The organism is Eggerthella lenta DSM 2243, from assembly GCF_000024265.1.
Lineage (GTDB): Bacteria > Actinomycetota > Coriobacteriia > Coriobacteriales > Eggerthellaceae > Eggerthella > Eggerthella lenta.
Map to the genome: position 1 here is coordinate 1,666,951 of NC_013204.1, position 459,205 is coordinate 2,126,155.

At 65.5% G+C, this 459,205-nt stretch carries 412 protein-coding genes, 7 tRNA genes, 3 pseudogenes and 1 riboswitch (2 of these 423 running past the window's edge); of the genes and pseudogenes, 185 read left to right on the top strand and 237 right to left on the bottom strand.

Annotation, left to right across the window (positions count from 1 at the left end):
- Together ELEN_RS06975 and ELEN_RS06980 are read left to right on the top strand one after the other, a co-directional pair.
- On the top strand, positions 1-639 hold the final stretch of the coding sequence (locus ELEN_RS06975; RefSeq protein ID WP_009609150.1) for an FAD-binding protein. 1,221 nt of this gene lie to the left of the window's left edge; 639 of the gene's 1,860 nt are visible here — the last part of the coding sequence; its start codon lies off the left edge, out of view; it ends in the stop codon at positions 637-639.
- A gap of 1 nt (position 640) precedes the next feature.
- Positions 641-1,366 (top strand): hypothetical protein, encoded by a 726-nt coding sequence (locus ELEN_RS06980; protein WP_009609127.1) that lies wholly within the window; start codon positions 641-643, stop codon positions 1,364-1,366.
- A gap of 54 nt (positions 1,367-1,420) precedes the next feature.
- Here the strand turns inward: ELEN_RS06980 and ELEN_RS06985 are convergent, their stop codons facing one another.
- The 3 genes from ELEN_RS06985 to ELEN_RS06995 form a co-directional block, all read right to left on the bottom strand.
- Positions 1,421-2,371, bottom strand: a complete 951-nt coding sequence (locus ELEN_RS06985) for a Fic family protein (protein ID WP_015760544.1) — start codon at positions 2,369-2,371, stop codon at positions 1,421-1,423.
- A gap of 157 nt (positions 2,372-2,528) precedes the next feature.
- Positions 2,529-3,467, bottom strand: coding sequence for a MarR family transcriptional regulator (locus ELEN_RS06990; RefSeq protein WP_009609138.1), 939 nt, complete (start codon positions 3,465-3,467; stop codon positions 2,529-2,531).
- A 312-nt stretch (positions 3,468-3,779) separates the two neighbouring features.
- Positions 3,780-6,470 (bottom strand): cation-translocating P-type ATPase, encoded by a 2,691-nt coding sequence (locus tag ELEN_RS06995; protein ID WP_009609148.1) that lies wholly within the window; start codon positions 6,468-6,470, stop codon positions 3,780-3,782.
- Positions 6,471-6,684: 214 nt separating this feature from the next.
- Between ELEN_RS06995 and mtnA the strand changes: the two genes are divergently transcribed.
- The 19 genes from mtnA to ELEN_RS07090 all read left to right on the top strand — a co-directional run bounded on the left by mtnA (position 6,685) and on the right by ELEN_RS07090 (position 24,086).
- The gene (gene mtnA, locus ELEN_RS07000; protein WP_009609115.1) at positions 6,685-7,749 is read left to right on the top strand and encodes an S-methyl-5-thioribose-1-phosphate isomerase; all 1,065 of its coding nucleotides are present in this window, start codon (positions 6,685-6,687) and stop codon (positions 7,747-7,749) included.
- A gap of 44 nt (positions 7,750-7,793) precedes the next feature.
- Positions 7,794-8,837: a deoxyguanosinetriphosphate triphosphohydrolase gene (locus ELEN_RS07005; RefSeq protein ID WP_009609140.1), complete on the top strand. Its 1,044-nt coding sequence runs from the start codon at positions 7,794-7,796 to the stop codon at positions 8,835-8,837.
- 65 nt (positions 8,838-8,902) lie between these two features.
- Complete coding sequence (locus ELEN_RS07010; protein WP_009304466.1) at positions 8,903-9,589, top strand: AzlC family ABC transporter permease; 687 nt, start codon at positions 8,903-8,905, stop codon at positions 9,587-9,589.
- A complete protein-coding gene (locus tag ELEN_RS07015; RefSeq protein ID WP_009304465.1) occupies positions 9,589-9,921 on the top strand; it encodes an AzlD domain-containing protein in 333 nt (110 codons plus the stop codon). Before ELEN_RS07010 ends, ELEN_RS07015 begins: the two co-directional genes overlap by 1 nt.
- 192 nt (positions 9,922-10,113) lie before the next feature.
- Positions 10,114-10,461 (top strand): 50S ribosomal protein L19, encoded by a 348-nt coding sequence (gene rplS / locus ELEN_RS07020; protein WP_009304464.1) that lies wholly within the window; start codon positions 10,114-10,116, stop codon positions 10,459-10,461.
- A 141-nt stretch (positions 10,462-10,602) separates the two neighbouring features.
- Positions 10,603-11,391, top strand: a complete 789-nt coding sequence (locus tag ELEN_RS07025; RefSeq protein WP_015760545.1) for a ribonuclease HII — start codon at positions 10,603-10,605, stop codon at positions 11,389-11,391.
- 307 nt (positions 11,392-11,698) lie between these two features.
- On the top strand, positions 11,699-12,220 hold the full coding sequence (locus ELEN_RS07030) for a YraN family protein (protein WP_015760546.1): 522 nt from the start codon (positions 11,699-11,701) through the stop codon (positions 12,218-12,220).
- Positions 12,217-13,716, top strand: coding sequence for a YifB family Mg chelatase-like AAA ATPase (locus tag ELEN_RS07035; RefSeq protein ID WP_015760547.1), 1,500 nt, complete (start codon positions 12,217-12,219; stop codon positions 13,714-13,716). Before ELEN_RS07030 ends, ELEN_RS07035 begins: the two co-directional genes overlap by 4 nt.
- On the top strand, positions 13,713-14,630 hold the full coding sequence (gene dprA / locus ELEN_RS07040) for a DNA-processing protein DprA (protein WP_009609121.1): 918 nt from the start codon (positions 13,713-13,715) through the stop codon (positions 14,628-14,630). Before ELEN_RS07035 ends, dprA begins: the two co-directional genes overlap by 4 nt.
- A 15-nt stretch (positions 14,631-14,645) precedes the next feature.
- Positions 14,646-14,912, top strand: coding sequence for a DUF4160 domain-containing protein (locus ELEN_RS07045; RefSeq protein WP_009609117.1), 267 nt, complete (start codon positions 14,646-14,648; stop codon positions 14,910-14,912).
- Positions 14,913-14,923: 11 nt separating this feature from the next.
- Positions 14,924-15,220: a DUF2442 domain-containing protein gene (locus tag ELEN_RS07050; protein ID WP_009609143.1), complete on the top strand. Its 297-nt coding sequence runs from the start codon at positions 14,924-14,926 to the stop codon at positions 15,218-15,220.
- A 29-nt stretch (positions 15,221-15,249) separates the two neighbouring features.
- The gene (trmFO, locus tag ELEN_RS07055; protein WP_015760548.1) at positions 15,250-16,683 is read left to right on the top strand and encodes a methylenetetrahydrofolate--tRNA-(uracil(54)-C(5))-methyltransferase (FADH(2)-oxidizing) TrmFO; all 1,434 of its coding nucleotides are present in this window, start codon (positions 15,250-15,252) and stop codon (positions 16,681-16,683) included.
- Positions 16,680-17,651, top strand: coding sequence for a tyrosine recombinase XerC (locus ELEN_RS07060; RefSeq protein WP_009304452.1), 972 nt, complete (start codon positions 16,680-16,682; stop codon positions 17,649-17,651). The genes trmFO and ELEN_RS07060 overlap by 4 nt, the downstream gene beginning before the upstream one ends.
- Before the next feature lie 208 nt (positions 17,652-17,859).
- Complete coding sequence (locus tag ELEN_RS07065) at positions 17,860-18,354, top strand: hypothetical protein (protein WP_009609141.1); 495 nt, start codon at positions 17,860-17,862, stop codon at positions 18,352-18,354.
- Positions 18,355-18,507: 153 nt separating this feature from the next.
- Positions 18,508-18,984, top strand: a complete 477-nt coding sequence (locus tag ELEN_RS07070) for a hypothetical protein (protein WP_009304447.1) — start codon at positions 18,508-18,510, stop codon at positions 18,982-18,984.
- A gap of 115 nt (positions 18,985-19,099) precedes the next feature.
- A complete protein-coding gene (locus tag ELEN_RS07075; RefSeq protein ID WP_009304445.1) occupies positions 19,100-19,768 on the top strand; it encodes a response regulator transcription factor in 669 nt (222 codons plus the stop codon).
- A gap of 37 nt (positions 19,769-19,805) precedes the next feature.
- Positions 19,806-20,834 (top strand): sensor histidine kinase, encoded by a 1,029-nt coding sequence (locus tag ELEN_RS07080; protein WP_015760549.1) that lies wholly within the window; start codon positions 19,806-19,808, stop codon positions 20,832-20,834.
- 230 nt (positions 20,835-21,064) lie between these two features.
- Positions 21,065-21,904 carry an ABC transporter ATP-binding protein gene (locus tag ELEN_RS07085; RefSeq protein WP_009609147.1) on the top strand — a complete coding sequence of 280 codons (840 nt, stop codon included), beginning with the start codon at positions 21,065-21,067 and terminating at the stop codon, positions 21,902-21,904.
- A complete protein-coding gene (locus ELEN_RS07090; protein ID WP_009304439.1) occupies positions 21,894-24,086 on the top strand; it encodes an FtsX-like permease family protein in 2,193 nt (730 codons plus the stop codon). The genes ELEN_RS07085 and ELEN_RS07090 overlap by 11 nt, the downstream gene beginning before the upstream one ends.
- 153 nt (positions 24,087-24,239) lie before the next feature.
- Here the strand turns inward: ELEN_RS07090 and ELEN_RS07095 are convergent, their stop codons facing one another.
- Positions 24,240-24,434 carry a helix-turn-helix domain-containing protein gene (locus ELEN_RS07095; protein WP_009609120.1) on the bottom strand — a complete coding sequence of 65 codons (195 nt, stop codon included), beginning with the start codon at positions 24,432-24,434 and terminating at the stop codon, positions 24,240-24,242.
- A 159-nt stretch (positions 24,435-24,593) separates the two neighbouring features.
- Here ELEN_RS07095 and ELEN_RS07100 point away from each other — a divergent pair, with 159 nt between their 5' ends.
- The gene (locus tag ELEN_RS07100) at positions 24,594-25,283 is read left to right on the top strand and encodes a CpsD/CapB family tyrosine-protein kinase (RefSeq protein ID WP_009304435.1); all 690 of its coding nucleotides are present in this window, start codon (positions 24,594-24,596) and stop codon (positions 25,281-25,283) included.
- A gap of 28 nt (positions 25,284-25,311) precedes the next feature.
- On the opposite strand, the gene ELEN_RS07105 is transcribed toward ELEN_RS07100, so the two are convergent.
- Positions 25,312-25,662 carry a nitrous oxide-stimulated promoter family protein gene (locus ELEN_RS07105; protein WP_009304434.1) on the bottom strand — a complete coding sequence of 117 codons (351 nt, stop codon included), beginning with the start codon at positions 25,660-25,662 and terminating at the stop codon, positions 25,312-25,314.
- Between the two features lie 280 nt (positions 25,663-25,942).
- On the opposite strand from ELEN_RS07105, the gene uvrA reads away from it, so the two are divergent.
- The 6 genes from uvrA (at position 25,943) to ELEN_RS07135 (ending at position 34,886) form a co-directional block, all read left to right on the top strand.
- The gene (gene uvrA / locus ELEN_RS07110; RefSeq protein WP_015760550.1) at positions 25,943-28,834 is read left to right on the top strand and encodes an excinuclease ABC subunit UvrA; all 2,892 of its coding nucleotides are present in this window, start codon (positions 25,943-25,945) and stop codon (positions 28,832-28,834) included.
- A 122-nt stretch (positions 28,835-28,956) separates the two neighbouring features.
- Complete coding sequence (locus ELEN_RS07115; RefSeq protein WP_009609136.1) at positions 28,957-30,519, top strand: GNAT family N-acetyltransferase; 1,563 nt, start codon at positions 28,957-28,959, stop codon at positions 30,517-30,519.
- Positions 30,520-30,697: 178 nt separating this feature from the next.
- Positions 30,698-32,290, top strand: coding sequence for a GNAT family N-acetyltransferase (locus ELEN_RS07120; protein ID WP_015760551.1), 1,593 nt, complete (start codon positions 30,698-30,700; stop codon positions 32,288-32,290).
- A gap of 70 nt (positions 32,291-32,360) precedes the next feature.
- A complete protein-coding gene (locus tag ELEN_RS07125) occupies positions 32,361-32,891 on the top strand; it encodes a GNAT family N-acetyltransferase (RefSeq protein ID WP_009609126.1) in 531 nt (176 codons plus the stop codon).
- Between the two features lie 157 nt (positions 32,892-33,048).
- Positions 33,049-33,933 (top strand): alcohol dehydrogenase, encoded by an 885-nt coding sequence (locus ELEN_RS07130; RefSeq protein ID WP_015760552.1) that lies wholly within the window; start codon positions 33,049-33,051, stop codon positions 33,931-33,933.
- Positions 33,930-34,886: a DUF1848 domain-containing protein gene (locus ELEN_RS07135; protein ID WP_009609145.1), complete on the top strand. Its 957-nt coding sequence runs from the start codon at positions 33,930-33,932 to the stop codon at positions 34,884-34,886. The genes ELEN_RS07130 and ELEN_RS07135 overlap by 4 nt, the downstream gene beginning before the upstream one ends.
- A gap of 14 nt (positions 34,887-34,900) precedes the next feature.
- Here ELEN_RS07135 and ELEN_RS07140 read toward each other — a convergent pair whose 3' ends face one another.
- Complete coding sequence (locus tag ELEN_RS07140; RefSeq protein WP_009609131.1) at positions 34,901-35,605, bottom strand: cysteine peptidase family C39 domain-containing protein; 705 nt, start codon at positions 35,603-35,605, stop codon at positions 34,901-34,903.
- Positions 35,606-35,926: 321 nt separating this feature from the next.
- Here ELEN_RS07140 and ELEN_RS07145 point away from each other — a divergent pair, with 321 nt between their 5' ends.
- From ELEN_RS07145 to ELEN_RS07155, 3 genes are all read left to right on the top strand, one after another.
- Positions 35,927-37,330 (top strand): NAD(P)/FAD-dependent oxidoreductase, encoded by a 1,404-nt coding sequence (locus ELEN_RS07145; protein ID WP_009304426.1) that lies wholly within the window; start codon positions 35,927-35,929, stop codon positions 37,328-37,330.
- A gap of 178 nt (positions 37,331-37,508) precedes the next feature.
- Positions 37,509-37,775 (top strand): twin-arginine translocase TatA/TatE family subunit, encoded by a 267-nt coding sequence (locus ELEN_RS07150; protein ID WP_009609125.1) that lies wholly within the window; start codon positions 37,509-37,511, stop codon positions 37,773-37,775.
- A gap of 178 nt (positions 37,776-37,953) precedes the next feature.
- Complete coding sequence (locus ELEN_RS07155) at positions 37,954-39,450, top strand: helix-turn-helix transcriptional regulator (RefSeq protein WP_009304424.1); 1,497 nt, start codon at positions 37,954-37,956, stop codon at positions 39,448-39,450.
- 105 nt (positions 39,451-39,555) lie between these two features.
- Here ELEN_RS07155 and ELEN_RS07160 read toward each other — a convergent pair whose 3' ends face one another.
- Complete coding sequence (locus ELEN_RS07160; protein ID WP_009304423.1) at positions 39,556-40,719, bottom strand: helix-turn-helix domain-containing protein; 1,164 nt, start codon at positions 40,717-40,719, stop codon at positions 39,556-39,558.
- 41 nt (positions 40,720-40,760) lie between these two features.
- On the opposite strand from ELEN_RS07160, the gene ELEN_RS07165 reads away from it, so the two are divergent.
- The 8 genes from ELEN_RS07165 (at position 40,761) to cydC (ELEN_RS07200) (ending at position 52,393) form a co-directional block, all read left to right on the top strand.
- The gene (locus tag ELEN_RS07165; RefSeq protein ID WP_015760553.1) at positions 40,761-41,594 is read left to right on the top strand and encodes an energy-coupling factor transporter transmembrane component T family protein; all 834 of its coding nucleotides are present in this window, start codon (positions 40,761-40,763) and stop codon (positions 41,592-41,594) included.
- A complete protein-coding gene (locus ELEN_RS07170; RefSeq protein ID WP_015760554.1) occupies positions 41,591-43,141 on the top strand; it encodes an ABC transporter ATP-binding protein in 1,551 nt (516 codons plus the stop codon). The genes ELEN_RS07165 and ELEN_RS07170 overlap by 4 nt, the downstream gene beginning before the upstream one ends.
- A 49-nt stretch (positions 43,142-43,190) precedes the next feature.
- Positions 43,191-43,820 carry an MptD family putative ECF transporter S component gene (locus tag ELEN_RS07175; protein ID WP_009304421.1) on the top strand — a complete coding sequence of 210 codons (630 nt, stop codon included), beginning with the start codon at positions 43,191-43,193 and terminating at the stop codon, positions 43,818-43,820.
- Between the two features lie 176 nt (positions 43,821-43,996).
- Complete coding sequence (locus tag ELEN_RS07180; RefSeq protein ID WP_009608548.1) at positions 43,997-45,826, top strand: ABC transporter ATP-binding protein; 1,830 nt, start codon at positions 43,997-43,999, stop codon at positions 45,824-45,826.
- Positions 45,816-47,555 (top strand): ABC transporter ATP-binding protein, encoded by a 1,740-nt coding sequence (locus tag ELEN_RS07185; protein WP_015760555.1) that lies wholly within the window; start codon positions 45,816-45,818, stop codon positions 47,553-47,555. The genes ELEN_RS07180 and ELEN_RS07185 overlap by 11 nt, the downstream gene beginning before the upstream one ends.
- A gap of 161 nt (positions 47,556-47,716) precedes the next feature.
- Entirely contained in the window at positions 47,717-48,634 is a 918-nt protein-coding gene (murB, locus tag ELEN_RS07190; protein WP_009304418.1) for a UDP-N-acetylmuramate dehydrogenase, read from the top strand.
- 226 nt (positions 48,635-48,860) lie between these two features.
- Entirely contained in the window at positions 48,861-50,606 is a 1,746-nt protein-coding gene (gene cydD / locus ELEN_RS07195) for a thiol reductant ABC exporter subunit CydD (protein ID WP_015760556.1), read from the top strand.
- Positions 50,603-52,393: a thiol reductant ABC exporter subunit CydC gene (gene cydC, locus ELEN_RS07200; protein ID WP_009304416.1), complete on the top strand. Its 1,791-nt coding sequence runs from the start codon at positions 50,603-50,605 to the stop codon at positions 52,391-52,393. Before cydD ends, cydC (ELEN_RS07200) begins: the two co-directional genes overlap by 4 nt.
- Here the strand turns inward: cydC (ELEN_RS07200) and ELEN_RS16160 are convergent.
- Positions 52,390-52,542, bottom strand: a complete 153-nt coding sequence (locus ELEN_RS16160; protein WP_226843984.1) for a hypothetical protein — start codon at positions 52,540-52,542, stop codon at positions 52,390-52,392. The genes cydC (ELEN_RS07200) and ELEN_RS16160 overlap by 4 nt on opposite strands.
- 373 nt (positions 52,543-52,915) lie before the next feature.
- Here ELEN_RS16160 and ELEN_RS07205 point away from each other — a divergent pair, with 373 nt between their 5' ends.
- Positions 52,916-53,974, top strand: coding sequence for a nucleoid-associated protein (locus ELEN_RS07205; protein ID WP_009304413.1), 1,059 nt, complete (start codon positions 52,916-52,918; stop codon positions 53,972-53,974).
- Positions 53,975-54,078: 104 nt separating this feature from the next.
- Positions 54,079-55,758 carry an energy-dependent translational throttle protein EttA gene (gene ettA, locus ELEN_RS07210; RefSeq protein ID WP_009304412.1) on the top strand — a complete coding sequence of 560 codons (1,680 nt, stop codon included), beginning with the start codon at positions 54,079-54,081 and terminating at the stop codon, positions 55,756-55,758.
- A 59-nt stretch (positions 55,759-55,817) separates the two neighbouring features.
- On the opposite strand, the gene ELEN_RS07215 is transcribed toward ettA, so the two are convergent.
- From ELEN_RS07215 to ELEN_RS07225, 3 genes are all read right to left on the bottom strand, one after another.
- Complete coding sequence (locus tag ELEN_RS07215) at positions 55,818-56,420, bottom strand: putative ABC transporter permease (protein WP_009304411.1); 603 nt, start codon at positions 56,418-56,420, stop codon at positions 55,818-55,820.
- 15 nt (positions 56,421-56,435) lie between these two features.
- Positions 56,436-57,539, bottom strand: coding sequence for a putative ABC transporter permease (locus tag ELEN_RS07220; protein ID WP_015760557.1), 1,104 nt, complete (start codon positions 57,537-57,539; stop codon positions 56,436-56,438).
- Positions 57,540-57,700: 161 nt separating this feature from the next.
- A complete protein-coding gene (locus tag ELEN_RS07225) occupies positions 57,701-58,144 on the bottom strand; it encodes a zinc ribbon domain-containing protein (RefSeq protein WP_009304409.1) in 444 nt (147 codons plus the stop codon).
- A gap of 171 nt (positions 58,145-58,315) precedes the next feature.
- Here ELEN_RS07225 and thrH point away from each other — a divergent pair, with 171 nt between their 5' ends.
- Positions 58,316-58,918, top strand: coding sequence for a bifunctional phosphoserine phosphatase/homoserine phosphotransferase ThrH (thrH, locus tag ELEN_RS07230; RefSeq protein WP_015760558.1), 603 nt, complete (start codon positions 58,316-58,318; stop codon positions 58,916-58,918).
- Here the strand turns inward: thrH and ELEN_RS07235 are convergent.
- Positions 58,915-59,562, bottom strand: coding sequence for a TetR/AcrR family transcriptional regulator (locus tag ELEN_RS07235; RefSeq protein ID WP_015760559.1), 648 nt, complete (start codon positions 59,560-59,562; stop codon positions 58,915-58,917). The genes thrH and ELEN_RS07235 overlap by 4 nt on opposite strands.
- Before the next feature lie 140 nt (positions 59,563-59,702).
- Here ELEN_RS07235 and ELEN_RS07240 point away from each other — a divergent pair, with 140 nt between their 5' ends.
- The 3 genes from ELEN_RS07240 to brnQ all read left to right on the top strand — a co-directional run bounded on the left by ELEN_RS07240 (position 59,703) and on the right by brnQ (position 63,841).
- Positions 59,703-61,127, top strand: coding sequence for a YhgE/Pip domain-containing protein (locus ELEN_RS07240; RefSeq protein ID WP_015760560.1), 1,425 nt, complete (start codon positions 59,703-59,705; stop codon positions 61,125-61,127).
- A gap of 589 nt (positions 61,128-61,716) precedes the next feature.
- Positions 61,717-62,508, top strand: a complete 792-nt coding sequence (locus tag ELEN_RS07245) for a rhomboid family intramembrane serine protease (protein WP_015760561.1) — start codon at positions 61,717-61,719, stop codon at positions 62,506-62,508.
- A complete protein-coding gene (gene brnQ, locus ELEN_RS07250; RefSeq protein WP_015760562.1) occupies positions 62,501-63,841 on the top strand; it encodes a branched-chain amino acid transport system II carrier protein in 1,341 nt (446 codons plus the stop codon). Before ELEN_RS07245 ends, brnQ begins: the two co-directional genes overlap by 8 nt.
- Positions 63,842-63,872: 31 nt before the next feature.
- Here brnQ and ELEN_RS07255 read toward each other — a convergent pair whose 3' ends face one another.
- Both ELEN_RS07255 and ELEN_RS07260 read right to left on the bottom strand, forming a co-directional pair.
- Entirely contained in the window at positions 63,873-64,991 is a 1,119-nt protein-coding gene (locus ELEN_RS07255; RefSeq protein ID WP_009304402.1) for a putative NPN-dependent ornithine cyclodeaminase, read from the bottom strand.
- Positions 64,992-65,118: 127 nt separating this feature from the next.
- Positions 65,119-65,589, bottom strand: coding sequence for a hypothetical protein (locus ELEN_RS07260; protein WP_015760563.1), 471 nt, complete (start codon positions 65,587-65,589; stop codon positions 65,119-65,121).
- Between the two features lie 216 nt (positions 65,590-65,805).
- Here ELEN_RS07260 and ELEN_RS07265 point away from each other — a divergent pair, with 216 nt between their 5' ends.
- The 7 genes from ELEN_RS07265 to ELEN_RS07295 all read left to right on the top strand — a co-directional run bounded on the left by ELEN_RS07265 (position 65,806) and on the right by ELEN_RS07295 (position 73,741).
- Entirely contained in the window at positions 65,806-68,415 is a 2,610-nt protein-coding gene (locus tag ELEN_RS07265) for a DEAD/DEAH box helicase (RefSeq protein WP_015760564.1), read from the top strand.
- Between the two features lie 221 nt (positions 68,416-68,636).
- Complete coding sequence (locus ELEN_RS07270) at positions 68,637-69,197, top strand: RNA polymerase sigma factor (RefSeq protein ID WP_015760565.1); 561 nt, start codon at positions 68,637-68,639, stop codon at positions 69,195-69,197.
- On the top strand, positions 69,194-70,006 hold the full coding sequence (locus ELEN_RS07275; protein ID WP_015760566.1) for a hypothetical protein: 813 nt from the start codon (positions 69,194-69,196) through the stop codon (positions 70,004-70,006). Before ELEN_RS07270 ends, ELEN_RS07275 begins: the two co-directional genes overlap by 4 nt.
- A 38-nt stretch (positions 70,007-70,044) precedes the next feature.
- Positions 70,045-70,719 carry a hypothetical protein gene (locus ELEN_RS07280; protein ID WP_015760567.1) on the top strand — a complete coding sequence of 225 codons (675 nt, stop codon included), beginning with the start codon at positions 70,045-70,047 and terminating at the stop codon, positions 70,717-70,719.
- Positions 70,716-71,414, top strand: a complete 699-nt coding sequence (locus ELEN_RS07285) for a hypothetical protein (RefSeq protein ID WP_015760568.1) — start codon at positions 70,716-70,718, stop codon at positions 71,412-71,414. The genes ELEN_RS07280 and ELEN_RS07285 overlap by 4 nt, the downstream gene beginning before the upstream one ends.
- A 103-nt stretch (positions 71,415-71,517) precedes the next feature.
- Positions 71,518-72,390, top strand: coding sequence for an ABC transporter ATP-binding protein (locus tag ELEN_RS07290; protein WP_015760569.1), 873 nt, complete (start codon positions 71,518-71,520; stop codon positions 72,388-72,390).
- Between the two features lie 148 nt (positions 72,391-72,538).
- On the top strand, positions 72,539-73,741 hold the full coding sequence (locus ELEN_RS07295; RefSeq protein ID WP_015760570.1) for an NADP-dependent isocitrate dehydrogenase: 1,203 nt from the start codon (positions 72,539-72,541) through the stop codon (positions 73,739-73,741).
- 379 nt (positions 73,742-74,120) lie between these two features.
- On the opposite strand, the gene ELEN_RS07300 is transcribed toward ELEN_RS07295, so the two are convergent.
- Positions 74,121-75,080 carry a hypothetical protein gene (locus tag ELEN_RS07300; protein ID WP_009304394.1) on the bottom strand — a complete coding sequence of 320 codons (960 nt, stop codon included), beginning with the start codon at positions 75,078-75,080 and terminating at the stop codon, positions 74,121-74,123.
- An 805-nt stretch (positions 75,081-75,885) separates the two neighbouring features.
- Between ELEN_RS07300 and ELEN_RS07305 the strand changes: the two genes are divergently transcribed.
- From ELEN_RS07305 to ELEN_RS07330, 6 genes are all read left to right on the top strand, one after another.
- Positions 75,886-78,531, top strand: a complete 2,646-nt coding sequence (locus ELEN_RS07305) for a YhgE/Pip domain-containing protein (RefSeq protein ID WP_015760571.1) — start codon at positions 75,886-75,888, stop codon at positions 78,529-78,531.
- Positions 78,524-80,710, top strand: coding sequence for a YhgE/Pip domain-containing protein (locus ELEN_RS07310; protein WP_009304392.1), 2,187 nt, complete (start codon positions 78,524-78,526; stop codon positions 80,708-80,710). The genes ELEN_RS07305 and ELEN_RS07310 overlap by 8 nt, the downstream gene beginning before the upstream one ends.
- A 93-nt stretch (positions 80,711-80,803) precedes the next feature.
- Positions 80,804-82,597 (top strand): ABC transporter ATP-binding protein, encoded by a 1,794-nt coding sequence (locus tag ELEN_RS07315; protein WP_009304391.1) that lies wholly within the window; start codon positions 80,804-80,806, stop codon positions 82,595-82,597.
- A gap of 162 nt (positions 82,598-82,759) precedes the next feature.
- The gene (locus tag ELEN_RS07320; protein WP_009608576.1) at positions 82,760-84,067 is read left to right on the top strand and encodes an FAD-dependent oxidoreductase; all 1,308 of its coding nucleotides are present in this window, start codon (positions 82,760-82,762) and stop codon (positions 84,065-84,067) included.
- An 87-nt stretch (positions 84,068-84,154) separates the two neighbouring features.
- Complete coding sequence (locus ELEN_RS07325; protein ID WP_009608574.1) at positions 84,155-85,486, top strand: Y-family DNA polymerase; 1,332 nt, start codon at positions 84,155-84,157, stop codon at positions 85,484-85,486.
- A complete protein-coding gene (locus ELEN_RS07330; protein ID WP_009304388.1) occupies positions 85,479-85,802 on the top strand; it encodes a YolD-like family protein in 324 nt (107 codons plus the stop codon). The genes ELEN_RS07325 and ELEN_RS07330 overlap by 8 nt, the downstream gene beginning before the upstream one ends.
- Positions 85,803-85,878: 76 nt before the next feature.
- Here the strand turns inward: ELEN_RS07330 and ELEN_RS07335 are convergent, their stop codons facing one another.
- Complete coding sequence (locus ELEN_RS07335; RefSeq protein ID WP_015760572.1) at positions 85,879-88,410, bottom strand: excinuclease ABC subunit UvrA; 2,532 nt, start codon at positions 88,408-88,410, stop codon at positions 85,879-85,881.
- Positions 88,411-88,687: 277 nt separating this feature from the next.
- On the opposite strand from ELEN_RS07335, the gene ELEN_RS07340 reads away from it, so the two are divergent.
- On the top strand, positions 88,688-90,295 hold the full coding sequence (locus ELEN_RS07340) for an aminotransferase class I/II-fold pyridoxal phosphate-dependent enzyme (RefSeq protein WP_009304386.1): 1,608 nt from the start codon (positions 88,688-88,690) through the stop codon (positions 90,293-90,295).
- Positions 90,296-90,305: 10 nt separating this feature from the next.
- On the opposite strand, the gene ELEN_RS07345 is transcribed toward ELEN_RS07340, so the two are convergent.
- Positions 90,306-92,459, bottom strand: coding sequence for a Tex family protein (locus tag ELEN_RS07345; protein ID WP_015760573.1), 2,154 nt, complete (start codon positions 92,457-92,459; stop codon positions 90,306-90,308).
- Between the two features lie 81 nt (positions 92,460-92,540).
- Between ELEN_RS07345 and ELEN_RS07350 the strand changes: the two genes are divergently transcribed.
- The 4 genes from ELEN_RS07350 (at position 92,541) to ELEN_RS07365 (ending at position 96,539) form a co-directional block, all read left to right on the top strand.
- Positions 92,541-92,882, top strand: coding sequence for an arsenate reductase family protein (locus ELEN_RS07350; protein WP_009608529.1), 342 nt, complete (start codon positions 92,541-92,543; stop codon positions 92,880-92,882).
- A 152-nt stretch (positions 92,883-93,034) separates the two neighbouring features.
- Entirely contained in the window at positions 93,035-94,987 is a 1,953-nt protein-coding gene (locus ELEN_RS07355; RefSeq protein WP_015760574.1) for a fructose-bisphosphatase class III, read from the top strand.
- 83 nt (positions 94,988-95,070) lie between these two features.
- Positions 95,071-95,958 (top strand): aldose 1-epimerase family protein, encoded by an 888-nt coding sequence (locus tag ELEN_RS07360; RefSeq protein WP_015760575.1) that lies wholly within the window; start codon positions 95,071-95,073, stop codon positions 95,956-95,958.
- A gap of 8 nt (positions 95,959-95,966) precedes the next feature.
- Positions 95,967-96,539 (top strand): DNA-3-methyladenine glycosylase I, encoded by a 573-nt coding sequence (locus ELEN_RS07365; RefSeq protein WP_015760576.1) that lies wholly within the window; start codon positions 95,967-95,969, stop codon positions 96,537-96,539.
- Positions 96,540-96,579: 40 nt separating this feature from the next.
- Here ELEN_RS07365 and ELEN_RS07370 read toward each other — a convergent pair whose 3' ends face one another.
- A complete protein-coding gene (locus ELEN_RS07370) occupies positions 96,580-98,262 on the bottom strand; it encodes a SulP family inorganic anion transporter (RefSeq protein ID WP_009304379.1) in 1,683 nt (560 codons plus the stop codon).
- A 411-nt stretch (positions 98,263-98,673) separates the two neighbouring features.
- On the opposite strand from ELEN_RS07370, the gene ELEN_RS07375 reads away from it, so the two are divergent.
- The 4 genes from ELEN_RS07375 (at position 98,674) to ELEN_RS07390 (ending at position 100,659) form a co-directional block, all read left to right on the top strand.
- Positions 98,674-99,201, top strand: a complete 528-nt coding sequence (locus tag ELEN_RS07375; RefSeq protein ID WP_015760577.1) for a nitroreductase family protein — start codon at positions 98,674-98,676, stop codon at positions 99,199-99,201.
- Between the two features lie 120 nt (positions 99,202-99,321).
- Entirely contained in the window at positions 99,322-99,927 is a 606-nt protein-coding gene (locus ELEN_RS07380; protein WP_227110101.1) for an HXXEE domain-containing protein, read from the top strand.
- A 204-nt stretch (positions 99,928-100,131) separates the two neighbouring features.
- Positions 100,132-100,428, top strand: coding sequence for a type II toxin-antitoxin system RelB/DinJ family antitoxin (locus ELEN_RS07385; RefSeq protein WP_015760579.1), 297 nt, complete (start codon positions 100,132-100,134; stop codon positions 100,426-100,428).
- Positions 100,429-100,431: 3 nt separating this feature from the next.
- On the top strand, positions 100,432-100,659 hold the full coding sequence (locus tag ELEN_RS07390; RefSeq protein WP_197054154.1) for a type II toxin-antitoxin system YafQ family toxin: 228 nt from the start codon (positions 100,432-100,434) through the stop codon (positions 100,657-100,659).
- Positions 100,660-100,964: 305 nt separating this feature from the next.
- Here ELEN_RS07390 and ELEN_RS07395 read toward each other — a convergent pair whose 3' ends face one another.
- From ELEN_RS07395 to ELEN_RS07410, 4 genes are all read right to left on the bottom strand, one after another.
- Positions 100,965-102,197, bottom strand: coding sequence for a hypothetical protein (locus tag ELEN_RS07395; RefSeq protein WP_015760580.1), 1,233 nt, complete (start codon positions 102,195-102,197; stop codon positions 100,965-100,967).
- A 222-nt stretch (positions 102,198-102,419) separates the two neighbouring features.
- Positions 102,420-103,172: an SHOCT domain-containing protein gene (locus tag ELEN_RS16425; protein ID WP_227110100.1), complete on the bottom strand. Its 753-nt coding sequence runs from the start codon at positions 103,170-103,172 to the stop codon at positions 102,420-102,422.
- A 146-nt stretch (positions 103,173-103,318) separates the two neighbouring features.
- On the bottom strand, positions 103,319-103,711 hold the full coding sequence (locus ELEN_RS07405; RefSeq protein ID WP_015760582.1) for a hypothetical protein: 393 nt from the start codon (positions 103,709-103,711) through the stop codon (positions 103,319-103,321).
- A gap of 601 nt (positions 103,712-104,312) precedes the next feature.
- On the bottom strand, positions 104,313-105,350 hold the full coding sequence (locus ELEN_RS07410; protein WP_015760583.1) for a helix-turn-helix domain-containing protein: 1,038 nt from the start codon (positions 105,348-105,350) through the stop codon (positions 104,313-104,315).
- A gap of 196 nt (positions 105,351-105,546) precedes the next feature.
- On the opposite strand from ELEN_RS07410, the gene ELEN_RS07415 reads away from it, so the two are divergent.
- The 30 genes from ELEN_RS07415 to ELEN_RS07560 all read left to right on the top strand — a co-directional run bounded on the left by ELEN_RS07415 (position 105,547) and on the right by ELEN_RS07560 (position 137,297).
- Entirely contained in the window at positions 105,547-106,224 is a 678-nt protein-coding gene (locus ELEN_RS07415; protein ID WP_015760584.1) for an energy-coupling factor transporter transmembrane component T, read from the top strand.
- Positions 106,221-107,636 (top strand): ABC transporter ATP-binding protein, encoded by a 1,416-nt coding sequence (locus ELEN_RS07420; RefSeq protein WP_015760585.1) that lies wholly within the window; start codon positions 106,221-106,223, stop codon positions 107,634-107,636. The genes ELEN_RS07415 and ELEN_RS07420 overlap by 4 nt, the downstream gene beginning before the upstream one ends.
- 50 nt (positions 107,637-107,686) lie before the next feature.
- Positions 107,687-108,301: an MptD family putative ECF transporter S component gene (locus ELEN_RS07425; RefSeq protein WP_015760586.1), complete on the top strand. Its 615-nt coding sequence runs from the start codon at positions 107,687-107,689 to the stop codon at positions 108,299-108,301.
- Between the two features lie 38 nt (positions 108,302-108,339).
- Complete coding sequence (locus ELEN_RS07430) at positions 108,340-112,026, top strand: ABC transporter ATP-binding protein (RefSeq protein WP_015760587.1); 3,687 nt, start codon at positions 108,340-108,342, stop codon at positions 112,024-112,026.
- 4 nt (positions 112,027-112,030) lie between these two features.
- The gene (locus tag ELEN_RS07435; RefSeq protein ID WP_013978982.1) at positions 112,031-112,414 is read left to right on the top strand and encodes a metal-dependent transcriptional regulator; all 384 of its coding nucleotides are present in this window, start codon (positions 112,031-112,033) and stop codon (positions 112,412-112,414) included.
- Between the two features lie 184 nt (positions 112,415-112,598).
- The gene (locus ELEN_RS07440; protein WP_013978981.1) at positions 112,599-112,829 is read left to right on the top strand and encodes a hypothetical protein; all 231 of its coding nucleotides are present in this window, start codon (positions 112,599-112,601) and stop codon (positions 112,827-112,829) included.
- A 211-nt stretch (positions 112,830-113,040) separates the two neighbouring features.
- A complete protein-coding gene (locus tag ELEN_RS07445; protein ID WP_174262969.1) occupies positions 113,041-113,688 on the top strand; it encodes a TetR/AcrR family transcriptional regulator in 648 nt (215 codons plus the stop codon).
- 161 nt (positions 113,689-113,849) lie between these two features.
- Positions 113,850-115,553 (top strand): ABC transporter ATP-binding protein, encoded by a 1,704-nt coding sequence (locus ELEN_RS07450; protein WP_211307112.1) that lies wholly within the window; start codon positions 113,850-113,852, stop codon positions 115,551-115,553.
- On the top strand, positions 115,525-117,300 hold the full coding sequence (locus ELEN_RS07455; RefSeq protein ID WP_233861616.1) for an ABC transporter ATP-binding protein: 1,776 nt from the start codon (positions 115,525-115,527) through the stop codon (positions 117,298-117,300). Before ELEN_RS07450 ends, ELEN_RS07455 begins: the two co-directional genes overlap by 29 nt.
- A gap of 24 nt (positions 117,301-117,324) precedes the next feature.
- Positions 117,325-117,906 (top strand): MptD family putative ECF transporter S component, encoded by a 582-nt coding sequence (locus tag ELEN_RS07460; protein WP_013978977.1) that lies wholly within the window; start codon positions 117,325-117,327, stop codon positions 117,904-117,906.
- Positions 117,906-118,601 carry an energy-coupling factor transporter transmembrane component T family protein gene (locus ELEN_RS07465; protein WP_015760591.1) on the top strand — a complete coding sequence of 232 codons (696 nt, stop codon included), beginning with the start codon at positions 117,906-117,908 and terminating at the stop codon, positions 118,599-118,601. Before ELEN_RS07460 ends, ELEN_RS07465 begins: the two co-directional genes overlap by 1 nt.
- Positions 118,592-120,040, top strand: coding sequence for an ABC transporter ATP-binding protein (locus tag ELEN_RS07470; RefSeq protein WP_015760592.1), 1,449 nt, complete (start codon positions 118,592-118,594; stop codon positions 120,038-120,040). Before ELEN_RS07465 ends, ELEN_RS07470 begins: the two co-directional genes overlap by 10 nt.
- Positions 120,041-120,306: 266 nt before the next feature.
- Positions 120,307-120,723: a metal-dependent transcriptional regulator gene (locus tag ELEN_RS07475; RefSeq protein ID WP_015760593.1), complete on the top strand. Its 417-nt coding sequence runs from the start codon at positions 120,307-120,309 to the stop codon at positions 120,721-120,723.
- Between the two features lie 446 nt (positions 120,724-121,169).
- The gene (locus ELEN_RS07480) at positions 121,170-121,394 is read left to right on the top strand and encodes a helix-turn-helix domain-containing protein (protein WP_015760594.1); all 225 of its coding nucleotides are present in this window, start codon (positions 121,170-121,172) and stop codon (positions 121,392-121,394) included.
- A 63-nt stretch (positions 121,395-121,457) separates the two neighbouring features.
- Complete coding sequence (locus tag ELEN_RS07485) at positions 121,458-121,691, top strand: helix-turn-helix domain-containing protein (RefSeq protein WP_015760595.1); 234 nt, start codon at positions 121,458-121,460, stop codon at positions 121,689-121,691.
- Positions 121,692-121,711: 20 nt separating this feature from the next.
- Complete coding sequence (locus ELEN_RS07490) at positions 121,712-122,173, top strand: transcriptional regulator (RefSeq protein ID WP_015760596.1); 462 nt, start codon at positions 121,712-121,714, stop codon at positions 122,171-122,173.
- A gap of 8 nt (positions 122,174-122,181) precedes the next feature.
- Complete coding sequence (locus ELEN_RS07495) at positions 122,182-122,925, top strand: ATP-binding protein (RefSeq protein ID WP_013978970.1); 744 nt, start codon at positions 122,182-122,184, stop codon at positions 122,923-122,925.
- Positions 122,926-123,058: 133 nt separating this feature from the next.
- Positions 123,059-123,577, top strand: coding sequence for a hypothetical protein (locus ELEN_RS07500; protein WP_015760597.1), 519 nt, complete (start codon positions 123,059-123,061; stop codon positions 123,575-123,577).
- 91 nt (positions 123,578-123,668) lie between these two features.
- The gene (locus tag ELEN_RS07505) at positions 123,669-124,217 is read left to right on the top strand and encodes a hypothetical protein (RefSeq protein WP_015760598.1); all 549 of its coding nucleotides are present in this window, start codon (positions 123,669-123,671) and stop codon (positions 124,215-124,217) included.
- Positions 124,214-126,046 carry a VirD4-like conjugal transfer protein, CD1115 family gene (locus tag ELEN_RS07510; protein ID WP_015760599.1) on the top strand — a complete coding sequence of 611 codons (1,833 nt, stop codon included), beginning with the start codon at positions 124,214-124,216 and terminating at the stop codon, positions 126,044-126,046. The genes ELEN_RS07505 and ELEN_RS07510 overlap by 4 nt, the downstream gene beginning before the upstream one ends.
- Positions 126,047-126,238: 192 nt before the next feature.
- Complete coding sequence (locus ELEN_RS07515) at positions 126,239-126,454, top strand: hypothetical protein (protein ID WP_015760600.1); 216 nt, start codon at positions 126,239-126,241, stop codon at positions 126,452-126,454.
- A gap of 18 nt (positions 126,455-126,472) precedes the next feature.
- Entirely contained in the window at positions 126,473-126,880 is a 408-nt protein-coding gene (locus tag ELEN_RS07520; RefSeq protein WP_015760601.1) for a PrgI family protein, read from the top strand.
- On the top strand, positions 126,864-129,374 hold the full coding sequence (locus tag ELEN_RS07525) for a VirB4-like conjugal transfer ATPase, CD1110 family (protein WP_015760602.1): 2,511 nt from the start codon (positions 126,864-126,866) through the stop codon (positions 129,372-129,374). Before ELEN_RS07520 ends, ELEN_RS07525 begins: the two co-directional genes overlap by 17 nt.
- Positions 129,367-130,941 (top strand): C40 family peptidase, encoded by a 1,575-nt coding sequence (locus ELEN_RS07530; protein ID WP_015760603.1) that lies wholly within the window; start codon positions 129,367-129,369, stop codon positions 130,939-130,941. The genes ELEN_RS07525 and ELEN_RS07530 overlap by 8 nt, the downstream gene beginning before the upstream one ends.
- Before the next feature lie 15 nt (positions 130,942-130,956).
- Entirely contained in the window at positions 130,957-131,664 is a 708-nt protein-coding gene (locus tag ELEN_RS07535) for a hypothetical protein (RefSeq protein ID WP_015760604.1), read from the top strand.
- A gap of 14 nt (positions 131,665-131,678) precedes the next feature.
- Positions 131,679-132,665 (top strand): VirB6/TrbL-like conjugal transfer protein, CD1112 family, encoded by a 987-nt coding sequence (locus ELEN_RS07540; protein ID WP_015760605.1) that lies wholly within the window; start codon positions 131,679-131,681, stop codon positions 132,663-132,665.
- Positions 132,666-132,793: 128 nt separating this feature from the next.
- Positions 132,794-133,270 (top strand): hypothetical protein, encoded by a 477-nt coding sequence (locus tag ELEN_RS07545; RefSeq protein WP_015760606.1) that lies wholly within the window; start codon positions 132,794-132,796, stop codon positions 133,268-133,270.
- A 17-nt stretch (positions 133,271-133,287) separates the two neighbouring features.
- A complete protein-coding gene (locus ELEN_RS07550) occupies positions 133,288-136,356 on the top strand; it encodes a VaFE repeat-containing surface-anchored protein (RefSeq protein ID WP_015760607.1) in 3,069 nt (1,022 codons plus the stop codon).
- A 102-nt stretch (positions 136,357-136,458) separates the two neighbouring features.
- Positions 136,459-137,166: a class B sortase gene (locus ELEN_RS07555; RefSeq protein WP_229026827.1), complete on the top strand. Its 708-nt coding sequence runs from the start codon at positions 136,459-136,461 to the stop codon at positions 137,164-137,166.
- Entirely contained in the window at positions 137,166-137,297 is a 132-nt protein-coding gene (locus ELEN_RS07560; protein ID WP_013978957.1) for a hypothetical protein, read from the top strand. Before ELEN_RS07555 ends, ELEN_RS07560 begins: the two co-directional genes overlap by 1 nt.
- Positions 137,298-137,430: 133 nt before the next feature.
- On the opposite strand, the gene ELEN_RS07565 is transcribed toward ELEN_RS07560, so the two are convergent.
- From ELEN_RS07565 to ELEN_RS07585, 5 genes are read right to left on the bottom strand one after another with little or no spacing between them, the layout of a single operon-like run.
- A complete protein-coding gene (locus tag ELEN_RS07565; protein ID WP_015760609.1) occupies positions 137,431-138,066 on the bottom strand; it encodes a HEPN domain-containing protein in 636 nt (211 codons plus the stop codon).
- Positions 138,066-139,445: an ISL3 family transposase gene (locus ELEN_RS07570; RefSeq protein ID WP_015760610.1), complete on the bottom strand. Its 1,380-nt coding sequence runs from the start codon at positions 139,443-139,445 to the stop codon at positions 138,066-138,068. The genes ELEN_RS07565 and ELEN_RS07570 overlap by 1 nt, the downstream gene beginning before the upstream one ends.
- Positions 139,446-142,874 carry a type I restriction endonuclease gene (locus ELEN_RS07575; RefSeq protein ID WP_015760611.1) on the bottom strand — a complete coding sequence of 1,143 codons (3,429 nt, stop codon included), beginning with the start codon at positions 142,872-142,874 and terminating at the stop codon, positions 139,446-139,448.
- 2 nt (positions 142,875-142,876) lie between these two features.
- Positions 142,877-144,064, bottom strand: a complete 1,188-nt coding sequence (locus tag ELEN_RS15735; protein ID WP_015760612.1) for a restriction endonuclease subunit S domain-containing protein — start codon at positions 144,062-144,064, stop codon at positions 142,877-142,879.
- Complete coding sequence (locus ELEN_RS07585) at positions 144,061-146,136, bottom strand: class I SAM-dependent DNA methyltransferase (protein WP_015760613.1); 2,076 nt, start codon at positions 146,134-146,136, stop codon at positions 144,061-144,063. Before ELEN_RS07585 ends, ELEN_RS15735 begins: the two co-directional genes overlap by 4 nt.
- 225 nt (positions 146,137-146,361) lie before the next feature.
- Here ELEN_RS07585 and ELEN_RS07590 point away from each other — a divergent pair, with 225 nt between their 5' ends.
- Positions 146,362-147,480 carry an IS256-like element ISEle1 family transposase gene (locus ELEN_RS07590; RefSeq protein WP_009307321.1) on the top strand — a complete coding sequence of 373 codons (1,119 nt, stop codon included), beginning with the start codon at positions 146,362-146,364 and terminating at the stop codon, positions 147,478-147,480.
- Positions 147,481-147,754: 274 nt separating this feature from the next.
- On the opposite strand, the gene ELEN_RS07595 is transcribed toward ELEN_RS07590, so the two are convergent.
- The 10 genes from ELEN_RS07595 to ELEN_RS07640 form a co-directional block, all read right to left on the bottom strand.
- On the bottom strand, positions 147,755-148,720 hold the full coding sequence (locus ELEN_RS07595; protein WP_015760614.1) for an Abi family protein: 966 nt from the start codon (positions 148,718-148,720) through the stop codon (positions 147,755-147,757).
- Between the two features lie 190 nt (positions 148,721-148,910).
- Complete coding sequence (locus ELEN_RS07600; protein WP_013978955.1) at positions 148,911-149,483, bottom strand: hypothetical protein; 573 nt, start codon at positions 149,481-149,483, stop codon at positions 148,911-148,913.
- Positions 149,480-150,730 (bottom strand): relaxase/mobilization nuclease domain-containing protein, encoded by a 1,251-nt coding sequence (locus ELEN_RS07605; protein ID WP_013978954.1) that lies wholly within the window; start codon positions 150,728-150,730, stop codon positions 149,480-149,482. The genes ELEN_RS07600 and ELEN_RS07605 overlap by 4 nt, the downstream gene beginning before the upstream one ends.
- 1 nt (position 150,731) lies before the next feature.
- Entirely contained in the window at positions 150,732-151,151 is a 420-nt protein-coding gene (locus tag ELEN_RS07610) for a DNA-binding protein (protein WP_229026828.1), read from the bottom strand.
- 263 nt (positions 151,152-151,414) lie between these two features.
- Positions 151,415-152,344 carry a ParB/RepB/Spo0J family partition protein gene (locus ELEN_RS15740; protein ID WP_015760615.1) on the bottom strand — a complete coding sequence of 310 codons (930 nt, stop codon included), beginning with the start codon at positions 152,342-152,344 and terminating at the stop codon, positions 151,415-151,417.
- On the bottom strand, positions 152,337-153,098 hold the full coding sequence (locus tag ELEN_RS07620; protein WP_015760616.1) for a ParA family protein: 762 nt from the start codon (positions 153,096-153,098) through the stop codon (positions 152,337-152,339). Before ELEN_RS07620 ends, ELEN_RS15740 begins: the two co-directional genes overlap by 8 nt.
- Positions 153,099-153,269: 171 nt before the next feature.
- Positions 153,270-153,641 carry a YraN family protein gene (locus tag ELEN_RS07625; protein WP_015760617.1) on the bottom strand — a complete coding sequence of 124 codons (372 nt, stop codon included), beginning with the start codon at positions 153,639-153,641 and terminating at the stop codon, positions 153,270-153,272.
- A gap of 365 nt (positions 153,642-154,006) precedes the next feature.
- A complete protein-coding gene (locus ELEN_RS07630; RefSeq protein WP_015760618.1) occupies positions 154,007-154,393 on the bottom strand; it encodes a plasmid mobilization protein in 387 nt (128 codons plus the stop codon).
- Positions 154,393-155,466 (bottom strand): site-specific integrase, encoded by a 1,074-nt coding sequence (locus ELEN_RS07635; RefSeq protein ID WP_015760619.1) that lies wholly within the window; start codon positions 155,464-155,466, stop codon positions 154,393-154,395. The genes ELEN_RS07630 and ELEN_RS07635 overlap by 1 nt, the downstream gene beginning before the upstream one ends.
- Positions 155,466-155,678, bottom strand: a complete 213-nt coding sequence (locus ELEN_RS07640; RefSeq protein WP_015760620.1) for a hypothetical protein — start codon at positions 155,676-155,678, stop codon at positions 155,466-155,468. Before ELEN_RS07640 ends, ELEN_RS07635 begins: the two co-directional genes overlap by 1 nt.
- Before the next feature lie 139 nt (positions 155,679-155,817).
- Here ELEN_RS07640 and ELEN_RS07645 point away from each other — a divergent pair, with 139 nt between their 5' ends.
- Positions 155,818-156,237, top strand: coding sequence for a helix-turn-helix domain-containing protein (locus ELEN_RS07645; RefSeq protein ID WP_015760621.1), 420 nt, complete (start codon positions 155,818-155,820; stop codon positions 156,235-156,237).
- Positions 156,231-157,481, top strand: coding sequence for an RNA-binding domain-containing protein (locus ELEN_RS07650; RefSeq protein WP_015760622.1), 1,251 nt, complete (start codon positions 156,231-156,233; stop codon positions 157,479-157,481). Before ELEN_RS07645 ends, ELEN_RS07650 begins: the two co-directional genes overlap by 7 nt.
- A gap of 480 nt (positions 157,482-157,961) precedes the next feature.
- Here the strand turns inward: ELEN_RS07650 and guaA are convergent, their stop codons facing one another.
- Together guaA and ELEN_RS07660 are read right to left on the bottom strand one after the other, a co-directional pair.
- Positions 157,962-158,945 carry a glutamine-hydrolyzing GMP synthase gene (guaA, locus tag ELEN_RS07655; RefSeq protein ID WP_015760623.1) on the bottom strand — a complete coding sequence of 328 codons (984 nt, stop codon included), beginning with the start codon at positions 158,943-158,945 and terminating at the stop codon, positions 157,962-157,964.
- A 96-nt stretch (positions 158,946-159,041) separates the two neighbouring features.
- The gene (locus tag ELEN_RS07660; protein ID WP_009306933.1) at positions 159,042-159,437 is read right to left on the bottom strand and encodes a metallopeptidase family protein; all 396 of its coding nucleotides are present in this window, start codon (positions 159,435-159,437) and stop codon (positions 159,042-159,044) included.
- 198 nt (positions 159,438-159,635) lie between these two features.
- Here ELEN_RS07660 and ELEN_RS07665 point away from each other — a divergent pair, with 198 nt between their 5' ends.
- Positions 159,636-159,998 carry a PadR family transcriptional regulator gene (locus tag ELEN_RS07665; protein ID WP_009306934.1) on the top strand — a complete coding sequence of 121 codons (363 nt, stop codon included), beginning with the start codon at positions 159,636-159,638 and terminating at the stop codon, positions 159,996-159,998.
- Positions 159,985-160,974 (top strand): hypothetical protein, encoded by a 990-nt coding sequence (locus tag ELEN_RS07670; RefSeq protein ID WP_009608552.1) that lies wholly within the window; start codon positions 159,985-159,987, stop codon positions 160,972-160,974. Before ELEN_RS07665 ends, ELEN_RS07670 begins: the two co-directional genes overlap by 14 nt.
- 53 nt (positions 160,975-161,027) lie before the next feature.
- Here ELEN_RS07670 and ELEN_RS07675 read toward each other — a convergent pair whose 3' ends face one another.
- From ELEN_RS07675 to ELEN_RS07730, 12 genes are all read right to left on the bottom strand, one after another.
- Complete coding sequence (locus ELEN_RS07675; RefSeq protein WP_009306939.1) at positions 161,028-163,931, bottom strand: ABC transporter permease; 2,904 nt, start codon at positions 163,929-163,931, stop codon at positions 161,028-161,030.
- Complete coding sequence (locus ELEN_RS07680) at positions 163,931-164,611, bottom strand: ABC transporter ATP-binding protein (RefSeq protein WP_009306942.1); 681 nt, start codon at positions 164,609-164,611, stop codon at positions 163,931-163,933. The genes ELEN_RS07675 and ELEN_RS07680 overlap by 1 nt, the downstream gene beginning before the upstream one ends.
- 121 nt (positions 164,612-164,732) lie before the next feature.
- On the bottom strand, positions 164,733-165,737 hold the full coding sequence (locus tag ELEN_RS07685; RefSeq protein WP_009608579.1) for a sensor histidine kinase: 1,005 nt from the start codon (positions 165,735-165,737) through the stop codon (positions 164,733-164,735).
- 1 nt (position 165,738) lies between these two features.
- The gene (locus ELEN_RS07690) at positions 165,739-166,410 is read right to left on the bottom strand and encodes a response regulator transcription factor (RefSeq protein WP_009306946.1); all 672 of its coding nucleotides are present in this window, start codon (positions 166,408-166,410) and stop codon (positions 165,739-165,741) included.
- Between the two features lie 68 nt (positions 166,411-166,478).
- Complete coding sequence (locus ELEN_RS07695; protein WP_009306947.1) at positions 166,479-166,694, bottom strand: helix-turn-helix domain-containing protein; 216 nt, start codon at positions 166,692-166,694, stop codon at positions 166,479-166,481.
- Positions 166,695-166,703: 9 nt separating this feature from the next.
- The gene (locus ELEN_RS07700) at positions 166,704-167,186 is read right to left on the bottom strand and encodes a hypothetical protein (protein WP_015760624.1); all 483 of its coding nucleotides are present in this window, start codon (positions 167,184-167,186) and stop codon (positions 166,704-166,706) included.
- A 100-nt stretch (positions 167,187-167,286) separates the two neighbouring features.
- The gene (locus ELEN_RS07705) at positions 167,287-167,532 is read right to left on the bottom strand and encodes a VF530 family protein (protein ID WP_009306949.1); all 246 of its coding nucleotides are present in this window, start codon (positions 167,530-167,532) and stop codon (positions 167,287-167,289) included.
- A 183-nt stretch (positions 167,533-167,715) separates the two neighbouring features.
- Positions 167,716-168,015 carry a hypothetical protein gene (locus tag ELEN_RS07710; RefSeq protein ID WP_009306950.1) on the bottom strand — a complete coding sequence of 100 codons (300 nt, stop codon included), beginning with the start codon at positions 168,013-168,015 and terminating at the stop codon, positions 167,716-167,718.
- 147 nt (positions 168,016-168,162) lie between these two features.
- On the bottom strand, positions 168,163-168,573 hold the full coding sequence (locus ELEN_RS07715) for a hypothetical protein (protein ID WP_009306951.1): 411 nt from the start codon (positions 168,571-168,573) through the stop codon (positions 168,163-168,165).
- A gap of 269 nt (positions 168,574-168,842) precedes the next feature.
- Positions 168,843-170,765, bottom strand: coding sequence for a heavy metal translocating P-type ATPase (locus ELEN_RS07720; RefSeq protein WP_009306952.1), 1,923 nt, complete (start codon positions 170,763-170,765; stop codon positions 168,843-168,845).
- A 196-nt stretch (positions 170,766-170,961) separates the two neighbouring features.
- Positions 170,962-171,180 carry a cation transporter gene (locus ELEN_RS07725; RefSeq protein WP_009306953.1) on the bottom strand — a complete coding sequence of 73 codons (219 nt, stop codon included), beginning with the start codon at positions 171,178-171,180 and terminating at the stop codon, positions 170,962-170,964.
- Positions 171,181-171,266: 86 nt separating this feature from the next.
- The gene (locus tag ELEN_RS07730) at positions 171,267-171,668 is read right to left on the bottom strand and encodes an ArsR/SmtB family transcription factor (RefSeq protein WP_015760626.1); all 402 of its coding nucleotides are present in this window, start codon (positions 171,666-171,668) and stop codon (positions 171,267-171,269) included.
- 174 nt (positions 171,669-171,842) lie between these two features.
- On the opposite strand from ELEN_RS07730, the gene ELEN_RS07735 reads away from it, so the two are divergent.
- The 4 genes from ELEN_RS07735 to ELEN_RS07750 all read left to right on the top strand — a co-directional run bounded on the left by ELEN_RS07735 (position 171,843) and on the right by ELEN_RS07750 (position 175,184).
- Entirely contained in the window at positions 171,843-172,586 is a 744-nt protein-coding gene (locus ELEN_RS07735) for a 4Fe-4S dicluster domain-containing protein (RefSeq protein WP_009306955.1), read from the top strand.
- Positions 172,587-172,855: 269 nt separating this feature from the next.
- Positions 172,856-173,149, top strand: a complete 294-nt coding sequence (locus tag ELEN_RS07740) for a hypothetical protein (protein WP_009306956.1) — start codon at positions 172,856-172,858, stop codon at positions 173,147-173,149.
- Between the two features lie 147 nt (positions 173,150-173,296).
- Entirely contained in the window at positions 173,297-174,232 is a 936-nt protein-coding gene (locus tag ELEN_RS07745; RefSeq protein WP_009608570.1) for an AraC family transcriptional regulator, read from the top strand.
- 4 nt (positions 174,233-174,236) lie between these two features.
- Positions 174,237-175,184, top strand: coding sequence for a DMT family transporter (locus ELEN_RS07750; RefSeq protein ID WP_009306958.1), 948 nt, complete (start codon positions 174,237-174,239; stop codon positions 175,182-175,184).
- A 400-nt stretch (positions 175,185-175,584) separates the two neighbouring features.
- On the opposite strand, the gene ELEN_RS07755 is transcribed toward ELEN_RS07750, so the two are convergent.
- Positions 175,585-176,361 carry an SOS response-associated peptidase gene (locus ELEN_RS07755; RefSeq protein WP_009306959.1) on the bottom strand — a complete coding sequence of 259 codons (777 nt, stop codon included), beginning with the start codon at positions 176,359-176,361 and terminating at the stop codon, positions 175,585-175,587.
- Between the two features lie 299 nt (positions 176,362-176,660).
- Here ELEN_RS07755 and ELEN_RS07760 point away from each other — a divergent pair, with 299 nt between their 5' ends.
- Both ELEN_RS07760 and ELEN_RS07765 read left to right on the top strand, forming a co-directional pair.
- Positions 176,661-177,011: a metal-sensing transcriptional repressor gene (locus ELEN_RS07760; RefSeq protein ID WP_009306960.1), complete on the top strand. Its 351-nt coding sequence runs from the start codon at positions 176,661-176,663 to the stop codon at positions 177,009-177,011.
- Positions 177,012-177,110: 99 nt separating this feature from the next.
- Positions 177,111-179,690 carry a heavy metal translocating P-type ATPase gene (locus tag ELEN_RS07765; protein ID WP_015760628.1) on the top strand — a complete coding sequence of 860 codons (2,580 nt, stop codon included), beginning with the start codon at positions 177,111-177,113 and terminating at the stop codon, positions 179,688-179,690.
- A 41-nt stretch (positions 179,691-179,731) separates the two neighbouring features.
- Here the strand turns inward: ELEN_RS07765 and ELEN_RS07770 are convergent, their stop codons facing one another.
- Positions 179,732-180,868 (bottom strand): pyridoxal phosphate-dependent aminotransferase, encoded by a 1,137-nt coding sequence (locus tag ELEN_RS07770; RefSeq protein WP_015760629.1) that lies wholly within the window; start codon positions 180,866-180,868, stop codon positions 179,732-179,734.
- A gap of 103 nt (positions 180,869-180,971) precedes the next feature.
- Here ELEN_RS07770 and dinB point away from each other — a divergent pair, with 103 nt between their 5' ends.
- A complete protein-coding gene (gene dinB, locus ELEN_RS07775; RefSeq protein WP_174262970.1) occupies positions 180,972-182,300 on the top strand; it encodes a DNA polymerase IV in 1,329 nt (442 codons plus the stop codon).
- 211 nt (positions 182,301-182,511) lie between these two features.
- On the opposite strand, the gene ELEN_RS07780 is transcribed toward dinB, so the two are convergent.
- Entirely contained in the window at positions 182,512-183,390 is an 879-nt protein-coding gene (locus tag ELEN_RS07780) for a DegV family protein (protein WP_009306964.1), read from the bottom strand.
- Positions 183,391-183,605: 215 nt separating this feature from the next.
- Between ELEN_RS07780 and ileS the strand changes: the two genes are divergently transcribed.
- The 3 genes from ileS to ELEN_RS07795 are packed head-to-tail and all read left to right on the top strand — an operon-like array spanning position 183,606 to position 188,189.
- Positions 183,606-186,452: an isoleucine--tRNA ligase gene (gene ileS / locus ELEN_RS07785; protein ID WP_015760631.1), complete on the top strand. Its 2,847-nt coding sequence runs from the start codon at positions 183,606-183,608 to the stop codon at positions 186,450-186,452.
- Between the two features lie 4 nt (positions 186,453-186,456).
- Positions 186,457-187,158: a signal peptidase II gene (gene lspA / locus ELEN_RS07790; RefSeq protein WP_009306966.1), complete on the top strand. Its 702-nt coding sequence runs from the start codon at positions 186,457-186,459 to the stop codon at positions 187,156-187,158.
- Entirely contained in the window at positions 187,155-188,189 is a 1,035-nt protein-coding gene (locus tag ELEN_RS07795; protein WP_015760633.1) for an RluA family pseudouridine synthase, read from the top strand. The genes lspA and ELEN_RS07795 overlap by 4 nt, the downstream gene beginning before the upstream one ends.
- 1 nt (position 188,190) lies before the next feature.
- Here ELEN_RS07795 and ELEN_RS07800 read toward each other — a convergent pair whose 3' ends face one another.
- Positions 188,191-189,006, bottom strand: coding sequence for a putative ABC transporter permease (locus tag ELEN_RS07800; RefSeq protein ID WP_009306968.1), 816 nt, complete (start codon positions 189,004-189,006; stop codon positions 188,191-188,193).
- A 94-nt stretch (positions 189,007-189,100) separates the two neighbouring features.
- Between ELEN_RS07800 and hemH the strand changes: the two genes are divergently transcribed.
- From hemH to ELEN_RS07825, 5 genes are all read left to right on the top strand, one after another.
- On the top strand, positions 189,101-190,132 hold the full coding sequence (gene hemH, locus ELEN_RS07805) for a ferrochelatase (protein ID WP_015760634.1): 1,032 nt from the start codon (positions 189,101-189,103) through the stop codon (positions 190,130-190,132).
- Positions 190,125-191,345, top strand: a complete 1,221-nt coding sequence (coaBC, locus tag ELEN_RS07810; RefSeq protein ID WP_015760635.1) for a bifunctional phosphopantothenoylcysteine decarboxylase/phosphopantothenate--cysteine ligase CoaBC — start codon at positions 190,125-190,127, stop codon at positions 191,343-191,345. The genes hemH and coaBC overlap by 8 nt, the downstream gene beginning before the upstream one ends.
- Positions 191,346-191,489: 144 nt before the next feature.
- A tRNA-Pro gene (locus tag ELEN_RS07815) sits at positions 191,490-191,566 on the top strand.
- A gap of 393 nt (positions 191,567-191,959) precedes the next feature.
- Complete coding sequence (locus tag ELEN_RS07820; RefSeq protein WP_009608606.1) at positions 191,960-193,222, top strand: RidA family protein; 1,263 nt, start codon at positions 191,960-191,962, stop codon at positions 193,220-193,222.
- A 321-nt stretch (positions 193,223-193,543) separates the two neighbouring features.
- Positions 193,544-193,795: a GlsB/YeaQ/YmgE family stress response membrane protein gene (locus ELEN_RS07825; protein WP_009306972.1), complete on the top strand. Its 252-nt coding sequence runs from the start codon at positions 193,544-193,546 to the stop codon at positions 193,793-193,795.
- A gap of 91 nt (positions 193,796-193,886) precedes the next feature.
- On the opposite strand, the gene ELEN_RS07830 is transcribed toward ELEN_RS07825, so the two are convergent.
- The 3 genes from ELEN_RS07830 to ELEN_RS07840 all read right to left on the bottom strand — a co-directional run bounded on the left by ELEN_RS07830 (position 193,887) and on the right by ELEN_RS07840 (position 196,486).
- A complete protein-coding gene (locus ELEN_RS07830; protein WP_015760636.1) occupies positions 193,887-194,945 on the bottom strand; it encodes a DUF4179 domain-containing protein in 1,059 nt (352 codons plus the stop codon).
- Positions 194,935-195,426, bottom strand: a complete 492-nt coding sequence (locus ELEN_RS07835) for an RNA polymerase sigma factor (RefSeq protein WP_009306974.1) — start codon at positions 195,424-195,426, stop codon at positions 194,935-194,937. Before ELEN_RS07835 ends, ELEN_RS07830 begins: the two co-directional genes overlap by 11 nt.
- Positions 195,427-195,514: 88 nt before the next feature.
- Positions 195,515-196,486 carry a helix-turn-helix transcriptional regulator gene (locus tag ELEN_RS07840; protein WP_015760637.1) on the bottom strand — a complete coding sequence of 324 codons (972 nt, stop codon included), beginning with the start codon at positions 196,484-196,486 and terminating at the stop codon, positions 195,515-195,517.
- A gap of 227 nt (positions 196,487-196,713) precedes the next feature.
- Between ELEN_RS07840 and ELEN_RS07845 the strand changes: the two genes are divergently transcribed.
- From ELEN_RS07845 to ELEN_RS07965, 25 genes are all read left to right on the top strand, one after another.
- Positions 196,714-198,300 (top strand): YfcC family protein, encoded by a 1,587-nt coding sequence (locus tag ELEN_RS07845; RefSeq protein ID WP_015760638.1) that lies wholly within the window; start codon positions 196,714-196,716, stop codon positions 198,298-198,300.
- Between the two features lie 217 nt (positions 198,301-198,517).
- Positions 198,518-199,999 carry an MATE family efflux transporter gene (locus ELEN_RS07850; RefSeq protein ID WP_015760639.1) on the top strand — a complete coding sequence of 494 codons (1,482 nt, stop codon included), beginning with the start codon at positions 198,518-198,520 and terminating at the stop codon, positions 199,997-199,999.
- Between the two features lie 283 nt (positions 200,000-200,282).
- Positions 200,283-202,196: an NADH-quinone oxidoreductase subunit 5 family protein gene (locus tag ELEN_RS07855; RefSeq protein WP_009306978.1), complete on the top strand. Its 1,914-nt coding sequence runs from the start codon at positions 200,283-200,285 to the stop codon at positions 202,194-202,196.
- 18 nt (positions 202,197-202,214) lie between these two features.
- A complete protein-coding gene (locus tag ELEN_RS07860) occupies positions 202,215-203,084 on the top strand; it encodes a complex I subunit 1 family protein (RefSeq protein WP_009306979.1) in 870 nt (289 codons plus the stop codon).
- A gap of 13 nt (positions 203,085-203,097) precedes the next feature.
- Positions 203,098-203,541 (top strand): NADH-quinone oxidoreductase subunit B family protein, encoded by a 444-nt coding sequence (locus tag ELEN_RS07865; protein ID WP_009306980.1) that lies wholly within the window; start codon positions 203,098-203,100, stop codon positions 203,539-203,541.
- Positions 203,538-204,275 carry an NADH-quinone oxidoreductase subunit C gene (locus ELEN_RS07870; protein ID WP_015760640.1) on the top strand — a complete coding sequence of 246 codons (738 nt, stop codon included), beginning with the start codon at positions 203,538-203,540 and terminating at the stop codon, positions 204,273-204,275. Before ELEN_RS07865 ends, ELEN_RS07870 begins: the two co-directional genes overlap by 4 nt.
- Before the next feature lies 1 nt (position 204,276).
- Entirely contained in the window at positions 204,277-205,365 is a 1,089-nt protein-coding gene (locus tag ELEN_RS07875; protein ID WP_015760641.1) for a hydrogenase large subunit, read from the top strand.
- Between the two features lie 7 nt (positions 205,366-205,372).
- The gene (locus ELEN_RS07880) at positions 205,373-205,729 is read left to right on the top strand and encodes a 4Fe-4S binding protein (protein ID WP_009306983.1); all 357 of its coding nucleotides are present in this window, start codon (positions 205,373-205,375) and stop codon (positions 205,727-205,729) included.
- A 358-nt stretch (positions 205,730-206,087) separates the two neighbouring features.
- Positions 206,088-206,741: a CDP-alcohol phosphatidyltransferase family protein gene (locus tag ELEN_RS07885; RefSeq protein WP_009306984.1), complete on the top strand. Its 654-nt coding sequence runs from the start codon at positions 206,088-206,090 to the stop codon at positions 206,739-206,741.
- Positions 206,742-207,062: 321 nt separating this feature from the next.
- The gene (locus tag ELEN_RS07890) at positions 207,063-209,045 is read left to right on the top strand and encodes a VanW family protein (protein ID WP_232453130.1); all 1,983 of its coding nucleotides are present in this window, start codon (positions 207,063-207,065) and stop codon (positions 209,043-209,045) included.
- Between the two features lie 16 nt (positions 209,046-209,061).
- Positions 209,062-210,372, top strand: a complete 1,311-nt coding sequence (locus ELEN_RS07895; RefSeq protein ID WP_009306986.1) for a phenylacetate--CoA ligase family protein — start codon at positions 209,062-209,064, stop codon at positions 210,370-210,372.
- Positions 210,369-210,797: an amino acid-binding protein gene (locus ELEN_RS07900; protein ID WP_009306987.1), complete on the top strand. Its 429-nt coding sequence runs from the start codon at positions 210,369-210,371 to the stop codon at positions 210,795-210,797. The genes ELEN_RS07895 and ELEN_RS07900 overlap by 4 nt, the downstream gene beginning before the upstream one ends.
- The gene (locus ELEN_RS07905) at positions 210,790-212,193 is read left to right on the top strand and encodes a D-alanyl-D-alanine carboxypeptidase family protein (protein WP_015760643.1); all 1,404 of its coding nucleotides are present in this window, start codon (positions 210,790-210,792) and stop codon (positions 212,191-212,193) included. Before ELEN_RS07900 ends, ELEN_RS07905 begins: the two co-directional genes overlap by 8 nt.
- 25 nt (positions 212,194-212,218) lie before the next feature.
- The gene (locus tag ELEN_RS07910) at positions 212,219-212,656 is read left to right on the top strand and encodes an FHA domain-containing protein (protein ID WP_009306989.1); all 438 of its coding nucleotides are present in this window, start codon (positions 212,219-212,221) and stop codon (positions 212,654-212,656) included.
- Between the two features lie 162 nt (positions 212,657-212,818).
- Entirely contained in the window at positions 212,819-214,570 is a 1,752-nt protein-coding gene (locus ELEN_RS07915; RefSeq protein WP_015760644.1) for a thiamine pyrophosphate-dependent enzyme, read from the top strand.
- Positions 214,567-215,178, top strand: coding sequence for an indolepyruvate oxidoreductase subunit beta (locus tag ELEN_RS07920; RefSeq protein WP_015760645.1), 612 nt, complete (start codon positions 214,567-214,569; stop codon positions 215,176-215,178). The genes ELEN_RS07915 and ELEN_RS07920 overlap by 4 nt, the downstream gene beginning before the upstream one ends.
- Positions 215,179-215,181: 3 nt before the next feature.
- Positions 215,182-215,616, top strand: a complete 435-nt coding sequence (locus tag ELEN_RS07925) for an amino acid-binding protein (protein WP_009306992.1) — start codon at positions 215,182-215,184, stop codon at positions 215,614-215,616.
- A gap of 5 nt (positions 215,617-215,621) precedes the next feature.
- Complete coding sequence (locus tag ELEN_RS07930) at positions 215,622-216,986, top strand: phenylacetate--CoA ligase family protein (RefSeq protein WP_231566093.1); 1,365 nt, start codon at positions 215,622-215,624, stop codon at positions 216,984-216,986.
- Between the two features lie 10 nt (positions 216,987-216,996).
- Positions 216,997-217,938, top strand: a complete 942-nt coding sequence (gene gluQRS, locus ELEN_RS07935; RefSeq protein ID WP_015760647.1) for a tRNA glutamyl-Q(34) synthetase GluQRS — start codon at positions 216,997-216,999, stop codon at positions 217,936-217,938.
- 358 nt (positions 217,939-218,296) lie between these two features.
- Entirely contained in the window at positions 218,297-218,974 is a 678-nt protein-coding gene (locus tag ELEN_RS07940; RefSeq protein WP_015760648.1) for a hypothetical protein, read from the top strand.
- A gap of 29 nt (positions 218,975-219,003) precedes the next feature.
- Complete coding sequence (locus tag ELEN_RS07945) at positions 219,004-221,832, top strand: molybdopterin-containing oxidoreductase family protein (RefSeq protein ID WP_041691728.1); 2,829 nt, start codon at positions 219,004-219,006, stop codon at positions 221,830-221,832.
- Entirely contained in the window at positions 221,832-222,446 is a 615-nt protein-coding gene (locus ELEN_RS07950; protein WP_015760650.1) for a 4Fe-4S dicluster domain-containing protein, read from the top strand. Before ELEN_RS07945 ends, ELEN_RS07950 begins: the two co-directional genes overlap by 1 nt.
- Positions 222,447-222,556: 110 nt before the next feature.
- A complete protein-coding gene (locus tag ELEN_RS07955) occupies positions 222,557-223,246 on the top strand; it encodes a TorD/DmsD family molecular chaperone (protein ID WP_015760651.1) in 690 nt (229 codons plus the stop codon).
- Complete coding sequence (locus ELEN_RS07960; RefSeq protein ID WP_015760652.1) at positions 223,243-223,926, top strand: ferric reductase-like transmembrane domain-containing protein; 684 nt, start codon at positions 223,243-223,245, stop codon at positions 223,924-223,926. Before ELEN_RS07955 ends, ELEN_RS07960 begins: the two co-directional genes overlap by 4 nt.
- Positions 223,927-223,989: 63 nt before the next feature.
- Positions 223,990-225,546, top strand: coding sequence for a helix-turn-helix transcriptional regulator (locus ELEN_RS07965; RefSeq protein ID WP_015760653.1), 1,557 nt, complete (start codon positions 223,990-223,992; stop codon positions 225,544-225,546).
- Here ELEN_RS07965 and ELEN_RS16515 read toward each other — a convergent pair whose 3' ends face one another.
- From ELEN_RS16515 to ELEN_RS07980, 3 genes are all read right to left on the bottom strand, one after another.
- Complete coding sequence (locus tag ELEN_RS16515) at positions 225,547-225,984, bottom strand: hypothetical protein (protein WP_015760654.1); 438 nt, start codon at positions 225,982-225,984, stop codon at positions 225,547-225,549.
- A gap of 625 nt (positions 225,985-226,609) precedes the next feature.
- On the bottom strand, positions 226,610-227,539 hold the full coding sequence (locus tag ELEN_RS07975; RefSeq protein WP_015760655.1) for a prenyltransferase: 930 nt from the start codon (positions 227,537-227,539) through the stop codon (positions 226,610-226,612).
- Positions 227,536-228,708, bottom strand: coding sequence for an Mbeg1-like protein (locus ELEN_RS07980; protein ID WP_009608584.1), 1,173 nt, complete (start codon positions 228,706-228,708; stop codon positions 227,536-227,538). The genes ELEN_RS07975 and ELEN_RS07980 overlap by 4 nt, the downstream gene beginning before the upstream one ends.
- 41 nt (positions 228,709-228,749) lie before the next feature.
- Between ELEN_RS07980 and ELEN_RS07985 the strand changes: the two genes are divergently transcribed.
- Genes ELEN_RS07985 through ELEN_RS07995 form a run of 3 tightly spaced genes read left to right on the top strand, consistent with a single transcriptional unit; the run spans position 228,750 to position 230,224 of the window.
- The gene (locus tag ELEN_RS07985; protein ID WP_015760657.1) at positions 228,750-229,199 is read left to right on the top strand and encodes an acyl-CoA thioesterase; all 450 of its coding nucleotides are present in this window, start codon (positions 228,750-228,752) and stop codon (positions 229,197-229,199) included.
- On the top strand, positions 229,196-229,672 hold the full coding sequence (locus ELEN_RS07990) for a low molecular weight protein-tyrosine-phosphatase (protein WP_015760658.1): 477 nt from the start codon (positions 229,196-229,198) through the stop codon (positions 229,670-229,672). Before ELEN_RS07985 ends, ELEN_RS07990 begins: the two co-directional genes overlap by 4 nt.
- A 9-nt stretch (positions 229,673-229,681) precedes the next feature.
- Positions 229,682-230,224, top strand: a complete 543-nt coding sequence (locus ELEN_RS07995; protein ID WP_009307006.1) for a phosphatase PAP2 family protein — start codon at positions 229,682-229,684, stop codon at positions 230,222-230,224.
- A gap of 36 nt (positions 230,225-230,260) precedes the next feature.
- Here the strand turns inward: ELEN_RS07995 and ku are convergent, their stop codons facing one another.
- On the bottom strand, positions 230,261-231,085 hold the full coding sequence (gene ku / locus ELEN_RS08000) for a non-homologous end joining protein Ku (RefSeq protein WP_015760659.1): 825 nt from the start codon (positions 231,083-231,085) through the stop codon (positions 230,261-230,263).
- 157 nt (positions 231,086-231,242) lie between these two features.
- On the opposite strand from ku, the gene ELEN_RS08005 reads away from it, so the two are divergent.
- Complete coding sequence (locus tag ELEN_RS08005; protein ID WP_015760660.1) at positions 231,243-233,378, top strand: phage adsorption protein NrfB; 2,136 nt, start codon at positions 231,243-231,245, stop codon at positions 233,376-233,378.
- Here the strand turns inward: ELEN_RS08005 and wecB are convergent.
- The 3 genes from wecB to ELEN_RS08020 all read right to left on the bottom strand — a co-directional run bounded on the left by wecB (position 233,375) and on the right by ELEN_RS08020 (position 236,402).
- Positions 233,375-234,496 (bottom strand): non-hydrolyzing UDP-N-acetylglucosamine 2-epimerase, encoded by a 1,122-nt coding sequence (gene wecB / locus ELEN_RS08010; protein ID WP_015760661.1) that lies wholly within the window; start codon positions 234,494-234,496, stop codon positions 233,375-233,377. The two genes, ELEN_RS08005 and wecB, sit on opposite strands and share 4 nt — an antisense overlap.
- 281 nt (positions 234,497-234,777) lie before the next feature.
- Complete coding sequence (locus ELEN_RS08015) at positions 234,778-235,344, bottom strand: hypothetical protein (protein WP_015760662.1); 567 nt, start codon at positions 235,342-235,344, stop codon at positions 234,778-234,780.
- Between the two features lie 161 nt (positions 235,345-235,505).
- Positions 235,506-236,402 carry a DUF5996 family protein gene (locus ELEN_RS08020; RefSeq protein WP_015760663.1) on the bottom strand — a complete coding sequence of 299 codons (897 nt, stop codon included), beginning with the start codon at positions 236,400-236,402 and terminating at the stop codon, positions 235,506-235,508.
- A 282-nt stretch (positions 236,403-236,684) separates the two neighbouring features.
- Between ELEN_RS08020 and ELEN_RS08025 the strand changes: the two genes are divergently transcribed.
- Positions 236,685-237,299, top strand: a complete 615-nt coding sequence (locus ELEN_RS08025) for an acetate uptake transporter (RefSeq protein WP_015760664.1) — start codon at positions 236,685-236,687, stop codon at positions 237,297-237,299.
- 161 nt (positions 237,300-237,460) lie between these two features.
- Here ELEN_RS08025 and ELEN_RS08030 read toward each other — a convergent pair whose 3' ends face one another.
- The 6 genes from ELEN_RS08030 to ELEN_RS08055 form a co-directional block, all read right to left on the bottom strand.
- A complete protein-coding gene (locus ELEN_RS08030; RefSeq protein ID WP_015760665.1) occupies positions 237,461-237,943 on the bottom strand; it encodes a hypothetical protein in 483 nt (160 codons plus the stop codon).
- Between the two features lie 163 nt (positions 237,944-238,106).
- Complete coding sequence (locus tag ELEN_RS08035; RefSeq protein WP_015760666.1) at positions 238,107-238,514, bottom strand: MerR family transcriptional regulator; 408 nt, start codon at positions 238,512-238,514, stop codon at positions 238,107-238,109.
- A gap of 55 nt (positions 238,515-238,569) precedes the next feature.
- Entirely contained in the window at positions 238,570-239,019 is a 450-nt protein-coding gene (dut, locus tag ELEN_RS08040) for a dUTP diphosphatase (protein WP_009307017.1), read from the bottom strand.
- Positions 239,016-239,462: a transcriptional regulator NrdR gene (nrdR, locus tag ELEN_RS08045; RefSeq protein WP_009307018.1), complete on the bottom strand. Its 447-nt coding sequence runs from the start codon at positions 239,460-239,462 to the stop codon at positions 239,016-239,018. Before nrdR ends, dut begins: the two co-directional genes overlap by 4 nt.
- Positions 239,463-239,566: 104 nt before the next feature.
- Complete coding sequence (locus tag ELEN_RS08050) at positions 239,567-241,081, bottom strand: ATP-binding cassette domain-containing protein (RefSeq protein WP_015760667.1); 1,515 nt, start codon at positions 241,079-241,081, stop codon at positions 239,567-239,569.
- A gap of 393 nt (positions 241,082-241,474) precedes the next feature.
- Positions 241,475-241,741: a hypothetical protein gene (locus ELEN_RS08055; RefSeq protein WP_015760668.1), complete on the bottom strand. Its 267-nt coding sequence runs from the start codon at positions 241,739-241,741 to the stop codon at positions 241,475-241,477.
- A 124-nt stretch (positions 241,742-241,865) separates the two neighbouring features.
- Between ELEN_RS08055 and lexA the strand changes: the two genes are divergently transcribed.
- Positions 241,866-242,504, top strand: a complete 639-nt coding sequence (gene lexA / locus ELEN_RS08060; RefSeq protein WP_009307021.1) for a transcriptional repressor LexA — start codon at positions 241,866-241,868, stop codon at positions 242,502-242,504.
- A gap of 233 nt (positions 242,505-242,737) precedes the next feature.
- On the opposite strand, the gene hflX is transcribed toward lexA, so the two are convergent.
- The 20 genes from hflX to ELEN_RS08160 all read right to left on the bottom strand — a co-directional run bounded on the left by hflX (position 242,738) and on the right by ELEN_RS08160 (position 267,950).
- A complete protein-coding gene (gene hflX / locus ELEN_RS08065; RefSeq protein WP_015760669.1) occupies positions 242,738-244,048 on the bottom strand; it encodes a GTPase HflX in 1,311 nt (436 codons plus the stop codon).
- Positions 244,049-244,241: 193 nt separating this feature from the next.
- On the bottom strand, positions 244,242-245,222 hold the full coding sequence (miaA, locus tag ELEN_RS08070; protein WP_015760670.1) for a tRNA (adenosine(37)-N6)-dimethylallyltransferase MiaA: 981 nt from the start codon (positions 245,220-245,222) through the stop codon (positions 244,242-244,244).
- On the bottom strand, positions 245,203-246,582 hold the full coding sequence (gene miaB, locus ELEN_RS08075) for a tRNA (N6-isopentenyl adenosine(37)-C2)-methylthiotransferase MiaB (RefSeq protein ID WP_015760671.1): 1,380 nt from the start codon (positions 246,580-246,582) through the stop codon (positions 245,203-245,205). The genes miaA and miaB overlap by 20 nt, the downstream gene beginning before the upstream one ends.
- 10 nt (positions 246,583-246,592) lie before the next feature.
- The gene (locus ELEN_RS08080; protein ID WP_009608622.1) at positions 246,593-246,943 is read right to left on the bottom strand and encodes a stage V sporulation protein S; all 351 of its coding nucleotides are present in this window, start codon (positions 246,941-246,943) and stop codon (positions 246,593-246,595) included.
- Positions 246,944-247,098: 155 nt separating this feature from the next.
- On the bottom strand, positions 247,099-248,184 hold the full coding sequence (locus ELEN_RS08085) for an ATP-binding protein (RefSeq protein ID WP_015760672.1): 1,086 nt from the start codon (positions 248,182-248,184) through the stop codon (positions 247,099-247,101).
- A 12-nt stretch (positions 248,185-248,196) separates the two neighbouring features.
- On the bottom strand, positions 248,197-249,729 hold the full coding sequence (gene rny, locus ELEN_RS08090) for a ribonuclease Y (RefSeq protein ID WP_015760673.1): 1,533 nt from the start codon (positions 249,727-249,729) through the stop codon (positions 248,197-248,199).
- Between the two features lie 272 nt (positions 249,730-250,001).
- The gene (locus ELEN_RS08095; protein ID WP_015760674.1) at positions 250,002-250,679 is read right to left on the bottom strand and encodes a regulatory protein RecX; all 678 of its coding nucleotides are present in this window, start codon (positions 250,677-250,679) and stop codon (positions 250,002-250,004) included.
- Between the two features lies 1 nt (position 250,680).
- The gene (recA, locus tag ELEN_RS08100; protein WP_009307028.1) at positions 250,681-251,739 is read right to left on the bottom strand and encodes a recombinase RecA; all 1,059 of its coding nucleotides are present in this window, start codon (positions 251,737-251,739) and stop codon (positions 250,681-250,683) included.
- 229 nt (positions 251,740-251,968) lie between these two features.
- The gene (gene pgsA / locus ELEN_RS08105) at positions 251,969-253,195 is read right to left on the bottom strand and encodes a CDP-diacylglycerol--glycerol-3-phosphate 3-phosphatidyltransferase (protein WP_015760675.1); all 1,227 of its coding nucleotides are present in this window, start codon (positions 253,193-253,195) and stop codon (positions 251,969-251,971) included.
- A gap of 5 nt (positions 253,196-253,200) precedes the next feature.
- On the bottom strand, positions 253,201-254,568 hold the full coding sequence (rimO, locus tag ELEN_RS08110) for a 30S ribosomal protein S12 methylthiotransferase RimO (RefSeq protein WP_015760676.1): 1,368 nt from the start codon (positions 254,566-254,568) through the stop codon (positions 253,201-253,203).
- Between the two features lie 14 nt (positions 254,569-254,582).
- On the bottom strand, positions 254,583-255,080 hold the full coding sequence (locus ELEN_RS08115) for a YajQ family cyclic di-GMP-binding protein (RefSeq protein WP_009307031.1): 498 nt from the start codon (positions 255,078-255,080) through the stop codon (positions 254,583-254,585).
- Positions 255,081-255,224: 144 nt separating this feature from the next.
- Positions 255,225-256,361 (bottom strand): helix-turn-helix domain-containing protein, encoded by a 1,137-nt coding sequence (locus ELEN_RS08120; RefSeq protein ID WP_015760677.1) that lies wholly within the window; start codon positions 256,359-256,361, stop codon positions 255,225-255,227.
- Between the two features lie 12 nt (positions 256,362-256,373).
- On the bottom strand, positions 256,374-258,902 hold the full coding sequence (locus tag ELEN_RS08125) for an FtsK/SpoIIIE family DNA translocase (protein WP_009307033.1): 2,529 nt from the start codon (positions 258,900-258,902) through the stop codon (positions 256,374-256,376).
- A 103-nt stretch (positions 258,903-259,005) separates the two neighbouring features.
- Positions 259,006-260,931: a ribonuclease J gene (locus ELEN_RS08130; protein ID WP_009608620.1), complete on the bottom strand. Its 1,926-nt coding sequence runs from the start codon at positions 260,929-260,931 to the stop codon at positions 259,006-259,008.
- A 289-nt stretch (positions 260,932-261,220) separates the two neighbouring features.
- Entirely contained in the window at positions 261,221-262,111 is an 891-nt protein-coding gene (gene dapA / locus ELEN_RS08135; RefSeq protein WP_009307035.1) for a 4-hydroxy-tetrahydrodipicolinate synthase, read from the bottom strand.
- A gap of 100 nt (positions 262,112-262,211) precedes the next feature.
- Positions 262,212-262,979, bottom strand: coding sequence for a 4-hydroxy-tetrahydrodipicolinate reductase (dapB, locus tag ELEN_RS08140; protein ID WP_009307036.1), 768 nt, complete (start codon positions 262,977-262,979; stop codon positions 262,212-262,214).
- 156 nt (positions 262,980-263,135) lie between these two features.
- A complete protein-coding gene (locus ELEN_RS08145) occupies positions 263,136-265,361 on the bottom strand; it encodes a polyribonucleotide nucleotidyltransferase (RefSeq protein ID WP_015760679.1) in 2,226 nt (741 codons plus the stop codon).
- A gap of 153 nt (positions 265,362-265,514) precedes the next feature.
- Positions 265,515-265,802 carry a 30S ribosomal protein S15 gene (rpsO, locus tag ELEN_RS08150; protein ID WP_009307039.1) on the bottom strand — a complete coding sequence of 96 codons (288 nt, stop codon included), beginning with the start codon at positions 265,800-265,802 and terminating at the stop codon, positions 265,515-265,517.
- Positions 265,803-266,084: 282 nt separating this feature from the next.
- Complete coding sequence (locus ELEN_RS08155; RefSeq protein WP_015760680.1) at positions 266,085-267,239, bottom strand: sensor histidine kinase; 1,155 nt, start codon at positions 267,237-267,239, stop codon at positions 266,085-266,087.
- Positions 267,240-267,251: 12 nt separating this feature from the next.
- Positions 267,252-267,950 carry a response regulator transcription factor gene (locus ELEN_RS08160; RefSeq protein WP_015760681.1) on the bottom strand — a complete coding sequence of 233 codons (699 nt, stop codon included), beginning with the start codon at positions 267,948-267,950 and terminating at the stop codon, positions 267,252-267,254.
- A gap of 264 nt (positions 267,951-268,214) precedes the next feature.
- Between ELEN_RS08160 and ELEN_RS08165 the strand changes: the two genes are divergently transcribed.
- From ELEN_RS08165 to ELEN_RS08185, 5 genes are all read left to right on the top strand, one after another.
- Positions 268,215-268,892 carry a leucine-rich repeat domain-containing protein gene (locus ELEN_RS08165; protein ID WP_015760682.1) on the top strand — a complete coding sequence of 226 codons (678 nt, stop codon included), beginning with the start codon at positions 268,215-268,217 and terminating at the stop codon, positions 268,890-268,892.
- Positions 268,893-268,917: 25 nt separating this feature from the next.
- A complete protein-coding gene (locus ELEN_RS15745) occupies positions 268,918-270,021 on the top strand; it encodes a 3'-5' exonuclease (RefSeq protein WP_015760683.1) in 1,104 nt (367 codons plus the stop codon).
- A gap of 134 nt (positions 270,022-270,155) precedes the next feature.
- A complete protein-coding gene (gene relB, locus ELEN_RS08175; protein WP_015760684.1) occupies positions 270,156-270,383 on the top strand; it encodes a type II toxin-antitoxin system RelB family antitoxin in 228 nt (75 codons plus the stop codon).
- A gap of 18 nt (positions 270,384-270,401) precedes the next feature.
- Entirely contained in the window at positions 270,402-270,656 is a 255-nt protein-coding gene (locus ELEN_RS16690; RefSeq protein ID WP_015760685.1) for a type II toxin-antitoxin system RelE family toxin, read from the top strand.
- Positions 270,657-270,925: 269 nt separating this feature from the next.
- Entirely contained in the window at positions 270,926-271,708 is a 783-nt protein-coding gene (locus tag ELEN_RS08185; protein ID WP_015760686.1) for a C39 family peptidase, read from the top strand.
- Here the strand turns inward: ELEN_RS08185 and ELEN_RS08190 are convergent.
- From ELEN_RS08190 to ELEN_RS08270, 17 genes are all read right to left on the bottom strand, one after another.
- A complete protein-coding gene (locus tag ELEN_RS08190) occupies positions 271,693-272,052 on the bottom strand; it encodes a TIGR03905 family TSCPD domain-containing protein (RefSeq protein ID WP_465038239.1) in 360 nt (119 codons plus the stop codon). The genes ELEN_RS08185 and ELEN_RS08190 overlap by 16 nt on opposite strands.
- Positions 271,983-272,795, bottom strand: a complete 813-nt coding sequence (recO, locus tag ELEN_RS08195; protein WP_156996276.1) for a DNA repair protein RecO — start codon at positions 272,793-272,795, stop codon at positions 271,983-271,985. The genes ELEN_RS08190 and recO overlap by 70 nt, the downstream gene beginning before the upstream one ends.
- The gene (locus ELEN_RS08200) at positions 272,759-274,264 is read right to left on the bottom strand and encodes a PASTA domain-containing protein (protein WP_015760688.1); all 1,506 of its coding nucleotides are present in this window, start codon (positions 274,262-274,264) and stop codon (positions 272,759-272,761) included. The genes recO and ELEN_RS08200 overlap by 37 nt, the downstream gene beginning before the upstream one ends.
- Before the next feature lie 195 nt (positions 274,265-274,459).
- Positions 274,460-275,383, bottom strand: a complete 924-nt coding sequence (era, locus tag ELEN_RS08205) for a GTPase Era (RefSeq protein ID WP_009608610.1) — start codon at positions 275,381-275,383, stop codon at positions 274,460-274,462.
- Between the two features lie 27 nt (positions 275,384-275,410).
- Positions 275,411-275,890 (bottom strand): diacylglycerol kinase family protein, encoded by a 480-nt coding sequence (locus ELEN_RS08210; protein WP_015760689.1) that lies wholly within the window; start codon positions 275,888-275,890, stop codon positions 275,411-275,413.
- Positions 275,891-275,913: 23 nt separating this feature from the next.
- Positions 275,914-276,375, bottom strand: a complete 462-nt coding sequence (gene ybeY / locus ELEN_RS08215) for an rRNA maturation RNase YbeY (RefSeq protein ID WP_009307055.1) — start codon at positions 276,373-276,375, stop codon at positions 275,914-275,916.
- Between the two features lie 6 nt (positions 276,376-276,381).
- On the bottom strand, positions 276,382-277,338 hold the full coding sequence (locus ELEN_RS08220) for a PhoH family protein (RefSeq protein ID WP_015760690.1): 957 nt from the start codon (positions 277,336-277,338) through the stop codon (positions 276,382-276,384).
- A gap of 212 nt (positions 277,339-277,550) precedes the next feature.
- Complete coding sequence (locus ELEN_RS08225; protein ID WP_015760691.1) at positions 277,551-278,687, bottom strand: C39 family peptidase; 1,137 nt, start codon at positions 278,685-278,687, stop codon at positions 277,551-277,553.
- 380 nt (positions 278,688-279,067) lie between these two features.
- On the bottom strand, positions 279,068-280,300 hold the full coding sequence (locus ELEN_RS08230; RefSeq protein WP_015760692.1) for a MiaB/RimO family radical SAM methylthiotransferase: 1,233 nt from the start codon (positions 280,298-280,300) through the stop codon (positions 279,068-279,070).
- Complete coding sequence (locus ELEN_RS08235; RefSeq protein WP_015760693.1) at positions 280,297-281,172, bottom strand: RsmE family RNA methyltransferase; 876 nt, start codon at positions 281,170-281,172, stop codon at positions 280,297-280,299. Before ELEN_RS08235 ends, ELEN_RS08230 begins: the two co-directional genes overlap by 4 nt.
- Before the next feature lie 9 nt (positions 281,173-281,181).
- Positions 281,182-282,321 (bottom strand): molecular chaperone DnaJ, encoded by a 1,140-nt coding sequence (gene dnaJ, locus ELEN_RS08240; protein WP_009608625.1) that lies wholly within the window; start codon positions 282,319-282,321, stop codon positions 281,182-281,184.
- Between the two features lie 57 nt (positions 282,322-282,378).
- Positions 282,379-283,449, bottom strand: a complete 1,071-nt coding sequence (gene hrcA / locus ELEN_RS08245; protein ID WP_009608692.1) for a heat-inducible transcriptional repressor HrcA — start codon at positions 283,447-283,449, stop codon at positions 282,379-282,381.
- Between the two features lie 85 nt (positions 283,450-283,534).
- Positions 283,535-284,647 carry a radical SAM family heme chaperone HemW gene (gene hemW, locus ELEN_RS08250; RefSeq protein WP_015760695.1) on the bottom strand — a complete coding sequence of 371 codons (1,113 nt, stop codon included), beginning with the start codon at positions 284,645-284,647 and terminating at the stop codon, positions 283,535-283,537.
- A gap of 14 nt (positions 284,648-284,661) precedes the next feature.
- Positions 284,662-285,654: a tRNA dihydrouridine synthase DusB gene (dusB, locus tag ELEN_RS08255; RefSeq protein WP_015760696.1), complete on the bottom strand. Its 993-nt coding sequence runs from the start codon at positions 285,652-285,654 to the stop codon at positions 284,662-284,664.
- Positions 285,655-285,658: 4 nt separating this feature from the next.
- Positions 285,659-285,853 carry a hypothetical protein gene (locus tag ELEN_RS08260; protein ID WP_009307065.1) on the bottom strand — a complete coding sequence of 65 codons (195 nt, stop codon included), beginning with the start codon at positions 285,851-285,853 and terminating at the stop codon, positions 285,659-285,661.
- An 18-nt stretch (positions 285,854-285,871) separates the two neighbouring features.
- A complete protein-coding gene (gene lepA, locus ELEN_RS08265) occupies positions 285,872-287,677 on the bottom strand; it encodes a translation elongation factor 4 (RefSeq protein ID WP_015760697.1) in 1,806 nt (601 codons plus the stop codon).
- 100 nt (positions 287,678-287,777) lie between these two features.
- Positions 287,778-288,227: a hypothetical protein gene (locus ELEN_RS08270; protein ID WP_009608653.1), complete on the bottom strand. Its 450-nt coding sequence runs from the start codon at positions 288,225-288,227 to the stop codon at positions 287,778-287,780.
- Positions 288,228-288,613: 386 nt separating this feature from the next.
- Here ELEN_RS08270 and rpsT point away from each other — a divergent pair, with 386 nt between their 5' ends.
- Entirely contained in the window at positions 288,614-289,117 is a 504-nt protein-coding gene (rpsT, locus tag ELEN_RS08275) for a 30S ribosomal protein S20 (RefSeq protein ID WP_009608657.1), read from the top strand.
- Between the two features lie 180 nt (positions 289,118-289,297).
- Here the strand turns inward: rpsT and holA are convergent, their stop codons facing one another.
- From holA to ELEN_RS08340, 12 genes and pseudogenes are all read right to left on the bottom strand, one after another.
- Positions 289,298-290,275 (bottom strand): DNA polymerase III subunit delta, encoded by a 978-nt coding sequence (holA, locus tag ELEN_RS08280; protein ID WP_009307069.1) that lies wholly within the window; start codon positions 290,273-290,275, stop codon positions 289,298-289,300.
- 10 nt (positions 290,276-290,285) lie between these two features.
- Positions 290,286-292,640, bottom strand: a complete 2,355-nt coding sequence (locus tag ELEN_RS08285) for a DNA internalization-related competence protein ComEC/Rec2 (RefSeq protein WP_226843993.1) — start codon at positions 292,638-292,640, stop codon at positions 290,286-290,288.
- Positions 292,628-293,308 (bottom strand): ComEA family DNA-binding protein, encoded by a 681-nt coding sequence (locus ELEN_RS08290; RefSeq protein WP_009608698.1) that lies wholly within the window; start codon positions 293,306-293,308, stop codon positions 292,628-292,630. Before ELEN_RS08290 ends, ELEN_RS08285 begins: the two co-directional genes overlap by 13 nt.
- 579 nt (positions 293,309-293,887) lie before the next feature.
- On the bottom strand, positions 293,888-295,105 hold the full coding sequence (gene thiI / locus ELEN_RS08300) for a tRNA uracil 4-sulfurtransferase ThiI (RefSeq protein WP_015760700.1): 1,218 nt from the start codon (positions 295,103-295,105) through the stop codon (positions 293,888-293,890).
- A gap of 215 nt (positions 295,106-295,320) precedes the next feature.
- A complete protein-coding gene (locus tag ELEN_RS08305; protein WP_009307074.1) occupies positions 295,321-295,581 on the bottom strand; it encodes a DNA-directed RNA polymerase subunit omega in 261 nt (86 codons plus the stop codon).
- 7 nt (positions 295,582-295,588) lie between these two features.
- On the bottom strand, positions 295,589-296,161 hold the full coding sequence (gmk, locus tag ELEN_RS08310; RefSeq protein ID WP_009608702.1) for a guanylate kinase: 573 nt from the start codon (positions 296,159-296,161) through the stop codon (positions 295,589-295,591).
- 8 nt (positions 296,162-296,169) lie between these two features.
- Positions 296,170-296,478 carry an integration host factor, actinobacterial type gene (mihF, locus tag ELEN_RS08315; protein ID WP_009307076.1) on the bottom strand — a complete coding sequence of 103 codons (309 nt, stop codon included), beginning with the start codon at positions 296,476-296,478 and terminating at the stop codon, positions 296,170-296,172.
- A 192-nt stretch (positions 296,479-296,670) separates the two neighbouring features.
- Positions 296,671-297,396: an orotidine-5'-phosphate decarboxylase gene (gene pyrF, locus ELEN_RS08320; RefSeq protein WP_009307077.1), complete on the bottom strand. Its 726-nt coding sequence runs from the start codon at positions 297,394-297,396 to the stop codon at positions 296,671-296,673.
- Positions 297,390-298,289, bottom strand: coding sequence for a dihydroorotate dehydrogenase (locus ELEN_RS08325; protein ID WP_041691630.1), 900 nt, complete (start codon positions 298,287-298,289; stop codon positions 297,390-297,392). Before ELEN_RS08325 ends, pyrF begins: the two co-directional genes overlap by 7 nt.
- 171 nt (positions 298,290-298,460) lie before the next feature.
- A complete protein-coding gene (locus ELEN_RS08330) occupies positions 298,461-299,270 on the bottom strand; it encodes a dihydroorotate dehydrogenase electron transfer subunit (RefSeq protein WP_009608655.1) in 810 nt (269 codons plus the stop codon).
- 158 nt (positions 299,271-299,428) lie between these two features.
- Positions 299,429-299,716, bottom strand: a pseudogene (locus ELEN_RS15915) (phosphatase PAP2 family protein); the annotation flags it as partial.
- Positions 299,717-299,965: 249 nt separating this feature from the next.
- Complete coding sequence (locus ELEN_RS08340; RefSeq protein WP_015760702.1) at positions 299,966-300,583, bottom strand: helix-turn-helix domain-containing protein; 618 nt, start codon at positions 300,581-300,583, stop codon at positions 299,966-299,968.
- A 311-nt stretch (positions 300,584-300,894) separates the two neighbouring features.
- On the opposite strand from ELEN_RS08340, the gene ELEN_RS08345 reads away from it, so the two are divergent.
- The gene (locus ELEN_RS08345; RefSeq protein WP_015760703.1) at positions 300,895-301,098 is read left to right on the top strand and encodes a hypothetical protein; all 204 of its coding nucleotides are present in this window, start codon (positions 300,895-300,897) and stop codon (positions 301,096-301,098) included.
- Between the two features lie 81 nt (positions 301,099-301,179).
- Here the strand turns inward: ELEN_RS08345 and ELEN_RS08350 are convergent, their stop codons facing one another.
- From ELEN_RS08350 to ELEN_RS08415, 14 genes are all read right to left on the bottom strand, one after another.
- Positions 301,180-301,503 (bottom strand): DMT family transporter, encoded by a 324-nt coding sequence (locus ELEN_RS08350; RefSeq protein ID WP_009307083.1) that lies wholly within the window; start codon positions 301,501-301,503, stop codon positions 301,180-301,182.
- A 21-nt stretch (positions 301,504-301,524) separates the two neighbouring features.
- A riboswitch (guanidine-III (ykkC-III) riboswitch) is annotated at positions 301,525-301,589 on the bottom strand.
- 124 nt (positions 301,590-301,713) lie between these two features.
- Positions 301,714-304,950, bottom strand: a complete 3,237-nt coding sequence (carB, locus tag ELEN_RS08355) for a carbamoyl-phosphate synthase large subunit (RefSeq protein ID WP_015760704.1) — start codon at positions 304,948-304,950, stop codon at positions 301,714-301,716.
- Positions 304,943-306,457 (bottom strand): glutamine-hydrolyzing carbamoyl-phosphate synthase small subunit, encoded by a 1,515-nt coding sequence (gene carA / locus ELEN_RS08360; protein WP_015760705.1) that lies wholly within the window; start codon positions 306,455-306,457, stop codon positions 304,943-304,945. Before carA ends, carB begins: the two co-directional genes overlap by 8 nt.
- Positions 306,458-306,934: 477 nt before the next feature.
- Entirely contained in the window at positions 306,935-307,471 is a 537-nt protein-coding gene (locus ELEN_RS16520; protein ID WP_227791226.1) for a DUF559 domain-containing protein, read from the bottom strand.
- Between the two features lie 916 nt (positions 307,472-308,387).
- A complete protein-coding gene (locus ELEN_RS08370) occupies positions 308,388-309,680 on the bottom strand; it encodes a dihydroorotase (protein WP_015760707.1) in 1,293 nt (430 codons plus the stop codon).
- Positions 309,664-310,608, bottom strand: coding sequence for an aspartate carbamoyltransferase catalytic subunit (locus tag ELEN_RS08375; RefSeq protein ID WP_009307088.1), 945 nt, complete (start codon positions 310,606-310,608; stop codon positions 309,664-309,666). Before ELEN_RS08375 ends, ELEN_RS08370 begins: the two co-directional genes overlap by 17 nt.
- Before the next feature lie 3 nt (positions 310,609-310,611).
- Positions 310,612-311,199 carry a bifunctional pyr operon transcriptional regulator/uracil phosphoribosyltransferase PyrR gene (gene pyrR, locus ELEN_RS08380; RefSeq protein WP_009307089.1) on the bottom strand — a complete coding sequence of 196 codons (588 nt, stop codon included), beginning with the start codon at positions 311,197-311,199 and terminating at the stop codon, positions 310,612-310,614.
- A 390-nt stretch (positions 311,200-311,589) separates the two neighbouring features.
- Positions 311,590-312,312, bottom strand: a complete 723-nt coding sequence (locus ELEN_RS08385; protein ID WP_229062510.1) for an LPXTG cell wall anchor domain-containing protein — start codon at positions 312,310-312,312, stop codon at positions 311,590-311,592.
- 136 nt (positions 312,313-312,448) lie between these two features.
- The gene (locus ELEN_RS08390; RefSeq protein ID WP_229062512.1) at positions 312,449-313,246 is read right to left on the bottom strand and encodes a class B sortase; all 798 of its coding nucleotides are present in this window, start codon (positions 313,244-313,246) and stop codon (positions 312,449-312,451) included.
- Between the two features lie 147 nt (positions 313,247-313,393).
- The gene (fdhD, locus tag ELEN_RS08395; RefSeq protein ID WP_015760710.1) at positions 313,394-314,146 is read right to left on the bottom strand and encodes a formate dehydrogenase accessory sulfurtransferase FdhD; all 753 of its coding nucleotides are present in this window, start codon (positions 314,144-314,146) and stop codon (positions 313,394-313,396) included.
- 4 nt (positions 314,147-314,150) lie between these two features.
- Complete coding sequence (locus ELEN_RS08400; protein WP_015760711.1) at positions 314,151-315,053, bottom strand: formate dehydrogenase accessory protein FdhE; 903 nt, start codon at positions 315,051-315,053, stop codon at positions 314,151-314,153.
- A gap of 237 nt (positions 315,054-315,290) precedes the next feature.
- Positions 315,291-316,058: a cytochrome b/b6 domain-containing protein gene (locus ELEN_RS08405; RefSeq protein WP_009608591.1), complete on the bottom strand. Its 768-nt coding sequence runs from the start codon at positions 316,056-316,058 to the stop codon at positions 315,291-315,293.
- Positions 316,055-316,978, bottom strand: coding sequence for a 4Fe-4S dicluster domain-containing protein (locus tag ELEN_RS08410; protein ID WP_009307093.1), 924 nt, complete (start codon positions 316,976-316,978; stop codon positions 316,055-316,057). Before ELEN_RS08410 ends, ELEN_RS08405 begins: the two co-directional genes overlap by 4 nt.
- A gap of 12 nt (positions 316,979-316,990) precedes the next feature.
- Positions 316,991-320,128, bottom strand: coding sequence for a molybdopterin-dependent oxidoreductase (locus ELEN_RS08415; RefSeq protein ID WP_143924739.1), 3,138 nt, complete (start codon positions 320,126-320,128; stop codon positions 316,991-316,993).
- Positions 320,129-320,597: 469 nt separating this feature from the next.
- On the opposite strand from ELEN_RS08415, the gene selD reads away from it, so the two are divergent.
- Positions 320,598-321,653 carry a selenide, water dikinase SelD gene (gene selD, locus ELEN_RS08425; protein WP_015760713.1) on the top strand — a complete coding sequence of 352 codons (1,056 nt, stop codon included), beginning with the start codon at positions 320,598-320,600 and terminating at the stop codon, positions 321,651-321,653.
- A gap of 300 nt (positions 321,654-321,953) precedes the next feature.
- Here selD and ELEN_RS08430 read toward each other — a convergent pair whose 3' ends face one another.
- The 7 genes from ELEN_RS08430 to ELEN_RS08460 all read right to left on the bottom strand — a co-directional run bounded on the left by ELEN_RS08430 (position 321,954) and on the right by ELEN_RS08460 (position 327,631).
- A complete protein-coding gene (locus ELEN_RS08430) occupies positions 321,954-322,721 on the bottom strand; it encodes an acyl-CoA dehydratase activase (RefSeq protein ID WP_015760714.1) in 768 nt (255 codons plus the stop codon).
- 40 nt (positions 322,722-322,761) lie between these two features.
- Positions 322,762-323,001 carry a putative Se/S carrier protein gene (locus ELEN_RS08435; RefSeq protein WP_015760715.1) on the bottom strand — a complete coding sequence of 80 codons (240 nt, stop codon included), beginning with the start codon at positions 322,999-323,001 and terminating at the stop codon, positions 322,762-322,764.
- Between the two features lie 3 nt (positions 323,002-323,004).
- Positions 323,005-324,144: an aminotransferase class V-fold PLP-dependent enzyme gene (locus tag ELEN_RS08440; protein ID WP_015760716.1), complete on the bottom strand. Its 1,140-nt coding sequence runs from the start codon at positions 324,142-324,144 to the stop codon at positions 323,005-323,007.
- A 31-nt stretch (positions 324,145-324,175) separates the two neighbouring features.
- Positions 324,176-324,790, bottom strand: a complete 615-nt coding sequence (gene yedF, locus ELEN_RS08445) for a sulfurtransferase-like selenium metabolism protein YedF (RefSeq protein WP_015760717.1) — start codon at positions 324,788-324,790, stop codon at positions 324,176-324,178.
- A gap of 173 nt (positions 324,791-324,963) precedes the next feature.
- A complete protein-coding gene (locus ELEN_RS08450; RefSeq protein WP_015760718.1) occupies positions 324,964-325,260 on the bottom strand; it encodes a putative Se/S carrier protein in 297 nt (98 codons plus the stop codon).
- A gap of 4 nt (positions 325,261-325,264) precedes the next feature.
- Positions 325,265-326,539, bottom strand: coding sequence for a double-cubane-cluster-containing anaerobic reductase (locus ELEN_RS08455; RefSeq protein WP_009307103.1), 1,275 nt, complete (start codon positions 326,537-326,539; stop codon positions 325,265-325,267).
- A gap of 264 nt (positions 326,540-326,803) precedes the next feature.
- Positions 326,804-327,631, bottom strand: a complete 828-nt coding sequence (locus ELEN_RS08460) for a formate/nitrite transporter family protein (protein ID WP_009307104.1) — start codon at positions 327,629-327,631, stop codon at positions 326,804-326,806.
- Between the two features lie 264 nt (positions 327,632-327,895).
- Here ELEN_RS08460 and selA point away from each other — a divergent pair, with 264 nt between their 5' ends.
- Positions 327,896-329,374 (top strand): L-seryl-tRNA(Sec) selenium transferase, encoded by a 1,479-nt coding sequence (gene selA, locus ELEN_RS08465; protein ID WP_009307105.1) that lies wholly within the window; start codon positions 327,896-327,898, stop codon positions 329,372-329,374.
- On the top strand, positions 329,371-331,302 hold the full coding sequence (gene selB, locus ELEN_RS08470; protein ID WP_015760720.1) for a selenocysteine-specific translation elongation factor: 1,932 nt from the start codon (positions 329,371-329,373) through the stop codon (positions 331,300-331,302). The genes selA and selB overlap by 4 nt, the downstream gene beginning before the upstream one ends.
- Before the next feature lie 62 nt (positions 331,303-331,364).
- Here selB and ELEN_RS16255 read toward each other — a convergent pair.
- The 25 genes and pseudogenes from ELEN_RS16255 to ELEN_RS08590 all read right to left on the bottom strand — a co-directional run bounded on the left by ELEN_RS16255 (position 331,365) and on the right by ELEN_RS08590 (position 356,136).
- Positions 331,365-331,461: transfer RNA gene (locus ELEN_RS16255), tRNA-Sec, on the bottom strand.
- Between the two features lie 86 nt (positions 331,462-331,547).
- A complete protein-coding gene (amrS, locus tag ELEN_RS08475; protein ID WP_009307108.1) occupies positions 331,548-332,390 on the bottom strand; it encodes an AmmeMemoRadiSam system radical SAM enzyme in 843 nt (280 codons plus the stop codon).
- On the bottom strand, positions 332,383-333,807 hold the full coding sequence (gene amrA / locus ELEN_RS08480) for an AmmeMemoRadiSam system protein A (protein ID WP_015760721.1): 1,425 nt from the start codon (positions 333,805-333,807) through the stop codon (positions 332,383-332,385). The genes amrS and amrA overlap by 8 nt, the downstream gene beginning before the upstream one ends.
- Before the next feature lie 161 nt (positions 333,808-333,968).
- A complete protein-coding gene (locus ELEN_RS08485; RefSeq protein WP_015760722.1) occupies positions 333,969-335,129 on the bottom strand; it encodes a putative ABC transporter permease in 1,161 nt (386 codons plus the stop codon).
- 170 nt (positions 335,130-335,299) lie between these two features.
- Positions 335,300-336,022 (bottom strand): LytR/AlgR family response regulator transcription factor, encoded by a 723-nt coding sequence (locus tag ELEN_RS08490; protein ID WP_015760723.1) that lies wholly within the window; start codon positions 336,020-336,022, stop codon positions 335,300-335,302.
- A 123-nt stretch (positions 336,023-336,145) separates the two neighbouring features.
- A complete protein-coding gene (locus tag ELEN_RS08495; protein ID WP_015760724.1) occupies positions 336,146-337,537 on the bottom strand; it encodes an APC family permease in 1,392 nt (463 codons plus the stop codon).
- Positions 337,538-337,747: 210 nt separating this feature from the next.
- A complete protein-coding gene (locus ELEN_RS08500; protein WP_015760725.1) occupies positions 337,748-338,608 on the bottom strand; it encodes an aldo/keto reductase in 861 nt (286 codons plus the stop codon).
- A 289-nt stretch (positions 338,609-338,897) separates the two neighbouring features.
- Positions 338,898-339,182 (bottom strand): annotated as a pseudogene (locus tag ELEN_RS08505) (peptide chain release factor-like protein); the annotation flags it as partial.
- A gap of 225 nt (positions 339,183-339,407) precedes the next feature.
- Positions 339,408-341,081 (bottom strand): AMP-binding protein, encoded by a 1,674-nt coding sequence (locus tag ELEN_RS08510; RefSeq protein WP_015760726.1) that lies wholly within the window; start codon positions 341,079-341,081, stop codon positions 339,408-339,410.
- Between the two features lie 12 nt (positions 341,082-341,093).
- On the bottom strand, positions 341,094-341,645 hold the full coding sequence (locus ELEN_RS08515; protein ID WP_015760727.1) for a helix-turn-helix domain-containing protein: 552 nt from the start codon (positions 341,643-341,645) through the stop codon (positions 341,094-341,096).
- Between the two features lie 218 nt (positions 341,646-341,863).
- A complete protein-coding gene (locus tag ELEN_RS08520; protein ID WP_015760728.1) occupies positions 341,864-342,400 on the bottom strand; it encodes a 2-oxoacid:acceptor oxidoreductase family protein in 537 nt (178 codons plus the stop codon).
- Positions 342,397-343,245 (bottom strand): thiamine pyrophosphate-dependent enzyme, encoded by an 849-nt coding sequence (locus ELEN_RS08525; protein WP_015760729.1) that lies wholly within the window; start codon positions 343,243-343,245, stop codon positions 342,397-342,399. The genes ELEN_RS08520 and ELEN_RS08525 overlap by 4 nt, the downstream gene beginning before the upstream one ends.
- A 3-nt stretch (positions 343,246-343,248) precedes the next feature.
- Entirely contained in the window at positions 343,249-344,331 is a 1,083-nt protein-coding gene (locus ELEN_RS08530; RefSeq protein ID WP_015760730.1) for a 3-methyl-2-oxobutanoate dehydrogenase subunit VorB, read from the bottom strand.
- A gap of 3 nt (positions 344,332-344,334) precedes the next feature.
- The gene (locus ELEN_RS08535) at positions 344,335-344,541 is read right to left on the bottom strand and encodes a 4Fe-4S binding protein (protein ID WP_015760731.1); all 207 of its coding nucleotides are present in this window, start codon (positions 344,539-344,541) and stop codon (positions 344,335-344,337) included.
- A gap of 71 nt (positions 344,542-344,612) precedes the next feature.
- The gene (locus ELEN_RS08540) at positions 344,613-345,338 is read right to left on the bottom strand and encodes a hypothetical protein (protein ID WP_015760732.1); all 726 of its coding nucleotides are present in this window, start codon (positions 345,336-345,338) and stop codon (positions 344,613-344,615) included.
- Positions 345,335-347,116: an AMP-binding protein gene (locus ELEN_RS08545; protein WP_015760733.1), complete on the bottom strand. Its 1,782-nt coding sequence runs from the start codon at positions 347,114-347,116 to the stop codon at positions 345,335-345,337. The genes ELEN_RS08540 and ELEN_RS08545 overlap by 4 nt, the downstream gene beginning before the upstream one ends.
- A gap of 127 nt (positions 347,117-347,243) precedes the next feature.
- Positions 347,244-347,825 carry a helix-turn-helix domain-containing protein gene (locus ELEN_RS08550; protein ID WP_015760734.1) on the bottom strand — a complete coding sequence of 194 codons (582 nt, stop codon included), beginning with the start codon at positions 347,823-347,825 and terminating at the stop codon, positions 347,244-347,246.
- 257 nt (positions 347,826-348,082) lie between these two features.
- A complete protein-coding gene (locus ELEN_RS08555; protein ID WP_015760735.1) occupies positions 348,083-349,408 on the bottom strand; it encodes a coproporphyrinogen III oxidase family protein in 1,326 nt (441 codons plus the stop codon).
- A 144-nt stretch (positions 349,409-349,552) separates the two neighbouring features.
- Complete coding sequence (locus tag ELEN_RS08560; protein ID WP_015760736.1) at positions 349,553-350,974, bottom strand: transcription antitermination factor NusB; 1,422 nt, start codon at positions 350,972-350,974, stop codon at positions 349,553-349,555.
- The gene (gene fmt / locus ELEN_RS08565; RefSeq protein WP_015760737.1) at positions 350,967-351,923 is read right to left on the bottom strand and encodes a methionyl-tRNA formyltransferase; all 957 of its coding nucleotides are present in this window, start codon (positions 351,921-351,923) and stop codon (positions 350,967-350,969) included. Before fmt ends, ELEN_RS08560 begins: the two co-directional genes overlap by 8 nt.
- A gap of 2 nt (positions 351,924-351,925) precedes the next feature.
- Complete coding sequence (gene def, locus ELEN_RS08570) at positions 351,926-352,477, bottom strand: peptide deformylase (RefSeq protein WP_015760738.1); 552 nt, start codon at positions 352,475-352,477, stop codon at positions 351,926-351,928.
- A 133-nt stretch (positions 352,478-352,610) separates the two neighbouring features.
- Entirely contained in the window at positions 352,611-353,555 is a 945-nt protein-coding gene (locus ELEN_RS08575; protein WP_015760739.1) for an SPFH domain-containing protein, read from the bottom strand.
- A 1-nt stretch (position 353,556) separates the two neighbouring features.
- A complete protein-coding gene (locus ELEN_RS08580; RefSeq protein WP_015760740.1) occupies positions 353,557-353,985 on the bottom strand; it encodes an NfeD family protein in 429 nt (142 codons plus the stop codon).
- Between the two features lie 70 nt (positions 353,986-354,055).
- On the bottom strand, positions 354,056-355,936 hold the full coding sequence (gene dnaG, locus ELEN_RS08585; RefSeq protein ID WP_015760741.1) for a DNA primase: 1,881 nt from the start codon (positions 355,934-355,936) through the stop codon (positions 354,056-354,058).
- A gap of 8 nt (positions 355,937-355,944) precedes the next feature.
- Positions 355,945-356,136 (bottom strand): hypothetical protein, encoded by a 192-nt coding sequence (locus tag ELEN_RS08590; RefSeq protein ID WP_009608583.1) that lies wholly within the window; start codon positions 356,134-356,136, stop codon positions 355,945-355,947.
- A gap of 212 nt (positions 356,137-356,348) precedes the next feature.
- On the opposite strand from ELEN_RS08590, the gene ELEN_RS08595 reads away from it, so the two are divergent.
- The 3 genes from ELEN_RS08595 to yfcE all read left to right on the top strand — a co-directional run bounded on the left by ELEN_RS08595 (position 356,349) and on the right by yfcE (position 359,559).
- The gene (locus ELEN_RS08595; protein WP_009307136.1) at positions 356,349-357,518 is read left to right on the top strand and encodes a baeRF8 domain-containing protein; all 1,170 of its coding nucleotides are present in this window, start codon (positions 356,349-356,351) and stop codon (positions 357,516-357,518) included.
- A 239-nt stretch (positions 357,519-357,757) separates the two neighbouring features.
- Complete coding sequence (locus ELEN_RS08600) at positions 357,758-358,984, top strand: deoxyguanosinetriphosphate triphosphohydrolase family protein (RefSeq protein WP_009307137.1); 1,227 nt, start codon at positions 357,758-357,760, stop codon at positions 358,982-358,984.
- A gap of 26 nt (positions 358,985-359,010) precedes the next feature.
- The gene (gene yfcE, locus ELEN_RS08605; protein ID WP_009307138.1) at positions 359,011-359,559 is read left to right on the top strand and encodes a phosphodiesterase; all 549 of its coding nucleotides are present in this window, start codon (positions 359,011-359,013) and stop codon (positions 359,557-359,559) included.
- A 19-nt stretch (positions 359,560-359,578) separates the two neighbouring features.
- Here the strand turns inward: yfcE and cydC (ELEN_RS08610) are convergent, their stop codons facing one another.
- From cydC (ELEN_RS08610) to ELEN_RS08620, 4 genes are all read right to left on the bottom strand, one after another.
- Positions 359,579-362,560, bottom strand: a complete 2,982-nt coding sequence (cydC, locus tag ELEN_RS08610; RefSeq protein ID WP_015760742.1) for a thiol reductant ABC exporter subunit CydC — start codon at positions 362,558-362,560, stop codon at positions 359,579-359,581.
- A gap of 18 nt (positions 362,561-362,578) precedes the next feature.
- Positions 362,579-363,109 (bottom strand): ABC transporter transmembrane domain-containing protein, encoded by a 531-nt coding sequence (locus tag ELEN_RS16525; RefSeq protein ID WP_015760743.1) that lies wholly within the window; start codon positions 363,107-363,109, stop codon positions 362,579-362,581.
- A 2-nt stretch (positions 363,110-363,111) separates the two neighbouring features.
- A complete protein-coding gene (locus ELEN_RS08615) occupies positions 363,112-363,561 on the bottom strand; it encodes a YbaN family protein (RefSeq protein ID WP_015760744.1) in 450 nt (149 codons plus the stop codon).
- 107 nt (positions 363,562-363,668) lie between these two features.
- Positions 363,669-364,469 carry a type III pantothenate kinase gene (locus tag ELEN_RS08620; RefSeq protein ID WP_015760745.1) on the bottom strand — a complete coding sequence of 267 codons (801 nt, stop codon included), beginning with the start codon at positions 364,467-364,469 and terminating at the stop codon, positions 363,669-363,671.
- Positions 364,470-364,614: 145 nt separating this feature from the next.
- Between ELEN_RS08620 and ELEN_RS08625 the strand changes: the two genes are divergently transcribed.
- Entirely contained in the window at positions 364,615-366,342 is a 1,728-nt protein-coding gene (locus ELEN_RS08625; RefSeq protein ID WP_009307142.1) for an OPT/YSL family transporter, read from the top strand.
- Between the two features lie 128 nt (positions 366,343-366,470).
- On the opposite strand, the gene ELEN_RS08630 is transcribed toward ELEN_RS08625, so the two are convergent.
- Positions 366,471-367,493 (bottom strand): glycosyltransferase family 2 protein, encoded by a 1,023-nt coding sequence (locus ELEN_RS08630; protein ID WP_009307144.1) that lies wholly within the window; start codon positions 367,491-367,493, stop codon positions 366,471-366,473.
- Between the two features lie 4 nt (positions 367,494-367,497).
- Positions 367,498-368,712, bottom strand: coding sequence for a UDP-galactopyranose mutase (glf, locus tag ELEN_RS08635; RefSeq protein ID WP_015760746.1), 1,215 nt, complete (start codon positions 368,710-368,712; stop codon positions 367,498-367,500).
- 219 nt (positions 368,713-368,931) lie between these two features.
- On the opposite strand from glf, the gene pta reads away from it, so the two are divergent.
- Positions 368,932-369,930 (top strand): phosphate acetyltransferase, encoded by a 999-nt coding sequence (gene pta, locus ELEN_RS08640; protein WP_009307146.1) that lies wholly within the window; start codon positions 368,932-368,934, stop codon positions 369,928-369,930.
- A 79-nt stretch (positions 369,931-370,009) separates the two neighbouring features.
- Here pta and ELEN_RS08645 read toward each other — a convergent pair whose 3' ends face one another.
- The 6 genes from ELEN_RS08645 to rnd all read right to left on the bottom strand — a co-directional run bounded on the left by ELEN_RS08645 (position 370,010) and on the right by rnd (position 375,472).
- Positions 370,010-371,224 carry an acetate/propionate family kinase gene (locus tag ELEN_RS08645; protein WP_009307147.1) on the bottom strand — a complete coding sequence of 405 codons (1,215 nt, stop codon included), beginning with the start codon at positions 371,222-371,224 and terminating at the stop codon, positions 370,010-370,012.
- Positions 371,225-371,403: 179 nt separating this feature from the next.
- On the bottom strand, positions 371,404-371,757 hold the full coding sequence (locus ELEN_RS08650) for a histidine triad nucleotide-binding protein (RefSeq protein WP_009307148.1): 354 nt from the start codon (positions 371,755-371,757) through the stop codon (positions 371,404-371,406).
- Positions 371,758-371,790: 33 nt separating this feature from the next.
- Positions 371,791-372,048: an exodeoxyribonuclease VII small subunit gene (xseB, locus tag ELEN_RS08655; RefSeq protein WP_009307149.1), complete on the bottom strand. Its 258-nt coding sequence runs from the start codon at positions 372,046-372,048 to the stop codon at positions 371,791-371,793.
- On the bottom strand, positions 372,045-373,487 hold the full coding sequence (xseA, locus tag ELEN_RS08660) for an exodeoxyribonuclease VII large subunit (RefSeq protein WP_015760747.1): 1,443 nt from the start codon (positions 373,485-373,487) through the stop codon (positions 372,045-372,047). Before xseA ends, xseB begins: the two co-directional genes overlap by 4 nt.
- A gap of 9 nt (positions 373,488-373,496) precedes the next feature.
- The gene (locus tag ELEN_RS08665; RefSeq protein WP_009307151.1) at positions 373,497-374,168 is read right to left on the bottom strand and encodes a zinc metallopeptidase; all 672 of its coding nucleotides are present in this window, start codon (positions 374,166-374,168) and stop codon (positions 373,497-373,499) included.
- A gap of 158 nt (positions 374,169-374,326) precedes the next feature.
- A complete protein-coding gene (gene rnd, locus ELEN_RS08670; RefSeq protein ID WP_009307152.1) occupies positions 374,327-375,472 on the bottom strand; it encodes a ribonuclease D in 1,146 nt (381 codons plus the stop codon).
- 75 nt (positions 375,473-375,547) lie between these two features.
- Here rnd and ELEN_RS08675 point away from each other — a divergent pair, with 75 nt between their 5' ends.
- Positions 375,548-376,459 carry a diacylglycerol/lipid kinase family protein gene (locus ELEN_RS08675; RefSeq protein ID WP_015760748.1) on the top strand — a complete coding sequence of 304 codons (912 nt, stop codon included), beginning with the start codon at positions 375,548-375,550 and terminating at the stop codon, positions 376,457-376,459.
- A 93-nt stretch (positions 376,460-376,552) separates the two neighbouring features.
- Here ELEN_RS08675 and ELEN_RS08680 read toward each other — a convergent pair whose 3' ends face one another.
- A complete protein-coding gene (locus tag ELEN_RS08680; RefSeq protein WP_015760749.1) occupies positions 376,553-377,662 on the bottom strand; it encodes a TerC family protein in 1,110 nt (369 codons plus the stop codon).
- Between the two features lie 374 nt (positions 377,663-378,036).
- Between ELEN_RS08680 and ELEN_RS08685 the strand changes: the two genes are divergently transcribed.
- The 6 genes from ELEN_RS08685 to ELEN_RS08710 all read left to right on the top strand — a co-directional run bounded on the left by ELEN_RS08685 (position 378,037) and on the right by ELEN_RS08710 (position 383,929).
- Positions 378,037-378,819, top strand: coding sequence for a hypothetical protein (locus ELEN_RS08685; protein WP_015760750.1), 783 nt, complete (start codon positions 378,037-378,039; stop codon positions 378,817-378,819).
- 215 nt (positions 378,820-379,034) lie between these two features.
- Positions 379,035-379,649, top strand: a complete 615-nt coding sequence (locus ELEN_RS08690; protein ID WP_015760751.1) for a 4Fe-4S dicluster domain-containing protein — start codon at positions 379,035-379,037, stop codon at positions 379,647-379,649.
- Positions 379,650-379,749: 100 nt separating this feature from the next.
- A complete protein-coding gene (locus ELEN_RS08695; RefSeq protein WP_015760752.1) occupies positions 379,750-382,314 on the top strand; it encodes a molybdopterin-dependent oxidoreductase in 2,565 nt (854 codons plus the stop codon).
- 10 nt (positions 382,315-382,324) lie between these two features.
- The gene (locus ELEN_RS08700; RefSeq protein WP_009307158.1) at positions 382,325-382,657 is read left to right on the top strand and encodes a hypothetical protein; all 333 of its coding nucleotides are present in this window, start codon (positions 382,325-382,327) and stop codon (positions 382,655-382,657) included.
- A gap of 121 nt (positions 382,658-382,778) precedes the next feature.
- The gene (locus ELEN_RS08705) at positions 382,779-383,036 is read left to right on the top strand and encodes a chaperone NapD (RefSeq protein ID WP_015760753.1); all 258 of its coding nucleotides are present in this window, start codon (positions 382,779-382,781) and stop codon (positions 383,034-383,036) included.
- The gene (locus ELEN_RS08710; RefSeq protein ID WP_015760754.1) at positions 383,033-383,929 is read left to right on the top strand and encodes a 4Fe-4S binding protein; all 897 of its coding nucleotides are present in this window, start codon (positions 383,033-383,035) and stop codon (positions 383,927-383,929) included. Before ELEN_RS08705 ends, ELEN_RS08710 begins: the two co-directional genes overlap by 4 nt.
- Positions 383,930-384,007: 78 nt before the next feature.
- Here ELEN_RS08710 and ELEN_RS08715 read toward each other — a convergent pair whose 3' ends face one another.
- The 7 genes from ELEN_RS08715 to thiS are packed head-to-tail and all read right to left on the bottom strand — an operon-like array spanning position 384,008 to position 389,395.
- Positions 384,008-384,652, bottom strand: a complete 645-nt coding sequence (locus ELEN_RS08715) for a response regulator (protein ID WP_015760755.1) — start codon at positions 384,650-384,652, stop codon at positions 384,008-384,010.
- Entirely contained in the window at positions 384,649-385,848 is a 1,200-nt protein-coding gene (locus ELEN_RS08720) for a GAF domain-containing sensor histidine kinase (RefSeq protein ID WP_015760756.1), read from the bottom strand. Before ELEN_RS08720 ends, ELEN_RS08715 begins: the two co-directional genes overlap by 4 nt.
- A 53-nt stretch (positions 385,849-385,901) precedes the next feature.
- On the bottom strand, positions 385,902-386,537 hold the full coding sequence (locus ELEN_RS08725; protein ID WP_015760757.1) for a thiamine phosphate synthase: 636 nt from the start codon (positions 386,535-386,537) through the stop codon (positions 385,902-385,904).
- Positions 386,524-387,765 carry a 2-iminoacetate synthase ThiH gene (gene thiH / locus ELEN_RS08730; RefSeq protein ID WP_015760758.1) on the bottom strand — a complete coding sequence of 414 codons (1,242 nt, stop codon included), beginning with the start codon at positions 387,763-387,765 and terminating at the stop codon, positions 386,524-386,526. The genes ELEN_RS08725 and thiH overlap by 14 nt, the downstream gene beginning before the upstream one ends.
- A gap of 8 nt (positions 387,766-387,773) precedes the next feature.
- Positions 387,774-388,547: a thiazole synthase gene (locus tag ELEN_RS08735; protein WP_009307165.1), complete on the bottom strand. Its 774-nt coding sequence runs from the start codon at positions 388,545-388,547 to the stop codon at positions 387,774-387,776.
- 42 nt (positions 388,548-388,589) lie between these two features.
- Positions 388,590-389,198 carry a sulfur carrier protein ThiS adenylyltransferase ThiF gene (thiF, locus tag ELEN_RS08740; protein WP_015760759.1) on the bottom strand — a complete coding sequence of 203 codons (609 nt, stop codon included), beginning with the start codon at positions 389,196-389,198 and terminating at the stop codon, positions 388,590-388,592.
- A complete protein-coding gene (gene thiS / locus ELEN_RS08745; protein WP_009307167.1) occupies positions 389,198-389,395 on the bottom strand; it encodes a sulfur carrier protein ThiS in 198 nt (65 codons plus the stop codon). Before thiS ends, thiF begins: the two co-directional genes overlap by 1 nt.
- A gap of 423 nt (positions 389,396-389,818) precedes the next feature.
- Between thiS and ELEN_RS08750 the strand changes: the two are divergent.
- Positions 389,819-389,968: pseudogene (locus ELEN_RS08750) on the top strand (zinc ribbon-containing protein); the annotation flags it as partial.
- Between the two features lie 364 nt (positions 389,969-390,332).
- On the opposite strand, the gene ELEN_RS08755 reads toward ELEN_RS08750, so the two are convergent.
- Positions 390,333-390,407, bottom strand: a tRNA-Val gene (locus ELEN_RS08755).
- Positions 390,408-390,569: 162 nt separating this feature from the next.
- On the opposite strand from ELEN_RS08755, the gene ELEN_RS08760 reads away from it, so the two are divergent.
- The 3 genes from ELEN_RS08760 (at position 390,570) to ELEN_RS08770 (ending at position 390,913) form a co-directional block, all read left to right on the top strand.
- A tRNA-Gly gene (locus tag ELEN_RS08760) sits at positions 390,570-390,645 on the top strand.
- Between the two features lie 67 nt (positions 390,646-390,712).
- A tRNA-Cys gene (locus ELEN_RS08765) sits at positions 390,713-390,786 on the top strand.
- Positions 390,787-390,837: 51 nt separating this feature from the next.
- A tRNA-Gly gene (locus ELEN_RS08770) sits at positions 390,838-390,913 on the top strand.
- Between the two features lie 64 nt (positions 390,914-390,977).
- Here ELEN_RS08770 and ELEN_RS08775 read toward each other — a convergent pair.
- From ELEN_RS08775 to ELEN_RS08870, 20 genes are all read right to left on the bottom strand, one after another.
- Positions 390,978-391,670, bottom strand: coding sequence for an HAD family hydrolase (locus tag ELEN_RS08775; RefSeq protein WP_015760760.1), 693 nt, complete (start codon positions 391,668-391,670; stop codon positions 390,978-390,980).
- Positions 391,671-391,676: 6 nt separating this feature from the next.
- Positions 391,677-392,582 (bottom strand): cation diffusion facilitator family transporter, encoded by a 906-nt coding sequence (locus ELEN_RS08780; RefSeq protein WP_015760761.1) that lies wholly within the window; start codon positions 392,580-392,582, stop codon positions 391,677-391,679.
- Between the two features lie 89 nt (positions 392,583-392,671).
- Positions 392,672-392,759: transfer RNA gene (locus tag ELEN_RS08785), tRNA-Leu, on the bottom strand.
- Positions 392,760-392,827: 68 nt separating this feature from the next.
- Positions 392,828-393,082: a preprotein translocase subunit SecG gene (secG, locus tag ELEN_RS08790; RefSeq protein ID WP_009307174.1), complete on the bottom strand. Its 255-nt coding sequence runs from the start codon at positions 393,080-393,082 to the stop codon at positions 392,828-392,830.
- Between the two features lie 103 nt (positions 393,083-393,185).
- Complete coding sequence (locus tag ELEN_RS08795; RefSeq protein ID WP_158539331.1) at positions 393,186-393,932, bottom strand: type II secretion system F family protein; 747 nt, start codon at positions 393,930-393,932, stop codon at positions 393,186-393,188.
- 152 nt (positions 393,933-394,084) lie between these two features.
- Complete coding sequence (locus ELEN_RS08800) at positions 394,085-395,005, bottom strand: type II secretion system F family protein (protein ID WP_015760763.1); 921 nt, start codon at positions 395,003-395,005, stop codon at positions 394,085-394,087.
- Between the two features lie 15 nt (positions 395,006-395,020).
- The gene (locus tag ELEN_RS08805; RefSeq protein ID WP_015760764.1) at positions 395,021-396,313 is read right to left on the bottom strand and encodes a TadA family conjugal transfer-associated ATPase; all 1,293 of its coding nucleotides are present in this window, start codon (positions 396,311-396,313) and stop codon (positions 395,021-395,023) included.
- A gap of 3 nt (positions 396,314-396,316) precedes the next feature.
- Entirely contained in the window at positions 396,317-397,111 is a 795-nt protein-coding gene (gene cpaB / locus ELEN_RS08810; RefSeq protein ID WP_158539332.1) for a Flp pilus assembly protein CpaB, read from the bottom strand.
- Positions 397,108-397,749, bottom strand: coding sequence for a Tad domain-containing protein (locus ELEN_RS16310; RefSeq protein WP_015760766.1), 642 nt, complete (start codon positions 397,747-397,749; stop codon positions 397,108-397,110). Before ELEN_RS16310 ends, cpaB begins: the two co-directional genes overlap by 4 nt.
- Position 397,750: 1 nt before the next feature.
- On the bottom strand, positions 397,751-398,263 hold the full coding sequence (locus ELEN_RS08820) for a TadE/TadG family type IV pilus assembly protein (RefSeq protein ID WP_015760767.1): 513 nt from the start codon (positions 398,261-398,263) through the stop codon (positions 397,751-397,753).
- A gap of 2 nt (positions 398,264-398,265) precedes the next feature.
- Positions 398,266-398,811, bottom strand: a complete 546-nt coding sequence (locus tag ELEN_RS08825) for a hypothetical protein (RefSeq protein WP_015760768.1) — start codon at positions 398,809-398,811, stop codon at positions 398,266-398,268.
- Between the two features lie 71 nt (positions 398,812-398,882).
- Positions 398,883-399,113, bottom strand: a complete 231-nt coding sequence (locus tag ELEN_RS08830; RefSeq protein ID WP_015760769.1) for a hypothetical protein — start codon at positions 399,111-399,113, stop codon at positions 398,883-398,885.
- 52 nt (positions 399,114-399,165) lie between these two features.
- Positions 399,166-400,086, bottom strand: coding sequence for a prepilin peptidase (locus ELEN_RS08835; protein ID WP_015760770.1), 921 nt, complete (start codon positions 400,084-400,086; stop codon positions 399,166-399,168).
- The gene (locus ELEN_RS08840; protein WP_015760771.1) at positions 400,071-401,462 is read right to left on the bottom strand and encodes a hypothetical protein; all 1,392 of its coding nucleotides are present in this window, start codon (positions 401,460-401,462) and stop codon (positions 400,071-400,073) included. The genes ELEN_RS08835 and ELEN_RS08840 overlap by 16 nt, the downstream gene beginning before the upstream one ends.
- A 303-nt stretch (positions 401,463-401,765) precedes the next feature.
- The gene (locus ELEN_RS08845) at positions 401,766-405,836 is read right to left on the bottom strand and encodes a S8 family serine peptidase (RefSeq protein ID WP_015760772.1); all 4,071 of its coding nucleotides are present in this window, start codon (positions 405,834-405,836) and stop codon (positions 401,766-401,768) included.
- Positions 405,837-405,845: 9 nt separating this feature from the next.
- Positions 405,846-406,403 carry a hypothetical protein gene (locus ELEN_RS08850; protein ID WP_041691636.1) on the bottom strand — a complete coding sequence of 186 codons (558 nt, stop codon included), beginning with the start codon at positions 406,401-406,403 and terminating at the stop codon, positions 405,846-405,848.
- Positions 406,404-406,502: 99 nt separating this feature from the next.
- A complete protein-coding gene (locus ELEN_RS08855; protein WP_015760774.1) occupies positions 406,503-407,036 on the bottom strand; it encodes a hypothetical protein in 534 nt (177 codons plus the stop codon).
- Positions 407,037-407,161: 125 nt separating this feature from the next.
- A complete protein-coding gene (locus ELEN_RS08860; RefSeq protein WP_015760775.1) occupies positions 407,162-407,359 on the bottom strand; it encodes a hypothetical protein in 198 nt (65 codons plus the stop codon).
- Between the two features lie 241 nt (positions 407,360-407,600).
- Positions 407,601-408,245, bottom strand: coding sequence for a hypothetical protein (locus tag ELEN_RS08865; protein WP_015760776.1), 645 nt, complete (start codon positions 408,243-408,245; stop codon positions 407,601-407,603).
- Between the two features lie 6 nt (positions 408,246-408,251).
- Positions 408,252-408,440: a hypothetical protein gene (locus tag ELEN_RS08870; protein ID WP_015760777.1), complete on the bottom strand. Its 189-nt coding sequence runs from the start codon at positions 408,438-408,440 to the stop codon at positions 408,252-408,254.
- Between the two features lie 573 nt (positions 408,441-409,013).
- Between ELEN_RS08870 and ELEN_RS08875 the strand changes: the two genes are divergently transcribed.
- The 6 genes from ELEN_RS08875 (at position 409,014) to ELEN_RS15920 (ending at position 414,593) form a co-directional block, all read left to right on the top strand.
- Positions 409,014-410,579: a hypothetical protein gene (locus ELEN_RS08875; protein ID WP_015760778.1), complete on the top strand. Its 1,566-nt coding sequence runs from the start codon at positions 409,014-409,016 to the stop codon at positions 410,577-410,579.
- Complete coding sequence (locus tag ELEN_RS08880; protein WP_015760779.1) at positions 410,576-411,148, top strand: hypothetical protein; 573 nt, start codon at positions 410,576-410,578, stop codon at positions 411,146-411,148. The genes ELEN_RS08875 and ELEN_RS08880 overlap by 4 nt, the downstream gene beginning before the upstream one ends.
- Positions 411,149-411,274: 126 nt before the next feature.
- Positions 411,275-412,219, top strand: a complete 945-nt coding sequence (locus tag ELEN_RS08885; protein ID WP_143924740.1) for a hypothetical protein — start codon at positions 411,275-411,277, stop codon at positions 412,217-412,219.
- A 354-nt stretch (positions 412,220-412,573) separates the two neighbouring features.
- Positions 412,574-413,131 (top strand): hypothetical protein, encoded by a 558-nt coding sequence (locus ELEN_RS08890; protein ID WP_143924741.1) that lies wholly within the window; start codon positions 412,574-412,576, stop codon positions 413,129-413,131.
- Positions 413,132-413,600: 469 nt separating this feature from the next.
- Complete coding sequence (locus ELEN_RS16170) at positions 413,601-414,182, top strand: hypothetical protein (RefSeq protein WP_143924742.1); 582 nt, start codon at positions 413,601-413,603, stop codon at positions 414,180-414,182.
- A 3-nt stretch (positions 414,183-414,185) separates the two neighbouring features.
- Positions 414,186-414,593: a DUF192 domain-containing protein gene (locus ELEN_RS15920; protein WP_015760783.1), complete on the top strand. Its 408-nt coding sequence runs from the start codon at positions 414,186-414,188 to the stop codon at positions 414,591-414,593.
- Positions 414,594-414,614: 21 nt separating this feature from the next.
- Here the strand turns inward: ELEN_RS15920 and gpmI are convergent, their stop codons facing one another.
- The 4 genes from gpmI to gap all read right to left on the bottom strand — a co-directional run bounded on the left by gpmI (position 414,615) and on the right by gap (position 419,435).
- Positions 414,615-416,186 carry a 2,3-bisphosphoglycerate-independent phosphoglycerate mutase gene (gene gpmI / locus ELEN_RS08905; RefSeq protein WP_015760784.1) on the bottom strand — a complete coding sequence of 524 codons (1,572 nt, stop codon included), beginning with the start codon at positions 416,184-416,186 and terminating at the stop codon, positions 414,615-414,617.
- Between the two features lie 159 nt (positions 416,187-416,345).
- A complete protein-coding gene (gene tpiA, locus ELEN_RS08910; protein ID WP_009307176.1) occupies positions 416,346-417,119 on the bottom strand; it encodes a triose-phosphate isomerase in 774 nt (257 codons plus the stop codon).
- A gap of 67 nt (positions 417,120-417,186) precedes the next feature.
- Positions 417,187-418,371, bottom strand: coding sequence for a phosphoglycerate kinase (locus tag ELEN_RS08915; protein ID WP_015760785.1), 1,185 nt, complete (start codon positions 418,369-418,371; stop codon positions 417,187-417,189).
- Between the two features lie 62 nt (positions 418,372-418,433).
- Complete coding sequence (gene gap, locus ELEN_RS08920; RefSeq protein WP_009307178.1) at positions 418,434-419,435, bottom strand: type I glyceraldehyde-3-phosphate dehydrogenase; 1,002 nt, start codon at positions 419,433-419,435, stop codon at positions 418,434-418,436.
- Positions 419,436-419,720: 285 nt separating this feature from the next.
- Between gap and ELEN_RS08925 the strand changes: the two genes are divergently transcribed.
- The gene (locus tag ELEN_RS08925; protein WP_009307179.1) at positions 419,721-420,134 is read left to right on the top strand and encodes a PaaI family thioesterase; all 414 of its coding nucleotides are present in this window, start codon (positions 419,721-419,723) and stop codon (positions 420,132-420,134) included.
- Positions 420,135-420,176: 42 nt separating this feature from the next.
- On the opposite strand, the gene whiA is transcribed toward ELEN_RS08925, so the two are convergent.
- The 13 genes from whiA to dltA form a co-directional block, all read right to left on the bottom strand.
- Positions 420,177-421,109: a DNA-binding protein WhiA gene (gene whiA, locus ELEN_RS08930; RefSeq protein ID WP_009307180.1), complete on the bottom strand. Its 933-nt coding sequence runs from the start codon at positions 421,107-421,109 to the stop codon at positions 420,177-420,179.
- Complete coding sequence (locus ELEN_RS08935; protein WP_015760786.1) at positions 421,088-422,212, bottom strand: gluconeogenesis factor YvcK family protein; 1,125 nt, start codon at positions 422,210-422,212, stop codon at positions 421,088-421,090. The genes whiA and ELEN_RS08935 overlap by 22 nt, the downstream gene beginning before the upstream one ends.
- Before the next feature lie 10 nt (positions 422,213-422,222).
- Positions 422,223-423,191 (bottom strand): RNase adapter RapZ, encoded by a 969-nt coding sequence (rapZ, locus tag ELEN_RS08940; protein ID WP_009307182.1) that lies wholly within the window; start codon positions 423,189-423,191, stop codon positions 422,223-422,225.
- A 4-nt stretch (positions 423,192-423,195) separates the two neighbouring features.
- Entirely contained in the window at positions 423,196-425,562 is a 2,367-nt protein-coding gene (gene uvrC / locus ELEN_RS08945; protein WP_021410735.1) for an excinuclease ABC subunit UvrC, read from the bottom strand.
- 216 nt (positions 425,563-425,778) lie between these two features.
- Complete coding sequence (locus ELEN_RS08950; RefSeq protein ID WP_015760788.1) at positions 425,779-426,207, bottom strand: hypothetical protein; 429 nt, start codon at positions 426,205-426,207, stop codon at positions 425,779-425,781.
- A gap of 683 nt (positions 426,208-426,890) precedes the next feature.
- The gene (locus ELEN_RS08955) at positions 426,891-429,092 is read right to left on the bottom strand and encodes an ATP-dependent helicase (protein ID WP_009307185.1); all 2,202 of its coding nucleotides are present in this window, start codon (positions 429,090-429,092) and stop codon (positions 426,891-426,893) included.
- An 86-nt stretch (positions 429,093-429,178) separates the two neighbouring features.
- Entirely contained in the window at positions 429,179-430,123 is a 945-nt protein-coding gene (locus tag ELEN_RS15925) for a LysO family transporter (protein WP_015760790.1), read from the bottom strand.
- Between the two features lie 65 nt (positions 430,124-430,188).
- Positions 430,189-431,871, bottom strand: a complete 1,683-nt coding sequence (locus tag ELEN_RS08965) for a serine hydrolase domain-containing protein (protein WP_015760791.1) — start codon at positions 431,869-431,871, stop codon at positions 430,189-430,191.
- Between the two features lies 1 nt (position 431,872).
- Complete coding sequence (locus ELEN_RS16315; RefSeq protein ID WP_156732906.1) at positions 431,873-432,049, bottom strand: hypothetical protein; 177 nt, start codon at positions 432,047-432,049, stop codon at positions 431,873-431,875.
- Positions 432,046-433,311 carry a D-alanyl-lipoteichoic acid biosynthesis protein DltD gene (gene dltD / locus ELEN_RS08970; protein WP_231566088.1) on the bottom strand — a complete coding sequence of 422 codons (1,266 nt, stop codon included), beginning with the start codon at positions 433,309-433,311 and terminating at the stop codon, positions 432,046-432,048. The genes ELEN_RS16315 and dltD overlap by 4 nt, the downstream gene beginning before the upstream one ends.
- 64 nt (positions 433,312-433,375) lie before the next feature.
- Positions 433,376-433,630, bottom strand: coding sequence for a D-alanine--poly(phosphoribitol) ligase subunit DltC (gene dltC, locus ELEN_RS08975; RefSeq protein ID WP_009307189.1), 255 nt, complete (start codon positions 433,628-433,630; stop codon positions 433,376-433,378).
- Positions 433,623-434,795, bottom strand: coding sequence for a D-alanyl-lipoteichoic acid biosynthesis protein DltB (gene dltB, locus ELEN_RS08980; protein ID WP_009307190.1), 1,173 nt, complete (start codon positions 434,793-434,795; stop codon positions 433,623-433,625). Before dltB ends, dltC begins: the two co-directional genes overlap by 8 nt.
- 16 nt (positions 434,796-434,811) lie before the next feature.
- Positions 434,812-436,362, bottom strand: a complete 1,551-nt coding sequence (gene dltA / locus ELEN_RS08985) for a D-alanine--poly(phosphoribitol) ligase subunit DltA (protein WP_009307191.1) — start codon at positions 436,360-436,362, stop codon at positions 434,812-434,814.
- A 192-nt stretch (positions 436,363-436,554) separates the two neighbouring features.
- Between dltA and ELEN_RS08990 the strand changes: the two genes are divergently transcribed.
- Complete coding sequence (locus ELEN_RS08990; protein WP_009609235.1) at positions 436,555-437,070, top strand: YaiI/YqxD family protein; 516 nt, start codon at positions 436,555-436,557, stop codon at positions 437,068-437,070.
- Here the strand turns inward: ELEN_RS08990 and ELEN_RS08995 are convergent.
- The 5 genes from ELEN_RS08995 to ELEN_RS09015 are packed head-to-tail and all read right to left on the bottom strand — an operon-like array spanning position 437,060 to position 441,870.
- Positions 437,060-437,956 (bottom strand): Fic/DOC family protein, encoded by an 897-nt coding sequence (locus ELEN_RS08995; protein ID WP_015760794.1) that lies wholly within the window; start codon positions 437,954-437,956, stop codon positions 437,060-437,062. The genes ELEN_RS08990 and ELEN_RS08995 overlap by 11 nt on opposite strands.
- A gap of 54 nt (positions 437,957-438,010) precedes the next feature.
- Positions 438,011-439,795 carry a hypothetical protein gene (locus ELEN_RS09000; RefSeq protein WP_015760795.1) on the bottom strand — a complete coding sequence of 595 codons (1,785 nt, stop codon included), beginning with the start codon at positions 439,793-439,795 and terminating at the stop codon, positions 438,011-438,013.
- A gap of 14 nt (positions 439,796-439,809) precedes the next feature.
- Positions 439,810-440,136, bottom strand: coding sequence for a type II toxin-antitoxin system RelE family toxin (locus ELEN_RS09005; protein WP_009609259.1), 327 nt, complete (start codon positions 440,134-440,136; stop codon positions 439,810-439,812).
- Positions 440,136-440,459, bottom strand: coding sequence for a hypothetical protein (locus ELEN_RS09010; RefSeq protein ID WP_009307196.1), 324 nt, complete (start codon positions 440,457-440,459; stop codon positions 440,136-440,138). Before ELEN_RS09010 ends, ELEN_RS09005 begins: the two co-directional genes overlap by 1 nt.
- 55 nt (positions 440,460-440,514) lie before the next feature.
- Positions 440,515-441,870, bottom strand: a complete 1,356-nt coding sequence (locus ELEN_RS09015; protein WP_015760796.1) for a DUF2130 domain-containing protein — start codon at positions 441,868-441,870, stop codon at positions 440,515-440,517.
- Positions 441,871-442,358: 488 nt separating this feature from the next.
- Between ELEN_RS09015 and ELEN_RS09020 the strand changes: the two genes are divergently transcribed.
- Positions 442,359-443,657, top strand: coding sequence for an IS256 family transposase (locus ELEN_RS09020; RefSeq protein WP_227101377.1), 1,299 nt, complete (start codon positions 442,359-442,361; stop codon positions 443,655-443,657).
- 404 nt (positions 443,658-444,061) lie between these two features.
- Positions 444,062-445,393, top strand: a complete 1,332-nt coding sequence (gdhA, locus tag ELEN_RS09025; protein ID WP_009307198.1) for an NADP-specific glutamate dehydrogenase — start codon at positions 444,062-444,064, stop codon at positions 445,391-445,393.
- Positions 445,394-445,499: 106 nt separating this feature from the next.
- On the opposite strand, the gene ELEN_RS09030 is transcribed toward gdhA, so the two are convergent.
- The 3 genes from ELEN_RS09030 to ELEN_RS09040 all read right to left on the bottom strand — a co-directional run bounded on the left by ELEN_RS09030 (position 445,500) and on the right by ELEN_RS09040 (position 450,724).
- Positions 445,500-446,807, bottom strand: a complete 1,308-nt coding sequence (locus ELEN_RS09030; RefSeq protein WP_009307199.1) for a GGDEF domain-containing protein — start codon at positions 446,805-446,807, stop codon at positions 445,500-445,502.
- Positions 446,804-448,363, bottom strand: a complete 1,560-nt coding sequence (locus tag ELEN_RS09035; protein ID WP_009307200.1) for a GGDEF domain-containing protein — start codon at positions 448,361-448,363, stop codon at positions 446,804-446,806. Before ELEN_RS09035 ends, ELEN_RS09030 begins: the two co-directional genes overlap by 4 nt.
- Before the next feature lie 261 nt (positions 448,364-448,624).
- Entirely contained in the window at positions 448,625-450,724 is a 2,100-nt protein-coding gene (locus tag ELEN_RS09040) for a sodium-translocating pyrophosphatase (protein ID WP_156996366.1), read from the bottom strand.
- A 297-nt stretch (positions 450,725-451,021) separates the two neighbouring features.
- On the opposite strand from ELEN_RS09040, the gene ELEN_RS09045 reads away from it, so the two are divergent.
- Positions 451,022-453,085: an LTA synthase family protein gene (locus ELEN_RS09045; protein WP_015760797.1), complete on the top strand. Its 2,064-nt coding sequence runs from the start codon at positions 451,022-451,024 to the stop codon at positions 453,083-453,085.
- A gap of 4 nt (positions 453,086-453,089) precedes the next feature.
- Here ELEN_RS09045 and ribF read toward each other — a convergent pair whose 3' ends face one another.
- From ribF to infB, 5 genes are all read right to left on the bottom strand, one after another.
- A complete protein-coding gene (ribF, locus tag ELEN_RS09050) occupies positions 453,090-454,013 on the bottom strand; it encodes a riboflavin biosynthesis protein RibF (RefSeq protein ID WP_009609234.1) in 924 nt (307 codons plus the stop codon).
- Positions 453,997-455,019 carry a tRNA pseudouridine(55) synthase TruB gene (truB, locus tag ELEN_RS09055; protein WP_009609231.1) on the bottom strand — a complete coding sequence of 341 codons (1,023 nt, stop codon included), beginning with the start codon at positions 455,017-455,019 and terminating at the stop codon, positions 453,997-453,999. The genes ribF and truB overlap by 17 nt, the downstream gene beginning before the upstream one ends.
- Complete coding sequence (locus ELEN_RS09060) at positions 455,007-456,023, bottom strand: DHH family phosphoesterase (RefSeq protein ID WP_009307205.1); 1,017 nt, start codon at positions 456,021-456,023, stop codon at positions 455,007-455,009. Before ELEN_RS09060 ends, truB begins: the two co-directional genes overlap by 13 nt.
- Before the next feature lie 9 nt (positions 456,024-456,032).
- The gene (rbfA, locus tag ELEN_RS09065; protein WP_009307206.1) at positions 456,033-456,470 is read right to left on the bottom strand and encodes a 30S ribosome-binding factor RbfA; all 438 of its coding nucleotides are present in this window, start codon (positions 456,468-456,470) and stop codon (positions 456,033-456,035) included.
- Positions 456,471-456,765: 295 nt separating this feature from the next.
- Positions 456,766-459,205 carry the 3' portion of a translation initiation factor IF-2 gene (gene infB / locus ELEN_RS09070; protein WP_009609275.1) on the bottom strand. It continues 323 nt past the right edge of the window, so the window shows 2,440 of its 2,763 coding nt (coding positions 324-2,763); its start codon lies off the right edge, out of view — the gene reads right to left on this strand; its stop codon occupies positions 456,766-456,768.

Consider the following 459,205-nt stretch of genomic DNA (forward strand, 5'->3'; position numbering starts at 1 on the left):
CTGGGCGATCTGGCCACCATCCAGATGACGCCGCCGGGGCACCGCTCCTACATCGTCTTCGACGCGCACTACGAGGATCATCTGGCCGGCTTCGCGCAGGAGCATTGCCGCAAGCTGATCACGCCCGACCTCGAGCAGATCGACAAGGTGCCCGAGCATTATCGCGACTGGCACCACGGCGTGCAGGACGCCATCGACGCCGACGTGCTGAAGAAGCGCGACTCGCTGGAGGAGCTGGAGCGCGACCTGGGGTTCGCCCCCGGCGTGCTGGTAGAGGCCGTGGAGAAGTGGAACGCGTGCTGCGAGCGCGGCGAGGACGACTTCATGTATCCCATGCCTCCCGAGTGGCTGCACGCCATCAAGGACCCGCCGTTCTACGGCTGCCGCATCGGCGGAAACCTGTACGGCACGAAGGCAGGCCTCATGATCAACGACGAGATGCAGGTGATCTCGACCAAGGGCACCGTGATCCCCGGCCTGTACGCGGGCTGGCACACGGCCGGCGGCGCGTGCGGCGAGAACAGCTACATCGGCGACCCTATCCTGGGTTCGCTGTTGGGCGACGTGAGCCTGGCGTTCTGCGGCGGGTACTTGTGCGGCACGTACGCCGTCGCCAACGAGATGAAGGGAGGGGAGTAGCATGAAAGAGCAGTTGAAGGACATGGCGCGGCCGTATGCGATGCTGTTCCTGATCGCGCTCGCGGTGGCGATCGTGGGGCGCATCGGGCTGGCCGTGATGGACTTGACCGGAACGCTTTCCTACGACTACATCTCGGCGGCCGACGTGCCCATCCTCGACGTCGTGTGCTCCATCCTGACCGGGTCGGCGCTCGTGGCGTTCATGTACGCAGCATCGCTGGCGATGGTCGTGTCCACGGCGGGCGTCGCGCTGCACGGTCTGCTGTTCGCGCGCCGCAGCGAGGGCGCGGGCAGGCCGGCGACTGCGTTTCTGTGGGGCTGGGCGACGGCGCTTGCGGCCATCGTGTGCCTGCTGATCACGGCGAGCGGGATACTCTCGGCCGTGCAGGTGGCGTCCATGAGCTCGAAGCTGCCCTCCCTGCCGATGCTCGTGCTGGCGCTCGTGGGGTTCGCGGCGTTTCTCGGCACGCTTCTGGGCGCAGCGTCCATGACGGTGTGCGCTTGCCTCGCGCGGGCGCGCGACGAGAAGCGCGCAGGCTGGAACCTGGTGCTCGCGGCTTTCGTCTGCGGTCTCGTGGTCATGGTTCTCACCGTGGGCACGTTCTCGGCCGTCAATGCAGCGTCGATCAACCTGGCGGCCGTGGGCGCGTGGTTCGCCGCCGACGTGGTCGTGAACCTGGCCATCATGTTCGGGATGGGCGCGCTGGTGAAGAAGGGTCGCGCGTAGCATGGAATCCCGGTCGCGCTTCTCCTTTCGGACAGGGGGAAGCGCGGCCTTCTTTTAGGGAATATCCCAGTGTCCGGCGCGTGGGCTTCCGACGCGCCGGACGCGCCCGCTTTCCTTGAGCGAAGCTATGGCGCGCTCCGTCGTGCGTCTTGCCAGGCCGACGGCTTCCGCGATCTCGGAGACCGTGATCGAAGGGTTCTCGGCCATGAGGCTCAGGATGCTATTCCTCAGCCCGTCCTCTCGACGCTCTTCCGTGCAGAAAGGCTCCATCGCATCGCGGATGGCCGAGAGCATGAAGGCTACGAAGGCGGTCGAGGATCCGGTCGCGTTCGATTCGTTCAATGCGGCGTAGTACGCGTCTTGGCGCTCCCGGATCATGCTTTCGATCGGCAGCCAGGTGAGCACGGAGCGCCATCGAGCCAGCAGCAGCGTGTGCCAGAGCCTTCCGATGCGGCCGTTTCCGTCGGAGAACGGGTGGATGAATTCGAACTCGTAATGGAATACGCACGAAGCGAGAAGCGGGTGGAGCTTCGTCGAACCCAGCCATTCGAACAGGTCGGCCATAACTTCGGGAACGTAGGATGCGGGGGTTCCGGCATGGATCAATCGATCCCCGTCGTATACTCCTGCGTTTTTCGTCCGGAAGGTTCCCGCGTCCTTGCGCAGGCCTTCCATCATGACGCCGTGGGCCTCGAGGAGGTCGTCCATGTTGCGCGGATCCCAGTTGCCGAGCAAGTCGTATGCTCGTTTGGCATTCCGGACCTCCCGGATATCGTCGGGCGGACCGAAGACGCGCCGGCCGTCGATGATATCGGTCACCTGCTCCATTGTGAGCGTGTTCTGCTCGATAGCCAGAGAAGAGTGTATGGTTTTGATACGCAGCTCGCGATGGAGGACGGGCGAGGAGGACAGCGCGGAGTCGGGTGCGAGCCGTCCCACCATCTCGGCGATATCCAAGGCGGTTGCAGTAATCTTGTCGGTGGGGTCGAAGGGCGGTTCGTACACCAGAGGCCTCCTCTCGAATATTTTTACCGCCAGTATTTTACCGCCAATGGCGGTAAAAAGAAAGTGCGAGCGTCTTGCTCGTCTTTTTTCCGGTGCGGAGAAGGTTTTTGCATGCGGAAGTCTGGCATCGGCGATCCATGCGCAGACGGCGTGCGCGTCAGTCGATGGGCTGGAGGAGGCCGAGGGCGGCTTTGCGCTCGGCCTCCTCGCGCGCTTGGACGTCGGCGATGACGATGCGCCAGGTGCGGGCGAGCGCGCGGCGCTGCCGGTCGTCGAGCCTGCTCCACAGGTGCTTGCGCGCGAGCAGGTCGATGGTGCGCGCGATGACCCTCCGCTGCCGCTCGCCCTGGGGCGTGGCGGCGGCGAACACGGCCTTTCGGTCGCGGGGGCTGGCCAGGCGCTCCACCCATCCTCTCTCGGCCAGGCCGTCCACCGCCCGTGCGACGCCGACGGCCGTCATCTGCAGCTGCGACGCCAGGTCGCCGATGCGCAGCGGCTCGCCCACCTCGCCGAGGCGCTGCAGCACGCGGCATTCGCTGAGAGACGCGCCGCACGAGGCCTTGAGGGCGCTTTCCATCGCGCGCTTCACCAGTTCCAGCGACACGAGCGCCCGCGAAGCGGCGTAGCGGCCGGCCGTCTCGCCGGGCGGCGGCGCCTCGATGCTCGCGCCGGCTGCGATGGAGGCTTCGAGGATGGTGCGGTGGGCAGCGTCTTCGGTGGGGAACAGGGCGTAGAGGCGCTCGACGAGCGCGTCGTTGGCCTGCGCCACATGGCTTGCTCCGGCGTCGGTGATGCCCACGGTGCGCACGCGCCTATCGCCGTCGCCGGCGCGTCGGCGCGTCGCGTACCCGGCGGCTGCGAGCGCGTTCACGGCCTGCGTCACCACGTTCGGTTTGAGGTCGAGCATCTTTCCGAGGCTGGACTGGTCGATGCCGTCCGGGCCTGCGGACAGCAGCTTCACCAGCACGCGGTACTGCGTCACGCTGAGGCTGCTGGCCTGCGCCAGCCCGCTTTTGAGCGCGCGATGGGTGAGGTCGAACGCGACGAAGAACGTCGAGTCGAGAGAAAGGTCGCGCTCGGTTTCGATCCCGCCCATGCTCAACCCCCTCCTTTTTTCGCGCGCTCTGCAGTTCGTTCATCGGTGAAACGATATTGTAGCGCGAGCATGAGCGGTTCGGGGAAAACCCATCAGAGCGCCACTTCGCCGTCGCCGAAGGCAAAGCAGCGACGAGGGACGAACGCGCATGCGTCCGAGCAGCAAGCCTTTCCTTCGCATGCACGTTTTTGTCAAGCATGTACGGGCATTCCGACCCGTTTTCCTTGTCAAAAGCGTGCATGTAGGCAATACGCCGTTCGTGCACGGCGGCGCTCTCGCGCGCGAGGATGCCCTTTTCCGGCGACTGCGCGCTTAGCGGCGCGCGCGCCAGCGTCCGATGGCCTTCGCGATTTCGGTCTGCACGACGGACAGCAGGGCGAAGCCCACCACGAGCGCCCACTGACCGAGGTCCATCGTCGTGCCGCCGAACGCGTCGATGAAGGGCGGCACCAGCAGCACGACCAGCATGAGCGCGATGCTGGCCGCCGCGGCGAGCCCCAGCTGGCGGTTGCGGGCGCCCTCGCGGTCCCAGACGGGGTCGGTGGCGGAGCGCTGGTTCAGGGAGCGCAGCACCTGGGAGAATCCCAGCACGCCGAACGCCATCGTGCAGCCCAGCTCGTAGCTGCCCGCGTTCTGGCCGATCACGAAGGCGACCAGCGCGAGCGCCGCGATGAACACGCCCTGAAAGATAACGCGGCGCGCTAGCGGGCCGTCCAGCAGGTTGTTCACGCGCATGGGCGGATGCTCCATGATGTGGCGGCTGGCGGGCTCCACGCCCAGCGCGAGCGCGGGCAGCGAGGCGGTTGCCAGGTTCACCCACAGGATCATGACGGCGGTGAGCGGCGCGTTCCAGTTCAAGGCCACGGCGGTGAGCAGTACCACGATCTGAGCCACGTTGTCGGCCACGAGGAAGGAGACCACCTTCTGGATGTTGCGGAACACCCGGCGGCCCTCGCGCACGGCGTAGACGATGGTGGTGAAGCGGTCGTCCATGAGGATCATGTCGGAGGCGTCCTTCGCCACGTCGGTGCCCGTGATGCCCATGGCCACGCCGATGTCGGCGGCTTTGAGCGCGGGCGCGTCGTTCACGCCGTCGCCCGTCATGGCGCACACCTCGCCGGCATGCTGCAGCGCGCGCACGATGCGCAGCTTGTGCAGGGGCGACACGCGGGCGAACACCGAGGTGTTGCGGGCCGCCTCGTCGAGCGCCGCGTCGTCCATCTCGTCGAGCTCGGCGCCTGTGACCACGAGGTCGCCGGGGCGGAAGATGTCCAGCTCGCGGCCGATGGCGCGCGCGGTGGAGGCGTGGTCGCCCGTGATCATGACGGTGCGCACGCCGGCGGTGCGGCAGGTTTCCACGGCCTGGCGCACGTCGGGCCGCGGCGGGTCCATCATGCCGACGAGGCCGATGAGCACGAGATCGCGTTCGATGTCCTCGACGTCGCCGGGCACGCCGGGCAGGGCGCGGGTGGCGAATGCCAGCACGCGCAGCGCCTCGTCCGAGAGCCGTTGCGCCACGGCCAGCGCGCGGGCGCGATCCTCGTCGGTCATCGGCCGCGGGCCGTTCTCGTCCATGATGAAGGCGCAGCGGGGCAGCAGCGAATCGATCGCGCCCTTCACGGCGGCCACGATCTCGCCGTCGCGCTCGTGCACGGTGGACATGCGCTTGCGGTCGGAGTCGAAGGGGCGCTCGGCCAGGCGCGGGTAGGTCGAGCGCAGCGCGGTCGGGTCGATGCCGTTGTCGCGCGCCAGCACCAGCAGCGCGCCCTCGGTGGGGTCGCCGATGAACGCCTGCGCCCCCGACGCGCCCTCCTCGGCGGGCGCGAACGCGGCGTCGTTGCACAGCACGGCGGCGAATGCGAGGTAGCCGAACAGGTCGGGGTGCTCCTCGAGCGCTTCGGCGGGCTCGAGCGCCTCGTCGCGGTCGAGGTCGGGGCCCAGCGACACGCGCACGACGCTCATGCGGTTCTCGGTGAGGGTGCCCGTCTTGTCCGTGCAGATGACGGTGGCGCCGCCCAGCGTCTCGACGGCCGGCAGGCGGCGCACGAGCGCCTCGTGGCGGGCCATGCGCTGCACGCCCAGCGCCATGGTGATGGTGGCGGTGGCGGGCAGGCTCTCGGGGATCACCGAGATGGCCAGCGACACGGCCAGCAGCAGCAAGGGAGCGAACGGGCGGCCGTAGGCCAGGCCGACGGCAAGCACGGCCAGCGCCGCCGCTACGCCCACGATGGTGAGGATCTTGCCGAACGAGGCCAGCTTGCGCTTGATGGGCGTGTCCAGCTCCTCGTCGCCTTCCAGCATGCCGGCGATGTGCCCGACCTCGGTTCCCATGCCCGTGGCCACCACGATGCCCGCCCCGCGTCCCGCGGTGACGATGGCGGTGGCGAACGCCATGTTCGACCGGTCTCCCAGCGGCGCGCCGGGCAGAACCACGGCGGAGGCGTCCTTCTCGACGGGCACCGACTCGCCCGTGAGCGCGGCTTCCTGCATGCGCAGCCCGGCCGCCTCGACGAGTCGCAGGTCGGCGGGCGCCATGCTGCCGTCGCCCAGCTGCACGAGGTCGCCCGGCACGAGGTCGCGCGCGGGCACCACCATCTCCATGCCGTCGCGGACGACGCGCGCCTCGGGCGCGCTCATCGATCTTAGCGCTTCGAGCGAGGACTGCGCCTTGCGCTCCTGCACGATGCCGATGACCGCGTTCACCACCACGATGGCGAAGATGATGCCGGCTTCGGCCCATTCCTGCAGAAGCGCCGACAGCACGGCCGCCACGAGGAGGATGAGGATCATGGGGTCGGTCAGCTGCTCGCGCGCCATCTGCGCCAGCGTGCGCGGCGGCTTCGCGTTCAGCTCGTTGGGGCCCGTCTCGGCGAGGCGGCGCGCGGCCTCGAGCTCGCTCAGCCCTTCGAGCGAGGAGTCGAGCTCGAGGAGGACGTCGGAAAGGGGCTCCGCCTGCCAGGGTCGGGATGCGGGCGGTTTGACGGGTGCTTGAGTGTTCGGCATGGAGCTTCCTTTGCGCGGTCGTTGCGACGGTGTTCGCTTCCACGATACCCGTCCGCGGCTCGCGTCGATCGAACCGTCACGAGCCGGTTGCCGATCGGACGGTCGATCGTTCGGAGGGCATTCCCCGTCCCGTCGGTCGGCGCGGCGCGACGTCCTCTCGCCGCGCTCGGGCGCTTTCCGTTAGAATGGTGGTCTCCGAAGGAAAGGAAGCCCCGTGACCGCGAACCTCCGACTCGACCGTCTCCCGCGCACCGTGGAGCTGGCGCGCGCCGCCGACGGCGCCGCGACGCTCGCCTACGTCGACCAGCGCCTGTTGCCCGGCAAGCTCGCGATCGAGCGAACCGCGGATTGGGGGGCGGTGGTGGACGCGATCAAGACGCTCGCGGTGCGCGGCGCGCCCGCCATCGGCGTGGCGGGCGCCGCTGCCGTGGCGCTTTGGGCTCGGGAGGCCGCCGGCGGCGACACGGGCGCGGGCGAGGTTTCCGCATACCGCGCCGCGCTCGAGCGGACGGCCGAGGAGATCGCCTGCGCGCGCCCGACCGCGGTGAACCTGCGCTGGGCGGTCGAGCGCGTGCTGGGCCGCGCGCGTGTTGCGCTCGACGGGGGCGCGGCTCCTGCGGCCGTGGCCGACGCCCTGTTCGCGGAGGCGAAGCGCATGGAGGCCGAGGACGAAGCCGCGAACCGCGCCATCGGCGCGCACGGAGCCGCGCTGCTGCGGCAGGGCAGCCGCGTGCTCACGCACTGCAACGCCGGAAGCCTGGCGACGGCGTTCTACGGCACGGCGCTCGGCGTGGTATACGCCGCGGCCGAGCAGGGCAAGATCGAGCGCGTGTACGCCGACGAGACGCGCCCGGTGGGGCAGGGCGCGCGCCTCACGTCGTGGGAGCTGGCGCGCGCGGGCGTTCCCTGCACGCTCGTCTGCGACAACATGGCCGCAAGCCTCATGGCTAAAGGAGAGGTGGACGCCGTGATCGTGGGAGCCGACCGCATCGCCGCCAACGGAGACGCGGCGAACAAGATCGGCACGTACGGCGTGGCCGTGCTCGCCCGCCATCACGGCATCCCGTTCTACGTGGCCGCGCCCATCTCCACCATCGACCCTGCGATCGCGGACGGCTCGGGCATCCCCATCGAAGAGCGCGATGCCTCCGAGGTCCTGCCCGTCGCGATCGAGGGCGTCGACGTGTGGAACCCGGCCTTCGACGTGACGCCGGCCGGCCTCATCACGCGCATCGTCACGGAGCGCGGCGCGTTCGAGCCGGATAAGTTGGTATACTGATCCTGCAGGTCGCCGACGGACGGGCGACGGAAAAGGAGGGCCTTATGCGCATCATCCATCGCGAGGACCAAGAGCAGCGCGAGCACGTGGAGCTTTCCTGCGACGCGGCGTTCGCCGACGAGAGCGACGGCCGCGACCGATCCGCCGAGCCCGACATCCTGCGCACCGACTACCAGCGCGACCGCGATAAGATCCTCCACACGAAGTCCTTCCGCCGCCTGTCGCACAAGACACAGGTGTTCCTGGCCGCCGAGGGCGACCACTTCCGCACCCGTCTCACGCACACGCTGGAGGTGGCGCAGATCGCCCGCACCATCGCCCGCGCGCTGGGGCTGAACGAGGATCTCGCCGAGGCCATCTCGCTCGGCCACGACCTGGGGCACACGCCCTTCGGGCATACGGGGGAGGAGGCGCTCGCGCGCTGCCTGGCGCGCCACAAGGGGATCGACCCGGCATCGCCCGAGGCGGAGGCGCTCTACCGCCACAACGAGCAGAGCCTGCGCGTGGTCGAGCGCATCGAGAACGGCGGCAAGGGACTGAATCTCACGTCCGAGGTGCGCGACGGCATCCTCAACCACACCGGCGACCTGCGCGCCGAGACGCTGGAGGGGCGCATCGTGGGCACGGCCGACCGCATCGCGTACGTCAACCACGACATCGACGACGCCATCCGCGCGGGCATCCTGCGCGAGGTCGACCTGCCGGCGTCGACGCACGCCATGCTGGGCCCCGACCATTCGTCGCGCATCGAGACGCTCGTGCTCGACATGGTGGAGACGTCGGCCGCCGTCGACGACATCCGCATGAGCGACGCGGTGTGGAACGCCATGATGGAGCTGCGGTCGTTCCTGTTCGAGCGCGTGTACAGCGCCCCTGCCGTCACCGACGAGGTGGCGAAGGCGACGCACCTCGTGGACGACCTGTTCGACTACTACGTGGCGCACACGGGCGAAGTTCCGCAGGAGTACCGCGCCATCTCCGAGGGCGACGACCTGCGCGCCGTCACCGACTTCATCGCCGGCATGACCGACCGCTACGCCAAGAACCTCTACCAAAGGCTGTTCATCCCCAACGCGCTGCATTACTAGGTTCCCTCGGCCTAAGGACATTTCTTCGTTGCGCGGGTGCACAAGAATTGTATAATCGTCTAACTATGCTTTCCGGGGATCACATCAGGCAATCGTTTTCGGCGGCGCTGCCCATCATGCTGGGCTACGTCGCCATCGGCATACCCTGCGGCATCCTGAGCGCTTCCATCGGCATGAACGAGCTGCAGGTGTTCCTGCTGTCGGCCGTGTTCTACTCGGGCGCGGGCCAGTTCATGATCCCGAACATGTGGCTGGCCGGCTCGCCGCTCGCGTCCATCATCGCCAGCGTGTCGCTGGTGAACACACGCCAGATGCTGTACTCGGCCTCGTTCGCGCCGCGCTGCGAGCGTGTGAAGAAACGCCTCGCGTTTCTGTTCGCGGCTACGGTGACCGACGAAAGCTACGGTGTGAACACGGCGAAGTTCGAGGAGGGCGGCTGGTCGGTTGGCCGCGCCACGCTCGTGAACCTTTTCTCGCAAAGCTCGTGGGCGCTGTCGAACGTGGCCGGCGTGCTCGTGGGCAACGCCGTGGGCATCCCGCTGGCCATAGCCTCCTTCGCCATGACGTCCATCTTCATCTGCCTGCTCGTCACGCAGAAGGTGACGCCGGCCAACGTGGTGGCTGCGGCGTTCGCCATCCTGGGCGTGTACACATGCAAGACCATCGGGCTTTCGGGCCCCGCCATACTCGTGGGCGCGCTCGTGGGCGTGATGGCGGCGCTGCTGTTCACGTGGGCGAAGGAGCGCGGCTGATGGAACCGATGGGCTGGGGCGATTACTTCATCGTGCTGGGGTGCTGCGCAATCACCATGCTGGTCTGCCGCGTGGTGCCGCTGTTCGTTCTCAAGGGCAAGGAACTGCCGGAAGGGGTCGGGCAGGCGCTCGGCTTCATTCCGCCGGCCGCGTTCGCCGCGCTCGTCGCGAACGACCTTTTGACGCCCGGCATGTTCGACGCAGGCCTGTGGCCGGCAGCCGCGCCCCTGGTCGCCGCGCTTGCGGTGGCGCTCGTCGCCTGGAAGACGAAATCGCTTCTGTGGTGCGCCGTCTCGGGTGTGGCCGCGTACGCGCTGCTCATGCTCCTGTAGAGGCCGTGCGCATCGGAAGACCGGGCCGGAAGCGCGGCGGAATTCGGCATTATGCGTGGAGAGCCCAAGTTTTTGCGCATGTGCCCAGGTTTTTCCTTGCAGTACCGTTCCGTTGACGGTATACTATCCAATCGTGTCTTTACTAGACGACATGCAATTAGGTTTCATTGAATATATAAGAAGGAACGGGTCATGGATATCATTCGCGCCATCGAACAGCAGCAGATCAAGCAGGACGTCCCCGAGTTCAACGTCGGCGACAACGTGAAGGTTCACTACCGCATCACCGAGGGCAACCGCGAGCGTATCCAGGTGTTCCAGGGCGATGTCATCCGTCGCCAGGGCGCTTCGAATCGCGAGACGTTCACCGTTCGCAAGATCAGCTTCTCCATCGGCGTGGAGCGCACCTTCCCCGTGCACTCCCCGAAGATCGAGCGCATCGAGGTCGTGCGTCAGGGCGATGTGCGCCGCGCCAAGCTGTACTACCTGCGCAAGAAGGTGGGCAAGGCCGCGAAGATCAAGGAGAAGGCGTACCGCTAGGCCTTCTATACGCTTCAGATTTGCAGGAACCCCCGCCGTCCTTCCGGACGGCGGGGGTTCTTTTTTGCAGGGACGGGCGAGGCCGCGCAGCGCCTTTCTGGTATCATGGTCGGTCGAAGAAGAGCATGTCGAGGGGGATTCATGGGACCGACCGTCGCCGATATCAAGCAACGCCTGCACGAAGCCGACGAGCGCGAGTTCGCGGTGCTCGAGCGCTCGCTCGTGGCCGACGCGCGCAAGGGCGTGCGCGACGCCGTGGAGCGGGCTCGGGCGCGTCTGGCGGCCGAGGCGGCGGAACGGCAGCGTCTGGCGTCGCTGTACGCGTTCGAGCGCGCGCTGGCCGCAGAGCGCGGCGACGGCGTGATCGTAGGGCTCGACGAGGTGGGGCGCGGGCCGCTCGCCGGGCCTTTGGCCGTGGGCGCGGTGGTGCTGCCCTCCGAGCCGTTCATTGAGGGCCTCAACGACTCCAAGCAGGTGAAGCCCGAGGCGCGCGAGCGCATCGCCGTGCAGGTGAAGGCCGTGGCCGTGGCTTGGACGGTCGAGTACGTGGAGGCGTCCGACATCGACGCTTGCGGTATGACGGCCTCGCTCGCGCTGGCGTTCCGACGCGCGATCAGACGCATCGAGGAAGCGGGCGTGCGCCCCGACGTGGTGTTGCTCGACGGCAACCCGATGCGCCTCGACGAGCGCGAGGTGAACGTGGTGAAGGGCGACGGGAAGTGCGCCTCGATCGCCGCCGCCTCCATCGTGGCGAAGGTAGAGCGCGATGCGCTCATGTGCCGCTACGCCGAGGAGTACCCCGAATACGGCTTCGACGCCTGCAAGGGCTACGCGAGCGCGGCCCATATCGAGGCCATCAAGCGCTACGGTCTCACGCCCATCCATCGCGCGACGTTCTGCACGGCCTTCACGCAACCTGCCCTGTTCTAGCGCCTCCGCGTCCTTCCACACGTTTCCACCGCTGCGTTTTCCACGCTTGCGAGCCGTTCGGCGCGCCTTCGGGTGCAAGCTGGACGGCTTTTCCATCTGCGGCTTCTATTCGGTGCGGAATCTGCGTCGAAAGCGCATGGACGATACGTTCGATCCGCGTTGGAAACGGAGGCAAGGCGCGTGTCATCCGCATGGAAACGGCGTGTCTTTCCGGGAAGGTTTCGCGGTGCGTTTCGCTGGATACGTGCCATCGCCGCGTAAGACGGCATCCTTATCATGGAACCACAGACGAAAGGGGCGTGGTGTCATGTATCAGGATACGGCGGCAACGATCGAATGGCAGGACGGCGAGCAGGCGACGTGCGGAAAGAAGGCCGGCGCGGGCGAGCGGCGAGGAGTAGGCTCGGGGGCCAAGCGGCGTGCGAAACGGGGCGAACGGGCGCAGGATCGCGAGAAGACGGCGGGGGAGCGCAACGCGGAGCTGGGGCGTAGAGGCGAGGACGCCGCCGCTCGCTTTCTCGACCGGCGCGGCTACGAGATCGTCGAGCGCAACTGGACGTGCGCGGCGGGTGAGGCCGACATCATCGCGCGCGACGGCGACAGCGTCGTGTTCGTGGAGGTGAAGACCAGGTCGAGCTGCGACTGCGGCATGCCGGCGGAAGCGGTGGACGAGGCCAAGCGCGACCGCTACGAGCGCATCGCGGCGCTGTTCCTGCAAGGCTTCGACGTGGTGGACGTGCCGGTGCGCTTCGACATCGTGTCCATCGTGGCGATCTCGCCCGACCGCGCGATGATCCGCCACCACATCAACGCGTTCTCGGGCCGATGAGCGTGCGGGGGCAGTGCGTCGTGCGGTCCGCGACGCTGCGCGGCGTGGAAGCCGTTCCGGTCGACGTCGAGGTGGTCATGGCGAACGGGATTCCCGGCTTCTCCATCGTCGGCTTGGCCGACGCCTCCGTGCAGGAATCGCGCGAGCGGGTGAAGGCGGCGCTGCGCTCGTGCGGCTTCTCGCTGCCGGCCAGCAAGGTGGTGGTGAACCTGGCACCGGGCGTCTTGCGCAAGACGGGGTCGGGGTTCGACCTGCCCATCGCGGCGGGCATCCTGTGCGCTTCGGGGCAGTTAGACCCGCGTGCGGTGCGCGGCCAGCTGTTCGTGGGCGAGCTGTCGCTCGAGGGGGCGGTGCGCCCGGTGGCCGGGCTGCTGGCTTACGCGCTGTGCGCGCAACGGTTGGGCGTCGACCTCGTATGCGCGCCGGTCGACCAGGGTTTCGTCGCGCTCGACGGGTTGGTGCGCCGTGCGGCGAAGTCGCTGGCGGGGTTCAGGACGGGCCCGTTCCCGGCCGTGGCCGACGCGGCGAAGCCGAGCAGTGCGCCCGCGCTTGACTTCCGGGACATCGCCGGCCACGACATGGCGAAGCGCGCCTTGCAGATCGCGGCGGCGGGCGGCCACGGCGTGCTGATGACGGGACCGCCCGGTTCGGGCAAGACCATGCTCGCGTCGAGGCTGCCGTCCATCCTGCCGCCGCTGTCGGAGGCCGAGGCCATCGAGACGGCGGTGGTGCACTCGGTCGCCGGCGAGGAGGTGGAACCGATCCTGGGCGGGGTGCGGCCGTTTCGCAGCCCGCACCACTCGGCCACGTTGGCGGGGCTGGTCGGCGGCGGCTCACCCTTGCGTCCCGGCGAGATATCGCTCGCGAACAACGGCGTGCTGTTCCTCGACGAGCTCGCCGAGTTCAGCCCGTCTGTTCTTCAGGGCATCCGCCAGCCGCTGGAGTCGGGGCGGGTCACCCTCACGCGCGCCGACGGCAACGTCGACTTCCCGGCGCGGTTCATGCTGGTGGCGGCCACCAACCCGTGCCCCTGTGGCTACTACGGCGACGAGGAGGAGCCGTGCACGTGCACGCACCGGCAGATGCAGCTCTACCGCAACCGCATCGGCGGACCCATCATGGACCGCATCGACGTGCATATCGCGGTGCGCAGGATCCCGCCCGGCGAGGTGCTGGCCACCGGGCACGGCACGAGCTCCGAGGAGCTGCGCCGCGATGTGCTGCGCGCGCGGGAGTTCGCGTCGTGGCGGCGCGCGCGAAACGGGGAGGACGACAAGGCGCTCACGTCGGAGGCGCTTGTTCGGGCCTGCGCGCTGACGACGCAGGACGAGGGCTTCCTCGAGGGCGCGGCGAAGGCGGGGCGCCTGAGCGGCCGCGCCATCATGCGCACGCTCGCGCTCGCGCGCACGATAGCCGACATGGAGGAGAGCGCCCGCGTGGAGCGCAGCCATCTGTGCGAGGCCATCGGCTTCCGCCTGCGCGAGGGGGAATCGTGAGCGCGCTCGCTGGCGAGCGCACGGTGCTCGCGCGCGGCGGAGAAGGCTTCCCTTCTGCGCTGGAAAGCGTGGCGCAGCCGCCGGATCGGCTGTACGTGGTAGGCGATCCTTTCGCGCTCCAGGAGGGCATCGCCATCGTGGGCGCGCGCAGGGCCACGCCGTACGGGCGCGGGTGCGCCAAGCGCTTCGCGGCCTTGGCCGCCCGGCGCGGCATCGTAGTGGTGTCGGGCGGGGCGCGCGGCTGCGACGCGGCGGCGCATGCGGCCGCGCTGGAGGAGGGCGGGCGCACGGTGGCGTTTCTGGGCGGCGGGTGCGACCGGCTGTACCCCGCCGAGCACGAGGGGCTGTTCCAGCGCATCGTCGACGAGGGCGGAGCGGTGGTCTCCGAGCACGCGTGGGACGAGGACCCCAAGCCGTACCGTTTCCGCCTGCGCAACCGCCTCATCGCCGGGCTCGCCCGCGCCACGCTCATCGTGGAGGCGGGACTGCCGTCGGGAACCTTCTCCACGGCCGACGAGGCGCTGGCGGCGAACCGCGACGTGCTTGTGGTGCCCGGCGCCATAACGGCCGTGTCCTCGCGCGGCGCGAACCGCCTCATCTACCAGGGCGCGACGCCCGTCATCGATGACGAGACGTTCGAGGATGCGCTGTTCTCGCTGTTCGGATGCCTGAAGCAGGAGACCGTCCCTTCCGTCGAGCGCACCGGTGCGCCGCGTGCGGACGAGCCGTCGAACCCGGTGGCGGACGCGCTGCGCGCCGAGCCGCTGAGCATGGAGCAGCTCTACGCGATCGCCGCCTCATCGTGCGGCGGGGAGGATGCGCGATCCTGGCTCATGGAGCGCCTCGTCGAAGCCGAGCTCGCCGGCACCGTCGCCCGCCACCCCGACGGCCGCTGGGGTCCGGCGGTGAGATGAGAGAGGAGGAGCGCGATGACGACGTTATCCATGTTCTACGGCATCGTGATCATTATGTATAATGAGGCGGACGGCAGGCACCATACGCCTCATATCCATGCTTGGTTCGCGGAATTCGAATGCTCTATCGATTTCGAAGGCAGGGTTTTCGACGGCCGTTTCCCTCCTCGAAAGCTCGCGTTGCTCCGAGCATGGATCGTGCTTCATCAAGAGGAGCTGGAGGCCGATTGGAAGCTCATGAGCGAGGGGCTTGCCGCATTTCGGATCGATCCTTTGCGATAGGCGGTGGTAGCATGTGGTATCCGGTGCTCGATGAAGAGCGCGGGATGGTGATGAACAAAAGCCAACCCGATCTGGTTGAGGTCGTTGCCGAAGGAGGCTGCCTTCTGCTGCTGGAGTTTGAAACGGGCGAGCTTCGCCGGCTCGACGTCTCGTCGTTCCTCAAACGCGGAGGCGCGTATGAACGGCTGCGGGACGACGAGTATTTGAAGCTCGTTCGGATCATCGACGGCGGGATGGCGCTTGGATGGCCGGACGGCCAGGAAGTGTATCCGGAGGCCCTGTTCGCGATGAGCGAGCGCGTTCGGTAAGAAACGCGCGTAGTTTCGAGGGTTTCCGGATGCGCTGGAGCCTGTGTTTTGCTATCCTAGTCGGCATGTCTCAATCAGTAACCATAGTAGGGGCCGGGCTCGCTGGGAGCGAGGCGGCCTTGCAGCTCGCCGATCGTGGCGTGCGGGTCCGTTTGGTCGAAATGCGCCCGAAGACGCCCACGCTCGTTCATGTCACGGGATGCTGCGCCGAACTCGTGTGCTCGAACTCCCTGAAAAGCGAGAAGCCCGACAGCGCGGCCGGCATGCTGAAGCGCGAGTTGGCCGAGCTGGGATCGCAGCTGTACGCCCAGGCCAAGCTGCATGCCGTGCCCGCAGGCGGTGCGCTGGCCGTCGACCGGACGGCGTTCGCCGAGGCGGTGACCGCGCTCGTGGAGGCGCATCCGCTCATCGATCTCGTGCACGAGGAGGTCGTCGACCTCGTTCAAGCCGCCGAGGGCGCCGATGCGCTCGTGGTGGCCGCAGGGCCGCTCGCGTCCGACGCGCTGGCCGCGTCGCTTTCCCGGCTCGCCGGCGAAGAGCACCTGGCCTTCTACGACGCCGCCGCCCCTATCGTCATGGCCGATTCGCTCGACTACGCGAAGCTGTTCCGCCAGAGCCGCTACGAGGACGCCGCCGCCGATGCGGGCGACTACCTGAACGCGCCGTTCTCGCGCGAGGAGTACGACGCCTTTGTCGACGAGCTCGTGGGCGCCGAGCGCGTGATCCGCCGCGACTTCGAGACGCGCGACTTGTTCCAGGCGTGCCAGCCGATCGAGGAGATCGCCCGCAAGGGACACGACGCGCCTCGCTTCGGCACGCTCAAGCCGGTGGGGCTCACCGACCCGCGCACGGGGCATCGCCCATGGGCCGCGCTGCAGCTGCGTGCCGAGGACGCGCACGGTTCCAGCTACAACCTCGTGGGGTTCCAGACGAACCTCACCTTCCCTGAGCAGCGCCGCGTGTTCCGCCTCATCCCCGGGCTCGAGAACGCCGAGTTCGCGCGCTACGGCGTGATGCACCGCAACACGTTCGTGGACGCGCCGCGCCTGCTGGACGAAAGCCTGCGCTTGCGCTCGCCTGAGGCGGAGCGCCTCGGGGTTCCGGTGCACCTTGCCGGTCAGATCGCGGGCACCGAAGGGTACTGCGAGGCTATCCGCTCGGGGCTCCACGTCGCCTTCGCCGTGGCCGCTGAGCTTCGCGGCGCGCAGGCGCCCGCGCTCCCGCGCGAGACGGCGTTCGGCGCGCTTCTGGCTTACGCCACCGATCCCGCCGTCAAGGACTACCAACCCATGCACGTGAACTTCGGCATCCTGCCCCCGTTCGAGCAGCGCATCCGCAACAAGCGCGACCGCTACGCCGCCTACGCCGAGCGCGGCGCCGAGGCGCTCGCGGCATACAAGGCCGAGCTGGCCGCGCGCGGCCTCGCGCCCGACGCGGGCGGCTGGCCGGAGGCATCCTCATGACTGCAGACGGTGCCTCGTCGTCCCTGCGCGTCGACCCTCTCGACTGCGATCCGCGCATCGTCGAGCTGATCGACGCGTTTTGCCACGCCATGCGCGTGGAGCGCAACGCCTCGGTGCACACGTTGCGCGCCTACCGCATCGATCTTATGGACTTCGCGCGTTGGGCGTGCCGCGAGCGCATCGACATCCTCGCTGCCACGCATCGCCAGTTGCGCCGTTACCTGGGCGAGCTCGACCGCGCACAGTACTCGCGCACCACGGTGAACCGCCGCCTGTCGGCGCTGCGCAGCTTCTTCCGCTGGCTCAACGTCACCGGCATCGCCGACGAGGACCCCGCGAGCATTCTGCAGGGGCCCAAACAGCCGAAGAGCCTGCCGCACGTCATCCGGGCGTCGGACATGGTGAAGCTGCTGACGGTGTACGGCAAGCGCGACGCGGCCGGGCGCGAGCGCGAGCAGTCGTCCGTGGATGCGCGGAACCTCGCTCTGCTGGAATTCCTGTACGCATGCGGCGCCCGCGTGTCCGAGGCGTCCGGTCTGCTTGCGGCCAACGTGGATTTCGGAAGCGGGCAGGTGAAGGTGTTCGGCAAGGGGTCGAAGGAGCGCATCGTGCCGTTGCACGACATGGCCGTGTCGTCCATGCGCGCCTATGCCACGTGGGCCCGCCCGCTGATCCTGCGCGACCGCACCTGCGACTACTTCTTCGTGTCCACGCGCGGCAACCGCATGGGCACCGACGCCATCCGCAAGATGTTCAAGGACGCGCTGCGCCAGGCAGGTCTGGACGAGTCGCTCTCGCCGCACGATATGCGCCATACCTTCGCCACCGATCTGCTGGACGGGGGCGCCGACCTGCGCAGCGTCCAGGAGATGCTGGGACATGCCAGCCTGTCCACCACGCAGATCTACACCCATCTTTCCCCCGGCCGCCTCAAGCAGGTGCACGCCCGCACCCACCCCCGAGGATAGAGCACCGTGTCGAACCACCCGTCCCTTTGACACGCTTTCCGTCCCCTGGTGCGCGCTTTTCCGGTTCCCGGCCGGTTGCGGAGCTGTGACCGCTTCCTGACGGTCGCCGCGCGCCGCGCAGCCTTCCCGCCTGTTCCTCCACAATCGGGTGCATTCGTCGTGCATGTTCGCGATGTGCGCGTTGCGCACCGACCATAAGGAGGTTTCCATGAGCAAGAAGAAGATGCGGGCGTTCGCCGGCGCGATGGCCGTCGTGCTCGCTTTCGTACCGTTTTTGAGCGGCTGCGCGGCCAACGACGCCGAGGACAACCCGCAGGCCCAGCAAGAGCTGAACGCCGACGAGCAATCGCGCAACGAGGCCGAGGGCTCCATCGGCGAGACCGTGCAATACGGTCAGGTCATGGCTATGAACGGTTCTACGGCCACGGTTGTGGTAGGCACCCTCGCCAATGCGAACGACGGCAGCGGCTCGCAGGCTTTCAACGCGGGTCAGGACGAGATAACCTTCGACGAGGGAGACGTTTCCATCGTCGATGAATCGGGCGCCGAACTCGAGGGCCGCACCCTTTCCGCCGACGACGTCATCGTCATGCGCGGCACGGGATCGGGCACCGACTTCAAGCCCACGACCATCGAGATCCTCGACGTTGCAGGCGCGGGAACGAATGCCGACGATGCTCGCGTTCCCCAGGGCGTCAAGTAGCGCGTCGACGCCGCGCCGCAGGCCGATATCGCGCTATGGAGAACGTCGGCGCGCCCTTGCCCCCGTCGAGTTCGAGCCTATAATGTTCAGATGCCCGCGCGCGGCCTCCGCGTCGCGGGCGTTCGGATACAAGGCGCATCGAAGGAGCATGGCATGCAGCTGCTGAAGGTTTCGACCGACAAACTTCTGCTCGTCGCCGGCATCGTGTGGCTCATTGCCGGCGCGAACATCGTGAACATCGGTCTTTCGGCTTTCCTGGACGAGACCGGGTGGCTGTTCTGGGTCTTGATAGGGGGGACCCTCCTCATATTCGTGCTGTTCCATATCTTCGTGTTCACCAAGATGGTTGGCAAGCATGCGAGCAGGATCAGGGGCTACGAGGAAGACAAAACCCACCTGTTCAAGTTCTTCGATAAAAAGGGCTACATCATGATGGCCATCATGATGGGCGGCGGTATCGCCTTGCGCGCATCGGGCGTCGTGCCCGAGTGGTTCATCGCGTTCTTCTATACGGGGTTGGGCGCTGCGTTGGCGGTTGCGGGCGTCAGCTTCATACTGCGTTACTTCAAAAGCTCGAAGCCTGCGTGTCCGGCGATGCCCGGCACGTACACCAAACATCATAAGGAATAGCTTCGGGGCGGCAACGAAACGGTTACGCCTCGCCGACGGAAGCGCTTCGCTGCGTACCATGGGGAGGTATCGAAGTCGAGGGAGCCGTCTTATGCGGACGGTGTGAGGAGGGCGAATGGCACGGATATTCGTCGTGGAAGACGACGCGTCGTTGCGCGAGGAGCTTATGCGCCTGCTCGAACTGCAGGGTCATACCGCGCTGACCGGCACCGCCTTCGACCGCATCGTGGACGATGTTTTGGCGGCTGCGCCCGACTGCGTGATCCTCGACCTCAAGCTTCCCGGCACGGGCGGCCATACGGTCTGCCGCGATCTCAGGCGCTCGAGTCAAGTGCCCGTCATCATGCTCACGTCGTCCGACAGCGAGTTCGACGAGGTTCTGAGCATGAACCTCGGCGCCGATGACTACGTCACGAAGCCTTACAACCCAGCCGTGCTTCTTGCGCGCATCCAATCGGTTCTGCGCCGTACGCAGCGTACCGAGCCGCCGACGCGTATCGAGCATCGAGGCGTGGTGCTGGACGTGGCGCGCGGGCGGGTGGAGCACGGCGGACGTTCCGTCGACCTGACGCGCAACGAGCTGAAGATCCTCCACATGCTCATGGCGAATCACGACACCATCATCTCGCGCCAGGAGCTGATGGTGGAGCTGTGGCAGTCCGATGCGTTCATCGACGACAATACGCTGACCGTCAACATCAACCGTTTGCGCAAGAGCCTGGCGAGTATCGGCGTGCCCGACGACTTCCTCGTCACGCGCCGCGGGCAGGGATACGTGGTGTGATGCGCGCGCCCCGACGACTCCGGGGGTGCCGTGCGCGATGAGCCCAGCAGCCTTTCTCAGGGATCGTGCCCTTTCCGTCGCCGTCGCCATCGTGTGCGCGATCGCGATCGGCTCCGTGGTCGCCGTGCTCGGTGCCGGTCCGGACGCCTCGGTGCTGGCGGCATGCATCGTGCTGGCATGCGCGGCCTTCGCCCTGACGGTGGACTACGCGCGTCGTCGCGCGTTTTACCGCGATCTCGAACAGGTGGTGGGAGACCTCGACCGCACCTATTACGCAACGGCGCTCATAGAACCTCCCGACTTCCTGGAAGGACGCCTGGCTTACGAGGCCCTGCAGGCGACGGGGAAGGCCGCCGCCGACGACGTGGCCGCGCACAAGCAGCAAGCCGAAGCCTACCGCGATTACATAGAGCTGTGGATCCACGAGATCAAGACGCCTATCGCCGCGGCGGCGCTCATGGCCTCAGGCTTGCACGGTCCCCAGGCCGCACGGATCAAGGGCGAGCTCGACCGTATCGAGGGCTACGTGGAGCAGGCGTTGTACTATGCGCGCTCCACCTCGCTCGTCCAGGACTATGCCATCCGCGAGACGAGCCTCGCCGAGGCCGTGCGGGAGGCGCTGCGGAAGCATGCGCGCTTCCTCATCGAGCGCGGCGTGGCGCCGACGGTGGACGTGGACGAAGACGTTCGCGTGTTCGCCGACGTGAAGTGGCTCGCTTTCGTCATCGGCCAGCTCGTGGCGAATGCGGGGAAATACGGCGCGAGCACGCTGCGCTTCTCGGTGCGGGAGGAGGGAGCAGGGACCAGCGACGCGCGCACGGTGCTCGAGGTGGCCGACGACGGCTGGGGCGTGCCGGCCGGCGACGTGCCTCGCGTGTTCGAGCGCGCCTTCACCGGCGAGAACGGCAGGCGTGCGGGCTCGTCCACGGGCATGGGGCTGTACCTCGTGGCCGAGCTGTGCGCGAAGATGGGTCTCGCCGTGGCGCTGGCCTCGGAAGAGGGGGAGGGCACGCGCGTGCTGCTGGCGTTCCCGCACGATCGCCGCAAGCTCGACCTGCTGTCGTGAACGGCATGCGCTTCCTCTGCCTTTCGTGCAGCGATAGCGGGAACCGCCGCAGCTGGCACCGCGCGGGATCCTTCGACTCCGGCCTGCGGCCTCCGATCAGGATGACGGCCTGCGGGTTCAGGCCGCGCTGCCTTGCATTTTCGTAAGGTACGCGTCACCCGATTCGATGGCGCCCGGGCGCGCCGCGCCGTAGCATGGTCGAAGACCTGCAAGCGAGGAAGGATACGATCATGACCGAAGTCTACGCGACTCCGCAAACCCAGACGGCGGCGCGCCCCGGAGGCTCGGCTCCGTCTCTCGGCGCCCGTCCCATCCTGTCGGTGCGCCAGATCGAGAAGGTGTACGGCAACCGCGATTCCGTCACCCGGGCCATCAACGACATCAGCTTCGACGTGGCCCCCGGCGAGTTCGTGGGCATCATGGGGCCGTCGGGCTCCGGCAAGACGACGCTGCTGAACTGCGTCGCCACCATCGACACCGTGACGAGCGGGCACATCCTCGTCGACGGGCGCGACATCACGGGCCTGCGCTCCCGCGCGTTGGCGAAGTTCCGTCGCGACGACCTGGGCTTCATCTTCCAGGATTCCAACCTGCTGGACACGCTCACCGGCTTCGAGAACATCGCGCTGGCGCTGACGGTGAAGGGCGAGTCCACCGCCTCCATCAAGCCTCGCGTGCAGGCTATCGCCCGCACGTTGGGCGTGGACGAGGTGCTTGGCAAGTACCCCTACCAGATGTCCGGAGGCCAGAAGCAGCGCATCGCCGCGGCGCGGGCCATGGTCGCCGATCCGAAGCTCGTGCTGGCCGACGAGCCCACGGGCGCGCTCGATTCGCGCAGCGCCACGGTGATGCTGGAGACCCTGTCCATGATGAACGCCGATCTGCATGCCACCATCATGATGGTCACGCACGACTCGTTCGCGGCCTCGTTCGCCAGCCGTATCCTGTTCATCAAGGACGGCGCGGTGTTCAACGAGATCCGCCGCGGCGCCACGAGCCGCGGCGACTTCTTCAACCGCATCATGGAAGTGGTGACGTTCCTGGGCGGTGACGTGCGCGATGCTGGCTAAACTCGCTTTCCGCAACGTTCGGCGCTCGGTACGCGACTACGCTATCTACTTCGTCACGCTCGTGTTCGGCGTGGCGGTGTTCTACGCGTTCAACTCGGTGACCGGCCAGTCCATCCTGTTCGACCTCGAGGATACCGCCACGGCCAGCGTGTTCGAGATGACCGGTCAGATGTTGGGGATGTTCAGCGTGGTCATCGCCTGCGTGCTGGGCTTTCTCGTGCTGTACGCGAACGGGTTCCTCATCCGCCGACGCAAGCAGGAGTTCGGCACCTACCTCATGCTGGGCATGAACCCGTCCAGCGTGTCGGTCATCGTGCTTCTGGAGACGGTGGCGGTGGGCCTCGTTTCGCTGGGCGTGGGCCTGGCCTTGGGCTTCGCGTTGTCGCAAGGGCTGTCGTTCGTCACGGCGGGGCTGTTCAACATCCAGATGGAACAGTACCGATTCGTGTTCTCGACCAACGCCTTCCTGCTGACGCTGGGGTGCTTCGTGCTCATCTTCGCCGTGACGGGGCTGTTCAACACGCTGTCCATCCGGCGCTACAAGCTCATCGACCTCTTGTCGGCCCGCTCGAAGAACGCGCGCTTCCGCGTGCGCAACCCCTGGATCAGCCTCGTCGGCTTCCTCGCGGCCGTCGCCGTGATCGCGTGGTCGTACGTTACGCTCGTCGACAACGGCCTCATGCAGTTCGACGAAGGGTTCTGGCGGGCCACGGCGCTCATGGTGGCGGGCACGTTTTTGTTCTTCTGGTCGCTCGCGGGCTTCGCGCTTGCGGCGATCGAGCGCACGCGCGGCATCTACTTCAAGGGCCTTGCCATGTTCACGACGCGCCAGATCGCCAGCAAGGTGAACACGGCGTTCGTGTCGCTGTCGGTGGTATGCATCATGCTGTTCTTTTCGCTCACGGTGTTCTCCACGGGCATGGGCCTGGCGCGCGCGTTCAGCGGCAACGTCGAGGAGGGCACGCTGTACGACGCCACGCTCACGGCGAACGTGTACCTCAACGCGGGCGGCATCCACGACGAAGAGGCGCTCGCGAGCATGAGCGAGGAGGATCGGGAGTATCAGCGAGTCGCCGACGAGAAGGCCGCCGCCATCGCTGCGGACGCCGAGGCGTACGATTGGGATATCGCCGCGAAGCTGGCGGACGCTTCGCCGACGTGGGACGCGCTGGTGGATCGCTCGGTGCAGGTCGACGTGTACGTGGACGCCGATGAGAGCTATGGCGCGATCATGGATCGCTACGGCAAGGACACGGGCAACGATAAGCAGAACGAGGCGATGCACAGGCAGGGCATCTCGCTGGTCGGGGTCTCGCAGTTCAATGCGCTTGCCGAGCTGACGGGTCGGCCCACGGTGGACGTGGGCGAGGACGGCTACGCCGTGAACAACACGCTCGACGGCATGCAGGGCCTTGCCGAGGCGCTCGCAGGCAAAGGCGAGACCATCCAAGCGGCCGGTCGCACGCTGACGTCGACGGGCGAGCTGCGGCGCCAGCCGTTGGAGGACGCCGCGTTCGCTTCGAGCGGCGCCGAGGCGATCGTCCCCGACTCGGTGATCGCCGACCTGCGCGCCCAGGGCGTTGTGCCCGAGCAGTCCGTGCTCAACCTCATGTACAAGACGAGCCGAACCGAAGGCGACAAGCTGCTCGCGCAGATGCTGGGCGAGGCTTCTCCTCCCAGCGCCGAGGTGGCGGCTTCGGGGTGGAAGTTCGGCCCGAAGCCCTGGCCGGTGACGCTCTCGTTCACAGCCGAGGAGGTGGTCGTCCAGTCGAGCGGCATGAACATGATGATCTCGTACCTGGCACTGTACATCGGCTTCGTGTTCCTTATCGCCACGGCTGCCATTCTGGCCATCCAGCAGCTGTCCGAGACCAGCGACTCGTTGGCGCGCTACCGGGTGCTCGCCGAGATCGGCTGCGACCGCCGTATGATCTTCCGGTCGCTGCGCGCGCAGGTGCTCGTGTACTTCCTCGTTCCTCTCGCTTTGGCCGTGTGCCATACCGTATGCGCCGTCGGCGTCATCAGCGATGCGGTGCTCGCGCAGCTGGGCGTTTCGGTACTCGAGCCCGCGCTGATGACCGGCGTGCTGACAGGCATCGTGTACGGGGCGTATCTCCTGGTCACGCACTTCGCCAGCCGCAGCATCATCCGCGCTTCGCTTGGCAAGAAGCTGTTGGGCTAGGAAGAGGAGCCGGTTGGCGGCCCCGTCGGCTTGCGTCGGGGCCGCCTCCGCATGCTCGTTGTCGCCCGAAAGCCGCGTTTTCAGCGTGAAAACAGCGGCTTTCGGGCGACAACGTGTTTCGGGGGGGGGTGCCGCGCCTCGAACGATGCGCGGTTAGAACGAGAAGAGGTCGCGGACCTGCACGTCGAGGGCGTCGGCGATACGGCCGAGGTCGTCGAGACCCACGCTCACGCGTCCCGACTCGATGCGCCAGATGTGCGATTTGCTGCTGCCGATCATGAGGGCGAGCTTCTGCTGAGACAGGCTCTGCGCCTCCCTTCGCTCGCGAATCGCGCTCCCTAAAAGCACTCTTTTCCTATCAGCATCCATTCGTTCAGATTATTCGGTATAATCCTCAACACGGCTTCATATATGAAGCCGTGTTGAGGATGTGGGAGGAAGTTTGACGGTGCGTAAGCGACCCTGGGCGGTCGAGCCGGGCTTCCTCCTGCGCGAACCGGAGAATCGATGATGAAGATGTTCAAGAAGAAGACGAGGGTTCTGAACGCCGAGCTTCCGCGCCCGCTGCAGCGCAACGCGATGAGCACGCTGTACGCGAACTTGGGGTTCATGAGCTTCGACAAGCCGATGCGCACGATCGTGGTGACGAGCTCGGTGCCGAACGAGGGCAAAACGACGGTGGCCGTTGAGCTGGCTCGCGTGATGGCCGTGGCGGGGAAGCGCACGCTGCTCGTGGAATGCGACCTGCGGCGGCGCTCGCTGGCGGACAGGTTGGGGGTGCGCGCTCCCGTCGGGCTCTGCGCCGTCGTGATGGGGGATGAGGAACCGGGGCGGGCTATCGTGGCCACTCGTCAGCCGCGCATGCATTTCCTCGATGCCGAAGCAGGCGTGACCAGCCCCGTCGACATTCTCGATTCCCAACGATTCAGGCGCTTGCTCGGATGCCTGGCCGCTCGTTACGACCACGTGGTCATCGACACTCCGCCGGTGGGCGCGTTCGTGGACGCCGCCGTCGTCGCCCAGGTATCCGATGCGACGCTGCTTGTGGTGCGCGAAGGCTTCGTCGAGCGCGCAAGCGTCCAGAAGGCAGCCGAACAGTTGCGCGCGGCGGGCGCTAATCTCGTGGGGACGGTAATGAACTGCTGCGATACCGCAACGTCGGCCTACTATGCCGCCTACGGGGACAAAGCGGAGTAGGGTCTCGGCATGCGGGTCGAAGGCGCCTCTACTTTCCCAGCAGATGGCGGATGGCGGCCAAAGGATGCTTTTTCAGCATGCGCGGGCCGGCGTAGCGCATGACGGCGCGGATGCGTTCGCGTTCCTCGGGCTTGTAACAGTGGTGCTCGCATTCGTCGCACGAGGTCTTCACGTCCATCTTGCGGCAGCGCTCGGTGCGCAGCACGGCATAGGCGTCGATGCTCGCGCAGCCGGGGCACACGGCCTCGCCGCAGTGGGCGGTTTCCGTTCGCGCGGCCGCGTCGTGATTGTCGGCGCAGTACAACGCCACCATTTGGGATATGGTGCGCTTTTCGCGGTCGCGGCGCCGAGCGATCTTGGGGCTGTCCTGTTGGGTCATGTGACTCCTCCTGGTCTCGATCGCGAGGATACCAGAATCCAACCGAACGCGCACGCGCGTTTTTCCCTTGAGTCGGGGAATGCGGATCGACCTCGAACCATGCCGAATCGAACAGTTTGTGCTCAGAATTTGAACGAATCAGACGAACGGATGTTTTTGCCTATTCCGCGGTCGGACTGCGCTAAAATGAGCGATTGCACGGAAATGATAGTTCTCCGGTAGCCATATTCGACTCCGGCGCCGCGCCGGGCTGCGAACGATAGAAAGAGCGATAAGCCACATGGGACAGAACGCCATCGTCATCAAGGGTGCCCGCGAGCACAACCTCAAGGACATCGACCTCTCCATCCCGCGCGACGAGCTGGTGGTCATCACGGGCCTGTCGGGCAGCGGCAAGTCGTCGCTGGCGTTCGACACGATGTACGCCGAGGGCCAGCGCCGCTACGTGGAGAGCCTGTCCAGCTACGCGCGCATGTTCCTGGGCCAGATGTCGAAGCCCGACCTCGACAGCATCGACGGCCTGTCGCCGGCGGTGTCCATCGACCAGAAGACCACGTCGAAGAACCCGCGCTCGACGGTGGGCACCACCACCGAGATCTACGACTACCTGCGCCTCCTGTTCGCGCGCGTGGGCGTGCCGCACTGCCCCGAGTGCGGCCGCGTCATCAAGAAGCAGACCACCGACCAGGTGACCGACGAGATCCTCGCCCTCGCGCCCGATGCGAAGGCCATCATCATGGCTCCCGTGGTGGCGGGCCGCAAGGGCGAGTTCACGAAGCTGTTCGCCGACCTGCAGAAGGAGGGCTTCAGCCGCGTGCGCATCGATGGCGAGATCGTGAAGCTGGACGGCGAGCCGCGCACGCTCAACAAGAAGATCAAGCACTTCATCGACGTGGTGGTGGACCGCGTGCAGCTTAAAGCGAGCGCGACGAGCCGCATCGCCGAGGCGGTGGAGCTGGCCACGAAGTTGGCCGACGGGCGCGTGCTCGTGCAGGTGCTGGGCGACGACGGCAAGCCGCTCGGCGAGGGCGGCGGGCGCTCGTCCGGCGCGACGGGCGGCCTGGGCGCGGGGGAGCACATCTTCTCGCTCGCGCTGGCATGCCCCGAGCACGGACACTCCATGGACGAGCTGCAGCCGCGCGACTTCTCGTTCAACGCACCCTATGGCGCCTGCCCCGACTGCCTCGGCATCGGCAGCCGCGAGGAGGTGGACGCGTCGCTGGTGGCGCCCGACCCGTCGCTGTCGCTGAACGAGGGCGCCATCGCGCCGTTCAAGACCGGCAACTACTACCCGCAGGTGCTGCGCGCCGTGGCCGCGCACCTCGGCACCGACGCCGACACCCCGTGGGAGGATATGCCTAAGAAGGCGCAGGACGGGCTTCTGCACGGCCTGGGCAAGGACAAGGTGCGCGTCGACTACGTCACGGTGGACGGTCGCGAGACGTACTGGTACATCGAGTGGGAGGGAGCGCTGGCCGCAGTGCAGCGCCGCTACCAGGAGGCTCAGTCCGACGCTCAGCGCGAGAAGCTGGCCAGCTACTTCGCCATCGTTCCGTGCCCGACCTGCGGCGGCAAGCGCCTGAAGCCCGAGATCCTCGCCGTCACGGTGAACGAACGCTCCATCCACGACATCACCGAGATGAGCGCGGCGGACTCGCTCGAATTCTTCGACGGCCTCGCGTTCCACGGGTCGGAGGAGCATATCGCCGGGCCCATCGTGAAGGAGATCAAGGCGCGCCTCAAGTTCCTCGTGGACGTGGGTCTGGACTACCTCACGCTGGAGCGCGCCACGGCGACGCTCTCCGGCGGCGAGGCGCAGCGCATCCGCCTGGCCACGCAGATCGGCGCGGGCCTCATGGGCGTGCTCTACATCCTGGACGAGCCTTCCATCGGCCTGCACCAGCGCGACAACGAGCGGCTCATCGCCACGCTCGAGCGCCTGCGCGACTTAGGGAACACCGTCATCGTGGTGGAGCACGACGAGGACACCATCCGCAGCGCCGACTTCGTGGTGGACATGGGCCCGGGCGCGGGCGAGCACGGCGGCGAGATCGTGGCCATCGGCACGCCGGACGAGATCATGAAGGCCGAAGGCTCGCTCACGGCCGACTACCTGTCGGGCCGGCGCCGCATCGAGGTGCCCGAGAAGCGCCGCAAGCCGCGCCGCGGGTCGCTCAAGCTGACGGGCGCCACCGAGAACAACCTGCACAACGTCACGCTCGAGGTTCCCTTCGGCACGCTCACCGTGGTCACGGGCGTGTCCGGCTCGGGCAAGAGCTCGCTGGTCACCGACACGCTGGCGCCGGCGCTCGCGAACCGCGTGAACCATGCGCACCGCCGCACGGGCGCCTACAAGAAGATCACCGGGCTGGACAAGATCGACAAGGTCATCAACATCGACCAGAGCCCCATCGGGCGCACGCCGCGTTCCAACCCGGCCACCTACATAGGCCTTTGGGACGACATCCGCGCGCTGTTCGCCTCCACGCAGGAGTCGAAGGCCCGCGGCTACTCGCCGGGCCGCTTCTCGTTCAACGTGAACGGCGGACGCTGCGAGGCGTGCAAGGGCGACGGCCAGATCAAGATCGAGATGCACTTCCTGCCCGACATCTACGTGCCGTGCGAGGTGTGCGGCGGCGACCGCTACAACCGCGAGACGCTGCAGGTGACTTACCGCGGCAAGAACATCGCCGAGGTGCTGGACATGACCGTGGAGGACGCGCTGGCGTTCTTCGAGAACATACCCGGCATCAAGCGCAAGCTGCAGACGCTGTTCGACGTGGGCCTGGGCTACATCCGCCTGGGGCAGCCGGCCACCACGCTGTCCGGCGGCGAGGCGCAGCGCGTGAAGCTTGCCAGCGAGCTGCAGCGCCGCCAGACCGGCAAGACGTTCTACATCCTGGACGAGCCCACCACCGGCCTGCACTTCGAGGACGTGCGCCAGCTGCTCATCGTGTTGCAGCGCCTGGTGGACGCGGGCAACACCGTGCTGGTCATCGAGCACAACCTCGACGTCATCAAGTGCGCCGACCGCATCGTCGACCTCGGCCCCGAGGGCGGCGAGCGCGGCGGCACCGTGGTGGCCCAGGGCACGCCCGAGGAGGTCGCCCAGGTGGAGGGCAGCTACACCGGCGCCTTCGTGAAGAAGATGCTGGAGGACGGCCGGCTGTAGGGAACGCAGGCCGAGGGATCTTTTCGACCGCTTGCTGGTGTTTTGCGGCGATCTCTCGAAACCCCCTTTACCGCGTCGGCGGGACGTGCGACAATGCCCGCTTTGCAGACGGCGGAGAGAGCATGCGGGAAGAGGGTTCGATTCAAGTGGCGGAAACGGTGGCGGGGAACCGTCATGTTGTGCGCGGCATCGTATGCGCGCTTGCGGGCGGCATCTGCTGGGGCTTCTCGGGCACGTGCGCCCAGCTGCTCATGAACGACTACGGCGCTCCCGCCACGTGGATCACCTGCGTGCGCATGGTCATCGCCGCCGTGTTCTTCCTGTTCCTTACCGCGGTGCGCAACTGGCGCGATCTCGTAGCGGTGTTCCGAGACTGGCGCTCGCTCGCGCAGATCGCGGCGTTCGCCATATTCGGCGTGCTGTTGACCCAGCTCAGCTACTTGAACGCCATCTCGTACACGAGTGCCGGCGTGGGCACTACCATCGAGCAGGTGGGGCTCGTGCTCATCATGCTGTACGTGTGCGTTCGCGCCAAGCGCCTGCCGCGTGCTCGCGAGGCGGCAGGCCTCGTGTTCGCGCTGGGCGGCATGCTGATCATCGCCACGCAAGGCGAGATCGACCAGCTGGCCATCCCCGCCGAGGGATTGGCCTGGGGCCTCGTGTCGGCCGTGGCTTTGACGTTCTACACCCTCATGCCCGTGCGCGTGCTGAAGAAGTGGGGCTCCATGCTGGTGACGGGCCTTGCCATGCTGTTCGGCGGATCGGCCGCCTCGGTGGTGGTGCAGCCGTGGACCATGCCTGTGAACCTGCCGCTCGGCGGCATCGCGGCGCTGGTTGCCATCGTGATCGTGGGCACCTTGGGAGCCTACATGCTGTATCTGCAGGGCGTGAACGACGCAGGCCCCGTCAAGGCGAGCCTTCTGTGCTGCGTCGAGCCCGTTTCGGCCATGATCCTCGCGCTCGCGTGGCTCCATACGCCGGTGAGCGGCTGGGACCTCGCAGGATGCGCGCTCATCGTGATCATGATCTTCCTCGTCACCGAGCGAGAGCCGAAAACGGAGCAGGCCGCCGAGGGCGAGGGCGCGCTCGCCGACGCCTACGACGACCCGCCGCTGTTCGCAGGCCGCGCTTCGGTGCTGGGCTACTACACCAGCCGTCCGGCCACGCGCGATGATTTCGAGCGTGCCACGGCGCTGCTCGACGTCGGGCATCAGACGTTCGCGGAGCTCGGCATAGACGAGGGTCGGAGCAAGAAGTACCCATCGGCGCGTCGTCTCATGCACAGCATCAAGAACGGCACGACGCACGTCATCGAGGATGCCCACGGCCGCATGATCGCGATGTTCGCCGTGTCCTTCTCGCCTGACAAGAACTACGAGCGCCCCATCGACGGCGCTTGGCTCACCGACACGTCGGCCGAACCGCAGCCCTATGCGGAGCTGCATTGGGTGGCCGTCGACTATCCGGCTCGCCGCCGCGGCGTCGGCATGTTCATCCTCGACAAGGCCGACCAGATCGCCCGTGCGGGCGGCCGGTCCAGCATTCGCGCCGACGTCTACGAGCTGAACGGGCCCATGCAGAACCTGCTTGAGAAGCACGGATACGAACGCTGCGGAACCATCACGATCAAAGACGTGTTCGGGCGTGTGAAACATCGCGTGGGCTACGAGAGAATGTTGCGTTGACGGAGGGGGTATTCACCCCTTGACATGGTGTTTTGCTCGCCTGTCCAAAACTGGGGCAAAACTCTTGCAAAACATCTTTACCGCGCTGCCCATACATGCGACAATGCGCTGATGCAACGTGGCGCCGGCCGAGAGGCTTGCTGCCGCGCGAGGCGCAGGATCGATGAGAGGAGGAAACGTGGGTCAGACGGTCGCATCGGGCTCCGGGCAGGGCGGCGGTACCGCCGCATCGGGCAACCACGTGGTCCGCGGCATCGTCTTCGCGGCTCTCGGCGGCATCTGCTGGGGCTTCTCGGGCACGTGCGCCCAGCTCATGACCAGCGGTTTCGGCGTTCCCGTTTCCTGGATCACCTGCGTGCGCCTGCTGCTGGCCGCGGTCATCTTCCTCGTGGTGTGCGGCGTGCGGGAGCCGCGCAACCTGCTGGCCGCTCTGCGCGACGTGCGCTCGCTCGGGCGCATCGCGGCGTTCGCCTTGCTGGGCGTGCTTCTGACCCAGGTGAGCTACCTGTCGGCTATCTCCTACACGAACGCGGGCACCGGCACCGTGCTGGAGCGCCTCGGCCTCATCGTCATCATGGTGTACGTGTGCCTGCGCATGCGGCGCCTGCCGCGCATCCGCGAGGCCGCCGGCCTCGTGCTCGCCATCGGCGGCACCGTCCTCATCGCCACGAAGGGCAACCTCGGTTCGTTGGCCATTCCTGCGGAAGGCCTGTTCTGGGGCATCATCTCGGCGTTCGCGTTGGCGTTCTACACGCTGCTTCCCGGCAAGGTGCTGGAGAAGTGGGGCAGCTTCATCGTGACGGGCCTCGCCATGCTCATCGGCGGCGCGGTGGCCACCGTCGTCGTGCAGCCCTGGACCATCCCCGTCGAGGTTTCGCCCGAGCTTGCCGGGGTCATGTTCGCCATGATCATCGTGGGCACGTTCGCCGCCTACCTGTTCTACCTCCAGGGCATCACCGACGCCGGCCCTGTGCGCGCGGGTCTCGTCGGCTGCGTCGAGCCGGTGTCGGCCACGGTCATCTCGGCGGTGTGGCTGGGCACGCCGGTGGGCGTCGTCGACGTCGTCGGTTGCGCCATGATCATCGGCATGGTGTTCCTCGTCACCGAGCGCGAAGAGGGCTCCGGCGGCGCGGCCTCGTACGACGGGGCGGCATACGACCTTCCGCCGTTCCAAGGGCGCGCCACCGAGCTGGGCTACTACAAGGCGCGCCGTGCCACGCGCGACGACTTCGAACGCGCGAAGGCGTTGCTGGAGGACGGTCATCGCGCCATGGCCTCGCTCGGCATAAGGGAGGGTCTCAAGAAGTACCCGTCCGCGCGCCGTCTCATGCGTTCTATCGACGCGGGGAAGACCTATGTCGTGGTTGCGTCCTCGAGCGGTTCGAGGACGGATGGCTCCTCGGCCGACGAAGGCCGCATCATCGGCATGTTCGCGCTCAATCCTCAAGGCGATCCCGCCTATGCGCACATGACGGGTGCGAAGTGGGCCACGGAGCCCTCCTCGCCCGACAACCCCGCCTACTCGGCGCTGCATTGGGTGACCGTGGCGTCCGATGCGCGAAGACGCGGCGTGGGCGGTTACATCCTGGGAACCGCCGAGCGCATCGCCAAGGGCGACGGGAAGGTCAGCATCTGCTGCGACATCTACGAGGACAACGTCCCCATGCGCGAGCTGCTGCTGTCGTACGGCTATCAGTTCTGCGGCAACGTGGAGATCCGCTCCCGCTTCGGCCGCGTCAAACACCGAGCCGTGTTCGAACGCGTCTTGTAGCCTTTCGGCTTCGCCGCTCCAACCCAACCTCTGTTAAGCGAACGTATCCAAAGAAGAAAGAGAACCTCCTGTGCAATTTCGCAGAACCTGCGCATGCGACATCGATCGCATCATGAGCATCCTCGCCGACGGCCGCGCCTCGCTCGCAGCGCTCGGCATCGACCAATGGCAGGGCGGCTACCCGCATCGCGCCGTCATCGAGGACGATACAGCTCGCGGCGACTCCTACGTGGTGGAGGCCGACGACCGCATCGTTGCCACCGCTATGATCGGCTTCTCGGGCGAGCGCGACTACGATCGCATCGAAGAGGGCTCGTGGCTCACTTCCTGCACGTCCGAGCGTCCGTGCTACGGCGTGGTGCACCGAGTGGCCGTGGCTTCCGACGGGAAGAATCGCGGCGCCGCGACGTTTCTGCTGGCTCGCGCCGAAGAGCTGGCGCGCGCGAACGGAAGCGCCAGCGTCCGCATCGACACGCACCCCGGAAACGCGCCTATGAGGAAGCTGCTGGCGAAAGCCGGCTATGAGCAGTGCGGCATCATCTACATCGCCCATGCCGAAGGGGGGACGCCCGAGCGCATCGCTTACGAGCGGCTCGTGTAGCCAGGCGAGCTTCTTCCGAGATTCTGGCGACCGGAAAGGGGCGTCGTTGTCGGGAACGCGCCGTTCGGGCGCGGTGCCGTTCAGCTTCCTGTCGAAATTCTGTCGCTCGCGCGCTTTGGCGGACGCCCGCTCGCCACAGGGTATAATACGGAGCACTATGTCGGTCAAATCGCGCGAGAAAATAGCATTGGCGGTGTTCGCCGCCCTCATCGTGCTGAGCCTTCTGGGCTTAGGATGGTACCTGGTCGCCGGGCATTCCTGGAATGTTGCCGCGTCGAACATCGACGACACGTTCGGCAGTATGGACGGCTATACCGCCATCGTGTACGAGGGTACCGCCGTGCCGCAGACGGCAGCCGAGAAGGCGGCGGAAGCGGCGAAGGAGGAAAAGGCCGCGAAGGGGGCTGCTGGTTCGGCTTCTTCGGACGAGAAGAGGTCGCACGAGCTCGATCCTGCCGCCGATGACGACGAAGGGAAGCCATCCGAGCGCGAGGAATCCGGACGGGAAGCGGACGAGCGGGAGCTTCCCGAAAAGGATGCTGCTTCGTCGGCGGTCGAAACGGAACCGGATGCGAGCGCGGCGGCGGGAGCGCGCTCGAACGGGACGAGCGCGAAGTCCAAGCCGACCGTGACGGTGGCGGAGGCTCAGAAAAGCTACGAGGACAAGAAGGCCACCGTGTTCTCCTTGGACACGACCGATCTCGGGCAGTACGGCGAAGGCATCATCCTCAAGAAGGGCGGTCATCGCTTCGGCGTGTTCAGCGTGACCGCCCCCACCACGGTGCGCGCCATCGATAAGCAGGTTGCGTACTTCGTCAAGTACAAGGTGGACTTCATCGTGGCCATAACGCCCGACAAAGCCTACGTCGACGACGCCTCCGGCATCGACATCGTGATCTCGACTCAAGACGAGGACCTGTTCGTGATGGGCGAAACCATCGACGGCACCTTCTACGTGGACGCTCCCGAGGCGGGCAAGGTCGGCACCATCCTCATATCCCCCAGCAACGTTGTGTCGGCGAAGGTCATCGAAGAGCTGTGATCGTCAGCGCATCGAGACGAACCGACATCCCGCGGTTTCATTTCGACTGGCTGCTCGGACGGTTCGAAGAGGGCTTCGCGCTCGTGCGCAACCCGGCGGTGCGCACTCGGGTGAGCCGTGTGATCCTGTCTCCGGACACGGTGGATTGCGTCGCGTTCTGGACGAAGGATCCTTCCGTGCTGCTCGCGCGCAAAACCGAGCTGGATCGCGTCTGCCCATCGCCCTATTTCGTGCAGTTCACGCTCAACGCCTACGGTGCCGACGTGGAGGCGGGCCTGCCCCGCAAGGCGCGGCTGCTGGAAACGTTCCGCTCGCTTGCGGACGCTCTGGGGCCCGATCGCGTGGTGTGGCGCTACAGCCCTATCCTGTTGGGAGGCGCCTACGACATCGCGCACCATATGCAGTGGTTCGAGGCGTTCGCGGCGCGGTTGGAAGGCAGCACGCGCACCTGCCGCATCAGCTTCCTCGACATGTATCCGAAGATTGCCGGTCGCATGGCGGCGCTCGGGTTCGTCGGAGTGCCGGAAGAGGCGAAGGCCGCGCTTGCGCTGCGGCTGGCCGAACTGGGCGCCGCGCACGGCATCGAGGTGGGCGGTTGCGGTGACGGGGCGCTCGACGATGCGGGGCTGGCTCGAGCAGGGTGCATCGATGCCGCTGTCGTGGAGCGCGTTGCAGGCGTACGGGCAAAACGCGCTCCGGGCGGCGCTCGGAGGGGAGCCTGCCGTTGCTCGCCGAGCGTGGACATCGGCACGTACGACACGTGCGCGAACGGCTGCGTGTACTGCTACGCCAATCCGGGGACGTCGGCCGCGCCGTGCGGGGCGGCCGATCCCTGGCGCTTGCGGCGCTACGATCCGGCTTCGCCGATGCTCTGCGACGAGCTGACTCCCGACGATACAGTGGAGGAATGCGCCTCGGCCAAGCTGCCCGAAGCGCCGCCTCGCCTGTTCTGAGGATGGGTGCGGCGTTAGCGGAGGTCGCTCACGTGCTCGCAGGCGTCGCCGTAGGGCGCGTACCGATAGGATGCCGTGACCTCCAGGCCGTTCGCCGGATCGAGCGCGATGAAGTTGTCGAGCGAGAGCGCGTCGGGATCCTCCACGCCCTGGTAGCCCATGAGGCAGATCCAGTGCTCGCCGTAAGGGCCTGCCACGTGGACGACCGTGGGCCGTCCGGCCGCGATCTCGTCGTAGGCCTCGCGCAGCAAAGCCTCGTCGGAGCCGAGCGAGCGGAACGACGAATTGCCGCCGCCCCAGCCGGGCCACGTGCAGCAGCCGCAGCCGTACGCGCCGTGGTCGTTGGCCTGGCCGGTGAGGATCGCGTCGCCGTAGGCGCACGCATAGGCGGGGCAGCAGATGGTGTGGCCGCCCGTCGACTGGTTGCCGATGGCGGCGATGAGGGCGGGGTCGTAGTCGAGGCGCTTGTCGCGCTGTTCGGCGGCCTGCTCGGCTGCTCGCTGCGCCGCGAGAGCGCGCACCTGCTCGAGGTCGGCGACGGCTTCTTCGGCGGCAGCGCCCGGCAGCGTTACGGCTGCGGAGAGGACGGCGGGCCGGACGAGGGGGATCGCGGGAGCTTTTTCGACGGCGAACGCAGCTTGCGAGGGTGCGATGCACGCGATGCCGAGGGAGACCGCCGCGCCGAACGCAAGCGCGCGACGGGAGGGGTGCGATACCATTGAGGCATCCTTCCTGCGTCCGCGTCGGGTTCGTTGGCGTGGTATGGTTGCGGGCGCGAAGAGGAATGGTAACAAAACGGCAACGTCGCAGTTCGCGACCGTATGAATGTCCGGCGAACCGTCACACGAGGTTCAAGAATCCTTCACAGGAACTTGGCGGGCAGACCGCGTTCCGCGTCGGAGCTCCTCATGCGAAGCATCCGCTCCGATCGGCTGTTCCTCTCCCGTCGCCGGATCCCGGACGAGCCTACGGCAGGAGGGGTACAATGATGCAGAACACGAATCGCGCCGTCGGAACGGCGCGGGAACAGGAGCGTGCTTATGCGAACCATCGACACCGACGTGGTCATCGTGGGGGCGGGCCCCGCCGGTATTTTCTGCGCGCTCTCCCTTTTGGAGCGGGGCTTCACGGGGCGCATCGTCATGGTGGACAAAGGCTTGGCGGTGGAGGATCGCGTATGCCCGAAGCAGGCGGGCGCGCCATGCGCGAACTGCGAACCCTGCCGTATCACGACGGGGTTCTCGGGCGCGGGAGCGTTCTCGGACGGAAAGCTGTCGCTGTCGGCCGACGTAGGCGGCGACCTGCCCGACCTCATCGGGCGTGATGAGGCGCAGGACGCCATCGGGGAAGTGGACGGCGTGTACCTGGGCTTCGGCGCCGACGTGCGCGTGGAGGGCGCAGAACGCAAACCGGAGGTGGACGAGATCCGCCGCCGCGCTATCAAAGCGGGTCTCAAGTTGGTAGATTGCCCGCTGCGCCATCTCGGCACCGAGCGCGCCCGCGATCTGTACGCGCGTATCGAGCGCCACCTGCGCGAGGCGGGCGTAGACCTGCTCTTCCGCACGGAATGCACCCAGGTGCTCATCGAGGGAGAGCGGTGCCGAGGCGTGGCCGTCGCCGGCCCGGACGGCGCGTGCGAGATCCGCGCTCGGCGTACCGTGGTGGCCACGGGCCGGCGCGGCGCCGACTGGCTCGAGCGCATGTGCCGCGAGCATGCGATAGCGCACGCACCCGGTCCTGTGGACATCGGCGTGCGCGTGGAAGTGCGAAACGAGGTTATGGAGACGGTGAACGACGTGCTGTACGAGAGCAAGCTCATCGGTTATCCGCGCCCGTTCAAGAACAAGGTGCGGACGTTCTGCCAGAACCCCGGCGGCTTCGTCAGCCAGGAGAACTATGACGGCGGTCTCGCCGTGGTGAACGGCCATTCCTACAAGGAGCGCAAGTCGCCGAACACGAACCTCGCCATCCTGTGCTCGCAGAATTTCTCGCACCCCTTCGACCAGCCCATCGCCTATGCCCAGAAGGTGGGCGAGCTCACGAACATGTTGGGCGACGGACGCATCCTCGTGCAGCGCTTGGGTGATATCTTCGACGGCAAGCGCACGTGGGAGAAGGAGCTCGTGCGCTCGAACGTGGCACCCACGCTGGACGATGCGGTGGCGGGCGACATCACGGCGGCCATGCCGTACCGCGCCATGACCAACATCCTCAATTTCATGCTGGCCGTCGACGAGGTGGTGCCGGGGTTCGCAGCGCAGGAGACGCTTCTGTACTCTCCCGAGCTCAAGTTCTACAGCAACCGCGTCAAGATGGACGAACGCTTCCTGACGAGCGTATGCGACCTTATGTGCCTCGGCGATTCCAGCGGATGGACGCGCGGGCTCATGATGGCCAGCGTCATGGGCTGGCTAGCAGGGCGTGTCGTGGCAGAGGAGCTGTGAACAGGCAGGACGCATCCCGTACGCCGTTTGCATGACATGGATTCGCGCTTCTATGCGCATAAAATCATGCGTCTGCACGATAGGCGCGCCGCCCGTTCTGGGGCATGATGTGCCTCGTTGAAACCGGCGGCGGCTCACAGGCGAGACGCGCGCCACCGATACGCTATAGGAGGCGCACATGAAAATCTTAGGCATGGGGGTACCCGAGCTCCTTATCATCCTCGCCGTCATACTGCTCATCTTCGGCCCCAAGAACCTCCCGAAGCTCGGCGCGTCGGTGGGCAAGACCGTGAAGAGCCTGCGCGAAGGCCTCGGCGGCGGTGAGAAGCTGGTGGAAGCCGACGACGAGGAAGAGGCGGTTGAGGAAATCGTGGAGGAAGCTGCTCCCGCTGCCGCCCCCAAGAAGACCGTCAAGGTGGCCAAGAAGGCCGACAAGGTCGCATAAACCAACCTATCCTTCCCTTACCGAGGCGCGAACCCTCCCTCCCTCGCGCCCAGCAACCGCCCGCGGCATCCGTGCCGTGGGCGGTTGCGCATTTTGAGGAGGGCGGGCGGCAGGCGCGAAGCGACACGGCATCTCCGTTATGATGGAGCTGTAAGGCCTGACGGAGAAAGGGGAGCACGTGCATCTCGGCTTGCGCGCCGATAAGGAAGGCAGAACGGCGGCCTTGCGGGTGATCGGCGGTTTCGCCTGCAACGAGGGGTTCGTGTTCTCGTTGTTCTACCTTGGAGAGAACCGCGCGTTCGGGGACGGCCCGTTCGCCTTCGAGCGCGCCGACCTATGGGGCACGCTCGCGTGCATGCTGATCGCGTTCGCGCTGCTGCGGATGGCTTCGCCGCGTGCGCGCGATGCGCTGCTGTCTCGGCCGCTCGTGTGGTGCTACGCCGGGCTGCTGGTGCTGGGCTCGCTCATGCCCGCCATCGCCGGAGGGGGCGACCACGGCATCGTGCTGGAGAGCTTGCTCGTCGGCCTGCCGGCGGGTTTCATGTTGGCCGCATGGGGCCGGGCGCTCGGGCGCCGGCCGGTGGGCGATTCGGTGCCGCAGGTGTTCTTGTCCGCGGCCGTCGCGGCAGGCGTCTGCCTGCTCGCGGTCGCGATCGCCGCGCCCCAGGCGGCGTTCGCCCTCAAGCTGCTTCCGCTGGGAAGCGCTTTCGCGCTGCGCGGGCTGCTGCCGACGCGCGCCGCCGCAAGCGAGGGGACGTCCCAGGGAGGCTCCTTGTCCTTCGGCGACCTCTTGGCGACGAAGGAGCAGCGTGACGAGACGGCGCGGCTTTCGAAGAAGATCATCGCCGGTACCGTGTTGTTCGGCCTGGCCGCAGGCTTCATGGAGACGTTCGGCTCCGATCCCGGCATGGCTTCCACGCCCACGGTGCTGGCCAGCTTGCTGCTGCTCGTGCTGTTCTGCATCGCATCGCTGCAGCTTCTGGGCGTGAGCCTCGGCAAGGCAGGGGATCCGGCGGGCAAGACGGGCGGCGCCGTGGACGGGCCGCTCGACGGGGTGTACCGGTTGGCCGTTCTGGTGATGATGGCGGGTTTTCTGTTCGTGCCCGTGTTGGGCTCGTTCGGCGTTCCGGGCGAGGCCATCGTGCTGGCGGGCTATCTGGGGCTCACCTTCGTGCTGGTGTCGCTGTTCCTCGTCATGGCGAAGATCACGGGGCAGGATGCCGCCGTTTCGTTCGCGCGCGGGTTCGCCGCGCTGTACGCGGGCGAGCTGGCGGGCATCGCCTGCGGCAACGGCATCGAGCTTTTGGAGCCGGCCGGGCAGGTGCCCTACGCCGTCGCCGCGTTCGCGGGCCTGGCCGCGTTGTACGCGTACCTCTTCCTGTTCACCGAGCGGGATTTCCGCGCCCTGTCGGTCATCGTGCGCGATGCCGACCGCTTCGACGACGCATGCCGTCTCATCGCCTCGGAGCACGGGTTGTCGAAGCGCGAAGCCGAGATCCTTCCGTTGGCGCTCAAGGGGCGCACGGGGGAGCGCATCGCCGCGGAGTTCTTCATCTCGAAGAGCACGGTGGACACGCACCTGCGGCGCATCTACGTCAAGACGGGAACGCACGGCCGCCAGGAGCTCATCGATTTGGGCGAGCGGACGTCGCAGGATCTGGCACGACGCGGCTGAGGAGGGCGCCGGCGTGATGGGAAAGCGCGTGAAACGTGCAGGGTACCCGATGCCGCGCGCTGATCGGCACATGTGCGAAGAGAGACAGCGTGCGAGGGCCGGGCGCTAGCGGGCGCTCCTGCGGGCGGCCCGCAGCGCGCGGAACTCCTGCGGGGTGGCGCCGAAGCGCTCCTTGAAGGCCTCCGAGAAGCTGCCCTGGCGCGCGAAGCCCAGCCGGGCGGCGATCTCGGCCATGCTGAGGTCGGTGTCGCCCAGGAGCTCGCAGGCGCGCTCCATGCGCAGGGTGCGCGCGTACTCCTGCGGCGTCATGCCCTCGGCCTGCTTGAACAGCCTCGTCAGCTTGCTCGCGCTCATGCAGGCGATGCGGCACAGCTCGCTTGAGGGCACGGCGCGGTCCAGGTGCTCGCGGATGTGGGCCCGCGTCAGGTTGAGCGCGCTGCGGTCGGCCGCGCGGATGGCGCTCGCCGCCCCGCGCGCGTTGGCCAGCGACCAGTCCAGCAGCATCGCCGCGGCCTCGGTGACCTTCGCCTCGTAGTAGGCCGGCGCGGTGATGGACGAGGGCCGCGCCCGCTTCATCTCGTCGAACACCATGTTGAGGCCGGGCACATCCTGCATGCCGTCGAGCGAGGCGATGGCGCGGGAGAGCACGAGCGGGTCGCAGTGGCACGCCAGGCTCAGGCGCTGCAGGCCCTTCGGCAGCATGCAGATGCTCGTCACGTCGAGGCGCTCGTCGGCCTTCGTCACCTGCCCGTAGGGCTGCGACTTCCACGCGTAGCCCAGCAGCGTCCGGTCGGCGGGGTCGTCGGTGATGCCGAAGTAGGGCACCATGTTGCGGCCGTACGACCCGAAGCAGAACAGGTCGGGCGTCTGGCAGGTGAAGCCTACCTCCCGGTTGAACTGCAGGTCGAAGATCGCCACGGACAGGTCGTCGCCCAGCGGGTAGTACCAGTAGGTTCCCTGGCCGTAGCGCTCGTCGATCTCCCAGAGCATGCCCACGCGCCCGCGCTCGGCGGCCTCCACGCGCACGCCGTGCATGGAGGCGATCTGCGTCTCGTAGATGTCGTGGACGGTGAACGGGCCGTTCGACCCCAAGCCGTCCGCCAGCGAGGTGCGTTGCGCCAGGTAGGCCGCCCGCGAGCGCGCCGCGGGGTCGCCCCCGACGCCGATCAGGTTCGACTCGACGAGGGCGCGCGAGCCCGATCCCGCCGCCGCGCACCTCATTTCGGCGTCATCGTCTAGAATTTCGGCTGAATCATCGCGATCGCTCATTGCACGCCGCTCCTTTTCGTTGCATCGCTAGATTATTAGTCATGGCTAACTTCAAGGATATACCAGACTTCGCGCCCTCCGCAACCCTTTGGTCCGCCGAGGGCGCCGCTGCGGGCGCCCCGGCAGCCTCGGCAGCCCCGGCCTGCGCGGCGGCGAGCGCGCGGCGGGCGGGCGCGCGCCGCCGGCTCGACCCGCGCACGTCGCTCGCCGTCCTGCTCATGCTGAACCTCATCGCGTTCGCGCCGACGAAGCCGTGGACCGAGGTGGCGGCCGTGGCGCTGTGCGCCGCGACGATGATCTGGTGCGGCCGCGCGTCGGCGGCGCTGCGCTGGCTGGCGGCCTACGCGGCCGTCTTCGGGGCCAGCATGGCCGTCGCCGCCTTTCCGAACGAGGTGACCGCGTCGTTCGCCGCGATGATCGTCGTGTTCCGCCGCGTGTTCTGCGTGGGGATGTTCGCGTCGAACATGATCGCCACCACGCGCGTGGGCGAGATGGCCTCGGCGCTGCAGCGCGCGCACGTGCCGCGCGGCGGCGTGGTGGCGCTGTGCGTGGCGCTCAGGTTCTTCCCCACGATGGGCAAGGAGTTCTCGTCGGTGGCCGAGGCCATGAAGGTGCGCGGCATGGCGCTGTCGCCCGCGACGGTGCTGCGGCATCCGGCGCTGACGGCGGAGAACCTCATGGTGCCCGTGATGAGCCGGCTGGCCATCGTGGCCGACGAGCTGTCGAACGCGGCCATCGTGCGCGGCATCGACTCCGCGGCGGCGCGCACGTCCTACTACGAGCTGCGCTTCGGGCCGGCGGACGCCCTGTTCGCCGCCCTGTTCGGCGCCGTGGTCGCGTGCGTGGCGCTCATCAAGCTGGGGGTGATCGCGTGAGCGCGCAGGCCGACGCGGCGCTTTCGTTCGACCGGGCGGGCTTCACCTACGCCGGCGCCCGCGAGCCCGCCCTCGCCGACGTGTCCCTGAGCGTGCCCGCAGGGCAGTGCGTGGTGCTCACCGGCGGCTCCGGCTGCGGCAAGACCACGCTCACGCGCCTGGCGAACGGGCTGATCCCCGTCTCCTACGACGGGGAGCTCGCGGGGTCGGTGCGCATCGCCGGCAAGGACGCGGGGTCGTGGGAGATGGACGCGCTGTGCCGGCGCGTGGGCTCGGTGTTCCAGAACCCCCGCAGCCAGTTCTTCAACCTGGACACCACCTCGGAGGTGGCGTTCGGCTGCGAGAACCTCGGGCTCTCGCGCGCCGAGATGCACCGGCGCGTGGACGGCGCCTTCGCCCTGCTGGGCATCGAGCACCTGCGCGACCGCGACATCCGCGCGCTCTCGGGCGGCCAGCGCCAGATGGTGGCCATCGCCTCGGTGTGCGCGATGGGCCCCGACGTCTTCGTGCTGGACGAGCCCACGGCGTCGCTCGACGTGGGCGCCATGCTCCAGCTGGCCGAGGCGGTCGCGCGGCTCAAGGCCGCGGGCAAGACCGTGCTCGTGGCCGAGCACCGGCTGTGGTGGCTCGCGGGCATCGCCGACCGGGTGGTGGTGATGCGGGGCGGGCGCGTCGTGCGCGACGCGGACGCCGCCGCCTTCGCGCGGATCGGCGAGGACGAGCGCGCGCGGCTGGGCCTGCGCGCCTGGGACCTGGCGCGCGTGTCGCCGGCGCGCCGCGGCGACGGCTCCGCCGCGTCGGGCGCGCGCGCCGCCGACGAGGCCCCCGCGCTCGACGCGGCCGGCCTCGAGGCGGGCTACGGCCGCGACGCGCCCGTGCTGCGCGGGGCGGGCCTGCGGCTGGACGCCGGGACGGTGACGGCGCTCGTGGGCAGGAACGGCGCGGGCAAGACCACGCTGTCGCGCTGCCTGGTGGGGCTGCACCGGGAGCGCGCGGGCAGCGTCCGCTTCCGCGGCGAGGAGCCGCGCCGCCGCGACCGGCCCGAGCACGCCTACCTCGTGATGCAGGAGACCGGCTACCAGCTGTTCAGCGACACCGTGCGCGGCGAGCTGCTGGGCGCGCTCACGCACGGCGGGCTGCGGCCCGCGCCCGACGGGGCGGACGGGCAGGCGGACCGCGCGCTCGCGCGCTTCGGCCTCGAGGACATCGCCGAGCGCCACCCGCTCTCGCTCTCGGGAGGGCAGCGCCAGCGGCTGGCCATCGCCGTCGGCATCCTGCAGGGCGCCCGCGTGCTCGTGCTCGACGAGCCCACGAGCGGGCTCGACTTCGGCACCATGGGGCGCGTGGCCGACGAGGTGCGCCGGGCGCGCGACGCGGGAGCGTGCATCGTCGTGGTCACCCACGACTACGAGTTCGTCTGCGCCGCCTGCGACCAGGTGGCCGTGCTCGAGGACGGCGTCGTGTCCGACGTGCTGCCCGTGCGCGGCGAGGCCCTCGGGCGCATCCGGCGCGCGATCGGCATCGACGGGCGGGCGCGCCCGCTCTGACCGAATCTGACCGAAGGCATCGACCATTTCAAGAGAAGGAGATACGCTTATGGCAACGACGACGGTTGCCGCCTCTTCGGGCGGCGCGAACGCGAAGGGCAAGCTGGTGGGGAAGGACTACATCACGCTGGCCATCTTCGGGGTGCTCCTGTTCCTCGTGTTCATGGTGTTCGCGATGGTGCTGGGCATGAACGCGAACCTGTTCTGGTTCACGCACGCGTGCGGCTCGCTCATCGGCGGCATCGTGTGGATGTACGTGGCCGCGAAGGTGCCCAAGCGCGGCGCGTTCGCCATCATGTCCGCGATCGTCGCGGTGGTGGCGCTGCTGCTGGGCATGCTGTGGACCGGCCCGGTGGGCATCGTGGCGGGCGGCCTGCTGGCCGAGCTCGTGGCGGGGGCCGGCAGCAAGCGCACCACGCTGCGCTGCCTGGCGGCGTTCGCGGTGTGGACGCTGTGCTTCTGGGTGGGCCAGGAGTCGATGATCTTCCTAGCGGGCGACGCCTACGTGCAGATCGTGGTCGATTCCGGCATGAGCGCCGAGTACGGCCAGGGGCTCGTCGACTTCATCCACGGCCCGCTCGCGCTGGTGGCGCTGGCCGCGACCGCGGTGTGCCCCTTCGTGGGCGGCTGGATCGGCTCGAAGCTGTTCAAGAAGCACTTCGCCAAGATCTCGGCCTGAGCGCCGCGCCCTTCGGCCGACGAGGCGCCGAACGAACGGCTCCCTTTCGGGGGAGCCGTTCTCTTTTTCGGCGGCATCGTCCAATCGGCATCGACGTGCAGCGGATTTCGGCGGGATCGCTATTATGTTCTCTTAGGCTAACAATAAGCACGTTACGGCAAGGAAAGGAACGAATCGTGTCAAGACCGCAGAATCCCATCGTGCGGCTGCTGGAGTTCGCCGGGCCCCACAAGCGCTTGACCATCGCGGGCTGCGCGCTCTCGGCGCTCAACGCCGTGCTGGCCATCGCGATGCTCGTGTGCGTGTGGTTCGTCGTGCGCGACCTCGTGGCCGTCGCCCCGGCGTGGGGCGAGGCGCGGCAGGCCCCGGTGTACGGCGCCTGGGCGCTGGCCTTCGCGCTCGCGGGCCTCGTCGTGTACTTCGCCGCGCTCATGTGCACGCACCTCGCCGCGTTCCGCACGGCGACGAACATGCGCAAGGCGGCGCTCGAGCACCTCGCGAAGGTGCCGCTCGGCTACTTCTCCGTCCGCTCCACCGGCGAGCTGCGCCGCGTCATCGAAGGGTCCACGGGGCTCACCGAGGGCGTGCTGGCGCACCGCATCCCCGATTTCGTGGGCGCGCTGGTCACGCCTGTGGCCTACCTCGTCGTCATGTTCGTGTTCGACTGGGTCATGGGCCTCGTGTGCCTCATCCCCGTGCTCGCCTCCGCCTTCTGCATGTTCCTCATGATGGGCGGCGGCCTGGGCGGCAAGGACGGCGAGGGCAACTCCAACGCCATGCAGTTCATGGTGAACTACCAGAACGCGCTCGACAAGATGAACAAGGCCGCCGTGGAGTACGTGCGCGGCATCCCCGTGGTGAAGGTGTTCCAGCAGACCGTCCACTCGTTCAGGGCGTTCCGGGAGTCCATCGTGGCCTACTGCGACTTCGCCACCGCCTACGTGAAGCTGTGCGAGGGCCCGCAGGTGGCGCAGCTCGTGGCCATCAACGCGACGTTCTTCGTGCTCGTGCCGGCGGGCATCCTGCTGGCGGGCGCGGCGGGCGACTTCGGCGCGTTCCTCACGAACTTCCTGTTCTACGTCATCTTCTCGGCGCTCACCACCATGATGATGAGCAAGATCATGTACTCGTCGCAGGCGGTGACCGAGGCGCAGGACGCGGTGAGCCGCATCGACGGCATCCTGTCGGCGCCGCTCATGGCCGAGGTGGACCCGGCCCGGGCCGAGGCGCCCGCCGACGACGCCATCGACTTCGACCACGTCACGTTCTCCTATCCGGGCGCCGACGCGCCCGCGCTCGAGGACGTCGTGCTGCACGTGCCCTCGGGCGCCACGGTGGCGCTCGTGGGGCCCTCGGGCGGCGGCAAGACCACCGCGGCCTCGCTCGTGCCGCGCTTCTGGGACGCGAGCGCGGGGCGGGTGCTCGTGGGCGGCGTCGACGTGCGGTCCATCCCGCAGGCCGAGCTCATGGAGCGCGTGGCCTTCGTGTTCCAGAACGACAAGCTGTTCAAGCAGAGCCTGCTGGACAACATCCGCGCCGCGCGGCCGGAGGCGACGCGCGAGGAGGTGGAGGCGGCCGCGCACGCGGCGCAGTGCGACGACATCGTGGCGAAGCTGCCGCAGGGGCTCGACACCGTGGTGGGCGCCCGCGGCGTGTACCTCTCGGGCGGCGAGTGCCAGCGCATCGCGCTCGCGCGCGCCATCCTGAAGGACGCGCCCATCGTGGTGCTCGACGAGGCCACGGCCTTCGCCGACCCCGAGAACGAGGCGCTCATCCAGCGCGCGCTGGGGGTGCTGTGCGCGGGCAAGACCGTGCTCATGATCGCGCACCGGCTGTCCACCGTGGCCGGCGCCGACGCCATCTACGTGCTGGACGGCGGCCGCCTCGCGGAGCAGGGGACCCACGCCGAGCTGGTGGAGGCGGGCGGCTTGTACGCGCGCATGTGGGCTGACTATCGAACCTCGGCGCAATGGCGCATCGGAAAGGAGGGCGGCTATGCTGCGTGATTCCCTGGGCCTCACCGACGTGGGCGCGAAGAACTTCAGGCGCGGCGTGTTCTTCTGCACGCTGGCGAACCTCGTGCTCATGGCCCCGATCGGCATCCTGTTCCTGCTGGTGAGCGACTTCATGGACCACCTCGTGGCGGGGGCCCCGCTGCCCGCGCTGGCGCCGTACCTCGCGGGGTGCGTCGGCATCCTCGCGCTCATGGTCCTCACCCAGTGGGCCGAGTACGCGAACACGTACCACAAGGTGTACGAGGAGAGCGCCCGCAAGCGCACCGACCTGGCCGAGCACCTGCGCCGGCTGCCGCTGTCGTTCTTCGGGCGGCGCGACCTGTCCGACCTCACGAACGCCATCATGAAGGACTGCTCCGACCAGGAGCGCATGTTCATGCACGTCATGCCGCAGCTGTTCGGCACGGGCCTGTCCACGGCCATCGTCATCGTCGGCATCTTCTTCTACGACTGGCGTCTGGCGCTCGCGGCGTTCTGGGTGGTGCCCGCGGCGCTGCTCGTGATGGCGCTCACCGGGAAGCACCAGCAGCGCAAGGCGCAGGCGATGGAGGACGCGCGCCTCGAGGTGGCCGACGGCGTGCAGGAGTTCCTGGAGTGCGCGCAGGAGATCCGCGCCACGAACCGCTCGGCGGCGCATCTGGACGCGCTCGCGGCCAAGCTCGACGCGTTCGAGCGCAGGCAGGTGGCGTCCGAGCTGACCACCGGCGTGTTCGTCACCTCGGCGCAGGCGTTCCTCAAGCTGGGCATCGGCACCACCGTCTTCGTGGGCGCGACGCTGCTCGTGTCCGGGCAGACGGACTTCATGACCTACTTCGCCTTCCTGCTCGTGGTCACGCGCGTGTACGATCCGGTGAACCTCATCCTGCAGTCCATCGGCGAGCTGCTGAGCATGCGGCTGTCCATCAGGCGCACGCAGGAGCTGGCCGCCGAGAAGCCCATGGAGGGCTCCACCGACTTCGCGCCGCGAGGCCACGACGTGGTGTTCGAGGACGTGTCGTTCTCGTACGGCGACGGCGAGCAGGTGCTGAGGGACGTGTCGTTCACCGCCCGCGAGGGCGAGGTGACGGCGCTCGTGGGCCCGTCCGGGTCGGGCAAGTCCACGGTGGCGAAGCTGGCGGCGCGCTTCTGGGACGCCGACGCGGGGTCGGTGCGCGTGGGCGGCGTGAACGTGGCCGACGTGGACCCCGAGACGCTGCTGGCCGACTACGCCGAGGTGTTCCAGGACGTGGTGCTGTTCGACGACACGGTGATGGGCAACATCCGCCTGGGGCGGGTCGGCGCAACCGACGAGGAGGTGCTGGCGGCGGCGCGGGCGGCGATGTGCGACGAGTTCGTGAGCCGCATGCCGCAGGGCTACGACACGATGATCGGCGAGAACGGCGGGCGGCTGTCGGGAGGGGAGCGGCAGCGCATCTCCATCGCGCGCGCCATCCTGAAGGACGCGCCGGTGGTGCTGCTCGACGAGGCCACGGCCTCGCTCGACGTGGAGAACGAGACGCAGGTGCAGCAGGCGCTGTCCAGGCTGCTGGCCGGCAAGACCGTGCTGGTCATCGCGCACCGCATGCGTACCGTGGCCAACGCCGACAAGATCGTGGTACTCAAAGAGGGCCGCGTCGCCGAGCAGGGCGCGCCCGCCGAGCTCATGGCGCGCGAGGGAGGGCTGTACCGGCGCATGGTGGAGCTGCAGACCGAAGCTTCGGGGTGGTCGCTGGCTTCCTGACGCCTCGCTTCTTTCCTTCGGCGATGGCGCTCGGCATGCCGTCGCGCCGGGAAACCGTCGGGATGAGGCGCGCGCGACAGGGCTGCATGCGCCGTTATGCGTTACCATGGTGCGAGGCGCATAGCGCGGCTTGGAGCCGCGCCGAGGAAAGGATGTAGACAGTGGATCGCGTGTTGCTGAAAGGCGCGCTGGCCGAGCTGTTCGACGAAGGGGCGGCTCGCTTCGACGCTTCGATGGCGGAGCTCACGACGTTTCGTATCGGAGGTCCGGCCGACGTTCTCGTGGAGCCTCGCACGGCGGGCGAGGCGCGTGTCGTATTGGAGGCATGTCGCCGCCTGGGCGTTGCGGTGCGTGTGATGGGGCTTGGCAGCGACGTGCTGGTGGCGGACGAAGGGCTTCGTTGCGTCGTCGTGCGCATCGCCGAGAGCTTGTCGCAGGTGGAGGTTGACGGCGAGCGGATGCATGTGGAGGCGGGCGCGTCGAACGCCGACGTGGCGCGGCGCGCATGCGAGGAGGGGCTTGCGGGATACGAGTTCGCCTGCGGCATCCCGGGCACCGTGGGCGGCGCGGCCATCATGAACGCGGGCGCCTACGGAGGCGAGTTCAAGGACGTGGCCGAATCGGTGCGCTGCCTCACGCCGGAGGGCGAGCTGGTGGACGTGGACGCCGAGCGGGCGCAGTGGTCGTATCGGCATTCGATGATGGGCGAGGCCGGTTTCGTGGTGCTGGGAGCGACGCTGCGCCTGGCTCCCGACGACCCGCGCGCCATCCGGGAGCGCATGGACGACCTCGCGCGCCGGCGCGCCGAGAAGCAACCGCTCGAGCTGCCCAGCGCCGGAAGCACCTTCAAGCGCCCTGCCGGGTTCTTCGTCGGGCAGCTGGTGCAGGAGGCGGGGTTGCGAGGGTACCGCGTGGGCGGTGCCCAAGTGTCCGAGAAGCACACCGGTTTCGTGGTGAACGCGGGCGACGCCACGGCGGCCGACGTGCGCCGCCTCATCGCCGATGTGCAGGAGCGCGTGCGGGCGAGCGCCGGCGTGGATCTCGAGCCCGAGGTGCGCATGTGGGGCTTCGAGGAATAAGCTCGTCCCCAATATCTTGCGACAAAGGAACAAATGTTTCACGTGAAACATTTGTTCGCGCACGAAGATGACGGGAGGCGGCAACCGCTCGCTTAGGTAACGGGCGGGCGTGCGCTTGCTTGGTCGATATAGAGGGCGAGCGCTCCTTTAGGTGAACTGCCCTTTCCTATGAATCACGGAAATGTTACTATTGCTATAGCATAAGTGGACGCAAGGGGGCGTGCGTATGATCGATCGGGCTTTGTTCGCGCTGGAGGGCATCCGCGGCGCGCTGGCGGCGCTGGTGGCCCTTGCCGTGGCCCGGGCGCTGCTCGTGGTGGGGCAGGCATGGTCGTTGGCAAGCGCCATCGTGCATCTATGGGAAGGCGCGCCGCTGCCCGACCAGGCTCCGCTCATCGTCCTGTTCTTCCTCTGCTTCGTAGGCGGCCAGCTGGTGCGCTACGCGCAGGACTCCTATCTCGACCGCTACGCCTACGCACGCATCGACGCACTGCGCCGCGAGCTTCTGCAGGCGGTGTTCGGCCAGGGTGCGCGCATCGTGCAAGCTCAGGGCACCGGCAGCGTCACTGCGATGGTGTTGGAGGGCATCGACCAGGTGGAGACGTACCTGCGCCTCATCCTGCCGAAGATCGTGTGCGTGGTCGTGGTGCCGCTCATCGTGCTTTTGTGCGTGTTCCCGGTGGATTGGGTGTCGGGTTCCATCATGCTGGTCATGTACCCGGTCATCGTGTTCTACATGGGGCTGATCGGCGCGACAGCGAAGGCGGCCGCGTCGCTGCAGCACGAGGAGTACCAGCGGCTGTCGAATCACTTCATCGACTCGATGCGCGGCATCGATACGCTCAAGCTGTTCGGCCGCGGCAAGCGCCACGGCGAGCGCATCTTCGAGGTGAGCGAGCGCTTCCGCGAGGCAACGGTTAAGACGCTGCGCATCGCCACGTTGTCGGGCTCCGTGCTCGACCTCATCTCCACGCTGTCGCTGGCGGCCGTGGCCATCATGTTGGGATTCCGCCTCGTGGACGGTTCGATCGCCTTCTTCCCTGCGCTGTTCGTGCTGGTGCTGGTGCCGGAGTACTTCAAGCCCATCCGCGAGTTCGCCAGCGACTACCACGCCTCGCTCGACGGCAAGAACGCGCTGGCCTCCATTCAGGGCATCATCGCGTCGGCGGAGGAGGGCGCGTCGGACGTTGCAGGCGACGAGGCCGCCGCGCTGCACGACGTTCCCGTCTGGAGCGAAGATTCGACGCTCGAGCTGGACGGCGTGCGCTTCTCGTATCCCGAGCACGAGGCGCTTTCGGACGTGTCCTTCGCCGTGCGCGGTTTCGCGCGCGTCGGCGTCATCGGGGCCAGCGGCTCGGGCAAGAGCACGCTCGTGAACCTGTTGGGCGGCTTCGCGGCTCCCAGCGCGGGCACGGTGCGCGCCGCAGGGCGGCAGCTGGCAGACCTGCGCGAGCCTTCGTGGCAGCGCCAGGTGCTCTACATCCCGCAGGACCCGTACCTGTTCCACGCCACGCTGCGCGACAACATCGTGTTCTACCGCCCCGATGCCGACGACGATGAGGTTGCGCGCGCGGTGGAGGTCGTGGGGCTGGGCGATCTCGTGGCCGAGCTGCCGGACGGGCTGGACACGCTGGTGGGCGAGGGCGCCCGCGCGCTGTCGGGCGGCCAGGCGCAGCGCATCGCGCTGGCCCGCGCGCTTCTGGACGACTCGCGGCGCATCCTGCTGTTCGACGAACCCACGGCGCACCTCGACATCGAGACCGAGTTGGAGCTGAAGGAGCGCATGCTGCCGCTCATGGAAGGCCGTCTCGTGGTGTTCGCCACGCACCGGCTGCATTGGGTGCACGACATGGACGCCGTGCTGGTGATGGAGGACGGGCGCGTGGCCGAGTTCGGCGCGCCGAAGGAGCTTGCCGCGCGCGACGGCGCGTACGCGCGCTTGGCGTCGCGGTTGGAAGGAGGCGCGCTATGAGCAGGGAAGGCGAAGCCGTGCAGGGCGCCGTGCCGCGCGAGGAGGGGTTCGCGAGCGTGCTGCGCCGCGACGCCTGGGTGAAGCCGTTCTTCTTCCGTTACCGCAAGGCGTTGGCGTTGGCGCTTTTCCTGGGGCTGCTGACGTTCGGGTTCGCCTCGGCGCTGATGTTTACCTCAGGCTACCTGGTCAGCGCTTCGGCGGTGGTTGAGACCATCCTCTTTCTGCACCTGCCGCTCATCTTCGTGCGCATCTTCGGCGTGGGCAAGCCCATCCTGCAGTACCTCGAGCGCTTGACCAGCCACGACTGGGTGCTGCGCATGACCAGCGGATTGCGGTTGAAGCTGTACCGCGCGCTGGAGCGCGACGCCGTGTTCTTCCGCGCCACGCACCGCACGGGCGACGTGCTGGGCCTTCTGGCCGAGGATATCGGGCACATTCAGAACCTGTACCTGCGCACCGTGTTCCCCACGGTGACGGCATGGCTGCTGTTCGTCGTGCTGGTGGCATGCCTGGGCTGGTTCTCGCTCTGGCTCGCGCTGGCGATGCTGCTGGTGCTGGGCACGGCGGTGTTCCTCGTGCCGCTGGTGTCGGTGCTGGCGAACGCCGCGCGCCAGGCGCGCCACAAGCAGATGAAGAACGAGCTGTACGCCGAGCTGGCCGACAACGTGCTGGGTGTGTCCGACTGGGTGTTCGCCGGGCGCGGCGAGGAGTACCTCACGCGCCATAAGGAGCGCGAGCTGCGGATGCGCGACGTGCAGGAGCGCATGGAGCGCTTCGGTCGGCGCCGCGACGTGGTGCTGCAGGCGCTGTTCGGCATCTGCGCCGTGCTGCTGCTGGTGTGGGCGGGCGGGCGCTTCGGCGGGGAAGGGGGCGACGCGGCCAACTGGATCGCCGCGTTCGTGCTGGGCTTCTTCCCGCTCATCGACGCGTTCGCGCCCTTGTCGTCGGCGGCGGTGGAGGCCGGCGCCTACCGCGATTCCATCGCGCGTTTGAACGACCTGCCGACCCCCGGCGAGGAGAAGCCGTCCGCGCGCGTGCCCGAGGCGCCGTTCGACGTGCGGGTTGACCGGGCGGAGTACCGCTATCCCGGCACGTCGCGTGACGTGCTGCGCGGCCTGAGCCTGACGGTGCCGCAGGGCCAGCGCGTGGCCGTGCTGGGCCGCAGCGGCGCGGGCAAGAGCACGCTGGCGTCCCTCGTGCGCGGCGACATACGACCCGATGCGGGCGGCGTGACGCTGGGCGGCTCGCCCACGGCCGACCTCGGCGACGAGGCGGCGAAGTGGATCGGGGTCATCCAGCAGCGCACCTACCTGTTCAACATGACGCTGCGCGACAACCTGCGCATCGGGCGCGAGGACGCGACCGACGACGAGGTATGGGACGCGCTGGGCAGGGTGGGGCTGCGGTCGATGGCCGAGCGGCTGCCGAACGGCCTGGACACGCTGGTGGACGAGGCCGGCCTGCGCTTCTCGGGCGGCGAGCGCCACCGCGTCGCGCTCGCGCGCGTGCTGCTGCAGGACGTGCCCGTGGTCATCCTGGACGAGCCCACGGTAGGCCTCGATCCTATCACCGAGCGCGCGCTGCTGGACGACCTGTTCGAGGCGCTGGCGGGCAAGACGGTGATCATGATCACCCACCATCTGGCCGGCGTGGACGCCATGGACCGCGTCGTGTTCGTGGAGGACGGCCGCATCGCGCTCGACGGCGCGCCGGACGAGCTCGCGCGCACGAGCGAGCGCTACCGACGTCTGCTGGCCTTCGACCGCGGGCAGGCGGCGGGCCGCTAGCCGCGGGCGCGCAGAAGGGCGGTTGCGTCCTCGGGCGCGAGCGCGCACACGGTGGATCTCCTGAGCAGGCCTTTGTCGCGCGTTACGATGTAGTCGGCCTTCGCGCGTTCGGCGCTTGGCAGGGCGCTCGCATTCTCGGGCTCTTGCATTGAAAACGGGGTTTTTCTCCCATGTCCTCGACTTGTGCGCACCTTCGTCACGTCGGATTGCCCGTTTGGGACGTGTTCGGCCCGTTTCTCTTCTCGAAACCGCAGGTCAGTAGTTAGACATGGGAAATTTATACGTGCGAGTCGGCTGGAAGCGTGCGCATAAGTCGGGGACATGGTGATTTTCGAGCATATTCGATGCTGAAAGGGCGCATAAGTTGGGAACTTGGAAGCCTCTGTTCGATCGAGCGCCCGTTTGCGGGGCGGGAAGGGATGGCGTCTGGGGATTCTCCGTTCTTCGCGCCGCCGGGCTCCGGCTTCCGGTATCCTGAACGTTCGCGACAATTCCGGATTACGAGAGCAGCGGAGAGGCTTCATGAAGATCAACCACGCGATCCTGCACGTTTTCGACTTCGTCTCGTGCGTCAACGTGTACGCCCAGGAGGAGCTCGATCTTTCGAGCAAGAACGCCAAGCGCTACGTGACGAGCCACGCGAAGAAGGCGCTCGGCAACATCGACAGCAAGCGCGGCGAGTTCGCCGAGAACAGCATGTTCGCCGAGGAGCTGCGCTGCTACTTCCGCGGTCAGCGCGAGTTCGTCGACCTGTCCGTCCAGGTGGCCGAGTTCATCGCCGGCGAGCTGGGGCGCATGGAGAAGACCGAGTCGGCCGACCTTCTGGTGATGGACTTCGAGGACGATCCCGACAACACGGTGCGGGAGATGACCGACGACGAGGCCGAGGCGGCGTATCGCGGCGAGGGCAAGCGCTACTTCGCGTTCATGCTGCTGGAGGCCAAGCAGGCCTACATGCACGAGGTGGGCTACGGCGAGAGCGGCGCGCAGCGCGTGGACATCGCGCGCCATCACGCCATCCTGCCGAACCCGTCGCAGAAGGTGGCGTCGTTCGCGGTGATCGAGTCGAAGACGCTGTCGGTGTCGTTTTGCGACAAGGAGCGCGCCATCGCGGGCGAGAACCGCTGGCTCATCCCCGACGGCCTGCTGCAATGCTCGATGGAGGCGTCCAGCAAAGAGGTGTTCGACGCCGTGACGCGCATCGTCGAGGAGGTTGCCGAGGAGTACGGCGCCAACGCGGCTGTGGCGGTGTCGAAGGCGAAGGCCTACGTGGCCGAGAACGCCGACGAGTCCGACGAGCTTGCCCCGTGGGACCTGGGCGAGGAGGTGTTCGAGGACGAGCCGCTGCAGAAGCGCTTCGAGCAGGCGCTTGCCGACGAGGCGCTGCCCGAGCGCGTGGTCGTGGAGAAGAACGTGGCCAAGCGCGTGGCGAAGAGCCACAAGATCCGCACCGACACGGGCATCGACATCACGTTCCCGGCCGAGTACGGCGAGAACCCCGACTTCATCGAGTTCGTCAGCGGCCCGAACGGCCTCATCAACATCGAGCTCAAGAACATCGGCCACATCGAGAACCGCTAGAGGTCCCGCGGTCCCATCCTGCAACCTGCCGCCGCGCCCGCTTCCCCGCGGACGCGGTGTATGAGACAATAGAGCGAACTTCCCGGAAAACAGAGGAGCATCACGTGGCGGAATTCATCTACCAAATGTATCAGGCGCGCAAGGCGCACGGCGAGAAGGTCATTCTCGACGACGTGACCCTGTCGTTCTACCCCGGCGCGAAGATCGGCGTCGTGGGACCCAACGGCATGGGCAAGTCGACGCTGCTCAAGATCATGGCGGGCCTCGAAGAGGTGTCGAACGGCGACGCGCGCCTCACGCCCGGCTACACGGTGGGCATCCTGCAGCAGGAGCCGCCTCTGGACGACGACAAGACCGTCATCGAGAACATCGAGATGGCGTTCGGCGAGGTGAAGGCCAAGATCGACCGCTTCAACAAGATCGGCGAGGAGATGGCCGAGCCCGACGCCGACTTCGACGCGCTCATGGCCGAGATGGGCGAGCTGCAAGACGCCATCGACGCGGCGAACGGGTGGGATCTCGACAGCCAGCTGTCGCAGGCCATGGACGCGCTGCAGTGCCCCGACCCCGACATGCCGGTGAACGTGCTATCCGGCGGCGAGCGCCGTCGCGTGGCGCTGTGCAAGCTGCTGCTGGAGGCGCCCGACCTGCTGCTGCTCGACGAGCCCACCAACCACCTGGACGCCGAGTCGGTGCTGTGGCTGGAGCAGTTCCTGCGCACCTACCCCGGCGCGGTGCTGGCCGTCACGCACGACCGCTACTTCCTGGACAACGTGGCCGAGTGGATCTGCGAGGTGGACCGCGGCAGCCTCTTCCCGTACAAGGGCAACTACTCCACCTACCTCGAGACGAAGGCCGCGCGCCTGGAGGGCCAGGGCCAGCGCGAGGAGAAGCTGGCGAAGCGCCTGCGCTCGGAACTGGAGTGGGTGCGATCCAGCCCCAAGGCGCGCCAGGCCAAGAGCAAGGCCCGCATCGAGCGCTACGAGCAGATGGCGGCCGAGGCACGCTCGTTCGAGAAGGCCAGCGTGTCGGACATCACCATCCCCGTGCCGCCGCGCCTGGGCGCGAAGGTCATCGAGGCCAAGCACATCAGGAAGGCGTTCGGCGACCGCGTGCTCATCGACGACTTGTCGTTCACGCTGCCCCAGGGCGGCATCGTGGGCGTGATCGGCCCGAACGGCGTGGGCAAGTCCACGCTGTTCAAAGCCATCGTGGGCTTGGAGCCCCTGTCGGGCGGCGAGCTTGAGATCGGCGAGTCGGTGAGCATCTCCTACGTCGACCAGAACCGCGAGGGCATCGACCCGAACAAGAAGCTGTGGGAGGTCGTCTCCGACGGCCTGGACTACATGAAGGTGGGCGACACCGAGATTCCCAGTCGCGCCTACGTGGCCAGCTTCGGCTTCAAGGGGCCCGACCAGCAGAAGCCGGCCGGCGTGCTGTCGGGCGGCGAGCGCAACCGCCTGAACCTGGCGCTGACGCTCAAGCAGGGCGGCAACCTCCTGCTGCTCGACGAGCCTACGAACGACCTCGACGTCGAGACGCTGGAAAGCCTGGAGGAGGCGCTGCTGGCATTTCCCGGCTGCGTCGTGGTGACCAGCCATGACCGCTGGTTCCTCGACCGCATCGCCACGCACATCCTGGCGTGGGAGGGCACCGACGAGAACCCGGGCAACTGGCACTGGTTCGAGGGCAACTTCGACGACTACCAGAAGAACCGCGTCGAGCGCCTGGGCGAGGAGGCCGCGCGTCCGCACCGCATCCACCGCAAGCTCACCCGCGACTAGCAGATACGCGACATGCATTCGAGGCCCCGGAGCTGAACGGCATCGGGGCCTCGCCGCGTTCAGGCGAACTTGACGGCGCAAAGGACGACGAACCCGATGACGACGACAGCTGCCAAAAGGTTCATCACGCGCAGCGGGAGCTTCCCGAGGGCTTTCTGGCACAGCGGGTAGACGATCCATGTGTACAGCATGGCCACGGCCGCCAGCGCGAGGTCGTTTACGAGCCATGCCTGGCCGAGGATGTTGAACGGCAGCTGCGAGTTGTCCCACAACGGGTATTCGCCGGCGGCGTTCGGCTGGTTCAGCATGAACCCCATGGCCAGTTCCATGAGCATGCACACGACCACGGTGACGGCGAAGAACTGGATCCCGGCGCTGACGAGGGTGGCGCGCCGGGCGACCAGCGCCGTCTTGAGCGGCATCAGCACGAGCGCGCAGACGACGACGCCCACGCCGTACACGAGAAACGGGTACATCGGGTCGTCCCACACAAGCGAATCGGCATCGACGATGCCGAATACGTTCATGAACGAGCAGTAGACGATCTCCATCCAATGTCCCAGCACGCTGAACACGCAGAAGTACACGGCCAGGTTCCGCCAGAACGCGAAGGAGCCGGGCTCGTAGCCGTACCGCTCGTCTTCTTTGGAGAGAATGGGCATGGACGCTGGGTCGTCCTAGCCGGCCGCTTCAGAATCGTAGCTGGACGAGAGCTCGATCGAGGTTGCGTCCGAGGAGCCGGCATCGTCGGCGTCGTCGAGGTCGGGAAGCGCCACGTTCACGTAGTACAGGAAGATCAGGATGCAGAAGCCGACGGTCACGGCTATGAAGGCGATGTTCATGCCGTCCCGGGGGACCTTGCTCAGCAGCTGCTCGAGCGCCGGGTAGATCACCCAGGTCATGAGCGTGGCCACCACGCCGAAGGCGATGGCGTTCTGCAGACACACCTGGCCCATGAAGTTGCAGAACATATCGGAGTAGTCCCATAAGGGCAGCTTGCCGTCAGGGCCGGGCTGGTTGACCATGAGGCCCATGACCAGTTCGATGGTCGTGCAGACGAGCGCGTTAACGACGAAGCTGATGAGCAAGGGCACCACGCGGCTGCGGATGCGCTTTTCAAGGAAGTTCTTGACGGGGTACAGCAGAAGCACGCACGCCACGGCTCCGAATCCGTACACGATGAAGGGGTAGAGCCAATCCGACCAGATCTGGGAGTTCGGGTCGTAGGTGCCGGGTATCATTCCGAAGCGGATGAGCGTGCAATAGGCCGCCTCCATCCAGTGTCCCACCACGCTGAACACGCAGAAGTAAATGATGATGTTGCGCCAGAACGCCCAGGTCCGAGGCTGGTAGCAGTCCAGGTCCTTCGCGAGCTCGCGTTGTTTGACCTCTGCGTCGAAGGGCTGCGTCAGCACGGCTTTCGCGCGTCTCGACGTGAGGAAGTACGCGAGCAGTATAAGGTCGGGCGTGCACGAGAACAGCTGGCCGACAAGGCTGAAGTGACCGGTCGCGATGTTGAAGGCGGTTCCGATGAAGATGTTGAACAAGCTGAACCCGATGATGAAATGGCGCGCCAGGCGTTTGCGCTGCCAGATGAGCCAGAAGCTGATGCTGTCGAATATCAGGTTGACGAAATCGAGGATGTTCGAGAATTCCAGCTCGTAGCTGCCTTTGATCAGGAACGCCAACAGCGAGATGGTGACGATGACGTTGAATGCAAAGAAGAACTGGAGGACCCGCATGAAGCCGAGCTTCTTCGGGTTGCTGAAGTCTTTCGCCATGGGCTGCGGCTCCAATCACGCTCGACGGATCTATGCTTGCGGCGCGCGTCCCCGATGGCGTTGCGCGCACAGTTCGTCCAGTATATCTCGGCAGACCGGCGGAAGGCGCGTTCGGAAAGGCAGATGCCGCGTTCGCTTCGCAGAACGCAGCGTTCGTGCCGCTACCAGCGTTTGAGCGTGGGGAGCAGGGCGCCCATGAACGAAACGGCTTCGTCGCGCGTGATGTGGCACGACTCGGCCATGAATGGGGCGCAGCGCTCGATCAGCTCCTCGAGCGTCTCGTCTTCCAGAAACGCGCCGTTCGCATAGCACCACGAGCAGTAGTCGGCCGACAGAGAGCCGTCCGCCTCGGTGCCATGATCCTTCTCCTGGTAGAACGGCATGCCGCAGCTTTGGCAGTAGGCGCCGTCGGGCATCTCCAAAAGCAGGGCGACGGGCACATCGCAGGTGGCGGCGATGAGCTTGCACATGTCGATGCCAGGCGTGGTCTCCCCGTTCTCCCAGCGCGATACGGCCTGGCGGGTGACGTAAAGCTTGCGCGCTAGGTCTTCCTGAGTGAGGTTGCGCTCCTTGCGGATGCGGACGAGCACGTCTCCGATGGCCATGGGGGTCCTTTCGTCGTTGGCTTGCGCAACCATTGAACCACGGCGTCGGCCCCGCCGTAAAGAAACAAAGCGTTGCGGGATGCGCTGCGCGGCGGTTGCGGGTATGATGGCATGGCGTTGCTGCAAGCCTGTTGCGAGATGCCGCGTGCGCGGCCGAAGGGAGACGACACGATGTACATCACCTGCCTGGACCTGGAAGGCGTGCTGGTGCCCGAGATCTGGATCGCGTTCGCCGAGGAGAGCGGCATTCCGGAGCTGACGCGCACGACTCGTGACGAGCCCGACTACGGCAAGCTCATGGACTTCCGTCTGGACATCCTGCGCCAGCATGGCCTGGGCCTCAAGGAGATCCAGGAGACCATCGCGCGCATCGACCCCTTGCCGGGGGCGAAGGACTTCCTCGACGAGCTGCGCGCCACGACCCAGGCCGTCATCATCAGCGACACGTTCACCCAGTTCGCCCAGCCCCTCATGGCGAAGCTGGGCTGGCCGGCGCTGTTCTGCAACGAGCTGGAGGTGGCTGACGACGGCACCATCGCGGGCTTTCGCATGCGCTGCCCCGAATCGAAGCTGACCACCGTGCGCGCGCTGCAGTCCTGCGGCTTCGACACCATCGCGGCGGGCGACAGCCACAACGACCTGGGGATGATCAGAGCCAGCAAGGCGGGCTTCCTGTTCCGCAGCCCCGATTCCATCAAGGCCGAGAACACCGATCTGCCCGCGTTCGAGGAATACGACGACCTGCTCGCCGCCGTCAAGCAGGCTATGGCTTAACTGCGTTCGCCGTCGCCTGCGGCATCGGCGTTTTCGCGCAGGTGCTCGTCGGCGGCGGCGCGCAGCGTCGCCACGACGTTCGACGAAGCGCTCGTGGCGACGCCCGAGCTCAGTATGGCCTGGAGCGGGTTCGCGTGGTCGCCGCGGCAGGCTTCGTCGCTCATGATCTCGACGAGGCCGCCCAAGGTGAACCTCACTACCACCATGGCTTCGCTGCTCAAACGCGTTTCATCGACATGGAACAGGTCGAACCAGGTATGCATGACCAGGTTCTTCAGCGTGGCCACAAGCTCGCTCGATCCGTTCTTGCCGACGACCAGAAGGGCACGGTCGATCCGCTTTTTCAGGTCGGGGTTGCGCAGCAAGGCGTTCGCCTCGATCTCGTCGATGCCTTTCGAAGGCCCTCCGTTCATCAGCAACATGCGCGCCATCTCGCGCGGGAGCATGCTGTCCAGCGCCTGCGCGGCAAGCGCGCCCAAGCCGTCGAAATGGTAGTAGAACGCGTTCTTGTTGACCTGCGCCCGCTTGGCGATCTCGCCGACGGTGATCTGGGCGTACGGTTTCTCGGCGAGGATCTCCCAGAACGCCTCCTCCATGCGCTCGACGGCGGTGGGGCCTTCCTGGTCTTTACGCGGGCGCGCCATGTCTTCTCCTCGAAACTAGTCAACAGGAACAATATTCACCATTTTTATTAGACGTTGCGACCAATAAAATTGCCTCTTGAGAATAAATCAAGCTGCGGGCGCGGTCAAGCGCCGGCGACGCATTCGGAAGGAGGCTCCCGGTGTTCGAGAAACTCGGGAAAGCGAAGTACGTAGTGCCGCTGCTCATCGGCATCGTGGCGGCATGCGTCATGTCCGTCATGTTCTACCCGATGGCGAATATGGAGATGAAGGGGCTGCCGTTCGCGGTTCTGTCGCTCGACGAGGGCGTGGAGACGCCGCAGGGCGATATGAACGTGGGCGATACCCTGGTCGAGAACATCACGTCCGCGACGGCTGCGGAGGACGGCGAGGAATCACCCATCGCCTGGACGAAGGTGGGCAGCCAGAAAGAGCTGGACGAAGCTCTCGAGAACGGCGAATACTACGGCGCGATCATCGTTCCCGCTGATTTCAGCGCCCAGCAGATGGCGGTCAAGCAGGCTGAGACGAAGGCCTCGCTCGCGCAAGCCCAGGCTTTGATGGCCGCGCAGGCGCAGGCCCAGGCCGCTGCGGCGGCCCAAGCAGCCGCAGCCGGCGGCGAAGCTGCCGCAGGTGGCGACCAGGCTGCGGCCATGGCTGCTGCCGCCGCAGGCGGGGAGGCTGCGGGTGGCGACCAGGCTGCAGCGATGGCTGCCGCCGCTGCGGCGCAGGGAGGGGATGCGGCGGCGGCCGCGCAAGGCGATGCGGCTCAGGCCGCTGCTTTGGCCGCCGCCGCGCAAGACGACGGGGCTTCCGAGGCTGAGGAAGTGGAGGCTCCGGCTCTCAAGGTGCTCATCGACAAGGCGAAGAGCCCGCTCGTGGCCAGCCAGATGGGCGCGAGCATCCCCTCGATGTTCCAGCAGATGGGCGTCGACGTGGACGTGGAGACCATTCACGAAGGGTCGGCTTCCGATGGCGATGGAGCGGCGGCCAATCCCATGTCCGGCATGGTGTCGCTGCAGCTTGCCATCATGCCGCTGTTCATGGTGTCGATAATGACGGGTCTGTTCCTCAGCCGCATCTTCGGAAAGAAGACGGATGCGACGAGCGCGGAGCGCTGGAAGTCCATCGGGATCCAGGCGGCTTACGCGGTCGTGGCCTCGCTGATCGTCAGCCTGTGCGCGTTCTGCATGCTGCTGTGGATCGCCGGTATCGAGGCTCCCATGGACGCCATCGTACCGTTCATGTGGCTTGCCAGCTTCTGCGTGATGCTCGTGTTCATCGGCGCGTTCAACATCTCCACGGCGCTTGGCGGCCTGCTTGCGCTCGTCGGGTTCGCGTTGGGCATGATGACGGGCACGTTCCCCTTCGAGGCTCTGCCGGCGTTCTGGCAGGATTGGGTGTACCCGTGGGCCCCGCAGCGCTTCATGAGCGAGGGCATCCGCGCCATCCTGTATCTGGACGCGGGCGCCTGGAACGCAGGGAGCCTGCCGCTCCTGATCGTGGGCGCGGTCGGCGCGATGCTGACCTGCATCGCCGCTCTCGTGCCGGGCAAGAAGGACAAGAGCGAGACGGTCGCCGCCTAGGCGGAGAAACCGCTTGGCGTTGCACGTGGGGGGGCGGGCTTCGGCTCGCCCCCTTTCCTTTTGTCGCGCGGTTCGCGCCCAACCTCGCTCTTTCGGCTGTCTCGGCGACGCCTCGCTGCAGGGGTTCGCAAGACGATGTGCAGCGAAATCGCCGGTTTGGCAGTCCTCGGCGGCCTTCGACCGCGCTCGACGCTCCTTCCCGAGCATTGGCGAGGCGTAATCCCAGGTGGCGTTCCGTCGCCACCCCGGGATGCGCCGTCCGATCGAGCCGGGACTGCCAAACCGGCGCTTTCGCTGCACGCAAGGCGTCGAAACCGTGCGTTCGCGGCGAAGAAGGCGGCTGGGCGACGGCTTCAGGTGACGGTTCTGGCGCGTTGGGAACCAGAAGGCGGCGCACGTCGGTGCGTGTCATCCCTCCTTTGCCCGCGCCTCCGCCATGTCGAAGCGATCCTTTCAGGCGCATCCTCGGCCCGCAGCGCAGCCTTTCCGCTTTCGGGAGGAATGGACGTGAAGTGCAGAATCATCGACCGGCTCTATCCTCGTGGTAGTATGTTCCGACTTTCGATATACGACGTTCGAGGAGAAAGACGTGCCATACAAGGTGAACGAGCCGGTGGAACCGCAACAAAGGGCGGTCATCGATGACGACCAGCTGAAACGGATGATGGCGGACAGCCAGCCGAGCTTCTTCGAGCGCAACCGTTATCGGCTGGTCACGCTCGCGCTCATCGCGATCAACGTCGCCGTGTTCGCGCTCGAGGCGGTGCTGTCCGGCATGCGCATCGACATTTCCACGCGCACCCTCGTGGACATGGGCGCGATGTACGCGCCGCTTGTCCAGTCGCCGGCCGACCTGTACCGCTTCGTCACGCCGATGTTCCTTCATATGGACCTCATGCACCTCGGTTTCAACATGGTGGCGCTGTACAGCGTGGGCGAGGTGTTGGAGCGCACCCTGGGCAAGGGAAGCTATCTTGCGCTGTACTTCATCGCGGGAATAACGGGCAATGCGGTGTCCTATGCGGCCGATGTGCTGCTCGGCGGCGGCTCCGCGGTGAGCGCCGGAGCTTCGACCAGCGTGTTCGGCCTGTTCGTGGCCGTGGCGCTGTTAGCCGTGCTGCATAAGGGGAACCGTTCGCTCTTCACGCAGTACAGCAAGGGCATGTTGGGGGTCATCGCCGTGAACGTGGCGTACACGCTGCTCGTGCCGAATATCTCCGTGAGCGGGCATCTGGGAGGGGCGCTTGGCGGGCTCGTCGCCATGTTCATGATCCCGGCAGCCAGCCTGCGCGTGCCGAATCCCGTGCGCGTCGTCGTGGCCGTGCTGTGGGTGGCGGCGCTCGTGTGGCTGCTCGTTTCGCAAGGGGTGCTCGGTGTCTAGCGGGCGGCGCGCAGTCGCGCTGCGGCCGGGTCAGCTGCTGGCCGTGGGCGGCATGCTGTTCTCGATGTTCTTCGGTGCGGGCAACCTCATCCTGCCCCCGCTTCTGGGATTGCAGGCGGGTGATCAGGCGATCCCCGCCATGACGGGTTTCTTGATCGCGGGTATCGGCTTGCCGGTGCTCGGCATCGTGGCGGTGGCCGTGTGCGGCGGCGTGCGCGAGCTGGCCGGGCGCGTGAGCCCGCTGTTCGCCTCGGTGTTCATCGCGCTCATGTACCTGACCATCGGGCCGTTTCTCGCCATTCCGCGCACGTCTTCGACCGCCTTCGAGATGCTGAGGCCCCTGCTGCCCGTAACCGATGCGGCTGGCCTGGGCGTCGCAACGGCGGCGTTCTCCGTCGCGTTCTTCGGCGTGGCGTTCGCGCTGGCGCTGCGACCCGGGCTGTTGTCGCGCGTGCTGGGGCGTTTCTCTGCGCCCGCCCTCATCCTGCTCATCGTGTTGGTGGTCGGCGCCTCCGTGCTGGGCGGCGCGCCCGCGCCGACGGCTCCGCAGCCGCCCTATGACGCGAGCCCGCTGTCGAACGGTTTTCTCACGGGGTACCAGACCATGGACTTGCTGGCGGCGCTGTGCTTCGGCATCGTGGTGGCTGCGAACGTTCGCGAGCTGGGCGTGAGCGACCCGAAGCGCGTGGCGGGCTCCATTTCGGGCGCGGGCCTCATCGCCGGAGCGCTCATGATGGCCATCTACTGCGGGCTGGCGTTCGTGGGCTCGGCGATGGGCTCGACGATGCCCGACGCGGCCAACGGCGCTTCCATCCTCGCGGCGTCGGCCAGCGCGCATTTCGGCCCGGCGGGTACGGTCATCGTGGCGGCCATCTTCCTGCTGGCTTGCCTCAACGTATGCACGGGGCTCATCTCGTGCTGCTCGGAGTACTTCTCCGAGGCTTTTCCGCGTATCCCGCTTCCGGCGTGGGCGGCGGCGTTCGCCGCGTTCAGCTGCGCGGTGTCGCTGGTGGGGCTCGATGCCATCCTCGCATTTTCCGCACCGCTTCTGGGCGCGCTCTATCCGCCGGCCATCGTGCTGGTGGTCATGGGCCTCGCGCACGGGCGCTGCGACCGGCTGCCGCGCATGTGGCCCTGCGCCGTGCTGGCGACGGCGGCGTTCAGCGTGGCCGTGGGCCTGCGCGACGCGTTCGCGCCGGGCGCGTGGCTGCCCCTCGATGCGCTTCCGCTTGCCGACGCGGGCCTCGGATGGCTTGTGGTCGCCATCGCGGGCGCGGCGGCGGGCGCGATATGGTCGCTCGCTGAGCGCAGGCGGCGCGCGCGACGGGCGTGAGCGCCCGACTCCGGATTCGTGGCGGTTTTTCCTACAACCCCAGGCCCTTCGCCACGTTGGCGATGAAGTCCTGGACGTTCGTCACGATGCCGCGCGAGGCCAGAGAGCCGCGGTCGATGAGCTTGTTCACCGCGAACTCGGCGATGTCCACGCAGTAGAAGTACACCTGGCGCACGGTGCCGTCCGCGAGCACGCGGTACGATGGCGTCATGTTGCCCGTGGCGATGGTGTGCAGCATGGTGGCCATGCACACGACCGTGGTGGCTTTGCGCAGGTGGGAGCGCATGGCGTCCTGCGCATCGTAGGCGTTGCCCAGCACGCACGGAAGCGGGCCGTCGTCGCGGATGGAGCCGGCCAGCACGTAGGGCACGCCCTTCTTCTCCAACGCGTGCATGATGCCGCCCGACACCTGCTCCTCCTCGATGAACCGGCCGATGGAGCCGTACAGCCGCACGCGGTTGATGGTGTCCAGGTGGTTGTAGTGGCCGAGCGGGCGGTTCTCCTGCGTCTCGATGTCCTGGCCGAGCGCCGTGTGGAAGTAAGAGCCCTCCAGATCGTGCGTGGCCAGCGCGTTTCCGGCGAACACCGCGTCGACGTAGCCCGCCTCGATGATCTTGGAGAACGCCGTGCGCGAGAAGCCGTTGAACGAGAACGCCGGCCCCATCACCCACACGACGTAGCCGTGTTCGCGCTCGTGCTTCAGCAGCTCGTAGAGCTCGTCGTACTCGCGGGAGAACGCCGTCTCGCGCGAGCGCCCCAAGCGGAAGGCGAAGTTGTCGGCGTGGCGCCCTGCGTCGGCCAGCTCGCCTTCGCCGTCCGGCGCGGGGTCGAACCCGGTCGTGTGGACGTAGATGCCCTGCTCTCCCGACTCGGTGCGCCCGCACACGATGGCATCTCCCGCGCGGATGTGGCGGAACTCGCGCACGAAGATGCGTCCGTCCTCGCAGACGGGAACGCAGTCCATGCGGCTGTCTTCCGCGAGCAGCCATGCGCCGTCGATCTTGAAGTACTCGGGGTAGATGCTCATCGCGTGGTAGCCTTCTGGCGCCACGCCGTCTTTCGGCGCCGGCAGCAGCACGGCGTCGGGCGCGCCGGCCAGCGGCTCGCGGTGGAAGTCGGGAGCGGTGTAGGGGTTCAATGCGAAGCTCATGGGCTGCCTTCTCTCCAAGGCCGGCTGAGGACGTCCGGCTACTTTCGTTCGCATGCGATTATACACGGCGACGAGGCGAAGGCTTCGGAGGACTCGCCCGCATCGCGGGCTTCGCGCGCCGGCGAGTCTACAGCAGCTTGGCCAGCTTGTCGATGGCCGCGTTGCACGAGTGCCCCTGCACCAAGCCGACCTTCGCGGTGAAGGCTGTGAGCTCGATGCGCGCGCCGCCGCCCGTGGACACGAGTTCGGCGACGACGACGGCGGGGTTCGCGACGATGCCCTTGTTGAAGTAGGCGACGTAGGGGTTGCCCGTCGGAGCCTCGTGCAGCGTGATCAGGCTTTTGCGGATCTGCGCCGCCGCGCTGCGCAGCCTGTCGTAGGCTTCGTTGCCGGAGCGGCCCAGCTCCACGACGCGCGTCTCGGTGCGCAGCTTGGCCATCTTGGCATACGCTGCCGAGGAGTCGCCCATGCCGATGCCGCCCGCGACGGCTTCCAGCGGGTCGCCGCTCATGATGCCGTCGAGCACGGCCAACGGGTTCGCTCCGGCTTTCGCCTGGCCTTTCGCCAGGATGTTCCTGATCTCGTTCGTCGCTTGCATGGGCGGCTCCTCTCCTCGCGTTCCGAATGCGCCCATCATAGCTGGAGGATCCACACCGAAAGGACACCAAAGACGCAGCCGCGATCTGCCATCCCGAGCGAGCGAAGCGTCCTGCAGCGCGGCGTGTTCTTTTCCCGTTCGCGGCCGTCCGAAGGCGGCGGTTGCGGGTAGAATGGAACCTTATCGTCATCCCTGATTTCTGGAGGTCGTTCCCGCATGGTCGAGCGCGCAGCAGAAGAAACGTCGGAACCCGAGGACGCGGCTTTCGCGCACGGGTCGCTGGGGCGGCTCGCGCCCGCGTGGTGGGAGCCTGCCGAGGGTGAGCCGGAGCCCGAGCCGTGGCTTTCGCCCGACGCGGCGCTCGACCGCTTCCTCGACTGGACGACCGCGCGCGGCATCGAGCTGTGGTCCCACCAGGAGGAGGCGCTCATGGACCTCATGGTGGGCGACCACGTGATCCTCGGCACGCCCACGGGCTCGGGCAAGTCGCTCGTGGCGCTGGGGATGCAGTTCATGGCGCTGGCCACGGGGAAGCGCTCGTACTACACGGCGCCCATCAAGGCGCTGGTCAGTGAGAAGTTCTTCAACCTCGTGGAGGTGCTCGGCCGCGAGAACGTGGGCATGATCACGGGCGACGCGCACATCAACGCCGAGGCGCCCGTCATCTGCTGCACGGCCGAGATCCTGGCCAACCAGGCGCTGCGCGAGGGCGAGGCCGCCGACGTGGGCTGCGTGGCCATGGACGAATTCCACTTCTACGGCGACGCCGATCGCGGCTGGGCGTGGCAGGTGCCGCTGCTCACGCTGCCGAAGACGCAGTTCCTCCTCATGAGCGCCACGCTGGGCGACGTCAGCGCCATCGCGGCGTCGCTCAAGGAGCGCACGGGCACGGACGTGGACGTCGTCGCCGACGCGCCGCGCCCGGTGCCGCTGTCGTACGAGTACGTGGAGATGCCGCTCGAGGGCACGGTGGAGCTGGCCCTGCGCAAGGGCGAGGCGCCGCTGTACCTCGTGCACTTCTCGCAGGACGCGGCGCTGGCTACCGCGCAGGCACTGTCGAGCTACGGCGTGGCCTCCAAGGAGCAGCGCGAGCTCGTCAAGGACGCCGTGAAGGGTACGCGCTTCACCACGGCGTTCGGCAAGACGCTCAAGCGCCTGCTGGCGAGCGGCGTGGGCGTGCACCACGCGGGCATGCTGCCGCGCTACCGACTGCTCGTGGAGAAGCTGGCCCAGCAGGGCCTCCTGCCCGTCATCTGCGGCACCGACACGCTGGGCGTGGGCATCAACGTGCCCATCCACACCGTGGTGCTCACGCAGCTCACGAAGTTCGACGGCTACAAGATGCGCCGCCTGCGCGCTCGCGAGTTCCATCAGATCGTGGGCCGCGCGGGGCGCTCGGGCTTCGACACCGAGGGCATGGTGATCGCCGAGGCACCCGAGCACGACATCGAGAACGCGAAGCTCATGGCGAAGGCGGGCGACGACCCGAAGAAGATCCGCAAGGTCAAGAAGAAGCAGCCGCCCGAGGGCTTCGTCACCTGGAACAAGCAGACCTTCGAGCGCCTCATCGCGGCGGTGCCCGAGACGTTGAAGCCGCGCATGAAGATCACCCATTCCATGGTGCTGTCCGAGGTCGTGCAGGGTGGCGACGCGTACGGCCGCGTGCGCAAGCTCATCGACGACTCGGCTCAGACCGACGAGGAGAAGCGGGCGCTCGTCGTGCGCACGGACGAGATATTCGACACGCTGACCAGCGCCGACGTCATCGAGCAGGTGGAGGGCGAAGGGGGCGTCGTCGAGTACGCATGCACGGTGGACCTGCCGGAGGACTTCGCGCTCGACCAGCCGCTGTCGCCGTTTCTGCTGGCGGCGCTGGAGCTTTTGGACCCGGAGAGCGACTCGTTCGCCCTCGACGTCATCTCCATGGCCGAGGCAACGCTGGAGAACCCGCGGCAGGTGCTGCGCGCGCAGGAGCGCGCCGCGCGCGACAAGGCCATGCAGGATATGAAGGCCGACGGCGTCGAGTACGAGGAGCGCCTGGAGCGTCTCGCCGAGATCACGTACCCGCGCCCGTTGGAGGAGCTGCTGGACGCGGCGTTCGAGCGCTACTGCCAGGAGGTGCCGTGGGCGCGCGACTTCCAGCTGGAGCCGAAGTCGGTGCTGCGCGACATGCTGGAGAGTGCGTCGGACTTCAAGGGCTACGTGCAGCGCTACGGCATCGCGCGCTCGGAGGGGACGCTTCTGCGCTACTTGTCCGACGCCTACCGCGTGCTCGATCGCACGGTGCCGGCGGACAAGCGCGACGAGCGGTTGGCGGACGTCATCGCGTGGCTCGGCTTCGTGGTGCGCTCGGTGGACTCGAGCCTCGTGGACGAGTGGGAGAGCGCGGGCGCGGCCGTGGACGTCGCGCCGCCGACGGCGGGCGACGTCGTGGTGCACGACCGTCGCGGCCTGACCGTGCTCGTGCGCAACGCGCTGTTCCAGCGCGTGCGGCTGGCCTCGCAGGGACGTGCGGCCGAGCTGGGCAGGCTCGATGCGGAATGGGGCTGCGGCGAGCCGCGCTGGCAGCGTGCCCTCGACGCGTACTTCGAGGCGCACGGGCAGATCGCCATCGACGCCGACGCGCGCTCCGCAGCCTTCCTTTCCATCGACGAAGCTGACGAGCAGGCCGAGCACGTGTGGCATGTGCGCCAGATATTCAGCGATCCCGAGGGCGACCACGATTTCGCCATCCAGGCCGACGTCGACCTCGACGCTACCCAGGAAGAGGGCGAGGCCGTGTTCAAAAACTTCCGCGTGGGTTTCTTCGAGGAGCTGGGCGAATGAAGGCGCGTCGATAGATGCCTCTGGATGAGCGCGATTTCCCTGCAGGGCTCCGGAACGGGCCCGGAACGGTTGTTCCGGGCCCGTTCCGCGTCTTGGAGCGGTCGGTTTCCGCAGGACGGGTCCTTTTTTCGAAAAACATCCCATACTGGTGAACCTCGAGGCTTCTCGGCGCTACTAAGGGGTTGAAGGCGATCGGCAGCGACAAGACGAAAGGCGGTGGCATGGGCGAGCAGGATGCGGACGATGCGCTGGCGCGCTCGGCGCTCGCGCGCATCGCGCGCGGGGACGAAGGCGCGTTGGAGGAATTGCATAGCCTGTACGCGCCCGCCGTGTTCGCATTCGTCTCGGCGCGCCTGGGCGACCGCGGGGCGGCCGAAGAGGCGGCGGTGGACGTATGGCTGGGATGCTGGCGCTCGGCCGCGGCGTTCCGGGGTGACAGCCGGGTGCTCACGTGGCTGCTGGGCATCGCAAAGCGTCAGGCGTGCATGCGCATGCGGCGGATCCGGCCGGAGGAGCTTCCGCTCGACGAGGACTTGACGCAGCTGGCCGACGAAGCTGGCGACCCGTCGGACGCGCTCATAGCGCAGGCGGGAATCGGCGAGATCATGGCCGCCTTGGACGCGCTTCCGGCCGCGTTGGCCGAGACGGTGCGGCTTGCCTGGCTGCACGAGCTTCCGTATGCGGAGATCGCGCAGGTGACCGACGTGCCGGTGGGCACGGTGAAGTCGCGCGTGTCCCGTGCGCGTGCGCTGATGCAGGAGACGTTGGGAGGTCGGCTATGAGCTTGAGGGAAGAACGGCCGGACGTGGCGAGCGCCGCTATGAAACAGGCGCTGAGCCGACAGGAGCGGGAATGCGCCGCTGGCGCGCCTTCGTTCGCGCGTATCGCGGCGCGCATCGCGGCTGAGCCGTCGGCTTTCGACGCGCCCGCCTGGTCGGTGCTCAAGAGCGCGCGACTTGCGGCGGATCTGGCGAGGGCCCAGGTGCGCGTGGTGCCGCGCGCGGTGTTGCCGGCGGCGCTGATCATAGCTGCGGCGGCTGCGGGCGCGGCGTGCTTCGCGGTGTCCGCCGGCGCGACAGGCGCGGCTCCCTGGTGGTTCTCGACGCTTCTGCTGCTGGGCGTGGCGATCACCGTGACGGCGGCGCTCTCGACCGACGCGGCCGACGCGTTGGCGCTGGCCATGCCCCTGGGGCCGCAGACGGTGCTGCTCGCTCGCTTGACGACGGTGCTGGGCGTCGATGCGCTCGCGGGTCTTGCGGCTTCGGCGGCGTTCGCCTGGTGGGGCGCGCCGCTTGGCTTCGGCGCCGTGGTGCTGTCGTGGCTGGCGCCGCTGGCCGCCGTCGCGGGCGTCTCGGCTTTCGTCTCCGTGTGGACCGGCTCGCCATGGGCGGCGGGCGTCGCGGGCGCTGCGGCAGCGGCCTTGGCGGCGCCGGTCGGGCGCGCTGCGGCCGACGGAGGGATGGCGGCGGCGCTGGCCGGGTTGCAGAGCGCGATCGGGCCCGAGGTCGTGTTGGCCGCGGGCTGCGCCTTGCTGGCGGCGGCGGTTGCCACGGCGCGACGGGCGACGATCGCCCGCTTGGAGTCGGCATGATGCTCGGTGGGCGAGAGACGTATTCTAGGAGGTTTCGCATGGGTGCTTCGGATAGGGCCGCTCGCGGCGGCTCGGCATCGGGCGCATGGTGGGCGCTGTTGGACGCGCAGGCGCGGCGCGTGAGGGTCGTGGGGATCGCGGTGCCGCTCGCGACGGCGGCGCTTGTCGCGATCGCGGGTTCGTGCTGGGCGCTGGCGGCGGGACCGGCGTCGGCCGCGCTCGCCATGCTGGGGATCATGCCGCTCTACGCCGCCGCCGCGGGCATGTGCGCAGCGGCCGTGTTCACGGGCGACGCGCTCGTGGAACTGCATGCGTCCACGCCGACGGAGTTCCGTGCGGTGCAGACCTTGCGCGCGGCCGTGCTGCTGGTCGCGGCCGTTGCCGGCGGCTTCGCGCTGTTCGCGCCGTTGCATCTCGCAGGTGCGATCTACGGCGACGCCGGCTGGGTCGGCGCGCTTTCGCCGGCGGGCGGGGCAGCTCTCATGGTGCTGGTCGCGTATGCGGCGGCGCTTTCCGGGTCGACGCGCGCGACGACGCTCGTCGTGATGCTCGTCTGGCTGTTCTTCGCGTTGATATGGGATCCGAACACGGCGTCGATGCCGGCGCTGCAGCGCGGGTTGCCGTTGCTCGTGCTGCTCGCCGTCGGCGCGTGCGCATGGCGCGCCTTGGGCTCGCCCGAGCGCGTGTGGAGGAAGCTGGGAGGTGCGCGATGAGATTCTTGTCGTTGGCGGTGATCCATGCACGCATGGCTGCCCGGCAGCGCGCGATATGGGTTGCGTCGCTGCTGCTGGCGCTGCTGTCGATGGGAGTGGCGGTGAATACCGGGCTTCCTTTCGAGACGGGAGACGTCGCCGACCTCGTGTTCTTGGCGCAGATGCTGGCCATGCTGCCGCCCGTCGCCTACGCTGCCGCCTTCACCGACCTTGCCGCCGAGCCCGAGCGGCTGGGCATCTCGGAAGTCGAGGCCTCCGCCCCCGTAAGGCCGATGGAGCTGACGGTCGCACGCGTTGCGGGCGCTCTGGCCGTGATGACATCGCCTTCGGCCGCCTTGTTGCTGTTCTGTGCGGCCGGGCAGATGCTGCACGGCAACGTTTGGGCTCCGTTGCAGGCGATAGTCCTGTTCGCCGGGGTGGTGCTTCCCGCTGCCTTTGTTGCTGCGGCGCTGTCGGCGCTGGCGGGCTCGTTACTGCCGAGGATCGTCGCGCGCATCGTCTCCGTCGCCGCATGGCTGGGTACGCTGTTCGCATGTTCGTTCAAGGGCGTTCCGGCTTCCGGCGGCGGCGTGCAGTTCCATATCGCGAGCGACCCGCTCGCGCAGGCGTTCTTCGGATCCCAGCCGCTCCTCGACTATCAGGGGCCGGCTCCCGCCGCTGCGCCTTTCGAAGCGCTGGCCCTGCTCGTGTTCTAGTTCGCCGTTGCGGCGGCGCTTCTGGCCGCGGCCGCGGCCGTCGCCCGCAGGCGCTCGTACCGCCGTCACTGACGAGCCTCCGCTCCGCATAGAAAGGACTCCCATGTTCATCTCCCTCGACCGCCTGGGCAAGGACTTCGACAAGAAGCCCTGCGCCCTCGACGACCTTACGCTCGACCTGCCTTCGGGCATGATCGGGCTCATCGGCCCCAACGGCGCCGGCAAGACCACGCTCATGCGCATCCTGTGCGGCATCGTGAGCCCCACCCGCGGGCACGTGCTGGTTGACGGCCGCGATATCGCCGAGCCGCGCAACCGCCGCGCGCTCAAGAAGACCCTCGGATACCTGCCGCAGGACATCGAGCCCTATCCGAACCTCACGCCGCCGGAGTTCCTCGACTACGTGGGCATCCTCAAGGGTATGGACGACAAGCGCGAGCGCCGCCGCCAGGCCGACGAGCTTATCGAGCGCGTGGGGCTGGCAGATGTTCGCCGCCGGCGCATCGGCGGTTTCTCGGGCGGCATGCGGCGGCGCGTGGGCATCGCGCAGGCGCTCATGGGCGACCCGCGCCTGCTCGTGGTGGACGAGCCCACGGCCGGGCTCGACCCCGAGGAGCGCATGCGATTCCGCACGCTCATCGCCACGCTGGGAGCCGACCGCACGGTGATCCTGTCCACCCATATCCTCGACGACGTGGCGCAGACCTGCCCTTACGTGTGCGTTCTGCGATCGGGCCGACTGTGCTACGACGGCGCAACGGCGGGCCTCATCGACGGCGCGCACGGACGCACGTGGCTCACGCCGCCGCTCATGGCGCCGCCGACGGGCGCGGTCGTGGTGAACGCAGCCACCACGGCTGAGGGCACACGCTACCGCATCGTGAGCGCCGCGCCGCCCGCGGGGTCGCAGCCCGTCGAGCCCACCCTCGAAGACGGCTACATGGCGCTGGCCTCCGACGATCGGGCGAGGGCCTGATGTAGTGCTGCTGCGGCGAAGAGGCTTCCTTTTTGGCGTTGCGCTGGAAATCGCTTTCCCGCGCGTCGTGCGCCCGCTTCGACGAGTATCATGTGCGGGTATGGGAAAACGGGGGAGAGACGGCCCTTTGGACACGGAAAGGTTGACTATGGCGAAAATAGCGATGACCACGCCGCTCGTGGAGATGGACGGCGACGAGATGACGCGCATCATCTGGCAGATGATCAAGGACGAGCTGCTGCTTCCGCATATCGATCTGAAGACCGAGTACTACGACCTGGGCCTGGAGCATCGCAACGCCACCGACGACCAGGTGACCGTCGATTCCGCCGAGGCGACCAAGCGCCTGGGCGTGGCCGTGAAGTGCGCCACCATCACGCCGAACGCCGCGCGCATGGACGAGTACGACCTCAAGAGCATGTGGAAGAGCCCTAACGGCACCATCCGCGCCATGCTGGACGGCACCGTGTTCCGCACGCCCATCACCGTCGCGGGCATCGAGCCGTGCGTGCGCAACTGGGTCAAGCCCATCACCATCGCGCGTCACGCCTACGGCGACGTGTACAAGAACACGGAGTTGCGCGTTCCCGGTCCCGGCACGGTGGAGCTCGTGTACACCGCCGCAGACGGCTCCGAGACGCGCGAGCTGGTGCAGAAGTTCGACGGCCCCGGCATCGCCCAGGGCATGCACAACCTCGACGCGTCCATCGAGAGCTTCGCCCGCAGCTGCTTCGAGTACGCCCTCGACATCAAACAGGACATCTGGTTCGCCACGAAGGACACCATCTCGAAGAAGTACGACCACCGCTTCAAGGACATCTTCCAGGAGATCTACGACGCCGAGTATGCCTCGCGCTTCGAGGAAGCCGGGATCGAGTACTTCTACACGCTTATCGACGACGCCGTGGCGCGCGTGATGAAGGCCGACGGCGGCTTCATCTGGGCCTGCAAGAACTACGACGGCGACGTGATGAGCGACATGGTGTCGAGCGCCTTCGGCTCGCTCGCCATGATGACGTCGGTGCTGGTGAGCCCTCAGGGCTACTACGAGTACGAGGCCGCGCACGGCACCGTGCAGCGCCACTACTACAAGCACCTCAAGGGCGAGGAGACCTCCACGAACTCGGTGGCCACCATCTTCGCGTGGTCGGGTGCGCTGCGCAAGCGCGGCGAGCTGGACGGCCTGGACGACCTCGTGGCGTTCGCCGACAAGCTGGAGCGCGCCACGCTCGACACCATCGAGGCCGGCGAGATGACGGGCGACCTCGCGCTCATCACCACGCTGCCGAACCCGAAGAAGCTGAGCACCCGCGACTTCATTCTGGCCATCGCGAAACGCTTGGAGGCGTAGGGCGGAAAAGGACGCTTGCGTATCGCGCAAGGTCTCTTCCTGCGGCCCCGACGACACGTCGGGGCCGCTTCCGTTTTCGGACGCGGAGCCGGTGCAAGGGGGTTCGCCGTGCACGGCGCAGCCGGCGCGCATGTGGGCAGGGTGCATACCCCCGATGGCTCGACAGCGCAAGCTCGATGCCCGATTTTGACAGGAATCGACGGGATTCCGTCGCGAGGGAGCGCCGGCTGGCTTATCTTGTGCAAGCATGAAAAGGTCGTCCTGGGAAAACGGGAGAGCGCTCCCATCATTGGGTCCCTGTGCCGGGTTAGGCGCTCCTTCAACGACGGAATCCCGTCGATTCCTGCCGAAACGTTGCGATCCTGCCGCTCGCCTCGCTTCAGCGAAGAAGCTCTGAGCGGAGGGCGAGCTGCCTGTTCGGGTAATCGGGGCAGTTCGGGCGTATTCTCGTCCCTAGGTGCTTCGCAAGAATGCGTGCGAATCGATTGTATTCTTTATAGTTCGTCACATGCCGCCAGGTTGCGGTTACCACCGTGAGGCCGAGGGATTCCAGCGCGTTTCTCCGCGAGGCGTCGTTGGCGATGCGTTCGGCGCCGGTGTGGCACAGAGTGCTGTCATATTCGACGGCCACACCCTGATCGCGCCAAAGGAGATCGCATCGGAACGAGGAGCGATCGGTGGCCCAGCGGTTGCTTGAGCTGATAGGGATGACGGCGTTCATCTCGGGGTTTTCGATTCCGCTTCCTCCACGATGGCAGGGGAGCGTGATCAGCTCGGCCAGCGTCGATTCTCGCGGGGAGGCCGACATGCCCAAGATGTAGGGAAGCGCTGATCGCGCCCGTTTCGCGCCTTTCATGCGTTCGGCCTTGTTCAGATACGAGGCCAATTTAGCCGGCGTAGTGAGAGGCTTTCGGTCTCTGACCCCGTACGGCTTGCTTTCGTCCGGGGCGAAGGTTCCGCATAGCTCGTATCCGAGGTGAACCGTGCGGGGAAAGCTCAACAAGGACGCCATATGGACGAAAGTCAGTTCGGGGCTTGTTGTAAGAAGCGGTTCGTCGCTGCCGGGAATCACGATCTGACGCAGCGATCCGTCGGGCAGGTCTTTTGCTTGGTGGACGACGAGAATGTCCGACGCTTTCCTCTGGCTTCCGTGCGCGAGCAGGTGCACGGGGAAAGACGAAGCGCCGCTCTGTGCAAGCGGATGGGATTGTACCGCCAACGCGTGCGGCGCGCGATCGGGAAGGATCCGGGCTCGGCATGCCATACGCGCCGAGCCCTCGTCGCTGAGGGCGGAGCGCCAGAAATCGAGAGCCGATATGTAAGCGAGCACGATGCGCATGGCGCGAGTGTAACACGGAGTTATACCAGATGATACAACTATTTTCGGGCGTGGCAACCGCGTTGGAACGGCACAAGATCCGCATGCGATCCGTGCTGGATCGAGGAGCGACGCGCGTGGAATCGGCATTGGATCGAGAGGTGACGCACGTGGAAACGGCGTTGGATTCGCATGAAAAACTGGTATCGTTTGCGGGTGCCGAGGAGCCGACGGCCAGGCGCGCGATGGATCATGTCGAAATTGGCAGGAATCGACAGGATTCCGTCGCTGGAGAAGCGCCTGTCCCAATGTGGAGATGACGCGATGAGAGCGTGTCGATGTTTTCCCAGGTCAACGGTTTTCAAGCAAACAAGATTAAACGGCCGAGGCCCCACGCGACGGAATCACGTCGATTCCTGCCAGAATCGGACGTCGGGCTTGCGCAGCCAAGTCATCGAAGCGCGCAAGCCTGCGGGCCGTGGGGCGTGATGCCTGTGGCTGCGGGTCATGGAGCCAGGGCCCGCTCGGTCATGGGTCGTTGGTCGTACCGCGCGCTTGCGAGCCCCATGATTCCAGCGTATCGCGGCTCTAGACGCACCTGTGGGGTTGCCATGCCGGTTGCGCCGCAGACGGGAGGCTCGCCGGTCGCCTGCTCGATATCGCACGCCTTGGCGTTCTTTGTCGAACGCGTCCTCGGCCGCACGTGGCGCGGCGTGCGATTGACGGAAGGGGTTGGATCGTCAATCGGGGCTGACGGAGTGTCAACGGAGGAGGTATCATTGTTCGGGTTGTTTTCGAGCGAGCGATGAGAGGGGTCCGACGGGCAATGGGTAACGTACTGCGCGTATTCAAGCGCGATGTGCTGCGCCTGCTTAAGGCGCCCTGCGCGCTGGTGGTGGTGATCGCGCTGCTCGTGCTGCCTTCAGTGTATACCTGGTACAACGTGGTCGGCTTCTGGAACCCCTACGACAACACGGGCAACTTGCGCGTGTGCGTGGTGAACGAGGACGCCGGCGCTTCCAGCGAGCTGACCGGCGAGCTGCACGTGGGCGATATGATCGTGGAGGAGCTGCGCGAAAACGAGCAGCTTGACTGGGCGTTCGTCGATCGCGCCACCGCCATGGACGAGCTCGATGCGGGCGCGAGCTACGCTGCGTTCGTCATACCCGAAGACTTCACCGAGCGGCTGCTGTCGCTGACCACCGGCGACTTCGTGCAGCCCGAGCTGGCCTACTACGTGAACGAGAAGACGGGGCCCGTGGCGCCGAAGATCACCGACACGGGCGCGAGCACCCTTGACGAGACGATCAACTCCACCTTCGTCTCTACGGTGAGCGATGTGGCCGTGGGCGCGGTCGACCGAGCGTTGGCGGAGTCGAACGACGCGCTGGACGCATCGAAGGCGAGGGCGGCGGTCAAAGTGGCGGGCGCGGTGCAGGCGATATCCGAGGCGCGCGCCACGCTTGACGGGATCGTCGCGGCCACCGACGAAGCTCAGGCCAAGGCTGCCGGCTCCAAAGACGCGCTCGGACGGGCGCGCGAGGACATCGCCGCGGCGGGCGACGCCCTCGCGGCCATCGCGAACCTGACCTCCCAGCTGCAGGGCGAGGCCGCGGAGCTTTCCTCGGCGGCGATGCCCGCCGTGAACAAGACGATCCGCACGGTGTCGGAAGCGTCCTCGAAAGCGAACGGCGCCGTCGGCAGCATGACCGCGGCGGCGGGCGAGGCGCAGGCGGGCATCGGCGCGACCATCGCGCAGGGCCGCGCCGCCGCCGAGGAGAGCAAGGCGCTGGCCGCCCAGGTGCGCCAGGCGGCTCAGGCGCTGCCCGAAGGCGATGCGGCCAAAGAGCCGCTCGTCGCGGTCGCCGATGCGCTCGACCAGCGTGCGGCCGACGCGCAGGCGACGCTCGACGCTCTCGACGCGGCGAACAGGCAAGCGGGCGATCTCGCGCGCGCGGTGTCCCAAGCGGGAACGTCCTTCGACGGATCGGTGCAGGGCGCGGCCGATGCAGCGGGGGCGTACGCGGACGGCCTGTTCGGCGATACGGTTCCCACCGTCAACCGAAGCCTCGCGCAGCTGAGCGCTGTTTCGTCTTCGCTCGCGGCCGCCGTGTCGAACCAACGTCTGCTGATCGACCAGACCGAGTTGGCGATCGGCCAGTTGACCTCCACGCTCGTCGCCGCGCGTGAGGCGCTCGGCCAGACCGACGGCATCCTTGCCGATTTGGAGGAAAGCCTGTCCACCGTGCAGACCGACGTGCTGTCGCTCGGCGAATCGGGAGCGCTCGCGAAGGCGTTCGGCGAGGACGGCCTCGACGCGGCCAAAATCGCCGACTTCATGGGCTCGCCCACCGAACTGGTCACCGAGCAGCTGTACGAGCTGAACGCGTACGGTTCGGCCATGGCTCCGCTGTTCATGAACCTCACGTTCTGGATCGGCGCGTTCATGCTGCTGGTCATCATGAAGCAGGAAGTGGACGGTGAAGGCGTGCGCAAGCTCACCGTCACGCAGCGCTACCTGGGGCGCTTCCTGCTGCTGGCCGCGATGGCGGTGCTGCAGGCGGCGATCTGCTGCGCCGGCGTGCTGGCCATCGGGGTGCAGGCGGCGAACGCTCCCGCGCTCTTCTTCGCTGCCATCGTGGCCTCCCTTTCCTATCTCAGCATCATCTACGCGCTGTCGGTTACCCTGCAGCATATCGGCAAGGGTATCTGCATCGTGCTGGTGTTCGCGCAGATCCCCGGCGCGACGGGGCTGTATCCCATCGAGATGACCTCGAGCTTCTTCCAGGCCGTCTACCCGTTCTTCCCCTTCACTTACGGCATCGCCGCCATGCGCGAGGCTATCTTCGGCTTCTACGGATCGCAGTACGTCGACGCCCTGGGGATGCTCGCGCTATTCTTCGCGCTGTTCATGGCGTTCGGCATCCTCGTGCGGCCGCTCATGGCGAACGTCAACCGCATGGTGGCCTGCCAGGTGCGCGAGAGCGGCATCTTCAACGGGGAGGACGTGGAGATCCCCGCGCGCCCCTATCGCGTGTCGCAGCTGTTCAGAGCGTTGTCTGACAAAGAGGAGTATCGTGAGGAGCTGCGGGCGCGCATGGAGCGCTTCGAGCGATGGTACCCGCGTCTCATCCGCGGTGCGCTGGCCTTGGGGCTTTCGGTGCCCGTGGCGCTTGCGGTGGTGTTCTCGCTCACGCCGGCCGAGAAGGTGCAGCTGCTCACGGCGTGGCTGGTTTGGCTCGTCGTGGTGTTCGTGTTCCTCGTGGTGGTGGAGAGCCTGCGCGCGGGGCTCGAACGCCAGATGAGGCTCGAAGGTATGAGCGACGAGGGGCTGTTGGAGCTGGGCGGCGCGCGCGACCGCATGGTGCGCTCGTCCGACGACGAGGCGTCCGGTGATCCGGCGCCCGCCGCGGCCTGCGCCTCCGACGCGCATGAAGCGCAGGATGCGGAAGGGGGCGTCGTCCGTGGGTAACGTGATCCGCATCGTGCGCAGCGACTTCAAGCGGCTGTTCGCGAACGCGATGAGCGTGATCATCGTGATCGGGCTCGTGGTGATGCCGTCGATCTTCGCGTGGTACAACGTCATCGCGTGTTGGAACGTGTTCGACAACACGGGCAACCTGACGGTGGCGGTAGCGAACGTCGACGACGGCTACGAGAGCGATCTCGTGCCTTTGCGCGTGAACATCGGCGAGCGGGTGGTGTCGGCTCTGCGAGCAAATGACCAGATCGACTGGACGTTCACCACCGAGGAGGACGCGGTGGACGGCGCGCGGTCGGGACGCTACTACGCGGCCGTGGTCATCCCCGCGGGGTTCAGCAAGGATATGCTGACGTTCTACTCCGAGGACGTGCAGCACGCCCGTATCGTCTACTACGCCAACGAGAAGAAGAGCGCTATTGCGCCGAAGATCACCGATCAAGGTGCCGATTCGGTATCGTACCAGGTGAACGAGGTGTTCGCCCAGACGTTGTCAGAAGTGGCGCTGGGCATCGCCGAGTCGATGTCCGCCTACGCCGACGAGGCAGACGTGGGCGGGCGCATTGCGGGTGTGTCGGGGAAAGTGCGCGACATGGGAGCGCAAGCCGAACGGATGGCGTCGGTGCTGGAACTGTATTCGTCGCTGGCCGGCGCTGCGCAGACGCTCGCGAGCGACTCGGGCAAGCTGGTAGTCGCAGCGCAAAACGGGGTCGATGGCCTCGACGCCGCATCGTCTCAGGGCTCTACGTCGGCCTCCGACCTGGTGACGGCCGTGAAAGGGTCGGTCGACGACCTTGCGGGCGCACTCGACGGTGCTGCCGCGCGCTTCGACGAGGTGTCTGCCTCCGCAGGGGCGCTGTTCGACGCCGCCTCGACCGGTGCCGCGCAGGGCGCGGCAGGGCTGCGGGGCCAGGCCGAAGCTGTGGACGCGCAGATCGCGCGGTACCGTAGCGCCATAGAGCAGCTCGAGGAGCTGCGAGGCTCGTTGCCTTCCGATGCCCAGCAGGCGCTCGACGCCGTCATCGCGCGCATGAGCGCCGTCGTCTCGCTTATGGAGGGCATGCGCGACAACCTGGGCGCCGCAGCCGAGAGGCTGGAGGCTGGAAACGCCGACGTGGAGGCTCAGCGCGCGGAGGTCGAACGGCTTGCGGCTGAGGCGCGGCAGGCCTCCGACGACCTCGCAGCCTCGTTCGACAGCGGGCTCAAGCCGGGCTTGCAGCAGCTCGCGGACAGCGCGGGCGTGCTTGCGGCTAACATGGGAGACGGCCTGGACGGTCTGCGCTCGTCGGGCGCCGATCTGTCCGCGTCCGCAGGGTCGGCCGCCGACGTGCTGGGCGATGCGCGCGCGAAGGTGGACGAGGCGGCGCAGAAGTTGCGCGAAACGGCGCGCGAGCTGGATACGCTCGCCGACGGCGTGGACGAGGCGCTGGTCGCGGGCGACGCGGACGCGCTGCGCGCGGTGCTGGGCGCCGACGCGCAGCTCTTGTCGAAGGCGCTCGCAGCGCCGGTGGGCATCGAGCGCGAGGCCGTGTTCCCGGCTGAGAACTTCGGTTCGGCCATGGCCCCGCTGTACACGACGCTCGCCCTGTTCATCGGGTCGCTTTTGATCCTCGTGGTGGTGAAGCCGACGGTTTCCGACCGCACCCGCGAGCAGCTGTCCGACCCGCAGCCGCGCCAGCTGTTCATGGGGCGCTTCGGCGTGCTGGCGTTCTTGTCGCTCGCGCAGACCACGGTGATGGGCTTGGGGAACCTGCTGTTCTTGCAGGTGCAGGTTGCCGAGCCCGCGCTGTTCATGCTGTGCTTCTGGATAGCCGGCCTCGTGTTCACGTTCCTGATATACGCGCTGGTGGCGGCGTTCGCGAACCTCGGCAAGGCCGTGGCGGTGCTGCTGTTGATCATCCAGGTGACGGGGTGCGGCGGGTCGTTCCCGCTGCAGCTACTGCCGCCGTTCGTGCAGGCCCTGAGCCCCTGGCTTCCCGCCACGCACGTGGTGAACGCCATGCGGGCGGCCATGTTCGGCACCTACGGCGCCGACTTCTGGACGGAGATCGGGCTGCTCCTGCTGTTCCTGATCCCCGCGGCGCTCATCGGCCTCGTGCTGCGCAAACCCCTCGCCAAGTTCATGACCTGGTACGTCGAGCAGGTAGAGTCGTCCAAGCTCGTAGGGTAGGGCCTGCGGCTTCCTTGTCAAGGCCCGCGGCACGCCCCCCGGCCTTGCCTTCTTGTGGCATAATCGTGCTGAGAAAAGAGAAAGGAATCCCGCATGGCACGAACCGGTGCTCCGTCGACGACGCGTCGCACGCTCTACTACTTCTGGCTGGTCACCCGTAAGCACATCGGGCTGTTCGCCGCGCTCATGACCGCGACGTTTCTGTTCGTGGCGCTGCTTTCGTACGGCAACCCCTACGTCATGAGCCTCGTGGTGGATCGCGTGAGCGCGGGCTCGGTGGCGCCCGACGAGGTGTTCTCGGTGTTCGGCCCCTACATCGCCGCGCTCATCCTCATCAACGTGGCCGGCCAGGCGGCCAGCAAGGTGCAGGACTACACGATGTACCGGCTGGAGATCGCCGCGTCCTACGACTTGGCCACCATGTCGTTCGACGCGCTGTCGAACCAGTCGATGTCGTTCCACTCAAACCGCTTCGGCGGCACGCTGGTCAGCCAGACGACGAAGTTCATGAGCGCCTACCAGCTGCTGCTGGAAACCATCACGTTCCCGTTTCTGCCGGTCATCTGCTCGGTGGTGTTCACCTGTGCCATCCTCGCGCCGCGCGTGCCGGTGTACGTGGCCATCCTCATGGTGCTGCTGGCGGTGTACGCGGGCGTGTCGTACTACATGTACAAGCGCATCCTGCACCTCAACGAGCAGGCGGCCAGCGCGCAGAACCAGCTGTCGGGCGAGCTGTCCGACTCGGTGGCGAACATCCTGGCGGTGAAGACCTACGGGCGCGAGGACTACGAGCGGGGGCTGTTCGACCAGGCGAACCGCGAGGTGGTGGCGCGCGACTCGAAGCGCATGTGGGCGTCGCTGACGCGCGGCATCGTGACGGCGTGCATCACCATCGCCATTATGAGCGTGGTGGCGGTGTTCATCGCGGGCGGCAACGCGTGGTACGGTATCACGCCCGGCACGCTCGTGGTGATGTTCACCTACACCTACACGGTGACGAACCAGTTCAACTTCATCAACAACGGGCTGCAGCGCTTCAACCGCGCGTTCGGCGACGCGAGCGGCATGACCGTCATCCTTGACGAGCCGCGCCTCGTGGACGACAAGCCCGGCGCGCCGGAGCTCGAGGTGCGCGAGGGCGCCATCGACTTCGAGGGCATCGACTTCTGGTACACCGACGGCGACGCGTGCACGCACGTGTTCGACGACTTCGAGCTGCATATCCCCGCAGGCCAGCGCGTGGGCCTCGTGGGCACGAGCGGGGCGGGGAAGACCACGCTCACGAAGCTTTTGCTGCGCTTGTCCGACATCCAGGAGGGGCGCATCCTCATCGACGGCCAGAACATCGCCGAGACGACGCAGCAGTCGCTGCGCCGCCAGATCGCCTACGTGCCGCAGGAGGCGCTGCTGTTCCATCGCACCATCGCCGAGAACATCGCCTACGGGCGGCCCGACGCCACGATGGAGCAGATCCGCGAAGCGGCGCGCCAGGCGAACGCGCTGGAGTTCATCGAGCGGCTGCCGCAGGGCTTCGACACCGTCACGGGCGAGCGCGGCGTGAAGCTGTCGGGCGGCCAGCGTCAGCGCATCGCCATCGCGCGGGCGCTTCTGGCCGACTGCCCGGTGCTCGTGCTGGACGAGGCCACGAGCGCGCTCGACTCCGAAAGCGAGCAGCTGGTGCAAGACGCGCTGGCAACGCTCATGCGCGGGCGCACGTCCATCGTGGTGGCACACCGCCTGTCCACCGTGGCCAGCCTCGACCGCATCGTGGTGCTCGACGGCGGCAAGGTGGCCGAGGACGGCCCGCACGCCCAGCTCATCGAGCAGGGCGGCGAGTACGCGAACCTCTGGAGCCGCCAGACGGGGGCGTATTTGGAAGAGGAGTGACGCTCGGCGAGGGAGGGGAGTCCTTGCGCGGGAGGCTGTGCTTCGCGCGGTCAACCCTTCGTCAATGAGCGCCCTACGCTTCGCGCCCGAACGGCCGATCCGCCGCCGTTGCGGGCTATCGTTTTCGGGCAAATAGACGAAACCGAAGCGAAAGGGTTTACCATGACCTCTCTATGGGCGGAGCGCACCCCGAGGCCCGACGGCATCGCGAAAACGCTCGACGGAGACGTATCCGTCGACGTGCTGGTCATCGGCGGCGGCATGGCGGGCATGCTGTGCGCCTACCTGCTGGGCCGGGCCGGTTGCTCGTGCGCGGTGGTCGAGCAGAGCCTCGTCGGGTCGGGCGTCACGCAGAACACCACGGCGAAGGTGACCGCGCAGCACAACCTCGTGTACGACCGGCTGATCAGGGAGCACGGCGCCGAGAACGCGCGGCTGTACTACGAGGCGAACCAGGCCGCCGTGGCGGGGCTTCGGCAGCTGAGCGACGCCTTCCCCTGCGATTTCGAGGAGAAGACCGCCTACGTGTACGCCGAGGAGTCGACGGAGGGTCTGGAGCGCGAGCTCGCCGCCTACGAGCAGCTGGGCATCCCGCATCATGTCCTGCCGAGCGCGCCGGTGCCGATCGCGAACAAAGGAGCGCTGGGGATGGAGCGCCAGGCGCAGTTCAACCCCCTCAAGCTGCTCTACGGGCTGGCGCCGTCGGTCGACGTGTACGAGAACGCCTTCGTCTCGGAGGTGTCGGGAACCACGGCGCGCACGCAAGAGGGCTCCATCACTGCCGAGCACATCGTGTTCGCGACCCATTACCCCCTGGTCAACATCCCGGGACTCTATTTCATGAAGCTCCACCAGGAGCGTTCCTACGCGCTTGCGCTCAAGGACGCCCCCGCTGTGGACGGCATGTTCATCGGCGAGGGCGGCGGCTTCTCCTTCCGCACCTACGAGGATTTCCTTCTGGTGGGCGGCGGGGGCCATCGCACGGGCAAGGGGCCGGGGTCGGAGGAAGGCTACCGCGCGATCCGCACGTTCGCGGACGCGGCGTACCCGGGTTGCGTCGAGTGCTGCGCGTGGGCGACGCAGGACTGCATGAGCCTGGACGGCATGCCCTACATCGGCGTGCACCGACGTGAGAACCCCCGCTGGTATGTGGCAACCGGGTTCAGCAAGTGGGGGATGACCGGGTCGTACGTGGCGGCGAAGGCCATTGCCGACCTGATCGCGACGGGCGAGAGCCCCGTCGAGGACCTGTTCTTCCCGCAGCGCTCCATGCTGAACGTCGCGCTGTTCTCCAATTTGGGCACCTCGACGGCGAACCTGGTGAAGCCGGGGAAGCGGTGCTCGCATATGGGATGCAGCCTCGAGCGCAACGACGTCGAGGACTCGTGGGACTGTCCTTGCCACGGGTCGCGCTTCGACGCGGACGGCAACGTCCTCGACGGGCCCGCAACGAAGCCGATCTCGGTGTGAAAGCGGTAGCGGCTCCTCCGGCTCCGCGTTGGACGTGCTATACTAAACGAACAAGTGTGCTAGTTGAACGGGGGAGGGGTCGGCGCGATGGAGCGCACGTACGTGTGCATAGATCTGAAGAGCTTCTACGCCAGCGTCGAATGCGTCGACCGCGGGCTGGACCCGCTGACGGCGAACCTCGTCGTGGCCGATCCCGACCGCACGGAGAAGACCATCTGCCTGGCCATCACGCCGTCCATGAAGGCGCTCGGCCTGTCCAGCCGTTGCCGCGTGTTCGAGATCCCCGAGAACGTGGACTACGTCATGGCGAAGCCGCGCATGCAGCGCTACATGGAGGCGTCGGCCGACATTTACTCCATCTACCTGCGCTTCGTGTCGCCCGAGGACGTCCATCCCTATTCCATCGACGAATGCTTCATCGATGCGACGCCGTACCTGTCGCTGTACCGGACGAGCGCCCGGGAGTTCGCCGTCATGCTCATGGAGGCGGTGCTGGCCGAGACGGGCGTGCGCGCCACGGCAGGGGTCGGGCCGAACCTGTTCTTGGCGAAAGTGGCGCTCGACATCACGGCGAAGCACGCCCGGGACTGCATCGGCTTTCTCGACCAGGCCGAGTTCGAGCGCACTATCCAGACCCACCGGCCCATCACCGATATCTGGAACATCGGCCCGGGCATCGCGAGGCGCCTGGCGAAGTACGCGGTGTACGACCTGCGCGGCGTATGCGAGATGAGCGAGGCCACGCTGTACCGCGAGTTCGGCGTGAACGCGGAGTATCTGATCGACCACGCCCACGGCGTCGAGCCGTGCACCATCGCCGACATCCACGCCTACGAGCCGAGCGGGCATTCTCTGGGCAACGGCCAGGTGCTGCCGTGCGACTACTCGTTCGAGGAAGCGCGCGACGTGCTGCGCGAGATGGTGGATCAGCTGGTGCTCGATCTCGTGGAGAAACGTCTGGTCGCCGGATCGATATCGCTGTACGTGGGGTACGCGAAGGGTCCAGGCGAGCGTGCGGGCGAATCGGACGGCGCGTTCTTCGACGGCGGCCACGGCAGGCGCCCCGCAAGCGGCCGCCGCGGTTTCTCTCACACCGGCTCCACGCGCAGGCAGGCGGATCGCACGAACCTCTACTCGAAGCTCATGCCGCGGTTCCTCGACCTGTTCGACGAGACCACGCGCAAAGACGCGCCCATCCGCCGCATCAACGTGGGCGTCGGCGGGGTGCTCCCCGAGGAGTTCGCCACGATGGACCTGTTCTCGGACGTGGAAGCGGAGGCCGAGGAACATCGCCTGCAGCAGGCCGTGCTGGCCGTGAAGGGGCGCTTCGGCAAGAACGCGCTTCTGCGCGGCACCAGCTTGAAAGAGAAGGCCACGGCGCGCGAGCGCAACGAGCAGATCGGAGGGCACCATGCCTGAGCGCCGACCCCGCGCCGACCGCGCGCAGCAGTTCATGCCGTTCGCCGCGCTCAAAGGCTACTACGACCTCATCCGCGAGCGCGAGCGCGTGGCAGAGCCGAAGCGCGAGCTGACCGACGAGCAGGCGCTCGAGCTGTCGCGAAAGCTCTCCCAGCTGAAACGGCGCGAGATGGCGTGCATCGTCCACTACGACGGCGAAGCGTACGTCACCGCGCGCGGCCTGGTCAGCGACATCGACCTCGCGGCCCGCACCGTCACCGTCGTCCGCACCCGCATCCCCCTCGACGACATCGCGGACATCCGGACGGACGCGTGACGCATCATCGCCCGAAAAACACGCTCGAAGGCCGTTTTGCGTGTTTTTCGGGCGATGATGCACGTGCGATGGTGCATCAAAGGTACCTTCCGGTGACGCTCTCGGGGTTGTCGGCCACTTGCTCGGGAGTGCCGACGGCCACGATGCGGCCTCCGGAGGCGCCGCCGCCGGGGCCGAGGTCCACCACGTAGTCGGCGTTGGCGATGACGTCCAGGTCGTGCTCGATCACGACGACCGTCGCTCCCTGCTCCACCAAGCGCTCGAACACGCCCAGGAGGGTGCGCACGTCGAGCGGGTGCAGGCCGATGGTGGGCTCGTCGAACACGAACACGGCATCGTCCTGCGCCCGGCCCATCTCGCTGGCGAGTTTCAGGCGCTGCGCCTCGCCGCCCGACAGCGCCGGCGTGGCCTCGCCCAGCGTGAGGTAGCCCAAGCCCAGCCTGTGCAGCGTGTCCAGGCGGGCGCGCGCCTTCTTCAAGCCGGACGCGGGCGTGCGCGCCTCGTCCACGGTCATGGCCATGAACTGGGGCAGCGTGCAGCCGGGATCCTCGCAGCCCTCAGCGGCGCGGTGGATGCGGGAGGCCTCCGGGGCGTAGCGCGAGCCTCCGCACACGGGGCAGGTGATGTCCACGTCGGGCAGGAACTGCACGTCCAGGCTGATGGAGCCCGTGCCGTCGCATTCGGGGCAGCGCAGCTTCCCCGTGTTGTAGGAGAAGTCGCCCGCTTTCAGCCCGGCCGCCTTGGCTTCGGGCGTGCGCGCGAAGGCGCGGCGCAGCTCGTCGTGCACCCCGGCGTAGGTGGCCACGGTGGAGCGCACGTTCGAGCCGATGGGCGTGGCGTCGATGAGGTTCGCCCGCTCGATGCCCGCGGCTTCGATGCGCTTGACGTGGGCGGGAAGCTTCGCGCCGCTCGCGTTCGCGACGAGCGAGGGGATGAGGCTTTCCAGCACGAGCGTCGTCTTGCCCGAGCCGGACACGCCGGTGACGGCGGTCAAGCGACCGCGCGGGACGGCTACCTCGAGCGGCTTCACGGTGTGCAGTGCCTCGGTGGCCAGCTCGATGCTTCCGTGGGCGAACACGTCGGCGGCGGGAATGCGCTCGCGCACGCGCACGGTTTCCGCGCCGGAGAGAAAACCGCCTATCAACGAGGCGGGGTTCGCCTCCACCTCGGTCAGCGTCCCTTGCGCGACGATCCTTCCGCCGTCCGCGCCCGCGCCCGGCCCCATCTCCACGAGCCAGTCGGCGGCGGCCAGGATGCGCGTGTCGTGGTCCACCATGACCACCGAGTTGCCGTCGGCGAGCAAATCGCGCATCACCTCGACGAGCCCGTCGATGTTGGAGGGGTGCAGGCCGATGGACGGCTCGTCCAGCACGTACAGCACGCCGGTGGTTCGGTTGCGCACGGCGCGGGCCAGCTGCACGCGCTGGCGCTCTCCGGTGGACAGCGTGGAGCCCGCGCGATCGAGCGCGAGATAGCCCAGCCCCAAATCGACGAGGCGGCGCGCCGTGTGCTGGAACGACTCGACGATGTTGTGCGCCATCGGGCGCATCTCGGGCGTGAGGCCTTCGGGCACGGCGTCCGTCCAGGCGACCAGCTCGTCGAGGGTCTTCGCGGACGCCTCGGCCAGGTCGATGCCCGCAACCTGCGGGAGGCGCGCCTCCGGGGAGAGGCGCGTGCCGTCGCACTCGGGGCAGACGCCCTGCTTGAGGAAGCGCGCCGCGCGCCCCAGACCCTTCTCGTCCTTCACCTTCGCCAACGCGTTCTCCACGGTGTAGACGGCGTTGTAGTAGGTGAAGTCCAGCTCGGCGAAGGTGTCGGTCTTCTTCGCCTTGTACAGGATGTGCTTCTTCTCGGCTGGGCCGGAAAACACGATGTCGCGCTCGGCGGGCGTCAGCTGGTTGAAGGGCACGTCGGTGCGCACGCCCATCTCGCGCGCGACCTGCTTCATGAGGTCCCACATGAGCGTGCTCCAGGGCGCGACGGCGCCTTCGTCGATGGCGAGCCCCTCGTCGGGCACCAGCGAGTCCAGGTCCACGGTGCGCACGATGCCCGTGCCGTCGCACTCGGGGCAGGCGCCGCCGCTGTTGAAGGCCAGGTCCTCCGCGCCGGGGCCGAAGAACTCCACGCCGCAGACGGGGCACGTGATGGGGCGCTCGGCGGCGACGTTCAGCGTGGGCGGCACGCGGTGGCCGTTCGGGCACACGTGGCTGCCGGCGCGCGAGAACAGCAGGCGCAGGCTGTTCAGCAGCTCGGTGGACGTGCCGAAGGTGCTGCGCACGCCGGGCACGCTGGGCCGCTGGTGCAGGGCGAGCGCGGCGGGCACGTGCAGCACCTCGTCCACGGAGGCGCGGCCCGCCTGCGTCAGGCGGCGGCGCGTGTAGGTGGAGAGCGCTTCCAGGTAGCGCCGCGACCCCTCGGCGTACAGCACGCCCAGGGCGAGCGACGACTTGCCCGACCCCGACACGCCCGCGATGCCGACGAGCCGGTTCAGCGGGATGCTGGCGTCGATGTTCTTCAGGTTGTGCACGCGCGCTCCGCGCACCTCGATGCGGTCGGGGCCGTGCAGGTCGCGGCCTGCGTCGGCCGCCGTCGCGCTCTGTTGATCCATGGTGCGCCTCTTGGGGTTCGTCGGGTGTCGTCGCCGTTTTCGGCTCTGCGTTTCGTCGAAGCGTATGGTAGCACGAGCGCGGTCGGCTCGCGTGCCGCGGATGCGGAGGAGCGCATCGGTTGGCGACGGTTCGCAGCCGAAACATTTAGCCCCTGTTGACCATCGGCCCTCGGAAACGTGCCGGAAAAATGAACTTTCGGTTCAAGTATGGTAAAGAGTTCAAGAACCTGCTTTAATGAGTTCAATTTATCCGGAGCGAAATTGAACTTACGGAGCGATGATGACCGAGAAGCAGGAAACGTTCGCCGAGCGTCTGGCCCGCGCGATGGCAGCCAAAGGCTACAAGCAGGCCGATCTCATCCGCATCGCGGGAGATCGCGGCATGAAGCTTGGGAAAAGCCAGGTCAGCCAATATGCGAACGGCAAAACGGTGCCCCGCAGGCCCGTGGGGGAGGTGCTGGCCGACGTGCTGGGCGTGCCCGCCGCATGGCTGATGGAGGGCGCGGGGGAAATTGAACCTGAAACCGTGTCCCGCGGCACCGCGGACGGCGTGAGCAGGCCGGCAAGCGCATCGCAGGGCGCAGGGGGAGCGGCCCCCGCAGCCGGGGCGCACGCGGACGCCTCCGCGACGCCGATCATCGACCGTACCGAACCGAGGAGCGATACCATGCGCGAGATCAAGAAGTCGACCAAGCTGGACAACGTACTGTACGACGTGCGCGGGCCGGTGGTGGAGGAAGCCGAGCGCATGGAGGAGGCCGGCGCGCGCATCCTGAAGCTCAACATCGGCAACCCGGCGCCGTTCGACTTCCGCGCGCCTGAGGAGATGGTGTTCGACATGAGCCGCCAGCTGGCCGAATGCGAGGGCTACTCGTCGGCGAAGGGCCTGTTCTCGGCGCGCAAGGCCATCATGCAGTACGCGCAGCTCAAGCACATTCAGGGCGTGGACATCGATGACGTGTACACCGGCAACGGCGTGAGCGAGCTCATCAATCTCAGCATGCTGGCGCTGCTGGACAACGGCGACGAGGTGCTGGTTCCTTCGCCCGACTACCCGCTGTGGACGGCGTGCGTCACGCTTGCCGGCGGCACGCCGCTGCATTACGTGTGCGACGAGCAGGCGGAATGGTATCCCGATATGGACGACATCCGCAAGAAGATCACGAGCCGCACGAAGGCCCTCGTCATCATCAACCCGAACAACCCCACCGGCTCGCTCTACCCGCGCGAGGTGCTGCAGGAGCTCGTCGACATCGCGCGCGAGCACGACCTCATCATCTTCTCGGACGAGATCTACGACCGCATCGTCATGGACGGTTTGGAGCATATCTCCATCGCCTCGATGGCGCCCGACGTGTTCTGCGTCACGTTCAGCGGCCTGTCGAAGTCGCACATGGTGGCGGGGTACCGCATCGGCTGGATGGTGCTTTCGGGAGACAAGGCGCGGGCGCGCGACTACATCCTGGGCGTCAACATGCTGTGCAACATGCGCATGTGCTCGAACGTCCCCGCGCAGTCCATCGTGCAGACGGCTCTCGGCGGACACCAGAGCGTGCAGAGCTACATCGTGCCGGGCGGGCGCGTGTACGAGCAGCGCGAGTACGTGTACAACGCGCTGAACGACATCCCCGGCGTGACCGCGGTGAAGCCCAAGGCGGGCTTTTACATCTTCCCGAAGCTCGACGTGAAGAAGTTCAACATCACGGACGACGAGAAGTTCGCGCTCGACCTGCTGCACGAGAAGCGCCTGCTCGTGGTGCACGGCGGCGGCTTCAACTGGAAGAAGCCCGACCACTTCCGCGTGGTGTACCTGCCGCGCATCGAGGTGCTGGGCGACGCCATGCGCGACCTGGGCGACTTCTTGAGCCGCTACCGGCAAGCGTGAGGGCGCCCGCCTACGCCTTGCCTTTCACCATGGACAGCGAGATCCTGCCGCGATCCTTGTCGATGCCCGTCACCCACACCGTGACCGTGTCGCCCACGGCCACGACTTCGCTCGGATGGCGCACGAAGCGGTCGGCCATCTTGGAGACATGCACGAGGCCGTCCTGCTTCACGCCGACGTCCACGAACGCGCCGAAGTCGACGACGTTGCGCACCGTGCCGGTAAGCTCCATTCCCACGGTCAGGTCGTCGAAGTCGCGCACGCCCTCGCTGAACACGACCTCCGGCGCATCGTCGCGGGGGTCGCGGCCCGGCTTTTCCAGCTCGGAGACGATGTCGCGCAGCGTGGGTGCGCCAACGCCCAGCTCGGCCGCCAGCGCGTCCACGTCGCCGAGGCGGCTCGCGAAGTCGGGGACGCCGCCGTCGGCGAGCGCTTCGGGCTTCACCTTCGCGCGCTTGAGCAGTTCGTTTGCGACGGCGTAGCTTTCGGGGTGCACGCTCGTGGCGTCCAACGGGTTCTTGCCGTCCGAGATGCGCAGAAAGCCCGCGCAGTTCTGGAAGGCCTTCGCGCCCAGCTTCGGCACCTTCTTCAGCTGACCCCGGTCGGTGAACGCGCCGTGTTCCTCGCGGTAGGCGACGATGTTCTTGGCCACTGCGGCGCTGATACCCGACACGTAGCCCAGCAGGCTCGCGCTGGCGGTGTTGAGGTCCACGCCCACGCGGTTCACCACGTTCTCCACCACGCCCGTCAGCGCGCGCTCGAGCGCCGCCTGGTTGAGGTCGTGCTGGTACTGGCCCACGCCGATGGCCTGGGGCGGGATCTTCACGAGCTCGGCCAGCGGATCCTGGAGGCGGCGCCCCAGGCTCATGGCGCCGCGCGTGGTGACGTCGAGGTCGGGATACTCCTCGCTTGCCAGCTTGGAGGCCGAGTACACCGAGGCGCCGGCCTCGTTCACGATGGTGTAGCGCACGGGCGCCTTCGACCGGGCGATGTAGTCGGCCACCACCTCCTCGGTTTCGCGGCTGCCCGTCCCGTTGCCGATGACGATGACGTTGATGCGGTGCTTCTCGACGTAGGCGGCCAGCTGGGCCTGCGTTTCCTTTACCTGGGAGCGCGGCGGGGTGGGGTAGACCGTGGTGTGGTCGAGCAGCTTGCCGTACTCGTCCAGCACGGCCACCTTGCAGCCCGTGCGGTAGCCGGGGTCGAGCGCGATGATGCGCGCCCCACGCACGGGACGCTGCTGCAGGAGGTTCTCGGTGTTCTTGGCGAACACGCGGATGGCATCGGTCTCGGCGCGCTCGGTGAGCTCGGCGCGCAGGTCGCGCTCCACCGACGGCGCGATCAGGCGCTTGTAGCCGTCCGCGATTGCGGCTTTCAAAGGGGCTGCGAAGGGACCGTCGCCGCGCAGGATGCGGCGTTCCAGCTGGCTGATGGCCGCATCGGCGTCGGTGCGCACTTTCACCTTGAGCTTCTTCTCCTTCTCGCCGCGGTTGACGGCGAGGATGCGGTGGTTGGGGATGCGCGACAGGGGTTCGGAGAAGTCGTAGTACGCCTCGTAGACGGTTTTCTCGGACGCGTCGACGGCTTCGACGGAAAGCGCGCCGTTTCGCTTGGTGGCCGCGCGCAGGCAGGCGACGTGCTCGGCGTCGTCGGCGACGACCTCGGCCACGATGTCCTGCGCGCCTTGCAGCGCATCCTCAGGCGTGGGGTATCCCGCCTCCGGGTTCACGAGGCCGGAGGCCACGGCCAGCGGGTCCTTGGCGCTGCGGTCTTGCGCGAGGATGAGCAGCGCGAGCGGCTCGAGCCCGGCGTCGCGCGCCTTCGAGGCGCGGGTGGCGCGCTTCTTCCGATAAGGCTTGTACAGGTCCTCGACGCGCTGCATGACCGTGGCCTCGTCGATCTTCGCGCGCAGGTCGGCCGTGAGCTTGCCCTGCTCCTCGATGGCGCGCAGCACCTCGTCCTTGCGAGCCTCGAGGTTGCGCAGGTAGGTCAGGCGCTCGTCCAGATCGCGCAGCGTCGCATCGTCGATGCCGCCGGTGGCCTCCTTGCGGTAGCGAGCGATGAACGGGATGGTGTTCCCTTGGTCTACGAGGTCGATGACGGCCGCGACCTGCGCGGCGGTCAGGTTCAGCTCCCGGGCGATGGTGGTTTGGATGGATGGCATGGGTGAATATCTCGCTTTTGGCTTCAGGTGGTGATAACGTGTTCAGTCATTATAGACGAGCGGACGGAAAGCAGGAGCGCGATGAATATCCAGGTGTTCGGAACGAAGAAGAGCTTCGACACGAAGAAGGCGCAGCGTTACTTCAAAGAGCGGCGCGTGAAGTTCCAGTTCATCGACCTGAAGGAGAAGGGTATGAGCAAGGGCGAGCTGGAGTCGGTCGCCCGCGCGGTCGGCGGCATCGATGTGCTAGTCGATCCGAAGGCGAAGGATGCCGACACGGTGTCGCTGCTCGCGTACCTGTCGCCCGATCAGAAGTTCGACAAGCTGCTGGAGAACCAGCACGTGCTGGCCGAGCCCGTGGTGCGCAACGGCAAGCAGGCCACGGTCGGCTACGCTCCCGACGTGTGGAAGACGTGGGAGTGATCGGCCATGCGTCTTCGCGCATCCGGATGTCGCCGAGCGAACGCTTTGCTGACGGGGCGCGCCGATCGGTTTCTTCACGGCATTCGAGCCCGCTCGGGCGGGATAGTATAGAATGAGCGCCATGCTGTAGAATTCGACGAGGAGGTTGTATCGTGGACGCGACCGATATGCGGTATCTGGAACTTCTATCCCGGCTGTTTCCCTCTGCGGACAAGGCTTCGGCGGAGATCATCAACCTCAGCGCCATTTTGAATCTGCCGAAAGGGACCGAGTTCTTCGCCTCCGACATCCACGGCGAGTACGAGGCGTTCTCCCACACCCTGAGGAACGGCTCGGGCTCCATCCGGCTCAAGATCGACGACGTGTTCGGCGATTCGCTGAGCGAGAACGAGAAGCGTTCGCTGGCCACGCTCATCTACTATCCGCGCGAGAAGATGGAGCTCGTGCTGTCGCAGGTGGACGATGCCGAAGCGTGGTACGCCGTCACGCTGCAGCGCCTCGTCGCCGTGTGCAAGCGCGCCGCGCAGAAGTACACGCGCTCGCGCGTCCGCAAGGCGCTGCCGAAGGATTTCGCCTACATCATCGAGGAGCTGATGACGGAGAACCGCCACGGCGTTGACAAGCAGGCCTACTACGCCGCCATCGTGGACGCCGTCATCCGAACCGATCGCGGCGGCGCGCTCGTCGAGGCGCTGTGCCTGCTCATCCAGCGCTTGGCTATCGAGCGCCTGCACATCGTCGGCGACATCTACGACCGCGGGCCGTATCCGCACATCATCATGGACGCGCTCATGGAGCACCACTCCCTCGACATCCAGTGGGGCAACCACGACATCGTGTGGATGGGCGCCTCGCTAGGCCAGCGCGGCTGCATCGCGCACGTCGTGCGCAACTGCGCGCGCTACGGCAATCTGTCCATCCTGGAGGACGCCTACGGCATCAACATCCTGCCCTTGGCCTCGTTCGCGCTCGAGGCGTACAAGGACGACCCGTGCGTCGCCTTCGGCCTCAAGGGCAACCCGGACCTCCCGCCGCAGGAGCTGGAGATGAACGTCAAGATCCAGAAGGCCATGGCCATCATCCAGTTCAAGGTGGAGGCGCAGCTCATCGACGAGAACCCCGGCTTCGGCCTGGAGGATCGCAAGCTGCTCGACAAGATCGACTACGAGAACGGCACGGTGATGCTGGACGGCGTCGCCTACGAGCTGACCGACACGGTGTTCCCCACGGTGGATCCGGCCGACCCTTACCGGCTGACGCCCGAGGAGGAAGAGGTCATGCAGCGCCTCGAGCAGGCGTTCACGGGCTGCGAGAAGCTGCAGCGCCACATGCGCTTCTTCCTGGACGCGGGCAGCCTGTACAAGGTTTGCAACGGCAACCTGCTGTTCCACGCATGCGTGCCGCTGAACGCCGACGGCTCCCTCATGGAGACGGAGGTGTTCGGCGAGACGTACAAGGGCCGTGCGCTGTACGACGTCATGGAGCGCTACGTGCGCGCGGCGTTCGACGACGCCGACCCGGAGCTCGCCAAGCGCGGGCGCGACCTTTTGTGGTATATGTGGCTAGGCGAGGGATCGCCCCTGTTCGCCAAGAGCAAGATGGCCACGTTCGAGCTGTACCTGATCGCCGAGAAGGAGGCGCGCAAGGAGGTCAAGAACCCGTTCTACTCCTATCTCGACGACGAGCACGTGATGGGCGGCATCTTCGAGGACTTCGGCATGGATCCCGAGACGTCGCGCATCGTGTGCGGGCACGTGCCGGTGAAGGTGAAGGACGGCGAGGATCCGGTGAAGTGCGGCGGCCGCGTGCTCACCATCGACGGCGGCTTCTCGAAGGCCTACCAGCCCACCACCGGCATCGCCGGCTACACGCTGATCTCGAACTCCTACGGCTTCGTGCTGGCGGCTCACGAGCCGCTCGAGTCGATGCGCGCCGCCGTGGTGAACGAGCTGGACATCCATTCGTCGCGCAAGGTGGTCGAGCTGGTGGACAAGCGCACGCTGGTGGCCGACACCGACAACGGCGCGGTGCTCAAGCAGCAGATAGCGGACTTGGAAGAGCTGCTGGAAGCCTACCGGTGCGGCGCGATTTCCGAGAAGGAATAGGCTGTTTCGTGAAAAGCCTTCTCAAGCGCGATAATGCGTTTCCTGCTTGAGAAGGCTTGCGCTTTCGAAACGAAGGAGTGCCAATGAGGAAGTTGCCGACATGCGTGCTGGAGAACGATGCGCTGTCCGTGCGCGTTTCGCCCGTGGGCGCGGAGCTGCAGAGCGTCGTGTGCGGCGGCGTCGAGCGCATGTGGTCGGGCGACCCTGCGGTGTGGGGTCGTCGGGCTCCGTTGCTGTTCCCGCTGATCGGGCGCTTGCGCGACGGTTGGTACGCGAACGGGGGCCGACGGGTGGATGCGCCGATGCACGGTTTCTGCCGCGACCGCTTGTTTTCCGCCGAGCAGGTTTCGGATGTGCGCGTCCGTTTCGAGACGGCTTCCGACGAGCGGACCCGGGCCGTCTATCCCTTCGATTTCCGATTGACCGTCGACTTCACGCTCGAGGGTTCCTCGATCGTGAAGTCGCACACCGTTGAGAACCAGGGCGACGTCCCCCTGCCGTTCGAGCTGGGAGGCCACGAGGCGTATGCGACGCGCTTGTTGCCGGGGGAGCGCATGTCCGACTATTTCGTGCGCTTCGAAGGCGTCGATGTGCTCGAGATGTTCGGGATGGACGAGGCTGGGATACTGACGCTGCCGAAGGTCGAGGTGCCGCTGGAAGACGGCCGCTTGACCAAGACGCCCGAGCAGCTGGGTATCGACACCGTCGTGCTGGAGAACGTTCCTGGCAGCGTCGCGACGCTGGCTAGTGTCGCGCACGGCTACGAGGTGACGGTGGAGTTTTCCGATTTTCCCTATCTGGGCATTTGGACGAAGGCCGGCCAGGACGATGCCCGATACCTGTGCATAGAGCCCTGGTCCGCGCTGCCCGACGCACGCTTCTCCCCACGTGAGCTGTCCGAGAAGCCCGGCGTGCGCACGCTTGCGCCCGGGGAGCGTGCCGTGCTGGAATACCGGATGACGTTTCGCTAGGAGGCGCCATGGACGAGAAGCGCAGGTGCTCGTGGGCGGGCGACGTACCCGTGTACGTCGACTACCACGATAACGAGTGGGGAAGGCCCACCCATGACGATCGCATGCTGTTCGAGCTGTTGGTTTTGGAGGGCGCGCAGGCGGGCCTCTCGTGGCTGACTATCCTGAAGAAGCGCGAGGCGTACCGCGAAGCGTTCGACGGCTTCGACCCTGCCAAGGTGGCGCTCTACGACGAGGCCAAGGTTGAAGAGCTCATGGCTAACGAGGGGATCGTGCGCAACCGCCTTAAGATCAACGCGGCCGTAACCAACGCGAAGCTGTTTCTGGACGTGGCCCGCGAGTTCGGAAGCTTCAATGCGTTCATCTGGGGCTATGTGGATGGCGAACCCATCGTGAACCGCTGGAAAACCCAGGCCGACGTGCCGGCGACCACGCCGCTTTCCGACCGCATCAGCAAGGATCTCAAGAAGCGCGGCTTCAAGTTCGTCGGCTCCACCATCGTGTATGCCTACCTGCAATCCATCGGCATCGTGAACGACCACGTGGTCGATTGCTATGCGTACCGGGAGCTTACGTCGTAAGGATGGTTCGGCCTCCGTCGTCGTGGCGGGCATTTGAAAGCTAGGCCGATGCCGTTTCCCCCTCTTCGTCCAGCAGCTTGCGCGCGTAAGCGATTGCATCGTCGATATTGCTGCGGAAATGGTCTTCTCCCACCATGTCCACGAAACCAGCGCGGCGCATGGTTTTCATCGGCTGCTCGTTGGCGTGCGAGAAGATGAGGCTGACGCCGTTCTCGCGGCAGTACCCGTAGAGGTTCTCCAGCGCGTTCATGCCCGTCGAATCGAGCGATGGCACGCCTCGCATGCGGATGATCAGGTACTTCGTGAAGGATTTCACCGATATGTCGGATATGCGGTCGGTCATGCCGAAGAACATGGGTCCGTTGATCTCGTACACGCGCACGCTTTCAGGGAGTTCGCGCAGGTGCGTGACCTCGGAATCCTCGTCGCAGTAGTATTTCCAGCCGCGAACCTCGGTCTCCTCGCTCACCATCTTCATGAACAGGACGACCGTGATCAACATGCCCACGGCAATCGCCACCACCAGGTCGAACACGACGGTCAGCGCGAAGGTGAGCAGCAGCGTGGCCACCGCTCCTCGGGAGGCCGTCTTGCACAAGTGTGCGAAATTGCGCCATCCCGACATGTTGTAGGCGACGTGCAGCAAGATGGCCGCGATGGTCGGCATGGGGATGAGAGCCGCGTAGGGCATGAAGAACACGAGGACGATCAGCAGCACGAGCGCATGGGTCATGCCGGCGACGGGCGTTCTGCCTCCGTTCTTCACGTTCGCGGCGGTGCGCGCGATGGCGCCGGTTGCGGGGATTCCGCCGAATAGTACCGAGCCGATGTTGCCCACGCCCTGCGCAACCAGCTCCATGTTGCTGCGGTGGTGCGAGCTGATCATGCTGTCGGCGACGACGCAGGACAGGAGCGATTCGATCGCGGCCAGGATGGCGATGGTGATGCCGTTGGGAAGCTGGTCGGCCAGCAGGTCGACGTTGAGTTGGGGAATGCGGAATTCGGGCAGGTCGCTGCTGATGGCGTACAGGTCACCGATGGTGCTCACCTGCATGCCGAAGCCGCTGACCAGGGCGATTCCCACGATGAGCGCGACAAGGGATCCGGGGATGCGTTCGCTGACCTTAGGCCAGGCGAACAGGATGGCGAGGCAGACCGCTCCCACGACGAACGCTTGCCAGTTGGCCGTTCCGATGCTTTGGGCGACGGCCTGCAGCTTGTCCATAGTCTCGACCGTGGGCGCGCCGGCGGGGAAGGCGAGGCCGAGGAAGTCTTTGACTTGGCCGATGACGAGGGTCACGGCGATGCCTGCCGTAAAGCCCGTGGTGATGGTGTAGGGAACGAACCGGATGAGCGATCCCAGCTTGAAGAAGCCCATCAGCATGAGCAGCACGCCGGCGATGACGGTGGCTGCGACGAGGCCGTCCATGCCGTCGGTTGCCACGATGCCTGCAACGATGGTGGCGAACGCCGCCGTGGGGCCCGAGATTTGCACGCGGCTGCCGCCGAGGAACGCGATGAGGAACCCGGCGACGATGGCCGTGTAAAGGCCTTGCTCAGGGCTCACGCCCGAAGCGATGGCCAGCGCGATGGAAAGAGGCAGCGCCACCACGGCCACCATGACGCCCGAAACAACGTCTTTGGGAAGCTGTCGTTTGAGCTCTTCGCTGTCGGTGTGCTTGATGATGCTGAAAAGTATCGGTTTGATCTTGTCGCGTTGCAATGCTCTGCTCTTCCATGTCGTCGTTTCTGCTCAGTGCGCGCGAAAAAGCGTTCCGCCCGGATCGACCGGGCGGAACGCAAGCGAATACTATGCGGTTGGATTCGATTTTGCGCTTCGTCATTATACTGCAAGATTACAAGAGGGCAACAAATCGGGGAAACCCGGGATCCGTCCAACGCAGTCGCCTAGTCCGTTTCCTCTGTCCCTTTTCGATCGGCATCGTGCTTTTGACCTGAGTCGTTAAACGATCGATCGCTTCTTGCGAGTCCTTAATTGGCCTGATTCTCGCAATTGGCTATTTAATTGACACAGCGGGCTCATTATATTCGAATCGCGAAAACTTGAAAGTTGCACGACGGGATAAGAGCGGGTGGAGCGAGAAGCTCCGCGAAGGATGAACGGAGGCCCCTTATGTCGGGAAACGCGGTCATCGAAAGCCTGGAAACTCGGCGCGCGGTGAGGAGTTATGCAGATAGGCCCGTGGAGCGCGAGAAGCTCGAGGCGATCTTGGAGGCTGCAACCTATGCGCCTACGGGAATGGGGGCTCAGTCGCCTGTGATCGTGCTGGTGGAGAGCAAGGAGACCAGGGACAAGGTAGCCGCCCTCAACGCGGGGGCGATGGGGCGCGACACCGATCCCTTCTACGGGGCTCCTGCGGTCGCGATCGTGTTCGGCCACAAGGACGTTGTGCCTACCTGGTTCGAAGACGCTTGTCTTGTGGCGGGCAACCTTCTGAACGCGGCGCATGCCGTCGGAGTCGATTCGTGCTTCATCTATCGTGCCAAGGAGGTCTTCGAGACCGACGAGGGTCGGGCGCTTTTGAAGGAGTGGGGCCTCGACGGTGATTACGTGGGCGTCGCCAACTGTATTCTGGGCTACGGCGACGGCCCTGCACCCGAGCCGAAACCCCGGAAAGACGGGTACGTGAGAATCGTTTAGGCGGAACGCGTTGGGAGCCGATTCTTTTGGAGTGAGAGGATGAAAATCATGTTCAAAAGCCCCTTCAGTCGCTGGTGCGACCAGATGTGGCTTTACCTCGTTTATCTTCTCGGGGTTGCGATGACCTGTTATCTGCTGTGGAATTGGGCAGCGTTCGATCTTCCGCAGAAACTCGCCTGCATGCTGGCCGTTGCGGTTCCCTTGCATGTCTTCGAGGAGAACACGTTCCCCGGAGGTTTCTTCTACATGAACAACATGGGCTTCGGTTCGAAAGAACCCATGGTCTATCCTCAGAACCGCTGCACCAACATGATCACGAACCTAGGAGCCGAGATCGTCATAATCGCCGTTGCGCTCAACGCTGCGACGATCGAACCGGTTGTCATGAGCCTGGTGGTCTTCTTCGCGCTGGGGGAGACCGTGAATCACACGCGTAGCGGCATCCTCATGTACCGCAAGTTCAAAGACCGGGGAAAGCGAACCGTCTACGGTCCCGGCCTCGTCACGTCTTGGTGCGTGCTCGTCCCGATGGCTGCCGTGGCGCTCAGATGGCTCGTCGACTGCGGGGCGACCGTGTGGGAGGTAGTCGGCGGCATAGGGATATTCCTGGGGATCGCCGTATTCCTCATCCTCGTTCCGTTCGCGTTCTCTATTCGCATCATGAGCAGGGAATACGCCTTCCGCGACAGGGGCTACTTCGAGAAGTACGTTGACGGCTCGCGTTGAGGGCTGGTTGATTTGCATGCTTTGTTTTTCTCTTGGATGGGTTCGCTGGGGCTTGTTCAAGGAGAAGGGCGAGAGAGGATATCTCCAGTTCGGTGATATCTGGAGAAAGAACAATTCATGCAGATTTGTATAGCATATAGATGTCATACGGCATCACTCTAAACTCAGTGGTGCAATCGTTCCAAAAAGGAAGGGAGGCACGGCATGGCCACTGCAGCTAAACCGACAACGATCCGCGTCGATGAGAATCTTAAGGCCCGGGCGAACGAGATCCTCGGATCTGTCGGGTTGAGCTACAACACCTATGTTGTCATGGCGACGCACCAGCTGGTGAACCAGTGCAGGATCCCTTTCGAGATCGTTCCGGCGGGCGGGGTCCCGAACGAGGAGACCCGCCGCGCCCTGGTCGCCGCGGAGGCGAAGGAGCTCGGCCTCATCCCCGACGACGCGCCTGCCTTTGACGATATCGACGGACTCGTGGCGTTCCTCGAGAAGGAGTAGCCCGTGTACGAGATCAAGGTCGAGTCGGCCTTCAAGGCGGACTACGCTCGCGTCATGAAACGGCACCCCCGCTTGAGGGGCGAATTCAAGGAGGCGGTCTCGGAGCTCATGAGGACCGGCGCGGTGCCGGACGAGTACGGCCCGCACGAGCTCAGCAATCCTGGCGAGAACTACAACGGGCACATAGACTTTCACCTCTCGGACGGCGTGGTCGATGTCGTGGTGCTCTAAATGCCCCATAAGTCGAACCCGATCATCAGGCTCGTCCGTATGGGCAGTCACGACGAGCTGTTCCGGGGTCCCCTCATCTAGAGGGCTATCGTCTCGCGTGCGATTTGGTTCGCCATCTTGGTGATGTCGGACGTAGCTCTCTTTCGTGCAGCCATTTTCAGGTCTGCGAAGTTCGGCAAAGAGGCAAAGTACTGACGAGGCTTGTTCGGATAAGCCTTCAGTTTCTTGAAATCCCTAGAATCGAAAAAAACGACAATGGACTTTTTTCCTCTGCGTTTGTCATCTTCAGGTGTTTCATTTTTTGCCTATCTTTCGATTGGCGAATGCAAAGTTGTCGACAAGGCGGGAGCGCAGTAAACGTTCTCGTCATCGAAGTAGAACACCTGAGGCTTGTTGAACAGGGCGTTCGCTTTCGTTATCTCGTGACGGAAGCTGTCGACGCAGCTGTCTCTCCTCGCTAAAATCCGCTCGCTCGCTTTTTTGCGCCTATCGTCATTGGCGTTCCCGATCAGGTTACTGGCGTCTATGAGGGCCTCATCGACCGGACCGTCGCTGATGACGGGAATCTTGGCAATTGCGCCGCCGGCAAGTTTGCCGAAAGCGGAAACTCCGCCGAGGAGTGCGTTCTCGACAGAGCTCGATGCAAGCTCTTCGATCTTGTTGTAAGCGTCGGTGTACAGGGCTCTGTAATCAAGAGAGTACGATTCAAGCTTGTCTTCGATATTCCTGAGGTAGTCTGCTGAGAAGTTCTCGGTAAGCATGACGTCGACGTAGGTGGCGAAGCCCAGCATGTAGAGCGCCGCCTGGTATTGGCCGAGCAACGAGTCGGCCTTGGCGGATACTTTGACGATGTCGCGGTCCCCATGGAAAAACCCTTTGTTTTTGTCGAGCTTCGCTACTTGCGCGCGGTAGTACTCAATATCTTTCTCGGCCTCTCGCTCGATGCTGACTACCTCTTGCTGCCTCGTGGATCGCCATTTCTCGTTATCGACGTTGTACTTGAAGTTACTGAGGGTGTCCGCGAGGAATTTTATGTTACCTTTCAGGGAGGCTTTCTTCTCCTCTTCGAGGATGCCGAGGATCTCCTCCTGCATCTCCTTGATGTTATCGAGCTTCGCCGAGACATCTGCGAGTGCTACGCCGATGGCGAGCATCATCGGATCGACGGCCATTAACGCAGTCGAGGTTGTTGTTGTCGGGTTCGCCGGGACGTAGACGCCGTTGCCGATGATGCCCTTACCGTCTTGGATTATCGCTGTGAGCTGCCCGCTACCGTCCTTCATCTGAGCGACGTGGCCGGCCAAGCCCCTGCTGTCGAAGCGGAAGAGGCCATCGTTCGGGATGCTGATGGTCTGGGTGACCGTCCTGAAGGTTTCGGACATGCTGGCGAGCGCGCCGCCGGCCAAGGCGAGCTCCGCCAGTGGAAGTTTGACCGCCCTCTGCTTGTCCAACTGCTCGACGGGGAAGTACGGTACGACTTCGAGGCTCATCATCGCCTTGACTATCTCTTGACCGGAGTGCGACAACTCATCTTCCATCCTGTTTTCCTTCCCGCGTTTTCGACTTTGTCAAAACCACATCGTCTTCTTGCTGTTGAATTTTACCTAATCTCGAAACGTCAGACACTGTCAGCAGGCCGATGCCAGCGAGGAACCCGAACGGTAGCTCGCCTCTCGCGATTTCGCAAAGGCGTTCGTAAGAGCGCCCCCGTACCTTCTGGTGGATGCGAGGAGCCGAGTTGGCATTACTGATTTGCGCTGTTACATTTCCATGATTTGCCGCTTCTTTTTATCAAATTCCTCTTGGGTAAGTGCGCCCATGTCAAGCAGTTCCTTTAACTTCTTCAGCAACTCCAATTGCTCTTGCATGAACATCGTTCCTTTGGTCATGCTCGATGTAGAGCTATCGGGCTCTTCAGGCTCTCCTTGAATATCATTGAGCACCCTACGTTCCATCTTTGCTTGCTCCATACGCTGTTGGAACCCCATCGAAGCGCGCATATCCGAACCGCTTAGCAAATCGCCTCCACCTACTCCAAGACCCCCAATTATTCCAGTTGCCGCCTTGGAGAATGCTTGCTTTTTCGCGGTTCGCTTTACTCCGCGCATCACCCCGTTCATAGAAAGGTCTCCGGACGATAGCACGCTTTTCGCTACATTGCCAACGAACGATGCGTCCACGCCGTTCTCGTCAACGCGCTCCGTCTGTTCGTTATCCTTTTCCTTTTCCGCCAGATCAGGGAGATCGCTGTAGTAGGCGGAGTCATAGCTGCTACCACTGTCTGACATCTGGTCGTTTATCGCGAGCTCCCAGACCTTCATCACTCGTTTGTTCCCCGACTGGAAAGCGAAGTCGTCTTGGCCGCCAGGGTGATAAACCTCAAGCTGCTTTTCTCCGTTCGAAGCCTCGCCAACCACAATCTGGCTTACCGAGTCGAAGGGGTAGCGCACCGTGTCCTTGTAGTTTCCGAACAGGCCACGACTGATATGCACGAACGCCATGTTCGTGAGCACGAGCTCGTCCGTATATGCGTCCCAAAAGCCATGTCTAACGCAAGAACCCCTTAGGAGGATCTTCTCACCGGGTAGTAGTTGAATTTTAGAAGCAGCCACGCTTTCCCTCCCTTGCAGCATAGCGAACGCAGATATTATATATGGCATTATACGCGTGTTGTGTTCTTGGAAAGCCGCAGTGAAGTACCAGCCTCATCTGTCAGAGCGGTGTCTTCTGTGGAAATTAAGAAAGCTTTGGTTTGCCAAAACGTGGGCATCTCCCGTTGCCGCGGGCCATCCATGAGCATGCGGCGCCACCGGTCCCGGTCGCGGTAGCCTGATGCGCCAAGTCTGCCGAGAAACATCGTCTGGGTTACCTCGTCGAGCCTCGCGAAGTCCTCGCGCATCCCGTTCTCGATCTCGGACGAGACCTCCCGCATGTCTTCGAGGACTCGCATCTTTTCCTCAAGGGGGTAGTTCCCCGGGGAGACCTCCGCGAGCTCCGCCCTAAAGTAGGCGAGGTCCTCCGCGTCCTTTAGAGCTTCCCAATCCTCGGTCATTTGAACCCCTCCCTACGCGTCTGCCTGGATTCTCCTGGTTCTCTCGGGTGTCGCAAAAGGTGCCACGAATATCCTGTTTCAAGTGTCTTGGAGTATGACAAAAGGCTTCGTCCAAATAGGACGAAGCCTTTTGTTGACCTAGGGGTATGTTAGTTCTTGTTACCGAGTGTTCCGAAGCGTCAGACCCCGAAAACTATTCCCACTCGATAAAACAATAGTGTTTCATTTTTACGATTTTGTCCTCGTTTTATCCGTGGTTTTTTCTCGTTGTCAGCTGTATTCGGTTAGCCTCTCTCAGAGAAAACTCATCCCAAACTCAGCTCTTTTCATTTTGCCATTTCGTGAGTTTTACGCCTGAGTTTCGACGAAGGATGGATTTGGTGCGCGGCCTGCGAAAACCCGCTATCCCCGTTCGATTGAATCCTTTTCTTTCGAATGAAACACCCATCGAGAACGCGACTACGATAAGGGTTCTTGATGCCCTTCATTTCGAGTCGGCTTGCCAAGCATCATTCTGATCGAAACTCAAAGGGGGCAAGTTCGCTCTTCAGAAGGATTTCGCTGTCATTTCAGGGCAAACTCACGACGTCTCCGAAGATAGCTAAGAATGAGATTCCGCCTCGCTGACGCAGGAGCGCCCGCTTGCGAGAACACCCAGTAATTTCGATTCCGGGTCGTCATCGAAAGCGACCTTCGCGATCGATCTCCACTTGCGTGGGGGCATGCCGACCGATTTCGCGAAGAGGGCGGAAAAGCTTGTTGCTCGTGCATACCCGCAACGATGCGCTACCTCGTCTATGCTCATATCATGGTCGGTGAGCAGTCTTTTCGCCAGCTCGATTCTTTCCGAGGAGACGAACTCGGTCACTGTCAATCCCGTCACCTGCTTGAATGTCTTCTTGAATTTGGTTGACCCCATGTTCGCGGCCTCGAGCAGATCCTTCTGCCTGATCGCACCGCCTAGGTTGTTCTCGATGTACGATACGGCTCTCGCGATCGAAAGGCGGTCCTGCTCGGCCACTCCCTCGCACAGGCTCTCTCCCATCCTGAGCAGCCTTGCCATCACCAAGTTCGCGATTCCGGAATACAGGAGGCTCGCTTCCGGCCCCGGGATCTCCCTTGGAGTTATCTCGCCGAGCATCTCCGCTATTTCCGGATCCCAGGAAGCCTGGTTCCTAAGACCCTTCAGGCTGGTCGCTAGCGGTTTTAGCGCCTTGTCGATTCTTTCCCCGAAGACGCTTTGACAGTATTCGTCGTAGTACTCGATCTCCGTGTAAGAGAATCTCGCTTCTTTTGGAAGCAGGATCGAGCTTGTCTTGGGCTTTGCTTCCAGAAAGGCGGAAACGCTTGATTGCGGCATGAGGCCATGTCTTTCGCGGCGGACGGCGAAATAACCGCCAGAATCGAAACAGAAGGGCAGGGGTTCTTTCAAAGTGAAATCGCAGCAGACGACGGAGAAGAACCGCCGCGCCTCCCACGCCCAGTACCACCCCTCGCATCGGCATCCGTCGCCTTCGAAGAGGGCTCCCTCGCCGTTCCAACCGTCCGCCAAGACGAGGCCGATTGGCTCAAGCGAGGCCGCAAAGGTCTCCGCCGCGGCTTGGGCGGCGTGGGAGAACATCGTTTCCCTGTCGTACATCTTCCGATCCTTTTATTCGCGTTCGGACGCAATTCTTGCGCGCTCGGACTTTTCCCTCCAGGTGCAACCTGATTCATATTAACCAAGGCTAACATTTCTTTGTCAATTATAGCGATAAAAGAAAGGCTCTCTGGTTTTGCGAAGAAGAACACGGAAAACACTCGCGGAGGACATCGATGTCAGAACGAAGGTGGCCATGCTCGTCGTGCTCATAGCGACCGGGGCTATCGTGAAGGATTACGTTCTGGGCTCGGTCCTCTTTGCCGTCGTCGTCCTCCTCTCCTTCGCAATCGGGCGCGGAAGGATGGCGGCTTCTTTCTCTTTCGCCTATCTCTTTCTCATGGGCATCTTCTGGGTCACGACGATGCTTCCGCCGAACGCCGCCGGAGCCCTCGGCTCGTTCGCCCTGGCCTGCCGCACCTGCATGCCCATCTGCCTGTTCGCGGCGGTCTTCGCGACTACCACCAAGATCGGCGACCTCACGGCCGCCCTCTACGGGATGAGGCTGCCGAAGACGGTTGTCGTTCCGCTGGTGATAGCGGTGCGGTTCTTTCCGACGCTCAAGGAGGAGTCTTCTGCCGTAGCGGACGCGATGAGGGTGAGGGGGCTCGCCCTTTCGCTTAAGAATCTCGTTTCGAAGCCGGCGCTGATGTTCGAATCCGCGGTCGTGCCCGTGATGCTGCGCTGCGCCAAGATCGCAGACGAGCTCGCTGCTGCGGCGGTTGCGCGCGGCATCGACCGGCCCGGGAGGAAGACCTCCTACAACGCGCCCCGGTTCGGACGGGTCGATTTCCTGTCGCTCGCGTTCCTCGTTATCTGCTGCTCGCTTCTCGTAGCCGTGAAGGTCAATCAGGGGATCGGAGGCCTGCTGTGACGAAAAACGCCGTCGAGCTCAGAAGCGTCTCCTTCACCTATGCGGGGTTCGATGCCCCGGCGGTCGACGACGTGAGCCTTGCCGTCGCACCGGGCGAATGCATCGTTCTTTGCGGGGAGTCTGGCTGCGGAAAGACCACCGCGACCCGGATCGTCAACGGGCTGGCGGGAGGGTTCTACGAGGGCAGCCGGACGGGGGAGATCCTTGTAGCAAGCAGGGACATCGACGACCTGGAGGATTGGGAGCTCTCGTCTTTGACGGGCAGCGTTTTCCAGAATCCCCGCACCCAGTTCTTCAACCTCGACACGACCGGCGAGATTGCGTTTGGCATGGAGAACCTCGGCGTTCCCAGGAAGGAGATGCACAGGCGCGTGCGCGACGTCGTGCGCGAGCTCGGCATAGAGTGCCTGATGGGCAGAGGCATCTTCGAGCTCTCCGGGGGCCAGATGCAATCGGTGGCCTTCGCGAGCGCATGGGCCTGCAAGCCGAGCGTCTACGTCCTCGACGAGCCTTCGAGCAATCTGGACCCTCCCTCCATGGAGAAGCTCGCCTCCTTCATCTCGAAAGCCAAGTCGAGCGGGTCTGCCGTGATCATCGCCGAGCACAGGCTCTCCTACCTCGCGAGCGTCGCCGACCGGTACTTGCTCTTCGAAGGCGGTTCCGTCGCCGCCGAATGGGACGCGCAGCGATTCCTGGGGCTGTCCGACGCGGAGCGAGAGTCCTGCGGGCTCAGATCCTCCGAGCCGCCGAAGCTCGCCGACCTGATGCAGCGCCTTTCCCGTCCCGCCTCCGCCTTTCCCGCCGTCGAGGCGAGGGGAATCTATGCGGGGTACGAGAGGGGTGTGCCGGTCCTCGAGGGGATTACCGTCTCGTTCGACCCCGGGAGGGTCGTCGGCGTGGTCGGGCGAAACGGGGCAGGCAAGTCAACCCTGCTCAAGTGCCTGGCGGGGATCAAGAAAGAAGAGCTCGGGCATGTCCGGTTCCAAGGCTCGGTAGTCCCTCCCAAGAGAAGACCCAATCATGCGTTTCTGGTCATGCAAGACCCCGACTACCAGCTCTTTCGCCCGAGCGTGCGCGACGAGTTGGCATCCGCGGCCCCGTCTCCTTCCGACGTCGACGAACTTCGTCTCGAAGCGGTCCTGGAGGAGTTCGGCCTGGGAGATGTCGCCGACCGCCATCCCGCATCGCTCTCGGGAGGGCAGAAGCAGCGGTGCGTCTGCGCCATCGCGTCGGAATCGGGAGCGCAGGCGCTTCTCCTCGACGAGCCCACGAGCGGCCTGGACTTCCGGAACATGGAGCGCCTCGCGCTCATCTTGCGCGAAGAGGCGTCTTGCGGGAAGACGGTGGCGGTCGTCAGCCACGACACGGAGTTCCTGTCTAAGGCCTGCGACCAGATCGTGCTCATCGAGTGAGCCGGCCTGCAAAGACTGAGAAGGATTCCTATGAAAGAAAGGATTTGGAAATGACAGCAAAAGCAAAACAGAAGGAAAGCGGCAGCCTCAGCTCCAGGGACCTCATAGCCCTCGGCGTCTTCTCTCTGCTGTTCATGGTGGTGAGCATGCTCGTCGTGGGAATCACCTCCATGAGCGTCGTGGCGTACTGCGGCTGCTGCGCCATCGCGGCGATACCCGCCGGGATCGTCTGGGTCTACATGCATGCGCGCGTGCCGCGCGCAGGAACCTCGCTGATCATGGCCCTCGTCTTCGCCGTGGTCATCTTCGTCATCGGGTCGGGATGGCCCGTGGCGCTCGGCCTCGCCGTCGGCGGCGCCGTCTCCGAGCTGGCGCGGAAAGCGCTCGGGTACGGGAGGTTCGCAGGCGTCGCCGTGGGGTACGCGCTTTTCGAGACCTGCTGGGCGGCGGGCCTTTTCGTTCCCATGTTCGCCTCCCAGGACTACTACCGCGAGCTGATGGGGTCCAACAGCATCGACCCGGCCTACATGGAAGCCCTTCTGTCCACGGTGACTCCCGAGACGTTCGCGATCATCGCGGTCGTGACCTTCGCGGGCGGCATCATCGGCTCGCTGGTCGGACGGGCGGTGTTCAAGAAGCACCTCGAGCGCGCGGGAATCGCCTAGCGCCCTTTTTCAAAGCAACATGAGAGAAGAGGTATTCAATGAGCAAGGAAAGCAAAGGAAGGAAGCCGGGGGCCCTTTCCCGCTGCCTGCGGTTCGCGGGGAGAAGAAAGCCCCTCGTGTTCGCCTCCATGGCGCTGGCGGTCCTATCCGCGGCGGCGTCCTTCGTCCCATACGTGGCGATCTACTTCATGATTAGGGATGCGGTCGGGGTCTATCCGAACCTGGCCGCCGTCGACGTTTCGGCGATGACGGGCTACGCGGGCTTGGCGGTGGCAGGCATAGTCGTTGACGTGGGGTGCTATCTTGCCGCGCTGCTGTGCTCTCACGCCGCGGCGTTCGACGCGCAGTACCGCACGAAGCTCGATATCGCCGCCCATCTCGGGAGGATCCCTCTTGGGCACATAGCGCGGCTCGGCACGGGTAGGATCTCGAAGGTCATGGACGAGAGCGTCGGCGGGATCGAGCAGTTCATCGGCCATTCCATCCCGGACCTGGCGGCCACCGCCGCCGCGCCCGTCGTTTTGGCGGCGCTGCTTTTCGTCTTCGACTGGCGCTTCGGCGTCGCCACGCTGGCGGCGGTCGCCGTCGCATGCGTCGTGCAGTTCTCCGGCTATGCCGACAAGCGCGTCATGGCGAGCATGGGGCGCTACCAGGAAGTCAAGGAGCAGATGGGCAACGCCTCCGTGGAGTACGTCCGCGGAATGCGCGTCGTGAAGGCTTTCGGCCAGACGGCGCGCTCGTTCAAGCGCCTCTCCGACGCGATAAAGGACTACACCGGCCTCTCCCTCGACGTCACGCTCTTCTTCAGGAACTCCATGCCGGGCTTCACGGCGGTCCTCAACAACGCGTACCTGTTCGTTCTGCCCGTCGGCATACTCCTCGCCCCGGGCGCGCAGGACTGGCCGACGTTCGTGCTCTCGCTCGTCTTCTACCTCCTGTTCGTGCATTCGATATCGAGCGTGTTCACGAAGATCCTCTACGTGAGCGAGGACGGGATGCTCGCCCAGGCAAACATCGACCGCATCGACTCCGTGCTCGGCATCGAAGAGCTCTCTTGTCCCGAGGCGCCGAAAGCCCCGAAGGACGCCTCGGTGTCCCTTCGGGACGTGACTTTCTCCTACGAAGACGACGCGGAGCCGGCGTTGCGCAACGTCTCGCTGGAAATCCCCGCCGGCACGGTGTGCGCGGTCGTCGGGCCGAGCGGCTCGGGCAAATCGACCCTCGCGAACCTCGTCGCCCGCTTCTGGGACGTCGATTCGGGCCAGGTTCTCGTCGGCGGCGTCGACGTCCGCGAGATGGGCCAGGATGAGCTGATGGGCAGCCTCAGCCTGGTGTTCCAGGATTCCCACCTCTTTCGCGAGAGCGTCGCGGAGAACATCAGGCGCGGCAGGCCGGGGGCGACCGACGACGAGGTGGTCGAGGCCGCGAAGGCCGCCCAGGCGGACGCGTTCATAAACGGCCTTCCCCATGGCTACGCCACGGTAATAGGCTCCGAAGGCGTGCACCTGTCCGGCGGCGAACAGCAGCGGATAGCCATCGCGCGCTCGATCATCTCGGACGCGCCCATCGTGGTGCTGGACGAGGCGACCGCGTTCTCCGATCCCGAGAACGAGCATTTGATCCAGAAGGCGTTCGAGAGGCTCATGGCCGGCAAGACCGTGATCATGGTCGCCCACAGGCTCTCCACGGTCGTCGGTGCCGACAAGATAGTCGTGCTCGACGGCGGGCGCAAAGTCGAGGAAGGCACCCATCAAGAGCTCCTCGCCGCATCGGGGACGTACGCGAAGATGTGGAGGCAGTACACGGAAGCGGTCGAATGGGGCATCGAAGCGGCCCCGCGCGACGACACCCGATCCTCCGAAGCGACCGCCCCGCATGCAACGCAGGGCGTCTCCGCCGAGGAGTACGACCCTGCGGAGAAACCCGGCAAGCCGTCGAGCGGCAGGGCGCCTTGGCTTCAGAGGACGTTCAACCTTTCCGACGAGGGCTACGTCGGCCTCAAGCGCTCGGCCATTGCTTGCACCTTGAGCGATCTGGCGCTCATGATCCCCTTCGTCTGCACGGTCGCCGCGTTCGCGGCTCTCGTGGGGACCCTTGCGGGCGAGCCGTTCGACGCCGCCGCGCTCTGGTCGATCTTCGCCGTGGGGCTTGCGGGGATGGTGGTGGTCTTCGTCGCTTCGAGAAACGACTACAAGAAAACCTACGTGGCCGCGTACACCGAGTCCGAAGGCACCCGCCTGCGCCTCGCCGACCACCTGAGGAAGCTGCCCATGAGCTTCTTCAACCGCCGGGACACGACCGACGTGGCCGACCGCATCATGGGGGACGTGACGGCGCAGGAGTCCATGCTCTCGTCGACGCTCCCGCAGCTCATCGCCGGAATCGTGTCGACCGTGGTCATCTGCGCGATGCTGGCATTCTTCGACTGGCGGCTCGCCTGCTGCGTTATGGTCACGCTTCCGCTTTCGGCAGGGGTCATCGCCTTGAGCCGCCGTCATCAGTCGCGCCTTTTCGAAAGGCAGAACCGCGTCCGCCTGGATGCGCTGGCGTGCGTGCAGGACTACCTCGAGGGCATCAAGGACATGAGGGCCTGCAGGGCGGTGGGCAAGGACTCCGCCGCCATGGAGCAGGCGATGCTCGAGCTCAAGAGGGTGACGATGCGGGTCGAGCTCGCCGTCGACGTCTCCGTCTCCCTCGCGAGCGCCATCCTCCGCTCGGGAGTCGGTTTGACCGCCTGCGTCGGGGCGGTGCTTCTCGCCTCCGGCGGCGTGGACTTCATGGTTCTGCTCATGTTCTTGCTCATCGTCTCCCGCGTCTACGGGCCCATCCTCGCCCTCGTCTCGCAGCTGCCCAACCTTCTCAACCTCTCGACGAAGACCGCCCGCATCAAGGCGGTCATGGACGAGCCCGAAGCGAGGGGGTCCGCCTCGGCGGATGTGCCCGGCCACGACCTGTCCTTCCAGGGCGTCCGGTTCGGGTACGGCGACGAAGAGGTGCTCCACGGCGTAAGCTTCGTCGCGCGCGAGGGGGAAGTCACCGCGCTCGTCGGGCCGAGCGGCTCGGGCAAGTCGACCTGCGCCCAGCTGGCGGCCAAATTCTGGGAGCCCGACAGCGGCAGGGTCCTCTGCTCTGGAAAGGACATCGCCGAGTTCTCCGAGGAATCGTGGCTCGCGCACGTCTCCATAGTCTTCCAGGACGTGGTCCTTTTCGACGACACGGTTGCGAACAATATTCGCATCGGCCGCGAAGGCGCCTCCGACGAAGAGGTGGCCGAGGCTGCAAGGGCGGCGCACTGCCTGGAGTTCATCGAGAGGCTTCCCCAGGGGTTCGACACGGTGCTGGGCGAGAACGGCGCCTCCCTCTCGGGCGGGGAGCGCCAACGCCTCTCCATTGCGAGGGCTCTCCTGAAAGACGCGCCCGTGGTGCTCCTCGACGAGGCGACCGCCTCGCTCGACCCCGAGAACGAGACGCTTATCCAGAGAGCGGTCGGAACCCTGTGCGCAGGCAAAACGGTGATCGTCATCGCCCATCGACTGAGGACCGTCGCCAATGCGGACAAGATCGTCGTCCTAGACAGCGGGCGCGTGGCGGAGGAGGGGAACCACAAGACGCTGCTCGCCGAGGACGGGCTGTACGCGAGGCTGTGGAGGCTCCAGCAGGAAAGCTCGTCGTGGACCGTTCCCGCCGACAGGGGCGATGCCGCCGATGTCCCGACGGGCAGATGAGCGGATGGGCGGGCGAGAATCCTCCGAGGACTACCTCGAGGCCATCCTCGTGATCCGCCGCCTGCGCGGGTCGTGCCGCAACGTGGACATCGCCGAGCGCATGGGCGTCGCCAAGCCGAGCGTCACCAAGGCGCTCGGCAACCTGGCGCGCAGGGGCCTCGCCGAGGTGGTCGGCCGCGACGTGCGGCTGACCGAGGAGGGCGGGCGCCTCGCCGAGGCCACCCTCGACAAGCACCGCTTCTTCGAGCGGCTGCTCGTCGAGTCAGGCGTGGACGCCGAGACCGCCTCGGCGGAGGCCTGCCGCATGGAGCACTGCCTGTCAGAGGACTCCTACAGACGTTTCGCGGCCTATCTCGGGAGCCGACGAGACGAGGGCGATGGCGGGTAAACGGAGGGCGGCTTGCAGGCCAGACTGGGCGACTGGCTCAGTTTCGGATACCGCCCACTAGGCAACTCCTCGCTGAGCGAGGGGACGATATCGAGCGGCGGCGATGGCAACGAGCATCGCGCCATCGCCGCCAAGCCCCGCGACGCCGAGGTGCAGCGTCTGCCGCTCCGGAAGGAGCAGACGCATGGCAGTCGAATCAGCAGGATGCCCGTACGTCAAGATCCCCGTGCCGATACAGGACACGTACTCGGTGGCGGAGATAGCGATACTCTTACGTGTGAGCAGGAACGCGGTCTACGAATGGAGCCTCCTCGAGGACGACCCCCTGCCACTGAGGAGGATGATGGGCAGAAAGAGGGGGCGCTTCGCGTTCAGGGACGAGCTCCTCGAGTGGAGCAAACGGCACGCGACGTGATTGTAGTCAGACAGAACCTTTCAGGACGCCCCGCTTCGATTCGAGTAGAGATAGTTCCCGCCCAAATTAACTAGGCGGTTCATCGAGGCTCCTCCGTCTATCAAGCCAAGGCCGCTTCTACTGAGATATCATGAGCATAAGAGTTGACAGTGACTAACTTTGGTGGCAGAATTCCCAACACGAAAGATAGCTAAGTTATTATTGGAGGGAGGTGACTGCAGTGAGCAACGGCAACTACCAGGAGACGCACGAGCGCATCTTGAAGAGCGGCCTTGCGGCGTTTCTGGAAGAGGGGTTCGAGAAGGCGAACCTGCGCAGGATCTGCAAGGCTGCCGGCGTGACCACCGGGGCGTTCTACAAGCATTTCAAAGACAAGGAGGCGCTCTTCTCGGAGCTGGTCGAGCCGCTGGCGAGCATGATTCGCAAAGCTTACGCCCAAGGCGAGAAGCGAGGTTTCGCCGGGTACGACGAAGGGAAGCCCGTGACCCCGGAGCAGGTGCGCGCCGCGCTCGAGGCCAAGGCGGCGGGGACGCTCGCGACCACGGCGATGCTGTACTCCCATCGCGACATCTACGAGCTCCTTGTGTTCCGCTCCTACGGCACCCCCTACGAGCACTTCCTTGACTGGCTCGTCGACGAGGAGGACAGGACCACCCTCCGCGTTCTCGAGCTGATCCACGGCGCAGAGAAGGCTCGAACCGTCATCTCGAAAGAGTCTCTCCACATCGTCAACCACGCGTTCTACAGCGCCCTTTCCGAGAATATCATCCACGCGAAGAGCGTCGAGGAGCTCAACGCGACGACCGAGGTCATTTCAACGTTCTTCAATGCGGGCTGGGAGAAATATCGCACGCTTTGACGGCTCTTTCTTTTTTTGCGTCAAAGATAACTAAGTCATTATTAACCGAAACTATACTTGAGGTGGTGCCCATGGCAGAGACAAGCGAACAAGACCGGCAACGGGATGAAGCGGGGCGGGAGGCTATCAGGCGCCTGTCTTGCCCCGTCAAGGGACGCGTCATGCTGGCGCAGGCGTTCACGGTGCTCTCGGCGCTTTTATCCTTTGCCCCGTATTTGGCTTTGGTATGGCTGGGAGACCTATTTCTGGCGGGGGAAGGCCCGCTCGCGCAGGCCGATGCCTCCAAGGTGCACGAAATTGCCCTCCTCCTCGTCATGGCGTTCCTCTCGCAGCTGTTCTTTCGCGCTCTTGCGCTCATCATCACGCATTTTGCCGATATGAAACTGCGCTACGTCATTCGCAAGGGTATCGTTGAGCGGTTGAGCCGCGCGCCTCTTGCTTGGTTTAGCGCTACGGAATCCGGCAAGGTCAGAAGCGCTGTGCAGGATGACACGAAGACGGTCCACACCGTCATCGCACACGGACCGGTCGACCGTCTTAACGGCGTTTTGCAGCCGATGGTTCTTCTGGCTTTCATGTTCTGGATCAATTGGCGCTTGGCGCTCATCGGCATCGCCACGATCCCCTTCTATTTCCTGCTGCAGGCGCTCTCTATGAAGGATATGGGACCGAAAACCGCCGAGATGAACGGGCACCTTGCACAAGTGTCCTCGACGATGGTCGAGCTCGTGTCCGGCATCAAGGTGGTCAAAGCGTTCGGAAAAACAGGAGAGGCGCATCGTAATTACGCGGACGCCGCATCGGCATTCTCGCAGTCGTACTGGGACTGGTGCGCCCCGCTCATCGGGCTTTGCTCGATTGCCGGCGAGCTCATCTCCTCCCCCTTGCTGCTGCTGATCAACCTCTGCGGCGGCGCGCTTGTCATGGGGGCAGGGTTGGCCAGCCTCCCCCAGGTTCTCGCGTGCGCGCTGATAGCCATCGTGCTTCCGACCGCCATCAGCGCTGTCGCCAACAGCACGTGGTCGTACCAGATGGCCGGCGCTGCCGCAGTCAGGCTGTGCGAGATTCTGGACACGCCGTCGATTCCCGAGCCGAAAACCCCAAAGAAGCCCGACGGGGTCGTCGTTGAGGTGAACGACGTATCGTACTCCTACGGCGATACCCAGGCCTTGCGCGGTGTCAGTCTTGTCCTTAATCCCGGTACCACGACGGCGCTCATCGGCCCGTCAGGCTCGGGTAAATCGACGCTCGCCACACTCATTGCACGCTTCGACGACCCGGAAAGCGGCTCCATCCGTCTCGGCGGCGTCGATCTGAGAGACATCTCCTCCCGTGACCTCTACAACACGGTTTCGTTCGTGCTCCAGGACCCGATGCTGATCAACGCCTCCATCGGAAGAAACATTTCTTTAGCTAAGCCGGAGGCTTCCCTGGAGGAGATTCGGGAGGCTGCCCGTACGGCGCAGATCGACGATTTCATCATGTCGCTGCCCAAGGGATACGACAGCGTTTTGGGAACGGACTGCTCGCTCTCAGGCGGCGAGAGCCAGCGCGTGAGTATAGCGCGTGCCCTTTTAGCCGACACGCCGATCCTCATCATGGATGAGGCCACCGCTTTTGCCGACCCAGATTCGGAGCTCGAGATCCAGAAAGCACTAAGTTCCTTGGTCGAAGGCCGAACGGTTCTGGCCATCGCCCACCGGCTCAACGCAATCCTAGGCGCCGATCAAATTGCCGTGTTGGAAGAAGGTAAGATCGTCGCCCTTGGAACGCATGCGGAGATTCAAGACAACGAGCATTATCAGGCGCTTCTCAAGCAAGGAGGCCTCTGCGGCAGTGAAGAAGAGGGCGATGCAGATGAGTAATTCCAAACGCTTCTTACCGAGACTTCGTCGTTATATGGACGAGGGTGATAGGCGCCAGCACCGTTTGGGAACTTTGCTCTACGCCCTTTCCGGCGTGATGTGCGGCATCGGTCTCGCCATCATGATGCCGGCGACCATGGCTCTCCAGTCCGGCGACCCCCAATGGGGCTTGACGTTTTGGGGCTGGGCAGTCGCGCTTGCGGCGGTGACAGTCGTCGGCTCAACAGCCTCGTTCTTCGGTACCAAGCTCAGCTATGCAGCGGGGTTAGGCTTCATGCGCAATATGCAGGTGGTCATCGGGAACAAGGTGTCGCGTTTGCCACTTGGCTGGTTTAAGGCGGATAGTGCCGGAAGGCTTTCGCGCATGGTTACGCAGGAAATGATCTCGACCGGACAGGCCGCTGCTCTTTATGTTGGCCAGCTTATAAAAAACGCTGCCGCCGCAATCGTGTTCTGTGCTGCCGTGTGGCTTTGGAGCTGGCAAATTGGAATCATGCTGACGCTTTCCATCCCAATCCTTTTCCTTCTTCTGCGCGTTTCACAGGCATGCGTCGGAAAAGGAAACGGGTTAGAGGATTCCGCCGAGCGGGACATCGCCGCGAGGATAGTCGAGTTCGCACGATGCCAGGGAGCCCTGCGCGCCTGCCGTGCGGGTGCCGACTATGCGGAGCTTGAGGATAGTTTCGTAGAAGGCAGAAAGCGGTCGGTCCGCGGCCTGTGGTGGAGCGCCCTCGGCGAAATCCTTTCCGGGGCGAGCGTGCAGATGCTCGTTGTGAGCATGATCATCGCGGTGAGCTACTTGGGTGCAAGCGGAAGCATCGGGGCGCTTGAAACAGTGGTCATGATCGGCGTCGCACTAAGGTTCACCACGCTCCTCAACGAGATCGCCTCAGCCCTATTCGGGATGGAGGACCGTCGGGCAATGCTCGACGGCATGGACGAGGTCGTCGAAGCGGCCGAGCTGCCGGTTGTGGACGCGTCGAAAGCTTGTCCGACCGACGCAAGCGTCCGGATGGGAGAGGTTCGCTTTTCCTACGTGAAGGAGAAGCCAATCCTTCGTGGAGTCGATCTCGACGTTCCGGAAGGCAGCATGGTCGCCATCGTGGGCCCGTCTGGCTGCGGCAAGACGACCATGCTCAAGCTAATCGCGCGTTTTTACGACGTCGACGACGGAGCGGTCAGGATCGGCGGCGTAGACGTCCGCGATATGACGACAGAGGATCTTTTCGCTCGGGTGTCTTTCGTTTTCCAGGACGTCTATCTCTTTAACGACACGCTGCGAAACAACGTCCTTATGGCGAACCCGGATGCTTCGGAGGAGCAGCTTCGCGCGGTCGCTGACCTTGCCGGGGTGACGGAGGTCGTCGAGCGCCTTCCTGAGGGCTGGGAGACGCTGTGCGGCGAAGGGGGTCGCTCGCTTTCCGGCGGCGAGCGGCAGCGCGTTTCCATAGCCCGCGCGCTTCTCAAGCAAGCCCCCATCGTGCTCCTGGACGAGGCGACGTCGGCTCTCGATGCGGAAAACGAGAAGAACGTCGTTCGCTCAATAGAGACGCTCAAACGGCGCTCCACGCTCATCGTGGTCGCGCACAAGCTCGAAACCGTGCGCATGGCGGACAAGATCGTGGTCATGGATAGCTCGGGCAAGGTTGCGGAGACAGGGACGCACAACGAGCTGATCGCCCTCGAAGGAGAATACAAAGACTTCTGGGACAAGCGCAACGCGAGCTCCCAGTGGCAATTGGTCTAGCAAACAGAGCAAAAGGAGGCTCACATGAAACTGAAGGACATCGCGACAATAGCGGTACTGGGAGTGATCGGATTCGCCCTCGGGATGGGCGTCGGCATGATAACAGGCATGTTCGGCGCGCTTTCCATGTACGTCTCGGCGGGATTCGCGGCCTTCTTCGTCGGTCCCGTTTACACCATCATGGCGCGCAAGGTGCAAAAACGGGGGACGGCCTTCTGCTTCTGGTTGATCTACGGCGTGCTCTACGCGATCATGGGCTTCGCCGTCGCGACGCCCCTGTGCCTGATCGCGGGCATCGTCGCAGAGATCATCGCCGGCGACTACGGAAACAAGAAGAGGGTGTGGCTGTCGTTTTCGGCATCGATGTTCATCTACTCGATGCACATGATAGTGTTCGTGCTCGTTCTGGGATCCGATGGGCTGGCGACTTTCGTCGAGAGCATCTCGCTTGAACAGGCGCAGCAGATGGTGGCGATGTACACGGTCGATATGATGGTCATCTGCGTGCTGATCAATATTGTGACCGAGCTTCTGGCCGGGCGTTTCGGAATGTTCATCAACGACAAGTTCTTCGAAAAGGGCGCGAAGGAAAGCAGGCTGGGTTGATGGGGCGAACGGGTCTGCTCGACAGCGGGCGCGAGGGGCATCTGCACCCGCTGACGCTCTTCGCGCTGACGCTTCTGGCGCTCATCCAAGCGTTTCTCGCCAATCAGCTGGTATATGCCCTCGTTCTGGCGCTGTCGTTTCTCGTCCTTTTGGACGTCTCGCCGGCGTCCTTCTTGAGGCAGCTCGCGCTCTTTGCGGTGGCATGCGGGGTCGTGCAGCTGATCCTGCATGTCGACATCGGCTATGTCACGAGCATCTTCCTGGGCGTGGCGGTTTTGGTGGTGAGGGTCTTCCCCGTCGTCAACATCGGTTGCGCCCTCATGATGACGAGCTCCTCGAAGCTTCTGGCGAGCATGCGCAAGCTGCACGTTCCGAACAGAGCCGCAGTCGGCGCAGTCATAGGGTTGCGCTTCCTCGACGAGATGGGCGATCGCGTGAAGGAGATAAAGCGCGGGATGCGGGTTCGCGGGCTGCGCCCGAGCCCGCTTCGTCCCGTGCACGCCTTCGAGCTCTACTTCGTTCCCCTTGTGTACAAGTGCCTGCACGTGAGCGAGACGCTCGTCTCCTCCGTGATTTCGAAAGGAATCGAAGCGAATTGCGAAAAGACGAGCTACCGAAGTCTCTCCTTCGGTCTGCTTGACGGAGCCGCCTTGGGCGTCGGAGTCGTTCTTTTGGGGGTCGCGGTATGGATGTGATTGACGTCGACATTCGGTCTTTCTCATACAAGGGAGAAGATCTCGCGGCATTGAAGAACGTGCGGTTTTCGGTGGAGCGCGGCGAGCTCGTCGTACTCACCGGCAACTCCGGGTGCGGGAAGACCACTCTCCTGCGCGCCATGAACGGTTTGATTCCCGATCAGTACGAAGGCGAGCTCGATGGGAGAATCGAGCTTCTCGGGAAAAGCCTGGGAGAGTTCTCCTCCGGCGAGCTCGCCCGCACGATCGGCAACGTGTTCCAGAATCCGACCGATCAGTTCTTCACCCGCAAGGCGGCCGACGAGGTGGCCCTCGTCGGCGAGAATCTGGGCATGCCTCGCGAGGAGCTGATCGAAAGGGTCGAGTCGGCTTTCGAGAGCATGAAAATCGCGCATCTGGCGGGCAAGGACCTCATAGGCCTCTCGGGAGGAGAGAAGCAGCGCGTCGCCATAGCCTCGACGCTCGTCTACGACACCCAGGTGATTTTCTTCGACGAGCCGTCCGCCAGCCTCGACCACGAAGGGATAGAGGACTTTCGCCGAATCCTCGCCGATTTGAAGGCCCTCGGCAAGACCGTCGTCATCGCCGAGCACAGGCTTTACTTTCTGGCGGATCTCTACGACAGGCTCCACGTCATGGCGGGCGGCCAAATCGTCGATTCGTTCGCAGCGGGTCGGCTTCGCGCGGAGGATTGCGCGCGCTATGGACTTCGCGCGCTCGATCTACACGGCCTGAACCCGGAAAACCACCGTCAGCTCGGGGCGGAGGTCGCTTCAATGAAAGGCGTTTCGGTCTCCGCAGGCGGGCGAGCCCTGATCGGGCCCTTGACGCTCTCTTTGCGAGAGGGCGAGGTTATGGGCGTCCTTGGGGCAAACGGAGTCGGAAAGAGCACGCTCGCCCGGGCGATGTGCGGCCTTGCGGGCGGTCGACAGGCCTTCTCGTGGGGAGTTCGGCCTCGGCAGAGGCTTCGCCGATCGTACTACATGATGCAAGACGTCGATTACCAATTGTTCTTCGACACGGTGGAAAACGAAATCCTGACCGACCAGAAAAGCATCGACGACAACCGTCTCAACGAGGTGGCGCGTATCGTCAAGGCCATCGACCTATGGGACAAGAGGACCGAGCATCCGCAAAACCTATCAGGAGGCCAGAAGCAGCGTTTGGCGCTGGCTTGCGCCTTTCTGAGCAGCAAGGAGATTGTCGTTCTGGATGAGCCGACATCGGGACTCGACTTCATGCACATGGCGAGGATTGCCGGGCTCATCGAGGAGCTTGCCAAAGGCCGTCCCGTGGCCGTCATCACCCATGACCTTGAGTTCCTGTTCAAGGTCTGCACTTCGGCTCTGATGGTGGGGCGAGACGGCTGCGAGAAGGTCGACCTGCGGGCGCCCGGATCCAGCAAAAGCGTCCTTAGGTTCATGGGGTGCGTTCGCTAGTTGTCTTCACTCGACGTAGCGGAAGCCGATTCCACGTCCCTTCCCGGATGGCAGAAGAGGCGTGCCGCATGGAGCAGTGCATCTACGGATTCTTTCGAGAACCCCTCCTCCTGCCTGGAGCGGATCGAGGATTCTCTTCGATGAGGGATCGGCATCGCCAATCGGCCGGCCCCATCGTCTTCGCCGATGCGGGGTCGGCTCGTGCGGCGGACTGTTCGCGAAGCCGTGTCGCCTGCAGGGACTAGGCGAACGAGAGGATGATTTGAATGAGGGATGAAGCCGATGCGAGCCGCGGCTCACGGAGCAGGGCGACAACCAAGTCGTCCGAAGACTACCTCGAGGCCATCCTCGTGATCCGCCGCCTGCGCGGGTCGTGCCGCAACGTGGACATCGCCGAGCGCCTGGGCTTCTCGAAGGCGAGCGTCACCAAGGCGCTCGGCAACCTGGCTCGTAAGGGCCTTGTCGAGGTGGTCGATCACGACGTTCGCTTGACCGCAGCTGGAAAGCACCTTGCCGAGGAGACGCTATCTAAACACCGCTTCTTCGAGCGTCTGCTCGCCAACGCCGGGGTGAATGCGGAAGTTGCCTCCAAAGAGGTATGCCGCATGGAGCACTGCATCTCCACGGATTCTTTCGAGAAGCTCTCCTCCCACCTAGGGCGGATTCAGGATTCCCTTCGATAAGGGATCAGCATCACCAAGCGACCGGCCTCATCGCCTTCGGCAATGCGGAGTCGGCTTATCTTTCATGATAGCCCCGATTCATCTGGTGAGTTCCCCTACCAGCAAAGCGGCCCTCCGAATTGGACGGGGCCGCTTTGCTATGTCGTTCTCTTCTTCCTTGTCAGGTCCCCACCTCATCATCTCGATTATCTGCGGCCAAGGCCTTCAAGTTGCAGGACGCATCCCGAAAATCAAGGCACATAAAGCAAAACTACTACCTGGGTGGCGCTTGCGGCGGATTGCGCAGATTTCGTCAACGAATGACATGCAGGGACTTAGCGGGACAAGCCCGCTTTTCCCGTTTTGACCCCATTCGACTCCGGCTCGAACATGACCGAAAGGACTTTATTGGAGCTATCGGTGCTCGAAACGCTTTAAGAGCGCCTTGTGGAGACGAAAGGAAACCCATGGACGTATCGGAAGACGGCATCAGAGGCCTTCGGCGATTCGGAGGATCGAGCCAATCGCTGTCCGACCTCGTTGATGCGGAGGAAGTGTCCCGGCATCTCGGAATAACGCCCAGAAGGGTGCTGTCGATGGCCCGCAAGGGCTCGATTCCCTGCGTGAGGCTCAGCGCGAAGACCATTCGCTTCGATATCGAAGCTGTCGACCGGGCCCTTGGAAGGCGGTAGGCATGCTGACGGCGCTCTTGCGCGCGCTGCCGCGTTCCGCCGCCTTCGGAAGGAGCACTCGATATGATTTCTGATAGAAAAACATCTGGCGTCTTCGTCAAGACGCCCGTCCTTGTCCAGGACACGTATTCGGTCGAGGAGATTGCAATTCTGTTCCGCGTAAGCCGAAACAGCGTCTACGAGTGGCACAAGCGCGAGGACGACCCCCTGCCTTTGAGGCGCATGAACGGCAAGAAGCGCGGGTTCTTCGCCTATCGCGACGAGCTCCTCGAGTGGAGCAAGCGCAATGCGGTCTAGGGACGCGGGGAACGACCGGCATGGCGGAGCGTAGCGACGAGGCTTTCATCATCGTAAGGGAGTTCATGACGAGGGGGCTCGGCCTCACAGGCCTCCCCCTCCTTGTGTACGCCCGGATCTACGGCTTCTGCGAAAGCGGATCCCCCTACTTCGAGAGCAAGGCGCATCTGGGCAAGATTCTCGGAGTCGACACGCGAAGCGTTGTCCGAGCGGTGAGGAAGCTCGAGGAGGTGGGCCTTGTGTTCGAGGTAGGCCGCCAAGAGCTTTCCAAAGGGAGGGAGACGAAGGTCTACCGCATAGACTTCGAGGCGGCCCGAAGGGCGAAGGGGGCAATCGAGGGGGCCGGCCAGTCGACGCATGGCGAAATGCCATCGGATGACCGCGGGCCGCGCCCGTGCCGCCTTCTGCATGACCAGACGCCATGCCGACCCCTGACGCCTTGCCAGCTAATAACAAAGACGGAAAACAAAGATTACAGATAGGACGTGCCATGGGCGAATCGAAGCCGACGCATTCGGAGGCTTGCTGCGAATACTGCGGGCGCCCCCTCGCTCCATGCGTGGTCGAGTTCGGCGCCAGGCGGATCGTCGCGGGGTTCCGCGAATGCGACTGCGAGGGCGCACGCGGGCAAAGGGCGCGAGCCGAGAGGATGGAAGCCGCGAAGAGGGAAGCGCGCCTGGCCGAGCGCCGCAAGCGCGCGGGGATCCCGAAGCGGTTCCTCGGCGCGACCGTCCAGCACCAGGACCTCATCGACTACCTCGAGTCGTTCGAGGGCAGCGCAGGGCGAGGCCTCTACATATACGGCTCGGTCGGAAGGGGGAAAAGCTATTCAGCCGCAGCCTTGGCGAACGCCTTCGTGGACGCCGGCTACCGCACGGTGTTCACAACGGCATCGGCGATGCTCGAGAGGATCAAGGCGAGCTTCTCGGGGAACGGGGAGACCGATTCGGTCATTTCCAGATACGCTGCATGCGACGTCCTCGTCCTCGACGACCTCGGCAAAGAGGATGCCAAGGAGTGGTCCTCGAACATGATGTTCCTTGTGATAAACGCCCGATACGAAAACATGAGGCCGACCATCTTCACCTCGAACTACTCGCCCCAGGCGCTATCGAAAAGGCTTGGAAGGAAGGGAGAGACGGAGACCGCCGAGGCTATCGCGAGCCGGCTCTCGGAGACCACCATCCCCATCCACCTCACGGGGCCGGATATGAGGATTGCGTCAAGGATGTGACCGACGGGACTTGCCGGGACGACGGCGCCTTCTCCCGCCGACGCCATCGGCGAGTCTGTGAGTAAATCGCGACAAGAATCGAGGGCAGTCGGCGTGCGGATGGCAGCCGACTCCGGAAGGCGATGGAGGAACGATGACGGGCAGGTTGAAGGAAGCCGACGAGAGAACCAAGCGGGAGCTCGCCGACAAATGCCAGGAGAACGGCTGGCTCAGGCGGGGCGGATACCCCTGGCAAGACGACCCCTACCTCGAGGAATACCCCTACGAGTTCGCGAAGGCCGGCAGCGTGGAAGAGCTGCGCGGCTTCTTCGCGCACGGAAACTGGGCGCTGCGCCAGGGGATCGTGTACGAGGATCTCGCCTTCGTGCAGCAGGTCGACGGCGGCGACGAGTGGTGGACGCTGAAGCGCACCGACTCCGGCTGGCTCGCCTTCGAGAGTTGGTCCTTCGGCCGCATCGTGCAGGAGCCCGAGAGGTTCTCACATGCGATAGAGTGCATGCATCGCGCAACTCCAGAGCAGTGCAAGCGCCTCGAGTACATGGAGGCGGTTCCGAGCATCGAGGATGCCGCCAGACGCGCACGCGATTCCATCCAGCAACTGAACAAAACGGCGATGACGCCCACGCGCGGCGCGCGGGCGGAGCTTCGCTGAACACACTTACGAAGGCGGGTTCACCCCGCCTTCTCTGTTTTCGGAAAGCGACTGGGACAGTCTGTCCCACCAAGAGGAAGGGACAAGAAGCATGACAAACGACTTCGGCGACGACTCCGGAGAGAAACTCGTCGACTGGATGATCCGCATAGGTCAGGATGCCGGCGAGGCGGCCATGATGGCCAGCGGCGAGCGGCTCGCATCGGCATTCAGGCGCGCCCGCGGCGAAGACGCAATCGAAGGCGGGGCCGAACCTGGCCGCAGCGTGGCCGAGTGGGCAAAGCTCGACCTGTCCGAATTCACAGCGCTTCCCGAGTACGAGACCATCCGCCAGGCCATCGACGAGAAACTCTCGCGCGAGGGCATCCGACACGAGTTCGCGCCCATGCCGGAGGGCGAGCATCTCGTCTTCATGGTCGAGGATGCGCCCGCAGTGAACGAGGCTTTCAAGGACCTCGAGAAGACCACGCGCGCATCCGCCCAGCGCGCGGGAAAGGAACTCTCGCAGATGCGCGAGCGTATCAAGGGCGAACCCATCGCGGAGAAGGCGGCGCGCGCCAGGGAGGCGTCATCCCGACTGGAGGCCGCCAAGGGAAAGTCGCGCGAGATGTCGCGCGGCGTCGAGACGAGGGCGAAATGAGGCCGCTTGCGCAGGCGCTCGCGGCGGGTGCCGCAAGCGCCGCCTGCTTCTGCGCCGGAGACGCGCTCGCGGCTGCGGCCGCCGCGTCGGGGTTCCCCGCATGCGACGCCCCAGTCCTGCTGTCGGCGATTCCCGAAACGGGGCTCGCGGCGGAGCCCATGGCGCTTGCCGTGGGCCTCATGGCCGCATGCATACCCTGGGCGGTCTGGGCGCGCAGCCTCGTGCGCGCGGGCACGTACCGCCAGGGCGAGGAGCACGGCTCCGCCCGCTGGGGAACCCTCAAGGAGGGACGAGCGTTCATGGACAGGAAAGACAAGGCGAACAACATCCTGCTCTCGAGGGACTTCGCGCTCGCGCTCAAGCCGAAGCGCTTCGACCTCAAGCACGACCGAAACCGCAACGTCTGCGTGCTCGGCGGCCCCGGATCGGGCAAGACGCGCTACTACGTCAAGCCCAACCTCATGCAGGCAAACGCCGACTTCCTCGTCACCGATCCCAAGGGAACCCTCCTCGGCGATGTCGGCTGGATGCTCGAGGACGCCGGATACGACATACGCACCTTCGACACGACCGACTTCTCCCGCTCGATGCACTACAACCCGCTTTCATACGTGAAGGACCAGGCCGACATCCTCGTCTTCGTGGAGTGCCTGATCAAGAACACCACGCCCGACGACCGCAAGGGGTCGGACCCCTTCTGGGAGAACTCCGAGCGCCTGCTCTACACGGCGCTGGTGGCCTACCTCGTCTACCACGCGCGACCCGAGGAGAGGGACCTCAACTCCCTCATGCTGCTACTGAGCCTCGCGGAGGCGCGCGAGGAGGACGAGTCCTACATGAGCCCGCTCGACCTCATATTCGAGGAGCTCGAGACGGGCATGCGCTTCATGGAGCGCGGGCGCGGGCGCGAGGCGCGGGAAGAGCGCCCCTTCGACGACGGGGGCGACTGGGGCTGGGTCCGCATCGCCGAGCCCCGCGACCCGGAGGAGGACTTCGCGCTGTCAAACTACCGCGCCTTCAAGGTGGCGGCCGGGAAGACCCTGAAGTCGATCATCATTAGCTGCAACGTGCGCTTGAAGCCCCTTTCGGTCGATGCGGTCTCCGATCTCGTCGCATACGACGAGATGGCGCTCGACTCTCTCGGCTCGGGAGAGGGCAGCCACGCCATCTTCGCGAGCATGTCGGACTCGGACTCGACTTTCGACTTCCTCTTCGCGCTGCTCATGTGGCAGGCCACGAGCGTGCTCTACAAGACGGCTCTCGCTCGCTTCGGGGGCTCGCTCAAGCGCCCCGTGCACTTCCTGCTCGACGAGTTCGGCAACATCGGCACGGTGCCCGACTTCGAGCGCGTCATCGCCACGGCCCGCTCGCGCAACGTGAGCTTCAGCATCATCCTGCAGTCGGCCAGCCAGCTCGAGCGCGCCTACAAGAAGGAGGGCGCGAAGACCATCCTGGACTGCTGCGACACCGTGGTGTTTCTCGGCGGCAAGTCGACCGAGACCAACGAGATGATCTCCAAGATGGTCGGCAAGCAGACCGTGAAGGTGCTCACGGAAAGCGACTCGAGGGGCGCGAACCGCTCCACCACCCAGAACTACAACGTGATCGAACGCGACCTCATGACGCCCGACGAGGTGGGAAGGCTCCCGCGCGACGAGTCGATCGTGCTCATCAGCGGGACCTACCCCCTGAAGGGCGCGAAGTACCGCATCGAGGAGCATCCCTCCTATCCCGAGGTGGACCCCGGGCATGCGGGCGCGAGGCACGAGGAGCGTTTCGACTTCAAGGAGTACCGGGAAAGGAGAGGCGGTGATGCGCCCATGAGATGAGAGATGGGACGGCGGGAGCCGACACTCCCTTGACAAGCGCGGCGCGGCCAGCTTCCACACAAGCCCGCCGCGCGCCGTCCCGGATGCAAAGGGGCGCGAGATGCGCTCCACGACCAATTGTACCAACCGGGGCGGCCGCCTCAAACCCAACCGTTGCGGCCGCCCACAAGCAAGACATGCAAAGGAGCCAAGATGCTCTCAAACATCATCGGACTCGTCTCCGGCTGCGTCACGTTCCTAGGGGGTTTCTTAATCGTCTGGGGCGCGGTGTCGCTCGGCCTCGCCATCCGAGAGCAGCAGGGAGGCGCTCAGATCGCCAGCGCGATCTCGACCATCGCTGGCGGGGCGATCATAATCGCCGCCGCCATCTACTTCGGCCAGCTCGACACGTCCTGGCTCCCCGCCTAAGGGAAGGAGGATGTGCAAATGCTATCCGTAAGGGTCCAGAAGGACATCGGCGAGTACACCGAGAAGATCGTGGGCAAGCTCTCCGCGCGCACGCTCGCGTGCCTCGCAGGCGGACTCGCCTCCGCCGTCGGAGCCGCGGCGCTCTGCCAGTTCGCCCTCGGCATCGAGGTGCGCGATGCAGCCTTGCCGGTCATGTGCGCATCCATGCCGTTCTGGCTCGCGGGGTTCTGGCGGCCCCATCACATGAAATTCGAGAAGTTCGTCCCGCTCTGGCTCGACTTCAAGCTCGAGGACCAGAGGATCCTCTACCGCTCCACACCCGTGCTCGAGGGTGCGCAGACCTCTCCCGTGCCGGGACGCCCTTCGCGAAAGGCCAAGCGCAAGGCGAAGAGGAAGGGGGCGGAGGCGAATGCTGCTGTTCGATAAGACCAATAAGAAACCCAAGGAAAAGGAGGCGGCGGCACGCAAGGGCAGGCTGCCCGTGCGCGGCGCGCATGCCCGCACGACGAGGCTCGAGGAAGAGGAGAAGAAAGTCGAGCAGGCGGCGCGCCGCAAGAGGCGCGCGCGAGCCGAGGCCAAAGACGTCCTTTCCGCGATCGGCTACGACGCCATGTACGCCGACGGGACCGCGCAGGTCGAGGAGGGCCTCTTCAGCCAGACCATCGAGTTCGGGGACATCAGCTACCAGTCCGCGCGCGAGGAGAACCAGCAGTCGGTGTTCGCGGCGATGAGCGAGCTCTACGACTACTTCGGCTCGGAGACCTCCGTGCAGCTCACCATAACCAACACTCCCATACCCGAGCGCGAGATCGGGCGCAAGCGCTTCTTCGAGAAGAGCGACCCGCGCGTCGACGAGTACGTCGAGGAGTACAACCGCATCCTCAACGACAAGATGCGCGAGGGGGTCTCCAACCTCGTGCGCCACCGCTATCTCACCTTCCTCGTGGGGGCGGACGACCTCGATGCCGCAGCGCCCAGGCTCGCCCGAGCCCGCGGCGACTGCATGCAGACGCTCGCCCGCATCCGCTGCGAGGCGCGCATGCTCGACGGGGCAGAGCGCCTCGAGCTCGTCCAGTCACAGCTGCGGCCGAAAGCGGAGTTCACCTTCTCGTGGGACAAACTGTCCCAGCTAAGCGGGCTTCGCACCAAGGACCTCATTGCGCCCTCGGTGCTCGACTTCAAGCCGGACGGGCGCGCCGACTGCTACCGGGCGGACGGCACCTGGTGCCGCGTGCTGGTCTTCCGCGGATTTGGCAGCGATCTCGAGGACGACTGCATCGCCAACGTCGTAGACCTGCCGATGCCGCTCAACGTCACGCTCCACATCCATCCCATGGGCAAGGCCGCCGCGGTGGCCTACGTGAAGAAGCGCATCGCCTGGATGGACAAGGAGGTCATCGACGAGCAGATGAGCGCGGTCAAGAAGGGCTACGACTTCTCCATCCTGCCTCCCGAGCTCTCGCACTCCAAGGAGGAGGCCGAAGAGCTCCTCGACCAGCTCCAGAACAAGAACCAGCGACTGTTCACCTACACGGGGCTCGTGTTCACCTACGCGGACACGGCAGAGGCCCTCGACCACCAGACCCGCCAGATCATGGCGGCGGCGCGCCAGCGCTCCATCGAGGTGGAGCCGCTTTCGTACCGCCAGCGCCAGGGCATGAACTCGATCCTGCCTTTGGGGCTCAACCACGTGGAGGTTTCGCGCTACATGACGACCGCGCAGATCGTCATACAGATGCCCTTCGCCTCCCAGGAGCTCAACCAGGAAGGCGGCGGCTACTACGGCCAGTCCAAGCAGTCGGGCAACCTCGTCATCTGCAACCGCAAGAAGCTCGCGAGCCCCATGGGGTTCGTCTGCGGCAAGCCGGGCTCGGGCAAGAGCTTCAGCGTCAAGCGCGAGATCATGAACACTATCCTGGCCTATCCCGACGACGAGGTGATCGTCTTCGACCCGGCGGGCGAGTACGCGCCGGTCGTGGAGCCCGCGGGCGGGACCTGCATACGCTTCTCGCCGGACACCGACACGTTCATGAACCCCTTCGACCTCTCCGACGTCGCCGACAAGGCCAACCAGGCGCAGCTCGCCTTCAAGATCGACGCGATACTGGCACTCTCGAGCGCGACCATGGCAGAGGGGCGCGAGGGGCTGCCCGAGGCGGACAAGTCGATCATCAGCCGCTGCGTGGAGCTTGCCTACATGCGCTGTGAGGGCAAGGGGCGCCTGCCCGTCCTCGGCGACTTCTACGAGCTGCTGCTCGAGCAGGAGGAGCCCGAGGCGCGCGACATCGCGCTTCGCTACGAGCGCTACGTGAAGGGGGCGCTTTCGTTCTTCAACCACCAGAGCAACGTGGGTTTCACCAACCGCATCACCAACGTCGACTTCAAGGACCTCTCGCAGAACATGAGGGTCTTCGGCATGCTCACGGCGCTGGAAGCGGTGCGCAACCGCATGTACGCGAACTTCGAGCGCGGCGTGACCACCTGGCTCTACATCGACGAGGTGCAGAGCCTCTTCGGGCACCCGGCGATCATCAGCTACTTCTCCAAGTTCTGGGCGGAGGGCCGCAAGTTCAACCTGATCTGCACGGGCATCACGCAGAACTCGACCTACATGCTCGAGCACGAGGACGCCCGCAACATGGTGCTGAACTCGGATTTCGTGCTCCTGCACAAGCAGAGCCACCTCGACCGCAAGAGCTGGGTCGACCTGCTGGCCCTCTCGGCCCAGGAGGAGGGCTACATCGACGACTCGATCAAGGCCGGCGAGGGCCTCCTGGTGGCGGGAGGCGTGCGCGTGCCGCTCAAGGACGACTTCCCGAAGGGCGCGCTCTACGACCTGTTCAACACCAAGCCCGAGGAGATCGCCCAGATAAAGCGCGCCCAGGCGTTCGCGCGGGCCCGGGAGGGCGGCGATGCCTGAGAGCGCGGCGACATACTCGGACGGATCGGCACGGCTCGAGGCGGCAAGCCGCGAGCAGGCGCGTGCGCTCGGGATGGACGACCGGCCAGACGCCATCTCGGCGGGGATCGTGAAAGGATCGACCGAGCGCGCGGGCGAGGTGCTCTCATCGAAGGGCGAATCTCCGGGGCGGGGCAGGGCGGACTTCGCCGAACCCTCCCCTGTCGGTGCGGGCAGGCCGAAGGTGAAATCCCGCCTCGCCGCCCAGGCCAAGGGGAACCTCAAGCGCGCGATCGCCGATGCCGCCGCGTCCGAGGCGGACGACTCCGAGGAGCTCTCCGGCATCGGACAGGCGAGCAACACCTTCCGCGGCGCACGCTCCGTCATCGCACGGCATTCCGCCTCCAAGAAGGCTACTGCCGCCTCGAAGCCTAAAGGCCCGCTGAAAGGGGCCGCAAAGCATGCCAAGGCGGGGGCCTTCGGTCAAGGCGCTGCCGCGAAGGCCCGGCATGCGGCCGTCAGCCAGGCATCTGCCGGGGCTGCGAAGGCTGCGGCATCCGCCGGCGGCAAGGGCGCGGTCGTGAGCGCGGGCTCGTCGGTTGCTGTCCCCGTGGCGGGCGTGCTCGCGGCGATCATGGCGTTTTTGCTCGCCGTGCTCGCAATCTCCCAGATCGTGAGCGCCCTTTTCGGGTTCTGGGAAAACGAGGCGTCCAAAGCCTCCCTCGAGGGGCTGCCGCCCTACATCACCTACGAGATGGTCGAGGAGGCGCTCGCGTGTCAGGAGGAGTACGGGCACCCCGCAGGATGCACGATCGCGCAGATCATCGTCGAGTCGGGGCAGGGCGACCACCTCTCGGGGCTCGCCACGCAGGACCACAACCTGTTCGGCATGAAGTGGTCGAGCTCGTATGCGCTGTGCGAGGAGGTCGCGGGGAAGAGCTCGTGGAGGACCGGCGAGGAGTACGGCGGCGAGCAGGTCACCATCACGGCGGACTTCATCAGCTTCGTCGGCGACGCGGAGTGCATCCGCTTCCGCAGCCGCGTCTTCCTGCAGGCCGATCGCTACGCGTCAAACGCGCTCATACGCGAGGCGATTGCGAACCACGACTCGGACAAGATGGCCGAGGGGCTCAAGGACGCGGGATGGGCGACGAGCTCGAGCTACGTCGAGAGCCTGAAATCCACCATGGAGACCTACAACCTCTACCGTTTCGACGGCATGAGCCTGGAGGACTTCAGGTCCGGGGCGGTCTTGGCAGATGCGATCGTCTCCGCCGCCTACAGCCAGCTCGGTGTCCCCTACGTGTGGGGCGGGACGACCCCGGGCGTCGGCCTGGACTGTAGCGGGCTCACCCAGTATTGCTACAAGCAGGCCGGCATCTCGATACCGCGCAACACCGAGGCCCAGTACGCGCAGGGAAAGAAGATCGCGCTCTCGGAGGCGCAGCCCGGCGACATCCTCTACCGCATGGGGCATGTCGGCATCTACATAGGGGGCGACCGCTACATCCACGCGCCCCATCGGGGCGAGGTCGTGAAGATCGCAAGCGGGATCTCGAGCTTCACCTGCGCCCTGTCGTATCGATAGACAAGGAGCAAGAAGATGGACAAGAAGACGAAACTGATGGCCATATGCGCCGCGGGCGCCGCAGCGATCCTGATAGGGGCAGGGCTCGCGCGTTGCGCGATAGAGCCGAGCGAACCCGAGGCCGTCGTTCCCGTAGAGGAGCGAAGCCAGAAGATAGAGAAGGCGGACGAGTCGCTCGCGGGCTATGCGGGCACCACCTGGGAAAGCGAGGACGGAGCGTGCACGCTCACGCTTTCCGACTCGACGATCGTCGAGTCTGGAGAGGCCGGGGTGCAGGTGATGTACTACGAGGTGCTCTCAGAGGAGTCCGCCGACGCTGGCGTCTCGGCGCAGATATCCTTCACGCGCTCGGCGGGTGAGGCCGCCTCCCAGACACTGCTCTCCATAAGCGATGCGGGAGGCCGAAAGAGCATCTCCTGCGACGCGTTCTCGCTGTCGAAGAACTACCTCATCGCCGAAGGCTCCGATGCCGGGCTCGAGCTTGCCGCGCACCCCTCTGAGCTAAACGACCTCCTCGATGCCGAGGATCCCGAGATCGCCTCCGCCATCGCGCAGAGGGCGTCGATCGCATCCCCGACGGCGACGCTCGCCACCTGGGACGGCGAGGTCTACATCGACTGCAACGAGGACGTCCTCACAACGTCCTTCCACCTGAACGACGCAGCATCGACGATCGTTCAGCTCTCCCTAGACCGCGCGAGCGGGGAGCTGAGCGCGCTATGAGGCGGGTGGCGACGATGATCTCAGACAGGCGCTTCCGCATCGCGTTCGCCTCCACCTTGCTCTTCGCGACGCTCATGCTCGTCCCGGCGTCTCCCGCCTACGCGAGCATCGCCGACGACGTGAACGCATGGCTCGCCGGGCTTCTGCGGGATGCGTGCAATTGGATGTTCACCAACCAGGTGGCGGTGCTCTCGAGCATCGGCTACGAGGGCATCATCGGCGCGGACTTCTCGCAGATGCTCACGACCGCAGGAGATGTCTCCATGTACGACATCGCGCGAGGGGTCTGGGACGCCGCAGTGCTTCCCATCGGATGCGGGGTGCTCGGGCTGGTGTTCACGGTGAAGCTCATCCAGATAAGCCAGCGCATGGACGGCAACGCCTCCTTCCCCGGCGTGAAGGAGGTCGTCTTCCTGCTGGTCTTCTTCGCGGTGTTCCTGTTCCTCATACAGAACAGCTTCGAGCTCATGGAGGCGATCTACTCGGTGGTGGGGCTCGCCATCGACCGCACGATGGCGCTTTTCGGCGCGGGCGGCGCGATGGACCTCTCTGCCGTGAGCGTGGTGACCGAAGACGACGACGTTCCGGCCCTCATCGCGCTGCTCCTGGTATCCGTCATCAGCTGGGTCGTGGTGCTCGGGGCCTACATCGTGGCGCTCGTCGTGTGCTGGGCGCGCGCCATCCAGCTCTACGTCATGGCGGCGTTCGGCCCGATCCCGCTCTCGCTCATGGCGCTCGACGACACGCGCCAGATAGGCATCGGCTACCTGAAGAACTTCACCGCGGTGTGCCTGGCGGGGCTCATCATCCTGATCCTGCTCGTCGCCTTCCCGCTCATCCTGGGCGGGCTCACCGGGGCGAGCACCTCGACGGGAACCCCCATCGACGGCATCGCGACCGGGCTCACCTACGCGCTCCAGTACCTGGCGATGTGCGTGCTTTTGATCCTGTCGCTCGTCAAGAGCGGCGCTTGGGCGCGCGACATCGTATCCGGGGTTTGATCTTGTCGGAAGGATCTCTGAAAGGGGGTGATCGCCTTGGACGGCTGAGGGGCTTTCGACGGTACGGACAGGCAGGCGGGCTTCCACATCGACAACCGCCTGCGAGGATGCAAAGAAAGGGGCATGGAATGCCTGAGAAGAAGAACACCTACCTCACGCTCCACAAGAACTTCGTGCGGACCGACATCGAGTACACCGACCGGGAGACCGGAGAGGTACGCACCTTCAACTCCGTGACGCTGCCGAAGGGCACGGTGGTCGACGGGGTTGACGTGAGCTACTACCAGTTCAGCCCGATGTTCGTAAACGAATCCCGCTACCGCGGCGAGAACTACCGCGACATCCCGCTTCTGACGGATCGCGAGGTGTGGCTCAAGAAAAGCGTGCTCGACGAGGACGGCCAGCCGGTGCTCGACGAGCGAGGAAAGCCCGCCAAGGACATCGTGCGCGTCATGCCGGCGCAGATCAAGGAGGCGCTCGACCGCAACCGCAGCGAGTACCTGCAGAGCCTCTCCGAGAAGGCGCGCGGCGCGCGCGAGGGCTCGGAGCGCCTGGGAAACGGCGATAGGCGCGCCGCCCAGAGCCGCGAGAGCATCGCGATGTAGGAGGAGGTGCGCGAGAAATGAAAGAGAAGACGATGGAGAGGATAACCTCCTCGAAAATCGTGCGGGTCGCCATGGCGATGGCGCTCGTGCTGTCCGTCGCCATCGTCCCGACCAAGGCATATGCCTCCGGGAACGTGAACGTCTCGATCGGCAAGAGCATCCCCTATGCCGGATACGAGACGACCCAGATGAGCGCCAACGGCAACGACGCCTACTGCATCGAGCCGTCGCGCTCCACGCCCGATGCGGGAACCTATCCGACGAGTGAGGCGGGAGATCTGGCGGCGGCCATGTGGTTCTCCTATGGGGCACCCGGCTTCGACGCGTCCATGTGGCCCAGCTCCTGGTACGACGGAAGCGGCATGGACGAGGACAAGTACCGCGTGGCGAGCCACATCCTGCTCTCGTACGCCAACCTGGGATCTGCCGCCGAGGCGACCTACGGCACGAGCGCCGAGTTCGCCTCCTGGGCGGAGCGCGAGATCGCGGGCGACGTGTGGAGCCAGGTCAACGCACGTGCGAACGAGGTCTCCACGGGATTCTCGGCCATCAGGATCCATGCGGGATCAGACGCCCAGACGCTCGCCAGCTTCACGTGGGAGCGCGGCGGCGTGAAGATCGCCAAGGTCGATGCGCAAGCCGGCGCAGGCGAGCAGGGCGACGCCTCGCTCGAGGGCGCCGAGTTCGCCATCGTCAACGCATCGGGGATGAACTCCTACGTGAACGGCCACAGCTACGCAGACGGCGAGACGGTCATGACCATCTCCACCTCCTGGGACGGCTCGGCCTACACCGCGCAGACCGCGAGCGACGCGCTGCCGTGCGGCACCTACCGCATCGTTGAGGCGAACGCTCCGGAAGGCTACCTTCCCTGGGAAGGCGAGCTCGGGTTCGCCATCGAGGGCGACGGCCAGGTCGTCGACCTTTCCGGCGACCCCGTGCATGACGACGCGATACGCGGCGGCGTGCAGGTGACCAAGGCCGACGCGGAGCTCGGCGAGTCCGAGGCGGTCGGCGGGAACGGGCATGCAGCAGAAGGCGTCGGCACGACGCTCTCCGGCATCGAGTTCGCCATAACGAACGCCTCCGAGAACAAGGTCCTCGTAGGCGATGCCTGGTACGAGCCGGGCGAGGTCGTCGCCGCCATCGAGACCGAGTGGGACGAGGAAATCGGCTCCTACATCGCGAAGACCGCGCCCGACGCGCTGCCCTACGGCACCTACACCATCCAGGAGACCGCGACCAACGACTCCTACCTGCTCACCGACGGCGAGCCGAAGACCTTCGAGATCCGGACCGACGGCCTTGTCGTGACGGCGGACGCGGAAGGCGGCGAGCTCACCTTCTACAACCAGGTCGTCCGCAACGACCTCAAGCTCTCCAAGAAGGCCGAGGACACCAACGCGAGCCTGCAGGTTCCCTTCGCCATCTCCAACGTGGCGACCGGCGAGACGCACGTGCTGGTCACCGACCGCAACGGCCAGGCTTCGACCGAGGCGAGCTGGAACAGGCACACCGCCAACACCAACGGAAACGACGTCCTGCTCGAAGCCGACCGCATCACGGCCGGTATGATGGACCCGTCGGCGGGCATCTGGTTCGGGCTGGGCGAGGACGGCTCGTCGGCTCCCGCCAACGACGCGCTCGGCGCGCTGCCGTACGGCCAGTACACGCTCGAGGAGCTTCCCTGCGAGGCGAACGAGGGCTACGAGCTCGTGACCAAGGCCTTCTGGATCGAGCGCGACTCCGGCGTGGCGGAGGCCGTCTGGATGACGCTCGACGACCAGGAGGGGCCGAGGATCGGAACGCGGGCAACCGAAGTGGCCGACGGTGACCAGATCGCCCAGGCAAACGAGCAGACGACGATTGTGGATACCGTCTACTACGAGAACCTCGAGTTCGGAGGCACGTACACCCTCACGGGCACGCTCATGGTCAAGTCCACCGGCGAGCCGCTGCTCGACGCCGAGGGCAATCCCGTGACCGCCACCAAGGAGTTCACGGCGAACAACACGAACGGGTCGGTGGACATCGAGTTCACCTTCGACGCGAGCCTGCTCGCGGGCGAGGACGTCGTGGCCTTCGAGAGCCTCGTGAAGGATAGCATCGAGGTAGCAGTCCACGCAGATATCGAGGACGAGGGCCAGACGGTCCATTTCGTCGACATCGGCACCACGGCGGCCGACGCCGCCGACGGCGACAAGCTCGTGACGGGCTCCGAGGTCATCATCGCTGACGAGGTGGCCTTCGAGGGTCTGACCCCTGGAGGCTCTTATACGCTCGAGGCGACGCTGATGGATGCCGAGACGGGCGAGCCGCTGAAAAGCGGCGAGGGGCTTCTCGCGACTGACGTGGCCGCGACCGTCGAGTTCACGCCCGAAGCTGCCGAGGGTACCCAGACGGTAGAGCTCTCATTCGATTCCTCCGGCCTCGGCGGTCACCGCCTGGTGGTGTTCGAGAAGCTGCTCGACGCCGAAGGCACCGTCCTCGCGGTGCACGAGGATATCGAGGACGAGGGCCAGTCCGTCACGGTCGTCGAGATCGGCACCACGCTCGTCGACGCCGCCGACGGCGACCACATGGTCGAGAACGGGACGGTCACCGTCGTGGATACCGTCGAGTACAAGGGGCTCGTCGCAGGAGAAACCTATACTGCCCACGGCACCATCATGGACAAGGCGACTGGCATGCCCCTTGAGGACTCGGAAGGCAATCCGGTGACCTCAACCGCGGAGTTCGTGGCGGAAAGTTCTGAGGGAACCGTAGAGATCACCTTCGAGTTCGATGCTTTCCAGCTCGAGGAGGGCGCCTCCCTCGTGGCGTTCGAGGAGGTGCTCGACGTGAACGGGAACGTCATCGCGGTACATCAGGACCTCGAGGACGAGGGGCAGACCGTGGTCGTCGACAACCCCGAGACTCTCGGCACCCCCTACGACAAGACGGGAGGCGACCTGCTTCCCGTATGGGTTCTGATCAGCGCCTTGATCCTCTGCGGCGGCGCTGCGGGCGCATACGCGCTTCGCGGCCGCATCCGTCGAAACGCATCAGTTGGCGAGGGATCCACTGACGAGGGTCCCGAGAAGTAGCCGGGTCCCGGTCGATCGAAGAGGGCGGGGCGGCGATGAGCCTCCCCGCCCGTCTTCCTGGAGGTTCAAGTGAGCACAAATATCAAGCAGCGATTTGCAATCATGGTGGCGGTGACAGCGCTGGTCGGTGCTGCGGCGTTGGGGTTGTGGCTCTTCAGCATCCATGACAGGGCGGCAGATGTAGACCCCTCTCCTATCTTGGCAGATGCTTCGGGAAGCGATGCGGCATCCGATGGCGCCCCGACGGTCGACTGGGAATTCTGGCTGTCGGTGAACCCCGACATCGTGGCGTGGGTGAGCGTCCCGGGGACTGATATTGACTATCCGGTGGTACAGGCGAGCGCCGACGATCCGACCTTCTACCTCGACCACGACGTCTACCGCGGCTGGAACCCCTACGGATGCCCCTACCTCGACGCCGGCTGCGCGGGGCGGGGAATCGACAGCCCGCTCGCTCTCATGTTCGGCCACCACATGAACGACGGCAGCATGTTCTCGGCATTCGCGAACTACTCGGACAGGGGGTTCGCGCAGGAGCATCAGGAGATTCTCCTGCAGACACCCGAGAGGGACATTCGCCTGAATGTCATCGCGGCGGACGTCGTGGATTCGAACGCTGAGCACAAGCGCCTGGAGTTCGCCGACGACGGAGAGCTCGGCTTTTGGCTCGAGAGGCTGCTGGCCGAAGCGGACGTCGTGCTCGACGTCGACGTTGAGGCGGATAGCGTCAAGGCGTTCTGCACCTGCAGCTACGGCAGGTGGAACGGGCACGAGAGGACGATAGTGTATGCGCGGGAGGAGGTGGTGTGATGCAATCGACCATATGCTTCTTCATCGGCATGGCGATGATGGCGTGCGCGATCGTGGGGTACGCCTGCATTCGGGTGGGCGCCATGAGCGAACGTGAGGAAATGCTCGCCGAGGGCAAGCGGGAACCCTAGGCTGCTTTCGGCAAAAAAAGGGTATGTAAAACAAGTGGTTGGAAATTGGTAAATCTCTGGTTGGTTGCTGTTGAGTCTAAATCAACTCATCCAACCATCTTTCTAACAGCTGGAGCTGCAATAATCCAACCACTTATTTAACGTCTCTATGTATCATGTCGAAGTCAATCAGCTCTAGTTGCTCTACGAACTTCTCTAGATATGAGGCGACTTCCTCGTCATTCACGAAGAGCGGCCTATCCTGCGTGAGCCTTCCTGAACTGTCCTGCGGATAGCGAAGACTGATGCCGTTGTCGTCGATGTCGGCTACGGCCTCTACGAATGCGCCCATATTTTTGATGGCCCTGTTGTCCTCACGGCACCTCTGCCCTGGGAACCTCGAGAGCAGTGAGCTCCACAGCTTCGTGAGGCTGTGCTCTCTCTTGGGCTCGACTCCGCACTTCCTAATCACCCTCTTGATAGCTAGTTCCATGCAGTGTCTCGTGAGGAACAGGACCGGGATCGCATAGGAGTGCTTCAGCATCACGTACATCCCAGGTCGGTCGATGGCCCTTCTTCCGGCGGCCGCCAGTTCCTTCGCGGCGTTGAGGAACGAGCGGATGAACTCCTCCTCGAACATCTCGCCCTTGAGTTTTTCCTTCATCAAGACGGATGAGTCGAGCAGGGAGAAATCCCTCAGGGTGGGGTCGTTAAAGCCGTTCATCTGGGGCTTCATCACTTGACGCCCCACGTATCTAGGAAATACATGCTCGGTGAATATGCTCCCCATTAATGGACCTCCCCAGTCGTTGCGTCGACCTTCACTCCCGACCTCGGGTCTATGAACTCGTCCACGGCCTCGTCCTCGCGGTCGGGCTCGGTCACGAAGAGCGGGCCGGGAGCATCGATGCGAGGGCCGATCGTGAGCCCGTTGCTCGCGATGATGCGGTCGAGGTTCTGCCTGCGGTAGAGGGTCCTTGCCCGAAGCGTCTCGAACGAGTATCCGCGCCCTCTCATGTCCGTTTCGTTGATGAGCCGGTTCGCGCACTCGGTGTAGCCGTTCGAGATGCGGCTGGGGCATTCCCAGTAGTTGAAGATGAACTCGCGGTGGTTCTGGACGGTCCGAGCAAGGGCTCTGAACGGATCGAACTCCCTGCCATCGGGAATTTCCCGAATCCAGGCGTCGAACGCCGCCTCAGCCTCCTCGCGTGAGGACGGATGGTCGTCGTAAATGCCGAAGAAGTCCTCCTTGAGGTCGTACGCGGTCATCAGCGTCGAGTAGGAGGGGTCTTCCCGTAGCGCCCTTAGGGCCGACGCCTCGTAGGGGCTGAGGTCGCGTGTCCGCTTCCTGAGGGCGTAGGCGAGGCCCTTCTTTAGCTCAAGGCGGCCCTTCCTGTCGAGGGCTCCCTGGAGGCCCTTGCGGACCGCGTCTAAGGCCTCGTTGGCTCCCCTCACGACATGGAAGTGGTCGATGACCCATGTCGCGTTCGGGGTGTACTTGGCTATGCTCCTCCAGAACGGCCGGTACATGTCGCTCGAGACCCATCGTACGCGCTCGAGGCCCTCCAACGAGGAGAAATAGGCGTCGAGGTCGGACTGCGTCCTGCCGGGCACCATGTCGAAGACCGTCCTGTGCTCGAGGTCGGTGATCACGGTCACCATGCCGACCCTCTTGAGGTTCTTCTCGTCTATGCCCAGGAACGCCGGCACCTTGAAGCGAAGCCTCGAGGCGTTCTCGCGGACGTAGTCCTCGAAGACGTTCTTCACGGTGACGTGCGAGAGCGGGTACTCCTCGGCGACCTCGCGGAAGGTGAGCCTGAGTGAGCGCTGGGCGATGTCGGCGTATGCCGCCTCCGTCATTCGGTGACCCGCGTCGACCCCGCCTATCGCCGGGCGCCACACGTAGCCGCACTCCGGGCATCGCATCCGCGGGAACCCTATCTCGAGCCTCGTCGGGATGCCCAAGTGTGGCGTCGACACAACGCCGACGGTCCTCGCGCCGTGGCTGTGCAGCGTCCCGCCGCACTCGGGGCACGATGCGGGGACGGGCCCGCGGTATCTCAGGTCGAACTGCTGGAGCCTCCTGCCGCAATCGACCTTGGTCGCACTGCCGATGAGCTCGCAGCCCCGGACGCCGAGCAGCTCCTCGACGTAGCCCGCCGCGCCCATCTATTCCCCCTTCGAGAGGTAGGAGGCGAGCTCGGCGATGTCGTAGCGCTTCCCCTGCGAGATGAGGTCGTACACCTGGTCGGCCAGGGGCTCGATCGCCTGCGGGTCGTCGAGCGCCTGCTCGGCGAGGTCTCCCAGCTCGTTGCTCATCATCGACATGAGGGCCCTGATGACGATGTTGCGCAGGCGCCCGTCCGCGAGGACAGCCTCCTTCGTGTTGCTCGTGTTCGTGATCTGCGTGTTGGTCACGGGGTCTGCCGCCACGGCGTCGGAGACCGCATTGACGGCTCGGGCCTTCACGAGGGGGTCGCCCTCGTCGCCCCACGTGCGGTTCAGCCTCTCCACGATCCTCGCCATGGTGTCGCGCTTGGGAGCGGCGCCTGAGCCGCCCGCGCCCATCGGCATGAGCTCGCCGCCCTCGACCCCCTCGGGGACCTTCTGGGCCGATATGCGGAAGTCCCGGAGCACGAGGCCGCGCACGTCGACGTCGTCGAGCGAGGTGCCCGCGATCCTGTGGCCGAGCAGCTTTGCGAAGCTGTAGAACACCTCGAGGTCGGGGTCGCCGAAGTCGAGCGCCTGGGACAGGAACGTGTAGGCGGAGCAGTACTTGGAGAGCTTCTTCCTGAAGGTCATCAGCTCCGCGACGCGTCCCGCCGCCTCGTCCGCGCTCCTCTTGGCCCTCTCCGCCTCCTCGGCCTCGCCGGCCGCCTCCGCCCGGTTGGCGCACTCCAGCCAAGTCTCGTAGGAGTCCCTGGCCGCCGCGAACCTCTCGCGGAAGATCTCGGCGGGCCCGGAGACGGCGGAGTAGAGGGCGGTCCTGTAGGCATCGCTCTCCCCGCCGGCTGCGAGGCCCTTGGACCTGTAGAGCGCCTCCTTGAACCCCTCGACGTCTCGCGTCGCGAACACGTCGGCCGCGTCGAGGGCGTCCTTCAGGTCGTAGACGACGTTCGGGTCCTGGGCCGCGCTCATCGTCGCGCCCTTGTCGTAGGTCTTGAAGGCGGCGAGAACCGTCTCGGGGTCGTTCACGAAGTCGACGACGAAGACCCTGTCCTTGCCGGAGCACGTCCTGTTGACGCGCGAGTAGGTCTGCACGATCTCGATGGCGTTGCCGAGCGGCTTGTCGACGTAGAGGGCGACTAGCTTCTTCTGGTCGAACCCGGTCTGGAACTTGTTGGCCACGATGAGCAGCCTGCTCTCGGGGCGGTCGAACGCCCTCTCGACCGGGCCCTGCCCGGTCGGGTTCATGTTGGCCTCGGTGTACTCGTATCCGCGCTCGATGAGGGCGAACGGGTTGTCCTCGAGGTACTCGTCCTCGGGCAGGACGCACCTGTCGCCCAGGACCTTCTGGGAGAAGGCGACGAGCGGCTCGCCGGGCACCTTGAAGCGCAGCCTCGGCTCGACCTTGGCGGGGTCGAGGTCCGGGCGGGCGCGGAGGTACGCCTCTATCGCGTACTTGTAGCGCACGACCTCGGGACGCCCGGAGGTGACGATCATGGCCTTGGCCTCGCCGTTCAGGAGCGGCGCCACGTTGTCGACGAAGTGGTCGATGATCCACTTGGCCTTCTCCATGACGTTCGTCGGGTGGAGCGAGCGCCACTTGGCGATCTTCCTCCTGGCGCGGCGCTCGTCGACGAGTCTCCCGTCGGCGTCCTCGGACTCGTCCTCGATTCTCGTGAGGGTCTTCAAGGGCACGTATCCCGAGAGCGGGTCGATGATGTAGCCCTCCTCGATCGCCTGCCGCATCGGGTAGAGGTGGAAGCTGCCCATGACCGGGTTGCCGTCCTCGTCCTCCTCGCCCGTCGGCGTGCCGAAGAGGGTCTTGGTCTCGGCCTTGGGGGTCGCGGTGAACGCGAGGAAGGAGACGTTCGGCGGCATGAGGTTGCTCGCCTGCATCTGGGCGAAGTAGGCGTCCATGACCGACCCGTCGTCGCCCGAGTCGTCGTCGAAGTCGAGCATCCTCTCGAACTTCAGCTTGTCCGCCGCCGCGTTGAAGGCGGTCTTGAGGGACGCCGCCGAGCTGCCCTCCTGGGAGCTGTGCGCCTCGTCGACGATCACCGCGAAGCCGGCGCCGTCGAGCTCGGGCAGCACCGCGATGTCCGGCCAGGCGTAGAGGAACGTCTGGATGGTGACCACGACGATCTCCCTCTTCTGGCGCAGGGCCTCGACGAGCTGGGAGCTCTTTGAGCCGTCCGAGACGGCGTTGCCCCTCTCGTCGCGGCCGATCATGACGACCTGTCCCGTCACCTTGGAGAGCTGGGAGATGGTCTTCTTTATGTTCTGGTCGAGCGACAGCCTGTCGGTGACCACCACGACGCTCGAGAACATCTTCTCGCCGTCCGCGCGGCGGAGCCTCGCGAGGTCGTGCGCAGCCCATGAGATGGTCTCGGTCTTGCCGGAGCCGGCCGAGTGCTCGATGAGGTAGCGGCGCCCCGCCCCGTGCTCGCGCGCGTCGGCCAGGACCTTCCTCTCGGCGTCGAACTGGTGGTAGCGGGGGAAGATCTGGGTCGCCTGTCTGCGCCACCGGCCGCTCGCGTCCTGCCTGTCCTCGACCTCCTCGAAGACGAAGCGGTCGAAGATGGACAGCCAGTTGTCGCGCTGGAGGATGGTGTCCCAGAGGTAGTGGGTCCTGTACTCGCCCTCCGGCGCGTCCGGGTTGCCCGCCCCGCCGTCGCGTCCCAGGTTGAACGGGAGGAAGCGGGGCCTCGCCGACTTGCTCGGGAAGGGGCCGAGGTTCGTGCACATCCAGACCTCGTCCTCGGAGACGGCGAAGTGGACCACGGCGCCCCTCTTGTACATGAGCAGCGGGTTCTTCCTGCCGCCGTCGGGCTCCACCGGCTTACGTTCGTCGGCGTACTCGTCGATGGCGTCACGCACGGTCTGGGTGAGCTCGGTCTTGACCTCGCCGGTGGCGACGGGGATGCCGTTGACGAACAGGACGAAGTCGAGAGACTTGCTCCCGGCGGTCTGGTAGTGGACCTGGTGCATGAAGCGCAGGATGTTGGCGTCGTAGCGCTCCCTCGCCCCGGGCACGCGCTCGTCGTCCGGGTAGCCCGCCATGCACTCGATGGTCTGATAGCCCGCCATCTGGAAGCCCTTGCGCAGCGTGAGGACGGTGCCGTTCCTCTCGAGACTCTTCACCAGGGCGCGCTTCAGCTGGTCGGCCCAGCGGGCGCCCTTCTCTCGGCGCATCTTGTCGAGCTTCTCCGGCGCGGTGGCCTCGAGCCAGGCGACGAAGTCGTCGAACACGAGTGCGTCGTTCGGGTCGAACCCCGTATCGTCAGGTGAGAGGGCCCAGCCCGAATGCTCCAGCCCTGCGACCTTGCGAGATATGTAGCGCTCGAACGGCGCCTCCTGATGGATCTTCCGGCTGCCGTCGAAACTGACGTCGAGATCGGATTTGCCTGGGATATGCATATCGACCTTTGTCATGGTTAGGCCTCCATACAGTCGATTTTGCCGGTCACGGCGTGGTGGATGACGGACTTGCGGTACTCGCCGAGCTTCTCGATGAGCTGCTCCTGGCGGGCGATTGCCTCGTCGATGGCCGCGCAGCGCTCGTCGAGGTAGTTCGCGACGGTTATTTGCGTTTCAAATGGGGGTTCAACTATGGTGATGCCCTTCATCTCTGCCCATTTTGTGGTCCAAAGGTCGTCTACTATTCCGTGACCGTTCTTATAAAACTCATCAGCAAATAGGGTCGTGTGAAACAACCAGTCATAGAAGCGTGGCTCCATATGTTCTCGGGGGATAAGTACCGTATTGATAAGGGATACGGAGCCATCTTGTCTTGCTATTCCGCATGATCCACGTCTATCTGACCTGCTGTTGATTACGAAGTCTCCCTCCATAACCAACTTCCTATCGTCATGCGCATCGGTCTTGGCAGCGCTATCAAGTTGAGGAACGATGCCTTGCATGGTTACGGACAATGGCTCGTAATCGCAATCGCTGACTTTCGTGTTGCGCAGGTCATAGACCTGTCCGATTTTCGTTAGACGCCAATTCGCCGGCACCTCGCCGATCCAGTCGACTCCGCTGTCCTTCATCTCTGTGTTCGGGTCGAGGCCCTTCGTCACGGCATGCGCAATGAGTGACTTCTTGTATTCCTTGAGCTTCCCGATGACATCGCGACGCTTCGCGACATCCTCGTCGATGGCCGCGCAGCGCTCATCGAGGTATGAGATGATTCGTCGCTGCTCCGCAAGTGGAGGGCGGGGGATTCTCGAATTGTCCCAGTCAAATTGAGTCATACTCGGCTTAGCCGTGTTGGTCATATATGGCTTAATGTCAACACAGGTTGCAGCATAGTAGAAGAACTTCAGTGAGAGCTTTTTACTTGTGATTTTCGCATCAAAAGCTGTATCGACGTTCCAGTAGAGCCCGGTAACAAGTTGGGGGCAATCTAATGTTCCCTTTCGTCCAAGAAGCACCGCTGGCCCATTCTTATGCTCGCCACAGGTTTTAAAGGGTTCGCCCCCGCTGCCCCAAACCGGAATATCACCAGGCGTTGTGGGGTCGGAGCCATGTCCAATTGAAACATCCGCCTTTATCGGAACGATTTCCCAGTTGACCGGCACCTCGCCGATCCAGTCAACGCCACTGTCCTTCGTCTCCCTCATGCCAGGAACCCCCTCATGAGCTCGCCGAGGCCGTCCTCGAGCTCGAGGATCTCCTTAGCGATGACTTGCGGGTCGCGAGGCTTCTCGTACTTGTAGAAATACCTGTTGAACGAGATGGTCGTTCCGACGACGCCAACCCCGCCGTCGCCGAGCGGGTTGGCCGTGAGCCCGCTCTTGGCGTCGTACTTCGGCTCGTCCTTTACGGACTCGTCCACCACGGCGTCGGGAGCGTAGGGCAGCACCTCGGTCGCCATGTAGTCGTTGATTTCCATGCCGATTGGAACGTTCTCCGTGTCCTTGAGCTCGGGGTCGAACACCGGATTGCCCTTCGCATCGATTGCGGGAGTCGCGGACGGGTCTCGACGTCCGAAGACCTTGACGAGGGCGTCGGCGAGGGCGGCCTTCTGTGGCTTGGGCTTTTCGATCGCTTTGTGAAGCTTCTCGGTCGCAGCCAGGACCTCGCTGTATGTGAGCGAGGCGCCCTCGTTCTTCTCAACCCAGGAGCGAATGGCGGCGCGGCTCGCGTCCGACAGCTTCTCCATGGGCTTGCTGAGGGTAAAGAGGGCATCCAGCCCATCGACCGAGGGCTCAATGACAACGCGCAGCGGGCGCTGCGTGGTCACCTTGCGGTACATGAAGTTCTCGACCGGGACGATGACCGACCTGCCGTGGTCGTGCCCGTCTACGTAGGTGCGCACGATCCACGCGGCCTGGTCCTCGCCGATCTCGTAGCGCTTGTTCCCTTGGCTCTTGCGCAGGGCGGTCTTCTCCTCCGAGGCGTCGATGAGCTGCACGTACCCCTTGCGGTTCTCCGGCTTGTGGTTGTTGAGCACCCAGATGTAGGTTGCGATGCCCGTGCGGTAGAAGATCTCGGTCGGCAGCTTCACGATGCAGTCGACGAGGTCCTCGCTGAACAGCCAGCGGCGGATGCCCGATGGCCCGCTGCCGGCATCCCCGTTGAACAGCGGGGAGCCCGAGAGCACGATGGCGGCCTTCCCGCCGCCCTCCTTGGGAGGGGCCATCTTCGCCGCGACGTTCTGCATGAAGAGCATGCTGCCGTCGTCGATGTCGGGCTTGCCGGCGCCGAACCTGCCATCGAACCCACGGCCCATCTCCTCGAGGACGGCGTCCTTCTCCTTCTTCCACTCCTTGCCGTAGGGCGGGTTCGTGAGCTGGTAGTTGAAGGTGCGTCCCTCGAACCTGTCGTCGTCGAGGGTGTCGCCGAGCATGATGCCGGCCGACAGGTCGGTCATCTGGTCGAGCACGTCTCCCGAGCCCCCGGCGATATTGCGCAGCATGAGCGCGGCCTTGCCCATGGCCCAGGTCGCGTCCTCGAGCTCCTGGCCGTAGGGGACAATCTTGGTTGGGCTCTTGAAGTGCCCCTTGTCGTGCCACTCGTCGAGCTGGTCGAGCGCGTCGCAGATGAAGCCGCAGGTGCCGCAGCTGCCGTCGTAGAGCGTGCGGATGTCGCCGTTGTCGGCGTTGAGGAGCGTGTCCTCGTTCGCGAACAGGAGCGCCGTGGCGAGCCTCGCCACGTCCTTCGGCGTCATGAAGTCCTCGGCGTCCTGCGAGATCTCCTCGCCGTATCGCTGGATGAGGTGCTCGTAGATGTCGGTCATCATGCGGTCGGAGACCGTCTCGGGCCCGAGGTCGAAGCCCGAGAAGCGTGTGCACACCTCGTAGAGCATGCCCTTCTCATCAAGCTTCTCGCAGGTCTGGCGCATCTCGAAGCGCTGCAGGACCTCGCGGGCGTTCACGGAGAAGCCGTTGATGTAGGCCATGAGGGCGTCACAGGTCTTCGTCGCCCCGAGGTTGGAGAGCGTGAAGCTCGTGACGTTGTAGAAGCAGTGGCCGGAGAGGGCGCAGTACTTCGGGTCGTCGTCGTCCCAGACTCCCTTGGCGGCCTGTCTGCTCACGGCCGCCCGCGTAGGCTCGAGGGCGCACTCGAAGCGCCTCAGCACAGCGAAGGGAAGGATGAGCTTGTTGTAGTCGGCGGGGCGGATGACGTCGCGCACGTAGTTCGCGATGCTCCATATCTCATTAACGTAGTCGAACGCGGTCTTATCGGCCATGGTCGGACCTCTCTGCGTAAAATACATTCCCAACCATGTAGGGTTATAGGCAAGAAAGTGTGTCCGTTTTAGGGGTGTAAGGGCAGGTCAAACCCTCGATAAACCATCGTTTAAATTTCGGAGGCAGGTTTAAGTGCCTGGCAAGAATGTGTGTCCGCTTTCGACTTGACACCGCAGGTCAGAGGCCGTAAACCGCCCTCTTAAATTCCGTGGTTCAATCACGGGATGAAGAAGATACTGTGCCCTGCGTGCGGGGGCGACACGAAACGCAACGGGAAGACCTCGTCGGGGGCGACTCGTTGGCGCTGCAAGGCATGCGGCGCATCCACCACGCAACGTTACGACAACGAGCCTAAACTGCTAGAGCTGTTCCTGAGGTGGCTGCTCTCGAAAAAGACCCAAGGCGAGTTCGGCATGCCCGGACGCACCTTCCGGCATCTCACGAATAAGTTCTGGGACCTGTGGCCCGTGGCTCCTGTCTGTGACGAGGTCCACCACGTGGTGGAGGTGGATGGCCTTTGGCTGGGGCGCGACGTCGTGATTATGATCGCCTGCACCGAGAAGCACGTGATCGGCTGGCATCTAGCGAGAAGCGAGAACGCGCAGGCGTGGGCGGCGCTCATGGCGCGCATAGCCCCTCCCGACGTCGTGATTACCGATGGCGGAAAGGGGTTCGAGAAGGCGAGACGCGCCGTGTGGCCGAACACACGCGTGCAGCGCTGCGTCTTCCATGCGTTCTGTCAGGTGAAGCGCCAGACCACGACCAGGCCGCGGCTCCAGGCGGGCGTTGAGCTCTATGGCATCGCCAAGAAGCTCATGCGCATAGGTAGCCTCAACGAAGCTGCGGAGTGGCTTGCGGGCTTCTCTAATTGGTGCACGGCATGGGAAGGATTCCTAAAGGAAAAAGAGGTGGTTGACGGGCGGATCCGCTACAAGCACGAGAGGCTGCGCACTGCGCGCGGCGGGCTTCTGAAGCTTTGTAGGGCCGGTACCCTATTCACCTATCTCGACGAAGGCTTGCTCGAGGGAGGACCTGTTCCGGCGACTACGAACAGGATCGAAGGCGGCGTGAACGCCCAGATCCGCCACATGCTGCGAGAGCATCGGGGATTGAGGCTGACGAGGCGCGTCAAGGCGGCGTTCTGGTGGTGCTATATGGACCTTGAAGCCCGTGCAAGCCCGAAAGAGATCCTGAAGGAAATGCCGACGGACGTCCTGATTGCTGAGTTTTATCGAGCAGCTGCCGAAGCTAGCGAAAAAGATGAAGCGGTGGGGCGCTGGGGCACTGCTGTGCAATGGAATGACCTGCATGCAAGCGGCCCTTATCGCATGGATTACGATTAGGCTCTGGACACACTTTCTTGCCTATAACCCACCATGTATTTTACAACCTAGGTCCCTCATTTGGGTTAATGGCCAACCAATTGTTCAACAAATCTGGTAAGTGGTATCACCAACCACTGATTTAACGAACTCAACCAGTATATTTACATACCCCAAAAAAATAGGGCAGAAACGCTTTCGCGATCCCGCCCCGCAAACCCGAAGGTTTCTGTCTGGCTATAATTATCGTGATTGCGGCCCGTTTGTCAAATCGAGCATATAGGATTTACCAGTATCACCGTTGGCTCAGCCATGCCTGGAAGACCTTTGACAGAAAGTCGTATGCCGAGATGATAGTCGTGTTCCCCCTGTACCAATCCGAGTTCTCCTCTGCACGTTGCCTAAATGCCAGGAATCCGTCGTATGCTCTCGCCTGCCTTTCTCGGGTGACGAAACGGTTGCAGGCATAGGCGAGCACCGTCGTCTGGAGCACTCGCGGATTGCGCATCTTGGATCGTCTCAGGCGCTTCGAGACACCTGCGTCGCCGAGCGCTTTCGCGACCGATGCGGGGTATCTCGTCGACGTGGCCGAGGAGATACCCAAGCCGTTGATGATGGCGCTCGAATGGGCAGCGGCGTTCCTGAGCGAATTCGCTCGCCTGAGAAGGTAATGGTCATCTCTCATTTCCGTATCGCCCCATCGGTTTGCGCAGAAGAGGTAGAAGCTGGCAAACGCGCCGAACGACGACAGCTCCAGGAACACCCATGCCGGCATCTCGTCTAGCGGATAGCGCTCGACGAGCGGTCCGAGGTAGGCGTCGTTCTCCAAGCGCGAGATCTCGCCTTCGCGCCTGTTGCGCTCGGCGTGGTTGAGGTGCGTGAGGTAGTCGGCGAGGACGGAGTAGCCGTCCTCGTTGCGATTGTCGGTTATTTTCTCGACGAGTTTTGTCTTGGCGGCGTTCTCCACGTCGAGTGTGAGCGGCAGCAGGAACCTGCGCAGTTCCTGGTCTATCCCCGCGAGGTCGACCAGTTGCCCGAAGTCGAGCTCGGCATACTCGCCGTCGTGCTTGCCGCCCACCCGTTTGGGAAAGAGCACGCGGTACGCCGCGAGGCGGAAGTAGTGGTCCTGCTCGGAGAGGATGCGAGAGGCCTCTCCCTCGTCGCACAGCTCGAAGGTCACGCCCTTGGACTTCAGGTGCTCTATCTGCTCCTCGACGGTGAGCTTGGGCTTTCTTTTATTATCTTCTGCGATTTCGTTCATAGCTTCGATCTTTCGTGCTTGGATAGGGATCGGTCTCGAGGGACGGAATGCGCGCCGTTTCTCAATTATCCTTCTTTTCGCATGCAATTGCGCGTGAAACGGCGATTGGAAGGTGCGCCTTGCCTACATGAACCGGAACACCGCCTTGAACATCCAGCGGACGAACGCCCCGATTCCCCTGAACACCGCTTTAATCATTTCCGAATCCTTCCATCCAATCGTCTTCCATGTCGTCTGCTGGCACCTCCTGTGCCGCTTCGGCCTCGACCGCCCTTTCGAGTGTAAGCGGAGTGACGCCGACCGCCTCCGCCATGAGCGCCTGGCTTGCCGCCAGCCTCTCGTCGTCGTTCGCCAGGTAGCCGCTCAGCCTCACGATGCGGCTGGCGAGCGACCCTCCGGGCCCGACGAAGAGGGCGCAAGCGCGATCTACCCTGGCGACGTCCACGAGCTCGCCGAAGAGCCTCGCGAGCACCGTCGAGCCGTCCAGGGTGACGCTCTCGATTCCGGCGGCCTCTCTCGGGGTGGCGAGCTGGAACCTCCAGCCCTTCTCGCGCCTCGCCTCGGGGGCCTCTCCGCCGTCTGTCCGGTAGGCCTCGTTCGCGGCGTAGCAGTGCGCCGTGAGCCAGAGGCCCTTCTTCTCGACGTCTGCGTAGTCGAGCGTGAGATCGGCGAGCATGCTCTTGCCCGAGAACGGCTGCGCCTCGGTGAAACGGTCGGTGTCGAACGCCTCGATGCGCCCGCGGTAGGCGACCTCCACCCTCATCGGAGCTCCCTCCTTTCTCGCCGCCGTTCCTGCTGTGCCTGCGTCTCGCGGCTACGCGGTTTCGCGTCGCCGCGCCTGACGGGCGCTTCCTCGCCCTGCGGCTGCCTTTGCCGCCTTGTCTGCGCGGTTTCGGGCAGGAGCCTGTTCGCCGCCGCGTATGCGCGCACCTCGCGCAGCGCTTCCGCCCGTTCGGCGGAATCGCCGTCGGCGCGGCCTTCGAGCCTTTCGATCCTCCTGTCGAGGTCTGCCAGGCTGTGCGCGTTCGCGGACATGAACGCCTCTATCGCGCCGGCGAGACGTTCCAGCTCCGACAGGTCGTTCAGCTCGATGGCGCTTTCGGCTTCGGAGAGTATCCGTCGGGATGCCGCCGGGGCTGGGTGCCAGGCGGCGATCCTGTCGAAGCGCCGCCTGAGCGCCTCCTGGCCGAAGGAGAGCCCCAGCTTCTCGCCTCCGATGCGCCAGGTGGGGTGGTCTGAAAGCGAGTAGATCCAGTCACGTCGCCACGACTTCTCCGAGTTCTGCGAAACATCCACTTCGAGCGCCTCGAGCACGGCCATGAACTCGTCCTCGTTGCGGGCGAGCGCCTTGGCCACCGTGACCCGGTTGCGGATGTCTGCGACCCACGAGTAGCCACCCTCTTTCTGGATCTCCCGCTCGGCGCGCCGCATGTATACGCTCTGCAGCGTCGCGGGCGTCGCCTTGCGCGTCTGCCCCTCGTCCTCCTCCCTCACGGTGTCGTTGCGCATGAAGCGATATCCGCGTTCCTCTGCGAGATCCTGAAGGCTGCGGTTGAGCTCCAGCGGGTCGGGGGTCTGCAGCCTGCGTTCGGTGGCGAGGTTGGTGTTGTTGACGACGATGTGGGCGTGGGGGATCCTGCGCTCGTTGTCGTCGTGCAGGACAATCGCCGCCTCGAAGTCGGCGAAGTGCCTGAGCGCCCAGGCGCTCGCGAGCTCCGCCACCTGGTCTGCGGTCAAGCCGTCTTGAGGATCGGGCGACATGACGAAATGCTTGAAGGTCCTCGCCGGCTTGCCCCGATACGGGGTGTCGTTGCCGCAGGCGCGCCTCGTCGCGTCCATCGAGTCCGCCCAGTCGAACCCGGCCGGGGCGGCCGAGACGTCCTCGAAGGCGCGCTCCTCCTGCCATGCGAAGTTCATGACCATGATCCCGAGGGCGCGCCCTCCCTTCTCGAGGTAGTGCTTTATGCCGGCGCATCCCGTGTGGCCGGCTATGGGCTTCAGCAGCGGCATGCTAGTCTCCGCCCACTATGGCACGGCCTTCGAGCGAGGCAAGCTCGCCCGCCATCTCGCAGCGACCCTCGTCGACCTGCGCGAGCAGAAGCGCGCACTCGTCGAGCTTGCTGGACACCCACTCCAGGTCGCCCCTTCCGTGGTCCAGCGCGAACTTGATGGAGTTGAGGGCGTGCACGCCCTGGTTGTAGTGGTGCCCCCACCTGACGAGCTCGCGGGAGAGCCTGCGCATTGAGAGTCCGTCGAGCAGCACGCCTCCGCGCTTCGCGTTCTCGGCATCGTCCGCGACCATGCGGGCGACGTAGCGCAGGTACTCGGAGCGGGTGAGCCCCTCCTCGTCGGCGCGCTCACAGACCGCGCGGAAGTCCGCGTCGCTCACGCGGGCGGTCAGCACGTTGTCGTATCTCAAGACCTTCGTCATCTTCTCCATCCTTCGCATCCTCCGCCGCCCCGATGCGGTGGAGGCTCGGGCGGCGCTCTTTCCAGGGGCGCGGGGCATCCCCCGCATGGCGCGGGCCGGGGAGCTTGCGGCAGCTTCGCGCGCCCGGCGGCGTCGCCTCCGCTTCGGGCTCTGGGCTCCGGGGCGGGGTGCGCCGTGCGCCCAGGCCGCCATCTATCTCGTGTATACGAGATAGGCTACTTGCTGGAAACGGTGCAGGAGCCCCTTCGGGCGCCTGCATGGGACTAAATGCGTCCAAGGAGCCTGCTGGCCGTTCTCGAGATCTTCTCGAGCACCTGCCTGTCCAGCCCGCTCGGCGGGTTTTCCGCCTTCGACTCGTAGCGCCTGAGCGCGCGAAGGGCGCTTGCGAGCGCCGCCGCGGGCTTGGGCGCGGGGCCCTTCACGTCTTCTTCGGCGGCGGGCTCGGCGGTCGACTTCTTGAGGAACTCGGTCGTCTCCTTCTTGCCCAGGGGCTGCGCCCGCCATGTCGCATGGAGCCGGTCCTGCGCATCGGAATCCAGATCGGCGAGGATCCCCACGGCGTCCGCCGAGAGCGCGTCCGCGAGCGCGGCCTCGCGCCACTGGGGCGTGAGCCTCTCCTCGATCTTGCGCGCGAGCGACTCCTGGCGCTGGATGGTCTTGCCCGATACCTTGCGTCCGGTCTGCTCGGATATGATCGCCGCCTTGATGTCCTCGGTGCGCACGCCGGAAAGCTCGGGGTTCTCGGCGCGCATGCGCTCGACCTCCACGCCGAGCGCACGGCTCGCCGCCGCGCGCTCGGTCACGGTGAGGCTGCGCACGAAGTAGTTGGCGGCGTGCAGCAGCATGACCGACTGCTCGTCGGTGATGCCCCGGATGACGCGGCAGGGGATCTGGGCGTATTTCTCATCTTCTTTCGCGAGGAGTGCGTAGGCCGCCTTTCGGCGGTGCCCGCTCACCATCTGCCAGCCGCCGTCGTCGAGCTTGCGCACGAGCGGCAGGTCGGTGAGCCCCTCCTCCTCGATGCTCTTCGCGAGCTGCGCGATGCCGGCCTCGTCCATCGAGTAGGCGGCGTTGGCGGGGTGATCGGCTATCTCTTCGATGGGGATCCTCTCGACGGGGTAGTCGTTGCGGGTCGATGCGCTCCTGTCGAGCAGCCCGGAGATGGTGAACCCCGATGTCGTGGGTTTAGCCATGGAGCACCTCCTCGGCGAGCGCCTCGTAGTCCTTGGCGGGCCGGCTGTTCGGCTTGAAGGCCGCGACGGGCTGCCACTGCCAGCTTCCCTCGCAGACCTTCGAGCTCGCGTGGATGACGGTGGCGAACTGGTTGTCGGGGAAGTACGCGTCGAGCACGTCGGCCCCGGTGGCCTCCGCGTTGGTCATGAGCCCGGGCACGCACGTGCGCAGGATGCGCCATGCGGGCGTGGGCACGCGCAGCGCGTCGGAGATGGACTCGATGGCGCTGACCGTGAGGGCGGTGCCGCGCATGACGGTGGAGTCGAGCTTCACCGGCACGATCACCATGCCGTCGCCCGCAGCGGCTAGGTAGGCGTTGAAGGCGAGGCGCTTCATCGTGGGGCTGCAGTCCACGATGCAGACGTCGTAGTCGCCCGCGCAGTCGTCGAGCGCGAAGCGAAGGCGCTGCTCGCGCAGGAGCAGCTCGTTCTGGTCGACGAGTTCTATGGTCGAGGGCACGACGGAGAGCCCATCGGCCTCGGTTTCGAAGGCAACGTCGCCGACGGGCGCGTTCCCGTAGAGGAGCTCGACGGCTCCCCGACGCTCGGCCGCGGCGCGGTCGTAGAGCCCGAAGAAGTCCGTGGCCGACGCCTGCGGGTCCAGGTCTATCAGGAGCGTCCTCAGGCCCCGCCTGGCGTAGATGGTGGCGAGGTTGACTGCAGTGGTGGTCTTTCCGACCCCGCCCTTGTAGTTCGATATCGCGAGCGTCCTCATGCTTCCTCCGTCCTCTCTGCGATCGTCGATGGCGTTTACCCCGAGTATACAGAACGGAAACGTTCTGTTAATACTGACCGTTCGCCATGGGGTGGCGGTTCGCCATGGGGCGAGCCGCCTGCAAACGGCCCCCTCCGTCCGGAGGGGGCCTGCCCAGGCGGGCCGGAGGTCCTAGGCCTCGCCGAAGGCGTTGATGTGGTGCCTGAGCAGCGCGCGGTCCTCTCCGACGACAATCATGCTGATCTTGTCGAACCTCACGCCGACCGATTCGGCGAAGTCGTTCTCGACGAGCCAGGAGACCGCGAGCAGCTCCATCGTCTCGCGATCGTTCCTCCCGTCGCCGAAGCCGGCGCCGGAGTTCGGGCGCGCGGAGACGTCGACGAACACGAGGTCGTCGGACTCGGGGTCGCGTGCGACCAGGTCGATGGTTCCTCTCGTCTCGGGCGACTTCCACCCGGTCGCGAGCGTCTCGTAGCCGCGGACCTCGAGGAAGCGGGCCGCCGCCTCGACCGCCCTGTCCTGGAGAGTGGGATTGGTGTTCATGGTGACCTCCGTTCGGTTGGGGCGGAGCCCCTTGCCCCGCCTTGTGGCATCGGGGCCGCACCGCCTGCCGCGCCCCGCAAGGGAGGAAGCGAAGGCGCGTTCCTCGCCCCATCGGGCCGTTGGTTTTCCGAAGCCCGGAGGGCGCTTTGTTTTGCCGCTTTCGCCTTTTCTCTCGGGCGGCAAAAGAAATCGGAAAAGCATCGCGACCCTTGCGGGGCGCATCGGGCGGCTGTGCGAGCCTTTGATGCCCAAGGAGGAGGCAAGGCGATCCGATCGAACGGAGCCCGCCGTGCCGCGAATGCCCCCAGGAGGCTGTCTGAGGGTCGGCTGCTCGGGGGAAGCCCTTGCCGGGCCGCCCGGCGGAGCTAGCCCCTCGCCATCCTGAGAACCGCCGCGTCCTGCTGCGCCACGTCGTCCCCGACCGCCCCGAGCTCGTCGGCGCCGAGGTCGACGAACACGCGCGTCAGCACCTGCATGAGCTCGATGAGGCGCTCGTCGATGCCGTCGGCGCTCCTGAGCCTCCTGAGCTCGACGTAGACGGATTTCATCTGGTCGCGCAGCATCCTATAGACCCTCACGTTCGGGCTGACGTTTATGTCGCGGCACTCGAGCCTGGAGGTTATGTAGTCCTGCTTGGTCATGCCGCTTGCCGCGACGAGGGCGTTTATCACCTCGTCCTCCTCCGGCGAGACCCGGAACGCTATCGTCTTGCTGCGCCGGCGCCCTTTGTAGTCGACGATCGGCCTGGACATCAGGGCCTCCTTCCCTGGTCGAGCGCCGCTGCCATGTCCGACTGCTTGCTGGGGAAGAGGTGGGCGTAGCGAAGCGTCATCTCGTAGGTCTCGTGCCCCAGCCGGTCCGCTATGGCGATCGCGCTGAACCCCATCTCTATGAGGAGCGAGACGTGGCTGTGGCGAAGGTCGTGGATCCGGATGGGCTCGAGCCCGCATGCGGCGCAGCCGCGCTTCATCTCGTGGTGCAGGTAGCTTTTGGTGAAGCAGAAGATGCGGCAGGCGCGCCGCTCCTCAGGGATGGATCCGAGGAAATCGGCGAGCTCGTCCGCGAGGAACTCCGGCATGACCACATCCCTCTTCGATTTGGGCGTCTTGGGGGAGGTGATGACGTCCCTCCTCCGAATCCGCTGGTAGCTCTTGGTGACGTGGATGAGGCACTTTCCAAGGTCGATGTCGTTCGGTTCGAGGGCGAGGAGCTCGCCGACCCTCAAGCCGCACCAGTACAGGATCTCGAACGCGTAGAAGCTGGCTGGCTTGTCCATCACCTCCTCGCTGAACGCGAGGTACTGCTCCTTCGTCCAGAACCTCATCTCTGCGCCTTTCCGCTCGCCGATCTTGATTGTCGGGGTGGCGGGGCTCTTTCCCAGGCCGTAGTACTTGACCGCGTGGTTGAAGATGGCGCTCAGCTGGTTGTTTATGGTTCTCAGGTAGGTGCCGCTGTACGGCTTCCCCTCGTCGTCGTACGAGCCCACCATCCTGTTCTGCCAGTCAACCACGTCTTTGGGGGTGATGTCGCACATCCTCTTCGGCCCGAAGAACGGCACTATCTTCGTGCGGATGATGTGCTCCTTGGTGAGCCAGGTGTTGAGCTTGAGCCTTGGCCTCACGTCTTCGGAGTACCTCTTCACGAACGCCTCGAAGGGCATCGACATGGACCCGTCGGCAGAGGCCAGGAAATCAGCCTCCCACGCCAAGGCATCGCCCTTGGTCGCGAACCCCCGTTTCACCTTGTGCTTGCGGTTGCCGTCGATGTCGCTGTAGTAGCACTGGACGTACCAGGAGCCCGTCTTCCCGTTCATGTAGGCGGGCATCAGCGGGCCTCTTGTCTGGGGGCGGCGTCTCCGCAGTGGAAGCGCTCGTAGAAATACTTTCGGCTCACCTTCCCTTTGATGGTGGTGTAGCCTCTCTGCTCCATCTCGGAGTTCAGCATCCTGATGATGCGGTAGGCGTAGGGCCTGCTGATGCCGAGGGCGTGCATGACCTCCTCGACGCCCATGATCACCGGCTTAGAATTCTGCTCCATATCTTCCTCCTTCGTTCGATGAACAGAACAGAAACGTTCTGTAATTCGTGACACTAACAGAACGAAAATGTTCGGTCAAGACAAATTGAGAACGTTTTTGTTCTCTAGTATCATGGGGAAAACGATCAGAGGAGGAGAGATGACGACGGGAAGCCGCATACGGGCATTGCGCGAGTCGCGGGGGATGACGCAACGGCAGCTCGCTGAGAGGGCCGGCTGCACCGACGCGGCCATCAGAAACTACGAGGCGGGCAGGAGGGCGCTGAAGGGCTCCGCCTTGGATGCGATTGCAGGCGCCCTCGGGGTCGCCCCCGAGGCCCTCATGCCCGTCCAGGCTGAATCCGTCAGGGACGCCCTCGAGCTCCTCTTCAGGATCGAGGAGGAGTTCGGGCTCAGGCCCGTCGGCGGAGGCAGGCTCGCCGTCGCGCCCGGCGCGGAGAAGGCGCCTAAGCTCGCCGCCGCCATCAAGGCCTGGGAATCCCAGGTGGATGCGCTCGACCGCGGAGAGATAACCCCCGAGGAATACGAGTCCTGGAAGATGGGGATTGGCGGATGCTAGGCGATTCGAGGAGGATTTCGAGGGCGCGCCTTATCGGCAGCCTTCTATCAAGAATCCAAGAAGAGGCTCCGAAGCTCATCGCATTGAAGCGCGAAGGCGCCTACTGGGACTTCAAGAAGGAGTGGCACAAAGACAATTCCGAGCTGATCCACGACATACTATGCCTTGCCAACAATCTCGAGAGCGACGTGTCGTACCTCTTCATCGGCATAGACGAGGAAGAGGGCTATTCGGTGTGCGATGTCGAGAACAATGATCATGCCGAACGGAAGGCGAACCAGATGATCGTCGATATGCTCTCGAAGACAAAATGGGACAACGGTCAGCCTCCCTTCGCGGTCGTGGAGCCAATGGAGCTTGACGGGGGAACAATAGACATCCTATGCGTCGTGAGCAGGCGGGAGGATATGCCTTATTCCCTCTCGAAAGGGTCGGGGAAAGTGCGCGCGCATATGGTCCACACGCGACGCGTCGACTCGAACACGCCCATAGACGAAGGAGCGTCGTGGAACGAAGTGGAGGACATCTGGCGCCATCACTTCTCGCTCGACGAATCTCCTCTTGCGAGGGTGAAGGTGATGCTCGAAGACAAGGAGCATTGGAGGTTTCTCTCCGAGGTGGTCGGCACGGAGGACAAGTATTATCTGTACGCTCCGGAGTTTACCGTCTGCCATTATTCGGACGACGAGCGGGACGGCTACGAGTACTACATGCTGAACCAGACAGACCCTAGTCCGAGCTGGTATATGATCGAGATCCGCTATTTCCAGACTCGCATATTCGACACTCTCGGCATCGCCCTCGACGGCGGCAGGTATTTCGCGCCCGCCCCGTCGCGTTCCTTCGTGCGCTGGAATCGGCGCAGCCTGGATTTCAATCTCATGTATTGCTACTACACAAGGGATTCTTTGGATTGGAACCTGAACGAGTTCTTCTTCGACGAGAACTACGGCGATGCCAGGATAGCGCGCAGGCGGTTCCTCGAAACCGTCGTCATCTTCCAAGACGAGGAAGAACGTAAAGGCTTCGAGATCCTTCTTCGCGAACGTCATTCCGAATTCGAGGAGGAGATGTCAGAGGCCCCCGACCCGTACGGCGCAGAGCGACTTCCCGAGGACTATCCCCAGGAGGCGAAGGACCAAGCCACCCGCGAGCTGAAAGCGATTCCCATCCTCAAGCGCATGCTCGAAGAATTCAGGGACGATCTCGAAGGGTTGCGCTTGCCCACTTCCAGGGATTGGTAGTTTGGCCCGCAAGCCCTCTGCTGCTACTCGGGAGGAGTAATAGCGAAATCCGACCGTCTTCGTGAGTTTGCGAGAATGACACTTCCAGGCTCTCCGCCAGGGGCATCCGTCATTCTTGAGTTTCGTTTTTCCGGGTGAGTTTCGTTTGAGTTTCGTCGATTTTCGGCGGCACCTGCAAGCCTCCCGCCATCATTGCCTCTCGTCGGCTTGCAGGTTCTTCGGTTCGCGTCGGTTCCCTTCGGTTCCGTTCGAGTCGTTTCAGGCTCGTTCGACCCATGCCCGTTTGCCATGGGGTGACAACCGACCATGCGTCTACCTGCGGAAACGAAAAGGCTCCTCGATTCTTTCGAGGAGCCTTGTGAGTTTCTATCTGATTTCGGAATCATGCGGTTTGCAGGTGCGGACGTTCTGAAATGTCGTCATCGGTCGCCATTGGAACCGCTAGAAACCGTATGAAAATCACAAACAAATGTTCTATTACTATTCCCACTCGATGGTTCCGATGGGCTTCGGCGTGAGGTCGTAGACCACGCGGCAAATCCCCGGGACTTCGGCCAAAATGCGCTCCGTGATCTTCTTCAGCAGCGCCCAATCCAGTTCCGGCACCTCGGCCGTCATGGCGTCCACCGTGTTCACCGCGCGGATGATGGCGGGCCACTCGAAGGCGCGCACGCCGTCGCGGACGCCGGTGGCGCGGAAGTCGGGGACGCTCACGAAGTACTGCCACACCTTGCCTTCGAGGCCGGCCGCGGCGAACTCGTCGCGCAGGATGGCGTCGGCCTCGCGCAGCGCCTCCAGGCGGTCGCGCGTGATGGCGCCGAGGCAGCGCACGCCCAGGCCCGGGCCGGGGAACGGCTGGCGCTCGACCATGCCCTCGGGAAGGCCCAGCTCACGGCCGATGACGCGCACCTCGTCCTTGTACAGCAGCTTCACGGGCTCGCACAGCTCGAACTGCAGGTCGTCCGGCAGACCGCCCACGTTGTGGTGCGCCTTCACGCCGTCGGATTCCAGGATGTCGGGGTAGATGGTGCCCTGCGCGAGGAAGCTCACCTCGTCGCCCACCTTGCGGGCCTCCTCCTCGAACACGCGGATGAACTCGGCGCCGATGATCTTGCGCTTGGCTTCCGGTTCGGCCACGTCGTCGAGCAGCTCGAGGAAGCGGTCGGTGGCGTCCACGTACACGAGGTTCGCGTCCAGCTGGTTCTGGAACACGTCAACCACCTGCTCGCTCTCGCCCTTGCGCATGAGGCCGTGGTTCACGTGCACGCAGATGAGCTGCTTGCCGATGGCCTTGATCAGCAGCGCCGCCACCACCGACGAGTCCACGCCGCCGGACAGCGCCAGCAGCACCTTCTTGTCGCCGATCTGGGCGCGGATCGCGTCCATTTGCTCGTCGATGAAGGCGTTCGCCAGCTCAGGGGTGGTGATTCGCTCCATGTCTTCGGGGCGCTTGTTGGGGTCCATGCGGGGGTCCTCCTCGTGTTCGGCAATGATCTGAGGAAATTATACGTGAAATGGCGCGGGTGTATAGGCAGGTCGTTCGTTCTTTCGGCGCCCTGCTCAGTATCCCATCTCGTAGAGGCGAGCGTCGTCGATGCCGAAGTAGTGCCCGATCTCGTGCACGACGGTCTTCCCGATCTCCTCGACGATCTCCGCGCGCGAGCCGAAGCAGCGCTCATGGGGACCTTTGAACACGGTGATCACGTCGGGGACGTCGCTGTCGTAGCCGTCGGCGCGATCGGGCAGCGACACGCCGTCGTAGAGCCCCAGCAACTCGTTGTCGCAGACGGAAGCCCCTAGACAGTCGGGTTCCTCGAGGGTTTCCAGATGGTAGTCGTTCGGCTCGTCCTCTACGACGACGGCCACGTTCTCGAGCGCGTCGAGGAACCGCTCGGGAATGCATCCGAGCGCCTCCTCCACGGCTGATTCGAACTCGCTGTCGGTCATGCGGTGCATGGCGGCCTCTTTCGTCGGCGGGCGCGCGGGCCCTCGGCCCACCCGGTTCGCTGAACCGGCAGACACGAGTATACCCCATACGATTTGTACTGTGTGCCGCACATTATCGTGTGAACTATGTTATAGTGTGCGACACACACTATCCGACGCAACCGCAAAACCTGCGGCGCAGGGAAGCGGCACTGGAAGGAGGGGCGCATGGCGTACGACGACATCGTATCGAGCATGGTCTTGGAACTTCGGCGCGGCACGCTGGTCATGCTCGTGCTGAGCCAGCTGCGCGAGCCGGCATACGGCTACGCGCTGGTGAAATCGCTGGCCGACCACGGCATCCCTATCGAGGCGAACACGTTGTACCCGCTGATGCGGCGCCTCGAGTCGCAAGGGCTGCTGGCAAGCGAATGGGACAACGGCGGCTCGAAGCCGCGCAAATACTACCGCACCACCGACGAGGGCCTGCGCGTGCTGCGCGAAGTGGAGGCCCAGTGGCACGTTCTGTGCGACGGGGTGGGCAAGCTGTTGGAGACAAACGGAGAGGATCGGGAACATGCCGAACGATAACGACCTGATCGAGCGTTACCTGTACGCCATCACGCGGCACCTGCCCAGCGCACAGCGCTCCGACGTGGCCGAGGAGCTGCGCACGCTTATCTCGGACATGCTGGACGAGCGCTGCGGCAGCCTGCCGCCCACGGCCAAGGACGTCCGGGTCGTGCTCACCGAGCTGGGAACCCCGGGCGAGATGGTGCGCAAGTACACGAGCGGGGAAGGGGAATGCCTGATCGGACAGCCGTACTACGCACAGTACCTTTACGTTCTGAAGATCGTGCTGGCCTGCGTCGCAGGCGGCATGCTGGTCGCCGGGGCGCTGTCGCTCGCAACGGGCGCGGAAGGGAGCCTCCTCGGAGGCGTGCTGGAGGGCATCGGATCCCTGATAGGGGCGCTTCTCTTCGCGTTCGCGATCGTCACCCTGCTGTTCGCCTTCTTCTCCCGCCGGGGCATCGAGGTCGAGACGATGGGCTCGCTCGACGACCTGCCGCCCGTGCCGCGCGAGACCAGGTCTTCCACGCGCGGCGACGCGGTTGCCGGCATCGTGTTCTCCATCGTGGGCGCCGTTGTGTTCCTGCTGTTCCCCGACGTGCTGAACGCGCTCAGCCATCGCGCAGACGGCGTGCCGTTCGATCCGTTCAACGTCGACGCCTTCCGCGCTTCGGCATGGGTCGTCGTCGTGTGGACGTTCGTGTGCGTCGCCGGCGAGAGCTTCAAGCTGGTGGAAGGCCGCTATACGAAGCGCGTGCTGGCGGTGACGTTCGCATGCGACCTGGTAGCGGGAGCGCTCGTCGTGTTCTGGCTGACGAACTTCCAGCTGGTCGACTCCCATGCCGTCGTCCAGGCGATGCAGTCGTCGGGCAAGGCGCTGGAGGGCCCGGTGCTGTGGGCGGTGTCCAACGCGCAGACGGCGTTCTGCGGTCTCGTAGTGGCGGCGCTCGTCATCGACGCCGTGGACTCCATCGTGAAGACGGTGCGTGCACGGTAAGGCGGCCGTCCTGTCGGCCCGCGCGCCCCTCGCGGAAAGGCGCGCGGGCGTTGCTAGATCGCGTCCGACCTCAGAGCCTCCACGATGTTGGAGGCGTGCGAGCGGCGCAGCGCGTAGGCCACGCTGAGCGCCAGCACGACGGCCACGATGGCCACGGCGAGAGCCACGTAGTCCCACGGCAGCGTGAACTCGAGGCCGGCGAACGCCATGGACGTTGCTGCAAACAGCGCGAATGTAACCGCTACGGCTGCCGCCAGCCCTATCCCCAAACCGCGCAGGGCGTAGCTCGCGCACTCGTAGGCCAGCATTCGGGCGAAGGCGCGGTTGCCCATGCCGATGGAACGCAGCGCGGCGAACTCGCGCGTGCGCAGGATGATCCCGTTCGCCAGCGTGTTGAACACGTTGGCCACGGCGATGAGCGTCGTGATGACGGAGAAGCACAGCACGAACAGCTGGAAGGCCTGCGCGATCAGGCGGTTCTGGCGCGCCGCATTCTCGATGTCGCTGACGTTGACCACGACGTCGCCCAAGTCGCGCGCCAGCGCCTCCAGCTCGTCGGAAGCCTTCGCGTGATCCTCCGCCGTGAACGAGGCTCCGGCGAACGAGTACGTGTACGGGTTCGAGTGGTAGTCGCCCAGCCCTGCGGCTCTCTCCGCAACGCTCTCCGGCAGGATGATCGAGGGGAAGTGGTTGTTGGCCGCGATGGCGTTCAGCACGGCCGGCTCCTCGTCGCAGAGCGCTCCTATCTCGATGCGGAAAGCCGTGGCCGCCTCGTCGATCGGGGCGGTGACGATGTCGGCCGTCCCGCTGACCCCGGCCTCCCGGTCGAGGTACCCCACCAGGGGCCGTCCGTCCGGGCCTTCCTGCAAGCCCATGTTGGAGAATCCTTCGCGCTCCTCGGTGACGTACAGGTCGACGGCGCCGGTGCCCGCGAAGGGCTTCGTGGACACGTACGTGCCGTCGGGCATCCTGTCCTGATAGGTGTTCAGGCCGATGGCGCGCGGGTTCTCCGGGTCGGTGTAGGCGGCTACGTCCAGGTCGAGCTCGTCCAGCAGCGCGCGCCACGAGGCATCGTCGACGAAGAAGGTGTACAGGGCCCCGTAGTAATCGCCGTCCTCGCCGAAGCTGTCGGGCACCCAGTCGGCGCTCGTCTGGGAGTTGTAAGCCTGCCGAGCAGCGCGCGCCTCTTGCGATATCATGCGACCGTCGACGACGCTTTCGGCCTGACCTTGGCGGCACGAGCCTATGAGCTGCAAGCCCTCGATCTCACTCGCCCGCGCCAGGAACTCGTCGTATTCGGCGGCGTAGTCGGACAGGTCGTTCCCTTCGCGCGGGGTGGTGTAGTCGGGATGCGCCGACACCACGATGTCGGCTCCGCTCCCAGCGCCGCGCGAGCTGCTGGCGCGGTCGGACAGCGGCGCGAGGTACAGCGCCGTGCTGCCGGCGACCACCACGAGGGTCACGCTGACCGCGAGCGATGCCACCACGGTGCGCCCGCGCGTCGCCGAGCGCGACAGGTTGCGGTGTGCGACGAACCCGGGGATGCCGAACAGCCTGCCCGCGATGCCCAGCTTCACGCGCCCGACGTCGGGCGCGTGCGATGGTGCCGACCGTTCTGCGCGCTTCGAGAGGCGCACGTCCTGCGTTTGGCGGATGGCGTCGACGGCTGAGACGCGGGCGGCGCGGGCCGACGGCACCCAGGCGCTCACCAGCAAAGTGGCTATCGACAGTGCCGCGGCCGCAGCCAACGCTCCGGCATCCACGTGCACCGCGAGCCCCGCCGATCCCGATCCCAACATCGCAGCGAACGCCTCCTGCGACGACGAGAACGCGCCTGCCGTGCCCGCCACGCCCGCTAAGAGGCCAATCGGCACGCCGACGGCTCCCAGCAGCAGCGCCTCTGCCAGCACGGTGCTGCGCAGTTGCCGCTTCGAAGCGCCGAGAGAGGCCAGCAGTCCGAACTGCCGCGTACGCTCGGCCACCGAGATGGCGAATGCGTTGTAGATCAGCGATGCGGACGCCGCCACGATGACGATGGCCAACACGGCGGCAACCGCCCAGAGGCTTCCCCAGATGGGCCTGCCGTCGGAGATGCCCAAGTACGAGAACAGGCTGGTGTGGTACAGAGTGGCGGCCGTATCGTCCAATCCGGTCGCGTCGGCGAAGAAGGCCTTCATCTCGTCGAGGGTTCCCAGACCTTGCGTGACCAGATACGCGCCCGCAGCCGCTCCTTCCTCAGACGCGTCGGCCACGGTGAGGGCGACGCTGGGCGCGGAAGAGGCCGTGTAGTTGTTGGCGAGGAAAGGCGCTTGTCGCTTGTAGAATCCGGTAACCGTCAGCGTGCGCTCGCGGGCGTTCTCGACGCGCGTCTCGTTTCCGTCGGCGAGGCGCGCGCCGTCTTCGGCGGCTGCGAGGTTTCCAAAACCTCCCGTGAGGGTGGAACCCGTTTCAAGGGGGCCGTTCGAAACAACGCCCTCGGCGCCTCCCGCGCCCAGCTCCTCGCCTTGGAGATAGTCGGGCAGCACGATCTCGTCCGCTGTCTCGGGCCATCGCCCGCTTGCCAGCTCGGGCATCAGGGAGTACGGCGCGCCGCCCGGCTCGTCGACGCCCTTGACGGTGGTCGGCGTCGTCTTCAGCGCGATGAACGCACCCAGACGGTTGGCGTCGTCGGGCGCGAGTGCGGCCGATCCGAGGTCGCGGAAGGTGGCGAGGTCGGTCACGGCGTCGCTTTCCACGAGCGCATCGATGCCCTGAGCGGGCACGTCGGGGGAAAACACGTGCCATGATCCTTCAGTTACCATCGTGCGCTCGAGCAAGCCCTGCTGCACGCTTGCCACGCTGGTCAGCACGGCGGCCAGAAGCGCCGTGGACAGCGCGATGCCGACGACGGTCACGGCCGTGCGCACGCGGTTCTGAGCGAGCGAGCGCAGGGTGAAACGCGTGAATATGCCGGCCATCAGCGCCTCCTTTCGTCGGAGGCGATGCGGCCATCCTCGATGGCGATGACGCGGTCGGCCATGCAGGCGATGTCCTCGTCATGCGTGATCACCACGAGCGTCTGGTCGAAGCGCTTGTTCGACTCGCGCAAAAGCGCCATGATCTCGTGCGAGTTGCGCGAGTCGAGGTTGCCGGTGGGCTCGTCGGCCAGCACCACGGCAGGCGCGTTCATGAGCGCGCGCCCGATGGCCACGCGCTGTTGCTGTCCGCCTGACAGCTGATTGGGCAGGAAGCGCTCATGGCCGCGCAGTCCCAAGCCGTCCAGAAGCATGCCGAGGCGCTCTTCGTTCACGGCGCGTCCGTCCATGAGCACGGGAAGCGTCATGTTCTCCACCACGTTGAGCACGGGGATGAGGTTGTAGAACTGGTAGACCAGCCCCACGTCGCGACGGCGCAGCACGGCCAGCTCCTCGTCGGAGCGCGCGTACACGTCCGCGCCGTTCAGCAGCACCGTGCCGGAGGTGGGGCGGTCGACGCCGCCCATGAGGTGCAGAAGCGTCGACTTGCCGGAGCCCGACGAGCCGACGATGGCCACGAACTCGCCCGCGGCCACGCTGAACGACACGTCGTCGAGCGCCTTGAGCGCCGTGGGGCCGCTTCCGTACACCTTGGTGAGATGGTCGATGGTCAGAATGTCCATGAGGAGCCTTTCTCGCTAACGGTCTACGGAATAGTGTGCCATCCCGCGCTTGCGCGGGCATGAACGCCGCATGACGGAATTGTCATATTCGGCCAGCCCGCCGTTCCGGGCGAAGGGCCTCCTACACGACCACCTTCGGGAACGTCAGGTCGAAGCGAGCGCCGCCCGTTTCGCGGTCGTTGCCCGCGCGCAGCGTGCCTCCCTGGGCGGTCACGAGCGCCTGGGCCAGCGCGAGGCCGATGCCGAACCCCTCCGATCCCGCGCCGCGGTAGAAGCGCTCGAACAGGCGGGGAAGGTCCTCGGCGGCGATGCCCGGGCCCGTGTCGGCGACGGACAGGCGGAAGGCCACGGCGTCCTCGGACGCCTGCACGCGCACGCATCCGCCGGCGGGCGTGTGCTCCATGCAGTTCTTGAGGATGTTGCCCAGCGCCTCGGCCGACCAGGCGGCGTCTCCGTTGAACGACGCTCCCTCGTCGACGTGCGTCTCGCAGGCGACGTCGCGCAGATCGAAGGCGCCGGCCAGCGGGGCCAGCGCGTCGCGCACGAGCCGCGCCGCATCCACGGGGCGAGCCTGCACGCGGATGGCCCCGGCATCGGCCTTCGCCAGCTTCAACAGCGCCGTGACCAGCCATCCCACGCGGCTCACGAGCGTTTCCAGCTCGTGCAGCGCGCGGATGCGCTCGGCCTCGTCGCTCGTGCGCTCGGCGGTGCCGATGAGCAGCCCCATGGCCGTGAGCGGGGTGCGTATCTGGTGCGACACGTCGGCCAGCGCGTCGGCCAGCGCGTTCTTCTCGGCGTCGAGGCGCTCGGTGGCGGTGCGCAGGGCGGCCACCATCTTCGCCAGCTCGTTTCTGAGCACGGCCAGATCTCCCTCGCGGTAGTCCGAGAAGGCGATGCGCCGGCCGCCGTGCAGCACCTCGTCGACCTCGGACGCCAAACGCGCGATCTGCCGGTAACGCCGCAGCGAGAACGTCGCGAACAGCGCGCAGGCCAGCGCTCCGGCGGCCAGCACCCACAGGCCCGCGCGCGGTCCTTCCACCGCGGCGGCCGCTGCGGCGAAGACGGCAAGCGCCCCCGCGAGCAGCGCCAACTGGCAGGCGAAGGCCCGGTTCCTCGTCAGGCCCATGTCACGCCCCCGTCCGGTAGCCCAGCCCGCGCACGGTGAGGATGAGGCGGGGTTCGGCCGGATCGTCCTCCACCTTGTCGCGCAGGCGCTTGACGTAGACGCTCAGCGTGTTGTCGCTGACGTATTCGCCGGCGCTGTCCCAGATGGCGTTGCGCACGTGCTCGCGCGTGACCAGCTTGCCCCGGCTCTGCGCGAACAGCAGGAGCAGCCGGTACTCGAGCGCCGTCAGCGCCAGGTCGCGGCCCGCCTTGCGCACGCACGCGGTGCCGGCGTCGATCTCCACGTCGCCCAAGCGCAAAAGCGACGAGGCGGCGTTCGTGCGGCGCAGCACCGAGCGGATGCGCGAGAGCAGCTCGCGGGCGCGGAAGGGCTTGGCGATGTAGTCGTCGGCGCCCATGTCGAGGCCGGCCACGGTGCTGAACTCGTCGTCGGAGGCCGTGAGGAAGATGACGGCGGGAGCCGGGTCGCACGCCTTGGCCGCCGCGCACACGGCGAACCCGTTGCCCTGGGCGAGCGCCACGTCCACCAGCGCCAGGTCGAAACGTTCGCTGCGCAGCAACTCGACGGCCGCGTCCTGGCCGTCGGCACAGCGCGTCTCGTATCCTTCCGATCGCAGCAGGTCCGTCAAGCTGGCGACGATGGCCGCGTCGTCTTCGACGAGCAACATGCGCATGGGGCGTCCTTCCCTTCGGGTGCATCGTCTCCACGGTAGCAGAAAACGCGGGAAAGGGGAGGGGAGGATCAGCCTTCTTCGTCGTCGACGAACTCCAGGATGTCGCCGGGTTGGCAGTCCAGCTCCTTGCAGATGGCGTTGAGCGTTTTGAAGCGCACCCCGCTGACCTTGCCGTTCTTCAGCTTCGACAGATTGCCGTCGGCTATACCCACCTTCTCGGCCAGCTCTCCCAGGGAAACCTTGCGATCGGCCATCATCCGATCGAGGCGCAGCACGATAGCCATGCTGCCCTCCTAGATGATCTCGAAGTTCTCGTCTTGGACGAGATAGCCGTACTCGATGATCTGCCCGAGGCAGAACACGATGGCGGCCAGCATGAAGGCGAACATGACCGATTCGTCCACGAGAGCGCCGGACAGCGTTCCGGTTTGGATGCTGCCGACTGCCCAGTACAGCCACTTCGGCACCGCGAGCGTCGCGAAAAGGAGCACGGCCACCGCTTTGATCTTGCGCGGCAGGTTTGCGAAGAACGGCGTCTCCTCGCGATTGATGCGCAGAAAGACGAGAGCGACGTACACGGCCAACGCGACGAGAAGCCCGTCCCCGAGCAATCCCATGCCGTGGCGCACGGAGTCGGGGTTCGACAGCGCTTCACCGGTCGTCAGCCAGTCGAAGATATTGATCGACGTCTGAATGCCGAACAGCAGCGCGATGGCGAGGATCGCGACGAATGCGGTCATGCTGGTCGACTTGATCTTGGCGCGCGTCTTGTCCATAGGGGTCTCCTCGCTATCGGATGGCTCCCAGTATACGCCGAAACATGACGCAAAATGATATGAATATGACGTTTTACGTCAAAACATGCAGCCGGTCGATCTACAGATCCACCCAGAACCTCGAGTTCTTGTACAGCTCCTCCACTTTGCTGCGCGCCCACGGGGTCTTGCGCAGGAACGTGAGCGAGCTCTTGAAGTTCGGGTTCTTCTTGAAGCAGTTGATCCTGATGCGCTTGGCCAGGCCGTCCCAGCCGTACTTGTTCACCAGCTGCTTGAGCATCGTCTCCAGCGTGATGCCGTGCAGCGGGTCGTTGGGATGCTGCCGATCTGCGGGGTTGTCGGGCATGGGCTCTCCGTGTTCCTCGAAACGTGTGCGCTCCATGATGACGCATGTGCGCGGCGTTTCCCGCCGGAAACGACCGCAATCAGCGAAACATCGTGCAAAATCAGGCGTATCTTCGCTCCAAAAACACGCCCCAGCGGACGAAGCGTGTTTTTGGAGCGAAGATACGCCTTTCTCTGTTTGCGTTTACCGACGGCGCCCCATCGCCAGCACCGCGCGCACGCCGAGGAGCGTGAACGCCGCCACGGCGACGGCGCCCGCCGCTCCACCGGCTATGAGCCCGCCGACGAGCCCTGCGCTCTTCCCGTGGGCATGCTCGGGGTCTTGGCATCGCCGGGCGTCCGGCGTCGCGGGTCGATGCGGCCCCTCCGGCCCATCCGGCGTTTCCGCCGCTGAGGGCGCGTCGCGCTCCTCCTCGTTTCCCATGAGGGTGTCCAGCCCCCGGCCGAGGGCTGCGGGACGGGCGCTTCCTTCTTTCGCGTTCATGGCTGCCTCCTTCTGCTTGGCTTGTCCTTCCGCTCGGCACCTTACGCTTCGGGCGCGTCGGCGCAGCGGGCGGGCGCGCGGCGTGGGCGAGGCGAGTCGCAGCTGTAACGTTCGGTTGGAAAGCGTTTGCTCGGATCGAGGCCGAAATTAAAGATCGGACGAGACGAAGCTGTCGATGAGGCGCAGGGCGGGATGGGCCACGATGCCGCCCGCCAGCGCGCCTCCCGCGCCCACGAGCCAATCGAAGAAGCTGAAGGGGTGGTCGGGAACCATGAGCGACACCGCTCCGTCGGCGATGCCCAGCATGCACGTGATCAGGACGGCCGCTGCGCAGGCGGTGAGCAGTCCCATATGCTGCCACAGCGCGTTCGCCAGCAGGAAGCCGAGCACCGCGAACTCGACGAAGTACGCCACTGCCGAAGGCGCGCTCACGGCGGGCCCGAAGTACACGACCGCCGCCCATGCCGCGGCCAGCGCCCAGCGCCCGACCACGATGAAGCGCCGCCGCTTCGACATGCGCGGCTTCGCATCTCCGATATCTTGCATCCGATCGTCCATGCCCCCACCATACCACGCCCCCCGATCCGACCCCCGACACGGGCACCGTACCGTTGCCTGCGACGTTTCCCCGGACGTCGCAGGCCTGTCCGAACGGATGTTTCACGTGAAACATCGACATCGAAAGATGCATCATCGCCCGAAAAACACGCAAAACGGCCTTCTAGCGTGTTTTTCGGGCGATGATGCGACGCTGCGACCCTTCTGCAACGTGCCGCGCCGCCTCTCTCGGGGCGGCACGGGCGATTCGCTCGGATGACGCAAGCGGCTTACTTCTTCACGTTCATCGCCCTCATGGCGTTCAGGATGGCGATCACGGCAACGCCTACGTCGGCGAACACGGCCAGCCACATGTTGGCGATGCCCACGGCCGCCAAGACCAGCACGAGGAACTTGATGCCGAGGGCGAACACGATGTTCTGCCACACGATGCCCATGGTCTTGCGGGCGATGCCGATAGCGCGGGCGATGTTGGACGGCTTGTCGTCCATGAGCACCACGTCGGCCGCCTCGATGGCCGCGTCCGAGCCCATCGCGCCCATGGCGATGCCGATGTCGGCGCGCGTCAGCACGGGCGCGTCGTTGATGCCGTCGCCCACGAACGCGAGCTTGCCCTTGCCGGAGCCGTGCGCATGCGTCTCCTCCAGCAGCTTCTCCACTTCGGCGACCTTGTCCTGCGGCAGCAGCTGCGCGCGGAACTCGTCGATGCCCAGCTCCTTCGCCACGGCGGCCGCCACGTCGGCGCGGTCGCCCGTCAGCATGACGGTCTTCTTCACGCCCGCGGCCCGCAGCGCGGCGACGGCCTCGGCTGCGTCGGGCTTGACGACGTCGGCGATGACGATGTGCCCGATGTACTCGCCGTCAAGCGACACGTGCAGGATGGTGCCGGTCAGCTCGCACTCGTGGCAGCCCACGCCGCATTCGCTCATCAGCTTGTCGTTGCCCACCAGCACTACGTGCTCGTCGATCTTCGCGCGCACGCCGTGGCCGCTCTGCTCCTGCACGTCGTCGATGCGCTGCTGGTCGATGGGCCCCGAGTACGCCTGCTTCACCGACAGCGCGATGGGGTGGTTGGAATACGCTTCGGCGTGCGCGGCAATGGACAGCAGGCGGTCGGGGTCGATTCCCGCCTGCGGGTGGATGGCCACCACGTTGAACGAGCCGTCGGTGAGCGTGCCGGTCTTGTCGAACACGACGGTCTCGGTGCCGGCGAGCGTTTCCAGGTAGTTGCTGCCCTTCACGAGGATGCCCAGGCGCGAGGCGCCGCCGATGCCGCCGAAGAACGACAGCGGCACGCTGATGACGAGCGCGCACGGGCACGACACCACGAGGAAGATGAGCCCGCGCTGCACCCAGTCCGACCAGCCGCCGCCCAGCAGCAACGGCGGTACGACGGCCAAGAGCACCGCGATGCCCACCACGGCCGGGGTGTAGTAGCGCGCGAAGCGGGTGATGAAGTTCTCGGTCTTGGCCTTCTTCTCGGCCGCGTTCTCCACGAGCTCGAGGATGCGGCTGACGGTGGACTCGCCGAAGGGCTTGGTCACGCGCACGGTGATGAGGCCGGTCATGTTGACGCAGCCCGAGATGATCTCGTCGCCCTCGCGCACTTCGCGCGGCACCGACTCGCCGGTGAGGGCAGCGGTGTCCAGCTGGGACGTGCCGGACAGCACCACGCCGTCGAGCGGCACGCGTTCGCCGGCTTTCACGACGATCTCGTCGCCCACGGCCACCTCGTAGGGGTCCACCTGCACGAGCTGCCCGTCGCGCTCCACGTTGGCGAAGTCGGGCGCGATGTCCATCATGTCGGCGATGGATTTGCGGCTCTTGCCCACGGCGTAGCTTTGGAACAGCTCGCCTACCTGGTAGAACAGCATGACGGCCGCGCCTTCGGCCATGTGCGGGTCGCTGTCGGGGAACAGCACCAGCGCGAACGCGCCGATGGTGGCCACGCTCATGAGGAAGTTCTCGTCGAACACCTGGCCGTGGCCGATGTTCTTCGCCGCGCGCAGCAGCACGTCGTAGCCGGCGATGAGATAGGGGACGAGGAACAGCGCGAACTCCGCCCATAGCGCCGCCGTCTCGCTGCCGAGCCACGTCGACAGCGGAAGCAGCTCCGCCACGACGTACACGACGACGAACAGCGCGATGGCGAGGAGGATGCGGTTCCTCGTGCGTTTCTGTTTCTTGTTCATGATCTCCAACCTTGCAGTTCGGGGTTCGTCATCCTGAGCGGAGCGCGTCAGCGCGGAGTCGAAGGATCCCGCGCGGCGGTAGCTGGAAGTCTGCCGGCTGACACTGCGCGGGATCCTTCGAACACGTTGCGCTCGCTCAGGATGACATCGGCTTTCGCTCGTTATGGATGAGGGGATAGGATACGCGAAGCCGAAGTTAGCGCAGGATGACGCAGTCCGGTTCGAACTTCTTGCAGGCGTGCTGAGCTTCGTCCAGCACCGCTTCGAAGCGGTCGTCGTCGGCTTCCAACACCAGCTTCTGCGTCATGAAGCTGATAGAGGCGCTTTTCACGCCTTCGATGTTCTTGATGGCGTTCTCCATCTTCGCGGCGCAGTTTGCGCAGTCGAGATCCTGGAGTTTGAATGCCTTTCGCATGGCGGTGTCCTTTCGTTTCGGCGTTGTTGCGAGCGGGGGCGCGCGGTGCGGAGTCGAAGCATCCCGTGCCGCGGTCGATGCGGGGCTTATTCGCAGATATGGGTCATGCCCTGGGCGAGCATCGTGTACACGTGGTCGTCCGACAGCGAGTAGATGACGTTCTTGCCGTCGCGCTGGAACTTCACGAGACGGACCTGCTTGAGCGTGCGCAGCTGGTGCGAGACGGCGCTTTGCGTGGCGCCGATAAGCTCGGCGAGGTCGGCGACGCACAGCTCCTGGCCCATGAGCGCGTACAGCATCTTGATGCGCGTCGTGTCGCCGAACACCTTGAACAGGTCGGCGAGGTCGTACAGCAGCTCCTCGTCGGGCATGCACTCGGGGCTCGGCACGCCCGCATGCTCGGCGCTGCCGCACGAGCAGCCGTTGTCGTGCGCGTTCTGAGCGTCTTCGCTTCCGGGTGCCGCTTCGGTAATCTTGTCTGGCTTCATTCCGTCAACCTCTCAACATATGATCAACTGTTCATAAGTATACGGACAACAAGGTTCGTGTCAAGGGGCCGAAGGGGAAATTCCCGCTTGTTGTATTTCCAACGCAGCGCGCTGTCGAGCCATGCTATGCTCCCGGACGATAGCGAAGAGGACGACTTGTTTCGGGAGGAATCTATGCTGCGGAAGATCATCGAGATCGACGAAACGGCCTGCAACGGCTGCGGCCTGTGCGTCGCGGCGTGCCATGAGGGCGCCATCGGCCTGGTGGAGGGCAAGGCGCGCCTGCTGCGCGACGACTATTGCGACGGGTTGGGCGACTGTCTGCCCGCGTGCCCGACCGGCGCCATCTCGTTCGTGGAGCGCGAGGCGGCAGCCTACGACGAGGCTGCGGTCAAGGCTCGAACGGCGCAGGAGAATTCGGTCGCACGCCTGTCGGGCGGCTGTCCCGGATCGCTCTCGCGCTTCTTCGCGTCCGAAGATCCTGAGGCGAAGCCCGCCCGGCCTTCCGCTTCCGCCCCCGTCGCCGAACCGGTTTGCGAAGAAACGCCCTCCCAGCTTTCGCAGTGGCCGGTGGAGATCAAGCTCGCGCCCGTGCAGGCGCCGTATTTCGCGGGCGCGCACGTGCTGATCGCCGCAGACTGTACGGCGTTCGCCTACGCCGACTTCCATCGCGGCTTCATGCGCGGGCGCATCACTCTTATCGGCTGCCCCAAGCTCGACGGCGTCGACTACAGCCAGAAGCTCGAAGCCCTGTTCGCCTCCAACGACATCGCGTCGGTCACCGTGGCGCGCATGGAGGTGCCGTGCTGCGGCGGCCTGGAACATGCGGCGCGCGCCGCGCTCGAGCGCAGCGGCAAGAACGTGCCGTTCGAGGTGGCGGTGATCTCGACGAAGGGCGCGCTGCTGGAGCGCCGCTAGCGAGCGAAGCCGCGATTCGCCGGGGGACGCGGTCGGCCGAAGATCTTCCGCCGACGCAGCCCTCCGTACAGATGTTTCACGTGAAATATCTGTTCGGACAAGCTCCTTCGCCTTCGGCTGTAATGGTTTGCGGGTTGTCTTTCGTTGCGCGAGAGCGGTCGTTTGTTCGTCGAGGCTTGACCGCTTCGGAAGCGCGCGTTCACACTGGTCGCAAGGCTTTGCGCTTTTGCCGCGGCCGGGACGCATACCCTCGAACCAAAGGATCAAACATGGAGACCATCGAAGAATTGTTCCGGAAGGTGTTGGACGACGAAGACCTGAGGGCTTCGTTCGGGCAGGCGCTGGAGGGCGACCGCTTGGAGGTTTTCCTTCGGGAAAACGGCTGCGAGGCTGCTCCTTCCGAGGTGCGGGAGGCCTTGGAGGGCATGTTCAGGGAAGAGCTGGGCGACGAGCTTCTGGATGAAGTGAACGGCGGAATGGCCAAATATCGTCTGTATCTCCACGAACCCTTTCTTAAAACTACAAGTGCCGCGTCGCAGAAGATCAAGATCATCAAGGGTTAGCGGCTTTTCTTCTGCATCTCGCGGACGAAGTCGGCCGTTCGGCCGACTTCGCGGATCCTTCGCCACCGACGGCTTCCGCCCGCAATTTCGTACAAGCGGCTCGGTGCGGTTCGTGGTATCGTCTCCTGCTTGGACGAAAGGTTTTGGATGGAGACGATCGAATCTTGGAGCGCGCGCCCCGACGTGCGCGGCGCGCGGCTGGCCGACCCCGACATGGGCGCCGAGAACCGGCGCATCGCGCCGTTCGGGCCGTGCCCGGGCGTGGAGTTCGTCACGCTCGAGGGCATCGTGCAGCCGTTCCCGCTCCATTTCCACGATTTCTGGACCATCGGCCAGATGGTGGGAGGGCGGCGGCGCATGACGTGCCGTGGCGAGGTGCACGATCTGGGGCCCGAGGACTTCGTGCTGTTCGGCTCCGGCGAGGTGCACGGCTGCAAGCCTTTGGACGACGCGCCGCTCATGTACCGCAGCGTGGTCGTGCCCGTCGGCCTGTTCGCGCAGGCGTTCGCCGAATCGCACGGTATCGGCGCCGCGTCCCTGCCCGACGGCGGCCCCGCTTGCCGCTTCAAGTCCGTGGTGGTGCGCGACGCGGCCCTTTCGGCGTGCATGGACCGGCTGTACGCGTTCGCCCGGACCGATTCCGCGCATGACCCGCTCGAGGAGGAAGAAGCGCTTTGGGCCCTCCTCGCGCAGACGGCGCGGTATTGCGAGAGCGAGGCGGCCGAGCCCCCGGCGCCCGAGGCCCCCTCCGCGGCGAACGTGGCGCGGGCGCGGGCGTACCTCGAAGAACGGTTCGCCTCGTGCATCACTCTCGACGACCTCGCGTGCTGCGCGGGCGTGTCGCGCTACCACCTCATCCGCGTGTTCTCCGAGGAGACGGGCCTCACGCCGCATCGCTACCTGCAGGCGGTGCGCGCGAACCGTGCTCGCGACCTGCTGGCGGCGGGCGTCGATCCGGCCGAGGTCGCCGCGCGGTCTGGGTTCGCCGATCAGGCGCACATGGGGCGCGTGTACAAATCGTTCTACGGCATCACCCCCGGCAGCTACCGAACGGCGGCGCGCACGCGGGTGCGGGAAGGATAGCGAGATGGCGGTTCAAACAAGCGAGGCCATAGAGGGGGCGCCGGCGGATCAGCGCCGCCCCGCCGTGCGCGGGCATGCGCTGGCGTTGGTCACCGTGGTGGTGTGGGCGGTCACGTTCGTATCCACGAAGGTGCTGCTCGTGCACCTCGCACCCATCGAGATCCTGTTCTTCCGCTTCGTCATCGGGTTCGTCGCGCTCGCGCTCCTGCGCCCGCGCATCCTGCACGTCCGGGGCTTCAAGGAGGAGCGGTGGTTCATGCTGGCGGGCGCTACCGGCGTGACGGTGTACTACCTGCTGGAGAACATCGCGCTCACGTTCACCACGGCCTCCATCGTGGGCGTGGTGGTGGCCGCGGCGCCGCTGTTCACCGGCGTCGCGTCGGCTGTCGTGCTGAAAGAGCGCCTGCGCGCGCCGTTCTTCGTCGGCTTCGCGGTGGCCATGGCGGGCGTGTGCCTGGTCAGCTTCGCGGGCGGCGCGTCGGGCGGCCTTGTCGCAGAAGGCGGGCTGGGGCAGGCGGGGCTCATCGGCGTGGCGCTGGCCTTGGCGGCGGCGGGCACGTGGGCCGTGTACTCCATCGTGACGAAGAAGCTCTCGACGTTCGGCTACGACAGCATCCTCGTCACGCGCCGCACGTTCGCCTGGGGTCTCGCGTTCATGCTTCCCGCGCTGCCGCTTCTGGGCTTTTCGCCCGATTGGGGCTCGCTCGCCGCGCCCGAGATGTGGGGCAACCTCGTGTTCTTGGGGCTGGGCGCGAGCGCGCTGTGCTTCGTGACGTGGAACATGGCGGTGAAGGAGCTGGGGCCGGTGAAGACGAGCCTGTACATCTACCTCGTGCCGGCGCTCACCGTGCTGGCCTCGGCCGCCGTGCTGGGCGACCCGCTCACCCCGCCGGTCGTCGCCGGAGTCCTGCTTACTATAGCAGGGCTGTTCCTTTCCGAGCGCGGGAAGTAGCGCGCTACGAGGCGGCGCACGCGTCCGAAAGCAACGTCGGTGGCGAAAAAGCATCGGATTCGGAAGTTCGCAAGGGGTTCGAAGGCGCAGCGCAAGCTGCCTTTCCGCATAGTGCCCGATCGCAGAAGGGAAGCCGTGGGATTGCGCCCGTTCATCCCCGCGAAGCTCGCGGCTTTCTTCCGAATTCGATATGTTTTCTCCATTACACGTCTAACCGGCTGCACGGAGATGCTCGGGACTGGGCGGCTTCGAGCGAAGGGTTCCACCGAACATCGTTCGTCGAATGGAAAACACGCACGGATGTTTCACGTGAAACATCTACGCGTCGCGATGCCGAGGGATGTCGGCTCCGTCGCCGCTCCGGCGTCGTGGCCCTTGCGGCGTCGAAGCTTTCGCCGGCTCAACGCTCGGGACGCGCGGTCAGCCGCACGGCACCGCGGTCGAGCAGCGGCTCGTAGACGCCGCGCAGCCATAGGGCGGCCTCGCCCGGTTCCAGCGCGAGCGGCATGCGGTTGTGCACGGGAGCCACGGCGGCGTTCGGTTCGGTGGTGACGAGCGAGAATCGTCCGCGATCGTGCACGCCCGCCAGCAAGAGCGGCGCGCCGTCGGGCGCTGCGAAGGCGTACTGGCGCTTCACGGGGCGCCCGGTGCGCTCGCTCGGCACCGTCTCGGTCGCATGCGATTCGTAGAAGCCCCGAGCAGGCACCAGGCAGCGACGACGCGCGAAGGACTCGGCCCACATGCTGCCCTCGCTGCGCAGAGCCGTCTCGATGCGCGTGTTGAACACGGGTCCGTTCTTCCAAGGAACCTCGTATCCCCAGGCCATATGGGCTACCGCGAGGCCGCATCCGTCGCCCGCGGCCACGATGAGCGGCACGACCGACGAGGGAAGCGCCTCGGGGCGGTTCGCGCGGCCGATCGCGCCGGTTCCGCGGGCTTCTGCCGGCTCGTCCGATTCGCCGTCGAACAGCGAGAGCTGCACAGGCGCCTCTTCGCGTTTCGCTCGCTGCTCGGCGCGGTCCGGCTGCGCGGATTCGGGGAAGAAGAGGAAGTCCTCATAGGCCTCGATCGGGTCGAGCGAAGCCAGCTCGTCCGCGTGCGCGGCCAGGTCGCGCTCTATCTCCGCAGCGATGCGGGCGACTTCGTCGCAGTCGATCGGTATGAAACGGCGGCACATCCACGGCTCCTTCCTCGCGTTTCCGCTCGCATCCAGTGTAGCGGTTCGCACGACGATGCGGGGCTACCGTGCGGTGTCCTTCGCGTGACGGCCGCGTTCCGGCTCGGCTGCGCCGCTACCTTTCGCATTGGCTGCAGCGCGGGCGAGCCGCCTCCGCGACGTCGGCGGCGCGGCCCGCCGTAACGCGTGCCGTCGCTCCCGCCGTTCAAGCGCTCGCGGACGAAGGGGTTGACAATACCCTTAAGGGGTATATACTCGCGCTTGGATACCCTCATGGGGTATAGAAGGAAGGAATCATCATGACCGAGAATCACGCGCAAGCTGAAAACGCCGCCATCTCGTCGCGCCCCGCGTCGACGTGCTGCTGCCACCGTAAGGAGACGCCGCGCTCGGAAGAGCTGCAGGCCGACCTTCATCGTCGCTTGAACCGCGTGATCGGGCAGCTGGGCGGCGTGAAGACGATGATCGACGACAACCGCTACTGCGCCGACGTGCTCACGCAGCTGGCGGCCGCGGAAAGCGCGGTTCACAGCATTTCCGCCGTGGTGCTGCGCAACCACCTGGAAACGTGCGTGGTCGAACAGATCGAACGCGGCAACGTGGAGATCATCGACGAGGTCATGAACCTGTTGAAGAAGTTCTCGCGCTAACCCGCGCTGAAAGACAAGGCCGTTCGTCCGTTTGTCGCGGATGTTTCACGTGAAACATCCGTTCGCGCGAAGGGGAGGGCGGCTGCGAAGGAGTAAGAAGTGAAGCAAACGTTCGATGTCACCGGCATGACGTGCGCGGCGTGCTCCGCGCGCGTGGAGAAGGCGACGCGGGCCGTGCCCGGCGTGGCCGACGTTGCCGTGAACCTGCTGAAGAACAGCATGGACGTCGCCTTCGACGACGGCGCGGAACCGTCGGCCGTGACGGTCGCCGTCGAGGCCGCGGTCGACAAGGCGGGCTACGGCGCCGCCGCGCGCGTCCCGGCAGGCGCGAGCGGCGGCCGGCAGGGCGCGGGGAGCCGTGCGGCCCAGGCGCGCCCCGTGGCCGACGCGGCCGCCGAGGCCAAGCATGTTCGCATGCGCCTCATCGTGTCGGCCGTGTTCACGATCCCCTTGTTCTACCTGTCGATGGGACACATGTTCGGCTGGCCGCTGCCCGGGTTCTTCCTGGGGGACGAGAACGTGCTCACGTTCGCGTTCACGCAGTTCCTGCTGTTGCTGCCCGTCGTGTTCGTCAACTTCAAGTTCTTCCGCGTGGGCTTCAAGACGCTGTTCCACGGCGCGCCGAACATGGACTCGCTCATCGCGCTCGGCTCGACGGCGGCCACGGTGTACGGCATCTACGCCATCTACAAGATCGGCATCGCGCTGGGCGCGGGCGACCTGCACGCCGCGCACCTGGCGGCCATGGACCTGTACTTCGAGTCGGCGGCCATGATCCTCACGCTCATCACGCTGGGCAAGTACTTCGAGGCGCGCGCGAAGGGCAAGACCACCGGCGCCATCGCCAAGCTCGTGGACCTCGCGCCGAAGGAGGCCACGCGGCTTGTGGACGGCCGCGAGGAGCGCGTCGCGGTGGAGGCGGTGCGCGCGGGCGACGTGCTGGCGGTGCGCGCGGGCGAGGGCGTCCCCGTGGACGGCACCCTGCTCGAGGGCTCGGGGACGGTGGACGAGTCGGTGATCACGGGCGAGAGCGTGCCCGTGGACAAGCGCCCCGGCGATGCGGTGACCGGCGCCACCGTGAACCGCACCGGATGGTTCACCATGCGCGCCGACCGCGTGGGCGACGACACCACGCTGGCCGGCATCATCCGGCTCGTGGACGAGGCCACATCGACGAAGGCGCCCATCGAGAAGATCGCCGACAAGATATCGGGCGTGTTCGTGCCCGTGGTCATCGTCGTCGCCGTCGTCACGTTCGCCGTGTGGATGCTCGGTGGCTCGACGCTCGAGACGGCCATGTCGCACGCCATCAGCGTGCTCGTCATCTCGTGCCCGTGCGCGCTCGGCCTGGCAACGCCCACGGCCATCATGGTGGGCACCGGGCGTGGGGCGACCAACGGCATCCTCATCAAGTCGGCCGAGGCGCTGGAAACCGCCCACGACGTGAAGACCGTCGTGTTCGACAAGACGGGCACGGTGACCGAGGGCGCGCCGAGCGTCACCGACGTGGTCCCGGCCCCGGGCGTGGGCGAGGAGCGCCTGCTGGAGCTGGCGGTGTCCATCGAAGGCCGCTCCGAGCACCCGCTCGCCCGCGCCGTGTGCGACTACGCGCGCAGCCGTCATGCCTACCCGCTGCTCGTGGAGGACTTCAAGCAGGTGCCCGGCGAAGGGGTGGCGGCGCTCGTCGACGACCGCCCGTCATGCGCCGGCAACCTGCGCATGATGGAGGCCCGCAACGTCGCGGTGGGCGCGTTCGCCGAGGAGGCGCAGCGGCAGGCCGACATGGGCAAGACGCCGCTCTTCTTCGCGCAGGACGGCGAGCTCCTGGGCGTGATCGCCGTGGCCGACACGGTGAAGCCCTCGAGCGCCGCCGCCCTGGCCACGCTTTCGGCCATGGGCATCCGCACGGTGATGCTGACCGGCGACAACGAGCGCACCGCCGCCGCCATCCAACGCGAGGTGGGCGCCGACGAGGTCATCGCCGGCGTGCTGCCTGACGGCAAGGAACGCGAGATCCGCCGCCTGTCCGAGCAGGGCCGCGTGGCCATGGTGGGCGACGGCATCAACGATGCCCCGGCGCTCGCGCGCGCCGACGTCGGCATCGCCATCGGGGCCGGCACCGACGTGGCCATCGAGAGCGCCGACATCGTGCTCATGAAAAGCGACCTGCTCGACGTGCCCGCCTCCATCCAGCTGTCGCGCGCGACGCTGCGCAACATCAAGCAGAACCTGTTCTGGGCGCTCGTCTACAACGCGGTGTGCATCCCCGTGGCCGCCGGCGCCCTGTCGTTCATGGGCCTGAACCTCAACCCCATGATCGCCGCGGCCGCCATGAGCCTGAGCTCGGTGTGCGTCGTGTCGAACGCCCTGCGGCTGCGCGGCTGGAAGCCCAACCTCCCCTCGGCAGCGATGGACGCGCCCGCGTCCGCGCCCATCGATAGCACCGTACCCAGCGAACCCAACGAAAAGGAGACTGTCATGGAGAAGACCCTGAACGTCGAAGGCATGATGTGCCAGCACTGCGTCGCCCACGTGAAGAAGGCCCTCGAAGGCGTGGAGGGCGTCGAGGAGGCCGTCGTCGACCTTGACGCCGGCACCGCCACCGCGAAGCTGGCCCGGGACGTACCGGAGGAGACGCTGGCCGCCGCCGTGGTGGAGGCGGGCTACGAGGTGAAGTAGGAACGAGGAGGGCTGCCGCGGGCGGCCCTCCGTCGAAAGCCCTAGCAGCCGGCGATGATCTCCCGCAGGGCGGCCACGAGCTTCTCGTTGTCCTCGCGCGTGCGGACGGCCACGCAGAAGTAGCGGCTGTCTTCCAGCGCGGGGGTGCCCTCGAGCTTGCGGATCAGGAACCCGGCCAGCTGCAGGCGCTGCGCCAGCTCGTCGGTGTTCGCCACGCCGAGCGCCAGGTCGGGCCCGCCGTCGAACGTGCACATGACGTAGTTCGCCTCGGCGGGGAAGATGTCGATGCCGGGGATGAGGTTCAGCATGCACTGCAGCCAGGGAATCTCCGAATCGAGGAAGTCGCGCGTGCGCTCGAGGTGCTCCGTCTCCGAAAGCGCCAGCTCGCCGATGACCTCGGCGAACATCGGCACGCACGAGCTGTCGTAGAAGCGCGTGATCTGCGCGATGGTGTCGGGGTGCGCGATGCAGTAGCTGATGGGGATGCCCGGCATGGCGAAGGGCTCGCACAGCGAGCGCACCACCACGAGGTTGCGGTGCTCGTTCACGAGCGCCACCATGCTCTCGCCGCCCAGCGTGAGCTCGATGGAGCGCTCGTCCACGACCACCCAGGTGCAGGCGTCGAGGTAGGCGAGCAGCGTCGGCCTCGGCAGCAGGCGGCTCGTAGGGTAGCCCGGGTTCGCCAGCACGGCGGCGTCGAACACGATGCCGTGGCGCTCGGCCGCGGCCGGATCGGGCACGGTGAAGCCGGCGGGGCTGGCGATCTCAACCACGCGATGCCCGGCATTTCCTGCGGCCAGCGCGTACTCCACAGGGCCGGGAACGGCCACACCCACGGTGCAGGGCTGGTAGGTCTGGGCTACGGCGCGCACCATGTCGCCCACGGTGGAGCCCACGAGAAACGATTCCACGGACAATCCGAACTTGCGGGCCAGCACGCTGCGCAGGGCGTGAGCCTCGCGGTCGGGCGGGTAGTTCAGCTCGCCGGCGGCGAGCGCGGTCTCCATAGCGCGGATGAAAGAAGGGGGCGTGCCCAAGGGGTTCGCCGTGCCCGAGAAGTCGATCCAGTTCATCTCCGAGCGCATCTCGTAGGGAGGAGACAGCAGCTGCTCGGGCAGCGCGGTCACGCAGGCTCGTACGCTGGGAAGCGCGTCGGTGTCTCGCTGCGTCATCGTCATGTCTCTCCCTCCCCGCATGTTACCTCGTGGCTCGAGGCAAGGAATGAATATCCTAGCACAAGTTCATTACGCCCGGACAGGGCATGGTAGACTTATTCGCGCAATGCGATCCTATTCACCACAGACCGATCCCGAACGGCCCGCCAGCGGCGGCGGCTACGCCATGCCGCTCGAGCCGTGGGAGGGCCCGGCCATCCTGCTCGTGGACCTCGACGCGTTCTTCGCCTCGGTCGAGCAGCTGGACCATCCCGCCTGGCGCGGCAAGCCCGTCATCGTGGGCGGCGACGCCGACAAGCACGGCGTGGTGTCCACGGCGTCCTACGAGGCGCGCCCGTACGGCGTGCGAAGCGCCATGCCCTCTTCCACGGCGAAGCGCCTGTGCCCTCACGCCATCTGGACGCACGGCCGCTTCGACCGCTACCGCGAGATGTCGAACGCCATCATGGACATACTGCGCGCCGAAACGCCGCACGTGCAGCAGGTCAGCATCGACGAGGCGTTCATGGACGTGTCTCCCACGTCGGTGAACCGAGAGCATCCCGTGCGCGTCGCGCAGCGTATCCAGCAGCGCGTCGAGGAGCTGGGCGTCACGTGCTCCATCGGGGTGGGCACGTCGAAGACCGTCGCGAAGATAGCCTCGGACATGGACAAGCCGCGCGGGCTGACCGTGGTGTACCCCGGAGGCGAGCGGGATTTCCTCGCGCCCCTGCCCGTGCGCACGATGAGCGGCATCGGAGCCGCAGCCGAGGAGAAGCTGCACTCCCGCGGCATACGCACCCTCGGCCAGCTGGCCGATGCGGACGAAGGAATGCTGCTGCGCGCGTTCGGCAAGAACGGCCGCGTCATGCACGTGCGGGCGAACGGGGGCGACGACGCGCCCGTGGAGCAGGACGACACGGTGAAATCGGTGTCGAACGAGATGACGTTCGCGGTGGACCTCACCACGCGCGAAGACGTCGAGGGCGCCATCGCCACCATCGCCGCGAAGGTGGGGCGCCGCCTGCGACGCAAGGGGCTGCGCGGCCGCACCCTGGGCCTGCGCATGCGCTACGACGACCGCAGCGTGCGCTCGGTGCAGCGTCAGCTGCCGGCGCCCAGCGACGACGAGCTTTCCTACACGCCGCTTCTGTACCGCATGGCCGACGAGCTGTGGCGCCCCGGCATGCCCGTGCGCCTCATCGGCGTGGCGATGACCGGGTTCGGCGGAGGCGAAAGCGTGCAGGACAGCCTGTTCGACATCGCCGAGGCTGCTCCCAGCGATGACGATGTGGACCCCGTCATCAAAGACGAGGCGAAGCGGCGCGGACTCATCGAGGCAACCGACCTCGTCAAGGACAAGTTCGGCGAATCCGCGGTCCGCTTCGGCCGCGAGCTGCGAGGCGAGGGCAACACCACCGGCTCCGCCAGCAAGAACCCGGCCGACTACAAGTAGACATTATCAAAGCGAAGCCGGACGCAAGCGATATGCAGCCGCGAACCCTTCGAGAAAGCCAGCCTGAGGAGGTCGGGGCGGGCATGCCGCGCGCAGTTCCGCACGAGCCGAAGCGTCCTGTGAACGCTTCGAGCGAGCTCAGGACTGTTTGAGCACGGCATGTCTGCCCCGACCCCCCCAACAGGTTGAAAAATCGACAATGGACGCCAGGCTATCGCTTGTCGGCCAGGAAGAACAGCGCCATGGTGCCAGGTCCCGAATGGGCGCCGATGACGGGGTCGACGTAGTTGATGACGACCTCCTTCACGCCGAAGCGCTCCTTCACCTCTTGGGCCACGTACTCGGCGTCCTCGAGGCAGTCGCCGTGCGTGATGAACACCATCTGCTGGTCGATGGGGGCGATGGCCGTCTTCTCCATGTGGTCCACCAGGGCGTGCAACGACTTCTTGCGTCCGCGCACCTTCTCCAGGGGGATGAGGCGCCCCTCGTCGTCCACGTGCATGACCGGCTTGATGTTGAGCATGGTGCCCGCCCACGCCGCGGTCTTCGACACGCGCCCGCCGCGGAACAGGAACATGAGGTCGTCCACGGTGAACCAGTGCGCCAGGTTCAACTTGTGCTGCTCTACCCAGTCGCGCACCTCGTCGATGGAGGCGCCGCCTCGGGCGCGCTGCACGGCGTGCCACACGAGCAGGCCTTCGCCGCCCGAGGCGGCCAGCGTGTCCACGGAGCGCAGCTTCCGCTCGGGGAACTCCGCGGCCAGCTGCTTCACCAGGAGCTCGACGGCCTCGTAGGTACCCGACAGCCCGCTGGAGAAGCCCAGGTACAGCACGTCGCGTCCCTGTTCCAGCAGCCCGCGCATGAGCGCCTCGGAGTCGGCCAGGTTCGGCAGCGACGTGGTGATCACCTTGCCGTCGCGCATCATCGTGTAGAACTGCTTGAGGTCGGTGTGCTGCCCCTTGAGATAGCTTTGATACTGCTCGCCGTCCACCATGAAGGTGAGGGGCAGGATATGCAGACCGAATTCGTCGATCATGTCCTCGACGAGGTTGCAGCTGGAATCGGTGACGATCTCGAAGTTCATCGGCATACGACGCGTCCTTCCTTGAAACTGCAGCGGTCGGAAAAACCCGAGCTTCCCGCTGTGAATATGCGATCGTTAAAAGTATACCGTTTAGCGTCGCGCTCCTGTGTCGCAATTTTGAAAAGTGCGGGCAGGCTCGCCGGAAACGGCGTTCGTTCCACTATACTATAGCGGTTTATGGCGACAGAAGCGCACATGCTTTGAGGAAAGGTACGGCACCCGTGGCGAACACGTACAAAGAAACGATGAACCTGCCGAAGACCGACTTCGCGATGCGGGCGAACCTGCCCGAGAGCGAGCCGAAGCGTCTGGCCAAGTGGGAAGAAGAGCATATCTACGAGCAGGTTCTCGAGAAGAACAAGGACGGCAAGCCCTTCATCCTGCACGACGGCCCTCCGTACGCCAACGGCCCCATCCATATCGGCCATGCCTTCAACAAGATCCTCAAGGACTTCGTGAACAAGTCCCATGCGCAGCGCGGGTTCTTCACGCCCTACGTGCCCGGCTGGGATTGCCACGGCCAGCCCATCGAGCATATGGTGGAGAAGACCCTCGGCCCCGACAAAATGGCCAAGATCGACCAGCCCACGCTGCGCCGCCTCTGCCGCGAATGGGCTGAGAAATACGTCGACGTGCAGCGCGAGGGCTTCAAGCGCCTCGGCGTGAACGCCGATTGGGAGCATCCGTACCTCACGTTCACGCCGAACTACGAGGCGGGCAACGTCGAGGTGTTCAAGCGGATGTACCTCGACGGCTCGGTGTACCGCGGCCGCAAACCCATCCACTGGTGCAAGCGCTGCCACACGGCGCTTGCCGAGGCCGAGATCGAGTACTCCGACGAGACGTCGCCGTCCATCTTCGTGAAGTTCAAGATGGATATCATGCCCGGCATGTTCGAGACTGCAGGCGCTGCGGGCGACGCCTACGTGCTCATCTGGACCACCACGCCCTGGACGCTTCCGGCGAACACGGCCGTGTCGCTGGCGCCCGACGCCGACTACGTGATGGTCCAGGCGGACGGCTCCAACATGATCATGGCGCGCGAGCTGGTGGAACAGGTGGCCGAGATCGCGGGCTGGGAATCCTACGACCTCGTGCGCGGCGAGGACGGCGAGCCCGTCGCGCTCAAGGGCCGCGAATTCACCGGCCTCACCTACACGTGCCCCGTCCGCCAGGACCTCAAGGGCACCATCATCTACGGCGACCACGTCACGCTGGACTCCGGCACGGGCGCGGTGCACACGGCTCCCGGCCATGGTCAGGACGACTACCTCGTGGCGCTGGAGTTCGACGTGCCGCTGCTCATGCCGGTGGACGACAACGGCGTTCTCACCGACGAGGCGGGCCCTTTCGCGGGCCTCGACGTTGACGAGGCGAACCCGGTCATCATCGAATGGCTGCGCGAACGCGGCACGCTGGTGGCCCAAAAGGAGATCCTGCACAGCTACCCGCACTGCTGGCGCTGCCACGAGCCGGTCATCTTCCGCGCCACCGACCAGTGGTTCGTGTCCATGGACAAGAACAGCCTGCGCGAGAACGCGCTCAAGGCCATCGAGAACGACGTCGAGTGGATTCCCGCGTGGGCTTCGAACCGTATCGGATCCATGGTGGCCGACCGTCCCGACTGGTGCATCTCGCGCCAGCGTTCGTGGGGCGTGCCCATCCCCGTGTTCAAATGCGCGAAGTGCGGCTCCACCGTGGCGAACGAGCAGACGTTCGACGCGGTGATCGACCTGTTCTACCGCGAGGGCGCCGACGCGTGGTTCACGCGCGAGCCGTCCGAGTACCTGCCGCGCGGCGTGAAATGCGAGACGTGCGGCTGCACCGAGCTGACCCCCGAGAAGGACATCCTCGACGTGTGGTGGGAGAGCGGCGTGTCGCACACCAGCGTGTTGAAGCATCGCGAGGCCGAGGGCCTGCGCTTCCCGGCCGACATGTACCTGGAAGGCTCCGACCAGCACCGCGGCTGGTTCCAGTCGTCGCTGCTCACTAGCATGGGCGCGTACGGCGTGCCGCCGTACAAGGCCGTCATGCACTGCGGCTTCACCGTGGACGGCGAAGGCCGCAAGATGTCGAAATCGCTGGGCAACGGCGTGGATCCGGCCGAGGTCATGGCGAAGAGCGGCGCCGACGTGCTGCGCCTGTGGGTGGCCAGCGTCGATTACTCGCAGGACGTGAGCATCTCCGACGAGATCCTCCAGCGCACCTCCGAGGCGTACCGCCGCATCCGCAACACGTTCCGCTTCCTGCTGGGCAGCCTGGATGACTTCGACGATCAGAAGGACGCCGTGTCCGATTGGAACGCGCTCGAGCCCCTCGACCAGTGGGCCATGGTGCGCACGAAGCACCTGCTGGACGACGTGAGCGCCGCCTACGACGCGTACAAGTTCCACTACGTGTACCGCGCCGTGTATGACTACATTGTGAACGACCTGTCGGCCGTGTACATGGACGCGACGAAGGACCGCCTGTACTCCGAGGCGCCTGACTCGCCGCGCCGCCGCGCCGTGCAGACGGTGCTGATGAACATCCTCGAGGTGCTCGTGCGCGTGCTGGCGCCGGTGCTCTCGTTCACCACCGACGAGGTGTGGGAGCACTACCCCCAGGCCATGCGCGAGCGCGCAGGCCGCCCGACGAACGTGCAGCTGGCCGGTTGGCCCAAGGCGTCCGACTTCGCGCCCGCCATCCCCGCGGACGGGGAGCGCGTGTCCGAGGACTTCGGCGTGATCATGGGCGTGCGCGAAGTCGTGACCAAGGCGCTCGAGGACGCGCGCGGTCAGAAGGTCGTGAACAAGAGCCAGGAGGCGGCCGTCGTCGTGACCGCGCCCCGCGCCGTGCTCGACGCGGTGGAGCGCTATGACGCGGCGGTGTTCGAGGAGCTGTTCATCGTGGCGTCCGTGTCGTTCGCCGAAGGCGAGGAGCTGGCGGCGACGGTTTCGAAGACCGAGGCCGAGAAATGCCCGCGCTGCTGGAACCACCGTGCGCTCGGCGGCAACGCGAACCACGGATCCGTCTGCGAGCGCTGCGGCGATGCGCTCGACGCCATCGGCTTCGCGGAAGGGGAATAGGTTCTTGGATACGGAATCGCCCGACAAGCAGCCCTCCTCGCGTCGTCCCGAACGACCGGAGCGGGTCGATGGAATCGATGCGGCCTCGTCCGAAAGCGTTCCGACCCTTTCGGACGAGCGAGGCGATTCGAAGGAAGCCGCCTTTTCGGAGGAAGAAGCCCGGCAATTGAAGGCCGATCGCTCGCGTCACACGCTTGTGTTCGGCATCGTCGTGCTTGCATGGCTCGCTCTCGACACCCTCACGAAGAACTACTTCAACGGCTCGTATTCCATGGGGGAGGTGATCACGGGGCCGTTGCTCGGCCTCGTGCGGTTCCACCTCGTTCACAACACGGGTGCGGCTTGGGGCATGTTCGGCGACTCCACGTTCCTTCTGGGCGTTATGTCGCTGATCGTATGCGTGCTGCTCACGGTGTATCTGTTCTTCCTGGCGTATCGTCCCAACATCGTGCAGGTGGTGGGCGCGGCGCTCGTGGTGGCGGGCGGCCTCGGCAACGCGTTCGATCGCTTCGCGTTAGGCTACGTCGTGGACTTCATCGAGCCGGTGTTCATCGACTTCCCCGTGTTCAACGTGGCTGATATTGGCGTGACATGCGGATTCGTGCTATTCCTTGTCGGCGTTATCGTCAGCTGGCGCCACGAGGATCGCCTATCCGCAGAGCTTGCCGCGTCCGACGGCGAAGGCGAAGGAACCGACGCGCGATGAGCCGCATGTTGAGCTACGTCGCAGCACCCGACGACGCGGGTCAGCGCCTCGATGCGCTTTTGGCCGCGCGCGGTCTGTATCCCAGCCGTAGCGCGGCTGCGCGCGCGGTGGACGACGGCCTCGTGTTCGTGAACGGCGCGGAGGTTGCGAAGAAGCATCCCGTGGCGCCGGGCGACACGATCGTGTACCAGGTTGAGGAGCCGGTAGAGCCCGGCCCTTTGCGCGGCCAACCCATCGATCTGGACATACGCTTCGAGGACGAAGACCTCATCGTGCTGTCGAAGCAGGTGGGGCTCGTGTGCCATCCGTCGGTCGACCATGACGACGGCACGCTGGTGAACGCCCTCATCTACCACTGCGGCGCCGAGAACCTGTGCAACGTGCAGGGCGAGGACGACCGTCTGGGCATCGTGCACCGCCTCGACCGCGACACGAGCGGCCTCATGCTGGCGGCGAAGAACGACGAGACGGGCTATGCCCTCATGTCGGACATCCGCGATCGCGCGGTCGACCGACGTTACCTGGCGCTCGTGCACGGCGTGATCGCCCACGACACCGGTATGATCGACGCTCCCATCGCGCGCGCCGAGAAGGAGCGCACGCGCATGGCCGTCCGCGACACGCCGTCGGCTCGCGAGGCCATCACGACGTTTCGGGTGCTCGAGCGCTTCGAGCACGGGGCGCGCGACGACGGCTACACGCTCATCGACTGCAAGCTGTTCACAGGGCGCACCCATCAGATACGCGTGCATCTGGAGTACGCGAAGCACCCTCTTGTGGGCGACCCGGCGTACACGTCGGGCGCGCCGAGCGCGCCTGCGGCCGACCTCGGCCTCGACCGCCAGTTCCTGCACTCGTTCCAGCTGTCGTTCCAGCATCCCGTCACGGGGGAGGGCCTGCGCTTCGCGGACAACCTGCCCGTCGACCTGCAGGAAGCGCTCGACGACCTCGCCTCCCGCAGCACGGGCCGCACGACGGCGGGGGAGGAAGTGCGAGCGTTGCTGGAAGACGCCCCGAGGCCGCGGCTGTAGCCTATCCCTTCCCGTACACGCTCATGTTCTGCATGCGGGATTGCAAGTAGCTGTCGGGGAAGTGCTCGTCGAAGAACCGCTGTTCCCACGTGGTGGCGGGCACGCCCGCGGCGCGCTGCCCCTCGCGGTCGAGCGCGAGCAGGGTGACGGCGATGTTCAGCGCCATGAACAGGCTGAGCGCCGCGGTGACCAGGCGTGCGAGCATGCTCCTGGCATCCACGTGCGAGAACACCCGCTTGATGAACGGCAGGATCGTGCGCACCCACACGAGGCCCAGAAGCCCCCACATCACGCCGAACGCGAAGTTCGTGCGGCCGTTGATGCTGCCGAACGTGCCGGTATAGTCCCAGGCGATGGCGCCCCACAGCACCTCCATGAGCCAGCTCGTCGCGTACTCCATCACCGAGCCCAGCAGCATGGCTATGAGGAAGATGATGAGGTTGTGCGAGTGGTAGAAGCGGTTGAGCGACACCGTGAGCACCACCGCACCCACGCCGTATATGGGCGAGAACGGGCCCCACACGAGGCCGGCGCGGCTTTCGTAGCCGCCGTACACGATGGCGTGGAACACCGTCTCCACTACGAGGCCGAACACGCTGCCTGCGACGAACAGCCAGAACAGCGTGAAGTAGTCGATCTTGAGGTATCCCTGGTTCGGACGGACCTGCTCGCGCGCCTCTTTGCCGATCTCGCGGAGGATGCCCGGATGCGGTTCGGGGCTTTCGCAGGGGGAGGAGCCGGCTTCGGGTTCCCGATCGGACGTTTCGGCCTGTCGCGACGTCGATTCCACAGCCGATTTTTTCGGTTCTTTCTCCATTCACCTGCCCTGTCGATAGTCAATGGGCTAAACTATAACAGATTTTCCAGGGCGGAATTCAACCGTTTCGTCATGTCTACTCCGCGGGAAGGTGATGAACATCGTGCCAGAGGGGAAGCGCTCGGGGGTGCTCCTAGTGAACACCGGCACGCCTGCCGTGCCCAAGCCCCGCGCCGTGCGGAAATATCTCGCCAAGTTCTTGATGGACAAGCGTATCGCGCCGATGAACCGGGCAGGATGGTGGTTCGTCCTTCATCTGTTCATCCTCCCGAAGCGGGGACGCGCGTCTGCCGAGAAATACCAGAAGATCTGGACCGACGAAGGATCGCCGTTCACCATCGCCCATCAGAAGCTGGAGGCCGGCCTGGGGGCCGCGTTCGAGGACGAGGGGCTGGACGTTGCGGTGCGCTGCGCCATGAGCTACAGCGACCCGTCGGTGCTCGATTGCGTGCGCGAGCTCAAGGGCGCGGGCTGCACGCGTCTCATCGTGCTTCCGCTGTACCCGCAAAGCGCCTACTCGACCACCGGCTCGGTGTCCGACAGCGTGGAGCGCGCGCTCAAGAAGGCGCGTTGGGACGTGCCGTGCGACTTCGTCGACAACTACCACGACGACCCCACCTACATCCGCGCCATCGCTGCGTCCATCGAGCATGCCGGTTTCAAGGTGGACTCTGACGATAAAGTGCTGTTCTCGTACCATTCCATCCCGCTCGTGGACATCGAGGCGGGGGACACCTACGAGCTGCAGACGGGCGCCACCAGCTTGCAGGTGGCCAGCGAGCTGGGCATCGACCGCAACCGCTGGACCATCGGCTACCAGTGCCGTTTCGACAAGGGCCGCGAATGGCTCTCCCCGTACACGCGCGACGTGCTGACGCGCTGGGCGGAAACCGGGGTGGGACGCGTGTTCTTCATCTGCCCGAACTTCGCCGTCGATTGTTTGGAGACGCTCTACGACATCGACCACGAGCTCAAGCCGTTTTATTTCGACCAGATCAAGCAGGCGGGTCGCACGCCCGGTGAGGAAAGCTTCACGTACGTGCCCTGCCTCGACCGCAGCCGCGCGCACCTTCGAGTGCTTTCCGACGTGCTGCGCCCGCATATAGAGGAGGGCTCTCATGACTAATGTGAACGAAGGCGCGGCAAACCCCGCGCAGAAGACCGTGCTTTTGGGCGTGACGGGGTGCATCGCCGCCTACAAATCGTGCGAGATCGTGCGGGGCCTGCAGAAAGCGGGCGTGCGCGTGAAGGTGGTCATGACCGAGCATGCCACCGAGTTCGTGGGACCCACGACGTTCCGTGCGCTTACGCACGAGACGGTGGCCGTGGGCCTGTTCGACGACCCGTCCGACCCCATCCACCACGTGTCGCTCGCGCAGGAGGCCGACGTGTTCCTCATCGCGCCGTGCACCGCGAACGTCATCGCGAAGATCGCGAACGGCATCGCCGACGATCTCTTGACCACCACGGCGCTGGCCACCACCGCGCCGCTCGTCATCGCGCCGGCCATGAACGTGAACATGTACGAGAACGGCGCCACGCGCTACAACATAGGCAAGCTGCATATCCGCGGCGCGCGCTTCATCGACGCAGGCGACGGCTACCTGGCGTGCGGCGACATCGGCAAGGGCCGGTTGGCCGAGGTGGACGACATCGTGTCGGCAACGCTGGACGAGCTGGGCGTGAAGCGCGACCTGGCCGGGCGCAGTGTCATGATCACCGCGGGCCCCACGGTTGAGCCCATCGACCCGGTTCGCTACATCTCGAACCACTCCTCCGGCAAGACCGGCTACGCCCTCGCGCGCGCGGCGGCCCTGCGCGGCGCCGACGTGACGCTAATCTCGGGCCCCGTGTCGCTGGCGGCGCCGCAGGGCGTGCACATGGTGCACGTGAAGACGGCGCGCGACATGTTCGCGGCGGCCGAGGACGCTTTCGAAGACGCCGACATCGCCATCTTCGCGGCAGCGGTGGCGGACATGCGTCCGCGCGAGGCGGCCGGGCATAAGCTGAAGAAGGGCATCGCCGACGCCGAGCTGGGCACCATCGACCTCGTCGAGAACCCGGACATCCTGGCCACGCTGGGCGAGCGCAAGGAGCAGCAGGTGGTGGTGGGCTTCGCCGCCGAGACGAACGACGTGGTGGCGAACGCCGAGAAGAAGCTCGTATCCAAGCACGCCGATCTGGTGGTCGCTAACGAAGTGGGAGGCGGTCGCGCGTTCGGTGCCGACGACAACGTGGTATGGTTCGTGGACGATCAGGACGTCGAGGAGCTTCCCCGCATGTCCAAGACCCGTCTCGCCGACGAGATTCTCAACAAGGCCATGCAGTTCCTGGCGTAGCGAAGTGCGATGGACGGGGCTGAACGCCTTCGGCTTTCCCCGGGCTTGAAGAAGATATAAATTTCTTCTTGCAAAGCCGGCAGGTTACCGTTAAGATAGTCAACGCTGTTTGGGAAGCTCGCAAGAGCAACCGGGCGAGCACAACGGGTTGTGGCGCAGTTTGGTAGCGCACTTGACTGGGGGTCAAGGGGTCGCAGGTTCAAATCCTGTCAACCCGACCAGCAACTTAGAGCAGGTCATCGGAGAAACCGGTGGCCTGCTTTTTTATGCTCAGCGGCGTGAACGCATCCCATCGGAAGCGTTGACGCTTCCGATGGGATGCGTGGCGACTTGTGGTCATCGTGTGACGAACGCTGAGAAGGCCGGATAGCAATCGGTGAACGGTAGGCGCGATAATCCTGCATGAAACGCACCTTACGATTCTGTTTTCTGCATGGTGCGCGCAGGGGGTTCCAAAATTGGCGGCGAGCGGTCTGATGCGTGCGTTACCGTTGGTTGGAAATCTTCGCGTAAACGTTTTGTGCATCTGCACAAAACGTTATACTACAGCCCTCCGAATACGGAGCGCTCCTTAAGGAGCGTACAGCGAAGCCCCCAAAAGGAGGATACGATCAATGGCTGATAACGTAGTATTGGCTCGTAACACGGACGAGGCCCCTCAGAACGACCGTTTTGCGCAGACCGTGGCGTTCTCGCACTACAACAACATCTCGGCTCAGCTCCCCATCGACCCGGAGACCGGCGCCATCGTCGAGGGCGGCATCTTCGAGCAGGCCGAGCAGTGCTTCGAGAACCTCGAGGCCATCGTCGAGAGCATCGACCACTCGCTGAACGACGTCGCGAGGATCACCGTCTTCGTGCGCGACATCCGCGACATGGACGTGGTCGACGAGGTGTACCGCGCCTTCTTCACCACGTATCTTCCTGCCCGCACGGTTATGGCTGTTGCGGCGCTGCCCATGGACGCGCTCGTGCAGGTGGAGGCGCTCATCACCAACGGTGAGGGCACCATCCCGAACGAGCCCCAGGCCGGCGACCTCGTCAAGTACGTGAACAACACGCACAACGCTCCTTACGACGCCCTGTCCACGCAGACCGTGGCGTTCTCGCACTACAACAACATCTCGGCTCAGCTCCCCATCGACCCCGTGTCGAACCAGATCGTGGTCGGCGGCGTCGCCGAGCAGGCCGCTCAGTGCCTCAAGAACATCAAGGCTGTCCTCACGAGCATCGACGTCCCGTTCGATGACATCGTGAAGGTCACCGTCTTCCTGAAGAACCTCTCCGACATCGATGCCGTGAACGAAGTGTACACGCGCTTCTTCCCCGATTCGGGCATCGCCCGCGCCGTGGCCTACATGCCGGCCCGCACCGTGGTCGAGGTTGCCGAGCTGCCGATGCACGCGCTCGTGCAGATCGAGGCCGTCGTGTCGCACGGCGACGGCACCCCGCCGCAGGAAGTGGAGGCCCGTCACGGCCTGATCATCGAGGCCAACGACACGGACGCTGCTCCGGTGAGCCCGCTGTCCTCGCAGAGCGTCGCGTTCTCGCACTACAACAACATCTCGGCGCAGCTGGGCGTCGACGCCGCGTCGGGCAAGCTCGTCGCTGGCGGCGTTGCCGAGCAGGCCGAGCAGGCATGCAAGAACATCAAGGCCATCATCGAGAACGTCGGCCACGTGATGGAAGACGCCGTCAAGGTGAACGTCTACCTGAAGAACATCGACGACCTCGCTGCCGTCGAGGACGTGTGCGCCCGCTACTTCACCGGCACCCCTGCGTTCCGCGCCGTCGGCACCGCTGCGCTGCCCATGGACGCGCTCGTGCAGATCGACGCCATCTTCGGCAACGCCGAGGGCACCCCGCCGATCAAGTAGCTCGCCTGAGCATCGGATGAACGAAAAGGCTGGAGATCGATCTCCAGCCTTTTTTTGCGTCGAGAATACATGCTTCCGTCGGCGCAGTCCTCGTGGCCGCGACCTTGCCCTTGCCTGGACATCATCATCGCTCCGAAAACACGCCTCGTGCGCTGAGGCGTGTTTTCGGAGCGATGATGATGTCCGTCGGCGTCACGCCGCTCACGGGGCGGCATCCAACCGACTACAGGCTGCATACGGCTTTCTGGTCAGGCTGTTCTAAGCGCAACGCTCGTCTATCCTCGTCAGCATCACCTATGAGCTTCGAGGAAAGGAACTGCTATGAGCATCATCGTATGGATCATCATCGGCGGCTTGGCCGGTTGGATCGCGAACATGATCATGAAGACGGACGGCAGCCTCGTCAAGAACATCGTGACGGGCATCGTCGGTGCGCTGATCGGCGGTTTCGTCATGAGCTTCTTCGGCGCCGCGGGATTCACCGGGTTCAACCTCTGGTCGTTCTTGGTGGCGTTGATAGGCTCGATCATTCTCATCGCCGTCATCAACCTGCTGACCGGCAAGCGCGCCTAGCGACGTTGTGCGCACGAGCCGAAAGCGGGGCGGCGGTCCTCTTTCGGGACGAAGCGGCCGGGATCGAACGTTCCCGGCCGCTTCGCGTTTTTCACGGCATCGGGATTTCAACGCCTCCGACCGTGACGGACTTCACCTGGTCGAGGTCGAGGATCTTGTCGAACATAAGGTCCGCGCGGCGTTTGGTGGCTCCTCCATCGTTCATGGCGCCGACAGACGGTACGTCGATAGACGAGCCGTTTCGCAGATTCACCGTTATGGGAACGTCGATGCCTGCGGAGCCTCTGCGCTTTCCCGTTTCTTCATCTTTCGTCAGGAGTGGCTCGTCTGCTGTGTATTCGACCACGATGGCGATGGGGGAGAGGACTACGGAGTCGATTGCGACGTCGATGCCGTCGAGCTTCGTCCTTTGCCCGGCGCTCAGTTCAATCGATGCGTCCTCGTAGTTGAGCGGGAAGCTCATGTCCCAAGATCCTTCGATGACCGTCTGGAGGGACGGGAGAGTGGTTTTGCCGTCTGCCGTCATTTCTCCCGTCGCCAAATCTCCTAGTTCGACGTGCATGATCTTGCCTATGAACGAGTCGCCTCCTATGAACGAAGTCATCTTCACGATGCATTGCACGGAGTTGTCGGAAGGATCGGCGTCGTAGAAGCAGTATTCCGGGCCTACTTTGGTGTTTCCCACTCTGAACAGCTGTGCACCAGTGAAGACCGTCGTAAACGACTTGTCCAAAATCGTATCGACGCCCTCGATCGGCATGCCGTCGGTTCGGGCGATACTGAACACCGCAACGCAGTGTTCGTTGTCGCCGATCACCGCATCTGCTGTGATCGCAACACCGTTCGAAACGGCACTTGCGCCGATTGGGCGGCCGATCTTGTCGATCACCTCCGTCTGCGACGGTGCGCCCCCAAACAGATCCTCGGCGAAGTCTTCCAAGCTCACGAACGCTCCTGCAAGATACGCCGTGCAGCCTACTGCCAGGGCCAGCACGGCTGCGGCTGCGGCTATCACAAGGGCGCGCGAGCGCCGTGTCGGACGGGGAAGGGGCTCTACGACGGCGGCAACTTCGATGCGCTGCACCATGCGTCGCTTGGCCTCGGGCGAGAACCGCAGCTCGTCGAGGGCTTCCTTGTATTCATCGATCATCGTCCGCTCCTTCCAACAGGGCGCGCAGCTTCTTGCGTCCGCGGCTCAGGCGGGCCGCCACGGCGTCCTCGGTGCCGCCCGTCATGTCCGCGATCTCGCGCGCGGTGTAGCCCTCGTAGTAGTGCAGGTACAGGGCCTCCCGAAACGGCTGCGACAGCTCCATCACCGCTTCGAGTACGGCGCTGTCGGGAACCTCGGGCGCGGCCGCCTCCGCGACGGCGTCGAGCGCCACCGACGTGCGGCGTCGCGCGCTGCGCAACACGTCCTTGCAGGCGTTCGCCGTCGCGCGCACGATCCAGGCGCGCTCGTGCTCGGCGCTCTCGAAGGCGCGATCGGTCTGCAGCAGCTTGATCAGCACGTTCTGGCAGACGTCTTCGGCGTCGTGCGTGGATTTGAGATACGTGTAGCCAAGTCGCAGGATGAGGTCGGCGTACGTCTGCACGAGCCGCTGCGCCTCGGTATCGGGTTGTCGTTTGCGCATAGAGTCCGTTCCTGTCGTTCTTCGGGCAACGCCGTTTCACCTGCAATACGAACGAGCAGGGCGAATCCTGACAGCGCGGGCGAATCTTCTAGGAGAATTCCCAAAAATCCTGGATAAGCTCCTTGCGGTTAGCCCGCTCGGCCTTCTGGAGGATATGGTGTATGTGCACCTTGACGGTGCTCGGCGCAAGATGCATGGATGTGGCGATGTTCTGGTTGTCCTTGCCCAGCAGCACGAGTCGCAGCACCTCGGCCTCGCGCTTCGACAACTGTCGCGCGGCCGCGTAGGCTGCGAGATTCTGGTCGATGAACGTCTCGAGCGATGCGCCTCCCTGCGTGGGCGGTTCGGTACGTCGTAGCGACAGGCTGCGCCACGCGCTCGTGCAGGCGGCGAAGCCGCAACACAGCACGAGCGCGTTCTCAGCGAAGTTGCGCTCGGGGAAGAAGGGCAGCCTCTGACCTGCGATCGCATGCGGGTCGATGACCAGCAGGAACACGACGTTCTCAAGCAGGACGCAGGTGACGAGCGCCCATAGCGCGCCGTACAGAGCACGATGGCGCCGCATGCGAAGCCGTAACACGTCGTCGCGCGTGCCGATGTAGCGGGCGGCGAGGTAGACGAGCATCGCGTACAGCATGGCCTCGCGCATGCTGTAGAACAGGAACATCTGGCCGTTGCCCTCGGGCGCGAGCAGAAGCACGGCGAAGCTTGCCAGCACGAACGCCGCACCCGGGATCCAGCGTACCGCCGGCCTATCCTCCTCCAGATACTCGCACAGCACGAGCCAGAACGATATGAGCGCGCCGCCGCCGACGAGGACGGAAGCGACAGGGCTGCCGATGAAGAAGGGCGAGACGGACGCGTCGGAGGCTCGCTGCATGAGGAAATCGTCCTGGAACACGAGCGCCACATCGAAGAAGTAGAACAGGAACCCGGCGAACGCGTAGCGGTAGGTCTTGTTGCGCGTCACCAGGTACGACGCGAGGCACGTCGCCGCCGTTAGGATGACGGCCAAAAGCACGATGAGCGTGTAGTAGAAAAGACCCAGTCCCAGATCCATGCGCTTCCTCGTTCGCAGTCGCCGGCCTCGCGCCCAAGCGGGCGCACATCTCGAACAGTATAGACGATTCGCCGCAACGCGCCAGATCAAACGGCTCTACACCCGAAATACACCCGCTCCTACCACCAGATTAGGACTGCCCGCGCGCTCGTTCGCGCGACACGATGAAGACAACGTCCGGAACCTGCCGAACGAAACGACGAAGGTAGACGAAAGGGGACAAGCGCATGTCGACGGAAGCCGTACTGCCCACCAGCACCGCCTCGCCCAAGGAAGGCCCGCCTAAGAAGAAGAGGAAGCTCAGCTTCCCCACCGCCTTCACCATCCTGTTCGCGCTCACCATCGTCGCGGTGGCGGCTACATGGTTCGTGCCGGCGGGCCAGTACGCGAAGCTCGCGTACAACGCCGACGCGGGCACGCTTCAGATCACGAGCCCCCAGGGCGCGGTGAGCGAAGAGCCCGCCACGCAGGAGACGCTCGATGCTATCGGCGTGAACATCGGGATCGACCAGTTCACCTCGGGCGCGCTGTCCAAGCCCATCTCGGTTCCCAACACGTACGAGCGCCTGGAGCAGCAGCCCAAAGGCATCGCCGACATCACGGTGAGCATGGTGTCGGGCACGGTGGAGGCCGCCGACATCATGGTGTTCATCCTTGTGCTGGGCGGCCTTATCGGCGTGGTGAACGCGAGCGGCGCGTTCGAGTCGGGCCTCATGGCCCTCACGAAGAAGACGAAGGGCCATGAGTTCCTACTCGTGTTCCTCGTGAGCGCCCTCATGGTCCTCGGCGGAACCACGTGCGGTCTCGAAGAAGAGGCCGTCGCCTTCTATCCCATCCTCGTGCCTATATTCCTGGCGCTCGGCTACGATTCCATCATCTGCGTCGGCGCCATTTTCCTGGCAGGTTCCATGGGCACGACGTTCTCCACCATCAATCCGTTCTCGGTGGTCATCGCCTCGAACGCCGCGGGCGTGAACTTCACGCAGGGCATCGAATGGCGTATCGCGGGATGCGTCGTGGGCGCCATCGTGGTCATCGCGTATTTGTACTGGTACAGCCGCAAGATCAAGGCGAACCCGGCGTTCTCCTACACCTACGAGGATCGCGAGAAGTTCGCCAAACTGTACAACGTGGAGGCGGGGGAGACGAAGGAGGCGCGCGCGACCGGCTTCACGCTTAAGAAGAAGGCAATCCTCGTGCTGTTCGTGGCGGCGTTCCCCATCATGGTGTGGGGCGTCGTGAGCCAGGGCTGGTGGTTCCCGCAGATGGCAGCCTCGTTCCTGGCCATCGCGATCATCATCATGTTCCTGTCGGGCATCGCCGAGAAGAAGGTGGTGGATGCGTTCATCCACGGAGCGTCAAGCCTGGTGGGCGTGTCGCTCATTATCGGGCTCGCGCGCGGCATCAACCTGATCATGGAGCAGGGGCTCATCTCCGACACGCTGCTGTTCTGGTCGTCGGGGCTCGTGCATGGCATGACCGGACCTGTCTTCATCCTGGTCATGATGCTGATCTTCTTCCTGCTGGGCTTCGTGGTGCCGTCGTCGTCGGGTTTGGCCGTGCTGTCCATGCCTATCATGGCGCCGCTGGCCGACACCGTGGGCATCCCGCGCTCGGTGGTGGTGTGCGCCTACCAGTGGGGCCAATACGCCATGCTGTACCTCGCGCCCACCGGCCTCGTGCTGGCCACGCTCACGATGCTGGACATGAAGTACTCCAAGTGGCTCAAGTTCGTGTGGCCTATGGTGCTGTTCGTGCTCATCTTCGGCGGCATCCTGCTGGTCGCCCAAGTCCTCGTCTACGGCGCCGCCTGATCTGCTGGTTGTTCTCGGCAGGCGGCTTGCGTATACTGGCAAGGATCGGGATGACCCGATCCTTGCCAGGTGTCGAGCCCCTCGCAGGCTGCTCCGCCGCAAGCCCGTCTGCCGGGACAACCCGGGAAACCATCGAGCATGCGGCCCATCCGACGGCCCGCTTCGCGCGGCGCCGAGCGGCGGGCCGCATGCTCGCGCACGTATGGAGCGAAGAATCATGCACGGAACCGAAGAGGCTGTGGACGGCGAGGGCGTCGTCGCCGAGATCGCACCGAAGTCGAGAAGCGATCGGAAGATCGACCGTTTGGGCACTGAGAGCACCTTCAAGCTGCTTCTGGAGTTCTCCATCCCGGCGGTGGCGGGCATGCTCGTGCAGATGCTGTACAACGTCATCGATGCGGTATACGTGGGACATGCGGTAGGCGCCGACGGCCTGGCCGCCACCACGGTCGCGAATCCCATGATGACGGCCATGGTGGCCGTGGCCATGCTCGTGGGCGTGGGCGGCAACGCGCTGGCGGCGATCAAGCTGGGCGAGCGCAAGAAGGGCGTGGCGGAACGCGTGATGGGCAACAGCTTCGTGCTGCTGCTGATCGCCACGGCGGTGCTGTGGGGCATCGCCATCTTCGCGCTCGAGCCCATCCTTCGCTACTCGGGCGCCGACGGCTCCGTGCTGCCGCTCGCGCTCGACTTCATGACGGTGATCGTGGCAGGCTGCCCGCTGCAGTTCATCGCGTTCGGCATGAACAACTTCATCCGCACGGCAGGGCACCCCAACCGAGCGCTGGGCTCCATGCTCGTCGGAACGGGCGCGAACGTGGTGCTGGGCTACCTGTTCATCATCGTGCTCGACGGCGGCATGCGCGGCGCCGGGCTGGCCACCGTGTGCTCATGGGCGCTGTCGGCTCTGTTCGTGATGCAGTTCTTCCTCAAGAAGGGCTCACCCATGCCTTTGCGCCGTCCGTCGCTGTCGCTCGACCCGCGCATCGCGCTGCGCGTCTGCGCCCTCGGAATCGCTCCGTGCGTCACGCAACTGGGCTTCGCCGTGTCGTCTTTGATAGAGAACAACCTGTTGGTGCTGTACGGTGCCGCCGATGCGCTCGGCGTGGACGGAGCGCTTGCGGTGATGCGCGTGCTGTCGGCCGTAGGCCTGTTCACGTTCATGCCGGCCATGGGCATCGCCATGGGGGCGCAACCTATCGTGGGCTACAACTACGGCGCTCGCGCTTACGGCCGCATGAAGCTCGTGCTCGTGCAGGCCATAGTGCTGGGCATCGCCATCACGACGCCTTTGTGGGCAACGGTCGTCCTCGCACCCGACCTGTACGCGCACTTGTTCGGCTTGCCCGAGATATATATGAAGGAAACGGCTTGGGCGCTTGTGCTGTACCTCATGTTCATTCCCATCCTGCCTATTCAGACCATCGGCTCGAACTACTTCGACGCCACAGGCCAGGCGGCGAAAGCGACCGTGCTCACGCTCACGCGCCAGATCCTGTTCCTTATTCCGCTGCTCGTGTTCTGCCCGCTCGTTCTGCCGCAGGTGCTGCCCATCACGGCGCTTGAGAGCGTGTGGCTGGCGCCCTCGATATCCGATATAACATCCACGCTCATCGTAAGCGGTTTTCTCGCCTTCGAATGGCGGCGCCTGCGCGCTGCGGAAGCGGGGGAGGGCTCGAATGGCCTCCATCGAGCCTAGCGGCTCGAGCCGTTCCCTCGTGTTTTGTGTGCGTGCACAATGAAATAACGGTCGGGTAACGGAGAAGAAGCGGCTCGTCAATGCGAAACCGTTTGCCTTCAACGTCTCGCCGCTGATCGAATCCGTGTTCGCCGTTGGCTCCCTTTTACCGAGCAATCGCCTCCGGAGGGGCCATGTCATCCGACCGTTTACTTTTCTCTGGTAGAGTGGCCTGGCGGGCGATATCGCTCGCTTTTATTGTTCAAGTGCAATCGGTAAAGGTAAAGGGGGAAGCTACGTGGCTATGCTCGGGTTTTTAATCCTTTTCCCGCTGGTTGTTGCCGGCGTTCTGCTTGTCGTGCGCAACAACCGAGCGAGAAACGTGATTGTGGGAGCCTCCGCGCTCGTCATCGGGTTAGCGTCGGTGTGGCTCGTCGTGTCCTATCTGGGAGCTCCGTGGATAACGTATGATTTCTACTCCCCGGTGGTCGACTACGTCTGCATGGCCGTCAGCGTGCTCATCGCTGCCGCCATCTTGTACTTCGGCATCAAGTACAAGAACCTGTGGGCTTGCGTGCTCGCAGCCGTCCAGGTGGTCGGCTCGCTTGTGTTCGAGTTCGGTTTCGCCCACGACGTCCTCGTGACCGAAGGGCTGTACCTCGACTCGCTGTCGCTGCTCATGGCTTTCATCATCGGCGTCATCGGCTCCGGCATCTGCGTGTACGCTCTCGGTTACATGGAAGACTTCCAGGCGCACGAGCCGGAAGGCGCGAAGGACCGCCGGCCGACGTTCTTCGCCCTCATGTTCGTCTTTCTGGCGGCCATGTTCCTCATCGTGTTCTCGAACAACATGCTGTGGCTGTTCACCGGCTGGGAGATCACCACGGTGTGCTCCTTCCTCCTCATCGGCTTCACCCGTACCGAGGAGGCCATCAAGAACGCCTTCCGCCAGATCATCATGAACCTGCTGGGCGGCATCGCCTTCCTGGCGGCTCTGTACGTCATGGCCATCCAGTTCAACACGCTGTCGTTCCTCGAGTTCCTGCAGATCGGCATCGCCAACCCCGGCATGGTCGTGCTGCCGGTCACGGCGCTCGCGTTCGCCGGCCTCACCAAGGCTGCGCAGATGCCGTTCCACACGTGGCTCCTCGGCGCCATGGTGGCGCCCACTCCCACGTCCGCGCTGCTGCACTCTTCGACCATGGTGAAGGCGGGCGTCTTCTTGCTCATCAAGCTGGCGCCCATCATGATGGCGTGTCCCGTTCCGTCCGTCATGGTCATCCTCGTTGGCGGCCTCACGTTCTTGTTCTGCTCGTTCATGGCCATCTCGCAGTCGAACGCCAAGCGCGTGCTGGCGTACTCCACCATCGCGAACCTCGGCTTGATCGTGGCCTGTGCGGGCGTTGGCACGCCCGAGGCGGTCTGGGCCGCGGCCTTCCTCGTGCTGTTCCACGCTATCGCGAAGTCGCTGCTGTTCCTGTGCGTCGGCACCGCCGAGCACCATATCGGCAGCCGCGACATCGAGGACATGGACCTGTTGTTCGAGCGCATGCCGCGTCTCGCCCGCTTCATGATGCTGGGTATCCTGTGCATGTTCATCGCCCCGTTCGGCATGCTGCTGGCCAAGTGGGCCACGCTCGTCTCCTTCGCGGATACCGGTCAGGTGGCGCTCATCGTGCTTCTGGCGTTCGGCTCCGCGGCCACGTTCATGTTCTGGGCGAAGTGGCTGGGCAAGCTTTCCGGCATCGCCGCTCGTCCCGAGAACGTCGAGGCCAAGGTGCATTCCAGCGAGTGGGTGGCCATCATGGTCATGGCCGTGCTCGTCATCCTGTGCTGCATTGGACTGCCCATCATCTCGTGGGCTGTGGTGGAACCGTACATCTACAGCGTGTTCGGCACCGTGGGCCAGGACATCTCGTCGTCCAACCTGTGGATCGCCTCCATCCTGTCGGCGTTCATCGCCGTGGTTCTGTTCGCCGGACTCGGCCGCTCGAAGGCCAAGAAGGTCGACATCTACCTGGCAGGCGTGAGCCGCGACAACGCCGAGCGCACGTTCTCCAACTCGCTGTCGGGCGAGTCCACCGCATCGGCGCGCAACTGGTACCTCGAGGGCATCTTCGGCGAGAAGCGCTTGTCGCCGTTCGGCACCGCGTGCTGCACCGTCATCATCGTGATCGCATTCGCGGCGGCGGCCGTGGGCGTTCCGGGATTGTTCTAGGAAAGGGTGTGATCTGACATGACAATGCTCTTCGCTCTTATCGGCACCCTCGTCTTCGCCATCGTCGCGCCGGTTCTGGGATGCCTGCTCGCCGGTCTCGACCGCAAGATCTCGGCTCGTATGCAGGGTCGCGTGGGACCCCCGCTGTTGCAGCCGTACTACGATGTCCGCAAGCTCATCGAGAAGGACAACGTGTCGGTGAACTCCACCGAGGGCACCTACATCACGTGCGCCCTCGTGTTCACCCTCATCGCCGGCGGCATCTTCTTCTCCGGCGGCAACCTGCTGATGAGCGTGTTCGTGATCACGCTGTCGGGCCTGTTCTTCATCGTGGCCGCGTACTCCACGCGCTCGCCGTACGCCGAGATCGGCGCGAACCGCGAGACGCTGCAGGTCATGGCGTACGAGCCCATGGTGCTGTTCATGGCCGTGGCGTTCTACATGGCGGCCGGAACCTTCAACTCCGCAGGCGTGTTCTTCCTCGACGCGCCCGTAGTGACCAATATCTGGCTCGTATTCCTGGGCTTTTTGTTCGTGCTCACCATCAAGCTGCGCAAGTCGCCGTTCGACCTGTCGTACTCGCATCATGCGCATCAGGAGATCGTCAAGGGCATCACCACCGAGATGAGCGGCAAGACGCTGGCGAAGGTGGAGATCATGCACTGGTGCGAGAACGTGCTGTTCCTCGGCTGGACCGCGCTGTTCTTCCTTTGGGGCAACCCGCTGTCCATCGTGCTGGCGCTCGTGGTAGTGGTGCTCGTGTACTTCCTTGAGATCTGGATCGACAACAACTTCGCTCGCGTGAAGTGGCAGGCCCTGCTGGCATCGGCGTGGGGCGTGGCCCTCGTCGCGGGCGGCGTGAACATCGCGTTCTTGGCCTACCTGTAAAGGAGCTGCACCTATGACGTATGCAACCAAATCACCGTGGGTCATCCACTACGACGGTTCCAGCTGCAACGGCTGCGACATCGAAGTGCTGGCCGCGCTGTGCCCCGGGTTCGATGTGGAGCGCTTCGGCATCATCAACACGGGCAACCCCAAGCACGCCGACATCTTCCTCGTCACGGGCAGCGTGAACGAGCAGAACATCGGCGTGGTCCAGGAGATCTACAACCAGATGGTCGAGCCGAAGGTGGTCATCGCGTGCGGCATCTGCGCATGCTCGGCCGGCATCTTCCACGACTGCTACAACGTGATCGGCGGCGTCGACCAGGCCATCCCCGTGGACGTGTACGCGCCCGGCTGCGCCGTGCGTCCCGAAGCCATCATCGATGCGGTCGTGCAGGGACTCGGAATCCTGGAAGAAAAATCGAAAGCCCTGCAGGCGCAAAAGAAAGGGGCGTGAGAAACGTGACCCTGCAATCGGAATTCATCCCGCTCACCATCGAGGGCCTGCCGGCGCTCGCAGCGGAAAAGAAGGCGGAAGGCGCGCGCTTCGTGCAGATGCTGTGCGTGAACACCGAGGAAGGCATCGATCTCGTGTACTCGTTCATGAAGGACGGCGTGCTGACGAACCATGAGATCAAAGGCGTGAAGAAGGGCACGACCGTACCCAGCGTCACCGATCAGTTCCTGGCGGCGTTCGTGTTCGAGAACGAGGCGCACGATCTGTTCGGCGTGGACATCGAGGGCATCGCCATCGACTTCGGCGGCAACTTCTACGCGCTCGCGCAGAAAGAGCCCATGACCATCATCTCGCCGGAGCAGAAGGCGGCTCGCGAGAAGGCGAGGAAGGTGGCCGAGGCGAAAGCCGCCAAGGAGCGCGCTGCGAAGGCCGCGGAGGCCTCGTACGTGGCGAGCCATCCCGAGGCGAAGTCCAAGCCGACAGGCGACGTCATCAAGCCTTCGGGCTCCGACGACCTGGACGCGCGCCTGGCCGGCGTGGATCCCGAGAAGGTCGCCCGCGTCAAGGCGGCCATCGCCGCGAAGGCCAAGAAGGAGGCTGCGGCGAAGCAGGCGGCCGCCGATGAGAAGATCGCGAACCTCGACCCTGAGAAAGCAGCCAAGGTGAAGGCCGCTTTGGAAGCCAAGGCCGCGCGCGAAGCGGCGAAGACGGAAACAGAAAAGGAAGGTGAGTAGCATGGGAAAGGCGACCGTCATCCCGTTCGGCCCCCAACATCCGGTGCTGCCCGAGCCTTTGCACCTCGATCTCGTGGTGGAGGACGAGACCGTCATCGAGGCGGTTCCGCAGATCGGCTTCATCCACCGCGGCCTCGAGAAGCTCGTGGAGACGCGCGATTACAACCAGTTCATCTACGTGGCCGAGCGTATCTGCGGCATCTGCGCGTTCGGGCATTCCATGGGCTACGCCGAGACCGTCGAGAAGCTCATGGGCGTCGAGATCCCCGAGCGCGCCGAGTACCTGCGCGTCATCTGGCACGAGCTTTCGCGTATCCACTCCCACGTGCTGTGGATGGGACTCGCGGCCGACGCATTCGGTTTCGAGAGCCTGTTCATGCACTGCTGGCGTTTGCGCGAGCGCGTGCTGGACATCTTCGAGAAGACCACCGGCGGGCGCGTCATTTTCTCGGTCGTCAAGGTGGGCGGCGTGGTCCGCGACATCGATGACGCGCAGTTCGCCGAGATGAAGCGCGTGCTGGAGGGCATCAAGGACGAATACCGCCAGCTGTGCAACGCGTTCCTCAAAGACAGCTCGGTGAAGAACCGCACCGTTGGCGTGGGCTATATCAGCCATGAGGATGCGCTGGCCCAGAGCATGGTGGGTCCGTTCGCGCGCGCCTCCAACGTGAACTACGACGCGCGCATGCTGGGCAACGGCGGCTACGGCTTCCTGTCCGACTTCCAGCCTGTCCTCGACGGCCAAGGCGACTGCTACGCTCGCGTGAAGGTGCGCGCGCTCGAGGTGCTGCAGTCCATCGATATCATCGAGGAGATGATCGCCAAGATCCCCGCCGGCGACATCGCCGTCGACGTGAAGGGCTCCCCTGCGGCCGGTGCCGAGGCCGCCAACGTGGTGGAGCAGCCTCGCGGCGAATGCTACTACTATGCGCGCGGCAACGGGTCGAAGTTCCTCGACCGCATGCGCATGCGCACGCCGACGTCGCAGAACCTGGCCGGCATGGCCACGGCGCTCGCCGGGTGCGACCTGGCCGACGTCAACATGATCGTGCTCACCATCGACCCCTGCATCAGCTGCACGGAAAGGTAGGAGGACCATGGGAAGCTTCAAGCTGGGAAAAATGACCCTTGGGGGCCTGTTCAAGAAGCCCGAGACGCTCATGTACCCCGTCGAGACGAAAACCCCTCCCGCGGGTCTCAAGGGCCATGTGGTGAACGACGTTGACCGATGCATCCTGTGCGGCATCTGCCAGAAGCGCTGCCCCTGCGCCGCAATCGTAGTGGACAAGCCGGCGCGCACCTGGACCATCGACCGCTTCCGCTGCGTGCAGTGCGGCAGCTGCGTGCGCGAATGCCCGAAGGACTGCCTGACCATGGAGCCCACGTACACGCCGCCGGCGACGAGCAAGCACGTCGACTCCTTCGAGGTTCCGGAGACCAAGAAAACGGCGTAAGGCGAGTCCCGTCGGAACTGCGAAGACCCGGGAGCCCTGACGGTTCCCGGGTCTTCTTTCGTTTCCGGCCCCGGGGATACAGTTCCTCATGCACGCTTTTGTCAACCAGGTGCGGGCATATGGATCCCTTTCGCTTGACAAAAGCGTGCATGAACCAAACGAACGCGCCAGAGGGGAACTCTCTGGCCGTCGTCGCGCGAGGTGCGCGGGCGAATGGAAATCCCGTTGAAGACGTGAACAAGGACGGGGTTCTGGGGAAACCTGCTAGAATGGTGCAAATCGGAACACGTTCTACCGGGCCCGAGCGCATGGCCCGGTTTTTGCGTCGAGAGACGGCGCGGAAGGGAAGGATGCTCGTATGGGACAGAAGGATGAGGGCTGCGCAGCCGACCAGGTGAGCGACCGCATCTTCACCGTGCCGAACATCATCTCGTTCGTCAGGCTGTGCCTCGTGCCCGTCTTCCTTGTGCTGCTTCTCAACGGTTTCAACGTCGCGGCTACGCTGCTGTACGCGCTGGCAGCGGGCACCGACTGGATCGACGGGCAGATCGCCCGCCGGACGAATGCCGTGTCCCGTCTGGGCCAGCTGCTCGATCCGGCGGTCGACCGCATCCTCATGATCTCGGGCGTGTGCGGCCTGTTCCTCGTGGGACGTCTGCCGCTGTGGATCATCCTCGTGGTGCTCGTGCGCGATCTGCTGCTGCTCATGGGCGGCGCGGTGCTGCTCAAGCGCTTTCGCGTGCGCGTGGCCGTCATCTTTCCGGGCAAGGTGGCCACGACGCTCTTGTTCGTCGGCTTCGCCGGCCTGCTGCTGAACTGGCCGCTCGTACCGGGACTCGGTCTCGTGGACGCGGCTTGGTTGCCGGGTTTGAACGGGCTGCCCTGTTCGTGGGGCATCTGGTTCGTATATGCCGGACTTGCGCTGGGGCTGGTCACTACCGCGTATTACATCGCTGCGGCACTGCGGAAGCTGCGTGCTGTCAAGGATGCGCAGGCGGAGAGCACGCGGTAGCGCATGGCCGCCCGGACGCCCAGAAAAGCGAACGCGAGCCGCACCGGACGACCCGATCCTGCTCGCCGAGCGCCATCTGCGCGCGAGATGCGCGAGCGCGCCCCCCAGCGTCCCGCCGCCTCCGCGCCGCGGCGCGCTCCGACGACGCCGCCCCGCCGCGGCGGGACGAACGCGGGCAAGGGGTCGCGGCAGACTCGTTCTTCCGCGCAACGGCCGCGCGGTTCCCGTTCCTACAACACGCCCGCCGTCTGGACGAAGGAGGCGCCACGCTCGAATCTCGCAGGAGGAGCCGCGCGCCGAGCGCTCGGCGCAGTCGGCGGCGTGCTGCTGTCCTTGCTCGCCCTGGTCGGCAAGGGGCTTGCGACGTTGTTCCGCGCGCTCGCGGCTCTCGTGGCGCGCAGCCGCATCGCGCTCGCCGTGGTCTTCGTGTGCGCGGCGCTGCTCGTCTTCGGCGTTGCGGACTTCGCCGTAAACGCGAACAAAGCTTACCCCGGCGTGCGGGTGGGGCAGATCGACGCCGCCGGAAAGACGGCCGACGAGCTGGCCGCCCTCATCGACGAGGTCTACGGCGCGCGCCTGGCCCAAGGCAGCGTGACCATCTACGCGAACGACGAAGCGGAGGCGCGCATCGCCGACGAGACGGCCGCCGCGCAGGACGCGGCGCTTGCCGAGCAGCTGGCGTTGGAGGAGGCGCGCGCCAACAAGCTTGCTTGGACGGCCGACGCGGCCTCGCTCGAGGCGCGCGTTCCTTCCGATGAGCTGGCCGCCGAGGCGCTCGCCGTGGGTCGCGAGGACGGCGGCATCCTGGCGCGTCTCGCTGCGTTGGCGACGGGCCGCGAGCTGAAGCCTCGCGCCGCGTATGCGGAGACGGCGGTGGAGTCGCTGGCTTCCGACATCGACGCGGCCATCGGCGACCCGCGCGTCGACTACGGGATCGTCGTGGAGGACGGCACGGCTTCGGTCACCGAAGGCCATGACGGCTTCATGGTGAATCGCGACGAGCTCAGGCGGACGCTCGACGAGCTGCTGCTCGGTCAGGAGGACGGTAGCAGGTCGTTCGTCGCCCGAGCCGAGCATGCGCCTTTGCGCATCGACGAGTCCGCCGCGCAGGATGCATGCGACGCTGTGAACGCGGCCATTGCCGACGGGGCGCGGTTCACGTACGAAGGCGCCGCTTGGAGCGCGTCGGCTTCGGACGTCGGCAGCTGGGTGTCCACGCGCATCGACGGGTCGTCTCTCGCGGCGTTCGTCGACGCCGCCAAGGCGAAGCCTGCGCTGCTGGCGCATGTCGCCGAGGTGGGCAAAGGGGATCCCGTGCACGTGTCGTTCGAGGTCGCAGACGACGATGTGATCGTCCGCACCGATGGCGAGGGCGCCATTCCGCTAGTCGCGGAAGCTACGGGGCTGTTGGATGCCGCGCTGTTCGGCGATGACGGCAAAGCGCGTACCGGCGTGGGAGCGGGCGCGCCGGTCGAAGTGGCCATCGGCTCCGGTCCCGCACCTGAGGCGATGCCGTTCGACGAGGCGATGGATCTCGGGGTGATCGGCGCCATCGCCTCCTACACCACCGAGTACGCCACAGGCCCCGGCACCGAGGCGCGCAACCACAACATCGCGCTCGTGTCCCAGTACCTCAGCGACTCCGTGGCGAAGCCCGGCGACAGCTGGTCGTTCAACGGGACGGCGGGGGATTGCAGCACCGAGGAGCGCGGCTTCAAGGGCGCGGGCGCCATCGTGGACGGCGAGTACGACGACGCCATCGGCGGGGGCATCTGCCAGGTGGCCACCACCGTGTTCAACGCCGTGTACGATGCAGGATTCCCCGTGCTCACGAGGCACAACCACTCGCTTTACATCGCCAGCTACCCCACGGGGCGCGATGCGGCGGTCAGCTGGCCCGATCTTGACTTCGTATGGCAAAACGATTCCGCTAGCGATGTTTTGGTGCGTCTTTCTTGTGTGGACGGGTCCGTAACGGCTACACTATACGGAGTCGACCCCGGATACAAGGTGTCCACGACGACGGGCGACTGGGGCGAAGGCCGGAAGTACGAGACGAGGACGACGATCGACGATACGCTCGCGCCGAACGCGAGCTACGTCAAGACGCGCGGAACCGATGGGCGCACCATCACCATTATCCGTACGGTCAAGGACGAATCCGGCGAGGTTCTGCACGAAGATCCGTTCAGCTCCGTGTACGATCCGGTAACGGAGGTCGTCGTCGAGGGTCCCAAAGTCGCGGGCGACGGAAAAAGCGACGCTGCGACGGAGGGTTCTTCATCCAACGTCACGAGCAATTGAGAGGTGAGCATCCAAGGTGTACTATCAGCCAGACATCGAGACCATGCCCGTAGAGCAGCTGCGCGACCTGCAGCTGGAGCGCATGAAGAAGACCGTGCAGCACTCCTATGACAACGTGGCGTTCTACCAGCGATCGTTCAAGGAGGCCGGCGTCGAGCCGGGCGACCTCAAGACCCTCGAGGACCTGCCGAAGTTCCCGTTCGTCGTGAAACAGGACATGCGCGACGCCTACCCGTTCGGGCTGTTCGCCGTGCCGCAGAAGGACGTGGCGCGCATCCACGCGTCGTCGGGCACGACGGGCCAGGCCACCGTAGTGGGGCATACCGCGAACGACCTCAAGAACTGGGGCGACTGCTTCGCGCGCGGCATCCATATGGTGAACGGCAACGAGGACTCCACCATCCAGGTGTCTTACGGCTACGGCCTGTTCACGGGCGGCTTGGGCGCGCACTACGGCGGCGAGGCCGCGGGCTGCACGGTCATCCCCACCTCCTCGGGAAACACGAAGCGCCAGATCCAGATGATGAAGGACCTGGGCACCGATATTCTCGCTTGCACGCCCTCCTATGCGCTGCTCATCGCCGACACCGCCATCGAGATGGGATACGACCCGGCGGTCGACTTCAAGATCTCGGCCGGCATCTTCGGCGCTGAGCCCGCCTCCGAAAGCATGCGCGAGGACATCCGCAAGAAGCTGGGCATCCAGTACTGCGACGTGTACGGTCTGTCCGAAGTCATGGGCCCGGGCGTGGCCATGGAGTGCGCGGAGTCGCACGGCCTGCATGTGGCGGAGGATCATTTCTACGCCGAGATCGTGGATCCCGATACGCTCAAGCCCCTGCCCGACGGCGAGTACGGCGAGCTCGTGTTCACCACGCTCACGCGCGAGTGCTGCCCGCTCGTGCGCTACCGCACCCGCGACGTCACGCGCATCATCCCCGAGGAGTGCGCGTGCGGACGCACCCACCGCAAGATCGACCGCATCGTGGGGCGCACCGACGACATGCTCATCCTGCGCGGCGTGAACGTGTTCCCGTCCCAGATCGAGCAGGTCATCGTCAGCTTCCCGGAGATCGCGGCGCAGTACCAGATCATCCTCACCTCGAAGGGCCCGCTCGACCACGTCGAGCTGGACGTGGAGACGGTGCCCGAATTCCCGTTCGACGAGATCCGCAAGCTCCAGGACCTCAAACGCCGCTTGGCCGCCGAGCTCAAGAGCAACCTGCAGATCGCCGTGGACATCAAGATCGTGGAGCCGAAGACCATCGAGCGCAGCGAGGGCAAGGCGAAGCGCATCATCGACCTGAGAGAAGGGAAGAAGGCATGATTTCGCAGCTGACCGTTTTCCTCGAGAACGAGAAGGGCCGCCTCGCGGCCGCCTGCCGCGCCGTGTCCGACGCGGGCATCAACATGCACGCGCTGAACCTGGCGGACACGTCGGACTTCGGCGTGGTGCGCATGCTGACCGACACGCCCGAGGCCGCAGCCGAAGCGCTGCGCGAGCAGGGCTACCGCGCCACCGTCACCCCGGTGCTGGCCGTGCGCGTTCCCAACGTGCCGGGCGGCCTGGCGAAGCTCCTCGAGTTCATGGACGAGCAGGACGCCAACGTCGAGTACGGCTACTGCTTCTCGGTGAACGAGGACTACGCCGTCGACGTGCTCAAGGCCGACGGTTCGGACGACCTGGAGCAGAAGCTGACCGATGCCGGTTTCGAGCCGGTGCGACCGGAGGACATCTACCGCATTGACTAACTTCTTCGAGCATATCGCATCCGTCGGGCGAGCGCGCCTTCTAGCATGCGCGCTCGCCTGCGCGCTGGCGCTTTCGGGCGCCGCTTGGACGGCACCCGCCTTCGCCGACGTGCGCAAAGCAGACGTCGTATACGGCCAAACGGTCGATGCACGCGGCCTGGCCGTGGCGCAGTGCCCCAGCATCGACGCCGAGTACGCCATGGTCATGGGGGCCGACGGCACCGTGTACTTCGAACGCAACGCCCAAAGCCCCACGCAGATCGCGTCCATCACGAAGATCATGACCGGCGTGGTTGCCCTCGATGCCGTGGAGGACGGGCTCCTGTCGCTCGATTCGCCCGTCACGGTTTCCGCCGCCGCCGCCGCGGTAGGCGAGTCGTCGGCGGGCTTGCAAGAGGGCGACGTCATGAATCTCGATGCGGCGCTCAAGGCGCTGCTCGTGCCTTCGGGCAACGATGCCGCCGTGGCCATCGCCGAGACGATCGGTGCTCTCATGGAGCCGGGCACGTCCGATCCGGAAGCCGTGTTCGTGAACGCCATGAACGCCAAGGCTCAGGAGCTGGGCTGCACCGACACGGTGTACGACAACCCGCACGGGCTTGATTTCGACGCCTACGCGGGCGATTTGCACAGCACGGCGGCCGACGTGGCGAAAGTGGTGCAGTACGCCATGACCAACGACACGTTTCGCGCGGCTGTGGGCGGCGGGAGCACCACCATCCAGGTGACGCGCGCCGACGGCGCGAAGGCCGACATCTACCTTGAGACCACCGACGGGTTCTTCGACATCTACGAGTACGCCATAGGCGTGAAGACCGGCGTCACCCTGCTCGCCGGCCCGTCGTTCGCGGGCGCCGCCAACAAGGACGGCCGCGAGCTGTACGCCATCGTCATCAACTCGTCCTCCGAGGCGCAGCGTTTCAAAGACGCCGAGAGCCTCTGCGAATGGGTGTACCAGCACGAGATATCCTACCAGCTTGCGAACAGCCCCGAAACCGCCACGATGAACGGCACCGAGGTGCCGGTGGTGGCTGAGGTGGCCCATTCCGGCTGGATCGACAAGACGGTGAAGGCGACGCTGCGCGACCCTGCGGCAGCCGTCACCATCTTCGACTTGAACGGCAACGTGAGCCAGTCGCTCGAGTTCGACGAGCTGGCGGGCAACGTGAAGGAAGGCGACAAGGTGGGCACGATCACCTTCAAGCAGCGCAACACCGTCATCGCCACGATGGACCTCGTGGCATGCGAGGACGTCGACGCGCCCGACTTCTTCGAGGGCATGGGCGTGTGGTGGGACCGCCTGTTCCGCAGCTTCTCCGGAGGCCAGGAAGTGGCGCGTTCCATCACGCTCAACGAGACGCCGCTCGTCATCGACAAGACCGCGTCCGCAGCGTAGCGCCGGACTGAAGAGAGGATACGCCATGAGCATGTGCCCTGTTTGCAACAACCCCATCGATTCGCAGGCTCCGGTCTGCCCGCATTGCGGGTTCAAGCTGCTCGGATCCACCCAGCGTTTCGAGCCGGTGTCGTTCGGCGACGATGCACTGCCCGTCGCGGCCGCCCCCCAGGCCGCTGCCGCCCTCCACGTGGTGCGCGGCCCGCAGACCGGGGTCACCTACCAACTGGGCGATCAGGCGCTCACCATCGGGCGCAGCCCGCAGTGCGACCTGTTCCTCAACGATATGACCGTGTCGCGCGAGCACGCTTCGGTCGAGCCTGCGGACGGCGGCTACGTCATCCGCGACGCCAACTCGTTCAACGGCGTATGGGTGAACAACGAAAGCGTGGAAACGCGCCGGCTCGTCTCGGGAGACGTCATCCAGATCGGCGCCTTCTGCCTGGTCTACAAGGAGGAGTAGACGCGATCTCGCGTGTCGACAGGCGCGCTTCGCACTGCACCCAGGATGGCAACATGCGCAAAACGCGCGCCGTTCGGCTCGGTTTTGGACGTTTGACCGGGGCGGGCGGTGCGCGTTGCCGTATAATTCCCCAGTGGGTTTATCACACGGAAGGGTTCGCTCATGGAATTGATGTCAGGCAACGAGGCAATAGCCCAGGGGGCATGGGAGGCCGGCGCGCGCATCGGCGTGGCCTATCCCGGCACGCCGTCGACGGAGACGCTCGAGGCGTTCGCGAAGAAGGACGGCGTGTACGCCGAATGGTGCGTCAACGAGAAGGTGGCCGTCGAGGTGGGCATCGGGGCGTCGGTCGCCGGCGCGCGCGTGCTGTCCACGATGAAGCACGTCGGCGTGAACGTGGCGGCCGACCCGTTGTTCACTGCGGCATACGCGGGCGTGGGCGGCGGGCTCGTGGTGCTGGCTGCCGATGATCCGGGCATGTACTCGTCCCAAAACGAACAGGATTCCCACTGGTACGCACGCGCAGCCCACATCCCCATGCTCGACCCTGCCGATTCCGCCGAGGCTTTGCGCTTCACGCGCGAGGCGTACGACGTGTCCGAGCGCTTCGACGTGCCCGTCTTCATCCGTTCCACAGTGCGCGTGTCGCACACGAAAACGCCGGTGGAGCCCGGCGAGCGCACCGAGATCGCGCTCAAGCCCTACGAAAGCGATCCGGCGAAGTGGGTCATGATGCCCGCGTTCGCCAAGCCCCGCCGCAAGGTGCAGCTGGCGCGCATCGACGCGCTGCGCGCCTGGGCCGAGGAGTGCCCCTACAACGAGGTCGTGCGCAAGGGGAGCGCCGTGGGCGTGGTGTGCGCCGGCGCCGTCTACCAGCACGTCGTGGAAGCGCTGCCCGACGCGTCCGTGTTCAAGCTGGGCCTCACCTGGCCGCTTCCGCAGCAGGCGCTGCGCGACTTCGCCGAGAGCGTGGACGCGCTCTACGTGGTGGAGGAGGCTTCCGAGTACCTGGACGAGGGCGTGCGGGCGCTGGGCATCGAGGTTGCCGCGTTCGAGAGCCCGCTGCCGCGCGACGGCGAACTGACCCCCGGCCTCATCAGAGCGGCGTTCGGCTTCGAGGAGCCTGCTCACGAGCCGTTGCCCGCCGGCCTTCCGGGCCGCCCGCCGGCGTTGTGCGCCGGGTGCCCGCACCGTCTCGTGTTCAAGGAGCTTTCCCGCATGAAGGCCGTCGTCACCGGCGACATCGGCTGCTACACTTTGGGCGCGCTGCCGCCGCTGTCCGCCATGGACACCACCATCGACATGGGCGCGTCGGTTTCCATGTCGCATGGCTTCGAGCTGGCTTGGGCGGGCACCGACCACCGTCCCGTCGTGGGCGTCATCGGCGACTCGACGTTCGCGCACTCGGGCCTGTCGGCGCTGATCTCCACCGTGTACAACCAAGGACGCGGAACCGTCTGCGTGCTGGACAACCGCACCACGGCCATGACGGGTCGCCAGGGAAACCCCTTCAACGGCGAGACGCTGCAAGGCCGCCTCTCGCGCGAGCTCGACCTTGAGAGCGTCGTGCGCGCCATCGGCGTCGAGGACGTGCGCACCGTCGACCCGAACGACGCCAAAGCCGTTCGCCGCGCGCTCAAGGAGGCCGTGGCCTCGGAGGAGCTTTCCGTGCTCGTGTTCCGCAGCCCCTGCGTGCTGATCGACCGGCATCGCGAGCCCGCCTACGCGGTGACCGACGCCTGCACGGCATGCGGCGTGTGCTCGACTTTAGGCTGTCCGGCCATCGCGAAGGATCCGGCGAACGACCACGCGCTCATCGATGCCGCCCAGTGCATCGGATGCGGCCAGTGCGCCCAGTACTGCGCTTGGAACGCCATCGCGCAACCCGCTGGGGAGAAAGGAGGCGTCGCATGATGACCTCGAACGATACTGTCACCGTCCTTCTGTGCGGCGTGGGCGGCCAGGGCACCATCCTGGCGGCCGACCTCCTGGCCCATGCGGCGCTGGAATCCGGTTACGACGCGAAGGTGTCCGAGATCCACGGCATGTCGCAGCGCGGCGGCGCGGTGACCACGGTCGTGCGCTTCGGGCGCGCGGGCGTGCAGTCCATGGTGTCCGACCCGGGATGCGCCGATTGCGTCGTCTCCTTCGAGACCACCGAGGCGTTGCGCAACCTTCCCAACGTGCGCGAGGGCGGCTACCTTCTCGTTGCCGACGAGTCCATCCAGCCGCTTCCCGTGCTCATCGGGCGCGCTTCCATGCCCGAGCATGCGCGCGAGACGCTGGCCGCTGCGGGCGCCACGCTCATCCCGGCCGGAGACATCGCCGTCGGCGTGGGCGCGCCGAAGTCGGTGAACGTGGTGCTGCTCGGGGCGTTGGCGACCCGCCTCGACTTCTCGCAAAAGGCATGGGAGCGCGTCGTCGCGCGCCGCGTGCCTCCCAAGACCGTCGATGCCAACTTGGCAGCGTTTCGCGCGGGCCTCGCGTTCGCTCGCGAGGCTGCGGGCGGGGAAGGGGCTTAAGGCGTGAGCGTTCAACAGATCAGCGTATTCTTGGAAAGCCGCCCCGGGCACTTGCGCCGCGTGCTCGATGCGTTCGAGGACGCGCATGTCAGCGTGCGCGGTTACAGCGCCTCCGACACGGGGGACTACGGCATCGTGCGCTTCATCGTGGATGCGCCCGACAAGGCGCTCGCCGTGCTGCAGGATATGGGCGCGGCGGCCACGCAGACCGACGTCCTGTGCGCGCGTCTCGACGACGTGCCTGGCGAGCTGGCGCGCGTCATGGGCATCATGGCCGACTGCGGCATCAACGTGACGTACAGCTATTCGCTCATCTCCACCTACATCGCGCTGTCCGTCAAGGACATCGCGCGCGCCGAGAAGCTGTTGGCGGCTCAGCCCGTCGAGCTCATCGGGCAGGACGACCTCGCCCGCCCCGTCGCGCCGGAAAGCCGGTGATCCGCGTGACCGACATCACCGTGAAAGGAGCGGCTTTGGCCGCCGTCGCGGCAGGCGATTTCTCAAGCCTGCCCATCCACAATCCGGCTGTCGAATGCGCCTCGCGCGAGCGCATCCGCGCCATCCAGCTGGAGAAGCTCGTCGCGCAGGTTCGCTGGACGTACGAGCGCGTGCCCTGGTACCGTGCACGCATGGACGATTCGGGCGTGACCCCCTCCGACATCAAGACGCTCGAGGACGTGCGCATGCTGCCGTTCACGGACAAGTCCGTGCTGCGCGACACTTTCCCGTACGGCCTGTTCGCCGTGCCGCTGGACGAAGTGGTGGAACTGCACTCGTCGTCAGGCACCACGGGAAAGCCCATCGTGGTGGGCTATAACGAAAGCGATATGGCCATGTGGGCCGACTGCATCATGCGGCTCGTGCAGATGGCGGGCGTCGTGCCGGGCGATCGGGCGCAGATGGCCTTCGGTTACGGCATGTTCACCGGCGGCTTCGGCCTGCACTACGGGCTGCAGAAGCTGGGCTGCATGATGATCCCCGCCGGCTCCGGCAACACCGAGCGCCACATCGCCATGATCGAGGACTACGGCACCACCGTGCTGGTGGCCACGCCGTCCTACGCGCTGCACGTGTGCGAGGTGGGGGAGAAGATGGGCTACGATTGGGCGAAGTCCCCGCTGCGCGTGGGCCTGTTCGGCGGCGAGCCGTGCCCGCCGGGCCTCAAGGCCGAGATCGAGGATCGCATGCACATCGTGTGCACCGACAACTACGGCCTGACCGAAGTCATGGGGCCGGGCGTGTCGGGCGAGTGCCTGGCCTCGCGCGACATGCAGCACCTCGCCGAGGACCACTTCCTCTGGGAGGTCGTCGACCCCGAGACGGGCGATCCGGTCCCCGACGGCGAGATGGGCGAGCTCGTGCTCACGCCGCTGGGCAAGCAGGCCATCCCCGTGCTGCGCTACCGCACGCACGATCTGACCCGCGTGGTCACGGAGCCGTGCGCGTGCGGCCGCACCACGGCCCGCATGCAGAAGGTGCGCGCCCGCTCGGACGACATGCTCATCATCCGCGGCACGAACGTGTTCCCCTCGCAGGTGGAGGACGTGCTGGCCGGCATCGACGGCGTCACGCCGCATTACCGCATCGTCGTGGAGAGCGCAGGCGGCCTCGACCGCATGACCGTGCACGTGGAGCTCAAGCCCGAGGCGTTCTCGGACTCGTACGAGGACATGGAGAATTTGCGCCGCTCCATCGAAGACAAGCTCAAGGGCGTGCTGCTGGTGGGTGTGAAGGCGAAGCTCGTCGAGCCCGGCGGCATCGAGCGCAGCACCGGCAAAACCAAGCACGTCGAAGATTTGAGAAAGTAGAGGGTTCCGCGTGGAAGCCGCCTCGTCGTCCGCTCCCGTGGTGGGGCGGTTCGCTCCTTCGCCGACGGGGCGGATGCATGCGGGGAACGTGTTCGCGGCGTTGACGGCATGGCTCGTGGCCAAGTCGCAAGGTGGCCGCATCGTGCTGCGCATCGAGGACCTCGATGCCGAGCGCTCGAAGCCCGTCTACATCGATGCCGTGCAGCGCGACTTCGAAGCGCTGGGGCTGACTTGGGACGAAGGGCCGTACTTCCAGCACGACCGCACGGAGGCCTACCGGGCCGCGTACGATGAGCTGCGCGAACGCGGCCTTGTGTACCCCTGCTTCTGCACGCGCGCCGACCTGCATGCGGCATCGGCGCCGCATCGCGGCGAGAAGCCGGTGTACCCGGGGACCTGCCGGCATCTGAGCGACGGGGAGCGCGCCGTCCGCGCGCAGCAGCGCATGCCCGCGCAGCGTCTCATCGTGCCCGATCGGGAGGTCGCCTTCGTCGATCAGGTGCAGGGATCCTACGCGCAGAACCTCGCCGCCGACTGCGGAGACTTCCTCGTGCAGCGCTCGGACGGCGCGTTCGCCTACCAGCTGGCCGTGGTGGTGGACGACGCGGCTCAGGGCGTCACCTCGGTGGTGCGCGGCGTGGACCTCCTGTGCTCCACGCCCCAGCAGCTCTACCTGCAGGAGCTGCTCGGTCTGCCGCATCCCGCCTACGCGCACATCCCGCTGCTCGTGGCCGAGCGCGACCGGCGCCTGTCGAAGCGCGACCGCGACGCCGCCCTCGATGCGCTGCTCGCGCGCTTCAAGACGCCCGAAGCCGTCATCGGCCATATCGCCGGCATCACCGGCCTTGCGCCCACATGCGACCCCGCAACGCCCGAAGAGCTGCTGGCGACGTTCGATCTCGCCGCGCTGCCGACGACCTTCGACGACCTCGTGCAAGTGCGCTGGAGGTAAGCCTACCGGAGTCGCCCCGCCGCAGCGACTCCGCTGCCGTGGGCGCAAAACGGCACCCATGACGTTTTCTTGAGGCTATCCACTAGGAAATCGTATATCGAAAAATTCGCCATCAGGGGCTTTGGTCGACGTCGCACCCGCACGGCACGCGCAAATTGCCATGGGTGCCGTTTTGCGCCCACAACGGCGAATCGCTCGCCGACCCCCTGTTTTCTCAGCTGAAATTCCCTCACTCACGCATTTTGCGTGAGAATTTTCGCCATAATTCCTCCACATTTCATCCAGAATGCAGATAGTTTCGCCATCGTTCGCTGCCTAAAGTTAGCCCAACGGAGGAATGCAGCGAAGGGGGAGGCGCATGACTGCCATGCAAGATGAAACCGTCGTCGACGCGAAAGCCGTCGAGGATCGGCTGGCCGCAATCGAGGACGCGGTATGCCGCCATCCGCTCAACCGCGAGGTGCTCTATCGCATGCTCGCGTACTGCGCCGAGGAGCGCGCGTTGGACGACCTTGAGCGCGAAGCAGCATCCTGGCCCGAATTCGAAACCGCTACCCAGAACCAGTACCGCCTGGCCGAGCATCTCGTGCGCGCCGGCGGGCTGGATAGGATCGAGCGAGACGAGCGCGGCGCCATTGTCATGGAACAGGACAAGGAGGGGCTCGACGAGGACGCCGTCGACGACCTCGTGCGTTCCGTAGCGTTTCGCACCACCGAAGCGGGAGTGCGCTTCGTCGAGCAGCATCGCCCTCGGGCGCGCCTCGTGGAGTTGCTGCAGCTCGCGCCGGAACGCGCTGACGTGTATATCGAGCTGCTGGAGTTCGTCCGAGCTCGTCCGCGCGCCTACAACGACATCGCGGAACTGCTGCGTGGGCGCCCCGCGCTGGAAACCGTCATCGACGGCGAGCGGCGGCGCATGCAGCCCAGCGTGTTCGTGGACAAGCTGGAGCGCTCGGGCGCTTTGGTCTGGAAAGAAGGTTGGTGTCTGACGGAGGAGGGGGACGCGTTTCTACGGGATCTGAAGGCAAGCGAGTAGAACCATCATAAGGAGAAAGGTTGGAGAACATGGCTGAAACCACGTTGACACGTCGAAGCTTCGTCAAGGCGTCCGCTCTGGTGGGCGCGACGGCGGCGTTCGGCGCTTCGATGGCCGGCTGTATGCAGGAGGCTCCGCAGGAGCAGGCTCCGTCCGGCGGCGGCGCCGACGAGGGTCTCGTGAGGATGAAGACGTCCTGCCACGGCTGCATCCAGATGTGCCCGGCTATCGCGTATCTGAAGGACGGCGTCGTCGTAAAGCTGGAAGGCGACCCCGACGCGCCGGTAAGTCGCGGAAGCCTGTGCATCAAGGGCCTCAACCAGCTGCACACCATGTACAGCCCCCGCCGCGTGCTGCATCCGCTTCGGCGTGCCGGCGAGCGCGGCGAGAACAAATGGGAGGTCATCAGCTGGGACGAGGCCGTCGAGGAAGCGGCCACGCATATCTGCGACGCCATCGACAAATACGGCCCCTATTCCTTCTTCGCCAGCGTGGGCGGCGGCGGGGCCTACTCGTTCATGGAGGCCATGACCCTGCCCATGGCGTTCGGGTCGCCCACCGTGTTCGAGCCCGGCTGCGCCCAGTGCTATCTGCCGCGCTGGAGCATGTCGAAACTGTTCTACGGCGGCAACGACCAGTCCATCGCCGACAACGCCGTGCAGGAGATATTCCGTCCCGACCCCGACAACAAGGCCGAGGTCGTGGTGCTGTGGGGCGCCCAGCCTTCCGTCAGCCAGACGGCGGAATCGGGTCGCGGAATGGCCGAGCTGCGCGCCAAGGGCGTGAAGACCATCGTGGTCGATCCCAACTTCTCGCCCGACGCGGTGAAGGCCGACGTGTGGCTGCCGGTGCGCCCGGCCACCGACACGGGTCTGCTCCTGTGCTGGTTCCGCTACATCTTCGAGAACAAGCTCTACGACGAGCAGTTCACGAAGTACTGGACGAACCTGCCCTTCCTTATCGACCCCGAGACGAAGCTGCCGGTGAAGGCGCAGGAGCTGTTCCCCGACTTCCAGCAGACCACGCCCGAGAACACCCCGGCCTACGTCTGCTACGACCTCAAGACGAACGCAGTGGCGCCCTTCGAGTTCTCCGCGCCCGCCGACGCCGCAGTGGACCCCGAGATCTTCTGGACGGGCGACTTCGAAGGGAAGACGTACAAGACCGCCGGCCAGATCTACAAGGAAGAAGCCGATCCCTGGACGCTCGAGCACACCGCCGAGAACTGCTGGCTCGATGCCGGCAAGATCGAAAAAGCCATCAAGATCTACGCCGAGGCCTCCGTGGCCGGCATCGCCAACGGCGTGGCGTCGGATATGACCGAGTCCGCCTCGCAGGTGCCGCTGGGCTGCATGGGCCTGGACTCCATCATGGGCTACGTCAACAAGCCCGGCTGCACGATGACGCAGTACGGCGCCGCCGGCGCGCCGCCGACGAAGCGCCCGGTCACGTACAACAACGGCTTCGACGGCATGTTCTCGGACATGTACGGCATCGGCGCGGTCATCGGCATGAGCGATGCCGAGAACGAGGCGCGCGCCAAGAAGCTGGGGGAGGAGAACCCGCAGCAGAAGCTGGCGAACCAGCTGCTCGTCGATCGACTTGGCATGAAGGACCACAAGGGCCTGTACGCATGGTGCCACAGCCATATCCCCACGGTGCGCGAGGCCATCGCCACCGGCGAGCCGTACAAGCCGCGCGTGTGGTTCGACATGTCGGGCAACAAGCTGGCCATGCTGGGCAATGCGAAGTCGTGGTACGACGTGTTCCCCGAGGTCGACTACATCATCGGCCAGTACCCGATGCTCACCTCCTTCCACATCGAGGCCGCCGACCTCGTGTTCCCCGTGCGCGAGTGGCTGGAAGAGCCCATGGTGAACATGACCCAGCTCAACACCCAGTGGCTGCAGAACGAGTGCGTGCACATCGGCGAGACGGTGTCGCACTCCATCCCAGCCGCGCAGGTGGTGGCGAAATGCGCGGAGAAGATGGGCGGCGAGCTGCCCGGTCTCAAGCCCGGATACCTGGGCAGCGCCACCGAGGAGGAGGTCAAGGCCTCCGTCGCCGAGACGCTGCACGCGCCCAGCTGGGACGAGCTGGTGAAGGACGCCGACAAGTACGTGCCCTACGTCACGCCGGCCAGCGAGTACTTCCATTACGACCAACATGAAACCGTGGTGGACGATGGCCTGCCTGCCGGCTTCGGCACCGAGTCCCGCAAGATCGAGGTGTACTGCCAGATCCTGCTCAAGCTGGCGCGCACGGGATATCCGTTCTGCTATCCGGAGCCGCAGGAGCCCTGCGAGGACTACAGCCCCATCTGCTCGTACATCGAGCCGGCGGAGAGCCCGCTATCCGACGAGGAGTACCCCTTCGTGCTCACGTCGGGCCGCGTGCCGTACTTCCACCATGGCACCATGCGCCACGCCGCGCTGTCGCGCGAGCTGTTCCCCACGGCCGAGATCCGCATCAATCCGGCGAGCGCCAAGGAGCTGGGCATCGAGCATATGGATTGGGTGAAGGTGACCAGCCGCCGCGGCGAGGTGCACGCGCGCGCCTACCTCACCGAGGGCGTGCATCCGAAAACCGTGTGGATGGAGCGCTTCTGGAACCCGGAGTGCTACGACGAGTCCCAGACGAACCCGACGGCCGGCTGGCGCGAGTGCAACGTGAACGTGCTCACGAAGAACGACGCCCCGTTCAACGAAGTGTACGGCTCCTACACGAACCGCGGTTTCACGGTGAAGATCGAGAAGTCCCAGAAACCTGCGAACGTATGGGTGGAGCCCGAGGAGTTCGCGCCGTTCCTGCCGACTGAGGAAATGCTGTCCGAAGCTCAGACGAAGGATGTGTTCTGATGAGAAACTGCCTGGTTATCGATCTCGACCGCTGCAGCGGATGCGACGGCTGCGTTGCGGCCTGCAAGCTTGAGAACAACGTCGATTTGGGCGTGTGCTACAACCGCGTGCACGCCGTGGGACCCACGGGCACCTTCCCGGACATCGAGCAGTACTGGATTCCCCTGCAATGCCAGCAGTGCGAGAACCCCGGCTGCATCGAAGTGTGCCCGACGGGCGCATCGTACCGCGACGAAGCCACGGGCGTGGTGCTGGTCAATGCCGAGGAGTGCATCGGGTGCGAATCGTGCCTGAAGGGCTGCCCGTACAATGTGCGCACGCTCAATCCGAACACGAATGTGGTGGAGAAGTGCACGTTGTGCTTCCAGCGACATGAGGAGGAGGACTGGGTGCCGGCCTGCGTGCACAACTGCTGCTGCGGCGCGCGCTACTTCGGCGACCTGGACGATCCCGACAGCTCCGCTGCGAAGGCTGTTGCGGCGGCTGGCGCGGAGAACTGCCACCAGCTTGACGATCCGCACGGGCTCAAACCGGCGACGATCTACATCTTGTCCGCCGCAACGGCGGCATGGCAGGGCGATCCTGTGACGACGGACCGCGTGTCCGCATCGTAAGCCCGCGCGCTGCAACCCGTCCCGGCAGGCCGAACCCCTCCCAAGGCCTGCCGGGACACGGTAGCGCGTCCAAGCCAGGGGTCGAGAAGCAACGAGAAAGGGGAGTCACGATGATGGAGACGCAGACCTGCGCGGGCCTCGTGTCGGCGCTCGAGGGTCGCGCGGCGTTCTACGACGTGGTGGCGGCGCTGTACTACAAACCGCTCGCCCAAGAGCAGATCGACCGCATTGCCGAGGGAGGCCTTGCGGCATTCGCCGGCGCGGGAGAGCTCATGGCGGAGGGCCTGCACGACATGGAGCGCGCGCTGTCAAAGCGGCACTCCGGCACGCGCCAGGAGCTGGCAGTGGACTTCACGGGCGCCTTCGCCGGGACGTCGTCGTGGAAAGGCCGCTACGCCACGCCCTACGAGTCGGTGTTCACGAGCGAGGAAGGCCTGCTGTTTCAGGACTCCTACCACGAGGTGTACCGCCTGTACCGCCAGAACAGCGTGCGGAAAAGCCCCGGCTACGACTTCCCCGACGACCACCTGTCGTACCTCTGCGAGTTCCAGGCTCTCCTGGCGAGGCGGGCCGTGCGCTCGCTCGAGGCGAACGATGCGGAATGCGCGCTCGAGCAAGTGCGCCTTTCGCAGCACGTGCTGCACGACCATATCCTGTCGTGGTTCGACGACTTCGAGGAGCTGGCGCTGCACTTGGTGAAAACGCGTTTCTACCGCGGCGTGCTGAAGATGAGCAAGGGCTTCTTCCTGTTCGACGCCGAGGTGCTGGCCGATATGGCGGAGGAGTTGGAGAGGCTATGACGTTCGCGCTGGTGCTCGCATGCACGGTTGCCGCCTGCTTCGCGCTGCGCAACCCCCTCAAAGCCTGCCCGATGGCGTTCTATGCGGCGGCCCTGCTCGTGGACGTCGCCTTCGTGGCGGGGACGTTCTGGGGCATGCCGCGCGAGGTGTGGAGCGTGTTCTTCGTCCTTATCCAGAAATGCCTGCTGCCGCTGGCTCTGTTCGTCGTGGTGATGTACATCGGCGTGCTGGATCGCGGATCGCGCGCGTGCATGTGGCTCAAGCCCGTGCGCGCCGAGCTGTCCATCGTCGCCTGGCTCCTGTCGCTCGGCCACGTGGCCGTGTACGGGGCCACGTACCTGCCGCGGATCGCGACGGGCGGGGCGACGAACGGCAACGTGGTCGCCTCGTTCGCGGTGGCCGTCGTGCTGCTGGCGCTGCTGGCCGTGCTGGGCGTCACGTCGTTCAACTTGGTGAAGAAGCGCATGCGCACCGAAACCTGGAAGAAGGTGCAGAAGCTCGCCTACCCGTTCTTCCTGCTCACGTACGTGCACCTGCTGCTGATGCTGGCCCCGTCTGCGCTGCATGGCGGCGTTGCGGCGACGACAAGCGTTGCGGTATACTCGATCGTGTTCGCGGCATACGTCGTTTTGCGGCTCGTCCGCGCGGCGAAGGATCGCCGTATCCGCGAAGCCGTCTGACGCTCGAGGGGAAGCGCGCGGTTCGGGCTGTCGTCCGTTTCGGGAGGGGGAGTCGACGGCTTCATGAAGGGATTTTTCGAAAAGCTCGTCAAGGCGTGTCCGTCGCTGCCGTTTCTGGCGTTGGGCGTCTGGCTGGCATGGGCCTACATCGCCTGCAGCGGCACGGCATGGCTCTCCGACACGGAGATGAACGGCGCCAATATATCCACGATGTACATCGTGTTCACGCTGACGTTCGGCATCGTGCTCTTGGCGTCCACCTTTCGGGCGGCTCGCATACGGCAGCTGCTCGAACGCCCCGCCGTGGTGATCGCCGGCGGCGCGTTCGCTTCGCTCGGCTGCCTCGTCATCGTCCTCATCGGGCCGTACTACCTCACGAAGGTGCTTCCGTACGACCTGATCACCGCTCTTTTCTACATCGCCAGCGCCTGCACGGGGCTGGGCACGGCCGTCGTCGGCTTGAAGTGCGGGCAGCTCTACGGCGCCATCGCGCCGCGCAAGGCCATCCTGTACACGGCGCTGTCGCACGTGGCGATCGCAGTCATCTACTTCACCGTCATCGGATCGCCCTCATGGCAGCCCGTGCCCGGCGGGCCGTCGCTCGCGGGCATCCTCGCCTTCGTGGGCATGCCGCTTGCGGCAGCCGGAGCCGCCGCGCTGTCGTTCATCGCACCGTTGGGCGAGAAGGCGGAGCGCGCCGAGAGCCGCTCCCGCTTCCCGCGCTCGTTCTGGAAGCTGGCAGCCGTCACGTTCGCGTTCTCGTTCGTCGTGGTTGCCCTGCGCTCGATGCTCGTCGAGGTGTCGCCGATCGACGTCACGTTGGACAACACGCGCCTGGTCATGCTGCTGCGCATGGCGATGGCGCTCGTCTTCGCAGCGGCCGCCATCGGCGTGGAGGGCGAGCGGTTCGATTTCGGAAAGATCTACTCCGTCATCATGGCCGCCGTCGTAGCGCTCATCGCGTTCTGTCCCATCGTTGGCGTCACGCACCTTGGATGGAGCGCGCTCGTCACGTTCCTCTCGGCGGTCTTCGAATTCGTGCTGTGGTGCATCCTCGCGTTCGTGGTGTACCAACGCCACATCTCGGCCGTACTCGTGTTCGGCTTCGGTTACGGAGCGTTCATGGCGGGGTCGGGAGCAGGATGGCTGGCGGGCGTGCACGTGTTTCCGCAGATAGCAGCCACGGGCAACTCGATCGTGCTGTACCTCGTGCTGGCGTTCGCAGTGCTGGCCTGCGCGTTCGTGCTGTTCTCGGAGAAGGAGTTCGATCGTCTGTTCAAGCCCGAAGGGGAGGGGGAGGCCTCGCTCAACGACCTGCTGGGCGACGAGCTGCCCGGTATGCGCCCCGACGACGCTGACGCGCATACGAACAAGAAGGGGCGCTTCGGGCTGGCCATCGATGCGCTAGCCGATCAGGCGGGGCTGTCGCGACGCGAGAAGGACGTGCTGCGCTGCCTTGCCATGGGCTACGATGCCGGCGCCGCAGCCAAGCGCCTTCAGGTGTCGTGGAATACCGTGCGAACCCACACCCGCAACGTGTACGCGAAGCTGGATATCCATTCGCGCCAAGAGCTCATCGACCTCGTCGACCGCGCCACCGAACGTACGCAGGAGCGCTGATCAGACGAACAGAATCGAGAGCGCGGTCATAACGGCGCAGGCTCCCAGCAGCAAGACGAGCAGGCGCGCGCCGTCCTTCTTGAAGCGATCCCGATAGTTCTGCTCGTCGCGACCCGCGAACAGCGTCCAAAGCAGGCTCAGGCAGAACGCCACCAGCGCTATGTTGTTGAGGATGGAGGAGGTTTGCGCGAACGCCGGCACGCCGGTCATCTTGCTCATCTCGTAGGCCATGAGCGTGGCCGTCACGGCGAAGCAGGCGACCATCACCCATGCCGCGCGCTTTCCCGTATTAGCGGTTCCTTCGGGGAAGAACGTGCCCTTCTTCGTCTTCTCGGGCTTGGCGATGAGGAACAGCCAGCGCCCGTTGTACAGCTGCACCGTCAGCAGCGCGAACGCGACCAGCAGCAACACGCCTAGAACCAAACGAGCGATCTCCATCCGCATTCTCCTTTGTTCCTCGCAAGCGGCGTCCGTCGCCGTTGCCGCATCGTAGCCGCAGCCCCGGGCGGCGTCTCCCGCCTCGTCGTTTTCACGTCCTTGGAAGTATACGGCATGCACGGCCCTTCCGACCACCACGTGACGCGAGATGTCCCGAAAGCGGAAGGGTCTCTCGCACGGTGCGTCGTGCGAGCACGATGTTTCGGGGGCTCGCGTCGGAGGCGCCTTCCCGCCGAGCATCTCGAGTCCTCCCCTCGGTGCATCCGAAAGCGCCTCCGTTGGCGAAAAATCATCGGATTCGGAAGTTTTCAAACGGATAGCAGACGTGTTGGCGTGCTCGCTTCCGCATACGGCCTGTTCAATGGAAAGATCCGTTCTTGTCATCGAATTCGCTTTCTTGCAGGGTACGCGATTTCTTCCGAATTCGATGTGTTCTCGCCTTTTCGAGGACGGCGGGCTGCTCGGAAGGGCACAAGCGGAAAGAAGCGGCTTGCCCTCGCGATCCGAGAAATCGCCGCAGTCCCGTCGAGGGAGCTCGCGTCGTCGTGCTTCGAGCGAGGCAGATCGGCCCGAGTCGCTACAGCCCCGCCGCGACGGTCGCTTCCATGAGATCCCGTTCCTTCCGCTAGAGCGCGACCGCGATGCCGCTTGCCAGGATGGCCGCCGCGTAGAACGCGCCCAATGCGATGTTCGCGCTACACACCTGCGCCATGGCGCCGATGCGGGCCTGCGGCGCCAACGGGTTGCCCAGCAGCGCCTTGAGCAGGGGATAGCTTGCCAGCAGCATGAACGGCATCACCAGAAGCCCGTTCGTGAAGAACGCAGCCACGAGCACGACGATGGCGGCCACCCAGGCGTACACGACGCCGTGATACAGCTTGCGCGCCCGCTCGCGTCCCAGCAGCACCGACAGCGTGCGGCGTCCCGATTCCACGTCCTTCTCAACGTCGCACGTGTTGTTCGTGAACATGATGAGCCCCACGCCCAGGATGGTGGGCACGGCCCACAAGAGCGCACGGAGGTCGAACGTGCCGGAAAGCGCCTGGTAGCACGCCAGCGGAATGAGCCCGCCCATCACGAACCCGCTGACCAGCTCGCCGATGGGCAGGTACGAGATGGGCGTCTTGCCCGCCGAGTACAGCACCACGACGACGGCGCCCGCCGCGCCGATGGCGAGCGGGATCCATCCGGCGATCCAGATCACGTACGCCCCCAGCAGAAACGCCGCCGCGAGGAACCCGACGGCCAGAGCCAGCGCCGCGCGCGGGTTCACGTTGTTGTACACCAGCACCGCGTCGGTCGGGTCGACGTTGTCGTCGGCCGAGTCGGCGCCCTTCACGTAATCGTAGTAGTCGTTGAACGTGTTCACCGCCGACTGCATGAGCACGCAGATGACTAGCAGCACGCATACCATGGTCGCCGAGATGCTGAAGGAGGTAACGGCCGCCGCCGCGGCGGCGACGAGCACGGGCAGGATGGCGGCCGGCCAGGTATGCGGCGCGGCCAGCTGCCAGGCCATGCGGGGGGTCAGTCGTCCGTACGCGCTAGCGGTCATGCTTCGGTTCCTTTCTCGGGGTCGTACGTTTCGCGGCGTCGGGGAAGCCAGGTGGGCGGGGCGGGCTTGAAGCGCTTGACGGTCTCGTCCTTGAGTATGCCTCCGAGCGAGCCCAGCGTCTGCCAGATGAAGCTCTTCGTCTCCGCGTCCAGCTTCGAGCGCGCACCTAAAAGCTGCCTCGTGTTCGCGAACAGCTTGGTTTGGAACTCGCTCCAGGTTCCGGCCTCGGTGGAGGCGAACAGCTCGTAGATGGTGTCGATGAAGCGCTCGCGCTCGTCGGGAGCTTTGCTACGCAGCCACGCGTCAAGCGCCTCGTCGAAAAACACGGCGGAGGGGTTGAGCGCCTCCTGGTACACGAAGTCGTCGTCTTCGGTCAACCAGGTGAAAGGCTCGTGCTGGAACACCGACATAGCCGAGGATCGCACCACGCGGTAGTCGGCGCGGCGCTCGAGGATCATGCCGAACGCCGACGACTCGGGCACGGTCTTGTGCAGCAGGGCGTGGAATCGATCGTCGTCGATGCGCGGCGAAGGATCGTCCAGAAACGACGGCCCGTCGTGGTTGAACACGCCGCGCAAGCGCTCGAAGGCGCTCTCGTCGGCTACGAGCGCAGCATACTCGGCGAGGTTGCCGCCCTTGGAGTGCCCGCCGACGATGAGCGGGCAGGCGAGCGCCGACGCCACGCCCGACAGGTACGCCGCCGCCGTGCATTGGGAAGGGATCACTTCCTTGAAGCAGAGGTTGAAGTCTTCCTTCCAACCGGCGAAACTGCCGTCGGTGCCGCGATACGCGAGGTAGGCGACCTCGCCGTCGGCGGCGGGGAACGTCAGCGTGACGGCGGAGAATTGCTTTTCCACGATCTCCGATCGCTCGTTGGCATAGAACGAGGCGCGCACGTCGCGCATGCGGCGGCTTGCCGACAGGACGTGCAGAAACGCCTCGGTGTCCTTCGCGTCCTCCATCCAGCTGTGCGCGGTGAGCGCTTCCCAATCGGACAGCATCACCACGTCGTGCAGCAGGACGCCGTCGGGGGAAGCGAGGTCGACGCCGGGCGCCACCTCGTAGTTGAAGTACGCGAGCGTCGCGAACACAAGCGAGTCGACGGGGTTAAACGGTGATTCCGCGAAGGTGCGCTGCTCTTCGGCCATATACGTTACGATATTCCTCATGCGAACATTGTAGCCGATTGCAAAGGACGGACAGCGAAGCCATGCGGGTTTGCACGCCAATCACCATACGCTATGCGGAGACCGACATGATGGGCATCGTCTACCATGCCAACTATCTGCTGTACTTCGAGGATGCGCGCACGCGGTTCCTCGAGGCTATCGGGTTTCCGTACGACCATATCGAGCAGGCGGGCTACCTGTCGCCCGTCACGCATTTCGAATGCGACTACGGCGCGCCTTTGCGTTACGGCGACACGGCCGTCGTGCGCACGCGCGTAGTGTCCTCGCGCCCGACGAAGACCGTATACGCCTACGAGGTGTTCCGGGAAGGCCAGGATCTCGACATCGAGAAGCCCTGCTGCACGGGACGGAGCACCCATTGCCTCGTTGATGCTGAAACGTTCAAGCCGGTCAGTCTGAAGCGCGCCGTGCCCGAGCTGTACGAACGCTACCTCGAAGTCCTCGAACCCGAGGAGGGGGAGAGCCGATGAGCGCGCCGCATCGCATCCTATTCGTGTGCCACGGCAACATATGCCGTTCAACCATGGCTGAGTTCGTGATGAAGGATCTCGTCTCGCGCCGAGGCATGGCCAACGCCTTCGTCATCGGGTCGGCAGCCACGCACGACGACGAGATCGGCAGCCCCGTGCATCACGGCACCCGCGCCGTGCTGGAAGCGCAGGGCATCGATTGCTCCGGCAAGACCGCCCGTCGCCTGCGCCGCGCCGATGCTGACGAATGGGACCTGTTCGTAGGCATGGACGAGGCGAACATGCGCGACATGCGTCGCCAGCTGGGACGGGCTGCGGAGGGCCGCTGCTTCAAGCTGCTCGAGTTCGCCGATTCCGCGCGTGACGTGGCCGATCCTTGGTACACAGGCGATTTCAACGTCACGTACGACGACGTGCTGGCCGGTTGCGCGGGGCTTCTCGCGTGGTTGGACTCCGGCGCGCCCCGCTCGTAGGAGCCTCGCGTGGACATCGCCGTTCTCGACGCCATCCAGCAGCATCTGCGCACGCCGCTGCTCGACCAGATCATGCTGCTGGCCACGCATCTGGGAGACCTCGCCCTCGTGTGGCTCGTCGCCGGCGCCGTGCTCGTCGCGCAGCCGAGGTACCGCAGGTGGGGCGTAGCCGTACTCCTGGCCGTCGTCGCGACCGCGATCCTCGGCATGTTCGTGCTGAAGCCGCTGTTCGGGCGCGCACGGCCGTTCGTCGCCTACGAGTTCGCCGGTCTGCTCATCCCGCCGCCGTCGGGCGATTCGTTCCCCTCGAACCACTCCATGGTGTCGTTCGCCGCTGCCGCGGCGCTGTGCTGTCTGCCGGGGAAGGGCAGAGGCGTGCTGGCGCTCAAGGTCTCGGCCGTGGCCGTCGCATGCCTCATCGCCTTCTCGCGCCTCTACCTGTACGTGCACTATCCCTCCGATATCCTGGCGGGCGCCGTCATCGGCATCGCGGTCGGCATCGGTTCGGTTTGGCTCGTGGAGAAGACCTGGCCCGAATCGTCGTCAGACTGAGAGCGTTGCCGAAGAGGCCTCTCCCGTCGCGAGCCTCTAGGCCGACGCCCGCTTGCGCGCGGGTTTCTTCGCCGGAGCGGGCTTCTTCGGCTCGCCGTCCTTGCCGTCGCGCGCCTTGAGGCTGGCCGACAGGGCGTCCATGAGATTGATGATGTTCGACGGCTGGGCTTCTTGGCTTTCGGCCACGATCTGCTTGCCGGCTATCTTGTCCTGGATGAGCTGCATGAGCTTCTCCTGGTACGTGTTGCGGAAGCGGCTCGGATCGAACGGCGCAGTCATGCTCTCCACCAGCTGCTTCGCCATGGACAGCTCCTCGTCGGCCACGTCGGGGTGCTGGAGCGTCTTGGGGATGTCCTTAACCTCGCTCTGATAGTGCAGCGTCATCATGACCAGGTCATCGTCGTGGGGGATGAGCGCGATGGGCGTTTCCGAATTGCCCAGCACCGTCGTGCCGATGGCGATCTTGCCTTCGTCCACCATGGCTCGTCGAAGCAGTTCGAGCGCCTTCTCGCCGCCGGGCTGGGCTACCACCTGGTAGGGCTTCTCGAAGTAGAGAGGCGGCACCTCGTCGATGTCGGAGAACTGCACGATCTTCATAGCACGATCGGCATCGGTCTTGATGACGTCCAGCTCCTCGTCGTCCACCACTACGTACTTGCCCTTCTCGTACTGGTAGCCTTTCACGATGTCTTCCGGTTTCAGCTCTCGTTTACAGTCAGGGCACGTCTTCACGTATCGCACGCGCTTCATGCTATCTTTGGCAAGTTGGTTGAACCGTACGGCGTCATCCTGCGTCGCCGTGAACAGCTCCACCGGGATGTACACGAGACCGAACGCGATTGCGCCTTTCCTACCGGCCATGACCTGCTCCTTCCTCGCGGATGCTTCTCGGCATCGTAGCGCGGGCTTGCCGTCTGCCTCGCTTCGGAGATCGACCGAGGACGAACTGCAACGATGGCGTTTTCACGCGGGCAAGCTGGCAGATGAGCTGAGGCGAGGAAAGGAGGCGGAAGCGGGCATGGACGAGCAGGTCGTCTATTGGATCGGCTTCTTCGTTGCGCTCGCGTTCATCGTGTTCGGCGCGGACGACGTGCTGTGGGACGTGTTCGCGCTGTTTCGCGGCACGGGCAAGAAGCGCGTGAAGCTGTCGCTCATCAACGAGAAGCCGCCGAAGATGCTGGCCGTGGTCATCGCCGCCTGGCACGAGGACGCCGTGCTGGGCGAAGTGGTGGACAACCTCGTGGCCTCCGCGCAGTACCCGCGCTCGCTGTACCGGGTGTTTTTGGGCGTCTACCCCAACGATGCGGCTACCGTGGCCGTGGCTCGCGCGCTCGAGGTGCGCCATGGAGGCACCGTGGTGTGCGTGGTGGGAGACGATCCCGGACCCACGTCGAAGGCCGCCAACATCAACCATACCGTGCGGGCCATCCGGGAATACGAGGCCGAGCGCGACGTGCGCTTCGCGAGCGTCACCATCCATGACGCGGAGGACGTGGTGCACCCCAACGAGTTCAAGATGACGAACTACTTGATCGACGACTACGACGCCCTCCAGTTCCCCGTGTTCCCGCTGCAGCGCATGCCGCGGCTGCGGCTGTTCTTCAAGACGTTGACCTCGTCCACCTACGCCGACGAGTTCGCCGAGCATCACTTCCGCACCATGGTCATGCGCGACGAGCTGGGCTTCGTTCCTTCGGCGGGCACGGGCTTCGCCATCGGCCGGCGCGTCCTCGACGCGTTTCGCGACGAGGACCTGCTGCCGCGCAACAGCCTGACCGAGGATTACAAGCTGTCGCTCACCTTGCGCATGCGCGGCTTCCGCGTGCACTACGTGCTTGAGAAGGTGCCGCGCGTCGACGCGCGCGGGCGCACCGTGTGGGACTACATCGCCACGCGCTCGCTGTTCCCGTCGACGTTCAAGGCGGCGGTGCGGCAGAAAGCGCGATGGGTGTACGGCATCACGATGCAGAGCGCGAGCATGGCCGATGTGTTCGGCAAAAGCGAGCTTACGTTCGCCGAGCGCACGTTTCTGTACAAGGGCCTCAAGGCGAAGTTCGCGAACTTCGTGCTGCTGCCGGGCTACGCCGTGCTCGCGTACTTCCTCGTGCAGACGTTCGCGCCGCAGCTGGAGCTGCCCGTCATGTACCCCTTGCACAGCCCTTCGTGGTGGATGTGCGTGTTTCTGCTGTTCATGATGGTGGAACGGCAGGTGCTTCGCGGACGCGCGCTGGCGAACGTGTACGGCTGGAAGACGATGGCGTTCTCCATCCTGCTGCCGCCGCTGTTCCCGCTCAGGCTTCTATGGGGCAACCTCATCAACATGTGCGCGACGTTTCGCGCATGGCGGCAGAAGATCGCCTACGTGCTGCTGCGCGGACGAGAGGCCAAGGCGGCCGCCGCGCCGGTCGTCGAGCATCGGGGCAACGCGGCAGAGGAGGAGGGCGAAAGAAAGCCTGCAACGGACGGAGACGAGGCGCAAACCTCGAATGCGACGTCTGCGCAGGAAGGTCCCGCATGGAACAAGACCGACCACGAATTTCTCCCCGCTTCGGTGCTCGAACGCTATCGGCGCCTTCTGGGCGACGCGCTGCTGGAGAGGGGTTTCGTGGAGCCAGGGCATCTGGAAGACGCCGTGGGATCGGCGCGTGCGCGCGGCGTGCGGTTGGGGCAGGAGCTGCTGAGGCAGGGATTGGTCGAAGAGAGGCACCTCACGCAGGCTTACGCCTTGCAGCAGCAGTCGATGTACGTGCGTGCACAGCCCGACCTCGTGCTTCTGGAGCTGATGGATCGCATGCCGTTCGCCGCGGCGGATCGGTTCGCCGCGCTGCCGCTGGTCGAGAGCGAAAAAGGATGGATCGTCGCCGTGGACGACGACCTTTCTTGCGCGGAGCGAGACGAACTGGCGTTTCTGCTGGGCGAACCGACGTTCTTCCTGTTCTCCAGCACAGCCGACCTGCTCGAAGCGTTCGAAGGCGCTCTCGCGTTCGACAACGCGGCGGAAGCTCCGCAACCTGCCGGGGCGGCGACGCTTCTGGAGGAGACGAGCGTAGAGCTGCCACAGGCGGGCATGGCGCTAGCTTACGCGCTGCATCTCGGCCGCTCGGTCGACGACATCGCTTGCGAGATGGGCCTCGCCGTGTCGCGTTTCTCCTAGTCGAAGGCGTCATGGAGTGCGCTGCATATGCGCTCGGCCGCATGCCCGTCTCCGTAGGGGTCGGGAGCGGCCGCCATGCGCGCGTACAGCGCCGCATCGCCCAACAGCGCCTCGCACGATGCGCGCACGCCTTCGTACGTCGTGCCGACCAGGGCGGCGCAGCCCGCTTCAAGCGCTTCGGGACGCTCGGTATCGTCGCGCAGCACGAGCACGGGCACGTCGAGGGCCGGTGCTTCCTCCTGCACGCCGCCCGAATCCGTCAGCATGAAGGCGCATCGTGCCATGAAGTTGGAGAAATCGGCGTATCCGAGCGGTTCGACGAGGGTGATGCGCGGATGCCCGCCCAGCGCCCTCTCGGCTATCGCGCGCACGGCGGGGTTCTTGTGCACGGGGTACACCACGCGCACGTCAGCGTGGGCGTCTGCCGTGTCGCGTACTGCAGCGAACATGCGCTCCATCGGTTCGCCCAGGTTCTCGCGCCGATGGCACGTCAACCCTAAGACGCGCAATCCGTCGAAATCGACCGCTTCGAGAGCCGGCTCCTCGAAGCGGTAGGAAGAGCTTACCGTTTCAAGGAGCGCGTCGATGACGGTGTTGCCCGTTACCCGGATGCTATCCGGATCGACGCCTTGCGCGAGGAGGTTTGCTCGGTTGCCTTCGGTGGGGGCGTAGTGCCAGGTGGAGAGGCTTGAGATAAGACGACGGTTCATCTCCTCGGGAAAGGGGGAGTACCGGTTTCCCGATCGCAGGCCCGCCTCCACGTGCCCCACGGGGATCTGTCGGTAGAACGACGCGAGCGCCAGCGCGAGAGCAGTGGTGGTGTCGCCGTGCACGAGCACTGCGTCGGGCGCCGCGAGCTCCAGCACGGGGGTCGCGGAGGTCAGAATGCGCGCCGTGAGCCCGTCGAGCGTCTGACGGTCGCGCATGAGGTTCAGGTCATGATCGATGCGCAAGTCGAACGCAGCCGCCGTCTGGTCGAGCATCTCGCGGTGCTGAGCCGTCGAGAGCGCCTCGACCTCGAACGCCTTGTCGGCTTCGAGCGCGTTCAAAACCGGCGCCATCTTAACCGCTTCCGGGCGCGTGCCGAATGCGATGAGCACGCTCTTCCTGCGCTTCATGCAAGCCTCCGTTTCCTTGCGGCTCCAAGACGGAGGAAGGGCCGGCATATGCCGGCCCTTCTCGTTCGTATCCCGTTATGCAAGACGTCGGACGAGCGAAACGCATCCCAACACGCCTAGGAAGCATAGCAGGGAAACCACGTACCCCATGATTCCTCCTTGCAAAGAGCCTACGGTATCCATGGCGCACACGATACCATTCCGCAGACCGAACGCACCAAAGCGTTCATATCGGTTACCGTGCAGTATCCTAAACGTAACCGCCGCAGATGACGCGGACTCTAGCCTGAGAACAGCGCGGTAGACAGCGCCTGCTCGGCTCCGCTCGCCGGCCCCCATGCGTTGTCCGTGCGCGTGAACGGCAATTCCACCGGGTTGGATTCAGTCGGTTCCACCGAGCCGAGCGCTTCGAGCACCAGCTGGCCGACCTTCTCGTTGATCTGGTCGGCATCGAGCTCGGCCGTCTGCTCATCTTCTGCCAGCTCCGTCGTAGCCTCCGTAAGCGCTTGGGCGAACGCGTCGAACTTCTTGCAGGTAAGCACCACGGTCGCCGTGGCGCTGTCGCCGTCCACCTTCACCTCGTCGATGCGGTAGTCGAATCCGTCGAGATAAGCGGCTATGAACGACTTGGCGTCGATGCCGTAGGTTGCCAGCTGGTCCACCCCGCTGTCGGCCGCCAGCTCGTCGAGCAGCGCCTCGTCGTGGGTCTTCAGGCGTTCCAGCTCGTCGGCCACCCCCTGTCGCACCACTTCCTCCGCGCTCGGGCCGCAGGCGCCGAGCGATAGGGCTCCGACGCTCAGCGCGACCGCGGCAAGGCAAGCCGCCACGATCGTTTTAATGGGTTTCATCGTTTTCCCCTTCCTGGTATGCGTCGTTCCAGCATAAGGCCTTGCGAGCCTCGCGTCCATCCCGGTTTGTCGGCTTGCTGATCGGCGACGGCATAATGCGAGCGACCGTCTTAGAGCAACTCTAAGACGGTCGCATCGACCGCTGCAGGGGGAGGGGGAGGCTAACCGTTCAGCAACGGCTCGGTGAACCAGTCGCGACGTTCCCAGTTCTGCCGTTCCATGATGCGCGCGAACGTTGAGGAGCAGAACCGACGAACCGCGGCCTGGGGATCGTCGTAACGCAACGCATCCTTCAGCCGCAGAAAGTACTCGGAGTTCTCGACATCGAAGAACGCCTCGTCGACATTCGCATCGCTCGACGACCCTTTCTCGATAAACGGATAGGCCAGTACGAAGAAGGAAGGATCGTTCGTAGCATCGTCGCCCGGCCAGAACCCGAATTCCACGAACTGCTCGTCGAAGGCGACGCGCTCTACTATGGAAGCCGTGCGTTCGAAGGGACAGGGCTTTCCGGAGAACAGCACGGTCGTCATGTCGAAGGTGCCCCAGAACAGCGAAGGCGGGATCTTCTTCCCGCGAAACGGCGCCGCGAACCCGCTCAAAGCCCCGCGCGCGAACAGGAACTGACGGAAGCTGCGCCGTGCAGCCGCGGCATCGAACTCGCGCGCGATGTTCTGCCGATCGAACGGAACCTCAGTGTGCATTTCCTGCGGGACGGTGTTGATGGCTATCGGATGCCCGATGTTTTCGAGCATCGCCGTGAAACGGCCGTACAGCTCGCTCACCGAGACGCACTCTTCGATAGGGAAACGCGCGCAGTCGCCTGCCGCGGTCATCGCGGCCATCTCGGCATCCGCGATGTTCAGTTTAATCTCGAAGCCGTCCGCGCCGAACGGGATCAGTCCGGTGGTGAAGCCGTTCGCATCGGCATCGAGCACCACTTGCTTCCATTCAGGTTGCGGATCCATCGATTGCAGCTTCGCTTTTCCCATCATCTGCAGCAGCATATGCACGGTGTCGCACGTGTCGCGCCACTCGCCGTACGTCAATACGTTCATATCTATCACCTCGCAGCCATCCTACGAGCGGACGAAGCCGGAACCGCCAGCCGCGGACGGTTCGTCAGACGTTCGTTGGCAAATCGGGATGCCGCCGTACTGCTTGCCCGGCTTATTCCGACGTCGCAGTTGAGCCTTCGCCCATGCGCGAAAGGACGATCACCGACAAAACAGGTACGTTCGGTAGCTGAAGAAGCATCGGCGTGCTCGGCTGCCCGCAAGCCGGTATCATTGCTCAAAATTTACCACTTTAGTAGGAATTAATCGAAAGGAGTTGCGAGCATGGGGGAGATGAAGAAGGAAGAGCGGGGCTCGTGGGCTGATCCGAGCGCTCTAGGGTTGTTCGGGCTGGCGATAGTCACGCTCGTGGCCTGTTCTCAAAAACTCGGCATCACCGACGGGACGGCGGCTGTCATGGGGTGGGCCATTTTCCTCGGGGGATGCGCTCAGCTTATCGCCGGATTGATCGATTTGAGGAAGAACAACGCATTCGGCGGCACCGCGTTTATCGCTTACGGGTTGTTTTGGCTTGCCATGGCATTCGGCTGGGCGACGACCAACGGCATGTTCGGCTCTTATGCGGCCGAAACGTTCGATCCGCGCCAAACAGGAGCCGCTTTCGTGGCGTACCTCATCTTGACTGCGTTTATGACCATAGGAGCGCTGCGTACCACGAAAGTGCTGTTCTTCATATTCCTCGCCATTGATTTTCTGTTCGTCGGCTTGGCTCTAAGCGCGTTCGGGGTTGCTCGGGAAGCGACGCATATGCTCGCCGCGATCAGCGAGCTTGTTATTTCGCTCCTCAGCTTCTACTGCGCGGGCGCCAATATCTTGAACAACCACTTCGGGGAGCAATTCCTATCGCTCGGCAACCCCTTCTGGTCGAAAAAATCCTGAATATCAGTATAACTTTACATAAGACATATTATCAATAAAATAGGTAATTGAGGAGCGGTCGGGGGAGTTTGGGCTGGCGAGCATTCGGAAGCAAAAAGCAAAGCGCTGCGGGTTCCGTGCATAACCTGCAGCGCTTTATGCGGTTTCGACAGCGGATAAGATTATCCCCAGGTCGAGGTCGATCCTGCAGCGCCGATCCCGGCATCCGTCACAGCTCCCGCGTAATCGCCGCTTTCCATCATCTCGAGTACTACGGGCATCATCAGATAGAACGAAATCGCATTGAGCGTGAGCGCCACGCCGCACACGGCAACGCCGACGATCGCCGAGCGCTTGAGACGCTGCGCAAGCGCGGATACGTCCGTGCGCTTCTCGATGAGCTTGTTCAGCTTGCGGAGCGCGATGATGGCGCAGGCCAGTCCCACGCCGCTGAGAAGCACGCCGCCGATGAACAGCGACACGGGTCCGGCCACGCTCGCCACCATGACCATCGTCTGAGCCTTTTTCAGCTCGCGAAGGTCGTTCATGTTCGACGACGGAACCGGGACGCCGTTAAGCGTCGTCTGCCGGCTGCGATCGTCAGGCTCGCGCCCGGGATCGCGCCCTTGAGGCGGCTCAGGCGGCCTATGTTCGTTGTCAGTCATGCGCTCTTTCCCTATTTCTCAAAATTTCATAGCCATTGACCTGGGGTTTTGCAAACGAGGCTCTGAGAGCCGTTCTAAGGCCCTATTTCGCCTTCGGACGAGCCCTAGGTCATGGAAATCGCGGTTCTTCAAACCGGATTCGGCGAGTACTATACCACGAAGGTCATCGAGACTTTCTATCCGTCGACAATTCCACACCTGCGGCGCTCAACCGCTTCAAGCTCTCGTCGAGCTCGGCTCGCTGGTACTCGAGCACCGTCTCCTGAGCCCGCACGATGGCCAGCCGCTCGTCGCGCGTCGCCGCGCCGCGGCGCTGCAACTTCACGTAATACTGGATGCCCTCGATCGACAGGCCGCTTTTCCGAAGCGCATCGACGAAGTACAGCTGAGCCACATCCGATTGCGAGAACGTGCGGACGCCGCGCGCATCGCGCGCCAGTTGGGGAAAGAACCCGCATTTGTCGTAGTAGCGAATCGTGAACGCGGAGATGCCCGCCATGTCGGCGACTTCGCTGATGCCGAAGCATGGCAGCGTGTTGTCGGCTTGAGCTCCGTGCTCGCTCGCGTCCATCGATGCCCCTTTCGCTCTTGCTTAGAGTAACTCTAAGTGGGTGGAAGGATCAGGTTCAAAGACTCACGCCGCTGCTGCCGAACCCGCCCGCGCCGCGCTCCGTATCCGGCAGCTCCGCGCACACGTCGAACGCGGCGTCGGGCACGCGCATGACGACGAGCTGCGCTATGCGGTCGCCCCGCTTGATCGCGAACTCGCTCTGCGGATCGAGGTTGACCAGGATGGCCTGGATCTCACCTCGATAGTTGCTGTCGATCAGGCCGGGTGCGTTGACCAGCGATACGCCGTGCTTGATAGCCAGCCCGCTGCGCGGCAGCACGAACCCGGCGTACCCGCTCGGAATGGCCACGGCGATGCCGCATGGGACGAGCTTGCGTTCGAAGGGCTTCAAGATGTCGTCGCAGGTGGCGCGCAGATCTACGCCGGCATCGCCGACGTAGGCGTACGCAGGTACGGGCAGGTCGGGGTCAATCTGCTGCAAAGGAATCGAAACGCGCTCTATCAACGCAATCCCTCCAATGCGGCAGCGAACTCCTCGACGTTGCGGAAGTCCTTGTACACGCTCGCGAAGCGCACGTAGGCGACGTCGTCGAGCTTGGCGAGGCGCACGAGCACCATATCGCCCAGATCCTTCGAACCGATCTCGTTACGGGAGGCGTTGCGCAGCTCCGCTTCGATGCTGTCGATGAGCGAGGCGATCTGCTCGGGCCCGATGGGCCGCTTCGCCGCGGCGTTGAGCAGGCCGCGCATGAGCTTCTGACGGTCGTAGGCCTCCGACGATCCGTCAGCCTTGATGACGATGAGCGGATTGTCGCCCAGGCGTTCGTAGGTGGTGAAACGACGTCCGCATTCGAGGCATTCGCGGCGCCGGCGAATGGCCGTGCCGTCTTCGGAAGGCCTCGAGTCGACCACTTTCGACTCTGGATTGCCGCAGGAAGGACAACGCATACTTGCTCCTTTGCCGATTTTGGGTTCAGCCTAACATACAATATATAGTGGTTCAATCAACATGTCGGATTCGCGCAAAAAACCTGCACGAGAAGCGCTCCTTCCTATCGGACAACGCGCACGTGAGTATCGCCCAGCCCAACCTCCCCTTTCTCCTGCTCGACCTCGAACACCCAGCGCTCGTCCACGAGCGCGTCGAGGAACTGCTCGTCGTGCGACACGAGCACGAGAGCGCAGGCGCAATGACGCAACACGTCCTGCAAGGCCTCGATCGAGCGTATATCCAGATGGTTCGTCGGTTCGTCCATGACGATGAGGCGAGGCGACGAGAGCAGGCTACGCGCGATCATGAGCTTGCGCACCTCTCCCGGGCTCAGCTCCTCGCCGTCGAGCACGCGAGCCGGCGGCGATTCGAGTCGCGCCACGATGGAGAGCACGCGGCCCCGCTCGGCCGTCGGGAGCGCCCGCAGCTCGACGAGCAACGCGCGGACCTCGTCGTCGGGAACCTCCTGCGGAAAGTACGCCACCCACTCCTCCAACGTCACCCGGCGAAGCAAGGCATGGAGCAAGGTGGACTTCCCCGCCCCGTTTTTGCCGACGAGCCCGACTCGATCCTCGTTGCCCAGGTACAGCTCGGGATGATGCAGCATGCGCTCCGGGCCGAGCGGCATGCTGCCTGCGGGGAGGCGGGCGAGCACCTTGCGGGGCGCGGGCGCGGCGTCCAGCTCCAGGGAGCCGCGGCGCTCCTTCTTCGCATCGAGCGCCTCGAGGCGTTTCTCGGCCACGCCTATGCGCTTGTCCATCTGGGACGAAAGCTTGCCCGCCTTGCCGTCCTGTCCCGTATAGACGGCGAGCTTGATCTTCTCCCGCCCGTCGCGGTCGTGCCGGTCGAGATGACGCGCCGAGCGCCGGGCGGCCGATCGAGCGGCCACGGCGGCGCGACGATCTCGCTCGGCCTTGATGCGCGCCAGCTCGCCGCGCGCCTGCCGGCGCTCGGTTCGCACGGTATCTTGGCGCAGCTCGAGCTCCCGGCGCGCCTGGGTGTACGTCCCCGGAATAGCGAGCGCTCGGCCGGCCTCGATGAACACGCACGACCGCACAAGCTTGTCGAGCAGCGCGCGATCGTGCGATACGAGCAGGCCGACGCCCTTGAAGGAGGAGAGCGCCTGCGCGACGAGGGCGCGCGTGGGAGCATCGAGGTGGTTCGTCGGCTCGTCGAGCGCCAGCACCTGCGGTTCTGCGGCAAGCGCGCACGCGATCTGGATGCGCTTGCGCTCGCCATGGGACAGCATAGCGTAGCTCCAGAGCTGCTCGTCCTCGATTTCCAATAGCGAGCGCAGCTTCACCGCCGTCGAACCGTAGTCGCAGGCGAACTCCTCGAGCGTCTCCGGAGGCGTCGCGGTCGATTGCCGGCACACCGCGCCGCGCACGCGGGGCGTCACGGCGCCTTGATCGGGTGCCAGGGTGCCGCAGATGCAGTGCACGAGCGTGCTCTTGCCAGCGCCGTTCGGCCCGACGATGCCCGTCCAGCCGCTCGCAAACGCGAGCGAGACGTCGTCGAGCGCAGGCTGGTCGGCGCCTTCGTAGGTATGGGAAAGATGATGGGCGGTAACGAACATGGCGACCTCCGTTTAAGAGGCGCACGGGTGGCTCTGCTCAGCGTTCGGCGATGCCGATGAAGGAAGGCCGCACGGATCGGAAGAGGAAGAAACGCGAGGCGAAGTCGAGAACGATGACGAAAGCGCACCCGATGCGGCTGATTAATGAATGCAAGGGGTGAAAAAGGGCTTTCGTTATCGCTTCATGTTCCGTTTCTCCTTCGCGAAGCGCCCGTCCGCATGAGGATGCGTCGGCGCGGCATGATTGGCTGCTCGCCCGAGTCTAGCACGCCGCAAGCGGCGCGTAAACCCCCGAACGGACGCGCCTCCGGGGTGGCGGAGGCGCTACGCAGCCGCAGAAACGCAGCATCTGCGGGTTATGGAACGGCCGCGCGGGGCCGGGAAAGGTCTCGGCTAGAACCCTGCGAACAGGCTGGCGAGTGCGAGCGCCGCGAACACGCATCCGCCGACGACCGCCTGCCAGCGCTGCACGCGGCCGAACGCCACGCCTTGCGCCGAACCCGTGCGCACGGCCGAAACGATGGAGGCGCCGTCGCGATCGGGCAGAACCGCATGCTGGGGGAACGCTATGATGCGGGCGCGTCGAGCAGGCGCCGAATCGAGCTTCGGTTGAAGGGCCGACGTTCCCTCGACGGGGCAGTTCATCTCAAAATTCTTCATTTTGTGGCCTCCTGCTCTTGCGTAGAACCTTTGTTCGCGTATATAATAGGTCGAACAAAGGTTCATGTCAATAGAAATTTCATACATTTGTTCGATAGGCGTAGAGGCGACGAAAGGATTACCTATGGCCGAGAAAGTGACGAAGCGCCAGCAAGCGGTGCTCGACTGCATCGAGGAGTGCATTCGGGAGAAGGGATACGGCCCGACCGTGCGCGAGGTCTGCCAGAGCCTCGGCCTCTCCTCCCCCTCCACCGTGCACGTGCACTTGAAGGCGCTCGAGGAGAAGGGCCTCATCAAGCGCGATCCGCTCAAGTCGCGCTCCATCGCCCTCACCTACCAGCTCGAAGACGCCGCGCTGGCCACCAACGTGGTGCAGCCCAGCTTCAGCAACATCGTGAACGTGCCCCTCGTGGGCAACGTGGCCGCCGGCTCCCCCATCCTCGCCGAGGAGAACATCACCGACACCCTGTCGCTTCCCACCGAGATCGTGGGCGACGCCCCGTCGTTCTTGCTCTCCGTGCGCGGCGAGAGCATGATCGAGGCGGGCATCAACGACGGCGACTACGTCGTGGTCAAGGAGCAGCCCGTGGCGAACAACGGCGACATCGTCGTGGCCATCATCGACGACGGGGCCACGGTGAAGCGCTTCTTCAAGGAAAGCGACCATATCCGCTTGCAGCCGGAGAACTCCACGATGGATCCCATCATCACCACCGACTGCGCCATCGCCGGCAAGGTGGTCGCGGTCTTCCGCCGCCTGTAGCGGCGAACCGCACGCTGGTCGTCAGCTTGATCGAACCGCGAAGCCCTGCCGCAATCCGACCGCTTCGGCAAGGCTTTTCCGGCTTTTCCGAACGTGCCGCTGCGCCGGTTCCCGCTTTCGCCGTCCGATAAGGCGCCGCCGCAGACCGGCCGCAAGAACGAAACGCCTACCCTGCGACGAAGCGAGCCGCCCCGGGTCGATGCCCGGGGCGGCTCGCTTACCTTAGAGTTACTCTAACCGACCGTGTAAGGACGGAACATGCTCGCGAACGAAGGAGCCGCCAGCATGACGATGCGCGTGCCCTGCTCCTCATGGGTTTCCGACAGGATGTGGCATCTTTCGTGCGCCACCGACACGAGGTCGCCGCGGTTGTAGGGAATCAGCACGTCGAGATGCTCGTCTTGCGCCGAGGCGACGCGGGCAACGTGCTCCACGAGCTCGCCTACGCCCTCCCCCGTCGCCGCCGATACGAACTGAGCCTGCGGATGGCGCGCTTTAAGGGCGCCGAGGCGCTCCTCGCCGAGCAGGTCGCACTTGTTGAACACGAGCACGCGCGACAGGTCCTGCGCGTGTATCTGCCCGAGCACGTCCTCGACGGCCGCGATCTGCGCCTCGTACTCGTCCGACGAGGCATCCACCACGTGCAGCACGAGGTCGGCGCCCGTGATTTCGTCGAGCGTCGATTTGAACGCCTCGATGAGCGTGGTCGGAAGCTTCTGGATGAACCCGACCGTGTCGGTGACGGTGATCTCGCGGCCCTCGGGAAGCTCGAACTTGCGCGTGGTGGAGTCGAGCGTGGCGAACAGCTTGTCGTACGCCAGCACGTCCGCATTCGTCAGCCGGTTGAGCAGGCTCGACTTGCCGGCGTTCGTGTAGCCGGCCAGCGCCACCTTGAACATGCCGCTTTCGTAACGGCTTTCGCGCTGGACGGCGCGCACCTCGGCCAGATGCTTGAGCTCGCGCTTGATGGACGTGATGCGCTTGCGCACCATGCGGCGGTCGACCTCGAGCTGGCTCTCGCCTTCGCCGAAGCGCGATCCCACGCCGCCGCCCATGCGGTTGGAGGCCAGGTGGGCCCACATGCCGCGCAAGCGCGGCAGCAGGTACTCGTTCTGGGCGAGCCGCACCTGCAGCCGGCCCTCCTTGCTGGTGGCGTGCAGGGCGAAGATGTCGAGGATGAGCGCCGTACGGTCGATGACCTTCACGTCGCGGCCCATCGCCTTCTCGAGGTTCGCCTGCTGGGAGGGCGTCAGCTCGTCGTCGAACACGACGAGGTCGGCCGCGTGGGCGCGCGCAAGCTCGGCCACTTCTTCGGCCTTGCCCGTGCCCACGAACGTACGCGGATTGGGCGCGTCGAGCTTCTGCGTGGTGGTGGCCACCGCGTCGGCGCCTGCCGTATCCACGAGGCGCTCGAGCTCGGCGAGCGACGATGCCAGCGGCCACGTGGAGCCGGGGCGATCCACACCGACGAGCACGGCGCGCTCGCGGCGCTCTTCGGAGATCGGGGTCATGCCCCGCGTGATGACTGATTCGAATTCCGTCATGGATCCAACCTTTCGATGCAGAGACGAGCACGCCGGCATCGGCGTGCGAAGACAGTCGGGAGCGGCGGCGAGCCGCTAGAGAAAGGCGTGCGCTGTCTGCATGATAGGTGCTCCGATCTTGAACGGTTCGACGGCAGGAGTGTGCCCGTGGCTTCGTATCATATCACAAGCGTTCCTTCGTCTGGAGAAACCGTCAGGCAACGCCGTCATCAAGCAGCTCGAGCGCTTCTTCGACGAGCGACGGGATATCGCGCGACGTCGCATCGAGCCACCGGATACGCGCGTCCTTGCGAAACCAGGTGCGCTGCCGCTTCGCGTAGCGGCGCGTGGCCAGCTTGATCCGCTCCACAGCCTCGTCAAGAGAGATGAACCCGTCGAGAGCCTCCACGATCTCCTTGTACCCGATAGCCTGCGGCGCCGTCACGCCTTCGCGAAAGCCCCTGTCGAGCAGCCCTTCCACTTCCGCCACGAGACCCGTCTCCACCATGGCGTCCACCCGCGCGTCGATGCGCGCGCACAGCACGTCGGGATCCACCGCCATGCCGAAGAAGACGGCCGGAACCAACTGCGGGATGTGGGCGAGTTTGGCGCGCTGTTCGGCGTAGGTCGTGCCCTCCTCTAGCAGCTCGAAGGCGCGCACGACGCGCTTGACGTCGGCGGGCGGGATGACGGAGGCGCTGGCCTCGTCGCGCGCCGCCAGCAGCTTCCACAGCGCCTCGGCGCCCTGCTCGCGCGCCAGGGCCTGGTAGCGTTCGCGAACGGGGTTTCCCACCTGCTCGCCTGCGGGAAAGTCGTAGTCGTCGACGGCTGCGCGCACGTAGAAACCGGTACCGCCGGCCAGCACGCAGCGGTTGCCGCGCGCGTCGATGGCACGGAAGCGATCGCGCGCATAGTTCTGGAACAGCGCCGCGGAGAAGGGCTCGCCCGGGTCGACGAGGTCGAACCCGTGATGCGGCACGAGGCGCTCGGACGCGGGAAGCTTGCCCGTGCCGATGTCCATGCCGCGGTAGATCTGCATGGAGTCGGCGCTGATCACCTCTCCGCCCAGCTCGAGAGCCAGCGCTTGGGCGAGGTCGGTCTTGCCGGATGCCGTGGACCCGACGACGCAGACCGCCGGAGCCTTCAGCGGATACGGTGCTCCCCCGCCCGTCGGATCAGCGCCCGTCCGCAGCATCGGGCCCGTCCACGATCTCGCCGGCGAGATACCACGTCTTCGCCTCGTCCACGCGCACGCGCACGGTGCTGCCCGCAAGGTCCTCCGCGCGCACGCCTGCCGGCGCCGGCGCGTGGACGGTCTGGTTCTTCGGACTCTTACCTGCCAGCAGGCGCTCGTCGCGCTTCGACGCGCCTTCCACCAGCACGTCGACCGTGCTTCCCAAATCGCGCTGGTTCGCCTCGAACGCGCGCTGTTGCACGAGATCCACCAAGCGGTCGAAACGCTGCTGGATCACCTCGCGCGGTGTGTCGTCGTCCATGGACGCAGCCGGCGTGCCCTCGCGCTTCGAATAGATGAACGTGAACACCTGGTGGTAGCCCACCTCGTCCACGAGGCGGTACGTGTCCTCGAAGTCCTTGGCGGTCTCGCCGGGGAATCCGACGATGATGTCGGTGGACAGCGCGATGTCGGGTACGGCGTCACGCAGCTTCGCGACAAGCGCGCGGTAATGATCGCGCGTGTAGCGGCGGTTCATGGCCGCAAGCACCGCATCCGAGCCCGACTGCACGGGAAGGTGCAGCGCCGGCATGAGCGAGCGCAGCGTGGCGAACCTGCCGACGACCTCGTCGTTGAGGTCCTTCGGGTGGCTGGTGGCGAACCGCAGGCGCTCGATGCCCGTCTGGTCGAGCGCGTCCAGCACCTGGGCGAAGCGCGGCGAGCCGTACAGGTCGCGCCCGTAGGAGTTCACGTTCTGCCCCAGCAGCGTGATCTCCTTCACGCCGGCGGCCACATAGCGCTCGGCCTCGGCCACGATGTCCTCCAACGGCCGCGACTTCTCGCGTCCGCGCACATACGGAACGATGCAGTACGAGCAGAAGTTGTTGCAGCCGATGGTGATGGGCAGCCATGCCGCCCATTCGTGCTCGCGCGCCGTAGGCAGCTCGGTGGGGAACGATGACGCGGCATCGAGCACCTCCACCTGATGGCTGCCCTCTTCGAGCGCCGCTTCCAGCAAACGCGGCAGCGACCCCAGGTTATGGGTGCCGAAGACCACGTCGAGGTGCTTCAGCTCGTCGACCAGCTTCTCGCCATCGCGCTGGCCGATGCATCCGCCCACAGCGACGATGCGCTTCGACAGCGGCGTGCCGGCGCGCAAGGGGACGTTCTTGAGCGAGGCCACCTGGCCGTACAGCCGCGTGTCGGCGGCTTCGCGCACGCAGCAGGTCATGAACGCCACGACGTCGGCATCCTCGATGGCGTCCACCTGCAGCGCTCCCATGCCCTCGAGCATGCCGGCGATGCGCTCTGAGTCGTGCTTGTTCATCTGGCACCCGAACGTGCGGATGCAGAACGTCAAGTTCGTAAATGGTGTATGCATGGGCTCGTTTTCAGCGAATCTCGGGGACGGGACGGTGGGCATCGTCGCCTAGAGGCTGCGCGACGCCGCGCGTATAGCGCGGATCCACCGTGAAGCGTATGGCAGTGCGGTACTCGCCGTCGATGACGATGTCGGCGAACGACGGTACGCAGGCGATCTCGATGCCGATCGGAGACAGGAAGCCGCGGGAGATGGCGATGGCCTTGACCGCCTGGTTCACCGCACCGGCGCCGACGGCCTGGATCTCGACGCTTACGCCGTCTTTCACCATGCCGGCAATCGCTCCGGCAACGGAGGCGGGCGACGACTTCGATGATACCTTCAAGCAGCCAACGTCTGGCTTTTGTTCGGAAGTGGACATGCCTATCCTTTGTCGTTGGTAGTCCGTGTGGTTCGTCTTGTATGCTGCGTTAGGATTCCGTTGTGCTATAGATAGGTTACTCTTACGCCCTTGCTATTCTACCTATTCGCGGTATGGTGCGCAACCTGCGGGTATGCTGTTATCGAGCAGGTTCGTCATCGTAGCTTTTCAACCGGGATGCGGATGTGCACGCCATCCTTGCCTACGCGCACGTCCGGCTTCACCGCTGATTCCAGGTAGTAGTCGCGCGCCAAATCCGAGAACGCGCATGCTACGCGTCGCGAGAACGATTCGAGGTCTTCGGGCGCGATTCTGAGACCGCGCGCATCTCCCGCCGGCGCCTTCGCCGGCCGCGCGGCCGGCCGCGCGTCGGCCTCCCCTTCGATGCGGACGCGGTTGATCAGCGGCTCGACCGGCGCGATCTCGCCGTCCAGGATGCGGCGTGCGGAGCGCTCCGAGATGACCAGGCCCAGCGCCTCGGCCTCGTCCGCGAAGCTCGCCGGATCCACGGCCACCGACAAGCGCTTGGCCACCGGCAGCTCGGAGGCATCGGCGCAGAACGCGCGCATAGCCGAGGTGAGCGACGACAGTCCGAATGCGTACAGCGTCGCCGCGATGTCGGTGAGCGAACCGAGGTACACGGTGCAATCGTGGCGGCATTCTATGGCGAACTCGCAGGCGGTGCGCAGGATGTTCTTGGGGCCGCGCACCGCGATGCTGCCCGATTCGGTGCGCTCGAACACGGGGAAGCTCGACTGATCGGTCTTCTCGCCGAGCTTGTCGAGGTTCGTCTCCACGAAAAGCGCGGCGCCCTTGCCCGCGTCAGAGGCGACGACGCGGGCCGTCTCGGCGTTGACCGCGATGGAGTACAGCGCCATGCCGCGGCCGTGGATGCCCCACTTGTCCATGTGCATGCTGTCGAGCTTCGACGTGACGCGCGGCTCGAAGATGCGCTCGTGCATGGCTGCCGGCACGCCGTCGCCATCGTCGATCATGACGAGGCGGCGGCGCTGTCCTTCGCGCGACACGGCCAGGAAGATGCTCTTGGCGTGCGCATCGCGGGCGTTGCGCAGCATCTCGATGACGATATCCTCGGTGGAGCGGATGTCGTGCGCGGCCTGCCTACGCTCGGCTTCGGCGCTCCTCAAACGGACGAAGCCATCCCCGAGGTCGGCCTCGACCCGGAGATGGCTGTCGCCGCATACGTTCTCTATGAAGGCTTCCAGCGCTTCGTCGGCCATGCCGCGCGCGCCCTACTTCGCGACGCCGACCGCGCGGCTCTCGCGGATGACCACGACCTTCACCTGGCCGGGATACTGCATCTCGTTCTCGATGCGCTGCGCGATGTCGTGCGCAAGCACCGTGGTGGCGGCTTCGTCCACCGTGTCGGGCTCCACCATCACGCGCACCTCGCGACCCGCCTGAATGGCGTACGTGCGCTCCACGCCCTTGTACGAGCTGGCGATCTCCTCCAGCTTCTCGAGGCGCTTCACGTAGGCGTCGAGTGTCTCCTTGCGGGCGCCGGGACGCGCCGCGGACACGGCATCGGCCGCCTGAACGAGCACGGCCAGCACGCTGGACGGCTCCACGTCGTTGTGGTGCGCCTCGATGGCGTGCACGATCTCGGGTCGCTCGCCGAAACGGCGGGCCAGGTCGGCTCCAATGACGGCGTGGCTGCCCTCCACCTCGTGGTCGACCGCCTTGCCCAAATCGTGCAGCAGGCCGGCGCGCTTGGCCGGGATGGGATCCAGCCCCAGTTCGGAAGCCATGACGCCGGAGAGGTAGGCCACCTCCAGCGAGTGGTTCAGCACGTTCTGGCCGTACGAGGTGCGGTAGCGCAGACGGCCCAGCGTGCGCACGAGCTCGGGGTGCAGATCGTGGATGCCGGTGTCGAACGTGGCCTGCTCGCCCGCTTCCTGGACGCGCTGGTTCACGAACGCCTCGGCCTTGCCGAACATCTCCTCGATGCGCGCCGGATGGATGCGGCCGTCGGCCACGAGGTTCTCCATCGTAACGCGGCCGATCTCGCGACGGACCGGATCGAAGCACGAGATGGTCACGCACTCCGGGGTGTCGTCGATGATGAGGTTCGTTCCGGTCAGCTGTTCGAACGAGCGGATGTTGCGGCCCTCGCGGCCGATGATGCGGCCCTTGAGGTCGTCGGAGGGGATATGGATGGTGGACACGGTGGTTTCGGCCGAGTGGTCGGCCGCCACGCGCTGGATGGCGAGGCTGAGGATGGAGCGGGCCTTCTTGTCGGCCTCCGCCTTCGCGCGCGCCTCGGCATCGCGGATGATGGCCGCGGACTCGTGCGTCACCTCGTCCTTGAGGGTGTCGAGCAGCTCCGCCTTCGCCTCGTCCGGCGTCATGCCGGCCACGCGCTCGAGGCGGTAGTTCACCTCCCGCGTGGCCTCTTCGAGATCGCGTTCGCGACGCTCGAGCTGGCCCTGCATGGATGAGATCTGATGCTCGCGCGCGTCGAGCGATTCGACGCGGCGGTCGAGCGATTCCTCGCGCTGCGAGATGCGGTTCTCAGCGGAACGCACTTCGCGCAGACGCTCCTTGCTCTCGGCTTGCGCATCCTGCTTCAGCTTGAGAGCTTCGTCCTTCGCTTCGATGATGGCCTCGCGGCGCAGCGTTTCGGCTTGTCGTTTCGCGTCGTTCACCACGGATTCGGCCTCTTGCGCCGCTCGCTTCGTGGATGCGTTGACCAGGTAGCGGGTGACGACGAAGCCGAGGGCGATGCCGACGACGGCTCCGATGATCAGCCAGATGAATTCGGGCATACGCTCCCCCTTTCGTTTCAGTTTCCGATAGAGCGTTACATTCAAAAGAACATAGGCATAAAAAATCCCGGAAAAACCGGGCATGAACGAACGCACGCGATACGGGCAGCATCGTATGAATTTGTCTATAGGAAGTACCCTCATCAGGTACGATCATTCAAGCTATACCATATGATAAAGGTTGTGCCCGAATTGTAAAAGCCCTGACAAGAAATAATCTGAAATGCAGGGCCGCGCCGCCGCCGCAGGCGCAGCCGACGGCGCGGATGCGCTCATCCTTCGACGGGGTTCGCCTCGCACCAGAGGCGGGCGGCGGAGGATGACACCGAGGCGCTGAAGCCTTTCTGGGCGAGGCGGCGGTAGGCGGCGTCGCGGCGGTTCTTCGCGCGCGGCGGCTTGCGGTCGAGCAGCGCGAGTGCACGGTCGACCTCCCCCGCGTCGTCGTCGGCAGCGGCCAGCGCCTCGACGCTGTCCGCGTCGATGCCGAGGCTCTCGAGCTCGGCGGCGATGCCGCGTCTGCCGCGCCCTTGGGCAAGGCGACTGCGCACGAGCACGTCGGCGAAGCGCCCGTCGTCGACGAGGCCGCAGGCGAGCGCGCGATCGAGCGCCGCTTCGACGGCCTCGGCCTCGAAGCCCCCGCGCGCAAGGCGCTGGCGCAGCTGCTCGGAAGCCCGCTCGCGCACGAGGCAGAGCCGCTCGATCTTGCGGAAAGCGGCGTCGGGATCGGAGAGCCGCACATCCTCGTCGACTTCGCCGGCGTCATGGCGGGAAGGCTGTCCGCCGGCCGCACTGGCAGACAGGGAGCGCGAAGCGCGGCTCGGCCGTCGATCCTCCCGCTCCTCGCGAACGTGGGGAAGGTCGGGCGCCCTGGAAGGCTTCGGGACGCCCTTCTCGATCGCGGCGATCTCCGCGCGCAGGCGCGCGCGGAGCTGTTCGGGCGATTCGGGCATGCTACTTCTTCTTCGCAGGCTTCGCGACCGGGCTCATGGCGTCGGCCTCCTCGGTCGAGCGCGTGATGATGGGGATCTCGAAGGATTCGCGCACCTTCGTCTCGAGTTCCTCGCGCAGGTCCGGGTTCTCCTTGAGCGTCTGCTTCGCCGCCTCGCGCCCTTGGCCGAGACGCTCCTCGCCGTAGGTGTACCAGGCGCCGCTCTTCTTGGCGACCCCCGCCTCGACGGCCATGTCCACGATGCAGCCCTCGCGCGAGATGCCCTCGCCGTACATGAGGTCGAACTCGGCCTGGCGGAACGGCGGGGCCACCTTGTTCTTGACCACCTTGGCGCGCACGCGGTTGCCCACGATCTCGCCGTCCTTCTTGATGGAGTCGATGCGGCGGATGTCGATGCGCACGCTGGAGAAGAACTTGAGGGCGCGGCCGCCCGTCGTGGTCTCCGGGTTGCCGAACATCACGCCGATCTTCTCGCGCAGCTGGTTGATGAAGATGCACGTGGTGTTCGACTTCGACAGAGAGCCCGCCAGCTTGCGCAGCGCCTGCGACATGAGGCGCGCCTGTAGGCCCACCGTGGTGTCGCCGATCTCGCCTTCGATCTCGGCGCGGGGCACGAGCGCGGCCACCGAGTCGACGACCACGGCGTCGATGGCGCCCGAGCGCACCAGCATGTCGCAGATCTCCAGCGCCTGCTCGCCGGTGTCGGGCTGCGAGATGAGCACTTCGTCGATATCGACGCCCAGGCGCGCGGCATAGACGGGATCGAGCGCGTGCTCGGCGTCGATGAAGGCCACGATGCCGCCCATGGCCTGAGCCTCCGCGATGATCTGCAGCGCGAGCGTGGTCTTGCCGCTCGATTCAGGGCCGTACACCTCCACGATGCGGCCGCGCGGCACGCCGCCTATGCCGAGCGCCGCGTCGAGCGGCAGCGCGCCGGTCGGGATGACCCCGATGTTGAGGTCGTGGCCGCCCTCGCCGAACTTCATGATGGAGCCCTTGCCGAACTTGGTCTCGATCTGATCGGTGGTCAGCTTGAGCATCTTCGATTTTTCTTCGTTCATGCGGTTCCTTCTCTTCCTGCCGCGAGCGCCAAAGACGCTGAGCGTTTGCCGCTTACCATTATACGAACATATGTTTGTTGGTCAAGCATTTTCGCGAAAGAAGCTTGCAACCCCAGTATAGCGCGGCCGGCTCACGTCCCGATGGCGCGCATCCAGCGCGCAGCACCTCCCGATCCAGCGCGTTTTCCACGCCGAAGACATGCGGATTCCACGCGCCTTCTACGTCGTTCTAGCGCGTTTCCAGCGCCTCGAGCGCGAACTCGAGCGCCGCACGCACGGCGAGCAGGCGCACTTCTTCGCGCGTGCCGGGAAAATGGCAGCAGCGGGCGCAGGTGAGCGACGCGTCCGCGCGCCCGATCCACACGGTGCCCACCGGCTTGCCCGGCTCGGCCCCGCCCGGGCCGGCGATGCCGGTCGCCGACACCGCCACGTCGCAGCCGAGCGCGGCGCGGGCGCCTTCGGCCATGGCACATGCCGTCTCCTCGCTGACCGCCCCGATCAAGGCGAGCGTCTCGCGGCCCACGCCCAACACGTCGCGCTTCACGTCGGAGGAGTAGCTGACGATGCCACCGCGCACGACGTCCGAGCTGCCCGGCACGTCGGTGAACGTCGCGGCGACGAGGCCGCCCGTGAGGCTCTCGGCCGTGCCGACGGTCGCGCCGGCGGCACGTGCCGCCTCGAGCACGCGCCCGGCCAGCTCGTCGAGCGCCTCGGGCGAGATGCTCGCGGCCTCCTGGGCGCTGAGCGCGCGCCCTCCCGCTTCGTCCTCTCCCGCATCGGCAGCCGCGGCCTCTCCGGCACCCGCACGGCGCTTCGCGCGCTTGCCCGACGGCGCGAACCCGAGGATCTCCTTGGCCTTCACGAAATAGTCGAGCATCGAGATCACGGTGAGCGCCAGCGCGATCAGCATGGCCAGCCACGACACGAGGTACAAGGGGTTGTGCAGCACGCCCTGCGGATCGGTGATCACCACACTGTCCTTGACGATGAACAGCACGATGGCGACGATCTGCGCGACGGTCTTCGCCTTGCCGTACCAGCTGGCGGCGATGACCACGCCTTGGCTGGCGGCCACCATGCGGATGCCCGACACGATGAACTCGCGCGTGAGGATGACGAGCGCTACCCACGAGGGCAGCACGCCCAGCTCGATGAGCGCGAGCAGGGCGGCGGCCACGAGGATCTTGTCGGCCAAGGGGTCGATGAACTTGCCGAAGTTCGTCACCTCGCCGCGGCTGCGCGCCAGGTACCCGTCGAGGCCGTCGGTGGCGGCCAGCAGGATGAAGATGCCGGCGGCGATCCAAGGCTTCGACGCCTCGGCGTCCGCCCAGAACGGGAAGTACTCCGGCCAAGGGCTGATGATGGCCACCACGAACACGGGAACGAGGCAGATGCGCAGCAGCGTCACCACGTTCGCCGGGGTCCACAGCTTCTCGTGCACGGCACCTTGCGCCATCGGGCTCACTCCCCTTCCATCTCGTAAAGCAGAGCGTCGACGATGCGCACGCGGCGGATCTCGCCCGGCTCGCCGGCGTCGAGGTACGTGACGCCGTCGACCTCGGGCGCCTGGCACATGGCCCGCCCGAACAGCTGGCCGTCCTCTTCGACGCCCTCCACCAGCACGTCCATCTCGCGTCCGACGCGCGCGGCGATGCGCGGGCAGCACACGGCGTCGGCCAGGTCGCGCAGGCGCTGGGCACGGTCGTTCTTCTCGTCCTCGTCCAGCTGGCCGGGCAGGTCGAACGCGCGCGTGCCCTCCTCGCGCGAGTACGGGAACACGCCCACGTAGTCGAACAGCCCCTCCTCGACGAAGGAGCACAGGTCCTCGAACTGCTCCTCGGTCTCGCCCGGGAAGCCCGCGATGAGCGTCGTGCGCAGCGTGGCGCCCGGCACGTGCGCGAGCACGCGGTCGACGAGCGCCAGGAACTCCTCGCGCGAGCCGGTGCGGTTCATGGCGCGCAGGATGCCCGCGTCCACGTGCTGCAGCGGGATGTCGAAGTAGTCGCATACGTTGTCGTGCGCGGCCACGGCATCCAGCAGCTCGTCGGAAAGGCCTTCGGGCTGGATGTACATGATGCGGAACCAGGTTTGCGGGAACTCCTCGGCCAACGCGGCCACGAGCGCCGCCAAAGACGACGGCTCGTCGAAGTCGGCGCCCCAGCGCCCCGTGTCCTGGGCGATGAGCACGATCTCGCGGGCGCCGGCAGCCACCTGGGCGGCGACGTCTGCGCGCACGTCGTCGAGCGGGAAGCTGCGATAGCGCCCGCGGATGTACGGGATGGTGCAGTACGTGCAGAACCGGTCGCAACCGTCGGAAATCTTCACGTAGGCGAACGGCGCGGCCGGGAGGGCGGCAAGCGCCGCACGGGATCCTTCGACTTCGGCGGCTCCGCCGCTTGCGCTCAGGGTCACGGAGGCGGCGGCTCCCCCGCCCGGGGCGTCGACGCCAAGCGCGTCGGCTACGATAGCGGCGATATCGTCCTCGCGGCTGCATGGCACGAACGCGCGCGCTTCCACAAGCTCGTCCGCAAGATCCTCGCCGTAGCGGGCGGGCATGCAGCCGGCCACGATGAGCGGCGCGCCCGCCGCGACGTTGGGCATCCCGGCCGCATCGAAAACGGCTTCGATGCTCTCCTCGGTGGCGCTTTGGATGAACGAGCAGGTGTTCACCACCACGGCGTCCGCTTCGGCAGGGTCGTCCTCTATCAGAAACCCGGCCTCCGCCAACCGCACGCGCATGCGCGCCGTGTCAGCCTCGTTCTTCGCGCATCCCAGCGTGACGAAAGCGACGCAGGGCGCAACGAGCGCCGCGTCAGATGAGCGTTCCATATGGCGAGACCGTCCTAGCGGTAGTTGACGAACTGGAGCGGCTGGCCGTAGTCCTTCCCCTTGAGGAAGGCGATGACCTCCTGCAGCGCATCGCGCGAGGGAGAGCTGACGCGCAGCTTGTCACCCTCGATCTGGACCTTCACCTTGAACTTCTCGGCCTTGATATCCTTGTTGATCTTGCTGGCAACGTCCTTTTCGATGCCTTCGACGATGGTGGCCTTCTGACGAACGCTCTGGCCGGCAGCCGCTTCGGGATCGGCCCACTGCACAGCGGCAAGATCGATGCCGCGGCGAACGAGCTTCGAGCCGATCACGTCGATGACCTGCTTGGCCACGAAATCGGCGGGTGCCGCCACCGTCATGGACTTGCCCGCCTTGTCGAGGGTGATCTCGGCGCCCGAGTCTTTCAGGTCGTAGCGCTGCGCGAGCTCCTTCTTCGCCTGCTGGAAGGCGTTGTCGATCTCTTGCATGTCGACCGTGGACACGATGTCGAAGCTGGATTCCTTGGCCATGGAACGTTCCTTTCCGCGCGACACGGCCCGCACTGGCGGGCCGCTCGAATTTTCGTTTGCGCACAGCATAGCGCATTTTCGCGCCCAAGCCGGCAATTTCAGAGGCGCTCCATGACGAACGGGTTCTCCGACCGGCGGAAACCCCTAAGCGGCGGATGTTCCATCCCCGGTTTTCGCGCCATCCTCGGCTGCTTTGTCGGCGGCGTCCGCGTCGGCCGACCCCTTCTTCTTGGCATCCGGATGATCCTCGTACCACTTCTCCAGGTAGGCGTCGAAATCGACCGTGGCCATGGGCATGCCGGTAGCCGGATCGGAGCCGTCGAACTTGACCGCCTCGCCGTCCACCTTGATCGTCACGCCGTCGCTCGCCCAAGCGGCGAACGTCCACACGTCGCCCTCGGCCAGCTCAACGGTGTCCTCCTCGCCGCCCGAGAACATCTGGTCTTCGGACGTCCCGTCCTTCGTGATGACCGCGTACACCGGGGTGTCCTTGGCGATCGTGTAGGTCACCTTGATGCTGGTCGGAGCAGTTTCAACAGGCTCGGCCTGCGGTTGCGCGGGGGTTTCGCCGCCTTCCGTGCCGCTGCCGTCCTGCGTCGGGTCGGCGAGCCCCGTCACCGGCAGCTTCGTCACATCCTCGTTCGAGCTCCCGCCGTTGTTGCCGAACACGAGCACCAGCACCACGATGAGCAGCACGAGGATCACGCCGCCCGCGATGACGAAAGGCAGCTTCGACTGCACGACGCTCGAGGCCTTCGGCCCTGCGTAGAAGTTCGTGTACTCGGCGTTCGGCAGCGCCGCATGGCGACTGGGATGCGTGCGTCCCTCGGAATAGAGGCGCTCCGAACCCCCGCGCGCGCCGTAATCGCGACCGTAGTCGCGCCGGTCGTCGTACATCGTACGCCCGAACGCATTCTGCCGCGGCGGGCGCTCGTCGACTTGCTGCGAGGGGCGAGCGCCCTGCCGCGAGGTCGAGCGTCCCGTGCGCGAAGATCCTCCTCGATCGAAACCCGAGGGCTGCGCGCCGTTGCGCGCGCGTCCCACCTGGTAGGCGTAGGCCTCGTCCAGGTACATGCGCGTCATCTCGGTGGGGTTGAGCCCCACGAGGCGCGCGTAGGCGTTCACCATGTTGCGCGCGTAGCCGCGCGGCGGCATGCGGGAGAAATCGTCTTCCTCGATAGCGCGCAGGATGTCGGGTCGGATGCGCAGCCGTCGCGCAGCCGTCGCGAGATCGTAGCCCTTGCGCTCGCGCGCCTCTCTCAATATGGTTCCGAATGTCACCTGGCCACCTCGTTACTCCTCAGGGTTCGCCGCGTCGTGCGCCTCGAAGGCCTTCAACGTCTCGAGCTCCATGGCGTCTACGAGCACTTCGCGGGGCTTGCTGCCGTTCGGCGGCCCCACGACGCCCTTTTCCTCCAGCATGTCCATTATACGTCCAGCGCGCGAATAGCCCACCTTCAGGCGGCGCTGGATGTTCGAGGTTGATCCGAGGCCGCTCGACACCACGATGTCCGCCGCTTCCCAGATGAGCGGATCGTCGTCGGAGACGCCGCCGCCCGAACCGTCGGGTTGCGACGCGCCCAGCGTGATGAGGTTCGTCTGCAGGATCTCGGAATGGTACTCCGGCTCGCCCTGGTCTTTGAGCATGGCCACCACGGCGTTGATCTCGTCTTCCGATACGTAGCATCCCTGGATTCGCTGGGGACGGGCGAACTCGGGCTTCGACAGCAAGAGATCGCCCAGGCCGATGAGGTTCTCGGCGCCCGGCGTGTCCAAGATGACGCGGCTGTCGATGCCGCTGGCCACGTTGAACGAGATGCGGTTCGTGATGTTCGCCTTGATAAGGCCCGTGACCACGTTCGTGGAAGGGCGCTGCGTGGCCACGATGAGATGGATGCCGGCCGCGCGCGCGAGCTGCGCGATGCGGCTGATGGAGAACTCCACCTCCTTGCCCACGTTCATCATGAGGTCGGCCAGCTCGTCGATGATGATGACGAGGTAGGGCAGCTCGGCCCCCAGCTCGCCGGCCGGCGGCTCTTCGCCGGCTTCGATCGCTTTCTGCTGCGCGGCCAGCTCGGCCTGCACCTTCGCGTTGTACTGGCCGATGTTGCGAGCACCCACCTTCGAGAACACTTTCAGGCGGCGCTCCATCTCGGCCACGCCCCACGAAAGCGCGCTGGCCGCCTCGCGCGGCTCGGTGACTACGGGCACGTACAGGTGCGGGATGCCGTTGTAGGGCGTGAACTCCACGCGTTTCGGGTCGATCATGATGAAGCGCACCTCGGAAGGCGTGGCGCGCATGAGGATGGACATGATCATGGCGTTGATTGACACCGACTTGCCCGAACCGGTAGTGCCGCCGATGAGCAAGTGGGGCATCTTCGCGAGGTCGGAGACGATGGAGCGGCCCTCGACGTCCTTGCCGATGACGATCTGCAGCGGGCCCTCGTCCGCATCTTTGATGACGTCGCCCAAGAGCACGCTCTGGCGCGTGCGGTTGGGCACCTCGATCCCGACGTAGTTCGTGCCGGGGATGGGCGCGAAGATGCGCACGCCCGGTGCCGCCAACGCAAGCGCGATGTCCTGCTCGAGCGCCGTGATGCGGCTGACGCGCACGCCTGCGGGCAGATCGACTTTGAACAGCGTCACCGTAGGTCCGGCGACCCAGCCAACGACTTCGGCCATGATAGCGAAGCTTTCGAGCGTCTCCTGGAGACAGGCCGCGGTGTCGGCCAGCTCGGCGTCGGAAGCGCGGTCCTTCTTGGAGTTCTTCGACACGGCCAGCAGGTCCGCGGGCGGTAGCACGAAACCGTCCGCCGGACGAGGAGAGGCCAGGGGCGTGGAGCTCGCGGACGGCTTGGGAGCCGCAGGGGAGCTATCGGATTTGTCGTGCTTGCGGCCGAGCTTGCGCGTGAGCGTTTGCGGGGCCTCGCCTCCCCCTTCCTCGGTAGAAGCCGCACGGTTGCCGATCGCTTGAGTGACCAGCGACTGCGACGCACGACGGGGCTTGCTCGGTCGACCCTTTGCATCCTTGGCGCGCGGCAGGACGTTCGTTGCACCCGCCTCCACAACCTCGCCGGTCGTGGGCACCACGGGAACCTTCGCGCCCGTCGAGCGCTTCATGCGGGCGTAGGGCGGAGCCGCCAGCACGTCGTCGTCCGCATCGTCGGCGACAAGCGCCCGACGGGCGTCCTGTACGCGTTCAACCAGCTTCGACACCGAAAACCCGATGATCACGAGCCCGGCCAGGACTATCCCGATCATGATGATGCACGTCACCGCTTGCCCGAACAGGCTGATTCCAACCCATGCGATGCCGGCGCCCAGATAGCCGCCTCGCGCGGCGAGCTCGTCCGACAGGAACAGCCGGTCGACGGAATCGGGCGCGGATTCGGGCGTGAAGAGGGCCAGCAGGGAGAGCGCGGCGACGAAGATCATCACAAGGCCCACAGCCACGCGCACCGGTACGCGTTCGCGGTCGAAACGCGCGAGGAAGCTGGCTCCGATGATCAGCAAGAGGAACGGCAAAAGATAGGCGCCTAGACCCAGCGAGAGGTGCAGCGCCGTGGAAACGAACGAGGTGACCACGGCGTTCGTAGGCAGCACCGCCGCCACGAACAGGACGACCGCGAGCACGGCGAAAGCCACGCCGGTGATATCGCGACGCGTGCGCTCGTCAAGCAGACGGGGCTCCTCCGTCGCCTGCGGGCGCGCGCCCTTGGCCTGCTTCGCCCTTTTTTCGGCGGGCGAGGCCGCCTTGCCCTTCGATTTCGTCGCCGAAGACGCTTTCGGCTTCGCGGTGCTGGATGACTGTCGGGCCACGCCCTACTCCTTTATGCTGCGTTTGATCTGCGTTTCATGGGTTTGTTTCAGCCTATGCTGCGGCCGCATGCGCCCCCGCGAGGGCGCATGCGGCCATTATAGCTTAAACCTCGAGCAAGTTCACAATCACCATGGGACGGGTTTTCGTGCGTTCCCACAGGAGGGACAGCAAGGCGTCGCGTCCGGCCTTCTTCCACTCCTTCTGGCCGCCGCCCTTTCCCATAGCGCGCCCGAGCGCGTTCTTCACGGTGCCCTGCGCCTCGCGCACGAGGAAATCGTCGTCGCCGCCCGTGATGCCGTGCATTTCGATCTGCACGTTGCCCACCACGTTCTTTCCCTTCGGCGACACCGCGGCGGCGATGGCCGCAAACCCCTGCGAACCCAAAGCGTTGCGCTCGTCGAGCACGCCCTGCGAGGTGTCGCCCACCGACAGGCCGTCCACGAACACGATGCCGCTTTGCACGGTCTCGCCGCGAACGACGCCCTGCGACGTCAGCTCAAGGCTTTCGCCGTTTTCGCAGATGAAAACATTGTCGGTCGGCACGCCCGTCGCCTCGGCCAGACGAGCATGCGCGCGCAGGTGCGTGGCCTCGCCGTGCACCGGCATGAACGCCTTGGGCTGCACGATGGAGAGCACGAGCTTGAGCTCCTCGGCGCCGGCGTGACCCGACACGTGCACGCGCGCGCGGTTCTTGTCGTATACGTCCGCGCCGATCTTCGCCAGGCCGTTGATGACGCGCGTGACCGCCTTCTCGTTGCCCGGAACCGGCGTGGCCGACACGATGACCGTGTCGCCTTCGTCCATCTGGATGGTGCGGTGCTCGCCGTTGGCGATGCGCGCCAGCGCCGAGAGCGGCTCGCCCTGGCTGCCCGTACACATGATGACCACCTGCTCGGGCGGAATGCCCTTGAGGTCGTATGCGTCGATGAGGTCCGTGTCGCTGATGCTGAGATAGCCCAGGCGGCGCGCGATATCGGTGTTTTGGATCATCGAGCGGCCCGTCACCACCACCTTGCGGCCGTTGGCTACGGCGGCGTCGCAGATCTGCTGCATGCGGTGGATATGGCTGGCGAACGACGCGATGATGACGCGACCCTTCGCCTGCGATATGATCTTCGCCAGCTCCTTGCCGACTTCGGCCTCCGACGGCGTGAAGTTGGGGTTCTGGGCGTTGGTGGAGTCGCTCATCATGAGGTCGACGCCGATTTCGCTGAACTTCGACAGCGCGCCGAAGTCGGTGGTCACGCCGTCGATGGGGGTCTGATCGAGCTTGAAGTCGCCCGTGTGCAGCACGTTTCCGGCCGGGCTCTGGAAGAACACGCCCACGGCGCCCGGGATGGAATGGTTCACGGCGAAGAACTCGGCCGTGAAGCAGCCCAGCTTGATCTGGTCGCCCGGTTTGATCTCGACGAGCTTGGCGTTCTTGATCTTATGCTCGGCGAACTTGCCCTCGATGAGGCCCAGCGTCATCTTCGTGCCGTAGATGGGCACGTTGCGATCGAGGTCCTTCATGAGGTACGGGAGGGTTCCCGTGTGGTCCTCGTGGCCGTGCGTGATGACGATGCCGCGCAGCTTGTCGGCGTTCTCCAGCACGTAGGTGTAGTCGGGCAGGATGAGATCGACGCCCGGATGGTTGTCGTCGGGAAACATCAGGCCGGCGTCGTCGAGGATCATGTCGCCTTTGCACTCGAACACCGTCATGTTCTTGCCGATGGCGTCGAGACCGCCCAGCGGGATGATCTTGAGCGTGGCGTTCGGATCCTTCTTCGGCGAGGCGAAGTTGCGTCGCGCGCTCTGGTCGCCGCGGTTGGACGCAGCGCGCTGACCGCCCTCCCCCGCCTTCGACAGCTGCGGGCGCTTGTGCTCGAGCTGCACGTGCTTGTACGTGCGGGTCTTCTTGTTGCCCTGGCCGTTCTCGTTTCCGTTCGCGCGGGGCGCTTTCTCTCCCCTGCGCGGGCTCCCGCCGGAGCGGTTCTCCGTGCGTGCGCGATCGCTTCCGCGCTGGACGCGCGGGTTCTTCTCTTCCATATCGTTCCTTTTTTCTCAGGCGACGGGGGCGCATGCACGAGGAGCCGGGTATCCCGGCTGGTCTCGCAGCAGGCTGAAATTCGCTCGAGCCTGCAAGCCCGCACGTCGCGGTTATATCAAGCGCCGCGATGCGCGGCGCTTCGGTCCTTCTTCATGTCGTCATCCTGAGCAGAGCGCCGTTGGTGCGGAGTCGAAGGATTCCGCTCGGCGCCAGCCGGGGTACTTCCTGCTATCGTCGCACGGGATCCTTCGACTCCGCGCTACGCGCTCCGCTCAGGATGGCAAACGGCTACAGCACGCCCACCTCGCGCATGGTGGCGGCCAGGCGCTCGGACTGCTCGGGCGTGGCATCCACGAGCGGCAGGCGCACGCCGCCCACGGGGAAGCCCAGCAGCTTGAGCGCTTCCTTGACGAGAATGGGGTTCGACGTTTCGAACAGTCCCGTCATGAGCGGCATCAAGCGCTCGTTGGCCGCCTCGGCGGCCTCCCAGTCACCTGCAGCCGCCAGCTCGACGATCTCCTTCATGCGAGCGGGAGACACGTTGCCGATGGTGGAGATGACTCCGGCGCCGCCTCGCTTCATGACGTCGAGCGTGGCGGAGTCGTCGCCGGAGTACACGACGAAGCCGTCCGGAGCGCCTGCGACGATGGCCTCGACCTGATCCATCTTGCCCGACGCCTCCTTCACGGCCACGACGTTGTCGCAGTCGTGGGCGAGGCGCAGCGTGGTCTCGGCTTCCATGTTCACCACGCAGCGGCCCGGAATGTTGTACAGGATGATGGGCAGCTCCACCGCGTCGGCGATGGTGCGGAAGTGACGGTACATGCCCTCTTGGGGAGGCTTGTTGTAGTAGGGCACCACGCACATAAAGCCGTCGACACCCAACTCGGCCACGTCGCGGGCGAAGCCCACCGTGTCGGCCGTGCAGTTGTCGCCCACGTTCGCGATGACGGGGACGCGGTTGCCCACAGCCTCCACCACAGCGCGGAACAGCTCCATCTTCTGCGGGTAGAACACGGTCGGGCTCTCCCCCGTCGTGCCGTTGATGATGAGGGAGTCGCTGCCGCCGTCGACGAGGCGCGCGGCAAGCGCCTGAGCCTTGTCAAGATCGAGCTCGCGATTCTCATCGAAGGGCGTGACCATGGCCGGGATCATCCGGCCGAACCGAGGCTGCGACATGCTCTGACTCCTCACCTTCCATGCGCGCGACCCGTGCCGCTTGCGCATCCAACATACAAAAACAAGTGCCTGAACGGCTATTATCCCACGAGATGAGCCCTCAGGCCATGAAGTTCTCCAAACCTACAACCAGCCCGTCGCACGAACCCACGCTACGAATGCCCAACAGCACGCCCGGCATGTACGACGTACGGTCCCATGAGTCATGACGGATGGACAGCGTCTGGCCGAGCGATCCAAAGATCACTTCCTGGCTGGCGACGTAGCCCATCGAGCGCACGGAATGCACCGGCACGCCGTCCACGAGCGCGCCGCGCGCGCCCTCGGCGCCTTCGATCTCGGTCTCCTTGCCGGGAGCTTCGCTCGCGCGCCCGCCACGCGCTTCAGCGATGATCTGCGCCGTGCGCACCGCGGTACCCGAAGGAGCATCCTTCTTGTTGCAGTGGTGAAACTCGATGACCTCGGCCTCCGGGAAGTACGGCGCGGCGGCCTTGGCGAACTCCATCATGAGCACCGCGCCCGTCGTGAAGTTCGGCGCGTAGAACAGACAGGTGCCGTCGGGCGCGAGCGCGGCCAGCTCCTGCAACGTCTCGTTCGACAGGCCGGTAGTGCCCACCACGCAGTCGACTCCCGCGGGAAGCGCCTCGCGCAGGTTGTCGGCCACGACGGAAGGCTGGGTGAAGTCGACGAGCACATCGGCCGTCCAAGACTCGAGCGCGGCCGCCACCGTCGGGTACACGGGGAAGTCGACCTCGGGCCTGTGCGGGTCGATGCCGCACACCAGTTCCATATCGTTCGCCGCGCGCACCGCGTCGCATACGGTCCTGCCCATACGGCCCGCGCATCCCGCAACTGCCACCTTGATCATCGCTGCCTGCCTTTCGCTTCATGTACCCGAACATCCTACCACGCGGATATACGCCGCTTGCGCCGCCGTTACCCGGCCGGCACGATTCGTCGGCCATCCGTCCTCCCGCAACGACGAAGGGGCCGCGTTCGGCCCCTTCGCTCGAATCAAAACCGCTTACGCGTCGTGACGGCGGCGCGGCGTGCGGTTGCCGCCTCCGTTGCCCTCGCGTCCGCTGCGACCCGGACGATTGTCGCGGCCGCCGTTGCGATCGCCGCGCTCGCGACGCTCGCCGTTGGAAGCGCTGCTTTCGGGGGCGTCCGGCTTGTCGAGGCGGTCGAGCGATATCTTGCCCGTCTTCGGGTCCACCTCGAGCACCTCGACTTTGATGATGTCGCCGAGGTTCAGCACGTCCTCGACCTTGCCGACGCGGCCGTTGGCAACGCGGGAGATGTGCAGCAGGCCGTCCTTGCCCGGCGTCAGCTTGACGAACGCGCCGAAGTCCTTGATGCCAACGACCTCACCGTCGAACGTCTCGCCCACCTCGGGCTCCTTGACGATGCCGAGAATCATGGCCTTCGCGGCATCGCCGGCCGGGCCCTCGATGGCGGCGATGTGGATGGTGCCGTCCTCCTCGATGTTGATGCTGGCGCCCGTCTCCTCCTGGATGCCGCGGACGACCTTGCCGCCCGAGCCGATGACGTCGCGGATCTTGTCCACCGGGATGTGGATGGTCTCGATGCGCGGTGCGAACTCGGAGAGCTCCTCGCGCGGCGCGGCGATGGTCTCCAGCATGGCGTCTAGGATGTAGGCGCGACCTTCGCTGGCCTGCTTGAGCGCACGAGCGAGGATGTCGACCGACAGGCCGCGGGCCTTGTTGTCCATCTGCAGGGCGGTGATGCCCTTCGCCGTGCCGCACACCTTGAAGTCCATGTCGCCGAGGAAGTCCTCGATGCCCTGGATGTCGGAGAGGATGACCACGTCGTCGCCCTCCTTGATGAGGCCCATGGCGATGCCCGAAACAGGCGCCTTGATAGGCACGCCCGCGTCCATGAGAGCCAGCGTCGAACCGCAGGTGGAGGCCATGGACGACGAGCCGTTCGACTCGAGGACCTCGGACACCACGCGGATGGCGTAGGGGAACTCGTCTTCGCTGGGAAGCACCGGGATCAGCGCGCGCTCGGCCAGCGCGCCGTGGCCGATCTCGCGGCGCTTCGGAGCGCCCATGCGGCCGGTCTCGCCCGTGCAGTACGGCGGGAAGTTGTACTGGTGCATGTAGCGCTTGCCCTCGGCGGGGTCGATGGTGTCGAGGCGCTGCCATTCGTTCAGCATGCCGAGCGTGCAGACGGAGAGCGCCTGCGTCTGGCCGCGCTGGAACAGGCCCGAGCCGTGCACGCGGGGCAGGTAGCCCGGCACGATGTACAGCGGGCGGATGTCCTCGGGACGACGGCCGTCGGCGCGCTCGCCCGTCTCGATGACCATCGCGCGCATGGCCTTCTTCTCGAGCTTCTTGAGCTCGGCGGCGATGTCGCCCTTCCATGCGGCGCGCTCCTCATCGGAGAACTGCTCCTCCTTGATGCGGGCCTTGAGCTCTTCCACCTTGCCCATGCGCGAAAGCTTGTCGGCATCGCGCAACGCGGCGGACATCTCGGCCATGAACGGCGCGACGCGCTCGGCGATGGCCGGGTCGGCGACGTGGACGGGCCACTCGACCGGCTCGATGTTCGCACGGTCGAGGAAGCGCTGCTGGGCTTCGCAGAACGCGGCGATGGCCTCCTGGCCGAACGTCATGGCGGCCAGCATGTCCTCTTCGGAGATCTCGTCGGCGCCGGCCTCCACCATGGAGATGTAGTCGGCCGTGCCGGCGATGGTCAGCTCGAGATCCGAGTTCTCGGATTCCTCGAACGTGGGGTTCACGATGAACTCGCCCGTCTCCACGTCGCGGCCGATGCGCACGCAAGCGGCGGGGCCGTCGAAGGGAGCCGCGCCCAGCATGAGGGCAGCGCTGGCGCCCATGACGCAGATGGTGTCGGGCGGGTTGATGCTGTCGACGACGAGCGTCGTGCACACGACGTGCACCTCGCGCTTGAAGCCGTCGGCGAAGCCGGGACGGATGGGACGGTCCACCATGCGGGCCGTCAGCGTGCCCTTGTCGGAAGGACGCGCCTCGCGCTTGAGGTAGCCTCCCGGGATGCGGCCGACCGCGTACATCTTCTCGATGAAGTCGACCGTGAGGGGGAAGAAGTCGTAGTCCTTCTCCTCCTTCGAGATGACGGCCGTAACGAGCACCGTCGTGTCGCCCTGCGTGACGACGACCGAGCCGGTCGCCTGCTTGGCGAGCTCGCCTGTCTCCAAACGGTACTGCTTCCCGTACAGTTCGAAGGATTCGACGATTTTTTTCATATGCTGCTTTCTTTCTCTTCACCTGAACGACCCTAGTGCCGCCCAGCTTCTTCGGCGCGGGGTACTTACCGTTCCCCCGCCGCCGCGAGCGGATGCGCCCTTGCGCTTCCGACCGCCTCTATGTAAAAGCCCGCCAAGGCGGGCTTTCATACGCTAGATGGTGTCGCGGATGCCGAGCTGCTTGATGAGCGTACGGTACTCCTCGATGTTGCGGTTCTTGATGTACTTCAGAAGACCGCGACGCTTACCGAGGAGCATCATGAGGCCTCGACGAGTGTGGTTGTCCTTCTTGTGCACCTTGAGATGCTCGGTGAGGTTGCGGATGCGCTCGGTGAGGATCGCCACCTGCACTTCGGGACTGCCCGAATCGCCTTCGCCCTTGCCGAATTCCTTGACGAGCTCGGCAGTGCGCTCTTTGCTGATGCTGAGTTTGCTGGCCATGTGCTATTCCACCTTTCGTTCGCAGCGCCCTCGTCGGACGCCGCCTCCTGCGCGCCTGCCCGGCCCGGGCCTGCACGCGTCGTATGCGCGTCCCTCTGGGTAGGCATGCGGTGAACATGCGGACCAAGCGGAACGTGCCTGCGTTTTCGCAGCCCGCCTATTGTAACGGCAAGCACGGTGCGCGGCAAGCGGGACGCGGGGCGCCCACAGGTTCCGCACAAAGCGCCGACGCTTCGAAGCCGCGCCCCCATCAGGACAGACGCATGCTGCAGAAGGCCTCCGTCAGGAGCGCGCCACACTGGGTCCCTGGGGGATCCAGACGGTGAACGACGTGAGGCCCGCGTCGCTCGAAGCGTAGATGTCGCCGCCGTGGGCGCGGGCGATCTCACGGGAGATGGCCAGCCCCAGCCCTGCGCCGCCCGCTGCCGACCCGCGCGACTCGTCGGCGCGGTAGAACTTCTCGAAGATGCGTTCGAGGTGCTGCGGCGACAGCTCGCGTCCCTGGTCGCTCACCGTGAGCTCCCACCACACGAAGCCGTCGGCGGCCGTCACGAGCCCCGTGCGCACCCTCACGTCCGTGCCCGGGTCGGCGTAGGCCACCGCGTTCTTGATGACGTTGTTCAGCACGCGGGCCACGCGCCCCGCGTCGGCGAACACGGACAGCTCGGCGGGGCCCTCGTACACGAGGTTCAGGCGCCGCCCCTCGGCCAGGGGGAAGAACTCGTCCACCACCTGGTTCACGAACAGCGCGGCGTCGAAGCGCGAACGCTCGATGGGGATGGTCTGCAGGTTGTAGCGCGTGATCTCGAAGAACTCGTCGAGCAGCTCCTCGAGCCGGTAGGCCTTGTCCAACGTGATGCCCGTGTAGCGCTCACGCACCTCGAGCGGCAGGTCCGGAGACTCCTCGAGCAGCGTAAGATAGCCGATGATGGAGGTGAGCGGCGTCTTGATATCATGCGCCAGATACACCACCAGCTCGTTCTTGCGATCCTCGGCGGCCTTCGCAGCGCGTTCGTTCTGCTCGGACGTCGCCTTGATGGTGTTGAGCGCCATAGCGGTGGGCGCAAGCTCGCCGGGCAGCATGACCGGGCCGTCGCTTTTGGCCAGGATGTCGGACACCGAATCGAGCAAGAGGTCGAAGTAGCGCAGCGCCCGGTTGATGCCCGAGCGCACCACGAGCACGATACCCGCGACGAAGCCGATAGCCGTCAAGACCAGGAACAGGTTCGACGCAAGGGTGTGCAGCGCGTAGTCGTAGCCAAGCAGCTCGTAGACGAAGTTCGACACGGCCGATCCGAGCGTGGTCATGAAGCCGGCGAACAGCACGAGGTACACGACGATGAACAGCACGACGTTCACCACCGTGCGACGCAGGATGGCGTTCGAGAGCCGCTTCGTCTGGTCGAGCCGCGCCTGCGAGCGTACGGGTTCCTCCATGTCTTCCTCCTTTTAGCCCAGCTTGTAACCGACGCCCCAGACGGTCTCGACGAACTCCTGGGACGAGTCGACGGCAGCCAGCTTCTTGCGCAGATGCCGGATGTGCACCATCACCGTGTTGTTGCTCTGGGCGTTGGCGATCTCGCCCCAGACGGTCTCGAACAGATCGCGCGAGGCCACAGGCCGGCTCTGGTCGCGCATGAGACAGGCGAGGATGGCGAACTCCTTCGGGGTGAGGCTCAACGCCTCGCCGTGCAGCGTGGCCGTGTAGGCGCTCTCGTCGAGCGCGATGCCGCAGCATTCGAGCATACCCGGCCCATCCTCCCTTGCGACGTCGTTCGAGGTAGCGCGGCGCAGGCGCGCGCGGACGCGGGCCACGAGCTCGCGCGGCTTGAAGGGCTTCACCACGTAGTCGTCGGCACCCAGCTCGAAGCCCACCACCTTGTCGACCTCCTCGTCCTTCGCCGTGAGGAAGATTATGGGAACCGAGCTCGTGCGCCGAAGCTCGCGACAGCACGCGAACCCGTCCATGCCGGGCATCATGATGTCGAGGATGACAAGGTCGAACGGATCGTCCGCCTGACAGGCCAGCAGATCGGGAGCTGCGTAGAACACCGTCGGGACGAACCCGGCCTCCACAAGCAGCTGCCCCACCAAATCGGCGATGGCCTGCTCGTCGTCGCATACGGCGATGCGCATCTTCGATTCCACGCGTTCCTCCTCGCACTCCGCTGCCCATCGGGCTGTCCGCGCCCGCTCGGGCGCGCCGTCTCTCCCATTGTATAAGCCCCGTGCGCGATCACGCCCCTGACGAGGCAAGATTAAGGAAAACTTAAGCAATGAAGCGTATCGCGCCGACCCTTTAGCGAAACGGCGGGACCGCAGCCGTAAAAGCGCCGCATGATATTCCATTCGCCTCTCACGGCTGTTACTATGATTGAATCAGTTCGAAATAGGGCGAGCAAGGAGACAGGGATGAAAAAGAGCGTTCTCGACTCATCCATCAACTGGGAATTCAACCAATTCGACGGAACGCTCAGGATATCGGGAACGGGAAAGATGCCGAGGTTCACCCAGAACAAGGAGTCGGGGGGCTTTGACGACAATCCGTGGAATCCGATAAAAAACGAAATCGCCACACTGATCGTGGATGAGGGAGTTGTTTCCGTTTCCGGAGCGGCGTTTTGGAAATGCAAAAACCTGACAAGGGCCATCATGCCGCATGTACTGCATATACACGCTGGAGCATTTTACGAATGCAGCGCCCTTGAGGAGGTCGCGGTCGAAGAAATCGTGACGGTAGGAGAAGGAGCCTTCGAAAACTGCTCTTCTTTACGCCGGATAGCGCCCGAGCTATCCCCTTCTGCTAAACGCAAAATCGAGTCCTTAGTCTTTGTTGACGAATGCGCGTTTTCCGGTTGCGAAAGCCTCGACAGCGTGACCTTCAGCAATCTGAAAGCGATTGGTCGAGGGGCGTTCTATCGCTGCTCTTCGCTACAGTCGGTTTCCTGCGAAAGACTCTCCTCCATTGCAGAGCATGCGTTTAGAGAGTGTTCGAGCCTCTCGGAGTGTCGGGTATGCAACGGTTGTGTAATCGCCGAGGGGGCGTTCTCGAAATCCGCGCTGTCCTCACCGACGAAATTCATCGACTAGGTTAACTTCGTAAAGGACAGGGAAGATGCTGTACACCTTTTTCGACGTGGAGACGCCGAACAGACGCAACGATCGTATTTGCTCGATAGGAGCCGTCGTCACCGACCAAGACGGCACTGTCGTAGAAAAGAAATCGTATCTTGTAAACCCGGAATCGAGCTTCGACGACATCAACGTTCGCATACACGGTATCGCCCCGGTCGACGTCCGCAACGCGAAGACATTCCCGGAGCTTTGGTACGACTCTTTGTCCGCATTCTTCCCGGTCGACGGCGTGGTTGCACACAACGCGCGGTTCGATCTCAGCGTCTTGACCAAAACACTGGTCTCATATGATATCCCCTCACCCAAGATGAGCTACGCATGCACTCTTGACATGTCGAAGAAAATCGACTTTATAGGCGGAGGGAAGCTTCCGCACGTATGCGAGGCTCTAGGCATCGAGCTGGAGAGACATCATCAAGCCGAAAGCGATGCCACGGCATGCATGCGCGTATTCTGGACACTTGTCGGGATGGCCGGCTGCATGCCGAGCTTCATAGCATACGAGCCAGGCGCTAAAAGCTGCAAGAAAAGCGGGGGGCGATACCGAAGCATCTCCGACAAGACCAAAGCCATGCAATGGCTTATACCGTTGCTAAGGGAAGTCGTGTCCAACGGAAAGGTGTCGACGTTCGAAGCCGAGGCAGTCTTGGAGTTCTTCGGGCTGCACGAAGAACTAACGTCCGATCCGGCGCTTTCGCCCATAGTCGCTTTGCTTCAAAACGCTATCGCTGACGGATGGGTCGACGAAGCCGAATCAAACGAGCTCGCCAACCTCATCTCCCACATCGTAAACCCCTCTAGCAGCATTGAAGACAGCGTGGATTTCGCCAACAGAAAATTTGTTCTGACCGGCTCATTCAATCACGGAACCAAAGACGACGTGTCCGCATTCATTCAAGAGCGCGGCGGTGAGGTGCTGCAGAACGTCACCAAAACATGCGATTATGTGGTCATCGGAGGATGCGGCAGCGAGGCGTATTCCCTCGGCAGCTACGGCGGTAAAGTCAAGAAGGCGCTCGACTGGCAAGCGAAAGGCGTACCTATGCAGGTCATCGAAGAATGCGATCTATACGGCGAAAGATAACACCCCCACCGGCTAGAATTCCATGAACCGGCCATCTACGCATACGGTACCCGTTTGGTCTCGAGTACCGTTGACAACGTAAACGCTTTACGACATACTGAGTCGACAACGTAAACTCATGGAAGGAGGTCTCTATGGCGATGACGGCATCGGCTATTCGGTTCGAGCCGAATGAGAAGGAATGGATTGCAGCGTTTGCCGAGATGAACGGTTCCACGTTTTCCGCGCAAGTGCGCCAGTGGACGCTCGAACGCCTTGAGGACGAACTTGACGCTCGGGACCTTTCGCAAGCTATCGAAGAAGACGATGGCACGCGTATTTCCTGGAGCAAGGTCAAGTCCGATCTCGGTCTGGCGATTTGATTGGGCTATTCGGTAGAGTTGACGAGCGGAGCGGCGAAGCAGCTGCAAAGCCTCGATCGCAAAACCCTTCTGCTGGTATCGGAACTGATCGAGCGCCTTGACGGATGCGAGAACCCCTGCATGCTCCCCAACGCGAAGAAGCTCCAAGGGGTGAAGAACGGTTGGCGCTGGCGTTCCGGAACGTATCGTGTTCTCGGCACAGTCGACGGTAGCCGGATAACGATCGAGGTATTCAAGATCGGACATCGTCGAGACGTATACCGCGGCTTATAACAGATTCATGCCCATGCGAAAGCAGCCATCTTGTCAGATGGCTGCTTTCGCATGGGTGCTTGCATCCGAGCAATCCCAGGTCAGGGGCTGTCGAACTTCAGGAAAACTTAAGCAATCGGTTGACGTTTCTTCTGGGACGGGAGGGGCGCGCCCGAGGGATACTTGACGGCGAGGACGGCGAGCCGCGAGCGCTGCCGGAGATCGCCCGGGGCGCAGTCCCGGGCGACGCCTCGCTATCCCCGTATCCAACGCTTTCGAGGAGGCTCCCCGTGCCGTACACCAATTCCTTCGATGCAAGGCTTCGCCCGAACCGCTCCGTTTATCGCGCTCGGCCCCTACGCCGCGCTTGTGCTCCCGAAAGCCGCACGCACGCCGCATCCGACGTGCGGCGCATCCCTTCGCGATCGCTGCCGCAGCTCGCCGTCGTTCTGGCGCTGCTGATCGCCCTCGGAGGTGCCTGCTGGTACGCGGTGAGCACCTTGACGGGCCTCGTCGACGGCGCGCGGGCCAGCGGATCCCTCTCCACAGGCCCGCAATCGACGCCGAAAAGCGCCTGGAAGGCCGGCGAGGTGCCCGCGCTGTACCAGCGCGATCCCGCATGGGCTGACGGAACCTACGCAGAAGACGACTTCGGAACCACCGGTTGCGGGCCTACGTGCATGGCCATGGCGTACGTGGCGCTGACCGGCCGCACCGACATGACACCGGCCGACATGGGCGCGTTCTCCGAGCGCCTCGGATGCGCGACCCCCGACGGCACCGCCTGGACGTTCATGACCGAAGGCGCGGCCGAGCTTGGCCTCGTCGCCGAAGAAGTGCCCGCAGACGAGCAGAGCGTTCGCCGCGCTCTCCTGTCCGGCTCCCCCGTCATTTGCAGCGTGGGACCGGGCGATTTCACCAGCACGGGCCACTTCATCGTGCTCGCAGGCATCGACGAACAGGGCCGCCTGCTCGTGCGCGACCCCAACAGCCCTGAACGCACGGGAAAGGCTTGGGACTTCGCCACCGTGCTCGGCCAATGCCGCGCGATCTGGGCCTACACGGCCGCTTGACGCGCCTCGCGCAGCCCTTTCACCAGCTGGTCGGCGCACGAAGTTGCGCGCCGACCGCACGTGTTGCCCTCAAGCGCCGCGGCGACGTCCTCCACCGTCATGCCCTCGATGAGCTTCGACACCGCCTTCAAATTGCCGTCGCAGCCGCCGACGAACTCAACACGCGCCACCTTGTCGCCGTCGAGGTCGATATCGATCGCGCGCGAGCATACGCCGCGCGGGGTGTAACGGTACATGCCTCTCTCCTCCTCTTCGCGGGTCCCGCCCGCATCTTTCAGAACAATCCGCAAGTGAACAGGAAGTTCAACGATTTCAAGTTTGCCCCGACGTGCTCGCTCACCCATTGCTGGCAGAAACGCAGCACGGAAAACGCGGCGGAAGGATCCGCCTCGAGAATCTCGATCTCGGCGAACGTGGAGCTCAGCAGAGCCCGGCACCACGCGACCGTAGAGGCAGGGACGAGCACCGTCTCCACGCTCGACCGGCATGCGGCGCACACCGCCCCGCCCTCCTGGTACGAGAGCGCCATGAGTCCGCTTTCGGGAACCGCCTCCACGTCGCGCCCGCAGGAGACGCACACATCGAGGCTGGGGCGCAACCCCGCGAACGCAAGCGTCTTGAGCAAGTGCGCCGCGCACACGGCCGGCACCTGCGCGGGATCGACCCGACCCAGGCTGGACAGCGCCGTGCGCGTGAGCGCGAACAACCGCGGGTTCTCCAGACCCATCTGCGTGACGCGGTCGAGCAGTTCGGCAATGGGCGCAGCCCCGGCAGCGTGCTCAATGTCGCGGCGAAGACGCTCGTTGCTCTCGACGAGCCGCGCTTCCTTCACGATGTCGAGGCTGCGCCCGCGCGCGACGAGCAAGTCGACGACCGAGTACAGCTCGAGGCGCGCCGCGAACGAGCTGGCGGGTTTACGCGCGCCCTTCGCTACGGCCCGTATCTGCGAGCCGTCCTCGGCGAGCAGCGCCAGGATGAGGTCGCTCTCGCCGAGCTTCGTCTTGCGCAGCACGATGGCGCGCGCGTCGTAGGTAGGCTGGGACACGCGCGCTACGAGATACTGGCGATGGCGTTGTCGCTCGTCCAAACGATGGCACCGCTCTTCTGCTTGGAGGAGCCGTACACGGTTTCGCCGTCGAGCGAGGTCACCGCCTTGCCCGTGATGGTGAACGACGTGGTCTCGCCTCCCTCGTACTTCACGGCATCCACCGACTCTACCAGATAGGCCGTGCCGCCGACCGTGACGGTCGAGCCCGAATCGCGCAAACCGCCGAGATACGACAGCGCCGCCTGCTCCAACTCGGCGCCGCGCGACAAGGCGACCGACACGGTGACCGTAGAGCCGGAGTCGGCCTTCGCGTCGGTTTCGGGCGTCGTGCCGAGCACGGTACCGGCAGGCACGCTGTCGTCGTAGACGTAGCTCGCCACCGGTTCGTACCCTTCGTCGGTCAGCATCTTGGAAGCCTCGTCCCACGTCTTGCCCTTCACGTCGGGCACGGTGAAGGGGACGGCAACGGTAACGGTGATCTCGGTGCCGGCAGCGGCCTTCGACCCCGCTTCGGGGGCTATCCCCAGCACGAGGCCCTCACGCTCGTTCGACTTCTCGGTCACGAAGGAAACCTTCTCGAACCCGTCCTTCTCGAGCAGAGCCGCCGCTTCGTCGCGCTGTTTGCCCGCGACGTCGGGGATCGTGCGCGCCTCCGAAACATGGATGGTGACTTCGGTGCCCTCCTCCTCGCGAGAGCCGGCGACGGGATCCATGAGCAGCACGACGCCCTCGGTGTCGTCGGACTTGATCTTCTCCTCGTGCACGGCGAAGCCCTTGGACTCCAAAACGTAGACGGCGTCGGACTGGGTCATGCCCACGACGTCGGGCAGCATCTTGCCGCCCCATAGCTCCAGATAGTACGTGACGCCCGCGGCCGCCCCGCCGACGGCCAGCAGACATACGAGCACGATGGCCACGATCTTGCCCTTGCCGCCCTTCCTCTGGTTGGCATCAGGTGCGCGGAACTCCTTCTGCTTGGGCGCGGCCTGGCCCTCGATACGCGGCATCTCCATGGTATCGCCCGGCCCCCACGACTTCTTCGGGGGCACGTAGCCCGCATCGACGAGGCATTCGTCGAAGCCCGAGAAATCGGAGCGACCGGAGATCGGCTCTTCGTCGGGGCGACGGGGCACGAACGGCGTGAGATCGTCGGCAGCGCGCGCGGCCTCGTCGTCTCCGATGGAGCCGAAGTCGAACGCGTTGCCGTTCTCGTTGACGTTCACGCCCGCCACGTCGATGGCGGGGATGCTCGAACGATCGAGCGGACCCGAAGCGTCGAGTTCCCCGGCGGACTCGGGTTCGACGGCGGATGCCGTGCCCTCGAAGTCGGGATCGGACTCGCCGGCCTGCGCATCCTCGGGGCCGTCGTCAGCCGCGATCGAGCGCAGCGTCGCATCGCTCGTGGACGCCGCGGCGACGGCCGCCATACGGCCGGTCAGGGGAAATCCGCAATCGTTGCAGAATTTCGCGCCGTCTTTGTTCTCAGATTGACAGTTCGGACAGATCATGCTGGCTTTCTCCCTCGCGCAAATGGCACATACGACGATTGTAGCCGAAAACGGGCCGAGCGCAGCCGGACAACGCCCCGTTTGCACGCTTCGTGACAATACCTGCAGAAAATAGGCGAGCTTCCAGGTTGGCGCAGCCGATCGGCGATAAGCGCCGAGCCGTTCCGGCCGCCGGCGGCCGGGCAGACAGAGCCCTTAAGCCCCTTCGCCGTAGCCGAAACGGCGGATCTGGTTCGCGTCGCGGCGCCAGTTCTTCTTCACCTTCACCGACAGGTCCAAGAACACGCGGCAGCCCAGCAGCTGCTCGAGGTCCTGGCGCGCCTCGGTGCCGATCTGCTTGATGGCCGCGCCCTTCTTCCCGATGATGATGCCCTTCTGGCTGTCGCGCTCCACGTACACGATGGCGAAGATGCGGTAGAGATCCTTCTTGCGATCGTACTCCATCTCCTCCACGCGCACGCCGATGGCATGGGGCACCTCGTCGTGGAACGAACGCAGGATCTTCTCGCGGATGAACTCGGCCACCACCACCTCGATGGGCTGGTCGGTCTCCATATCGGTCGGGAACCACGCCGGACCCGGCGGCAGCAGCGCCACCACCTCGTCGACGAAATCCTGCACATGCTCGCCCGTCTGGCTCGACAATTCCACCACGGCGTCCCAATCGCCCAGCTGGGCTGCGGCGAAGCGCTGGCGATCCAGCTGCTCGCCGTCCACGAGGTCGATCTTCGACAGCACGAGGATCTTCTTCGAGCGCGCGCGCTTGAGCTGAGCGGCCACCCACTCGTCGCCCGTGCCGACCGGCTTCGACGCGTCCACGAGGAAGGCGACCACGTCCACGTCCTCGAGCGCCTTGAGTGCCGACGTGTTCAGCTCCTCGCCGAGGGCGTCGTGCGGCTTGTGCAGGCCCGGCGTGTCCACGAGGATGAGCTGGAAGCCCTCGCGCGTGAGCACCGCGCGAAAGCGATGGCGCGTAGTCTGCGCCGTGTTCGACGTGATGGCGATCTTCTTGCCCATAATGGCGTTGATCAGCGTGGACTTGCCCGCATTCGGGCGCCCGACCAGCGTGACGAACCCTGACTTGAACGAATCGCCGACTGCGGGATAGATGTTGTCCATGAAAAGCCTTCCGATGTTTCCGATGCGTTAGACGAACAGCGCCGCAAGGCGCGGGACGAACACGGCGGCGGCTACCGCCACCGCGCCCAGCGCGCACACGAGCACTGCGCCGGCGGCGCAGTCTTTCGCGTGCTTGGCGAGCTCGGCGTAGTCGGGCGACACGAGGTCGACCACCGATTCGACGGCCGTGTTCAGGCATTCGGCGGCCAGCACGAGCACGATGCAGATGACGATGGCCGCCCACGACGCCGCGTCGATGCCGAGCGCGGCGCCGAGCAGCACTGCCGCGGCGCCCACCGCGAAATGTATCTTCATGTTGCGTTGCGTGCGCGCAGTGTAGACGACGCCTTCCCATGCGCACGAGAACGCGCGTCCGAGCGAGAACCGGGCGCGCGAATCCTTGCCAGCACGGTTGCGGACGAACCTCACGCCGTCCGCCGCACCGTCCTCCGGCGACGGCTTCCCCTCCGTGCGTTCGCCTTCGCCCATGGCGTCAGTCGCGTTCATGCAATCCAGCCCCTCCCCCGATCTCAGCGCTTGGACCAGGCTTCGAGGATCTCGGCCTCGCGCTTCTCCATGACCTCGGCTTCGTCATCTTCGATGTGATCGTAGCCGCACAGGTGCAGAAGGCCATGGACGAGCAGCAAGCTGATCTCCTCCTCGAACGTGGTGCCGAACTCGCGCGTCTGGCGGCTGGCCACGTCGGGGGCGATCACCACGTCGCCCAGTTCGTAGACGGGATCCTCCGCCAGCGTCATAGCCGACAGGTCGTCGTCCACGCCGTCGCACTCGAAGGACAGCACGTCGGTAGGGCCCTCCTTGTGGCGGTAGCGCTCGTTGAGCTCGGCGATAGCCTCGTCGGTGACGAAGCTGATGGACACCTCGGTGTTGAAGGGCTTGTCCTCGCGCGCCAGCACGAACTGGGTCAGCTCGTGCAGCGGCAGCTTCTCGAGGTCTTCTTTGCGGTAGTCGTAGTTGATCTGGATATCCATGATACCTCAAGCCTTTCTGCTTGCCTGATCGTAGGCCGAGACGATGGCGGCCACCAGGGAATGCCGAACCACGTCCTTGCCGGTGAAATCGCAGAACGCGATATCGTCGATGTCCTCGAGGATGGCCCGCACGCCTTTGAGGCCCGAGACGCCGCGCGGCAGGTCGAGCTGGGTCACGTCGCCCGTGACCACCATCTTCGAGCCGAAGCCCAGGCGCGTGAGGAACATCTTCATCTGCTCAGGCGTGGTGTTCTGCGCCTCGTCGAGGATGATGAAGCTGTCGTTCAGGGTGCGCCCGCGCATGAACGCGAGCGGGGCGATCTCGATGACGCCGCTCTCGACGAGCTGCGTGGCGCGCTCCATGTCGGTCATGTCGAACAGAGCGTCGTAAAGCGGGCGGATGTAGGGATCCACCTTCTCGGTGAGGGTTCCGGGCAGAAAGCCCAGGCTCTCCCCCGCTTCCACCACGGGGCGCGTGAGGATGATGCGGCCGACCTCCTTGCGCTTGAGCGCAGCCACGGCCATGGCCATGGCGAGGTACGTCTTGCCGGTGCCCGCGGGCCCGATGCCAAACGTGATGGTATGCTCGCGGATGGCGTCGACGTAGCGCTTCTGGCCCGCCGTCTTCGGACGGATGGCCCGGCCGCGGTACGTGAGCAGGATGTCCTCGCGCAGCGCCTGCGGGCTGAACTCGGCCGTGCGCAACAGGTCGATGGCGTGCCGCACGTACTCGAGCGTAGGCTCGCCGCCGCCTTCCACGAGCTTGATGAGATCCGAGAACAGCGCCGTGAGCGACTGCACCTCCAGCGGATCGCCGACGAGCTCGACCGTGTCGCCGCGAACCGTGATCCGCGAGGCGAACGCATCCTGCACGACATGGAGGATCTCGTCCGCAGGGCCGACGATGAGCGCCATGTTCACGCTTCGGGGGGCCGTGAGGGTGATTTGGGTTTGGTCAGTCATGGGGGCATTGTACCACGCACGGCCGGCGCGCGCTTCGATGTCATCGAACCGACAAGGGAATATAGTGCAGGTGATCAAGATCTGCCGGGAACGGCGAGGCGGTTCGAGGTCGCGCCGCTCCCGCCTCGCATCTTCGCTCCGAAAACACGCCTCAGGGTCGTTTTCCGTGTGTTACGGGCGAAGACGCATTGCCCGCACGCGCACCCGCGTCCTCAGGCCAGCCGGTAGGCCCACAGCGCCTTCGTCTGGCCGAGCACCGTGTCCACGTTCCAGGCTCTGTTCGAGCGCTCGGCCGAGTACGGATCGTTGATGCGCAGGTTCCCGTCGCCGTCGATGCCGGTGACGACGAAGAAGTGGCCGTTGTCGGTGAAGTCTCCAGGGCCGACGTTGCAGACGAGCACGGCGCCGCCTTCGAGCGCCGCGCGCACGCTGCCCGCATCGACCGAGAGCGCCTCGCAGGAAAGGCCGAGCGAGGCTGCCTCGCTCACGAGGAACGAGGAGTCGGTGCCGTCGAACGCCGTCTCAAAGCCGCCGTCGCTCGCACGTTTCCCCATATCGTAGGGCGACAGATCGCCCTTGCCGGTGAGGCCCTGGTACACCATGGAAAGCGACGTGGGGCAGCATCCCGTCAGCGCGAACGTCGTGGAGCTGTACACGGTGGAGCCCCAGCGCTGATCCCACTGGTAGAGACGCGGCACCTCGCCTGAGGCGGGGTCGTCCGTACCGAGGGCGCTCTCGGCCGGATAGGCGTCGGGAAACGTGCGCACGAAGGGCACGGCCTCGGGCTCGACGGCGGCCAGCTTGAGCAGCTTGCGCTGCACCGCTTCGCCGTCCACGGCGTAGGCGTCCGGATGGGCGGCGATCCATGCCGCGTCGTCGCTCGCCGAAGCCGCTTGGACGAGCTGGGCGGCCAAATCGTCGCCGAGCACGGCCTTGAGCTTGGCCTCGTCGATAGGATCGCGCTGCGTCTGCTGCTGGACGGGAGCCCGGTCAGCCTCGTCCGGCGCCTGCGTCGCAGCGCCGGCGGCCATGCAGCCGCGAACGCCCGCGACAAGCACGACGACCAGCACGATCGCGGCCGCCGCGATCGCGAGGCGCTTGGGACCGACGGCGCGCACGAGGTTCGTCGCAGCCTCGGAGAAGGCGAACAGGAGCTCCGAGCCGTGCGCCTCCCATGAGTGCCGATTGCCCGTTCCAGGACGGCTCGAACGGAGACGACCCGAGCTTATCGGCTCGCGCGCGTCATGCACGCCGTGCGTATCGCGGCCGGTGGGCGCTTCCCCGCGCATGCGCGCCTTGCGCTCCTCGAGCCTCCTGCGCGCCCGCTCGCGCGCCTCGTCGTCGCCCATTCGCGCCTCCCGTTTTAAATCGCTATTCTGACTAGTATACAGCCTATCGGAAAACAGAGGCATTTCGAATCGCCTCATTCAAGAAAGGGCCAGCAGCCGCAGGGGTTCAGAAAACAAGAGAGGCTGCCATCATGGCAGATACGAAAACCCGAACATCGACGCGCTCTCCGAAATTGCCCGAGGACTCGGGGTGAGCATACGCGACCTGTTCCAATACGCGCTCTCCGTGAAGAGCTTCCCGTGCCGGAAAACGACTGCCCCGCCGTTAAACCAAGATTGACGCAGCCCGTTCTGAGCATCGCGCGCCCATGGCGATCCTTCGCGCAAACAGGCCGCTCGCCCGCTCTTGGCGCGCCGGTTCGGGGGCGATGCGCGACCGACTACAGCGTCACCTCGACCAGCGCGCCCGGGGCGGCGCCGGCGGGGGCGGGCACCTCGAAGTAGCTCTCCGTCATGGCGACGCCGCCCTCCTCCACCAAGGCGAGCTCGACGGTTCCGGCGCGGCGGGCGCGCTCGGATGCGCGCAGCTCGTCGCCCAGCGCGCGCAGCATGGCGGCGCGGGCTTCCTTGACGGCGGGCGGCACTTGGTCGGCGCGCTCGGCGGCGGGCGTCCCGATGCGCGGCGAGTACGGGAACGCGTGGATCTTCGCGAAGCGGCAGGCGCGCGCCACGTCGAGCGTCTCCTGGAACTCGGCATCGGTCTCGCCGGGGAAGCCGGCGATGATGTCGGTGGACAGCGCCAGCTGCGGGATCCGGCGGTAGAGCCGCTCCACGAGCGCGACGAAACGCTCCGCGTCGTAGGGGCGCGCCATCTCGCGCAGCACCTTCGAGCTTCCCGCCTGCAACGGCAGGTGCAGATGACGGCAGACGCGGCCGTCCGCCGAAGCCAGAAGGTCGATGAGCGCATCGTCCACATCGCGCGGCTCGATACTGGACACGCGGAAGCGCGCCGGGGCCTCGCCGGGCGCGTGCAGGTCGGCCGTCTCGTCGAGCAGGCGTCGCAGCAGAGCGGCCAGCCTGATCGCGGAGGGGTCGCGCCGTCCTCCGTCGCAGTACGACCCCAGGTTTATACCCGTGAGCACGATCTCCCGCGCGCCGGCGCGGGCATAGGACGCGCACTCGCGCACGACGTCGTCGGCCGGACGGCTGGTCGCGCGCCCGCGTGCCACGTGCACGATGCAGTACGTGCACGCGTTGTCGCAGCCGTCCTGCACCTTCACGCCCACGCGCGTGCGGAAGCCGGATCCGATATGGAGGGGCGCGTCCTCGCCGGGAGAAAAGGGCGCCTCGTCGAACAGGGCATCGATGGCCTGCGCCAGCTGGGCCTTCCCCACCACGCTCACGCGCTCGTCGAGCGCCTCGTAGAACGCGGCGTCGATGGCGGCGGCGCAGCCGGTGACCAGCACGCGGGCATGGTCGTTCGCGCGCAGGGCGCGGCGCACGGCCTTGCGGGTCTTCTTCTCGGCCTCCCCCGTGACCGTGCACGTGTTCACCACGATGAGGTCGGCGGACGCTTCGGACGTCTCGACACCGCGCAGGGCGAGGCGCGCCGCCGCATCGTCCGACTCCACGCGGTTCACCTTGCATCCCAGGTTGACGACGGCGAAATTCACGATTGCCCGCCTGCCTCGCACGCGTCCCCGGCTTCCTCGCGACGGCTTTCGACATGGGCGGACGTGCGTTCCTGCGCTTCGCGCGCGTCGTGCATCATGCGGCCCAGCTCGTGCAGGACGAGCGCGGGAGCCACGATGCCGGCCGTCTCGGTTCGCAGGATGGACGAGCCCAGCGACACGAGCGACGCACGCGGGTTGCAGGCCAGGAGCGCGTCCGCCTCGCTTCGCGAAAGGCCCCCTTCGGGGCCCACCACCACGGCGATGCGCGCGTTCTCGGGAAGCGCGCGGTCGAGCCGGAGGCCGCGCTCGAGCGCCTTCTCGATGCGCGCGTCCAGCAGCGCCTCCTCCCAGCACACCAGCACGGCGGTGGCGTGCGCCAAGGAGGCGCACACATCCGCCAGCGCCATCGGCTCGCCCACCTCGGGACACGCGCGCTGGCCGGACTGCATGGCCGCGCTCTTCGCGATGGCGCGCCATCGCTGCGTCCTCGCCGCGGCCTTCCTCGCATCGAGCCTCACGATGGAGCGCTCGCACGACATCGGAACGAACGCCGAAACGCCCAGCTCGGTGGCGTGGCGGATCACCGTCTCCATCTTGTCGCCCTTGGCCAGGCCCTGCACGAGCATCACGAGGGGGCGCTCCTCGTCGTCGAGGCGCTGCGCGATGCGCACCACCGGGACCGCATCGTCGAAAGCGGCGATCTCGCACTCGAAGTAGTCCTGCGCGGCGTCCACCACCGCGATATGCTCGCCCGGCGCAAGCCGCAGCACGCGGGCGTGCTTCGCGTCGTCCGGCGACAAACGCAGCGGGAAAGTCGGCGCCCCCTCGTCGGCAAGCACCTGGTCGTGCAGGTAGAAATGCTGCAGGGACATGGCGACCCGCTAGTTGAACGCGTCGCGGAGCTTCTGAAGCGGGGTGCGCTCGTCGGCCACGTCCTCGCCCAGCTCCTCGGCCAGCTTCTCCAGCAGCTCGCGCTGCTTCTTCGTCACCTTCTTGGGCACCACGACGTTCACGTGCACGTACATGTCGCCGCGCGACTCGCTGCGGAACTTCGGCATGCCGAAGCCCTTCACGCGAACCACCTGCTCGTTCTGGCAGCCTTCGGGAATGCGCACCTGCACCTTCTCGTCCTCGAAGATGCCGTCGATCTCGATCTCGGCGCCGAGGGTGGCCTGCACGATGGAAACGTTCGCGCGCGCATGCAGGTTGTCGCCGTCGCGCTCGAAGAACTCGTGCGGCTGGATGCGGCACGTGACGATGAGGTCGCCCGGGCGGGCGCCGTGCATGCCGGCCTCGCCGAAACCGGACAGGCGCAGCTGCTGGGCGTCGCGAATGCCCACGGGCACCTCGACGGTGACGCGCTGGCGGTCGGGCACGCGGCCCTGCCCCTCGCACTCGGGGCACGGGTTCTCGATGGTGTGGCCGGTGCCGCCGCAGGTCTTGCACGTGGTGGCCGTCTGCATGTCGCCGAGGAAGGTGTGCTGGATGGTGACCACGCGGCCCTGGCCGTGGCAATCGGGGCAGGTGATCTCGCGACCGTCGGGGCCGAGGCCCGACCCTTCGCAGTCGGGGCACGGCGCCAGGCGATCGTACACGATCTCCTTCTTGGCGCCCGCGGCCACTTCCTCCAGCGTCAGGCGCAGGCCCACGCCCATGTCACGGCCTTCCTTGCGCATAGGCGCGCGGCCGGCGGCCTGCCCGCCGAAGAAGGAGCTGAAGATGTCGCCCATGCCGAACCCGCCGCCGAACAGGTCCTCGAAGTCGACGTAGCCGCCGCCTCCGTAGGGGCTGCCGCCGCCGGCCGCGCCGGGAACCGTGCCGAAGCGATCGTATGCGCTGCGCTTCTGCGCGTCGGACAGCACGTCGTAGGCCTCGTTCAGCTCTTTGAACTGGTCCTCGGCATCGGGCGCCTTGTTCACGTCCGGGTGAAGCTCGCGCGCGCGCCGACGGAACGCCTTCTTGATCTCGTCTTCGGTCGCCTCGCGGGACACGCCCAGAACTTCGTACAGATCCTTCGCCATTGTACGCTCGTTACCTTTCCTCATAGACGGCGCAGGACGCGCCGCCTCCCATGTCGTTTACACGTCCTCCAGCGCCGCGCTCGCGATGCGCACCGCCTGTATAACCTTGGAATAATCCATGCGCGTGGGACCCACCACGGCGACGACCCCCGCCGACGCGCCTCGCCCGTAGCGGCTGGCCACCACCGACACGCCCGCTAGCGCAGCCGCGTCGTTCTCGCGTCCGATGCGCACGCTGGGCGCGCCCGAGCCCTGCCGGGCGGCATCGTCGAGGATTTGCAGCAGCACCGTGTCGTCCTCGAGCACCTGCATGACGGGCAGCAGCGCCTGGGACTGGCTGAACTCGGGCTTCGTCAGAAGCGAGCTCACGCCGAGGCGATGCGTGCGCGACGCGTCGCCTTCCTGCAAACACGACAGCACTTCGTCCAGCGCCATGCGCACGAGCGGGTCGCGGAACGCCTCCGCCATGCCCTCGCCCAGGCCGTCCTCGATCTCCTGAAGCGACTTGCCGCCCATCACCTCGGCGAGGAAGCGCTGCACGCGCGCCAGCTCGTCGGGCGACACCTCCTCGGCGAAGTCCATCTGGCGGTTGAACACCTGGCCGTCCTCGGTGACCAACACCACGAGGGCGCGGTACGGCGACAGCGAGATGAGGGACAGCTGCTTGATGTGCAGGTTCAGCACCGACGGAGCCAGCACGATGGACAGGCAGTCGGTAAGGCGCGTGAGAGCCGACGACGTCTGCTCCAGGAGCGCGTCCAGCTCGCTTGCGCTGCGGCGCAGCTGGTCCACCACAGGCCGGTAGCGCTCGTCGTCGCCGGCAAGATCGGACGCCAGCAGGTTGTCGACGAACGCACGGTAGCCGAAGTCGGTCGGAATGCGCCCGGCGGACGTGTGCGGCTGCGTGATGTAGCCGCCGTCCTCGAGGACGGACAGCTCGTTGCGCACCGTGGCCGGGCTGACGCCCAACTGGTAGCGCTCCGTCAACGTGCGCGACCCCACGGGTAGGGCGCGCGCGACGTATTCTTCGATGAGGGCGCTCAGCACCCGTTGCCTTCGATCCGAAAGCACGCTCCTCCACCTACCTCTCTCGCCAGTCGGCTTACCTGAACCATAGTAACGCATCATATTAGCAGCCGAAAGCCGAGAGTGCTAACAACAGGCGGAAATTATGGAGAAACTCGACGGGAGACGCACAAGGAGCGGGCGCGCGTCAGTCGGCCAGATCGAATAGGGCGCCGTACAGCTCGTTGCCGCAGAGCCAGCCGCGCTCGGTGGGCCGCCAGCGGCCGCCTTCGTGCTCGACGAGCCCCTGCCGCTCCAAGTCGGCCAGCACCGTCGTCGCCTCGGGCAGCAACTCCGCGGCGCGGGCGGCGTGCTCGTCGGACACGCCCGCGGTCATGCGCATGCCCAGCATAAGGTTCTCGGCGGCCATCTGGCGCGGGTCGAGGTCGTCGGTCACCTGGCCGTCCTTCACCCGCATGCGACGCTGCGCGTTCTGCGTCATCGTGGCAGCCGAACGGCCCAGACCCAGGTAGGGCACGCCCGTCCAGTACGCGATGTTGTGGCGGCATGCAAAGCCGGGGCGGGCGTAGCTGGCCACCTCGTAGCGCTCGAAGCCCTCCGAATCCAGCACGCGCGCGGCGATCTGCATGTGCGCGGCCTCCACGTCGTCGTCGGGCTCCTCCAGCTCGCCCGCCAGCACCGCGGCGTCGAAGGGCGTGTGCGGCTCGATGGTCAGCGGGTACACGCTCACGTGCGTCGCGCCGAGGCGCACGGCCTCGCGCACGCTCGCCTCGAAGCCCTCCGCGCTCTGGCCGGGGATGCCGCACATGAGATCGACGCTCACGTTCTCGAACCGGGTGCGGGCCGCCTCGATGGCACGGCGGGCGTCATCGGAGGAATGCGCGCGGCCGAGCGTGCGCAGAACGTCGTCGTCGAAGCTCTGCACGCCGATGGACAGACGGTTCACGCCGAGCGCCCAGATGTCGCGCACCATGCGCTCGGTGAGGCTCTCGGGATTCGCCTCCATCGTGCATTCTACCTCGTCGGTGAGGTGCATCGACAGCGACAGCGTGTACAGCAGCATCGACAGGCCCGCCAGCCCCACATGGCTGGGCGTGCCGCCGCCGAGGTACACCGTCTCGACCGCCCCCAGCTCGCCTTCCTTAGCCTTGCGGCGGATCTGAAGGCTGAGATCCTCCACGTACGCTTCGATCTCGGGCGCGCCGGCGGGCACGGCCGCCGTGGCGAAGTCGCAGTAGGCGCACCGCTTCACGCAGAACGGAAGATGCAGGTACAGCGCCTTGTACGGATCGTGCGGCATGAGCGCCTCTCTTCTCACTCGTGGGCGGCGGCATGCTCCCTCGCGCATGCCAGCAGCTCGTCGAACACCTCGTCGAAATCCTCCACGGACACGCAGCCGTTGATCCTGCCGCGCGCGGCGGCGGCGCCGGGCAGCCCCGCCAGGTACCACATAGCGTGCTTGCGCATGCGCACGATGTTCCTGCCTTCACGCGCGCTGAGCAGCCGCGCGTGGCGGCGCGCGAGCGCGATGCGCTCCTCCACGGTGGGCCCGTCAGGCTCCGGCTCGCCCGCAAGCGCAGCCTTGGCCTGGGCGAACAGCCAAGGGTTTCCCTCGGCGGCACGCGCGATCATCACGGCGTCGCAGCCGGTGCGCTCCGTGATGGCCACGGCGTCGGCGCCGCTTCTCACGTCGCCGTTGCCCACGACGGGCACGCTCACGGCCTCCTTCACCCGCGCGATAGCGCCCCACTCGGCGCGCCCGCGGTACAGCTGCTCGGCATAGCGCCCGTGCACGGCTATGGCGCAGGCGCCCGCGTCCTCCATCCTCCGAGCGAACTCGGGGGCGGTTTCGTCGCCCTCGGCCCACCCTCGACGGAACTTCACCGTGACGGGGCGGCTCACCGCTGCGCGCACCGCGCGCACGATGGAGGCGGCCAGCGCCGGATCCTTCATGAGCGCCGAGCCGTCGCCCTTCGACACGATCTTTCTGGCCGGACAGCCCATGTTGATGTCGAGGTAGGCCAGCGACTGCCCCATCTCGCGCTCGATCCACGCAGCTTGGGCGGCCATCGTGTCGGGCTCGTGGCCGAACAGCTGCACGGCCACCTGGTCCTCCCCCGGCGCGAGGCGCAGCAGATGCCGCGTCTTCTCGTTCGCGTAGGAAAGACCCTTGGCCGACACCATCTCGGTGTAGGTGAGGTCGGCGCCCTGCTCGCGGCAGAGCGTGCGGAACGCCTCGTCGCTCACGCCCGCCATGGGGGCGAGCAGCAGACGGCGGCTCCGGAAGAACGCGTGCATATCCTCCATGGCGCTACGAAGCCATGATCTCGGCCATGTTGACCAAGACGAACCCCAGCAGCACTACGATGCCCACGACGGCGATCAAACAACCGCAGCCCAGCGCGAGCTTGGTGCCGCCCGACGTGGCGGCGCGCATCTCGTCCTTCGCGGCCTTCTTCTCGTCGAACGGGTCGTCCAGCCAATCGAAATCGTCTTTGCGTGCCATGCTCTCAACCTATCTGCATCAGTCGTCCACCTTCAGGATGGCCATGAACGCCTCCTGCGGAACTTCCACGTTGCCGATGTTCTTCATGCGCTTCTTGCCGGCCTTCTGCTTTTCCAGCAGCTTGCGCTTGCGGCTGATGTCGCCGCCGTAGCACTTCGCCAGCACGTCCTTGCGCTTCGCCTTCACCGTCTCGCGCGCCAGCACGCGCCCGCCGATGGCTGCCTGGATGGGCACCTCGAACATCTGGCGCGGAATGATCTCCTTGAGTTTCTCCGTCAGCACGCGTCCGCGATCGTACGCCTTGTCCTTGTGCACGATGAACGACAGCGCGTCGATGGGCTTGCCCGAAAGCAGTATGTCCAGCTTCACCAGCTTCGAGGGCTTGTAGTCGTCGAAGTCGTAGTCGAGCGAGGCGTAGCCCTTCGTGTTCGACTTAAGCTTATCGAAATAGTCCATGATAAGCTCCGACAACGGGATCTCCCACAGCATCTCCACCGTCGTGGGAGACAGATAGTTCATGGTGACGAAGGTGCCGCGCCGTGCCGTGGTCAGCTCCATGACCGCGCCCACGTAGTCGGGCGGAATGAGGATCTTCGCCTTGAGATAGGGTTCCTCGATGCGATCGATCTCGCCGGGATCGGGCATCTCCTGGGGCGAGTGCAGCGAAATCATCTCGCCGCCCTGGCGGTACACGTGGTATTCCACGCTTGGCGCCGTTGCCAGAAGGTCGAGGTCGAACTCGCGCTCGAGGCGCTCCTTGATGACCTCCATGTGCAGCAGGCCTAAAAAGCCCACGCGGAAGCCGAAGCCCAGCGCGTGCGACTTCTCCGGCTCCCAAGCCAGCGCCGGGTCGTTGAGCGACAGCTTCTCGAGCGCCTCCTTCAGAGGCTCGTACTGGTCGCCGTCGAGGGGGAACAGGCCCGTGTACACCATGGGCTTGGCGTCGCGGTATCCCGGCAGCGGCTCATCCACGCCGCCGCGCACGGCGGTGATGGTATCGCCCACCTTCACCTGGCGCACGTCCTTCAGGCCGGTGACCAGGTAGCCCACCTCGCCCACCGACAGCTCCGGCAGCGGCGTCTCGGCCGGGCGGCGTGCTCCCACCTCTTCCACCAGCACCTCGGTACCGGTGGCCATCATGAGCACCCTGTCGCCCTTCTTCACGGCGCCGTCCACCACGCGCACGAGCGCCACCACGCCGCGGTACGGATCGAAGTACGAATCGAAGATGAGCGCGCGCAAGGGGGCGTCGGCGTCCCCGACGGGCGCGGGAATGTTGTACACCACGGCCTCCAGCAGATCGTGCACGCCCTCGCCCGTTTTGCCGGACGCGAGCACCGCATCGTCGGCGGGGATGGCCAGGCCCTCCTCGATCTCCTCGCGCACGCGGTCGGGCTCGGCCGCGGGAAGGTCTATCTTGTTGATGAGCGGGATGATGTCGAGGTTCGCGTTCATGGCCATCATGGCGTTGGCCACGGTCTGCGCCTCCACGCCCTGGGTGGCGTCCACCACGAGCACGGCGCCCTCGCACGCGGCGAGGCTTCGGCTCACCTCGTAGGTGAAGTCGACGTGGCCGGGCGTATCGATGAGGTTGAACTGGTAGGTCTGGCCGTCGTCGGCCGTGTAGTCCACGCGCACGGCCTGGCTTTTGATGGTGATGCCGCGCTCGCGCTCGATGTCCATGCTGTCGAGCAGCTGGGCCTGCATGTCGCGGCTGGCCACCGTGCCCGTGAGCTCGAGGACGCGGTCGGACAGCGTCGACTTGCCATGGTCGATGTGCGCGATGATGGAGAAGTTGCGGATGAAGTTCGGATCGGTGGTCATAGCCTGTCTTTCAAATGACGCGCGCTCGCACGCATGCGGGCGCTTCGGGAAAACGGAGCCTATTCTACCCTATTCGCGCGCTGCGGACAGGGTTCGCGCGCTACAGTTCCACGACAGCGGTCGCATCGCTCGCGGAATCGACGCGCACGAGCTTGGCGCGAGCCTTGTCGCCCTCGTCCAGACACAGCGCCCAGAGGCCGTCCTCCAGCTCCACGACCGCCTCTCCCCCGTCCAAGGCGACGGACGAATCGATCACAGGCACGAAACCCGAGCCGTCCTCGGCAGTGAACACGGGTCGCGCGACGACGGCAACCGCGGCTCCCGATGTCTTGACCTGCACCCGCGACCCGCTCTCAACGGTTTCCGAGGGCACCGTCGCTCCTTCGTAGACGGGCTTCTCGTCGGAATGGCATGAGGAGCAGGCGACGTTCCGGTCGATCACCTGATGCTGGGACGCGCCGGAGCATCCTGCGAGGGTCACAGCGCCCATGAGGGGCAGCGCGGCGGCGGCCAGTACGCGGACGGGCAAGCGAAAGTCGCAACGGTGCATGGAAGGCTCCTTTTCCCAGGTTGATGGAGAAACGTGCGCGATTTTGCATTTGTGCGTGAAAAAGCGCTCAACGTTTGCTATTCTATCGCATTGTGTATCCGGCAAATACGTTCGCGCGATGGTTTCATCGCCGATCTGCAGACGTGGCTGCGCTTCAAGATTCGTACGTGCCGGTGACCGATTGGTCCGCGAAACAGAGAAATCCCGCCTGTTTCACCATGCATCGAGGCTGCCCGCCTGCGCGGGCGCGCCATGGTTCCCCCGAAGGGGATCGCATGCGAGGCTGTCGTCACCGTGCAGTTGCGACTCTCGAGATCGCCAAACGCTCCGCATCGCCGGAAACGCACGGTATCAGACAGGTTTTGCAAATTGGAGGAACATCACCCATGGCGAACATCAAAAGCCAGAAGAAGCGCATCATCACCAACGAGAAGTCCCGCATGCGCAACCGCGCGGTCAAAAGCGAGCTCAAGACCGCGACCCGTCGCATGAAGGACGCCGTCGCCGCCGGCAACGGCGCCGAGGCCTACGCCGCCGCGTGCGCCGCGTGCCGCCTGATGGACAAGGCCGCCTCGAAGGGCGTCATCCACAAGAACCAGGCTGCGAACCGCAAGAGCGGCATCATGGCCCTGGCCAACACGGTTGCCACCGACGCCGATCGCGCCGCCTACGTGAAGCCGGCCAAGAAGGAGCAGAAGACCGGCTCCAAGAAGGCCGAGCGCAAGGCCGCCCGTCTCGCCGAGATGAAGGCCGCTTCCGAAGAGAAGGCCAAGCGCCGCGAGAAGCAGCTCAAGGAAGAGGCCGCCGCTCAGAAGCGCAAGGCCAAGGAAGCCGAAGAGGCCGCCAAGGCCGAGGCTGCCGAAGGCGCCGAGGAAGCTGCCGCCGAATAACGATCCATGCGCATACGGCACTCGCCCTGCGATCCGTCCGCATATCAAGAGCGAAGGAGCCCCGGAAATCCGGGGCTCCTTCGCGTTAGAGGGCTGTTATCCTGAGCGGAAACCGCGGATTGTCCCCGCTGTCATCCCGAGCGAGCGTTCTGCTTGCATTTTTGACGACAACCTGAAACGCTAGCGCCTCGCCGTCACCGCCAGCACCCAGTCCAGGAAAGCGCTCCTGGGATCGGCGCCGCTCTTCATCGCGCGCTCGGTGTCACGCGAAGAGATGATGGCGCGCCGCAGTTCGGCGGCAGTGAAGCCGCGGGCCCAGTTGACATGGTTCTTCACGCGCCAGTCGGGCGCTTTGAGCGCCGCGGCCACGCCGCGGGGATTGCCGCGATCGGCCATCGAGCGCGCGCAGACAAGCTCGCGCAGACGCGTCGTGCACATGGCCAGCAGCGCGTGGGGCGACACGGAATCCATACGACCCAGGTACAGCAGGCACTTGCGCACGTCTCGCGCCGCAAAGGCGTCGACGAACTCCCAAGGCTTCACCTCGGCGGTGCGGCTGACCATGTCGACGATCTCGTGCTCGTTCACCGCGTCGGTGCCGCGATGCGCGAGCGCGATCTTTTTGAGCTCGCTGTCGAGATGCACCGTGTCCTCGCCGACGAGGTCGACGAGCTTGACGGCTGCGCCCTCGGTGAGCGTGACGCCGTGGGTCACGGCCATCGAGCGCACCGTTCGGGGCAGCTCGTAGCGCTTGAGCGGTGCGCAATCGATAACCGCCGTCTTGCCGCAGGCGGCCACGGCCTTGTACAGGCGCGTGTTCTTCGCCAGCTTCTCGGCGACGAGCGCGAGCACCGTGGAGCCGTTCGGCGAACCGAGATAGCTCACGAGCTGTTCGGCATCGGCTTTCTTCAGCTTGTCGGCCGCGCGCACCTCCACGAGACGCACGGGGCTCGCGAACGGCACGGTGTTGCAGGCCGTGACGATGTCGCCGCCCTGCGCCGTCTCGCCGTCGAACTCGTCGGCGTTGAACGACAGATCGCCCATCGAGGACAGGCGCGCGCGTAGGCGCTTCATCACGGTGTCGCGCTTGAGCGCGTCCTCGCCTACGATAAGGTAGACGGGCAGCAGCGGAGCTTCTTGTTTCTTTTGAGTAGCCATGCCGTTCATTCTAACGCAGGGTATCCACCTCGATCCGGTCGGCGGTCAATTTGCACGAAACATCTCCCTGCTCGTCGGTGCGGAAGACGCGTGCGCCCGCGGCCTCGAGCCGATCGAGCGTGTCCTGCGCCGGATGGCCGTAGCGGTTGCGCGCCCCTGCGCTGACCAACGCGATGCGAGGAGAAAGGACGGCGGCCTCCTCGTCGTCGAGGGCGTTCTTGGATCCGTGATGGCCCACCTTGTAGAGGTCGACGGAGTCCACAAGCCCTTCGTCGATGAGCGCGCGCAGCTGGTCGCGCTCGGCGTCTCCCGTGAAAAGCGCACGCCACTCGGATGCGCCGTCGCCGTCGATGTCCGCATCGGCGACAAGGCACAGGCTGTCGGCGTTGCCCCCTTCGTCGGAGAACCGCTCGGGCCACACTGTCTGCAAGTCGAAGGAGCCCACCTGAAGCGCATCTCCCTGCCGAAGCCCGACGACTCCCCCGTCGCCCGCGAGCTTGCGCGCGTCGGCGACGAGCGAGACGCACGCTTCGCAGCCGCACGAGAGCGCGTCCTGGGCGACGAGCACGCGTCGCACGTCCACGACGCCCGCAAGCGAGGCGAGCGATCCTTTATGGTCGTCGTCGCCGTGGGTGATCACCACCGCGTCGAGGCGGTACGCTCCATGCCGTGCGAGCGCCTCGCGCAGCATCCTGTCCTGGTTGCCGGTGTCGATCAGGACGGCCGTCCCCCGGCTCCGCACCAGGAACGCGTCGCCCTGCCCCACGTCCAGCATGACGATCTCGTCGCCCGAAAGGCGCGGGGCGACGACGACCGTCCCGATCATGACGCACGCCGCCGCCGCGACCAGACCGAACGCGCGACGACGGCTCGGACGCGGCCACGCCAGCCACAGCGCCGCCGCGCATGCCGCCGACGCCAGAAGCGCCCCGGCGAGGGGCACGCTCGCAGGCAGGCTCGCGTAGGGGACGCTCGCGAGCGCGCGCACGACGGCAGTGAGGGCGCCTGTGCCCATCGACGCGAATCCGATCAACGCCGGCGCGACGGCAGGAACGGCCAAGGATGCCAGCACCGCCGCGAACCCGCCGGCGCAGACTACGGGAAACAGCGGCGCGGCCGCTACGTTGGCCAGCGGCGCCACAACCGGCACCTGCGAGAACAGCGATGCGGCGAGCGGCGCGGCCGCAAGGCTCGAAGCGGCGGTAAGCGAGAGCGCCTCGCGCGCCAGGCGCGGAGCGCGCTGGAAGCACTGCGCGATCCACGCCTGGAAAAGCCCTGCGAACAGTACGATGCCGAGCGTCGAGAGCGCCGACAGCGCGAACGAGACCGCCAGCGCCGTGCGCGGATCGAGCGCGATGCAGCCGATCATGCATACGGCCAGCGCGCTGAGCGCCGCCGGCCGCCGCCGCGCCGTGAACGCGAACATGCCGGCGAACGCCATGACGGCCGCGCGCACGGCCGACGAGGGCGCGGCCGCCAGCACGAGGAAGCCCAGCAGAAACGACGCCTGCAGGACGGCTCCGGCGCGCCGGGGAACGCGCAGCGCACGCAAGAGCGCGGCTGCGCAGCCGGCGACGATGGACAGGTGCGCCCCCGACACCGCCACGAGATGCGCAAGCCCGCTGGTCTGGTAGGCGGCGTACGCGTCACCTACCTCGAGGGCGCCGCGCCATCCGCACACGAGCGCGGCGAGCACCGCGGCCCCGTCGTCGGTCCCCTCGTCGGCGATCAGGTCGATCGCGCGATTGCGAAGCCCTGTCAAGATACCGAGGGCGTCGGCACGCTCGCAGCTCACGACTCGGCGCGCCGTGCCTTCGAGCACCGCGCCCTGCCGCCAGCAGTATGCCGCCGACGACCCGCCCGGCGCGGAGAGCGTCGCGTCGGCCTCCAGCACGTCGCCGTAACGCGGAGGGTCCTCGCCTTCCTCGAACCTAAGCCGCACCGTAACGGCTCCGATGTCGGGAAGGTTCGCGCGCGCGAAGCACGTTGCGCCATAAGGGCCCTGCGAACCGTCGGCTGCGACTTCGAATCGCCAGCGTCCCGAAAGGCCGTCGCCTTGCAGCTGCGCCTCGTGCTGCGCGGCCGCGCACCCGCCTGCGAGCGCGATGCCGAGCGCGGCTCCCAGCAGCGCGGCCCACGCGATCGGCACCGGCAGCCGCCATAGCGCGAAAGCGCATGCGACGCTCGCGACGATGCCGGCCGCGCCGACGGCGAGGCATGCGCCGGCATCCCAGGATCCGGATGCGGCCAGCACCGCCGCGCACGATGCCCACAGCGAAAGCGCGCAGGCCAGCACAGGCGGCAGCGCCGGGCGCGGAGGAAGCGCGACCGGTTTGCCCCGCGCAGCGCCCCTCATCCCACGCATACGAGATCGGCCAGATCGGCGAACTTCTTGTCCCCGATGCCGGACACGCGCTTGAGATCCTCCACCGTGCGGAAGGGGCCGTTCGCCTCACGGTCGGCCACGATCTTCTCCGCCGTGGACGGCCCCACGCCAGGCAGCGCATCGAGCTCGGCCGCCGTCGCCCGATTGAGGTCGATCTTGCCGCCCGTCGGCGAAGCAGCCGCCCTGGAGCCCGCATCGCCGCCGTCCACGGCCGCGCCCGGCTCCAAGACAGCCTCCTCCTGCGACGGCACGACGATCTGCTCGCCGTCCGCGAGCACGCGTGCCAGGTTGAGCGCGTCGCGGGCGGCTCCGTCGGCGAACCCTCCGGCCGCGTCCACCGCGTCCTGCACCCGCGCGCCCTCCGCCAGCTCTCGCACCCCCGGTTCGACCACGGCGCCTCCCACGTGCACGAAGACGGTTCGCGCCTCCACGGAAGCGGCGCCGTCCTCGTCGGTACCGTCGGAAGTCGCCGCGCCGTCGTCGCGAGAGAGCGAGAAGCCGTCCGACGTTCCGGCCTTGACCAGCGCTCCTCCCGCCGCGATGAGCACGATGGCCGCGAGCGCCGTCACGCCCACGAGCACCGGCAGGCGCACGCCGGTCAGGTGCGCCTTCGCCCGCCACGACTCCGCCCGCTCTGCAAACCCCATGCCGCCCCCTCGCCCGTCGCCGATTCCTCTCCTTCCATGATAGCGACTCCGACTCACGCGCCGATGGCGCAGATCCAGCGAAACGCGCCGCGTTTTCCAGCGCACCTTCCACGCGTTTCCAACGCCGATTCCACGCGCCGTCGATGCCGATCCAGCGCGGTTTCCACCTGCCGCGCCAACGAATCCCACGCGCATATCACGCGCGAGGAGTACCCCGCTTCTCGTCAGCTCGAATACAAGCTGCGCTGGGCCCGTCATCCTGATCGGGGCACCGCAGGTCGTCATCCTGAGCAGAGCGCGCAGCGCGGAGTCGAAGGATCCCGTGCGGTGCCAGCCGCGGCGCTTCCAGCTGATGCCGCACGGGATCCTTCGACTCCGCGCTGCGCGGGGCCTCCCTGGGCTCGCTTCGCGTGCTCGGGAGTTCGACAGTCCGCTGGACTGTCGAATGCTCGCGCTCGCTCAGGATGACAGGGCGAGAGCTGCGTTCGCTCGGGACGACGAAACGGGGCAAGAGAAAGCGGCGCCCCCGAGGTATTTCCCGGGGACGCCGCTTTTGCGAGCTTCTGCAACCGGCCGCGCTCAGGAAGCGCGTTTCTTCTTCGGCTTGTAGGCGGGGCAGGCGTAGTCGCGAACCTCTGCGGCGTCGGCGATCTCGGGTACCCAGCGCTCGATGGGCAGCGCGGCCTCGGCTTCCAACACCACGGGCAGCTTCGCATGCGTCTCCGGACTGCGCGGCATGAACAGCGTGCAGCAGTCGGGCGCATCCTGCGACGAGATCTCGAACGAGCCCAAACGCTCGGCTTCGGCGATGATCTCCAGCTTGTCGGTGCCGATGAGCGGACGAAAGACGGGCAGGTCAACCGCCGCGTCAGTGCAGCGGATGTTGTCGAGCGTCTGCGAGGCAACCTGACCCAGGCTCTCTCCCGTCACCAGCGCTCCCGCGCGCTCGCGGCGTGCGATCTCCTCAGCCACCTTGAACATGAGACGACGGTACATGATGACGCGCAGCTCGGGCGGCACGGTCAGCGCGATCTCGCGCTGGTAGTCGCCGAACGGCACCGCGTACACGCGAGCGATGCAGCCCGTGCGCTCCAGCACCTGCGCGATGTCGTCCACGAGGTACTCGCTGGCATCGGATGTTTGAGGTCGTCCGGAGAAGTGCACGCCTATGCACACCGCGCCGCGCCGCGCGAGCTTCCACGTCGCCACCGGCGAGTCGATGCCCGACGACAGCAGGCTCACGACCAGGCCCGAACTGCCCACCGGCAGCCCTCCCACGCCCGGCAGCGAGCGCGCGTACACGTACGCCGCGTTCTGCACCACCTCGACGCCCACCGTAACGTCGGGCTTCTTCATCTTAACGGACTTCTCGGGGTGCGCGGCGCACAGCGCCGAGCCGATGATCTGGTTCATGTCCATCGAACCCGTGGCGAAATCGGTGTGGTTGCGCCGCGCCGCCACCTTGAACGTGTCGAACTCGCCCGCCTCGGCCATCGCCGCGAGCGCCGCCTCCGTCATCTCGTCGAGGTCGCGCTCGCACTTGAAACCGCACGACACGCGCGCTACGCCCGGCACCTTGCCGATGACGTCGGCCGCCTCCTTCGCGGTGGTCCAATCGGTGCCCTCACGCAAGAACACGCACAAACGGCCCGCGATGCGATGGATAACGACCACGGGGAAAGGCTTCAGCAGCGCTTCGAGGTTCTTGAGCAACCTCATCTCGAACGTCGATCGATTGTGCCCCTTGAGCCCGATCTCGTGGTAATGGACCAAGCAGATGCGTTGGAATTCAGTCATGGATATCCTTCGATGCAGAGAGATCGCGCGTAGCGCGAAACGAACACGCAGGTTGGCGCAGCACGTCAGCGAGAAGCCCCGAGGCGCCTTGCAATGCCGCGAAAGCCCGAGGAAGCGTACTTCCGTACGCGACGAGGGCTTGGAGCGGCAAGGCGCGGTGCCTCGGGGCTTCGCAGCGTCGAGCAGTTCCGTCGGCCGTAGGCCGACGGAATCTCTTAGTGGTAGTTGACGTCGATGGAGTTGGGATCGTACGACACTTCGCCGCGGGCGATTTCGTTGAAAGCCAGCGACAGCGGCTTCTTGTCGGCCGCGCGCGCGATCTCGACCGCCGTCTGCAGCTGGATGGCGCGGTCGCGCTGGCCGCGCATCATGTCGTTGATGTCGTGCGCGCGCTTGGAAGCGAGCGCGCACAGCAGGAAACGATCGTTGTCAGTCTCGTTCAACAGGACGTCGATCTTCGGTTCGATAATGCTCATATGCGTGTTAACCTCGTATTTTCTCGGCTTGTTCGTTGACGTAGCCCGCTAATGCGCGGACAGCTTCGTCCAAATCGTCGTTTACCAGCCGTATATCATACTCCATTTTACGGGAAAGCTCCACCCGCGCCGTCTCCATCCGCGTGGCGATGGCCTCCTCCGTCTCTGTTCCGCGGCCGCGAAGGCGCGCTTCCAGCACGTCAAGCGACGGCGGCTCGATGAAGACGAGATGCGCCGAAGGGAACTTGTCGCGCACCTGGAATCCTCCCTGAACGTCGATTTCCAGGATAACCTGATCGCCGCACGCGATGTGCTCCTCGACGGTAGCGCGGGGCGTGCCGTAGCAGTTGCCGCCGTACGTCGCCCATTCCAGCAGGCCGTCCTCGTCGACGAGCTCCTGGAATTCCTCAGGGGACGCGAAGCGGTAGTGGACGCCATCCACTTCTCCCTCGCGCGGCTTGCGCGTGGTAACCGACATGGACACCCAAGCATCGGGGATCTCGCGCAAAAGACGGGCCACCAGCGTGCCCTTGCCAGCACCCGATGGCCCCGAGATGACGAACAGATTGCCGTGGCGCATAGGTGCGGTTAGCCCAAGCGCTCCAGCAGGGCGGTCTGCTGACGCTCGCCCAGACCGCGCAGACGGCGGCTCTCGGCAATCTGGAGCTCCTTCATGATCTTCTCAGCCTTGGCCTTGCCGTAGCCGGGAAGCGTCTCGATGAGGGTGGAAACCTTCATACGGCCCACGACCGGATCGTTCTTCATTTCAAGAACCTTCTCGAGCGTGAGCTTGCCGGACTTCAGGTCATCGCGAACCTCGGCGCGCTTGATGCGAGCCGCCTTCGCCTTTTCCAAAGCCGCCTGACGCTCTTCAGGGCTGAGTTGAGGAATAGCCATCGTGTTATCTCCTTCTGTTCCAAAACGATTCCGTGATACTATCACGCATTCGCCCACTTCACCTTGTCTTTTCCTACAAATCCTAAAAATTTCAGTGCGTGGTCACACATTCTAGAAGCAGTTGGCTCCTTTGTCGACCATTCGTCGCCCAACCGTCATTTTCCCAGACCGCACGCAAGTTCGACGGGGCGCCTACAGCTCGGCCGCGATGGACTCGAATGCAGCCGCCGGATCGGCCGCCTGCGTGATGGGACGCCCGATGACGATGTGCGACGCACCGTTGGCGAACGCCTGGGCAGGCGTGGCCACGCGGCTCTGATCGCCGCGATCGCTGCCCGCAGGGCGCACGCCCGGCGTGACGATGTAGGCGTCCGGACCCAGGATCTCGCGCAGACGCGCAGCCTCCTTCGGAGACGCCACCACGCCGGAGATGCCGGCGCGCTTGGCCTGCTCGGCCAGCACGACCACCTGGTCGGCCATGGCGCGGCTTACGCCCGTTTCGGCCAGAGCCGCATCGTTCATGCTGGTGAGAACCGTAATTCCCAGCGTCGCCGGCGCATCGTGACCGTACTCGGACGCTGCGCGCTCGGCGCCCTTCTGCGCCGCAGCCATCATGTCGACGCCGCCCACCGTGTGCATGGTCAGCATATCGGCCCCGCTGCCGGCCGCGGCGTACGCGGCGCCCTCCACCTGGTGCGGAATGTCGTGGAACTTGAGGTCGAGGAACACCTTGAAGCCGCGCTCCTTGAGCGCGTACACGATGGCCGGGCCGTTCGCGTAGAACAGCGTCATTCCCACCTTCATCCACGTCGCCTTGCCCTGCAGCTGGTCCGCGAGGTCGAAGGCCTCTTCGATGCCGCAGTCGAGCGCCACGATCACGCGATCGCGCGCGGGAACCTCTTCGAACGAACTCACCATTCCAAAGCTCCTATCAGTTGCTGCACGTCTTCGATGCCGTGCCTTTCGCAATACTGCGCCATTCCGTCGATGATTTCAACCGTGGCGTGCGGATTCACGAAATTCGCGGTGCCGACGGCCACCGCCGTGGCCCCGGCCAGCATGAACTCCACCGCGTCGGTCGCGCACGAGATGCCGCCCATGCCGAGCAGCGGCACGTCGACGGCCTGGTGAACCTCCCACACCATGCGCAGCGCCACAGGCTTGACGGCCGGGCCCGACAGTCCGCCCACGCCGCGCGCGAGCTGCGGTCGGCGGCGCTCCGCATCGATGGCCATGCCCAGAAGCGTGTTGATGAGCGACAGCGCGTCGGCGCCGGCCGACACTGCGGCGCGCGCGATCTCGGTCACGTCGGTGACGTTCGGCGTGAGTTTCACGATGAGCGGGCGCTTCGTGGCGGCGCGGCACCGGGACACGACCGCCTCGACGCTGTCCGTGCACGTGCCGATGGTCATGCCGCCCGCGTCCACGTTCGGGCACGAGATGTTCACCTCGTACGCGTCCACCGGCACGTCTTCCAACGCCTCGATCACCTGCACGTACTCGTCGAAACTGTGGCCCGACACGTTCACGATGACCGTCGCGCCGCGCTCGGCCAGCCACGGCAGATCGCATTCCTTCAAGTGCGCCACGCCGGGGTTCTGAAGCCCGATGGAGTTGAGCATGCCCGAAGGCGTCTCGGCGATGCGGGGACTGGCGTTGCCCGCCCAGCCGTTCAGCGACACGCCCTTCGTCGTGACGGCCCCGAGGCCCGCCACGTCCACGAAGTCCCCGTACTCGCGCCCCGCAGCAAACGTCCCCGAAGCCACCGTCACCGGGTTCTTCATCTCCAACCCGCCAAGATTCACGCGCATGTCCACCGAAGTCGGAACAGGGCGGCGGGGACACCCCTCCACCAAGCGAGTTCCGCAGCGAATCGAACAGTCCTGCGGACTGTTCGACCGAGCGCGGACTGTCCGAGCGACTGGAGGGGTGTCCCCGCCGCCCGACCGAACAGGTTGCGTTGCGTTGAAGCTATCGCCCATCTACCATACCACCTTCCGCGCATCGAACACGGGGCCGTCGACGCAGGCCCGCTGCTTGCCGCCCACCGTGTCCACCACGCACGACAGGCATGCTCCCACGCCGCAGGCCATGCGCTTCTCCATGGACACCTCGCAGGGCACGCCCGCCTCGGCGGCCATGCCGGCCACGATCTTCATAAGGGGCTCGGGGCCGCACACGGCCAGATAGTCGTACGGCTCCCCCGCTTCTGCAGCTTCGGCGAGCGCTTCGGCGACGAGCGAGGTGCAGAAGCCCTCGCGTCCGAAGCTGCCGTCGTCGGTGGCGCAGCGCGGCGGCTCGTCCAGCAGCGCCTCGTAGCGGCCGCGACACGTGAGCGCCGCCTCGGTCTGCGCGCCCAGCACCACGTCAGTGCGCACGCCGGCGCTAATCAGACTCTCGCACAGCATGAAAAGCGGAGCAGCACCCACGCCGCCGCCCACGAGGAGGGCGCGACGCGCGTTCGCGGGAGGCTGCCACCCGCGGCCCACCGGCCCGATGAGCTCGGCGCCGGAGAGGTGCTCGGCTCGCTCGGGCTCGATGCGCGTCATATGGTCGGTGCCGAAGCCCACCGATTGGTAGAGCACCTCGAGCGTGCCGGCCGCCGCATCGCGCGCGTACACCGAGAACGGGCGGCGCAGGATGTGCGCCTCCATGCTCGGCACCTTCATGTGCACGAACTGCCCCGGCTCGATGCTCGCCGCGATATGCGAGGCCGCGAGTTCCATGAGGTAGAGGTTCGGGCCGACTTCCTCGTTGGCGAGGATGCGGGCCCGCTCGTTGACGAGTGCCACATTCGTCCTTTCACTTTTCGCCGCCGCCCGTGCGAGCGCGGCGCGCGTTTTCGTCTCTCGGCCGACGATTGTATCATCTGCGCGCGCTTCATGCGGCTGACAAGCCAAAATGCAGGGAATGTGCACGCCGGGACGACGGAGGGAGCGAACGGCGGGACCTACCGCCTGCGTCGCACGGGAGCACAGGCGTGGCGAGGCCGCGCGAATCGGCGCTCCCCGTACCGGCGGAACGCGAACGACACGAGCAGCTGCGCCGCGACGGCCGCGAGCGCGCCCACGAGAAGGCCGGCCAGCACGTCGGTGGGATAGTGCACCACGAGATAGCAGCGGGCAGCGCCCATGACCAGCATGACGAGCGAGCCGCCGAGCACCGTTTTCCAATTCCGATACGCCAGCATGAGCGCCGCCATCGCCGCCGAGGCCGCGGTCATGTGCCCGGAGGGGAACGAGAACCCGTCCTCGAACGCGGCGCCGGCGAAGCGCCACCAGTCGAGGAAGAGCGCGGAACGCGGCGAACGTGTCGTTCAGCCACGCGGCCGTCAGGGTTGTTTCCATCGAACCGTCCTTTCGCCTCACGGATGCTGCGGATCCCTTGCGGGTCCGAGCCTCAATGAAACGACGCGCGCCTCCCCGGCGGCAAGCCACGATGCGTCGCACGGGCGACACGGTGCGTGACCTCCGCAGCCGACCAGGGGTTACGAGCGCAGAATACGGTAGCCGACGACGACCTTCGCCAGGAGCAGCGCGAACATGAGCGTTGTGGCGTAGGGCTGCATGGTGGAGGCGAACAGGACGACGGCCAGCGCCTGCACCGCGAACCCGACGAGGGCGACGATGCGGGCCGCGCGGCGCGAGCCCACAGCTGCCAGCACGATCTCCACCGCGCCCATGAACATGAGCGAGACGACGGCCGCCGCCATGGCGGCGAACGACGCGCCGAAATCCACGGACGCGCCGTAGTCGGCCAGGTTCGCCATGCGCACGAGCGAGCCGTCGTCCACGCCGTATAGCGGAATGAACGCGAACACGACGGCCAGCACGTCGAGCAGACCGAACGACAGCATGCCGCTGCTGCGCGCCGTCGAGCGGCGCTCGTCGCGGGCGAGCACGATGAGGTCGTCGGTGGACAGGAGGTCGTCCACCGACACGTCGAATAGGCGCGCGACGACCTGCAGCGAGTCGAGGTTGGGCGAGCCGCCGCCCGTCTCCCACTTCGACACGGCCGTGCGCGACACGTACAGCTTGGCGGCAAGCTGCTCCTGGGTCAGGCCGCGCTCGGTGCGCAGCGCTTTCAGCTTCTCTCCGAAATCCATGGGACGCGCCCCCTTTCAGGCTCCCAAGATGGCTGAGCCGCATCGCTCCGGCAAGACACGTTTCGTGTCATCGCCCGTCCACGCAGGTCGCAGGCTTGCGCGCGACTACGGCGATCGTCGGGCTCACCTCGTCGAGAGGTGCGCCAACCGCGTCGCCGACAAGCTCCGCCATTTCGAAGCCGGCTTCTTCGAGCTCCGCCGAGAGCGTTGCAGGCGCTCCTTCTTCGACGGTTCGTCAGCATTCGAAGCGATCATTCTACCATCTGATATCATGCTGTTTCCGAACATGACGCCGCGACCGAAGGAGCACCGTGGAGAAGCTGCCGCCCATCGAGAAAGTGTACGAGGCATGGTCCGCCGTCGCCGACGGACGCGTCGAGCTGCATCCCGACGAGCGCGGCCTCGATGCCGATCGAGTCGAAGCGTCGGCGCGGGAAGCCTACGACGCGCTGGGCGCGCTCGACATAGCCGTCAAACGAGGGTCGGCCAGACCGCCGAAGTCCTCGAAGGCGTGAGGGAGAGTTCTGATCGAGCGAGGGCGCGTCAGCCGATGCGCCCTCGCTTCTATGTTTCCGCACGTTGAATTCCAAGCGGCATCAAGAGCCGTCGTGGACGAGCTTGAGACCGATGACGCAAGCTATGAGGCCGATGATGAGCAGCACTTTCGCCACCGATACGGGCTCTGTTCCCGAGAGCATGCCGTAGGCGACCGTGAGCGAGGCGCCGATGCCGACCCAAACGGCGTACGAGGTGCCCGTTGGCAGTGTTTTGACCGCGTAGGACAAGCCGACCATGCTCAACGCCAGCGCAACCAGGAACACGATCGAAGGCGCTAGCCTGGTGAACCCCTCCGCGCGCCCGAGCGCCGTGGCCCACACCGCTTCCAAAACGCCCGATACGATAAGAACGACCCATGCCATGAGAAGACCCCTTTCGTAGGTTATGCGCCGTCTTTTCGATCCTGGTACGGCTGCCCTCGTCAGGGAATCATGCGAAACGATGAAACGCCTTCAGTGTAGCAAACCGGAAGCGCATCGGAAATCGGAAGCCATCGCCTTTTCGCCCGGAAAACACGGTTCCAGGTGCGATTCCGTGTTTTCCGGGCGACGATGCGCGCAGAACGCGGCGCGTCAGCGCGAAAGCTCCCACTGGGGCAGGTCCTGCAAGGCCACGGCCGCGAGGCCGCCGAGGCGCGCGGCTTCCATGCCGGCCACCATGGCCTGGGCGCCGGCGAGGTTCGTCACGTGGGTCACGCCGTGCTTCACGGCCTCGAGGCGCAGCTCGTAGCCGTCGGCGCGCGTGGCGTGGCCGAACGGCGTGTTGATCATGAGCGCGATGTCCCCGGCGGCGATCATGTCGCGCACGTTGCCCTCGCCCTCGTGGATCTTCCTCACCTGCTCGCACTCCACGCCGGCCGCCCGCAACGTGCGGGCCGTGCCGCCTGTGGCCACGATGCGAAAGCCCAGACGCGCGATGTCGCGAGCGATGGGCACGATGGCGCGCTTGTCGCGGTCGCACACGCTGACGAACACCGTGCCGCCCTCGGGCAGCGCGTAGCTGATGGCCAGCTGCGTCTTCGCGAACGCCGCCGGGAAGTTGCGCGCGATGCCCATGACCTCGCCGGTGGACTTCATCTCGGGGCCGAGCACCGTGTCGGCGCCGGGGAAGCGGCCGAAGGGCATGACGGCTTCCTTCACGCTGAAATGCTCGAGCCGGCGGTCGTCGGGCGGCATCCCCAAATCGGCCAGCTTCTCCCCCGCCATGATGCGCGCGGCGACCTTCGCCAGCGGAACGCCCGTGGCCTTCGAGGTGAACGGCACCGTGCGGCTGGCGCGCGGGTTCGCCTCGATGATGTAGATGACCTGGTCTTTGATGGCGAACTGGATGTTGATGAGCCCCACCACGCCCAGGCGCAGCGCCAGGCGGCGCGCGATGGCGCGCAGCTGCGCCTGCACGGCCTCGGACAGCGCGAACGGCGGCGTGCAGCAGGCCGAGTCGCCCGAATGTATGCCCGCCATCTCGATGTGCTCCAGCACGCCGCCCACGAACACCTGCTCGCCGTCGCAGAGCGCGTCGAGGTCCACCTCCACCGCGCCTTCGAGGAAGCGGTCGAGGTACACCGGGTGGTCGGGCGAGATCTTCGCGGCCTCCGCCATGTATTTCTCCAGCTGGGCGCCGTCGTAGACGATGCCCATGCCGCGCCCGCCCAGCACGTAGCTGGGGCGCACGAGCAGTGGGAAGCCGATGCGGTCGGCCACGACGCACGCCTCTTGATACGTGGAGGCCATGCCGGCGGCCGGGTATACGATGCCCAGCTCGTCGAGGACGGCGGCGAAGCGGTCGCGGTCCTCGGCCAGGTCGATGGCCTCCGGCGAGGTGCCCATGATGGGCACGCCGGCCGCCGCCAGCGCGTTCGCCAGCTTGAGCGGCGTCTGCCCGCCGAGCGTGACCACCACGCCGTCGGGCTGCTCGACGTCGACGATGTCCATGACGTCCTCGAACGTAAGCGGCTCGAAGTACAGCTTGTCGGACGTGTCGTAGTCGGTGGACACCGTCTCGGGGTTGCAGTTCACCATGATCGTCTCGAACCCGACCTCGTGCAGAGCGTAGCTGGCGTGCACGCAGCAGTAGTCGAACTCGATGCCCTGGCCGATGCGGTTCGGCCCCGCGCCCAGGATCATGGCGCGCCGCCGCGTCTTCGGCGCCGTCTCGGTCTCGTCGGCGTCGTAGGTCTTGTAATGGTAGGCCGTGGCGCTGGGGAACTCGGCGGCGCAGGTGTCCACGGTTTTGAACGCGGGCCTCACGCCCAGCATCTTGCGGCACGTGCGCACGGTGAGCTCGTCGGAGCCCGTGAGGCACGCGATCTGCGCGTCGGCCAGCCCCATGCGCTTGAGCAGGCGGAACGCGTCGGCATCGAGCTCGTCCAGCGCCATGCCGCGCAGGTTTTCCTGCACGCGCACGATGTCGGCCATGCGCGCGACGAAGAAGGGGTCCACGCGGCTCGCCGCGCTCGCGCGCTCGACCGTCCAGCCGCGGCGCAGCGCCTCGGCCAGGTAGAAGATGCGCTCGGCCGTGGGGCGCGCCACGAGGTCTTCCAGCGCCTCGTCGGACGCGTCGGCCTCGCCGCCCTTGCCGTCGGCTCCCAGGCCCGCGCGCCCGTTCTCCAGCGAGCGCATGGCCTTGCCGAGCGATTCCTCGAACGTTCGGCCGATGGCCATGACCTCGCCGACGGCCTTCATGCGCGTGGACAGCGTGTCGTCGGTGCCCTGGAACTTCTCGAACGCGAAGCGCGGCACCTTCACCACGCAGTAGTCGATGGACGGCTCGAAGCAGGCGGGCGTGGCCTTCGTGATGTCGTTCACGATCTCGTCGAGCGTGTAGCCCACGGCCAGCTTCGCGGCCGCCTTCGCGATGGGGAAGCCCGTGGCTTTCGACGCGAGCGCCGAGGAGCGCGACACGCGAGGGTTCATCTCTATGACGATCATGCGGCCGTTCTCGGGGTTGACGGCGAACTGCACGTTGGAGCCGCCGGTCTCCACGCCGATCTTCTCGAGGATGGCCAGCGACGCCGCGCGCATGCGCTGGTACTCCACATCCGTCAGCGTCTGCGCGGGCGCCACCGTGATGGAGTCGCCCGTGTGCACGCCCATGGCGTCGAAGTTCTCGATGGAGCACACGATGATGCCGTTGCCGGCGCGGTCGCGCATGACCTCCATCTCGTACTCTTTCCAGCCCTCGATGCTCTCCTCCACCAGCACCTCGCCGGCCGGCGACAGCTCCAGGCCCTGGCCCACGATCTCGTGCAGCTCGGCCGCGTCGTGCGCGATGCCGCCGCCCGCGCCGCCCAGCGTGAACGAGGGGCGCAGCACCACGGGGTAGCCGAGCTCGGCCACGATGTCCTCGGCGTCGGCGATGGAATAGGCGTAGCCGGAGCGCGACGTCTCGATGCCAAGCTTCGCCATGCACTCGTTGAACTGCTTGCGGTCCTCGCCGCGCTCGATGGCCTCGAGGTCGCAGCCGATCATCTCCACGCCGTACTTGGCCAGGATGCCGGCGCGCGCGAGCTCGACGGCCGTGTTGAGCCCGGTCTGGCCGCCCAGCGTGGGCAAGAGGGCGTCGGGGCGCTCCTTCGCAATGACCTGCTCGACGAACTCCACGGTGATGGGTTCGACGTAGGTGCGGTCGGCCAGGCCCGGGTCGGTCATGATGGTCGCGGGGTTGCTGTTCACGAGCACCACGCGATAGCCGTCGGCCTTCAACACCTTGCAGGCCTGCGCGCCCGAGTAGTCGAACTCGCACGCCTGCCCGATGACGATGGGGCCGCTTCCGATGACGAGGATGGTTTGGATGTCTTCGCGCTTAGGCATGGGAGGCCTCCTTCACTTCGGCGAACGACCAGCCGGCCAGGCGATCCTCGGCGATGTCGATGTCGAGGTAGTTTGCACATTCGCGCGGGTCAGGCAAGGTCAGCGAGGGCGCGGCTGGTGCCCCAGATTGCCCTGATGCAAGGCTGGACTGGACTTCCGTCCGTCCAGCCGCAGCAGAAGTGCAAGATGGGGTGCCAGCCGCGGCCGCAGCGTCGGCAACGCCGCCGTTCGCCAGAACGGCGGAATCCATCAACCGTGCGAACGCAGCGAACAGGTAATGGGCGTCGGTAGGACCCGGCGAGGCTTCCGGGTGGTACTGCACGGAGAACGCCGGTATATCGAGGAACGCGACGCCCTCGGCCGTGCCGTCGTTGAGGTTCACGTGCGTGAGCTGGATGCGTCCGAAGCGCTCGTTTTGCACCACCGGCGCGACGCCGCGGCGCGCCCAGCAGCGCAGGTCGTCCTCGTGCGTGCAGACGCCGGCCGACAGCTCCGGCACGAGCGCGCCCAAGCTGGGGAACACGAGGCCGAAGCCGTGGTTCTGCGCGGTGATCTCCACGCGGCGCGTGCGCAGGTTCATGACGGGATGGTTGCCGCCGCGGTGGCCGAACTTGAGCTTCTCGATATCCGCGCCCGCCGCCTTGGCGATCATCTGGTGCCCCAGGCAGATGCCGAACACGGGCACCTTCCCCAGCAGTTGCTCCACCTGGGCGTACGTGCCCTCGACGGCCTCGGGGTCGCCCGGGCCGTTCGACAGGAACACGCCGTCGGGAGCCATGGTCAGCACCTCGGCCGCCGGGGTGTCCCACGGCACGCAGGTCACGCCGCAGCCGGCGCGCACGAGGTTTTCGAGGATGGAGCGCTTCGCTCCGCAGTCGTAGGCGACCACTTTGAAGCGCGGCTCGGGAGGCGCGGCGAGCGCGAACGCCTGCGAAGCCGGCAGGTCGTCGGCCAAGAAGCGGCGCGGACGCGCGCACGACACCGTGGAGGCCAGGTTCTGCCCGACGATGGATGCGCTCGCGCGCACTTTCGCCAGAAGGCTGGCCTCGTCCACGTCGACGGTGGACAGCACGGCCCGTTGTGCGCCGCAGTCGCGCACATGGCGCACGAGCGCGCGGGTGTCCACCCCTTCGACGGCCACCACGCCGTGGTCGCGCAGGTAGTCGGGCAGGCCCTGCGCGCTGCGCCAGTTCGACGGCGTCGCGCACAGGTCGCGCACGACGAGGCCGCGCAGGGCGGGCTCGTCCGCCTGCGCGTCGTCCACGTTCACGCCGTAGTTTCCGATCTGGGGATACGTCATCGTCACGATCTGGCCCGCGTACGACGGGTCGGTGATCACCTCGAGGTAGCCCTCGAGCGACGTGTTGAAGCAGATCTCGCCGAACACCTCCCCCGCCGCCGCGCACGACGTGCCGCGGAACACGGCGCCGTCCTCCAACACGAGCGCCGCGGGCGCGCCCGCGGGCTTCGACGTCCCCTGCAACAACCGCTTCGAAATCTCGCTCAAGCTTCCATCCTTCCGTTCGGGCAACGCCCCTACAAAAAAGCGCCTCCATCTGATGTGGGAGGCGCACGGATGCAGGGTGTATGTTGCGCACCTTGTCGGTCTCTCCGTACCGCCCTTAAAGGTCGAAGCGTAGTATACGCCTATAACGAGTTTTATCGATTATAAATGCAATATTTTCTTTTATTCAAGTAATTTTATGCAATTACAAGAAACGATACCGAAAGACGCGCACAGCTTCCGACCGTCGGACGTTCTATCCCGTCGGCGGCCGGCGCACGCGTGCCGAAGAAGCGGCGTGCCGCGTGCGATTCTTCCCGCAATGTTGCGTTTTTTCGGACCGTATCGGCATGCATCGAAAGTAATCATTGCAAACTGCCTGATCATCGTCTCGCGCTCTTCCGCGTCGATGAGAACGCCCCGTCAAACGCAACATTCCTGTGATAATCGCACATCGAGGCCGCACCTACGGCGGCCGGCCTAGTCGTAGCCCACCGGAAGCCCGAGCTGCCGCCGGAGCCGCAGCTTGCGAGCATGGTAGTCCGACACGCGCACTTGCACGCGCTTTCCCAGGAGCCGACGTATCGTGTCGGCTATCGCGTCGGTTGCAGCCAGGCTGTCCAGCTCGTCGTTCGTGACGCCTACGACCGTCCAGCCCATCGCCATCAACGCGTTCGTCCTTCTAGAATCCCTGATACGGCTTTCCTCCCCTTCGTGCATCTCCCTGCTTTGGTACTCCACGTCGAGTTTCGCATCCGGCCAGCAAAGGTCGCAACGAAAACTCGATCTGCCGGAAGTCGTGCGGGCTCCTGCGATTGCCTTCACCTCGTAATTCATCCTCGGGATGCCCAAGCCGTACCCGCCGTACGATGTCGGCAAGCCCAACACGAGCGCCTGCTTCGTCTCCCTCGGAGAAGCCGAACCATCCGCCAGGTACGGCAGGACGCGCGCCACGATCCGAGCGCCCGCGATGGAAGGGTTGAGCGAAACGAAGCTGCGTAGAGAACGCATCGTCATCAAAGGAGGCACCTGATACGCAGGAGCAGTCGACGTTCGCCGAGTGCGATAGGTTCCGCAAAGCTCGTAAGCAAGTTCAAGCAGATCGATCTTGTTTTTCGCTGACGGAGCCGCCTGAACGCAGGCAAACGGCGCACTGCATACGCCAACACCGTCCGACAGCCGGAGCAAGGACTTCCCACGCATCTGCCGTGTGCACACGTGCGACACGCGACGCGAAGTGGAGCGGCATCTTGAAGCCGCTCCCAGGAGAATATGGACGGGACGCTCGATCGATAACCCAGGGCGATCGTTCTCAATGCGCTTGACGACCTCTTCGAGCTCCCGCGCACTCGGCGCACGAGCGGGAAGCCGCCGCGCCGTGTCGCCAGACCCTGCAAGCTCCCGCGCGTCGATCGCCCTCAACACCTGAAAAGCCGTTTGATGGGAGAAGCAAACCTGCATAGGTTCCATTGGAGCCTCCTCGTTTGCCCTGGGCTGCGAGGATCTTGCAGACGTGGTACTAGGAAGCGAGGGCCCGGCTTCCTCCATGGGCTGCTTCAAAAAAGAAGAGCGCCTGCACTGGCTCGATAAGGAGATGATTTTATCACGCATTGCCCGCCCGGATGCCCGATATCTCCCGTAATGTTGCGAAAGAACGCGCATCGATCGGACATTCTCCAGCAGTTGCGTTTGCAACCAGGGAAAACGCGCAAAAGCACTCAGGATCGCCCTTCTTCTACCCCCGCAACGCAACATTGCAGGAAGAATCGGGCATCTGGAACCGCAGCGGGCGACCTGCGCCGCCTAGTCGGCTCAGCGGAGCGTTTCTTACGCCCCGTATGGCCATCGGGCGCACCGGGCATCGCGCAGAACGGCCCCGCATCGTTCGCTCGATGCGGGGCCGCGTGGTTCGAATATCGTGCAGGGCTCGACCCTACTCGATGATGGCGCCGTCCTCCATGGTGGCGTAACCGCCCACGTAGACGTCGGTGGCGCGGCCGGACAGCTCGACGCCGATGAAGCCCGAGTTCACGGCCTTAGACTGGAAGTCCGCGGCGTCCACCGTCCAGGCGGCGTCCGGGTCGATGACCGTGAGGTCGGCCGTCGCGCCCGGCTCGAGGGCCACGCGCTCGACGCGCAGGATCTCGCGGGGACGCACGGCCATGAGCTCGACGGCGCGCTCCCAGCTGATGACGCCCGGCGCCACCAGGTTCGTGATGACGAGCGAAAGCGCCGTCTCTAGGCCGATCATGCCGAAGGGCGCCAGCTCGAACTCGGCGTTCTTCTCGAAGTCGTTGTGCGGCGCGTGGTCGGTGACGATGGCGTCCACCGTGCCGTCCTTCACGCCTTCCACCAGCGCGGCGGCGTCCTCGGCCGTGCGCAGCGGCGGGTTCACCTTGAGGAAGGTGTTGTAGTCGTCGCCGATGGCGTCTTCGGTGAGGAACAGGTGGTGCGGCGTGACCTCGCAGGTGACCGGCAGGCCCTCGGCCTTGGCGGCGCGCACCAGGTCCAGGCCGCGCGCCGTGGTGAGGTGCTGGATGTGCAGCGGGCAGCCGGTGAGGCGGCAGATGGCGATGTCGCGGGCGATCTGGATCTCCTCACCTTCGGCCGGCCAGCCCAGCATGCCCAGGCGCGTCGACACGACGCCCTCGTTCACCTGGCCGGCGCCGACGAGGTCCTCGTCCTGGCAGTGGCTCATCACCACGCGGTCGAACTGCGCGGCGTAGTCCATGACGCGGCGCATCATGCCCGCGCCCTGCACCCCGCGGCCGTCGTCGGTGAAGGCGACGGCGCCGTGCGCCACCATGTCGCCCATCTCGGACAGCGTGTCGCCCTTGAGCCCTTGCGAGCAGGAGCCGGCCACGTGCACGCGGCACTTGCCCACGGCCGCCGCGCGAGCCTTCACGTACTCCACGCCCACGGCGTTGTCGATGACGGGCTTCGTGTTCGGCATGCAGCACACCGCCGTGAAGCCGCCGTGCGCCGCGGCGCGCGTGCCGGAGGCGATATCCTCCTTCAGCTCGTAGCCGGGCTCGCGCAGATGCACGTGGATGTCCACGAGGCCGGGAACGACGATCTTGCCGCCCAGGTCGCGCTCGACGCCCTTCTCCATCGTCAGGTTCTGGCCGATCTCGACGATATTCCCGTCGCGCACGAGGATGTCGGCCGTTTCGTTCAGACCGACCTGCGGGTCGATCACATGGGCGTTCTTAAGCAGTAAGGCCATCTTCGCTCCCTCCGAGCAGCAGGTACATTTCGGCCATGCGGGTCAGGATGCCGGCATAGACCTGATCGAGAATGACCGAGCGCTTCGGGTGGTCGGCCATGTAGCTATCCAGTTCGACGCCGCGGTTGATGGGGCCGGGGTGGCAGATGAGGGCGTCGGGCTTCATGAGGTGCTCGCGGTCCTTCGTGAGGCCGTACAGCATGTTGTACTCGCGCAGCGACGGGTATGGCGCGCCTTCGAGGCGCTCGCGCTGGATGCGCAGCATGTACACCACGTCGAGGTCGGGCAGCGCCTCGTCCAGCTTCGTGGTCACGTGGTCGGCGCCCAGGATGTCGGGGCGCGCGGGCAGCAGCGTCGGCGGAGCGACCACCGTCACCTCGCAACCCATGATCTTGAGCGCGGGGATCAGGCTGCCGCACACGCGGGAGTGGCCGATGTCGCCCACGACGCCCACCTTGAGGCCGTTCAGGTCGCCCTTGACCTCCCAGATGGAGTACAGGTCCAGCAGCGCCTGCGTGGGGTGCTGGTGCTTGCCGTCGCCCGCATCGATGACGTGCGCGCCGGAGACGTCGGCGATCTTGCGGGGCACGCCGGCGTGCTTGTCGCGCACGATGATCATGTCGATCTTGTAGGCGCACAGCGTCTCCACCGTGTCCACGAGGCTCTCGCCCTTCACCGTGGAGGTGGAGCTGCCGCCGAAGTTCAGGCTGTTGGCGCTCAGGCGCTTCTCGGCGATCTCGAACGAGGAGCGCGTGCGAGTGGACGGCTCGTTGAACATGTTGACCACGGTGACGCCCTTGAGCGTGGGCACCTGCTTGATGCGGCGCTCGTTGACTTCCTTGAAGCGGACCGCCGTTTCCAGAACGGTCATGATGTCGTCGGCGGAGTACTCCGTGATGTCGATTAGATGCTTGTGATTGAAGGCCATGCCCTATTCACCTCCCAGCGGTGCCGAACCCGCGCGGGAGCCCGGAGCGATTTCCAGTATCTCGACCTCGGACTTGCCGTCCGCCTCTTCCAAGAACAGGCGCACGTTCTCGTCGGAGGAAGACGGGACGTTCTTGCCCACGAAGTCGGCGCGGATGGGCAGCTGACGATGGCCGCGATCCACGAGGACGGCCAGCTGCACCGTGGAGGGACGGCCGATATCCATGAGCGCGTCGAGCGCGGCGCGGATGGTGCGGCCGGTGTACAGCACGTCGTCGACGAGCACGACGTCCTTGCCGTCGAGGTCGAAGAGGATGTCGGTGGAATGCACCTCGGGCGAGAGATGCGTCGCGAAGTCGTCGCGATAGAAGCTGATGTCGAGCTTGCCGAGCGGCACCTTCGTGCCCTCGATGGCCTCGATCTTCTCGGCCAGGCGCTTGGCGAGCAAGTCGCCGCGCGTCACGATGCCGACGAGCGCGATGTTGCCCGCGCCCTTGTTGGTCTCGAGGATCTGATGCGCGATGCGCGTCAGCGACCGCTCGATCTCGTCTGCGTCCATGCAGACGGTCTTGACCGTTCCTGCGTCGTTCATACACACCCTTTCTTGACGTCGAGTGCGTACAGACGGACCTGCTCTCCGCCGGGTTCCGCGCCCGCTCCGGCGATGCCGGGCGTCCGCGTCGCCCCCGAGTTGGCGGCGTCTGCGCGAGGGCATGAAAAAAGCCTCCGCGACAGACAAAGGCTTCGACTCGTCGCGCTCTTGTTCGGGTGAGCGCTTGGGGTTCTACCTTGTCGGTCTCTCTGTACCGCTTTTAAAGGACTGGAAGCAGTATATTCGGTTCGGAGCCGATTTGTAACCCCTTTTATGCAGAAACTTGCGAGAATATGTATAAGGCGAGGTCGCGCAAGCGCCAATGCGGCCGCCTTTCGACGACCGGGCGGGCGAACCTTGCGGCGCCGCCCGCCCGACGATGAATATCGGTTACTTCGCGAGCTTGCGGCGCAGCGCGAAGACCACGACTCCGGCGGCGACCAGCATGCCGAAGGAGGCGCCCGCCAGCGCGCCGGCGTCCATGCCGGTCTTGGGCGAGGTCGCGCCCGTATCGGCGCCGGACGGCAACGCAGCCGACGTATCGGCAGCAGGCTCGTCGGCGGCCGGTTCGTCGACGTCCGCCTTCGAGGGGACGAGCGTCATGACGAAGTCGGCGCTGTAAGAGGCATCGCCTTCCTGGTCGCCGAGGTTGAACATCTCGGACGTGAAGTTGAAGCTGCTCTGGTCGACGGCCCTCGTCACTTCGAACGTCTTGGCGATGCCGGCGCTTCCCGCGCTCGGCTTCACGTGCACCTCGAGCTTGTTGCAACCGGCGTACTGGCCGCCCGCGAGAAGCGCCACGCCGAAATCGATCTTCTTGGTCGCGTTCTCAGCAACGACCCTGAACGACGGCATGCCGTCCAGCGCGTCGTCGGCCGTCTCGCTCGTAGCGATGACGGCGAACGAAGACGCCCTCGTCTCGCCAGAGAGGACGCACGAGCCGTCTTCGTTCGACGCGCCCTCCTGCCACGGCCCGATCGAGTGGGCCGTGGCCGACTCCTGCGCGGTCGCCTGATCCGCCGTCGCCTGATCCGCCTCGTCGGCCCACGCGAGCGCGGGGAGCGTGCACGCGAGCATCGCAGCGCACAAAAGCGCGGCCAGCTTCTTCTTCATATCAGCACCTCTCTCGTCGATGCGCCTACCCGAAGGCGCAAGCATTCCACAGCCACCTCATGCTAGAGCATGGAGACATGCCGTTCGACCCCTTCGACGAAAGAGGCTCCGCCTGTTGCGAAAGCGGGGGCGCAGCTCACGCAGCAGGCTTCTCGCCCACGAGCACGGCCGTGACGATATAGCGCACCGGGTCGCTGGTCAGGGCCGAGCGGCAGGTGCTGAGCTGCACGATGCGGTCGTCGGCATCGAGCTGCGCGCCGTCGCGCACGTTCGCCTTCGGGTCGTCGGGCGCGAGCACCGATGCGAAGTAGCCCGTCCGCACGGCGGGGTCGGAGAAGTCGAACGAGTTGAGGATGTGCCGGTCGTCGTACTCGTAGGCCGCCACCACCTCGTAGGCGAGGATGCGATCAGGCAGGTAAACGTACAGCTCGGGGTTGTCGGCGAAGAACGCCGGGTCCTCGTAGGCATGCAACGTGGCGAACATCGCGTCGTTCACGATGTTGTGGCCGTACAGCACGGTGACGGGATCGAAGAAGTCGGTCGCGTTCGCCATCTGGGAAAACACCGCACCTTCGACGGCCGGCTCGCCGTAGCGGTCGTGATCGAGGTAGAAGAAGTCGTCTCCCGGCCGCTGGAGCACGGGAAGGTTGACGTTCGTGTTCGGCACGTAGAGCCACGCGTAGACGTCGGGGCTCTCCCGGCGCAGCGCCTCGAAGTCGATAGGATTCTCCGCCGGCTCGTCCGCAGGCGCGTCGTAGGCGCGCTCCACCGCCGGCAGCGGCTCGCGCTCGACCGCGCGCACCGCATCGGCCGCCTGCTGCCGTTGCCAGGCGAGATAGCCGAACCCCGCCGCCGCCCCGGCGAGCAGCACCGCCAGCAGCACGACGAGCGCCATCGCGCCCGGATCGCGCCGTGCACGCCCGGAATGTCTCAAAGGAAGCCCTTTCTCGCTCGGGCGCGCCTACACGCCGCGCGCCGTCTGGGCAATTCAAAGGCAACCGGCGGGCGCGGTCAAGGCGCACGGCGAAACCGGGCGCGTGCACGGCGAAACCGGATGGATCGCCCGCAGGGGCCGATCCCCCTACCCCGTCACGCGCTCGGAACGCGACAGGACGCGGATACGGCCGTCGCGGCAGTGCGACGCGAGGGTGACGCCCAGCTCCTCGGCGCGGCGCACGGCCTCGTCGGTAGCCGACTTGCGGCTGACCAGCACCGGGCAACCGGCGCGATAAGCCTTGAGGGCCATCTCGCAGCTGATGCGCCCCGTGATGAACAGCGCCTTGTCGCGCACGTCCACACGGTCGAGCCACGCCTGCCCCACCAGCTTGTCCATGGCGTTGTGCCGCCCGATGTCCTCGCGCACCAGCAGCAGCTCGTCCGAACCCGCCGCACCCAGCCCGCAGCCGTGCACGCACGCGCCGGTGTTGCGGCGCGGGCTGCGCTCGCACAGCTCCTCCATGCACGCCAGCAAGTCGTCGGCGTCGAAGCGCGCCGCCGTCTCCAACGCGCGGGGCTCGCCCGCGCGCCGCGCGTCGCGCAGAAGCGCCGACTGGGCGCACCCGGCCGACGTGACGCGGTGCAGGGGCACGTAACCTTCCTCCGCCCGCTCTCCGCTGGCCACGTACACCGCAGCCTCCTCGGGCACCTCGACCACCTCCACAAGGCTGTCGCGATCGGCGATGAGGCCCTCGGACAACAGGTAGCCCACCGCCAGCTCGGACAGCCCGAAGGGGCTTCCCTGGCTCACGGCCACAGGCACCTCGTTCAGGAAGATGCGGATGGGCCGCTCGGCCGACTCGCGCTTCGCGGGCTCGGGACGCTCTACGATGGCCATCGTCCTACCTCTGCGCTTCCGCGGCGGCATCGGCGGCCGCGCGCTGGTACGCCACGAGGTCGAGCTTCGCCATGACCACGTCCTCCACTTCGAACGAGAACGGCGCAAGCGCGTCCTCCTCGTACACGGTGCGCGTGTAGCCGCCGCATTCGTCGCAGGTGGCCAGGCGGTGCGCCTCGTCGCCCTCGAGATTGAAATAATGCAGACGGCTCTGGTTCTGCGTGCCGCAGCGCACGCAACGCACGCGCTCGAACTCCCACGCGCAGCCGCACTGGGCGCACCACAGGCGCTTGGCGCGTCCCTGCCCCGCAGGCGCGCCGCTCACCTGCGCCACCGCAGCTTCGCCGCCGCACACGGGGCAGCGCACGCTATGCGGCTCGTCGGCACCCGCCTCCCGACGCGCCCGCTCGACGGCCGTCGCCGGACCCTCTAGAAACGCGCGCAGGGCCAGCGCCGCCGCCATCGCGCCGATGCGGGCCGCGTCCTCGTCCATGCCGTCGTCCTCGAGCAGCTCGACGAACGACTCCACATAGGCAGCCGGGTTGCAGCCGGCGAGCGCGAGGTCGCTTGCGGCGACCATGCGCTCCCAGCTCGTGCGCGAGAGCGCCTCGCTCGTCGACGCCGCGAACCCGCCGCGCGCAGCCAGCACTTCGGCCAGCCGCTCCATCGCGCCCGCCAACGCGGCGGCCTCGATCTTCACCGGAGCATGGGAGAGCACCGGCTCCCCGTGGCGCGCCCACGTTTTCAGGCTATCGGCGTCGGGCACTTCGTAGCCGAGATCAACATGGGAGGCCGCCTCGGCCTGAACCCCCCACAGCTCGCGGAAGAACGCGAGCCGCGAGACGTCGCCCTCGTCGAGGTTCGTACGGTACGCGGCGATGGCCGCATCGATCGCTTTGAGGTTCATGGATTCCTTTCCTATCTGAACGGGCGGAACGCCCTTTTTGTCATCCTGAGCGCAGGCCGGAGTCGAAGGATCCCGCGCGGCGATAGCCGCGGCGCTTCCAGCTGGCGCCGCGCGGGATCCTTCGACTCCGCGCTTCGCGCTCCGCTCAGGATGACAACCCGGGAGCGTCCGGTCGGGTTACCCACCCGGCGCCCGTGCCGCCGCGATTCGCGGCGGCACGAACGGGTCGCCGCGCTTTTACTTCGTCTTCTCCACCACGTTCTCGCCCGTGGCGATCTCCTTGCGGGCCCAGTGGCCCCAGTGGTACAGGGCGTCGGACTCGGACACCGTGCCGTCGCCGAACATGAGCTTCGCCGTGCCGCGGTACGGCTGGAAGATGCCGGCGCCCAGGAAGATGTGCGCCAGGCCGAACACCGCGATCAGCAGAAAGCCTATGTCGTGCAGGAACAGGGTCACGCCGTGCACGCCCGCACCGAAATCGAACAGCGTCGTGCCCAGCAGAAGGATGATGCCCGTGATGCCCATGAGCGCTCCGGCGAACCACAGCATGCCGTCGGCGAAACGCTGGCCGCTCTTGACCTCGCGCTGGTCGGGCATGTGGATCCACTTGGCCATGAACAGGTACGGGAAGAACAGCATCATCCACTTCTTGTCGTCGGAATCCCAACGATCGAACAGGTTCTTGAAGATGTGCGCCACGCCCTTCGGAGCCAGCAGGGCGCTGATCAGTGGCACCGCGACGAACACGACGCCGATGATGCGATGCGACATGCGGATGGCGAACACCGTGTCCGCGCCGACAGCGGCCGCGAGGGCCGGAACGAACACGAACAGGCCGGAGATGCACAGCAGGATGCACGCCGCGATGGTGATGCCGTGCGTCAAGCGCGCCTGCAGCGAGTGGCGCTTGATGTAGCGTTCCTTGCCGCTGGCTGCCATGCTTGCCAAGAACGCCTGGTTCTTGGCGGCTTCCTCAGCGGAAACCTTGACGGGTCCCTTGCTCATCGGTTGCCTCCCTTCTTGCCCGGAAGGTTCTCGGTGATATGCTCCATCACCGTCTCCTCGTCCTGGCCGTCGCCGTGCTTGACGACCTCTCCGGTGTCGACGGAGATCGTGTCGTCCGTCTCGGGGTTGTACGCCAGCTTGTCGCGCTTGTAGCCGATGCCCAGCACGAACATGGCCGCCAAGCCGGCAACCGTGAGGCCCGTGACGGCGCCCGTGACCGGCTTCATGATCTGGGTCAGGCCGACCATCGGGTTGACCTGCGGGTCGACGACCTGGCCGTGCGCTTCCACGCCGTGCTTCAGCACCTGGATCACGTGAAGGCCGCCCACCTCGTCCTCACCGTACAAGGCGGCGTCCGCATAGCCCTTGCCGTGCAGGTAGTCCACGCGTTCCCGGGCGATGGAAAGCATCTCCTCGCGATCGCCGAACATGAGCGCCTGCGGTTGACAGGTGGTCACGCACGCCGGAGCCAGGCCCTGCTCGACGCGGTCGAGGCATCCGGTGCACTTGTTGATCTTGCTCGTGTCGCCGTGGTATTGCGGCACGTCGAACGGGCAGGCCGTGGAGCAGTACCTGCAGCCGATGCACTTGGACTCGTCCACGCTGACGAAACCGGTGGCCTCATCCTTCTTCAGCGCCCCGCCAGGACAGATGGTGGCGCAGGGGGCGTCGGTGCAGTGCTGGCACGAGCGGCGCCCGAAGGCCCACTTCACGCCCTTGTCGCCACCGGCCTCCTCATGGAAGCTGATCAGCAGGCGCGTGTCGCCGTTCAAATCCATCGGGCTTTGGTACGAGCCCGTGGAAGGGTTCCCGTTCTTCTCGAGAGTGGACGGCAGGCCGTTCCAGCACTTGCAGGCCACCTGGCAGCCGCGGCACGCGGTGCAGCGGGAGGAGTCGAACAATATGGCTTTCTCACTCATAGCTCACCCCTCCTATGCCTTCTCGATGTCGACGAGGAACGCCTTGTACTCGGGCACCCAGCAGTTCGGGTCGCCCACGTTCGGCGGCAGGTCGTTGACGATGTCTCCGGTGGCGAAGTCGCCCGCCCAGCCGAAGTGGTGCGTCATGCCCACCTGGTGCACGGTCTCGCCGTTCACCTTGAACGGCTTAAAGCGAGGCGTGACCAGCGCCATGACCTCGACCGACCCGCGGTTGTTGAACACGCGGACGCGCTCGCCGTTCTCGATGCCCTTTTCGGCCGCCAGTTCCACCGACATCTCGACGAACTGCTCGGGCATGGCCTCGTTGAGGGCCGGGCACGTGCGGGTCTGGCCGCCGGTCTGCCAATGCTCGGTGACCGAATAGGTGGTCACCGCGATGGGGTACTGGCTGCGGTCGCCGCGCTTGACCGACTCGAACTCGGCGAAGCGCACGCACGGCGAGTTCTGCCGTCCGTTCAGCTTGTTGTCCGCCGGGCTCTCGAAGGGCTCGTAGTGCTCGGGCAAAGGACCGTCGCCCATGCCGTAGCTCTCCAGGCGCGCGTTCTGCTCCCACAGCATCATGAACGCCTTGTTGTTGGGCGGCACGGGCGTGCCGTTCGACACGGCCACGAAGTCGCCGACGTCGTTCTGCACCCACTTCTCGCCCGTCCATTCGACCAGCACCCGGTTCGGGTTCCAGGGCTTGCCTTCCAGATCCGCCGAGGCGCGGTTGTAGATGATGCGACGGTTGAGCGGCCAAGCGAACGACCACTTGGGATGCAGGCCCAGCCCCGTCGGGTCGTCGGCGACGCGGCTGCCGATGGCCTGCTCGGCCGGGTCGAGCGGAGCGTCGTTGTTGGCCCAGAAGCCGGTGTAGATCCACATGCCGCAGGCCGTGGAGCCGTCGGCCTTGAGGTTCGCGAACGTGCTCAGCAAATCGGGCGCGCCGTTCTCGAAGCCGCCCTCGGCGTAGTTGTAGCCGTTGAGGGCCCAGGCCACGGGGCGCGGGTCGATCTTGCCGTCAACGTAGTAGTCCCACTTCGTGTTGACGACGGGCTCGGGAGCCACACCGTCTTCCTTCTTGTACAGGTCGACGATGGCCTTCCACAACACGTCGCAGATCTCGTAGTCGGGCTTGGCGTCTTCCCACGGCTCGACGGCCTGGTAGCGCCACTGCAGCCAGCGGCCAGAGTTCAGGATGGTGCCCGGCTTCTCGTAGATCAGCGCCGCGGGCAGGAAGTACACCGTGGTGTCGATGTCGGCGGCGTTCATGTCGGGGGCCTTCCAGAAGGTGGCGGACTCCGTCTCCACCCAGTCGGCCACCACGAGCCAGTCGAGGTTCGCCATGGCGCGGCGCACGTTGCTCGCGTTCGGCGCCGAGTGGCAGGGGTTCATGCCCCAGTTGAAGTAGCCCTTGATGATACCCTGGCTCATCAGCTCGAACGAGCCGATGATGGAGTAGTCGGGGCTCTTCGGCACCTTCGGCCACCAGTCGTAGCCGTAGTCGTTCTCCACCGTGGCCGCGTCGCCGAACCATTCCTTCAGCGCGGAGACGATGAACTTCGGCTTGTTGGTGTAGTAACCGTCCGCGTACGTCTCCTTCTCGCACCATTTGCGCAGAGACGGCGTGCCGTACTCGGTGGGCCAGTTCAGGTAGCCGGGCTGGTTCGCCACGAGCATGCCCATGTCGGTGGCGCCCTGCACGTTCGGCTCGCCGCGCAGCGCGTTCACGCCGCCGCCGGCCACGCCGACGTTGCCCAGCAGAAGCTGCAGGATGCCCATGGAGCGGCAGTTCTGCGCGCCGTAGGTGTGCTGCGTCTGGCCGAGTGCGTACAGGATGGTACCGGACTTGTCGGGAGCGCCGGTGGCCGCGTAGGTGGCGTACACCTTCTCCAAAAGCTCCTTGTCCATGCCGCACGTGGCGGACACGGTGTCCAGGTCGTAGCGTGAATAGTGCTTCTTCATCTGCTGGAACACGCACATCGGGTCCTGCAGGGTCATGTCGCGCTTCGGCACTTCGACGGTGGGAGGCGTGAACTCGGGCACGCCCTCGGCCTTGGCCCAGGCGTAGGCGCCGCCCTCCGAGGTGTCCCACTCCTTCGTAGACTCCACCTGGTAGTGCCAGGTCTTCGCGTCGTAGGTGGCGCTGTCCTTGTCGAAGCCCGAGAAGATGCCCGTCTCCACGTCGAAGGAGTACTCCTCGTCCAACAGGTAGGACGCGTTCGTGTAGTTCAGCACGTACTCGTGCTGCCACAGGTCATGCTCGAGAATGTAGTTAAACAGACCGCCGTAGAAAGCGATGTCGGTGCCCGAGCGGATAGGACAGTAGATGTCCGCCATCTCGGCCGAGCGCGTGTAGCGCGGATCGACGACGATCCACGTGGCGCCGTTGTCAAGCGCCCTCTGCACCCACTTCGACGAAACGGGGTGGTTCTCGACGTTGTTGGAGCCGATCGTCAAGATGACGTCGGCGTTCTGCATGTCGCAATAGTGGTTCGTCATCGAACCGCGACCGAATGTTGCTGCCAGACCGGCAACCGTGGGGCTGTGTCAAACACGAGCCTGGTTGTCGATGGCTATCACCCCTAGCGACCGCATCATCTTGTTGATGAGGTACTCTTCCTCGGAGTTCTGCTGGCTGCCGCCCAAGCTGGCGATGCCGTGGCAACGGTTGACCGTGATGCCGTTGGACACCGTCTCGAACGTGGCGTCGCGCGTGTCCTTGACCCAACGCGCGATCTCGGCGACGGCGTCGTCCCAGGTGATATCCTCCCACTCGGAGGCGCCGGGGCGTCGAACCATCGGACGGGTCCTGCGGTTCGGGTTCTTGATCACCTCGCGCGTGGCGGGATCCACCACGTTGCGCAGCTGGAACATCGTGGCGCCCTTCGGGCACAGGCCGCCCTGGTTGACCGGATGGTCGGGGTCGCCTTCGATGTTGATCAGCTCGCCGTCGCGGGTGGAGCAGATCACGCCGCAACCGCCGGAGCAGTAGCAGCAGATGTTCGTGTACTCCTCCGTGTTCACGAGCTTCCAGTCGGCTGCGGGCTCGACCGCCAGCGCCTCCGACTGTGAGGACAGCTCGAACGCCATGGTAGTGGCGAACGCTGCGCCGGCGGCTTTGAAAAAGCCCCTGCGTGACAGATTCATGTCCTCGTTCTCCTTCCTTCTTGTCTTCTCGTCCCTTGAGAACCTCATGCGCCCGAAACCAGCGGGAGAACGTCGCCGAGGGCATGGGGAGACGTCGTCCTGCTCGTGGTACCGGTACATGCATGCCGTGGCCGAGTCGGCAGCCCTCCACCGCTCGACCGCCGCAATCCTAACAAGCACCATCGGATGCGACATCATCAGTTTCTGATGAGGCGACCCGTTTTATGCGCAAAGTCCCGTGATCTATTCGAGAATATTCGGTAAACGTCATACTTCCCCTTGAAGAGGCAAAACGAACGGTCGCTTTCCGGCTGCGAACGGCATAGGCGGTTCCGGCGAACGGCCAGCGCGATCCGGGTACGGCACCGAAGGTGGGATGCATGACGCCTTGGAGGCGGGACGAACGGCCGACGGGACGGACTGCTATACTGCGAGAAACGACCGATTCGTCGCATGCGAAAGGAGTCCCATGAGCGAGACAGAGCGCATTCGTCTCACCCGCCTTACCGAGAAGGGCGGTTGAGCGGCGAAGTGGGGTCCGGGAGACCTCGAAGAGATACTGAAGGACATCGCGCCGCCGCCCGACGCAGATTTGCTGCTGGGCTTCGACACGTCCGACGACGCCGCCGTCTACCGTCTGAACGACGACACGGCCGCGGTGCTGACGCTCGATTTCTTCACCCCGGTGGTGGACGACCCCTACGAGTTCGGCGCCATCGCCGCGGCGAATGCGCTGTCCGACGTGTTCGCCATGGGGGCGAAGCCTCTGACGGCGCTCAACATCCTCGCGTTCCCGTGCAGCCTGGGCACCGACGTGGTGGCCGACGTGCTGCGCGGCGGCGCCGACAAGGTGCGCGAGGCGGGCGCGTTCGTGGTGGGCGGCCACTCCATCGAGGACGACGAGCCGAAGTACGGCCTGTCGGTGTTCGGCACCGTGCACCCCGACTGCATCGTGCGCAACGGCGGCGCACAGCCGGGCGACGCGCTGTTCTACACGAAGGTCCTCGGCTCGGGGATCATGAACTCGGCGTTCCGGGCCGGCTTCGAAGACGACGAGGGCATGCGCCCCGTCATCGCGTCCATGATGGAGCTCAACAAGGCGGGCTCCGAGGCGATGGCGGCCGCGCACGTGCACGCCGCCACCGACGTGACGGGCTTCGGGTTGGCCGGGCACCTCCACGAGATGCTGGACGCCTCGGACGCGTCGGCCGAGCTCGTCTGGGACGACCTGCCGCTGTTCGAGGGCGTCTACCGGTATTCCTGCGACTTCTGCCGCCCCGCCAAGACGTTCGGCATCATCGACTGGGCGCGCGCCTTCGTGAGGCAGGGCGGCCTCGGAGACGAGGAGTTCGAGAACCGCATGGGCGTGCTGTGCGACCCGCAGACGTCCGGCGGCCTGCTGGTGGCCGTGGCGCCCGACGAGGCCGACGAGTTCGCGCGCGCGTTCGAAGCGGCCGCCGGTCGCGCGCCCGCGCTGATCGGCCATGTTCGCGACGGCGCGGCGGGCGAGATCAGCATGAAGTAGGGCCGCATCGCCCCGAAGGGGGCGATGCGGCCGGCGGACGTTGCACGGGAAAGGCTATGTCCTTAACTTATGCGCACCTTCGCCATTGAAAACCCCGGGAAAGCGCCATGTTCGCGACTTATGCGCACCTGCCGAGACGTCGAACGGACGAAAGTACGCCTCGGTTAATTTCCGACCTGCGTTTTTAAAGCACGTAGCACGCGAAGGCGACGCAAACGGGCGATTCGGCATGGCGGAAGCGCACATAAGTCGAGGACATGGGCGAAATGGACCGATTCCGCGGCAGAAAGCCGACGCGGCTCAACTTCGGCGCCCCTCCCCTTCCGCGGCCAGCAGCGCGGCTCCCACGGCGCCTGCGAAACGCGCGCGGGACTCGGTGGCCACGGGCTCGCCCAAGCGCGCGCCGAGGCGCTCGACGAAGTACCCGTTGTCGCACAGGCCGCCCGTCAGGAAGTAGGGCGCGCCTTTGCCCTGCGCGACGAGCACCGACACCCGCTCCACCACCGATTCGATCACGGCGTACGCGATGTCCTCGCGCGGCGTTCCCTTGCCGATGAGGCTGATGACCTCCGATTCCGCGAACACCGTGCACATGGACGAGATGGACGTGGGCGCGCCCGCCCGCGCGAGGCGCGCGAGCTCCTCCTGGCTGACGCCGAGGCGGTTCGCCATGACCTCGAGGAACTTCCCCGTGCCGGCCGAGCACTTGTCGTTCATCGCGAACTTGACCACCTTGCCGCCGCGCAGCACGATGACCTTCGTGTCCTGGCCGCCCACGTCGACCACGGTGCCCCCGCCGCCGAACAGGAAACCGGCGCCCTTGCCGTGGCAGGTGATCTCGGTGACCACGCGATCCGCATAGGGGACCGCGACGCGTCCGTAGCCCGTCGCGACGCAGGGAAGCCTGCGCGGGTCGAAGCCGCGCGCGAGCAACTGCTGGGCCAGGCGCTCGGCCGCGTCCACGCTGCTGAACCCCGTAGGGCACACAAGCGTCTCGGCGAGCCGGCCGTTTTCGAACACCGCCGCCTTCGCGGCCGTGCTTCCTACGTCGATGCCGATCGAGGGCATAGGCTAGGTCCTTTCATCTTTTCTTGGCGCGGAGGGGTGCCTAGTACAATTCCACCTCGTGCACGGCCTCGTATGCCAGGCCGCCGCTCTCGAAGGCGTCCAGCAGCGCGTCCCGCTCCTCGGCAGGGACGCACCAGGCCAGGCCGCAACCTGCGGAAACCTCGGATGGAATGGGGATCATCCTGCCTGGGAGGCCCGTCTCGCGGGCGGCGGCCTCGACGGCCATCGCGTCGCTCGTGGACGCGAAGGTCACCACGGCTTTCGGCGTCTTCCTCCGCACGGCTCAGGCCCCCTCGGCGATGGCGGCCACGGCGGCGATGCCGGCGTCCACCTCGTCCTCGGTGTTGAAGCTGCTGAAGCTGAACCGCACGGCGCCCTGGCTCTGCGTGCCCAGCGCCTCGTGCATGAGCGGCGCACAATGGGCGCCGGCGCGCGTGCAGATGCCGAATTCGGCATTGAGCGCGTCGCCGATCGCCGCGGAGTCCGCATCTCCCACGTTGAGCGCGACGATGCCGCAACGCCCCGCGTCGCCGCCCCCGCCCAGCACGCGCACGCCGTCGATGCCGCGCACGCCGCGCTCGAAGCGCTCGGCCAACGCGCGCACCTGCGCGCCCAGCTCCTCCACGCCGCGCTCCTCGATATAGGCCAGCCCCGCGCTCAAGCCGGCGATGCCGTGGGCGTTCAGCGTGCCCGCCTCCAGGCGCTCGGGCATGCGCGCGGGATGATGCCGGTCGTAGCTGTGCGTACCCGAACCGCCCACCTTCAGCGGCTCGATCTCCACGCCTTCCGCCACGGCGAGGCCGCCCGTGCCCTGGGGGCCGTACAGGCTCTTGTGCCCGGTGAACGCCACGACGTCCAGCCCATCGCGCCCCATGTCGATGGGCACGACGCCCGCCGTCTGGGCCGCGTCCGCCACCAGCAGCGCGCCGCGCTCGCGGCACAGGCGCGCGATGCGGGCGATGTCGTACACGTCGCCGGTGAGGTTGGAAGCATGGGTCACCGCCGCCAGCCGCGCTCCCGGAAGCGCCGCCTCCAACGCGTCGTAGTCGAGCGCGCCGCGCGCGTCGTGGGGCACCACGACCACCTCGCAACCGCGCTCGTCCGCCAGACGGTACAGCGGGCGCAGCACCGAATTGTGCGAGGCGGCCGTGGTCACCAGCTTGTCTCCCGGCCGCGCGAGCCCGGCGATGGCGGTGTTCAGCGCCTCGGTGGCGTTGCTGGCGAAGGATACGCACGACGGATCGGCCGCACCGAACAGCCGAGCCAGCTGCTGGCGCGCCCGGAACACGGCATAGCCCGCGTCGAGCGACGCCTCGTGCACACCGCGGCCCACGCCCCCGAAGCTGTTGACGGCCCGCGCCACCGCCTCGGCCACCTCGGGCGGCTTGACGGCGGTGGTGGCCGCGTTGTCGAAGTAGATCATAGCTCCACGATCCTTACGTCTCGGCCCGGCCCTACGGGCGGATGATGCCGCGCGCGCTCGCCTGCTTCTCCACGATCACGTACATGTTCGTGGCCTCGCCCACTTCCAGCTGCTCGGCCAGCCCGTAATGGTTCAGGCACGTGCCGCAGCTCATGATCTCGACGCCGGCCTCGGCGAGCGTGCGCAGGTCGTCGAGCGACGAGGAGCCCGTGCAGGCGAGCTTCACGCCGCCGTTGTACATGAGCACCGTCTCCGGCAGCTCGTCGAGCTGCGTCAGGGCGAACACGAAGCCCTTCATCAGCACGGCTCCCAGCTCGTCGTCCCCCGAGCCCATGAACTCGGACGGGATCACCGCCACCCGGCCGCCCGTCGGGGCCGGATCGACCGCCGGGCAGCTCGCGGCGCTTCCCGCCTGGCCGTCCGACGCCGCCGCGCCCTTCGAGAAGGTCACCGCGAACGCATCTTCGCCGCGCTTCTCGCCGACGGCTTCCACCTTGAGCGTCTTCGCCAGCGCCTCCAGATTGTGCACCGCGGTCTCGTTGTCAACGAGCACTTCGAGCACGCCCTCCCCCATGGCCGAGAGCGCCTTCTTGGCGCGCACCACGGGAAGCGGGCACGCCTGACCCCGTGCGTCGATCTGCTCCATCGTCTTCCTTCTTTCTCATCGTCGGTTGTCATCCCGCACGGCGACGGCCGTGGCGCTTCCAGCTGGCGCCTCACGGGATCCTTCGACTCCGCGCTGCGCGCTGCGCTCAGGATGAAAGCATGCACGGCCTCCGCACCGCCTGCAGGACGACAGCCTACCGCGGTCGTTCTCCTTCAGCAAAATATGTCGCGCCGCGCGTTCAGCTGGCGCGGCAGCCGGGCTACGCCCTCGATCGGGACGCCCTCCTCCTGCGCAAGGCGCTCCAGCAGCTCCACGTCGTCGCACGACGCGAGCAACGACACCCCGCAGGAAGCGCGCGCGGCGCGGGGCGTGGGCGAGATCCTCGCCTTGGCCCCCGCGTCGCGCGCCAGCTCGTACAGACGCCAGCCGTCGGTATGGCTCGAGAACAGGATATAGCAATCCTCGGGACGTGCGTCCTTGTTCACGGTATCGGCAGCGTCTTGTTGCATGGCCTTACGCGTCCAGCATCTCGATGAACGCGCCGATGCGCGTGCGCAGCTGCTCGGCGTCGTTGTCGGCGTAGTCGGTCTCGAGGCCCAGGCACGGGATGCCCTCCTCGGCAAGCGCGTCCGCCAGCGGCGCCTTTTCCACGTCGTAGAGCGTGCAGAACTTGAGGTTCGCGTCGATCACGCCGTCGACCTTGTACTCCTTCGCCATGCGCACCACGTCCGCGACGCGACCCGGGTTCGGCGTGAAGCACGCGCAGTTGTTCTTCATATAGCGCTGCGCCAACGCCTGGAACATGCCGTCGAGCGTGCCCTCGCCCTCGTCCACCTCGTTCTCGAAGTAGCGCGTGCCCGTGCACATCTCCTCGCACACCACCACGGCGCCGCTCGTCTCGACGATATGGTGCAGCTTCCAGTTCGGGATGGCCAGCGGCGTGCCCGTGATCAGGATGCGCTTCGTGCCGGCGGGCACCACGCCCTCGCCGCGCTCGATGCGCGCTTCCAGCTCGTCGGCCAGCTTGTTCGCCGTCTCGGCGCAGCGCACCGGGTCGTCGAAGAACGCGATCTGCATCATGAGCAGGGCGTCCTTGCCGCTGATGGGCACCGGGTCTGCCTTGCGCGCCTCGAACACGCGGGCCAGCGCGCGACGCTTCTCGTTGATGGTGCGAATGGCACGGGCAAGGTTCTCGGCCGTCAGTTCGTTGCCCGTCTCGGCCTCCACCTCCTTGGCGAACAGCGCGATCTCGTCTTTCCACGCCGCGATGTCCTTCTCGCGCTTCATCTGCGGCACGTCCATGACGTAGGTCTTCTTGTCGGCCCCCAGGATCTCGTAGGCCTTCTTCTTGCCGTCGCACGTGGTCTCGCCCACATACATGTCGGCCACGCTGAAGTACGGACACGTCTTGCCGAAGTGCGCGCCGAGCGACGCCTTGATCAGCGGGCAGATGCCGCTGGGCAGCACCTTCTCGCCTTCGGGCACCCAGAACTGCGAGCCGCCGCACAGCCCCGTGACGGCGCCGCCGCAGGCGACGACCACCTCGTCGGGCACGAACACGCAGAACGTGCCGAACACCTTGCCGCCCTGCTTTTGCAGCTCGATGAGCTCCGCGGGGCGCACGCCGTGGATCTCCGACACCACGAAGTCGTAGAACGCCATGTTCTCAGGGCGGTTCTCCTGCGTGAGGTACGTGTCGCCGAACGCCATCGGCAGCACGGCGCACAGCTGGTCGTGCGTCTCCAGATCCATGCCCAAGTCTTTCCACATTGCCTGATAGTCAGCCATGAAGGCCCCCTTCGATACCAGTCGATAGCAAAGTTGCGATGTTATTCGGTTGTCGTTGCAGAAATGACGGTGCAGCGTCGCCGGATGCGCGCATGCGCATGCGGGACGCGATGAGGTGCGCGATGATGAAGCGTCGCCTTGCATGCAGAAATGGCACCCGCGCAGAATCGTGCCAATGCGAGGCGACGAGGTAATGATACCGTATCGCAGCCGCCCGCCGCAATCGCAGGGCAGCTTATCGGCGAAAGGCCGGCGGAAAAGCCCCTACCGATCGACGTCCTTCTTCCGGTACACGAACCAGTACGCCATGCCGACGGCGACGCCGCCGGCGACGTTGCCCAGCGTGGCGGCCGACAGGTTCGTCGCGATGCCGGCCAGCGTCACCGCGTCGGGCGCACCCACCCCCATCGAGTTGAGCAACAGCCCCATGGGGAGGAAGAACATGTTCGCCACGCAGTGCTCGAACCCGCACGCAACGAACGCAGAGATGGGCAGCAGGATGCCGAGCACCTTGTCGGCGACGGTGCGCGCCGAGAACCCGATCCACACGGCCAGGCACACGAGGATGTTGCACATGACGCCCTTGAAGAACAGCGTCGTCCAATCGGGCGCCACCTTGCCCGCGGCCACGCTGACGAAGGCCTCGCCCACCGCGCCTCCGTTCATGGCGGCGACGTTCGCAAAGTGGACGAGCGCGAGCGCGACGAGCGCGCCGGCGAGGTTGCCGAGCCACACGAGCAGCCAGTTGCCGAACAGGGACCTCCAGCCGATACGGCCCGACGCTTTCGCGCACACCAGAAGCACGTTGCCGGTGAACAGCTCCGCGCCGCAGCACAGCACGAGCACCAGCCCGAGGCAGAAGCAGAGTCCGCCCACCGCGCGCTGCACCGCGAACGGCATGGAGGGGTCGCCCAGGAACACGCAGAAGTACAGCGCCCCGAACGCGATGAACGCCCCGGCCAGCATCGCGGACGCGAAGCACTTCGCCTTCGGCATGGCCGCCTTGGCCTCGCCGACCTTCTCGGCCTTCTCCGCGATTTCAGCCGGCGACAGCGCATCCGGCCTGAGCGTTTGGATCTCGTCCTGCATCATGATCGCATCTGGTTCCTTCCTTGCCTGGTCGCGGCTTCTTCGCGCGTCCCCTGCGAAGCCGCACGGTATGGTACCGCAACTCGCGGGCGCAGGGAGAAACAAAAGCGTTTTCCTCGACAATTTCCCCATCTCGTCGTCCTGCTCGTCGCATCGCCGAATCGATACCCGGCCGTCGGTGCATCGGCGCGCGCAACACTGGTATACTTTGGCGAGCGGCCGCGTCGGCCGCGCATCCCCGCACCCGTGTTCGAGAAAGGCGTTTCCATGGCGAATCCGTCACGCACCGATCTGCTCCGCGCGCTCCCGCAGGTGGAGGAGATGCTCCAGCTGCCCGAGGTGAGCGCGCTTCTGTCGCTCCTCCCCCGCAGCGTGCTGGCCGATTGCGTGCGCGAGGCCGTCGACGAGACGCGTCGAGCCGTGCTTGCAGGAGCATGCGAACGGGTCGACGTTCCGGCGCTCGCCGAATCGACGCGCGCCCGGGCGTTCGCCCGGGCGCGCCCGTCGCTGCGCCGCGTGATCAACGCCACGGGCATCGTCGTGCACACGAACCTCGGGCGCAGCCCGCTTGCCGACGAGGCCGTGAGCGCCGTGAGCGACGTGGCGCGCGGCTACTCCACGCTGGAGTACGACACCGATGCCATGGCGCGCGGCAGCCGCCACGACCATGTGGAGCGCCTCATCTGCACGCTCACCGGCGCCGAGGCGGCGCTGGCCGTGAACAACAACGCGGCGGCGGTCATGATGGTGCTCCACGAGTTCGCGCGCGGGCACGAAGCCGTGGTGTCGCGCGGCGAGCTGGTGGAGATCGGCGGATCGTTCCGCGTGCCCGACATCATGGAGCTGTCGCAGGCGCGCATGGTGGAGGTGGGCACCACGAACAAGACGCATGCCGTCGACTACGAGCGCGCCATCGGCGCCGACACCTCGATGCTGTTGAAGGTGCATCCTTCGAACTACCGCGTGGTGGGCTTCGCCGAGAGCGTGTCGGCGCGCGACCTGCGCCCGCTGGCCGATGCCGAGAACGCACGGCGCACGGCATCCGGCGAGCCGGGCGCGGGCGAGCTTCTGGTGTACGAGGACCAGGGATCGGGCGCCTTCCTGAACCTCGATGCGTTCGGCGCGTACGCCGAGCCCACCGTGGCCGAGTCGCTGCAGGCGGGCTGCGACCTCGTGTCGTTCTCGGGCGACAAGCTGCTGGGCGGCCCGCAGGCGGGCATCATCGTGGGAGCGAAACGGTTCATCGACCGGCTGAAGAAGAACCCTTACGCCCGCGCGATGCGCCTCGACAAGATGACGCTGGCCGCGCTGGAGGCCACGCTGCGCCTCTACCTCGACCCCGCGATCGCGCTCGAGCGCATCCCTGCGCTGCGCATGCTGTCCGAGCCGGCCGAAGCCGTGCGCGGGCGCGCCGAGCGGCTGGCGCGCACCTTGGAGGAAGCGCTTCCCGCAGGGGCGGCGCGCATCGACGTGGTACCGGATACCGCGCGGGCCGGCGGCGGCGCGCTGCCGTTGTGCGACATCGACTCGCATGCGGTGCGCATCGAGTTTTCGCGCGGGGACGCGCAGGGGTGCGAGACGTTCCTCATTGCGCGGCGCGACGTGCCCGTGATCGGGCGCATCAAGCACGACGCCGTGCTGCTGGACGCGCGCACCGTGGCCGAGGACGAGCTAGCCGAGGTCGCCGAGGCCGTGCGCGCCTACTTCGACGCGCTCGACGCCGGAGCCGAGGGGAGCCGCGCATGAGCGGGCGCACGCAGACCGACCTCGTGCTGGGCACGGCCGGCCATATCGACCACGGCAAGTCGTCGCTCGTGCTGGCCTTGACCGGAACCGACCCCGACCGTCTGGCAGAGGAGAAGCAGCGCGGCATCACCATCGAGCTGGGCTTCGCGCGCCTGGCGCTTCCCGACGGCACCGTGCTCGGCGTGGTGGACGTGCCGGGCCACGAGCGCTTCGTGCGCCAGATGATCGCGGGATCGACGGGCATCGACCTGGCGCTTCTTTGCATCGCCGCCGACGACGGCATCATGCCGCAGACCGAGGAGCACCTGGCCGTGCTGGAGCTTCTGGGCATACGCACCTGTGTGGTGGCGCTCACGAAAACCGACCTCGTGGACGAGGAATGGGCGCTGTTCATGGCCGATGAGGTGCGGGGCCGCCTGGCCGGCACGCCTTTCGCGGATGCCGATATCGTCCCCGTGTCCAGCCGCACGGGCGCCGGGCTTCCCGAGCTGCAAGAGGCTCTGACACGCGCGGCGCGCACCACGCGGCGCGCGAAGGCGGGCTCGCGCCTGCGCCTGCCCGTCGACCGCGTGTTCAGCATCAAAGGCGCCGGGACCGTGGTCACGGGCACCCTGTGGAGCGGGTCGGCCCGGATGGGCGACGAGGTGGAGGTGCTGCCCTCCGGCCTGCGCACGCGCGTGCGCAGCGTGCAGGTGCACGGCGAGCCCGTCGATCGCGCCGACGCCGGGCACCGCGTCGCCCTCAACCTGAACGCCGTGTCCACCGACGAGGTTCGACCGGGCGATTTCCTGGCCGCGCCCGGTGCGGCGAGCGCCACCGACCGCTTCGACGCCCACCTTGCGTTCCTCGGCGTGCCAGGCAAGGGCAAGCCGCTCGTCAGCGGCGCGCGCGTGCACGTGGCGCACGGCACGCGCGAGGTCACCGGCCGCGTGCTGCTCATGGACGGACGGCCGTCGCTCGGCGTCGGCGAGCGCGCCTACGCGCAGATCCGCCTCGACGAGCCGCTGCCCGTAGCATGGCGCGACCGCTTCGTCGTGCGCTCGTACTCGCCCGTGCACGTCGTCGGCGGCGGCGAGGTGCTGCGCGCCCGCCCCCGCCGCACCACCACGCTGGCACCGGGCGCGCTCGAGCTGCTGGACGCGCTGCGCGAAGGCGACGAGGCCGCCGTGGCGCACGCCGCGTTCGCGCTGACCGCCGCGCCCGTAACGGCCGCCGAGCTGGCGACGCTTTCCGGGCTCGAGGAGGACGCGGCCGCCCGCGAGCTCGAGGCCCTTGCCGCGCACGGCGCTGCGGTGCGCCTCGGCGGCGAGCGCGCGCTGCGCTACGCCGCCCCCTCCGTGCTGCAGAAGCAGCGCGCCGCCATCGAGAACGCCCTGCTGAAGTTCCATGCCGAGAACCCGGCCGCCACCGGCATCGCGAAGGACGCGCTGCGCCGGCGCTGCCTGCCGCGCGCGGACGCGGGCTGCTTCGACGCGCTGCTGGACGACGCGGTCGCGCGCGGCGCCGCGGTGACGGACGGGGGCGAGGTGAGCCATCCCAAAGCCGGAGCAGGCGCGCGCAAGCTGGAGGAGCAGGCCGCCGAGCAGCTGCGCGAGACGCTGGCCGCCGCAGCCGGGGCGCCGCCGTCCACAGGCGAGCTCATCGCATCGAGCGGCCTAGACTCCTCGCTCGTCCACCGCGCGCTGGGAAGTCTGGAGAAGCAGGGCCTCGTACGGCGCATCGGAGCCGACTTCTACTTCGACGTATCGGCGCTGGCCGCCTTCGAGCAAGCCGTGCGCGCCCGTCTGGTTGACGGCCCCGCCACCGCAGCCGAGCTCAAGGACGCGATGGGCACCAGCAGGAAGTACGCCATCCCCCTGCTCGAGTACTTCGACTCCCAAGCCGTCACTCGCCGCGAAGGCGACACGAGGGTGCCGGGAGGAAGATGACGCCCCGAGGGAGGTTCTATCCGGGAATACGAAAAGCGCCCCGATCGGGGCGCTTGCGTTTCTGGCGGAGATGTGTGCGAATCGAACACACCCGAGACGTTCTGCACGCCTCACAGCGGCTTTGAAGGCCGTGGAGCCCACCAGGACCCATCCATCTCCAATAAGAAGGTGCCGTTTCGGCACCGTAGATATGATAGCGCATTTGTCCGCGACGAGGACGCGCGTTCCGAAATGTTGCGTATCGTTCAGCAATTCCCCAAAAGTACGTCGCTCAGGTGGCGACGCGCCACATCCGCCAGCGCATGGAGCGCGGACACGGGGGTTGGAGGCCGGTCGAGCATCCGATGGCACGGGAAGAAGCGCGTGAGATGGTACGGGATGGCGGGATCGAGCGATGCCAGCCAAGCCGCTGCCGCATCGATTTCGTCGGGATCGTCGTTGAGCCCGGGGATGACGAGCGTCGTCACCTCGAGGTGGCACGTCGGATCGGCCGCCAGCGTTTCGATGGTGCGCTTGACCGCGGACAGGTCGCCGCCCGCCGTATCGTAGAATCCCTGCGTGAACCCCTTGAGGTCGATGTTTGCCGCGTCCACGATGCCGAGGAGCTCGGTAAGCGGCTCTTCGTTCACCATTCCGTTGCTCACCAGCACGTTCGCAAGCCCCGCCTCGCTCGCGAGCCGTCCGACGTCCCGCACGTACTCGTAACCCACGAGCGGTTCGTTGTACGTGTACGCGACGCCTACGCATCCGCGATCGCGGGCCCGCAGCGCCAGGCCGACCGCCTCTTCGGGCGCCACGTAGCGCCATGCCGCATCCTCCGCGCCCGCGCAGGCGATATCCGCGTTCTGGCAGAACGGACAGCGCAGGTTGCACCCGTAGCTTCCCAGCGACAGCACGGTCGAGCCCGGGCGGAACCGCGCGAGCGGCTTCTTCTCCACCGGATCGAGCGCGATCGAGGTCACGCGCCCGTAATTCTCGTCGACGACCCGTCCACCGTAGGCAACGCGCGCCCTGCACAGCCCGCGCCGTCCTTCGGAAAGCGCGCAGGCGTGCGGGCACACGCCGCACACGGCGCGCCCGTCAGCCACGGCGCGGCTCTCCCCCGCGTTCGTGGCGCACCACCTCGAAGCGCTCCAGCTCCACGTCGTCGTCGAACAGGTCGATGCCGGCCTTTCGCTTCGCGATGTCCACCTGCTGCTGCGCCGAGTCCACGCCGTCGAGGTTCGGCAGCAGCAGCCCCCGCTTCCAGCCTTTCGTCACGATCACACCGTAGCGGGCCGGGTCCAGCTGGTCGATCGACTCGACGGGCATGGGCGTGAACAGCACATCCACCGAATACGACAGCGCGTCCAACTCGTCGGGGCGCACGGGCGGGAAGCGCGGATCCTCCGAAGCCGCCGCCACGCCGTTGCGCACGATCTCGGCGGCCGTGCTGCCCGTCACCGGCGAGATGGTGCCGATACAGCCGCGCAGCTCGCCGTGTTCGTGCAGCGACACGAACACGCCGGCGCGCTTGTCCGACAGCTCGGGCGGCAGGCCGTCGGGCACCGCTATGGGGTTGCCCGTGCGCACGAACCCTTCGACGCTGGCGCGGGCAAGCGCAACGTACGGGTCGACCGGCGCATCGTTCGCGGCTGCGTCGCGCGCACCGCTGCGATCCTCATCGCGGTCAACCGCGGTCCGCACGGCGCCGTCGCCGGCCGAGCCCTGCACCTCGAACGCGGCCACCGCGTAACCCACGCCGAAGGGGCCTTCGTAGCTGAGCAGCTCGTGCGAGATGGGAAGGCCTTCCAACGCGCCCGCCATGATCCAGAACGAGCGCAGGCCGCATTCCGCCGCCTCCTCGCCGAACGTCTCGTCTATCTCCAGCAGACCGCTCAAATCGCCCGCATCGAACAGCGCGGTGACCATACGGTCGAACACGGGGCCCTGCGGAGCGTAGCCGTACGGGCCGTCGCTCGCAAGCTTATGGGACAAGTCGCCGCTGGCGATGAGGACGCAGCTGCGATCCAGATCGGCGGCCGCCTCGGCGATGCAGCGCCCCAGCGCGAGGTGCGTCTGGGGCGAGAGGCCCGACAGCCCGATGCGCACCACCTGGTACGTCGAATATGCCTCGTTCACGAAATGCAGCGGCACGATGGTGGCATGGTCGAGATCCTTCCCGCCCATGCCGCTGCCGCACAGCGGCACCGTGTGCTTGCGCGCGCACGCGGCTATGGCGGCCGTCATCTCGCCGTCGTATTGCACGGTCATGGAAGAGTCCCATGCGCCGAAGCGCCCCATGTCGCCGCGGTCGAAGTCGCCCGTGGACAGATGGAAGCAGTCGCGGAACAGCGGGGCGTGGGGCGACACCACGACGACTGTCTCGGGCGCGTGGGCAGCGATGCGGCGCGCCACCTCGCGATACGCGTCGAGGGTGTCCTGGATGGCGCGCTCCTGGCCCCGGCCTACCTCGGGCATGGCGAGGGGCGGATGCGGCACGGCGTACGCGGCGACGATTCCCATGAGAGCTCCTTCCCGCAAGCTTCGACCGGGCGCTCGAACGTTCGAACGTGTGCGCCCTTCAATGGTTCGATTGTACACCCTGCGAACAGCCGCTCCTGTCCTTTACCGCCGCATGCGCCCATTCGATACGCAAGCGTTGACGGACGCGCGCATCGCCGCGCTTACCGATCGGCTCGAGCGGCGTCGTTCACATCCATGGTCATGGTCTGGAAGCGGTGCTCCATGTAGGCGTTGTCGAAATGCTTCGCGTAAAACTCCTCGATGGGCGTGTCGGGCGCCTTGCCCGCCGATCGCGCGTACCAGCAGTCGATGGACTGCACGGTCATGACGCCGTCCACCAGCATGAGCCCCGCGCATACGGCCGTCACCGCGTAGCGCCAGTTCCACGGAATGAGGTTGATCAACTTCAAAAGCCGCGGCAGCAGAAGCTTGATCCACGCCACGCCCAGCACGCCCCACATCACCATGAACACGAAGTTCGTGCGTCCGTCGATGGACAAGAACGTGCCCGAATAGTCCCATGCGCGGATGCCGAACGAGAACTCCATGATCCAGCTCGTGAAATACTCGAACGCACCGCCGATGACGGCGCTCACGAGGAAGACCACCCACACGGGCTTGTCGTGGAAACGGTTGAGCGCGATGGTCATGAGCAGAGCGCCGAAACCGTAGATGGGAGAGAACGGCCCGAACAGAAGCCCAGCGCGATCCTGATACTCATGGTATAGCGCGAAATGGAACAGCACCTCGATGATGAGCCCCAGCACGCAGCACACCACGAAGATCCAGAACAGGTTGAAGAAGTTCAGCGTGATGAACCCTTTTTTCGGCTTGCGCTCGCGCGCCAACCTCCTCTCTTCCGAGCGCTGCTCCTTGTCCATCTTCTTGAGCTTGCGCTGTAGCCGGCGCTCCTCGTGCAACTGCGGGTCGAGATAGCTGGTCACCGCGACGAGAATGACGATCTGAACGAGGTAGCCGATGTGGTGCGCAGACAAGCCGAACAGCATCAGCGTGCCGATGACGGCCAGCACGGTGAGCGCCGCGAGGGTGTTCGCCGCCTGCGCCGCGTGGGCTCGGCGATTGCGCAGCAGCCGCACGCCCAAGAACACGAACAGCACGGCCGATGACGTGAGCACCGCCATGAGACCGGCGAAGATGACGATGGACGCCGTTCGGTACGTGCCGCCGCCGACGCCTTGCACGAAGGAGAAGATCACCGGCGCCAGGTCGCCGAGGGAAGCGAGTCCTCCTACTATGCTGAGAACGCCGAATACCTTGAGCGGCACCGGGAGGCGACCTTCCTCGTTCACCGTGTCGTTCATGCAAGATTCCTTTCCTCGGTCGTTGACGATACCGCGCGCACATCGTACGCGCCGTCCTCCACCCGCCACGCGGCTGTAACGGTATCGTAACGTGAGAACGAGCGCTGCGGAAGGGCGGCTTCGCGAAACGCCGAACGCCGCAACGGGGAAAAGCTATGCGAGGGCCGCGCCTAGGCTTCGGCGCGGCCCTCGCATAGGGCATCGACGAAGTAGCGGTGATAGGCCTCGTGCATCTTGCGACGCTCTTTCACGCGTACCGGCACGCATGTTCCGTCGCGTAGAATGAAATCGTCGCAAACGTCGGCTATGTAGTCCATGTTCACCAAACAGCTGCGATGGCAGCGCAGGAAGCGGGGATCGTTCAGATCCTGCTGCACGTCGTCGAGCTTGGCCAAGCCGCGATGGCAGGCTCCGTCCGCGGTGTGCAGCAGCACCGAATGATCGCGGCTTTCCAGATACACGATGTCGCCGAAGGCGAAATAGCGCCGCGATGCGCCCACCCGAAACGCCAGTCGAGGCTCGCTCGCAGGCAGAACCCGATCGAGGACACGCTCGATGGCGGCCGGGTCGAGCGGCTTCATGAGGTAGTCGGTCGCACGCACCTCGTAGCTTTCCACCGCATGCTCGCGCGAGACGGTGAGGAACACGATGGGAACCGCCGCGTCCACCGCGCGCAACGCGCGGGCCGCCGACACGCCGTCCACGCCTTCGAGGTACACGTCGAGGAACACCAGATCGAACGGATCTCCGTTCGCCGCATCGGCTACCAGGCGCTCGCCGGCCGTGTACTCCTGGTACCGAGCCCGAACGTTACGCCCTGCCAGCGACCGGTCCAGCGCACTGCGCAGATCGCTTCGCAGCGCTCCGTCATCATCGCAGATCGCTATCCTCAAACCGGAACCTCCTCAGTTTTCGACGTGTCGCTATATTGTCCGATGAAGAGGGTTATATTGTCCAGAACCGGTTACGACGCGAAAAGCGCCGTTTTCGCAGCTGGGATAACGTGACGATGAAAACTACCCGTCCAGCTCGACATCGCGCCTCAAGCCGTAATGCAGCACGAGGTAGTACGCTATGCCCGCCGCCATCCAGATAAGGCCGAGCACCTTCGCCGGCACGTCGAGGCTCCACCACGTGTATCCGATCACCGCGATGCCGCACAAGGGAGACAGTAAATGCGCCGCCCAGCGCCCGTCGCGCTTCTTGATGAAGAAGTACCCGATGACGGTAACGTGTAGCATGAGGAACGCGGAGAGCGCTCCGAAATTCACGAACAGGGATATGGTGTCGGTGCCCAGCCTGCCGAACGTCAGCACCAGCACGAGCGTGAGGGCTCCCACGAACAGAGAGGCGACGTAGGGCGTATGGTACTTCGGATGGATCTTGGCCAACGGCTTCGGCAGCCCGCCGGCACGCCCCATGGCGAAAAGTATCCGCGACACGGCCGTCTGAGCGGCCAACGCCGTGAAGATTCCCCAGGCCAGCGCCGTGGCAACGGCGCACACGATGTACAGCCAGCGTCCGCCCACGACCTGCGCCACCAAGTAGAAGGCGTTGCCCGAGTCGCCCGCGAACGCGGCGCCGTCGGGACTGATGCAGCCCGCGATGTAGGTCTGCAGCACGAACAGCGCACCCACGATGACCAGCGATGCCATCATGGCGCGACCCGGGCCGCGTCGGCCGTCCTTCGCCTCCTCCGACAGCGTGGCGATGCCGTCGAAGCCCAGAAACGACAGCACGCCCAACGACACGGCGCTCATGACGAGGTTCGGGTCGAACGTCGAGGGATTGAAGAGCGGGTCGAGCGAGAAACCGCGCGACGAAGGGTCGGCGAGCAGCCATCGAACGCCCAGCACGACGAAGACGAGCAGCACGAGGATCTCCAGCACAAGCGCCACGCGGTTCACGATATCGGTGAGTCCGATGCCGCGCACGTTCACGAACGTGTTCGCAGCCACGAACGCCACGGCGAACGCCCACGGGGGCACTTCGGGCACGAGCCCGGACAGCGCCGTCGAGGCAACCACGTACATGAGCAAGGGAATCAACAGATAATCGAGCAGCAGCGTCCAGCCCGTGACGAAACCAATGCCTTTGCCGAGGCCGCGCGAGGTGTAGGCGTACACCGAGCCCGCCACCGGCCACTCGCGGATGAGCATGCCGTAGGACAGCGCCGTGAACACCATGGCCAGCGTGCCCACGAGATACACGAGTGCAGGCATGCCGCCCGACTCCGAGAACACGCCGCCGTAGATGCCCATTGGCGCGATGGGAACCATGAAGATGAGCCCGTACACAATCATGTCCGGCACGCCGAGCACGCGCGCAAGCTTCTGCCCGCCCGGCTGCCTGCCGGCGCTCGCGTCGGACGAGGCGCGCTTCGCGCCGCCGTGAGCCTTATCCACCATGCAGCCGCTCCTTTCGCCAGGCCACTCGGATGTCCGGCGCGCAAGCGCCGAGACGTACCCGATACACGATACGGCAGAGCCCGGAAGGGCGCTGGAAGACCCGACCGTCCTTGCCGATGCGTTGCCAGCCTGTCGGCCAGGTGTTTTCGCATCGAACGCCGCAAGCTCCGCAAAAAGGAAAGCCCGCTTTCGCGGGCTTTCCGAGCAGGTTTAGAAGTCGATGGTGTCGGGATCGAGACCGCTTTGGCCGAGAGGATCCAGCTCGTCGATACGCTGCAGGTCCTCGTCGGTGATGTCGAACCAGAAGATGCGCGCGTTCTCGGCGATGCGCGCCGGGTCCGTGGACTTCGGCAGAGGGATGGCACGGCGCTGCAGGCACCAACGCAGGCACAGCTGCGCCACCGTGCAGCCGTAGCTGGCAGCGATGTCGATGAGCAGCTGGTTTTCCAGCACGCGACCCGAGCCCAGCGGCGACCACGCCTCCACCACGATATCGTGGCGGTTGCAGAACTCGCGCGTGACCTCCTGGTTGCAGCCGGGGTGCAGCTCGATCTGGTCGACCATCGGCAGGATATCGGCCGCGTCCATAAGCGGTTCAAGATGATGGGGCTTGAAATTGCTCACGCCGATGGCGCGCACGAGCCCGTCGAGGTAGAGCGTCTCGAGCGCGCGCCACGTCTCCTGGTTCGTGCGCTGCCATTCGGCCTCGGCGCCCTGCGCAGCGGGCCAGTGGATGAGGTACAGGTCGACGTAGTCGAGGTGCAGCTTGGCACGCGATTCCTCGAACGCCTTGAGCGTCGCATCGTAGCCGCGATCGGTGTTCCACACCTTCGTGGTGATGAACAGGTCCTCGCGCGATATGCCTCCCGAGGCGAGCGCCTTGCCTACCGTGCCCTCGTTGTCGTAGGCTGCCGCCGTGTCGATATGGCGATACCCGTCATGAAGAGCCTGATGAACGGCATCGATCCCCACTTCCCCATCGGGCATCTTCCACGTGCCGAACCCCAGGCAGGGAATGCCGTATCCGTTTCGCAGGGTGATACGATCCTTCGGGCTTTGCAAATCCGCCATGCGTGCTCCTTATCACTCATACGCCGCCGCTGACGGGCGGCGTGAACCGTCGTTACTCGTCCACGATACGCCTGCGCAGCGCGCGGTCGCCGAACCGTAGCGCGCTCGTAGAAGGAAGGACACGCAAGCGTTACCCCGCCGGCGCGGGCGGCTTCGCGCCCGCTCGACCAGTCCGAGTCACGACGGCGACGTACGCCGAAATAGAAAATTTGGCAGGAAACGCTGCGGCAACCCGGCTCCGCGGGAGGACGCCCAACCACGGAGGGAACGCACTGGCTGATCGCCTGCGTCACTCGTCGACGCGGCCGCGCTGCGCCTTCGTTTGGGAGCGCCGGCGCTTCTGGGCGAGACGGCGCTCCTTGGAGGCGCGGGTCGCCTTCGTGGCGCGGCGCGCCTTCGGCGGCACGGCCTCGCGCACGAACCGGTCGCGCAGCTTCTGCAAGCACAGCTGGCGGTTGCGGAACTGGCTGCGCGACTCGTGAGACGTCACCGTCATGCCGCTGGGCACGTGCGTCATGCGCACCGCCGAGTCCGTTGTGTTCACGCACTGGCCTCCCGGCCCGCTCGCGCGGAACGCCTGCACGTGGCAGTCGCGCGCGATATCCTCGAGCGATTGGCGCGCCCAGACGGCGTAGTCGCGGTATGTCGGCTCATCGTGACCCATGATCGCATCATAGCACGACGCCCGCGAACGCACATCATCGCCCGAAAAACACGGAATCGCTCCTGCAAGCGTGTTTTTCGGGCGATGATGCAAAGTCGACCTGCCGACCGCCGGCGCCGCCGGCAGGTCGGCCCCTTAATCCTCGATGCCGTCGTTGTTCCTGATCAGCTTGCGCTTGATCTTGCCGCCGATGGTCTTGGGCAGCTCGTCGACGAACTCCACGATGCGCGGATACTTGTAGGGCGCCGTCGTGTGCTTCACGTGGTTCTGCAGCTCGCGCACCAGCTCGTCGGAAGGCTCGTAACCGCGCGCCAACACGACGGTGGCCTTCACCACCTTGCCGCGGATGGGATCGGGCGCCGCCGTGACGGCGCACTCCACCACGGCGGGATGCTCCACGAGCGCGCTCTCCACCTCGAAGGGCCCGATGCGGTAACCCGAGCACTTGATGACGTCGTCGTTGCGACCCACGAAGAAACAGTAGCCGTCGGAGTCGCGCCACGCCATGTCGTGCAGGTTGTAGTACTCCCCGCCCACGGCCTCGCGCGTGCGCTCCTCGTCGCGATAGTACCCCACGAACAGTCCCGGCGGGTACGCCTCCTTGAGCCCCGTCACGCAGATGGCGCCCTCCTCGCCGTCGGGCACCTCGATGCCGTCGTCGTCCAGCAGCTTGATGTTCAAAAGCGGCGAAGGCTTGCCCATGGAACCCGGACGCGGGTCGACCCACGGGAACGTCGCCAGCAGCACCGGACCCTCGGTCTGGCCGAAGCCCTCGCGGATCCTCTTGCCCGTCAAACGCTCCCACGCCAACGTGACCTCGGCGTTCAGCGGCTCGCCCGCCGTGGCGAAGTTGTGCACGCTCGACAGGTCGTAGGCGCTCACGTCCTCCTGCAGCATGAAGCGGTACATCGTCGGCGGCGCGCAGAACGTGGTCAGCTTGTAGTCCTGGATCTTCTGCAGCAGCTTCGTGGGCACGAACTTGTCCATGTCGTAGGCGAAGACGGTGGCGCCGGCGATCCACTGGCCGTAGATCTTGCCCCAGCCGAACTTCGCCCAGCCGCTGTCGGTCACGCTCATGTGCAGCGCGTCCTCTTCCACCTGCTGCCAGTACTTCGCGGTGATGATATGGCCCAACGGGTGGGCGAAGTTGTGGCACACCGCTTTCGCCATGCCCGTGGTGCCTGACGTGAAGTAGATGAGCATGATGTCCTTGCTCGTGACGCCCGCCTCGCCCCTCGGGCGCTCGAACTCGTCGGACTCGCCCTCGATCAGCTGGTCGAACGGCGTCCAGCCGTCGCGCTCGCCCGCCACGATGATGCGGTTCTCGATGGACGGCGATTCAGGCAGCGCTTCCTCCATCTGCCCGCATACGTACTCGTCGTTCACGCAAACGACCGCCTTCACCTGCGCGCTATCGGCACGGTAGACGATGTCCTTCTTCGTCAGCTGCAACGACGCGGGGATGATGGTGGCGCCCAGCTTGCACAGCGCCACGGCGCACACCCAGTATTCCCAGCGACGGCGCAGGATCATCATGACCACGTCCCCCTTGCCGATGCCGAGCTTGCGAAACGCGTTGGCCGCCCGGTTCGACAGCTTCGACAAGTCGTCGAACGTGAAGGTGCGCTCCTCGTCGCGATCGTCGCACCATACGAGCGCACGCTTCTCGGGATCGACGCGAGCCCACTCGTCCACCACGTCGAAGCCGAAGTTGAACGCCTCGGGCACGTCGATCTTGAAGTTCTCGAAGAAGTCCTCGTACGAATCGAACTCGATGCGGGGGCAGTATTTTTTCAGGATATGGTTCACGGGCTGTGCTTCCTACTCTGCGATGATCGTCACGAATTTTGCAGGGATATCTCCGCCGCAGCGTTGGCCGTGCGGATGCTCCGGATTGAAGTAGATGCTGTCGCCGGCGTTGAGCTCGAACTCCTTGTCCGCCCACGTCACCACGACGGTGCCCTCGATGACGAGATTGAACTCCTGACCGGTGTGCGTCACGAGCTTCGCGGGCTCGTCGGAAGGATCGAGCACCACGAGCAGCGGCTGCATGATCTTGCCGGTGTAGCGCCACGCAAGATCCTCGAAGTGGTATCCCGGATAACGGTCGACCTCGCGCCCTTCGCCCCAGCGCACCACCTGGTACGTGTCGAGCTTGGCCGCGGTGCCCGTGAGGATCTCCGTGAACTCCACGCCGAAGTGGTGCGCCATGTGGTAGATGGCCGAAATGGGCACGTCGTCGCCGGTTTCCTCCCAGCGGACATACGTCTCCAGCGGCACTTCCAGCTCGGCCGCCATGTCCTCGCGCGAGACGTCGCACGCCTCGCGCAGACCCTTGATGCGCAGGCCGATCTCGGCCAGTTCAGCTACCATGCGAATCCTACACTTTCTAACGCGTACATTTCCAAATCGGTCAGCGAGGCTTTCCGTGGTGCCCGAGATTGGCGCGAAAGCCCGAGGAAGCGTACCTTGGGTACGCGACGAGGGCTTGGAGCGCCAAGATCGAGCGCCACGGAAAGCCGCCCCCTACGGGGACTAGCTGCGCGTCGCAGCGTCGAGCAGTTCCGACGGCCGGCAGGCCGTCGGAACGATCATGCGTCGATTCCCAGTTGCAGGGCTCGTTTGTTCATGTCGAGCATCGCCGCTTTCTTCGCGGGCACGCACTTCTCGATGGCCTTCCAGAGGGTCTCCTCCTCGCAGAAGCGCGTCTCGGCGAACAGCTTGCCGGCCAGGATGATGTTCGCCAGCTTCTTGAAGCCGGCCTCCTCGGCCATGGCCGTCGCGGGGATGGCGCACATGCGCACGCCCTCGATCTCGGGGATGCGCTGGACGAGCGTGGAGTCGGCCACCACGATGCCGCCCTCGGCCACGCTGCGCTCGAACTTGTCGAGGGACGGCTGGTTCATGGCAACGAGCACGTCGGGGGCGAGCACGAGCGGGCTTCCGATGGGATCGTCGGACAGGCACACGCTGCAGTTGGCGGTGCCGCCGCGCATCTCGGGGCCGTAGGAAGGCAGCCACGACACCTCGCGATCCTCCAGCAGACCGGCATAGGCGATCAGCTTGCCGGCGAACAGCACGCCTTGGCCGCCGAAGCCGGCCAGCACCATGTTGACGGAACGGCTCATCGTGCGCCTCCTTCCACCTGCGGGTCGGGGTGCGCGATGGGGCAGGCGGCGTTGCGAGCCGAAGCCGCCTCGGCCGCGTTCGCGTGGCCCTCGGCCACCACGTCCTTGTACACGCCCAAGGGATAGTACGGCAGCATGTTCTCGTTCATCCAGGCGAATGCGTCCTGCGGCGTCATGCCCCAGTTCGTCGGGCACGTGCCCACGATCTCGACGAGCGAGTAGCCGCGCTTGTCGATCTGGGTCTGGAACGCTTTCTTGATGGCCTTCTTCGCCTTGCGCACGTTCTTCGGGCAGTCGACGGTGACGCGCTCGAGGTACGCCACGCCGTCGAGCGAGCTCAGAAGCTCGCACACGCGGATGGGGAAGCCGGCCGTCTCGGTGTTGCGGCCGTAGGGAGAGGTCTGGGTCACCTGGTTCGGCAGGCTCGTGGGAGCCATTTGGCCGCCGGTCATGCCGTAGATAGCGTTGTTCACGAATACGACGGTGATGTTCTCGCCGCGCGTGGCCGCATGAACCGTCTCGGCCATGCCGATGGACGCCAGGTCGCCGTCGCCCTGGTAGGCGAACACGACGCCGTCGGGCAGCGCGCGCTTCACGGCGGTGGCCACCGCCGGCGCACGGCCGTGCGCGGCCTCGATCATGTCGCAGCCGTAGAAGTCGTAGGACGTGACGGTGCAGCCGACGGGCGCGATGCCCACGGTGGAGCCTTCCACGTCCAGCTCGTCGAGGCACTCGGCCACAAGACGGTTGACGATGCCGTGGGAGCACCCAGGACAATAGTTGGCGACGACGGGCAGGAGCGCATGGGGTCGCTCGAACACGACTTTCATTTCCTTGTCGGCCATGGCCTACTCCCCTCCTTTCGCGGATGCGGCGATTGCTTCGTTCATGGCTTCCAGCTTGGCCAGCACCTCCACCGGCGTCGGGATGACGCCGCCGGTGCGGCCGTAGAAGTCCACCGGGCGGCGGCCGGCCACGGTCAGGCGCACGTCGTCCACCATCTGGCCCATGTTCATCTCCACCGACAGGTAGGCCTTCGCCTGAGGGATGGTGGCCTCGATGGCGTCCACGGGGAACGGCCACAGGGTGATGGGGCGGACGAGGCCGGCTTTGACGCCTTTCTCGCGAGCCGCGACCACCGCGCTGCGCGCCACGCGGGCGCTCGCGCCGAACGCGACCACCACGATGTCGGCGTCGTCGGTCATGAACGCCTCGGCGCGCTGCTCGTCGCGCTCGATGGCGGCGTAGCGCTCGTAGCGCTCCACGTTGAGGTTCTCCAGGGCCTCGGCGGTGAGGTACAGCGAGTTCACCACGTTATGGGGGCGCTGGTGCTTGTGGCCGCATGCGGCCCAGGGCTTCTCGGGCAGCGAGTCGACGGGCTCGGGCATGACCACGGGCTCCATCATCTGCCCCAGCATGCCGTCGGCCAGGATCATGACGGGCGTGCGGTACTTGTCGGCCACGTCGAACGCGTTGTACACGTAGTCGGCCATCTCCTGCACGGTGGACGGAGCGTACACCACCACGCGGAAGTCGCCGTGGCCGAGCGCGCGCGTGGCCTGCCAGTAGTCGGCCTGAGACGGCTGGATGCCGCCGAGGCCCGGGCCGCCGCGCTGCACGTTGATGATGACGCCCGGCAGGTCGGCGCCGGCCATGTAGGAGATGCCCTCGCCCTTGAGCGAGATGCCCGGCGACGAGGACGACGTCATGACGCGCGCGCCGGCCGCAGCCGCCCCGTACACCATGTTGATGGCCGCGATCTCGCTTTCAGCCTGCAAGAACGTGCCGCCGACCTTCTCCATGCGCTTGGACATGTAGGCCGCAAGCTCGGTCTGCGGCGTGATGGGGTATCCGAAGAAGAAGCGGCAGCCGGCGCGCAGGGCGCTCTCCGCCAAAGCCTCGTTACCCTTCATGAGCACTTTCTCTGCCATGGTCTACCTCTCTACCGTGATCGCAACGTCAGGGCACATGACCGCGCAGGACATGCATCCCGTGCACGCGTCCAGGTCGGTGCAGTACGCGGGATGGTAGCCCTTCACGGTGATCTTGTCGCGGTCGAGCGCCATGATCTGCTCGGGGCACGCGTCGACGCACAGGCCGCACCCCTTGCAGAAGGAGTCGTCTACGCTGATTCTCGCCATGATCCGCCTTCCTCGTCTCGTCCGAATGCATAAACGGCCGGACTGGAGCGTCCGGCGCGCAGCTCTCTTGTCTATTCCCAGGGAGTTCTTACATATACTTGCACAGGATAGTACGTTTGCCGATCCCCATTCGGCGCGCGGTGGGTAGTTTCCCGGTCGGCGACCTGGCGCGCCGCCGCAGCGGGCACCGTGGTGCATGCCAAGGGCAGCCCGGCCGCTTGCGCAACCGCTTGCGCGAACGGCAGGCCCTGCTCCACGACCTGGGCGTCGGTGTCGTGCTGCAGGTGCGTGTTGTTCACGACGCACGTGGCCCGCAAGTGCGATTTCGCCTCGATCTCGCGCAGCACCTCCACCGCCTCGGCCGGCTCCTGCGTGAGGTTGCGGTTGCGGTTCACCACGTACAGCATCTCGTAGGGAGCCTGCTCGACCGTGCGCGCGAAGCGCCCGAGCGCCGTGGCGCCCGCATCGTCGCCGCCCGCATCGATCACCACGAAGGGACGCTCGTCGCCGTCGCGCCAGGCTCGCTGGGCGCCGTCGATGGCCGGCTCGATGGTGCCGGACAAGCTGGGTCCGTCCACGTTCGTGCCCGCGAACACGGGCGCGACCAAACGGATGCCGCGCTCGTCGAGCAGCGCGCGGTAGTCGCTGGAGCGGAAGAAGGGGTTCACCACGTCGAGGTCGATCACCGTGACCGCGCGTCCCCCCGCAGCCGCGTCGAGCGCAATGTTGAGCGTCAGGTTCGTCTTGCCCACGCCGTAGTGCCCGCACACCACGGCCACGGGCGCATCCATCATCATACGAGGCCTTCCAGAGCTTTCGCCGCCTCGTCCGACTCGCGGATGGCTGCGCGGCGGATCTTGCCGTTCACGGTCTTGGGCAGCGCGTCCACGTACTCCACGATGCGGGGGTACTTGTACGGCGCGGTCTTGTGCTTCACCCAGGTCTGCAGCTCGCGTGTCAGCTCGGAGGAACCCTCGAAACCCTCGGCCAAAACGACGGTGGCCTTCACGGCCTTGCCGCGCGTGGGGTCGGGCACGCCGGTGACGGCGCACTCGCGCACCGCCTCGTGTTCCAGAAGCACGCTCTCGATCTCGAAGGGGCCGATGCGGTAGCCGCTCGATTTGATGACGTCGTCGTTGCGCCCGACGTACCAGAAGTAGCCGTCCTCGTCGCACCACGCGGTATCGCCGGTGTGGTACCAGCCGCACGTCATGGCGGCCGCGGTCTTCTCGGGGTCGCGGTAGTATTCCAGCATGATGCCGGCAGCCTTCTCGTGGATGTCGATGCACACCTCGCCCGTCTCGCCCACGGCGCAGCGGGTGCCGTCGTCGCGCTGGATCTCAACGTTGTACAGCGGCACCGGCTTGCCCATGGAGCCGGGTCGCGGAGTGGAGTTCGTCAGGTTCGCGATGGTCAGCGGCGTCTCGGTCTGCCCGAAGCCCTCGTAGATGGTGAGCCCCGTGTGCTCCTTCCAGAAATCGAACAGATCGGGATTCAAGGCCTCCCCCGCCGTCGTGGAGTACTGGAGCGAGCTCAGATCGTAGGCGTCGACGTTCTCGGTCATCATCATGCGGTACATCGTGGGCGGGCAGCACAGCGTGGTGATGCGGTGCTCGCCGATGAGCGACAGGATCTCGGAGGGGTGGAAGCGGTCGAAGTCGTACGTGAACACGCACGCCTCCATAAGCCACTGGCCGTAGTACTTGCCCCATACCGCCTTGCCCCAGCCCGTGTCGGCGATGGTGAAGTGCAGGCCGTCGGGATCCACGTTGTGCCAATGCTTCGCCGTGACGAGATGCGCGATGGCGTACTCGGAATCGTGCAGCACCATTTTGGGGTTGCCCGACGTGCCGGACGAGAAGTACATGAGCATAGGGTCGGCCGCCGCCGTCTCACGGCGCTCGAAGTCCTCGGACGCGGCGCGCACGCACGTGTTGAAGTCGAGCCAGCCGGCGCGCTCGACGCCCGCCGCGCACACGCCTTCCGGCCCCGACAGCGCCTCGCCCAGCGGCAGGCCGTCGTCGGGGAACACGAGGTTGCCGTCGGCGTCCTCGGGCGTGAGGCCGCCGCCCGCGCCGTTCACGAGGATGCGGCGCTCAAGCGTGGGGCACGCGTCGGCCACGCGGTCGCACACCTCGGCGATGTCGCCGAGCGATGTGGCGATGACGGCCTTGACGGACGCGCCGTTCAGGCGGTATTCCAGGTCGTGTTCCTTGAGCATGAAGGTGGCGGGAACCATGACGGCGCCCAGCTTCGCCAGCGCGGTGGCCACGAACCAGAACTGGTAGTGGCGCCGCAGGATGACCATGACCATGTCGCCGCGGCCGATGCCCTGCTCGGCCAGGAAGTTCGCGGTCTTGTCCGACCAGCGCTTCATATCGGCGAACGTGAACACGTGGTTCTCGCCCTCGGGGTTGCACCACACCATGGCGCGGCGGTCGGGGTCGTTCACGGCGATGTCGTCGACCACGTCGTAGCCGAAGTTGAAGCTTGCCGGACAGCTCACCTCGAACGAGGAAAGCACGCCGTCCTCGTCGTAGGCCTCGTTCACGTAGCGGAGGTTGATGTTTCTCATAATGGTGTCTTTCTCGGAAGATCGATGCAGCGGAAGGATCCGCCGCGAGACGGATGGGATCATCGGATGCGGGGCGCATACGCTGGGGGCTTGTTCGGCTTCTCGCCGCCTGCCCGGGGCGCTGCGCCTAGATAATCTCCCCGTTCGGCTTCATGACCACCGCGAGGAACGTGCACGGCTCTCCGCCTGTGGCGATCATGCCGTGGCCGCGGCTGGAATCGTACATGAGAAGGTCGCCTGCCTCGAGCTCTTCGATATGATCCTCGTAGGCGAAGCGCATGCGGCCGGAGATGATGTAGTCGAGCTCCTGGCCCTTATGGTAGGAAAGGTGGATGGGCGCGTCCTGCTCTTCCTCGAGGTACGGCGCCGTCACCAGGAAGGGCTCGGCCAGCTTGTTCTTGAAATGAGGAGCCTTGTGCAGGTACTCGAAGCCCGCACGGCGCTTGATGGACAGGCCCTCGGCGGCGCGGGTCAACGAATAGCCCGACAGATGCGGATCCTCGCCGGTCAGAAGCTCGATGACGTCGACGCCCAGACGCTGCGCGCACTTGTAGAGGAACGTGAACGACAGATCCTGCTGCCCCGACTCCTGTGCGGCGTACTCGGCCACCGAGCGCCCCGTCGCGTCGGCCATCTCCTGCATGGTGATATCGAGGTCTTCGCGCAGCGCCCGAATTCGCCCAGCCACCTCTTCGATGTTCGGCTCCATGCTCGCTTGACCTCCTTCTGGTATATCGTTGGTATAAAAGTTTACTTATTGTATAGCAAACCGCTTCGATTCAGGGGAGGACGAAACCATTTGGAAACAAAAAAGCGGCCCGATGGCGGCGGCGACCCAAGTTGTCATCCTGAGCGGAGCAGCGACGCTGCGTAATCGAAGGATCCCGTGCGGCGGTAGCCGGAAGCGCCCCGGCCGATGCCGCACGGAATCCTTCGATTACGGCCTACGCCCAGGATGACAATCTCTTACGCGGGAACGCCGTCGCCGAACAGGAGCTCGCGCTCCGGGCCGGTCAGCGCGGCGCGCGCCTGGTCGCGCAAGTTGTTCATGCCGCTGAGGAACTGGCGGTACATGACCACGGTCAGGTAGCGTCCGATAGGCGTCAGCGTCAGCTCTTCGGCGTTGTCGGTTTCAAACGCCCTGTTCAGACGCATGAAAGCCAATTCCATGGGAAGACCTGTCTCGATGCTGCAGCCGAAGTCGCGCTCGAAGGCGCGCTTGTCGAGCCGCAGCTTGTACAAATCGAGCAGGAAGCGGTAGCGCATGAGGTCGCGCTTGCTCATCTCGGTCTTGCCCATGATGGACATGCGCCCGCTCTCGATGGCCGCGTTGTAGTCTTTGATGCTGAAGTTGTTCACGTACAAGCAGCCGTTCAGGTGCGTGATGGAGCCGCTGCCGATGGCCGGATACTCGTCGTAGTTCACCTGGTACTCGTCGATCTGAGGCGCGTCGGCCGGCTTGCCCGCCTTGTCGGGGCGCGTGAACGTCCACAGCGTGGTGCGGTCGAACAGCGGGTCGTCGCCGCCGGCCAGCACGCCGTCGAGGATCTGGTAGTAACGGTACTCGCGGTCGTAGTCCATCGCGCCTAACGTAGCGGCCATTTTGCGCGTAGTGGCCGACGACACGTACAGCGGAGAGAACGTGGTCTGGCGGCAACCGGACAGCGCGATCTTCTCGAGGTCGGCCATGAGAACGTCCTCGGTCTGCGAGGGGAAATTGAAGATCATGTCCACGTTCAGCGAGTCGAAGTACGGCTCCGCCTCGGCGATGCGCTCCAGGATGACGTCGCCGCTGCCGTACTTCTCGTAGCGGTCCATCTGCTTGAGCAGGTCGTCGTCGAAGCTTTGCACGCCCACGCTCAAACGCTGCACACGACCCTGCAGCTTGTCCAACCACGGCTGCGTCAGATGGTTCGGGTTGGTCTCGGAGGCGACCTCCCTGATGTTGAAGTTGTCGCGAGCCATGTCGAGCGTCTCGCACAGCTCGTCGATCATGACGGTGGGTGTGCCGCCGCCTACGTAGATGCTCTCGAAGTCGTAGCCGAGATCCTTCAACATCAGCATCTCTTTGCGCATGTTCGCGAAGTAGGGCCGGGCGACCTCCTCGCGAAACGGGTAACGGTTGAAGCTGCAGTACGGGCACAGGCGCTCGCAGAAAGGGACGTGCATGTACAGCATGTACTTCTGCCCGGGATTGGCGGACGGCATCATGGTCTCGCTCGTGGGGTTGAGAGCCAGATGCTGCTTGGTCATGGTATGGATCAGGCGCGACAGTATGCGCTCGGAAAGCATGTAAGTCTCCTATTCGCTTCAAAGATTTCGGTACCCATAGTAAGGCTTTTCCGACGGTTTGCACCCGCTATTTATCCTCGTACATAAAGAAAAACGGGCCCGGGCGCATGCCCCGGGCCCGCAGCGTCGCAAGGACAGCCGCGCCTACGCGATGCGCTCGAAGCGGACGGCGAAGTGAGCATCCGGGGAGCCGGGGGCGAGGCGCGTGGCCACGCAGGAGCGGCCGTTGACGGGTGCCAGCTTGAAGCCCGCGCCGGCCTCGCTTTCGAGGAAGGCCTTCACCACGCCGTTGTTCTCCTCGCGGGTTACCGTGCACGTGGCGTAGGCCAGCGCGCCGCCCGGGGCCACGTGCGGCGCGGCAGCCTGCAGCATGCCCAGCTGCACGCGCGCGAACTCAACGATGTCGGCCGGCTTGATGCGCCAGCGGATCTCGGGATGGCGGCGCAGCGTGCCCAGCCCCGAGCACGGGGCGTCGATGAACACCTCGTCGAAGGCGCGGTCCCCCACCACGGCGTCCAGCTCCAGCGCGTCGCCCGTGAACGCCTCGGCCACCTCCGCGCCGTAGCGCTCGGCGCGCTCCAGCAGAAGCCGCGTCTTGAACGCATGGTTGTCAAGCGTAGACAGGACCAGCTGCGAGCCGTAGGCGCGCGTCGCATCGCTTTGCAGCAGGATCGTCTTCGTGGCGCGACCGGCGCCCACCTCCAGAAGCGACGCGGGCTTCCGCTCAGGCAGCACCGAGGCGGCCACCAGCTGCGAAGCGGCGTCCGTCACGAGGATCTTGCCCTGCGAGAACATCCGCTTCACCTCGGGAAGCAGCAGCGCGCGTGTGTCGAGCACACGGTAGCAGCCGGCAACGCTCACGCCGTCCACCGATACCGGGTCCAGCCCCTCGTCCAGCTTGTCGAACGCTTTGACCAGGGCCTCGTCGGAGGTTTTCGCCGCGTTGACGGCGATGAACAGCGGCGCCTGCTCGTTCGAGGCGCGCATGAAGTCGAGAGCCTCCTGCGGCCCCAAGTCGACGATGAGCTTGCGCGCCAACCACAAGGGGAACGCATGCAGGCGCGCGAGCGCCTCGGGGTCGCGCATGGGATCGCCGAAGGGAAACGCCTGACGCATGAGCACGATCTTGCGCAGCACCGCGTTCGCCAGACCCGACGCGCTCATCGCGAAGGAGCGCACGAGCTCCACGCCCTGGTCGACGGCCGCGTGCGGCGTCTTGCCGAGGAAGATGATCTCGTAGGTGCTCACTCGCAAGGCATCGCGCACGTCGGGTTTCACGTCGCTGGGCGCGTTGAGCGCGCGATCGATGATCTCGTCGAGCGTGCCCGTGGCGCTGACCACGCCGAGAGCCAGCTTCGTAGCGAACGCGCGATCCTCCGACGAGAGGTCGGAGCGGTCGATGCGCGTGCCGATGACGTCCTGCGCGAACGCGTCGCGCTCGCGCACGGCGCGCACCACGTCGAGCGCGGCCAAACGTGCGGGGCTCGCCTTCGAGCGCGGCTTCTTCGGAGGGTTTTTAGGTCCGGCGTAGCCTTGGGGCTTTCGCGTCTCACGTGCTTCAGGCATGGGGTTCCTCCCAGGTCAGGCCGCCGTCCTTGATTCCCTGGACGCCCGCGGCGAACGAACGCGCGTCCATGGTCTGCTTGCCGTCGGGCTTGAGCGCGCCCACCTCGAGCGCGCCGTCCGCCATGCCGAGGAACAGGCGCTTGCCCGCGAAGCGCACCTCCCCCGGACGGATGCCCGCCGCCAGCTCGCAACCCGCCGCGTCCTCGGGCGCGTGCGCTTCGAGCACGGTGACGCCGCGCCCGGCGACGACGGCGCGCGACGGGTGCGGCGCACTCGACGCCTGCACTTTGCGCGCCGCGAGCGCAACGTCGTCGTTCGGCGACAGGTCCAGCTCGCGCTTCTCGATCTTCGAGGCGTAGGTGACCTGCTCCTCGTCCTGCTCCGTCCACTCGGCAGCGTCGCGCTCGACATGCACGAGGGCGGTGAGCAGGGCGTGCGAGCCCAGGTCGGCCAGCTCATCGGTAAGCTCGGAGGCGCTTTTGCCGTCGACGATGGCGGTGCGGCACACGCAGTAGGCGCCTGTGTCCAGGCCCTCCTCCATGCGCATGATGCACACGCCCGCCTCCTCGTCGCCCGCCAGGATGGCTCGCTCGATGGGCGCGGCGCCGCGCCAGCGCGGCAGCAGCGACGCGTGCACGTTGAGGCAGCCGAAGCGAGGGATGTCGAGCACCTCCTTCGGCAGGATGGCGCCGTAGGCCGCGACGCAGATCACGTCGGGGGCGAACGAGGCCAGCTCGCGCTGCGCCGCCTCGTCGCGCAGGGTGCGCGGAGTCAGCACGCGCAAGCCGCGGCGCTCGGCCGCGGCCTTCACCGGCGAGGGCTCTAAGCGCTTGCCGCGCCCGCGCACCGCGTCGGGACGCGTGTACACCGCTGCCACGTCATGCTGCTCCGCCAAATCGTCGAGGATGGTCGCCGCGAACGCGGGCGTGCCCATGAACACGACGCGCATGGTTAGCGCACCCGCGCTTCGAGCGAGGTCTCCCCCGGGCGGGCGCCCGCGGCCAGCGCTATCTCGTAGTCGCGCAGCGCCTCGATGCGGGCCATCGGGTCGCAGCGCTCGAACATGGTGATGCCGTCGAGGTGGTCCAGCTCGTGCTGCAGGCAGCGGCCGAGGAGATCGTCGCCTTCGATCTCCCACTCCTCGCCGTCGAGGTCGAAATAACGCACGCGCGCAAACGGCGGGCGCGCGATGGGAACCGTGATGCCGGGGCACGACAGGCACCCCTCGCCCGCCACCACCGGATCGCCCTGCGTGTCCACCAGCACGGGGTTCACCAGCACGATGGGATTCTGCTCGCCTTCTTCCTGGTCGCAGTCGATCACCACGAGCCGCTTCGCCACGCCGAGCTGCGGCGCAGCAAGGCCGCAACCGTCGTTCTTGTACATGGCCTTCGCCATCTGCTTGGCCAGCTTCTTCAAGCTCTTATCGCCTAGGTCGCACGGATCGCACACCTGGTTCAGGATAGGGTTGGGGGACTGCACGATGGAAATCACGGTCAACACGTCCTTCTGAATTATGGGACGCGCCGCCCGTTTCAGGGCGGCGCGGGTTATCGTCGGATTCGTATTGTCCGGTTTCGGGCGCACCTTGTCCAGCAAACTTCCGAAAGCTCCACAAAACGCGAGGTGGGAAGGGCTATTGCTTGTCGTCCGCCACGATCTCCTTGAGGGAGGCGGCAAGGCCCGCCATGCCCTGGATCTCGGAGGGGATGATGAGCTTCGTGGCCCGGCCGTTGGCCACGGCCTTCAGCGCCTCGAAGGCCTGCAGCGTGAGCACGGCGTTGTCGGCGCCGGCCTCGCGCACCATGCGGATGCCGTCGGCCGTGGCCTGCTGCACGTTCTTGATGGCCTCGGCCTCGCCTTCGGCTTCGCGGATCTGCTTCTCTTTCTCCGCTTCGGCGGCGAGAATCACCTGCTGCTTCGCAGCCTCGGCAGACAGGATCTGCGCCTGCTTGTTGCCCTCGGCGATGGTGATGGCGGCCTGCTTCTCGCCCTCGGCCAGAAGCACCGCCTCGCGCTTCTCGCGCTCGGCCTTCATCTGCTTCTCCATGGCCTGCTGGATGGCGGAGGGCGGCGTGATGTTCTTCACCTCGACGCGGTTCACCTTGATACCCCAGGCGTCCGTGGCCTCGTCGAGGATGGCGCGCATCTTCGCGTTGATGGTGTCGCGAGAGGTCAGCGTAGTGTCGAGGTCCAAGTCGCCGATGATGTTGCGCAGCGTGGTGGCCGAGAGGTTCTCGATGGCGAGGATCGGGCTTTCGACCCCGTAAGTGTACAGTTTCGGATCCATGATCCTGAAGAACACCACCGAGTCGATGGACATGGTGACGTTGTCCTTCGTGATGACGGGCTGCGGCGGGAAGTCGAACACCTGCTCTTTGAGCGAGATGTAGGGGCGCACGCGGTCGATGAACGGCACCTTGACGTGCAGGCCGTTGTTCCACGTGTCGAGGTACGAGCCCAAGCGCTCCACGATGGCGGCTTCGGCCTGCGGGACGATCTTGATGCACGTGACCGAGAACAGCACCACGAGCACGACGATCACGATGATGGCGATCAGAAGCGGGTCGAGGGTGATCATGCTAGGACACCTTCCTTTCGACGATGAGCTTCACGCTCTCCTGCCCCACGATGCGCACGACGGCGCCCTGGGGGATGAACGAGCCGTCGGCGGAACGCGCGGCCCAGGTCATGCGGTTGTCGGTTTCCACGCGTCCGGTGAGGCCCTCGTTGTCGACGTCCTCCACCACGACGGCGGTCTGCCCGACATGGGTGGGCTCCTCCTGCTTTCCGCGGTCGCGGTACTTCACGAACACGGGGCGCAGGGCCACGAGGCACACGACGGAAACGACCAGGAACACGACGATCTGGACAAGCAGGTCGGCACCGAGCAGGTTCGCAGCGAACGCTGCGAGCGCGCCGATGACGAACCACATGGTGATGAGGCCGAACGACACGACTTCGACGACGGCCATGACGGCGGCCACGGCCAACCAGATGAAGGGGCTCACGGGCTCCTCCTTTCTCCTGCGTCGAGTATACCATCCCTCGTCTTCGGCGTGCGCGAGGCGAGGAAACCGATCAGGAACGCGGGGAAAGCGGCTTATGGGCGGCTCGGCGGCGCTTGAGGTCCTGCTGCATGGCGGCCACGGCTTCGTAGAGCATCTCCAGCTCGTCGGGATCGAGGCGCGACGGGTCGGCGATCTGCGCGCGCAGGGCGCCCACCGCATCCTCGGCATCGCCGATGGCGAGCTCCTCCACGAGGAAGGCCGCCAGCTGCTCGGGCGCAGCCGTCTCCGACACGGTGCCCGACGTCAGCACGGCAGCGGCGTCCGGAAGCGCGCGGGACGCCTCCGTCACGAGCCGCGCCGAGGAGGCCGCCGGATCCTCGGCCAGCACGTCGAGCATGCTCTGGGCGATCGCGGCGTGCGCCTGCTCGTGCCACTGCGTCTGCGCGAGCGCGTCGGCATGCAGGAGCGCCAGGTCGGGGCGGCGCGCGGCCAGCGTCAGCAGCTGACGTTCGAAACGACGGCGGTTGATCTCGGCGCGCGGCAGGTTGCGAGCCGGCCTCCGCGGAGCGACGGCACGCTCGAAACCTTCCGGCGCGGACTCGTCGTCGCGCTCCCCTTCGGCCTTCGGAGCCTTCAAATGCTCCAGCTGGTCGATCACGTCCTGCTCGCGGGCGCGCACGCTCGTGGCTATCTGCACGGCGTAATCGCGCGCGAGCATGGAGTCCTTGATGGGGGCCAGCACCTGCAGCGCGTCGGCAAGGGCGGCGGCGCGGCCCTCGGCGCGGCTGAGGTCATGGCGCGCAAGGCGGCGCTCGATGCCGTACTTCAGCAGCGGCTGGGCGTTCGCGATGAGCTTCTGCAGCTCCTCGGCACCGCGCTGGGCCACGAAGTCGGCCGGGTCGAGGTTGTCCGGCAGCGTGACGGCAGCCAGCTCGATGCGGCTCTTGCCCGCCTCGGGCGTCATGGAGTCGTCGATGAACGCGAGCGCCCGGTCGGCGGCGCGCTGGCCTGCCTCGTCGCCGTCGAATAGGTATACGATGCGATGCTGCGCGTGGCGCGACAGCAAGCGGATATGGCGCATGGTGAGCGCGGTGCCCAGCGTGGCCACCGCATTCCTCACGCCCGCCTCGTGCAGCGCGATGACGTCGGTGTAGCCCTCCACCACCACGGATATGCCGGTCGAGGCCATGGCCGCTTTCGCCTTGTCCATACCGTAGAGCACCTGCGACTTGTGGAACAGCGGAGTCTCCTGCGAGTTCAGGTACTTCGGCTCGCCCTTGCCCACCACGCGTCCGCCGAAGGCGATGCACTCGCCCTGCGGATCGTTGATGGGGAACATGATGCGGTTGTAGAAGCGGTCGCGCAGCTTGCCCCCGTCGTTCGACAGCGCCACGTTCGCCTGCACCATCTCGTCGGGCTTGAAGCCCTTCGCAGACAGGTGGCGCACCAGCTGCCCGTGCCCCGGCGCAAAACCGAGCTGCCAGGTCTTCGGCACCTCGCCCCCCAGGCCGCGCGCGCCCAGGTAGCTGCGCGCCGCCGACGCGTCGGAGCCGGGGTTGCGCATGAGCTGGCAATGGTAGAACTGCGAGGTCTCGTCGCAGACGGCCTTGAGGCGGGCCTTGCGGCTGCTGCCGATGCTCTTGCGCCCGCCGCTCTCGGCGATGTCGATGTGCGCGCGCTCGGCCAACCGGCGCACGGCTTCGGGAAACGACAGGTCCTCGGTCTTCATGATGAAGCCGAACACGTCGCCGCCCTCGCCGCAGCCGAAGCAGTGCCATAGCTGCAAGGCCGGATCGATCTTGAACGACGGGGTCTTCTCGTTGTGCAGCGGGCAGCAGCACCAGAAATCGCGCCCGCGCTGCTTCACCGGCGTCCGCTCTCCGATAACCTCGACGAGGTCGTTGGCCTCGCGCACCTTCTGGATGTCCTCTTCGCTGATGCCGCCCGCCATCGCGACCCCTACCTGCGTCTGTTCTGCTTCGCCAGCACCACGTTCACGAGGAACACGAATGCCAACGCCAGCGACGGCCCCAGCTCAGCGATGCCGACGCCCTCCTCGCCCGCGTTCGCGTACGCGAGCACGAGGCTGCCCGTCATGAGGACGAAGCTCAAGCCCCCGATAACCGCGAATATCCACTGCCTGTTCTGCATGCACTCCCTTTCCGTGTTCGTCGCTGTCCAGTATAGCGCAAGCGCGCGCTCGCGGCGCCGCGGCGGGAAGGCGCAGGGCAATCAGCAGGATGCCAACCGAATCCTGACAAAACCGCAGCGGTATCGGACGCCGGCGGGACCGCTGCTATGCTTGATCGGCCGGTCGCGCTTCGCCGGCATTCCGAACGATCGCCCGAAAAGAGAGGTTTGCCATGAACGACGACATCACGATTTTGGCGGACTTCGATTCTGCGCTCTACGAGCAGGTCGAGCCGCCCCTCGTATCGCTCTACCTGCCCACGCACGGCAGTGCTCCCGGCGACGAGAGCGACCGCATCGAGTTCGAGGCCCTCGTGGAGCAGGCGCGCGCGAAGCTCGCCCAGGAGCGCGAGCGCCGCGAATACAAAGGCGTCGACGAGCGGCTCGCCTACGCAGCCGAGCACTTCGACGATCTGATGAGCCCCGCGCCCGGCGGAAGCCTCGCCGTGCTCGCAGGCAACGACCGAACCTACATCTACCGGCTTGGCTACGAGGCGGGCCCGCTCGCGTTCGTGGGCGAGCGGTTCTACGTCAAGCCGCTGCTGAAGAACTTCCAGTTCGGATCGCACTACTTCCTACTGGGGCTTTCGGCCGACCGCTTCGCGTTCGTCCACGGCGACTTCGGCTCGCTCGAGCGCGTGGAGCTGCCCCGCGACGTGCTCGACGCGTTCAGCGAGGAGTTCCCGCTCGTGTACGACGGGCACGAGGGTGCGCTGGACTACTCGTCGCTCGAGAACCATATGCCGCCCTACCACGGCTGGAAGTCGCGCAACGACGTGAGGAAGGAGGAGGCCGGAAAGTTCTTCCAGTACGTGAACAAGGCGGTGACCGACTACCTCGTGGCCGGCACCGACCTGCCGGTGATCCTCGTGAGCCTGCCCGAGCACCAAAGCGCCTTCCGCCGCATCTCCACCATCCCCCATCTGCTGGACGAGGGCATCGAGAAGGACATCGGCGGCATCGAGGCCCCCGAGCTCTTGTCCGATGCGAAAGCCGTCATCGAGCATGTGCGCGAGGCGCGTGCGACCGAGCTGCTGGAGAAGTTCGGCGATGCCGAGGCGCACGGCGGCGCGTCATCGGACCTGAAAGCCATCGGGCTCGCTCTCGTGGAGCGCAAGGTGCGCGCCCTGTTCCTGGCCGAAGGCGCCTACATCCCCGGCGGCTTCGACGAGCAGACGGGCGAGGTCTTCCTGTTCGAGCGAGAGCCGCACGGCCGCTTCCAGGGCCCCGAGCTGGCCGACGGCTTCGTCCGCGCGGCCCTTGCCCAGGACGCCGACGTGTTCGAGCTTCCCGCCGAGAAGATTCCCGGCGACTCCGGCATCGCCGCGCTGTACCGGTACTAGGCGCTTCGTTACCATCAGCACTGACCCGCTTCGTTAATGCACGCTTTTGTCAAGCTTTCGTACGTATGAAAGGCGGTTTTGCTTGTCAAAAGCGTGCGTAAGCGGACTGCAACCGCTTGGAGCCGGCGCATGCGCTCGCTCGCCGGCCTCTTCGCCGTACGCGGCTCCATGCGCTACAATGTCCTCGATACCCGCGACGCCCGCCGCCGCGCGGCGGGCTGCATCAGCAGAGGACGCCCATGGAACGCACGAACATCCCCTATCTCTCACTCAACCCCGACATCGAGGCCGCCATCCGCGCCGACCGCGCCGCCGGGCGCGCGCACCCGCATCGCTTCGACGACGCGAACGTCGTGCGCCGCGAACGGAACCCTCACGACAACGCCACGCTCACGCGCCCCGCGTTCGCGCGCGACATCGAGAAGATCCTCAACGTGCCGGCGTACAACCGTTACGCCGACAAGACACAGGTGTTCTCGTTCGTGGAGAACGACGACATCTGTCGCCGCGGGCTGCACGTGCAGTTGGTCAGCCGCGTGGCCCGCGGCATCGGATCGCTGCTGGGGCTGAACTGCGAGCTCATCGAGGCCATCGCACTGGGCCACGACGTAGGGCACACGCCCTTCGGCCACGCCGGCGAGCGCTACCTCAGCGCCTGCTACCACGCGCGCACCGGGCGCTACTTCAACCACAACGTGCACTCGGTGCGCGTGCTCGACCAGCTGTACCGCCGCAACGTCAGCCTGCAGACCCTCGACGGCGTGCTGTGCCACAACGGCGAGTTCGCCCAGCAGGTGCTGCGCATGGGCGACACGGCCGACTTCGCCGCGCTCGACGCGCTGGTGGAGGCCTGCAACGCCGACGAGCGGACCATCAAGACGCTGCGCCCCTCCACGCTGGAGGGCTGCGTCGTGCGCGTCAGCGACATGATCGCCTACGTGGGCAAGGACCGCGCCGACGCGCTCGACATGGGCGTGATCGACTCGCTCGACGTCTTCGACAGCGAGGTCATCGGCCGCGACAACGCACGCATCATCAACAACCTCACCGTCGACCTCGTGAACACGAGCTACGGCACCGACCGCATCGCGCTCAGCGAGGAGGCGTTCGCCGACCTCAAGCGTGCCAAACGCCAGAACTACGAGCTCATATACGAGCGCGAAGGCATGGTGAACGGCGCAGGCAACATCGTGGAAGAGATGTTCGAGGAGCTGTACGAGCGCCTCTTGGAGGATCTTCTCGCAGGCGACGAGGGCTCGCCGGTGTTCAAGCACCATGCCGCCTCCCTCGCCGCCAAGTCTCGCACCGTGGAGATCGACGAGTACCTGGCATCGGATCCGAACCAGGTGGTCGTCGACTACATGGCCTCGATGACCGACAGCTACTTCATGGCGCTCTACGCCCATCTGTTCCCGAGAAGCAAGAAGCGCATCATCACGCGCGGCTACTGCTCCGATTTAGGCTGAGGGCCCACCGAGGAAAGGAAACGCCTGTGAAGCTGCTCATCGCATCCGACCTGCACGGCGCGGCGCCCGCCGTGCGCGCGCTCGTCGACCGCATCGAAGCCGAAGCGCCCGACCGCATCGTCTTGCTGGGCGACCTGCTGTACCACGGCCCGCGCAACGACCTGCCGGAAGGCTACGCGCCGAAAGAGGCGATCGCGCTGCTCAACGGCCTGGCGAAGCGCATCGTTGCCGTGCGCGGCAACTGCGATGCCGAAGTTGACCAGATGGTGCTCGACTTCCCGTGCATGGCCGACTACGCCCTCGTCGAGGCCGACGGGCACGTCCTGTACCTCTCCCACGGCCACCTGCCGGGCAAGTCCCCCGACGACCCGCCTACGCTCGCTCCCGGCAGCGCCTTCTTGTCAGGCCATACCCATGCGAAGACGCTCGACGAGCGCGACGGCGTGCTGTTCGTCAACCCGGGAAGCACCTCCATCCCGAAGGACGGCTCCCCCAGCTACGCCGTGTACGAACACGGCACGTTCACCCTGAAGGACTTGGATGGGAACACGCTGCGCGAAGGCGGATGGGAGTAGCCCGAACGGCGCTCGACCCTTAACCTAACCGTCCTCGATCCACCGTGTATTCCACGTCGGCTATCGCGGCGGTCGAGGCGCGATGGCTCACCAGCACGACGGTCTTGTCGCCGCGGCCCTCGGAGAGCGCGCGGAGCACGGCGGCCTCGTTCAGGCTGTCGAGGTTCGACGTGGGCTCGTCCAACAGCACGAACGGCGCGTCGTGCAGGAACACGCGTGCAAGGCCTATGCGCTGCCGCTCGCCTCCCGAGAGCGTCTCCCCCAGCTCGCCCACCGGCGTGTCCAGCCCGCGCGGCAGACGTTCGATCAAACCGCTCAACGCCGCCTTGCGGCATGCTTCGGCCAGCTCTTCGGGCGAGGCGCTCGGCTTCGCAAGGAGGATGTTCTCGCCTATGGTGCCGGCGAACAGATGCGTTTCCTGCGTCATGTAGCCCTGCGTTTCGCGCAAGCTGGCCGTGTTCGCACGGCGCACATCCGTGCCCGACACCTCCACCACGCCGCGCGTGGCATCCCAAAAGCGCATGAGCAGCTTGCACAGCGTCGACTTGCCCGAACCGCTGCGCCCGGCCAGGTGCACCACGCTGCCCGGTTCGATGTGCAGGCTCACGTCGTCGAGCACGGGATGCCCTCCATAGGAGAAGTCGACGCGACGCACCGCGGCGCCCGAGAACGTCCCCAGATCCACACCGTCGTCGACCTCCTCGGTCTGCGGGCGCTCGTCAAGCAGCTCAAGCACGCGCCCCCCGGACGCAAGCGTCTGCTGCAGCGTGGAGCCGAGATTCGCCACGGCGATGACCGGGCCGAACGACGACATGAGGGCGGCCGTGGCCACAAGAGCTCCGTCGGGCGCGATGGCACCGGACAAGCACAGCGTCCCCGACGCCAGCACCATCGCAACGTCGAGCGCCAGCACCAGCCCGTTCGTCAACGACATCGCCAGAGCGCCGCGCCCCTTGAGGCGCGCTTCCGCGCGGGCAAGCTCGTCCATGCGTTCGTCCAGCTCGCGCGAACGTTCGGCCGCTCGGCCGAATTGCAGCGTCTCGCGCAAGCCTCGCAAGCTGTCAAGCACGAACGCGTTCATACCGCCCAGCCCCTCCCGCAGCTCGCGCCCGCCCATGCCGCTGGCCTTCGAGGAGGCGTACGGCACCGCTACGCCCACCAGCAGGTAGGATGCAAGAGCCAGCAACCCCAGCGCCGGAGATATCGTCGCGACGAACGCCGTCATGCCCGCAGACACGACGAACGCGATGATCGCCGGGGACAACGTGTGAGCATAGAACACTTCCAGCAATTCGATATCGCCGGTCACAAGCGAAACAAGGTCGCCTTTGTCGCGGCCTTCCAGCTTCGCCGGAGCCAAGCGGCGCAGCGCGGCGAACACGCGGTCGCGCACGAGCGCCAACAGCTTGAACGCGAGATAATGGTTGCACAGCTGCTCGCCGTAGCGCAGAGGCCCGCGCGCGACGCCGCAGACGGCCACGAGCGCCAGCGCGGCGCCGTAGCCGACAGTCTGCGGAAAGCCCGCCAGGTCGACGAGCGCGTAGACCCCGAACACCGTGAGGAAGATGGCCGCCCCGAAGCCCAGCACTCCCAGCACGACGGCCAACGCCATCCAGGGAGCCAGAGGGCGCACGAGCCCCACCAGCCGCAGCATCACCGACAAGTGCGATCGGCGCGTCGGCTCGACGGGCGCAGGCTCTTCCCCTCTTCGCCCATGCGCAGGGCAGTCGGGGCAGCGCGCAGGCTCTGCCGCGGCGCGCGCGGATCCTCCGGAAACCGCAGGCGACGCTTCCGGCAGCTCCTCCTCGGATCCGGCCGCTTCGACCGCCGCAGAGAAGCGCTCGAGCTCGGCTTGCCGGCTCCATAGGCGCGCATACGGGCCGCCGTGCTCCAGCAATTCGCCGTGCGTTCCGGCTTCTGCCACACGGCCGTCTTCCAACACGTAGATGCGGTCGGCGCCGGCCACGGCCGCCAGGCGATGCGAGATCACGACGACGGTCTTCGTGCGCGCCAGCTCATGGACGACCTCGACGATGGCTCGCTCGCTATCCGCATCGACGTTCGACGTGGCCTCGTCGAACACGTACGCAGGCGTATCTCGGAGCAAGGCGCGAGCCAGCGCGAGTCGCTGCCGCTGACCACCCGAAAGGTTTCCGCCTTCCTCCGCTATCGCTGCATCGAGCCCGCCCGCCTGCTCCACGAACCCCTCTGCGCGGCAGCGACGAAGCGCCTCCCACAGCTCCTCGTCGCTCGCCTGGGGGTCGGCTAGCAGCAGGTTCGAGCGCACGCTCCCCTTGAACAGGTAACTCGAGAACGGAACGACCGTGACGGTGCTCGCAAGCGAGGCGCGCGACGCCTCCTGGATCGGCACGCCGCCCACTTCGACCGACCCCGCGAATCCGGCGTTGCGTCCCGACAGGATGCCCGCCAACGTCGACTTTCCCGAACCGCTCTCGCCGACGATGCCCGTGAACGATCCGGCGGCCGCATCGAAATCCACGTCGGAAAGCACGGTGCGCTCGCCATCGTAGGAATACCCCACGCCGCGGCATGCAAAGGAGATGCGATCGGCTTCGATGACGCGCGAGCCGCGCTTGGGTTCCGGCGCATCGAGAATCGCGAACATCTTGTCGGCCGCCGCCATGCCGTTCATGGCCGTGTGGAAGAACGACCCCAGCGTACGCAGCGGGATGAAGAACTCGGCCGCCAGGAATATCACGGCGAAAGCCGCGAAAAACGGCGCCTGCCCGAGCGAGAACTGCCACAGCGCCATGACGATGCCCACCGCCGCCCCGCCGTAGGCGAACACGTCCATCACCGTCACGGAGTTCAGCTGCATGCGTAAAAGCCGCATCGTGGCCTGGCGGAACGTCTCGGCCTCGCGGTTCATCGCCTCGTGGCGATCGGCGTCGACGCGGTAGATCTTGAGCGTGGTGAGGCCCTGCAGGTTCTCGAGGAACGTCGCGCCCAGATCGGTGTAGGCGTCCCAGTACGAGCCCATCGCGCGCTTCGCGATCTTCTACACGGCGACGATGGACGCGGGTATGAGCGGCACGCAGGCCAGAAGCGCCACGGCTGCCGGAAAGCACAGCGGAGCGAGACAGGCGAACAGGGTGAGCGGCGCCAAGACCGAATAGAACAGCTGGGGCAGGTACGAACCGAAGTAGCTCTCCAGCTGCTCGGTGCCCTCGACGCTCACCTGCACGGCCTCGCTCGTGGACACGCGCTCGGAGTACGACGGACCGAGGCGCACGAGCTTGTCGTATACGAGCTTGCGCACGGTGCGCTTCGCGGCCGCAGCTGCCGCCTGGCCCATGCGCTGCGAAAGCGTCAAACAGCAAACGCGCACGACGATAGCCGCCGCAGCGGCCATCACGAGGTTCGCCCGCGCCGCGGCGACGTCCCCACCCTCGACGAGGGACTGCACGAACGCCCCCATGAGCAGCATGAGCGCTATGTTCGCCGCGAGCGCGACCCACTGGAGCGCGACGCTTGCCGCTACGTACTTGCGCGCTTCGGGCACCATGCCCGCCAGCCGTTTGCTGAACATTCCTAGCCCTCCGTCCGCTCGACAACGCATTCGGAGCCGCGCTCGGTCCCAGAGCCGCGATCCGTCTTCACGATGAAGCCGAAATACGCGACATGCGCCACCCATACGGCAGCAACGACGGCGCGTCCCACCGGCACGTTCGCCATCAGAAGGAACGAGGCGCCCAACACGAGCGTGACGGGGCCCAGCAGCATGAGCTTCGCCTTCACGGTCATCGCGCACTTCTTCGCGAAGCCTTCGAGCACGGTGCGGTACAGCTTCGTTCCATGGAACCATGCGTCGAGGCGCTCCGAGCTGCGCGCGAAGCAGTACGCGGCTCCCAGCAGGAACGGCACCGTCGGCAGAACGGGAAGCACCGCCCCCAGCGCCCCAAGCCCGAAGCAGGCGAAGCCCCCGACCGCCCACAGGGCGCGAAGGCACCTGGCCGCGCGCCGGTCTCTCTCGTTCGTCATGAGCATCCTTCCCTGCGCCGACGCCCTGCGCCGGCAAATAGTTACCTTTGTCTAACAAGGTGGGAATTGTACGCGAACTGGATTAAATTGTAAACCTTGGTTAATTTTTAACGACGGTTCAACGTGTGCAACATGCTCAGGCCCCGCAGGGTGAGATGTTCGTCGGTACGGGCGACGCGCTGCGACAGCGCGGCGATGGCAGCGGCATCCGAGCCCGTGGCGATGACGTCGGTCTCGTAGCCCAGTTCGCGCCATACCATGTCGATGAGGCCGTCGATGAGCGCGACCTCCCCCATCACGACGCCCGCCTGCATGGCCTCGCGCGTGTTCTTGCCCACCACCGATGCCGGGGCCTTGAGATCGACCATCGCCAGCTGCGCGGCGGCATCCGACAGCGCCTTCGCCGACAGCTTCACGCCGGGCGCGATGATGCCGCCCACGAACGAGCCGCCCTCGTCAACCACCTCGAAGTTCGTCGTCGTGCCCAGATCCACCACGATGAAGGGCGCCGTATAGGCCGTGCGGGCGGCAACGAGGTCGGCTACCCGGTCGGCTCCCAGCTCGCCGGGGTCGTTGTAGCGCATCTTCACGCCCGTCTTCACGCCGGGTCCCACCACGAGGGGGCGTCGGCCGGTAAGCGCGCGCGTCGCGGTCACCCATGCATCCGTGAGCCCCGGCACCACCGACGCGATGACGGCATCGTCGCAGATCGCACGACGGCCGTCGCGCTCCAGCATGTCGAACAGCCCCGCCATCCGCATGCGCGCCTCGTCGGCCGTCATGCGCTCCGTCGTGGTCACCTTCCAGGTGGCTTCCAGCTCGCCGCCGACGAAGAGGCCCAGGTTCGTATCCGAGTTCCCCACGTCCACGCATAGCACCGTGCGCGCTGCGTCCCTTCCGTTGTCCATAGCCTCCCGCCCTTCCCGAATTGCCACAATCATGCGAATTTAGCGATGCCGCTCGCCCTTTTCGTCCAGTATACTGTACCCGTCCGTTCAGTAACCCGACTTCCTAAAACGTGAGGGGAAGCGGATATACGCAAAGGAGAAGAGAATGGATTCTGTCAAAGGGCAGCTGACGCTGCGCGGCATCGTCATAGGCTGCGTCGGTTGCGCCATCATCACCGCGGCATCGGTGTACACGGCCCTCAAGATGGGGGCGCTTCCTTGGCCCATCGTGTTCGCGGCCATCATCTCGCTGTTCTTCCTCAAGGCCCTCGGGCACGGCAAGGCCAGCCTCAACGAGGCGAACGTCACGCACACCGTGATGAGCGCCGGCGCCATGGTGGCGGGCGGCCTGGCCTTCACCATCCCCGGCATCTGGATGCTGGGCTACGCCGACGAGGTGGGCTGGTTCGAGATGCTCCTCGTAGCCGTCTCGGGCGTCATCATGGGCCTCGTCTGCACCGCGCTTCTGCGCCGCCACTTCATCGAGGACTCCGAGCTGGAGTACCCCATCGGCGAAGCGGCCGCCCAGACGCTCATCGCGGGCGATTCCGGCGGCAAGACCGGCTGGAAGCTGTTCGGCTCCATGGGCTTCGCGGGCGCGTTCACGGCGTTGCGCGATTTCTTCGGCGTGATCCCCGCGATGCTCTTCGGCAACGCCGCGGTCCCCGGCGTTGCGTTCGGCATCTACCTGTCGCCGATGCTTCTGGCCGTGGGCTTCCTCGTGGGCACGGGCGCCGTCGTCGTGTGGTTCGTCGGAGCGCTGCTGGCGAACTTCGGCATCATCGTGGGCGGCTCGGCCGCGGGACTCTGGGACGTGGCGTCCGCGCAGGGCATCGTGTCCAGCCTCGGTATGGGCGTCATGATGGGCGCGGGCCTGGGCGTCATCTTCAAGAACATCCTGCCCAAGGCCTGGCGCATGCTGCGCGACGCCCGCAGCTCGAACGCGTTCGGCCTCACCGCCGCAAGCACCATGGATGCGCCCGCAAGCGGCGCTAAGGACGGACGGCTGCGCATCGGCAGCTTCCGCCTCACCGCCGGGCTGGCCGCGCTCGCCGTGGCCGCCGTCGCGCTCATCGTCTGCTTCGGCCTGCAGCTGGGCCCCGTCCCGGCCGTCATCGTGGTGCTGCTCGCCTTCGTCGCCACGGCCATGAGCGCGCAGAGCGTCGGCCAGACGGGCATCGACCCCATGGAGATATTCGGCCTCATCGTGCTTTTGGCCGTGGCGGCCGTATCCAGCGTGCCGCAGGTGCAGCTTTTCTTCGTCGCGGGCATCGTGGCCGTGGCGTGCGGGCTGGCCGGCGACGTGATGAACGACTTCCACGCCGGCCACGTGCTGGGCACCAGCCCCAAGGCGCAGTGGATCGGCCAGGCCATCGGCGCCGTGCTGGGCGCCTTGGTGGCCGTCGCCGTCATGGCGATCCTCGTGAGCGCGTACGGCCCCGAGTCGTTCGGCCCCACGGCGTCGTTCGTGTCCGCGCAGGCGTCCGTCGTGGCCACCATGGTGTCGGGCATCCCCTCGGTGCCGGCGTTCGCCATCGGGCTTGCGGCGGGATTCGTCCTCTACCTGCTGAACTTCCCCGCCATGATGCTGGGGCTGGGCATCTACCTGCCCTTCTACATGTCGCTGACCGCGTTTCTGGGAGCCATGGCCAAAGTCGCCTACGACGCCGTGTGCAAGCTGCGCCGCAAGGGGCTCTCGCCCGAGGCGGCCGCGGAGAAGGAGAAGGCCCAGGGCGAAACGGGCCTCGTGGTGTCGTCCGGCCTGCTGGGCGGCGAATCCATCGTAGGCGTCCTGGTGGCGCTCGCCGCCGTGGCGACGGGCCTGGGAGCGTAACGCATTCGCACAGGCGTCCCGTTGTCGCCCGAAAGCCGCGGTTTTCCCTTGAAAACGAGGCTTTCGGGCGACAACGGGCGCGGCGCAGGACGCATGCGGAACGGCGAGCTTCCCGTTCCGCATGCACGCTAGTTGAACTTGAAGATCTTCTGAGCCATACGATAGCCGGTGATGCCGATGCGGCGACCGAACGAGGTAGGCAGGTTCGTGCCCATGTTGAGCGTGCTGCGCCGGATGGGACGGTAGGCGTCCGGATTGTGCGCTTTGAGGTACTCCCAGATGGCCTCGCGCTTGTCCTCTGCCTCGTCGGTGTCGATCATGCGCAGGAAGATGGAGCAGATGCACATCATCATGGACAGGTAGTTCTCCATGTAGCGCTCCAGGCGCTTCTCGGGCACATCGTCGGGCAGGCGCACGGCATCGATCATCTCGCGCGTCACGCGCAGCTGCTGGTCGATGCGACCCATCATGACGTTCTCGTTCACGCTCTGATCTTCGCGCCCGATGAAGTAGCGGTACATGTCCACGTCACGGTAGTAGATGGTCTTCACATGCGGAAGAGGAACGTACACGAAGATGTTGTCCACGTAGAAGCAATGCTCGGGCAGCTTGAGATCGATGTCCCGCAAAAGATCGGTACGATAGATCACCGAGTGCATGAGCAGGTACTGGCTTTGCCCGAAATGGCCCACGTCGGCCCAGCCGAACTCGCGCCCCTCGGGAAACACGTTACGGTAGTGCATGACCGTGCGCGCGCCCTCGTGAACCTTCTCGTACACGTAGTTGCCGATGACGAGATCGGTTGGATGCGGCAGTTCGGCCTGACGGCGCAGGTAAACCATGATCTCGGCCATGGCGTGCTCGTCGAGCCAGTCATCGGAGTCCACCACCTTGAAGTAGCGGCCCGTCGCGTTCGCCAATCCCATGTTCACCGCCGATCCATGACCGCCGTTTTCCTTATGGATGGCGCGGATCAAACCGGGGTGACGCTCCTGCCACGCATCGGCCTTGGCGGCCGTGTCGTCCTTCGTGGATCCGTCGTCGACGATGAGTATCTCGATGTCGTCCCCGCATTTCAAAATCGACTCGATGCAGGTATCCATGTAGGCGGCCGAGTTGTAGCACGGCACGGCGAAGGAGATGGTCTTCATGCCGCTACCCCACCAGCTCGTCGGCGAGCGCCAGCGCACGGCCGATGATGACGTCCATGTTGTAGTAGCGGTACTCGGCCAGACGGCCCAGCGGATGGAAGTTCGGAAGCGACGTGGTGAGCGCGCGGTAGCGCTCGTAGTGCGCGGCGTTCTCGTCGTTGATGATGGCGTAGTACGGGATCTGCTTCTTCGGATCGTCGTAGGAGTGGCTGTACTCCTTCATGATGGTGGTCTTGTCGCTTACCTGGCCGGTGAGGTACTTGAACTCGGTGATGCGCGTGTAATCCTCGGTCACCGTGAAGTTCACCGTTCCGCAAGGCAGCACGTGCTCGACGTCGTGCGTCTCGTACACGAAATCGAGGCTGCGGTACGGCAGTCGGCCGAAACGCGACAGGAACAGCTCGTCGAGCGGCCCGGTGTAGACGATGGGCCCCTCGAACGGCGCGCCCTTGATGAGAATGGCGGACAGAGGCGCGTTCTCGTCGTTGCTCTCGAACTCCAGTTCGAACACGTTCTCGGCTTCGGTTTCCAGGCACACCATGATGCGCTCGTGGTCGAGCATGCGCTCGAACAGCGGGGTGTAGCCCTCGAGCGGCATGCCCTGGTAGGCGTCTTGGAAGTAGCGGTTGTCGCGCGACAGGAACACGGGCACGCGCGCCGTCACCGACGGATCCACCTCCTCCGGCGTGAGCCCCCACTGCTTCTGCGTGTAGTAGAGGAACACGTTCTTGTAGATGAAGTCCGCCACCTCGGTGAGATCGGGGTCGTCGACGCTCCGCAGCTCGGTGATGGTCACCTTGCGCTCGTCGCCGAACGTGGCGATGAGCTTCTCGATGAGCTGCGAGGCGCGCTCCTCGCCGAAGGCGATCTCCATCGAGTTCTTGTTGAACGGCACCGGCATGTACGTGCCGTACCAGTCGGCCAGCACCTCGTGCTGGTAGTCGCGCCACTCGGTGAAGCGGCGGACGTAGTCGAACGCGCGCTTGTCGTTGGTGTGGAAGATGTGCGGCCCATAGCGGTGCACGAGGATGCCCGCCTCGCCGGCCTCGTCGTACATGTTGCCGGCGATATGGGGCTTCTTCTCGATCACGAGAACACGCTTGCCGCCGCGCTCTGCCAGCTCGCGCGCCATGACGCTGCCGGCGAACCCGCTGCCCACCACCACGGCGTCGAAATCGCCTCGATCGATGTCATGCAAATCGCAGTAACGCACACCCATGGGGAACCTTCCTTGTCCGTATTGACCCGCACGAACCGCGCGGTCGCGATATCCTAGAAATAAAGCGCGGTATTTGCCGCGCCATAGATGCCGAACGCTATTTTACCGGGAAGGCTCCGGGTTGCGTGGATTATCATACAAAGCGGATAAAATGGAAGCGAGCGACGACCCGCCGCTGCAGCATGCGAAGAGGGCGTCGCGCGAATCGAAAGGCCTGCCATGAGTTCATTCCTGGAAACGATGCTCGCCCGCGCCAAAGCGGATCGCCAGACGATCGTGCTGCCCGAAGGCGACGACGAGCGCACCCTGGCGGCGGCCGAGCGCATCTTGGCCGACGACATCGCCGACCTCGTCATCCTCGGCGACGCCCACGCCATCGCGGCCAGCCCCTACAAGCTCAGCGGTGCGCGCATCATCGACCCGCGCACGTCCGAGCTGCGCGAAGGGTTCGCCGAGGCGCTCTACGAGCTGCGCAAGGCCAAGGGGATGACGCCCGAGCAGGCGATGGGCCTCATGGACGACGTGCTGTACTTCGGCGTGATGATGGTGAAGACCGGCGGCGCCGACGGCATGGTGGCCGGCGCATGCCATGCCACGGGCGACGTGCTGCGCCCCTGCCTGCAGATCCTCAAGACCGCGCCGGGCGTGAAGCTGGTCAGCTCGTTCTTCGTCATGGTGGTGCCCGACTGCGACCTGGGCCAAGAGGGGACGTTCCTGTTCTCGGACTGCGGCCTGGAAGTGCAGCCCGATGCCGAAAAGCTCGCGCACATCGCCGTGAACTCCGCGAAGTCGTGGAAGACGCTCATGGGCACCGAGCCCGCCGTGGCGCTGCTGTCGCATTCGACCTACGGCTCGGCCAAGAACGACGACGCGGCCAAAGTGGTCGAAGCAACGGCCATCGCGAAGGAGCTGGCGCCCGGTCTCGCGCTCGACGGCGAGCTGCAGCTGGACGCGGCCATCGTCGAGTCCGTGGGCTCCTCGAAGGCTCCCGACTCCCCCGTCGCAGGCAAGGCCAACGTGCTGATATTCCCCGACCTCGATGCCGGCAACATCGGCTACAAGCTGGTGCAGCGCCTGGCGAAGGCCGAAGCCTACGGTCCGATCACCCAAGGCATCGCCGCCCCCGTGAACGACCTTTCCCGCGGCTGCACCGCCGACGACATCGTCGGCGTCATCGCCATCACCTGCGTGCAGGCTCAAGCGAAGCAGGCGGAGTAAGGCGGACGCCGCCTGCTTGCCAAACGACGAGGCCCCCGCGTTGAACTGCGGGGGCCTCGTCGTTTACAGCTTCGTGCGTTTACACCAGCGGGACGTCCACTTTCTCATGGAGAATCTCGTAAGTGTCGCGAGCGATCATGTACTCCTCGTTCGTGGGGATGATGATGATCTTCACCGGAGAGCTCTCGGTGGATATCTCGCGCTCGAAGCCGCGTTGGCGGTTCTTCTCCTCGTCGAGGATCATGCCGAGAGGCTGCAAGCCCGCGAAGATCATGCGGCGCATCTTCTCGCAGTTCTCGCCGACGCCGGCCGTGAGCACGATGGCATCCACGCCGCCCATGACGGCGATGTACTGGCCGATATACTTCTTCACCGAGTTCGAGTACATGTCGTAGGCCAGCATGGCGCGCTCGTGACCCTGCTCGGAGGCATCCCTCACGCTGCGCAGGTCGTTCGAGATGCCGGATATGCCCAGAAGACCCGATTTCTTGTTCATGAGGTCGTTCATCTCGCCCGCAGTCAGGCCCTCGTGCTCCATCACGAACGGGACGATGGCCGGGTCGATGGCCCCGCAGCGCGTGCCCATCATAAGGCCGTCGAGCGGCGTGAGGCCCATGGAGGTGTCCACCGCCACACCATGGTCGATGGCCGATATCGAGCAACCGTTGCCCAGGTGGCACGTGATGAGCTTGAGGTCCTCGATCGGCTCGTCCAGCACGGCGGCCGCGCGCTCGGAGATGTAGCGGTGCGAGGTGCCGTGGGCGCCGTACTTGCGGATGGCGTACTTCTCGTACAGCTCGTAGGGCAAGGGGTACATGTAAGCCTTCGGCGGCAGCGTCTGGAAAAACGACGTATCGAACACGGCAACCATCGGCGTGCTCGGCATGTGCTTGAGGCACGCGTTGATGCCCATGAGCGCCGCCTTGTTGTGCAGAGGCGCGAGCTCCGCCAGCTCGTCGATCTTCTGGATGACGTCGTCGTCGATAAGCACCGAGCGATCGAAGTACTTGCCTCCCTGCACGATGCGATGGCCTACCGCATCGATTTCCTCGAGCGAGTCGATGGCCTTCGTCGGCCCGCTCGTCAGCGATTCGAGGACGAGCGCCATCGCATCGTCATGATCGGCCATCTTGGCATCGATGACCTCTTCGTTCTTATCGAGGCCGTGCTTATGGAACGCCTCGGCCGAACCTACCCGCTCGCAGATGCCCTTCGCAAGCAGCTCCTGCTGCTCCACGTTGACCAGCTGGTACTTCAAGGAAGATGACCCCGCATTGATGACTAGTACGTTCAACGACCTGCCTCCTTCGGTATTCCTAAAGCATATATTCTAAGGTGGCGGCGGAAAGCTCCGCGGGCAAACGGAGGCCTGTATCGGCCAGCGGCGCGCCGCTCACCGAAAACAAGCGTCGAGGCCGTCTGCCGGACAACGGCAAGACGACCTCGATCGAAGCGTATTCGCAGGTCAGAATATTACTTCGCCGAAGGATCGCCCGAGTTCATGGGAGCGCCGCCCAGCACGTGCACGTGGATATGATGCACGGACTGCTGCGCATCGTCGTTCGTGTTGACGATCACGCGGTAACCGCTCTCGGCGATGCCCTTGAGCTCGGCGATCTTCTTCACCGTGTTGAACAGATAACCCATCTCGTCGTCGGGGATGCCGTCTCCGATGTTGTCGTAGTGATTCTTCGGCACGATGAGGGTGTGCACGGGCATCTGCGGGTTCACGTCCTCGAACGCGAGCACGCGGTCGTCCTCGTACACCTTCGCCGAGGGGATCTCCCCCGCCACGATCTTGCAGAACAGGCAGTCTTCCTTGCGCATATCCTTCTCCTTCTCGAAAGCCGGTTTTCCCCGCTAGGACAAGCTGGTGTCGCGCGCACCGTCGTCGGCGTCGGCCACGAGCTCGCCCATGAGCACGTCCACTTTCTGCTGAGCCTCAGCCAGACGGCCTTGCAGCGCCGCGAGCAGGGCCACGCCGCGCTCGTAGCTTCTCAGGCTGTCTTCCAGCTCCAGCGAATTGCTTTCCAGCACTCCGACGATGCCGTCCAGCTCGGCCATGGCCTCGCGAAACGTCAGCTCCTCGATGGGCCTGAGTTCGGTGTTCTCCGTCATGATGCATCCTCCCAATCGATGATTTCGGTGTCCACGCGCCTGGCTTGCTCCACCCGGCAGGCGAGCACGCCGTCCGCGACGGCGACGTCCACGGCCGTGCCAGGCGGCGCGGCCTCCACGCTCTTGACCACGGCGCCGTCTTCCGTGCGCGCGATGGCGTAGCCGCGCCCCAGCACGGCAAGCGGCGACAGGTCGTGCAGACGCGCGGCGGCAAGCGCCGCCTGTTGCCCGAAGCGCGGCACGAGAGCGCCGCCGCACGACGCCAGGCGCTCGCGCTCGTGCTCGAGACGCGTGCGGCTGCGATCGAGGCTGGCTGGCAACGCGCAGGCCAAGCGCTCGCGCTGGCGCGCGACCGAAGCCTCGTCGCGCGCCAGGTTCGCGGGCAGCGCCCGGAACAGACGATCGGAGGCCAGGTCGAGCATCTGAGCCTCGGTGGCGTACAGAAGCTGCGCGTCGCAGAACAGCGGACGCGTAGCGCAGCGCCGCACCTCGGCCCCGGCGCGGTCGAGCGCCCGGGACATGCTGGCGCGCAGCGACGACGAACGCGCCTCGAACAAGCGGCCGAGACTCTCGCGGGCGGGGCTTACGGCTTCGGCGGCGGCCGTGGGCGTAGAGGCGCGCAGGTCGGCCACCATGTCGGCGATGGACGTGTCGGGCTCGTGGCCGATGCCGGTGACCACCGGCACGGGGCACTTCGCGATCATGCGCGCCAGCCCCTCGTCGTTGAAGGGCATGAGATCCTCGAACGACCCGCCGCCGCGCACCACGAGCACCACCTCGGCCCCGGCGCGCACGACCGCGCGCATGCCCTCAACGATGCCGGCGGGCGCGTTCGAGCCCTCGACCGCCACGCCCGCGACGAGCACGCGAGCCAGCGGGAACCGGCGGCGCAGTGTGCGCAGCACGTCGTGAACGGCCGCGCCCCGCGGCGAGGTGACCAGTCCGACGAGCGCCGGATACGCAGGCACCGGCCGTTTGCGAGCCGGCGCCATAAGGCCCTCGGCTTCCAGCTTGCGCGCGAGGTTCGCCACCTGCATGCGCAGGTTACCCTCTCCGGCCAGCGCGATGGAAAACACGTCGAAATTCATGCGGCCCTTCGGTGCGTACAGCGTGAAACGCCCGGTCAGTTCCACGAGCTGGCCCACGGCCAACCGCACGCCGGACGCTTGGAAACGGTTGTTCCACATCATGCACGGCAACGCAGCGCGCTGGTCCTTCACGGTGAAGTACACGGCTTTGTAGCCGGGCTTGTTCGAGACCTCGGACACTTCGCCCACGAGCCTCACGGTCACGCCCTCGAGCGCTCCCTTCGCCAACGCCATCGCGCCCGACACCGACAGCGCATCCGGCGACCCCCCGCCCTCGGAGCGCGTCGCCGCGCGAGCCCGCTCGAGCGCGGCGCCGAGGCCGTCTTGGCGCGCCATCTCCCCGTACCCCATGGCTCGCCGCTAGTCCCGGCGCTGGCCGAGCAGCCACAGCAGCTGCAGGATGGAGGTGAGGGCGGCCGCCACGTAGGTGAGGGCGCAGGCGCGCAGCACGTTGAACGAGCCCGCCTGCTCGGCCTGGGGCAGGCCCGTCGTGTTCATGTAGGCCATCGCGCGCTGCGAGGCGTTGAACTCCACCGGCAACGTGACCAGCTGGAAGATGACCACCGCGGCGTACATGACGATGGCGGCCGTGGTGAGGCCGGCGATGTTCAGGAAGATGCCCATCATCAACAGGAAGATCCACGCGTTCGACGCCAGGTTCACCACAGGCACCAGCGCGCCGCGGATCTTCATGGGAGCGTAGCCTTGCGCGTACTGGCAGGCGTGGCCCACCTCGTGGCACGCCGTGGCCGTGGCCGTGATGGAGCGGCCGGCGTAGGCGTCGGGCGACAGCGTGACGGAGTTCGTCCGCGGGTCGAAGAAGTCCTGGCCGGGACCGCCGCGATGCACCTCGACGTCGCCGATGCCGTAATACATGAGCATGCGGCGCGCAGCCTCGGCGCCGGTGAGGCCCGTGGATATGGGCACGTGCGTGTATTTCTTAAGCTGGGAGTTCACGTACCAGGTTGCAAGGCCGCCGATGGCCAGCGTGACGACGATCAGCAGCAGGTATCCGTTGCTCAATCCGAACATGGGTGTAACACTCCTTCAGAAGGTTGCATGCGCGAACGCTCTCGTCCGCATCGTTTTCGTTCCCCGCTATTCTATAATGAAACAGATGATCGCCTCGAAACCGTCATGGATTCAGCGCGAAAGATTCGTAACTGACGGCGCCGAGACGCCGGAGGCGCTCAACTCCGATGCTCCACGCGCAGCTCGGAGCCGTCGATGCTGAGCGCGAGCCTGCCTTCCAGAAGCTCCAGCAGCTCCTCTCCCACGAGCGCACGACGCCAACCGCGCAGAAGATCGACGCCCTCGCGGTACCCGCGCGCGACGCGCGCCAGGTCGTCATGGCTGGCCAGCGTGGGGAACGCCACGCCGTTCTGCTTCGCGCGCAGCCGCACGAGCGCGCACATGAGATCCAGCTCCGCGTCGACGTTCGGCTCGTTCTTGCCGCAGCGATCAGGCTCTGGCCAGGTGTCGGGAGACGCGTCCAACGCGGACGCGATCAGCGACACCACGGTGCGCGCGTCCTTCGTGGAGAGGCGGTCGGACAGCCCGCGCACCATGAACAGGTCGTCGATGGAACGGGGCTCGCGCTTGCAGGCCTCCACGATCTGCTCGTCGGTGACCACCCACTTGCGGGGCACGTCGCGTCGCTGCGCTTCAAGCTCGCGCCAGGCCGCTACCTCGCGCGCGGCCGACAGCTGACGGCGCGACAGCTGGGACACGCGCTTGAGCCGCTTGTAGCGCTCGCGCTCGTTGGCGGCGTAGCGCGCCGGATCCGCCAAATCCTCGAAGTCGCGATCGAGCCATGACAGTCGTCCCAGCTCCACGAGCTGCGCCCGCATGCGCTCGTACATGCGCGGCAGATACACCACGTCGTCGGCCGCGTACTCCAACTGCGAATCGGACAGCGGACGACGCGACCAATCGGTGAACGAGTCGATTTTCTTCAACGTCACGCCGCACTCGGCATGCACGAGCGCCGCGTAGCCGATCTGCTGCGTATGGCCCAGGAGCGCGGCGGCCACCTGCGTGTCGAACAGGGGATGCGGCAGCACGCCCACCTCTCGCAGCAGGATCTCCAGATCCTGGTTGCCTGCATGGAACAGCTTCATGACGTTCTCGTTGCGCAGCACGGGCGCGAGCACCTTCAGATCGTCGACGGCGAACGGATCGACGATGGCCGTCTCATCGTCGGTCGCGAGCTGGATCAGGCATAGCTTCGCATAGTAGGTCTTCTCGCGCAGAAACTCCGTATCGATGGCCAGCACGCTGGAATGCATGGCGCGCTCCGCGAACGCCGCGAGGTTTTCTTGGTTTGCTATGTACACCCGGTGTTCCTTACCTTGTGTTTCTCGGTTCATGTTGTACCATGCCATCATAGCAAACGATCGGAAAGGGAACCGGTGAAACTGCTCGTCATCAACAACCTCTCCTCCGGCTTCGGCGAAGGAGCCGTGTACGACTTCGTACGCTCGTTCATGCAGGACGGCGACGAGGCGTGCTTGCGCTCGACGGACGGAACCACCGGAGTGAGCACCCTTCTGGACGACGCCGCGTCGTTCGACGCCGTCATCGCAAGCGGCGGTGACGGCACCGTGGCCACGGTCAGCTACATGCTCGCCGACTCGGGCATCCCCGTCCTGCCCTTCCCAGCCGGCACCGCGAACCTGCTTGCGCTCAACTTGGCCTCCCCCATGGAGCCCCACGCGCTGGCGAAGATGGTGCGCGAGGGCCGCACGCTCGACTTCGACCTCGGCGAGATCGAAGTCGAAGACCGCAAGTTCGGCTTCGGCATCATGGCGGGTGCGGGCTACGACGCGGCCATCATGCACGGCGCCGAAGCGGGCAAGCGCCTGTTCGGTCCCATGGCCTACCTATCGGCGGCCATCGCGAACCCCATGCCGCAGAAATCGCATTTCATCCTCGACCTCGATGGCGAGCGCCTGGAGAGCGACGGGCTTGGCATCTTGCTCGTGAATTTCTCGAAGATCCAGTTCGACATCACGGTAACGCACGACAACGAGCCGCGAGACGGCGAGTTCAACGTGGTGGTGCTCAAGGCGAAAACCGCCTTCGAGCTGATTCCGGCGGTGCTGGCCGGCCTCCTCGACCGCGGCGGCGACTTTCCCGACCGCACGGGCGCGCTGGAAATCCACCGGGCACGCACGGTGCGCGTGGAAGCCGACCCGCCCATGGAGGTGCAGTACGACGGCGAGGCGACGCGCCTCATGACCCCGTTCTCGGCGCGCATCCTGCCGCGCGCAGCGCGCTTCTTCGTGAGCGAGGAAGGCTACGACCTGTTCGCCGTCGAATAGGGAACTGTCCGACGAGGATCGCCTTCGTCCGACATCGACGAACAGGCGTCAAACCGAACGGAAAGGGGCCTGCAGGCCCCTTTCCGACAAGCGCTACTTCCCTTCCGGGACCTCGTAGGACGGATCTTCCGATGCGGGGACGTCTTCCACCTGCGCGCCGATCTCGAGCGGTTGGCCGAACGCAGCGTTCGCCGTGTCGGAAGTCGCCATCAGCTCCTTGAACGACGCGGCGTCCTCTCCCGCCATGGGCATCATGACGTACACGTTGTTTCCGATGATGACCGGCGTGATGCGCTCGGAACGAGCGTCCGAAACGCCGGACGCGTCCGCATCTTGCGGCCGGGCGTCCTCGCGCTTCATCTGCTCCATCATCTCGGCGCGCACGCTGTCGATCTGCGCGGCAGTCTCGTTCTTCCAACGATCCTTGCGCCACGCGAGGAAGTTGGCGTTGTAGCGCATCTGGATGAGCTCGAGCACGATGCAGAACACCATGGCGAAGTACACGATCAGCTTCTCGAGCGGCATATGCAGAAGCTCGATGCCGGTATGGAAGCCTGCGCTGTCGATGACCAGCAGGCCGCCGATGGCCACGATGAACGTGAGCGCGAGCATCTTCATCTCGGGGTGGCCGTTGATGAAGTTCGAGATGGGGTCGATGAAGATCATCATGAGGAACACGGCCAGCATGACGGCGATGATCATGATGATGAGGTGGTCGGCCATGCCCACGGCCGTGATGACCGAGTCGATGGAAAAGACGAGATCCATGACCATGATGGTGCCCACGGCCTGCGGCAGCGCGATACGGTGCAGCGCCTTGTGCTCCTCGCAGTGCTCGGCTTTGAGCTCGGTCAGCTTGAGCGTGTCGCGCAGCTCGGCGATACCCTTGTATATAAGGTAGCCGCCGCCGACGAGCAGCACGAGGTCGCGCACCGAGAATCCGTGCGCGTAAGGCCCGAGGTCGATGGTGAACAGCGGCGTGGTCATATGCACGAGGAACGACGCGAAACATAGGAAGATGATTCGCATGACCAGGGCGCCGGCCAGGCCGAGCTTACGGCCTATGTGCTGCTTGTCCTCGGGCAGGCGGTTCGTCGTGATCGATATGAACACCAGGTTGTCCACGCCGAGCACGATTTCCAGGAAGATGAGGCTGACCAGGCTGATCCATGCCTCGGGTGACGCGAAGATTGATAGGTCCACGGGTTGCAAGCTCCTTCTTCGAGTTCCTCGTCCGTTCCGCGCGGGGGACGTCCATAAAAAAAAGACTCATGGCGCGGCCGCATGAGAGCGAACCGCGCCATGAGTCTCGTTATTTAAGACACGCCAGGCCTTTCGGCCATGATGTTGATCGTGCCGCTTGCGCTTTCGAAACGCAAGCCAACTACTCCCCCACGGGCGTCTGGTATCCTACCACGACGCAGGAACTCCATAATGACCGAAACCGTAATTCAACACAACGCGTACATATCGCGTTGTCGCAGGCGCTTGCACGCGGGGCGCGGCGGGCAATGCTATAATGCGCAGAGCGCAACGTGGGTTGCGCGCCGATCATGCACATCGTCGCAGGAGACGCAATGCTATTCAAATCACGCAGAAACGAATACGCGGACACGGACGGCCCCGTGCGCTATCTGGATGACAGCGGCCTTCGTCGCCCGCTCGACATGCCGAGGCCGCAAATCGCCATCATGTTCGCCTTCGTCCTGGTCGCAGCCCTTATCGGCGGCTACCTGCTGTTCAACGTCCTAGACGCGGTGAGGGGCGGCACGGCTCGCGCGCAAGCCAGCGTCGAGGAGAACCTGTCGCGCGAGGTGTCCTACGACCTGCCGGCGCTCACATCCTACATCACGCTGAACGACGACGAGATCAAGCAGGCCGTCGCCGATGCAGGCCTTACCGTCATCGACAAGGGAGGCATGTCGGACGATCCGGAAGCCGCCCTCGAGCTGATCAAGCTTCCGTCCGACGTGAGCGAGCTCGACGCGGGACTGATGTACAACAAAGGCGTGTCCAAGCTTTCCGCAAGCGAGGCGGCCTTGCTGCTCAACGGTTCGTGGACGCTCGACGCCGACCGCAGCGACGGCACGTCCATGCGACTGCGCTACGCCGATTTCTCTTCGGGCAGCCTCGATGCCGCCATTGACGCCGCCATCGCCGCCGAGGGCTTCGATCCGGCCACCATCGCCGAGGACGGCATGGGCGTGGACGAAGTGGGCAACACGTTCAAGCAGGGCACGGTCGACGTCGACGGAACCGCGTACACATGGAAGGTCTCGGCTCTCCCTCTGTCCGAGATGTACGACATCTCGGGCCTGCCCGAAACCGCCGTGTACGTCGGCGTTCGCTTGAGCTCCTAGCCGCACGCTTCTATCCTCGCATTCGAGCATTCGCGCCCCGCATCGCTTTCGACGATGCGGGGCGCTTTGTTTCTCCACCTCAATATTATTCTTTTCTAAAAACAGTATAAAACCCTTGCCCCGCGTCGGGTTTATCCTCACGCGCCCTCGGATATACCCCGATAGGCATATGACCTGCTCGAGCGCATGATACGGAGCAAGGAAGAGGAGATTTCATGAAAGTATCGAGCGTCATAGCGGGTGCATCGGCAGCCTTGGTGGCATTCCAGGCGGCGCTCTACGCCTCCCATGGCGAAGCCGATCTGCTGCGGCCCCCCGGAGCGCATGGCGAGAAAGACTTCGCTTCGCGCTGCGTCAAGTGCGGGAAATGCATGGAGGCCTGCCCCTATATCGCTATCAAGCCGGCACGCGACGACGCAGGAGCCGCCGTGGGAACGCCGATGATCGATGCGCGCGCCCAGGCCTGCCGCCTATGCGAGGATTTTCCCTGCGTCGAGGCCTGTCCCACGAACGCGCTGCGCGACATCGAAACCCGCTCCGACGTGAAGATGGGCATCGCCGTCATCGACGAGGATCTATGCATCGCATTCCAGGGCATGCGCTGCGAAGTATGCTACCGCACCTGCCCTCTCATCGACGAAGCTATCGTCATCGACTACCGCCTGCGCGAAGGCGATGCCATCCACTCCGTGTTCGCCCCCGTCATCGACGAGGACAAGTGCGTGGGATGCGGCCTATGCGTGGAACGTTGCGTGGTCAGCGAGCCCCGCGTGGCCATCCGCATCGCAAGCGACGAGGAGCGGGCGGGCGGCATCGAGCCCTCGGCATGACGAGCTCGGCGCAGCTGCGCCGAGCTCCCCTGAACAAGCTGCCAAACCGTTGGAGGTTTAGGACATAGCAATGGGTAACGGGAGGAAAAGGAGGGATGTCATGGACATCTCAAGACGAGGATTCGTCAAGGCCACGGCAGTAGCGCTGGCGAGCGCGGCGGCGGCAGGCACCATGTCGTCGCTCGTGGGATGCGCAAGCGGCGAAGGCCAATCGACGACCGCCGCTTCGGGCGACGGACAGAAGTACACGTCGGTGTGCCGCTTCTGCGGCTGCGGTTGCGGCGTCATCTGCGAGGTCAAGGACAACAAGCTGATCAGCGTGACAGGCGACCCGGACAACGAGTCCAACAAGGGCCTCAACTGCGTCAAAGGCTACTACTTGGCGAAGATCATGTACGGCGACGACCGCCTGACCACGCCGATGATCCGCGAGGACAAGTCCACGAAGGGCACCGGCGAAGGTTTGCGCGAGGCGAGCTGGGACGAAGCTCTCGACCTCGTGTCCTCCAAGCTCAAAGAGACGTGGAAGAGCGACAAGTCGCGCCTGGCCTTCTGGCTGAGCGGCCAGCAGCCCATCACCGAAGGCTACGCCTGCGCCAAGTTCATCAAAGCCGGTCTTCTCTCGAACAACGTCGACCCGAACGCGCGCCTGTGCATGGCCAGCGCCGTGGTGGCGTTCATGAACGTGTTCCAAACCGACGAGCCCGCCGGATCATACAGCGACCTCGACGAAGCCGACGTGTTCGTCACCTGGGGCGCCAACATGGCCGAAGCGCACCCCATGCTATACTCGCGCCTGACGGCCCGCAAGCTCTCGGGCGAGGGCGTGAAGCACTACGACCTCGGCACCATCAGAACGCGCACGAGCGCGAGCGCCGACAAGACGATGATCTTCCATCCGAACACCGACCTCGCCATCGCGAACTGCATCGCGAACTACCTCGTGTCGGAGAAGAAGTACGACGAGGCCTTCGTGAATGACCACCTGCAGTTCAAGCAGGGCACCGAGGACATCGGCAACTCCTTCGAGGACGGCTACGACAAGAGCGAGATCGGCTCGAAGGTGGACGCGGTGAGCCCTATCACCTTCGAGGAGTACGCCGCACGCCTGGAACCCTACACCTTCGAGTACACCTCTCAGCTCTCCGGCGTGGCCGTCGAGGACCTCAAGGAGCTGGCCGAGGTGTTCGCGGACCCGAACAAGAAGGTCATGTCGCTGTGGACCATGGGCGTGAACCAGCACAACCGCGGCACGTGGATGAACCACTGCATCTACAACGTCCACCTGCTGTCCGGCAAGATCGCCCAGCCCGGCTGCGGCCCCTTCTCGCTGACCGGCCAGCCCACCGCCTGCGGCACCGCGCGCGAGGTGGGCACGTTCAGCCACCGCCTGCCGGCCGACCTCTTGGTGGCCAACGAGCAGCACCGCCGCTACACCGAGGCCATCTGGGACCTTCCGGAAGGCTACCTCGACGAGATCAAGGCCCCCGGCATGCACACGGTGAAGATGTTCCGCGAGCTTTCCAAGGGCAACATCGACTTCATGTGGTCCGCCCATAACAACTGGGCGCAGTCCATGCCGAACCTCACCCGTTTCCTTGGCGAAGGCGCTGACAACAAGGGCATCTTCGACACGTTCATCGTGGTCAACGAGGTGTACCCCACCCTGTCCACGCAGTACGCCGACGTCGTGTTCCCCGTGGCGCTGTGGGTGGAGCGAGAGGGGCAGTTCGGCAACGCCGAGCGCCGCACCGCCGTCTTCGAGAAGGCCGTGGACGCTCCGGGCGAGGCCAAGTGGGATCTCTGGACGTTCATGGAAGTGGCGCATCGCGTGCTCGACGGCGAGAAGATCGGCAGCGAGGATGCCTTCGACCACCTGTTCGGCTTCATCTACGACAAGAACGCCCGCGATTTCAAGAACGACGACCGCGAGACGAACCGCCTGCTGTGGGAGGAGTACCGCATCTTCTCTAACCCCGAGATGAACGACAAGGCCAAGGCTATCAACGACGATGCCGACGGCACGTTCGGCGCCAAGCTCAAAATGGAGGCAAAGCAGCTGGCCCCCTACGAGGAGTACCTCGCCAACCACGGCATGACGTGGCCGGTGCGCAACGTGAACGGCACCTGGAAGTCCACGAAGTGGCGCTTCGCCGAGGGCTCGCAGGACGAGGGCTTCGACGAGGTCGGCGTGAAGCAGTACGGCAAGCCCGGACAGGCCGGCGGCGTGAGCTTCTACAAGTCCGCCAACCTGAAGCCGTCCGTGGTGTTCCGCCCCTACGAGCCGCCCGCGCAGACCCCCAGCGACGAGTACCCGTTCTACTTCGTCACGGGTCGCTTGCTGGAGCACTGGCACACCGGCACGATGACCCGTCGCGTGCCCGAGCTCGACCGCGCGCTGCCCGAGGCGCTGCTGAACATGAACCCGGACGATTGCAAGAAGCTGGGCATCCAGGACGGAGACATGGTGAAGGTGAAGTCGACGTACGGCGAGTTCGACATCAAGGTGTCCACGGCGGGCCGCACCGAGCCCCCGGCCGGCGTGACGTTCGCTCCGTTCTTCGCCGAGGAGACCCTGGTGAACCTGGCGGTGCAGGACGTGTACTGCCCGCTGTCCAAGGAACCCGACTACAAGAAGACCTGCGTATCCATTACGAAGCTCTAAGGGGAAGACGATGAAGAAGCACATGATAACCGCCGCCCTCGTGGCCGTGATGGCGCTGGGCTTGGGCACGGTTGCAGGCTGCAGCCAGGAAGCCCCCAGGGAAGACGTGAACGCGAACGTGCCCGCCGGCGCCCCGCCTTTGATGCCGACGAGCCACGACGGGCGCTTCGAAAACCTCGGCGCGGCGGGCTGCTACGGCTGCCACGGCGCGAACGACCAGGCCAACCCCATGCTGGCCGACGCAACCGCCCTGCCCGCCGACCACTACGCGGGCGGCGACGCGGGTTCCCTGGAAATGGACCCGACGCACGAGCAGTGCATCACCTGCCACGCGCAGGCGTAAGAGATACGTGCCTACCCGGCGGACGGAGCGTCGCGCGTCCGCCCTCCCTCCTCGCCCCGCCCCCTCCTTCCAAGGGGGCGGGCCCTCGGAGGATAAGAAGAACGAACGTGAGGAACCCATCATGGTTATTTCGAGTTTGGTCGTGGAAACGATGCCCGATCGCACCGACGACGTGGCCCGGGAGCTGGCGCTGCGCGAAGGCGTCGAGGTGCACGAGACGAACGGGCACAAGATCGTCGTCACCATCGAGGCCGACACCGTAGACGACTCGCACGACATCGCGAGCGGCTTCATCGGCATCGAAGGCGTGACCGGCATCAACCTCGTGTACGCTAACTTCGAGGACGATCCCACGCTGGCCGAGGCCGGTACGCGATGAGCGAAGCTTCGGACACGCGGCGCGCGTTTCGCTGGTCCTGGCTGCGCCATGCCGTGCAGGCGGCGGCTCTCGTGCTGTTCGCCGCCCCGGTGCTTGCGGCCGGATGGAGCCTGTTCGGAACGTCCGTCGGCGGCGGCGACGCCGCGGCGACCCCCGCCCAGCTTCCCTTCTTCGGCAGCCTGTCCTCCTCATCCATCGGGGGCCTCGACATCCTCGACCCCTTCGGCGCTCTGCAGGTCATCGCCGCCTCCAAAACGTTCGAGCTCGATTGGCTGCTGGCCGCGCTGCCGGTGCTCATCGTGTACGGGCTGATCCGAGGCCGGGCGTTCTGCGGATGGGTGTGCCCGGTGAACCTGCTCCTCGAGATCGTGGACTTCGCTCGCCGCAAGCTGCGCATCGACGTGCGTGAGATGCCGGTGCCGCGCCATGCGAAGCTGTGGATAGCCCTTGCCGTGCTGGGCCTGTCAGCGCTGACCGGCGTGCCGGTGTTCGAGGCGTTCTCGCCCATAAGCGCCGTCAACAAGGGCATCCTCTTCGGTGCCGTGACAGGCGTTTGGGTGCTGCTGGCCATCGTGCTGACGGAACTGTTCTGGGGCCATCGCGTGTGGTGCCGCTCGCTGTGCCCGCTGGGCGGCTTCTACGAGGCGCTTGGCCGATTCGGCCAGGTAAACGTGAAGATCGATCCCGCAGCCTGCATTCACTGCGACGCGTGCAAGCATGCATGCCTGTCCGATCCCGCGATCCTCGAGCCAGCGCTCGACGGATGCGACGCGATCGTGCGGGCCGGCGACTGCATGGCCTGCGGTTCGTGCATCGACGCCTGCCCCACGCGCGCCCTGTCGTTCACCCTGGGACGCGCCTCCAAGCCGGCCGCCCCGAATGGCGAGGAATGATCCGGTGCGGCCTCTGGTGCATCGCGCGGCTTCGCGATGCACCAGAGGCCGCACCTTTCGCGCGCGCCGCCTTCCCCTTTACACGTTCAGCAGCTTGTGCCTGAGGGCGTAGTCCACCAAATCGGCGCGGGTCTTCAGGCCCAGCTTCTGGTATATCTTCGAACGGTGGGCCTCCACCGTCTTGACCGAGAGGAATATCTGCTCGGATATCTCCTTGTTCGTGAAGCCCTTGGCCAGAAGCTGGAGGATCTCCAGCTCGCGGTTCGAGAGCTGCTGGTAGGAGCGATCCTCTTCCTCTCCTCCGGCCACAAGCTGCTTGGTGAGCATGGCCGTCATCTTCGGATGGATGTAGCTGCCGCCCTCGGCCACCGCATGAACGGCGGCGATCAGCTCTTCCGACGTCGAGTTCTTCAGCACGTAGCCCGCCGCTCCCCCGCGTAGCGTGTAGAAGAGGTACTCCGGTTCGGCGAACATCGTGAGGATGACCACCTTCGTGCCGGGGAAGTCCTTCGCGATCTTCTCGCAGGCCACCAGCCCGCTCTGCCCCGGGGGCATGGAGATGTCCATGAGCAGGATGTCCGGTTTCTCGCGCGCCACGATGGCGTAAGCCTGCGCGCCGTCGGCTGCCTCGGCCACCACCCGCACGTCGGGGTCCTGCTCGAGTATCATCCTGAAACCCGCGCGTACCACTTCGTGGTCGTCCGCCAGCATTACTCTGATCATGCGCCCGCCTCCTTGCCTTCCGCCACGTGCATCGGCGCAACCAGCGTCATCTTCGTGCCATGCTCGTCGGATTCCATCGCGAGCCGGGCGCCGATGACGCTCGCGCGCTCCTGCATGCCTACGAGACCGCAGCCGCTCCCCTTGATCTCCGGCTGCTCGGTGTCGAAGCCGCATCCGTGGTCGATCACGCTCACATGCAGCCATCCGGCCGAATCCTCGAGCCGGACGATCACCTTCTCGGAACCCGAGTACTTGCAGGCGTTGAGGATGGCCTCCTGGCAGATGCGGTACGCCTGCGTCTCGAGAGCCTGATCGAAGCGATCGCACGACAGGCTGCCCTCGAACACGATCTCGTTGCCGTACGTGCGCTCGAACACGGCAGCCTGCGAGCGCAGAGCCGCAACGAAACCAAGATGGTCGAGAGCCGAGGGTCGCAGCTTCACCGACAGGTTGTGCAGCTCGTCAAGCACGTTGGCAAGATCGTTGTTCGCTTCCGCCAGCAGCTCGTAGCCCTCTTCGTCAACATACGCGACAAGGCGCTTGAACACGAACGACAGCGTCAGCAGCTCCTGCGCTATGCCGTCGTGCAGCTCGCGCGAGATGCGCTTGCGCTCGTCCTCCTGAGCGGCGATGACGCGCGCAAGCTCCGAACGGATGAAGATAGGGTTCTTCTGATCGTCGGCGCGTTTCTCCACCGCGATTCTTTCGAAATCCATGAAGTCGTCGGAAACGACGTCCAAATCGCACAAGGTGCCGTCCAGATCGTCGATGACCTGGCGGTACGCCGCTTCGTGCCGATCGCTCACCGTGCGGAACGCGCACAGCAGCACGGCGACCACGCGCCCGTCGCGCGTGAGCGGCAACGCGCAGAAGCTATGCAGATCCTCGGCGAACACGATAGGGTACGACGAGTACTCGCGCGGGTCGATCTCCTCGTCGATGTTCGTGAACATCATGGGCTTGCCCGCCTTGATGGTGATGCCGCCGATGCCGTGCCCCGGCGCCAGCACGATGCGGCGATGGCGCTCGCCGGTAGCGCCTGCGCTGTATATCCACTTGAGCGGCGCGCCGATGAACGCCGTCAACCCGATGGACACGAAATCGAACCCGTACCGATCTTTGATGTCGTTCACCGCACGCGCGTACTTCTCGCACGCGCCCGCCAGCTCCCGCTCGCTGAAATTGGACGCTCCCACCGCGTCTCCCCCGTTCCCGTTGCCGATCCGCTCGTTCGCTCGTCGACGGTCTATTATCCCCTACTTCGCTCGTATTTGCACGGGGCGGCTTGCCGAACGCCTCGACGACGCGCATAATCCGCCATGCGGCACGCTCCCGCGGTCCCTGCTTCCCTGATCAGACGCTCGTTCTCGTCGGTGATGCCGCCGAGCGCGAACACGGGCGCATGCGCGCGATCCAGCACGGCGCGCAGGAAGGGCAACCCTCGCGCCGTGGACGCCGGCTTACACGAAGGCGCGAACACGGGGCTCGCGACGAGAACGTCGGCTCCCAGAACCTCGGCCTCGGCCACCTCGTCGGCCTCGTGGACGTTCGTACCCACCCACGCGAACCCGTCGGGACGGCCCTGCGCGCGCAGCAGCGGCAGCGGCAGGTGCACGGCGGCGCAACCGAGGCGGCGCGCCGCCTCCACGTGCGCGTGCGCGACGAAGGCGATGCCGCAGCGCGCGCAGACGGCGGCCATCTCCGCTGCGAGAAGTTCGTAGGCGGCATCGTCGAGGTCCTTCTCGCGCAGGATGACCGCGTCGATGGCGCCCGACTCCGCGAGGAACGCCGTCTGCTGCGGCAACGGGAGAGCGCAGCCGAGGCGGTCGGTGACGAACACGCGCCGAAACGTCGGGGCCGCCGCCGAGGGCTCACAGGCGAACATAGTCGTTCATCACCGGCTCGAGACCGACGCCGCGCAGCGCGGCGCGCACCTGCGCCACGTCGCGGCCGTCGGCGATCTCGAACTGGTCGTCGCCCGCAGGCGATCCGTCCGCATGCTCGCCGACGCCCGTGGACACGCCGGCCGATATCTTCGTGGCGGCGATGCCCATGGCCCGGTCGCGGAAGCCCGCGCGCTCGCGCGACGAGATGGTGATGCCCGCCTGCGGCAGCAGAAGACGGTAAGCGCACATCACCTGCAGAAGCTGTCGCTCGCCCACGCCGCGCGGCCCCAGCGACCCGTTCCCGGCGATGGGACGCAGACGGGGGCACGACAGCGACAGCTCGGCGTGCGGGTAAGCGCGCTGCACGAGCCATGCGTGCAGCCCGCATGCGTACGCGTCGCGCCGGAAGTCGCCGAGACCCAAGAGGGCGCCGAACGCCGCGCCCCGCATGCCGCCTCTCATCGCGCGCTCCTGAGCGTTCGCACGGTACGGGAACACCCGCTTGCGCCCCGCCAGGTGCAGCTTGCCGTAAAGCGCGGGGTCGTACGTCTCCTGGAACACCGTGACGTAATCGACGCCGCATCCGTGCAGGTAGGCGTATTCGTCCTCGTTCATGGGGTACACTTCCACGCCCACCATGCGGAAGCGCTCGGCGGCCAGCTTGCACGCCTCGCCGATGTAGGCGGGGTCGGTGCGCTCGCGATCCTCGCCCGTGAGCAGCAGGATCTCCTCGAGCCCCGTCGCCGCGATGGCGTCGAGCTCGGCGGCGATGCCCGCGCGGTCGAGACGGGCGCGACATATGTCGTTGTCGCGGTTGAAGCCGCAGTACACGCAGTGGTTGTCGCAGTAGTTCGCAAGGTACAGCGGCGTGAACAGGTACGCGGTGCTGCCGAACCAACGCCGCCGCGCGCGGCGGGCGGCGGCGGCCAGCTCCTCCAGCAACGGCTCGGCGGCAGGCGACAGCAGCGCGCCGAAGCCCTCGGGGGAAAGGCGGTCGGCCGCGAGCGCGGCGCGCACGTCGGCCTCGGTCGCCGCGTCGAAGTCGAACGCCGCCGCGCGTGCCAACAGTTCGTCGAGCACGGGCGAGTCGGTGACGTCCATATCCGGAAGGTAGGCCATAGGGTCGATGCCGCGATCGCGCGCCACGTCGGCGGGGTCCACCGCCTCGAGGCGCGTGAAGTGCGGAACCGCCGAGGGCGTTGCGGAGCGGGTGCCTGCTTGCGTCATGGCCCCTCCTAATCCGCGAGGAACCCGGTGAGGGGCGACGAGGCCTCGGCGCGGTCGAGCACGCGCCCCATGCCGGCTCGGTATCCCGCGCGCCCCGCCTCCACGGCGCGTTTGAACGCGGCCGCCATGAGGGGGACGTCGCCCGCCGTGGCCACCGCGGTGTTCGCCATGACCGCGGCCGCGCCCAGCTCCATGGCCTCGCACGCCTGGGAGGGCCGGCCGATGCCCGCGTCCACGATGACGGGCACGTCCACCTCGTCGACGATGATCTTGATGAAGTCGCGGGCGGCCAACCCCTTGTTCGACCCGATGGGCGCCGCCAGCGGCATGACGGCCGCCGCGCCCGCGCGTACCAGGTCGCGCGCGCAGACGAGGTCGGGGAACATGTAGGGCAGCACGACGAAGCCCTCCTCGGCCAGTTGCGCCGTTGCGCGCACCGTCTCGGCGTTGTCGGGCATGAGATAGGCCGCATCGCGGATGACCTCCACCTTCACGAAGTCGCCGCATCCCATCGCCCGCGCCAGCCGCGCGATGCGCACCGCCTCGTCGGCCGTGCGCGCCCCCGATGTGTTCGGCAGCAGCGTCACGCCCTCGGGAATGGCGTCGAGGATGCTTCCGTCCTGCCCCGTGTTCGCGCGACGCACAGCCAAGGTGACGATCTCGGCGCCCGCATCGCGCACGGCCGCCTCCACGAGGTCGAGGTTGAACTTCCCCGACCCCAGGATGAAGCGCGAGGTGAACGTCCGGTCGCCCAGCGACCAAGTATCCGGTTCGTATGCCATGGATATCCCTTCCCGACCGCCCTCTGCGGCCCGTTGCTTCCGTCAGTTTCCTTCGAGTCCCAGCACGAGGCGCACGACGACGAGCGCCTGCTGCGCCGCGCACAGGGCCACCCGCGGGGCGAACAGCGCCTCGTCGGCCACGTCGGCCTCGCCGTCGCCGCACACGAACAGCCGCCGCCCCACGCGCCGCGTGACCAGCGCGTCGGCCGGTCCCGCACCCGCCATGCCGCTGCCCGCCACCACCACGGTATTCGACGCCTCCGTCAGCAGCGCGTTCACGAGGTCGGCTTTGCAGCGGGGGTCGTCGAAGGCCTCGCACACGATGCGCTCGCCCGCGAACAGCGCCGCCACGTTGCCGGCATCCACCCGCACGCGGTCGAGCGTAAGCTCGATGCCCGGGTCGATGCGCCGCAGCTGCTCGGCCAGCGCCTCGGTCTTCGGCCGGCCGAGATGCTCGCGGAAGTAGTGCTGGCGGTTGAGGTTGGACTCGTCCACGAGGTCGAAGTCCACGAGGTGCAGCGCGCCCACCCCCGAGCGCGCCAGCATCACGGCGATGTGCGACCCCAGGCCGCCCAGCCCCGCCACGCCCACGCGCGCCGCCGCCAGCCTCGCGCGCGCCTCTTCTCCGATGCGGCTCGAAAGCGCGTCCATCAGCCGCCTCCCACGAAGCGGACCACTTCCAGCACGTCGCCTGCCCGCAGCACCGTGGCCGCGTACGCGTCGCGCGGCACGATGGCCCCGTTCAGCTCGCACGCCACGCGCGCGGCGTCGAAGCCGTCGCGCTCCAGCAGCTGCGCGAGCGTCGAACCGTCCGCCTCGGGCCGCGCCCGTCCGTTCACCTGCGCCACGTCTCACCCTCCTTTCCGCCCCCGCCGGCGCAGCCGCCGGCCTCCGGGCACGAAAAAAGCGCGCACGAAGCAGATCGCACCCGAGGTGGTGCGCCCCTTCGTACGCGCTTGCGTACTCTCACGACGGCTAGGATATCCGAAGTCGCCCGTCCCCGCAACGCCCCGCCGGTAAGCGGCGGGCGCAAGATGCAGCGGGATCGGGCGCAAAGCGGCTGCCCGATGGCGCATCATCGCCCGAAAAACACGCTTTCGCGCTCGATTCCGTGTTTTTCGGGCGATGATGCGCATGCGCGCTGTCAGCAACACAGCCGCCATGCCGCGCAAACGAGCGGATAGAGAACCGTTGCGCCGCCGCAACCGACCGGCCGACGCCCTGCGGTACGCTGAACGGACCAAGGCAACCGACGATCAGATAAGGAGACGTCCATGAAGTACAAGACAGGCGACAAGCCGGGCGCGGGACGCTACCGCTGCGACAACTGCGGCTACGTCGTTCGCATCACGAGCGATGCCGAAGCCCTTCCCGCATGCCCCAACTGCGGACACCACGAGTTCACCAAACTGGAAGACTGACCGAACGCCAGGGCCGGCAGCAAGTCCGGCGCGCTGCCGGCTCCGCAGGGGCCGCGATGACGACGAAAACTTCTGCGTACGGCAGGAATCAAAGGGTTTGGTAACCGGTGCCGCCGCCTCCGACATGCCGAGAACATCCGACCTGCACAAACGCACGCGCATCGCCCCCTCCCCGCATCAAACGAGAGAATAGAGCGGCTCCAAGATTACCAAACCGCCCCACTTGCGCCAGCAGACCCGCTTTCGCCGTCATTTCCCAGATCGTTCGCACGTTTGCACTTTTCCGGGTCACTTTGACGAGAGAGGCCTCGGGGCCGGAGCAACAAAAAAGAGCCTTCGCAGATCGAAGGCTCTTTCGAATTCATGGTGGGCGATACAAGATTTGAACTTGTGACCCCTACCGTGTCAAGGTAGTGCTCTCCCCCTGAGCTAATCGCCCATGAATGCTTGCTGCTTTGGAAGTTTTCCGCGTCAGCAAGCAGATAGTCTACCAGAAGTTCGCCGACCATCAAAGACAAATTTCGAAAATATTTTTGCGAACTTTTCTGAAATCGGGGGTTGCGCGCTACGGACACTTCCAGTATTATATTTCCTCGCCGATGCGGACGTGGCTCAGCTGGTAGAGCACGACCTTGCCAAGGTCGGGGTCGCGGGTTCGAACCCCGTCGTCCGCTCCATCGTCGCTAACAGGCCGGTCATTATCAAAAGTTTTGACCGGCCTTTTCATGACGGTGTCGACGAGATGGCGACGTGGCCAAGTGGTAAGGCAGAGGCCTGCAAAGCCTTCACCCCCGGTTCGAATCCGGGCGTCGCCTCCATTCGCTCCCCTTGCGGGGCGGACGGTTTGAGAATTGAAAAGCGTTACCCATGCGGACGTGGCTCAGCTGGTAGAGCACGACCTTGCCAAGGTCGGGGTCGCGGGTTCGAACCCCGTCGTCCGCTCCATGATCGTACAAGCCCGTCGGTTCGCCGACGGGCTTTTTTCATGCCTCGCTCCGAACGACGAAGGTTAGAGCAGCTCTAAGAGGTCGGTGAGCGCCGTCACGCGCTCGTAGCCACAATCTTTCTCGGCATCGTGCCTGTCGACGATCACCGCGCGGATGCCGGCAGCGGTCGCCCCGTCCCCGTCGGCATCGGGACGATCGCCCACATGCACGCTCGCTTCGGCGCGCACGCCCATCTGCTCGCAAGCCAGGTTGAAGATGACCGGGTTCGGCTTGCGGTAGCCCACCACCGCCGAAGATACTACCGTGTCGAAGTACGGCAGCAGCCTGAGGTCGCGCAGGAGCCCTTCCAAGCCCGCATCCCAGTTCGATACCACTCCCAGCGCGTATCCACGCTCCTTGAGCGCTCTCAGGCACGCTGTGACGTCGGCGTACGTCTCCCAGCATTCCGCGCGCCGATAGGCCTCGTGCACCGTCTGCGCCACGCCTTCCGCATCGTGACCGATGCCCGCGAGATGGCACACGTAGCGGTACTGGTCCAGCCAAATGGCCGTCGACCCCTCGTGCGAGCACCAGAAGTCGCCGTCGCGCAGATACTCCGCCTCGTAGTACGCGTCCATGGCCGGCATGTGCGGCTCGACGTCGCGCACGGTCAAGTCGTGGCCGCGCTCGGCCGCAACGCGCGCGAACGTCTCGGCCACCGACGGGCACGGCCGGATGAGCGTCGAGCCCACGTCGAAGAACACCGCCTCGATCATGCGCCCTCAGTCCTCATGACCGTCGTTCGGCTCGATATGGACGAGCACCTCGATCACGTTCGGGAACCGCTGCATGATGGCGCGCTCCACCCGCTCGGACAGCTCGTGGGCCTCCCCCACGGTCATCCCGGGCGCCACGAGCACGTGCAGGTCGGCGTACACCTCTCCCTCGGTGCCGCGCGTGCGGATGTGATGGGCATCCTGCACGCCCGGCACGCCCATCGCCACGGCCTGCACGTCCTTGTCGGGAATGCGCGCATGATCGGACAGGGTGGCTAGCGCGTGCTTGAATACGTCGTAGGCCGTGGCCAGGATGGCGACGGTCACCACGAGCGCCATGATGGGGTCGGCCATGGGAAAGCCCAGCGCCACGGCCGCCAGACCGACGATGACCCCGATGGACACGAGCGCGTCGGACAGCGTATGGTTCGCATCCGCCGCAAGCACCTCGCTTTTGAGCCGCTTCGCGCACCGGCGCTCGTAGGTGGTCACCCCGATGTTGACGGCGAGGGTGCCCACCATGACGATGAACGACACGGGAGTTACTTCGGCCGTGTACACGCCGGACACGAGCTTGCCCACCGCGCTCGAACCCACCTCGAAGGCCGCCAGAAGCAGCAGCACGCCGATCACGAGGCTTGCGTACGTCTCGAACTTCGCATGGCCGTAAGGATGGCTGTCGTCGGCCGGACGCGCCGCCAACGCGATGCCGACGAGGCCCACCACGTTGCCGGCCGAATCGAACACCGAGTGGATGCCGTCGGCTTGCATGGACGCCGATCCGCTCATCAGGCCGTAGACGTACTTCGCAGCGGCCACCGCCAGGTTCAACACGAGGATGACCCACAGCACGCGCCGGATGGAGCGCATGCGCTCCGATACCGGGTTCTTCGTTGCAAGCGCCTTCGCCACGCCCGCTCCTTTCGCCGAAAGCGGCTCCGTCCGCATATGCAATGCGGAGATATAAGAAAAGAGAGCCCGAAGGCTCTCTTCATTCTCTCTGGTGTCGGAGGCGGGATTTGAACCCGCACACCCTTAAACGGGCACTAGCACCTCAAGCTAGCGTGTCTGCCGTTCCACCACTCCGACGTGTTGCTCGAAACGCAACGCAGGTTATTCTACCCGAACCCTTCTGCGTTGTGAAGGGGCAATTTTCGCTATTTTGCAATCGTCCCGTGGGGGTAGATGATCATAAGGACGATAAGCGAAAGCATGAAGATGATCGCGAACGCGATGGTGATGCGGTCGAGGTTCTTCTCGACGATGCTCGTACCGGTTTGAGTGGAGTACACCGAGCTGGCGATCATGTCGGAGATGCCCGTGCCCTTGCCGGAGTGCAGCAGGATGAACACGATGAGGCCGATGCCCGAAACGACGAGCAGGATGAGCGTGATGATGAGGAGCGGATTCAAGGTTCGTCTCTCTTCTTTCGATCAAAGGTATATCGGTACGCAAGTTGCTAAGTATAGCGAAAGGCGCATTCGAGGGCAAGAGCATATCGCCTGCGCAACAGCGCTATAAATTCATGCCGCTGAAGGACTCGACCAGGGTGAGGACCGCGGGAGCCATGACGATCAGCATCAGCGAAGGCATGATGAACATGCTCATGGGGAAGATCATCTTCGTGGGCAGCTTTTCCACCTTCTCCTCAAGGGCGGTGAATTGCCGATTTCGCGCGACCGATGCCTGCATCTTCAACACGCGGGAGATCGAGGATCCCGACTTGGCCGATACGATCACCGACGAAACGAACATGGAGACGCCCTCCGTCTGGCAGCGATCGGCCAAACGCCTCAGCGCATCTTCGCGCGAATAGCCCAAGAGGTTGATGTCTCGCTCGCAAAGCGCGATCTCCTTGCAGAGGGTGCCGTCCAAGCGCTCGCTGACATGCCGCATAGCCCGTTCCATGGTCAAACCCGCTTCCACCGAAATGGAGAGAAGGTCTATGACGCTTGCCAACTCCCGGTTGATCGCCTCTTGGCGCTCGTTGCGCTTGAGGATCAGAAAGCCACGGGGCCCCAGAATACCCGCGGCGACGACCACCGCGTTGAACAGGAGCAGGCTCGTGGTGTCCGATCCGACGATATAGGGCGAGAACACGAGCAGCGCGATCATCCCGAGAAGCGAGAGGATGACCGAAAGCCCGTAAAACGTCGAAGGCTTCATATTGAGTCCAGCGGCGGCGATTTGATTGCGCAGATTGCGCTCTTGAGCGCGAGAGAGCGGGAGCATGTTCGAAACGAAGCTGGCGGCAGCCGCCATCCTATCGGACACGTTCGCATCGACCGAGGAGTCGGGCGGCTTCTCGATTTTACGATACGAAGGGAAGAGGCGGGACGCGAACAACAGGTACACCGCGAACCCCGCCGAGCATCCGATGAGCAATGCAACCATCATCTCCACAATAGGGCTCCCTACTCTGCTTTGAACTTGTACATACGGCTGATGAGAAACAGTCCTATGCCATCGAGCACTGCGGCGGCGATGATCACGGCGGGCCAAAAAGGCCATGCGTAGAAATTATCCATATAGCCGGGAGAGCCGTACGTGAAGAACGCGAGCACCGCGAAAGGCACGGCGGCCACGAACACGGCGGAGAAGCGCGCGTTGGCGGTCGAAGAACGCACTTTGTTCTTCAGCTCGATTCTGCGCGCGATGGTTTCGGCTATCGTGTCGACAACGGAAGCCAGGTTCCCGCCTCCTTCTTTCTGGATCATGACGGCGGTCGCAAGCAGGTGCGCCTCGGAACTTTGGATGCGGATCGCAAGCCGCTCGAAAGCATCGGGGAGCGAGATGGACGCATTGGAAACGTCCTCGATGACGCGCTGCAGCTCGGAATGTATGGGCTCCGGCATGAACTGGGCGACTGCGGATATGGACATTTCGAAGCTCGACCCGCCACGCAGGTTCTCGGAGATCATCGGAAGCGCCGAAGCCAGTTGTGTTTCGAACTGCATCGAGCGCTTTTTCGCAGCCGTCAGCAGGAGCGCCCATGCCGCGGCCGCAGCCCCGGCAACGCCGACAAGCAAGCCGAAGCCTCCGAGGGGCCCATGCAAGAAGGCGCCGAGGAGCGCGCCGGCGATCACGACTCCCACCAAGAACATCGCCGGCGAGATCGCCATCCCGGCCGACAGGAGCATCGCCTCGAGCCTGCTTCCGGATTTGGTTTGCGCTCTTTGAAGCTGCCGTCTCCGCTGCCTCCCCCCTCTGTATATCTCCACTTGCTCGAACGTGCGGTCGCGCTCCATCACCGACAAGCGACGGGCCGACACGAAACCGGCCATCCCGCACACAAGCGCCAGGATCACGATCACGTATCCGATCAAATCGTTCATAGCTGTTCCCCCCCCCTATGCGCGAAAGCGGTCGAAGAACCATTCGGGGTCGTAGTACACACCCATGTTCTCCAGCTGCATCTTCACTTTGCTGGGCTGAAAGCCGTCTCCGACGAACTCTCCCGTCAAATTGCCCCCCTCGCCGAAACCCTGGGGTTCGAAATGGAAAAGCCGCTCAGTCGATATCGTATCGCCTTCCATGCCGGCGATATGGTAGATGGAATCTATCTTGCGCGTACCGTCCACCATGCGCTTGATGATGACGATCAAGCTCACCGCTTGGGCGATGAGGCGCTTCGCGTCTTCCGCGGTGTACGTCGCCATGCCCGTCATGATCATGGTTTCCAAGCGCGAGAACGTCGTGGCTATGTCATTGGCGTGGACGGTCGTGAGCGATCCGTCGTGTCCGGTGGTCATGGCGTTGATCATTTCGATGGCCTCGTCCCCACGGCACTCTCCCACTATTATCCTGTCGGGGCGCATACGCAGAGCGTTGATCACGAGCTGGTGGATGGATACCTCTCCTCGGCCTTCCATGTTGGGAGGGCGGCTTTCTAAACGTACGAGGTTGCTTTGCTTGAGCTGGAGCTCGGCCGCATCCTCTATCGTCACGAGACGCTCGTGATCGGGTATGAACGCTGAAAGGACGTTAAGCAGCGTGGTTTTGCCGGATCCGGTTCCCCCGGCGACGATGCAGCTGCATCGCCCCGCGATCGCCGCAGCAAGAAACGACATCATCGTCGGAGAAGCGGTCCTGGAAGATATGAAATCCGTCGCCGTCATGCGCTCTTTTGCGAACTTCCTGATGGTGAGCGAGCTGCCGTCTATGGCGAGCGGGGGGATCACCGCGTTCACGCGGGAACCGTCCACCAGGCGCGCGTCCATCATCGGGCTGGAGTCGTCGCAGCGCCTTCCCACCTGCTGGCCGATGCGGTCGATGATCCTGCGCAAATGGGCATCGTCGTCGAACTTCAAACCCTCGACCCTGTGCATCCTCCCGCCCTTCTCCGCGAAGATGCGGGAGGGGCCGTTGGCAACGATCTCGGTGATGGAATCGTCATCCAGCAAAGGCTGGAGCGGCCCGTAATGCAAGAAGTCGTTCACGATATCCATGCTGAATCGCTCGCGTGCATCTTGCGTGAGGAAAAGGCCGTGCGGAAGATCCATCGACGAGAGAACGTTCTCGATGATGCGCGTGAGCTCGATCTCGCCGACCTCGCGGCCAAGGTCCGAAACCCGGTTGGACAGCTCCGTCTGCACCGCGCTTTTCACGAGCGATATGTTGGGGAGCCCTATCTCATCGAGCATCGCCTACACCCCCGGCGCGGTGCGTTCGACCGCGGGCCTCAAAACGAACCGAAGGGGATTCTCGGACTGGGCTTCTTGGATCGCCGTCGCCTGCGTGGGGGCGACCTCCAACGTGACGGTTGCGTATTGCGACACCGAGCCGCTCAGATTGCTGTCCAAAGCGGCGACGCGCACATTCTGCACGATCACTTCGCCGTTGCCGAGAATGTCGACATAATCGTTTTGCTTGATCAAGCCGGACAAACCGCTTTCGGAATCCACCGCGATGCTTATCGCGACGTTTCCCGCTTGAAGCGAGGAGGCCAAAGTGGCGGCATTGTCCATGGCGGAGAGCATGCCCGACGTAACCTGGCTGTTGGCGGCTATATTGTACAAGGCGATTTTCCCGACCAGATCCTGCGTGTCGGCGATTGCCTCCGAGTTCAAGAACGAAGCAGGTATGTCGACGACCTTGAGCATATCCGGGGAGATGGTCGTCCCTTGGGAGATCGCCGTCGTGGTGATGACGGTGGACGAGGTGTTCTCGCGCAAGGTGGCGATCTCGCTCTGCACGTTACTCGAAGTGAGGAACGCGTACACGACCGCGATCACGGCGATGGCCACCGAAGCGGCGGTGACCAAAGAGAGCTTGCGCGCGCTCGAGCCCGACTCCTCCCCTTCTCCCGCCTCTCGAAAGTGTCCCGGCTGCGCTTTCGAAGCCTGGTTGTCTGACGAGCTCTTTCTCTTGTTGAACATGAAACGTATCTCCTCTTTGCTTTTTGCTTGCAGCGAACGATTCCTCCTCGAGGAAAACGTCATGGATTCGCGCTTTGAGAGCTGATCGCATCCCTCAATTCCTCCGGCATCGAAGCCAGGCTGACGGTTTGGAACCCAAGGCTCGCCGGGGGTGCGTTGGCAGCCAGATGCCATTTTGTGCTTCTGGAGAAAGCGGGGCGCCATACCTTGTATTCAGAGTAGGGGTTCGACACGGCCACCACGGTGCTTTTCAACGGTATGTCGTAAACTCCGAAGATGCTGGCGAACACGGTTTTGACCTGTTCGGTCAAAACCACTTGATACGCGTAGACACGCTCGGTATCGCGTTTTGAGGGAGGCAACTGCGCTTCGGGCACTTCGTAGAAGTAGACGTCGATATCGCCCTGATAGTTCGCATCGCGCAACGTGCCGGCAACGCTACGGGCGATGACCGCATCCGGCTCTTGGGAGTTCTTCGCGACCAACGTCACCGAAGGAGCCATGCGCTCTTCGCGCGCGAGGTTGAGCGTGTTCTCCAAGAGGGTTTTCTTCGTCAAGAACTGCGATGCATCGACGGCAAAGGCTAAAAACCCGAGCACGAGGAAGAACAGCATGAGAAACGTGAGGTTGAGATCGCCCCGCTCGCGGCGGCAGGAGAACCACGCCCGCGCTTTTCGCGCATTCCAGATAGCGAGCTTCATGTCAACTCACCTCGAACACGGAGTTGACGAGGAGGACGCTATCGAGAGCCTTGACGAGGGTGATCTCGGAAAAACCCGGAAGCGGCAGGAGCAGGCCAATATGATAGGTCACAGTTCCGGATAGATGCGCGTAGGTTGCCTCGCGCGAAACGCGCTCGATCTTGTACAGCGTTTTATCATCGCGGCCGCCCGTCTCCTTCTCGTCGTGCTTGACGTCGACGTTCAGATTCGCATGGGAAACGGTGAGCTGAGCGGCATCGAGCGGAGCCTGCGTCTGGACGATGCCGTCCGCCACAAAGGCATCGAGGTCGGGGGCCTCCGTCGCTCGATCGGGATCCAGGTTCAACACCATAGTCCTCGTCGCATAATCGAACGTGGCCGACTGAAAGCCCACCCAAGAGAGCTGGATGAGGAACAGGACGAGCACCACCACCAAGGGGAAGAATATCGCGTATTCGACGGCGACGCTTCCCTGCTCGACGACCGCATGGATGCGAGAGCGAATAGACCGCATGCTCACCAACTCCCGCTACTGACGGTATCGTCGATGCAGGCGCTTCCCCCTGCTTCGATATGATACGAATCGCCCAGTCCCGTGCCCGTGATCGCAAGGATGATCGAGCTCAACGGCGTGACCCACGGACGATCGATGGACACTTCGACGTCGACTTCACGGCTCGTCGTCTTCGAAGGACGGACGTTCCATGTGCCGTCGGCGCTGGGTAGGTGATGCTGGTACTCCTCCGATCGCGGAAAGCCTATCGTCACCTCAACATTGGCCCCGGCGAGATTAGGATAGGCGCGATTGAAAAAATCCATGCGCTCCCCCTCGCTCATCGAGGGGTTTTCCGCAACGGCACGCGCCACGTCGTTGGATGCCGACGCAACGGACACCGCATCGCTCGTGTACCGGATAATCTCCACGAGAGGAGCCGAGAGGGCGAACACGAAGAGGAATATGAAGACAAACGACACGAGCGTGGACTGGCCTCCCCGCGTTTCGAACAAAGGCATCCAAACGAACGTTTTGTGTGCGAGAGCTTCTGAAACAATCTTAAGCACAGTGCACCTCCCGTCGAACACCAAGCACGCCAAATCATCCCGCAAGCGTGTTGTCAACCAGGAAGCTTCAATCACGGTTGCGTGCCAGCCTGCATAAGTTGCCTAATGCTGTCAATAGCATCGCTCCATATCCGCATCATTTCGAAAAACACATTACCCCCTGCGGCACCACCACTCAGCAGCAACGCGCCGATGACCGCCGCGAACACGATGAACACGACGACCTCCACGGTGTGGGACTGGCCTCCGCGCAGCTCGCCCGCCAGGGCGCCCGCGCGGGCCTTCTCGATGATGCTCGACATCTCTCTCTTCCTTTCTTCTCTACCGGATACTCTCTATCGACACGCCTTATCCTCACGGCGATATCGCCCAAACGGTGATCAAGGGGCCGGCGATCGCGCAAGCCGCCAGAACCGGCCCGAAGGGGACGCGTTCCATAATCCTCAAGCCCAACACAACCCTTCTTGTCACCAGCACGATAGCCCCCAGCGCAAACCCCAGGACCAGTCCGTACGCCGCGCCGGGCAATCCCGCGCAGAGCACCACGGCCGGCATGGTGAGCACATCTCCCATGCCCACCGCCTGGCTTTTGCGAACGAACGATCCGACGAGGGACGTCACCAGCAATGCCGCGCCGAACACCAGGGCCAGGACAACCGCAGCCCCGAGCTTCTCCAACCCGAAGCTCGCCCACTGAAAAGCCGCGCCGAGCACGACGAGCACGAGCGGCATAACGAACGGGATCGTGCGGCTCCGCACATCACAGAGGGCAAGGACGACGCTCGAGAAGACGATTCCACCATAGAGCGCGACGCTAATCGGGCCCAGGCTCGAAGACGAGCACACGGCACCGCAAAGGGCCATGATCACCGCACAAGGCACGATGACGCGCGGTGCCGATCGAACCGAGAACTCTTCACGCAGCTCCTCGTCAGTCGGCAACGATGAAACGTCGAGCGAATCGAAAGGGGAATCCTCGCCGAGCGCCATGATCGCCGCGCTCGCCTGGCTTTGGGAGATGGAGCGATCCGCCGCCATTTGGCGCAGGCTCTCCGCCCATATGCCGAGAGCCCCCTCATGACCCGCAGCGCGGCTTGCAGGGACCTGCCCGTTTTTGAGACGGAACGCGAGCGTGTCGGAGGCCGAGCTGTCGAACCATTCCTCATAGGCTTTCCTGCGCCAAGACAGGAGAGCCTTGGAGACCAGAGGAGCGCACAGTCCGAGGATCCCGAACGCCAAGCCGAGCACGAGCGTATATGTCATCGAAGCGTCCATCGTCTCCTACTTGTCGTACACGCCGTCGTACACGGAGCGCGTCCAGTCGTCGTACACCGTCGCATCGCCTTCAACGAGTAGGGAGGCGAATGCGGGATCCGTGCCGCCGGCGTCGAGATGCCATCCGTCGTCAGAGCGGCGCATCGTCCTCCATCGTTCCTGATCTTTGAAATAGAGCGCGGTATAGCCATCGACCGGACCGGGAAGCGGAACCGTCTCCCCCATGAAGCGGTCTTGTCAGAGGGAAGCAACCTGCTCCACTTCTTCAGGATCGGAGCTGTGCCGTCCCGCCTCGCGTACAATGCGACCTCCGGCCGGCCGGGGGTGTTCGGCCCTATCGGGCTGCCGTGCTCGAACGTGATCGTGGCGCGGTTCTTGTTGTAGAGCTTCAAATCCTCAAGCAAGGGGGATCCGTCGGCGTAGGCGGCCCCGGAGCCATCCCGCCAGAGACCCAGTCCAGGGGTGCAGTTCGGTTTGCGGGCCGCATCCGTCACCTGCTCCGGCACCCAGTACCGCAAGCCCGTCGGCCAGTGGTCCACGAACACGGGAACCGAGGTGTCTCCATCGACGTAGTATTCGACCGAGGCGGCCCAGCGCACCGAAAAGCTCTTCGCCACCTCGGACGTGACGCTGACCCTATAGGCGAAAGGGGCGTCGATCGTCGGCGAGCCTGCATGCTCTTCGAACGGCCAGGGGGCCTCCACACGCGCATCGATGTCGTGGTAATAACCCATCGAGGCCGTCCCCGAACCGTGCATGACGCCGGATTCGCCCCCCGCGAGGAGAGGATCAGAGGTGATGAAGTAAAACGACTGGCCGGCTCTCACGTGAACGACCTCACCCGCTTGAAAGCTTTTCCCATCGACGATGTGCAGCGAGCATCCTTGCGGGACGACAATCTCCCACCAAGCGCTCGTGTTCGTCGCATCGAAGCGTATGACTTGGGAGCTTGATGTATTGGAGCGGCTATCCCAATGCGCGACGCCGTCCCCGCCAGTGACCCAAACCCCCTGGCCGGGCACCAAGGTCGACGAGCTTCGATACGATGCGGGGAAGAGGCCGTCCGCAAGCGGCTGGTTTTGGGCGTCCTGCTTGAACGAGAATCGAACAGCTCCATGGTCTTTGTCGGTGAGCAGATCGTACGTGAGGGACCTTCCATCCTCAGAAACCTCGCTTGAGAGCACCTGGATCGAGCCGTCGGTCCTCTCGGTCCCCTCGTCGATCTCCGCAAACGCCTTGAGCGACTGCACGAGGCAAAGCGATGCCGACATCATCAGAACAAGAAGGGCGGCTGCGCCATTGCGGAACACCGAAGAGCGAACATCCTGCCCGCCATTCGGACGAGGCGTCGCCGAACTCGCAAACTGAACTAGCACGACAACCCACCTCCTTTCGTCCGACCTTGTCCCACGTTTTCCCAAATAAACGGCCATCCACAGCTGAGGGCATGTCCGCAACGCGCATTGCGCTCCTTAATACAATCAATACGCTATCATTTAACAGAGGGGAGGTGAATATAGGCCGGTGATTTACTTGCAATTCTGGTCCTGTGTTCATACCCCTGTGCCCGTCCGGGCTTCGAAACGCCCCGATCCCCCCTGCTCCCGCAACCGAAAACGGCTCCTCGAACGCTGTTCGGGGAGCCGTTGGAGCCACGTGCGCGACGATGATCTCTCGGGTTATTGGCGCATCGCCACCGTGAAGGTCGGAGTCACCGTGAAGGTTGCCCGATCCTCCCAGCCCGCATCTCCCAGCCTACCGAACAAGCCGACGGAGGGGCTTGAGGAGTTCCCCTCGATGACCCCTTGTCCCGCCGCGTTGAAAGGGTAGTACACGATATCGGTCGCAGGGGCGCCTTGCGACACCGCTGGCAACCAACCTGCGAACGCCCCACCCGCGACATCGCCCATGCCCAGCATGAGCGAGCGGTTCGCCGTCAGATCCTCTTGGCGACTCACCAAACTCGCATCGGCGACCGACACGCTCGAAACGAACGCTCGAACAGCGGTGGAGGAGTTGTTGCGTATGGCGAACGTCGCCGACCCGTTCCCGTCGGTCGCGGGAAGCGGGGCGTTCGCGTCCGCAGCGCCCTTATCGATGGAGAATTGCACCGACGACGGCATGGTCACGGAGATGATCGATCGACCTGGAAGCAGGGCATGCGACACGAACACGGCCCGACTGCTTCCCTCGTTGACGGCGCCCAGATAGAGGCGGCCGTCCTTCACGGCGGTGACGATCTTAGAAGTTGGACTGTACGCCGTCTGCCCAAGCTGCTCCCACTGGTCGAGGGACGACAGGTCTTGCCCTCCCACGACCTTCGCCAACGGCACGGAGTAGACGTCCACAACGTTGACGGGACCCCGCCCCATCACCGCGGATACATAGAGGTTGTCGCCGCTCACCTCCAGGGCGCTGTATTTGCGCAACCCGTAGGTCAGCCATGAAAGCTCTTTGTAGATTTCCACCTGGCCCTCTGGGGAGATGACGTACAGGCGAGGAGCAGGGGCTCCTGCAGCCTGATTGCCGAACGCCGCAAGCAGGTACAGCTTGCCGGCGTGCACGACGGCATCGACGGAGCCTGCAGCCTCCGAAGCATGGGGTAGGTCGAGCTTCGACCATGAGCCCTCCGGCATCAAGCGAATCAGATGGGTCGAGCTCTGACCCGTTCCATCGTTGTCGCCGCACGCGATAGCGGGCGCTCCGTCGAACTCGAATAGCTGCGGGGCCAGGATGTAGTCGACCGGCAAAGGATCCTCCACCTTCTCGAAGGTCGATCCTCCTGCCCCCTCGGCGAGACGGTACACCTGCGGCCCCTCGCCGTTCCTGCCCAAGGTTGCCACCAGCACGTAGAGCGAGTCCGCCACCGAAGCCATAGCGCAGGGGCTTTGGATATAGGTCCTCGTTGACACCTGGGCGACGTCGACCCATGCGTTCGAGGCCTTGTCGAAACGCTTGAGAAGCGCCTGGTTCATGTCGTCGCCGTTGGTCGCCAGGAAGTAGAGCGAACCTTGGTGGATCGCCAAACTGGCGTTGGTCATGTACGTTCCCGAGATCTGGTTCCCCAGCGGAACGAGCCGGTCGCCCTGGTCGCCTTCGCGCGTCTCCATCACGAGAAAGGAGGAATTGCGTCCGCTCCCCTGTTGGACGAGGGTGTACAATCCTCCGTCGCCGCTGACGGTGCTCACGTCCTGCACATCGCTGCCGAACTGCGTGCTTCCGCTCTCGTCTCCGATCAACGGCCAGAGATCGTCCTCGGAAGTGACGGGCAGCGACAGATCGATGGTGACTGAATCGGCACCCTCTTCCACGGCGCTCACCACGATGCCGGTGTTGCGCCCGTCGGAAAGCACGATCGCCCCGTCGGTGATGCCTTGGGTCATGTCGCTTGAGCCGACCGAGGAGCGGAACGTGCCCCCGGCAAGCGATATCTGAGCATCCCTGATATCCCCCTTGGCATCGCGCACGCCCGTCTCGCCCGGGCGGAAGACGTAGATGTAGTCGTCTTTGCCCCAGTTTCCCCAGTCGCGGTACGCGGGATTCACGCGGTACACGATGACGCCCGAACCAGTGATGTTCGAGTCGATTTGACCGTAGTCGCCCTTCTTTCGATATTCCGCGACGAAGTACTCGTTATCCGAAAAGGGGGATTTAAACATGATGGCCTGCTGCCCGCCCGAACCCAATTCGCTCAGCGTGAACCGGCCTGATTGGCTCTCCTGCTGAATCGTCGTCCATCCGAGATCCTGGCGGGTGATGGCCAAGGGTTGGAACAAACCCGTATCGCTCATGATGTCCCAATACCCGACCGGCTTCGATCCGCTAACCTGCTCGTCTTTGCGATAATAGTCGTATATGCCCAGCGAGTGTATGAACTCGTGAGTGATCACCTTCGACGAGGTCCCCGCTACGGTCAGCGTGTCGTTGACGTTGACGTTCGCCACCTGCTTCGCGGAAGCCCCGCTGCCGACGGACAGGCCATGCCCTCCCAGGTTGAATTTGTGAGGGGACAGCGCGTTTCCGCGGATCGGCGCTTGGGTGCCTACGTCCGGAATGATCGTCACGTTCTCTATGATCCCGTCACCCGACGGATCGAGATACTTCGGATCGAAGTCCGGGTACTGCTGAGCGAATTTCTCAAGCGTGTCGTTGAAAAGATTGAAATCGCCGTTGAACACGTCATAGTAGCTTCGGGGGCGGTCGAGCGTGATGCAGGCGACCTTGCCGTTGCCAAGCGATTGGGGGAAGTAGCTCAGCGTGTCCACCGCCCCTTGCGAGGAAGCGTAGAGGAACCCGCGCATGCTGATGCCGAAGTAGTTCTTGGCGGGAGTGAACTTCGGCTCAGGGTTGTTGTAGAATTCCTGCAACGCTTGCCACTTCGTCTCCGGCCGATAGGATGCATACGGCGCGTTGAGGCCCGTGTCGCCGTCTCCCGAGGTATCGCCTTGGAAGCGCACCACCAGGACCAGGTTCGACAGGTTGGGGGTTATCTCGAACGTGGCGCTGCGCGAACCGGTGTAGGCGCCCCTTCCCGCGATGGTGACGCTCGCCGTGCCCGCCCGCACGTTGTTCTCGTAGGAAAGCGCGTAGTCTTGCCCGTTCACGAGCGTCCGCGCGCCATCAGCGGTACGCAAAACGACATCCGGCTCCAAGGCCTGGTTCGCGTACCGCTGGTCGGGAATAGGGTCGAGCTGCAAGTCGTTCACGTCCACGACCGCCGCCGGGAGAACGCTGTCGATAGCCTTGGACGCGTTCACCGCGCCCGCGCTTCCCGAAAGCGCTCTCCTGCCGTTATCGGGGTCTTGGATCTCGTCCGCCGTGCCCTCGAGCACCCGTTCGGCTTCGTCGACCGTCAAATCGGGGCTGGCGGTCATCAGGAGCGCGGCGACGCCTGCCACGATGGGGCTTGCGCCGGACGTTCCCGAAAACCTTCCGTAGGCATCGGGCGCGTCCGCCAACGTCGTGGCGAGGTCGACGGCGGGAGCGGACAGGTCCTTCTTGTCGTTGTAGTCGGACCACGGCGCGTTTCGACCCGTTTGCTCCAAGGCCGTCACGCCCACGACCTCGGGGAAGTCGGACGGATACCCGTACTCCGTCTTCGCGTTCCCCGACCCGTCGCCGTCGCCTCCGGCGGCCACCGTCATCACACCCTCGGCGCGCAAGTCCTGAATGGCCCGATGCAGGGCGGGATCGCCCTCCTCCCCTGCTCCCGGATAGGAGATGAAGGACATGTTCGCAACGCGAAGGTTGAAGTCGTTGCCCTTGGGCCGCTCGGTTCTGACGAGGTTCGCGACATAGGAGATGCCCTTGAGCACGGTGGCGGTGTCGGGACTCCCGATGAGCGGGTTGTGCACCTTGACGGGAAGCAGGCGGGCGTTGAAACCCGTTCCGGCTATGCCTTTGCCGTTACCCGACTGAGCGCCCACCAAACCCGCGACCGCCGTGCCGTGCCCGTTCGCATCCTGATCTTTCGCCTCGAAGTCCTTCAAAGGCTTTCGGCTAGCCGCATCGTAGGCAAGGTCCGTGAGCAGCGTGCCCGCCAGGTCCTCGTGATCGAGCCGGCATCCGCTGTCGAACACCGCGACCGTCACGTCGGAGCCGCCCGCAACGCGATTCCAGGCGTTCAGGACGTCCGCGCCCTTCATGGTTCCGAACTCGCCGCCATACAAGTAATACTGCTCTTCCTGAGAAGCGCGGGGGTCGTCGGGAACGTCGACCCCCGCGGCAAGGTCGCCCGCGTACCGGTACACGTGATTCGGCTACACGGCGATAATGCCGGGCTGGTCGCGCAACGTTTCGGAGACCGCTTGCGGCGTTTTACCGACCGGTATGGCGGCGCGCACGATCGTTCCCGTGGTCCCCGAAGCTTCCACGATGATTTCCTGGGGGACGACCCCTTGCGCGCGCAAAGTAGCCGACGTCGCATCGGGCAGATCGGAAAGAGAGGCCGCCGATGCCGCGACATCGGCGCATTCGACGAGGATGTTCTGAGCGGGGTCGTCCTGCACGGCAGGCGCGGGGGCATCTTCCTGCGCCGCCGGTTCGGAAGGCTCGGATGGGACCGCGTCCTGCGACGCGCTCTGGGACGACCCGGATCCGTCGAGGGCCGCGTCGGGACCCGTTTCCGTTGCCTCCGCAGCGTCGGTCGATGCGAGCCGATCCGCCGACGCCGATCCTTCGGCATCGACCTGGGCTGCGCTCGCCTCGGCGGAAGACGCGGCCTGGCTCGCCGATGCGGGCAATCCCGACACCGCCATAAGCAGCGCCAGAGCCACAGCGAATGCGAACCGCAACGTGCGCACGCCCTTTTTATCCATTCTTCTCGAACCGTTCATCTCGCACCTCTGCCTGCCGCGCCGTCATAGACGCGCAGCCCCGTCGTCCGAGGCTGCGCCGCGATCCTCCTTGCACACCTGTTATGCGGTCGCCCCGCTCGTCAGCGTGATGGTGGGCGTGACCGTGTAGTCGCCCGGCGTGATCGGGCCGTTGTCCACGAACGCGTCCAGCGTAAGCCCCAGCGTGCCGTTCGGCTGCGCCACGCCCAAGCTCGCGTCCATGGCACCCGTCACAAGCGTGGTTCCGTTCAGCGTGATGGACATCTTCGCGAGCAGATCGCTCGGATCGACGACCTTGGTGATTTTGGCGCCCACGGTTTTCGTGCCATCGAGGTTCCTGATCTCGTATTTCACGCCCTGGGGCAACTCGACCGTTCCGCCCATGCCTCCGGCATCGAGCTGGAACGCCCAGGTGAGGGAGGAGGGCATGGTCACGCTCACCACGTCCTTCGGAGCCTTCACGGTGCCCACCAACGCCATATCGGAGCTCACGGGCGACTCGCCCTCTACGGAATGATCCGCTGCGAACGCCGGCACCGCGCCGAACGCGAGGGCGAGCGTCAGCCCCGCCGCCGCGACCGTCCCCTTCTTCAATGATCCTGCTTGCTTCCTCATGTCTCCACCTTTCTATTCGCTTCTATTCGTTTCGTTGAACTGCGGCACGCGAAAGCAGAACCACCCACCCCGCGAACACCCGCAGAAAAACCCATCCTCGATGCCTTGAGCGCGTAGAACGCGCCTCAGCGTCTCATGCACATGCCCGTCTTGCGGGCTTGGAGGACTCTCTTGCATCCGGCGAGCGCCAGGGCAGCGAGGGCGCACAGCACGGCCGATAGCAGCGCGACCGCAGCCGACACGGGAAAGCTATCACCGGTCTTGGTCAGCGGCTTGGCTTGCACGCCCCACTTCCCCACGGTCTCGCCCATCGGCTTCGACACAACCCCTTGCTCCTGCGGAGGATCAAAAGAGGGGGGGGGTGGAGGAGGATCAGGGTATGGGGGCGGAGGAGAAGGCGCTACCAGCACGCGCAGCGGCATGTCCAGGTCCGTTCCGCCCCCTTCGGCGGCCTCGGCAACCGAAGGGCACGCAACCGCCATTGTCAGCAGGCCGACGATGAGGCATGGCGCGAACCATGCGCGATGCCCCCATCGACCGTCCTCTGTTACTCGCATCATCTTCTCACCCCTTAACATGAAGCACCAACTCGGCCGCGACACGCCCGATAGGGGTGTTGTCCGAGAGCCTGAACGTCTCTATCGTCGCCACGGCGGGATAGTCTCCCGGCGGCAGATCCTCGCTCAACGGAGCGGACTCTATGTACTGGCCGGGGTCGAGGTACCCGGATCGATACACCTCGCGTCCGTCCTCCTCGAGATTGATCGCGACCGTGAACCGGTTGTTGTTGATCTCAAGATTCTCTATGGTGAGGTTCCCCGGCGCGGTGCCCGTCTCGAACTCCGGAGCCGCGTTGATCGAAAAGCTCACCTGCGCCTCCTCCGCGATCTTGTCAAGATCGGCGCTTGCTCCGGTGAGGGTTCCCACCTTCACGTTCGGATCCGGCTGAAGCGCCCCCTCGTCCTTGTGGAAGAATGCCACATAGGCGAGGAAACACGCGCACGCGACCAAAACGATGCATACGCCCGCCACGAAGAACCGAATCGGCTTGATCTTTTTCGGGCCGCCGCCTTGATCCGAACCGACGGGATGAGCCTGAGGATGAGCCTGATCCCGATCCGGCGCGCACAGGGCGGCATCATCCCCGAAATGGAACCTCGTGGGCGCTTCGGGAGGCTGCACCAGGCTATAGCGTTTCTTGTCGTCCATATCCGCTCACATGTAACGGGGGTCTTCATCGTGGACAAGCGATTCCTTGCCCACTTCGAATCGATATAAGAGATTGATGGCATCGCGCACCGCTTGGCTTTGGTTATGGGTGAAGCTGCTCTTCATAAGATCCGAATAACAGTTGCGCGCCTGGCATATCTCATCAAGGCAGGCGATAGCCTCGGGATCGAGCATGAAGGTCTTTCTCACACTGAGGCGCCGCGCTTTATGCCCGTTGCAGTGAGACGCCCCCCCCCCGATCGACATCCTTCTGCGAGGCGCATCCGGACGCGAGAGCCTGAAGGGATGCGGCGCCCTCGTCGGAATAGGCCCTTTCGGCGCGTTTCAGATCGGAAAAGGAAACGACATGCACGGAAGCAGAAGATGTTCCAAGCTGATCGGGGATCCTTCTTTGTGAGTCTCGCATCCTGTATCCTCCTCTCTCCGATAGTCTGCGTTGCGCATTCGCCACCGATAGGTTTCCCCCTTCGCAAGGAAAAACATCGGTGCTGAGCTAAAACGATAGCGCATGATCGCCCGCCGCAAAAGACACGCCCGCCATATACTACCAATTTACTGTCAAATTGACCCAAAAGTATGAACACTCCGCTTTCGAGTATGAACACTAACAAAGAATGGGACTAATCTAGTCACTTTATCTAGAAGTCGCATTGCCTTTCAATCAGAATATATCGAGCCCGGTCTCAAACGGGAACGACGTGCTGCGACCGACCGCGGGAATAGGGAAGAAAGGAGCGCACCGATTAGATGGAATCGTTCAACATCCATAAGGAACGCCAGGTGCGCGAAGGCATCGCCCATGGTTTGATGTCCGATCGGGTGATGCTGTACGCTTCACCCGACTTCGATCATCTCCAGATGCAGGAAATCAGATGGGCGCTCGAGGAGGGGCTGGATAGCGAGCTCGTCTCCCTTTTCGCCGACCCCCGCATAGCTTGGGTTTCAATGCACTCGATCCGCTCTGCGGCTGCGCAAGGTCTTTCTTCGGAGCAGGTGAGACTTTTATCGCAACCCGCATTGTCCCTCATGCAAATCCAGGAGATCGTCCAGGGTTTTGAAAAAGGGCTCTCCCTCGAGCAGGCTGCCGTGTATGCGAGACCGGAAATCGACTGGGAAACAATGCGGCGGATCCGCGAGGCGTTCGAGTCCGGCTTCGATGAGGATCAAGCCCGCCTGTACGCCAGCCCCTCTTTCAACGAGGCCCAAGCCGAACAAATACACAAGGGTTTTTCCGCCGGCCTTGCTCTTGGCCAAGTGAATTCATACGCCCATCCAAAATACCCTGCCTCCCAGATGGAACAGATACGGTTGGGGCTGGAGCACGGATTGCCCGAAGCGAGCGTGAACGCATACGCGCAGAACTCTTTTTCCGCCGATCAAATGGAGCAGATCAGGCTGGGGATGGAACATGGGCTGTCCCTTGCCCAGATTTCCGCATACGCGCAAGCCGCCTACCCCTGGAGCCAGATGGCGCTTATGCGATCGGGGTTGGAAAAGGGTTTCAACGCGGATCAATTGAGCTTGCTTTCCTCGCCGGATTTCGATTTCTGGCAGCTGGGGACGATATTGAGGGGGTTGGAGTCGGGCTTGTCTGTCGAACAGGTCAAAACGTATGCTCGCCCTACCTTCGATGCGGGCCAGATGGATCAAATTCTCCTCGGATTGCAGGAGGGCCTTGCGAACGACGAGCTGTCCCTGTACGCTTCAAGCTCGTTCGACGCCGCCCAAATGGCGCAAATTCGAAAAGGGCTGGGCGAGAACATCCCCCTCGACCATATCCGGGTTTTTGCAAACCCTCATTTCGAAACCAAGCAAATGGAGCAGATACTCCGGGGCTTCGAGCAGAGATTGTCCCTCGACGAAGTCCTCACCTATGCCCTTCCCGATTTGACCTGGTACGAAATGAAAAAGCAACGAAGGAGCCTGGGCAACGGCAAGGCGCGCAAAGGCGCGCACGCGCCAAACGAAACCGACGACCAACCCGACGAAAGAATGTTCGCCTTCTCCTACACTAAAACGTATTCGAAGCGCTTCTACGTATACGCGGACAGCAGAGAGGCAGCCCAGAAGTTCATCGAGGACAGGATCGAATCCGCTGGGGGGATTCCCGTGGAGGATCTCGAGCTCGCCGAGGCTGCGGTCACCTACGATCAGAGCCTTACCGAGAATCTTTACGAGCATCCAACCGCCATCATGGAGAAGGACATCTACAGACTGCCTTCGAGCAATGCGCTCGCAAGCGCCAGGCAAGCAGGCGGAGCGGGCATTGCCAGCAAGCTGTTTAAGAGATCGGGCCAGCAAAATCGAGCATGAGACGACGAGAAGACAACAGCCGCTTTGAAGGGGAAGGCAGAACGCCTCGCCCGCATTCGACCCGCCGTGCGCGCACGATAGGGCGGGTGCTGCTCGCAGCACTCCTTCTGGCGGCGATCGCGTACGCCAGCAACGTCCTGCTCGCCCCTCGCGGCAATGAGGCGCCCTCCACCAAGAATCGAGAAAAACCATCCGCCGAGCAGGCGGAACAGGCGACGGAAAAGCAGCTGGGCGTCGTGTTCGAGAAACAGGAAGGCGACAGCACCGATGAGACCATCGGATTGTCGGACACGGAAGCCCTCAGCGCGCTCACCGATCCGCAATGGGGTTCAGGGCCGTTTTCAACAGCGGTCATCGCCCGCGCGATAGCGGAAGGCTATCAGATCGACGCGGGGAAGAGCGGTGTCGTTCGTAGCAGCATCCAAGAAGATCAGGGAGGAAATCTTGTATATGGAGACATACGCGTTGTCGAGCAAGGAGGAAACAAGCTGGGCACGCTGTACTTTTCGTTTGACAAGGAGGCGTCTGACTTGCTCTTCACGAACAATCCTCCAAACGACATGCACTGACGACGCCCCCCCCCCCCCGGACCAAGCCATTTCGAAAGGAACACATCCATGTTTCGAGCGCGCATAGGTATCATAACCACCCCGAATCGGGCACGCAACTTCAGTTCTTGCCTTACGGAGTACGAGGTGCTGCCCAGCACGGAATGGTACACCGATCCTTGCGTCGACATACGGAGCGTGCTGGAGGAATGGCGGGACGCTCGGATAGCCGCCGCGGTCATCGACGAGGGAACGCTCGTGTTCTCGCCTGACTCCCTCGACGAACTCGCGCAGTGGTGTCTCGAGCCCTCGTCTCCCCCGTTCCCGATCGTGTTCATCGGACTGGAGGACGACATGCTCGACCCGCGCATGCAACGAACCATCAAAGAGATCGCGTACGGCGGGATCGTGTACCCCAGCCGCGAGCCGAGCGTTTGGCAAGCTGTCGGTAAACGACTCGATGCGATCGTTTCCACGGAAGTCACCGCAACGCACAACCTCGACAGCCGCATCGGCTCCATGCTCGAAGAGGGCATCTGCCAGCAAGAAGACAGCATCGTCGCCCAAAAGGAGGATCGAGCAATGTTCATCAATCGCAAAAAACACGCTCAAGACGTCGAAAAGGAGATCTTCGAATCCCTGGGAGGGAACAACGGGCGCGCCGAGCGAGCTGCCTCCGAGGACTTCTTCGCCTCGACGCCCACGCCACCCTATCCTCAAAGCAACGGCATCGAAAACGCGGCGGGAGCGAGAGCCGTGCATTCGGGAGGCGAAACCGATGCGCGCCCATCCTTCCGCATCGATACGAGAGCGGAGAAGACGATGCCTCCGCTGTTCGATGCGGAAGGGAGCATAGTCAACGCTCCGAAAGGGGCGGACGATGCGCCGATGAGACCGGCGCATCCGTCTCGCCCCTTAGAAGAGAAAGAGCCCCTTCATCAACATCCCGAATCGTTTTCCCCGCGTCAGGCTTCATCGAACGGGGCAAAGCGCGCATCCGACGAGCGTGACGCGTTAAGCGGCGCAGAAGTGCAAGTATCAGTACCGAACACAGGTGAGGTTTTGGAAAAGCTCAACGAATTGCTCGATTAATTCAAGCTGCTCGAGCGCATTGAGAGATCGGGCAGCTCGACGATTGGCGCAGAGTCGAGGCCGGGCGCCGAGATTCCGTTCTCCTCTGCGGGATCGTCGGAGGCCGAGCCCGATCGCCGTCAGAGGCACGAGTCCGATGAGGGCACGACGTTCTCAAGACCGACGGAACCCTTTTACGATAAAACGGCACACATCGACTCGCACAAATCGCGGAGCGCCAAAGAAAACAACCTGGAATATCCGGAAGGCAACTGCCTCATTTCCATTGCAGGGCTTCCGAACAATTGTAGTCAAGTGCATCTTGGGATGGCTGCGAGCTTATGGCTCGCGAGCCTCGGATACAAGACGTGTTTCGTGTTCTCGGACAAAATGCAATTCACATCGATGCGCGCCGCGTTGGACGTGAGCGATCTGACGAACGGATCGTACCGATTCGAGCGGTGCGATTTCTACTATTGGAGCAAAGAATCCTCCTATATCGGGCTGTACGACTATGTGATCATAGATTGCGGGACCCTCATGTTCTCGAACCATTCGAAATCCTACATGAAGGAACAGTTCTGCAAGGCCGACGTATCCATCATGTGCGCCTCCGGGGCGCCTTGGAACGTCTACCTCATTGCCGAGACGCTCAAAATGATTCAAGCCAAAGAACTCATTCGGTGGAGATGGTTCTTCACGGATGCGACAGCGGGTTTCATTCGGGAAATAAAGCCCGCTTTCGACAACCTGAAGAAACGCCTCTCCCACACAACCGAATTCAAACACCTCTACCTGCTCGACAACACGAGCGCCCTTGACTCATCGGATGAGGTTCCCTCGCTTGAACAGGCTCTTTATAACGTGTTGCCCACCGGCTTGCGCAACACGATCCGCAAGCAAAATTATGGAAACGACCCCGAGCGCGAGTAGCGAACAACCAAACTAGGAGGTAAAACCGTGATCAGCAAACACACCAAACGAACCAGCGATCAACATGAAGAAAACCTTCAACCTGAACGAAACCGCGCCGGACGAGCCCATGGGCGCGCACGATCCGTTGAGAACGACAGAGGGGTGGAAAAGCCCCCTCGATCTTGAGGCGTTCTCCTCAAGCCCTCTTTACGAGGAAGCGCCTCGTCCCGCCGAAGCCGACGGCGATGCGAGGCGCGGCAACCACGCGCGTGAAACGATCGATCGCCGAGCGTGCGCAGACGGAGCTGCGCTGAGAGGATCCCACGCCGAGCCGATGGCGGCACCAGACGAACCGGCTTCCGTGCGCACCGCGTTCCAGGCGGTTCCAGGATCGCTTCCGAGCAAGACGCCCCGGGAACCGAACGACGGCATGACGAAATCCTCTTTGAGGTCCACCGTCGAGCGAGCCGAGGAGATGAGCTCGGTCTTGGCCGAGGCGATGATGGAGCTTTCCCGCAAAACCGAATCGGCGCACGCCATCGCCCAGAACATAGACCACGTGGCAAACGAGGCGATCGAGCGCATAGAATCGACCATCAGGAAGTCTTTCGACGCCAACCCCCTTCGCGAATCAGGCGGTGCCCTCGGCCCGGACGATCTGGAAAAGCTCGAAGCAAGCTTGGCAGACATGCTCGAGGACGAATACAAGCGCCATGCTCGTTCGCTCGCCTCGGCTGCGGCCTCGCAAGCGAACGACGGCAATCTCAAAGACTCGGAGCTGTGGGATTCTCTGACCTTGTACATTTCGGAGAAGATGAGCCTTCTTGAATCGGAGTTGGAAAAAAAGATGATGCAATCAGGGCAGGCCTCGAATGCGCCCGCCCCCGTCGGCGAAGGCGAAAGGTCTCTCGAGGAGCGGTTCCTTCTTCTGGAGCAGCAATGCAAGAAGAGCCGGAAGTCGACCATCCTCATGGGCTCGTGCTTTTTCGCATCCCTGGCGGCTATCGCGATTTCGCTCGGATCGGGCATGAGCTTCCAGCAGATCTTCTCCGTACTGCTTGGAGGCTGAGCGATGGGCCTGTCAGCACTGCAGAAGCTACGATTCGAATTCGACATGCGCCGACGCTACGTCGCGATCCGCACAAGAGGCCAAACGGTTGCGACGGATGTTCTTTGGGCCCGGAGCTTTCTCGCGCGAGGACGCGGGCTTCTCGGCACTCACGGGCTCACACCCGGACGTGACGGATGTCTGCTTGATCCCTGCCGCCGGATTCATTGCCATGGAATGAAATACCCGATCGATACGATCCACCTGAGCAGGGAGTTCTATATCGTTGGGCTGGAGCGTGTCGATATCGGCAAAACGGGAGCGCGGTTCAAAGGATCGCGTTGCGTACTGGAGCTCGCCTCGGGCGAAATCGAGCGCTGCGGTTTGAAGGCGGGCGACAGGCTGTCCATAGACCCCAGCCGCGTCGGTTAGCGCGGGCGGTCGAGAGCGCATCTACGCCAGCAGGCTCTTTCCCGTCATGACGGCGGGAGCTTCGAGGCCGACGAGCTCGAGCAGCGTGGGAGCGATGTCGCAGAGCGCTCCCTGACGGGCGTCCAACGTGCGTCCTGTTCCCGCGAAGTCGACGAGCGCGAACGGCACAGGCGCCGTGGTATGGGCCGTGAAGGGGCTGCCGTCCTCGGCGAGCATCTTGTCGGCGTTGCCGTGGTCGGCCGTGATGAGCGCCGTGCCTCCCTTGCGCTCGAGAGCGGCCAGCACCTGGGACACGCCCGCATCCACCGCCTCGATGGCGGCCACGGCGGCCGGGATGACGCCCGTATGCCCCACCATGTCGGGGTTCGCGAAGTTCACGATGTACACGTCGGCCTCGTCCGCGTCGATGGCCGCGGCCAGCGTGGCGGCCACGTCAGGCTCGCTCATCTCAGGTTTCAGGTCGTAGGTGGCAACCTTGGGGCTGGGGATGAGCGCGCGCTCCTCCCCCGCTTTCGGCTCCTCGCGCCCGCCGTTCAGAAAGAACGTCACGTGGGCGTACTTCTCGGTCTCGGCGATGTGGTACTGCGCAAGGCCCGCCTCGGCCAGCACGTCGGCCAGCACCTCCTCGGGGAACTCCTTGGGATAGGCCACCGGAGCGGGTATCTCGGGGTCGTACTCGGTCAGGCACACGAAGCTCACCTGCGGGCGCGCGCCGCGCTCGAAACCCGCGAAGGCAGGGTCCACCAGCGCGCGCGTGATCTCGCGGGCGCGGTCGGGGCGGAAGTTGAAGAACACGACCGCGTCGCCGTCGCGCACGCCGCGCCCGGTCAGCGCCGTGGGCACGACGAACTCGTCGGTGACGTCCACGGCGTAGGAAGCGGCCATGACCTCGGCGGCCGTCGCGTCCGCGCGCGGCTCGGCGGCCACAACGGCGCGCCACGCCTGCTCGACGCGCTCCCACCGGTTGTCGCGGTCCATGGCGTAGTAGCGTCCCGAGATGCTGCCGATTTCGGCCGTGCAGCCCTCATCCGTCAGCTCGGCGAGCACGCCTTCCAGCTCGTCCAGATAGCCCGCACCGCTCTTCGGCGGCACGTCTCGGCCGTCCATGAAGCAGTGCACCACGATATGCGATGCCCCGGCCTCCTTCGCAGCGCGCGCGAGCGCGTAGAGGTGCTCGTTGGAGGAATGGACGCCGCCGTCAGACACGAGCCCCATGAGGTGCAGCGCCGCCCCCGGCCGTGCGGCCGCCGCGAACGCCTCGTTCAGCACGGGGTTCGCCGCCAGCGAACCGTCGGCGCAGGCACGGTTGATGCGGGTGAGCTCCTGGAACACCACGCGCCCGGCGCCGATGTTGAGGTGTCCCACCTCGGAGTTGCCCATCTGCCCCGCGGGCAGGCCCACGGCCTCGCCCGATGCCTCGAGCTTGGTCCACGGACGGGTGGCGAACACCTCGTCGAGGCACGGCGTGCGCGCCTGAGAGATGGCGTTTCCCGGGCCCGGCTCGGCCAGGCCGAAGCCGTCCATGATGATAAGGCATGCGGGAAGGGTAAGGTTTTCGGCTGATGCCGCACGGGATTCTTCGACTGCGCTCACTTCGCTCGCTCCGCTCGGTATGACGGGAGGCGGCGCGGAGTGCGCGCCGCCGGGACAACAGGTTCTCAGATCCGCCGTCCGAAGCGAAGCTTCGACGAAGAACCTCCGTTGACGAGAAGGCCCTTCGACCCGCTTCGCTCGCCCGGGACGGCGACAGGGCTACAGGCAGGCGTTGATCAGCTGCACGAAAGACGCCGCCTTCAGGCTGGCGCCTCCGATGAGGCCGCCGTCGATGTTCGGCTGGGCCATGAGGCCCTCGACGTTGCCCGGGTTCATGGAGCCGCCGTACAGCACGCGCATCTCCTCGGCGACCTCCGCGCCGTACAGGTCGGCGAGCGTCGCGCGGATGGCGGCGCAGACGGCCTCGGCCTGCTCGGGCGTGGCCGTGCGCCCCGTGCCGATGGCCCAGATGGGCTCGTAGGCCACCACGCAGCGCTGCGCGTCGGCGGCGTCCACGCCGGCGAACGCGGCGCGCACCTGGGCGCACACGAACTCCTCGGTGGTGCCCTCGTCGCGCACGGCCAGCGACTCGCCCACGCACACGATGGCGTACAGGCCCGCCTCGACGAGCGCCTTCACCTTGCGGTTCACGTCCTCGTTCGTCTCGCCGAACAGCTCGCGGCGCTCGGAGTGGCCAACGATGCTGCCCGCGCAGCCGATCTCCTTGATCATGGGCACCGAGATCTCTCCGGTGTAGGCGCCGGAGGGCTCCCAGTACACGTTCTGGGCGTTCACGGCCACCTTCGTCTTGTCGAAGTCGAGCACGGTCTTGGCCGGCTTGAGGTCGACGTAGGGCGGGCAGATGACGATGTCGACGTCCTCGCCCCAGGTCTCCTTGTCGTACTGGTTGGAGATCTCCTGCGTCAGCACCACGGCCTCGGCGATGGTGTTGTTCATCTTCCAGTTGCCTGCCATCATGGGTTTGCGCGCCATGCGAACTTCCTTTCCATCGAAACGCCCCGGACGGGAACCGTCCCCGTCCGGGGCAATCGCCTGCTTGCTACTTCAACGCCTCGACGCCCGGGAGCGCCTCGCCCTGCACGAGCTCCATGGAGGCGCCGCCGCCGGTGGAGATGAACGTCATCTGCTCGGCCAGGTCGAACTTGTTCACGGCGGCCACGCTGTCGCCGCCGCCGATGATGGTGTCCGCATCCGCGTTGGCGGCCACGGCCTCGGCCACGGCCTTCGTGCCGGCCTCGAACGCCTTCATCTCGAACACGCCCATGGGGCCGTTCCAGAACACGGTCTTGGCCTGGGCCACCGCGTCGGCGTACAGCTTCGCCGTCTCGGGCCCGATGTCGAGGCCCATCATATCACCGGGAATCCCGTCGACCGAGACCGTGAGCGTTTCGGCATCTTCGGCGAAGCGGTCGGCGCACACGACGTCCACCGGCAGCAGCAGCTGCACGCCGCGTTCCTCCGCCTTCGCGATCATGGCCGCCGCGCGCTCCACCCAGTCCTCTTCCTTGAGCGAGGTGCCCACGGCCTTGCCCTGGGCCAAAAGGAACGTGAAGCACATGCCGCCGCCGATGATGAGCGTGTCGCACTTGTCCATGAGCGCGTCGATGACCTTGATCTTGTCCGACACCTTCGAGCCGCCGAGGATGGCGGTGAAGGGACGGCGCGGCTCCTCCAGCATGCCCGAGAGCGTGGCCACCTCGCGCTGCATGAGGTAGCCCGCGTACGCCGGCAAGAGCGCGGCGACGCCCGCCGTGGACGCATGGGCGCGGTGCGCGGTGCCGAACGCGTCGTTCACGTACGCCTCGCCGAGCGCGGCCAGTTCCTCGCAGAACGCGGGATCGTTCTTCTTCTCGCGCTTGTCGAAGCGCAGGTTCTCCACCACCAGCACGTCGCCGTCGCGCAGCGAGGCGGCTTTCGCGCGGGCGTCGTCGCCCACCGTGTCGGTGGCGAACACCACGGGCTTGCCCATAAGCTCGGAGAGCTTCTGGGCGGCGGGACGCAGCGTGAACGACTCCTCGAAGCCCTCGCCGGCCGGACGGCCGAGATGGCTCATGAGGATGACGCGCGCGCCGTCGTCGACGAGTTTCTGGATGGTGGGCAGCGCCGCGCGGATGCGCGTGTCGTCGGTGACGGCGCCGTCCTTCACCGGCACGTTGAAGTCGACGCGCACGAGCACGCGCTTGCCGCGCGCGTCCAGCTCGTCGATGGTTTTGATCTCGGCCATGGGGCCCTCCTGTCTAAACGAGAAACGAGCCTGCCAAGGCAGGCTCGTTTCGGGGAATGCTGTTAAAGAAGGATCTTCACCAAGTCCTTCACACGGTTCGAGTAGCCCCACTCGTTGTCGTACCAGGAGATGCACTTGACGAAGTTGCCCTCGCCGCCCAGCACCATGGTCAGCTTGCTGTCGAAAATGGAGGAGTGCGGGTTATCCACGATGTCGATGGAGACGATCGGATCCTCGGTGTACTCCAGGATGCCCTTGAGCGGGCCCTCGGCGGCGGCCTTCATCGCGGCGTTGATCTCATCGGCCGTGGCGTCCTTCTCAAGCTCCACGGTGAGGTCGACCATCGATCCGTCCGGCGTGGGAACGCGGGTGGCGAAGCCGTCCAGCTTGCCCTTGAGCTCGGGCAGCACCAGCGACACCGCGCGGGCGGCGCCCGTGGTGGTGGGGATCATCGACATGGCGGCCGCGCGGGCGCGACGCAGGTCCTTATGGGGAAGGTCGAGGATCTTCTGGTCGTTCGTGTAGGAGTGGATCGTGTTCATGTAGCCGCGCTTGATGCCGAAGTTGTCCATGAGCACCTTCGCGAAGGGGGCCAGGCAGTTCGTCGTGCACGAGGCGTTCGAGATGATGTTGTGCTTCTCGGGATCGTACTGGTCGTCGTTCACGCCCATGACGATGGTGATGTCCTCGTTCTTGGCCGGCGCGGAGATGACGACCTTCTTGGCGCCCGCGTCAAGGTGCGCCTTGGCCTTCGTGCCGTCGGTGAAGAAGCCGGTGGACTCGACGACGACGTCGACGCCCAGCTCGCCCCAGGGGAGGTTGGCGGGCTCGCGCTCGGAGAGCACCTTGACCGCATGGCCGTCGGCCACGAAGCCGTCCTCGGTGACCTCGACCGTGTCGAAGGCGCGCCCGTGGATGGAATCGTACTTGAGCAGGTGGGCCATCGTCGGAATGTCGCCGAGGTCGTTCACTGCCACAACCTCGATCTCGGGATCGTTCACCATCGCGCGGAACGCCAGGCGGCCGATGCGACCGAATCCGTTAATGCCTACTTTGATTGCCATGCGTATCCCCTTTCAGATACTCGCACTAAGAATTGCAGGAACGCCCCGATCATAGCGGTAGCCGCCCAGATGCTGCAAGCCTTATCTGGCAGCCGTATAAAAAAAGCAACCGAACAGGCCATTCACAGAAGTTTCACACCGCTCGCCGAGGGGCTCCGCACCCGGTGCGCGCCGTACAGCAGCGCGCTTCTCCCAGCATCGGCCAGTTCGCCCGATCCGTCCGTGTCGCACAGCCGACGGCTGCGGTAAGGTGCCCGTAGACGCACGTCCGACCGAAGGAGCAGCATGGAAGCAGTACCGCAGGAAACCGTGGAGAAGCTGATGGGCAACGTGCCGGCGCAAAAGGAGCTCGAGGGCATCCGCATCCTCGCCTCTTCGCCGGGCAGCGTGCGCTACGAGATCGACGTGCCGGACAACGTGCTGAACTACCACGGCTGCATCCACGGCGGCTTCGTGTCCACCATGCTGGAAATCGCCGCCGGCATGGCGACGTACGCCTACGGCGAGAGCAACGTGGCCGTCTCCTGCGCGACGAACTTCGTCCGCGCCGTACGCCCGCAGCGCCTCACCGTGAGCGCCGACACCTCGCACAAGGGCCGCAGCACGTCGGTGGCGCACTGCGCCATCGTCGACGAGCGCGGCAGGCTCGTGGCCGAGTCCACGTTCACGATGTTCTTCCTGGGGCCGCTCGAGAGCTAGCGCATCCTGCGCCGAGCGTCTCCGTCTTCCGGCTGAAGCCTCCTAGCCTTGCGCCTCCTTCGCCATCTGCTCGATGCGGCGTACGCGGTGGTACACGGCGGACTTCGACAAGGGCGGGTTCGCGCGCTCGCCCAGCTCCTTGAGCGTGGCGTCGGGGTAGGTCACGCGCAGCTTGATGAAGTCCTGCAGCGCCGGCGGCAGGTTCTCCATGCCGTGCGCCTCGAGCACCACGCGGATGGCGTACAGCTGGTCGACCGAGGCGTTCGCGGCCTTGGCCTGGTTCGCGATCTCGGCGTTCGTCATGCGGTTCACGTCGTTGCGCACGCTCTTGATGACGCGCGCGTTCTCCATGGCGAGCGCGCTCTGGTGCGCGCCGGCGAACGCGAGGAACTCCAGGATGGCGCTGCCGCTTTTAAGGTACACCATGTAGGAGCTGCGTCGCTGCATGACGCGCGCGCGGATGCCTTTGCGGTCGAGCAGGTCGACCAGGCCTCCGGCCAGGTCCTCGCTCTCCACGGTGATCTCGAAGTGGAAGTCGCCGCGCGGGTCGGACACGAAGCCGCTGCCTAGGAACGCGCCGCGCAGGTAGGCCGCCGTGCAGCACTGCTTCTCCACGAGGTCGGGCTTGAGGCCAAGCTCCAAGCCTCCATCGGGCGAGAGAACCCCCATGTCGACGAGAGCCGGCGCGAGGCGGGGCTGCGAAGGAGCCTCGATGAGGTAGTTCGGGGTCTTGTGCAGCACGCTGCGGCGCACCGTGAGGTTCGTCTCGAGATGGTACAGCTCGTGCAGCAGCTTGATGATGAGGCGCGCCACGGACGGCACGTCGGTTGCTATCTCGATGCGGTACTTTCCCTGGCCGCTGAAGAACAGCGTTCCTTCGATGCGCACGAGCGCGGCCAGCGTCGCCTTCTCGCAGTGCGAGCACGTGGGAGGGACGCGAGCCAGCTCGTCCTTTACCTCCGCCGTGAACGACATAGCTTCAACACCCCCGCAAACGCATCGCGCAAGGCAGCAGGATCGTGCCAGGTTGGATGAATGGGATCGACGAGGTTGCGCGCAATGACCACCGGCCCCTGCGCCTGGATGGCCTGCACGTCCTGGTAGCATACGCGCACGGGGCGGATGCGTCCGGACAGCACGAGATCGTCGAGGTCGGCAGTGGAGGCGTGCTCCGAGTCGGCACCCGTCACAGCGGTGAACACGCCCGTGGCCGGGCTGTCGGGGCGCAGCGAGACCGGGGTATGCACCAGCACGTAATCCAGCAGCCCGCGCGTGCCGTGGTCCATGAGCGCCTCCACGTGCTCGCGCGCGGTGAGACCCCAGGTCTCCCCCTGCATGTCGGCAAGCGAGCACACGAACAGCGTGGAACCCTTCGACGCGCGGATCGCATCCACCACGCCGGGCACGAGCAGGTTCGGGATGATGGACGTGAACAGCGAGCCCGGGCCCAGAACGATGAGGTCGGCCTCGCGGATAGCCTCGAGCGCCGGCTGGTAGGGCACCACCTCGTGCGCGGCGCGCAGGCTCACCCGCTCGAGCGCCGTGCGCGAATGGCAGGCCACGGCCTGCCCCTCGAGGGAGCGGCCGTCGCGCGTGCGAGCCGTGAGCGTCACGCGATCGAGCGTGGAGGGATACACGTGCCCCCGCGCATCCAGCAGCCGCTCGCAGATGGAGATGGCCTCGGGAAACGACCCGGCCGCATCCTCGAGCGCAGACAGCATGAGGTTGCCCAGCGTGTGGTTGCGAGCGAACGAGAAGCGGTACTTGAACGCCTTGGTCAAAGGGTCGTTCGGGTCCGCAGCCATTGCGGCGATGCACTTGCGCACGTCGCCCGGCGGCGTGACGTCGGCTTCCTCGCGCAGGATGCCGGTGGAGCCGCCGTCGTCGGCCATGGCGACGACGGCGCTCGTATCCAGTCCCATGGACAAAAGCGTGCGTATGGACACGGGCGCGCCGGTGCCGCCGCCGATGACGACGACGCGCAAGCGCTCGTCGCGCGCGACGACGGGCTGCGATTCGCGCAGTGCGGCGAACGCCGCCGTAGCCGAGGGGTCGTGGGAGAACGGACGGGCAACCATGGTCGCTCCCCTACCGGCCTGCAGCAGCGCCGGAGCGCGCCGAGGCGTCGGCGCCCTCGGCCAGCGACAGGTCGCGGTGCGCGATGCTCACGCGGTAGCCCTTCGCCTTGAGGTAGTCCGCCGTGGACTCGGCCAGCGCGACGCTGCGGTGCTGGCCGCCCGTGCATCCCACGGCGATGGCCAGCTGCTGTTTGCCCTCGGCCACGTAGCCGGGCATGACGCAATCCAGAAGCGCGCGCCACTTCTCCTGGAACTCTTCGGTCTCGGGGCGGTACAGCACGAAGTCGCTGACCGGCTTATCGAGGCCCGTGAGGCTGCGCAGCTGCGGTTCGTAGTAGGGGTTCGGCAGGAAGCGCACGTCCATGACCAGGTCGGCGTCAAGCGGCGCTCCGTGCTTGAAGCCGAACGAGTACACGGTGACGGACAGGCCCGCGCGCTCCTCGCCCGGCGCGAACAGCGCGCGGATGGTCGAGCGCAGCTGCGGCGGCAGCATGGACGTGGTGTCGATGACGTGATGGGCGTTCTCCCGCACCTCGAACAGAAGGTCGCGCTCGCGCTCGATGCCCTGCGCGATGGATGCGCCGTCGGCGCACAGCGGATGGCGGCGTCGGCTGGACTTGTAGCGCGCGACGAGCTTCTCGTCGGCGGCGTCCAAGAACAGGATGCGGTAGTCGATGCCCAGGCCCTTCAACTTCTTGAGCTCGCCGGCAAGGCTCGCGAAGAAGTCGCGGTTGCGCGCGTCGCACACCACGGCGAGGCGGCGCTTCTCGTCGGGCTGGCCGGGCATGCCGGTCAGCTCCAAAAGATTGCCGATCAGGCTGGACGGCAGGTTGTCCACGCAGAAGTAGCCGAGATCCTCGAACGAGTGCATGGCCTCGGTGCGCCCGGCGCCGCTCATGCCGGTGACGATGACCAGCTCGGGCATATGCTGCAGATCGACGGACTGGTCTGCCGTCTTGCCTGCGGTTTCTTCGCTCATAGCGCTATCCTTCCGTATCCGTGCGCGTGCGTTCGCCCTGCACGGCAGCCTCGACCGCCGCGTCCACCGCGGCGGATTCGACCGCCGCCGGGCCCTCGCCTGCGGGCGGGCAGACGGCCTCTCCGGCCTCGCCGCCCACCACGCGCTCGTCTTTCCGCTCCCTATTATACTGCTGCAGCACCCGGTACAGCTCCTCGGCCACCTCGACGGGGACGACGCGCGCCTCCTTGATCTCTTCGAGCGTGGCGCTCTTCAGGTTCTTGAACGACTTGAACGCCTTCAGCAGCGCCTTCTTGCGCACCGGCCCCATGCCCGTCACGTCGTCGAGGATGGAGGCCGTCATGCCCTTGCCGCGCAGCTCGCGGTGGAACGTGATGGCGAAGCGGTGCGCCTCGTCGCGGACCTGCTTCACGAGGTACAGCGACGCCGAGCCGCTGGGCAGCACCACCGGGCCCGTGTCCTGCCAGGGCACGAACAGCTCCTCGTCGCGCTTGGCCAGACCGCACATAGCGATGTCGTCGATGCCCATCCGCTCGAACATCTCGAGCGCCGCCGACAGCTGCGGCTTGCCGCCGTCGAGAATGATGAGGTCGGGCTTGCTGCCGAAGCGCTCGTCGGCCATGCGCTCGGGCGCGTAGCGGCGGCTCATGACCTCCTGCATGGACAGGAAGTCGTTCGCCTCGTCGAGCGGCGTCTTGATCTTGAAGCGGCGGTACTGGTTCTTGTCGGGCTTGCCGTTCGTGAACACCACCATCGAGGCCACCGTGTAGGAGCCGTGGATGGTGGAGATGTCGAAGCACTCGATGCGCATGGGCGGCTCGTCCAGGGCCAGTGCGCTCTCCAGCTGCAGAAGCGCGTTGTTGATGCGCTTGTCGTCGTAGTTCGTGCGCACCTTGTAGCGCATGAGCGTGTGCTTCGCGTTCGTCTCGGCCATGCCCACGAGCTCGGCCTTCTCGCCCTTCTGCGGCGCGGTGATGCGCACCTTCGCCCCGTAGGGGCTGGCCAGCTTTTCGGTGAGCCATGCCTCCATGGCAGCCTTGTCCTCGGGCTCGTCGCGCAGGATGACCTCGTGCGGGATGGACGTGGTGGCATCGTAGTAGCGCAGCAGGAACATGTGCAGGAGGTCGTCGTCGGGCACGTCCTTGCCGCGGTCGAGCACGAACTCGTTGGAGTTGATGATGCGCCCTTCGCGCACCATGAACACGTGCACCCCGGCCACCGTCTCCTCGCGGAACAGGCCCACGACGTCGGCGTCGAGGTTGCGCGTTGACACCGCATGCTGCTTGTCGGTGAGGCTGTTGATGGTGTCGATGCGCGCTTTGATGCGCGCGGCGCGCTCGAAGTCCAGCTCGGCCGCCGCCTCCTGCATCTCGGCCTGCAGCTCGTCGACGAACTCGCGGTGCTGGCCCGACAGGAAGCGCTCGATGCGCTTGACGTGGACGCGGTAGTCCTCGGGCGTGATGCCGCCGCAGCAGGCGCCGGGGCCCAGGCCCACGTGCGCGTCGAAGCACGGGCGGGCGTCGTGCGACATGAGCGCGAGCGGATCCTTCTCCAAACGGCGCTTGAGCTGGCGCCAGTCGGCGCACGACGTGGCGCACAGGGGCACGACGCGCCGGGCGATGTCCACCATGTCGCGGGCGGCGCGGCTGTCGGTGTAGGGGCCGAAGTACTTGGTGTCCGCGCGGTGCTTCTCGCGCGTGTACTTGATGGCGGGGAACACATCGCCCTTCGTGAGCGCGATGAACGGGTAGGACTTGTCGTCCTTGAAGTCGGCGTTGAAGAACGGCGCGTGCTGGTTGATGAGGTTCTTCTCCAGCACGAGCGACTCGTGCTCGTTCTCCACCACGATGTAGTCGAAGCTGTCGATCTGGTCGACCAGCAAAGGGATCTTCGCGCGCTCGTCCTGGAAGTTCACGTACTGGCGCATGCGGGCGCGCAGCTGCTTGGCCTTGCCCACGTAGATGACCTGGCCTGATTTGTCCTTCCAAAGGTACACTCCCGGCAGCGTGGGCACGCTGTTCAGCTCTTCCTTGATGCGCTCGAGCTTGGCGCGCTGGCCGGTTTCGGCGCGCGCGGCGTGGGCGTCGTGCTCGCGCGCGGCACGTTCGAGCGATGGCCGGCGGCGACCTTCCCGTTCGAGGCGCTCGTCGTCGCGAAGCTCCCCCGCATCGAGCGAGGCGTCGCCCGTCAGGCGCTCGACGCCGCCCGCATCGGGCATGCCGAGCGCGGCGCCCGACGCAGCCGACCCGTCGCCAGGCGCGGGAGCGTCGTCGGATGCGGAAGCGTCAGCGGGCGCAGGAGCCCCGTCGAATGCGAGAAGCCCTTCGTCGAGCGGGCGCTTGCTTTGAGTGGTTTCGTTGAGATCGTCCATGCGGCCAGTATAGCAAACCGCACAAGCGTTCCCCTGAGCGCACGTTCGCTCCACGCGGTTTGCAGAAGAGAGACGGATCGCGGAAGGCGTTTCGCCGAGCGCACCGCCGACGAATCCGGTCGGGAACGGCACGGCATTCCCCTATCGGCAATCCGATGCGGCAACATGCCATGCACACGAATGGATGCTTCACATGAAACATCCTCGGCAGTGCTACTACTTCACGGCGACGTAGCGGGCGTAGACGGCTACGCGGTCGGGAGCGTCGATCGGGAAGATCGGCTGCGACACGTACACGTGCGCTGCGGGCCATGCAGAAGGAGCGCCTTTGTCCACCGTGAGATGAAAGCCAGGATCCGGACCGTACGAAGACGTGGCGCACAGCACGTACCAGAGCGGCTCTTCCGTGCCCTCGTCGCACACGGAAACGCAGAACCCGATGCCCTCCCCCGTGTCCCCATCCAAACGGTACGAGTCGTCATAATCGACCGCGAACGACGTAAAGCACGACGTCGGCAGCATGACGTCGTAGTACGGCGTGTCGACCGTGGTGTACAGAGGCTCCTGGGACGACCCCGCCGCGCACCCGGCGAGCAGCACCGAGACCGTCGCCAGAGCAAACCCGATCATGGCGATCCGCTGCATGCCTCCTCCTTTCGACGCTGACAGTATAGCATGCGAACGAATGTTCCGACTCCCCATTTAACGTATAATCCCCGATCATGTCGCGCCCCCTTCCCTCCGGCCGGAGGCGACGGGCTGCGGCGGCGTCCGAGGTAGTTTTGACCGGATCGCACGGGAGCGAAGGCTGCGGAAGCGGGAAACAGGGCCGCCCGTGCAAGTTTTTCGACTTCGTGGCAAAGGACGTCATTCGCGACCAGGGGTTTAGCCTCGGCGCCTCTCGATGCCCGGTCGCTCCTTCCCGATGTAGACGCAAAACGCCCGGTGAATAAGCCGGTCCTCGGAAGCTGCTTGCCACGAAGTCGAAAAACTTGCAGAACCGGCCCGAAAACCAGCGCTGGCGGAGCGCTCGCAGCCGCGCGGGGCGCGGACAGCCCGCGGCAGGCGCCACCCTGCCCCGCAGTACCTCGTCCGCGCCCCCGCCTGGGCTATGAGCGAACGAATGTTTCACGTGAAACATCTTGCAGAAGAGCGAATGGCTGCAGCGAAACGGATGATGGCACCAGGCGTACGATGCGGACCGCCGAGCAGGATTCGGGGCTCGGGTGCAGAAGCAGGCCCTCGACGAGGCAGCGCAGGACGCGAACCGCGTATGTCGCGAGCGCTTGGGCGCCGAGCGCGAAGGAGCTCGGAGCGGAAGAGGTTCGTCAGGCTTGCTCGAGCTTGGCTTTGAACGAGATGGTGCGCGGCGTGTCCAGATCGTCGAACGCCACCTCGTAGGCGCGCTTCTGGGAATCGACCGCCAGCACGCGCCCGGAGCCGAACGCCGCATGCGTCACGCGGTCGCCCACCGCGAAGCGCGCGTCGCGGACGAGGTCGGCGATCCACCGGTCGGCGAGCGCGTAGGCTGCGCGCGCGTCGTCGAGCTCGCGCTCGGCGGGCTTGTTCGAGAACTCGAGCGCCGCCGGGTCGATGTCCAGCAGGAAGCGCGAGGGATAGCGCGGCGCGCCCTCGTGGCCGCGCCCTTCCGCCTCGGTGAGGTACAGCCCGTCGCGCGCACGCGTCATGGCCACGAACGCCAGCCGCCGCTCCTCCTCCATGCCTTGCGGCGTGTCGGTCTTGCGCGACGGGAGCACGCCCTCGGTCATCGAGCAGAGGAACACGTGCGCGAACTCGAGGCCCTTGGCCGCATGGACGGTCATGAGCCGCACCTTGTCCTGCGCGTCGTCCATCGCGTCGGCGTTCGTGAGCAGGGCCGTGTGCGCCAGGTAGTGCTCAAGCGTCACTTCCTCCCCGCACGTCGTCTCGAACTCGTATACGGATTGTTTTAGCTCGGCCAGGTTGTCGAGCCGCTCCTGGCTGCCCTCGGTGCGCAGCGCGCGCTCGTAGCCGCTTTCCGACAGCACGGCCGCCAGAACCTCGGACACCGGCCGGCCCTCGTACGACGAGCGGAAGCGGTCGACCAGCTGCAGCAGCTGGCGCGCCTTCGTGCGCTTGAACAGATCGTCGTCCACGAAGCGCTCGAGCGCCTCGAACAGGCTGCATCCCAGCTCGTCGGCCTTCTCGCGCAGAAACGCCATGCGCCGGGCACCCAGGTTGCGCTTGGGCGCATTCGCCACGCGCGCGAAGTCGAGGTCGTCCTGGTAGGCGACGAGGCGCAGGTACGACAGCGCGTCCTTGATCTCGCGGCGGCCGAAGAACGGCACGCCGCTGTACACCGCATGCGGTACCTCCGCGCGCAAAAGCGCCTCTTCCACGGGCCGCGACGCGTAATGGGCGCGGTAGAGCACCGCCATGTCGCGGTACGCCACGCCCTCGCCGTGCAGCGCAAGGGCGCCCTGGGCGATCCACGCGGCCTCGCCGTCCGGGCTCTTGGCATGGCGCCACACCGTGGGGCCGTGAACCGAGCGCATGGCCGCCAGCCGCTTCGGCACGCGCTCGCGGTTCTTCTCGATCAGCGAGTTCGCGACGGCCACCACGCGCGGCGCCGACCGGTAGTTTTCCAACATCATGACGGTGCGCGTGCCGGGGAACCGCTTGTCGAAGTCCAGCAGGTAGCGCACGTCAGCCCCGCGCCAGGTGTAGATGGTCTGGTCGGGGTCGCCCACCACGAACAGGTTCTTGTGGTAGCCGGCCAGCACCTCCATGAGCTCGTGCTGCAGGCCGTCGATGTCCTGGAACTCGTCCACCATGATGTACTCGAGCCGCTTCTGCCATTTGAGCCGGATGTCGGGGTTCTGCTCGAACAGGTACAGCACGAACACGATGAGATCGTTGTAGTCCAGCCCGAAGCACTTCTTCTCCTGGTAGAGGTAGCCGTAGAAGATGATGTCGCGCGCGTCCGTCGCGTCGAGGTACTTCTGCCTCAGGCCTTCGAGCGGCATGGCCAGCATGTCGCGGTAGTATCCCGGGCGCTCTTTCAGTTTCATGATCTCGATCATGTCGCGCGCCTTCGAGAACGTCATGTCCCGCAGGGTGAGCCCGCGCTCCTCGTAGATAACCTGCAGCATGGCATCGATGTCGGCGTTGTCCAGCACGAGAAAGCTCTTCGGGTACTGCAGCGCATGGCCGTCCTCCTGCAGCACCGACACGCAGAAGCCGTGGAACGTGTTGATGTAGCCGGTGTCGTTGTCGCCCGTAAGACGCCGGATGCGGCGGCGCATCTCGCCTGCCGCCTTGTTCGTGAACGTGGCGCACAGGACGTTGCCGGGCATGATGCCCAGCTCGTTCACCAGGTAGGCGAAGCGGTGCGCGAGCGCCAGCGTCTTGCCCGTGCCGGCCCCGGCGATCACGCGCACGTACCCCTCGGTAGCCGTGACGGCCTCGCGCTGCGCCGCGTTCAAGCGCGGCGCATCGTCCCCGAGAAGGCCGTGTCGGTTTTCCGCTTGCATGTCGATCATTTGTTCCATAGGGTTCAGTATACCAGAAAACGCACAGATGTTCCCGAACAAATGTTTCGCGCGAAGCATTCGGCGCACGAAAAAACCGCCGCTCCCTACATGAATTGATGGAACGCCTCGATCAGCACGGGGACCAGCGCGGAGCAGATGACGCCGTTCAGCACCGAGAGCACGACGGTCTCGCCGTTCGTGCAGCGGATGAGCATGGGCAGCGTGGTGTCCTCGCTTGTGGCGCCGGCCGGCGCGATGCACGTGGGATAGTTGAGATGCTTGGCGATCCAGGGGATGCTGAAGAACGACACGAGCTCGCGCAGCAGGTTCGCCAGGAACGTGATGCTGCCTACCTGCGCTCCGGCGATGTCGGTCATCATGACGCCCGCCAGGCTGTACCATCCCAGGCCCGACGCCACGGCGGCGCCCGTGGGCAGCGACATGCCCGCGAGCGGCGCGCAGACGAGCCCGCCGAGCACGGATCCGGCCACTATGCCGGCCGGGATGATGAGCACGCGCACATGGTACTGGCGCAGCTTGCCCAAGAGGCCGCGGCTGCCGCCCACGCTGATGCCCACGAAGAACATGAGCGCGTAGAGGACGGCTTCCGAATGATCGGCCACAAGGTCGACCGGCGCGAGCGAGACGCCCGAGAGGCCGTACGCCGCTCCCAGCGAGAGAGCTCCCACCGCCACGCCGATCATGACGGTCTCGCCGCGCGCATCCGCGCCGCCCTCGGCATCGTCCTGCGCCGCAGACACATGCCGGCCCGCCGGACGCCGGGCGATGTCGGACATGAACAGGTTCGTCAGCGCGTACACGGCGATCGTCGAGAACGCCACCGGCACGAGGCAGAACAGGATGCTGGCCCATCCCACCTGGCCCAGCTCCTCCAGAAACGAATCGCGTCCGGCGAGCAGCACCCCCATCGAGAAAATGAGCAGTCCAGTGGCCGCGAGCGTCAGCTTCTCGTTCAGCCCTTTGAGCCGTGCAGGAAACACCGTCGCCCCTACGAGCACGCCCGCCGCCATGACCGCCAGTATCTCCACGACTCCCCTTTCCATCGATCAGCGTGCGGGCGCGTCGCGCGCCCGCACGTCGTAGGGGAGCTATCTTACCGCATGATCGAAGGCGGCGGCTCGTCGTTTCGAAGCGTTACGGCCGCCGCCAGCCTCACCGCGCCTGCGACGACGAGCAGCCCCGCGCTCGCCAGAAGCACCGTCGACACGTCGGGGGAGAACGTCAGCAGGTCGCGCCACGGAACGCCCCAGACGAAAGGAAGCGCCAGGATGCAAGCGGGGAGCGCGACGTGCAGCAAGACGCCTCGCACGAGCAGCATGCGCAGCGACCGGGCGCGTACGATCGGCGCGACGCCTCCCCTGCACGCTGCGGAAAGCCGGCGCCGCCACCGACCCGTCAGCAGCAACGGCGAGACGGCGAGAAGCAGGGCGCTCGCGTACAGCACGTCGACGCGTTGGCGCCACGCCCATGTCCACGCATCGTCCATCGGCTGCCCCGTCCCGCCGATGGCGACCGACACCACCCCGCCGACCAGGTCGAAGAACCGGATGTTGCCGCCCGCGTTGTCGTTGGCGTCGCTCAGCGCCACGATGCCGATGCCGCGCTCGGGCAGCAGGCACATGCTGGCAGTGTAGTTCTCCACCTGCCCGTCGTGGGACAGCACAAGCTCGCCGTCGTCCCACGAGAACGACGTCCAGCCCATGCCGTAATACGTATCGCCCTCGGGGTCGGGAACGCGGTCGAGGAACATGCGCCGCACGCTGTCGGCGGACAGCACGCGCGCGCCGTCGCCGCCCATGCCGCCGTTTAGATACATCCGCAGGTAGGAGGCCATATCCCGCACGCTGGAAGCCACGTAGCCCGACGCGGGACCGCCCCATGCGCCGTCGCCTTGGGCATGCCGGAACCCATCGGCCACAGGCAGCCCGAACCAGTCGCGATGGCCCGGCACCATGCCGAGCGCCTCCGCTCGCGCCGGATCGGCCGTCGTCGAAGCCATGCCGAGCGGCTCCAGCACGTGCTCATCCAGGTAACGAGCGTAGTCCTCGCCCGAGGCTCCTTCCACCACGCGCCCCAGCAGGTCGTAGTTCGCGTTCGCGTACGAGAACGCCCCGAACGTCTCTCCCAGCTCGCCGTCGGCGGCTTCCGCGAGCGAATCGTAGGCGCCGAACCCGCTCGTTTGGTTGAGCAGGCTGCGCACGGTCACCTCGTCGGGCACGTCGTAGCCCGGGGCGTAGCGCGACGCGGGCGCGTCCAGATCCACCGCGCCCTGCTCAACCAGCTGCATGACGGCCACCGCCGTGAACGATTTGCTGAGAGAGCCCACGACGAAAGGCGCGTCCGCGTCGGGGCAGTCGCCGAACGTGCGCAGGTAGCGCACGCCGCCGGCATCCACCACCGCTACCGCCAGCCCGGGCGCACCCGCTCGCGGGAAGTTCGCGGCCAAGTAGGCGTCCATGCGCGCGGCCAGCTCATCGCCCGTAGGCTCGAGCCCTTCGGGAGACGCCCCTTCGTCGGCCTCGTCGAGATCGGCGGCGGACGCCTCCGCGTCGCCGGGATCCTCCGGGTCGTCCGAAGCCTTCGCCTCGGTCGCACCTCCGGACTCGGCCTCGCTCGCCGCGCCGTCCTCCGACACGGCCGCCTCGCCGCCTGCAAGCGGCAGGACGGTCGCCTCCCCCGACGCGCAGGACGGCAGCAGAAGCGCGCATGCGGCCAAAGCCGCCGCCACCGCGGCCGCGACGATACCGCACGTCGGTCTTTCGCTCCGGCGTCCCATGCTAGAAGCTGCTGTACACGAACTGCACCGGCTCGCTCAGCCCCGAGAAGACCACGAACCACCCCAGCGCCAGCGCCAGCGCAACCACCGCCAGCGCGGCCGCCGCGCCGAGCAGCGCCGGGCGCGCCTCCGCCGCAGCGCGCGCCGCGGCAGCCAGCCTTCTCGCGCGCGCCATCACGATGCGCTCCCGCCCGAGCCGCCGTCCCCGGCGTTTCCGCCCACGCCGGCCAGCGAAGCGCCCGCGTTTCCCGCCGCGTCCAGTCCCTCGGCCGCACCGAACCGGCCGCCGCCGAGAAACGCGTCGTCGCGATCGTGGACGAAGTCGTAGAACGCCTGCTCTATGCGCACCCAACCGCGCCAGCCGGGATGCACCGTGTCGCACAGGAAGTACTTCTCGTATTCGCAGCTAGAGAAGTCGGCGTAGGCGGCCCCGGCGTCGTCGCACAGCCCGCGGATGCGCTCGTAGTACGCCTGGCGCTCGGCGTGTGCAACGCCCTCGCGGTCGTACCAGGCACCATGCACCGGAAGGATGGTCACGAGCGGCTCGAGCCCTGCCTCGCGGCACACGCGCAGGAAGCAGGCGAGATCGGCGTACTCTTCGTCAGCCTGCGAGAAGTTCTGCCCGCGCTCCACGTGATAGCCCGAGTTCTTCTGCCAGTACGCGTCGTATATGCCGAAGTCGTTCGTGGTGCAGGCGGCGTCGCCCGATGCATCCGCCTGCTTCAGCAGCGCGTTCCAATCCGGCTCGCCGGTGGACGTGCCCGCGGCGCGGACGGTGCTTTTGAGCGGCGCGCCCGCGATGATGCCCGGAAGCCGGCTGCGCGTGCGCAGGTCGTCGGCGAACGCCGTGGCCGCGTCGTTCGCTGCGTCCAGCACGGTGTCGCGGTTGGCGGCCGCCGTGGTCTTCGCGTCCACGCCCAGCGCCTCCACGCGCGAGCGCACGTAGGCCTTCGTCTCACCGGAGATGCTCGGGTTGTTCGCGAACCGGCGGTACAGCTCGTAGGAGAACTTCGAAGCGAACTTGCCCTGGTCGCCGTTCCCTTTGAAGAACCACTGGGGCGACACGACGATCATCACCTTCTTGTTCTTCGCTTCGCCGGCGTACGCGCCTGCGGCGATTGCCTGCCACAGGCTCTGGTCGTACGCCTCGCCCACGTAGGTCAGATCGACGCCCGTCACGTTCTCGCCGAACACCGCCTGCGGGCATTGCGCCACCTTGTCCTTCGAGATGAAGAACTCCGACGAGCCGAACGCAAGATGGCCGTCGTCGCTCATCGACGCCGTGGTGAAGGGCACGCTCTGCGACTTCGTGCCCGAGTACACGTAATCGTAGAGGCGTGCCGGATCGTAGGCGGTCTGTGCAGGCAGCATCGCGCAGACGCCCGCCAACCCGAGCGCGGCGGCCAACAGCCCCGCGAGCACGCCGCGCAGCAGACGCACGCCGGTTCGCGCCCGTTTGGACGCGGGCGCTGCCCCCGGTATGTTCGAGCGCTTCGCCATATCGCTACAGTCTGATCTCCACCTGGTGGATGATGAGGTTCACCGTGTTCATCTCGTCGCGCTCCACCTCCGTGGGGGCAATGTACACTCCGAAGACGTCCTCGATATCCACCAAAAGCTCGATGGCTCCCATGGAGTCCAGCAGCCCCAGCGCGAACAGGTCCTCGTCGCGGTTCGTGCGCACCTCGTCGTCGCCGCACACCTCTTCGAGGATGTCCAGCATCTTCTCCTCAAGCTCCTCGTACGTCATATCAGCCATTGAACGCTCCTTTCACGAGCATCGCGATCTGCCCCGAGAACAGCGCGAACCCGAACATCACCAACTGCAGCGTGACGAACCAGGACAGCGCCTTGAACGCGGGGGCCTTCCTATGGGACTTGTAGAACTTCGACTTCTTCTGAAACGCTTCGTTGCCGGCTAGCAGCAGGCCGTGAAACAGGCCGTACAGCAAGTAGTTGACCGTGAGGCCATGCCAAGCGCCCATAAGGGCCATGTCGAACACGAAGCCCCAGCATGCGACGGCCAGCCGGCTGTCGAACCAACGGCGCCTCAGCGCCAAGCGCGAGAACCGCATGAACACGAAGTCGCGCAGCCAGAACGACAGCGTGATGTTCCACCGGTTCCAGAAGTCCTTGATATCCACGGCCGCGAACGGCGCGCGGAAGTTGCGCGGCGTCCGGATTCCGAAACAGTAGCTGGCGCCCATGGCCATGAGGCTGTAGCCCGCGAAGTCGAAGAACAGGTACAGCCCGTACACGTACGCCGTTCGCACCTGCACGCCCAGCTCGGCGAGGAAAGGCCCCGTTCCCCAAGCTGTCGGCGCATAGAAGCGGTGCAGCCAGACGGCTATGACGAAGGTGTACACGAGCCCGACCAGAAGCAGCAGGATGCCCCGCGCCAAGAGGCCCGCGTACTCGTCGCACGAGCGCACCTTGCGCGCATCCTCGGCGAATCGGCGCGAACGGTCGATGGGGCCCGAGGTGAACACCGGAAAGAACAGCAGGAAGTACAGGTAGTCGAACAGGCCCAGCTCCTCGATGACGCCGTCGCGCACCTCGAACAGCACCTGCAGCGCCTTGAACGTGATGTAGGACACGCCCATGAAGCCCAGCAGGTTCTGGTCGAACACCGCGCCCGCCTTCGCCGAGAGGAGCGGCAACAGGATGAGCGCGAACGCGACGGCGAAGCGCCCGTTCGAGCGAGGGCTGGCCAACACCCAACGCGTCGAAAGCGTCGCCGTCGCCACGAACAACGCCGCCACGGCGAGACCCGGCAGATCCTTGCAGAACAAACACGCCAAGAACGCGGCCGATGCGACCATACCGTAGCGCGCGATCGGCTTCTCGCGCAATCCGAGGAAGGCGGCGCCCGCCACGGCCAGCGCCAAGAGCATGAAGAAGCTGGGGTCGGCGTAGAACGTCATCGATGATCGCCATGCCTCATGCCTCGGCCAGCGCCTTGCGGTCCACCTTGCCGTTGCAGGTCAGCGGCAGCTCGCCCACGAGCGCCACCGATCGCGGCACCATGTAGCCGGGCACGCGCTCGGCCAGCCGAGCCTTGATGAGACGAGCTATCTCGAAGTCGCTGCCTGCAGGACGCTCGCGCAGCACCACGCACGCCTTCAGGTACGCCACGCGCTCGCGGCGACGCACGGGCACGACCGCCGCCTGCTTCACGAGCGGCAGCGCGCCAAGGTTCTCCTCCACGTCCGCAAGCTCGATACGGAAGCCGTTCACCTTCACGAGCGAGTCGAAACGACCGTCGCAGTACAGCATGCCGCTTTCGTCGAGGTGGCCCGCGTCGCCCGTGCGGTAGGCACGCACGGGCGTGCCGTCGACAAGCGTCGCGTCGAAGAAGGCCGCCGCCGTCTTCTCGGGGTTGCGGAAGTAGCCTTTGGCCACCGTGTCGCCCACGATGACGATCTCGCCGATCCGCCCGGCCTCGCACGGGGCGCCCGTCTCGGGGTCGACGATGCGCAGCTCGGTGCCGGGGCGCGGACGGCCGACGGGGAGCGGGCGCTCGTCAACCAGCTCCGAATCGCCGATCTCGACGTAGGTGACCGCCACGGTCGACTCGGTGGGACCGTACGTGTTCGCGATGCGGGCACGAGGGAACCGCTCGCGCAGAGCCGCAGCCGTGGAGCGGCGCAGGGCCTCGCCGCAGAACAGGAACAGGCGCACGTCGGGCAGCAGGGCTTCGTCGAAGCTGCGGTCGGCCAGGCACAGGTCGGCGAACGACGGCGTGGACGTCCACACTTCCACGCCCGAATCGCGTAGGTCGGCGAATAGCGCGCGCAGATCTTCGGTCTCCTCGCGTTCGACGGCGTGCAGGCAGCCGCCGGTGGCGAGCGCGCCCACCACCTCGTACTCGGACAGGTCGAACGAGTACGGCGGTTGGTCCAGGAATACGCGCCCGCCCTCGCGGATCACGGGAAACGTGCAAACCCAGTCCATGAAGCGCGCAACGTTGTCCGCGCCGACCTCGATGCCCTTCGGGCGACCCGTGGAGCCGGACGTGAAGATGAGGTACTGCGTCTCGTCGCCCGTCACCCAGCTCGCGCGATCGGGGACGACGAAGGGGCTGCCCGCTGCGGCGACGGCCGCGCGCGCATCGAGCACGTCTGACTCGGGCAGCGCGCACGCCAGGGCATCGGGCATGTCCTCGGTAACCACCACGAGCGTCTCCCCGAGCTGGGACAGGATGTCCGCGAGACGCGTAAGGGGCATCTCCGTGTCTACGGGGACGAACGCATGCCCGCTTTTAAGGCAGCCGAGAAACCCTGCGATCATACATGCGGATTTGTGGCCGAGCACCACCGCCGGCTGTCGCTTCTCCGTGCGGGCCGCCAAGGCGGCGGCAATGCGATCGGAGGCCTCCCATAGCTCGGCGTACGTGGTCGTCAGGCCGTTCGGCGCCTTGTGGGCAGGCGCTTGCGGATGTTCGCGCACCTGCTGCTCGACTGCGCGTAAAAACTCGTTCTCGCTCCTCATGCTGATCCTCCCGCAGCTTCCACTATCAAACGGAAAGAATCTAGGACGCATTTCTCAATAAAATGTCTACGGGGCCCGCCGATCACCGTCTGCGCACATTTCGGACACCGTTCCGACGCATTGACGCGCACGATCGCGCCTCGTTCAGGCTGCCGTACCGTATACTGGAATCTTCCGAAAGAAAGCGAGCCCATGAGACCGACGATCTACATCGACGCCGACGCCTGCCCGGTCACGTCCGAAACCCTGGCCGTTGCGCGCAAGAACGCGTTGCCCGCGGTCGTTGCGGGCAACGCGACGCAGAACCTTGCTCGGCACATCAGGCGCGGAGATCCGCGCGAGCCCCGCGACGGGTTCTGGGTGGACACGCTGCCCGTGGGCATCGGCGCCGACGCGGCCGACTTCGCCATCGTGCAGGAGCTGGAACCCGGAGACATCGTGGTGACGCAGGACATCGGGCTGGCCGCCATGGCGCTGGGACGGCACGCCCGGGCCATCGGCGTGCGCGGGCGCGTGTACACGCTGACCACCATCGACCTCGACATGCACATCCGCCACGAGGAGAAGAAAGTGCGCCGCCAGGGCGGCCGGACGAAGGGTCCCGCCGCCTTCGAAGACGACGATCGCGAGCGCTTCGCCGCGAACCTCCAGCGCCTCGTAGAGGAGACGCTGCGCGACGGGAAACGGGAGGGCTTCCCTACAAGCTGATCGCTTGCGACGGATCGACGTTGCGCAAAAACGAGGGGTCGTCGAACAACGCCTTGCACGCAAGATCGCGCGAGCGCAACTCGTGTTCGGCTTCGTTCAGCAGGTTGTCGAGGAACCGCACGACGAAGCGAAGGTCGGGCAGGACGCCCGCTTTCGCGTTGCGGTAGTTCGCGCGCACGAGCGCATCGCGAAAGTACCGAGCATGCCGCTCGAACGGCTCGTTGTCCATATCGAAGCCCAGATCGTGCAGGTAGAGCACCGCGAACACCGCCGTCGTCCGCGTATTGCCCTCGACGAAAGGATGAACCTGCCACAACCTTGCGATAAAGCGGCCGAGATGTTCGAGCTGAGCTTCGTCGAACTCGATGCCGTAGACGTGCGACCGCTCCTCGTCGAATAGAAATGCCAGCGAGCGCTCGATCAACGAGGGATCGGCGTACACCACGCTGTCGCCGTTCAGCACGAACTCGCGCTTTTGCAGCGCTTCAGTCTTATACTCGCCGGGTCGATACGTCGCCGCATCGAGATCCTGGAACAACGCGCCATGGATCACGGCGAGCATATCGGGTACCAGCGCGAACGCGCCCGAAGCCAGCAGCTCGACGATGCGCTGGCTCACGAGGTCGGCTTCGCACTCCCCCGCAGCCTCGTCGCGCCCATCCGCCTTCTGTCGCGCGTGGTAGGCGCGAATCATGCTGCCCGTCTCGTCCAGCCCGCGCACGCCGCTCACGTGCTCTCGAGCGAGATCGCGCAGATACGGAGAAGGCTTCAGCCCGTCGACCTCCTGCAAGCCCATCGCAACGCGCCAATAGCCCTCGCGCACAGCGGGGTCGCGAAGCTCGGGCTTCGCCTCGTACGGAAAGTCTTCTGGACAATCGGCGGTCAACGAAGCCTCCTTCGCAACTGTTCGGAACTGGATCACGTTCGCCATTGTAGCGCATTACGAGGCGGGCATGTTCTCCCAGTAGTCGGATGACGTGTCATCGTTGCCCACGATCACCTTCGCGCGCAGCACGCCCTCGGCCGGCAGGTCCGAGAAGCCGACGATCACGCCGTCCATCCACCACTGCAGGCCCTTCATGCCGTACAGGCGGCGCTCGACGAATGCGGTGGACACGCGCAGCTCCGTGCCGTTCTCGATGAAGCCGCCCCCGTCGTCCACGCGAAACGAGAACCCGTTCTCCTCGACGGCCGACGTCACCGTGCCCGACACCGTATAGCCGCAGTCGTACGACGCGAGGATGTCGTCGAGCGTTTCTTCCTCGACGCGCCCCTGCTGCTCGGGCACCAGATCGCGCGCCGGACCGAACACCTTCTGCGCAACGATGGCGCCGTCGGTATGAGCCTCAGTGGAGCGGATCTGCACGCTATCGCCCACCGCCAGCTCGTCGAACGGTACGTCGAAGTGCTCGGTAGACGCGCAATCGACCGACACCTGCGTTCCCGTCGCGATATCCTCGGTGGATTGCGTTATCGCCAGCACGAGCACGAGCGCCTCGTGGTCGATGGAGACGATGTTGCCCGTATTGTGGTACGAGTAGCCCGATCGTACGGGAGGAAGAGGCTGCCCCTCGTCCGATGTCGACGAGAGGCGTGCGTTCGACAGCATCCTCATGAACAAGGGGCCTTCGGACGTCGCGTATTCCACGCGCGGCGTATCGAACCATTCAGGCGTGACCACTTCGATGGCGCCGCCGCCGAGGTCGGTTTCTTCGGGAGATTCCAGCCGAAACGTGGATAACAGCATGACCGGCAGCAGCACGATCGCGCAAAGCGCGGCATACCCCGCCAAGCGATAATCCTTGCCGGATCCTCTCAGCGTTCCCACCAAGACGAACGGGATCGCGACGAAACACGTGACCAGCACGCAAGCGGTCGGGATGTCGTAAACGATGTTGCGCAGCTCCAAACCCTGAGCCGCCGCCTGCTTCTGGCAAACGAAGAAGAATGCGAGCGCGCACACGCTGACGCCCACCGATCCGACGAGCAACGCGATGCACGCCGCACGCAGGTTCGCGCGCGGCGCGGGACGCCGGGGCTCGAAAACGGGCGGCGCATGTCTCGGCCGGGGCGCAGACTGCTCCTCTACCGCACGGTAGCGCCCGACCAGTGCGCACGCCAGCCGCTGGAACACCGCCGCCGTGGCAAGCGCGGACGCGACGAAGACGAGGCCTTGCACCATGAAGCCGATCAGCGAATGAGCCGAATCAAGGACGCCGCTTGCAGCGAGCGCCCATGCCGCCAGGACGAACGCAAGCTCGCCGAGGACCCGTTTGAACGAGCGCCGCGCCCACCGCTCGTTGCTGCCGAGCGCCCAGGATATCGGCAAAACGAGGGCAAGCCCGCTGTACAGCATGAAGATCGCATGATCCCATACCCATGAAAGAGGATTGGGATAGAGGCCGAACAAGCTCGGCGACTGCAGGCAGCTGCCGACCATCTGCACAACAAGCACGGTGACGAACACCGTGAGCGCCTCGGCAGCTACCGCGCCGGCCGAACCGCGCGAAGGCTTGAACGACGCCCATAGCATGAGCGTCGCCCCCATGACCGATGCGTTGACGTACACGGGAAACAGCGTGTCGTCCGCGGGCCACGGCACCAGCGACATCATCGCCGAAACCAGCACGGCGACGAGCGCGCCCACCAGCGCGTACCCGAGCCGCGCGAGCACCTCCCCCGTCCCCGCGCCCGTGCGCTCCTTCGTCGTGAAATCGTCCCGCATAGCGCCCACCCCGTCTACAATCCGTGCGACTCCCGCCGTTTCTGGGCTTCGCGGTATACCGCATCATCGGAGCGAACCCCAATCACGACGATGCGCATGGCATGCTCGATGCGCTCAAGCTTGTACACGATCCGGATGCCATCCGACTTCAATTTCACTTTCATCAGGCCGCTCAACTGGGACAAGCGCTTGTTCCCAAGAGGTTTTCCGTATCCCCCTTCGGATGAGGGAAGAGGATTCGACTGCACTTTGGCGATCGCCTTCACCACGCGTATACGCTGGGATCCGTCCAATGCGCGAAGATCCTCCCGAGCTTCGGGAAGGAACGACAGCTCCCACATCACGCCAGCTCCACGTCTTCGATGGCGTCAACATCCTCAAGCGCGATGCCCAGCTCGGCGTACACCTCTTCCGCAGGGACGGATCCTGCATCCTGATTCGCCGTCAACCGCGCCATCGCTTCGGCCATAAGCACCATGTCGGCCTCGACCTCCGAGAGATAGGCGTACTCGTCCGGCGTCGTGATAACGCGATACGGTGCATTGTTCTTCAACACGATGACGGGCGTGGAATTAGACGCCGACGAGAAAGCCTGCGCGGCCTTGCCCCGGCTGAACGCCGAAACAGGCACCATGTTGTCTAGCAGCTCAGCGGGTGTCGCCATGAAAACCTCCTTATATCGTGAAAATATACTAGCATATTTTCACGATATAGACGAATCACGGCTGCGTGTCATCCTTCTCCTCGGCCAGCGCCTCGAAGGCCGCTTTCATGGTGGGGTTGTTCCTGGTCAGGCGCTTGATGGTGAGGTCTTGGGCCTTGTTGTTCGCCAGGCGCAGGTTGTTCTCGGACGACACGAGGGCGTCCTTGGTCTTCTGCAAGTGCAGGATGGTCTTGTCGATCTCGTCGATGGCCGTCTGGAACTTGCGGCTGGCCAGATCGTAATTGCGCGCGAAACCGCTTTTGAACGTTTCCATCTGCTCTTCGAATTTCGTGATGTCTATGTTCTGGTTGCGCACCACCGCCAGCTCCGCCTTGTACGCCATCGAGTTCAACGCCGCGTTGCGCAGGATGGAGATCATCGGCAGGAAGAACTGCGGGCGAATGGCGTACATCTTCTCGAAGCGGTACGACACATCCACGATGCCCTGGTTGTACAGCTCGCTTTCCGGCTCCAGCAACGTGACCAGCACCGCGTACTCGCACCCCTTCTTCCTGCGGTCGGCGTCCAGCTTCTTGAAAAAGTCCTCGTTCTTGTGACGATGCGACGAATCGTCGGACTCGTTCTTCATCTCGAACATGATGGACACGATCTCGTTGCCCTCCTCGTCGCATTCGCGGAAGATGAAGTCGCCCTTCGAGCCCTCGGACGCGTCGTTGTCCTTCTCGAAGTACGCGCGCGGGAACGCGGCGGCGCGGATCTTGTTGAACTCGGTCTCGCAGTGCTGCTCCAACGACTCGCCCACCATCTTGGTGGACAGGCGCGCCTTCATGTCCTTGTAGCGCTCGATCTCGCCGTCCTTGTAGGCGATGATGTCGTCCTTGGCTTTGAGCTCGATGGCCAGCTGCTCTTTGAGGGCGCTCTCGCATCGGCTCTTCTCGGCGTCCTTGAGCGCCACCTGCGCGGCCAGCGCGTCGCGCTCGCGCTCCAGCGCCGAACGCGCCTGCTCCACCGCCAGCTTCTTCTCCGCCTCGAAGGCGCGACCCTGCGCCTCCACACGTTGCTCCAACTCGACGATGCGGGCGTCCTTCGCAGCCGCCGCGTCGGCCAGCGCCCGCTCGCGCTCGGCGTGGGCCAGGCGCTGCTGGCTCTCGCGCTCACGCTGCTCCGCCTGCAGCCGCGCCTCCAGCTCGGCGATGCGCGCCTCCTTCTGAGCCGCGTCGCCCTGCGCTTTCGCAAGAGCCTCGGCCACGGCCAACTGCACGGCTTGCTGCTTCTCGGAGGCCATCAGCTGCTCGTGGCGACGCACCTCCTTGTCGAACTCGGCGTCGCGCACCTGCTTCAGAATGGCCGCGAAACCGGCCTCGTCGATGGTGAACATCTCGCCGCAATGGGGGCACTTGATCTCGTTCATGCTCGCTCCTTCTCCCGTATCCCCCGATTCTACCCCATCGCCGCGCACCGCCAGCCCTCCTTTCGGGACAGCCGAAGCGATACCCGGTTATTTCCACGGCCGGCTCCTCGATACCAACACGAAGGGCAGGCTAGATGAGCCGAAAAACCGGGCGCTGCGGTAAAAACGAGACGGTTTGGTAATGGCGCTCAATACGGTCATTAGGTAGGACGATACGCTGAACAGGGGTTTCGCGGAAAATCTCGTCGTCACGATAAGAGAAGGGCCTCGAAAGCGCTCGATTCAGGCTTCTTGAATTCCAAACCGTTCCGATTTTACCGCTGCGACCGGGTTTTCGCCTCATCGATCCGTGCGAGCCGGTAGCGTCCCGAAAGTTGGTGTATCAATCCGTTTCTGGAGGGCGGGCGAAGCCTGCCCGAGAAAAACGGACATCGTCTAGAATCGTCAATCACCACAAAAGACAGATTCGAAGGAAGGCGATGCCCGCTATGGACACTCTACTATTCAACGACCCCGAAGTGAAGGGGCTCGCGTTCGCGATCCTCGAGGAATGCACCGACCTGCAGGCCTTCGGGCGCAGGATGCTCGAGCTCCTGGCGAACGCCGCGATGTCGGCGAAGGCCGACGAGGCGTGCAACGCCCCCTACGGGGAGCGCGACGAGGGGCGCGTCAACTCGCGCAACGGCTACCGGGAGCGGGGGCTCTCGACCGCCGCGGGCGACGTCACCCTCAAGATTCCGAAGCTGCGCCGAGGCTCGTTCTTCCCCGAGGACCTGATCGAGCGCTACTGCAGGGTGGACCGGGCGCTCGTCGCGGCGGTGGCCGAGATGTACGTCATGGGGATATCGACGCGCAAGGTGGAGGCCGTCGCGGGCGAGCTCGGCGTGAGGTCGATGTCGAAGTCGCAGGTGTCGCGCCTGTGCGAGTGCCTGGACGCCGAGGTGGACGCGTTCAGGAGGCAGCGCTTCGACGGGGTGCGCTTCGCCTACCTGTGGCTCGACGCCACCTACGTGAAGTGCCGCGTGGAGGGGCGCTCGGCGTCCCAGGCCGTCGTGACCGCGATCGGGCTCGACGACACGGGCCACAAGCGCTTCGTCGGCGTGGACTGCGTGGACACGGAGAGCCACGCCGGGTGGAAGGCGTTCCTCTCCGGCCTGAGGGCGCGCGGCGTCGACGGCGTGCGCCTCGTCGTCTCGGACGCCCACGAAGGGCTCGCGAAGGCGATAGCCGAGACGTTCCAAGGAGCGGCCTGGCAGCGCTGCGTCACGCACCTCATGCGCAACGTGGCGGGCCGCATCCACAGGAAGGACGACCAGAGAAAGGCGCGCGAGGCCATGAAGGCCGTCTTCGCGCAGAAGAGCCCCGTCCTCGTGCGGGCGTGCTACCAAGAGGCGACCGAGGAGGTGCTGAAGATCTCGAGGGCGGCCGGAAACGTGCTCTTGGAGGCCGAGGAGGCGGCGCTCGCCTACCTGGCGTTCCCGGCCACGCACCGCACCAAGATCCGCACCAACAACGTCCAGGAGAGGGCCAACCGCGAGATCAAGCGCAGGACGCGCGTCGTGCAGGGGTTCCCCTCGCGCGAGTCGCTCATCCGCCTGGTGGGAGCGGCGCTCATCGAGGCCGACGAGGAGTGGTCGGCGCGCTGCGTCATCTCCAGGCCCTCGCTCGCGCACGCCTGGAAGGCCCAGGAGCGCGAGGCCCCCGGCGAGGCCGAGGTGCTCGCCGCCCGCGAGGCGGCGCGCAAGATCATAGGGAGCGCCATTGACCCGAAGGAGGACGAAGGCTAAGATTCACCTCGCAAGGGTGCCGGCGATTCTCCGGCGATGGCCCTGATACACCACGATTCGGGACGCGGCCTGCGAGCCTGTTTGCCGCGCACGCCGACAGGTGCCGTCGGATCGCGGCGGCTTCGTCGCGCCGATTCTCGCACCTGGCACCGTAGCGCCCCACCGCGAAACGCGAGCACGAGGAAGCACGGCGCGCAGGCGGCCCCGCGCGCCGAACGGGCTCATTCCGATGTCGGCTCAACAGCGAGGCCGCTTCGTCGCCCCCGCCCTGCCCCCGTTCTTTCCCGCACCCCTTTCCCTTCGACATGCTGTTTTGTTTCGAATCGTTTAAATAAGCGCAACCATCGCAATTCGGTCTTTATAATGAGCCTAGTATGAATACACGTGAATGGAGGTCCGCCAAGATGAGTTACGTCGATAACGTCATCGAGCAGGTCAAGGAAAAGAACCCGAACGAGCCGGAGTTCATCCAGGCCGTCACCGAGGTGCTCACATCCCTGAAGCCGGTCATCGAGTCCAACCCCGCCTACGAGAAGGCCGGACTGCTCGAGCGCATCGTCGAGCCGGAGCGCGTGGTCATGTTCCGCGTGCCCTGGGTGGACGACGCGGGCAACGTGCACGTCAACCGCGGCTACCGCGTGCAGTTCAACAGCTGCCTCGGGCCCTACAAGGGCGGCCTGCGCCTGCATCCGTCGGTGAACCTCGGCATCATCAAGTTCCTGGGCTTCGAGCAGATCTTCAAGAACAGCCTGACCACGCTGCCCATGGGCGGCGGCAAGGGCGGCTGCGACTTCGACCCCAAGGGCAAGTCCGACATGGAGATCATGCGCTTCTGCCAGAGCTTCATGACCGAGCTGTTCCGCCACATCGGCGCCGACACCGACGTGCCGGCCGGCGACATCGGCACGGGCGCGCGCGAGGTGGGCTTCATGTTCGGCCAGTACAAGCGCATCAAGAACGTGTGGGAAGGCGTGCTCACGGGCAAGGGCCTGTCCTACGGCGGCTCGCTGGCCCGCACCGAGGCCACCGGCTACGGCCTGATCTACTTCGTGCAGGAGTACCTCAACTGCCACGACGACAGCTTCGAAGGCAAGACCGTCGCCGTTTCCGGCTCGGGCAACGTGGCCATCTACGCCACGCAGAAGGCCCAGCAGCTGGGCGCGAAGGTGGTCACCATGTCGGACTCCACCGGCTGGATCCACGACCCGGCGGGCATCGACCTCGACCTCGTGAAGCAGATCAAGGAAGTGGAGCGCGGCCGCATCTCCGAGTACGCCGCGCGCAAGGAGGGCGTCGAGTACCACGAGGGCCGCGGCGTGTGGAGCGTGCCCGTGGACATCGCCCTGCCCTGCGCCACGCAGAACGAGCTTTTGCTGGAGGACGCGAAGCAGCTCGTGGCCAACGGCTGCAAGATCGTGGCCGAGGGCGCGAACATGCCCACGACGATGGACGCCACCGACTACCTCATGGAAAACGGCGTGGTGTTCTGCCCCGGCAAGGCGGCGAACGCAGGCGGCGTGGCCACCTCCGGCCTGGAGATGTCCCAGAACTCCGAGCGCCTGTCCTGGACGTTCGAGGAAGTGGACAGCAAGCTGCAGGGCATCATGAAGAACATCTACCATGCAGCCGACGACGCTGCCAAGGAGTACGGCCACGAGGGCAACTACGTCATGGGCGCCAACATCGCGGGCTTCAAGAAGCTCGCCGACGCCATGATGGCCCAGGGCATCGTGTAGTCGCGGCAGCCCGGAAAGCATCGCGCGCGGAAACGGGTCTCGTCCTCAGGACGGGGCCCGTTCTTTTTGCCATGCAATGCGCAGGACGAACTCGGCCGTCGCCCGCTTACCGACCGGGCCGATCACGCTCCAGCAGCGACACCGTACGTTCGACGAGCGCGACGGGATCGTCGCCGTCCTCCGGGAAGCGCACGGCGGCCGAGCGAACCGCGCAGAACGTCTTCCTGCCGTCGATGCGCACCTTCCACAGCAACGCCAGCTCGAGAGCGCGCATGAGATCGACGAGCGAACCACGATCGACGTAATCGCGGATGACGATCGCGAAGCAGCCCGCGCTCACGCGCGCAGCCACGTGTTGAACCTGGATCACCTCGTCGATCTCGCCTTTCACGCTTTCCAGATACGAACGGCGAGCCTCCGGTCCCAACGACAGCGCCGCATGCTCGAAACCGTCCACCATAAGACAGACGATCGTCAACGGAACGGCCTCATCACGGCAGGCGGAGCGTTCGAGCTCGTCGACGAACGCGCGATAGGCGAGCAACCCCGTCTCGTCGTCGCGACGCACGGCTTCGGCATGAAACCGACGCGCACGTCGAAGGGCGAGCAAGGCGAAGGCCAGTCCGAAGATCAGCGCCTCGACCACGATCACGCCCACGGCCAGGAAGATGGACCATTCCCGGGGAATCCAACCCTGCTCGGGCATAATGGACAGCGTCCATTGCGTGGGCATGTTGAACGTCGACTTCGCCGCATGGGAGAAATCGTGCGAGCCACCCGAAGCGGCGATCACGTCCTTGCTGCCATCCTGAGGGCTGACCGACCATAGCTCGTACAGATACCCCGCTTCCTCAAGGGAGGCGAAGTCGAGCTGTTCAAGCACGTAAGACTCCTTGACGCCCACCACCGCCTCGCCGTAGTACGAACCACCCACGTTCACCGGTCTGACGAACAGGAAGACGTTCTCGCCGCTCGACAGCTCGACCGAACTCTCCACCACGAAGCCGTCGGTCCACTTGGCCAGCGTGTACACGTACGAGAACGAGGTGAGATCGTCGCCGACGGTATCCCCGAACTCCTCCTCGGGATAGGCGTAGGCCATCGTGTCGCCGCGCACGTAGGCGACGTAGGACACTTCCTCGCGCTCGAGCAGCTCGCCCGCCACGCGAGGGAACCAGGCCTCGTCGTCCGGATCGACCTCGAAGGCGGCCGCGAGGTCGTCGACCGGGCTCACTTCGTCGTAGAGTTTCGTAACCATGGCCTGCTGGAAATAGTTCAGCAGATTCAGGGCGTCGCGCTGGCGCATAGCGCCCATCTCTCTATAGACGAAGGCGCCCAAGGAGCCTACCAGCGCAACGACGATCAACGCGAACCCGGCGAAGCCGATCACGGTCGCCACATTGCGGCGTCTCACTGCGCATCCTCTTCGCCGAACACGAAATACCCTTCCTTGCCATGCTGCTTGACGCGATACAGAGCGTTGTCGGCCTGCCCCAAAAGCGCATCGGCGTCGGAAACCCGGTCCCACACGGCCGCGCCGATGCTGCAATGCACCGAGACCACCGCGTCGCCCACCTGGATGTCCACATGAAGGTCGCCCACCATCTCGTCGAGCACGGCGCGCAGCTCGCCTTCGTCGTCGATGTCGGTCATGAGCATCACGAACTCGTCGCCGCCGTAACGTCCCACCATGCCGTCGTAGCGCCGCTCGTAGCCGCGCAGGGCGTAGCCGATGGATTTCAAAGCCGCGTCGCCGGTCGCATGGCCATACGTGTCGTTGATCGTCTTGAAGTCGTCGAGGTCGATGAAGCAGAGGGCGTACAGGGATCCGCCGTCCCGCGCGTTCTCGAGCGCACTCGCCAGCTTGCTGGAGAACACCGAGCGCGTGACGGTGCCGGTCAGCCCGTCGGACAGGCCCGACGAGGTGAGCTCGAGGATGTCGGCGATGTCGGCTTCAGCCGATCGCCCATCGTCGTACACTTTCCTCTGCAGCTCCTCGACGGACTTCTCAAGCATGCGGGCGTTTTCCATTTGACACATGAAATCGCGGCGAAGCAACAGGAACACGCCCGCGACGATCGCCAAACCGGCGGCGATCAGCGGAGCGAGCGCGGCCATGACCTTGGTGTACGCGTCCCAGAAGCTCGTCACGCATACGGCGTCCCATGCGGTATCGGCGATAGGAACGGCCGTGTAGTATCGTACATCCAATCCGTCTACGGTCCAGAAGGACACCGGGTTGAGCGCCATCAGCTCCCGCTCCACGACATCGGCGGTCATACCGAACGCGATGCTGCTGCGAAGCGGGTCGAGGAACATGTCGTCGTACACGAAACCCGACGTGGCCGACATCGTCTGGCCCCGGCTTCCGATGAGCACCGATCCCACATCGGGGCCGACGGCGCTCTCGGCGAGGATGCGCACCATATCGTCGAAGTACAGCGAGACGAACAGCGATCCCGTCATCTCGCCGCCGTCGAAGAGGGGCACGAGCACGACGTAGTTGAGCGTCACGCCGTCGGCGCCGGCCGCGAAGCTGTCGGTGACCAAGCCCTGACCCGTGGAATAGCATTTCTGCATGAAATCGCGGCTGGCGAGGCTCGCCGAACCTGTCACGTCCCACACGTTCATCTCGTCATCGACGTAGCATAGCAGGAAGTAGCCGAAATGCTCGTTCACCTGGTCGAGCATCGTCACTTTGTCCATGACCCAGACGGAGCGTTCGTACAGCGTCGGCTGCTCGGCCAACGATTCCAGCAGCTTGAAAGACTCCGCGACGCTCGACTCGATGCGCGCCTTGGCGTTCGTCAGCGATACGTCGGCCCGATCGCGCATATCCCGCACGGCCAGAACCGCGCCCATCACAGCGGATGCGATAAGCAGCGCCAACGCGAGCGCGACTCCGTACAAGGCCATGCGCCGGAACGAGAACCGCGTTGTTCTCAGGTTTTTGCCTGTTGTTTTCGCCATTACGTCGTCTTTCTCATGCGCGCCGATGGTGGCATCATAACATACGCCCTCTTCTTCGAAGCATGGGCGAAGACTGGAATGCCCGCTCCGCCGGGATTATTCGAAAGCGCATCGTCCAAGCGAGACCGTCTGCATTCGGAAATCTCGGCCGGTTCGCGCCGAGGAAGCCCATCTGGCTGCATCCCAAATCGACACACAACGCACGGAGGCCCCGGCGATCGCCGGGGCCTCCGAATCATGCGCATCGTGGAAGCGAAGCTCTTAGAACATCCCCTGGAGCATGATGAACAACGGGGCGAACGTCAGAGAGACGATGGTCATGAGGTTGATGAGGATGTTCATGGACGGGCCGGAGGTATCCTTGAACGGATCGCCCACGGTATCGCCCACGACAGCCGCCTTGTGGGCCTCGGAGCCCTTGCCGCCATGATGACCCTGCTCGATGTACTTCTTCGCGTTGTCCCACGCGCCGCCGGCGTTGGACATGAAGATGGCCATGAGCATGCCGGTGGCGACGGCGCCCGCAAGGAAGCCGCCCAGCATGGCAGGATTGAAGCAGCCGATGGCGACCGGCACCACGATGGCGAGGCAGCCCGGAAGCATCATCTCGCGCAGGGCGGAAGAGGTGGAGATGGCCACGCACTTGTCGTACTCGGGCTCGGCCTTGTACTCCATGATGCCCTTGATCTCGCGGAACTGGCGGCGCACTTCCTCGACCATGGCATGGGCCGCACGGGACACGGCGCCCATGGTGAGTGCCGCGAACATGAACGGCATCATGGCGCCGATGAAGATACCGGCCACGATCAGCGGGTCGGTGAGCGTCAGCGCGAAGTCGGGGATGGAATGGTGCATCGTGGCCTGGTAGGACACGAACAGCGAGATGGCCGACAGGCCCGCGGACGCGATGGCGAAGCCCTTCGCGATGGCGGCCGTCGTGTTGCCCACGGCGTCGAGGGCGTCGGTGCGGTCGCGCACCTCTTCGGGCAGGCCCGCCATCTCGGCGATGCCGCCCGCGTTGTCGGCAACGGGGCCGTACGCGTCCACGCCGATGGTGATGGCGGTGTTGGAGAGCATGCCGGTGGCGGCCAGGCCGACGCCGAACAGGCCCACGGCGATGCCGCCGTCGGCAGCGGCGTTCGGGAACGCCATGTTGCCGAAGGTGTACGCGCCGATGATGGCGAGCGCCACCAGCACGATGGGAGCGATGGTGGACAGCATGCCCGTGCCGATGCCCTCGATGATGACCGTGGCGGCGCCGGTGTCGGCGGCTTCGGCGATCTTGTGGACCGGCTTGTACTTGTCGGAGCAGAAGTACTCGGTGATCTTGCCGATGGCAAGGCCGGCGATCAAGCCGCACAGCACCGAGCCGAACAGCCACAGCGGCTGAGCCTCGACCGACTGGGAATTCCAGACGGCGAACAGGCAGAAGATCACGACGATCTCGATGCCGGCCGCCACGTAGGTGCCGCGGTTGAGCGCCTTGTGCAACGCGGCGCCTTCCTTGGCGCGCACGGCGAACAGGCCGATGATGGACGTGATGATGCCGCAGCCCGCGATAAGGAGCGGAGTCACGAGAGCCCAAACCAAGTCGCCCGTGGCGAAATAACCGCCCAGCGCGCCGAACGTGGCCGCCAGGATGGTGGGAGCCAGGATGGAGCCGGTGTAGGACTCGAACAGGTCGGCGCCCATGCCCGCGACGTCGCCCACGTTGTCGCCCACGTTGTCGGCGATGGTGGCCGGGTTACGCGGGTCGTCCTCCGGAATGCCCGCTTCGACCTTGCCCACGAGGTCGGCTCCCACGTCGGCCGCCTTCGTGTAGATGCCGCCGCCCACACGGGCGAACAGAGCCACAGCCGAAGCACCGGTGGCGAAGCCCTCCACCATGCCGATGTTCTCATGCATCTGCGCGACTTCGACGATGTCGATGCCGAACACCAGCAAGAGCAGCCACAGCGACAGGCCCAGCAGCGCGAACGAAGCAACGCACAGGCCCATGGTCAGACCGGACTTGAAGCTGACGTTCAGAGCCTTGGCAACCGACTGCTCGGCGGCATGCGCCGTGCGCGTGTTGGCGCGCGTGGCGACGTGCATACCGGCGTAGCCCGCGGCAGCCGACATCACGCCGCCCGTGGCGAACGCGAGCGCCGTGATGGGCGACAGGGCGACCGCCATGATGATGCCGACGACCACCATGAAGATGACGAGCAGCTTGTACTCGCTCATGAGGAACGCCTTGGCGCCCTGCTGGATCTTGATGGAGATGCTGTTCATCTTGTCCGGACCCGGATCCTGCTTCAGAACCCAGGAACCGAGGTAGGCCGCCATGCAAATGCCGATCAGGGCACACACGGGAGCCATCCATGCGACTGCAGTAGTCACGTGTCTCCTCCTTTTTCCGTTCCAATACAATAGTGCGACCTTTTCGCCGGGCATTCTAAGCGGGAAAGTCGCACGCAACTGCACTATTGTATGATATTTGCAGATAATGTGAAGTCGAAATCACGGTTTTTTGTCAGTTGGGTCGAATCGCCCGGTCAGCGCCTAGAACTTTTACAACCGTCGGCGGATCGGACTGCGCGATCGAGCCCAAACCGCTATCATGCACTTCTTACCCTTGTTTACGAACACGTTACGATTGCATATATAGGAGTATCTATGACCGTACGTCGGCGCCTCGAAACGGCGCTCGCATCGGCCGCTGCGCTTCTTTCCAACCTGCGCGCTCGCCTGTCCCCCGCGCCCTGCGACCTCGTCGGTGCGGTTCTGTGCGCCTTAGCGGCGCTGTTCCTGATTCTGTACGCTGCCAGCGGCTTCTCCGACGCGCCCTGGTTCGCCGTGGCGGGCGCTGCGGCCGTGCTGCTGGGCTGCGGCTGCGCGCTGCTGCTGCGCGGCCGGCGCTCCCAGCGGGCCTTGGAGCGCTGGCGCCTTGCCCGCCCCATCGTGCTGCTGCTAGCGGTTCCCATAGGATTCTACCTTCTGGAACGTCCCTGGAACGATCAGCTGCTCGCCATGGATCCGTTCTACGCCGCGGTGAACCTGTGCGTTCTGGGCGCGCTGTTCGCCATCGTGTACGCGGCCGGGCAGCGCACCCGCGGCGCCGTCGTCGCATTCTTGGCCGCCTGCCTCCTCGCCGGTACGGCGAACCACTTCGTCATCCTGTTCAAGGGCCAGCCCATCGTGCCCGCCGACGTGTTCGCCCTGTCGACGGCGGCCTCGGTGGGCGCGGGCTACACGTTCGCGCTCGACGCGCGCTTGCTGGCGGCCGTCTCCGTGTTCGCGATCGCCTCGACGGCCATCGCCTTCCTGCCGAAGGTGGCGGCCACTCCGCGTCGCGCGGTGGCGAACGGCGCGTGCGCTTTAGCGCTGGCAAGCTGCTTCGGCTGGTGGATAGGAACGTACGACATCGAGGAAGCCTATGCCTGCACGGTGGATGTATGGGGCGTGAAGGAGTCGTACGCCGAGCAGGGATCGACGTTGTGCTTCCTCAAACGCGTGCAGGATCTGAGCCCTGCACGCCCCGAAGGATACGATGCCGATGCCGTTTCGGACCTGCTGCGCTCGCTCTCAGACGATAGCGCGAGCATGCCGGACGGCGCCGAAGCCCCTACCGTCATCGCGATCATGAACGAGACGTTCTCCGACCTCTCGCGCTACCCGGGCTTGGCCGGCACCGACGCGCGTCCCGCCCATTACTACGATATCGCGGCCGAGGCGCTCGAAGCGGGCGACGCATACGCGTCGGCGCTCGGCGGGGGCACGTGCAACAGCGAGTTCGAGTTCCTCACGGGATCGAGCATGGGGCACCTCGGCGGCGGCGTGTACCCCTACGTGCTGTACGACCTTGACGGAACGGAGAGCCTCGTGTCGTACTTCTCGTCGCTCGGATACGCCACCCATGCCGTGCACCCCGCCGAGAGCACGAACTGGCGTCGCGACCGCGTGTACGAGCAGCTGGGCTTCGACGAGTTCGCAGACCAGCGGGCGTTCGCGAACGCCGACACGCTGCGCGGGCTCACCACCGACCGCGCCACCTACGACTACGTGCTCGACCTGCTGGAAGCCGACGAGGGCCCGCAGTTCGTGTTCGACGTGACGCTGCAGAACCACGGCGGCTACGACGTAGGAGGCCTGTCCGACGAGCTTGCGGTGAGCGTGCCCTTAGGCGACGGCAGCAGGTCGTCGGAGCTGGACGAGTACGCCAGCGTCATACGCCAGGCGGATCGCGACCTCGCCTACCTCGTGGATCGGCTGAACGCTCTCGACCGCCCCGTGGTGCTATGCTTTTTCGGCGACCACCAGCCGGGCTTCAGCGATTGGCTGTTCGAGGCGACCCACGACGGAGCTGCAGCAGACGACCTGGGGCTCGAGGCCGTGCAGGAGCGCTACACGGTGCCATACCTCATCTGGGCGAACGACGCAGCCCGCGCGCAAGGCGCACACGAGCCTCAGGGCGTCGCGCACGAGCGCACGAGCCTTAACTACCTGGGGTCGAGGCTCGTCGAGGCCGCAGGCCTGCCCACGACGAGCTATCAGCGCTTCCTGCTGGCCATGCGCGAAGCCGTCCCCGCCATCAATCTGAACGGATTCCTCACGGCCGACGGCATTTGGCACGGATTCGGCAACGAGGAGGCGGCGGGCGTGCTCGACGCGCTGCAAGCGTACGCAACCGTCCAGTACGACAACCTCTTCAACAAGGACTCGGCCTGGGCGGTGAAGTAAAGGGCTACAGGTTCTCGCGCACCCAGGCTATGTTGCCCTTCACGGTGGCTATCAACTCGTCCAGATCGTCGAACTTTCTCATAGGGCGCAGCCAATAGAGAAATTCCACCTTGACGGGCTTGCCGTAGAGATCGCCCGAGAAGTCCAGCAGATGCACCTCGCAGGTGGCGGTGGCGCGGTCGGCGAACGTGGCGGCCACGCCCACGTTCACAGCGGCTTTGTAGCGCACGCCGTCGACGTGCGCATAGGCGGCGTACACGCCGTCGCCCAGCGGCCGCATCTGATCGGGCACGACGAGGTTCGCGGTACGGAAGCCCATATCGGCTCCTTCCCCGCGACCCGGCTCCACGACGCCGGTCATGAAGTACGGACGTCCCAGCAGACGGTTCGCCTCTTCAACGTCCCCGCCGGCCAACAGCAGGCGGATGCGCGTGGCCGTAATGGGCGCGCCGTCGTCGCTCTTCAGGTCGTGCGCCTGCACGCTGGTGCCGCCCACGGCCGCCCACGAGTCGAGATCGCGCACCGTACCCGCCGCCCGCGCGCCGAACTTGAAGTCGTAGCCCACGTGCAGGAAAGACGGAACGGTGCCGTCAAAGGTCTGCACGAGGAACTCCTCGGGAGACGAGGCGGCGAAATCGCGGGTGAACGGCAGCACCGCGACGACGTCGACGCCGCTGTCCGCGAGCATGCGCACGCGCTCCTCGTTCGTCATGAGCTTCTTGAGCCGCGTTGGATGGAACACCTCGTCCGGATCGATGTCGAACGTCAGCGCCACGCTGGCGCCGCCGGTTTCGGCCGCGGTGGAGCGGGCGCAGTCCAGCAGGTAGCGATGCCCCCGGTGCACGCCGTCGAACACGCCGAACGCGCACGACGTGCCCTTGAAGAACCCATGGTCGAACGATGCGTCGACCTTATATATCTCTGCCACGAGACACCCCCGTTTGAAACACGCAGCGCGTCTCGAACCGAGCGCGCCCCTCGTCGTACGCGTACAGCGCGACGAGCTTGTTGTCGGTCAGCACGGCCACGAGCTCGCCGTCGCGCGGCGGCTCGCAGCTTTCGCGCACGCCCGCGGTGCAGGCGCACATCTCGATGGCGGACGTCGTCCTCCTGCGCTCGAACAGCGGAAGCTCCGCAGCCGGAAGCTGCGCCCCGTTCGCCACCTTCTTCGCCAGATCGCCCTGCGCATAGGAGAACCGCACGCCCAGCAGGCGCACCGGATCGAGCGCAGCGCGGTCCTTGAGGTCGGCCAAGGTCTCCAGGCTCACGCACTCTTCAAGCGTGAGCAGCCCCAGCTCGGTGCGCTCGAGCGCGGCCACGTGCGCCGGGCATCCCAGCGCCACGCCCGCGTCGCGCGCGAGCGAGCGGATGTAGGTGCCCTTCGACACCTCGAACGACACGTCCCACGAGGGAAGCTCTTCCCCGTCCCCTTCGTGCACACCTAGCAACCGCGCGTCGTACACCTCGATGTCGCGCGGCGCGAGGTCGATGATGTTGCCGGCGCGCGCGGCCTCGTAGGACTTTTTCCCGTTCACCTTGATGGCCGAGTACGCCGGCGGCATCTGCTTGCGTCTGCCCACGAGGCTCGCCACGAATGCGGCAGCGAACTCCGGATCCAGCACGCGGTCGGGCACCTCGCCCGTGCGCACCACCGTTCCAGCGGCGTCGTCGGTGTCGGTGCCCGCACCGAACGCGATGGACACGCGATAGCGTTTGTCGTGCCCGGTCAGATACGCGCCCAGACGCGTCGCCGGACCCACGCAGATGGGAAGCACGCCGGTAGCCATCGGATCGAGCGTACCCGTGTGCCCGACGCGACGTTCTCCGAAGATGGAGCGACAGCGGTTCACCACGTCATGGGAGCTCATGCCGGCAGGCTTGTTCACCCCGACGACCAGCGACAGCCCCGATAGCCCCCGTTTCACGCGCGGCACGCCCCCTCCTCATCCGAGGCGAACGTCGCGGCAAGCGCCTCGTCGACCAAACGACGGGCTTCGTCGAGGGTGCAGGAAAGCGTGAACCCAGCCGCCGCCACATGCCCTCCCCCGCCGAACGAGCGCGCGACGGCCGCCACGTCGGTGTCGTCCTTGGCGCGCAGGCTGCCGCGCACCACGTCGCCCTGCTCGCGCAGCATGCAGGCCACGCGCACGCCCGCCACCGAGCGCAGCGCGTCGATGATGGGCTCGGCGTCCGCCTTGACCGCGCCCGTTGCCTCGAAGTCGTCACAGGAAAGCCAGCTCAACGCATAGGCTCCGCCCGCGCCGAACGTCATGCGCTCGACAGCTATGCCCTCGAGCCGCACGGACGGCAGCGTCCGGTTCTGGAAGATGGCGCGCGACACCGACGCCGGGTCGGCGCCCGCCTCCACCATCTCGGATGCAGCGCGCATGGCAGCCGCATCGGTGTTCTGGTACTGGAAGCGCCCCGTGTCGGTGACGAGGCCCGTGTAGCAGCACTGCGCCACGTCGCCGGCGCGTTCCGCGCCCAACAGGCCCGCGAGCTCCCACACGAGCATCGTGGTGGAGGCGGCGTCGGGATCGACGTATACGAGGTCGGTCATAGTGGAGTCCACCGCATGGTGGTCGACCGTAACCGTCAGATCGCAGCCCTCGAGCAGCGCGGCGGCCGCCTCTCCGATGCGTTCGCGAGTAGGGACGTCCACCGCGACGAACGTGCGGGCGATGCCGTCGAACGAAGCCGCCGGAACCAGCTCGGCCGCGCCCGGCAGGAAGCCAAGACGCTCGTCGATGGGCTCGTCTTTCGCGAGCAAGCAGGTCACGCGCTTGCCAAGACCCTTGAGCGCCGCCGCCAAACCGAGCTGGGAGCCCAGGCAGTCGCCGTCAGGGCTCACATGCCCGCAGATGATGAAATCGTCGCGCGACCTCAGCGCTTCGGCTATCGCGCCGAGGTCGGTGTTCGTCTGGGGCGTGACCGCCATGGAGCCTCCCTATTCGCCTTCGGATGCCTGCTGAGCCTGCGCCTCGCGGTCGGCCATGATATCGGCGTCGGCCGGCACGTCGCTGTCGGTGGGAGCCGCCACCTTGTTGCGCGCCGCGTCGCGCTCCAGGGCCGACGCGATGCGCTCGGCCTCGTCCACGCTCTTGTCCAGCAAGAAGCGCAGCTCGGGCGCGATGCGCCACGACAGCTTCCGCGCCATGAGCGAGCGGATACGGCCGGACGCCTTCTGGAACGCCGCCGCCACGTCCTCGTAGCGATCGGGCTCAGTGGTGTAGAACACGTTGCACACGCTGCGGTCGTAGCTGACCTCGCATCCGGTGATGGTGACCAACTCCAGACGGGGATCGGATATCTCGAACAGCAGGATTCCCGCGATAACCTCGCGCGCCTGCTCGTTGACCTTGCGGTTCGATGAACTCTGTTTCATGATGCGTCTCCTTACCGATAAAGGCGAACCTTGCAGGTGGAACAAAGGGCTTCTAGCTAACCGAGTGACCTCGGCAGCCGCCGATCAGCCCCGAAGTTCAGCATATCGCGAGGCGATTTCCCCGAAAAGCGCAACGCCGCCACGGTAACCACAAGGTTGCCATAGCGGCGTTGCGGGGTGGTGCCCACTAAGCGAGTTCCGCACGAGCCGGACAGCCCTGCGGGCTGTCCGAGCGAGCAGGACTGTCTGAGCGACTGGGCATTACCCCGCGACGCCGCGGCGCAGGTTCATCTTCTTACTCGGTGCGCTCGACTTCCTTCACGGTGTAACCTTCGATGTGGTCGCCGATCTTGAGGTCCTGGAACTTCTCGATGCCGATGCCGCACTCGTAGCCCTGCTTCACGGACTTCACATCGTCCTTGAAGCGGCGCAGCGATTCCATGACGCCCTCGAAGATGATGGTGCCGTCGCGGACAATGCGCACCTTGTCGTCGCGATGGATCTCGCCTTCCACGATGTAGCAGCCGGCGATCGTACCCACCTTCGGCACCTTGAACGTCTCGCGCACCTCGGCGATGCCGGTGTCCTCCTCCACGATGTCGGGGGACAGCAGACCCACGCGAGCCGCGTTGATCTCCTCGATGGCCTGGTAGATGATCCTGTACAGACGGATGTCCACCTTCTCCTTCTCGGCCTGCTGCTTCGACTTGCCCGTGGGGCGCACGTTGAAGCCGATGATGATGGCGTCGGAGGCCGATGCCAGCGTGACGTCGGTCTCGGTGATGCCGCCCACGGCCGAGTGCACGATGTTGATGCGCACCTCGGACTGGTCCATCTTCTCGAACGCGTCGCGCAGCGCTTCGATGGAGCCCTGCACGTCGGCCTTCACGATGAGGTTCAGGTCGGTCTGCTTGCCCTCCTCGATGCGGTTGAACAGGTCGTCCAGGCTCATGTGGCTCTTGGATTCCTGCTCGGCCAGGCGGGCGCGCAACGCGCGTTCCTCGGCCAGCTTGCGGGCGTCGCGCTCGTCCTCGAACACGCGGAACTCGTCGCCCGCGGTGGGCACGCTGTTCAGGCCCAAGATCTCCACCGGATCGGCGGGACCGGCCGAATCGACGTGCTTGCCATGCGGATCCACCAGCGCGCGGACACGGCCGTACGAGGTGCCGGCCACCACGACGTCGCCCGGGTGCAGCGTGCCGCGCTGCACGAGCACGGTGGCCACGGGACCGCGACCCTTGTCGAGGTTCGCCTCGATGACGAAGCCGGAGGCCTCGGCGTCGGGGTTGGCCTTGAGCTCCAGCACGTCGGCCTGGAGGATGATCGTCTCCAGCACGTCGTCGATGTGCAGGCGCTGCTTGGCCGACACCTCCACGAACATGTTGGTGCCGCCCCACTCCTCGGGAATGACGCCGTATTCCACCAGCTCCTGGCGCACGCGGTCGGGGTTCGCGCCCGGCTTGTCGATCTTGTTGACGGCCACCACGATGGGCACCTCGGCCGCCTTCGCGTGGTTGATGGCCTCGATGGTCTGCGGCATGACGCCGTCGTCGGCGGCCACCACCAGCACGATGACGTCGGTGACCTGGGCGCCGCGGGCGCGCATGGCCGTGAACGCCTCGTGGCCCGGCGTGTCGATGAACGTGATCTGCTTGCCGTCGATCTCCACCACCGACGCGCCGATGTGCTGGGTGATGCCGCCGGCCTCGCTGGCCACGACGCCCGTGTCGCGGATGGCGTCCAGAAGCGACGTCTTGCCGTGGTCGACATGGCCCATGACGGTGACCACGGGCGGGCGGGGCTTGAGGTCCTCGTCCTTGTCGTGGTACACCACCGCGTACTCCTCCTCCGGAGACACGACGCGCACCTTGCGGCCCATGTCGTCGGCGATGAGCTCGACCAGCTCGTCGCTCATGGACTGCGTCAGGGTGAGCACCTGGCCCAGCATGAACAGGCGCTTGATGATGTCGTTGGGCTGCACGCCCAGGATCTCGGCGAATTTCGCCACCGTGGCTCCCTGGGGGATCTCCACGACGGAATCGTCGAGCACCAGCGTGGGATCGAGGCCCTTCTCGATGGCCTCCAGCTCCATGCGCTCGCGGTTCTCGGCCTCGCGCTTCTCCTTGCGCTTCTTACGGCGGCCTTCGCCCTCATGCGTGGACGCGGCGGCGACGGCGGCACGAGCCTCTGCCAGCACCTTGTCGCGCTGCAGCTTCTCGGCCTGCACGGCCATCTGCGCGTAGCGGTCCTCGGGCTGGGCTGCCTGCTGCTCGAGCTCGGGCACGATCTGCTCGACGTGCCCGCCCCGCTTGCCCTTCTTGGCCGGACGCTCGGGCTTGGAGCCCTTGCGCGCGGCGTCGCGGGCGGCGGGAGCAGCCTGCTTCTGCGCCTCGATGCGCTGCTTCTCGGCCTCGATCTGCGACAGCAGCGAGTCGAACGCAGGCTTCTTGGCGCCCAGCACCGGCGCGGGCCTCTTCGGCGTCGACGCGCTCGAAGCGCTCTTGGAGCCCTTCGCGTTGCGGTTGCGCAGCGCCTCTTCCACCGCCTGCTTCTTGGCCACCTCTGCAGCCATCTTGGCCTGGCGGGCGCGGGCGCGGGCCTCGGCGGCCTCGCGGGCCACGCGTTCCTTCTCGCTCTCGATCTGGCTCGCCAGGCTCTCGAACGGCGAGGAAACGGGCGCCTTCTTCGGGCCGCCTTCTCCGTCGGCGCCCTGCGCGCGCCCGTCGTCGGACGAG

What these genes read in the sequence shown, in the direction of transcription:
- thiI (WP_015760700.1), bottom strand. Translation starts at nt 295,105, where the DNA reads ATGACTGAATTCCAACGCATCTGCTTGGTCCATTACCACGAGATCGGG.
- trmFO (WP_015760548.1), top strand. Translation starts at nt 15,250, where the DNA reads ATGCGCTGGAGCCTGTGTTTTGCTATCCTAGTCGGCATGTCTCAATCA.
- ELEN_RS09040 (WP_156996366.1), bottom strand. Translation starts at nt 450,724, where the DNA reads ATGGCTCCCGTGTGTGCCCTGATCGGCATTTGCATGGCGGCCTACCTC.
- ELEN_RS08575 (WP_015760739.1), bottom strand. Translation starts at nt 353,555, where the DNA reads ATGATCACCCTCGACCCGCTTCTGATCGCCATCATCGTGATCGTCGTG.
- ELEN_RS07940 (WP_015760648.1), top strand. Translation starts at nt 218,297, where the DNA reads ATGACTGCCATGCAAGATGAAACCGTCGTCGACGCGAAAGCCGTCGAG.
- rny (WP_015760673.1), bottom strand. Translation starts at nt 249,729, where the DNA reads ATGCCCGAATTCATCTGGCTGATCATCGGAGCCGTCGTCGGCATCGCC.
- ybeY (WP_009307055.1), bottom strand. Translation starts at nt 276,375, where the DNA reads ATGGATATCCAGATCAACTACGACTACCGCAAAGAAGACCTCGAGAAG.
- ELEN_RS07145 (WP_009304426.1), top strand. Translation starts at nt 35,927, where the DNA reads ATGCGAACCATCGACACCGACGTGGTCATCGTGGGGGCGGGCCCCGCC.
- ELEN_RS08700 (WP_009307158.1), top strand. Translation starts at nt 382,325, where the DNA reads ATGAAGAAGCACATGATAACCGCCGCCCTCGTGGCCGTGATGGCGCTG.
- uvrA (WP_015760550.1), top strand. Translation starts at nt 25,943, where the DNA reads ATGGGACAGAACGCCATCGTCATCAAGGGTGCCCGCGAGCACAACCTC.
- ELEN_RS08705 (WP_015760753.1), top strand. Translation starts at nt 382,779, where the DNA reads ATGGTTATTTCGAGTTTGGTCGTGGAAACGATGCCCGATCGCACCGAC.
- ELEN_RS07300 (WP_009304394.1), bottom strand. Translation starts at nt 75,080, where the DNA reads ATGCGCATCGTGCTCGCTTACATATCGGCTCTCGATTTCTGGCGCTCC.
- cydD (WP_015760556.1), top strand. Translation starts at nt 48,861, where the DNA reads ATGATCGATCGGGCTTTGTTCGCGCTGGAGGGCATCCGCGGCGCGCTG.
- ELEN_RS07840 (WP_015760637.1), bottom strand. Translation starts at nt 196,486, where the DNA reads ATGGATCTGGGACTGGGTCTTTTCTACTACACGCTCATCGTGCTTTTG.
- ELEN_RS07050 (WP_009609143.1), top strand. Translation starts at nt 14,924, where the DNA reads ATGTGGTATCCGGTGCTCGATGAAGAGCGCGGGATGGTGATGAACAAA.
- ELEN_RS08190 (WP_465038239.1), bottom strand. Translation starts at nt 272,052, where the DNA reads ATGGGTGAGCGAGCACGTCGGGGCAAACTTGAAATCGTTGAACTTCCT.
- ELEN_RS07745 (WP_009608570.1), top strand. Translation starts at nt 173,297, where the DNA reads ATGGAGACGATCGAATCTTGGAGCGCGCGCCCCGACGTGCGCGGCGCG.
- ELEN_RS09020 (WP_227101377.1), top strand. Translation starts at nt 442,359, where the DNA reads ATGGACACTCTACTATTCAACGACCCCGAAGTGAAGGGGCTCGCGTTC.
- ELEN_RS07305 (WP_015760571.1), top strand. Translation starts at nt 75,886, where the DNA reads ATGGGTAACGTACTGCGCGTATTCAAGCGCGATGTGCTGCGCCTGCTT.
- ELEN_RS07780 (WP_009306964.1), bottom strand. Translation starts at nt 183,390, where the DNA reads ATGCCGATGAACTTCGAGATCGTCACCGATTCCAGCTGCAACCTCGTC.
- ELEN_RS07730 (WP_015760626.1), bottom strand. Translation starts at nt 171,668, where the DNA reads ATGAAGCCAGACAAGATTACCGAAGCGGCACCCGGAAGCGAAGACGCT.
- ELEN_RS08145 (WP_015760679.1), bottom strand. Translation starts at nt 265,361, where the DNA reads ATGAAAAAAATCGTCGAATCCTTCGAACTGTACGGGAAGCAGTACCGT.
- ELEN_RS07610 (WP_229026828.1), bottom strand. Translation starts at nt 151,151, where the DNA reads ATGACGAAGGTCTTGAGATACGACAACGTGCTGACCGCCCGCGTGAGC.
- tpiA (WP_009307176.1), bottom strand. Translation starts at nt 417,119, where the DNA reads ATGGCGCGCAAACCCATGATGGCAGGCAACTGGAAGATGAACAACACC.
- ELEN_RS08220 (WP_015760690.1), bottom strand. Translation starts at nt 277,338, where the DNA reads ATGACTGACCAAACCCAAATCACCCTCACGGCCCCCCGAAGCGTGAAC.
- ELEN_RS07845 (WP_015760638.1), top strand. Translation starts at nt 196,714, where the DNA reads ATGTCGACGGAAGCCGTACTGCCCACCAGCACCGCCTCGCCCAAGGAA.
- ELEN_RS07070 (WP_009304447.1), top strand. Translation starts at nt 18,508, where the DNA reads ATGCAGCTGCTGAAGGTTTCGACCGACAAACTTCTGCTCGTCGCCGGC.
- era (WP_009608610.1), bottom strand. Translation starts at nt 275,383, where the DNA reads ATGGACAACATCTATCCCGCAGTCGGCGATTCGTTCAAGTCAGGGTTC.
- ELEN_RS07280 (WP_015760567.1), top strand. Translation starts at nt 70,045, where the DNA reads ATGGGTGCTTCGGATAGGGCCGCTCGCGGCGGCTCGGCATCGGGCGCA.
- ELEN_RS08735 (WP_009307165.1), bottom strand. Translation starts at nt 388,547, where the DNA reads ATGGCATACGAACCGGATACTTGGTCGCTGGGCGACCGGACGTTCACC.
- cydC (WP_015760742.1), bottom strand. Translation starts at nt 362,560, where the DNA reads ATGGGCTCGTACTGGGACGCCTACACCGATCTGGGCGCGACGTTCCTC.
- ELEN_RS08715 (WP_015760755.1), bottom strand. Translation starts at nt 384,652, where the DNA reads ATGATCAGAGTAATGCTGGCGGACGACCACGAAGTGGTACGCGCGGGT.
- nrdR (WP_009307018.1), bottom strand. Translation starts at nt 239,462, where the DNA reads ATGCGTTGTCCTTCCTGCGGCAATCCAGAGTCGAAAGTGGTCGACTCG.
- ELEN_RS07105 (WP_009304434.1), bottom strand. Translation starts at nt 25,662, where the DNA reads ATGACCCAACAGGACAGCCCCAAGATCGCTCGGCGCCGCGACCGCGAA.
- dltC (WP_009307189.1), bottom strand. Translation starts at nt 433,630, where the DNA reads ATGGCTGATATGACGTACGAGGAGCTTGAGGAGAAGATGCTGGACATC.
- ELEN_RS07090 (WP_009304439.1), top strand. Translation starts at nt 21,894, where the DNA reads ATGCTGGCTAAACTCGCTTTCCGCAACGTTCGGCGCTCGGTACGCGAC.
- ELEN_RS07150 (WP_009609125.1), top strand. Translation starts at nt 37,509, where the DNA reads ATGAAAATCTTAGGCATGGGGGTACCCGAGCTCCTTATCATCCTCGCC.
- ELEN_RS07590 (WP_009307321.1), top strand. Translation starts at nt 146,362, where the DNA reads ATGAAGAAGATACTGTGCCCTGCGTGCGGGGGCGACACGAAACGCAAC.
- ELEN_RS07365 (WP_015760576.1), top strand. Translation starts at nt 95,967, where the DNA reads ATGGACGAGAAGCGCAGGTGCTCGTGGGCGGGCGACGTACCCGTGTAC.
- ELEN_RS08850 (WP_041691636.1), bottom strand. Translation starts at nt 406,403, where the DNA reads ATGGATAAAAAGGGCGTGCGCACGTTGCGGTTCGCATTCGCTGTGGCT.
- ELEN_RS07525 (WP_015760602.1), top strand. Translation starts at nt 126,864, where the DNA reads ATGCTGCTGTTCGATAAGACCAATAAGAAACCCAAGGAAAAGGAGGCG.
- ELEN_RS15740 (WP_015760615.1), bottom strand. Translation starts at nt 152,344, where the DNA reads ATGGCTAAACCCACGACATCGGGGTTCACCATCTCCGGGCTGCTCGAC.
- rplS (WP_009304464.1), top strand. Translation starts at nt 10,114, where the DNA reads ATGGATATCATTCGCGCCATCGAACAGCAGCAGATCAAGCAGGACGTC.
- ELEN_RS07320 (WP_009608576.1), top strand. Translation starts at nt 82,760, where the DNA reads ATGACCTCTCTATGGGCGGAGCGCACCCCGAGGCCCGACGGCATCGCG.
- lexA (WP_009307021.1), top strand. Translation starts at nt 241,866, where the DNA reads ATGGCCGAGAAAGTGACGAAGCGCCAGCAAGCGGTGCTCGACTGCATC.
- ELEN_RS07500 (WP_015760597.1), top strand. Translation starts at nt 123,059, where the DNA reads ATGACGGGCAGGTTGAAGGAAGCCGACGAGAGAACCAAGCGGGAGCTC.
- ELEN_RS07770 (WP_015760629.1), bottom strand. Translation starts at nt 180,868, where the DNA reads ATGACGATGACGCAGCGAGACACCGACGCGCTTCCCAGCGTACGAGCC.
- ELEN_RS08290 (WP_009608698.1), bottom strand. Translation starts at nt 293,308, where the DNA reads ATGGGGTTTGCAGAGCGGGCGGAGTCGTGGCGGGCGAAGGCGCACCTG.
- ELEN_RS07295 (WP_015760570.1), top strand. Translation starts at nt 72,539, where the DNA reads ATGGCGAAAATAGCGATGACCACGCCGCTCGTGGAGATGGACGGCGAC.
- ELEN_RS07350 (WP_009608529.1), top strand. Translation starts at nt 92,541, where the DNA reads ATGAATATCCAGGTGTTCGGAACGAAGAAGAGCTTCGACACGAAGAAG.
- ELEN_RS08875 (WP_015760778.1), top strand. Translation starts at nt 409,014, where the DNA reads ATGGAATCGTTCAACATCCATAAGGAACGCCAGGTGCGCGAAGGCATC.
- ELEN_RS07140 (WP_009609131.1), bottom strand. Translation starts at nt 35,605, where the DNA reads ATGGTATCGCACCCCTCCCGTCGCGCGCTTGCGTTCGGCGCGGCGGTC.
- ELEN_RS07085 (WP_009609147.1), top strand. Translation starts at nt 21,065, where the DNA reads ATGACCGAAGTCTACGCGACTCCGCAAACCCAGACGGCGGCGCGCCCC.
- xseB (WP_009307149.1), bottom strand. Translation starts at nt 372,048, where the DNA reads ATGACGGAGAACACCGAACTCAGGCCCATCGAGGAGCTGACGTTTCGC.
- ELEN_RS08050 (WP_015760667.1), bottom strand. Translation starts at nt 241,081, where the DNA reads ATGTTCGTTACCGCCCATCATCTTTCCCATACCTACGAAGGCGCCGAC.
- ELEN_RS07750 (WP_009306958.1), top strand. Translation starts at nt 174,237, where the DNA reads ATGGCGGTTCAAACAAGCGAGGCCATAGAGGGGGCGCCGGCGGATCAG.
- ELEN_RS08005 (WP_015760660.1), top strand. Translation starts at nt 231,243, where the DNA reads ATGGACGAGCAGGTCGTCTATTGGATCGGCTTCTTCGTTGCGCTCGCG.
- ELEN_RS08535 (WP_015760731.1), bottom strand. Translation starts at nt 344,541, where the DNA reads ATGGCGAGAATCAGCGTAGACGACTCCTTCTGCAAGGGGTGCGGCCTG.
- ELEN_RS08405 (WP_009608591.1), bottom strand. Translation starts at nt 316,058, where the DNA reads ATGAGCAAGGGACCCGTCAAGGTTTCCGCTGAGGAAGCCGCCAAGAAC.
- ELEN_RS08955 (WP_009307185.1), bottom strand. Translation starts at nt 429,092, where the DNA reads ATGGAACAAATGATCGACATGCAAGCGGAAAACCGACACGGCCTTCTC.
- ELEN_RS07955 (WP_015760651.1), top strand. Translation starts at nt 222,557, where the DNA reads ATGATGGAGACGCAGACCTGCGCGGGCCTCGTGTCGGCGCTCGAGGGT.
- ELEN_RS08820 (WP_015760767.1), bottom strand. Translation starts at nt 398,263, where the DNA reads ATGCGGTCTATTCGCTCTCGCATCCATGCGGTCGTCGAGCAGGGAAGC.
- ELEN_RS07855 (WP_009306978.1), top strand. Translation starts at nt 200,283, where the DNA reads ATGCTCGGGTTTTTAATCCTTTTCCCGCTGGTTGTTGCCGGCGTTCTG.
- ELEN_RS08650 (WP_009307148.1), bottom strand. Translation starts at nt 371,757, where the DNA reads ATGCGCAAGGAAGACTGCCTGTTCTGCAAGATCGTGGCGGGGGAGATC.
- ELEN_RS07865 (WP_009306980.1), top strand. Translation starts at nt 203,098, where the DNA reads ATGACGTATGCAACCAAATCACCGTGGGTCATCCACTACGACGGTTCC.
- ELEN_RS08020 (WP_015760663.1), bottom strand. Translation starts at nt 236,402, where the DNA reads ATGAACGTATTGACGTACGGCGAGTGGCGCGACACGTGCGACACCGTG.
- holA (WP_009307069.1), bottom strand. Translation starts at nt 290,275, where the DNA reads ATGGCTACTCAAAAGAAACAAGAAGCTCCGCTGCTGCCCGTCTACCTT.
- ELEN_RS07160 (WP_009304423.1), bottom strand. Translation starts at nt 40,719, where the DNA reads ATGAGCGATCGCGATGATTCAGCCGAAATTCTAGACGATGACGCCGAA.
- ELEN_RS07345 (WP_015760573.1), bottom strand. Translation starts at nt 92,459, where the DNA reads ATGCCATCCATCCAAACCACCATCGCCCGGGAGCTGAACCTGACCGCC.
- ELEN_RS08085 (WP_015760672.1), bottom strand. Translation starts at nt 248,184, where the DNA reads ATGGCCGACGAAGCGCTGGAAGCCTTCATAGAGAACGTATGCGGCGAC.
- ELEN_RS08775 (WP_015760760.1), bottom strand. Translation starts at nt 391,670, where the DNA reads ATGATCGAGGCGGTGTTCTTCGACGTGGGCTCGACGCTCATCCGGCCG.
- ELEN_RS07380 (WP_227110101.1), top strand. Translation starts at nt 99,322, where the DNA reads ATGACCTGTTATCTGCTGTGGAATTGGGCAGCGTTCGATCTTCCGCAG.
- ELEN_RS07595 (WP_015760614.1), bottom strand. Translation starts at nt 148,720, where the DNA reads ATGAACGAAATCGCAGAAGATAATAAAAGAAAGCCCAAGCTCACCGTC.
- ELEN_RS08410 (WP_009307093.1), bottom strand. Translation starts at nt 316,978, where the DNA reads ATGAGTGAGAAAGCCATATTGTTCGACTCCTCCCGCTGCACCGCGTGC.
- ELEN_RS07540 (WP_015760605.1), top strand. Translation starts at nt 131,679, where the DNA reads ATGATCTCAGACAGGCGCTTCCGCATCGCGTTCGCCTCCACCTTGCTC.
- ELEN_RS08800 (WP_015760763.1), bottom strand. Translation starts at nt 395,005, where the DNA reads ATGAACGATTTGATCGGATACGTGATCGTGATCCTGGCGCTTGTGTGC.
- ELEN_RS08590 (WP_009608583.1), bottom strand. Translation starts at nt 356,136, where the DNA reads ATGCAGAACAGGCAGTGGATATTCGCGGTTATCGGGGGCTTGAGCTTC.
- ELEN_RS08525 (WP_015760729.1), bottom strand. Translation starts at nt 343,245, where the DNA reads ATGGCCGACAAGGAAATGAAAGTCGTGTTCGAGCGACCCCATGCGCTC.
- thiF (WP_015760759.1), bottom strand. Translation starts at nt 389,198, where the DNA reads ATGGACGCGCTTTCGAGCCGCATCGGAGAAGAGGCGCGCGCGAGGCTG.
- gap (WP_009307178.1), bottom strand. Translation starts at nt 419,435, where the DNA reads ATGGCAATCAAAGTAGGCATTAACGGATTCGGTCGCATCGGCCGCCTG.
- hemH (WP_015760634.1), top strand. Translation starts at nt 189,101, where the DNA reads ATGAACATCGTGCCAGAGGGGAAGCGCTCGGGGGTGCTCCTAGTGAAC.
- ELEN_RS08440 (WP_015760716.1), bottom strand. Translation starts at nt 324,144, where the DNA reads ATGATCTACTTCGACAACGCGGCCACCACCGCCGTCAAGCCGCCCGAG.
- ELEN_RS07645 (WP_015760621.1), top strand. Translation starts at nt 155,818, where the DNA reads ATGACGACGGGAAGCCGCATACGGGCATTGCGCGAGTCGCGGGGGATG.
- ELEN_RS07650 (WP_015760622.1), top strand. Translation starts at nt 156,231, where the DNA reads ATGCTAGGCGATTCGAGGAGGATTTCGAGGGCGCGCCTTATCGGCAGC.
- ku (WP_015760659.1), bottom strand. Translation starts at nt 231,085, where the DNA reads ATGGCCGGTAGGAAAGGCGCAATCGCGTTCGGTCTCGTGTACATCCCG.
- rapZ (WP_009307182.1), bottom strand. Translation starts at nt 423,191, where the DNA reads ATGAGCGAAGAAACCGCAGGCAAGACGGCAGACCAGTCCGTCGATCTG.
- ELEN_RS07025 (WP_015760545.1), top strand. Translation starts at nt 10,603, where the DNA reads ATGGGACCGACCGTCGCCGATATCAAGCAACGCCTGCACGAAGCCGAC.
- ELEN_RS08460 (WP_009307104.1), bottom strand. Translation starts at nt 327,631, where the DNA reads ATGATGCAGGACGAGATCCAAACGCTCAGGCCGGATGCGCTGTCGCCG.
- ELEN_RS07360 (WP_015760575.1), top strand. Translation starts at nt 95,071, where the DNA reads ATGAGGAAGTTGCCGACATGCGTGCTGGAGAACGATGCGCTGTCCGTG.
- pta (WP_009307146.1), top strand. Translation starts at nt 368,932, where the DNA reads ATGAGTTCATTCCTGGAAACGATGCTCGCCCGCGCCAAAGCGGATCGC.
- ELEN_RS07860 (WP_009306979.1), top strand. Translation starts at nt 202,215, where the DNA reads ATGACAATGCTCTTCGCTCTTATCGGCACCCTCGTCTTCGCCATCGTC.
- ELEN_RS08055 (WP_015760668.1), bottom strand. Translation starts at nt 241,741, where the DNA reads ATGAAGAATTTTGAGATGAACTGCCCCGTCGAGGGAACGTCGGCCCTT.
- ELEN_RS07725 (WP_009306953.1), bottom strand. Translation starts at nt 171,180, where the DNA reads ATGCGAAAGGCATTCAAACTCCAGGATCTCGACTGCGCAAACTGCGCC.
- ELEN_RS07215 (WP_009304411.1), bottom strand. Translation starts at nt 56,420, where the DNA reads ATGCCCATTCTCTCCAAAGAAGACGAGCGGTACGGCTACGAGCCCGGC.
- fdhD (WP_015760710.1), bottom strand. Translation starts at nt 314,146, where the DNA reads ATGGCCATCGTAGAGCGTCCCGAGCCCGCGAAGCGCGAGTCGGCCGAG.
- ELEN_RS07450 (WP_211307112.1), top strand. Translation starts at nt 113,850, where the DNA reads ATGCTGGCGCAGGCGTTCACGGTGCTCTCGGCGCTTTTATCCTTTGCC.
- ELEN_RS07605 (WP_013978954.1), bottom strand. Translation starts at nt 150,730, where the DNA reads ATGCCGCTGCTGAAGCCCATAGCCGGCCACACGGGATGCGCCGGCATA.
- ELEN_RS07115 (WP_009609136.1), top strand. Translation starts at nt 28,957, where the DNA reads ATGCGGGAAGAGGGTTCGATTCAAGTGGCGGAAACGGTGGCGGGGAAC.
- ELEN_RS08350 (WP_009307083.1), bottom strand. Translation starts at nt 301,503, where the DNA reads ATGGCATGGGTCGTTCTTATCGTATCGGGCGTTTTGGAAGCGGTGTGG.
- ELEN_RS08200 (WP_015760688.1), bottom strand. Translation starts at nt 274,264, where the DNA reads ATGATCTGTCCGAACTGTCAATCTGAGAACAAAGACGGCGCGAAATTC.
- ELEN_RS08385 (WP_229062510.1), bottom strand. Translation starts at nt 312,312, where the DNA reads ATGAAGAAGAAGCTGGCCGCGCTTTTGTGCGCTGCGATGCTCGCGTGC.
- coaBC (WP_015760635.1), top strand. Translation starts at nt 190,125, where the DNA reads ATGACTAATGTGAACGAAGGCGCGGCAAACCCCGCGCAGAAGACCGTG.
- ELEN_RS07965 (WP_015760653.1), top strand. Translation starts at nt 223,990, where the DNA reads ATGAAGGGATTTTTCGAAAAGCTCGTCAAGGCGTGTCCGTCGCTGCCG.
- lepA (WP_015760697.1), bottom strand. Translation starts at nt 287,677, where the DNA reads ATGACCACCGATCCGAACTTCATCCGCAACTTCTCCATCATCGCGCAC.
- ELEN_RS07340 (WP_009304386.1), top strand. Translation starts at nt 88,688, where the DNA reads ATGATGACCGAGAAGCAGGAAACGTTCGCCGAGCGTCTGGCCCGCGCG.
- ELEN_RS06980 (WP_009609127.1), top strand. Translation starts at nt 641, where the DNA reads ATGAAAGAGCAGTTGAAGGACATGGCGCGGCCGTATGCGATGCTGTTC.
- dusB (WP_015760696.1), bottom strand. Translation starts at nt 285,654, where the DNA reads ATGGAGGATATGCACGCGTTCTTCCGGAGCCGCCGTCTGCTGCTCGCC.
- ELEN_RS07030 (WP_015760546.1), top strand. Translation starts at nt 11,699, where the DNA reads ATGTATCAGGATACGGCGGCAACGATCGAATGGCAGGACGGCGAGCAG.
- ELEN_RS07465 (WP_015760591.1), top strand. Translation starts at nt 117,906, where the DNA reads ATGGGGCGAACGGGTCTGCTCGACAGCGGGCGCGAGGGGCATCTGCAC.
- ELEN_RS08520 (WP_015760728.1), bottom strand. Translation starts at nt 342,400, where the DNA reads ATGAGCCGTTCCGTCAACATGGTGCTGGCCGGCTTCGGCGGCCAAGGC.
- ELEN_RS16515 (WP_015760654.1), bottom strand. Translation starts at nt 225,984, where the DNA reads ATGGAGATCGCTCGTTTGGTTCTAGGCGTGTTGCTGCTGGTCGCGTTC.
- ELEN_RS07830 (WP_015760636.1), bottom strand. Translation starts at nt 194,945, where the DNA reads ATGATCGATGAATACAAGGAAGCCCTCGACGAGCTGCGGTTCTCGCCC.
- ELEN_RS07065 (WP_009609141.1), top strand. Translation starts at nt 17,860, where the DNA reads ATGAGCAAGAAGAAGATGCGGGCGTTCGCCGGCGCGATGGCCGTCGTG.
- ELEN_RS08285 (WP_226843993.1), bottom strand. Translation starts at nt 292,640, where the DNA reads ATGCGTGGGATGAGGGGCGCTGCGCGGGGCAAACCGGTCGCGCTTCCT.
- ELEN_RS16310 (WP_015760766.1), bottom strand. Translation starts at nt 397,749, where the DNA reads ATGAAGCTCGCTATCTGGAATGCGCGAAAAGCGCGGGCGTGGTTCTCC.
- ELEN_RS07430 (WP_015760587.1), top strand. Translation starts at nt 108,340, where the DNA reads ATGAGCAAGGAAAGCAAAGGAAGGAAGCCGGGGGCCCTTTCCCGCTGC.
- ELEN_RS07285 (WP_015760568.1), top strand. Translation starts at nt 70,716, where the DNA reads ATGAGATTCTTGTCGTTGGCGGTGATCCATGCACGCATGGCTGCCCGG.
- ELEN_RS07475 (WP_015760593.1), top strand. Translation starts at nt 120,307, where the DNA reads ATGAGGGATGAAGCCGATGCGAGCCGCGGCTCACGGAGCAGGGCGACA.
- ELEN_RS16520 (WP_227791226.1), bottom strand. Translation starts at nt 307,471, where the DNA reads ATGACGATGCGTTCTCTACGCAGCTTCGTTTCGCTCAACCCTTCCATC.
- mihF (WP_009307076.1), bottom strand. Translation starts at nt 296,478, where the DNA reads ATGGCTATTCCTCAACTCAGCCCTGAAGAGCGTCAGGCGGCTTTGGAA.
- ELEN_RS07945 (WP_041691728.1), top strand. Translation starts at nt 219,004, where the DNA reads ATGGCTGAAACCACGTTGACACGTCGAAGCTTCGTCAAGGCGTCCGCT.
- ELEN_RS07255 (WP_009304402.1), bottom strand. Translation starts at nt 64,991, where the DNA reads ATGAGCTTCGCATTGAACCCCTACACCGCTCCCGACTTCCACCGCGAG.
- ELEN_RS08855 (WP_015760774.1), bottom strand. Translation starts at nt 407,036, where the DNA reads ATGAGGAAGCAAGCAGGATCATTGAAGAAGGGGACGGTCGCGGCGGCG.
- thiH (WP_015760758.1), bottom strand. Translation starts at nt 387,765, where the DNA reads ATGACGCAAGCAGGCACCCGCTCCGCAACGCCCTCGGCGGTTCCGCAC.
- ELEN_RS07630 (WP_015760618.1), bottom strand. Translation starts at nt 154,393, where the DNA reads ATGTCCAGGCCGATCGTCGACTACAAAGGGCGCCGGCGCAGCAAGACG.
- ELEN_RS07205 (WP_009304413.1), top strand. Translation starts at nt 52,916, where the DNA reads ATGAAGATCAACCACGCGATCCTGCACGTTTTCGACTTCGTCTCGTGC.
- whiA (WP_009307180.1), bottom strand. Translation starts at nt 421,109, where the DNA reads ATGTCGTTCACGGCGGAGGTAAAGGACGAGCTGGCTCGCGTCCCTCCC.
- selA (WP_009307105.1), top strand. Translation starts at nt 327,896, where the DNA reads ATGGCGAATCCGTCACGCACCGATCTGCTCCGCGCGCTCCCGCAGGTG.
- ELEN_RS08685 (WP_015760750.1), top strand. Translation starts at nt 378,037, where the DNA reads ATGCTATTCAAATCACGCAGAAACGAATACGCGGACACGGACGGCCCC.
- ELEN_RS07260 (WP_015760563.1), bottom strand. Translation starts at nt 65,589, where the DNA reads ATGCAAGCGACGAACGAGATCAGGAACATCCTGGCGAAAGGCCAGGCG.
- rpsO (WP_009307039.1), bottom strand. Translation starts at nt 265,802, where the DNA reads ATGGCCAGCAAACTCAGCATCAGCAAAGAGCGCACTGCCGAGCTCGTC.
- ELEN_RS07720 (WP_009306952.1), bottom strand. Translation starts at nt 170,765, where the DNA reads ATGAACAAGAAACAGAAACGCACGAGGAACCGCATCCTCCTCGCCATC.
- ELEN_RS08805 (WP_015760764.1), bottom strand. Translation starts at nt 396,313, where the DNA reads ATGCTCGATGAGATAGGGCTCCCCAACATATCGCTCGTGAAAAGCGCG.
- ELEN_RS08550 (WP_015760734.1), bottom strand. Translation starts at nt 347,825, where the DNA reads ATGGAGCCGAACATCGAAGAGGTGGCTGGGCGAATTCGGGCGCTGCGC.
- ELEN_RS08165 (WP_015760682.1), top strand. Translation starts at nt 268,215, where the DNA reads ATGAAAAAGAGCGTTCTCGACTCATCCATCAACTGGGAATTCAACCAA.
- ELEN_RS08035 (WP_015760666.1), bottom strand. Translation starts at nt 238,514, where the DNA reads ATGGACGCGAGCGAGCACGGAGCTCAAGCCGACAACACGCTGCCATGC.
- ELEN_RS09000 (WP_015760795.1), bottom strand. Translation starts at nt 439,795, where the DNA reads ATGCGGGACGATTTCACGACGAAGGAGCGCACGGGCGCGGGGACGGGG.
- ELEN_RS07100 (WP_009304435.1), top strand. Translation starts at nt 24,594, where the DNA reads ATGATGAAGATGTTCAAGAAGAAGACGAGGGTTCTGAACGCCGAGCTT.
- wecB (WP_015760661.1), bottom strand. Translation starts at nt 234,496, where the DNA reads ATGAAGCGCAGGAAGAGCGTGCTCATCGCATTCGGCACGCGCCCGGAA.
- ELEN_RS08690 (WP_015760751.1), top strand. Translation starts at nt 379,035, where the DNA reads ATGAAAGTATCGAGCGTCATAGCGGGTGCATCGGCAGCCTTGGTGGCA.
- ELEN_RS08540 (WP_015760732.1), bottom strand. Translation starts at nt 345,338, where the DNA reads ATGATGATGGATGCGCCCGTGGCCGTGGTGTGCGGGCACTACGGCGTG.
- ELEN_RS07575 (WP_015760611.1), bottom strand. Translation starts at nt 142,874, where the DNA reads ATGACAAAGGTCGATATGCATATCCCAGGCAAATCCGATCTCGACGTC.
- ELEN_RS07825 (WP_009306972.1), top strand. Translation starts at nt 193,544, where the DNA reads ATGAGCATCATCGTATGGATCATCATCGGCGGCTTGGCCGGTTGGATC.
- ELEN_RS07415 (WP_015760584.1), top strand. Translation starts at nt 105,547, where the DNA reads ATGCTCGTCGTGCTCATAGCGACCGGGGCTATCGTGAAGGATTACGTT.
- pyrR (WP_009307089.1), bottom strand. Translation starts at nt 311,199, where the DNA reads ATGAACGACGCAGGAACGGTCAAGACCGTCTGCATGGACGCAGACGAG.
- amrA (WP_015760721.1), bottom strand. Translation starts at nt 333,807, where the DNA reads ATGGGAATCGTCGCCGCGTACGCCGTGCCGCATCCGCCCCTCGCCATG.
- ELEN_RS08080 (WP_009608622.1), bottom strand. Translation starts at nt 246,943, where the DNA reads ATGTCCACTTCCGAACAAAAGCCAGACGTTGGCTGCTTGAAGGTATCA.
- ELEN_RS08305 (WP_009307074.1), bottom strand. Translation starts at nt 295,581, where the DNA reads ATGAGCATTATCGAACCGAAGATCGACGTCCTGTTGAACGAGACTGAC.
- ELEN_RS07485 (WP_015760595.1), top strand. Translation starts at nt 121,458, where the DNA reads ATGATTTCTGATAGAAAAACATCTGGCGTCTTCGTCAAGACGCCCGTC.
- ELEN_RS07715 (WP_009306951.1), bottom strand. Translation starts at nt 168,573, where the DNA reads ATGGACGATCGGATGCAAGATATCGGAGATGCGAAGCCGCGCATGTCG.
- ELEN_RS08965 (WP_015760791.1), bottom strand. Translation starts at nt 431,871, where the DNA reads ATGGGACGCCGGAGCGAAAGACCGACGTGCGGTATCGTCGCGGCCGCG.
- ELEN_RS07600 (WP_013978955.1), bottom strand. Translation starts at nt 149,483, where the DNA reads ATGAGGGTGGAGGTCGCCTACCGCGGGCGCATCGAGGCGTTCGACACC.
- ELEN_RS09005 (WP_009609259.1), bottom strand. Translation starts at nt 440,136, where the DNA reads ATGTGGGAGCTGTCGTTCCTTCCCGAAGCTCGGGAGGATCTTCGCGCA.
- ELEN_RS08225 (WP_015760691.1), bottom strand. Translation starts at nt 278,687, where the DNA reads ATGGGCGACGACGAGGCGCGCGAGCGGGCGCGCAGGAGGCTCGAGGAG.
- ELEN_RS08450 (WP_015760718.1), bottom strand. Translation starts at nt 325,260, where the DNA reads ATGCAACAAGACGCTGCCGATACCGTGAACAAGGACGCACGTCCCGAG.
- ELEN_RS08950 (WP_015760788.1), bottom strand. Translation starts at nt 426,207, where the DNA reads ATGCAGCGGATCGCCATGATCGGGTTTGCTCTGGCGACGGTCTCGGTG.
- ELEN_RS07880 (WP_009306983.1), top strand. Translation starts at nt 205,373, where the DNA reads ATGGGAAGCTTCAAGCTGGGAAAAATGACCCTTGGGGGCCTGTTCAAG.
- ELEN_RS07235 (WP_015760559.1), bottom strand. Translation starts at nt 59,562, where the DNA reads ATGGCGCGCCCGCGTAAAGACCAGGAAGGCCCCACCGCCGTCGAGCGC.
- ELEN_RS07920 (WP_015760645.1), top strand. Translation starts at nt 214,567, where the DNA reads ATGATGACCTCGAACGATACTGTCACCGTCCTTCTGTGCGGCGTGGGC.
- ELEN_RS06995 (WP_009609148.1), bottom strand. Translation starts at nt 6,470, where the DNA reads ATGCCGAACACTCAAGCACCCGTCAAACCGCCCGCATCCCGACCCTGG.
- ELEN_RS08625 (WP_009307142.1), top strand. Translation starts at nt 364,615, where the DNA reads ATGGATTCTGTCAAAGGGCAGCTGACGCTGCGCGGCATCGTCATAGGC.
- ELEN_RS08370 (WP_015760707.1), bottom strand. Translation starts at nt 309,680, where the DNA reads ATGGCCTTACTGCTTAAGAACGCCCATGTGATCGACCCGCAGGTCGGT.
- ELEN_RS07700 (WP_015760624.1), bottom strand. Translation starts at nt 167,186, where the DNA reads ATGGACAAGACGCGCGCCAAGATCAAGTCGACCAGCATGACCGCATTC.
- ELEN_RS08325 (WP_041691630.1), bottom strand. Translation starts at nt 298,289, where the DNA reads ATGCGCGTGAATCTTGGCGGGTTGGAGATGAAGAACCCGGTGACGGTG.
- ELEN_RS07335 (WP_015760572.1), bottom strand. Translation starts at nt 88,410, where the DNA reads ATGGATCAACAGAGCGCGACGGCGGCCGACGCAGGCCGCGACCTGCAC.
- ELEN_RS07470 (WP_015760592.1), top strand. Translation starts at nt 118,592, where the DNA reads ATGGATGTGATTGACGTCGACATTCGGTCTTTCTCATACAAGGGAGAA.
- ELEN_RS07910 (WP_009306989.1), top strand. Translation starts at nt 212,219, where the DNA reads ATGAGCATGTGCCCTGTTTGCAACAACCCCATCGATTCGCAGGCTCCG.
- ELEN_RS07585 (WP_015760613.1), bottom strand. Translation starts at nt 146,136, where the DNA reads ATGGCCGATAAGACCGCGTTCGACTACGTTAATGAGATATGGAGCATC.
- ELEN_RS08270 (WP_009608653.1), bottom strand. Translation starts at nt 288,227, where the DNA reads ATGCACCGTTGCGACTTTCGCTTGCCCGTCCGCGTACTGGCCGCCGCC.
- ELEN_RS08865 (WP_015760776.1), bottom strand. Translation starts at nt 408,245, where the DNA reads ATGGACGACAAGAAACGCTATAGCCTGGTGCAGCCTCCCGAAGCGCCC.
- ELEN_RS07530 (WP_015760603.1), top strand. Translation starts at nt 129,367, where the DNA reads ATGCCTGAGAGCGCGGCGACATACTCGGACGGATCGGCACGGCTCGAG.
- pgsA (WP_015760675.1), bottom strand. Translation starts at nt 253,195, where the DNA reads ATGGCGCAAGGTGCCGTGCACGAGAAGCTGTGGACCCCGGCGAACGTG.
- miaA (WP_015760670.1), bottom strand. Translation starts at nt 245,222, where the DNA reads ATGCTGCGGACGGGCGCTGATCCGACGGGCGGGGGAGCACCGTATCCG.
- ELEN_RS08025 (WP_015760664.1), top strand. Translation starts at nt 236,685, where the DNA reads ATGGGGGAGATGAAGAAGGAAGAGCGGGGCTCGTGGGCTGATCCGAGC.
- ELEN_RS08545 (WP_015760733.1), bottom strand. Translation starts at nt 347,116, where the DNA reads ATGAGAAACATCAACCTCCGCTACGTGAACGAGGCCTACGACGAGGAC.
- ELEN_RS07330 (WP_009304388.1), top strand. Translation starts at nt 85,479, where the DNA reads ATGCCTGAGCGCCGACCCCGCGCCGACCGCGCGCAGCAGTTCATGCCG.
- ELEN_RS08430 (WP_015760714.1), bottom strand. Translation starts at nt 322,721, where the DNA reads ATGCCCTCGATCGGCATCGACGTAGGAAGCACGGCCGCGAAGGCGGCG.
- ELEN_RS08880 (WP_015760779.1), top strand. Translation starts at nt 410,576, where the DNA reads ATGAGACGACGAGAAGACAACAGCCGCTTTGAAGGGGAAGGCAGAACG.
- ELEN_RS07535 (WP_015760604.1), top strand. Translation starts at nt 130,957, where the DNA reads ATGGACAAGAAGACGAAACTGATGGCCATATGCGCCGCGGGCGCCGCA.
- ELEN_RS07660 (WP_009306933.1), bottom strand. Translation starts at nt 159,437, where the DNA reads ATGCACCGCATGACCGACAGCGAGTTCGAATCAGCCGTGGAGGAGGCG.
- carB (WP_015760704.1), bottom strand. Translation starts at nt 304,950, where the DNA reads ATGCCTAAGCGCGAAGACATCCAAACCATCCTCGTCATCGGAAGCGGC.
- ELEN_RS08870 (WP_015760777.1), bottom strand. Translation starts at nt 408,440, where the DNA reads ATGCTCGATCCCGAGGCTATCGCCTGCCTTGATGAGATATGCCAGGCG.
- dltA (WP_009307191.1), bottom strand. Translation starts at nt 436,362, where the DNA reads ATGAGGAGCGAGAACGAGTTTTTACGCGCAGTCGAGCAGCAGGTGCGC.
- guaA (WP_015760623.1), bottom strand. Translation starts at nt 158,945, where the DNA reads ATGGACCCCAACAAGCGCCCCGAAGACATGGAGCGAATCACCACCCCT.
- ELEN_RS07795 (WP_015760633.1), top strand. Translation starts at nt 187,155, where the DNA reads ATGAGCCGCATGTTGAGCTACGTCGCAGCACCCGACGACGCGGGTCAG.
- ELEN_RS16160 (WP_226843984.1), bottom strand. Translation starts at nt 52,542, where the DNA reads ATGCAAGAGCCCGAGAATGCGAGCGCCCTGCCAAGCGCCGAACGCGCG.
- ELEN_RS15735 (WP_015760612.1), bottom strand. Translation starts at nt 144,064, where the DNA reads ATGAGGGAGACGAAGGACAGTGGCGTTGACTGGATCGGCGAGGTGCCG.
- ELEN_RS08515 (WP_015760727.1), bottom strand. Translation starts at nt 341,645, where the DNA reads ATGGTAGCTGAACTGGCCGAGATCGGCCTGCGCATCAAGGGTCTGCGC.
- ELEN_RS07265 (WP_015760564.1), top strand. Translation starts at nt 65,806, where the DNA reads ATGGTCGAGCGCGCAGCAGAAGAAACGTCGGAACCCGAGGACGCGGCT.
- ELEN_RS08260 (WP_009307065.1), bottom strand. Translation starts at nt 285,853, where the DNA reads ATGGCACGCAAAGACGATTTCGATTGGCTGGACGACCCGTTCGACGAG.
- ELEN_RS08235 (WP_015760693.1), bottom strand. Translation starts at nt 281,172, where the DNA reads ATGTCCCTGCAGCATTTCTACCTGCACGACCAGGTGCTTGCCGACGAG.
- ELEN_RS08495 (WP_015760724.1), bottom strand. Translation starts at nt 337,537, where the DNA reads ATGGTGGATAAGGCTCACGGCGGCGCGAAGCGCGCCTCGTCCGACGCG.
- yedF (WP_015760717.1), bottom strand. Translation starts at nt 324,790, where the DNA reads ATGGAGCAGATCGACGCACGGGGTCAGGCGTGCCCGCTTCCCGTGGTG.
- ELEN_RS08130 (WP_009608620.1), bottom strand. Translation starts at nt 260,931, where the DNA reads ATGGAAGAGAAGAACCCGCGCGTCCAGCGCGGAAGCGATCGCGCACGC.
- ELEN_RS07275 (WP_015760566.1), top strand. Translation starts at nt 69,194, where the DNA reads ATGAGCTTGAGGGAAGAACGGCCGGACGTGGCGAGCGCCGCTATGAAA.
- ELEN_RS07505 (WP_015760598.1), top strand. Translation starts at nt 123,669, where the DNA reads ATGACAAACGACTTCGGCGACGACTCCGGAGAGAAACTCGTCGACTGG.
- ELEN_RS07225 (WP_009304409.1), bottom strand. Translation starts at nt 58,144, where the DNA reads ATGGCCATCGGAGACGTGCTCGTCCGCATCCGCAAGGAGCGCAACCTC.
- ELEN_RS08115 (WP_009307031.1), bottom strand. Translation starts at nt 255,080, where the DNA reads ATGGCCAAGGAATCCAGCTTCGACATCGTGTCCACGGTCGACATGCAA.
- ELEN_RS07980 (WP_009608584.1), bottom strand. Translation starts at nt 228,708, where the DNA reads ATGAGGAATATCGTAACGTATATGGCCGAAGAGCAGCGCACCTTCGCG.
- ELEN_RS07520 (WP_015760601.1), top strand. Translation starts at nt 126,473, where the DNA reads ATGCTATCCGTAAGGGTCCAGAAGGACATCGGCGAGTACACCGAGAAG.
- ELEN_RS08600 (WP_009307137.1), top strand. Translation starts at nt 357,758, where the DNA reads ATGGAACGCACGAACATCCCCTATCTCTCACTCAACCCCGACATCGAG.
- ELEN_RS07565 (WP_015760609.1), bottom strand. Translation starts at nt 138,066, where the DNA reads ATGGGGAGCATATTCACCGAGCATGTATTTCCTAGATACGTGGGGCGT.
- ELEN_RS07800 (WP_009306968.1), bottom strand. Translation starts at nt 189,006, where the DNA reads ATGGAGAAAGAACCGAAAAAATCGGCTGTGGAATCGACGTCGCGACAG.
- ELEN_RS08555 (WP_015760735.1), bottom strand. Translation starts at nt 349,408, where the DNA reads ATGCTTTCCGAGCGCATACTGTCGCGCCTGATCCATACCATGACCAAG.
- ELEN_RS07315 (WP_009304391.1), top strand. Translation starts at nt 80,804, where the DNA reads ATGGCACGAACCGGTGCTCCGTCGACGACGCGTCGCACGCTCTACTAC.
- ELEN_RS08530 (WP_015760730.1), bottom strand. Translation starts at nt 344,331, where the DNA reads ATGGCAGAGAAAGTGCTCATGAAGGGTAACGAGGCTTTGGCGGAGAGC.
- ELEN_RS08500 (WP_015760725.1), bottom strand. Translation starts at nt 338,608, where the DNA reads ATGGCGGATTTGCAAAGCCCGAAGGATCGTATCACCCTGCGAAACGGA.
- ELEN_RS07680 (WP_009306942.1), bottom strand. Translation starts at nt 164,611, where the DNA reads ATGGACATTCTGACCATCGACCATCTCACCAAGGTGTACGGAAGCGGC.
- ELEN_RS07460 (WP_013978977.1), top strand. Translation starts at nt 117,325, where the DNA reads ATGAAACTGAAGGACATCGCGACAATAGCGGTACTGGGAGTGATCGGA.
- gmk (WP_009608702.1), bottom strand. Translation starts at nt 296,161, where the DNA reads ATGCGCCACGGCAATCTGTTCGTCATCTCGGGGCCATCGGGTGCTGGC.
- ELEN_RS06990 (WP_009609138.1), bottom strand. Translation starts at nt 3,467, where the DNA reads ATGGGCGGGATCGAAACCGAGCGCGACCTTTCTCTCGACTCGACGTTC.
- ELEN_RS07975 (WP_015760655.1), bottom strand. Translation starts at nt 227,539, where the DNA reads ATGACCGCTAGCGCGTACGGACGACTGACCCCCCGCATGGCCTGGCAG.
- ELEN_RS07685 (WP_009608579.1), bottom strand. Translation starts at nt 165,737, where the DNA reads ATGGGCCTGACGAGGAACCGGGCCTTCGCCTGCCAGTTGGCGCTGCTC.
- ELEN_RS07035 (WP_015760547.1), top strand. Translation starts at nt 12,217, where the DNA reads ATGAGCGTGCGGGGGCAGTGCGTCGTGCGGTCCGCGACGCTGCGCGGC.
- cpaB (WP_158539332.1), bottom strand. Translation starts at nt 397,111, where the DNA reads ATGACGTTTTCCTCGAGGAGGAATCGTTCGCTGCAAGCAAAAAGCAAA.
- ELEN_RS07130 (WP_015760552.1), top strand. Translation starts at nt 33,049, where the DNA reads ATGTCGGTCAAATCGCGCGAGAAAATAGCATTGGCGGTGTTCGCCGCC.
- dnaG (WP_015760741.1), bottom strand. Translation starts at nt 355,936, where the DNA reads ATGGCGGGCGGCATCAGCGAAGAGGACATCCAGAAGGTGCGCGAGGCC.
- ELEN_RS07665 (WP_009306934.1), top strand. Translation starts at nt 159,636, where the DNA reads ATGGCGTACGACGACATCGTATCGAGCATGGTCTTGGAACTTCGGCGC.
- ELEN_RS07690 (WP_009306946.1), bottom strand. Translation starts at nt 166,410, where the DNA reads ATGCGCATGTTGCTCGTCGAAGACGACGCGGCCATCGTCGCCAGCTTG.
- ELEN_RS08030 (WP_015760665.1), bottom strand. Translation starts at nt 237,943, where the DNA reads ATGACTGACAACGAACATAGGCCGCCTGAGCCGCCTCAAGGGCGCGAT.
- ELEN_RS07015 (WP_009304465.1), top strand. Translation starts at nt 9,589, where the DNA reads ATGGAACCGATGGGCTGGGGCGATTACTTCATCGTGCTGGGGTGCTGC.
- ELEN_RS07620 (WP_015760616.1), bottom strand. Translation starts at nt 153,098, where the DNA reads ATGAGGACGCTCGCGATATCGAACTACAAGGGCGGGGTCGGAAAGACC.
- rimO (WP_015760676.1), bottom strand. Translation starts at nt 254,568, where the DNA reads ATGGAACGCTCATCTGACGCGGCGCTCGTTGCGCCCTGCGTCGCTTTC.
- ELEN_RS07675 (WP_009306939.1), bottom strand. Translation starts at nt 163,931, where the DNA reads ATGGCCGGCATATTCACGCGTTTCACCCTGCGCTCGCTCGCTCAGAAC.
- ELEN_RS08925 (WP_009307179.1), top strand. Translation starts at nt 419,721, where the DNA reads ATGGAAGCAGTACCGCAGGAAACCGTGGAGAAGCTGATGGGCAACGTG.
- ELEN_RS08620 (WP_015760745.1), bottom strand. Translation starts at nt 364,469, where the DNA reads ATGGACAACGGAAGGGACGCAGCGCGCACGGTGCTATGCGTGGACGTG.
- ELEN_RS07900 (WP_009306987.1), top strand. Translation starts at nt 210,369, where the DNA reads ATGATTTCGCAGCTGACCGTTTTCCTCGAGAACGAGAAGGGCCGCCTC.
- ELEN_RS07985 (WP_015760657.1), top strand. Translation starts at nt 228,750, where the DNA reads ATGCGGGTTTGCACGCCAATCACCATACGCTATGCGGAGACCGACATG.
- ELEN_RS07560 (WP_013978957.1), top strand. Translation starts at nt 137,166, where the DNA reads ATGCAATCGACCATATGCTTCTTCATCGGCATGGCGATGATGGCGTGC.
- ELEN_RS07425 (WP_015760586.1), top strand. Translation starts at nt 107,687, where the DNA reads ATGACAGCAAAAGCAAAACAGAAGGAAAGCGGCAGCCTCAGCTCCAGG.
- ELEN_RS09015 (WP_015760796.1), bottom strand. Translation starts at nt 441,870, where the DNA reads ATGAACGAGATCAAGTGCCCCCATTGCGGCGAGATGTTCACCATCGAC.
- ELEN_RS07405 (WP_015760582.1), bottom strand. Translation starts at nt 103,711, where the DNA reads ATGACCGAGGATTGGGAAGCTCTAAAGGACGCGGAGGACCTCGCCTAC.
- ELEN_RS07440 (WP_013978981.1), top strand. Translation starts at nt 112,599, where the DNA reads ATGGCAGTCGAATCAGCAGGATGCCCGTACGTCAAGATCCCCGTGCCG.
- ELEN_RS08455 (WP_009307103.1), bottom strand. Translation starts at nt 326,539, where the DNA reads ATGGCTGACTATCAGGCAATGTGGAAAGACTTGGGCATGGATCTGGAG.
- ELEN_RS07875 (WP_015760641.1), top strand. Translation starts at nt 204,277, where the DNA reads ATGGGAAAGGCGACCGTCATCCCGTTCGGCCCCCAACATCCGGTGCTG.
- ELEN_RS08795 (WP_158539331.1), bottom strand. Translation starts at nt 393,932, where the DNA reads ATGGCGGCTGCCGCCAGCTTCGTTTCGAACATGCTCCCGCTCTCTCGC.
- ELEN_RS08375 (WP_009307088.1), bottom strand. Translation starts at nt 310,608, where the DNA reads ATGGCCTTCAATCACAAGCATCTAATCGACATCACGGAGTACTCCGCC.
- ELEN_RS07220 (WP_015760557.1), bottom strand. Translation starts at nt 57,539, where the DNA reads ATGGCGAAAGACTTCAGCAACCCGAAGAAGCTCGGCTTCATGCGGGTC.
- ELEN_RS08340 (WP_015760702.1), bottom strand. Translation starts at nt 300,583, where the DNA reads ATGGATTTCGGAGAGAAGCTGAAAGCGCTGCGCACCGAGCGCGGCCTG.
- ELEN_RS08485 (WP_015760722.1), bottom strand. Translation starts at nt 335,129, where the DNA reads ATGAACGACACGGTGAACGAGGAAGGTCGCCTCCCGGTGCCGCTCAAG.
- miaB (WP_015760671.1), bottom strand. Translation starts at nt 246,582, where the DNA reads ATGCATACACCATTTACGAACTTGACGTTCTGCATCCGCACGTTCGGG.
- ELEN_RS07435 (WP_013978982.1), top strand. Translation starts at nt 112,031, where the DNA reads ATGGGCGGGCGAGAATCCTCCGAGGACTACCTCGAGGCCATCCTCGTG.
- ELEN_RS07270 (WP_015760565.1), top strand. Translation starts at nt 68,637, where the DNA reads ATGGGCGAGCAGGATGCGGACGATGCGCTGGCGCGCTCGGCGCTCGCG.
- pyrF (WP_009307077.1), bottom strand. Translation starts at nt 297,396, where the DNA reads ATGGTGAGTTCGTTCGAAGAGGTTCCCGCGCGCGATCGCGTGATCGTG.
- ELEN_RS07760 (WP_009306960.1), top strand. Translation starts at nt 176,661, where the DNA reads ATGACCGAGAATCACGCGCAAGCTGAAAACGCCGCCATCTCGTCGCGC.
- ELEN_RS08725 (WP_015760757.1), bottom strand. Translation starts at nt 386,537, where the DNA reads ATGTTCGCCTGTGAGCCCTCGGCGGCGGCCCCGACGTTTCGGCGCGTG.
- ELEN_RS07640 (WP_015760620.1), bottom strand. Translation starts at nt 155,678, where the DNA reads ATGGAGCAGAATTCTAAGCCGGTGATCATGGGCGTCGAGGAGGTCATG.
- ELEN_RS08595 (WP_009307136.1), top strand. Translation starts at nt 356,349, where the DNA reads ATGAACGACGACATCACGATTTTGGCGGACTTCGATTCTGCGCTCTAC.
- ELEN_RS07695 (WP_009306947.1), bottom strand. Translation starts at nt 166,694, where the DNA reads ATGGCTATCGTGCTGCGCCTCGATCGGATGATGGCCGATCGCAAGGTT.
- ELEN_RS15920 (WP_015760783.1), top strand. Translation starts at nt 414,186, where the DNA reads ATGGGCCTGTCAGCACTGCAGAAGCTACGATTCGAATTCGACATGCGC.
- ELEN_RS07375 (WP_015760577.1), top strand. Translation starts at nt 98,674, where the DNA reads ATGTCGGGAAACGCGGTCATCGAAAGCCTGGAAACTCGGCGCGCGGTG.
- ELEN_RS07570 (WP_015760610.1), bottom strand. Translation starts at nt 139,445, where the DNA reads ATGGGCGCGGCGGGCTACGTCGAGGAGCTGCTCGGCGTCCGGGGCTGC.
- ELEN_RS07960 (WP_015760652.1), top strand. Translation starts at nt 223,243, where the DNA reads ATGACGTTCGCGCTGGTGCTCGCATGCACGGTTGCCGCCTGCTTCGCG.
- uvrC (WP_021410735.1), bottom strand. Translation starts at nt 425,562, where the DNA reads ATGGACGATCTCAACGAAACCACTCAAAGCAAGCGCCCGCTCGACGAA.
- ELEN_RS07710 (WP_009306950.1), bottom strand. Translation starts at nt 168,015, where the DNA reads ATGAACGCGAAAGAAGGAAGCGCCCGTCCCGCAGCCCTCGGCCGGGGG.
- ELEN_RS07515 (WP_015760600.1), top strand. Translation starts at nt 126,239, where the DNA reads ATGCTCTCAAACATCATCGGACTCGTCTCCGGCTGCGTCACGTTCCTA.
- ELEN_RS07835 (WP_009306974.1), bottom strand. Translation starts at nt 195,426, where the DNA reads ATGCGCAAACGACAACCCGATACCGAGGCGCAGCGGCTCGTGCAGACG.
- ELEN_RS07325 (WP_009608574.1), top strand. Translation starts at nt 84,155, where the DNA reads ATGGAGCGCACGTACGTGTGCATAGATCTGAAGAGCTTCTACGCCAGC.
- ELEN_RS08095 (WP_015760674.1), bottom strand. Translation starts at nt 250,679, where the DNA reads ATGCCCGAATCGCCCGAACAGCTCCGCGCGCGCCTGCGCGCGGAGATC.
- ELEN_RS09045 (WP_015760797.1), top strand. Translation starts at nt 451,022, where the DNA reads ATGACCGTACGTCGGCGCCTCGAAACGGCGCTCGCATCGGCCGCTGCG.
- ELEN_RS08710 (WP_015760754.1), top strand. Translation starts at nt 383,033, where the DNA reads ATGAGCGAAGCTTCGGACACGCGGCGCGCGTTTCGCTGGTCCTGGCTG.
- dnaJ (WP_009608625.1), bottom strand. Translation starts at nt 282,321, where the DNA reads ATGGCGAAGGATCTGTACGAAGTTCTGGGCGTGTCCCGCGAGGCGACC.
- ELEN_RS07490 (WP_015760596.1), top strand. Translation starts at nt 121,712, where the DNA reads ATGGCGGAGCGTAGCGACGAGGCTTTCATCATCGTAAGGGAGTTCATG.
- ELEN_RS07820 (WP_009608606.1), top strand. Translation starts at nt 191,960, where the DNA reads ATGGCTGATAACGTAGTATTGGCTCGTAACACGGACGAGGCCCCTCAG.
- ELEN_RS07670 (WP_009608552.1), top strand. Translation starts at nt 159,985, where the DNA reads ATGCCGAACGATAACGACCTGATCGAGCGTTACCTGTACGCCATCACG.
- ELEN_RS07755 (WP_009306959.1), bottom strand. Translation starts at nt 176,361, where the DNA reads ATGTGCCGCCGTTTCATACCGATCGACTGCGACGAAGTCGCCCGCATC.
- ELEN_RS08695 (WP_015760752.1), top strand. Translation starts at nt 379,750, where the DNA reads ATGGACATCTCAAGACGAGGATTCGTCAAGGCCACGGCAGTAGCGCTG.
- cydC (WP_009304416.1), top strand. Translation starts at nt 50,603, where the DNA reads ATGAGCAGGGAAGGCGAAGCCGTGCAGGGCGCCGTGCCGCGCGAGGAG.
- ELEN_RS08015 (WP_015760662.1), bottom strand. Translation starts at nt 235,344, where the DNA reads ATGAAACCCATTAAAACGATCGTGGCGGCTTGCCTTGCCGCGGTCGCG.
- ELEN_RS07185 (WP_015760555.1), top strand. Translation starts at nt 45,816, where the DNA reads ATGCTGCGTGATTCCCTGGGCCTCACCGACGTGGGCGCGAAGAACTTC.
- ELEN_RS09060 (WP_009307205.1), bottom strand. Translation starts at nt 456,023, where the DNA reads ATGGCGGTCACGCCCCAGACGAACACCGACCTCGGCGCGATAGCCGAA.
- ELEN_RS07705 (WP_009306949.1), bottom strand. Translation starts at nt 167,532, where the DNA reads ATGCCCGACAACCCCGCAGATCGGCAGCATCCCAACGACCCGCTGCAC.
- dltB (WP_009307190.1), bottom strand. Translation starts at nt 434,795, where the DNA reads ATGACGTTCTACGCCGACCCCAGCTTCTTCATGCTCTTGGCGCTGGCC.
- ELEN_RS08560 (WP_015760736.1), bottom strand. Translation starts at nt 350,974, where the DNA reads ATGCCTGAAGCACGTGAGACGCGAAAGCCCCAAGGCTACGCCGGACCT.
- ELEN_RS07165 (WP_015760553.1), top strand. Translation starts at nt 40,761, where the DNA reads ATGGCTAACTTCAAGGATATACCAGACTTCGCGCCCTCCGCAACCCTT.
- ELEN_RS07950 (WP_015760650.1), top strand. Translation starts at nt 221,832, where the DNA reads ATGAGAAACTGCCTGGTTATCGATCTCGACCGCTGCAGCGGATGCGAC.
- ELEN_RS08915 (WP_015760785.1), bottom strand. Translation starts at nt 418,371, where the DNA reads ATGGCCGAGATCAAAACCATCGACGAGCTGGACGCGCGCGGCAAGCGC.
- ELEN_RS15745 (WP_015760683.1), top strand. Translation starts at nt 268,918, where the DNA reads ATGCTGTACACCTTTTTCGACGTGGAGACGCCGAACAGACGCAACGAT.
- ELEN_RS07850 (WP_015760639.1), top strand. Translation starts at nt 198,518, where the DNA reads ATGCACGGAACCGAAGAGGCTGTGGACGGCGAGGGCGTCGTCGCCGAG.
- ELEN_RS07495 (WP_013978970.1), top strand. Translation starts at nt 122,182, where the DNA reads ATGGGCGAATCGAAGCCGACGCATTCGGAGGCTTGCTGCGAATACTGC.
- ELEN_RS08935 (WP_015760786.1), bottom strand. Translation starts at nt 422,212, where the DNA reads ATGGTTGCCCGTCCGTTCTCCCACGACCCCTCGGCTACGGCGGCGTTC.
- ELEN_RS07885 (WP_009306984.1), top strand. Translation starts at nt 206,088, where the DNA reads ATGGGACAGAAGGATGAGGGCTGCGCAGCCGACCAGGTGAGCGACCGC.
- ELEN_RS07740 (WP_009306956.1), top strand. Translation starts at nt 172,856, where the DNA reads ATGGAGACCATCGAAGAATTGTTCCGGAAGGTGTTGGACGACGAAGAC.
- dapB (WP_009307036.1), bottom strand. Translation starts at nt 262,979, where the DNA reads ATGATCAAGGTGGCAGTTGCGGGATGCGCGGGCCGTATGGGCAGGACC.
- ELEN_RS07555 (WP_229026827.1), top strand. Translation starts at nt 136,459, where the DNA reads ATGGTGGCGGTGACAGCGCTGGTCGGTGCTGCGGCGTTGGGGTTGTGG.
- thrH (WP_015760558.1), top strand. Translation starts at nt 58,316, where the DNA reads ATGTACATCACCTGCCTGGACCTGGAAGGCGTGCTGGTGCCCGAGATC.
- ELEN_RS07735 (WP_009306955.1), top strand. Translation starts at nt 171,843, where the DNA reads ATGCTGCGGAAGATCATCGAGATCGACGAAACGGCCTGCAACGGCTGC.
- ELEN_RS07385 (WP_015760579.1), top strand. Translation starts at nt 100,132, where the DNA reads ATGGCCACTGCAGCTAAACCGACAACGATCCGCGTCGATGAGAATCTT.
- ELEN_RS07290 (WP_015760569.1), top strand. Translation starts at nt 71,518, where the DNA reads ATGTTCATCTCCCTCGACCGCCTGGGCAAGGACTTCGACAAGAAGCCC.
- ELEN_RS07480 (WP_015760594.1), top strand. Translation starts at nt 121,170, where the DNA reads ATGGACGTATCGGAAGACGGCATCAGAGGCCTTCGGCGATTCGGAGGA.
- fmt (WP_015760737.1), bottom strand. Translation starts at nt 351,923, where the DNA reads ATGCGCGTCGTGTTCATGGGCACGCCCGCGTTCGCGGCGACCATCCTC.
- ELEN_RS07625 (WP_015760617.1), bottom strand. Translation starts at nt 153,641, where the DNA reads ATGAACACCAATCCCACTCTCCAGGACAGGGCGGTCGAGGCGGCGGCC.
- ELEN_RS08990 (WP_009609235.1), top strand. Translation starts at nt 436,555, where the DNA reads ATGAGACCGACGATCTACATCGACGCCGACGCCTGCCCGGTCACGTCC.
- relB (WP_015760684.1), top strand. Translation starts at nt 270,156, where the DNA reads ATGGCGATGACGGCATCGGCTATTCGGTTCGAGCCGAATGAGAAGGAA.
- xseA (WP_015760747.1), bottom strand. Translation starts at nt 373,487, where the DNA reads ATGGGGTACGGGGAGATGGCGCGCCAAGACGGCCTCGGCGCCGCGCTC.
- dinB (WP_174262970.1), top strand. Translation starts at nt 180,972, where the DNA reads ATGCGATCCTATTCACCACAGACCGATCCCGAACGGCCCGCCAGCGGC.
- ELEN_RS07395 (WP_015760580.1), bottom strand. Translation starts at nt 102,197, where the DNA reads ATGGAAGATGAGTTGTCGCACTCCGGTCAAGAGATAGTCAAGGCGATG.
- ELEN_RS07060 (WP_009304452.1), top strand. Translation starts at nt 16,680, where the DNA reads ATGACTGCAGACGGTGCCTCGTCGTCCCTGCGCGTCGACCCTCTCGAC.
- hemW (WP_015760695.1), bottom strand. Translation starts at nt 284,647, where the DNA reads ATGCCGCACGATCCGTACAAGGCGCTGTACCTGCATCTTCCGTTCTGC.
- ELEN_RS07545 (WP_015760606.1), top strand. Translation starts at nt 132,794, where the DNA reads ATGCCTGAGAAGAAGAACACCTACCTCACGCTCCACAAGAACTTCGTG.
- selB (WP_015760720.1), top strand. Translation starts at nt 329,371, where the DNA reads ATGAGCGGGCGCACGCAGACCGACCTCGTGCTGGGCACGGCCGGCCAT.
- glf (WP_015760746.1), bottom strand. Translation starts at nt 368,712, where the DNA reads ATGGGTGTGCGTTACTGCGATTTGCATGACATCGATCGAGGCGATTTC.
- ELEN_RS07005 (WP_009609140.1), top strand. Translation starts at nt 7,794, where the DNA reads ATGCGCATCATCCATCGCGAGGACCAAGAGCAGCGCGAGCACGTGGAG.
- ELEN_RS07550 (WP_015760607.1), top strand. Translation starts at nt 133,288, where the DNA reads ATGAAAGAGAAGACGATGGAGAGGATAACCTCCTCGAAAATCGTGCGG.
- ELEN_RS08210 (WP_015760689.1), bottom strand. Translation starts at nt 275,890, where the DNA reads ATGAACGCGACTGACGCCATGGGCGAAGGCGAACGCACGGAGGGGAAG.
- ELEN_RS08615 (WP_015760744.1), bottom strand. Translation starts at nt 363,561, where the DNA reads ATGACGAACGAGAGAGACCGGCGCGCGGCCAGGTGCCTTCGCGCCCTG.
- hrcA (WP_009608692.1), bottom strand. Translation starts at nt 283,449, where the DNA reads ATGATGCGTTACTATGGTTCAGGTAAGCCGACTGGCGAGAGAGGTAGG.
- rpsT (WP_009608657.1), top strand. Translation starts at nt 288,614, where the DNA reads ATGGCGAACATCAAAAGCCAGAAGAAGCGCATCATCACCAACGAGAAG.
- ELEN_RS08155 (WP_015760680.1), bottom strand. Translation starts at nt 267,239, where the DNA reads ATGGAGGAACCCGTACGCTCGCAGGCGCGGCTCGACCAGACGAAGCGG.
- ELEN_RS09035 (WP_009307200.1), bottom strand. Translation starts at nt 448,363, where the DNA reads ATGGCGAAAACAACAGGCAAAAACCTGAGAACAACGCGGTTCTCGTTC.
- ELEN_RS07915 (WP_015760644.1), top strand. Translation starts at nt 212,819, where the DNA reads ATGGAATTGATGTCAGGCAACGAGGCAATAGCCCAGGGGGCATGGGAG.
- ELEN_RS08630 (WP_009307144.1), bottom strand. Translation starts at nt 367,493, where the DNA reads ATGAAGACCATCTCCTTCGCCGTGCCGTGCTACAACTCGGCCGCCTAC.
- ELEN_RS08665 (WP_009307151.1), bottom strand. Translation starts at nt 374,168, where the DNA reads ATGTTCGGATTGAGCAACGGATACCTGCTGCTGATCGTCGTCACGCTG.
- ELEN_RS07990 (WP_015760658.1), top strand. Translation starts at nt 229,196, where the DNA reads ATGAGCGCGCCGCATCGCATCCTATTCGTGTGCCACGGCAACATATGC.
- ELEN_RS07075 (WP_009304445.1), top strand. Translation starts at nt 19,100, where the DNA reads ATGGCACGGATATTCGTCGTGGAAGACGACGCGTCGTTGCGCGAGGAG.
- ELEN_RS07635 (WP_015760619.1), bottom strand. Translation starts at nt 155,466, where the DNA reads ATGCCCGCCTACATGAACGGGAAGACGGGCTCCTGGTACGTCCAGTGC.
- hflX (WP_015760669.1), bottom strand. Translation starts at nt 244,048, where the DNA reads ATGACGGAATTCGAATCAGTCATCACGCGGGGCATGACCCCGATCTCC.
- ELEN_RS07045 (WP_009609117.1), top strand. Translation starts at nt 14,646, where the DNA reads ATGACGACGTTATCCATGTTCTACGGCATCGTGATCATTATGTATAAT.
- dapA (WP_009307035.1), bottom strand. Translation starts at nt 262,111, where the DNA reads ATGTCGCAGCCTCGGTTCGGCCGGATGATCCCGGCCATGGTCACGCCC.
- ELEN_RS09010 (WP_009307196.1), bottom strand. Translation starts at nt 440,459, where the DNA reads ATGGCGACACCCGCTGAGCTGCTAGACAACATGGTGCCTGTTTCGGCG.
- gdhA (WP_009307198.1), top strand. Translation starts at nt 444,062, where the DNA reads ATGAGTTACGTCGATAACGTCATCGAGCAGGTCAAGGAAAAGAACCCG.
- ELEN_RS07080 (WP_015760549.1), top strand. Translation starts at nt 19,806, where the DNA reads ATGAGCCCAGCAGCCTTTCTCAGGGATCGTGCCCTTTCCGTCGCCGTC.
- ELEN_RS08830 (WP_015760769.1), bottom strand. Translation starts at nt 399,113, where the DNA reads ATGTCGAGCATCATCGAGAAGGCCCGCGCGGGCGCCCTGGCGGGCGAG.
- ELEN_RS07010 (WP_009304466.1), top strand. Translation starts at nt 8,903, where the DNA reads ATGCTTTCCGGGGATCACATCAGGCAATCGTTTTCGGCGGCGCTGCCC.
- rbfA (WP_009307206.1), bottom strand. Translation starts at nt 456,470, where the DNA reads ATGAAACAGAGTTCATCGAACCGCAAGGTCAACGAGCAGGCGCGCGAG.
- recA (WP_009307028.1), bottom strand. Translation starts at nt 251,739, where the DNA reads ATGAACGAAGAAAAATCGAAGATGCTCAAGCTGACCACCGATCAGATC.
- ELEN_RS07510 (WP_015760599.1), top strand. Translation starts at nt 124,214, where the DNA reads ATGAGGCCGCTTGCGCAGGCGCTCGCGGCGGGTGCCGCAAGCGCCGCC.
- ELEN_RS07175 (WP_009304421.1), top strand. Translation starts at nt 43,191, where the DNA reads ATGGCAACGACGACGGTTGCCGCCTCTTCGGGCGGCGCGAACGCGAAG.
- ELEN_RS16525 (WP_015760743.1), bottom strand. Translation starts at nt 363,109, where the DNA reads ATGTTCAGCAAACGGCTGGCGGGCATGGTGCCCGAAGCGCGCAAGTAC.
- ELEN_RS07410 (WP_015760583.1), bottom strand. Translation starts at nt 105,350, where the DNA reads ATGTACGACAGGGAAACGATGTTCTCCCACGCCGCCCAAGCCGCGGCG.
- ELEN_RS08400 (WP_015760711.1), bottom strand. Translation starts at nt 315,053, where the DNA reads ATGAACCTCAAAGCGATCGATGCGGCCATCGCCGCGTACCGTACGAAC.
- ELEN_RS08835 (WP_015760770.1), bottom strand. Translation starts at nt 400,086, where the DNA reads ATGGACGCTTCGATGACATATACGCTCGTGCTCGGCTTGGCGTTCGGG.